The sequence below is a fragment of the Micromonospora sp. WMMA1947 genome (assembly GCF_027497355.1).
Classification (GTDB): domain Bacteria; phylum Actinomycetota; class Actinomycetes; order Mycobacteriales; family Micromonosporaceae; genus Micromonospora.
Map to the genome: position 1 here is coordinate 3,305,001 of NZ_CP114909.1, position 453,630 is coordinate 3,758,630.

Annotated in this window: 430 protein-coding genes, 3 tRNA genes, 2 rRNA genes, 1 other RNA gene, 3 pseudogenes and 2 riboswitches (2 of these 441 running past the window's edge); of the genes and pseudogenes, 256 read left to right on the forward strand and 183 right to left on the reverse strand. The window is 73.1% G+C overall.

Annotated elements, in window-relative coordinates:
• Together O7604_RS15875 and rrf are read left to right on the forward strand one after the other, a co-directional pair.
• A 23S ribosomal RNA gene (locus O7604_RS15875) occupies positions 1-2,178 on the forward strand (it extends 932 nt beyond the left edge of the window).
• Between the two features lie 75 nt (positions 2,179-2,253).
• Positions 2,254-2,370, forward strand: a 5S ribosomal RNA gene (rrf, locus tag O7604_RS15880).
• Positions 2,371-2,454: 84 nt separating this feature from the next.
• Here the strand turns inward: rrf and O7604_RS15885 are convergent.
• On the reverse strand, positions 2,455-3,132 hold the full coding sequence (locus O7604_RS15885; RefSeq protein WP_281576978.1) for a hypothetical protein: 678 nt from the start codon (positions 3,130-3,132) through the stop codon (positions 2,455-2,457).
• Positions 3,133-3,201: 69 nt separating this feature from the next.
• Between O7604_RS15885 and O7604_RS15890 the strand changes: the two genes are divergently transcribed.
• The 3 genes from O7604_RS15890 (at position 3,202) to O7604_RS15900 (ending at position 7,582) form a co-directional block, all read left to right on the forward strand.
• On the forward strand, positions 3,202-5,820 hold the full coding sequence (locus O7604_RS15890; RefSeq protein ID WP_281576979.1) for a valine--tRNA ligase: 2,619 nt from the start codon (positions 3,202-3,204) through the stop codon (positions 5,818-5,820).
• 68 nt (positions 5,821-5,888) lie between these two features.
• Positions 5,889-7,160, forward strand: a complete 1,272-nt coding sequence (locus tag O7604_RS15895) for a folylpolyglutamate synthase/dihydrofolate synthase family protein (RefSeq protein ID WP_269707024.1) — start codon at positions 5,889-5,891, stop codon at positions 7,158-7,160.
• A complete protein-coding gene (locus O7604_RS15900; protein ID WP_281576980.1) occupies positions 7,157-7,582 on the forward strand; it encodes a DUF4233 domain-containing protein in 426 nt (141 codons plus the stop codon). Before O7604_RS15895 ends, O7604_RS15900 begins: the two co-directional genes overlap by 4 nt.
• 75 nt (positions 7,583-7,657) lie before the next feature.
• Here the strand turns inward: O7604_RS15900 and O7604_RS15905 are convergent, their stop codons facing one another.
• Positions 7,658-9,022 carry a VOC family protein gene (locus tag O7604_RS15905; protein WP_281576981.1) on the reverse strand — a complete coding sequence of 455 codons (1,365 nt, stop codon included), beginning with the start codon at positions 9,020-9,022 and terminating at the stop codon, positions 7,658-7,660.
• A gap of 145 nt (positions 9,023-9,167) precedes the next feature.
• Between O7604_RS15905 and ndk the strand changes: the two genes are divergently transcribed.
• Positions 9,168-9,593: a nucleoside-diphosphate kinase gene (gene ndk, locus O7604_RS15910; protein WP_269704551.1), complete on the forward strand. Its 426-nt coding sequence runs from the start codon at positions 9,168-9,170 to the stop codon at positions 9,591-9,593.
• 61 nt (positions 9,594-9,654) lie between these two features.
• Here ndk and O7604_RS15915 read toward each other — a convergent pair whose 3' ends face one another.
• Complete coding sequence (locus O7604_RS15915) at positions 9,655-10,095, reverse strand: carboxymuconolactone decarboxylase family protein (protein WP_269704552.1); 441 nt, start codon at positions 10,093-10,095, stop codon at positions 9,655-9,657.
• A 403-nt stretch (positions 10,096-10,498) separates the two neighbouring features.
• On the opposite strand from O7604_RS15915, the gene ileS reads away from it, so the two are divergent.
• Positions 10,499-13,669 (forward strand): isoleucine--tRNA ligase, encoded by a 3,171-nt coding sequence (gene ileS, locus O7604_RS15920; RefSeq protein ID WP_281576982.1) that lies wholly within the window; start codon positions 10,499-10,501, stop codon positions 13,667-13,669.
• 141 nt (positions 13,670-13,810) lie between these two features.
• Complete coding sequence (locus O7604_RS15925) at positions 13,811-14,518, forward strand: lysophospholipid acyltransferase family protein (RefSeq protein ID WP_281576983.1); 708 nt, start codon at positions 13,811-13,813, stop codon at positions 14,516-14,518.
• A gap of 4 nt (positions 14,519-14,522) precedes the next feature.
• Here O7604_RS15925 and O7604_RS15930 read toward each other — a convergent pair whose 3' ends face one another.
• On the reverse strand, positions 14,523-16,487 hold the full coding sequence (locus O7604_RS15930) for a hypothetical protein (protein ID WP_281576984.1): 1,965 nt from the start codon (positions 16,485-16,487) through the stop codon (positions 14,523-14,525).
• 205 nt (positions 16,488-16,692) lie between these two features.
• Between O7604_RS15930 and O7604_RS15935 the strand changes: the two genes are divergently transcribed.
• The 10 genes from O7604_RS15935 (at position 16,693) to O7604_RS15980 (ending at position 29,956) form a co-directional block, all read left to right on the forward strand.
• Complete coding sequence (locus O7604_RS15935) at positions 16,693-18,678, forward strand: TIGR03960 family B12-binding radical SAM protein (RefSeq protein ID WP_269704556.1); 1,986 nt, start codon at positions 16,693-16,695, stop codon at positions 18,676-18,678.
• Positions 18,679-18,849: 171 nt separating this feature from the next.
• Positions 18,850-19,287: a hypothetical protein gene (locus O7604_RS15940; protein WP_269704557.1), complete on the forward strand. Its 438-nt coding sequence runs from the start codon at positions 18,850-18,852 to the stop codon at positions 19,285-19,287.
• 14 nt (positions 19,288-19,301) lie between these two features.
• A complete protein-coding gene (locus O7604_RS15945; RefSeq protein ID WP_281576985.1) occupies positions 19,302-20,792 on the forward strand; it encodes a hypothetical protein in 1,491 nt (496 codons plus the stop codon).
• 10 nt (positions 20,793-20,802) lie between these two features.
• On the forward strand, positions 20,803-22,278 hold the full coding sequence (gene mycP, locus O7604_RS15950) for a type VII secretion-associated serine protease mycosin (protein ID WP_281576986.1): 1,476 nt from the start codon (positions 20,803-20,805) through the stop codon (positions 22,276-22,278).
• Between the two features lie 503 nt (positions 22,279-22,781).
• The gene (locus O7604_RS15955; RefSeq protein WP_281579971.1) at positions 22,782-23,501 is read left to right on the forward strand and encodes a TIGR03936 family radical SAM-associated protein; all 720 of its coding nucleotides are present in this window, start codon (positions 22,782-22,784) and stop codon (positions 23,499-23,501) included.
• Positions 23,502-23,631: 130 nt separating this feature from the next.
• Positions 23,632-27,030: an Rne/Rng family ribonuclease gene (locus tag O7604_RS15960; RefSeq protein WP_281576987.1), complete on the forward strand. Its 3,399-nt coding sequence runs from the start codon at positions 23,632-23,634 to the stop codon at positions 27,028-27,030.
• Positions 27,031-27,325: 295 nt separating this feature from the next.
• Positions 27,326-27,640 (forward strand): 50S ribosomal protein L21, encoded by a 315-nt coding sequence (gene rplU, locus O7604_RS15965; protein WP_018787289.1) that lies wholly within the window; start codon positions 27,326-27,328, stop codon positions 27,638-27,640.
• An 11-nt stretch (positions 27,641-27,651) separates the two neighbouring features.
• Positions 27,652-27,906, forward strand: a complete 255-nt coding sequence (gene rpmA, locus O7604_RS15970; protein ID WP_013288010.1) for a 50S ribosomal protein L27 — start codon at positions 27,652-27,654, stop codon at positions 27,904-27,906.
• A gap of 89 nt (positions 27,907-27,995) precedes the next feature.
• A complete protein-coding gene (obgE, locus tag O7604_RS15975; RefSeq protein ID WP_281576988.1) occupies positions 27,996-29,447 on the forward strand; it encodes a GTPase ObgE in 1,452 nt (483 codons plus the stop codon).
• Positions 29,448-29,506: 59 nt separating this feature from the next.
• Complete coding sequence (locus O7604_RS15980; protein ID WP_281576989.1) at positions 29,507-29,956, forward strand: GNAT family N-acetyltransferase; 450 nt, start codon at positions 29,507-29,509, stop codon at positions 29,954-29,956.
• A 15-nt stretch (positions 29,957-29,971) separates the two neighbouring features.
• Here O7604_RS15980 and O7604_RS15985 read toward each other — a convergent pair whose 3' ends face one another.
• Together O7604_RS15985 and O7604_RS15990 are read right to left on the reverse strand one after the other, a co-directional pair.
• Complete coding sequence (locus tag O7604_RS15985; RefSeq protein WP_269704563.1) at positions 29,972-30,631, reverse strand: DUF6766 family protein; 660 nt, start codon at positions 30,629-30,631, stop codon at positions 29,972-29,974.
• A gap of 85 nt (positions 30,632-30,716) precedes the next feature.
• Positions 30,717-31,187, reverse strand: coding sequence for a DUF4383 domain-containing protein (locus O7604_RS15990; RefSeq protein ID WP_281576990.1), 471 nt, complete (start codon positions 31,185-31,187; stop codon positions 30,717-30,719).
• A gap of 197 nt (positions 31,188-31,384) precedes the next feature.
• Between O7604_RS15990 and O7604_RS15995 the strand changes: the two genes are divergently transcribed.
• The 3 genes from O7604_RS15995 to O7604_RS16005 are packed head-to-tail and all read left to right on the forward strand — an operon-like array spanning position 31,385 to position 33,289.
• Positions 31,385-32,170: a hypothetical protein gene (locus O7604_RS15995; protein WP_281576991.1), complete on the forward strand. Its 786-nt coding sequence runs from the start codon at positions 31,385-31,387 to the stop codon at positions 32,168-32,170.
• Between the two features lie 31 nt (positions 32,171-32,201).
• Complete coding sequence (locus tag O7604_RS16000; protein WP_120573620.1) at positions 32,202-32,654, forward strand: phage holin family protein; 453 nt, start codon at positions 32,202-32,204, stop codon at positions 32,652-32,654.
• Positions 32,651-33,289, forward strand: coding sequence for a DUF3618 domain-containing protein (locus O7604_RS16005; RefSeq protein WP_281576992.1), 639 nt, complete (start codon positions 32,651-32,653; stop codon positions 33,287-33,289). The genes O7604_RS16000 and O7604_RS16005 overlap by 4 nt, the downstream gene beginning before the upstream one ends.
• 65 nt (positions 33,290-33,354) lie before the next feature.
• Here the strand turns inward: O7604_RS16005 and O7604_RS16010 are convergent, their stop codons facing one another.
• Complete coding sequence (locus O7604_RS16010) at positions 33,355-34,443, reverse strand: glycosyltransferase family 2 protein (RefSeq protein ID WP_281576993.1); 1,089 nt, start codon at positions 34,441-34,443, stop codon at positions 33,355-33,357.
• Between the two features lie 122 nt (positions 34,444-34,565).
• Between O7604_RS16010 and O7604_RS16015 the strand changes: the two genes are divergently transcribed.
• Positions 34,566-35,204 (forward strand): cyclase, encoded by a 639-nt coding sequence (locus O7604_RS16015; RefSeq protein WP_281576994.1) that lies wholly within the window; start codon positions 34,566-34,568, stop codon positions 35,202-35,204.
• The gene (locus tag O7604_RS16020; protein ID WP_281576995.1) at positions 35,201-36,379 is read left to right on the forward strand and encodes a zinc-dependent alcohol dehydrogenase; all 1,179 of its coding nucleotides are present in this window, start codon (positions 35,201-35,203) and stop codon (positions 36,377-36,379) included. Before O7604_RS16015 ends, O7604_RS16020 begins: the two co-directional genes overlap by 4 nt.
• Before the next feature lie 21 nt (positions 36,380-36,400).
• Here the strand turns inward: O7604_RS16020 and O7604_RS16025 are convergent, their stop codons facing one another.
• Positions 36,401-37,681: a cytochrome P450 gene (locus O7604_RS16025; RefSeq protein WP_281576996.1), complete on the reverse strand. Its 1,281-nt coding sequence runs from the start codon at positions 37,679-37,681 to the stop codon at positions 36,401-36,403.
• Between the two features lie 238 nt (positions 37,682-37,919).
• Here O7604_RS16025 and O7604_RS16030 point away from each other — a divergent pair, with 238 nt between their 5' ends.
• Entirely contained in the window at positions 37,920-38,306 is a 387-nt protein-coding gene (locus tag O7604_RS16030; protein WP_281576997.1) for a hypothetical protein, read from the forward strand.
• Positions 38,307-38,313: 7 nt separating this feature from the next.
• On the opposite strand, the gene O7604_RS16035 is transcribed toward O7604_RS16030, so the two are convergent.
• The gene (locus O7604_RS16035) at positions 38,314-38,532 is read right to left on the reverse strand and encodes a DUF397 domain-containing protein (RefSeq protein WP_013287999.1); all 219 of its coding nucleotides are present in this window, start codon (positions 38,530-38,532) and stop codon (positions 38,314-38,316) included.
• A gap of 66 nt (positions 38,533-38,598) precedes the next feature.
• Here O7604_RS16035 and pepN point away from each other — a divergent pair, with 66 nt between their 5' ends.
• The 9 genes and pseudogenes from pepN (at position 38,599) to O7604_RS16080 (ending at position 48,230) form a co-directional block, all read left to right on the forward strand.
• Positions 38,599-41,115 (forward strand): aminopeptidase N, encoded by a 2,517-nt coding sequence (pepN, locus tag O7604_RS16040; protein WP_269704572.1) that lies wholly within the window; start codon positions 38,599-38,601, stop codon positions 41,113-41,115.
• An 82-nt stretch (positions 41,116-41,197) separates the two neighbouring features.
• Positions 41,198-41,794 (forward strand): nicotinate-nucleotide adenylyltransferase, encoded by a 597-nt coding sequence (gene nadD / locus O7604_RS16045; RefSeq protein WP_013475510.1) that lies wholly within the window; start codon positions 41,198-41,200, stop codon positions 41,792-41,794.
• A gap of 110 nt (positions 41,795-41,904) precedes the next feature.
• Entirely contained in the window at positions 41,905-42,309 is a 405-nt protein-coding gene (rsfS, locus tag O7604_RS16050) for a ribosome silencing factor (protein ID WP_210898053.1), read from the forward strand.
• Positions 42,306-42,935 (forward strand): histidine phosphatase family protein, encoded by a 630-nt coding sequence (locus O7604_RS16055; protein WP_281576998.1) that lies wholly within the window; start codon positions 42,306-42,308, stop codon positions 42,933-42,935. The genes rsfS and O7604_RS16055 overlap by 4 nt, the downstream gene beginning before the upstream one ends.
• A gap of 48 nt (positions 42,936-42,983) precedes the next feature.
• Entirely contained in the window at positions 42,984-43,838 is an 855-nt protein-coding gene (locus O7604_RS16060) for a DegV family protein (RefSeq protein WP_269704573.1), read from the forward strand.
• 9 nt (positions 43,839-43,847) lie between these two features.
• On the forward strand, positions 43,848-44,624 hold the full coding sequence (locus O7604_RS16065) for an SDR family oxidoreductase (protein WP_281576999.1): 777 nt from the start codon (positions 43,848-43,850) through the stop codon (positions 44,622-44,624).
• Positions 44,625-45,073: 449 nt separating this feature from the next.
• Positions 45,074-45,895 (forward strand): ComEA family DNA-binding protein, encoded by an 822-nt coding sequence (locus O7604_RS16070; RefSeq protein WP_281577000.1) that lies wholly within the window; start codon positions 45,074-45,076, stop codon positions 45,893-45,895.
• Between the two features lie 68 nt (positions 45,896-45,963).
• Positions 45,964-46,740 (forward strand): annotated as a pseudogene (locus O7604_RS16075) (ComEC/Rec2 family competence protein); the annotation flags it as partial.
• A gap of 29 nt (positions 46,741-46,769) precedes the next feature.
• Positions 46,770-48,230 (forward strand): recombinase family protein, encoded by a 1,461-nt coding sequence (locus tag O7604_RS16080; RefSeq protein WP_147457841.1) that lies wholly within the window; start codon positions 46,770-46,772, stop codon positions 48,228-48,230.
• An 11-nt stretch (positions 48,231-48,241) separates the two neighbouring features.
• Here O7604_RS16080 and O7604_RS16085 read toward each other — a convergent pair whose 3' ends face one another.
• A complete protein-coding gene (locus tag O7604_RS16085; protein ID WP_121683463.1) occupies positions 48,242-48,709 on the reverse strand; it encodes a hypothetical protein in 468 nt (155 codons plus the stop codon).
• A 378-nt stretch (positions 48,710-49,087) separates the two neighbouring features.
• On the opposite strand from O7604_RS16085, the gene O7604_RS16090 reads away from it, so the two are divergent.
• From O7604_RS16090 to O7604_RS16105, 4 genes are all read left to right on the forward strand, one after another.
• The gene (locus tag O7604_RS16090; protein ID WP_281577001.1) at positions 49,088-49,492 is read left to right on the forward strand and encodes a hypothetical protein; all 405 of its coding nucleotides are present in this window, start codon (positions 49,088-49,090) and stop codon (positions 49,490-49,492) included.
• A gap of 299 nt (positions 49,493-49,791) precedes the next feature.
• Positions 49,792-50,046, forward strand: a complete 255-nt coding sequence (locus tag O7604_RS16095; protein ID WP_281577002.1) for a hypothetical protein — start codon at positions 49,792-49,794, stop codon at positions 50,044-50,046.
• A gap of 65 nt (positions 50,047-50,111) precedes the next feature.
• Positions 50,112-51,221, forward strand: a complete 1,110-nt coding sequence (locus O7604_RS16100; RefSeq protein WP_281577003.1) for a hypothetical protein — start codon at positions 50,112-50,114, stop codon at positions 51,219-51,221.
• A gap of 440 nt (positions 51,222-51,661) precedes the next feature.
• Entirely contained in the window at positions 51,662-52,606 is a 945-nt protein-coding gene (locus O7604_RS16105; RefSeq protein ID WP_281577004.1) for a hypothetical protein, read from the forward strand.
• 155 nt (positions 52,607-52,761) lie between these two features.
• Here O7604_RS16105 and O7604_RS16110 read toward each other — a convergent pair whose 3' ends face one another.
• Both O7604_RS16110 and O7604_RS16115 read right to left on the reverse strand, forming a co-directional pair.
• Entirely contained in the window at positions 52,762-53,316 is a 555-nt protein-coding gene (locus tag O7604_RS16110; protein ID WP_281577005.1) for a hypothetical protein, read from the reverse strand.
• Positions 53,288-53,779: a hypothetical protein gene (locus O7604_RS16115; RefSeq protein ID WP_281577006.1), complete on the reverse strand. Its 492-nt coding sequence runs from the start codon at positions 53,777-53,779 to the stop codon at positions 53,288-53,290. The genes O7604_RS16110 and O7604_RS16115 overlap by 29 nt, the downstream gene beginning before the upstream one ends.
• Here O7604_RS16115 and O7604_RS16120 point away from each other — a divergent pair.
• Positions 53,754-54,200: a hypothetical protein gene (locus O7604_RS16120; protein WP_281577007.1), complete on the forward strand. Its 447-nt coding sequence runs from the start codon at positions 53,754-53,756 to the stop codon at positions 54,198-54,200. The two genes, O7604_RS16115 and O7604_RS16120, sit on opposite strands and share 26 nt — an antisense overlap.
• A 24-nt stretch (positions 54,201-54,224) precedes the next feature.
• Here the strand turns inward: O7604_RS16120 and O7604_RS16125 are convergent, their stop codons facing one another.
• The 5 genes from O7604_RS16125 to O7604_RS16145 form a co-directional block, all read right to left on the reverse strand.
• A complete protein-coding gene (locus O7604_RS16125) occupies positions 54,225-55,028 on the reverse strand; it encodes a hypothetical protein (RefSeq protein WP_281577008.1) in 804 nt (267 codons plus the stop codon).
• 1,029 nt (positions 55,029-56,057) lie between these two features.
• Positions 56,058-57,800, reverse strand: a complete 1,743-nt coding sequence (locus O7604_RS16130) for a type IV secretory system conjugative DNA transfer family protein (RefSeq protein ID WP_281577009.1) — start codon at positions 57,798-57,800, stop codon at positions 56,058-56,060.
• Positions 57,797-58,621 carry an ABC transporter permease gene (locus tag O7604_RS16135; RefSeq protein WP_281577010.1) on the reverse strand — a complete coding sequence of 275 codons (825 nt, stop codon included), beginning with the start codon at positions 58,619-58,621 and terminating at the stop codon, positions 57,797-57,799. The genes O7604_RS16130 and O7604_RS16135 overlap by 4 nt, the downstream gene beginning before the upstream one ends.
• The gene (locus tag O7604_RS16140) at positions 58,618-58,800 is read right to left on the reverse strand and encodes a hypothetical protein (RefSeq protein ID WP_281577011.1); all 183 of its coding nucleotides are present in this window, start codon (positions 58,798-58,800) and stop codon (positions 58,618-58,620) included. Before O7604_RS16140 ends, O7604_RS16135 begins: the two co-directional genes overlap by 4 nt.
• Positions 58,797-59,369 carry a helix-turn-helix domain-containing protein gene (locus O7604_RS16145; RefSeq protein ID WP_281577012.1) on the reverse strand — a complete coding sequence of 191 codons (573 nt, stop codon included), beginning with the start codon at positions 59,367-59,369 and terminating at the stop codon, positions 58,797-58,799. The genes O7604_RS16140 and O7604_RS16145 overlap by 4 nt, the downstream gene beginning before the upstream one ends.
• A gap of 83 nt (positions 59,370-59,452) precedes the next feature.
• Between O7604_RS16145 and O7604_RS16150 the strand changes: the two are divergent.
• The 3 genes and pseudogenes from O7604_RS16150 to O7604_RS16160 form a co-directional block, all read left to right on the forward strand.
• Positions 59,453-61,067, forward strand: a pseudogene (locus O7604_RS16150) (ComEC/Rec2 family competence protein); the annotation flags it as partial.
• Positions 61,068-61,190: 123 nt separating this feature from the next.
• The gene (holA, locus tag O7604_RS16155; protein ID WP_281577013.1) at positions 61,191-62,171 is read left to right on the forward strand and encodes a DNA polymerase III subunit delta; all 981 of its coding nucleotides are present in this window, start codon (positions 61,191-61,193) and stop codon (positions 62,169-62,171) included.
• Complete coding sequence (locus O7604_RS16160; RefSeq protein ID WP_269704576.1) at positions 62,168-62,665, forward strand: hypothetical protein; 498 nt, start codon at positions 62,168-62,170, stop codon at positions 62,663-62,665. The genes holA and O7604_RS16160 overlap by 4 nt, the downstream gene beginning before the upstream one ends.
• A gap of 331 nt (positions 62,666-62,996) precedes the next feature.
• On the opposite strand, the gene rpsT is transcribed toward O7604_RS16160, so the two are convergent.
• Complete coding sequence (rpsT, locus tag O7604_RS16165) at positions 62,997-63,263, reverse strand: 30S ribosomal protein S20 (protein WP_013287988.1); 267 nt, start codon at positions 63,261-63,263, stop codon at positions 62,997-62,999.
• A gap of 289 nt (positions 63,264-63,552) precedes the next feature.
• Positions 63,553-64,629, reverse strand: a complete 1,077-nt coding sequence (locus tag O7604_RS16170) for a phosphotransferase (RefSeq protein WP_281577014.1) — start codon at positions 64,627-64,629, stop codon at positions 63,553-63,555.
• Between O7604_RS16170 and O7604_RS16175 the strand changes: the two genes are divergently transcribed.
• From O7604_RS16175 to O7604_RS16205, 7 genes are all read left to right on the forward strand, one after another.
• On the forward strand, positions 64,628-65,164 hold the full coding sequence (locus O7604_RS16175) for a DUF4240 domain-containing protein (RefSeq protein ID WP_269704578.1): 537 nt from the start codon (positions 64,628-64,630) through the stop codon (positions 65,162-65,164). The two genes, O7604_RS16170 and O7604_RS16175, sit on opposite strands and share 2 nt — an antisense overlap.
• Before the next feature lie 126 nt (positions 65,165-65,290).
• Complete coding sequence (lepA, locus tag O7604_RS16180) at positions 65,291-67,168, forward strand: translation elongation factor 4 (protein ID WP_281577015.1); 1,878 nt, start codon at positions 65,291-65,293, stop codon at positions 67,166-67,168.
• A 221-nt stretch (positions 67,169-67,389) separates the two neighbouring features.
• On the forward strand, positions 67,390-67,677 hold the full coding sequence (locus O7604_RS16185; RefSeq protein ID WP_116507974.1) for a GlsB/YeaQ/YmgE family stress response membrane protein: 288 nt from the start codon (positions 67,390-67,392) through the stop codon (positions 67,675-67,677).
• 253 nt (positions 67,678-67,930) lie between these two features.
• Complete coding sequence (locus O7604_RS16190) at positions 67,931-68,215, forward strand: transglycosylase (RefSeq protein ID WP_013287983.1); 285 nt, start codon at positions 67,931-67,933, stop codon at positions 68,213-68,215.
• A 224-nt stretch (positions 68,216-68,439) separates the two neighbouring features.
• Complete coding sequence (locus tag O7604_RS16195) at positions 68,440-69,732, forward strand: sugar ABC transporter substrate-binding protein (RefSeq protein WP_281577016.1); 1,293 nt, start codon at positions 68,440-68,442, stop codon at positions 69,730-69,732.
• A complete protein-coding gene (locus O7604_RS16200; protein ID WP_281577017.1) occupies positions 69,729-70,715 on the forward strand; it encodes a sugar ABC transporter permease in 987 nt (328 codons plus the stop codon). The genes O7604_RS16195 and O7604_RS16200 overlap by 4 nt, the downstream gene beginning before the upstream one ends.
• Positions 70,712-71,545 (forward strand): carbohydrate ABC transporter permease, encoded by an 834-nt coding sequence (locus O7604_RS16205; protein WP_128136489.1) that lies wholly within the window; start codon positions 70,712-70,714, stop codon positions 71,543-71,545. The genes O7604_RS16200 and O7604_RS16205 overlap by 4 nt, the downstream gene beginning before the upstream one ends.
• Before the next feature lie 12 nt (positions 71,546-71,557).
• Here O7604_RS16205 and O7604_RS16210 read toward each other — a convergent pair whose 3' ends face one another.
• Together O7604_RS16210 and O7604_RS16215 are read right to left on the reverse strand one after the other, a co-directional pair.
• Positions 71,558-72,418: a hypothetical protein gene (locus tag O7604_RS16210; RefSeq protein ID WP_281577018.1), complete on the reverse strand. Its 861-nt coding sequence runs from the start codon at positions 72,416-72,418 to the stop codon at positions 71,558-71,560.
• Between the two features lie 113 nt (positions 72,419-72,531).
• On the reverse strand, positions 72,532-73,317 hold the full coding sequence (locus tag O7604_RS16215; protein WP_269704582.1) for an enoyl-CoA hydratase-related protein: 786 nt from the start codon (positions 73,315-73,317) through the stop codon (positions 72,532-72,534).
• A 19-nt stretch (positions 73,318-73,336) separates the two neighbouring features.
• Between O7604_RS16215 and hemW the strand changes: the two genes are divergently transcribed.
• A complete protein-coding gene (gene hemW, locus O7604_RS16220; RefSeq protein WP_269704583.1) occupies positions 73,337-74,560 on the forward strand; it encodes a radical SAM family heme chaperone HemW in 1,224 nt (407 codons plus the stop codon).
• 39 nt (positions 74,561-74,599) lie between these two features.
• On the opposite strand, the gene O7604_RS16225 is transcribed toward hemW, so the two are convergent.
• The gene (locus tag O7604_RS16225) at positions 74,600-75,247 is read right to left on the reverse strand and encodes a DUF4870 domain-containing protein (protein ID WP_269704584.1); all 648 of its coding nucleotides are present in this window, start codon (positions 75,245-75,247) and stop codon (positions 74,600-74,602) included.
• 232 nt (positions 75,248-75,479) lie between these two features.
• On the opposite strand from O7604_RS16225, the gene hrcA reads away from it, so the two are divergent.
• From hrcA to O7604_RS16240, 3 genes are all read left to right on the forward strand, one after another.
• Positions 75,480-76,502 carry a heat-inducible transcriptional repressor HrcA gene (gene hrcA, locus O7604_RS16230; RefSeq protein ID WP_135241584.1) on the forward strand — a complete coding sequence of 341 codons (1,023 nt, stop codon included), beginning with the start codon at positions 75,480-75,482 and terminating at the stop codon, positions 76,500-76,502.
• Between the two features lie 73 nt (positions 76,503-76,575).
• A complete protein-coding gene (gene dnaJ / locus O7604_RS16235; protein WP_269704585.1) occupies positions 76,576-77,721 on the forward strand; it encodes a molecular chaperone DnaJ in 1,146 nt (381 codons plus the stop codon).
• 1 nt (position 77,722) lies between these two features.
• Positions 77,723-78,457: a 16S rRNA (uracil(1498)-N(3))-methyltransferase gene (locus O7604_RS16240; RefSeq protein ID WP_269704586.1), complete on the forward strand. Its 735-nt coding sequence runs from the start codon at positions 77,723-77,725 to the stop codon at positions 78,455-78,457.
• A 149-nt stretch (positions 78,458-78,606) separates the two neighbouring features.
• Here the strand turns inward: O7604_RS16240 and O7604_RS16245 are convergent, their stop codons facing one another.
• The gene (locus tag O7604_RS16245) at positions 78,607-79,368 is read right to left on the reverse strand and encodes an SDR family oxidoreductase (RefSeq protein ID WP_281577019.1); all 762 of its coding nucleotides are present in this window, start codon (positions 79,366-79,368) and stop codon (positions 78,607-78,609) included.
• Between the two features lie 93 nt (positions 79,369-79,461).
• Between O7604_RS16245 and O7604_RS16250 the strand changes: the two genes are divergently transcribed.
• The 8 genes from O7604_RS16250 to O7604_RS16285 all read left to right on the forward strand — a co-directional run bounded on the left by O7604_RS16250 (position 79,462) and on the right by O7604_RS16285 (position 86,862).
• Positions 79,462-79,806: a histidine triad nucleotide-binding protein gene (locus O7604_RS16250; protein ID WP_013475524.1), complete on the forward strand. Its 345-nt coding sequence runs from the start codon at positions 79,462-79,464 to the stop codon at positions 79,804-79,806.
• On the forward strand, positions 79,803-81,179 hold the full coding sequence (locus tag O7604_RS16255; protein WP_281577020.1) for a serine hydrolase domain-containing protein: 1,377 nt from the start codon (positions 79,803-79,805) through the stop codon (positions 81,177-81,179). The genes O7604_RS16250 and O7604_RS16255 overlap by 4 nt, the downstream gene beginning before the upstream one ends.
• A 131-nt stretch (positions 81,180-81,310) precedes the next feature.
• Positions 81,311-82,369, forward strand: a complete 1,059-nt coding sequence (locus O7604_RS16260; protein ID WP_269704589.1) for a PhoH family protein — start codon at positions 81,311-81,313, stop codon at positions 82,367-82,369.
• Between the two features lie 39 nt (positions 82,370-82,408).
• Positions 82,409-82,882 (forward strand): rRNA maturation RNase YbeY, encoded by a 474-nt coding sequence (gene ybeY / locus O7604_RS16265; RefSeq protein WP_269704590.1) that lies wholly within the window; start codon positions 82,409-82,411, stop codon positions 82,880-82,882.
• A complete protein-coding gene (locus tag O7604_RS16270; protein WP_269707029.1) occupies positions 82,858-84,267 on the forward strand; it encodes a hemolysin family protein in 1,410 nt (469 codons plus the stop codon). The genes ybeY and O7604_RS16270 overlap by 25 nt, the downstream gene beginning before the upstream one ends.
• Positions 84,260-84,646, forward strand: coding sequence for a cytidine deaminase (locus O7604_RS16275; RefSeq protein WP_194802347.1), 387 nt, complete (start codon positions 84,260-84,262; stop codon positions 84,644-84,646). Before O7604_RS16270 ends, O7604_RS16275 begins: the two co-directional genes overlap by 8 nt.
• Positions 84,643-85,539, forward strand: a complete 897-nt coding sequence (era, locus tag O7604_RS16280; protein ID WP_216928739.1) for a GTPase Era — start codon at positions 84,643-84,645, stop codon at positions 85,537-85,539. Before O7604_RS16275 ends, era begins: the two co-directional genes overlap by 4 nt.
• Positions 85,540-85,689: 150 nt before the next feature.
• Complete coding sequence (locus tag O7604_RS16285; protein WP_281577021.1) at positions 85,690-86,862, forward strand: acyltransferase; 1,173 nt, start codon at positions 85,690-85,692, stop codon at positions 86,860-86,862.
• Between the two features lie 43 nt (positions 86,863-86,905).
• Here O7604_RS16285 and O7604_RS16290 read toward each other — a convergent pair whose 3' ends face one another.
• Positions 86,906-87,703, reverse strand: a complete 798-nt coding sequence (locus O7604_RS16290; RefSeq protein WP_269704592.1) for a DUF4097 family beta strand repeat-containing protein — start codon at positions 87,701-87,703, stop codon at positions 86,906-86,908.
• A 102-nt stretch (positions 87,704-87,805) separates the two neighbouring features.
• On the opposite strand from O7604_RS16290, the gene recO reads away from it, so the two are divergent.
• From recO to O7604_RS16310, 4 genes are all read left to right on the forward strand, one after another.
• Complete coding sequence (recO, locus tag O7604_RS16295; RefSeq protein WP_281577022.1) at positions 87,806-88,678, forward strand: DNA repair protein RecO; 873 nt, start codon at positions 87,806-87,808, stop codon at positions 88,676-88,678.
• A gap of 32 nt (positions 88,679-88,710) precedes the next feature.
• The gene (locus O7604_RS16300; protein ID WP_269707030.1) at positions 88,711-89,487 is read left to right on the forward strand and encodes an isoprenyl transferase; all 777 of its coding nucleotides are present in this window, start codon (positions 88,711-88,713) and stop codon (positions 89,485-89,487) included.
• Positions 89,488-89,555: 68 nt separating this feature from the next.
• Positions 89,556-89,741: a hypothetical protein gene (locus tag O7604_RS16305; RefSeq protein WP_194802342.1), complete on the forward strand. Its 186-nt coding sequence runs from the start codon at positions 89,556-89,558 to the stop codon at positions 89,739-89,741.
• A 148-nt stretch (positions 89,742-89,889) separates the two neighbouring features.
• Complete coding sequence (locus O7604_RS16310) at positions 89,890-90,114, forward strand: thioredoxin reductase (RefSeq protein WP_269704594.1); 225 nt, start codon at positions 89,890-89,892, stop codon at positions 90,112-90,114.
• 15 nt (positions 90,115-90,129) lie between these two features.
• Here O7604_RS16310 and gndA read toward each other — a convergent pair whose 3' ends face one another.
• On the reverse strand, positions 90,130-91,572 hold the full coding sequence (gene gndA / locus O7604_RS16315; protein WP_281577023.1) for an NADP-dependent phosphogluconate dehydrogenase: 1,443 nt from the start codon (positions 91,570-91,572) through the stop codon (positions 90,130-90,132).
• A 377-nt stretch (positions 91,573-91,949) separates the two neighbouring features.
• On the opposite strand from gndA, the gene O7604_RS16320 reads away from it, so the two are divergent.
• Positions 91,950-92,231 (forward strand): hypothetical protein, encoded by a 282-nt coding sequence (locus tag O7604_RS16320; protein ID WP_281577024.1) that lies wholly within the window; start codon positions 91,950-91,952, stop codon positions 92,229-92,231.
• Between the two features lie 178 nt (positions 92,232-92,409).
• Here O7604_RS16320 and O7604_RS16325 read toward each other — a convergent pair whose 3' ends face one another.
• The 3 genes from O7604_RS16325 to O7604_RS16335 form a co-directional block, all read right to left on the reverse strand.
• Positions 92,410-93,210 (reverse strand): energy-coupling factor transporter transmembrane component T, encoded by an 801-nt coding sequence (locus O7604_RS16325; RefSeq protein WP_269704597.1) that lies wholly within the window; start codon positions 93,208-93,210, stop codon positions 92,410-92,412.
• Positions 93,207-94,640 carry an ABC transporter ATP-binding protein gene (locus O7604_RS16330; RefSeq protein ID WP_281577025.1) on the reverse strand — a complete coding sequence of 478 codons (1,434 nt, stop codon included), beginning with the start codon at positions 94,638-94,640 and terminating at the stop codon, positions 93,207-93,209. The genes O7604_RS16325 and O7604_RS16330 overlap by 4 nt, the downstream gene beginning before the upstream one ends.
• A gap of 112 nt (positions 94,641-94,752) precedes the next feature.
• Positions 94,753-95,343 carry an ECF transporter S component gene (locus O7604_RS16335; RefSeq protein WP_269704599.1) on the reverse strand — a complete coding sequence of 197 codons (591 nt, stop codon included), beginning with the start codon at positions 95,341-95,343 and terminating at the stop codon, positions 94,753-94,755.
• A 75-nt stretch (positions 95,344-95,418) separates the two neighbouring features.
• Positions 95,419-95,525, reverse strand: a riboswitch (TPP riboswitch).
• Between the two features lie 76 nt (positions 95,526-95,601).
• Here O7604_RS16335 and O7604_RS16340 point away from each other — a divergent pair.
• The 4 genes from O7604_RS16340 to O7604_RS16355 all read left to right on the forward strand — a co-directional run bounded on the left by O7604_RS16340 (position 95,602) and on the right by O7604_RS16355 (position 99,858).
• Positions 95,602-96,438, forward strand: a complete 837-nt coding sequence (locus O7604_RS16340; RefSeq protein ID WP_281577026.1) for an alpha/beta hydrolase — start codon at positions 95,602-95,604, stop codon at positions 96,436-96,438.
• A complete protein-coding gene (locus O7604_RS16345) occupies positions 96,435-97,184 on the forward strand; it encodes an SIS domain-containing protein (RefSeq protein ID WP_269704601.1) in 750 nt (249 codons plus the stop codon). The genes O7604_RS16340 and O7604_RS16345 overlap by 4 nt, the downstream gene beginning before the upstream one ends.
• Before the next feature lie 91 nt (positions 97,185-97,275).
• On the forward strand, positions 97,276-97,776 hold the full coding sequence (locus O7604_RS16350; protein ID WP_281577027.1) for a DUF6328 family protein: 501 nt from the start codon (positions 97,276-97,278) through the stop codon (positions 97,774-97,776).
• Positions 97,777-97,884: 108 nt separating this feature from the next.
• Positions 97,885-99,858, forward strand: coding sequence for an acyl-CoA dehydrogenase family protein (locus O7604_RS16355; RefSeq protein ID WP_281577028.1), 1,974 nt, complete (start codon positions 97,885-97,887; stop codon positions 99,856-99,858).
• Between the two features lie 461 nt (positions 99,859-100,319).
• Here the strand turns inward: O7604_RS16355 and O7604_RS16360 are convergent, their stop codons facing one another.
• The 6 genes from O7604_RS16360 to O7604_RS16385 all read right to left on the reverse strand — a co-directional run bounded on the left by O7604_RS16360 (position 100,320) and on the right by O7604_RS16385 (position 104,261).
• Positions 100,320-100,925: a hypothetical protein gene (locus tag O7604_RS16360; protein WP_269704604.1), complete on the reverse strand. Its 606-nt coding sequence runs from the start codon at positions 100,923-100,925 to the stop codon at positions 100,320-100,322.
• Positions 100,926-100,977: 52 nt separating this feature from the next.
• A complete protein-coding gene (locus tag O7604_RS16365; RefSeq protein ID WP_013287947.1) occupies positions 100,978-101,280 on the reverse strand; it encodes a metalloregulator ArsR/SmtB family transcription factor in 303 nt (100 codons plus the stop codon).
• A gap of 43 nt (positions 101,281-101,323) precedes the next feature.
• Positions 101,324-102,199 carry a metal ABC transporter permease gene (locus O7604_RS16370; protein ID WP_281577029.1) on the reverse strand — a complete coding sequence of 292 codons (876 nt, stop codon included), beginning with the start codon at positions 102,197-102,199 and terminating at the stop codon, positions 101,324-101,326.
• Position 102,200: 1 nt separating this feature from the next.
• Positions 102,201-102,965, reverse strand: coding sequence for a metal ABC transporter ATP-binding protein (locus tag O7604_RS16375; protein WP_269704606.1), 765 nt, complete (start codon positions 102,963-102,965; stop codon positions 102,201-102,203).
• Positions 102,962-103,909, reverse strand: coding sequence for a metal ABC transporter substrate-binding protein (locus O7604_RS16380; protein ID WP_281577030.1), 948 nt, complete (start codon positions 103,907-103,909; stop codon positions 102,962-102,964). Before O7604_RS16380 ends, O7604_RS16375 begins: the two co-directional genes overlap by 4 nt.
• An 88-nt stretch (positions 103,910-103,997) precedes the next feature.
• On the reverse strand, positions 103,998-104,261 hold the full coding sequence (locus tag O7604_RS16385) for a DUF6703 family protein (RefSeq protein ID WP_269704608.1): 264 nt from the start codon (positions 104,259-104,261) through the stop codon (positions 103,998-104,000).
• Between the two features lie 27 nt (positions 104,262-104,288).
• Here O7604_RS16385 and O7604_RS16390 point away from each other — a divergent pair, with 27 nt between their 5' ends.
• The 3 genes from O7604_RS16390 (at position 104,289) to O7604_RS16400 (ending at position 106,691) form a co-directional block, all read left to right on the forward strand.
• On the forward strand, positions 104,289-104,630 hold the full coding sequence (locus O7604_RS16390; protein WP_269704609.1) for an antibiotic biosynthesis monooxygenase family protein: 342 nt from the start codon (positions 104,289-104,291) through the stop codon (positions 104,628-104,630).
• Positions 104,631-104,724: 94 nt separating this feature from the next.
• Complete coding sequence (locus O7604_RS16395) at positions 104,725-105,198, forward strand: hypothetical protein (protein ID WP_269707031.1); 474 nt, start codon at positions 104,725-104,727, stop codon at positions 105,196-105,198.
• Between the two features lie 113 nt (positions 105,199-105,311).
• Entirely contained in the window at positions 105,312-106,691 is a 1,380-nt protein-coding gene (locus O7604_RS16400) for a glycine--tRNA ligase (RefSeq protein ID WP_194802327.1), read from the forward strand.
• A gap of 51 nt (positions 106,692-106,742) precedes the next feature.
• Here the strand turns inward: O7604_RS16400 and O7604_RS16405 are convergent, their stop codons facing one another.
• Positions 106,743-107,714, reverse strand: a complete 972-nt coding sequence (locus O7604_RS16405) for a type IV toxin-antitoxin system AbiEi family antitoxin domain-containing protein (protein ID WP_281577031.1) — start codon at positions 107,712-107,714, stop codon at positions 106,743-106,745.
• A gap of 179 nt (positions 107,715-107,893) precedes the next feature.
• On the opposite strand from O7604_RS16405, the gene dusB reads away from it, so the two are divergent.
• Positions 107,894-109,057 (forward strand): tRNA dihydrouridine synthase DusB, encoded by a 1,164-nt coding sequence (dusB, locus tag O7604_RS16410; protein ID WP_281577032.1) that lies wholly within the window; start codon positions 107,894-107,896, stop codon positions 109,055-109,057.
• Positions 109,058-109,112: 55 nt separating this feature from the next.
• On the opposite strand, the gene O7604_RS16415 is transcribed toward dusB, so the two are convergent.
• A complete protein-coding gene (locus O7604_RS16415; RefSeq protein WP_281577033.1) occupies positions 109,113-109,769 on the reverse strand; it encodes a C39 family peptidase in 657 nt (218 codons plus the stop codon).
• Positions 109,770-110,796: 1,027 nt separating this feature from the next.
• Entirely contained in the window at positions 110,797-112,575 is a 1,779-nt protein-coding gene (locus tag O7604_RS16420) for a beta-N-acetylhexosaminidase (RefSeq protein ID WP_281579972.1), read from the reverse strand.
• 518 nt (positions 112,576-113,093) lie between these two features.
• Here O7604_RS16420 and ppdK point away from each other — a divergent pair.
• The 9 genes from ppdK (at position 113,094) to O7604_RS16465 (ending at position 123,043) form a co-directional block, all read left to right on the forward strand.
• On the forward strand, positions 113,094-115,802 hold the full coding sequence (ppdK, locus tag O7604_RS16425) for a pyruvate, phosphate dikinase (protein WP_281577034.1): 2,709 nt from the start codon (positions 113,094-113,096) through the stop codon (positions 115,800-115,802).
• 116 nt (positions 115,803-115,918) lie between these two features.
• Positions 115,919-116,284 carry a VOC family protein gene (locus O7604_RS16430; protein WP_135241555.1) on the forward strand — a complete coding sequence of 122 codons (366 nt, stop codon included), beginning with the start codon at positions 115,919-115,921 and terminating at the stop codon, positions 116,282-116,284.
• Complete coding sequence (locus tag O7604_RS16435; protein ID WP_281577035.1) at positions 116,271-117,506, forward strand: deoxyguanosinetriphosphate triphosphohydrolase; 1,236 nt, start codon at positions 116,271-116,273, stop codon at positions 117,504-117,506. The genes O7604_RS16430 and O7604_RS16435 overlap by 14 nt, the downstream gene beginning before the upstream one ends.
• 39 nt (positions 117,507-117,545) lie before the next feature.
• Positions 117,546-118,382 carry a siderophore-interacting protein gene (locus O7604_RS16440; RefSeq protein ID WP_281577036.1) on the forward strand — a complete coding sequence of 279 codons (837 nt, stop codon included), beginning with the start codon at positions 117,546-117,548 and terminating at the stop codon, positions 118,380-118,382.
• A 71-nt stretch (positions 118,383-118,453) separates the two neighbouring features.
• A complete protein-coding gene (locus O7604_RS16445; RefSeq protein WP_281577037.1) occupies positions 118,454-119,428 on the forward strand; it encodes an ABC transporter ATP-binding protein in 975 nt (324 codons plus the stop codon).
• Positions 119,425-120,276: an ABC transporter permease gene (locus O7604_RS16450; protein ID WP_269704620.1), complete on the forward strand. Its 852-nt coding sequence runs from the start codon at positions 119,425-119,427 to the stop codon at positions 120,274-120,276. Before O7604_RS16445 ends, O7604_RS16450 begins: the two co-directional genes overlap by 4 nt.
• 10 nt (positions 120,277-120,286) lie before the next feature.
• Complete coding sequence (locus tag O7604_RS16455) at positions 120,287-120,532, forward strand: helix-turn-helix transcriptional regulator (RefSeq protein ID WP_018787373.1); 246 nt, start codon at positions 120,287-120,289, stop codon at positions 120,530-120,532.
• A gap of 73 nt (positions 120,533-120,605) precedes the next feature.
• On the forward strand, positions 120,606-122,501 hold the full coding sequence (gene dnaG, locus O7604_RS16460) for a DNA primase (RefSeq protein WP_269704621.1): 1,896 nt from the start codon (positions 120,606-120,608) through the stop codon (positions 122,499-122,501).
• Positions 122,501-123,043 carry a hypothetical protein gene (locus O7604_RS16465; protein ID WP_269704622.1) on the forward strand — a complete coding sequence of 181 codons (543 nt, stop codon included), beginning with the start codon at positions 122,501-122,503 and terminating at the stop codon, positions 123,041-123,043. Before dnaG ends, O7604_RS16465 begins: the two co-directional genes overlap by 1 nt.
• A gap of 29 nt (positions 123,044-123,072) precedes the next feature.
• Here the strand turns inward: O7604_RS16465 and O7604_RS16470 are convergent, their stop codons facing one another.
• Genes O7604_RS16470 through O7604_RS16480 form a run of 3 tightly spaced genes read right to left on the reverse strand, consistent with a single transcriptional unit; the run spans position 123,073 to position 125,378 of the window.
• A complete protein-coding gene (locus tag O7604_RS16470; protein ID WP_269704623.1) occupies positions 123,073-123,630 on the reverse strand; it encodes a TetR/AcrR family transcriptional regulator in 558 nt (185 codons plus the stop codon).
• Positions 123,627-124,418, reverse strand: a complete 792-nt coding sequence (locus O7604_RS16475) for an ABC transporter permease (protein ID WP_269704624.1) — start codon at positions 124,416-124,418, stop codon at positions 123,627-123,629. Before O7604_RS16475 ends, O7604_RS16470 begins: the two co-directional genes overlap by 4 nt.
• A 36-nt stretch (positions 124,419-124,454) precedes the next feature.
• Entirely contained in the window at positions 124,455-125,378 is a 924-nt protein-coding gene (locus O7604_RS16480; RefSeq protein WP_281577038.1) for an ABC transporter ATP-binding protein, read from the reverse strand.
• 77 nt (positions 125,379-125,455) lie between these two features.
• Here O7604_RS16480 and O7604_RS16485 point away from each other — a divergent pair, with 77 nt between their 5' ends.
• Positions 125,456-125,995 (forward strand): GNAT family protein, encoded by a 540-nt coding sequence (locus tag O7604_RS16485; RefSeq protein WP_269704626.1) that lies wholly within the window; start codon positions 125,456-125,458, stop codon positions 125,993-125,995.
• A gap of 48 nt (positions 125,996-126,043) precedes the next feature.
• Here the strand turns inward: O7604_RS16485 and O7604_RS16490 are convergent, their stop codons facing one another.
• From O7604_RS16490 to O7604_RS16510, 5 genes are all read right to left on the reverse strand, one after another.
• Entirely contained in the window at positions 126,044-127,012 is a 969-nt protein-coding gene (locus O7604_RS16490) for a TAXI family TRAP transporter solute-binding subunit (protein WP_269704627.1), read from the reverse strand.
• The gene (locus O7604_RS16495) at positions 127,009-127,401 is read right to left on the reverse strand and encodes a roadblock/LC7 domain-containing protein (RefSeq protein WP_091421601.1); all 393 of its coding nucleotides are present in this window, start codon (positions 127,399-127,401) and stop codon (positions 127,009-127,011) included. Before O7604_RS16495 ends, O7604_RS16490 begins: the two co-directional genes overlap by 4 nt.
• Positions 127,398-129,749, reverse strand: a complete 2,352-nt coding sequence (locus O7604_RS16500) for a nitrate- and nitrite sensing domain-containing protein (protein WP_281577039.1) — start codon at positions 129,747-129,749, stop codon at positions 127,398-127,400. Before O7604_RS16500 ends, O7604_RS16495 begins: the two co-directional genes overlap by 4 nt.
• 64 nt (positions 129,750-129,813) lie before the next feature.
• A complete protein-coding gene (locus O7604_RS16505; protein WP_281577040.1) occupies positions 129,814-130,833 on the reverse strand; it encodes a TAXI family TRAP transporter solute-binding subunit in 1,020 nt (339 codons plus the stop codon).
• Complete coding sequence (locus O7604_RS16510) at positions 130,809-133,055, reverse strand: TRAP transporter fused permease subunit (protein ID WP_281577041.1); 2,247 nt, start codon at positions 133,053-133,055, stop codon at positions 130,809-130,811. The genes O7604_RS16505 and O7604_RS16510 overlap by 25 nt, the downstream gene beginning before the upstream one ends.
• A gap of 962 nt (positions 133,056-134,017) precedes the next feature.
• Between O7604_RS16510 and O7604_RS16515 the strand changes: the two genes are divergently transcribed.
• From O7604_RS16515 to O7604_RS16595, 17 genes are all read left to right on the forward strand, one after another.
• Positions 134,018-135,106, forward strand: coding sequence for a YihY/virulence factor BrkB family protein (locus O7604_RS16515; protein WP_269704631.1), 1,089 nt, complete (start codon positions 134,018-134,020; stop codon positions 135,104-135,106).
• 184 nt (positions 135,107-135,290) lie between these two features.
• Entirely contained in the window at positions 135,291-136,469 is a 1,179-nt protein-coding gene (locus O7604_RS16520; RefSeq protein WP_281577042.1) for an ROK family protein, read from the forward strand.
• Complete coding sequence (locus O7604_RS16525; RefSeq protein WP_269704633.1) at positions 136,466-138,034, forward strand: sugar ABC transporter ATP-binding protein; 1,569 nt, start codon at positions 136,466-136,468, stop codon at positions 138,032-138,034. The genes O7604_RS16520 and O7604_RS16525 overlap by 4 nt, the downstream gene beginning before the upstream one ends.
• Positions 138,031-139,119, forward strand: coding sequence for an ABC transporter permease (locus O7604_RS16530; RefSeq protein WP_269704634.1), 1,089 nt, complete (start codon positions 138,031-138,033; stop codon positions 139,117-139,119). The genes O7604_RS16525 and O7604_RS16530 overlap by 4 nt, the downstream gene beginning before the upstream one ends.
• A gap of 92 nt (positions 139,120-139,211) precedes the next feature.
• The gene (locus O7604_RS16535; RefSeq protein WP_281577043.1) at positions 139,212-140,264 is read left to right on the forward strand and encodes a substrate-binding domain-containing protein; all 1,053 of its coding nucleotides are present in this window, start codon (positions 139,212-139,214) and stop codon (positions 140,262-140,264) included.
• A 20-nt stretch (positions 140,265-140,284) separates the two neighbouring features.
• Positions 140,285-141,490 (forward strand): Gfo/Idh/MocA family oxidoreductase, encoded by a 1,206-nt coding sequence (locus tag O7604_RS16540; RefSeq protein ID WP_269704635.1) that lies wholly within the window; start codon positions 140,285-140,287, stop codon positions 141,488-141,490.
• A 207-nt stretch (positions 141,491-141,697) separates the two neighbouring features.
• On the forward strand, positions 141,698-142,846 hold the full coding sequence (locus O7604_RS16545) for an inositol-3-phosphate synthase (protein WP_281577044.1): 1,149 nt from the start codon (positions 141,698-141,700) through the stop codon (positions 142,844-142,846).
• Positions 142,843-143,742, forward strand: coding sequence for an SCO3242 family prenyltransferase (locus tag O7604_RS16550; RefSeq protein WP_281577045.1), 900 nt, complete (start codon positions 142,843-142,845; stop codon positions 143,740-143,742). Before O7604_RS16545 ends, O7604_RS16550 begins: the two co-directional genes overlap by 4 nt.
• The gene (locus O7604_RS16555) at positions 143,739-144,629 is read left to right on the forward strand and encodes a sugar phosphate isomerase/epimerase family protein (protein ID WP_281577046.1); all 891 of its coding nucleotides are present in this window, start codon (positions 143,739-143,741) and stop codon (positions 144,627-144,629) included. The genes O7604_RS16550 and O7604_RS16555 overlap by 4 nt, the downstream gene beginning before the upstream one ends.
• 34 nt (positions 144,630-144,663) lie before the next feature.
• On the forward strand, positions 144,664-145,269 hold the full coding sequence (locus tag O7604_RS16560) for an EboA domain-containing protein (RefSeq protein ID WP_281577047.1): 606 nt from the start codon (positions 144,664-144,666) through the stop codon (positions 145,267-145,269).
• Position 145,270: 1 nt separating this feature from the next.
• Positions 145,271-146,122: a TatD family hydrolase gene (locus tag O7604_RS16565; RefSeq protein ID WP_269704640.1), complete on the forward strand. Its 852-nt coding sequence runs from the start codon at positions 145,271-145,273 to the stop codon at positions 146,120-146,122.
• Positions 146,122-147,342 carry a metabolite traffic protein EboE gene (eboE, locus tag O7604_RS16570; RefSeq protein WP_281577048.1) on the forward strand — a complete coding sequence of 407 codons (1,221 nt, stop codon included), beginning with the start codon at positions 146,122-146,124 and terminating at the stop codon, positions 147,340-147,342. Before O7604_RS16565 ends, eboE begins: the two co-directional genes overlap by 1 nt.
• Positions 147,339-148,733 (forward strand): nucleotide pyrophosphatase/phosphodiesterase family protein, encoded by a 1,395-nt coding sequence (locus O7604_RS16575; RefSeq protein ID WP_281577049.1) that lies wholly within the window; start codon positions 147,339-147,341, stop codon positions 148,731-148,733. Before eboE ends, O7604_RS16575 begins: the two co-directional genes overlap by 4 nt.
• A complete protein-coding gene (locus O7604_RS16580; RefSeq protein ID WP_269704643.1) occupies positions 148,730-149,797 on the forward strand; it encodes a polyprenyl synthetase family protein in 1,068 nt (355 codons plus the stop codon). Before O7604_RS16575 ends, O7604_RS16580 begins: the two co-directional genes overlap by 4 nt.
• A gap of 220 nt (positions 149,798-150,017) precedes the next feature.
• Positions 150,018-152,852, forward strand: coding sequence for an RICIN domain-containing protein (locus O7604_RS16585; protein WP_281577050.1), 2,835 nt, complete (start codon positions 150,018-150,020; stop codon positions 152,850-152,852).
• A 17-nt stretch (positions 152,853-152,869) separates the two neighbouring features.
• Positions 152,870-154,978: a ThuA domain-containing protein gene (locus O7604_RS16590; RefSeq protein WP_281577051.1), complete on the forward strand. Its 2,109-nt coding sequence runs from the start codon at positions 152,870-152,872 to the stop codon at positions 154,976-154,978.
• A gap of 174 nt (positions 154,979-155,152) precedes the next feature.
• A complete protein-coding gene (locus O7604_RS16595; RefSeq protein WP_043329109.1) occupies positions 155,153-156,160 on the forward strand; it encodes a sugar phosphate isomerase/epimerase family protein in 1,008 nt (335 codons plus the stop codon).
• A 157-nt stretch (positions 156,161-156,317) separates the two neighbouring features.
• Here the strand turns inward: O7604_RS16595 and O7604_RS16600 are convergent, their stop codons facing one another.
• Entirely contained in the window at positions 156,318-157,502 is a 1,185-nt protein-coding gene (locus O7604_RS16600; RefSeq protein ID WP_281577052.1) for an ROK family transcriptional regulator, read from the reverse strand.
• A 96-nt stretch (positions 157,503-157,598) separates the two neighbouring features.
• The gene (locus O7604_RS16605) at positions 157,599-157,985 is read right to left on the reverse strand and encodes a hypothetical protein (protein WP_135241524.1); all 387 of its coding nucleotides are present in this window, start codon (positions 157,983-157,985) and stop codon (positions 157,599-157,601) included.
• A 269-nt stretch (positions 157,986-158,254) separates the two neighbouring features.
• Here O7604_RS16605 and O7604_RS16610 point away from each other — a divergent pair.
• From O7604_RS16610 to O7604_RS16625, 4 genes are all read left to right on the forward strand, one after another.
• Positions 158,255-158,327, forward strand: a tRNA-Asn gene (locus tag O7604_RS16610).
• Positions 158,328-158,505: 178 nt separating this feature from the next.
• Entirely contained in the window at positions 158,506-160,641 is a 2,136-nt protein-coding gene (locus O7604_RS16615) for an MMPL family transporter (protein WP_281577053.1), read from the forward strand.
• Positions 160,634-161,869 (forward strand): FAD-dependent oxidoreductase, encoded by a 1,236-nt coding sequence (locus O7604_RS16620; protein ID WP_281577054.1) that lies wholly within the window; start codon positions 160,634-160,636, stop codon positions 161,867-161,869. The genes O7604_RS16615 and O7604_RS16620 overlap by 8 nt, the downstream gene beginning before the upstream one ends.
• A gap of 124 nt (positions 161,870-161,993) precedes the next feature.
• A tRNA-Ile gene (locus O7604_RS16625) sits at positions 161,994-162,070 on the forward strand.
• A 125-nt stretch (positions 162,071-162,195) separates the two neighbouring features.
• Here the strand turns inward: O7604_RS16625 and O7604_RS16630 are convergent.
• Positions 162,196-162,735, reverse strand: coding sequence for an ATP-binding protein (locus O7604_RS16630; RefSeq protein ID WP_281577055.1), 540 nt, complete (start codon positions 162,733-162,735; stop codon positions 162,196-162,198).
• A gap of 316 nt (positions 162,736-163,051) precedes the next feature.
• Between O7604_RS16630 and O7604_RS16635 the strand changes: the two genes are divergently transcribed.
• Entirely contained in the window at positions 163,052-163,726 is a 675-nt protein-coding gene (locus O7604_RS16635; RefSeq protein ID WP_269704650.1) for a GNAT family protein, read from the forward strand.
• A gap of 23 nt (positions 163,727-163,749) precedes the next feature.
• Here the strand turns inward: O7604_RS16635 and O7604_RS16640 are convergent, their stop codons facing one another.
• Positions 163,750-164,457 carry a DUF899 family protein gene (locus O7604_RS16640; protein WP_281577056.1) on the reverse strand — a complete coding sequence of 236 codons (708 nt, stop codon included), beginning with the start codon at positions 164,455-164,457 and terminating at the stop codon, positions 163,750-163,752.
• Positions 164,458-164,593: 136 nt separating this feature from the next.
• Between O7604_RS16640 and O7604_RS16645 the strand changes: the two genes are divergently transcribed.
• Positions 164,594-165,514: an RNA polymerase subunit sigma-70 gene (locus O7604_RS16645; RefSeq protein ID WP_269704652.1), complete on the forward strand. Its 921-nt coding sequence runs from the start codon at positions 164,594-164,596 to the stop codon at positions 165,512-165,514.
• A gap of 925 nt (positions 165,515-166,439) precedes the next feature.
• Here O7604_RS16645 and O7604_RS16650 read toward each other — a convergent pair.
• Together O7604_RS16650 and O7604_RS16655 are read right to left on the reverse strand one after the other, a co-directional pair.
• On the reverse strand, positions 166,440-166,820 hold the full coding sequence (locus O7604_RS16650) for a hypothetical protein (RefSeq protein ID WP_269704653.1): 381 nt from the start codon (positions 166,818-166,820) through the stop codon (positions 166,440-166,442).
• Between the two features lie 513 nt (positions 166,821-167,333).
• On the reverse strand, positions 167,334-167,750 hold the full coding sequence (locus tag O7604_RS16655; protein ID WP_281577057.1) for a hypothetical protein: 417 nt from the start codon (positions 167,748-167,750) through the stop codon (positions 167,334-167,336).
• Positions 167,751-167,873: 123 nt separating this feature from the next.
• Between O7604_RS16655 and O7604_RS16660 the strand changes: the two genes are divergently transcribed.
• On the forward strand, positions 167,874-168,206 hold the full coding sequence (locus O7604_RS16660; protein WP_269704656.1) for a hypothetical protein: 333 nt from the start codon (positions 167,874-167,876) through the stop codon (positions 168,204-168,206).
• A gap of 9 nt (positions 168,207-168,215) precedes the next feature.
• Positions 168,216-168,890: an HAD family hydrolase gene (locus O7604_RS16665; protein WP_281577058.1), complete on the forward strand. Its 675-nt coding sequence runs from the start codon at positions 168,216-168,218 to the stop codon at positions 168,888-168,890.
• A gap of 132 nt (positions 168,891-169,022) precedes the next feature.
• Here O7604_RS16665 and O7604_RS16670 read toward each other — a convergent pair whose 3' ends face one another.
• Complete coding sequence (locus tag O7604_RS16670) at positions 169,023-169,475, reverse strand: hypothetical protein (RefSeq protein ID WP_281577059.1); 453 nt, start codon at positions 169,473-169,475, stop codon at positions 169,023-169,025.
• 73 nt (positions 169,476-169,548) lie between these two features.
• On the opposite strand from O7604_RS16670, the gene O7604_RS16675 reads away from it, so the two are divergent.
• Complete coding sequence (locus O7604_RS16675; RefSeq protein WP_281577060.1) at positions 169,549-169,986, forward strand: hypothetical protein; 438 nt, start codon at positions 169,549-169,551, stop codon at positions 169,984-169,986.
• Positions 169,987-170,115: 129 nt separating this feature from the next.
• On the opposite strand, the gene O7604_RS16680 is transcribed toward O7604_RS16675, so the two are convergent.
• Both O7604_RS16680 and O7604_RS16685 read right to left on the reverse strand, forming a co-directional pair.
• Positions 170,116-170,520, reverse strand: a complete 405-nt coding sequence (locus O7604_RS16680) for an AAC(3) family N-acetyltransferase (RefSeq protein ID WP_281577061.1) — start codon at positions 170,518-170,520, stop codon at positions 170,116-170,118.
• 66 nt (positions 170,521-170,586) lie between these two features.
• A complete protein-coding gene (locus O7604_RS16685; RefSeq protein WP_281577062.1) occupies positions 170,587-171,021 on the reverse strand; it encodes a hypothetical protein in 435 nt (144 codons plus the stop codon).
• Positions 171,022-171,121: 100 nt separating this feature from the next.
• Between O7604_RS16685 and O7604_RS16690 the strand changes: the two genes are divergently transcribed.
• The gene (locus O7604_RS16690; protein ID WP_269704662.1) at positions 171,122-171,706 is read left to right on the forward strand and encodes a GNAT family N-acetyltransferase; all 585 of its coding nucleotides are present in this window, start codon (positions 171,122-171,124) and stop codon (positions 171,704-171,706) included.
• 5 nt (positions 171,707-171,711) lie between these two features.
• Here the strand turns inward: O7604_RS16690 and O7604_RS16695 are convergent, their stop codons facing one another.
• Positions 171,712-172,899: an FUSC family protein gene (locus O7604_RS16695; protein ID WP_281577063.1), complete on the reverse strand. Its 1,188-nt coding sequence runs from the start codon at positions 172,897-172,899 to the stop codon at positions 171,712-171,714.
• A gap of 50 nt (positions 172,900-172,949) precedes the next feature.
• Positions 172,950-173,417: an SRPBCC family protein gene (locus O7604_RS16700; protein ID WP_281577064.1), complete on the reverse strand. Its 468-nt coding sequence runs from the start codon at positions 173,415-173,417 to the stop codon at positions 172,950-172,952.
• Between the two features lie 160 nt (positions 173,418-173,577).
• Between O7604_RS16700 and O7604_RS16705 the strand changes: the two genes are divergently transcribed.
• Positions 173,578-174,348 (forward strand): GNAT family N-acetyltransferase, encoded by a 771-nt coding sequence (locus O7604_RS16705; RefSeq protein ID WP_269704665.1) that lies wholly within the window; start codon positions 173,578-173,580, stop codon positions 174,346-174,348.
• A 32-nt stretch (positions 174,349-174,380) separates the two neighbouring features.
• Here the strand turns inward: O7604_RS16705 and O7604_RS16710 are convergent, their stop codons facing one another.
• Positions 174,381-175,064: a hypothetical protein gene (locus tag O7604_RS16710; protein WP_269707032.1), complete on the reverse strand. Its 684-nt coding sequence runs from the start codon at positions 175,062-175,064 to the stop codon at positions 174,381-174,383.
• Positions 175,065-175,224: 160 nt separating this feature from the next.
• Between O7604_RS16710 and O7604_RS16715 the strand changes: the two genes are divergently transcribed.
• Together O7604_RS16715 and O7604_RS16720 are read left to right on the forward strand one after the other, a co-directional pair.
• A complete protein-coding gene (locus O7604_RS16715) occupies positions 175,225-175,608 on the forward strand; it encodes a hypothetical protein (protein WP_269704666.1) in 384 nt (127 codons plus the stop codon).
• Between the two features lie 48 nt (positions 175,609-175,656).
• Positions 175,657-176,214: a Uma2 family endonuclease gene (locus O7604_RS16720; RefSeq protein WP_269704667.1), complete on the forward strand. Its 558-nt coding sequence runs from the start codon at positions 175,657-175,659 to the stop codon at positions 176,212-176,214.
• Positions 176,215-176,227: 13 nt separating this feature from the next.
• Here the strand turns inward: O7604_RS16720 and O7604_RS16725 are convergent, their stop codons facing one another.
• Entirely contained in the window at positions 176,228-176,749 is a 522-nt protein-coding gene (locus O7604_RS16725) for an SRPBCC family protein (protein WP_269704668.1), read from the reverse strand.
• 3 nt (positions 176,750-176,752) lie between these two features.
• Positions 176,753-177,061 carry a metalloregulator ArsR/SmtB family transcription factor gene (locus tag O7604_RS16730; RefSeq protein WP_269704669.1) on the reverse strand — a complete coding sequence of 103 codons (309 nt, stop codon included), beginning with the start codon at positions 177,059-177,061 and terminating at the stop codon, positions 176,753-176,755.
• Between the two features lie 87 nt (positions 177,062-177,148).
• On the opposite strand from O7604_RS16730, the gene O7604_RS16735 reads away from it, so the two are divergent.
• The gene (locus tag O7604_RS16735; protein WP_269704670.1) at positions 177,149-178,078 is read left to right on the forward strand and encodes an LLM class F420-dependent oxidoreductase; all 930 of its coding nucleotides are present in this window, start codon (positions 177,149-177,151) and stop codon (positions 178,076-178,078) included.
• Positions 178,079-178,379: 301 nt separating this feature from the next.
• Here O7604_RS16735 and O7604_RS16740 read toward each other — a convergent pair whose 3' ends face one another.
• Positions 178,380-178,793, reverse strand: a complete 414-nt coding sequence (locus O7604_RS16740) for a hypothetical protein (protein ID WP_281577065.1) — start codon at positions 178,791-178,793, stop codon at positions 178,380-178,382.
• Between the two features lie 67 nt (positions 178,794-178,860).
• Here O7604_RS16740 and O7604_RS16745 point away from each other — a divergent pair, with 67 nt between their 5' ends.
• Positions 178,861-180,108, forward strand: a complete 1,248-nt coding sequence (locus O7604_RS16745; RefSeq protein WP_281577066.1) for an FAD-binding protein — start codon at positions 178,861-178,863, stop codon at positions 180,106-180,108.
• Position 180,109: 1 nt separating this feature from the next.
• On the opposite strand, the gene O7604_RS16750 is transcribed toward O7604_RS16745, so the two are convergent.
• Positions 180,110-181,249 (reverse strand): site-2 protease family protein, encoded by a 1,140-nt coding sequence (locus O7604_RS16750; RefSeq protein WP_281577067.1) that lies wholly within the window; start codon positions 181,247-181,249, stop codon positions 180,110-180,112.
• Between the two features lie 150 nt (positions 181,250-181,399).
• On the opposite strand from O7604_RS16750, the gene O7604_RS16755 reads away from it, so the two are divergent.
• A complete protein-coding gene (locus O7604_RS16755) occupies positions 181,400-182,014 on the forward strand; it encodes a DUF6082 family protein (protein WP_073831254.1) in 615 nt (204 codons plus the stop codon).
• 30 nt (positions 182,015-182,044) lie between these two features.
• On the opposite strand, the gene O7604_RS16760 is transcribed toward O7604_RS16755, so the two are convergent.
• Together O7604_RS16760 and O7604_RS16765 are read right to left on the reverse strand one after the other, a co-directional pair.
• Positions 182,045-182,227 carry a DUF397 domain-containing protein gene (locus O7604_RS16760; protein ID WP_181726740.1) on the reverse strand — a complete coding sequence of 61 codons (183 nt, stop codon included), beginning with the start codon at positions 182,225-182,227 and terminating at the stop codon, positions 182,045-182,047.
• A 37-nt stretch (positions 182,228-182,264) separates the two neighbouring features.
• Entirely contained in the window at positions 182,265-183,101 is an 837-nt protein-coding gene (locus tag O7604_RS16765) for a helix-turn-helix transcriptional regulator (protein ID WP_281577068.1), read from the reverse strand.
• 270 nt (positions 183,102-183,371) lie between these two features.
• Between O7604_RS16765 and O7604_RS16770 the strand changes: the two genes are divergently transcribed.
• Both O7604_RS16770 and O7604_RS16775 read left to right on the forward strand, forming a co-directional pair.
• Positions 183,372-183,686: a DivIVA domain-containing protein gene (locus O7604_RS16770; RefSeq protein ID WP_269704675.1), complete on the forward strand. Its 315-nt coding sequence runs from the start codon at positions 183,372-183,374 to the stop codon at positions 183,684-183,686.
• Positions 183,683-183,937 (forward strand): hypothetical protein, encoded by a 255-nt coding sequence (locus tag O7604_RS16775; RefSeq protein ID WP_269704676.1) that lies wholly within the window; start codon positions 183,683-183,685, stop codon positions 183,935-183,937. The genes O7604_RS16770 and O7604_RS16775 overlap by 4 nt, the downstream gene beginning before the upstream one ends.
• A gap of 133 nt (positions 183,938-184,070) precedes the next feature.
• On the opposite strand, the gene O7604_RS16780 is transcribed toward O7604_RS16775, so the two are convergent.
• The 3 genes from O7604_RS16780 to O7604_RS16790 form a co-directional block, all read right to left on the reverse strand.
• Positions 184,071-184,490, reverse strand: a complete 420-nt coding sequence (locus tag O7604_RS16780; RefSeq protein ID WP_281577069.1) for a PIN domain nuclease — start codon at positions 184,488-184,490, stop codon at positions 184,071-184,073.
• Entirely contained in the window at positions 184,487-184,696 is a 210-nt protein-coding gene (locus O7604_RS16785; protein ID WP_073831258.1) for a type II toxin-antitoxin system VapB family antitoxin, read from the reverse strand. The genes O7604_RS16780 and O7604_RS16785 overlap by 4 nt, the downstream gene beginning before the upstream one ends.
• 72 nt (positions 184,697-184,768) lie before the next feature.
• Entirely contained in the window at positions 184,769-185,620 is an 852-nt protein-coding gene (locus tag O7604_RS16790; RefSeq protein WP_281577070.1) for an alpha/beta fold hydrolase, read from the reverse strand.
• A gap of 137 nt (positions 185,621-185,757) precedes the next feature.
• Here O7604_RS16790 and O7604_RS16795 point away from each other — a divergent pair, with 137 nt between their 5' ends.
• A complete protein-coding gene (locus O7604_RS16795; protein WP_281577071.1) occupies positions 185,758-186,501 on the forward strand; it encodes an SDR family oxidoreductase in 744 nt (247 codons plus the stop codon).
• 40 nt (positions 186,502-186,541) lie between these two features.
• Here O7604_RS16795 and O7604_RS16800 read toward each other — a convergent pair whose 3' ends face one another.
• Positions 186,542-187,432, reverse strand: coding sequence for a L,D-transpeptidase (locus O7604_RS16800; RefSeq protein WP_281577072.1), 891 nt, complete (start codon positions 187,430-187,432; stop codon positions 186,542-186,544).
• 98 nt (positions 187,433-187,530) lie between these two features.
• The gene (locus O7604_RS16805; protein ID WP_269704681.1) at positions 187,531-188,976 is read right to left on the reverse strand and encodes an alpha-amylase family glycosyl hydrolase; all 1,446 of its coding nucleotides are present in this window, start codon (positions 188,974-188,976) and stop codon (positions 187,531-187,533) included.
• A gap of 243 nt (positions 188,977-189,219) precedes the next feature.
• Between O7604_RS16805 and O7604_RS16810 the strand changes: the two genes are divergently transcribed.
• From O7604_RS16810 to O7604_RS16825, 4 genes are read left to right on the forward strand one after another with little or no spacing between them, the layout of a single operon-like run.
• Entirely contained in the window at positions 189,220-190,887 is a 1,668-nt protein-coding gene (locus tag O7604_RS16810; RefSeq protein WP_269704682.1) for a ferric reductase-like transmembrane domain-containing protein, read from the forward strand.
• Complete coding sequence (locus tag O7604_RS16815; protein WP_269704683.1) at positions 190,884-192,350, forward strand: NADH-quinone oxidoreductase subunit NuoF family protein; 1,467 nt, start codon at positions 190,884-190,886, stop codon at positions 192,348-192,350. Before O7604_RS16810 ends, O7604_RS16815 begins: the two co-directional genes overlap by 4 nt.
• A 15-nt stretch (positions 192,351-192,365) precedes the next feature.
• Entirely contained in the window at positions 192,366-192,947 is a 582-nt protein-coding gene (locus O7604_RS16820; protein WP_281577073.1) for a redoxin family protein, read from the forward strand.
• The gene (locus O7604_RS16825; protein ID WP_281577074.1) at positions 192,944-193,933 is read left to right on the forward strand and encodes a cytochrome c biogenesis CcdA family protein; all 990 of its coding nucleotides are present in this window, start codon (positions 192,944-192,946) and stop codon (positions 193,931-193,933) included. Before O7604_RS16820 ends, O7604_RS16825 begins: the two co-directional genes overlap by 4 nt.
• On the opposite strand, the gene serS is transcribed toward O7604_RS16825, so the two are convergent.
• The 5 genes from serS to O7604_RS16850 all read right to left on the reverse strand — a co-directional run bounded on the left by serS (position 193,920) and on the right by O7604_RS16850 (position 199,600).
• Positions 193,920-195,203, reverse strand: coding sequence for a serine--tRNA ligase (gene serS, locus O7604_RS16830; RefSeq protein WP_281577075.1), 1,284 nt, complete (start codon positions 195,201-195,203; stop codon positions 193,920-193,922). The genes O7604_RS16825 and serS overlap by 14 nt on opposite strands.
• A 427-nt stretch (positions 195,204-195,630) precedes the next feature.
• The gene (locus O7604_RS16835; protein ID WP_281577076.1) at positions 195,631-196,785 is read right to left on the reverse strand and encodes a MerR family transcriptional regulator; all 1,155 of its coding nucleotides are present in this window, start codon (positions 196,783-196,785) and stop codon (positions 195,631-195,633) included.
• A 31-nt stretch (positions 196,786-196,816) separates the two neighbouring features.
• On the reverse strand, positions 196,817-197,992 hold the full coding sequence (locus tag O7604_RS16840; RefSeq protein ID WP_281577077.1) for a saccharopine dehydrogenase NADP-binding domain-containing protein: 1,176 nt from the start codon (positions 197,990-197,992) through the stop codon (positions 196,817-196,819).
• Between the two features lie 31 nt (positions 197,993-198,023).
• A complete protein-coding gene (locus O7604_RS16845; RefSeq protein ID WP_269704689.1) occupies positions 198,024-199,160 on the reverse strand; it encodes an alcohol dehydrogenase catalytic domain-containing protein in 1,137 nt (378 codons plus the stop codon).
• Entirely contained in the window at positions 199,157-199,600 is a 444-nt protein-coding gene (locus tag O7604_RS16850) for a hypothetical protein (protein WP_281577078.1), read from the reverse strand. Before O7604_RS16850 ends, O7604_RS16845 begins: the two co-directional genes overlap by 4 nt.
• Before the next feature lie 152 nt (positions 199,601-199,752).
• Between O7604_RS16850 and O7604_RS16855 the strand changes: the two genes are divergently transcribed.
• Complete coding sequence (locus O7604_RS16855) at positions 199,753-202,542, forward strand: LuxR C-terminal-related transcriptional regulator (protein ID WP_281577079.1); 2,790 nt, start codon at positions 199,753-199,755, stop codon at positions 202,540-202,542.
• Between the two features lie 3 nt (positions 202,543-202,545).
• Here O7604_RS16855 and O7604_RS16860 read toward each other — a convergent pair whose 3' ends face one another.
• From O7604_RS16860 to O7604_RS16875, 4 genes are all read right to left on the reverse strand, one after another.
• A complete protein-coding gene (locus tag O7604_RS16860; protein ID WP_281577080.1) occupies positions 202,546-203,100 on the reverse strand; it encodes a DsbA family protein in 555 nt (184 codons plus the stop codon).
• Positions 203,097-203,594, reverse strand: a complete 498-nt coding sequence (locus tag O7604_RS16865) for a redoxin domain-containing protein (RefSeq protein ID WP_269704693.1) — start codon at positions 203,592-203,594, stop codon at positions 203,097-203,099. The genes O7604_RS16860 and O7604_RS16865 overlap by 4 nt, the downstream gene beginning before the upstream one ends.
• Before the next feature lie 59 nt (positions 203,595-203,653).
• Positions 203,654-204,328, reverse strand: a complete 675-nt coding sequence (locus O7604_RS16870) for a BON domain-containing protein (RefSeq protein WP_269704694.1) — start codon at positions 204,326-204,328, stop codon at positions 203,654-203,656.
• A 159-nt stretch (positions 204,329-204,487) separates the two neighbouring features.
• Positions 204,488-204,892, reverse strand: coding sequence for a hypothetical protein (locus O7604_RS16875; RefSeq protein ID WP_269704695.1), 405 nt, complete (start codon positions 204,890-204,892; stop codon positions 204,488-204,490).
• 419 nt (positions 204,893-205,311) lie between these two features.
• Between O7604_RS16875 and O7604_RS16880 the strand changes: the two genes are divergently transcribed.
• Positions 205,312-205,671 (forward strand): STAS domain-containing protein, encoded by a 360-nt coding sequence (locus O7604_RS16880; RefSeq protein ID WP_013287849.1) that lies wholly within the window; start codon positions 205,312-205,314, stop codon positions 205,669-205,671.
• A gap of 101 nt (positions 205,672-205,772) precedes the next feature.
• Entirely contained in the window at positions 205,773-206,225 is a 453-nt protein-coding gene (locus tag O7604_RS16885) for an SRPBCC family protein (protein ID WP_269704696.1), read from the forward strand.
• A 24-nt stretch (positions 206,226-206,249) separates the two neighbouring features.
• Here O7604_RS16885 and O7604_RS16890 read toward each other — a convergent pair whose 3' ends face one another.
• The 4 genes from O7604_RS16890 to O7604_RS16905 form a co-directional block, all read right to left on the reverse strand.
• On the reverse strand, positions 206,250-207,329 hold the full coding sequence (locus O7604_RS16890; RefSeq protein ID WP_269704697.1) for a hypothetical protein: 1,080 nt from the start codon (positions 207,327-207,329) through the stop codon (positions 206,250-206,252).
• A 4-nt stretch (positions 207,330-207,333) separates the two neighbouring features.
• Positions 207,334-207,464: riboswitch (cyclic di-AMP (ydaO/yuaA leader) on the reverse strand.
• A gap of 143 nt (positions 207,465-207,607) precedes the next feature.
• On the reverse strand, positions 207,608-208,522 hold the full coding sequence (locus O7604_RS16895) for a cation diffusion facilitator family transporter (RefSeq protein WP_269704698.1): 915 nt from the start codon (positions 208,520-208,522) through the stop codon (positions 207,608-207,610).
• 94 nt (positions 208,523-208,616) lie between these two features.
• Entirely contained in the window at positions 208,617-210,734 is a 2,118-nt protein-coding gene (locus tag O7604_RS16900; RefSeq protein WP_269704699.1) for an AAA family ATPase, read from the reverse strand.
• A gap of 124 nt (positions 210,735-210,858) precedes the next feature.
• A complete protein-coding gene (locus O7604_RS16905) occupies positions 210,859-211,773 on the reverse strand; it encodes an alpha/beta hydrolase (RefSeq protein WP_269704700.1) in 915 nt (304 codons plus the stop codon).
• A 148-nt stretch (positions 211,774-211,921) separates the two neighbouring features.
• Between O7604_RS16905 and O7604_RS16910 the strand changes: the two genes are divergently transcribed.
• On the forward strand, positions 211,922-212,545 hold the full coding sequence (locus tag O7604_RS16910) for a carbonic anhydrase (RefSeq protein WP_281577081.1): 624 nt from the start codon (positions 211,922-211,924) through the stop codon (positions 212,543-212,545).
• Between the two features lie 37 nt (positions 212,546-212,582).
• Here the strand turns inward: O7604_RS16910 and O7604_RS16915 are convergent, their stop codons facing one another.
• Positions 212,583-212,912 carry a hypothetical protein gene (locus O7604_RS16915; protein WP_013287842.1) on the reverse strand — a complete coding sequence of 110 codons (330 nt, stop codon included), beginning with the start codon at positions 212,910-212,912 and terminating at the stop codon, positions 212,583-212,585.
• Positions 212,913-213,241: 329 nt separating this feature from the next.
• On the opposite strand from O7604_RS16915, the gene O7604_RS16920 reads away from it, so the two are divergent.
• The 3 genes from O7604_RS16920 to O7604_RS16930 are packed head-to-tail and all read left to right on the forward strand — an operon-like array spanning position 213,242 to position 215,766.
• On the forward strand, positions 213,242-213,733 hold the full coding sequence (locus O7604_RS16920) for a DUF3145 domain-containing protein (RefSeq protein ID WP_030503630.1): 492 nt from the start codon (positions 213,242-213,244) through the stop codon (positions 213,731-213,733).
• 33 nt (positions 213,734-213,766) lie between these two features.
• Complete coding sequence (locus O7604_RS16925) at positions 213,767-215,491, forward strand: glycoside hydrolase family 3 protein (RefSeq protein WP_281577082.1); 1,725 nt, start codon at positions 213,767-213,769, stop codon at positions 215,489-215,491.
• Positions 215,492-215,544: 53 nt separating this feature from the next.
• On the forward strand, positions 215,545-215,766 hold the full coding sequence (locus O7604_RS16930) for a hypothetical protein (RefSeq protein ID WP_269704703.1): 222 nt from the start codon (positions 215,545-215,547) through the stop codon (positions 215,764-215,766).
• A gap of 88 nt (positions 215,767-215,854) precedes the next feature.
• Here the strand turns inward: O7604_RS16930 and fabF are convergent, their stop codons facing one another.
• From fabF to O7604_RS16955, 5 genes are all read right to left on the reverse strand, one after another.
• On the reverse strand, positions 215,855-217,081 hold the full coding sequence (gene fabF / locus O7604_RS16935) for a beta-ketoacyl-ACP synthase II (protein ID WP_269704704.1): 1,227 nt from the start codon (positions 217,079-217,081) through the stop codon (positions 215,855-215,857).
• A 2-nt stretch (positions 217,082-217,083) separates the two neighbouring features.
• Positions 217,084-217,323: an acyl carrier protein gene (locus O7604_RS16940; RefSeq protein ID WP_007072348.1), complete on the reverse strand. Its 240-nt coding sequence runs from the start codon at positions 217,321-217,323 to the stop codon at positions 217,084-217,086.
• Between the two features lie 83 nt (positions 217,324-217,406).
• The gene (locus tag O7604_RS16945; protein WP_120568620.1) at positions 217,407-218,351 is read right to left on the reverse strand and encodes a beta-ketoacyl-ACP synthase III; all 945 of its coding nucleotides are present in this window, start codon (positions 218,349-218,351) and stop codon (positions 217,407-217,409) included.
• A complete protein-coding gene (locus tag O7604_RS16950; RefSeq protein ID WP_281577083.1) occupies positions 218,352-219,521 on the reverse strand; it encodes an acyltransferase domain-containing protein in 1,170 nt (389 codons plus the stop codon).
• Positions 219,522-219,618: 97 nt separating this feature from the next.
• Entirely contained in the window at positions 219,619-220,893 is a 1,275-nt protein-coding gene (locus O7604_RS16955) for a helix-turn-helix domain-containing protein (protein ID WP_281577084.1), read from the reverse strand.
• Between the two features lie 104 nt (positions 220,894-220,997).
• Between O7604_RS16955 and O7604_RS16960 the strand changes: the two genes are divergently transcribed.
• Positions 220,998-221,327, forward strand: coding sequence for a hypothetical protein (locus O7604_RS16960; protein WP_281577085.1), 330 nt, complete (start codon positions 220,998-221,000; stop codon positions 221,325-221,327).
• Positions 221,328-221,406: 79 nt separating this feature from the next.
• Here the strand turns inward: O7604_RS16960 and O7604_RS16965 are convergent, their stop codons facing one another.
• The gene (locus O7604_RS16965; RefSeq protein ID WP_281577086.1) at positions 221,407-222,072 is read right to left on the reverse strand and encodes a hypothetical protein; all 666 of its coding nucleotides are present in this window, start codon (positions 222,070-222,072) and stop codon (positions 221,407-221,409) included.
• Positions 222,073-222,264: 192 nt separating this feature from the next.
• Here O7604_RS16965 and O7604_RS16970 point away from each other — a divergent pair, with 192 nt between their 5' ends.
• Positions 222,265-222,870, forward strand: coding sequence for a copper resistance CopC family protein (locus O7604_RS16970; RefSeq protein ID WP_281577087.1), 606 nt, complete (start codon positions 222,265-222,267; stop codon positions 222,868-222,870).
• An 80-nt stretch (positions 222,871-222,950) separates the two neighbouring features.
• On the opposite strand, the gene gltX is transcribed toward O7604_RS16970, so the two are convergent.
• From gltX to O7604_RS16985, 3 genes are read right to left on the reverse strand one after another with little or no spacing between them, the layout of a single operon-like run.
• Positions 222,951-224,360 (reverse strand): glutamate--tRNA ligase, encoded by a 1,410-nt coding sequence (gene gltX, locus O7604_RS16975; RefSeq protein WP_281577088.1) that lies wholly within the window; start codon positions 224,358-224,360, stop codon positions 222,951-222,953.
• Positions 224,361-224,409: 49 nt separating this feature from the next.
• A complete protein-coding gene (locus O7604_RS16980) occupies positions 224,410-225,687 on the reverse strand; it encodes an MFS transporter (protein WP_281577089.1) in 1,278 nt (425 codons plus the stop codon).
• Positions 225,684-226,997: a GH1 family beta-glucosidase gene (locus O7604_RS16985; RefSeq protein WP_269707033.1), complete on the reverse strand. Its 1,314-nt coding sequence runs from the start codon at positions 226,995-226,997 to the stop codon at positions 225,684-225,686. The genes O7604_RS16980 and O7604_RS16985 overlap by 4 nt, the downstream gene beginning before the upstream one ends.
• A 202-nt stretch (positions 226,998-227,199) precedes the next feature.
• On the opposite strand from O7604_RS16985, the gene O7604_RS16990 reads away from it, so the two are divergent.
• Positions 227,200-227,646 (forward strand): SRPBCC domain-containing protein, encoded by a 447-nt coding sequence (locus O7604_RS16990; protein WP_269704712.1) that lies wholly within the window; start codon positions 227,200-227,202, stop codon positions 227,644-227,646.
• Between the two features lie 132 nt (positions 227,647-227,778).
• On the opposite strand, the gene aceE is transcribed toward O7604_RS16990, so the two are convergent.
• On the reverse strand, positions 227,779-230,523 hold the full coding sequence (gene aceE / locus O7604_RS16995; protein ID WP_332367313.1) for a pyruvate dehydrogenase (acetyl-transferring), homodimeric type: 2,745 nt from the start codon (positions 230,521-230,523) through the stop codon (positions 227,779-227,781).
• A 189-nt stretch (positions 230,524-230,712) separates the two neighbouring features.
• Here aceE and O7604_RS17000 point away from each other — a divergent pair, with 189 nt between their 5' ends.
• The 7 genes from O7604_RS17000 (at position 230,713) to O7604_RS17030 (ending at position 236,348) form a co-directional block, all read left to right on the forward strand.
• Positions 230,713-231,117: a secondary thiamine-phosphate synthase enzyme YjbQ gene (locus O7604_RS17000; protein WP_281577090.1), complete on the forward strand. Its 405-nt coding sequence runs from the start codon at positions 230,713-230,715 to the stop codon at positions 231,115-231,117.
• Positions 231,118-231,234: 117 nt separating this feature from the next.
• Positions 231,235-231,705, forward strand: coding sequence for a MarR family transcriptional regulator (locus O7604_RS17005; RefSeq protein WP_269704713.1), 471 nt, complete (start codon positions 231,235-231,237; stop codon positions 231,703-231,705).
• Between the two features lie 51 nt (positions 231,706-231,756).
• Positions 231,757-234,798: a transketolase C-terminal domain-containing protein gene (locus O7604_RS17010; RefSeq protein ID WP_281577091.1), complete on the forward strand. Its 3,042-nt coding sequence runs from the start codon at positions 231,757-231,759 to the stop codon at positions 234,796-234,798.
• A 110-nt stretch (positions 234,799-234,908) separates the two neighbouring features.
• Positions 234,909-235,343 carry a DUF3052 domain-containing protein gene (locus tag O7604_RS17015; protein ID WP_269704715.1) on the forward strand — a complete coding sequence of 145 codons (435 nt, stop codon included), beginning with the start codon at positions 234,909-234,911 and terminating at the stop codon, positions 235,341-235,343.
• A gap of 82 nt (positions 235,344-235,425) precedes the next feature.
• Complete coding sequence (locus tag O7604_RS17020; protein WP_128138072.1) at positions 235,426-235,893, forward strand: peroxiredoxin; 468 nt, start codon at positions 235,426-235,428, stop codon at positions 235,891-235,893.
• A gap of 83 nt (positions 235,894-235,976) precedes the next feature.
• Positions 235,977-236,051 (forward strand) — tRNA-Val (locus O7604_RS17025).
• Positions 236,052-236,078: 27 nt separating this feature from the next.
• The gene (locus O7604_RS17030) at positions 236,079-236,348 is read left to right on the forward strand and encodes a hypothetical protein (RefSeq protein WP_269704716.1); all 270 of its coding nucleotides are present in this window, start codon (positions 236,079-236,081) and stop codon (positions 236,346-236,348) included.
• Positions 236,349-236,357: 9 nt separating this feature from the next.
• On the opposite strand, the gene O7604_RS17035 is transcribed toward O7604_RS17030, so the two are convergent.
• The 9 genes from O7604_RS17035 to O7604_RS17075 all read right to left on the reverse strand — a co-directional run bounded on the left by O7604_RS17035 (position 236,358) and on the right by O7604_RS17075 (position 243,957).
• Positions 236,358-236,669, reverse strand: a complete 312-nt coding sequence (locus O7604_RS17035) for a hypothetical protein (RefSeq protein WP_269704717.1) — start codon at positions 236,667-236,669, stop codon at positions 236,358-236,360.
• Positions 236,666-237,769, reverse strand: a complete 1,104-nt coding sequence (locus tag O7604_RS17040; protein ID WP_269704718.1) for a hypothetical protein — start codon at positions 237,767-237,769, stop codon at positions 236,666-236,668. The genes O7604_RS17035 and O7604_RS17040 overlap by 4 nt, the downstream gene beginning before the upstream one ends.
• Positions 237,766-238,143 carry a hypothetical protein gene (locus tag O7604_RS17045; protein WP_269704719.1) on the reverse strand — a complete coding sequence of 126 codons (378 nt, stop codon included), beginning with the start codon at positions 238,141-238,143 and terminating at the stop codon, positions 237,766-237,768. The genes O7604_RS17040 and O7604_RS17045 overlap by 4 nt, the downstream gene beginning before the upstream one ends.
• A gap of 103 nt (positions 238,144-238,246) precedes the next feature.
• Complete coding sequence (locus tag O7604_RS17050; protein WP_269704720.1) at positions 238,247-238,471, reverse strand: hypothetical protein; 225 nt, start codon at positions 238,469-238,471, stop codon at positions 238,247-238,249.
• Positions 238,472-238,552: 81 nt separating this feature from the next.
• Positions 238,553-238,780 (reverse strand): hypothetical protein, encoded by a 228-nt coding sequence (locus tag O7604_RS17055; RefSeq protein WP_269704721.1) that lies wholly within the window; start codon positions 238,778-238,780, stop codon positions 238,553-238,555.
• A 36-nt stretch (positions 238,781-238,816) separates the two neighbouring features.
• Positions 238,817-239,011 carry a hypothetical protein gene (locus tag O7604_RS17060; RefSeq protein WP_269704722.1) on the reverse strand — a complete coding sequence of 65 codons (195 nt, stop codon included), beginning with the start codon at positions 239,009-239,011 and terminating at the stop codon, positions 238,817-238,819.
• A gap of 163 nt (positions 239,012-239,174) precedes the next feature.
• A complete protein-coding gene (locus O7604_RS17065) occupies positions 239,175-240,878 on the reverse strand; it encodes an ABC-F family ATP-binding cassette domain-containing protein (RefSeq protein ID WP_269704723.1) in 1,704 nt (567 codons plus the stop codon).
• Between the two features lie 199 nt (positions 240,879-241,077).
• A complete protein-coding gene (locus tag O7604_RS17070) occupies positions 241,078-242,925 on the reverse strand; it encodes a glycoside hydrolase family 15 protein (RefSeq protein ID WP_269704724.1) in 1,848 nt (615 codons plus the stop codon).
• Between the two features lie 75 nt (positions 242,926-243,000).
• On the reverse strand, positions 243,001-243,957 hold the full coding sequence (locus O7604_RS17075) for an NAD(P)/FAD-dependent oxidoreductase (protein ID WP_269704725.1): 957 nt from the start codon (positions 243,955-243,957) through the stop codon (positions 243,001-243,003).
• A gap of 80 nt (positions 243,958-244,037) precedes the next feature.
• On the opposite strand from O7604_RS17075, the gene O7604_RS17080 reads away from it, so the two are divergent.
• Both O7604_RS17080 and O7604_RS17085 read left to right on the forward strand, forming a co-directional pair.
• The gene (locus O7604_RS17080) at positions 244,038-244,622 is read left to right on the forward strand and encodes an XRE family transcriptional regulator (protein ID WP_269704726.1); all 585 of its coding nucleotides are present in this window, start codon (positions 244,038-244,040) and stop codon (positions 244,620-244,622) included.
• Between the two features lie 52 nt (positions 244,623-244,674).
• A complete protein-coding gene (locus tag O7604_RS17085) occupies positions 244,675-245,472 on the forward strand; it encodes an alpha/beta fold hydrolase (RefSeq protein WP_269704727.1) in 798 nt (265 codons plus the stop codon).
• Position 245,473: 1 nt separating this feature from the next.
• Here the strand turns inward: O7604_RS17085 and O7604_RS17090 are convergent, their stop codons facing one another.
• Together O7604_RS17090 and O7604_RS17095 are read right to left on the reverse strand one after the other, a co-directional pair.
• A complete protein-coding gene (locus O7604_RS17090) occupies positions 245,474-246,901 on the reverse strand; it encodes an MFS transporter (protein WP_269704728.1) in 1,428 nt (475 codons plus the stop codon).
• Positions 246,902-246,975: 74 nt separating this feature from the next.
• Complete coding sequence (locus O7604_RS17095; protein ID WP_269704729.1) at positions 246,976-247,434, reverse strand: MarR family winged helix-turn-helix transcriptional regulator; 459 nt, start codon at positions 247,432-247,434, stop codon at positions 246,976-246,978.
• Positions 247,435-247,538: 104 nt separating this feature from the next.
• Between O7604_RS17095 and O7604_RS17100 the strand changes: the two genes are divergently transcribed.
• Together O7604_RS17100 and O7604_RS17105 are read left to right on the forward strand one after the other, a co-directional pair.
• Entirely contained in the window at positions 247,539-248,408 is an 870-nt protein-coding gene (locus tag O7604_RS17100; RefSeq protein ID WP_269704730.1) for a universal stress protein, read from the forward strand.
• A 160-nt stretch (positions 248,409-248,568) separates the two neighbouring features.
• The gene (locus O7604_RS17105) at positions 248,569-249,783 is read left to right on the forward strand and encodes an ROK family transcriptional regulator (RefSeq protein ID WP_269704731.1); all 1,215 of its coding nucleotides are present in this window, start codon (positions 248,569-248,571) and stop codon (positions 249,781-249,783) included.
• Between the two features lie 129 nt (positions 249,784-249,912).
• On the opposite strand, the gene O7604_RS17110 is transcribed toward O7604_RS17105, so the two are convergent.
• The 3 genes from O7604_RS17110 to O7604_RS17120 form a co-directional block, all read right to left on the reverse strand.
• Entirely contained in the window at positions 249,913-250,983 is a 1,071-nt protein-coding gene (locus O7604_RS17110; protein WP_281577092.1) for an IS110 family transposase, read from the reverse strand.
• A 335-nt stretch (positions 250,984-251,318) separates the two neighbouring features.
• Positions 251,319-252,251 (reverse strand): aminoglycoside phosphotransferase family protein, encoded by a 933-nt coding sequence (locus O7604_RS17115; protein ID WP_281577093.1) that lies wholly within the window; start codon positions 252,249-252,251, stop codon positions 251,319-251,321.
• 40 nt (positions 252,252-252,291) lie between these two features.
• Entirely contained in the window at positions 252,292-252,867 is a 576-nt protein-coding gene (locus O7604_RS17120) for a dihydrofolate reductase family protein (protein ID WP_281577094.1), read from the reverse strand.
• 92 nt (positions 252,868-252,959) lie between these two features.
• Here O7604_RS17120 and O7604_RS17125 point away from each other — a divergent pair, with 92 nt between their 5' ends.
• Both O7604_RS17125 and O7604_RS17130 read left to right on the forward strand, forming a co-directional pair.
• On the forward strand, positions 252,960-253,538 hold the full coding sequence (locus O7604_RS17125; protein ID WP_281577095.1) for a TetR/AcrR family transcriptional regulator: 579 nt from the start codon (positions 252,960-252,962) through the stop codon (positions 253,536-253,538).
• Positions 253,539-253,612: 74 nt separating this feature from the next.
• Complete coding sequence (locus O7604_RS17130; RefSeq protein WP_269704735.1) at positions 253,613-254,758, forward strand: polysaccharide pyruvyl transferase family protein; 1,146 nt, start codon at positions 253,613-253,615, stop codon at positions 254,756-254,758.
• A 9-nt stretch (positions 254,759-254,767) separates the two neighbouring features.
• Here O7604_RS17130 and O7604_RS17135 read toward each other — a convergent pair whose 3' ends face one another.
• A complete protein-coding gene (locus tag O7604_RS17135) occupies positions 254,768-254,974 on the reverse strand; it encodes a hypothetical protein (protein ID WP_269704736.1) in 207 nt (68 codons plus the stop codon).
• An 85-nt stretch (positions 254,975-255,059) separates the two neighbouring features.
• Here O7604_RS17135 and O7604_RS17140 point away from each other — a divergent pair, with 85 nt between their 5' ends.
• A complete protein-coding gene (locus tag O7604_RS17140) occupies positions 255,060-255,581 on the forward strand; it encodes a DinB family protein (RefSeq protein WP_269704737.1) in 522 nt (173 codons plus the stop codon).
• A 4-nt stretch (positions 255,582-255,585) separates the two neighbouring features.
• On the opposite strand, the gene O7604_RS17145 is transcribed toward O7604_RS17140, so the two are convergent.
• The gene (locus tag O7604_RS17145) at positions 255,586-256,446 is read right to left on the reverse strand and encodes a carbohydrate kinase family protein (RefSeq protein ID WP_281577096.1); all 861 of its coding nucleotides are present in this window, start codon (positions 256,444-256,446) and stop codon (positions 255,586-255,588) included.
• An 84-nt stretch (positions 256,447-256,530) separates the two neighbouring features.
• Here O7604_RS17145 and O7604_RS17150 point away from each other — a divergent pair, with 84 nt between their 5' ends.
• Both O7604_RS17150 and O7604_RS17155 read left to right on the forward strand, forming a co-directional pair.
• The gene (locus tag O7604_RS17150) at positions 256,531-259,824 is read left to right on the forward strand and encodes a DEAD/DEAH box helicase (protein ID WP_281577097.1); all 3,294 of its coding nucleotides are present in this window, start codon (positions 256,531-256,533) and stop codon (positions 259,822-259,824) included.
• Positions 259,821-260,945, forward strand: a complete 1,125-nt coding sequence (locus O7604_RS17155) for an SWIM zinc finger family protein (RefSeq protein ID WP_281577098.1) — start codon at positions 259,821-259,823, stop codon at positions 260,943-260,945. Before O7604_RS17150 ends, O7604_RS17155 begins: the two co-directional genes overlap by 4 nt.
• 51 nt (positions 260,946-260,996) lie before the next feature.
• Here the strand turns inward: O7604_RS17155 and O7604_RS17160 are convergent, their stop codons facing one another.
• Positions 260,997-261,254 (reverse strand): DUF3040 domain-containing protein, encoded by a 258-nt coding sequence (locus O7604_RS17160; RefSeq protein WP_269704741.1) that lies wholly within the window; start codon positions 261,252-261,254, stop codon positions 260,997-260,999.
• Between the two features lie 447 nt (positions 261,255-261,701).
• Between O7604_RS17160 and O7604_RS17165 the strand changes: the two genes are divergently transcribed.
• The 5 genes from O7604_RS17165 to O7604_RS17185 all read left to right on the forward strand — a co-directional run bounded on the left by O7604_RS17165 (position 261,702) and on the right by O7604_RS17185 (position 267,973).
• Positions 261,702-263,750: a DUF1800 domain-containing protein gene (locus tag O7604_RS17165; RefSeq protein WP_269704742.1), complete on the forward strand. Its 2,049-nt coding sequence runs from the start codon at positions 261,702-261,704 to the stop codon at positions 263,748-263,750.
• 14 nt (positions 263,751-263,764) lie between these two features.
• Positions 263,765-265,138: a DUF1501 domain-containing protein gene (locus tag O7604_RS17170; protein ID WP_269707035.1), complete on the forward strand. Its 1,374-nt coding sequence runs from the start codon at positions 263,765-263,767 to the stop codon at positions 265,136-265,138.
• Positions 265,135-266,550, forward strand: coding sequence for a ferric reductase-like transmembrane domain-containing protein (locus O7604_RS17175; protein ID WP_269704743.1), 1,416 nt, complete (start codon positions 265,135-265,137; stop codon positions 266,548-266,550). Before O7604_RS17170 ends, O7604_RS17175 begins: the two co-directional genes overlap by 4 nt.
• Before the next feature lie 14 nt (positions 266,551-266,564).
• The gene (locus tag O7604_RS17180) at positions 266,565-267,167 is read left to right on the forward strand and encodes an FMN-binding protein (RefSeq protein WP_269704744.1); all 603 of its coding nucleotides are present in this window, start codon (positions 266,565-266,567) and stop codon (positions 267,165-267,167) included.
• 77 nt (positions 267,168-267,244) lie between these two features.
• Entirely contained in the window at positions 267,245-267,973 is a 729-nt protein-coding gene (locus O7604_RS17185) for an FAD:protein FMN transferase (RefSeq protein ID WP_269707036.1), read from the forward strand.
• 492 nt (positions 267,974-268,465) lie between these two features.
• Here O7604_RS17185 and O7604_RS17190 read toward each other — a convergent pair whose 3' ends face one another.
• Entirely contained in the window at positions 268,466-269,137 is a 672-nt protein-coding gene (locus O7604_RS17190; protein ID WP_269704745.1) for a bifunctional DNA primase/polymerase, read from the reverse strand.
• A gap of 234 nt (positions 269,138-269,371) precedes the next feature.
• Between O7604_RS17190 and O7604_RS17195 the strand changes: the two genes are divergently transcribed.
• From O7604_RS17195 to O7604_RS17225, 7 genes are all read left to right on the forward strand, one after another.
• Entirely contained in the window at positions 269,372-270,601 is a 1,230-nt protein-coding gene (locus O7604_RS17195) for a helix-turn-helix domain-containing protein (RefSeq protein ID WP_269704746.1), read from the forward strand.
• The gene (locus O7604_RS17200; protein ID WP_281577099.1) at positions 270,598-271,179 is read left to right on the forward strand and encodes a flavoprotein; all 582 of its coding nucleotides are present in this window, start codon (positions 270,598-270,600) and stop codon (positions 271,177-271,179) included. Before O7604_RS17195 ends, O7604_RS17200 begins: the two co-directional genes overlap by 4 nt.
• A gap of 115 nt (positions 271,180-271,294) precedes the next feature.
• Positions 271,295-272,131 (forward strand): Nif3-like dinuclear metal center hexameric protein, encoded by an 837-nt coding sequence (locus O7604_RS17205; RefSeq protein ID WP_281579973.1) that lies wholly within the window; start codon positions 271,295-271,297, stop codon positions 272,129-272,131.
• Complete coding sequence (locus O7604_RS17210) at positions 272,121-272,858, forward strand: C4-type zinc ribbon domain-containing protein (protein ID WP_281577100.1); 738 nt, start codon at positions 272,121-272,123, stop codon at positions 272,856-272,858. Before O7604_RS17205 ends, O7604_RS17210 begins: the two co-directional genes overlap by 11 nt.
• Positions 272,859-272,863: 5 nt before the next feature.
• The gene (locus O7604_RS17215; RefSeq protein WP_281577101.1) at positions 272,864-274,018 is read left to right on the forward strand and encodes a bifunctional RNase H/acid phosphatase; all 1,155 of its coding nucleotides are present in this window, start codon (positions 272,864-272,866) and stop codon (positions 274,016-274,018) included.
• Between the two features lie 127 nt (positions 274,019-274,145).
• Positions 274,146-274,388 (forward strand): DUF3311 domain-containing protein, encoded by a 243-nt coding sequence (locus O7604_RS17220; RefSeq protein WP_281577102.1) that lies wholly within the window; start codon positions 274,146-274,148, stop codon positions 274,386-274,388.
• Positions 274,388-276,031 (forward strand): sodium:solute symporter, encoded by a 1,644-nt coding sequence (locus O7604_RS17225; RefSeq protein WP_281577103.1) that lies wholly within the window; start codon positions 274,388-274,390, stop codon positions 276,029-276,031. Before O7604_RS17220 ends, O7604_RS17225 begins: the two co-directional genes overlap by 1 nt.
• Positions 276,032-276,086: 55 nt before the next feature.
• Here the strand turns inward: O7604_RS17225 and O7604_RS17230 are convergent, their stop codons facing one another.
• Positions 276,087-276,554, reverse strand: coding sequence for a MarR family transcriptional regulator (locus tag O7604_RS17230; protein WP_269704751.1), 468 nt, complete (start codon positions 276,552-276,554; stop codon positions 276,087-276,089).
• Positions 276,555-276,610: 56 nt separating this feature from the next.
• Here O7604_RS17230 and O7604_RS17235 point away from each other — a divergent pair, with 56 nt between their 5' ends.
• On the forward strand, positions 276,611-277,834 hold the full coding sequence (locus O7604_RS17235; protein WP_281577104.1) for an MFS transporter: 1,224 nt from the start codon (positions 276,611-276,613) through the stop codon (positions 277,832-277,834).
• A 45-nt stretch (positions 277,835-277,879) separates the two neighbouring features.
• Here the strand turns inward: O7604_RS17235 and O7604_RS17240 are convergent, their stop codons facing one another.
• The gene (locus tag O7604_RS17240; protein WP_281577105.1) at positions 277,880-278,641 is read right to left on the reverse strand and encodes a sulfite exporter TauE/SafE family protein; all 762 of its coding nucleotides are present in this window, start codon (positions 278,639-278,641) and stop codon (positions 277,880-277,882) included.
• Positions 278,642-278,752: 111 nt separating this feature from the next.
• On the opposite strand from O7604_RS17240, the gene rnpB reads away from it, so the two are divergent.
• The 3 genes from rnpB to O7604_RS17255 all read left to right on the forward strand — a co-directional run bounded on the left by rnpB (position 278,753) and on the right by O7604_RS17255 (position 280,072).
• Positions 278,753-279,161: RNase P RNA component class A (gene rnpB, locus O7604_RS17245), an RNA gene on the forward strand.
• A gap of 124 nt (positions 279,162-279,285) precedes the next feature.
• Positions 279,286-279,534, forward strand: a complete 249-nt coding sequence (locus O7604_RS17250) for a contact-dependent growth inhibition system immunity protein (protein ID WP_281577106.1) — start codon at positions 279,286-279,288, stop codon at positions 279,532-279,534.
• 52 nt (positions 279,535-279,586) lie between these two features.
• Entirely contained in the window at positions 279,587-280,072 is a 486-nt protein-coding gene (locus O7604_RS17255; protein WP_281577107.1) for a DUF4265 domain-containing protein, read from the forward strand.
• Positions 280,073-280,085: 13 nt separating this feature from the next.
• Here O7604_RS17255 and O7604_RS17260 read toward each other — a convergent pair whose 3' ends face one another.
• Together O7604_RS17260 and O7604_RS17265 are read right to left on the reverse strand one after the other, a co-directional pair.
• Entirely contained in the window at positions 280,086-280,541 is a 456-nt protein-coding gene (locus tag O7604_RS17260; protein WP_281577108.1) for a DUF3592 domain-containing protein, read from the reverse strand.
• Positions 280,542-280,620: 79 nt separating this feature from the next.
• Positions 280,621-280,815 carry a hypothetical protein gene (locus tag O7604_RS17265; protein WP_281577109.1) on the reverse strand — a complete coding sequence of 65 codons (195 nt, stop codon included), beginning with the start codon at positions 280,813-280,815 and terminating at the stop codon, positions 280,621-280,623.
• A 389-nt stretch (positions 280,816-281,204) separates the two neighbouring features.
• On the opposite strand from O7604_RS17265, the gene O7604_RS17270 reads away from it, so the two are divergent.
• Both O7604_RS17270 and O7604_RS17275 read left to right on the forward strand, forming a co-directional pair.
• Entirely contained in the window at positions 281,205-283,394 is a 2,190-nt protein-coding gene (locus tag O7604_RS17270) for a tetratricopeptide repeat protein (RefSeq protein ID WP_281577110.1), read from the forward strand.
• Positions 283,395-283,426: 32 nt separating this feature from the next.
• Positions 283,427-283,840, forward strand: coding sequence for a hypothetical protein (locus O7604_RS17275; RefSeq protein ID WP_281577111.1), 414 nt, complete (start codon positions 283,427-283,429; stop codon positions 283,838-283,840).
• A gap of 183 nt (positions 283,841-284,023) precedes the next feature.
• Here the strand turns inward: O7604_RS17275 and O7604_RS17280 are convergent, their stop codons facing one another.
• Positions 284,024-284,356, reverse strand: coding sequence for a hypothetical protein (locus tag O7604_RS17280; protein WP_281577112.1), 333 nt, complete (start codon positions 284,354-284,356; stop codon positions 284,024-284,026).
• 63 nt (positions 284,357-284,419) lie between these two features.
• Between O7604_RS17280 and O7604_RS17285 the strand changes: the two are divergent.
• Positions 284,420-284,813, forward strand: a pseudogene (locus tag O7604_RS17285) (VOC family protein).
• Between the two features lie 209 nt (positions 284,814-285,022).
• Positions 285,023-285,979, forward strand: a complete 957-nt coding sequence (locus tag O7604_RS17290) for a threonine/serine dehydratase (RefSeq protein WP_281577113.1) — start codon at positions 285,023-285,025, stop codon at positions 285,977-285,979.
• Between the two features lie 89 nt (positions 285,980-286,068).
• On the opposite strand, the gene O7604_RS17295 is transcribed toward O7604_RS17290, so the two are convergent.
• Together O7604_RS17295 and O7604_RS17300 are read right to left on the reverse strand one after the other, a co-directional pair.
• Complete coding sequence (locus O7604_RS17295; RefSeq protein ID WP_269704764.1) at positions 286,069-286,554, reverse strand: roadblock/LC7 domain-containing protein; 486 nt, start codon at positions 286,552-286,554, stop codon at positions 286,069-286,071.
• On the reverse strand, positions 286,551-286,922 hold the full coding sequence (locus O7604_RS17300; protein WP_269704765.1) for a hypothetical protein: 372 nt from the start codon (positions 286,920-286,922) through the stop codon (positions 286,551-286,553). Before O7604_RS17300 ends, O7604_RS17295 begins: the two co-directional genes overlap by 4 nt.
• 235 nt (positions 286,923-287,157) lie before the next feature.
• Here O7604_RS17300 and O7604_RS17305 point away from each other — a divergent pair, with 235 nt between their 5' ends.
• The 6 genes from O7604_RS17305 to npdG all read left to right on the forward strand — a co-directional run bounded on the left by O7604_RS17305 (position 287,158) and on the right by npdG (position 291,953).
• Positions 287,158-287,484 (forward strand): PadR family transcriptional regulator, encoded by a 327-nt coding sequence (locus O7604_RS17305; RefSeq protein WP_281577114.1) that lies wholly within the window; start codon positions 287,158-287,160, stop codon positions 287,482-287,484.
• Positions 287,478-288,443 (forward strand): hypothetical protein, encoded by a 966-nt coding sequence (locus O7604_RS17310; protein ID WP_281577115.1) that lies wholly within the window; start codon positions 287,478-287,480, stop codon positions 288,441-288,443. Before O7604_RS17305 ends, O7604_RS17310 begins: the two co-directional genes overlap by 7 nt.
• A 236-nt stretch (positions 288,444-288,679) precedes the next feature.
• Positions 288,680-288,883, forward strand: a complete 204-nt coding sequence (locus O7604_RS17315; protein WP_018787041.1) for a hypothetical protein — start codon at positions 288,680-288,682, stop codon at positions 288,881-288,883.
• A 77-nt stretch (positions 288,884-288,960) separates the two neighbouring features.
• Complete coding sequence (locus O7604_RS17320; RefSeq protein ID WP_281577116.1) at positions 288,961-289,689, forward strand: histone; 729 nt, start codon at positions 288,961-288,963, stop codon at positions 289,687-289,689.
• A gap of 62 nt (positions 289,690-289,751) precedes the next feature.
• Positions 289,752-291,188, forward strand: coding sequence for an RNB domain-containing ribonuclease (locus O7604_RS17325; RefSeq protein WP_281577117.1), 1,437 nt, complete (start codon positions 289,752-289,754; stop codon positions 291,186-291,188).
• 66 nt (positions 291,189-291,254) lie between these two features.
• Positions 291,255-291,953: an NADPH-dependent F420 reductase gene (gene npdG / locus O7604_RS17330; RefSeq protein ID WP_281577118.1), complete on the forward strand. Its 699-nt coding sequence runs from the start codon at positions 291,255-291,257 to the stop codon at positions 291,951-291,953.
• Between the two features lie 103 nt (positions 291,954-292,056).
• Here npdG and panB read toward each other — a convergent pair whose 3' ends face one another.
• Positions 292,057-292,902 (reverse strand): 3-methyl-2-oxobutanoate hydroxymethyltransferase, encoded by an 846-nt coding sequence (gene panB, locus O7604_RS17335; protein WP_269704771.1) that lies wholly within the window; start codon positions 292,900-292,902, stop codon positions 292,057-292,059.
• A 119-nt stretch (positions 292,903-293,021) separates the two neighbouring features.
• Positions 293,022-294,779, reverse strand: a complete 1,758-nt coding sequence (locus tag O7604_RS17340) for an NAD+ synthase (protein ID WP_281577119.1) — start codon at positions 294,777-294,779, stop codon at positions 293,022-293,024.
• A 205-nt stretch (positions 294,780-294,984) separates the two neighbouring features.
• Between O7604_RS17340 and glnA (O7604_RS17345) the strand changes: the two genes are divergently transcribed.
• From glnA (O7604_RS17345) to O7604_RS17360, 4 genes are all read left to right on the forward strand, one after another.
• Positions 294,985-296,334, forward strand: a complete 1,350-nt coding sequence (gene glnA / locus O7604_RS17345; RefSeq protein WP_120568707.1) for a type I glutamate--ammonia ligase — start codon at positions 294,985-294,987, stop codon at positions 296,332-296,334.
• 79 nt (positions 296,335-296,413) lie between these two features.
• Positions 296,414-296,839 carry a DUF350 domain-containing protein gene (locus O7604_RS17350; RefSeq protein WP_269704773.1) on the forward strand — a complete coding sequence of 142 codons (426 nt, stop codon included), beginning with the start codon at positions 296,414-296,416 and terminating at the stop codon, positions 296,837-296,839.
• A gap of 32 nt (positions 296,840-296,871) precedes the next feature.
• Positions 296,872-297,564 carry a WYL domain-containing protein gene (locus O7604_RS17355; protein WP_281577120.1) on the forward strand — a complete coding sequence of 231 codons (693 nt, stop codon included), beginning with the start codon at positions 296,872-296,874 and terminating at the stop codon, positions 297,562-297,564.
• A 96-nt stretch (positions 297,565-297,660) separates the two neighbouring features.
• Positions 297,661-298,026 (forward strand): VOC family protein, encoded by a 366-nt coding sequence (locus O7604_RS17360; RefSeq protein WP_269704775.1) that lies wholly within the window; start codon positions 297,661-297,663, stop codon positions 298,024-298,026.
• A gap of 147 nt (positions 298,027-298,173) precedes the next feature.
• Here O7604_RS17360 and O7604_RS17365 read toward each other — a convergent pair whose 3' ends face one another.
• The gene (locus tag O7604_RS17365; RefSeq protein ID WP_281577121.1) at positions 298,174-298,701 is read right to left on the reverse strand and encodes a hypothetical protein; all 528 of its coding nucleotides are present in this window, start codon (positions 298,699-298,701) and stop codon (positions 298,174-298,176) included.
• Positions 298,702-298,881: 180 nt separating this feature from the next.
• Between O7604_RS17365 and O7604_RS17370 the strand changes: the two genes are divergently transcribed.
• Positions 298,882-299,781 (forward strand): virginiamycin B lyase, encoded by a 900-nt coding sequence (locus tag O7604_RS17370; protein WP_281577122.1) that lies wholly within the window; start codon positions 298,882-298,884, stop codon positions 299,779-299,781.
• Positions 299,782-299,826: 45 nt separating this feature from the next.
• Here O7604_RS17370 and O7604_RS17375 read toward each other — a convergent pair whose 3' ends face one another.
• Complete coding sequence (locus tag O7604_RS17375; RefSeq protein WP_281579974.1) at positions 299,827-300,765, reverse strand: LD-carboxypeptidase; 939 nt, start codon at positions 300,763-300,765, stop codon at positions 299,827-299,829.
• A gap of 58 nt (positions 300,766-300,823) precedes the next feature.
• Between O7604_RS17375 and O7604_RS17380 the strand changes: the two genes are divergently transcribed.
• Together O7604_RS17380 and O7604_RS17385 are read left to right on the forward strand one after the other, a co-directional pair.
• Positions 300,824-301,591, forward strand: a complete 768-nt coding sequence (locus O7604_RS17380; RefSeq protein ID WP_281577123.1) for a type 1 glutamine amidotransferase — start codon at positions 300,824-300,826, stop codon at positions 301,589-301,591.
• Between the two features lie 2 nt (positions 301,592-301,593).
• Positions 301,594-304,617 (forward strand): bifunctional [glutamine synthetase] adenylyltransferase/[glutamine synthetase]-adenylyl-L-tyrosine phosphorylase, encoded by a 3,024-nt coding sequence (locus O7604_RS17385; RefSeq protein ID WP_281577124.1) that lies wholly within the window; start codon positions 301,594-301,596, stop codon positions 304,615-304,617.
• A gap of 148 nt (positions 304,618-304,765) precedes the next feature.
• Here the strand turns inward: O7604_RS17385 and O7604_RS17390 are convergent, their stop codons facing one another.
• Positions 304,766-306,412: a hypothetical protein gene (locus O7604_RS17390; protein ID WP_281577125.1), complete on the reverse strand. Its 1,647-nt coding sequence runs from the start codon at positions 306,410-306,412 to the stop codon at positions 304,766-304,768.
• 45 nt (positions 306,413-306,457) lie between these two features.
• On the opposite strand from O7604_RS17390, the gene mptB (O7604_RS17395) reads away from it, so the two are divergent.
• Both mptB (O7604_RS17395) and mptB (O7604_RS17400) read left to right on the forward strand, forming a co-directional pair.
• A complete protein-coding gene (mptB, locus tag O7604_RS17395) occupies positions 306,458-307,861 on the forward strand; it encodes a polyprenol phosphomannose-dependent alpha 1,6 mannosyltransferase MptB (RefSeq protein ID WP_281579975.1) in 1,404 nt (467 codons plus the stop codon).
• Between the two features lie 11 nt (positions 307,862-307,872).
• Positions 307,873-309,360 carry a polyprenol phosphomannose-dependent alpha 1,6 mannosyltransferase MptB gene (gene mptB, locus O7604_RS17400; RefSeq protein WP_281577126.1) on the forward strand — a complete coding sequence of 496 codons (1,488 nt, stop codon included), beginning with the start codon at positions 307,873-307,875 and terminating at the stop codon, positions 309,358-309,360.
• Positions 309,361-309,439: 79 nt separating this feature from the next.
• Here the strand turns inward: mptB (O7604_RS17400) and glnA (O7604_RS17405) are convergent, their stop codons facing one another.
• Positions 309,440-310,864: a type I glutamate--ammonia ligase gene (gene glnA, locus O7604_RS17405; RefSeq protein ID WP_269704782.1), complete on the reverse strand. Its 1,425-nt coding sequence runs from the start codon at positions 310,862-310,864 to the stop codon at positions 309,440-309,442.
• A 129-nt stretch (positions 310,865-310,993) separates the two neighbouring features.
• On the opposite strand from glnA (O7604_RS17405), the gene O7604_RS17410 reads away from it, so the two are divergent.
• Positions 310,994-311,449, forward strand: coding sequence for an RDD family protein (locus O7604_RS17410; RefSeq protein WP_281577127.1), 456 nt, complete (start codon positions 310,994-310,996; stop codon positions 311,447-311,449).
• 61 nt (positions 311,450-311,510) lie between these two features.
• Here O7604_RS17410 and O7604_RS17415 read toward each other — a convergent pair whose 3' ends face one another.
• Positions 311,511-312,200, reverse strand: a complete 690-nt coding sequence (locus O7604_RS17415) for a DUF4191 domain-containing protein (RefSeq protein ID WP_128138945.1) — start codon at positions 312,198-312,200, stop codon at positions 311,511-311,513.
• 215 nt (positions 312,201-312,415) lie between these two features.
• Here O7604_RS17415 and O7604_RS17420 point away from each other — a divergent pair, with 215 nt between their 5' ends.
• Together O7604_RS17420 and O7604_RS17425 are read left to right on the forward strand one after the other, a co-directional pair.
• Complete coding sequence (locus tag O7604_RS17420) at positions 312,416-312,586, forward strand: hypothetical protein (RefSeq protein ID WP_281577128.1); 171 nt, start codon at positions 312,416-312,418, stop codon at positions 312,584-312,586.
• A 152-nt stretch (positions 312,587-312,738) separates the two neighbouring features.
• Positions 312,739-315,663, forward strand: a complete 2,925-nt coding sequence (locus O7604_RS17425; protein WP_281577129.1) for a helix-turn-helix transcriptional regulator — start codon at positions 312,739-312,741, stop codon at positions 315,661-315,663.
• 29 nt (positions 315,664-315,692) lie between these two features.
• On the opposite strand, the gene O7604_RS17430 is transcribed toward O7604_RS17425, so the two are convergent.
• Positions 315,693-317,285, reverse strand: a complete 1,593-nt coding sequence (locus O7604_RS17430) for a DUF423 domain-containing protein (protein WP_269704786.1) — start codon at positions 317,283-317,285, stop codon at positions 315,693-315,695.
• A 59-nt stretch (positions 317,286-317,344) separates the two neighbouring features.
• Positions 317,345-318,334, reverse strand: a complete 990-nt coding sequence (gene lipA / locus O7604_RS17435; protein WP_281577130.1) for a lipoyl synthase — start codon at positions 318,332-318,334, stop codon at positions 317,345-317,347.
• 412 nt (positions 318,335-318,746) lie between these two features.
• On the opposite strand from lipA, the gene aspS reads away from it, so the two are divergent.
• A complete protein-coding gene (gene aspS / locus O7604_RS17440; protein ID WP_281577131.1) occupies positions 318,747-320,033 on the forward strand; it encodes an aspartate--tRNA(Asn) ligase in 1,287 nt (428 codons plus the stop codon).
• 377 nt (positions 320,034-320,410) lie between these two features.
• On the opposite strand, the gene O7604_RS17445 is transcribed toward aspS, so the two are convergent.
• The 3 genes from O7604_RS17445 to O7604_RS17455 form a co-directional block, all read right to left on the reverse strand.
• The gene (locus tag O7604_RS17445; protein ID WP_269704789.1) at positions 320,411-320,803 is read right to left on the reverse strand and encodes a VOC family protein; all 393 of its coding nucleotides are present in this window, start codon (positions 320,801-320,803) and stop codon (positions 320,411-320,413) included.
• Between the two features lie 5 nt (positions 320,804-320,808).
• The gene (lipB, locus tag O7604_RS17450) at positions 320,809-321,450 is read right to left on the reverse strand and encodes a lipoyl(octanoyl) transferase LipB (RefSeq protein ID WP_043329324.1); all 642 of its coding nucleotides are present in this window, start codon (positions 321,448-321,450) and stop codon (positions 320,809-320,811) included.
• A 70-nt stretch (positions 321,451-321,520) separates the two neighbouring features.
• Positions 321,521-323,332, reverse strand: a complete 1,812-nt coding sequence (locus tag O7604_RS17455; RefSeq protein WP_269704790.1) for a DUF2079 domain-containing protein — start codon at positions 323,330-323,332, stop codon at positions 321,521-321,523.
• 174 nt (positions 323,333-323,506) lie between these two features.
• On the opposite strand from O7604_RS17455, the gene O7604_RS17460 reads away from it, so the two are divergent.
• Positions 323,507-324,748, forward strand: coding sequence for a PHB depolymerase family esterase (locus O7604_RS17460; RefSeq protein ID WP_281577132.1), 1,242 nt, complete (start codon positions 323,507-323,509; stop codon positions 324,746-324,748).
• Positions 324,749-324,776: 28 nt separating this feature from the next.
• On the opposite strand, the gene O7604_RS17465 is transcribed toward O7604_RS17460, so the two are convergent.
• The 8 genes from O7604_RS17465 to O7604_RS17500 form a co-directional block, all read right to left on the reverse strand.
• A complete protein-coding gene (locus tag O7604_RS17465; protein ID WP_269704792.1) occupies positions 324,777-325,676 on the reverse strand; it encodes a TIGR01777 family oxidoreductase in 900 nt (299 codons plus the stop codon).
• A gap of 93 nt (positions 325,677-325,769) precedes the next feature.
• Positions 325,770-326,192, reverse strand: coding sequence for a type II toxin-antitoxin system VapC family toxin (locus tag O7604_RS17470; protein ID WP_269704793.1), 423 nt, complete (start codon positions 326,190-326,192; stop codon positions 325,770-325,772).
• Entirely contained in the window at positions 326,182-326,451 is a 270-nt protein-coding gene (locus O7604_RS17475; RefSeq protein WP_269704794.1) for a type II toxin-antitoxin system prevent-host-death family antitoxin, read from the reverse strand. Before O7604_RS17475 ends, O7604_RS17470 begins: the two co-directional genes overlap by 11 nt.
• Before the next feature lie 67 nt (positions 326,452-326,518).
• A complete protein-coding gene (locus tag O7604_RS17480; RefSeq protein ID WP_281577133.1) occupies positions 326,519-327,529 on the reverse strand; it encodes an aldo/keto reductase in 1,011 nt (336 codons plus the stop codon).
• An 11-nt stretch (positions 327,530-327,540) separates the two neighbouring features.
• A complete protein-coding gene (locus O7604_RS17485; protein ID WP_281577134.1) occupies positions 327,541-328,488 on the reverse strand; it encodes an LLM class flavin-dependent oxidoreductase in 948 nt (315 codons plus the stop codon).
• Between the two features lie 69 nt (positions 328,489-328,557).
• Positions 328,558-329,436 (reverse strand): oxidoreductase, encoded by an 879-nt coding sequence (locus tag O7604_RS17490; protein WP_269704797.1) that lies wholly within the window; start codon positions 329,434-329,436, stop codon positions 328,558-328,560.
• 73 nt (positions 329,437-329,509) lie between these two features.
• Positions 329,510-330,844: a low temperature requirement protein A gene (locus tag O7604_RS17495; protein WP_269704798.1), complete on the reverse strand. Its 1,335-nt coding sequence runs from the start codon at positions 330,842-330,844 to the stop codon at positions 329,510-329,512.
• 44 nt (positions 330,845-330,888) lie between these two features.
• Positions 330,889-331,455, reverse strand: coding sequence for a TetR/AcrR family transcriptional regulator (locus O7604_RS17500; protein WP_281577135.1), 567 nt, complete (start codon positions 331,453-331,455; stop codon positions 330,889-330,891).
• 147 nt (positions 331,456-331,602) lie between these two features.
• On the opposite strand from O7604_RS17500, the gene O7604_RS17505 reads away from it, so the two are divergent.
• On the forward strand, positions 331,603-332,547 hold the full coding sequence (locus O7604_RS17505) for an SDR family NAD(P)-dependent oxidoreductase (RefSeq protein WP_281577136.1): 945 nt from the start codon (positions 331,603-331,605) through the stop codon (positions 332,545-332,547).
• Positions 332,548-332,608: 61 nt separating this feature from the next.
• Here O7604_RS17505 and sucB read toward each other — a convergent pair whose 3' ends face one another.
• Both sucB and lpdA read right to left on the reverse strand, forming a co-directional pair.
• Positions 332,609-334,447 carry a 2-oxoglutarate dehydrogenase, E2 component, dihydrolipoamide succinyltransferase gene (gene sucB, locus O7604_RS17510; RefSeq protein WP_269704801.1) on the reverse strand — a complete coding sequence of 613 codons (1,839 nt, stop codon included), beginning with the start codon at positions 334,445-334,447 and terminating at the stop codon, positions 332,609-332,611.
• A gap of 66 nt (positions 334,448-334,513) precedes the next feature.
• Positions 334,514-335,905, reverse strand: a complete 1,392-nt coding sequence (gene lpdA, locus O7604_RS17515) for a dihydrolipoyl dehydrogenase (RefSeq protein WP_269704802.1) — start codon at positions 335,903-335,905, stop codon at positions 334,514-334,516.
• Positions 335,906-336,084: 179 nt separating this feature from the next.
• Between lpdA and O7604_RS17520 the strand changes: the two genes are divergently transcribed.
• Positions 336,085-336,414 carry a hypothetical protein gene (locus O7604_RS17520; protein ID WP_064448299.1) on the forward strand — a complete coding sequence of 110 codons (330 nt, stop codon included), beginning with the start codon at positions 336,085-336,087 and terminating at the stop codon, positions 336,412-336,414.
• A 74-nt stretch (positions 336,415-336,488) separates the two neighbouring features.
• Here the strand turns inward: O7604_RS17520 and O7604_RS17525 are convergent, their stop codons facing one another.
• Positions 336,489-338,057 carry a leucyl aminopeptidase gene (locus tag O7604_RS17525; RefSeq protein WP_269704803.1) on the reverse strand — a complete coding sequence of 523 codons (1,569 nt, stop codon included), beginning with the start codon at positions 338,055-338,057 and terminating at the stop codon, positions 336,489-336,491.
• Positions 338,058-338,223: 166 nt separating this feature from the next.
• Between O7604_RS17525 and gcvT the strand changes: the two genes are divergently transcribed.
• A complete protein-coding gene (gene gcvT, locus O7604_RS17530) occupies positions 338,224-339,348 on the forward strand; it encodes a glycine cleavage system aminomethyltransferase GcvT (protein ID WP_281577137.1) in 1,125 nt (374 codons plus the stop codon).
• Positions 339,349-339,390: 42 nt separating this feature from the next.
• Here the strand turns inward: gcvT and O7604_RS17535 are convergent, their stop codons facing one another.
• The 4 genes from O7604_RS17535 to O7604_RS17550 all read right to left on the reverse strand — a co-directional run bounded on the left by O7604_RS17535 (position 339,391) and on the right by O7604_RS17550 (position 343,681).
• A complete protein-coding gene (locus O7604_RS17535; protein WP_281577138.1) occupies positions 339,391-340,680 on the reverse strand; it encodes a DUF2314 domain-containing protein in 1,290 nt (429 codons plus the stop codon).
• A 63-nt stretch (positions 340,681-340,743) separates the two neighbouring features.
• Positions 340,744-341,517, reverse strand: a complete 774-nt coding sequence (gene cobS / locus O7604_RS17540; protein WP_281577139.1) for an adenosylcobinamide-GDP ribazoletransferase — start codon at positions 341,515-341,517, stop codon at positions 340,744-340,746.
• Positions 341,507-343,423, reverse strand: a complete 1,917-nt coding sequence (locus O7604_RS17545) for a bifunctional adenosylcobinamide kinase/adenosylcobinamide-phosphate guanylyltransferase (RefSeq protein WP_281577140.1) — start codon at positions 343,421-343,423, stop codon at positions 341,507-341,509. Before O7604_RS17545 ends, cobS begins: the two co-directional genes overlap by 11 nt.
• A gap of 48 nt (positions 343,424-343,471) precedes the next feature.
• Positions 343,472-343,681 carry a hypothetical protein gene (locus tag O7604_RS17550; protein ID WP_030500114.1) on the reverse strand — a complete coding sequence of 70 codons (210 nt, stop codon included), beginning with the start codon at positions 343,679-343,681 and terminating at the stop codon, positions 343,472-343,474.
• 175 nt (positions 343,682-343,856) lie between these two features.
• On the opposite strand from O7604_RS17550, the gene O7604_RS17555 reads away from it, so the two are divergent.
• Entirely contained in the window at positions 343,857-344,057 is a 201-nt protein-coding gene (locus O7604_RS17555; protein ID WP_269704808.1) for a hypothetical protein, read from the forward strand.
• Entirely contained in the window at positions 344,054-344,848 is a 795-nt protein-coding gene (locus O7604_RS17560; RefSeq protein WP_071098270.1) for a site-2 protease family protein, read from the forward strand. The genes O7604_RS17555 and O7604_RS17560 overlap by 4 nt, the downstream gene beginning before the upstream one ends.
• A gap of 51 nt (positions 344,849-344,899) precedes the next feature.
• Here O7604_RS17560 and O7604_RS17565 read toward each other — a convergent pair whose 3' ends face one another.
• Positions 344,900-345,898, reverse strand: a complete 999-nt coding sequence (locus O7604_RS17565; protein WP_281577141.1) for an aldo/keto reductase family protein — start codon at positions 345,896-345,898, stop codon at positions 344,900-344,902.
• 70 nt (positions 345,899-345,968) lie between these two features.
• A complete protein-coding gene (locus O7604_RS17570; protein ID WP_281577142.1) occupies positions 345,969-347,894 on the reverse strand; it encodes a WG repeat-containing protein in 1,926 nt (641 codons plus the stop codon).
• Positions 347,895-347,913: 19 nt separating this feature from the next.
• Between O7604_RS17570 and O7604_RS17575 the strand changes: the two genes are divergently transcribed.
• The 4 genes from O7604_RS17575 to O7604_RS17590 all read left to right on the forward strand — a co-directional run bounded on the left by O7604_RS17575 (position 347,914) and on the right by O7604_RS17590 (position 354,446).
• Entirely contained in the window at positions 347,914-348,636 is a 723-nt protein-coding gene (locus tag O7604_RS17575) for a hypothetical protein (RefSeq protein WP_281577143.1), read from the forward strand.
• A gap of 3,146 nt (positions 348,637-351,782) precedes the next feature.
• Entirely contained in the window at positions 351,783-352,634 is an 852-nt protein-coding gene (locus O7604_RS17580; protein ID WP_281577144.1) for an ABC-2 family transporter protein, read from the forward strand.
• Positions 352,635-352,662: 28 nt separating this feature from the next.
• Entirely contained in the window at positions 352,663-353,463 is an 801-nt protein-coding gene (locus O7604_RS17585) for an ABC-2 family transporter protein (RefSeq protein ID WP_269707041.1), read from the forward strand.
• The gene (locus O7604_RS17590; protein ID WP_281577145.1) at positions 353,460-354,446 is read left to right on the forward strand and encodes an ATP-binding cassette domain-containing protein; all 987 of its coding nucleotides are present in this window, start codon (positions 353,460-353,462) and stop codon (positions 354,444-354,446) included. Before O7604_RS17585 ends, O7604_RS17590 begins: the two co-directional genes overlap by 4 nt.
• Here O7604_RS17590 and O7604_RS17595 read toward each other — a convergent pair.
• Positions 354,430-354,990 (reverse strand): XRE family transcriptional regulator, encoded by a 561-nt coding sequence (locus tag O7604_RS17595; protein ID WP_269704813.1) that lies wholly within the window; start codon positions 354,988-354,990, stop codon positions 354,430-354,432. The genes O7604_RS17590 and O7604_RS17595 overlap by 17 nt on opposite strands.
• A gap of 67 nt (positions 354,991-355,057) precedes the next feature.
• Between O7604_RS17595 and O7604_RS17600 the strand changes: the two genes are divergently transcribed.
• Together O7604_RS17600 and O7604_RS17605 are read left to right on the forward strand one after the other, a co-directional pair.
• Entirely contained in the window at positions 355,058-355,903 is an 846-nt protein-coding gene (locus O7604_RS17600) for an AzlC family ABC transporter permease (RefSeq protein ID WP_281577146.1), read from the forward strand.
• Entirely contained in the window at positions 355,897-356,205 is a 309-nt protein-coding gene (locus O7604_RS17605; RefSeq protein WP_269704815.1) for an AzlD domain-containing protein, read from the forward strand. The genes O7604_RS17600 and O7604_RS17605 overlap by 7 nt, the downstream gene beginning before the upstream one ends.
• 77 nt (positions 356,206-356,282) lie before the next feature.
• On the opposite strand, the gene O7604_RS17610 is transcribed toward O7604_RS17605, so the two are convergent.
• From O7604_RS17610 to nadA, 3 genes are all read right to left on the reverse strand, one after another.
• On the reverse strand, positions 356,283-356,891 hold the full coding sequence (locus tag O7604_RS17610) for a DUF3043 domain-containing protein (protein ID WP_269704816.1): 609 nt from the start codon (positions 356,889-356,891) through the stop codon (positions 356,283-356,285).
• Between the two features lie 79 nt (positions 356,892-356,970).
• Positions 356,971-358,326, reverse strand: a complete 1,356-nt coding sequence (gene murA, locus O7604_RS17615) for a UDP-N-acetylglucosamine 1-carboxyvinyltransferase (RefSeq protein WP_332367314.1) — start codon at positions 358,324-358,326, stop codon at positions 356,971-356,973.
• Between the two features lie 214 nt (positions 358,327-358,540).
• Positions 358,541-359,716: a quinolinate synthase NadA gene (gene nadA / locus O7604_RS17620; RefSeq protein WP_269704818.1), complete on the reverse strand. Its 1,176-nt coding sequence runs from the start codon at positions 359,714-359,716 to the stop codon at positions 358,541-358,543.
• Between the two features lie 43 nt (positions 359,717-359,759).
• On the opposite strand from nadA, the gene O7604_RS17625 reads away from it, so the two are divergent.
• The 4 genes from O7604_RS17625 (at position 359,760) to O7604_RS17640 (ending at position 363,120) form a co-directional block, all read left to right on the forward strand.
• Complete coding sequence (locus O7604_RS17625) at positions 359,760-360,920, forward strand: glycerate kinase (protein ID WP_269704819.1); 1,161 nt, start codon at positions 359,760-359,762, stop codon at positions 360,918-360,920.
• A gap of 140 nt (positions 360,921-361,060) precedes the next feature.
• Positions 361,061-361,429: an iron-sulfur cluster insertion protein ErpA gene (gene erpA / locus O7604_RS17630; protein WP_269704820.1), complete on the forward strand. Its 369-nt coding sequence runs from the start codon at positions 361,061-361,063 to the stop codon at positions 361,427-361,429.
• Positions 361,430-361,606: 177 nt separating this feature from the next.
• Positions 361,607-362,581 (forward strand): carbohydrate kinase family protein, encoded by a 975-nt coding sequence (locus O7604_RS17635; RefSeq protein WP_269704821.1) that lies wholly within the window; start codon positions 361,607-361,609, stop codon positions 362,579-362,581.
• A complete protein-coding gene (locus tag O7604_RS17640; RefSeq protein ID WP_269704822.1) occupies positions 362,578-363,120 on the forward strand; it encodes an ATP-binding protein in 543 nt (180 codons plus the stop codon). The genes O7604_RS17635 and O7604_RS17640 overlap by 4 nt, the downstream gene beginning before the upstream one ends.
• A 59-nt stretch (positions 363,121-363,179) precedes the next feature.
• Here O7604_RS17640 and O7604_RS17645 read toward each other — a convergent pair whose 3' ends face one another.
• Positions 363,180-363,407: a sulfurtransferase TusA family protein gene (locus O7604_RS17645; protein ID WP_269704823.1), complete on the reverse strand. Its 228-nt coding sequence runs from the start codon at positions 363,405-363,407 to the stop codon at positions 363,180-363,182.
• A complete protein-coding gene (locus O7604_RS17650) occupies positions 363,404-364,555 on the reverse strand; it encodes an aminotransferase class V-fold PLP-dependent enzyme (RefSeq protein ID WP_269704824.1) in 1,152 nt (383 codons plus the stop codon). The genes O7604_RS17645 and O7604_RS17650 overlap by 4 nt, the downstream gene beginning before the upstream one ends.
• 171 nt (positions 364,556-364,726) lie before the next feature.
• Here O7604_RS17650 and coxB point away from each other — a divergent pair, with 171 nt between their 5' ends.
• Together coxB and O7604_RS17660 are read left to right on the forward strand one after the other, a co-directional pair.
• Positions 364,727-365,698 carry a cytochrome c oxidase subunit II gene (gene coxB, locus O7604_RS17655; protein ID WP_269704825.1) on the forward strand — a complete coding sequence of 324 codons (972 nt, stop codon included), beginning with the start codon at positions 364,727-364,729 and terminating at the stop codon, positions 365,696-365,698.
• A 10-nt stretch (positions 365,699-365,708) separates the two neighbouring features.
• Positions 365,709-366,137: a cytochrome c oxidase subunit 4 gene (locus tag O7604_RS17660; protein WP_013287699.1), complete on the forward strand. Its 429-nt coding sequence runs from the start codon at positions 365,709-365,711 to the stop codon at positions 366,135-366,137.
• 663 nt (positions 366,138-366,800) lie between these two features.
• Here the strand turns inward: O7604_RS17660 and O7604_RS17665 are convergent.
• The 4 genes from O7604_RS17665 to O7604_RS17680 all read right to left on the reverse strand — a co-directional run bounded on the left by O7604_RS17665 (position 366,801) and on the right by O7604_RS17680 (position 369,730).
• Entirely contained in the window at positions 366,801-367,010 is a 210-nt protein-coding gene (locus tag O7604_RS17665; protein ID WP_281577147.1) for a hypothetical protein, read from the reverse strand.
• Positions 367,011-367,164: 154 nt separating this feature from the next.
• Positions 367,165-368,211 carry an anthranilate phosphoribosyltransferase gene (gene trpD, locus O7604_RS17670; protein ID WP_269704827.1) on the reverse strand — a complete coding sequence of 349 codons (1,047 nt, stop codon included), beginning with the start codon at positions 368,209-368,211 and terminating at the stop codon, positions 367,165-367,167.
• Positions 368,212-368,291: 80 nt separating this feature from the next.
• Positions 368,292-368,690, reverse strand: coding sequence for a hypothetical protein (locus O7604_RS17675; protein WP_091421042.1), 399 nt, complete (start codon positions 368,688-368,690; stop codon positions 368,292-368,294).
• A gap of 104 nt (positions 368,691-368,794) precedes the next feature.
• On the reverse strand, positions 368,795-369,730 hold the full coding sequence (locus O7604_RS17680; RefSeq protein WP_269707042.1) for a cytochrome c oxidase assembly protein: 936 nt from the start codon (positions 369,728-369,730) through the stop codon (positions 368,795-368,797).
• A gap of 126 nt (positions 369,731-369,856) precedes the next feature.
• On the opposite strand from O7604_RS17680, the gene O7604_RS17685 reads away from it, so the two are divergent.
• From O7604_RS17685 to O7604_RS17705, 5 genes are all read left to right on the forward strand, one after another.
• On the forward strand, positions 369,857-370,456 hold the full coding sequence (locus O7604_RS17685; RefSeq protein ID WP_269704828.1) for a heme-copper oxidase subunit III: 600 nt from the start codon (positions 369,857-369,859) through the stop codon (positions 370,454-370,456).
• Between the two features lie 72 nt (positions 370,457-370,528).
• Complete coding sequence (locus O7604_RS17690) at positions 370,529-371,362, forward strand: cytochrome c (RefSeq protein WP_269704829.1); 834 nt, start codon at positions 370,529-370,531, stop codon at positions 371,360-371,362.
• Between the two features lie 67 nt (positions 371,363-371,429).
• Positions 371,430-372,518, forward strand: a complete 1,089-nt coding sequence (locus O7604_RS17695) for a Rieske 2Fe-2S domain-containing protein (protein WP_269704830.1) — start codon at positions 371,430-371,432, stop codon at positions 372,516-372,518.
• Positions 372,515-374,146 (forward strand): cytochrome b N-terminal domain-containing protein, encoded by a 1,632-nt coding sequence (locus O7604_RS17700; RefSeq protein ID WP_281577148.1) that lies wholly within the window; start codon positions 372,515-372,517, stop codon positions 374,144-374,146. The genes O7604_RS17695 and O7604_RS17700 overlap by 4 nt, the downstream gene beginning before the upstream one ends.
• 210 nt (positions 374,147-374,356) lie before the next feature.
• Complete coding sequence (locus tag O7604_RS17705; RefSeq protein ID WP_013287690.1) at positions 374,357-375,025, forward strand: DUF4142 domain-containing protein; 669 nt, start codon at positions 374,357-374,359, stop codon at positions 375,023-375,025.
• 61 nt (positions 375,026-375,086) lie between these two features.
• On the opposite strand, the gene O7604_RS17710 is transcribed toward O7604_RS17705, so the two are convergent.
• From O7604_RS17710 to O7604_RS17730, 5 genes are all read right to left on the reverse strand, one after another.
• The gene (locus O7604_RS17710) at positions 375,087-375,374 is read right to left on the reverse strand and encodes an Lrp/AsnC ligand binding domain-containing protein (RefSeq protein WP_269704832.1); all 288 of its coding nucleotides are present in this window, start codon (positions 375,372-375,374) and stop codon (positions 375,087-375,089) included.
• A 52-nt stretch (positions 375,375-375,426) separates the two neighbouring features.
• Positions 375,427-376,302, reverse strand: a complete 876-nt coding sequence (locus O7604_RS17715; protein ID WP_281577149.1) for an NTP transferase domain-containing protein — start codon at positions 376,300-376,302, stop codon at positions 375,427-375,429.
• Complete coding sequence (locus O7604_RS17720; protein ID WP_269704834.1) at positions 376,299-376,826, reverse strand: NUDIX domain-containing protein; 528 nt, start codon at positions 376,824-376,826, stop codon at positions 376,299-376,301. Before O7604_RS17720 ends, O7604_RS17715 begins: the two co-directional genes overlap by 4 nt.
• Positions 376,827-376,865: 39 nt before the next feature.
• Positions 376,866-378,653 (reverse strand): RelA/SpoT family protein, encoded by a 1,788-nt coding sequence (locus tag O7604_RS17725; protein ID WP_281577150.1) that lies wholly within the window; start codon positions 378,651-378,653, stop codon positions 376,866-376,868.
• A gap of 128 nt (positions 378,654-378,781) precedes the next feature.
• Positions 378,782-380,536 carry a DEDD exonuclease domain-containing protein gene (locus O7604_RS17730; protein ID WP_281577151.1) on the reverse strand — a complete coding sequence of 585 codons (1,755 nt, stop codon included), beginning with the start codon at positions 380,534-380,536 and terminating at the stop codon, positions 378,782-378,784.
• A 127-nt stretch (positions 380,537-380,663) separates the two neighbouring features.
• Here O7604_RS17730 and O7604_RS17735 point away from each other — a divergent pair, with 127 nt between their 5' ends.
• From O7604_RS17735 to O7604_RS17750, 4 genes are all read left to right on the forward strand, one after another.
• Complete coding sequence (locus O7604_RS17735; protein WP_281577152.1) at positions 380,664-382,061, forward strand: NYN domain-containing protein; 1,398 nt, start codon at positions 380,664-380,666, stop codon at positions 382,059-382,061.
• 205 nt (positions 382,062-382,266) lie between these two features.
• Positions 382,267-382,497 (forward strand): hypothetical protein, encoded by a 231-nt coding sequence (locus tag O7604_RS17740; protein ID WP_269704837.1) that lies wholly within the window; start codon positions 382,267-382,269, stop codon positions 382,495-382,497.
• A gap of 263 nt (positions 382,498-382,760) precedes the next feature.
• Entirely contained in the window at positions 382,761-384,020 is a 1,260-nt protein-coding gene (locus tag O7604_RS17745; RefSeq protein ID WP_281577153.1) for a M48 family metallopeptidase, read from the forward strand.
• Complete coding sequence (locus tag O7604_RS17750) at positions 384,017-385,141, forward strand: glycosyltransferase family 4 protein (RefSeq protein WP_269704839.1); 1,125 nt, start codon at positions 384,017-384,019, stop codon at positions 385,139-385,141. Before O7604_RS17745 ends, O7604_RS17750 begins: the two co-directional genes overlap by 4 nt.
• A gap of 58 nt (positions 385,142-385,199) precedes the next feature.
• Here O7604_RS17750 and O7604_RS17755 read toward each other — a convergent pair whose 3' ends face one another.
• The 5 genes from O7604_RS17755 to O7604_RS17775 all read right to left on the reverse strand — a co-directional run bounded on the left by O7604_RS17755 (position 385,200) and on the right by O7604_RS17775 (position 392,150).
• Entirely contained in the window at positions 385,200-386,876 is a 1,677-nt protein-coding gene (locus O7604_RS17755) for a bifunctional diguanylate cyclase/phosphodiesterase (RefSeq protein WP_281579976.1), read from the reverse strand.
• A 76-nt stretch (positions 386,877-386,952) separates the two neighbouring features.
• Positions 386,953-387,765: an SAM-dependent methyltransferase gene (locus O7604_RS17760; RefSeq protein ID WP_269707045.1), complete on the reverse strand. Its 813-nt coding sequence runs from the start codon at positions 387,763-387,765 to the stop codon at positions 386,953-386,955.
• A gap of 197 nt (positions 387,766-387,962) precedes the next feature.
• The gene (locus tag O7604_RS17765; protein WP_013287678.1) at positions 387,963-388,631 is read right to left on the reverse strand and encodes a response regulator transcription factor; all 669 of its coding nucleotides are present in this window, start codon (positions 388,629-388,631) and stop codon (positions 387,963-387,965) included.
• Positions 388,632-388,638: 7 nt separating this feature from the next.
• Positions 388,639-390,333, reverse strand: coding sequence for a GAF domain-containing sensor histidine kinase (locus tag O7604_RS17770; protein ID WP_281577154.1), 1,695 nt, complete (start codon positions 390,331-390,333; stop codon positions 388,639-388,641).
• A gap of 14 nt (positions 390,334-390,347) precedes the next feature.
• Complete coding sequence (locus O7604_RS17775; protein WP_269704841.1) at positions 390,348-392,150, reverse strand: AMP-dependent synthetase/ligase; 1,803 nt, start codon at positions 392,148-392,150, stop codon at positions 390,348-390,350.
• A 166-nt stretch (positions 392,151-392,316) separates the two neighbouring features.
• On the opposite strand from O7604_RS17775, the gene O7604_RS17780 reads away from it, so the two are divergent.
• From O7604_RS17780 to O7604_RS17805, 6 genes are all read left to right on the forward strand, one after another.
• Positions 392,317-392,793, forward strand: coding sequence for an SRPBCC family protein (locus O7604_RS17780; protein WP_281577155.1), 477 nt, complete (start codon positions 392,317-392,319; stop codon positions 392,791-392,793).
• Positions 392,794-392,814: 21 nt separating this feature from the next.
• Positions 392,815-393,450, forward strand: coding sequence for a hypothetical protein (locus O7604_RS17785; protein WP_281577156.1), 636 nt, complete (start codon positions 392,815-392,817; stop codon positions 393,448-393,450).
• A gap of 73 nt (positions 393,451-393,523) precedes the next feature.
• A complete protein-coding gene (locus O7604_RS17790; protein ID WP_026267860.1) occupies positions 393,524-394,471 on the forward strand; it encodes an ROK family glucokinase in 948 nt (315 codons plus the stop codon).
• Position 394,472: 1 nt separating this feature from the next.
• Positions 394,473-395,171 carry an endonuclease/exonuclease/phosphatase family protein gene (locus tag O7604_RS17795; RefSeq protein ID WP_269704844.1) on the forward strand — a complete coding sequence of 233 codons (699 nt, stop codon included), beginning with the start codon at positions 394,473-394,475 and terminating at the stop codon, positions 395,169-395,171.
• 379 nt (positions 395,172-395,550) lie between these two features.
• Positions 395,551-396,957 (forward strand): NAD(P)-binding domain-containing protein, encoded by a 1,407-nt coding sequence (locus O7604_RS17800; RefSeq protein WP_269704845.1) that lies wholly within the window; start codon positions 395,551-395,553, stop codon positions 396,955-396,957.
• Positions 396,954-397,781 carry an alpha/beta fold hydrolase gene (locus O7604_RS17805; RefSeq protein WP_281577157.1) on the forward strand — a complete coding sequence of 276 codons (828 nt, stop codon included), beginning with the start codon at positions 396,954-396,956 and terminating at the stop codon, positions 397,779-397,781. The genes O7604_RS17800 and O7604_RS17805 overlap by 4 nt, the downstream gene beginning before the upstream one ends.
• A 15-nt stretch (positions 397,782-397,796) precedes the next feature.
• Here O7604_RS17805 and O7604_RS17810 read toward each other — a convergent pair whose 3' ends face one another.
• Together O7604_RS17810 and O7604_RS17815 are read right to left on the reverse strand one after the other, a co-directional pair.
• A complete protein-coding gene (locus O7604_RS17810; RefSeq protein ID WP_269704847.1) occupies positions 397,797-399,215 on the reverse strand; it encodes a trehalose-6-phosphate synthase in 1,419 nt (472 codons plus the stop codon).
• Positions 399,216-399,389: 174 nt separating this feature from the next.
• On the reverse strand, positions 399,390-400,229 hold the full coding sequence (locus O7604_RS17815; RefSeq protein ID WP_281577158.1) for a DUF308 domain-containing protein: 840 nt from the start codon (positions 400,227-400,229) through the stop codon (positions 399,390-399,392).
• A 185-nt stretch (positions 400,230-400,414) separates the two neighbouring features.
• Here O7604_RS17815 and O7604_RS17820 point away from each other — a divergent pair, with 185 nt between their 5' ends.
• Positions 400,415-401,110: a lysophospholipid acyltransferase family protein gene (locus O7604_RS17820; protein WP_269704849.1), complete on the forward strand. Its 696-nt coding sequence runs from the start codon at positions 400,415-400,417 to the stop codon at positions 401,108-401,110.
• Positions 401,111-401,113: 3 nt separating this feature from the next.
• Here the strand turns inward: O7604_RS17820 and O7604_RS17825 are convergent, their stop codons facing one another.
• Positions 401,114-404,581: an adenylate/guanylate cyclase domain-containing protein gene (locus O7604_RS17825; RefSeq protein WP_281579977.1), complete on the reverse strand. Its 3,468-nt coding sequence runs from the start codon at positions 404,579-404,581 to the stop codon at positions 401,114-401,116.
• A gap of 139 nt (positions 404,582-404,720) precedes the next feature.
• Here O7604_RS17825 and O7604_RS17830 point away from each other — a divergent pair, with 139 nt between their 5' ends.
• On the forward strand, positions 404,721-404,963 hold the full coding sequence (locus O7604_RS17830) for a hypothetical protein (protein WP_269704850.1): 243 nt from the start codon (positions 404,721-404,723) through the stop codon (positions 404,961-404,963).
• Between the two features lie 78 nt (positions 404,964-405,041).
• On the opposite strand, the gene O7604_RS17835 is transcribed toward O7604_RS17830, so the two are convergent.
• Positions 405,042-405,734 carry a Crp/Fnr family transcriptional regulator gene (locus tag O7604_RS17835; protein WP_013287664.1) on the reverse strand — a complete coding sequence of 231 codons (693 nt, stop codon included), beginning with the start codon at positions 405,732-405,734 and terminating at the stop codon, positions 405,042-405,044.
• Between the two features lie 246 nt (positions 405,735-405,980).
• On the opposite strand from O7604_RS17835, the gene O7604_RS17840 reads away from it, so the two are divergent.
• The 4 genes from O7604_RS17840 to proC all read left to right on the forward strand — a co-directional run bounded on the left by O7604_RS17840 (position 405,981) and on the right by proC (position 409,152).
• On the forward strand, positions 405,981-406,484 hold the full coding sequence (locus O7604_RS17840; protein WP_013287663.1) for a polyadenylate-specific 3'-exoribonuclease AS: 504 nt from the start codon (positions 405,981-405,983) through the stop codon (positions 406,482-406,484).
• A gap of 58 nt (positions 406,485-406,542) precedes the next feature.
• On the forward strand, positions 406,543-407,046 hold the full coding sequence (locus O7604_RS17845; protein ID WP_269704851.1) for a pyridoxamine 5'-phosphate oxidase family protein: 504 nt from the start codon (positions 406,543-406,545) through the stop codon (positions 407,044-407,046).
• Between the two features lie 178 nt (positions 407,047-407,224).
• On the forward strand, positions 407,225-408,253 hold the full coding sequence (locus O7604_RS17850; protein WP_269707047.1) for a 6-phosphofructokinase: 1,029 nt from the start codon (positions 407,225-407,227) through the stop codon (positions 408,251-408,253).
• 80 nt (positions 408,254-408,333) lie between these two features.
• A complete protein-coding gene (gene proC, locus O7604_RS17855; RefSeq protein ID WP_269704852.1) occupies positions 408,334-409,152 on the forward strand; it encodes a pyrroline-5-carboxylate reductase in 819 nt (272 codons plus the stop codon).
• Positions 409,153-409,155: 3 nt separating this feature from the next.
• Here proC and O7604_RS17860 read toward each other — a convergent pair whose 3' ends face one another.
• The gene (locus tag O7604_RS17860; protein WP_281577159.1) at positions 409,156-409,878 is read right to left on the reverse strand and encodes a YoaK family protein; all 723 of its coding nucleotides are present in this window, start codon (positions 409,876-409,878) and stop codon (positions 409,156-409,158) included.
• A gap of 326 nt (positions 409,879-410,204) precedes the next feature.
• Here O7604_RS17860 and O7604_RS17865 point away from each other — a divergent pair, with 326 nt between their 5' ends.
• The 13 genes from O7604_RS17865 to O7604_RS17925 all read left to right on the forward strand — a co-directional run bounded on the left by O7604_RS17865 (position 410,205) and on the right by O7604_RS17925 (position 420,993).
• Positions 410,205-410,507 carry an urease subunit gamma gene (locus tag O7604_RS17865; protein WP_013287657.1) on the forward strand — a complete coding sequence of 101 codons (303 nt, stop codon included), beginning with the start codon at positions 410,205-410,207 and terminating at the stop codon, positions 410,505-410,507.
• Positions 410,508-410,550: 43 nt separating this feature from the next.
• The gene (locus O7604_RS17870) at positions 410,551-411,030 is read left to right on the forward strand and encodes an urease subunit beta (RefSeq protein WP_281577160.1); all 480 of its coding nucleotides are present in this window, start codon (positions 410,551-410,553) and stop codon (positions 411,028-411,030) included.
• Positions 411,027-412,745, forward strand: a complete 1,719-nt coding sequence (locus tag O7604_RS17875) for an urease subunit alpha (protein WP_281577161.1) — start codon at positions 411,027-411,029, stop codon at positions 412,743-412,745. Before O7604_RS17870 ends, O7604_RS17875 begins: the two co-directional genes overlap by 4 nt.
• A gap of 59 nt (positions 412,746-412,804) precedes the next feature.
• Complete coding sequence (ureE, locus tag O7604_RS17880; protein ID WP_281577162.1) at positions 412,805-413,368, forward strand: urease accessory protein UreE; 564 nt, start codon at positions 412,805-412,807, stop codon at positions 413,366-413,368.
• Positions 413,369-413,386: 18 nt separating this feature from the next.
• Positions 413,387-414,064 carry an urease accessory protein UreF gene (locus tag O7604_RS17885; RefSeq protein ID WP_244933245.1) on the forward strand — a complete coding sequence of 226 codons (678 nt, stop codon included), beginning with the start codon at positions 413,387-413,389 and terminating at the stop codon, positions 414,062-414,064.
• A 29-nt stretch (positions 414,065-414,093) separates the two neighbouring features.
• Positions 414,094-414,723 carry an urease accessory protein UreG gene (ureG, locus tag O7604_RS17890; RefSeq protein WP_013287653.1) on the forward strand — a complete coding sequence of 210 codons (630 nt, stop codon included), beginning with the start codon at positions 414,094-414,096 and terminating at the stop codon, positions 414,721-414,723.
• Complete coding sequence (locus tag O7604_RS17895; protein WP_269704856.1) at positions 414,720-415,637, forward strand: urease accessory protein UreD; 918 nt, start codon at positions 414,720-414,722, stop codon at positions 415,635-415,637. The genes ureG and O7604_RS17895 overlap by 4 nt, the downstream gene beginning before the upstream one ends.
• Before the next feature lie 18 nt (positions 415,638-415,655).
• Positions 415,656-416,726, forward strand: coding sequence for an urea transporter (gene yut, locus O7604_RS17900; protein ID WP_281577163.1), 1,071 nt, complete (start codon positions 415,656-415,658; stop codon positions 416,724-416,726).
• Positions 416,704-418,344 carry an ammonium transporter gene (locus O7604_RS17905; protein ID WP_281577164.1) on the forward strand — a complete coding sequence of 547 codons (1,641 nt, stop codon included), beginning with the start codon at positions 416,704-416,706 and terminating at the stop codon, positions 418,342-418,344. The genes yut and O7604_RS17905 overlap by 23 nt, the downstream gene beginning before the upstream one ends.
• A 55-nt stretch (positions 418,345-418,399) precedes the next feature.
• Positions 418,400-419,185: a maleylpyruvate isomerase family mycothiol-dependent enzyme gene (locus O7604_RS17910; RefSeq protein ID WP_269704859.1), complete on the forward strand. Its 786-nt coding sequence runs from the start codon at positions 418,400-418,402 to the stop codon at positions 419,183-419,185.
• Between the two features lie 24 nt (positions 419,186-419,209).
• Positions 419,210-419,560, forward strand: coding sequence for a DUF2203 domain-containing protein (locus O7604_RS17915; RefSeq protein ID WP_260034125.1), 351 nt, complete (start codon positions 419,210-419,212; stop codon positions 419,558-419,560).
• Positions 419,561-419,567: 7 nt separating this feature from the next.
• Positions 419,568-420,083: a GNAT family N-acetyltransferase gene (locus tag O7604_RS17920; RefSeq protein ID WP_281577165.1), complete on the forward strand. Its 516-nt coding sequence runs from the start codon at positions 419,568-419,570 to the stop codon at positions 420,081-420,083.
• Between the two features lie 106 nt (positions 420,084-420,189).
• The gene (locus O7604_RS17925; RefSeq protein WP_281577166.1) at positions 420,190-420,993 is read left to right on the forward strand and encodes an SGNH/GDSL hydrolase family protein; all 804 of its coding nucleotides are present in this window, start codon (positions 420,190-420,192) and stop codon (positions 420,991-420,993) included.
• Between the two features lie 72 nt (positions 420,994-421,065).
• Here the strand turns inward: O7604_RS17925 and O7604_RS17930 are convergent, their stop codons facing one another.
• Positions 421,066-421,554 (reverse strand): glutathione peroxidase, encoded by a 489-nt coding sequence (locus O7604_RS17930; RefSeq protein ID WP_281577167.1) that lies wholly within the window; start codon positions 421,552-421,554, stop codon positions 421,066-421,068.
• 143 nt (positions 421,555-421,697) lie between these two features.
• Between O7604_RS17930 and O7604_RS17935 the strand changes: the two genes are divergently transcribed.
• The 4 genes from O7604_RS17935 to O7604_RS17950 all read left to right on the forward strand — a co-directional run bounded on the left by O7604_RS17935 (position 421,698) and on the right by O7604_RS17950 (position 426,698).
• Positions 421,698-423,332, forward strand: a complete 1,635-nt coding sequence (locus tag O7604_RS17935) for a glycosyl hydrolase family 18 protein (protein WP_269704863.1) — start codon at positions 421,698-421,700, stop codon at positions 423,330-423,332.
• Between the two features lie 173 nt (positions 423,333-423,505).
• Positions 423,506-424,039, forward strand: a complete 534-nt coding sequence (locus O7604_RS17940) for a hypothetical protein (protein ID WP_281577168.1) — start codon at positions 423,506-423,508, stop codon at positions 424,037-424,039.
• Between the two features lie 57 nt (positions 424,040-424,096).
• Complete coding sequence (locus O7604_RS17945) at positions 424,097-425,503, forward strand: 3-deoxy-7-phosphoheptulonate synthase class II (RefSeq protein ID WP_269704865.1); 1,407 nt, start codon at positions 424,097-424,099, stop codon at positions 425,501-425,503.
• Between the two features lie 220 nt (positions 425,504-425,723).
• Positions 425,724-426,698: a GntG family PLP-dependent aldolase gene (locus O7604_RS17950; protein ID WP_281579978.1), complete on the forward strand. Its 975-nt coding sequence runs from the start codon at positions 425,724-425,726 to the stop codon at positions 426,696-426,698.
• A 132-nt stretch (positions 426,699-426,830) separates the two neighbouring features.
• Here O7604_RS17950 and O7604_RS17955 read toward each other — a convergent pair whose 3' ends face one another.
• Together O7604_RS17955 and O7604_RS17960 are read right to left on the reverse strand one after the other, a co-directional pair.
• Complete coding sequence (locus O7604_RS17955) at positions 426,831-427,700, reverse strand: deoxyribonuclease IV (RefSeq protein ID WP_269704866.1); 870 nt, start codon at positions 427,698-427,700, stop codon at positions 426,831-426,833.
• Positions 427,697-429,682, reverse strand: a complete 1,986-nt coding sequence (locus O7604_RS17960) for a Stk1 family PASTA domain-containing Ser/Thr kinase (protein ID WP_281577169.1) — start codon at positions 429,680-429,682, stop codon at positions 427,697-427,699. The genes O7604_RS17955 and O7604_RS17960 overlap by 4 nt, the downstream gene beginning before the upstream one ends.
• Before the next feature lie 142 nt (positions 429,683-429,824).
• Between O7604_RS17960 and O7604_RS17965 the strand changes: the two genes are divergently transcribed.
• Positions 429,825-430,205 (forward strand): Rv2175c family DNA-binding protein, encoded by a 381-nt coding sequence (locus tag O7604_RS17965; protein WP_269704868.1) that lies wholly within the window; start codon positions 429,825-429,827, stop codon positions 430,203-430,205.
• 147 nt (positions 430,206-430,352) lie between these two features.
• Here the strand turns inward: O7604_RS17965 and O7604_RS17970 are convergent, their stop codons facing one another.
• Positions 430,353-431,435 carry a polyprenyl synthetase family protein gene (locus O7604_RS17970; RefSeq protein ID WP_281577170.1) on the reverse strand — a complete coding sequence of 361 codons (1,083 nt, stop codon included), beginning with the start codon at positions 431,433-431,435 and terminating at the stop codon, positions 430,353-430,355.
• Between the two features lie 62 nt (positions 431,436-431,497).
• Positions 431,498-432,919, reverse strand: coding sequence for a helix-turn-helix transcriptional regulator (locus O7604_RS17975; protein ID WP_281577171.1), 1,422 nt, complete (start codon positions 432,917-432,919; stop codon positions 431,498-431,500).
• A gap of 228 nt (positions 432,920-433,147) precedes the next feature.
• Between O7604_RS17975 and metF the strand changes: the two genes are divergently transcribed.
• On the forward strand, positions 433,148-434,065 hold the full coding sequence (gene metF, locus O7604_RS17980; RefSeq protein ID WP_269704871.1) for a methylenetetrahydrofolate reductase [NAD(P)H]: 918 nt from the start codon (positions 433,148-433,150) through the stop codon (positions 434,063-434,065).
• Between the two features lie 44 nt (positions 434,066-434,109).
• A complete protein-coding gene (locus tag O7604_RS17985; RefSeq protein WP_281577172.1) occupies positions 434,110-434,799 on the forward strand; it encodes a CDP-alcohol phosphatidyltransferase family protein in 690 nt (229 codons plus the stop codon).
• Positions 434,800-434,832: 33 nt separating this feature from the next.
• Here O7604_RS17985 and crtI read toward each other — a convergent pair whose 3' ends face one another.
• Genes crtI through O7604_RS18015 form a run of 6 tightly spaced genes read right to left on the reverse strand, consistent with a single transcriptional unit; the run spans position 434,833 to position 440,081 of the window.
• A complete protein-coding gene (gene crtI / locus O7604_RS17990; protein WP_281577173.1) occupies positions 434,833-436,320 on the reverse strand; it encodes a phytoene desaturase family protein in 1,488 nt (495 codons plus the stop codon).
• Positions 436,321-436,332: 12 nt separating this feature from the next.
• A complete protein-coding gene (locus tag O7604_RS17995; protein WP_281577174.1) occupies positions 436,333-437,460 on the reverse strand; it encodes a glycosyltransferase family A protein in 1,128 nt (375 codons plus the stop codon).
• Complete coding sequence (locus tag O7604_RS18000; protein WP_281577175.1) at positions 437,457-438,260, reverse strand: carotenoid biosynthesis protein; 804 nt, start codon at positions 438,258-438,260, stop codon at positions 437,457-437,459. Before O7604_RS18000 ends, O7604_RS17995 begins: the two co-directional genes overlap by 4 nt.
• Before the next feature lie 56 nt (positions 438,261-438,316).
• Positions 438,317-438,871: a GNAT family N-acetyltransferase gene (locus tag O7604_RS18005; RefSeq protein ID WP_120568805.1), complete on the reverse strand. Its 555-nt coding sequence runs from the start codon at positions 438,869-438,871 to the stop codon at positions 438,317-438,319.
• Complete coding sequence (locus tag O7604_RS18010) at positions 438,868-439,596, reverse strand: monooxygenase (protein WP_281577176.1); 729 nt, start codon at positions 439,594-439,596, stop codon at positions 438,868-438,870. The genes O7604_RS18005 and O7604_RS18010 overlap by 4 nt, the downstream gene beginning before the upstream one ends.
• Positions 439,593-440,081 carry a YbaK/EbsC family protein gene (locus O7604_RS18015; RefSeq protein WP_269704877.1) on the reverse strand — a complete coding sequence of 163 codons (489 nt, stop codon included), beginning with the start codon at positions 440,079-440,081 and terminating at the stop codon, positions 439,593-439,595. The genes O7604_RS18010 and O7604_RS18015 overlap by 4 nt, the downstream gene beginning before the upstream one ends.
• A gap of 545 nt (positions 440,082-440,626) precedes the next feature.
• On the opposite strand from O7604_RS18015, the gene O7604_RS18020 reads away from it, so the two are divergent.
• From O7604_RS18020 to O7604_RS18060, 9 genes are all read left to right on the forward strand, one after another.
• Positions 440,627-441,130 carry an SAV_6107 family HEPN domain-containing protein gene (locus O7604_RS18020; protein ID WP_269704878.1) on the forward strand — a complete coding sequence of 168 codons (504 nt, stop codon included), beginning with the start codon at positions 440,627-440,629 and terminating at the stop codon, positions 441,128-441,130.
• A 138-nt stretch (positions 441,131-441,268) separates the two neighbouring features.
• Entirely contained in the window at positions 441,269-442,030 is a 762-nt protein-coding gene (locus tag O7604_RS18025) for a hypothetical protein (protein WP_281577177.1), read from the forward strand.
• Positions 442,027-443,802, forward strand: a complete 1,776-nt coding sequence (locus O7604_RS18030) for a DNA polymerase Y family protein (protein ID WP_281577178.1) — start codon at positions 442,027-442,029, stop codon at positions 443,800-443,802. Before O7604_RS18025 ends, O7604_RS18030 begins: the two co-directional genes overlap by 4 nt.
• 93 nt (positions 443,803-443,895) lie before the next feature.
• Positions 443,896-447,246, forward strand: coding sequence for an error-prone DNA polymerase (locus tag O7604_RS18035; protein WP_269704881.1), 3,351 nt, complete (start codon positions 443,896-443,898; stop codon positions 447,244-447,246).
• 96 nt (positions 447,247-447,342) lie between these two features.
• Entirely contained in the window at positions 447,343-447,522 is a 180-nt protein-coding gene (locus O7604_RS18040) for a hypothetical protein (RefSeq protein WP_269704882.1), read from the forward strand.
• Positions 447,523-447,553: 31 nt separating this feature from the next.
• Positions 447,554-448,285, forward strand: coding sequence for a methyltransferase domain-containing protein (locus O7604_RS18045; protein ID WP_281577179.1), 732 nt, complete (start codon positions 447,554-447,556; stop codon positions 448,283-448,285).
• Entirely contained in the window at positions 448,282-449,457 is a 1,176-nt protein-coding gene (locus O7604_RS18050) for a nucleotide pyrophosphatase/phosphodiesterase family protein (RefSeq protein WP_281577180.1), read from the forward strand. The genes O7604_RS18045 and O7604_RS18050 overlap by 4 nt, the downstream gene beginning before the upstream one ends.
• 186 nt (positions 449,458-449,643) lie before the next feature.
• Positions 449,644-450,903 carry a DNA polymerase IV gene (locus tag O7604_RS18055; protein ID WP_281577181.1) on the forward strand — a complete coding sequence of 420 codons (1,260 nt, stop codon included), beginning with the start codon at positions 449,644-449,646 and terminating at the stop codon, positions 450,901-450,903.
• Between the two features lie 115 nt (positions 450,904-451,018).
• A complete protein-coding gene (locus O7604_RS18060) occupies positions 451,019-451,420 on the forward strand; it encodes a DUF3040 domain-containing protein (protein WP_128139017.1) in 402 nt (133 codons plus the stop codon).
• A gap of 685 nt (positions 451,421-452,105) precedes the next feature.
• Here O7604_RS18060 and O7604_RS18065 read toward each other — a convergent pair.
• A protein-coding gene (locus tag O7604_RS18065) for a DUF3488 and transglutaminase-like domain-containing protein (protein WP_281577182.1) crosses the window boundary here: on the reverse strand, positions 452,106-453,630 show its 3' portion. It continues 938 nt past the right edge of the window; the window shows 1,525 of its 2,463 coding nt (coding positions 939-2,463); the start codon falls outside the window, past its right edge; it ends in the stop codon at positions 452,106-452,108.

Below are 453,630 nucleotides of genomic sequence, written 5' to 3' on the forward strand. Positions count from 1 at the left end.
TTTCTTGCCGGAGGTAGAGCACTGGATGGTCTAGGGGGCCCACAAGCTTACCGAAATCAGCCAAACTCCGAATGCCGGTAAGTGAGAGCGCGGCAGTGAGACTGCGGGGGATAAGCTTCGTAGTCGAGAGGGAAACAGCCCAGATCACCAGCTAAGGCCCCTAAGCGTGTGCTAAGTGGAAAAGGATGTGGGGTCGCATAGACAACCAGGAGGTTGGCTTAGAAGCAGCCACCCTTTAAAGAGTGCGTAATAGCTCACTGGTCAAGTGGTTCCGCGCCGACAATGTAGCGGGGCTCAAGCACACCGCCGAAGCTGTGGCATTCACATTTCAACTTCGTGCCTCCTTGATGGGGTATGCAGGTGTGTGGATGGGTAGGGGAGCGTCGTGCCGGGGGTGAAGCAGCGGGGTGACCCAGTTGTGGACGCGGCACGAGTGAGAATGCAGGCATGAGTAGCGAAAGAAGGGTGAGAAACCCTTCCGCCGGATGACCAAGGGTTCCAGGGCCAGGCTAATCCGCCCTGGGTGAGTCGGGACCTAAGGCGAGGCCGAGAGGCGTAGTCGATGGACAACGGGTTGATATTCCCGTACCCGCGAAAGAGCGACCCTGACGAACCTCGTTGTGCTAACCACCCGAACTGCCGGCGGTCTTCGGACCAAAAGCGGGGAGCGTGGGAACCTGGCGGGTAGTAGTCAAGCGATGGGGTGACGCAGGAAGGTAGCTGAGCCCGGCCGGTGGTTGTGCCGGGGTAAGCGTGTAGGCCGGTGTGTAGGCAAATCCGCACACCATCAGGGCTGAGACGTGATGCCGAGCCGATTCAGGTGAAGTCAGTGATCCTATGCTGCCGAGAAAAGCCTCTAGCGAGTTCTTAGCGGCCCGTACCCCAAACCGACACAGGTGGTCAGGTAGAGAATACCGAGGCGATCGGGCGAACTGTGGTTAAGGAACTCGGCAAATTGCCCCCGTAACTTAGGGAGAAGGGGGGCCGGAGACGTGAAGCCCCGCGCGGGTGGAGCGTTGTATGGCCGCAGAGAGCAGGGGGAAGCGACTGTTTACTAAAAACACAGGTCCATGCGAAGAAGTAATTCGATGTATATGGACTGACGCCTGCCCGGTGCTGGAACGTTAAGGGGACCTGTTAGCTCTTCGGGGCGAAGCGGAGAACTTAAGCGCCAGTAAACGGCGGTGGTAACTATAACCATCCTAAGGTAGCGAAATTCCTTGTCGGGTAAGTTCCGACCTGCACGAATGGCGTAACGACTTCCCCACTGTCTCAACCACAGGCCCGGCGAAATTGCATTACGAGTAAAGATGCTCGTTACGCGCGGCAGGACGGAAAGACCCCGGGACCTTTACTATAGCTTGACATTGGTATCTGAATTAGCTTGTGTAGGATAGGTGGGAGCCGGTGAAGTCCATACGCCAGTATGGGTGGAGGCAATCTTGAAATACCACTCTGGTTGATTTGGGTATCTAACTTCGGACCGTTATCCGGTTCAGGGACAGTGTCTGGTGGGTAGTTTAACTGGGGCGGTTGCCTCCTAAAGGGTAACGGAGGCGCCCAAAGGTTCCCTCAGCCTGGTTGGCAATCAGGTGTTGAGTGCAAGTGCACAAGGGAGCTTGACTGTGAGACTGACAGGTCGAGCAGGGACGAAAGTCGGGACTAGTGATCCGGCACTGGCATGTGGAAGCGGTGTCGCTCAACGGATAAAAGGTACCCCGGGGATAACAGGCTGATCTTCCCCAAGAGTCCATATCGACGGGATGGTTTGGCACCTCGATGTCGGCTCGTCGCATCCTGGGGCTGTAGCAGGTCCCAAGGGTTGGGCTGTTCGCCCATTAAAGCGGTACGCGAGCTGGGTTTAGAACGTCGTGAGACAGTTCGGTCCCTATCCGCCGTGCGCGTAGGATACTTGAGAAGGGCTGTCCCTAGTACGAGAGGACCGGGACGGACGAACCTCTGGTGTGCCAGTTGTCCCGCCAGGGGCACGGCTGGTTAGCTACGTTCGGAAGGGATAACCGCTGAAAGCATCTAAGCGGGAAGCTCGCTTCAAGATGAGGTATCCCACCCACATTGTGGGGTAAGGCCCCCAGCTAGACGACTGGGTTGATAGGCCGGAAATGTAAGCCCGGTAACGGGTTCAGTTGACCGGTACTAATAGGCCGAGGACTTGACTACCAAGCTGCTACGCGTCCACTGTGCAACTCTGAACAAACCACCACCCACCAGGGTTGGTTGACATGTTCATAGAGTTACGGCGGTCATGGCGGAGGGGAAACGCCCGGTAACATTCCGAACCCGGAAGCTAAGCCCTCCAGCGCCGATGGTACTGCACTCGGGAGGGTGTGGGAGAGTAGGACACCGCCGGACAACCTTTCCAATTCAGGGCCACCCCCAAACGGGGGTGGCCCTGAATTGCGTTTACGGGAAGCCGGCCCGAAGGCCGGCCCTCAATCAGCGGCTCTGAACCGACTCGCGGATCTCGCGGAACAGCGCCGCGGCGTCGTCGACCCGGCGGCCCGGGAACATGCCCATCACCACGCTGCCGTGGTCGGCCCACCCGCAGACCGCGAAGTCGCCGCCGTCGCCGCTTGTCGTACCGCACTTCATGACGCCGCCCAGGCGGCCCGCGTCCACCTCGCGCAGCCCTGCCACCCGGCCGGTCTCGTCGGCCATCAGCCCGAACAGGGTGTCCAGGTCGCGTTCGGGCTGCCAGAGCAGCGTGGTGCCGCCGAACAGCAGCACCGAGCGCTTGGCGTCCCCGCGGTCGGAGTAGACCGCTCCGTAGCCGCGGTCCAGCTCGATGTCGGCGGCCAGCCCGTCGCGCAGGTAGTCGGCCGTGCTGCGGGCCCGCTCACTGTCGTCCCGGACCAGCCCGGCCACCTCGGCCGGCTGGCCGAGCGTGGTGTCCTTCTGCTGGATCACCCGCCAGCCGCTCAGCCCGAGCGCACCGGCCCCGGCCAGGCCGACCGCCAGCAGGGCGGACAGAATGATCTTTCGGCGCCGGGAGACAGGACGGCGTTCGGGTTCCTGCGCGGGATCGCGGCGGCTCAGCTCGATCGGCTCATCGGTCAGCTCGACCGGATCGGAACCCCCGTCGACCGGGCGCTCGGTGAGGTGCGCGTCGGACATGACCGCCACCGTACGCGAATCACAGGTGGTGCACGTCGGGTCCCCGAAAGCGCTCCGTAGACTTTCAGGGTGACCGAGAGACTGGATGCCCGACGCCCCGACGCCCCGACCCTCGCCGGCCAGTACCAGCCCGGCGAGGTAGAGCAGCGACGGTACGAGCAGTGGGTAGCCGGCGGGCACTTCCGGGCGTCGGCGGACAGCGAGAAGCCGCCGTTCACCATCGTCATCCCGCCGCCGAACGTCACCGGCTCGCTGCACATGGGCCACGCGTTCGAGCACACGCTCATGGACGCGCTCACCCGGCGCAAGAAGATGCAGGGGTACGAGGCGCTCTGGCTGCCGGGCATGGACCACGCCGGCATCGCCACCCAGAACCTGGTCGAGCGGCAGCTCGCCGGTGAGGGGCTGTCCCGACACGACCTCGGACGGGAGAAGTTCGTCGAGCGGGTCTGGCAGTGGAAGGCCGAGTCCGGCGGCGCGATCCTCGGCCAGATGCGGCGGCTCGGCGACGCCGTCGACTGGGACCGCGAGCGCTTCACCATGGACGAGGGCCTGTCCCGGGCCGTGCAGACCATGTTCAAGAAGCTCTTCGACGACGGGCTCATCTACCGGGCCAACCGGATCATCAACTGGTGCCCGCGCTGCCTCACCGCGCTGTCCGACATCGAGGTGGAGCACACCGACGACGAGGGCGAGCTCGTCTCGATCCGCTACGGCGACGAGGTCGTGGTGGCGACCACCCGGGCGGAGACCATGCTCGGTGACACCGCGGTGGCGGTGCACCCGGACGACGAGCGCTACCGGCACCTGATCGGCACCGAGGTGGAGCTGCCGCTCACCGACCGGCGGATTCCGATCGTCGCCGACGAGCACGTCGACCCGAGCTTCGGCACCGGCATGGTCAAGGTGACCCCGGCGCACGACCCGAACGACTTCGAGATCGGCCAGCGGCACGACCTGCCCTCACTGACGATCATGGACGAGCGCGGCGTCATCACCGCGCCCGGCCCGTTCGAGGGCCTGGACCGGTACGAGGCCCGCCCGGCCATCGTCGCGGCGCTGCGCGAGCAGGGCCGGATCGTCGCCGAGAAGCGGCCGTACCTGCACGCCGTGGGGCACTGCTCGCGGTGCAAGACGACCGTCGAGCCGCGGCTGTCGCTGCAGTGGTTCGTCAACACCGCCCCGCTCGCGAAGGCCGCCGGTGACGCGGTGCGCGACGGCCGGGTGAAGATCGAGCCGGCCGAGCTGGCCAAGCGCTACTTCGCCTGGGTCGACAACATGCACGACTGGTGCATCTCCCGCCAGCTGTGGTGGGGTCACCGCATCCCCGTCTGGTACGGCCCGGACGGCGAGATCGTCTGCGTCGGGCCGGACGAGGAGCCGCCGTCCGGCGAGGGCTGGCGGCAGGACGAGGACGTCCTGGACACCTGGTTCTCCAGCGGGCTGTGGCCGTTCTCCACGCTCGGCTGGCCCGAGCGCACCCCCGACCTGGCGAAGTTCTACCCGACCAGCGTGCTGGTCACCGGCTACGACATCCTGTTCTTCTGGGTCGCCCGGATGATGATGTTCGGCCTGTACGCGATGGACGGCGTGCAGCCGTTCGACGTGGTGGCGCTGCACGGCATGGTCCGCGACGAGCACGGCAAGAAGATGTCGAAGTCGTTCGGCAACGTGGTCGACCCGCTGGACTGGATCGACCGGTTCGGCGCCGACGCCACCCGGTTCACGCTGGCCCGGGGCGCCAACCCCGGGCAGGACGTGCCGGTCAGCGAGGAGTGGTGCCAGGGCTCCCGCAACTTCTGCAACAAGCTCTGGAACGCCACCCGGTTCGCGCTGCTCAACGGCGCGCACACCGACGGCCCGCTGCCGGACGCCGGCGACCTCTCCACCGTCGACAGGTGGATCCTGTCCCGGCTGGCGCACGTCACCGCCGAGGTCGACGAGCAGTTCGAGGCGTACGAGTTCGCGAAGGTCTGCGACCTGCTCTACCACTTCGCGTGGGACGACGTCTGCGACTGGTACGTGGAGCTGAGCAAGCCGGTGCTGGCCGAGGGCGGCCCCGCCGCCGACGCCACCCGCCGGGTGCTGGGCCACGTGCTGGACCAGCTCCTGCGGCTGCTGCACCCGGTCATCCCGTTCGTCACCGACGAGCTGTGGTCCGCGCTCAGCGGCGGCGAGACCGTACTGACGGCGTCCTGGCCGGTCGCCGACCGTACCCTGATCGACGACGCCGCGGAGGGCGAAGTCGGCACCCTGCAGCGGGTGGTGACCGAGGTCCGGCGGTTCCGGTCGGACCAGGGGCTGCGTCCCACCCAGCGGGTCGCCGCGCGCCTCGACGGCCTGGCCGGCGCGGGCATCGCGGCGCACGAGCCGCTGGTGCGCTCGCTCGCCCGGCTCGACGCACCCGGTGACGACTTCCAGGCCAGCGCCACGCTGGCCATGCCCGGTGAGGTGAGCGTCGCGCTCGACACCCGCGGCTCGATCGACGTGGCCGCCGAGCGGGCCCGGCTCACCAAGGACCGGGCGGCAGCCGAGAAGGAGGCCACCCAGGCGCGGGCGAAGCTGGACAACCCGGCGTTCGTCGGCAAGGCGCCCGAGCCGGTGGTGGCGAAGATCCGCGAACGGCTGGCGGTGGCCGAGGCGGACCTGGTCCGGATCGACGCCGCCCTGGAGGCGCTGCCCTCGTGAGCGACCGCACCGACCGCACCGCGTTCGCCGAGGTGGAGGCCGCGCTCAACGCGCGCGGCTTCACCCGGATGCACTTCGAGCTGGAGAAGATCGAAACCCTGCTCGACCTGCTGGGCAGCCCGCAGCGGGCGTACCCGTCGATCCACCTGACCGGCACCAACGGCAAGACCTCGACGGCCCGGATGATCGACTCGCTGCTGCGGGCGTTCGGGCTGCACACCGGCCGCTACACCAGCCCGCACCTGGAGACCGTCCGGGAGCGGATCAGCCTGGACGGCGAGCCGGTGGGCGAGGAGCGGTTCGTGTCCACGTACCGTGAGATCGCGCCGCTGGCCGAGCTGGTCGACCAGCGGTTCGCCGAGCCGCTGACGTACTTCGACATGACCACGGCGCTGGCGTTCGCCACGTTCGCCGACGCCCCCGTCGATGTGGCGGTGGTGGAGGTCGGGCTCGGCGGCGCGGAGGACGCGACGAACGTCATCCAGGCCGGCGTCGCCGTGATCACCCCGATCGGCCTGGACCACACCGAGTGGCTCGGCGACACGATCGAGGACATCGCGCTGCACAAGGCGGGCATCATCCACCCCGGCGCCACCGTCATCGCGGCGGCGCAGGAGGAGGAGGCGGCCCGTCCGATCCTGGAACGCTGCGCCGAGGTCAACGCCACTGTCGCGCGCGAGGGCGCCGAGTTCGGCGTACTGCGCCGGGCGGTCGCGGTCGGCGGCCAGGTGCTGACCATCCAAGGCCTGGGCGGAGTGTACGAGGAGATCTTCATCCCGCTGCACGGCGCGCACCAGGCGCAGAACGCGGCGGTGGCGCTGGCCGCCGTGGAGGCGTTCCTCGGCGCCGGCGCCCGGCGGCAGCTCGACATCGAGGCGGTCCGCGAGGGCTTCGCCGCGACCAGTTCGCCGGGCCGGCTGGAGCGGGTGCGTAGCGCGCCGACAGTGCTGCTCGACGGCGCGCACAACCCGCACGGGATGGCCGCCACCGTCGCCGCGGTGCAGGAGGAGTTCGCGTTCAGCAAGCTCGTCGGCGTGCTGGCGGTGCTCGGCGACAAGGACGCGGCGAGCCTGCTCGAACTGCTCGAACCGGTGCTCGACTCGATCGTGGTCGCGGAGAACAGCTCGGCCCGGGCGATGCCGGTGGACGAGCTGGCCGAGCTGGCGCGGGAGATCTTCGGGCCGGAGCGGGTGCAGGTGGCCCGGGAGATGCCCGACGCCATCGAGGCGGCGGTGGCGGAGGCCGAGTCGGACGTACCGGGTGAGCTGTCCGGGGTGGGCGTGCTGGTCACCGGATCGGTGGTGACAGTGGCCGACGCCCGCCGGCTGCTCAAGCGATGACCGGCCCGCAGCCCCGCCCGACCGGCCCGGAGCCGGCGGGCGGTTCGGAGCCGGCGGGCGATTCGGAGCCGGCGGGTGGCGTGCGGCGGTCCGGGCTGCGGAACCCGGACAAGGCGGTACGCGGACTCGGCGCCGGCACGATGGCGCTGGAGGCACTGGTGCTGCTGCTGGCGATCCAGCCGATCCGGGTGGTCGGCGGTGACCTGAGCGGCGCGGCGATCGGCGCGATCGTCGCGCTGGCGGTCGCCTGTGTGGTGCTCGCCGGCATGATGCGCCGCCCGTGGGCGTGGCACGCCGGCACCGCGATCCAGGGACTGCTCCTGCTCTCCGGGCTGCTGCACTGGTCGCTGTTCGCGCTCGGGGTGATGTTCGCGCTGGTGTGGGCGTTCGCGCTGCACGTGCGGCGGGTCATCCTCGGCTGAGCGTCGTCGCTGCGGGCTGCGCGGTGTTAAGAAGGGCCCCTTCCTCTACCTGAGGCGTTAAGAAGGGGCCCTTCCTTACACCTGGGCGAGGGTGCGCCACTGCGTCAGCGCGACGCCGTGGCCGTCGGGGTCGCGGAAAGCAGCCGCCCACACCTCCAGCTTGGTGCCCCGGTTGACCACGCGCGGGGCGTACGTGAACCGGACGCCGGAGTCGCGCAGCCGCTCGTACGCGCCCTGGATGTCGTCGACCTCCAGGTTGACGTGCACCAGCCGGCGGCTGATCGGGGCGGCACCGGTCACCCGGCGCAGCACGAGCCGGGTCGGGCCGGAGGAGAGCACGGCGTTGCCCTCGCCCCGGTCCAGCTCGTCGAAGCCGAGTTCCCGGTAGAAGTCGAGGGACCGGTCCAGGTCGGTGACGAGCAGCGTGATGCCGACGCCGCTGATCGGGCTGGCCAGCTCGTCCGGTTCGGCCGCGCCGGACGGGCCGAAGATCGCCTCGTCCAGTTCCTCGGCCGTCGGCGGTACGTCGGAGCGCCGAGGCGCGTCCGACGGGTCGTCCAGCGCCAGGTCGATCGGGTCGGTCCCGGTGTCGGCCGGTCCCGATCCGGCCCGTGCGGTGTCGGCGGGCCCGGTGTCCGCCGGCCCGGGGTCGACGAGCACGGTCTGGACCGGCACCGTGTCCACCGGCTCCTCGGCCGGCGAGCGGGGCACCGGGGCACGGCGGGGGAGCGGGCCGGGGCCGGCCGCCCGGTCGGTCCGTTCGACGAGCTGTCCCTCGAGCACCACCGGGCCGCCGGGGCTCTGGTGCAGCACCACCGGCTCGCGTTCCTCGGCGCGGGGCGGCACGTCGTCCAGGTACGGGTCCGGCGCGGGCGGGTAGTCGTCGCGGAAGTCGTCCTCCGGCGCGCGCCCGGCCCACGGCGGAGCCTCCTGCGCGATCAGCGGCTCGTCCAGCGGGTCCGGCTCGGCGGCGTACTCGGGCGGCAGGTCGGCGACCGCGGCGGCGCTCTCGGCGTGCGTGGGCACCTCGTCCCAGAGCACGCGTACGTGCCGCTGGTCGTCCAGCGCCACCCGGACCGGCAGCGCCTGGCCCAGCGAGGGCCACTTGGCGACCGGCACCCGAGGCTCGATGATCTTCTTGGAGCGGGGCGGCAGCCCCGGCGCGTCAATGACCAGTTGCAGCTCGCACCGGCCGAACGCGTACTGGGTGGGTGGTTCGGAGGCGCTGTGCACGTGCCCCAGGCCGATCACCCAGGTGCGGCCGCCGCCGCGTACCGTGGCCAGGGCGATCGCCAGCACCAGCAGCGCCACGCCGAGGGCCACGATGGCCCAGCTGGTCATACCGAGCCCGAACACGGTCACGAAGGTGGCGACGGTGCCGAGCACCGCCCCGATCAGTTTGCGTACCGGCGCGATCGTGCGGTTCCCGCCATTCGCCACAGTGGACCTCCCAGGGGTTCCAGGGCCAGGCTAGGCCGCCGCGGCGGGCCAGGGAAGACGCAGCCGCCGCACCGGCGCCGGGACCGGGTCGCTACGCTGACCGTACCCAGCCGAACCCCGTTTGAGTGCGCAGGAGGAACCCAGCGTGTCCAGCAGCAGCCCGGACGAGCGGACGCTCGTACTGATCAAGCCCGACGCGGTGCGCCGCGGTCTGGTGGGCGAGATCCTGTCCCGTTTCGAGCGCAAGGGCCTGCGGATCGACGCGATGGTGAGCCGGACCATGGACGGCGACTTCGCCGACCAGCACTACGCCGAGCACGTCGAGAAGCCGTTCTACCCGCCGCTGAAGACGTTCATGACCAGTGGCCCGCTGGTGGCGCTGGTGCTCTCCGGCGACCAGGTGATCGAGGTGGTGCGCGCGATGATCGGCAGCACCGACGGCCGCAAGGCCGCCGCCGGCACCATCCGCGGTGACCTGTCGCTGTCGAACCGGGAGAACCTGGTGCACGCCTCCGACTCGGCGGACAGCGCCAAGCGCGAGATCGCGCTCTGGTTCCCCGAGCTGGCCTGACCGATACGCCGACGGCCCCGGCCCGCGCCTTCGCGGGACCGGGGCCGTCGTGTGTCGGCTGTCAGACCGACGCCGGCGGCTGCGTCTGAGAGGTCACCGCGACCCGGTTCCACACGTTGATGGTGGCGATCGCCACCACCAGGTCGGCCAGTTCCTTCTCCGACCACACCTTCGCCGCGGCGTCCCAGACGTCGTCCGGCACGCCGTGCTCGCCGAGCCGGGTCACCGCGTCGGTGAGGGCCAGCGCGGCCCGCTCCCGCTCGTCGAAGAACGGCGCCTCCCGCCACGCCGCGACCGCGAACAGCCGGCGGCTGTCCTCCCCGGCCCCCAGCGCCTCCCGGCTGTGCATGTCCACGCAGAACGCGCAGCCGTTGAGCATCGACGCCCGCAGCTTCACCAGCTCCAGCACGGTGTGGTCCACGTTCGTCCGGACGTACTTCTCCAGGCCCAGCACGGCCTGGTACGCCTCGGGTGCCACCGCTGCCATGTCCATCCGGCTCATCGCCGCCTCCTTGAGGTTCGGGTACGCGGACAGGACGGGACACGGCGGGTGCGGTGTGACGGCACGGCGGTGTGACGGTGGTCATGACCGGGTCAACCTCATGATCGCCGGGGCGGGGCGGGCGATACTCGGCGGCGCGGCGGGCGGGGGGTCGAGTACGCTTGAGCGCACAGGCGACGACCCGGCCATCACCGGTGAGCCTCCGGAAGAACGGCCGGGTCACCGGCTCAGTAGAACCGGACGGGACGGCCCGTCACAGCCGGCCAACGAGCGGGCGGTCGCACCTCGACCGCCAAGCGGGGTGGTACCGCGGGCCACGCCCGGGCGCCGGTCACGGCGTACCGGATTCGGCTCGTCCTCGCAGACCACAGACGAGTGAGCTGCTGAGGGAGAGCGACAGGCGATGGCCTATCCGTTGCACGACCCGACCGGCGCCGGCGTCCCGGCGAGCCCGGACCTGCCCGCGGTCGAGCGCCGGGTGCTGGAGCACTGGACGGCCGACAAGACCTTCGAGGCGTCGGTGGAGGCCCGCGACGCGGGCCGGAACGGCGAGAACGAGTACGTCTTCTACGACGGCCCGCCGTTCGCCAACGGCCTGCCGCACTACGGCCACCTGTTCACCGGCTACGTCAAGGACGTGGTGCCGCGCTACCAGACCATGCGCGGCAAGCACGTCGAGCGCCGGTTCGGCTGGGACTGCCACGGCCTGCCCGCCGAGGTGGTGGCCGAGAAGCAGCTCGGCATCACCACCAAGGCGGAGATCCTCGACCTCGGCGTGGCCCGGTTCAACGACGCCTGCCGCACGTCGGTGCTGGAGTTCACCCACGACTGGGAGCGGTACGTCACCCGGCAGGCCCGCTGGGTCGACTTCGCCAACGACTACAAGACGCTCGACCTGGACTACATGGAAAGCGTCATGTGGGCCTTCAAGACCCTGCACGACAAGGGCCTGGTCTACGAGGGCTTCCGGGTGCTCGCGTACTGCTGGCGGTGCGAGACGCCGCTGTCGAACACCGAGACCCGGATGGACGACGTCTACCGGGACCGGCACGACCCGACGCTCACCGTCTGGTTCGAGCTGACCGCTGACGAGAACGCGCCGGAGCCGCTGCGCGGGCCGGTCAAGCTCGGCGTCTGGACGACCACGCCGTGGACGCTGCCGTCGAACCTGGCGCTCGCCGTCGGCCCCGACATCGAGTACGCCGTGCTGGAACACCGGGGTTCCCCCGACAGCGAGCGCAGTGGTGAGCGCTACGTCGTCGGCGCCGCGCGCCTCGGCGCGTACGCCAAGGAGCTGGAGGGGTACGAGCAGGTCGGCACCGTGTACGGCCGCGACCTGGTCGGACGCCGCTACACGCCGCTCTACGACTTCCTGGTCGAGCCGGCCGGCCCGAACGCCTACCAGGTGCTCGGCGCGGACTTCGTCACCACCGAGGACGGCACCGGGATCGTCCACCTGGCGCCCGCCTTCGGTGAGGACGACCAGAACACCTGCAACGCGGCCGGCATCCCCACCGTCGTGACCGTGGACGACCACACCCGGTTCACCGCGCTGGTGCCGCCGTACCAGGGCGAGCAGGTCTTCGACGTGAACAAGCCGGTGATCCGGGAGCTGAAGGAGCGGGGGGTGGTGCTGCGCCAGGACACCTACACCCACTCCTACCCGCACTGCTGGCGCTGCGACACCCCGCTGGTCTACAAGGCGGTGTCGTCGTGGTTCGTGGCGGTGACCAAGTTCAAGGACCGGATGGTCGAGCTGAACCAGCAGATCAACTGGACGCCCGGCCACATCAAGGACGGCTCGTTCGGTAAGTGGCTGGCGAACGCCCGGGACTGGTCGATCAGCCGCAACCGGTTCTGGGGCTCGCCGATCCCGGTGTGGAAGTCCGACGACCCGAACTACCCGCGCGTGGACGTCTACGGTTCGCTGGAGCAGATCGAGCGGGACTTCGGCGTACGCCTGACCGACTTGCACCGGCCGGCGGTGGACGACCTGGTCCGCCCCAACCCGGACGACCCGACGGGCAAGTCGATGATGCGCCGGGTGCCGGAGGTGCTGGACTGCTGGTTCGAGTCCGGCTCGATGCCGTTCGCCCAGGTGCACTACCCGTTCTCCAACCGGGAGTGGTTCGAGCACCACTACCCGGGTGACTTCATCGTCGAGTACATCGGGCAGACCCGCGGCTGGTTCTACACCATGCACGTGCTGGCCACGGCGCTGTTCGACAGGCCGGCGTTCCGCAACTGCCTGAGCCACGGCATCCTGCTCGGCTCGGACGGACGCAAGATGTCCAAGAGCCTGCGCAACTACCCGGACGTCTACCACGTGTTCGACTCCTACGGGTCGGACGCGATGCGGTGGATGCTGATGTCCTCGCCGGTGCTGCGCGGCGGCGACATGGCGGTCACCGAGTCGGGCATCCGGGACGCGGTGCGCCAGGTGCTGCTGCCGCTGTGGAACGTCTGGTACTTCTTCTCGCTGTACGCCAACGCCGACGGCTACACCGCGCGTCGGCGTACCGACTCGGCGAACGTGCTCGACCGGTACGTGCTGGCGAAGACCAACGAGCTGGTGGCGACCGTCGGCGCGCAGATGGACGCGTACGACATCTCCGGTGCGTGCGCCACCGTGCGGTCCTACCTGGACGCGCTGACCAACTGGTACGTGCGCCGGTCCCGGGACCGGTTCTGGGCCGGGGACGCGGACGCGTTCGACACGCTCTCGACGGTTCTGGAGACGCTGTGCCGGGTGGTGGCGCCGCTGGCGCCGCTGACCGCGGAGGAGATCTGGCGCGGGCTGACCGGCGAGCGGTCGGTGCACCTGACCGACTGGCCGGACGCGGCCGAGTTCCCGGCCGACCACGAGCTGGTCTCCGCGATGGACAATGTGCGGGCGGTCGCCTCGGCGGCGCTGTCGCTGCGCAAGGCCAAGGGTCTGCGGGTGCGACTGCCGCTGGCGAAGCTGACCGTGGCGTCGCCCGTCGCGGACCAGCTGCGGCCCTTCGCCGACCTGGTCGCCGACGAGGTGAACGTCAAGGAGGTCGTACTCACCGACGAGGTGTCCGCGTACTGCCAGCAGGTGCTCACCGTGGTGCCGCGGGCGCTCGGCCCGCGCGTCGGCAAGGCCGTGCAGCAGGTGATCAAGGCGGTCAAGGCGGGGGAGTGGGAGCTGCGCGACGGCGCCCCGGTCGCCGCCGGGGTCACGCTGGCCGAGGGCGAGTACGAGCTGCGCCTGGTCGCCGCCGACGCCGAGCACTCCGCGCCGCTGCCGGGCGGTGAGGGAGTGGTAGTGCTGGACACCGAGGTCACGCCGGAACTGGCGGCCGAAGGGCTGGCCCGGGACGTGGTCCGCGTCGTGCAGCAGGCCCGCCGCGAGGCCGACCTGGACGTCTCCGACCGGATCACGGTGGCCGTCTCCGCGTCCGAGGAGGTGCGCGCGGCGGTCGCCGCGTACACCGGGTTCGTGGCCCGGGAGGTGCTCGCCGACAGCATCGACTTCGCCGAGGGCCTCGACGGCTTCGCCGGCGAGGCCGGCGAGGGCGAGCGCGTGACGGTGACGGTCCGCAAGGTGTGAGCGGACCGGGCCCTCCTGCACCCCCTCGGGTGGAGGAGGGCCCGGCCCCAGCGAGTGGACTGCGGGCCACCCGCTCGGTGGCGGACGGCCGCGTCCGCTACCGTGACAGCGCCTGTTTCACGTACGACCGCCGGAGGACCCGTGCCCCTGCTCTACACCATCGGCAAGCTCACCGTGGCGCCCGCGCTCCGGTTGGCCTTCCGTCCGCACGTGGAGGGTTTGGAGCACATCCCGGCGACCGGTGGCGCGATCTTCGCCAGCAACCATCTCTCCGTCGCCGACGAGCTGCTCCTCGGCACCGTGGTGCCCCGTCACCTGGCGTTCTGGGCCAAGTCGGAGTACTTCAAGGGCACCGGGGTCAAGGGCGGCTTCTCGAAGTTCGTGCTCACCGGGCTGGGCGCCATCCCGGTCGAGCGGGCCGGCGGCCGGGCGGCGCTGACCGCGTTCGACGCGGCGATCCCGGTGCTCAAGGCCGGTGACCTGGTAGCCGTCTACCCGGAGGGCACCCGCTCCCCGGACGGGCGGCTCTACCGCGGGCGTACCGGCACCGTCCGGCTGGCGATCGCCGCGGGTGTGCCGATCATCCCGGTCGGCGTGACCGGCACCGACAAGGCCCAGCCGATCGGCACGCGGATCCCGCGACCGGGCCGCGCCAAGATCACCATAAAGTTCGGCAAGCCGCTGGACTTCACCGGCCGTCCCGACGACCGCACGTCGCTGCGCGCGATGACCGACGAGATGATGGCCGAGATCCAGAAGCTCAGCGGCCAGGAGTACGTCCCGCGCTACGCCCCGAAGCGCGCCGACCAGGCCACCGGCGACCAGGCCGGCGGCGAGCAGACCGCCTGAGCGGTCACGACTTCGGCACCACCACGCGCTTGCGCAGGTCGTTCAGCAGCCGCCCGCTGTCGTCCACCGACAGCCGGGTGAACACGCCCGTGGTGAGGCTGCCGTGGTCGGCCGATACGCAGACCACCACCGAGTCACCGTCCGCCCGGCCGACCGCGCAGCGCTCGTGGCGTCCCCGTACGCCGGTGTCCACCACCACCGACTCCTGCAGGGCGTAGTCCCCGGCGAGACGTTCGATCTCCGACTTGGCGTCCGACTCCGGGTTGAACCGCAGCCCGGTGCTGCCGAACAGCGTCACCCGCTTGCCGTCGCTCGTGCTGTAGATGCCGGCGAACGTGTCCTCGGCCAGCAGGTTCGACTCGCGTACCCGGGACTTCAGCTCCTCGGCGGCGGCCCGGCTGGTGTCGTCCTGGCGCAGCCGCATCGAGTCGATCTGGTCCGGGAGGCTGGCGCTGGCCGGGTACTGGCTGGAGATCGGCTGGAACCACCAGAGCGGGAGACCGCAGCAGCAGGCGACGGAGAGCAGCAGCACCCAGGGCCAGCGACGCCGGCGGCGGGTCCGCTTGGGCGGCTGCTGCCAGCCCGGCGGCGGCGCGACCGGCGGCCCGGCCTTGCCCCGGCGCTGCTTCGGCGGCCGTCCGGGCTTCGCCGGCGGCGCGACGGGCGCCGCCGGTGGCAGGGGACGCGCGGCCGGCGGGCCGGGATGGTGCGGCGGCGAGACCGGCCGGGCCGGTCCGGGGTACGGCGGGCTGGGCGGCGGTGAGACCGGCCGGGCGGGTCCGGGGTACGGCGGACTGTGCGGCGGCGGTGAGACCGGGCGGGCGGCGGGCGGCGCGGCATGGGCCGGTGGCGCCGACTGCGGCGCGGGTTGGGCCGGGTGGGCCGCCGGTGGCGCCGGGTGGGCCGGATGGGGGTTCCCCGGCGTGGCCCAGGGCGCGGTGTAGGGCAGCGTCGGCGTCAGCGGCGGCAGTTCGGGCGCGTGCAGCTCCCAGCCGGTGGTGTCGACCCCCGCCCACGGGTCGACAGGTGTGGCCTCTTCCGGCGACGCGTGCGGCGGCACCGGCGTGGGCTCGGCGGACTCGCCCCAGGCAGGCCGGCGCGGCGGCGGTGGCGGTACGGCGGCGGAACCGCTCCAGCGGGGCGCGGCCGCCTCGACCCGGGTCGGATCCGGGGTGTTCTCCACGCGGGTCGGGTCCGGCGTGTTCGCGGCCCGCGCGGAGGCCGGGGCGTTCTCGACCCTGGTGGGGTCCGGAGTCTTCGCGGGCCGGGGCGGCTGCGGCGCGACGTCGATCCGGGTCGGATCCGGCGGGCGCCCGGTCCGGGGCGTGGGGACGGGCGTGGTGCGGCCGGGAACCGCCGCGGATCCCCGGGCCCGGGTGACAGATACGGGCGGGGTGGCGTCGACGCCGTCCGGCGCTGCGGCGTCGACGGTCGGAGCCTCGTCGCCGGTGGGCGCGTCGGCCGGCATTCCGGCGTCGTCGGTGGGGGCGTCGGCGGCCGTCGCGCTCGCGTGGGCGTCGGCCGTGCCGGTGGGGACGGTGGCGTCGTCGGCCGGTGGGTGCGGGCTCGCGTCGTCGAGCGGGGCGGTGCCGGCCGGGTCCGCCGGTGCCGGTCCGGCTCGTCGGTCTCGCGGTGCCGGTTCAGCCTGGTCGTCCCGCAGAGCCTGCTCGGCCGGTTCGTCCAGCCGCGCGGGTTCGGCCTGTTCCGACTGCTCGGCCGGCGCGACGTCGGACGGCCGGCGGTGGGGCGTACCGTCGTGCGGCCCGCTCTCGGCGGCGCCGGACGGCTGGTCGGCCGGCACCCCGTCGGAGGTCCGGTCGTCGGTGGCGGCCTCCGGCGTGCCGGACGGGGACGCCGGAGCCGAGGCGCCGGTGGCGTCCTCGGTGTCGGCGGCGGTCGGCGGCTCGGTGACTGAGGGCCTCTCGGCCCCGTCGGCCGGCCGGTCCGCCCCCGGCTGCGGCTGCGGCATCGCGGCTATCTCCTCTCGCGCCCGTTGCGAGGTTAGTACCGCCCCGCCACCCAGGACGAATTCGCCCGCTCCCCGGCCCCACTCCGGTGATCAAGGAGTTCGTGTCCGTCGGGAGCGCCGGAGAGCGCACAAACTCCTTGATCAACCCGGCGGACACGGGCGCGGGCGCGGGGGAGGGCGGGGGCACCGCGTACGCTTGGGCATCATGAGTGCCCCGTCCACGACCCCGCGTCCCGCCGCCGCCAACTCGGTCTGGCCCCGGCTGGAGCCGTTGCTGCCGCAGGTGACCAAGCCCATCCAGTACGTGGGTGGAGAACTCGGCGCGGTGGTCAAGGACTGGGACGCCGCGACCGTCCGGTGGGCGCTGATGTATCCGGACGCGTACGAGGTGGGCCTGCCCAACCAGGGCGTGCAGATCCTGTACGAGGTGCTCAACGAGCTGCCCGACGTGCTGGCCGAGCGGACGTACGCGGTCTGGCCGGACCTGGAGAAGCTGATGCGCGCCCACGGCGTGCCGCAGTTCACCGTCGACGCCCACCGCCCGGTGCGTGACTTCGACGTGTTCGGCGTCTCGTTCTCCACCGAGCTGGGCTACACCAACCTGCTCACCGCGATCGACCTGGCCGGCATCCCGATGCTCGCCGCCGACCGCACCGACGCCGACCCGGTGATCGTGGCCGGCGGGCACGCCGCGTTCAACCCGGAGCCGATCGCCGACTTCGTCGACGCCGCGGTGCTCGGCGACGGCGAGGAGGCGGTGCTGGAGATCACCGCCATCGTGCGGGAGTGGAAGGCCGAGGGCTCCCCGGGCGGCCGGGACGAGCTGCTGCTGCGGCTGGCCCGCACCGAGAGCGTCTACGTGCCGCGCTTCTACGACGTCGACTACCTGCCCGACGGCCGGATCCAGCGGGTGGTGCCGAACCGCCCGGACGTGCCGTTCCGGGTGCACAAGCGCACGACCATGGACCTGGACGCCTGGCCGTACCCGAAGAAGCCCCTGGTCCCGCTCGCCGAGACGGTGCACGAGCGGTACGCGGTGGAGATCTTCCGGGGCTGCACCCGGGGCTGCCGGTTCTGCCAGGCCGGCATGATCACCCGCCCGGTGCGGGAGCGTTCGATCACCACCGTCGGCCAGATGGTCAAGGAAGGACTGGAGTTCTCCGGCTTCCACGAGGTGGGCCTGCTGTCGCTGTCGTCGGCCGACCACTCGGAGATCGGCGACATGTGCTCCGGCCTGGCCGAGCAGTACGCGGGCACGAACGTCTCGCTGTCGCTGCCCTCGACCCGGGTGGACGCGTTCAACATCGACCTGGCGCAGGAGCTGTCCCGCAACGGGCGCCGGACCGGTCTGACCTTCGCCCCCGAGGGCGGGTCGGAGCGGATCCGCAAGGTGATCAACAAGATGGTGTCGAAGGAAGACCTCATCCGCACCGTCGTCACCGCGTACTCCAACGGCTGGCGCCAGGTGAAGCTCTACTTCATGTGCGGCCTGCCCACCGAGACCGACGAGGACGTCCTGGAGATCGCCGACATGGCGCACGAGGTGATCCGGGCCGGCCGCGCGGCCACCGGGTCCAAGGACATCCGCTGCACGGTCTCCATCGGCGGGTTCGTGCCGAAGCCGCACACCCCGTTCCAGTGGGCCTCGATGGAGCGGCCGGAGGTCATCGACGGCCGGCTCAAGCTGCTCAAGCAGGCGATCAACAGCGACCGCTCGCTCGGCCGGGCGATCGGCTTCCGCTACCACGACGGTGAGCCGTCGCTGATCGAGGGCCTGCTGTCCCGGGGCGACCGCCGGGTCGGCGCGGTGATCCGCAAGGTCTGGGAGAACGGCGGCCGGTTCGACGGCTGGAGCGAGCACTTCTCGTACCAGCGCTGGGTCGACGCCGCCGCCGAGGTCCTGCCGGCGTACGGCGTGGACCTCGACTGGTACACCACCCGCGAGCGCGAGGAGCTGGAGGTCCTGCCCTGGGACCACCTCGACTCCGGCCTGGACAAGGACTGGCTCTGGCAGGACTGGCAGGACTCGCTGTCGGAGTACGAGCAGGACGACTGCCGCTGGACGCCCTGCTTCGACTGCGGCGTCTGCCCGTCCATGGACACCGAGATCCAGATCGGCCCGACCGGCCGCAAGCTGCTGCCGCTCACCCCGGTCAACGGACTGAAGCTGCCCGCAGCCGCCCAGGGCTGAGGCCGCCGGCACCACCACGGAGCGCGGGAACCCGACCGGGTTCCCGCGCTCCGTCGTCTTTTCCCGGTGACCGGCGCGGTACGCGGGGTGGGGGTGCCCCGACTGGTCCTTCCTCGATACGCTGCGTCCGTAATGGACCGGCCGGGGCCGGCAGCGGGGAGGACAGGCAGCATGGGCATCAATCCGCCGGACACCGGCGATCTGCACGTCAGCGTCGAGGACCTGGATGCGGCGGCCGAGTACATCGAGCGCCTCAAGCAGTACGTCGAGGACACCATCTCCTGGGAGATGGAGCGCATCAAGGAGAACATGAAGGGCGACAGCAACAGCCCGCAGATCGTCTCGAACGGCACCCCGTTCGGCGCGTTCGCCGACGCCCGGTTGCAGTGGCAGGCGCTGGAGCGCTCCACGGCCAACATGGAGGCACACCTCAAGGGCCTCTCCGCCAAGCTGGCCGGCCTGAAGAAGGGCACCGAGGACATCGCCAAGGCGTTCCGTGACGCCGAGGAGCGCAACGCCGCGAACGGCAAGGACATCGAGCGGCTGCTGGAGTCCGCTGCCCCGCCGCCCGGTGGCGCCGAGCCGCCCACCTACCCGTACACGGCCTAAGAGAGGAGACGGTCATGGCTGGAGCCACCTGGGAACGCTGTGTCCGCGAGGTGACGCTGTCGGCGGATCCGTACACCGTCGGCCTGGTCGGCTCGGGGTGGAGCAACCTCTCCACCGCTCTCGGCCACCTGCGCGACTCCCTCGTCGGCCGGTCGTTCGTCGGCCCGATCGCGGCCGGTCAGGAGCGTCCGCACACCGGCGGCCTGCCCGGGATGCTCGCCGGCTGGAAGGGCAGCGGCGGCGACGCGTACCGCGAGCACCTGTCCGAGATCGGCAAGGACATCGAGGAACTCATCACGCACGCCAGCAACGTCGGCGGCGCGCTGTCGCGGATCGAGGGCGACATCCGCAAGACGGTGGCGAGCATCCCGATCCCGCTGATGGACAACTTCGGCTGGAACGAGTGGAGCCTGCCCGGCGGCACCGAGCTGGACGACGCACGCGACGGTGAGAGCCAGTCCGGCTTCCTCGCCGCCCTGCGCAGCGACTACCAGGGCAACCAGGCGTTGTACGCCGACGGCGCGTTCCGCGACAAGGCCGACGACCTCGAAGCCACCATGAAGATCGACGGCAACGCCAGCGACCAGAAGCGTGGCGGCTGGTGGGACACCAAGTCGCACCTCGACAACTGGTACAACGACAACCAGAAGGCGGCCAACGCGGCGATGGCGCCGTTGCCGGCCGCGGTGGAGGCCGAGCGCCCCAAGCTGGCCGTACCCCAGCACAAGGGCGACTTCGGCGACGGCTACCGGGGCGACCCGCGCGTTCCCCCGACCGGCGTACCCGGTGGTGGCCTGCCCGGTGGCGGCGCGCCCGGTGGCGGCATGCCCGGTGGCGGCATGCCCGGCGGCGGTGGCGGCCCGATGCCGTCCATCGGCAGCACCGGCATCGGTGGCGGCACGCCCGGTGGCGGTTCGTACACGCCGCCGCCCGGCGCGCCCGGCGGCGGCATCCCCGGCGGCGGCTCCTACACCCCGCCGACCGCCGGCGGACCGCCCGGACTCGGTGGCGCCCCCGGCTCGGGCACCCCGGAGTACGGCAGTGGTCTGGCCGGCGCGGGCGGGCCCGGCACGATCACCGCAGGCGGGCCGAGCACCCTCGGTCTGGGCGGCGGTGGCGCGGGTGCACTGAGCGCCGGTGGTGGCGGCGTCGGCGGCGGTGGCGCGGGCCTGGGTTCGGCCGGTGGGATCGGCGGCGGCGGGATCGGCGCGGCCGGCGGCATGGCCATGGGCGGCCTGCCCGGCATGGTCGGCGGCGGTAACGGCAAGGTCCCGCCACTGACCAGCGCGGCCAGCGCGTTGAAGGCCGCGGCCGGGGCGGGACCGGGTGGCGCGGCCGGCACGCGTGGCGGGATGGCCGGCGCCGGGATGATGGGCGGCGGAATGATGGGCGGCCACGGCGGCGCCGGTCACGGCGGCGACGCGGCAGGGCACTCGTCATGGTTGACTGAGGACGACGATCCGTGGGGCGCCGGTGACGGTGCGTCCCCGGGCATCCTGCGATGAGGACGGACGGATGAAGGTGCACGTCGGTGCGCTCCGGCCGGTGGCGGCCGGCCTGCTCGCCGGGCTGATGCTGCTGGGTGCCGCCCAGCCGGCGGTCGCCGCTCCGCGCCGCGCCGAGCAGTGGTATCTGGACGAGCTGCGGATCGACCGGGCGCACCAGATCTCCACCGGCCGGGGCGTCGTCGTCGGCGTGGTGGACACCGGCGTCGACGCGGGGCACCCCGACATGCGGGGCCAGCTGCTGGCCGGGGGGAGCACCCGCGACTCCGGCGACGGGCGGCGCGACCCGGACGGTCACGGCACCCACATGGCCGGGATCATCGCGGCCAACGGGACCGGGGTGGTGGGCATCGCGCCCGACGCCCGGATCCTGCCCATCCGGAAGCCCGCCGGCGACGCGTTCACCTCGGACGACTCCGCGCGGGGCATCCGGATGGCTGTCGACGGCGGGGCGAAGGTGCTCAACCTGTCGTACGGCGGCGCCGGAGCCGTGGAGGAGGTCGAGGAGGCCGCGATCCGGTACGCGCTGGAGCGCGACGTGGTCGTGGTGGCCGCCGCCGGGAACGTCCGGCAGGCCGGCCCGGACGTCACCTCACCCGCCAAGATCCCCGGCGTGATCGCGGTGACCGGCACGGTGCGGGGCGGAGGCTTCTGGTCCGGATCGGCCCAGGGCCCGGAGGCGGTGATCGCCGCGCCCGGCGACGAGGTCTACAACATCGGCCCGGACCGGGGCTACGGCTGGGGTGACGGCACCTCCGACGCGGCCGCCGTCGTCTCCGGCGTCGTGGCGCTGATCCGGTCGAAGCACCCGAAGCTCTCCGCGCCCGATGTGATCAACCGGATCATCCGCACCGCCCGGGACGCCGGTCCGCCCGGCCGGGACCCCCGGTTCGGCTTCGGCCGGATCGACCCGGTGGCGGCGCTCACCGCCGACGTGCCGTCGGTGTCGGCGAACCCGCTGCTCGGGGCCGCCCCAGCGAGCGGGTCCGCGCCGCCGGCCGCCGCCGAGGACGACAACTTCGACGTGACGAAGTACGGCGACCGGGGCGGTCCCACCGACCAGCAGGTGATGGTCATCGGCATCGGCATCGCCGTGGCGGTCGTGGTGCTGCTGGCGCTCGTGGTGTTCCTGATCTGGAACCGCCGCCGTCACCGGCGCGAACTGGCCGAAGCCGGCTCGATCCCGGACGACGCGCTGGACCGGATGAACGGCGGTGGGCAGGGTCCGCCGGTGCCCGCCGGTCACGCGGCCGCCCCACCGCCCGGTTACGGCGGCTACCCGCCACCCGGCGCGCAACCTCAGCCGGGCGGATACCCGCAGCAGGGCGGATACGCCCAGCCGGGTGGATACGCCCAGCCGGGTGGACATCCGCAGCCGGGCGGGTATCCCCAACCCGGTGCGGGCGCCTATCCGCCCCAGGACCAGGCTCCCCACGCCCCGCCCGGTCAGAGCCCGTACGCCCCACCCGGCGACAACCGCTCCTGACCCGTCCCGCGCCGGAGGCCCGGCGGCGTGCACCAGCACCCGCCGGCCATCCGGCAGCCCGGCGCCGAGCGCCCGGCCCCGGCGCCCGGCGCCCGCAGCTCGGGTGCCCGCAGGCCGCCCTCGCAGCCCCCAACCCGCGCGTCCCGCCTTGCACCCCGCACCCCGCACCCGCTCCGCTCCGCTCCGCCCCGCCCCGCCCCGCTCCGTCGATCATGAAGTTGGCGGCATGATCAGAGATCAACTTCGCCGTCAACTTCATGATCGACGGGGTTGGACGGGGTTGGACGGGGTGGGGTGGGAGGCGGCGGGGTGGGAGGCGGTGGGGTGGAGGGAAGGGCGGCGGTGTTTGTGGGGGTTTGGGGTGGGTGGGGTGGCCCCGGGTGTGGGGCGCGGCGGGCGCTGCGCCAGGATGGGACCGATACGCAGGCACAGCCGAGGAGCTCACGATCGCCAGAAAGCCTCAACCCGAGGGCGGCCAGGCCCCCGTCGTCCAGCGGGTCCGTATCCGGTACGCCAAGCGTGGTCCGCTGCGGTTCACCTCGCACCGGGACTTCGCCCGGGCCTTCGAGCGCGCGTTGCGCCGGGCCGGTGTGCCGATCGCCTTCTCCCAGGGCTTCACCCCGCACCCGAAGATCTCGTACGCCTCGGCCGCCCCGACGGGTGTGGCGAGCGAGGCCGAGTACCTGGAGATCGGGCTCCGGGAGCCGGTCGACCCGGCGCGGCTGCGCGAGGCGCTCGACGCCGCGCTCTCGCCCGGACTCGACGTCCTCGACGCGGTGGAGGCCACCGGCGGCAGCCTGGCCGACCGGATCGAGGCGTCGTACTGGCGGATCGAGCTGCCCGAAGTCGATCCGAAGGTGCTCGCGGCCGCCGTGGCGGCGTTCACCGCCGCCGAGGAGATCCAGGTCGAGCGGATGACCAAGCAGGGACGGCGTACGTTCGACGCCCGCGCGGCAGTGGTGTCGATCGATGTCGTGGCTCCGGCTGAGACGCCTTCCGGGGCGGCGGCCGTGCCGTGTGCGATACTCGAACTGGTCGTGCGGCAGGTCACCCCGTCCGTTCGGCCCGATGACGTCCTGTCCGGCCTCCGCGCGGTGGCCGCCTTGGAGCCGCCGGTCACCCCGAAGGTGATCCGGCTGGCGCAGGGCACGCTGACCGCGCAGGGCGAGATCGTCGATCCGTTGGAAGCGGATCGCGACGGGGCAACCATCGGAGAGCGCTGACCGTCGGTCAACGCTCTGGCAGGCAGACTTCGGCGGTCGCGCGCCTGCGCGCCCGGCGGAAACACCTTTGCGGCAACCCTGCGTGGCAGCGCTCACCCGCGCCCGGGGCGGCCAGAACTGGAGAACGTCCATGCTCGAGAACGAGCCCGAGGGCAGCGAACGGACCGGCGCAGAGCCGGCCGGGACGACCGCCGACAGTGCCGGCACCGCCTCCGGCAGCGCCGCGAACACGACGCCGACCGGCGCCGAGGGTGCCACCGCGGAGGGCACCGCCACCGTGGAGGGCACAGCCACCGCGGAAGGCGCCGCCACCGTGGATGGCACAGCCACCGCGGAAGGCACCGCCACCGTGGAGGGCGTCGCCGAGACCAAGCCGCCGGCCCGGAAGCGGGCCAGCCGTCGCAAGGTCGCCCCGCTGAACCAGCCGGAGCAGACCGACGCGCCCGTCGAGGCGTCCACGGCCGCGACGGGCAGCGGCGAGTCGCCCCAGGCCGAGGTGTTCGCACCGGTGGCCGGCGAACTGGACACCGCGCCGAAGACCACCCGGCGGCGCCGTAAGGCCACCCCGGCGAAGGCGGTCGAGGAGCCGGTGGCCGCGGCCGGGGTGGAGGCGGCCTCGGAGGAGGTCGTGCCGCCGGTCAAGGTGACCCGGACGCGTCGCCGCAAGGCCACGCCGCCGGCTGCCGAGCCGGTCGCGCCGGACGAGACCGCCGGGCAGACGTCCGCGGACGTGATCGACGGGCCGGTCTCCGCGGCCGGTGGCGACCTGATCGCCGAGGGACGCGCCGACATCGACGGCGGCGAGGCAACCGCCCCGGACGGGACCGCCGTCGGGGAGACCGCCGGTACCGGCGGGCGGACCCGCACCGGACGGCGCGCCGCCGCCGGCAAGACCACCGCCGCCGGCGACAGGACCACCGGCGGGAACGAGGCCGCGGGCACCGGCAAGGCGAGCACGGGCGGCGTGGCCGCCATCGGTGAGCCCACCGGCGAGGACATCGAGGACGAGGACGCCGAGAGCGAGACCGTCGAGGACGCGAGCGGCGCGTCGGCGCGTACCGCAGAGGTCGACCTGGCCCGCAGCGGCGGCCCGGCGGACGCGACGGGCGTCGTGTCGACGGGCGCCGCCGTGCCGCGCGCCGCCGAGGAGCCGGCCGAGACGCCGCCGGCCACCGGCCGCCGTCGTCGTGCCGCGCTCTCCGCGCCGACCGTCCTGTTCATGGCGCCGCAGCCCGACGAGGCACCCGCCGTCCAGGTCACGTACCCGGCGGCGGAGGAGCCGATCGAGGAAGCGGTCGAGACCGGCCGGCGCCGCCGTCGTGGCCGTCGTGAGGTCGAGCCGGTCGAGGCCGAGGTCGAGCCCGAGGTCGCCGAGGAGGAGCCGGCCGCCGAGGCCGAGGAGACCGCCGAGGCGGACGAGGACGACGAGACGGCCGCGGGCCGCCGTCGTCGTCGCCGGGGTCGCCGGGGTCGTGGCCGGGGCAAGGGCGGCGCGGACGAGGCCGACGACGAGGACATCGAGGAGCCCGTCGCGGCGGAAACCGCCGAGGGCGAGGCCGAGGAGACCGCCGAGGACGAGGAGGCCGAGGGCGAGGGGATGACCCGCCGCCGTCGCCGCCGTCGTCGCCGGGGTGCGGGGGAGTCGGACACCGCGGCCGAGGACGGCGTGCCGACCGTCGTCAAGATCCGTGAGCCGCGCAAGCCGGTCGACGAGGTGCAGGGCGTCTCCGGCTCGACCCGGCTGGAGGCCAAGCGGCAGCGCCGCCGGGACGGCCGCGAGCAGCGGCGTACCCGGCCGCCGATCCTGAGCGAGTCGGAGTTCCTGGCCCGCCGCGAGGCGGTGGACCGGGTGATGGTGGTCCGCCAGCGCGGCGACCGCACCCAGATCGCCGTGCTCGAGGACGGGGTGCTCGTCGAGCACTACGTCACGCGGAACTCGTCCGGCACCATGGCCGGCAACGTCTACCTGGGCAAGGTCCAGAACGTCCTGCCGAGCATGGAGGCGGCGTTCGTCGACATCGGGCGCGGGCGCAACGCGGTCCTGTACGCCGGTGAGGTCAACTGGGACGCCACCGGCCTGGAGGGCCGGGCCCGCTCGATCGAGCAGGCGCTGCGCTCCGGCGACTCGGTGCTGGTGCAGGTGACGAAGGACCCGATCGGGCACAAGGGCGCGCGGCTGACCAGCCACATCGCGCTCTCCGGCCGGCACCTGGTGTACGTGCCGAACGGCAACGCGTCCGGGATCAGCCGCAAGCTGCCCGACACCGAGCGCAAGCGGCTGCGGGACGTGCTGAAGAAGCTGGTGCCGGACGGCGCCGGGGTGATCGTCCGGACCGCGGCCGAGGGCGCCAGCGAGGACGAGCTGGCGCGTGACGTCAAGCGGCTCCAGGCGCAGTGGGAGGACATCCAGGCCAAGGCGACCGAGGGTGGCGCCCCGGTGCTGCTCTACGAGGAGCCGGACCTGGTCATCCGCGTGGTCCGGGACCTCTTCAACGAGGACTTCCGCGAACTGGTCATCGAGGGTGAGTCCGCGTACGGCGAGGTCGAGTCGTACCTGTCGCACGTGTCTCCGGACCTGGTGGCGCGGCTGCGTCGGCACGCCGGGGTGGCGGACGTGTTCGCCGAGTACCGGATCGACGAGCAGATCCTCAAGGGGCTGGACCGGAAGGTCTTCCTCCCCTCGGGCGGTTCGCTGGTGATCGACCGCACCGAGGCGATGACTGTCATCGACGTCAACACCGGCAAGTACACCGGCTCCGGCGGCAACCTGGAGGAGACGGTCACCCGCAACAACCTGGAGGCGGCCGAGGAGATCGTGCGCCAGCTGCGGCTGCGTGACCTCGGCGGCATCGTGGTGATCGACTTCATCGACATGGTGCTGGAGTCGAACCGGGAGCTGGTGCTGCGACGACTCACCGAGTGCCTCGGCCGGGACCGCACGAAGCACCAGGTCACCGAGATCACCTCGCTCGGCCTGGTGCAGATGACCCGCAAGCGCATCGGCGCGGGCCTGCTGGAGGCGTTCAGCGAGACCTGCGAGTGCTGCAAGGGCCGGGGCGTGATCATCCACACCGAGCCGGTGCCGGAGAAGCCACGCGGCGGCGCGGGGGAGAAGGTCAAGGCGGTCGCCTCGGCGGTGGCCGCGCCGGCCGAGGAGAAGAGCGGCCGGCGCCGGGGCCGCAAGGCCGCCGCGGAGAAGCCCGCCGTGGAGGCCGCGCCGGAGCAGCCGGCCGCGCAGCCGCAGGCTGCCGCCGAGCCGCCCGCGGCCGTCGCGCCGCCGGAGCGGACCGTCGCCGAGGTGGTCGAGAACGACGACGACTACTACGACACCCAGGGCTACGACCTGTCCCGGTTCGAGTCGGAGACGCCGGCCGCCCCGGCGGTCGCGGACAGCCAGGAGGGCGACTCGGCCCGGCTGGCCGCCGCCGACGACCCGGACGCGATCGGTGACGGGGACAACGACGACGACAGCGGTGCCCCGCGCCGGCGGGCGCGGCGTGGCGGGGCCCGGCGGCGTACCCGGCCGTGAGGCTCTGACCTGCTCGAACAGGACCCCTGAATCCGCGCGCTATGGGTGGATTCGGGGGTTCTGTCGTGTCCGTCGCCCCGCCGGGACGGCGCGGACCGCGGGCCCGGTTTGGGGGGCGGGCCGGGTATGCCGTACGCTTGCCTGCGGCGCACTTTGGTGTGCCGAGTTCCCGCGTGCCCGCGCTGCCGGTGTCACGGCTCCCGGCGAGACGCCGTGGGAACGACCGCGAACGGTGTGACAGCCGACAGCGGTGGAATAGACGCCAGTAGCCTCAACGACAGGGAGTCCGCCTCCGATGTACGCGATCGTCAAGACCGGCGGCAAGCAGTACAAGGTCGCCGAGGGCGACGTGATCGAGGTCGAGAAGCTCGCCGGTGCCCCCGGCGACGCGGTGAAGCTCACCGCGGTGCTCCTCGTCGACGGTGACGACCTGGTGACCGACGCGGCCAAGCTCGCGAAGGTCGCGGTGTCCGGCGAGATCGCCGCGCACACCAAGGGCCCGAAGATCCGGATCCACAAGTTCAAGAACAAGACCGGCTACCACAAGCGCCAGGGTCACCGCCAGCCGCTGACCCAGGTCAAGGTGACCGGCATCTCCAGCGGGAAGTAGGTCGTCCTCCAATGGCTCACAAAAAGGGTGCGTCCAGCTCGCGTAACGGCCGTGACTCCGCGGCCCAGCGACTCGGCGTGAAGCGCTTCGGTGGTCAGGTCGTCAGCGCGGGTGAGATCCTCATCCGTCAGCGTGGCACCAAGTTCCACCCCGGTGACCTGGTCGGCCGTGGCGGCGACGACACGCTGTTCGCGCTGGCCGCCGGTTCGGTGCAGTTCGGCACCAAGCGCGGTCGCAAGACCGTCAGCATCGTGCCGCAGCAGTAGTTCTCCTGCGAAGCGGGCCGCGGACCTCGAGTCCCGGCCCGCTTCGCTTTTCCCCGTGCGGGGCGGACCCCGCTGGAAGGATTGGCGTCGTGACGACGTTCGTTGACCGGGTCGTCCTGCACATGCAGGCCGGCGACGGCGGGCACGGCTGTGTCTCGATCCACCGGGAGAAGTTCAAGCCGTTCGGCGGGCCGGACGGCGGCAACGGCGGCCACGGCGGCAGCGTGTCGCTGGTGGTCGACCCGCAGGTCACCACGCTGCTCGACTTCCACTTCCGGCCGCACCTGAAGGCCGAGAACGGCAAGGGCGGCGCCGGCTCGAACCGGGACGGCGCCAACGGCCGCGACCTGGTCATCAAGGTGCCGAACGGCACCGTCGTGCAGAGCCTCGACGGCGAGGTGCTGGCCGACCTGGTCGGCGTCGGCACCACGTTCGAGGCGGCCCGGGGCGGCCGGGGCGGGCGCGGCAACGCCTCGCTGGCGAACGCCCGCCGCAAGGCACCCGGCTTCGCCGAGCTGGGGGAGCCCGGCGACCGGCTGGACGTCGTGCTGGAGCTCAAGAGCGTCGCCGACGTGGGCCTGGTCGGCTTCCCGTCCGCCGGCAAGTCGTCGCTGATCTCGGTGATCTCCGCGGCCAAGCCGAAGATCGCCGACTACCCGTTCACCACCCTGGTGCCGAACCTGGGCGTGGTGCGGGTGGACAACCACACCTTCACCGTCGCCGACGTACCCGGCCTGATTCCGGGTGCGGCCAGCGGCAAGGGCCTCGGCCTGGAGTTCCTCCGCCACGTCGAGCGCTGCGCCGTGCTGGTGCACGTGATCGACACCGCCACGCTGGAGCCCGGCCGCGACCCGCTCGCCGACATCGACGCCATCGAGTCGGAGCTGTCCCAGTACGGCGGCCTGGCCGACCGGCCCCGGCTGGTCGCGCTGAACAAGGTCGACGTGCCGGACGGCAAGGACCTCGCCGACATCGTCCGCCCCGACCTGGAGGCGCGCGGCCTGCGCGTGTTCGACGTCTCCACCGCCACCCGCGAGGGTCTGCGCGAGCTGATGTACGCGATGGCGGAGCTGGTCGACCAGGGCCGCCGCGCCGCCCCGCCCGCCGAGCCGACCCGGATCGTGATCCGCCCGAAGGCGGTCGACGACGCCGGCTTCACCATCGAGGCCGAGCCGGACGGCTCGTACACGGTGCGCGGCAGCCGGCCGGAGCGCTGGGTCAAGCAGACCAACTTCGACAACGACGAGGCAGTGGGTTACCTGGCCGACCGGCTGGCCCGCCTCGGCGTCGAGGAGAAGCTCGCGAAGGCCGGCGCCCAGGCCGGCGACCTGGTGCGCATCGGTGACCGGGAGTTCGACTGGCAGCCGACGCTCTACGCCGGCGTCGACTTCGTACCCGGCAACCGGGGCACCGACGTGCGGCTGGAGGAGAAGACGAACCGGCCGTCGGCGTCGGACCGGCTCGCGGCCCGCAAGGCCCGCCGGGTCCGGCCGGAGGACGAGGTCGAGGCCGCGCCGGCGGCGGAAGCGGACGCCGAGTAGCCGTTTCCGGGTCGGCGGCGGGAAACCTGCGCGAAATCCGGCCGATCTAGCGTACGGGCATGTTGATCGAGTCCCGTCCCGCCGCCGATCCGGAGATCGCCGCGCTCGTCGTCGCCCAGCAGCGTGAGCTGCGCGACGCGGACGGCGGGCTGGACGGGCAGGTCACCGTCGTGCACACCGACATCCACTACCTGGCCGCCGTGGTGGGCGGCCGGGCGGTCGGCTGCGGCGGACTCCAGGCGCTCGACGCCGACACCGGCGAGCTGAAGCGGATGTACGTGCGGCCGGCGTTCCGGGGGCGGGGCATCGCCCGGCAGTTGCTCGTGGCGCTGGAGGAACTGGCGTTCCAGGCGGGGCACCGCACGGTGTGCCTGGAGACGGGCACCTACCTGCCGGCCGCGATCGGGCTCTACCGGTCCAGCGGCTACGAGCCGATCCCGGTGTACGGCGAGTACGTGGACAACCCGTACAGCGTCTGCTTCGCCAAGCGGCTGCCGGTGGCGGCCTGATCGGCGGCCTGACGCTCAGGCGCTCGTCTGCGCGTGCGGCGCGGTGACCGGCTTGGACTCCGGGCTGGCGTGCTGGCGCAGCACGATGCTGAGCAGGATCAGCACGCCGACGGCGAGGAACTCGCTCTGCCAGTTCTGCATCGACTGGAACCAGAAGTCGCTGGTGCCGAGGAACTGCCACGCGCTGATCGGGGCGGCGCCGCTCTCCAGCGCCTGCTCCTGGTTGTAGGCGGCCACGCCGCCGAACAGGTGCCCCAGGAACGCGCCCCCGAAGATCATCAGAAGCGCGATGGAGAGGCTGTTGCGGTAGACCACGAGCGGCAGCCCGCCGACGCGTACCGGCCACGGCGAATCGGGGCGGGCGTGGTCGCGGTTGTCCTCCGGCCGGTCCGTCTGGTCCTCCGGCTTCGACTCGGCCGAGCCCTTCTGCACCAGGTACGCGGTGAGCAGCACGTACCCGCCCATCTGGAGGAACTCCGACTCCCAGTTCTCGAACACCGCCTCGGCGAAGTGCCCGGTGCCGAGGTAGGCCCACCAGCTCAGCGGCTCGGCGCCGTACCGGCTCAGCTCCTCGTTGTGCACCTGCCAGCCGAACACGCTCTGCAACAGCAGGAAAACCAGGAACGCGCCGAGCATGGCGACCGAGAGCATGTTGTCGCGCAACCACCGTGGCATCGCCGGACCTCCTCGACCCGCTCGCGGTTGCCCTCCTGCCCGGCATCGGGCCGGGGCAAACGCCGCACCGGCGTGTCGCGCCTGGTCAGGGGCGGTCGAACGGGGCTTCCACCCGAGTGCCGGTGCCGAGGTTGTTGTTGAGCAGCAGGCCGGCGGCGAGCATGCCGAAACCGAGGACCAGGTGCAGCCAGTTGTCGGCGTCGTTCACCGGCACGAAGTTGGCAGCGGTGTCGCGGTCGATGGCGAAGCCGTACAGCCACAGCACCAGGTAGAGCGCGCCGCCACCGGCCAGGAAGACCCGCGCCCCGGCCAGCCACCGGGCCATCACCAGACCGACCAGCCCGAACAGCAGGTGCACCAGGTTGTGCAGCACCGACACCTGGAACACCCCGAGCAGCTTCGCCTCGGAGTGGTGCCCGGCGAACGTCAGCTCGCCGTAGTGCGTGGTGATGCCGGGAATGAAGCCGAGCACGCCGATGAGCGCGAAGACGGCGGCCGCCGCGAGGGCGACCTTCTGCACCGCAGGCCGGGCGTGTTCGCGCACGTCACGTGCCATCCCTGTCACCCCCGTGGAACTCGCCGCCGCCCGGGCGGGCAGGCACCCCATTGTCTGACCGGGGTGGGGCGCTTCCGCAGAGAATTCACGAATCAGGCATGGAGGCGCCGACCCGGGGTAGGGCGATTGTCACGCGGAAACAAATCCGCGTACCCCCCGAAGACAACCGCTGGGAAGACACGAGCGGAAGGGACATCATGACTCAGGATCTTTCCCCCAGTTCGGCCACGTACCAGTCGACGAACGGTGGTGGCGGTGTACGGGACCAGGCCCGCCAGGTCGGCTCCGACGCCGCGAACGCGGGCGGCGCCGTGGCGCAGACCGCCAAGGAGCAGGGCCGGGAGGTCGTGGGCGAGGCCAAGCGGCAGGCCCGCGACCTCTACAGCGAGACCCGCAGCCAGGTCACCGCGCAGGCCGGTCAGCAGCAGCAGCGCGCCGCCAGCGGACTGCGCTCCCTCGCCGACGAGATGCGCACCATGGCGCAGCAGGGCGGTGGCTCCGGGCCGGTCACCGAGCTGGCCCACCAGGCGGCCGAGCGGGTGCACGGCGTGGCCGGCTGGCTGGAGCAGCGCGAGCCGGGCGACCTGCTCCACGAGGTGAAGAACTACGCCCGCCGCAACCCCGGCACGTTCCTCGTCGGCGCGGCGCTGCTGGGCGTGGTCGCCGGACGGCTCACCCGCAACATCACCGCGCTCGGCGACGACAGCGCGGCGCGGCCGGCGTACGACCCGGACCGTACCGCCGTCATCCCGACCGCGCGTGAGATGCCGGACCAGGTGCCGCCGGGCGGCTACCTCGACCCGACGCCGGGCAGCTACGCCGAGCCGGACCCGGGCTACTCCGCGCCGGGCGCGACCTACCCGACCGGCGGCGCCCCGAACACCTGGGCCGACCCGGCGGGTGGCACCGGTCAGCCGCTGCCGCCGCCGGAGCGCACCGACCCGCTGCCGGGTGTCCCGTCGACCGGCGCTCCCCGCCCGTGACCGGCCGCACCGGCAGAAGGGAGGCGACGGCATGACCGTACCCACGCAGGACCCCGGCTATCAGGCGGCGGGCGCCCCGCCCCACGCCGACGAGGTGCGGAGCAGCTCGATCGGCGACCTGATGCGTCAGGTCACCACGGACCTGTCCACGCTGATGCGCCAGGAGGTCGAGCTGGCCAAGGCGGAGATCCGCCAGGAGGGCAAGAAGGCGGGCAAGGCCGCCGGACTGTTCGGCGGCGCCGGCTTCGGCGGCTACATGGTGGCGCTCTTCGTCTCGATCGCGATCTGGCAGTTCCTCGACAACGTCATGGACTCCGGGCTGGCCGCGCTGATCGTGGCCGTCATCTGGGCCGCTGTCGCGGCGGTCCTGTACTCGATGGGCAAGAAGAACGCCGAGCGGATCCGCGGCCTGAAGCAGACCAACGACAGCGTGCAGCGCATTCCCGACGCGCTCAAGCCGCACCCGGAGGGAGTGACCCGATGAGCACCGATCCCGAGCAGATCCGCCGCGAGATCGAAGCCACCCGCAACAACCTCAGCTCGGACGTGGACGCCCTGGCGTACAAGGTCAGCCCGAGCCGCATCGTCGACGACCGCAAGCAGCGCGTCCGCAGCGCGCTGACGAACGTGAAGGACAAGGTGATGGGAACCGCATCGGACCTCGGCCACAGCACCGGCAACGCCGCCCACTCGGTGGGCGACCACGCCTCCTCGATGGCGTCCACGGTGGGCGACAGGGCACAGTCCGCCGCCGCCACGGTGAGCGACGCCGCGCACCGGGCGCCGGAGGTGGTGCGGCGCAAGTCCGAGGGCAACCCGATCGCCGCCGGGGTGATCGCCTTCGGTGTCGGCATGCTGGTCTCCTCGCTGATCCCGGCCACCCGTCGCGAGCAGCAGGTCGCCGCGCAGGTCAAGGAGAAGGCCACCGAGCACGGCGGGGTGGTGAAGGAGAAGCTGGGCGAGGTCGCCGGTGAGCTGAAGGAGGAGCTGCGCGAGCCGGCGCAGCACGCCGCCGAGTCGGTGAAGGCCACCGCGCAGGACGCCGCGCACACGGTCAAGGATGACGGCCGCGCCGCCGCCCAGGACGTCCGGCACAGCGCCGAGCAGGTGCGGTCCTGAAGGTCCGCACCTCCGGTTAGGAAGGGCCCCTTTTTATCGCCCAGGCGATAAAAAGGGGCCCTTCCTTACACCTCGGCGCGCAGCGGTGGTGAGGGCACGGCTCCGGTCTCCACCCAGAGCACCAGGTCGTCGGGGCGGCGCCGGGTCATCCGCCGGCGGAGAACCCGTGTGGAGTTGGCCGCCGTCCGCACCCGGTCGCCCGCGTAGGGCACCCCGCCGCGCAGCCGCCGGCCCACCGCCAGCCAGGCGCACAGGCCGCGCTCCAGCACCCAGGCGGGCGCGGCCAGGCTCGTGTGCGCCGGGAAGACGCGGGCACCGCCCGCCCGTCGCCGGCCCAGCTCCGCCACCGCGACAGTCGCCAGCCCGGCCCGCAGCAGCAGCCCGGTCCGGCGGGTGGCGAGCGCGACGGCCGTCGCCGGCAGCACCGCCAGCGCGGCCAGCAGCCACACCGGCCGGGCCGTCTCGTCGTACGCCTGGCGGACGCGCTGCCCGAGGAAGTGCCCGGCGGTGGGCGGGAGTCGCCGCACGTACAGCCACGCCGGGGTGGCGGTGCTGCCGCCGTACGCGCGCACGGTCCGGACCAGTTCCAGGTTCTCGAAGAGCACGTCGGGGTCGTAGCCGCCCATCGCCAGGAACGTGCTCCGCCGCACCGCGACCGTGCCCGGCCAGTCGCCGCCGACCACGCGGGCCAGCAGCGTCCGGCCGGTGTCCCACCAGGCGTGCCAGGGCAGCGGGTCGAAGTGGTTCTGCGGCCGGACCAGGTCCACCCCGTCCAGCATCTGGTGCACCGCGCACAGGGCCGGCCGGTCGTACCGGACGTCGTCGTCGGCGATCACCACGTGCTCGTGCCGGGCCAGCGCGACGCCGGTGAGCACGCCGAGCACCTTGCCGTTGCGACCGCGCAGCGCCGGGTCCGGCGGTACGTGCCGCACCAGCCCGCGCCAGGCGTCGGCGTGCCGGGCGAACAGCTCCGGCGCCGATCCGTCCACCACCACCACGTCGACCCAGCGGCTCAGCTCGCGCAGGTACCCGGTCAGCTCGTCCAGGCCCTCGTCGTCGCGGGCGCGCAGCGGCAGGACGTACGCCATCGGGAGCCGGACCGGCGCGGACGCGGCGGCCTGGTCGCGCGGCTGCGCGGCGGTCGGTCGGGTCACGTCGCCTCCCTTCGGGTCGGGGTGACGCGACTTGCCCGGAATGCGGCTGCTGAAACCGTTTCGGGCGGGCTGTGTCGGGTAGCGCAGCCGGATACGGACGGTCCGAGTCGGAGGGAGACGTGATGCCCAGCAACGCGACGAGATGGACGCTGGCCGGCGCTGCCGCGGTGGCCGCGCTCGGAGTCACCCGGACGGTGGCCCGTCGGCGGCACCGGCACCAGCCCGACCGGGAGGACGGCTGGTACGTGGTGCGCCGCGGGATCACCGTGAACCGGCCGGTGGACGAGGTGATCGGGTTCTGGACCGACCGGGAACGGCTCGACCGAGGGCTGGCCGAGTGGGCCACGCTGGAGCAGCTCGACGCGAACCGGTGGCGCTGTGTGGCAGCCGACCCGGCCGGCGGCGGCACCGAGTGGCGGGCCGAGATCACCGTCGACGGGCCGGGCCGGTTGAGCTGGCGGGTCACCGACGGGCCGGTCGCCCAGCGCGGCCGGGTCGAGCTGGCCGCCGCCCCCCAGGACCGGGGCACCGAGATCCGGGCCGAGCTGTGGTGGCGTTCCGGGCCGATCCGGCGGGCGGTCGGCCTCGTCGGCGGCAGCGACCCGGACCTGGGACTGCGCACGGCGCTGCGCCGGATCAAGTCGCTGGTCGAGACCGGGCAGGTGCTCGACACCCGGCACGACCCGTCCGGGCGCAGCCCGCGCCAGGAACGGGCGACGGACAAGGTACGCGAGAAGCTGATGGTGGGAGGACGACCGTGAGGGCGTTGTGCTGGGGGGGCGTCGGCAAGCTGGCGGTGCGGGACGTGCCGGAGCCGACCATCAGGTCCGGCGGCGACATCATCGTCAAGGTGCGCGCGAGCAGCGTCTGCGGCTCCGACCTGCACCTGATCAACGGTTACCTGCCGGCGATGCGCGAGGGTGACATCCTCGGCCACGAGTTCATGGGCGAGGTGGTCGAGACCGGTCCGGACGTGCGGCGCATCTCCGTCGGCGACCGGGTGGTGGTCGGCTCGGTGGTGGCCTGCGGCTCGTGCTGGTACTGCCGCACCGAGCAGTTCTCGCTCTGCGACAACTCCAACCCGCAGCCGGTCTTCACCGAGAAGCTGTGGGGCCACTCGCCCGCCGGCATCCTCGGCTACTCGCACGCGGCGGGCGGCTACGCGGGCAGCCACGCCGAGTACATCCGGGTGCCCTTCGGCGACGTCGGCGCGTTCACCGTGCCGGACGGGGTGCCGGACGACTCGGTGGTGTTCGCCTCCGACGCCATGCCGACCGGCTGGATGGCCGCCGACTTCTGCGATCTCAAGGGCGGCGAGGTGGTAGCTGTCTGGGGCGCCGGTGGCGTCGGCCAGATGGCGGCCCGGTCCGCGCAGATCCTCGGCGCCGAGCGGGTCGTGGTCATCGACCGGCTGCCGGAACGGCTCGCCACCGCGGCGCAGCGCCTCGGCGTGGAGACGATCAACTACGCGGAGACCGACGTGCTGGAGGCGCTGCGGGAGATGACCGCCGGGCGCGGCCCGGACGCCTGCATCGAGGCCGTCGGCATGGAGTCGCACGACGTCGGCCCGGCGTACGCGTACGACAAGGCCAAGCAGACGGTACGCGCGCAGACCGACCGCCCCACCTCGGTCCGGCAGGCGATCATGGCGGCCCGCAAGGGCGGCACGGTGAGCATCGTCGGCGTGTACGGCGGCCTGGTGGACAAGTTCCCGCTCGGCGCGGCCATGAACAAGGCCCTGGTGCTGCGGATGGGGCAGATGCACGCCCAGCGCTACATCCCGATGCTGCTGGACCGGGTCGCGGCCGGCGAGATCGACCCCGGCTACCTGGTCACCCACCCGATGTCGCTGGAGCAGGGCGCCCGGGGCTACGAGATCTTCGAGAAGAAGGAGGACGGCTGCCTGCGTACCGTGCTGCACCCGCAGGCCGCCTGACCCGTCCGGGGGTGCGCCCGTTCAGCGCGGCGGGCGTACCCCGCCCGGGCGTGCCCCGTCGAGCGGGCGTACCCCGTCGAGCAGCAGCCCGCCGGGCGGCAACGCCGGCATGGCGCCGAGGTCGAGCGCCAGGTCCTGCGGCGGTACGCGGTAGCTCATCGCGCCGGTCAGGTTCGTCACGGCCCGCTTCATCAGCTCGATCGTGATCCACTCACCGGCGCAGCGGTGGCCGGTGAAGTGGTCGCCGCCGCCCTGCGGGACCAGGCCGAAGGGATCGTCGCGCCACCCGGCGAAGCGCTCGGGGCGGAACTGCTCCGGCTCGGGCCACACGTCGGGGTGGTGGTTCGTGCCGTACAGGTCGAGCAGCACCCGCCGGCCCTGCGGGAACGCGTACCCCCGCCACTGGAACGAGCGGCGCACCCGGGCCGCGGCGACCGGGAAGAACGGGTAGTAGCGCCGTACCTCCTGCACGAACTGCTCGGTCGCGGCGTCGTCGCCGGGCAGGCGGTCCCGCCAGTGCGGGTGGTCGTGCAGCGCCAGCGCGGCGAAGACCACGTACCGGTCCACCGCGACGGTGGGGCGCAGCACGTTCAGCAGTTCCACAGCGGCGATCCGGCGGGGCAGCGGCAGACCCCGCTCGTCCCGGTGCCCGGCCACCACCGCCAGCGCGCTGCCCTCCGGGGCGGGCACCGCGCCGGCGCGTACCCGCTCGATCAGCTCGCCGGCCCAGCGTTGCGCGCGCCGACGGCCGAGCCGTCCGCGCCAGTGCCGGGGGCCCAGCGCGGCCGGGGCCTCGATCATCGCGTGCATCTCGGCGGTGCGGCGCGGCACGTCGGCCTCGGCCAGCGGCACCCCGGCCCAGGCCCAGACCGTACGGGTCAGGATCTCGCCCACCTCGTCGTAGAGCACCACCGGGCCGCCCTCGGCCCAGTCGGGGATCCGGGCCCGCCACTGCTCGTCGAAGATCTCCCCGAGGCGGCGGATCGCGGCCGGGGTCATGATCGACATGAACATCGCCTTGCGGACCCGGTGCGCCTGCCCGTCGAGGCCCTGCACGCCGCCGACGCCGGTGAGCGTGCGCTGCCCGCGCATCGGCATGGCGCCGCGCCGGACGAACCGCTCCTCGTCGTAGAACAGCTCGGCGGCCTCCCGGCCGCGCAGGCAGATGGTCGGTTCCAGCAGCAGCCGGGTCTGGAAGACGTCGGTGCCGAGGCGGTCGCAGCGGGAGCCGACGAAGCGGTAGCCCTCCCGGAGAAACGCGATCGTGCTGTCCGGGCTCCGGTCGCTCGGCATGGTGCTCATCTCGACTGCTCCTGATGCGGTTCGGCGGCGTTGCCTACCTACCCGGCGCGGCGCGGCCGAACCCTCCATCTCAGCAGCTCGGGCCCTTCGGGGGAGGGGCCGGCCACGCGGGGCGGTGCTGGCCCCTCCCCGGGGGCGGAAAAGCTGGTTCCCTCGGGTTCGCGGACCGGCGGTGACCGGTCCGCGAACCGCCGGCGCGGCGTCCGGCGGCGGTCACCGACGACGGGGGAGGGCACTGATGCGTGACGACAGGGCGGTGCTACGGCACCGCGAGGCAGCGGCCCGGCTGCGCGGCGACGGCCGCGACGGGCCGCTGATCGGCGGGCCCCGGCGCCCCGAGGGCCGCCCTCCGCGCTACTTCACCGTGCACCTGGGCTTCGCCGCCGCCGACCCCGCCGTCGCGCGGGAGCACGCCGTGGCGTACGCCGAAGCACTCGGCCTGCTCCGCCCGGAGCTGGCACTCGGCGCGGCGGCGCTGTCCCCGGCGGACGCCTGGCACCGCGCCGAGCGGCTGTTCTGCGACGCCGCCGGGCCCGACGGCGAGCGCTGCGCCGACGTGGCCGGTCACCCCGGCTTCCACCACGCGCCCGGTCCGGGCGGACTCGGCTGGGGCGACGGTGACTGAAGCGCGTTCAGTCCAGGTCGAACTCGCCGTCCTGGGCGCCCGCGACGAACGCATCCCACTCGGCCTGGGTGAAGACCAGCACCGGCCCGTCCGGCTCGGCGGAGTTGCGCATACCGATCAGGTCATCGACGAAGGCCACTTCGACCGCTCCCTCGGAGGTGTCGCCCTCAGCCCGCTGCCAAACCGCCCGGGAGAGGTCGAAATCGCCCTTGGGGTGCTGACCCATCGCTGTTCCTCCATCGCCATGCGTAACGAGACGGCCCGAGCGGACCTCATCGGGCAGGATAAGCGGATGCCGAGCCTCACCCGTGCAGAGGCGACCGCGCGCCGCGCGTCGATCAGTGTCGAGTCCTACGATGTGGACCTCGACCTGACCGGCGACGCCGAGCGGTTCCGCTCCGCCGTCACCATCCGGTTCCGGGCCACCCCCGGCGCCGAGACCTTCGTCGACGTCAAGCCGCGCCGACTCCTCGCCGCCCGCCTCAACGGCCGCGACCTCGACCCGGCCCTGCTCGCCGGCGACCGGCTGCCGCTGACCGGCCTGGCCGAGGACAACACGCTCACCGTCGAGGCCGAGATGGTCTACTCCAACACCGGCGAAGGGCTGCACCGTTTCGTCGACCCGGCCGACGGCGAGACGTACCTGTACGCGATGTCCTTCCTGGACGACGGGCCGCGCATCTTCGCCGCGTTCGACCAGCCCGACCTGAAGGCGCCGGTGACGCTGACCGTCACGGCGCCGCCGGAGTGGACAGTCGCCGCCAACGGGGCGGACGCCGACCGCCCCGCGCCCGGCCGCTGGGAGTTCGCCACCACCGAGCCGCTCGCGACCTACTTCGTCTCGCTGATCGCCGGGCCCTGGCACGTGCTGCGCGCCGAGCACGACGGCATCCCGCTCGGCCTCTACTGTCGGCGCTCGCTCGCCGCCCACCTGGACGCCGACGCCGAGGAGATCTTCACCGTCACCCGGCAGTGCTTCGACCGCTTCCACGAGCTGTTCGCCGAGCGCTACCCGTTCGGCAAGTACGACCAGGCGTTCGTGCCGGAGTTCAACGCCGGCGCGATGGAGAACCCGGGCCTGGTCACGATCCGCGACGACTACGTCTTCCGCTCCGCTGTCACCGACACCCAGCGGGAGCTGCGCGCCACCACCATCGCCCACGAGATGGCGCACATGTGGTTCGGCGACCTGGTCACCATGAGCTGGTGGGACGACCTGTGGCTCAACGAGTCCTTCGCCGAATACCTGGGCACCCGGGTCACCGCCGAGGCGACCCGGTTCGACCGGGCGTGGACCACGTTCGCGAGCCGCCGCAAGGGCTGGGGCTACACCGCCGACCAGCGCCCCTCCACCCACCCGGTGGCGCCGGAGGAGGTGGCCGACGCCGCGCGGGCGCTGCTCAACTTCGACGGCATCTCGTACGCCAAGGGGGCCAGCGTGCTGCGTCAGCTCGTCGCCTGGCTCGGTGACGAGGCGTTCCTGGCCGGGCTGAACGCGCACTTCGCCGCGCACCGGTTCGGCAACGCGACGCTCGCCGACCTGCTGGCCGCCCTGGGTACGGCGAGCGGCCGCGACCTGGACGGCTGGGCGGAACGCTGGCTGCGCCGCGCGCAGGTGAACACGCTGCGGGTCGAGACCGCTGTGGACGCCGACGGGCGGTGGACCGAGGTGGCGATCGTGCAGACCGCCCCGGCGAGCCACCCGGTGCTGCGGCCGCACCGCATCGGCGTGGCCCACCACATCGCTGACGGCCCGGCGTACCGGTTCGAGGTCGACCTCGACCCGGACGCCGACGGTGGCCGCACTCCGCTGCCGGAGCTGGTCGGGCGGCCCGCCACCGGGCTCGTGCTGCCGAACGCCGGTGACCTGACGTTCGCGAAGATCCGGCTCGATCCGGCCTCGGCGGACGCGGTGCCGCTGTTGCTTCCCGGCCTCGACGACTCGCTGGCCCGGGCGCTGCTCTGGGCCGAGACGCTGGACGCGGTCACCGACGGGGAACGGCCGGCCGGCGCGCTCGCCGGGCTGATCGGGGCGGCGCTGCCGGCCGAGACCGAGGTGACGATCGTCGAGGACGTGCTGCTGCTCAGCCGCCGGCTGATCGACCGCTACCTCGACCCGCTCGCCCGGGACGCGGCGCTGCTGCGGGTGGCGAACGCCTGCGCGGCGCTGCTCGACTCGGCGCCCGCGGGCGGTTCCCTGCAACTGGCGGCGGCGCGGGGTCTGGTCGGCGCCACCACCGACACCGCGATGCTGACCGGCTGGCTCGCCGGCAAGGGGGTGCCGCCAGGGCTGGCGATCGACACCGACCTGCGCTGGGCGGTGCTGCGCCGGCTCGTGGTGCTCGGTGCGGCCGGCGCATCGGAGATCGACGCCGAGGCCGCCGCCGACCGCAGCTCCACCGGCGCCGAGCAGGCCGCCGCGTGTCGGGCCGCGCTGCCCGACGCCGACGCGAAGCGGGCCGCCTGGGAGATCGTCACCCGCAGCACCGAGCTGTCCAACCGGCTGGTCGAGGCCACCGCCGAGGGCTTCTGGCAGCCCGAGCAGGCCGAACTGACCGCCGGGTACGTGCAGCGCTACTTCACCGACATGCCGATGGCGGCGCGTCTGCGTACCGCGTGGGTGGCCGACGCGGTCACGGTGGCCGCGTACCCCCGCTACGCCGTGGCGCAGACCACCCGGGAGATGGCCGCGGCGCTGCTGACCCGCGACGACCTCACGCCCGGCCTGCGGCGGTGGGTGACCGACCTGGACGACGACATGCGCCGGGCGCTCGTGGCCCGGACGGCGGTGGCCGCCGCGGCGGCCTGACCGGGCACGCCGGGCGGGGCTCACCCGCCCGGCGTGACCGACCCCGCCCGGGGCCGTCCGGCGGGCAGCCTACGATCGCGGGGTGGAGGAAGACATCCGGCGGGTCGGGATCATGGGTGGCACGTTCGACCCGATCCACCACGGGCACCTGGTGGCGGCGAGCGAGGTGGCCGACCGGTTCGGCCTGGACGAGGTCGTGTTCGTGCCGACCGGGCAACCGTGGCAGAAGGCGGAGGAAGCGGTCACCCCCGCCGAGGACCGCTACCTCATGACGGTGATCGCCACCGCCTCCAACCCGCGTTTCCAGGTGAGCCGGGTCGACATCGACCGGGGTGGTCCCACCTACACCGTCGACACGCTGCGCGACCTGCACGCCGAGTACGGCCCGAAGGCGCAGTTGTTCTTCATCACCGGTGCGGACGCCCTGGAGCGCATCCTCTCCTGGAAGGACCTGGACGAGGCGCTCGAACTGGCCCACTTCATCGGCGTGACCCGGCCCGGCTTCGAACTCACCGACAAGCACCTCCCGGCCGACTCGGTCAGCCTGGTGCAGGTGCCGGCGATGGCGATCTCCTCGACCGACTGCCGCGCGCGGGTCGCCCGGGGGGAGCCGGTGTGGTACTTGGTGCCCGACGGTGTGGTGCAGTACATCGCGAAACGGCGTCTTTACCAGCGGTGATTCGCCCCTTTGTGTCCCGGTTCATGCCTGTAATCGACGAGAACTGACAAGTCGCCGCACCGCCGGGTGTGAGACGCTTGGAGGGTCGCACGGTTGATCGAAGGAGAACGGTGACAGTTTCCGAACGCGCGCACGAGCTGGCGATCGCCGCCGCCCAGGCCGCGGCCGACAAGAAGGCACAGGACATCGTCATCATCGACGTGGGCGACCAGCTCGCGATCACCGACGCGTTCCTGCTGGCCGCCGCTCCGAACGAGCGTCAGGTGCTCGCCATCGTCGACGCCATCGAGGAGCGCCTGCTCGAGCTGCCGGAGAAGGCCAAGCCGGTGCGCCGCGAGGGTGAGCGCGGCGGCCGCTGGGTGCTGCTCGACTACGTCGACATCGTGGTGCACGTCCAGCACACCGAGGAGCGCGAGTTCTACGCGCTCGACCGGCTCTGGAAGGACTGCCCGCAGATCCCGTTCACCGATCGCGACCTGGCCGACTCGGCCGCCGGCACCGCCACCGCCGAATGACCCGCCTGATCATCTGGCGGCACGGCAACACCGACTGGAACGCCGCGAGCCGGGTCCAGGGGCAGACCGACGTGCCGCTCAACGACCTCGGCCGGGAACAGGCCCGCGCCGCCGCGCCGGTGCTCGCCGCGCTGCGCCCGGACGCCATCGTCGCCAGCGACCTGCGCCGGGCCGCCGACACCGCAGCCGCGCTCGCGGCGCTGACCGGGCTGCCGGTCCGCTCCGACGCCCGGCTGCGCGAACGGCACTTCGGCCAGTGGCAGGGCCTCACCCTGACCGAGGTGGCCGAGCGGTTCCCCGACGAGTACGCCCGCTGGCGGGCCGGTGACCCCGACCCGGGCGCCGGCATCGAGCCCCTGGGCGACCTGGGCGCCCGGCTCGGCGCCGGCTTCCAGGACGCCGCCGACCTGGCCACCGGCGGCACCGTCGTGGTGACCACCCACGGCGGCGGGGCCCGGCAGGGCGTCGGGCACCTGCTCGGCTGGGACCACACCGTGCTGCGCAGCCTCGGCTCCCTGGCGAACTGCCACTGGACCGAACTGCGCCACGACGAGGTTCGGGGCTGGCACCTGCGGGCGCACAACGTCGGGCTGATCACCCAGCCGGCGCTCACCGACGCGGTCTGACACCTCCAGCCCCGGCACCTCACAGCGCCATCGGCTAGCGTGCCGGTCATGCCCGTCGCGGTCGTCACCGACTCCACCGCCTACCTGCCCCCCGACCTGGTCCGCGCACGCGGGCTCACCGTCGTCCCGCTGACCGTCGTGCTCAACGGCGCGGAAGGACTGGAGGGCATCGAGACCTCCCCGGCCGACGCCACCCGGGCGCTGAGCGGCCGTCGGGTCTCGGTGAGCACGTCCCGGCCCGCGCCGGAACAGTTCGCGCAGGTCTACCGCGCGCTGCTCGCCGACGGCGCCGACGGCGTGGTGTCGGTGCACCTGTCCGCCGAGCTGTCCGGCACCGTCGAGGCCGCCCGGCTCGCCGCCGCCGAGGTCGGCGACGACCGGGTCACCGTCGTCGACAGCCGATCCACCGGCATGGGTCTCGGCTTCCCGGCGCTCGCGGCCGCCGCGGCCGCCGCGCGGGGCGCCGACCTGACCGGGGTACGCGACGCGGCGCTGGACGCGGTCGCCCGGACCACCATCTACTTCTACGTCGACACGCTGGAGTTCCTGCGCCGGGGCGGCCGGATCAACGCGGCCGAGGCGCTGCTCGGCACCGCCCTCTCGGTCAAGCCGATCATGCACATGCCGGACGGCGCGATCGTGGTCAAGGACAAGGTCCGTACCGCCAGCCGGGGCGTGGCACGCCTGGTCGACCTCGCCGTCGAGGCAGCAGGTGACGCCGAGGTGGACCTCGCCGTGCACCACCTCGCCGCGCCGCAACGGGCCGAGCAGTTGCTGGCGGCGCTGACCGAGCGGCTGGGCGACCGCCTGCACGACACGTACGTCACCGAGGCCGGAGCCGTGGTCGCCGCGCACGCCGGGCCGGGGCTGGCGTGCGTGGTGGTCCACCGCCGCACGCCCTAGGGTGGCCGGATGAGCCCACTGTCGTACGTCGTCACCGGAGGCGGGCGCGGCGTCGGGCGGGCGATCGTGGAACGGCTGGCCACCGATGGCGGCACTGTGGTCGTGGTCGAGCGGGACACCGGCGCGCTGGACTGGCTGGCCCGGCACCCGCTGGCCGACCGGCTGCACGCGGTGACCGGGGACGCCGGCGACGAGGCGGTCACCGGCCGGGCCGCCGACCGCGCCGAGGCGTCCGCGCCGCTGGCCGGCTGGGTCAACAACGCCGCCGTCTTCCGCGACGCCGACCTGCACCGCGCGCCCGCGGCCGAGGTCGTCGACCTGATCACGCTCAACCTGCGCCCCGCCGTGGCCGGGGCCGGCACCGCCGTACGCCGCTTCCTGGCCGCCGGGTCCGGCGGCGCGATCGTCAACGTCTCGTCCCACCAGGCCCGCCGGGCGGTGCCGGGCGCCCTGCCGTACGCGACAGCCAAGGCCGCGCTGGAAGGGCTGACCCGGGCGCTCGCCGTCGACTACGGTCCCCGCGGGATCCGCGCCAACGCGGTGGCGCTCGGCTCCGTCCACACCGAACGGCACGCCGCCTACCTCGCCGGGCTCGACCCGGCTGCGGTGGCGCACGTCGACGCGGAGATGGCCCGGCTGCATCCGGTCGGCCGGATCGGGCGTACCGACGAGGTGGCCGAGGTGGTCGCGTTCCTGCTCTCCGAGCGCGCCTCGTTCGTCAACGGCGCGACCGTGCCGGTCGACGGGGGCCGGGCCGCGCTCGGCCTGGACCCGGAGGCGCGCTGAGCTTCGCCTCCAGGCCCTAGCACAGTCAGGGCTTGATCGGGTCGCCGTCCACAGTGCCCGCGTCGTCCACAGGTGAGGCTTCACCGGCCGACGGTTGACGAGCCGTCGCCGTAGCGTCCGGAGCCGTGCCAGACGACGAGGAGACGACGGTACGGCGGCGGCTCGCCCGGCTGTCCGGGTTCGAGGACGCCGCCGCCGTCCCGCCGTTCCCCGCCGACCGCTCGGGCGAGGCCGGCCATCGCGCCGGCGAGGCTAAGCTCGGCCCGGATCTCGGCGCGCAGGGCGGCCGGGCGGCGCGGTCCTCCCGGCGGTCCGGGCTTTCCCGGTCCGGACCGGACTCCGGCCCTTGGCCTGACAAAGCCGGGCCGATCTTCAACGGCGGTTCCGTTGCGGCCTTTGGGCACGCCGCGGGCGGGGCTGGGCCGGATGTCCGAGGCCGGCTCGGGCCCGTGCCGGACGAAAACGAGCCGGGTTTCGGCCTGCGTCCCGGCCTCCCGGAGCGCTACGGCGGGCGGGAGCATCCGTTCGGAGTTGATCCGGCCTCCGCCGAACCGGACGCCGACGGGCACGGGCTCGACGACCAGCCGGCAGCCGAGCGCAGCCTGGCGTCCCGGCTACCCGGTCCCGGGGCGTTCGATCCCGGCCGCCGGGGCGTACGCGCGCTCGCGGCGGTGGCGGCAGTGGTGGTCACAGTGGCCGCCGTCTGGGCGTGGCGCTCCCGTCCCAGCGCCGAGCCCGTCCAGCCGGCCGCGGCGTCCGCCGAGGCGCCGGTGAGCGCGGCGACCGAAGCGGTTCCCGGGGTGCCCGCGCCGGCCGGCACACCCGGTCAGGTGGTCGTCGCGCTGGCCGGCAAGGTCCGCCGCCCCGGCCTCGTCCGCCTGCCGGCCGGTGCGCGAGTGGCCGACGCGATCGAGGCGGCGGGCGGTGCGCTGCCCGGCGTCGACATCGCCCTGCTGAATCCCGCCCGCAAGGTCACCGACGGCGAGCTGATCCTGGTCGGCGTCACCGCCCCACCCGGCCAGGCCGCGCCCGGCCCGGCAGCCGGTGGCGCTGCGCCGGGTGGTTCGGCGGCACCGGCCGGCCCGGTCAACCTGAACACCGCCACGCTGGCCCAGCTCGACGCGCTGCCGGGCGTAGGGCCGGTGCTCGCCCAGCGGATCCTCGACCACCGGGACCGCAACGGCGGGTTCCGGTCGGTGTCCGACCTGCGCCAGGTCGACGGCATCGGCGACGCCCGGTACGAGCAGCTCAAGGAACTGGTGACGGTGTGACCGTCCGACGCGGGCCGCGCGGTCAGGGCCTTCGCGCGGCTCTCGACGGGGAGGCGGCCGGCCGCGACGTGCCCGACCTGCGGCTGGCCGGGCTGGCGGTGGCGGCCTGGCTCGCCGCGCTGGCCGGGCTGCACCTCAGCGTCGGTGCGAGCGTGTGGCTGGCCGTGGTCGCCGCCGCGCTCGCCCTGCTCGCGGGCCTGCACCTGTGCGGCGTGCTCGGCCGGCCGGGTGCGACGGTCCGCCGCTACGGCTGGATCGCTGTCGCCGTGCTGCTCGGCGTGCTCTGCGGGGCGGCGGCCACCGGCGCCCGGGTCGCGGTCCGCGACGCCGCCCCGGTCCGCGCGCTCGTCGCCGATCGCGCCCTGGTCATCGCCGAGCTGCTGTTGCGCGACGATCCCCGCCCGGTACGCGGTGCGCCCGGCCGGCAACCGATGCTGCTCGTCCGCGTGGACCTGATCCGGCTCACCGGCCCCGACGGCGCTCGCGTCACCGGCCCGGTACGCGCGCTGGTGCTCGCCACCGACCCGGCCTGGCGTCCGCTGCTGCCCGGGCAGCGGGTCACCAGCCGGGGGCGACTGTCCGCACCGCGTGGCGGCGACCTGACCGCCGCCGTGCTCTCCACCGCCGACCCGCCCACGCTGCGCGGCGCCGCGTCGTGGCCGCAACGGGCCGCGGGCGTGCTGCGCGCCGGGCTGCAACGGGCCTGCGAGCCGCTGCCGGACGCGCCGGGCGGGCTGTTGCCCGGCCTCGTGGTGGGCGACACCAGCCGGCTGCTGCCGGAGGTGGAGGAGGACTTTCGAGCCACCGGGATGACCCACCTCAACGCGGTGTCCGGTGCGAACGTTCGCTAGGGGTAGTGCTACGGTACCACGTCATGGGGGAGACGAGACCGGGTCTGCGGGCCGCAGTTATCGCCGTCATCTACGCGCGGGTGAGCGACGACGACAAGAAGCGGCGCAGGTCGGTCGGCGAGCAAGAGCAGGAGTGCCGGCAAGACGCAGACGACCAGTCATGGACGGTCGCTCGGGTCTTCGTTGACAACGACCGTTCGGCCAGCCGCTACGCCCGCAAGCAGCGGGAAGAGTACGTTAAGTTGCTCGACTACCTCGCCGCTGAGCACGTCGATGTGCTGATCCTGTGGGAGTCGTCGCGTGGTGGGCGGGAGCTTGAGGGTTGGGCTGGCTTGCTCAACCTGTGCCGTCGCCATCAAGTCCGCATCCATGTCGTTACCCATCGGCGGACGTACGACCTTGAGAATCCTCGGGACTGGCGCACCCTCGCAGAGGACGGCGTTGATTCGGCGTACGAGAGTGAGAAGACGCGAGAGCGAATCTTGCGATCCGTGCGCGCCAAGGCTGCCAGCGGGAAGCCGCACGGCAAGCTGCTCTACGGCTACCGGCGGACCTATGACGACCGGGGTAACTTCATCGCTCAGGTCATCCATGAGGAGCAGGCCGAGGTGATCCGGGAGGCTGCTCGGCGGGTCGCCAGCGGGGAGCCTTGCCGGTCGATCGCACTGGACTTCAACCGTCGAGGTATCCCTACACCGAGGACCGGCGAGAAGGGGTGGCAGCTCAGTCAGATCGGCCGGATGTTGCAGAACCCTGGGTACATCGGCAAGCGGGTCCACCTCGGCAAGATCGTGGGTGACGCCGACTGGCCACCCCTGCTCGATGCGGAGACGTATGCCGTGTGCCGGTCGATCCTGACCGATCCGCGGCGGAAGACGCAGCGGGATACCGCCGTGCGCCATCTGCTCTCAGGGCCCGCACTCTGCGACGTATGCGGTTCTCGGCTGCGGGTGCAGAAGAACCGGACGCACTACGGCTATGTGTGCGCCGCGCAGTTCTGCGTCTCGGTGAAGACCACCGTGCTTGAGCAGTTCGTGGTGGCTGTACTCATGGCCCGCTTGGCGCGGCCGGATGCGCTCGACCTGCTCAACCCTGAGCGTGAGGCAGGCAGCCGCCAGCGGGCAGAGGACGAGGCCAAGCGCAAGAGAGCGAGGCTTGAAGAGTGGTACGAGGCGGCTGCACGCGATGAGATCAGCCCTGCCGGTCTCGCCTCGATCGAACGGACGTTGCTCGCTGAGATCGAGGATGCCGAGCGTCGGGCGGAACACGTCGATGTGCCGCCCTTGCTGCGGGATCTGGTAGGCCCCGGCGTTGAGCAGAGATGGGAACGGCTGACGATTGGTCAGCAACGCGAGGTGGTGACGCTCCTGCTCGACCTTCGGGTGGGGAAGACGTACAAGGGCGCACGGACGCTCGACCCCCGCAGGTTGGACAACTCCCGATGGCGAGGCAGTAGCAAGACGTGGGGTGAAGGCGCGCTGTAGTCAGCGCCCCGTTAGCCCTGCTGCCTGCGGCGCGCGGTTGCGAGTTGGGTCCGAACCGTGTTCTTGGGCAACTTCAACCTCTCGGCGAGCCAGTTGATGGGTTCGCCGATCCCTGCGTCCTCCAACCTCTTGAAGGTGGCGAGCAGCCCTGCGTAGTAGGCGCCAGGGTCTTCCCGGGGGGAGGCCGGCATGCTCTTCAGCGTGCCTTCAAGGGCGCGTGCGCTGATGCCGGACAGGCGGGGCGGTTGCTGCTCGCCGCGTACTTCCTGCTGCATCTCAAGGATGTGCCGCTCGATCCGGCGCATGATGCCCGACGTCATCCCGCGCACTCGCGTCCTCATGTCGGCGTCCTCGGTCAGCCGTAGAAGCACCTCGCTCGGCCCCTGGGAGATCGGCTGGCCTTCGTCGAGGAGCCAGCGAGCCGTCACGCTCCAACCTGCCTCGGTGCGGCTGCGCTCGATCGCGTGCTTGTCAGTCATGGTCCCATCGTTTCAGTCGCCGTAGATATGGTCAAGTCCAGGTCTGACAGTCTGGACTTGACATGCCGGGACTGAGTTGCCTAATCTCTTCTCACGCCGCTGAACGCGGCGGCTGCTACCTGGCGGTAGGTCGGCGGCGAACGACGGCAGGAAGGACGCGATGAGGAGCCCGACCGGCGGGCTCGTGTCACCGAAGGGGGATGGTCACCATCTCCAGCGAAACCAAGAACGCTTGCCCGGAAGCGTGGCGGGAGTACATCGACAGGATCGTTGCCCAAGCGCCTCCGTTCTCGCCGGAGGTGCGTGCACGACTGCGCCGGCTGCTTGCAGCGGCATGAAGGCGTTACCTCTACCTGGCAACCCAGCCGGTGAAGGCTGATGTCCCGCAAGCTCTGGGGTGACGGCGAACAGTTCCTCATGCTCAGCATCGACATGTGCGAAGAACTGGCCGCGAACGTGGCGGTCAGGCCCCTCTATGTGCGCCTCGTCTTCGCGGCGTACGCGAGGGTGAACGACATCGGGCATGCCGAGTTCGAGCCGGGGGAGATGTTGCACGTCCTCGGCGACGTCGACCATGACCGCGTCCTCACCCCTGCCAGCCGGCAGACCTTGTACTCCGCGCTTCAGCAGGCTGAGGCGTTCGGCATGGTCCTGCCCGGCTCGGGTCTCCGGTGCGTGCTTCTACCGGTTGGTGTCCGCAGAGGCGGCACCGGTCGAGACTGCCACTGGCACAAGGTCGGCCTTGATCGTCGTCGTCGGCGGGTACGTCGCCCCGCTGTATGACGACGACAGGCAGAACTAGGCCAGTTAGTACGACGTAGCCCTACATCTCACCGTCACTTGTATGAGACCAGGGAACAACGCGGCTCGCTGACCTGCAACGGTGCCACCTCCTCTTGATCTATCTCACGAGGGGCGGCACTTCGGAGCGGCACCAGCAGCGGCGGCTGAGAGCCAACGAGGGCCCTCCTTCAACGATCTGGCGAATCCGGCCGAAGGCCGAGCCATCACCTCTCTCTTGACGAACCAGCGATAGCCGGCCGGAGGCCGGCACCCTTCTCATGCCCTGAGGAGCATCACCAGTGGAGACCCTTACCCGTGTCGGCGCTCGCGTGGCTCGGTGTACCGCCGAACAGCGCTACGCCTTGGCCTTCGACCTGAAGGCTTCTGCCGCTGCCGATGTCGCACGACTGCGGGCGGCGGATGCCGAACCTGACCTACTCGTCGAAGCGGTCAACGAGCTGATGCGAGCAACTGCTCTGGTCGCTGAGGCCCGAGCGGCGCTCGACGAGGTCACCACCGTTCATCGGATCGCCTGGCGAGACGCGCGCCCGTAGGGGGCGACCGCCTCCGCCCTTGACTCCTGATCGCCGCCAGGCCGTCTCAGGAACTCCAACCCATCATGTGCGGCCAACCGGCCGCCTGTTCACCCTGCACGGAAGAAGGTTCATCACCCGTGGCTACTGCCAAGAAGAACACCATCCCCACCCCCGTTGAGGCTCTGGCTCAGGCCCGCGCACTGGTCGCCGAGCGGGAGGCCGAGCACGAGCAGGCCGAGCACTCTGCCGCCGAGCTGTTCGCCAGGCTCGACAGTGGCGACGCCTCGGTGACTGGGCTCGACCTGGCCACCGCTGAGGCGGAGATCAAGCGCACCGCGCACCTGCTCGGCATGGCGCGTAAGCGCATCCCGGAGGCGGAGCGTGATGTCAAGCTGTTCGAGGGTCAGACCAACCCGGTGCTCGCCGAGTACCTGCGGTCGGTCATCGAGGCCAACCGCTTCAACTTCGGCATGTTCGGCGTGCCGGTCGAGGTGGTGTCGCAGCGGCCGGAGAAGCTGACCGCTCCGGCGGCGTACCTGTACCAGACCGAGGGAACGGACTACGACACCGCCACCGGCCGGATGACCGGCACGGTGCACCTGTTGGTGACTGTGCCCGCCGATGGTCTGGACACGATCAAGGAAGCCTGCGTGGCTGGCATCTACAAGCTGGTGCACCACGCTGGGCACGCTGAGGTGCGAGACAGTGTCACCACCGGTCCGGACCACTTCGTGCTGTCGGTCTTCCTCAAGAACCTTGAGCCGCTGATGCCGGTTATCGAGGAGCAGTCGAGTGCCACCGGGATCGGACTGGCGCAGCAGCTCGGCGGGCTTGCTGCGACGCGAAGCAAGGAGTACGTCGTCGACCCGCGTACCGACCGGTTGGCGAACATCCACACCATCATGTATCGCCGAGCCTCCGGCGAGGTGGTATCGCAGACCCGCGACGGCGACACGGTACGGCGCAAGGTCCGGGTGCAGTTCATCGTGCACGGCATCGACCGGCACGTCGACATCCCCGAGCTGTCCCAGTTCGTGGCAGCCGGCGTCGGGGACGCCGTTGGCATCTTCTCGCCCGGCCTCGGTCGGGTGGAGTCGGTCAAGGTGGTTGACCAGAAGGCGACCCTCTTCGGCGACCGCCAGGCGCTTGCCGTCACGGCGGACGCGGTCATGATCAGCAAGGCTGCGGCCTGACGGTGGCGTTGGGTAGGGCGCTCCGCGGAGTGCCCTGCCCGCTCGCCGAGAGCACCCACATATGAAGACTCGATCCCGGAACCATGGGCGCGTCTGCCGGCTGCTGCACTGCCCCCGGCCGCACTGGGCGCGTGGTCTGTGCGCCACGCACTACGCCCGGTGGAGGCGCAACGGCCACACCCGGTTGAGGGTCGGCCAGGAGCTACATCAGGCCGAGCCGTGCGCCGGCTGCGGCAACGCTGTCCCGGTCAACAGCGGTCGTGCCTCCCTCTACTGCCGGGAGGCGTGCCGCTCCAACCACAAGCGACTGAAGCGGCGCGAGAAGCCGTAGGCGCCACCCCCGTTCCCATCCATCCCTGATCAACGACAGGCGCTCTCCGTGGCTCTCAGCGGGCTACGGAGAGCGCCCTATCTCTGTATGGAGACCAACCTCAGTGAGCATGACCATCGAGCAACAGCGGGCACTCAACGGCGAGTGCATCCAGTGCGCCACGCCGCTACCCGAGGAACGCAGCGGCAAGCGCGCCTACTGCGACGAAGCCTGCCGACGCCGGCACGATCGCGCAGAACGCCGAGCCGCGACGGCCAACGCCGACCGGCGCACGTGCGAGCACTGCGGCGGCGCGATGACCGGTAAGCGGTCGGGAGCCCGCTACTGCGCCAAGCGGTGCGCCTCTGCGGCAGCGCGGCTGCGGCGGCTGGCGGCCGGGCCGGCGGGAGCGTGCCGGCACTGCGGCGGGGCGCTGCCACCCAAGCCACCGGGGAGGCGCGGGCCGGCATCCCCCTACTGCGGAGACAGGTGCAAGGCCAAGGCCAAGCACGCACGCACCTACACCCCGAGGCCACGGCAGAGCAGCCGGCCGAAACAGCAGAAGTACAAGCCGGGGCACCGGTTCGGAGACCTGGTGCTCACCGAGCGCCAGGAATCGGTCAACGGCACTCAGTACGTTCTCTGCCGATGCGACTGCGGCAACGACAAGCGGGCCGGGCTTCAGAACCTCGCTCGCGGCCTGGTCGTCAACTGCGCCGACCGCAGCCAGCACCCCGATCCCAGAGGCCGGCAAGAGCAGCCGAGCGACTACGACTCAGCACATAAGCTGGTCAACAAGGTCAAGGGCAGCGCCACCGCCCACCGCTGCCGGTGCGGGAAGCAGGCCGAGCAGTGGGCGTACTCCCACGCCGATCCTGACGTACTCCGCGATGGCGACGGCAGAGAGCAGGGCAAGCCCTTCAGCCCGAACCCCGCCCACTACTCGCCGATGTGCCGAAGCTGCCACGCCCGATTCGACCGGGCGCACACCCGGATCTTCGGTGACCGGCTCTCTCTGTTCCATCACGTGCTCTGGATGGCTACCACCCGGGACGACGAACCGACGATGAGCTGATCGAAGTGCGCCTATCGACCCTGAAACCGTGGCACCGCATATTCCGGGGATGCATCCCGGTAGCGCCAGGGATGGAGGGTCGATAGGCGTCCTGATCACTGCTACACCGTGGCAAGATGGCCGCTGCTATCACTTGGCGGTGGGGGAGATCGGGCTCAGGGGGTTATACCCCCACCCTCGTACTGGGCCCCGCGCCGGTACTCGTCGTCTTCATGCTGATCGACCATCGCCGCCCACACGTCCTCGTCTACAGGCGGTGGTTCCCGTCGACTCGGTTGGTACTCCCTCGCTGCCCTCGCGAGGGCAGCCCTCGTCTGCCGGCCATGCTCTGCAAGAGCAGCCTTGACGTGCTGATCGACGTTTCGCACGGTCTCGATGAAGGCCCTGGCTCTTGCGAGTTCTGCGTTGGCCCGTTGTAACTGATCGCTTAACTCCAACTCGCGAGCGCTGTACACCTCTGTCGTGCTCGCAAGCTCCGCTCGCAGCCCTTCGCCCTCCCTCTGCGTCTTCGCGAGGGCGTCGAGAGTCCGGCTCAGTTCGCCTTCCATCCTGATCATCAGGGTCGCCGCCATCTGCACCGACTTGTCGGCGATGTTGACTCGCCTCTCACGCCGAGCGAGGAGGTGTGTCACCCAGGCTTGCAGCACGGCACCGACACCCAGTGCGGCAAGGAGGGCGACGCTAGCGGTGATCTTCTCGGCGGTAGTCACTCTGCTTGCCCTGGTATCGATAGCTGTCCTTCAGTAGGCGCAGGTTATCAAAGTCGGAGTCCTCGCCTTCACTCGCCGGAATAATCAGCGAGTTGTAATTCTTCAGTTCAATCCTGATGCCAGCCACCTTAGTTGCTGCACTGGCTAGGTGGTCGGCGGTCCTATCGAGCCTGTCGACAGTGGCTGAGGCGAGAGCTTGGTCCCGCGTAGTCAGCGCCTCCGCGGCCTGCTTGCGTAGTTGTTCGTTCTCTTGCTTGGCGTCAGTGAGTTCCCGTTGGACCTGGGCCAGTTCAGCCTCGACCCGAGCAACGATCGCGTCCGCTAGCTTGAGCGACTTCTCTGCCAGATCCATCCGCCGCTCAGGTCGAGAGATCCGGCGGTCGAAGATCGACTTGATCAGGGCTCCGATGCCCAGTGCGCTCGCGATGCTCACACCTATGGTGATCTTCTCGGCGGTGGTCACGCTGTTCCTGCCTCAAGAAGGGATCGACGTTCATCCAGGGTGGTCAGGCTACCAACGGAAGCGGCTGGCCAGCGGACAGCGAGCACACCGCAACGGCAGTACGGTGCTCGGCATGCAGCCCGATCCGGAGACTGACGAGATCATCGCCGCGTACGCCGCAGGGCAGGATGTCGACGACATCGCACGGCGATACGGCCTGACTCGCGAGGAGGTCTGGCACCTGGCTTCGGGTGGCGACCAGGCGCAGCCGGCGCGGCAGTCATGGCGGGACAGCAAGGGCAACCGGGTGCTGCTCGGTGTCGCCGTTGGTTGGGTCGCGTGGTTCTTCGCTGGCCTGCTCGGCGCGGAGGGCTCGCCGCGCATCATCCTGTTGGCTGTGGTCGCGGCGATCACCTACGCCGTCGCAGCACCCCGCAGGTAGCGGCCAAGCCAGGATGCGGGTGCGTTAGCTACCAGCCATGTACTGAAGAACGCCTGCAACGGAGCCGGCCACAGCGACGATCAACCCGATGATCCCGCTGATCCGCGCCCATCGCTTCCAGCCGGGCGACTCGGGCTCTTGCTCTTGCCCCTGACCGACGCTGCTGCTGGCGTGGCCGCTCGCCTGGGCGCTGTTGACCACTACGCGATTGCGCTTCCCGCTGATGATGAACTGGACCGCCTGGTTGGCGGCTTCCGCTGACGGCTTGACGGCATCATCCGGCGTTCCGTCTCGCAGCTCCGCAACCAGGGCCGTGAGCGCCGTCCGGATGTTGTCCAGGATGGCCTGTATCGCCGTCGTGCTGACTGCCCAATAAAGCCGCTCGATGCGCTGATACGGGTTGGTGTTCTCGCTATTCATGTACGAAACCAGGTCCGCGGCCATGTTCGGCCCCAGCTTCACCACGTTCCCGTTGGCGTTTCGGATCATCGCTTCCATCGCGCCCACGCCTTGGACGAACGGCACCTCTTCGGTGAGGCCATCCCGGGCGAAGTCGGGGAGATCCCAGCGGCTGATGGTCTGGTTGGTGATGTGGTGGTTAGCGCTGATTAGGTCGATCTGTAGAGCTGCGTGGGTCTTCCGCCACTTCGGGAGTTCATCGTCCGGGCCGTACCCGTTCAGCTCCCGGCTCGCCCAGTCCCGCAGTTCGGTCGACCTGGCCTGCCCACCGAGGGCCACGCACTTACGTAGCGTGTCGGCGAGCGATGTGCTGCTGTCCAGCGCGCCGCGTTCGATCTCGTCAATCAGCTTGTTGTGACGCTTGCCCATGTGCCTACGGTCCTGCCCCCTGGTCCCTGGTGTTGCTCCGAGCATCCGCGAGAGTAGATGACACCGGCGAGCGGGCGGGCGCTGACGCGCCTAGGTCGTAGATGGCTTCGGCGTGATCTGATGATGCATCCGAGATGGTGGGCTTGCTCTGCCTCGCGCCTGACCTTGGCCCGGATGGCCTCGGTACCTTCTCTCCTCCAGCCTCTTCACTGACGACATCTTCATCGTGGGCTTCGTCGCGCCGCCCATCTGCCTTGAGCGGCCGGGGTGTTGCCTGGGCACCTCGACCCGAGCGGCATCGTCGACGTCGACGTCGACGTCATGTTCCTGTGCAAGTTCATCGCCGACGTGCCTGAGCTGCACAAGAAGGTCCTTGGCCTCCAGTGCGTGGCCCCGGCTCGACGCTGTCCGGCTGGCTCGTCTGACCTGATACTTCAGCGTCGGGTGGCCATGTATGCCGGCTGACCTGCGGAAACAGGCAGAAGTGAGAGTTGGTCACATACATCGCACGGGTGTACGAAGATGTAGTCCGACACGCAGGTCACTCGCACCGGTCGCTATGGTGTCTCCGGCGCACGACACGAACCGAACTGGTCTCCGAGATCAAGGCCGGCACGCCCGCCCTGGCGCGCGCGGGGGACGGACCCCGGCCTCTGAATCTCGGAAGGATGGAGAGTGACGAAGCGCCGCAAGGGGCCCTCAAGCCCAAGGAAATGCCGGCAGCCCAACACCAACCGGTGGCGGGACGTCGGGGAGTGGGTAGCACTGGCACTCAAGGTGCTTACCTACGCCGCCGGTCTGGCGATTGCCTTGACCGGAAACGGATGCGGGCCCAACTGACGACCGTCAGCTAGGCCCACATCGAGCGGGAAGTCCTCCGCCTCGCGGCCTGCGAACCAGGGGCGGGGGTCTTCCTCCATCCAACGTTACTGGCTAGTTGTTCAGTCGCGTTGAACGTCCAACGATCCGCAGAGTACCCGGGTCCCGATAGTCTCCGTCAGGGTGTCGGGGATTATCGGGTCAAGACCTTCAGCTTGAGCTGCCAGACCAGACTTCCAAGTCCCGCCTCGCGAATAGGTCGGCGTTTCCGTCCTTGCCACGCGCCTCGGGTACCTCGCCCACGCGCCGCTGTAGCCGCTTCTTGGCTGCTTCGTAGGACCAGGGCAGCACTCCGGCCTCTACCGCCTGGCGCAGCGTCAGGAAGTCCCCGGCAGGGCTTGATAGGTCGTTGACCTGGGATGTCTCCGGGGACCGGGGACATGCAAGCTGCCGGGCCTCGGCAGTGGTGAGGTAGGCGGCCTGTGTCTCGGTGGCTTGTCCGCCGATGACGATCTGCCACCGGCCGAGGGTGCGGGAGGCACGCGGCATGGCCGCCTCGGGGACGAGCATCTTCCAGTTGTTGGCGGTGTAGCGGGCGAGGCAGCGGATGCCGAAGTTCTCCCGCGCTTCGGGTCCGCCGATCGCGCGGGCGGTGAGCATCTGCGCGATGGCCAGCACGTTGACCTTGGCGCTTCGGCCCATGAACAGCAGGTCAGCCAGCGCCGACACGGCAGGCGACCGCTTCGGGTCACCCTTGCCGCGTGCCTCCGCCCAGAAGTTAACGAGCTGTCCGATGGTGGCGTTCAACTCCTCGCAGATGACCAGCACGCGGGGACCGGGATTCCAATCTTCGGCCTCGTGCATGGCCAGGGTGTTCCGCTCGTCGGCGAGCGCGGCCAGGCGCACGAGCACGTCATGCATCTGCGCCGGACGGGTGCAGTAGTCGACGCCGGCCAGGTTGAGGGCCCAGCGGTGCGAGCCCTTGCGGTCGAGGATGACCACTCGGCCGCCTCGGTTGAGTACCTGCACGGCGATCAGCTCGGCGAGCACGCTCTTGCCTGCGCCCGTTCCGGCTGACACGGCGATATGGGGGGAGTCGTCGCGCAGTGAGAGCGTGACGGGTCGGTCGCCGGCTCCCTGGCCGATGTAGAACTCCCACTCGGCGAGCCGGGGCAGGTGGGCGGCGACCTGGTCGACGCCGACGCGGGCCGGCGGGCGCTTACGCACGGTCCAGACGGCACGCACGCGCGGGCCCACCTGGTGCCAGGTCTCGACCAGGTCAGCGACGGGGATCTTGCTGCTGACGATGGACGAGACGAGCTGCCGTTGCTCCTTGGTCAGGTACGGGGTGTCCGCCTCCAGTTCGATACGCGGCCCCTGGTCACCGTCGATCGGCCGGCGGAACACGGCCAGCCGGGACGTGATCGGTTCTGCCTTGCGCTGCACTGCCCACGCTGCCCGCTGTGCGCGCTCGGGAAGCCACCGGATGATCGGCTCGACGTGCTCGCCGTACCAGGCGCGTACTGCCTTCTCCGCCGGGCTCAGCGGCTTGGCCAGCCGGGGCGTGAGGTTGCCCAACGACGGATCAACGTGCAGGCGCACGCCGGTCTGAAGTCCCATCGCCGGGGCGAGAGCGGCCAGGGTCGGGGCGATGTACTCCCGGTGGAACCGGCGACGCACCAGCCGTTGCCGGCCACGCCACGCCGCAGCCAGAGCAGCGCCGCTGGCCGCAGTGAGCGAGGCGTCCGGGAAGGCCAGGGCCAGGCCGGCGGCGGCCGGCACACCGAGGCGGTACGCCTGACGCTGCCAGCCGGCCAGCCGGCCCGGTCCCCGGTGGCGGTACGGGTAACCCTGCTTGCCGCTGAGCGGCCTACCGGAGACGTACCGGTAGGCCACCCGCGAAACTGTGTGCTTGCGCCGCAGCTTGCGGAGAGTCCGCTCCAGCTCGGTCACTGGTCGCTCCCCTCGTGCATCAGGTGTGCCAGCGCGGCGGCCATCCCGAGCACCGCCACCGGCAGGCAGGCAACGGCGGTAGTGATCTGCCACGGAGCGGAGGTGATGCCGGCGGCGACCAGGAGGTGATAGGCCACCTGGCCGAGCGCGCCGATGATCAGCGACCCGATGCCGGACCACTTGGCGAACCGGCGAGCCCGGGGCGGGACCTGGCCGGAGAGCCAGGCTCGCAGCGAGTACGCGGCGTAGACCTCCACCCCGATCGGCAGGGTGATAGCGGTGTTGATGCTGAACCCGTTCGCGATCCCGGGCAGCGGGTGCACCACGCCGAACCCGGTGAGTCCGCCGAGTCCGACCCACCCGGACCAGATAGCCACGAACGCGGGCAACGCGATCAGCACCACGGGCCACGCGGACAGCCGGCGGACCGGCGCAGCCTCAGCCTTGACCGGGGCAGGCTCGACCGGGGCCGGCGGGTGTCCGCCCGGCTCGACCAGCGGCGACGGCTCGGTGACCTTGGCAGTCGGCAGGATCAGCGGAACCGGGGTGGTCTCGACCGGTGCTGCCGGCAGGACCGGGGCGGGCTCGGCGTACTCCCACGGGTCCGAGGTGGGCTCAGCCTCGGTCTCGTCGGGCAGGGTGATGGGCTCGGCGATCAGAGCCAGGCGCGCGGCCTGAGCCTTGGGCGCACCCACCTTGAACTCACGCATGATCCGGTTGCGCGAGGGGATCTCACCGAGCCTGTCGGCCAGGTCCCGCACGGCGGGGAGCAGATCCGCGACGGCGCGCGGGTAGGCGCTGGGAGCGGTGGCGGTGGTCATCGGTTGATCAGCTCCCGGCGGGTAGCGGTGGCGTCGAGGCGGGGAAGGCGGGCGATGTCGTCAGCAACCCGGTGCGCGTGCCGCTCGACCAGCCGGCGAGCAACGGCGAGCGGGGCGAGCATCGAGACCGGGCCGCCGATGAGGACCAGGCCGAGCGCGTAGGCGGCGGTGCCGTTCATCGGTCACCCGCCAGTGCCTCAGAGCGGCAGGGGATGCACCCGCCGGCAGGCTGGCCAACGTGCCCCGGCTTGTGGCACCGGTCGCCCCCGGCAGTCATCGGCAGGGCAGCGCCCTTGCGCTCCGGGTACGGGTAGCCGTTGGTGGCGGGGTTGGTGTTCTTGTTCTTGGGAAGGAATCGACGCCAGTCACGCGCGCTTGCGCGCGTCTTCAACTTCCCTTGGTCTTCAACACTTCGGGCGTCACCCTGGCTGTCACCCCCGGCGGGCTGATTCGTCACCCCCTCCGGCTGATTCGTCACCCCCGGACCGTTGTTCGTCACCCCCCGGCCGGTGACCAGTCGGTAGACGCGGGTGGCGATGCCGGCAACCTTGGTGACGACCAGGCGACCGAGCTGCACCAGCTTGGCCAGCGCCCGCTGTACGGTCCGCTCAGAGCAGCCGGCGTAGTCGGCGAGGGTGGCCACAGACGGCCAAGCGTTGCCCTCGTTGTTGGCGTGAGCAGCGATGGCGATAGCCACGGCACGCTCGTTCTTGCCGAGATCCTTCGTCGCAAGCAGGGCCTGCTTCACAGCTACACTCATGGCCGGGCGGACCTCCGTTGTCCGTCAAGGCCCCGGGTAACAGGTGTTCCAGCACCTGCCGGGGCCGTTCTATATACACCTCCCTAACTCACGTTCACTGGCTCCAACGTGGCGATCGTCGTCGGGGCGGTGCTGCTGCTGGCCCGGTGGGCGCGTGCCGGTCCGCGTACCGCCGCCGTGCTCTGCGTCCTCGCGCTCGTCGGGTTCGTCATCCTGGTGCGGCCCTCGCCGAGCGTGGTGCGTGCCGCCGCGATGGGCGCGATCGGGCTCGCTGCGCTCGCCGCCGGGCGGTCCCGGTCGGCGCTGCCCGCGCTCGCCGCAGCGGTCACCGGGCTGGTCCTGTACGACCCGGACCTGGCGGGCGACCCGGGTTTCGCGCTGTCGGTGTGCGCCACCGGAGGACTGCTGCTGCTCGCGCCCGGCTGGCGGGACGCGCTGCGGCGCCGCGGCGTACCGGCCGGGCTGGCCGAGGCGCTCGCGGTGCCGGCATCCGCGCAGCTGGCCTGCGGCCCGGTGGTCGCCGGGCTGTCGGCGACGGTGAGCCTGGTGGCGGTACCGGCGAATCTGCTGGCGGTGCCGGCCGTCGCACCGGCCACCGTGCTCGGCGTACTGGCGGCGGTGCTGTCGCCGGTGTGGCCGGGTGGCGCGGAGTTCCTGGCCTGGCTGGCGAGTTGGCCGGCGCGCTGGCTGGTGGCGGTGGCCGGGCACGGGGCGGATCTGCCCGCCGGGAACCTGCCGTGGGCGGGCGGGGTGGCAGGGGCCCTGCTGCTGGCGGCGGTGAGCGTGGGGCTGCTGCTCGCCTTCCGGCGACGCCGGGCGCGACGACTGGTCGTGGTCGTCGTGGTGGCGGTGGTGCTCGGTGCGGTGCCGTTCCGGCTGTTCGCCTCCGGCTGGCCGCCGCGCGGCTGGGTGGTGGTGGCGTGCGCGGTGGGGCAGGGGGACGCGGTGGTGCTGCCGATCGCCGCCGGCCGGGCTGTCGTGGTCGACGCCGGCCCGGAGCCGTCCGGCGTGGACGCCTGCCTGCGCCGCCTCCGCGTACGGGAGGTCCCGCTGCTGGTGGTCAGCCACTTTCACGTCGACCACGTGGGCGGCGTGGCCGGGGTGTTCCGAGGGCGGCGGGTGGGTGCGGTGGTGGGTCCGGCCTGGTCCGAGCCGCCCTACGGCGCCGCCCAGGTCCGCGAGGCGGCCCGCCGGGCCGGTGCGCCGCTCGCCGCGGTGCAGGCGGGCTGGCGGTGGCGGGCGGGCGCGGTGGACCTGGTGGCGGTCGGGCCGCCGTACCCGCTGCGGGGCAGCCGGTCCGACCCGAACAACAACTCACTGGTGCTGGCCGCCACCGTGGGCGGGGTAAGAATCCTGCTCACCGGCGACGCCGAGACGGAGGAACAGCGGGCGATGCTGGAGACGACACCGGCCGCCGGGATCCGGGCCGACGTGTTGAAGGTCGCCCACCACGGCTCGGCGTACCAGGATCCGGAGTTCCTGAGCGCGGTACGTCCGGCCGTGGCGCTGGTGAGTGTGGGCGTCGACAACGACTACGGGCATCCGAACGCCGGGTTGCTGGACCGGCTGACCCGGGGCGGGGCGCGGGTGCTGCGTACCGACACCGACGGGGACGTCGCCGCGGTCCGGGCGGGCGCCGGTCTCGCCGTGGTGAAGCGCGGCGCCGACAACGGGCCGCAGCGATAGAGAGGGGGGATCTTGTCGCGGTAGATGGTAGATCAAGGCAAATGTCTGGATTTGCGCTGTGTGCGGGCTGCGCCGTCACAGTCCCCGATGAGCAGGCCCGGCCGGGTCGGAGGGCGTGCGAGTATGGGCGACGTGACCCCCGCCGACCTGCCTCCTATTGTGCTCGTCCTCGGCGACGAGGAGCTGCTCGCCACGCGAGCGGTCACCGAAGCCGTCGCCCGGGCCCGCGAGGTGGACCCCGACGTGGACGTGCGGGAATGCCAGGCCGGCACGCTCACCGTCGGCGAGATCGCCGAGATGCTCAGCCCGTCGCTGTTCGGCGGTCGCCGGGTGCTCGTGCTCCGCTCCGGTCAGGACGCCCGGAAGGACCTCGTCGCAGCGCTGCTGGCGTACGCGAAGAATCCCGACCCGGACGTGCAGCTGGTGGTGCTGCACCTGGGCGGGGCCAAGGGCAAGGCGTTCGCCGACGGCCTGCGGGCGGCGGGCGCCACTGTGGTGCCGGCCGTGAAGCTCAAGGGCGACCGGGAGCGGGCCGCCTTCGTGCGGGACGAGATCCGTCGCATCGGCGGCAAGTGCACGCCTGACGCGGCGGACGCCCTGGTCGCCGCCGTCGGGAACGACATGCGTGAGCTGGCCGCCGCCTGCTCGCAGCTGGTCGCCGACACCGACGGCCGGATCGGCGCGGACACGGTCGCCCGGTACTACCGGGGACGGGCCGAGGTCACCGGATTCACCGTCGCCGACGCGACGATGGTCGGTGACGTACCCGGGGCGCTGGAGGCGCTGCGGTGGGCGCTGCACGTCGGCGTCGACCCGGTGCCGATCGCGGACGCGCTGGCAGACGGCGTACGGACCGTCGCCCGGGTCGCCGCCGCCGGCCGGGGCAGCGCGTTCCAGCTGGCCAAGACGCTCGGCATGCCGGCCTGGAAGATCGAGAAGGCTCAGGTACGCGCCCGGGGCTGGACGCCGGAAGGCCTCGTCGAGGCGATGCGGGTGGCAGCCGAGTGCAACGCGGCGGTCAAGGGCGGCGCCGACGACCGGGCGTACGCGCTGGAGCGAGCCGTGTTCGCGGTGGCGGCGGCCCGGCAGGGCGGCGCCCGGTGACCCGAGCGTGGTCGACGGTGGCCACGGACGAGGAGCGGTACCGCCCGCTCTACGCCCGGGTGCTGGGACTGCGCTTCGTCAACCCGGGTGGGGTGCTCTGCTTCCTCTTCTTCGAGGGCGCGGTGGCGCTGGCCGTGCTGCTCGCCCTCGCCGAACTGGTGAGCTGGTGGGCGGTAGTGGTGCTGCCCGTCGCGGTGGCCGCCATGGTCAAGCTCAACGACGTGGTGGCCGAGATGGTCGTCCGTACTGCCGCGCAGGTGCCCGAGCAGGAGCGGGATCGCTTCCGCCGCCAGATGGAGCCGGTGATCGGCCGGGCGCGGGTGCCGGCCACTGCCCGCGCGCTACCGGGCGGCGCGGCGAGCCTCGGGTCGCTGCCGGGCGGTGCGGCGCCGCCGAGCGCCCGTGCGTTGCCGGGTGGCGCGACCACCGATTCCCGGGGCGTCCGCTACCACCATCCGCGACGCGCCACGTTCGACCGCCCCAACGAGCAGTAGCGACCCACCGCGCTAGGCCCTCCCGCCGCCTCGCGCTGCGCCAGCCGGACGCCCCGTGCTCTCCCGCCGCCCGGCACTGCGCCCTCCGGACACGCGCGCTCCCACAGCCAGAGCCTCCGCCGACCGGCCGTGACGCGATCACCCCGCAGATCTTGGTACGAAACGGCCCTCATAGGGGCCGAAATCGTCCAAGATCTCCGGGCTCCCGACGCGCGCAGCGCGTAGCGCGACGCACGCGCACGTGATGCGACCCGCTGCGGGGGAGTGCGGACAGGCGGAAGCCCCGTGGGCGCGGTGGCCCCGGGGCTTCCGGTGGGTTCTGTAGCGCTGGTCAGGCAGAGAACGAGGCGACGCGCTTGGCGATCGCCGACTTCCGGTTGGCCGCCTGGTTCGAGTGGATGACACCCTTGCTGGCAGCCTTGTCCAGCTTGCGGGTGGCCTCACGCATGAGCACGGTGGCCTTCTCGGTGTCGCCCGCCTCGGCAGCCTCGTGGAACTTCCGGATGGCGGTCTTCAGCGACGACTTGACCGACTTGTTACGCAGCCGGCGCTTCTCGTTCTGCCGGTTGCGCTTGATCTGGGACTTGATGTTCGCCACGCGACAGCCTCGTCTTGATAGCTCGGGTTGGTCTGCTTTCGCGCACGACGAGCATGCGTCATCGCCGCGCGAAAAGCCAGGCTACCAGGTCGGCCCCGGACGAGCCAAAACGCCTCCAGCCCGGGCAGGACAGACGCCCCTCCACCAGCCCGCCGCCACCCACCAGCCTGCCACCCACCAGCCCGCTGCCCGCCGCCAGCCGGGAGCCTTGCCGTCGACCGTCGCCGGCTGGAAGACAGTGGCCGGCCCGTGCCGGCCGTGCCGAGCCGGCCGTGCCGAGCGGATCCGATCACGAGGGGCGCGGGCGGCGTGCCCAGGACCAGCCCTGCCGCTCGGCCAGCCACCCGAGCGCCTGCTCCCCGCTCCACCGCTGGTGGGCGCGCAGATGGGGGGAGGCGTTCGACGGTCCGGCCGCGGCGCCGGTCAGGAAGTACCCGGCCAGCGCGGCGAGCGTCACGTCCAGCGCGTCGGCGGGCGCCCCGGCTGCCGCCGGGTGACCCGCGAATGCGGCGTCCGCGTCCAGGCCGCTGGCGTACGCGGTGAGCAGCAGCCCGGCCAGGTCGAACCAGGCCGGCCCGTGGCAGAGCCAGGGCCAGTCGCACAGCCAGGCGCGGCCGTCGGGGTCGATCAGGAGGTTGTCCACCCGCAGGTCGCCGTGGGCCAGCCCGGGGGCCGCGTCGGCGTACCCGGGCAGGCGCGACTCCAGCGCGACCAACTCGGCCAGCGGGGCACCGGCGGCCTGCTCGGGCGGCGGCTCGCGCCCGGCGGCCACCTCGCCCCACCAGAGGATGTCGTCGCGGGCCAGGTCCGCGAGGCGGGGGAGCCGGAGCGCGGCCAGCTCCGCGGGCGGGCCGGCGAGCGCGGCGGCCACCTCGGCGTACGTGGCGAGGGCGGCGTCCAGCTCGGCCGGCGCCCAGGGCAGCGCGGGGGTGTGCCCGTTGATCGCGTCGAGGGCGAGCGCGTACCAGCCGGACTCGGTGAGCGCCCAGCGTGGCCGGGGCACCGGCAGCCCGACCGGGAGCCGGGCCAGGATCGCCGCCTCGTGGGCGTACCAGTCGACCAGGTGCCGTTGTCCGTGCAGCGCCGCCGCCTTCACGAAGACGCGTTCCCCGGTGGGGCCGGTCAGCACGGCGGCGAAGCCGCTGGTGAATCCCCCGCCCGTCACCCGTACCGCCGCCGGTTCGCCGCCGATCCGGGCGGCCAGCGCGCCGCGCAGCCCGGCCGGCAGGTCGGCCCAGCCGGGCCGGACCGCTGTCGACCCGTACGGAACGGGCGGTAGGGAGATCGCGCGCACCGCACCATGCTGCCGCACCGGCGGCGCGCGACGGTCCGGCGCGTCGGTGGGCTCTGCCAGACTGCCCCCCATGAGGACCGACGAGTTCTGGCAGTTGATCGACGACGCCCGCGCCGGTGCCGGGGGAGAGCCCGACGCGGTGGCGGCCCGGGCGGTCGCGCTGCTGGCCGAGCGCGACCCGGAGGAGATCGTCGGCTACGCCCACCACCAGCGGCGGGTGCTCGCCGCCTCCTACAAGGTCGACCTCTGGGGCGCGGCGTACCTGATCAACGGGGGTGCCTCGGACGACGGCTTCGAGTACTTCCGGGGCTGGCTGATGACTCAGGGCCGGGCGGTGTTCGCCCGGGCGGTCGGCGATCCGGACGCGCTTGCCGAGCTGCCGCAGGTCCGGGCCGCGGCGCTCAGCGGCGAGGAGTTCGAGTGCGAGCAGATGCTCGCGGTGCCGTGGGACGCGTACCGGAAGGCCACCGCGTCCGACCTGCCGGCCGAGCGTGACCCGGTGCCGGTGCCCGACCTGAACGACTTCTGGGACTTCGACGACGAGGAGGAGGCCCGCCGCCGGTTGCCGAGGCTGGCCGCCCTCTTCGTCGAGCCACCCATGGAATAGCCGAGCCACCCGTGGAATAGCCGTGGAGTGAAGGGGGAGTCCGGGCGGGCGCCGGGCGACGTGGGACCATGGAGGGGGCCGGCGGCGCGTCGGCCCGCTCACGTCAGCCGACCAGAACGGACCGCTGTGCCACCGACGCTCGATCCCGGCGCGAACGCTCCTGGTGCCACCGACCCGGCGCGCATCCGGAACTTCTGCATCATCGCCCACATCGACCACGGGAAGTCGACCCTGGCCGACCGGATGTTGCAGCTCACCGGTGTGGTCGACCCGCGGCAGATGCGCGCGCAGTACCTGGACCGGATGGACATCGAGCGCGAGCGCGGCATCACCATCAAGAGCCAGGCCGTGCGGATGCCGTGGACGATCCGCGAGGGCGACCGGGCCGGTGAGAGCGCCGTGCTCAACATGATCGACACCCCGGGCCACGTGGACTTCACCTACGAGGTGTCCCGTTCGCTGGCCGCCTGTGAGGGTGCGATCCTGCTCGTCGACGCCGCGCAGGGCATCGAGGCGCAGACGCTCGCCAACCTCTACCTGGCGCTCGAGAACGACCTGCACATCATCCCGGTGCTCAACAAGATCGACCTGCCGGCCGCCCAGCCGGAGAAGTACGCCGAGGAACTGGCGCACCTGATCGGCGGCGACCCGGCGGACTGCATCAAGGTCTCGGGCAAGACCGGCGAGGGCGTGCCCTATCTCCTGGACGAGATCGTCCGGCAGTTCGTGCCGCCGGTGGGCGAGGCCGAGTCGCCGGCCCGCGCGATGATCTTCGACTCGGTGTACGACGTGTACCGGGGCGTGGTCACGTACGTCCGGGTGATCGACGGGCGGATCTCCGCCCGGGACCGGATCAAGATGATGTCCACCGGCGCCGTCCACGAGCTGCTGGAGATCGGCGTCATCTCGCCGGAGATGGTGAAGGCCGACGCGCTCGGTGTCGGCGAGGTGGGCTACCTGATCACCGGCGTGAAGGACGTGCGCCAGTCCCGGGTCGGTGACACGGTCACCATCAACAACAACCCGGCCAAGGAGGCGCTCGGCGGTTACAAGGACCCGAAGCCGATGGTCTACTCGGGGCTCTACCCGATCGACGGCTCGGACTACCCGAACCTGCGTGAGGCGCTGGACAAGCTCAAGCTCAACGACGCCGCGCTGGTGTACGAGCCGGAGACCTCCGGCGCGCTGGGCTTCGGCTTCCGCTGCGGCTTCCTCGGCCTGCTGCACCTGGAGATCATCCGGGAGCGGCTGGAGCGGGAGTTCAACCTCGACCTGATCTCCACCGCGCCGAACGTGGTCTACCGGGCCATCCAGGAGGACGGCGAGGAGATCGTGGTCACCAACCCGAGCGAGTACCCGACCGGCAAGATCGCCGAGGTGTACGAGCCGACGGTGCGGGCCACCGTGCTGACCCCGAACGACTACGTCGGCGCGGTGATGGAGCTGTGCCAGGGCCGCCGGGGCAGCCTGCTCGGCATGGACTACCTCTCCGCCGACCGGGTGGAGCTGCGCTACACGCTCCCGCTGGCCGAGATCATCTTCGACTTCTTCGACCAGCTCAAGAGCCGCACCAAGGGTTACGCCTCGCTCGACTACGAGCCCTCCGGTGAGCAGGCGTCCGACCTGGTGAAGGTCGACATCCTGCTGCATGGTGAGCCGGTCGACGCGTTCAGCGCGATCGTGCACAAGGACAAGGCTTACACGTACGGCACGACGATCGCGGCGAAGCTGCGCACGCTGATCCCGCGCCAGCAGTTCGAGGTGCCGATCCAGGCGGCCATCGGCAGCCGGGTGATCGCCCGGGAGACCATCCGCGCGATCCGCAAGGACGTGCTCGCCAAGTGCTACGGCGGTGACATCAGCCGGAAGCGCAAGCTGCTGGAGAAGCAGAAGGAGGGCAAGAAGCGGATGAAGATGGTGGGCCGGGTGGAGGTCCCCCAGGAGGCGTTCATCGCGGCGCTCTCGTCCGACTCCGGCGACGGCAAGCCCGCCGGCAAGAAGTAGCAGTCAGGCTTCGCGCAGCGGCCGGCATCCTCGTCCCGAGGGTGCCGGCCGTTCGCGTACCCAGGAAATTTTCAGCCGGCGGCAGCGCTCCCACCTGCGGGTTCGTCCCGGCAGGGGGAGCGGCGGCCGATGCGGCCGGTTTCGTTTTTCGATGCGTCGGGCACTGAGCGGACACGACAGCAAACGCACAGAACGTGCGAAATCGCTTAGGAGGACCGACCGTGGAGTTCACCGTCTGGGGCATCATCACCGCGCTCGTCGTGGGTCTGATCGTCGGCGCGCTGGGCCGGCTGGTCGTGCCGGGCCGGCAGAACATGCCGATGTGGCTGCACATGGTGATCGGTGTCGGCGCGGCGCTGCTGGGCACCGTTCTGGCCCGTGCGCTCGGCATCGCCACGCAGACCGCCGGCATCGACTGGGCCGAGCTGGCCGTGCAGGTCGTGCTCGCCGCCATCGGTGTGGCCCTGGTGGCCGGCGTCGGCCGCCGCCGCAGCGTCTCGCGTTACTGATCGACGCATCACGCGCCTCGACGGGCGCCCGGCCGTATCGGCCGGGCGCCCGTCGGCGTATTCGGCGCATTGAACCCCGTCGGTGCCCCTGGCTCGCCCCGGGTGCCGGGTTTCGGGGAGAAGTAGCAGGTCAGAGCACGTCTGAACAATTCGTCATCGGAGTCGGTTTGGATTTCCGGGCGGTCGGGAACTTAGCGATCACGACAGTAACCACACGAAAACGTGTGACCGGTTCTTAAGGAGGAGGGCGACCATGGAGCTCACCGTTTGGGGCATCATCACCGCGCTGGTCGTTGGTCTGATCGTCGGCGCGCTGGGCCGGCTGGTCGTGCCGGGCCGTCAGAACATGCCGATCTGGCTGCACATGCTGATCGGTGTCGGTGCCGCGCTTCTGGGCACGATCGTGGCCCGGGCCTCCGGCTTCGCCGAGACCGCCGGTATCGACTGGCGCGAGCTGATGCTGCAGGTGCTCTTCGCCGCGATCGGTGTGGCCCTGGTGGCCGGCGTCGGCCGTCGCCGCGGCGTCTCGCGCTACTGACCCCCGCACCACGCGCCTCGACGGGCGCCCGGCCTCAGCGGCCGGGCGCCCGTCGGCGTGTGCGGCCCCTGAGCTGGCCCGGACGGCATCGATGTCGGCCGGGCCGCGGCTGCGATACGGTCGCCTGTGCCCTCCGTCACGAACACCCCCTGTTGTAAAGGAAATTTTCCTACTAAGGTGCGGCGGAGAAGGTTAGTGCCAAACGGCCCTGAGGGAGATATGGCGTGAACAGGTGGAAGCGGCTGGCTCCGGTCACCGCCATCGTGGCGTCGGCCGCGTTGGTGCTGACCGCGTGCGGTGGCTCCGGCGACGACGACAAGGCCGCCGACAACAGCAAGCTCACTGTGTGGATGATGGGTGAGGGCGGCGACGCCCAGACCGCGTTCCTCGACAGCGTCGAGGCGGAGTTCAAGAAGAAGCACCCCGAGACCGACGTCGTGGTGCAGTACATCCCCTGGCTCGAGGCGCCGAAGAAGTTCCAGGCCGCGCTCGCCGGCGGGGAGGGCCCGGACGTCACCGAGCTGGGCAACACCGAGACCCAGGGCTGGGCCGCGCAGGAGGCCCTGGCCGACGTCTCGGACAAGTTCAACGGCTGGTCCGAGGGCAAGGACATCCTGCCCGATCTGGTCAAGAACGCCCAGCTCGACGGCAAGCAGTACGGCGTGCCCTGGTACGCCGGCGTCCGCGCCGTCTACTACCGCACCGACTGGTTCGCCGAGGCCGGAGTGAAGCCGCCGACGACCTGGGACGAGATGGTCGCCGCCGCGAAGGCCGTGCAGGCCAAGAAGCCCGGCACCTACGGCATCGCCCTGCCCGGCAACTCCGAGCTGCCGTTCTACTCCTTCCTCTGGGGTGCCGGCGGCGAGATCGCCACCAAGGAGGGGGACAGCTGGAAGTCCGGCTACAACACCCCCGAGGCGCAGAAGGCGGTCAAGTTCTGGACCGACCTGGTCACCGTGCACAAGGTCGCCCCGCCGGCCGCCGCCGGGTGGAACGAGGTCGACGCCCGTACCCAGTTCGCCACCGGGAAGGCCGCCATGGCGTTCGCCGGTAGCTGGCAGGGCGGCGCGATGAAGAAGGACAACCCCGACATCGAGAAGGTGTGGGGCACGTTCCCGATCCCCGGCCCGGACGGCAAGCCCGCCCCGGCGTTCGCCGGTGGCTCCGACATCGCCATCTGGAAGGACAGCGAGCGGCAGGCGCTCGCCTGGGACTACATGACCGTGCTGCTGAGCAAGCAGAAGGACAAGGAGTTCGCCAGCAGCCTCGGCTTCTTCCCGGTCTACCAGGACCTGGTCAGCAGCGGCGACTACGCCAACGACAAGGTGATGGCCGCCTTCGCGACCGCCATCCAGAACACCAAGCTGACCCCGCTCACCCCGAAGTGGGTCGAGGTCAGCCGGACCAAGACGGTGACCCAGGCGATGAACAGCTCGGTCATCAAGGGCCAGAAGACGGTCGAGAAGGCCACCGCCGACGCGGCCACCGAGATGGAAAGCATTCTCAACGCCAAGTGACCACGCTGACCGAGGCCACCGACGGCGCCGCCGCGCGGGACACCCCCGCGCGGCGGCGCCGTCGCCGGGTGGACCACCTTCCGTACCTGCTTCTCCTGCCCTGCCTGGCGATCATCGCCGTGCTGCTGCTCTGGCCGCTCGGCCAGGTCGTGTGGATGTCCTTCCACAAGCTGGACAGCGTCCGGCAGCTGCGCGGCGACCGCGAGTGGCCGTGGGTCGGCCTGGCCAACTACGCGCAGATCCTCGGCGACCCGTTCTTCCGTACGGTGCTGCGCAACACCGTGCTGTTCGCGATCGCCAACGTGGCGCTCACGATGATCCTCGGCACCCTGGTCGGGCTGCTGCTCAACCGCCTGGGCAAGAAGATGGCCACGTTCGTGGCGAGCTGCGTGATGCTCGCCTGGGCCACCCCGGCGCTGACCGGCACGATCGTCTGGAAGTGGATCTTCGACGATACCAGCGGCCTGGTCACGTGGTTGTTCAACAAGCTCCCGGACGGGCTCTCCACGGCCCTGTTCGGGCGCAGCGACTGGACCGGCTACGGCTGGTTCAACGACCCGCTGCTGTTCTTCGCCATCCTGACGCTCGTGGTGGTCTGGCACTCGTTCCCGTTCATCGCGGTGAGCGTGCTGGCCGGGCTCAAGAGCGTGCCGACCGAGCTGCAGGAGGCGGCCCGGGTCGACGGCGCCGGGCCGTGGAAGGTGTTCTGGTCGGTCACGTTCCCGGTCCTGCGGCCGGTCTTCGGCATCCTCGTGGTCCTCTCCACGATCTGGGACTTCAAGGTCTTCACCCAGCAGTTCGTGCTGGCCGGCGGCACCCAGGACCGGTCCACGTTCATGCTGTCCATCTACTCGTACGCGGAGGCGTTCTCGCCGCCGCCCAAGTACGGCCTCGGCTCCGCCATCGCGGTCATCCTCACCGTGATCCTGCTCGTGGTGACCGCCCTGTACGTCCGCATGGTGCTGCGGCAGGAGGACGAATGACGAAGAAGATCGCCCTCAACGGCGCGGGCCTGCTGGTCGCGCTCTTCGCCGCGTTCCCGGTCTACTGGATGGTGGCGACCTCGCTGAAGCCCAACCGGGAGATCTTCTCGTCCACGCCCCGGCCGGTGCCGGCGGAGCCGACGCTGGAGCACTACCGGGAGATCCTCACCGGCAACCTGATCCCGGGCGTGACGTTCGCCGACTTCTTCCTCAACAGCGCGCTGGTCGCGCTGGCGACGGTGCTGCTGAGCGGGCTGGTCGCGCTGCTCGCCGCGACCGCCGTGGCCCGGTTCCGGTTCAAGCTGCGCACCACGTTCCTGATCATGCTGCTGGTGGTGCAGATGATCCCGCTGGAGGCGCTGGTCATCCCGCTGTTCCTGATGATCCAGCGGCTCGGCCTCTACAACACGCTGCCCAGCCTGATCCTCACGTACCTCGGTTTCTCGCTGCCGTTCGCGGTCTGGATGCTGCGCGGCTTCGTCGCCGCGGTGCCCAAGGAACTGGAGGAGGCCGCCGCCATCGACGGCGCCAGCCGGGCCCAGACGTTCCGCAAGGTGCTGTTCCCGCTCGTCGCGCCCGGCCTGGTCGCCACCAGCATCTTCTCGTTCATCACCGCGTGGAACGAGCTGATCTTCGCGCTGACCTTCATCAACGACCAGCAGAAGTACACGCTGCCGGTGGCGATGACGTTCTTCTTCGGCCGGGACGACACCGCCTGGGGTTCGGTGATGGCGGCGTCCACGCTGTTCACCCTGCCGGTGATCGTCTTCTTCCTGCTGGTGCAGCGCCGGATGGTCTCCGGCCTGGTGGCGGGAGCGGTGAAGGGCTGACCCGGCGGGCCGTCAGGCCGCGGCGAACACCTCGGCCCGTACCTCGGTGGCCGGGTCGCCCTTCACCCGGGCCCAGGAGCCCTGCTCGGCGGTCCACTCCAGGTTGCCGAAGCGGACCTTCTTCACGCCGTGGTCGTCGGCGTGCGAGACCAGCCAGTGCGCGTACCGCCAGCCGTTGCGGTCGCCGCCGGCCGGCACGGTGAGCGCGGTCAGGTCGGTCGCGGTGGCCAGCCGGGGAAGCCCCCAGTCCAGGGACAGGCTCTCCAGCACGGCGCTGGCCGCGGCCGGGCCGCGCATCGTCGGCGGCGAGGAGACGGTGCAGGCCACCGCGCCGGTCGCGTGGCCGAGCAGCGCCCGGGTCAGGACCTCCGACTCGTCCGCCCACTTCTCGTACGCCTCGGGGAACGCCGACCGCTGCACCCGCTGGGCGGCGTCGGTGACCCGCATCCGCTCCCAGCCCTTGACCTTCTTCAGCGCGGCGTAGAACTTGTTCGCCGCGTACCGCGGGTCCTGGACCTGCTCCGGGGTGCCCCAGCCCTGGCTCGGGCGCTGCTGGAACAGGCCGAGCGAGTCGCGGTCGCCGTGGGCGATGTTGCGCAGGTGCGACTCCTGGTACGCGGTCGCCAGCGCCACCACCACCGCCCGCTCGGGCATCCGGCGCTGCATCCCGATGGCCGCGATGGTGGCCGCGTTCGCCATCTGGTCGGCACCGAGCACCACCTCGCCGTCGGCCTTCACCGTGCACGTCCGGCTGGACAGGGGGAGCCGCAGGTGCTCACCGAACTGCTTGGTCACGACGTAGACCGCGAGCAGTGCCAGCACGCACACCGCCACCCCAGATGCCACGATCGCCGCTCGCGTCCGCACCCGCACCCCCAGTCCCGACAGTCCGACAAGCGTACGTCCCACCCGCACCGGCGTGTCTCGGCCGACCGGCGGGCCCCACCACGGCCGCAATGGCTCCCGGGGGGGGCCCGCCGCGCACCTCAGTCCCCGGCGGGCACCCAGGCGGCGGGACGCTTCTCCCGGAACGCCATCACGCCCTCGCGCCCTTCGTCGGAGAGGAAGTACCCGGTCGACAGCGCGGCCAACTCGGCGATCTCGGCCCGCAGATCGGCCCCGGCCGGCCGGCGCAGCAGTTCCTTCGCCCCGGCCAGCGCCCCCGGCGCGCCCTTGACCAGCGAGTCGCAGTAGCGCCCGACGGCGGCGTCCAGCTCGTCGGCCGGCACCGCGGCGGTGACCAGGCCGATCTCGGCGGCGCGGCGGCCGTCGAACGTGTCGCCGGTCAGGTACAGCTCGGCGGCGGCCCGCTGGCCCAGCCGGGGCAGCACGGTCGCCGAGATCACCGCCGGGATCACCCCGATCCGCACCTCGGTGAACGCGAACGTCGCCTCCTGCGCGCAGACCGCCAGGTCGGCGGCGGCGATCAGGCCCAGCCCACCGGCCCGGGCCGGCCCGGCGACCTTCGCCACCACCGGCTTCGGGCACTCCCGCACCGCGACGAGCACGTCGCCGAGCATCCCGGCGGGCACGGTGCCGCTGGCGTACGCGGCGGCGGTTTCCTTCAGGTCGGCGCCGGAGCAGAAGACCGGGCCGGTGTGGTCGAGCACGATCGCGCGTACCGCGTCGTCGGCCACCGCGTCGGCCAGCCCGGCCAGCAGCTGGGTCATCAGGGGCGTGGAGAGCGCGTTGCGATTGTGCGGGCTGTCCAGGGTGAGGGTGGTCACCCCACGGGCCGTGGCGACTCGCACGAGAGCGTCCGGAGAGGTCATGCCGGGCACACTAGTGGCCATGCCCGGCGTCCTTCCAGAAGGCGAACCCGTCCCGCGCGACGGATCGCTGCCCGCCACCGCCCGCCGCGACGTCGGCGCGCGCGGTTTCGGCGTGTACGTCCACGTGCCGTTCTGTGCCAGCCGGTGCGGTTACTGCGACTTCAACACGTACACCGCCGCCGAGCTGGGCGGCGGGGCGAGCCGGGAGACGTACGCCGACTCGGTGCTGGCCGAGCTGGCGCTGGCCGCGCGGGTGCTGGGCGACTCGCCGCCGCCCCGGGTCGACACCGTCTTCGTCGGCGGCGGCACGCCCACCCTGCTGCCCGCCGACGACCTGGCCCGGATCCTCGACGGCATCGACCGCGTCTGGGGGCTGGCCGCCGACGCCGAGGTGACCACCGAGGCCAATCCCGAGTCGGTGAGCCCGGAGTCGCTCAAGACGCTGCGGGCCGCCGGGTACACCCGGATCTCGCTCGGCATGCAGTCCGCCGCGCCGGGGGTGCTGGCGGTGCTGGACCGGCGGCACAGCGCGGGCCGGGCCACCGCCGCCGCGCTGGAGGCGCGCGACGCGGGATTCGAGCACGTGAACCTGGACCTGATCTACGGCACGCCGGGCGAGACCGCCGACGACTTCGCCGCCTCGCTGGCCCAGGTGGTCGACGCCGGGGTCGACCACGTCAGCGCGTACGCCCTGATCGTGGAGGACGGCACCCGGCTGGCCGCGCGGATGCGGCGCGGCGAGCTGCCGTACCCCTCCGACGACGTGGCGGCGGACCGCTACCTGGCCGCGGAGGCCGCGCTCGGCGAGGCCGGATTCTCCTGGTACGAGGTGTCGAACTGGGCCCGCTCGTCGGCGGCGGCGTGCCGGCACAACCTGCTCTACTGGACCGGCGCCGACTGGTGGGGCCTGGGCCCGGGGGCGCACAGCCACGTCGGCGGCGTGCGCTGGTGGAACGTCAAGCACCCGAGCGCGTACGCGGCGCGGCTGGCCGAGGGCGCCTCGCCCGCGCTGGCCCGGGAGCGGCTCACTCCGGACGAGCAGCACATGGAGGACGTGATGCTGCGGGTGCGGCTCGCCTCCGGGCTGCCGCTGGACGTGCTGGACGAGCCCGGCCGGGCGGGCGCCGAGCGGGCCCGGGACGCCGGGCTGCTCGACGCCGGGGCGTACGCGCGAGGGCTCGTGGTGCTGACGCTGCGCGGCCGGCTGCTGGCCGACGCGGTAGTACGCGACCTGCTGCCGTGACCGGCACCGGCCGGCCGCCCCCTCGGCCGGCCGGCGGTGTCACTTGATGAAGTTGTAGGTCATCGGGTAGCGGTAGAGCACACCCTCGTTGGCCTTGATCCCGCCGATGATCCCGAAGATCAGCGGCACCAGCCAGACCAGCATCGGGACGAAGAACAGGATCCCGCAGGAGATCACCGTGATCACCCAGGCGAGCACGCTGGCGATGGTCCAGGTGATCTGGAAGTTCAACGCCGCGACCGCGTGGGCGCGGACCGTCGGCGACTGCTGACCGCGGGTCATCATCGCGATCAGCGGGGCGACCCAGCCGAGCAGGCCGCCGCCGACGATGACGCCCGCGGCGCCACCGAAGTGCGCCACCAGGGCCCACGTCTTCTCGTCGTTGTTGGCGTACGAGGCCGGGCCGTACCCGCCACCGGCGGGGTAGCCGGCGCCGTAGCCGGGCGCTCCGCCCGGCGGGGGGTAACCACCGGGGGGCGGGTAGCCGCCCGGCGGAGGCTGGCCACCCGGCGGCGGGTAGCCGCCCGGAGGCGGATAGTCACCGGGCGGGGGATAGCCGCCGGCGCCCGGGGCCCCGGACAGTGGAGCGGTGGGCGGTTCGCTGCCCGGCGACGAGCCGTAGGGCGCCGACGGGTCGGGCTGGGGGCCGGAGTCCCCTGCCCCGGGTGGGCGAGGAGGTTCAGTCATGGTCGCCACGGTAGGGGCACCGGGCAACTGGCACCAGAGCGACACAGACCGACGATGACCGGCTGTTCGGCCCTGGTGGGCCGGGTTGTGTGGCGGGCCGCACCCCAGGTCCGTCAGGCGATCATCGCGTCGGCGGGGGTGCCGACGTAGACTGGCACTCGCTACAGTCGAGTGCCAGCCGCCCGGCGGATGTCGCGTGCCGGCCCGGCCGAGGTGCGTCAGGAGGTGGGGAATGGGTCTCGACGACCGCAAACTCGCCGTGCTGCGCGCGATCGTCGAGGACTACGTCGCCACGCAGGAGCCGGTCGGCAGCAAGGCTCTGGTCGAGCGGCACCAGCTCGGCGTCTCGCCGGCCACCGTCCGCAACGACATGGCGGTGCTGGAGGAGGAGGGCTACATCCGGCAGCCGCACACCAGTGCCGGCCGGGTGCCCACCGACCGCGGCTACCGCCTCTTCGTCGACCGCCTGTCCCGGGTCAAGCCGCTCAGCCCGGCCGAACGCCGGGCGATCGAACGCTTCCTGGTCGGCGCCGTCGACCTGGACGACGTGGTGCACCGTACGGTCCGGCTGCTCGCCCAGCTCACCCGGCAGGTCGCCGTGGTGCAGTACCCGAGCCTGGCCCGCTCCAAGGTGCGCCACCTGGAGCTGGTGCCGATCTCCACCACCCGGCTGATGGTCGTCATGATCGCCGACACCGGCCGGGTCGAGCAGCGGCTGGTCGAGCTGCCCGCCCCGGTGCCCGCCGACGACGTGACCGACCTGCGCCGGCTGGTGAACGAGAAGCTCGTCGGCAGCCAGCTCGCCGAGACGCCACCGCTGGTGCAGGCGCTCGTCGACGAGTCGGCGCCGCACCTGCGCCCGGCCATGACCACGCTGTCCACCGTGCTGCTCGAGACGCTGGTGGAGCGGCACGAGGAGCGCCTCGCGCTGGCCGGCCAGGCCAACCTCACCCGGGGCGGCCTGCTCGACTTCCAGGGCTCGCTGCGTCCCATCCTGGAGGCGCTCGAAGAAGAGGTCGTGCTGCTCAAGCTGATCGGCGAGACCGAGCCGAGCACCACCCGGGTGCTCATCGGCGACGAGAACGAATTCGACAACCTGCGGGCCGCCTCGGTGGTCAGCACCGGCTACGGACCGGGCAGCACGATCGTCGGTGGACTCGGCGTGCTCGGGCCGACCCGGATGGACTACCCCGGCAATATCGCCATGGTGAGGGCCGTGGCACGCTACGTGGGCGAACTGCTGGCCCAGAACTGACCAGTCAGGGCCGACGGCCGGTTCCGGCCGACGACCGGAGCGACGCGAGACGAACATGAGGACACCTAACGCAGTGGCCAGGGACTACTACGGCATTCTCGGCGTGAGCCGGGACGCCTCCGACGACGAGATCAAGCGCGCCTACCGCAAGCTGGCGCGGCAGTTCCACCCGGACGTCAATCCGGACCCGGAGGCCCAGGAGAAGTTCAAGGACATCAACGCCGCGTACGAGGTCCTCTCGGACGACCGGAAGCGGCAGATCGTCGACCTGGGCGGCGACCCGCTCGCCCCGGGCGGCGGTGGCATGGGCGGCCCGGGTGGGCCCGGCGGCGCCGGTCCGTTCGTCGGCTTCCAGGACATCATGGACGCGTTCTTCGGCGGCGCCGCGGGCGGCAGCCGGGGCCCGCGGCCGCGTACCCGCCCCGGCGCGGACGCGATCCTGCGCTTGGAGCTGGACCTCAACGAGACCGCGTTCGGCGTCGAGGCGCCGATCACCGTCGACACCGCAGTGCTCTGCACCACCTGCTCCGGCGCCGGCACCGCCGCCGGCACCCACCTGGCCACCTGCGAGGCGTGCGGCGGCCGGGGCGAGGTGCAGTCGGTGCAGCGGACGTTCCTCGGTCAGGTCGTCTCCGCCCGGCCGTGCACCGTCTGCCAGGGCTACGGCACCACCATCCCGCACCCCTGCCCGACCTGCGCCGGTGACGGCCGGGTGCGCACCCGCCGCTCGCTGACCGTCAAGATCCCCGCCGGGGTCGAGGACGGCATGCGGATCCGCCTGGCCCAGCAGGGCGAGGTCGGCCCGGGTGGCGGCACCGCCGGTGACCTCTACGTGGAGATCCATGAGCGGCCGCACGACGTGTACTCCCGCAAGGGCGACGACCTGCACTGCCGGGTGACCGTGCCGATGACCGCCGCCGCGCTCGGCACCCGGCTGACCATCAAGACGCTGGACAGCGAGGAAGCTGTCGACGTCAAGCCCGGCACCCAGCCCGGCAGCACGCTGCGGCTGCGCGCCCGGGGCGTACCGCACCTGCGCGGCACCGGCCGGGGTGACCTCTATGTGCACCTGGACGTGCGTACCCCGACCAAGCTCGACGCCGACCAGGAGCGGATGCTGCGCGACTTCGCCAAGACCCGCGGCGAGGAGGTCGCCGAGCTGACCAAGCAGGGCGGCTTCTTCTCCCGGATGCGCGACGCGTTCAACGGGCACGCCTGAGGTGTCCGCGCCGCTGTTCCTGGTCGAGGCGCTGCCCACCGGTGACACGCTGACGCTCGACGGCCCGGAGGGCCACCACGCGGCCACCGTGCAGCGGTTGCGCGCCGGCGAGGAGCTGCTGCTCGCCGACGGCCGGGGCGGCACCGCCGCCGCGGTGGTCACCGCCGTCGGCCGTGGCACGCTCGACCTGCGGGTCACCAGCCGGGGGTACGCGGACGCGCCGGTACCCCGGCTGGTCGTGGTGCAGGGCATCGCCAAGGGCGACCGGGGTGAACTCGCCGTGCAGGCGATGACCGAGGTCGGGGTGGACGAGATCGTGCCCTGGGCGGCGTCCCGCTCGGTGGCGCAGTGGCGCGGCGAGCGGGGCGAACGGGCCCGGCAGAAGTGGGTCGCCACCGCCCGGGAGGCGGCCAAGCAGGCCCGCCGCCCGTGGCTGCCGGTGGTGGCCGGCGCCCCGGACGAGTCCACCGCGACGGTGGCCCGCCGGATCGCGGGCGCGGCCGGCGCGTACGTGCTGCACGAGGGCGCGCAGGACCGGCTGACCACAGTCGACCTGCCGGCCGCCGGGGAGATCGTGCTGGTGGTCGGCCCGGAGGGCGGCATCGCCGACCACGAGCTGGCCACCTTCGCCGAGGCGGGCGCCCGCACGGTCCGCCTGGGCCCGTCGGTCCTGCGCACGTCCACAGCAGGCGTGGCAGCCCTGACAGTCCTGGCCACCCGCCTGACCCACTGGTAACCCGCGCCCGCGTTCTCTCCCCGCGCGCCCTCCGCGCTCTCCCCGCGCTCTCCCCGCGTGCGTCGATCTTGCGGTTTCGGCCCGTGCTGAGCCCTTTTTGTGGCGCTTCGTCGGGGCCGAAAGTGCAAGATCGCGGGGGAGGGGCGGGGTCAGGAGCGGAGGTAGGAGGCGCCGTTCAGGTCGATGATTGTTCCCGCGGCCCACTCGGCCTCGGGGCTCGCCAGCCAGTGCACCGCCGCGGCGATCTCCTCCGGCCGGGCCACCCGGTGGAACGGGGACTGGGCGCGTACCGCCTCGCCCCGCTCGCTCTTGAGGTGCTCGTTCGTCATGTCGGTCTCGACGAAGCCGGGCGCCACGCAGGCCACCCCGATGCCGTACGGCGCCAGGGCCACCGCCAGCGACTGGGCCATCGCGTTCATCCCGGCCTTGCTCGCCCCGTACGCCGGGTTGGCCGGCTCGCCCCGGAACGCGCCCCGGGACGACACGTTCACGATCCGGCCCCCGCGTTCGCGCATGTGCTGCGCGGCGCACCAGGCCGCGTTCGCGGCGCCGACCAGGTTGGTGTCCAGCACCTCCCGCCACCGCGCCCGCCACTGCTCGTAGCTGCTCTCGAAGACCGGGTGCGGGGGATCGGCCGGCCCGAACACGCCCGCGTTGTTCACCAGCACGTCGAGGCCGCCGAGCCGCTGGGCCGCCTCGTCCACCATGGCGCGTACCGCGTCGGGGTCGGCCAGGTCGGCGCGTACCACCACGTGCCCGTCGCCGGGCAGTTCGGCGCGCAGCCGCTCGGCCAGGTCGGCCGAGTCCCGGTGATGGATCGCCACCCGGTCCCCACCCGCGGCGAACGCCCGCGCCACCGCCCGCCCGATGCCCCGCGAGGCCCCCGTCACCAGCACCGCCCGTCCCGACATGGCGGCCATCCTGCCGCACCGGGCCGAGGCGTTGAGAAGGGACCCTTCCCCTACCGGAGGCGTTAACAAGGGGCCCTTCCTTACACTGCTGCGATGGACTGCCTCTTCTGCCGGATCGTCGCCGGGGAGATTCCCGCCACCATCGTCCGCGAGACCGCCACCACCCTGGCCTTCCGGGACATCGACCCGAAGGCGCCCACCCACGTGCTGGTGATCCCGAAGGAGCACTACGCGGACGTGGCCACGCTGGCCCAGGGCGCGCCCGAACTGGCCGGCGAGGTGCTCCAGACCGCCGCCGTGGTCGCGGAGGAGGAGGGCCTGACCGTGGACGGGTTCCGGCTGATGTTCAACACCGGCCCGTACGGCGGCCAGGAGGTCTTCCACGTGCACGCGCACCTGCTCGGCGGCGCGCCGCTCGGCCCGATGCTCTGCCGATGACCGACGTCTCCGACCGGCTCGCCCGGATGGTGCGCCAGGCGCAGGCCACCGGGCGGATCCCGGCGGTGTCGGCCGCCCTGCACCGGGCCGACCGGCCGCTCTGGACCTGCACCGTGGGCGACACGGGCAACGACAGCCCGCTCGGGCCGGAGACGGTTTTCCGGATCGGCTCGGTCACCAAGACCTTCACCGCGGTGCTCGTCATGCAGTGCCGCGACGACGGCCTGCTCGACCTGGACGACCCGATCGGGCGGCACCTCGACCTGCCCGCGCACGGCGACGCGACGGTACGCCGGCTGCTGTCGCACACGGCCGGCATGCAGCGCGAGCCGCACGGCGACGTGTGGGACAGCCTGCGCGCCCCGGCCGTCGACGAGATGCTGGCGGACCTGGCCCGGGTCGAGCGGGTGCTGCCCACCGGCCGGCGCTTCCACTACTCCAACCTCGGTCTGGCGCTGCTCGGCGAGGCGGTCGCCCGGCTGCGCGGCGGCACCTGGGCCGAGGTTCTGGCCGACCGGGTGCTCGGCCCGCTCGGGCTGACCGCCACCGGCCCGCACCCGACCGAGCGTGCCGCGACCGGGTTCCTGGTCGACGCGTACTCCGACGAGGCCCACCCGGAACCGCCCGCCGACTTCGGCGCGGTGGCCCCCGCCGCGCAGCTCTGGAGCACCGCGACGGACATGGCCCGCTGGGCCGCGTTCCTGGCCGACCCGGCGGCGGTGGACCCGGACGGCGCGGTGCTCGCCGCGACGACGGTCGAGGAGATGCGCTGGCCGCTCACGCCCACCGACGAGTCGGTCTGGTCGGCGGGCTTCGGGCTGGGCCTGATCCTGATCCCGCAGCCGGAGCGGGTGACACACGTGGGCCACGACGGCGCGATGCCCGGCTTCCTCGCCGCCGTGTACGGGCGGCGCGGCGGTCAGGGCACGGCCGGGGCGACGGGCGCCGCCGTGCTCGGCTCGTCCGGCACCGGCGCGGAGGTGTTCGACCTGGTACACCGGCTGCTGGCCGCCGCCGCCGAGCACGACCCGGCGGAGATCGAGCCGTGGCGTCCCGGCCCGCCCGCCCCGGCGCACCTGCGCGGCATGCTGGGCCGCTGGTGGGGCGAGGGTTTCGAGTACGTCTTCTCCTGGCACGACGGGACGCTGCGGGCGCGTGGCGCGGACGACCCGGCCGGGAAGCCGCCCGCCGTTTTCGCGCCGCTGCCGGACCGGCCGGACGTGTTCCGCACGGTCTCCGGCCGCGAGGCGGGGGAGTTGCTGCGGCTGACCCGCGACGAGCGCGGCGTGGTGGTCCGGATGCACTGGGCGACCTACCGTTTCACCCGCACCCAGGAGACCTTCGACGGGTACGACTTCCGCGCCGGCGGCTGACCGCCGGCCACCCGAAATGGGCGCGGTGCGTACGGTGCCGACCCGATACGATGGAGGGGTACGCCGCGCCAGCAGGGCCCGGCGCCCGAGAAGCGGAGAGCAGGTGGCGCAGGGCCCGACGGGCCCGACCTATGACCGGCACCCCACCTCCCGGCACGCCGCGTGTGCAGACCAGGATCACGGTCGGAGACCAGAAGATCATGGTGAACCTGCTCGGCGCGGGCGACGAGATCCTGCGGCTCGTCGAGCGCTCGATCGACAGCGACGTCCACGTCCGCGGCAACGAGATCACCATCACCGGCGCCCCCGCCGACAACGCCCTCGCCGAGCGCCTCTTCAGTGAGCTGCTCGAACTGATCGAGAAAGGCGAGACCCTGACCACAGACGCGGTACGGCGTACCGTCGGCATGCTCGAGCAGGGCGGCAGCGAGCGGCCCGCCGAGGTGCTGACGCTCAACATCCTCTCCCGGCGCGGCCGCACCATCCGTCCCAAGACGCTGGGGCAGAAGAAGTACGTCGACGCGATCGACGCCCACACCATCGTCTTCGGCATCGGCCCGGCGGGTACCGGCAAGACGTACCTGGCGATGGCGAAGGCCGTCCAGGCGCTCCAGGCCAAGCAGGTCAACCGGATCATCCTGACCCGGCCGGCGGTCGAGGCGGGCGAGCGGCTGGGCTTCCTGCCCGGCACCCTGAACGAGAAGATCGACCCCTACCTGCGCCCGCTCTACGACGCGCTGCACGACATGCTCGACCCGGAGACCATCCCCAAGCTGATGGCCGCCGGGACGATCGAGGTCGCGCCGCTGGCATACATGCGCGGAAGAACCCTTAATGACGCGTTCATCATCCTGGACGAGGCGCAGAACACCACGCCCGAGCAGATGAAGATGTTCCTCACCCGGCTCGGCTTCGGCTCCAAGATCGTCGTCACCGGTGACGTCACCCAGGTGGACCTTCCCGGCGGGACGACGAGCGGCCTGCGAGTGGTCCGGGAGATCCTGAACAACGTCGAGGACGTGCACTTCGCCCAGCTCTCCAGCTCCGACGTGGTGCGTCACAAGCTGGTGGGCGAGATCGTCGACGCGTACGCCCGCTGGGACGCCGAGCGGGAGAACCAGCAGGCGCAGAGCGTGCACGCCGTACCGGGGCGGACCGCCCAGGGCGGCCGGGCCGGCCGGCGCCGCTGACCGGCCGGCGGAAGCCGTCACATCATCAGAGGAAGACAGTTGTCCATCGAGATCGCCAACGAGTCGGGTGTCGACGTCGACACCGACGCCGTGCTCGCCGTCGCGCGGCACGCTCTCGACGAGATGGGGGTCAACCCCCTCGCCGAGTTGTCAGTGCTGCTCGTCGACATCGAATACATGTCGGAGCTGAACCACCGCTGGATGGGTGGCGACGGCCCGACCGACGTGCTCGCCTTCCCCATGGACGAGGGCAGCGTCGACCACGGTCCGGGGGAGAGCGCCCCGGCCGGCGGTGAGCCGGCCCTGCTGGGCGACATCGTGCTCTGCCCGGAGGTGGCGTCCAAGCAGGCCGCCGCGGCCGGGCACTCGGCCGCCGACGAGCTGCACCTGCTCACCGTGCACGGCGTGCTGCACCTGCTGGGCTACGACCACGCGGAGCCCGAGGAAGAGCGGGAGATGTTCGGTCTCCAGGCCCGGCTGCTGGCCAGCTGGCGGTCGACGCGGTCGCGGTGATGGACATCGTGGCGGCGGTCCGCACCCCCGCCGGTCTGCCTGATCTTCAACTCCTGGTCTTCGCCGCCGGGCTGGTGGTGCTCGCCGGCCTGATCGCGATGACCGAAGCGGCGCTCGCAGCGGTCTCGCCGGCCCGCGCCGCGGAGCTGACCCGGGACGGGGCCCGCGGCGGGCGCGCCCTCCAGGTGGTCGCCGGTGACGTGGTCCGCCATCTGAACCTGCTGCTCCTGCTGCGTCTGCTGGCCGAGCTGACGGCCACCACGCTCGTCGCGCTGGTGGCTGTCGACACGTTCGGCGCGGGCTGGCGGGCGGCGCTGGTGACCGCGGGCGCGATGACCGTGGTGAGCTTCGTGGTGGTGGGCGTCGGCCCGCGCACGATCGGCCGCCAGCACGCGTACGCGGTCGGCCGTGCCGTCGCGCCGCTGGTGCGCTGGCTCGGCCGCGCGCTCAACCCGCTGGCGTCGCTGCTGATCCTGATCGGCAACGCGGTGACCCCCGGGAAGGGCTTCCGCGAGGGGCCGTTCGCGACCCAGGTGGAGCTGCGGGAACTGGTCGACCTGGCCGAGCAGCGCGGCGTGGTGGAGCACGGCGAGCGCCAGATGATCCACTCGGTCTTCGCGCTCGGCGACACCATCGCCCGCGAGGTGATGGTGCCGCGTACCGAGATGGTGTGGATCGAGGAGCGCAAGACACTCGCGCAGGCGCTGGCGCTGTTCCTGCGCTCCGGGTTCTCCCGCATCCCGGTGATCGGCGAGAACGTCGACGACGTGCTCGGTGTGCTCTACCTCAAGGACCTGATCCGGCGGGTGCAGGGCGACCAGGCCGCCCGGCAGATGCCGGTGGCCGAGCTGATGCGCCCGGCCACGTTCGTGCCGGAGTCCAAGCCGGTGGACGACCTGCTCTCCGAGATGCAGGCGGCCCGTAACCACCTGGTCATCGTGGTCGACGAGTACGGCGGCACCGGCGGGCTGGTCACCATCGAGGACATCCTGGAGGAGATCGTCGGGGAGATCACCGACGAGTACGATGTCGAGCGCCCGCCGGTCGAGCACCTGCCCGACGGGGCCGTGCGGGTGACCGCGCGGCTGCCGGTGGAGAATCTGGGCGAGCTGTTCGACACCGAGCTGCCCACCGACGAGGTGGAGACGGTCGGTGGCCTGCTCGCCCAGGCGCTCGGCCGGGTGCCCATCCCGGGCGCCGAGGCCGAGGTGGCCGGCCTGCGGCTGATGGCCGAGGGCACCACCGGCCGGCGCAACCGGATCGACACGGTTCTGGTGAGCCGGGTCGACCGGGGCGACGCGCCGGAGGGCACGAACCGACACGACCCGCCCGATTCCCGTGGCGACAACAACCGTTCCGAGGAGAGGCAATCCGCCGATGCCTGAGTCACCCGCCGTACCGGCCGCCCTGCCCACCCCCGCCGACCCGGCCGAGCTGAGCGCGGAGGACGCCAAGCTCGTGATCCTGGCCCGGGGCGCGCGGAGCCGGGTGGCGGCAGTGGAGGGCGCCGCGGTCCGCGACCAGGACGGCCGGACGTACGCGGCGGCCAGCGTGGCGCTGCCGTCGCTGACCCTGACCGCGCTTCAGCTCGCGGTGGCCTCGGCGGTGGCGGCGGGCGCGAGCCGGCTGGAGGCCGCGGTGGTGGTGACCGAGGCGTCGACGCTGGACGGCTCCGGGCACGCCGCCGTGCGTGACCTGTCCGCCGACGCGCCGGTGCACGTGGCCGCGCCGGACGGCACCGTCCTCGGCACGGTGGTCGAGTGACCACGCCCGAGGCGCGTCCCTACCGGGCCGGTTTCGCCTGTTTCGTCGGTCGGCCGAACGCCGGCAAGTCGACGCTGACGAACGCGATCGTCGGCACGAAGATCGCGATCACCTCGAACAAGCCGCAGACCACCCGGCACATCATCCGGGCGGTGCTGCACCGGCCGGACTCGCAACTCGTGCTGGTCGACACCCCGGGTCTGCACCGGCCCCGCACGCTGCTCGGCGAGCGCCTCAACGACCTGGTCCGGGAGACCTGGAGCGAGGTCGACGTGATCGGCCTGTGCGTACCGGCGAACGAGCCGATCGGCCGAGGTGACCGCTTCATCACCGGCGAGCTGGCCAGCCTCAAGGCAACGGTGCTGGCGGTGGTCACCAAGACCGACCTGGTCGACAAGAAGCGGCTGGCCGAGCAGTTGCTCGCGGTCAGCGAGCTGGGCGAGTTCGCCGACGTGGTGCCGGTCAGCGCGGTTTCCGGCCACCAGGTGGACACGCTCGTCGACGTGATGACCGGTTACCTGCCCGAGTCGCCGCAGCTCTACCCGGACGACATGCTCACCGACGACCCGGAGCAGGTGCTCGTGGCGGAGCTGGTCCGCGAGGCGGCGCTGGAGGGCGTACGCGACGAGCTGCCGCACTCGATCGCCGTGGTGGTCGAGGAGATGATCCCGGAGGGCAACCTCACCAAGATCTACGCCGACGTGTACGTGGAGCGGCCGAGCCAGAAGGCCATCGTCATCGGCCATCGGGGCAGCCGGCTCAAGCACGTGGGCACCACCGCGCGGCGGCAGATCGAGGAGCTGCTCGGTACCCGGGTCTACCTCGACCTGCACGTACGCGTGGCGAAGGACTGGCAGCGCGACCCGAAGCAGTTGCGCAAGCTCGGCTTCTGACCGGCGGCCGGGGCAGGCCCGGCGAGACGTGATCAGGATCAGCCAGACCTATGGGGCATCTCACTTTCCATAGGTGTTCTTGGCTGTTTCACAGCGCCCCGGAGCAGGGTAGGGACCATTGTCTCTGCCCCCGGACCCCGCCGTGAGCTGATGCGAAACCGCTATCTGGACCTGCTCCGCTTCCTGGCCATCCTGCGCGTCGTCACCTACCACGTCACCGGTTACGCCACCCTCACGCTGGTGTTCCCGGCGATGTCGGTGATGTTCGCCCTGGCCGGGTCGCTGATGGCGGCGTCGCTCGACCGCAGCGGCGTACGCGCGGTCGAGCGACGCCTGCGCCGCCTGCTGCCGTCGCTGTGGGTGCTCGCCGCGGTCTTCGTGCCGGCCATGCTGCTCACCGGGCTGGCGTTCGGCCCGAAGGTGCTGCTCTGGCTGTTCCCGATCAGTGACCCGCCGGCCAACTACTGGGGCGGGCTGGCGCTCAGCCCGATCTGGTACCTGCGGGACTACCTGTGGTTCGTGCTCGCGTCGCCGCTGGTGCTCTGGCTGTTCCGCCGGGCGCCGCTGCCCACGCTCGCCGCACCGTACCTGCTGCTCGTCGCGATCGAGGTGGGCGTCCTGGCGAACCCGCCGACGGTGCTGCGGGAGTTCGGCCTCTACTTCGGCGCCTGGCTGCTCGGCTTCGCCCACCACGACGGGATGCTGCGCCGGATGCGCAACCGGGTGCTGCTGCCGGTGGCCGCTGTGGTCGGCGCCGCCGGGCTGGCCTGGATCGTCACCCACCCGGGCCCGCGCGGGTACGACATCAACGACATCCCGCTCGGCAACGCGCTCTGGTCGGCCGCGTTCATCCTGGTGGCGATCGGCCGGGCACCGGTCGGGGTGACCTGGGTCGACCGTGTGCCGGCGCTCGGCCGGGCGGTCACCGTGGTGAACCGGCGCGCGCTGACCGTCTACCTCTGGCACATGCCGTTCGTGGTGCTGCTCACTCCGCTCGTCGGCCTGGTCGGCTGGTCGCCGCGTGACCCGGTGGGCCTGTGGCTGCGGGTGGGGCTGGTCTTCGCGCTCGTCGGCGTGGTGACGCTGCTCGTGGGCTGGGTCGAGGACGTGGCCGCCCGGCGTACCCCGGAACTGGTCCCCGGCAGGCCGCGGCGGACCGTGGCCGACCGGGCGGCGGCCGCGCCGGCCAGCCCGGCACCCGCCGGGGCGGAGGACGCGCTGGTGAGCGTCGGCGCCCGGGTGCCGGCGCCACGCCGCGGGACGGAGGACCCCAGCCGGGCCGGCGGCGTCCCGGCGGCCCGGCGGGGCGCGCCCGGCGACTGAGCCCCGGCGGAGCGCGGCGCGGCGCCGCCGGGGCGCGGCCCGCTCAGCGGGTGCTGACCGTGACGTTGCCGCTGGTGGCGGAGGCCTCCAGCGTCACCGAAGCCGTCGGGTCGTCGTCGACACGCACGTCGGTGTCGCCGGAGGTCGCGGTGGCGCGTACCCGGTAGCGGCCCGCCGGTACGGCGAGGTCGACGTCTCCGCTGGTGGCGTGCACCCGGGCCGGTGCCGGCTGGTCCAGCTCGACGACGATGTTGCCGGAGGTGGTCTCCACGTCGACGGCGGAGGCGAGCCGGCGGGCCTCGATGTCGCCGGAGCGGGCCCGCAGCCGCACCGGGCCGGCCGCCTCGACGACCCGGATGTTGCCCGACGTGGTGGAGGCACGGACCTCGCCGGTGGTGCCCCGGACGGTCAGGTCGCCGGAGCTGAGCGTGAACTCGACGGCGCCCACGTCGGTGAGGTCGACGTTGCCCGAGCCGGTGCCACCGCGGACCACCACGCCGGGCGGCGCGGTCACCTCCCAGGAGATGCTGCACCGGTGCCCGCAGTCGGTGGGCAGGACGAGTTCGTCGCCCTTGATCTCGTACCGGCTGGTCGGCTCGTCGCCCTGGTAGCGGACCACGCGCTTGACGCGTACCTGGTCGGCGGGGCCGTTGGCCCGCACCACGACGTCGCCGGCGCCGTCGTCGTCCACGGTGATCTTCGTGATCTTCGTCCGCTCGGTGTGGTCGTAGTCGAGGCGGCGGAACGAGAGGGTGTCACACCCGGAGAGAACGATGAGCGCGGCGGCAGCGGCGGCGGCCACCACACCACGCAGCCGGGGAGCGGTGCGGAGCGAAGCCATGGCCAGCACATTAGGACCGGCCCGGCGCCCGGCACATCGGGGATCGCCCGCCGGTCCACCCCGAGCCGACCCTGAGATCGCACCCGGAGGGAGAATGGCCCGATGGCCGGGTACCGCCGACAGCTCTACCGCGACGACGCGGTGGTGCTGCGTGTGCAGAAGCTGGGCGAGTCGGACCGCATCATCACGCTGTTCACCCGCCGGCACGGCCGGCTGCGCGCGGTCGCCCGGGGCGTGCGGCGCACCATGAGCCGCTTCGGCGCGCGGCTCGAACCGTTCGGGCACGTCGACCTCCAGCTCGCCGGCGACCCCAAGGGCAACCAGGGCAGCTCGTTGCACACCGTCAGCCAGGTCGAGGCGATCGAGCTGTACGGCAAGCGGTTCCTCGGCGACTACCCCCGCTACACGGCGGCCAGCGCGATCGCCGAGACCGCCGAGCGGCTCACCCCGGTCGAGCGCGAGCCGTCGCTGCGGCTGTTCCAGCTCACCCTCGGCGCGATGAAGTCGCTGGCCCGCGGCGAGCACGCCACCACGCTGGTGCTCGACGCGTACCTGCTGCGCGGGATGGCGTTCGCCGGCTGGGCGCCGGCGCTCGCGGCCTGCGCGGTCTGCGGCGAGCCGGGCCGGCACCGCGCGTTCTCCGTACCGGCCGGCGGCGCGGTCTGCCCGGACTGCCGGCCCCCCGGCGCCGCCCACCCCGCGCCCGCCACGCTGGAGCTGATGTCCGCGCTGACCTCCGGCGACTGGGGGTACGCCGACGCGGCCGACACCGGCGTACGCCGGGAGTGCAGCGGACTGGTCGCGGCGCACCTCCAATGGCATCTGGAGCGCGCGCTACGCTCGCTGCCGCTGGTCGACCGGGGCGCCCCGGCGTCCGGCGCGGTCCCGCCGCCCGGCGGCGCGGGGCCGGATGTGGTCCCGCCGCGCTCCGGCGCCGGGCCCGTCGCCGGAGTGAACAGGGAGATGACCGAGTGATCCGATCGACGAGGGCGACCCGCCGCGAGCCGGTGCCGCCGACCCCGCACCCCTCCGGCGCTCGCCCGCCGGCGCTGCCGCCCGCCGCGGTGCCCCGGCACGTCGCCATCGTGATGGACGGCAACGGCCGCTGGGCCAAGGAGCGCGGCCTGCCCCGCACCAAGGGGCACGAGCAGGGCGAGCACAGCCTGTTCGACACCGTCGAGGGCGCGATCGAGATGGGGATTCCCTACCTGTCGGCGTACGCGTTCTCCACCGAGAACTGGCGGCGCTCGCCGGACGAGGTCCGCTTCCTGATGGGCTTCAACCGCGACGTCATCCGCCGCCGCCGCGACCAGCTCGTCGACCTGGGCGTCCGGGTGGTCTGGTCGGGCCGCGCCGGCCGGCTCTGGAAGAGCGTCATCTCCGAGCTGCAGACCGCCGAGGAGATGTCCCGCGGCAACTCGACGCTCACGCTGCAGTTCTGCGTCAACTACGGTGGCCAGGCCGAGATCGCCGACGCCGCCGCCGGGATCGCCCGCGACGTCGCAGCGGGCAAGCTCGACCCGGCCAAGGTGAACGAGAAGACGATCGCGCGATACCTCTACCACCCCGAGGTGCCCGAGGTCGACCTGTTCCTGCGCCCCTCCGGGGAGCAGCGCATCTCCAACTTCCTGCTCTGGCAGACCGCGTACGCCGAGCTGGTCTACCTGGACACGCTCTGGCCCGACTTCGACCGCCGCCACCTCTGGTACGCCTGCGAGCTGTACGCCCAGCGCGACCGCCGCTTCGGCGGTGCCCTGCCCAACCCGGTCGCCCCGGGCGCCTGACGTCACGCTTACCAAGGCGCCGCGGTGGGTACCGATACCTCCAGACAGCAAACGCGGAGGTGAACCACATGATTCAGAAGCGGATCGCGCAGTGGGCGTTCATGGCGGTCGCCGTGCCGCTGGCGGCGGCCGGCGCGCGCCGGCTCAGCCACACCCTGGAGGCCCGTCGCGGCCCGTCCGGGGTGAGCCGTCTGCTGACCAAGGGCGCCGACCTGGTCCGGCCGCAGAAGGCCAAGCGTCGCCGGTTCTTCTGACCGCGACGTCCGGCCCTGATGGCCGCGGCCGGCACCCGACGTGAGCGTGACGCCCCGCATCCGGCTTTCCCGCCGGGCGCGGGGCGTTCCGCTCTACGATCGGCGCAGGGCGTGCCGCCGGGTGCGCGCCCGCCACGGGGGGTGGAGGATGCGCGATCTCCGGTACGAGATGACTGCTGCCCTGGCCGCCGCCGATCTGGTGGAGGCGACCCACCGGGACGCCGTAGCGGCACTCTGCGCCGACGTGGCGCAGCGGTGGTGCGCCGACCTCGGGCACACCCCGGCGGTCCGCTCCGGCGAGATCGGCGAACTGGCGGCAGGCGAGCCGGCCGCCGGCTGGGCGCCCGACCCGCATGCCCCGCGAGCCTGGTGACCTGTCCGGCCGGGCTCACGCCTCCACTTCGGAGCGGTCACCCGCCCATAGCGTGTGGAACGAGCCGTCCCGGTCCACCCGGTGGTAGGTGTGCGCGCCGAAGTTGTCCCGCAGGCCCTGGATCAGCGCGGCCGGCAGCCGCTGCGCCCGCAGCGCGTCGAAGTAGGCCAGCGACGAACCGAAGGCCGGGGCCGGCACGCCCGCCCGGGCCGCGTCGGCCACCACTCGTCGCCAGGCCGGAACGCCGGCGCTGACCCGCTCGGCGAACCACGGCGCGACGAGCAGCGTCGACAGGTCCGGCTCCGCGTCGTACGCCTCCCGGATCCGGTCCAGGAAACCGGCCCGGATGATGCAGCCGCCCCGCCAGATGGTGGCCGTGCCGCCCAGGTCGATGTCCCAGTCGTACTCCCGGCTGCCGGCCCGGATGTGGTCGAACCCCTGCGCGTACGCGACGATCTTGCTGGCCAGCAGCGCACGGCGCACGTCCTCGACGAACGCCTCCCGGTCGTCCACCTGCCACTTGTCGCCCGCGTCCGCGAACACCCGGCGGGCGGCCTCGCGCTGGTCGGCGTGGCCGGACAGCGACCGGGCGAACGTGGCCTCGGCGATACCGGTGATCGGGATGCCCAGGTCGAGCGCGCTCTGCACGGTCCAGCGGCCGGTGCCCTTCTGCTCGGCCTGGTCGAGCACCACGTCCACGAACGCCTGGCCGGTGGCCGCGTCGGTGTGGCCGAGCACGTCGGCGGTGATCTCGATGAGGAACGACCCCAGCTCGCCGCCGTTCCACTCCCGGAAGATCTCCGCGATCTCCGCCGGGCTCGCCGACAGACCGGCCCGCAACAGGTCGTACGCCTCGGCGATGAGCTGCATGTCGGCGTACTCGATGCCGTTGTGCACCATCTTCACGAAGTGGCCCGCGCCGTCCGGCCCGATGTGCCGGCAGCAGGGCTCACCGTCCACCTGCGCGGCGATCTTCTCGAAGATCGGCCCCAGCTTCTGGTAGGACTCCGCCGACCCGCCGGGCATGATGCTCGGGCCGAGCAGTGCGCCCTCCTCGCCGCCGGACACGCCGGTGCCGACGAAGTGCAGGCCGTGCTCGCGCAGCGCCTCCTCCCGGCGGCGGGTGTCGGCGAAGTGCGCGTTGCCGCAGTCGACGACGATGTCGCCCTCCTCCAGCAGCGGGACCAGTTCGTCGATCACCGCGTCGGTGGGCGCGCCGGCCTTCACCATCACGATCACCGCGCGGGGCCGCTCGAGCGAGCCGACGAAGTCCGCGAGGGACTCCGACGGCACGAACGTGCCCTCGTCGCCGTGCTCCGCGACGAGGCTGCGGGTACGTTCCGGCGACCGGTTGTGCACCGCCACGGCGAAGCCGTTGCGGGCCAGGTTCCGGGCCAGGTTGCGGCCCATCACCGCCAGACCGGTGACTCCGATCTGCGCCGTCGCCTGCTCTGCCATGCGTACCGCCACCTCTCGTTCGTGCTGCCGTGCTGCGACCGTATCGCGGTCGTCGGGGCAGTGGGCGGGGACGTCGACAGGGCGTGACCGGTGGGTGGCCGTGCGTCCGCGGCGCGTTCGCGCCTCGCCTCCCGGTGGTCCTTCTCCGTAATTCGGGTGCGGGAGGTCCGGGCGGCGGGATAGCGTTGCCGCATGCGTAAGTGACGCCTCACCTCCGAGCCCGGTCCACCGCCGAAGTGCCGTGGACCCGTCCTGCTCCGGGCGTCCGCATCCCTTCCCCGCTGCCGTCGGTCGCGGTGTCTGTCGTGATCGGTTCGCACCGGAGCCCCCGCTCGGCGCGTCCCGGTCGGCGCGCCCGCACGACAGGAGGCCCGCGAATGCCCGCGAAGCGCAATCCGAAGAAGTCCCGCAAGCAGTCCGCGCCGCAGGTGACCCCGCCGAAGCTCGACACGCTCACCGTGGCGCCGCCCGCCGTGGTGCTCCCCACCGAGCCGGCGACGCCCACCGTGTCGCCCTCGGAGTCTCCGGAGTCCCCGGTCCTGCCCGGCGCATCCGCGACGCCGCCGAGATCGGGCCCACCGGCAGGGCGGCAGGCCCGGTTCACCGGACGTAGCCAGCGCGCCGGCCAGACCCGGTTCTACGCCTTCCGCCGCAGCTGACCGACAGCCCCGCCCGAGCGTCCCCGAAGATCTTGGAAGATTCCGGCCCCCATAGGGGCCATTCCCTACCAAGATCTCACCCGGCCCTGGTTGATCATGAAGTTGGCGGCGACAAAACGGGCAACCCGTGCCGTCAACTTCATGATCAACGGAACGGGGCGGGGGTGGGGGGAGGGGGTCAGCCGATCAAGGGGCGGAAGGTGCCCAGGGCGATGCTTGTCGCCAAGGCGGCGCCTGCCAGCAGGGCGGCGCCTGCGACGAGCAGGGCATCGGCGCCGGTGAAGCGCTGGGGACGGGCCACTGTGCGCGGGGTGCCGGCGTCGAAGCCCCGGGCGTCCATCGCCACCGCCAGCCGGGTACCCCGCCGGATCGCGCCCACCAACAGCGTGAACGCGGTGGACGCGAAAAGCCGCAACCTGGCCACCGGGTTGCGGCCCGCGTCCACGCCGCGGGCCCGGCGGGCCATGCTGATCATCCGCCACTCCTGTTCCAGCAGCGGCACCATCCGGAACGCGGCGAGCGCCCCGATGGCGAACCGGGCGGGCGTCCTCGCGTTCTGGATCAACGCGTCGGCCAGGTCCGTCGGGTCGGTGGTGGCGAACACGACGATGCCGGGCAGCGCCACCGCGAACATGCGCAGCACCAGCCCGAGCGCGGTCATCAGCACGCCCTGGGTGACCAGGATCGGTCCGGCCTGGAGCAGCACCGGGCCGGAGCGGTCGGCCGCGAACAGCACGAGTGTGACCAGGATGCCGACGGCGCCGGCGAGCAGCGGCCAGGCCCGGCGGGCCAGCACCCGGTAGCGGACGCCGAACAGCGGCAGCACCGCGAGTTCGACGGCGATGGCGAGGGCCGGGGCCACCGGATCGAGCGTCGCCACCAGGATGAGCGTGAAGACCACCGCGGCGGCCAGCTTCGCCACCGGGTTGCGCCGGGCCAGCGGCGCGCCGGGCGCGGCGACCGGTTCGAGGTTGATCACGGGAGCACCGCGGCGGACGGGCGGTGCAGGGCGAGCGTCCGGTCGGCGAGCGCGGCGACGAAGTCCTCGTCGTGGGTCACCGTGACCACGCCGTGCCCGGCGTCGCGCAGCTCGGCGAGCAGGTCGACCAGCTCCAGCCACGTCCGCCGGTCCTGGCCGAACGTGGGCTCGTCGCAGATCAGCAGGCGGGGCGCGGTGGCCAGCGCCGTCGCCACGCTCAGCCGCCGCGCCTCGCCACCCGAGAGGGTGTACGGGTTGGCGCCCGCCAGCCGGTCCAGCCGCAACCGCTGCAACAGCTCGTCCACGGTGGCGGTGACCGCCGGCTCGGCCCGGCCGATGCGGCGCGGGCCGAGCGCCAGCTCGTCGCGGACCGTGGCGGTGACGAACTGGTGCTCCGGGTCCTGGAACACCGAACCGATCCGGCGGACCAGAGCGGGTGCCCGCCAGCGGTGCGGGGGAGTGCGCGCGTCCCGCCCGGCGAGTTCGGCGGACGCGGTGACGGCCCCCGCTCCGGGTTTCAGCAGGCCGCCCAGGAGCAGCGCCAGTGTGGACTTGCCGGCCCCGTTGGGGCCGAGGACGGCGAGCGCCTCGCCGGCGCGTACCCGAAGATCGGTGGGGTTCAGCCGGGGCGGGAGGCCGAGCCGCTCCGCGGTGAGCAGCACGTCGCCGGGCGGCGTGGTGGCGTGCCGGGGTGGCGCGACGTGGCCGGGTACCCAGACCCCGGCGGCGGCCAGCGCGTCGCCGTGCGCGGCGAAGACCGCCTCGGGCGGCCCGTCGGCGCGGACGCCGCCGCCGGGTTCCAGCACCACGACGCGGTCGACCAGCGGCAGCGCCTCGGTGACCCGGTGCTCGACCAGGATCATCGTGGTGTCCGGGTCGAGCGCGTTCGCGACGGCCCGGCGGATCAGGCCGGCGCCGGCCGGGTCGAGGTTGGCGGTGGGCTCGTCGAGCAGCAGCAGTCCGGGGCGCAGCGCGAGCGTGCCGGCCAGGGCCAGCCGCTGCTGCTCCCCGCCGCTGAGCGCGGCGGTCGGGCGGTCCCGGGGGTACGGGAAGCCGACCCGGTGCAGCGCCTCGTCGACGCGGGACCAGATCTCGCCGGCCGGTACGCCCCGGTTCTCCAGCCCGAACGCCACGTCGTCGCCGGAGCGGGCCATGACGAGCTGGGTCTGCGGGTCCTGGAACAGGATGCCAACGCGCTCACGCGCCTTGCGCGGGTCCAGCCCGTCGATCTCGACGGTGCCCTCCTGCTCGCCGGAGTCCTCCGGCAGCAGCCCGGCCAGCGCCGCCAGCAACGTGCTCTTACCGGCCCCGGAGGGCCCGAGCAGTAGCACCCGCTCGCCGCTCTCCACACGCAGATCCACTCCGCGCAGAGCCCAGCGCTTGCGTCCTCCGTGCCGCCACCCGAACCCCCGCAGCACCACAGCGCTCACCGCCCACCACCCCCTCTCCCGGCCCAGCCTGCGTGATCAAGGAGTTCGCGTCCGGAGAACCGTGCCCGGCGGACGCAAACTCCTTGATCACCGGGCGGAAGTGGGGAGAGGGCTAGACCAGGGCGCGGTCGCGACCGGCGGGGAAGCGGTCCAGCACGCCGGTGTTCGCCAGCGCGCGGGTGAGGACGTGCGCGCCCAGACCGGCGACGATAGTGGCGCTGACGATAGTGATCAGCGCGTACGGGAGGCGGTAGGAGGCGAAGTCGTACGCCTTGTTCCAGTAGACGAAGTCGAAGATCGCAGCACCGAGGCCGGTCAGCGCACCGGCCAGCACCGCCACCGGCAGGCGGAACGAGCGGTACCGGAACGCGGCGAAGGCCAGCTCGGCGCCGATGCCCTGCATCAGGCCCTGGAGGATCACGATGCTCGCCCACTGGCTGCCCAGCAGGGCGGAGATGATCGCGGCCACCGTCTCGCAGTACAGCGCGGCGCCCGGCTTGCGGATGATCAGGCCGGCGAGCACCGCCGGGATCAGCCACACGCCGTAGAGCACTGCCTGCGCCGGCGGGAAGAACGCGAACGCCGCGTCGGTGGCGCTCCAGAGCAGGCCCCAGGCCCAGAAGACGACGCCGAAGGCGACGGCGATGACCGAGGCGACGACGATGTCGACGGTACGCCAGCGGTTGCTGTCGGTACGGTTCACGATTGGCTCCCAGTTCGTCGAGGTGAACCAGGAGAAGACGCACGCCGCGCCCGGTGGTCACCGGACGGCGACGCGGCTGGAGGTCGACCGAACTCCCTGCGCTGGCATTACCCAGATCAGGTTCGAGGGTCTGCGGGCACCGGCCCGCACTCTCAGCGCTGCGCGCTCCCCTGTCGGATGTGAAGTTGTCTCGTCGCAGACGCTAGCACCGACCACGGCCCGGGGCCCAGCAGGGCGAGTGTCGGTATGGTGGCGATCATGCTGGTGGATGCGCGGGGACTGACGTTCGAGGTACGCGCCGGCGGTCCCGAGGGCGGCGACCCGGTCCTGCTGCTGCACGGCTTCCCGCAGCACTCGGGCGAGTGGGACGCGGTCACGCCCGCGCTGCACGCCGCCGGGCTGCGCACGTACGCGCTCGACCAGCGCGGCTACTCGCCCGGCGCGCGTCCGGCCGACATCGGGGCGTACCGGATTCCGGAGCTGGTGGCCGACGCGGCGGCCGTGCTCGACGCGCTCGGGGTGACCCGCGCCCACGTGGTCGGCCACGACTGGGGCGCCATCGTGGCGTGGGGCCTGGCGGCGGCGCACCCGGACCGGGTGCGGACGCTGACCGCGGTGTCGGTGCCGCATCCGGCGGCGATGGGCCACGCGCTCGCCACCGACCCCCGGCAGAAGGTCAAGTCCGCCTACATCGCGTTGTTCCGCAAGCCCGGTACGGCGGAGAAGGTGCTGCTGGCGTGGAACGGCGCCACGCTGCGCAAGCTGCTGAGCGGCGTGGGCGACGCCGGTACGGTGGCGCGCTACGCCGAGCCGATGCGCGAGCCGGGCGCCTTGACGGCGGCGCTGAACTGGTATCGCGCGATGACCGGTGCGGACATGAAGGCGGTCGCCCCGGTCGGGGTGCCCACCACGTTCGTGTGGAGCGACAAGGACGTGGCGATCGGCCGGACGGCCGCGCAGGCGTGCGCCGCGCGCGTCACCGGTGACTACCGGTTCGTGACGCTGTCCGGCGTCAGCCACTGGATTCCGGACGAGGCGCCCGGCCCGCTGGCCGAGGCGATCCTCGCCCGTTGCACAGGAACGGAGGAGGCATGACGGTGAGCGCCGACGCGTACCTGGCGGTGGTGACCGAGACGATCGGCCGGGTGGCCGCCGCGCAGCGGCAGAACGTGGCCGACGCGGCCGACCTGATCGCGGCCGCGCTGCGCGCCGACGGTGTGGTGCACGCGTTCGGCACCGGGCACTCCGAGGCGCTGGCCATGGAGATCGCCGGGCGGGCCGGCGGCCTGGTGCCCACCAACCGGATCGCGTTGCGGGACCTGGTGCTGATCGGCGGCGACCCGGCCGACGTGCTCGGCCCGAAGCTGGAACGCGATCCGGCCGTGGCGCACCGCCTCTACGAGCTGGCGCCGATCCGGCCGCAGGACGTGTTCGTGCTGGCCTCGAACTCGGGCGTGAACGGGGCGATGGTCGAGTTCGCGTCCATCGTGAAGGAACGCGGGCACGGCCTGGTGGCGATCACCTCGGCGCAGCACTCGGCCCGGATGACCTCGCGGCACCCGTCCGGCCGCAAGCTCGCCGACTTCGCCGACGTGGTGCTGGACAACGGAGCCCCGTACGGCGACGCGACGTTGCCGCTTCCGGGTGGCGGCGCGGTCGGCGCGGTCTCCTCGATCACCGCGGCGCTGCTCGCGCAGCAGATCGTCACCGAGGTGGTGGCCCGGCTGGTCGCGGCGGGGCAGCGCCCGCCGGTCTACCTGTCCGCGAACATCACCGGCGGCGACGAGCACAACGCCGAGCTGGAGGCACGGTACGCGGGCCGGATCCGCAGGGGTTCCTGAACCGGTTTCGTGATCGCCCGTACGGGGCACAGGCGGTGCTGCCGGTGGGCGTTCACCCGCCGGCCGTGCCGTCTCCCGGGGAGGTCCGCGAGTGTCCAAGGAATCCGAGAAGCAGCGCTGGCAGCGCAACTTCGCCGATCTGTTGCAGGAGCTGCGGGTCGCGCAGACAGGCGTGCAGATCCTCTTCGCCTTCCTGCTGACGCTGCCGTTCAGCAACGGGTTCGGCCGGACCACGGAGTTCCAGCGCGACGTCTACATCCTGGCGCTGCTGACCGCCGCCGCGTCCGCCGCGATGATCATCTCTCCGGTCGCGTTCCACCGGGCGTTGTTCCGGCAGGGCCGCAAGCCGGAGCTGGTCCGCTTCGCCCACCGGATGGCCACCGGCGGCCTGTTCTTCATGCTGATCGCGATGGTCAGCTCGGTCCTGCTGGTCACCGACTTCGTGCTGGACCGGCCGATCGCGTTCCTGCTCAGCACGCTCACCGGCCTGTGGTTCCTGACCTTCTGGGCGATCCTGCCGTTCAGCCGGCGCAACTGGGGTGAGGACGACATCGACGACGAGGACGACAGCCCGCAGTCGCTGACCGACTGACGGTCCGCCAAATCGGACGTGCACGCAACGCTACCCCTGGGTAACACCCGGGGGTAGCGTCGTTTTCGTCGCACGCGTCGACGCAGCCGGACCGACGAGGAGGCAGCCGTGACCACGACACAGAACAGCCGGCCCGAGTCACCCGACGGTGCGGGGCCGCTTCCCACCGAGGCGGGCCAGGTCTCCGAGAAGGAGGCCCGCCAGGTCGCCGAGGCGGCCCGCGAGTCGGCCTGGGACCGGCCCAGCTTCGGCAAGGAACTGTTCCTCGGCCGCTTCCGGCTCGACCTGATCGACCCGTGGCCCCGCCCCGACCCGGCCGAGGTGGCCCGCGCGGACGAGTTCCTCGGCGCGCTGCGCGCGTATCTGACGTCCGAGGTGGACGGTGAGGCGATCGAGCGGGACGCGCGCATCCCCGACGAGGTGTTCCACGGCCTGGCCGGGCTCGGCACGTTCGGCATGAAGATCGACCGGAAGTACGGCGGGCTCGGCCTGAGCAACCTGCACTACTGCCGGGCGCTGATGCTCGTCGGCTCGGTGAACCCGGCGGTCAGCGCGCTGCTCTCCGCGCACCAGTCGATCGGCGTGCCGCAGCCGCTGAAGATGTTCGGCACGCCCGAGCAGAAGGACCGGTTCCTGCCCCGGCTCGCGGCCGGTGAGGTCTCCGCGTTCCTGCTCACCGAGCCGGACGTCGGCTCCGACCCGGCCCGGCTCGCCACCACCGCCGAGCCCACCGCCGACGGCACCGGCTACCGGCTCAACGGGGTGAAGCTCTGGGCCACCAACGGCACGCTCGCCACGCTGCTGGTGGTGATGGCCCGGGTGCCGGCCGCAGAGGGGCGGCGCGGCGGCATCACCGCGTTCGTGGTGGAGGGCGACAGCGACGGCATCACCGTGGAACGGCGCAACTCCTTCGTCGGGCTGCGTGGCCTGGAGAACAGCCTCACCCGGTTCCACGACGTGTTCGTGCCGAAGGAGAACGTGATCGGCGGCGAGGGCAAGGGCCTGAAGATCGCGCTGACCACGTTGAACACCGGGCGGCTCTCGCTGCCGGCCATGTGCGTCGGCGCCGGCAAGTGGGCGCTCAACGTGGCCCGCGAGTGGGCGGCGGACCGGGTCCAGTGGGGTCGGCCGGTGGGTGAGCACGAGGCGGTGGCGAAGAAGCTGTCCTTCATCGCCGCCACCACGTACGGCATGGAGTCGATGCTCGACCTGTCCTGCATGCTCGCCGACGACGACCGCAACGACATCCGGATCGAGGCGGCGCTGGTCAAGCTCTACGCCAGCGAGATGGCCTGGCGGATCGCCGACGAGCTGATCCAGATCCGCGGTGGCCGCGGCTACGAGACGGCCGACTCGCTCGCCGCCCGGGGAGAGCGACCGGCCGCCGTCGAGCAGCTCCTGCGCGACCTGCGGATCAACCGGATCTTCGAGGGCTCCACCGAGATCATGCACCTGCTGATCGCCCGCGAGGCGGTCGACGCGCACCTGTCCGTGGCGGGCGACATCATCGACCCGGACGCCGGGCTGGGCCGCAAGGCCAAGGCGGGCGCGCGGGCCGGCGCCTTCTACGCGAAGTGGCTGCCCACGCTCGCCGTCGGCAAGGGGCAGACGCCCGGGGCGTACCAGGAGTTCGGGCCGCTGGCCGGGCACCTGCGCCACGTCGAGCGGACCTCCCGCAAGCTGGCCCGGTCGACCTTCTACGCGATGTCGCGCTGGCAGGGGAAGATGGAGCGCAAGCAGGCGTTCCTCGGCCGGGTGGTGGACATCGGGGCGGAGCTGTTCGCGATGAGCGCGGTCTGCGTCCGGGCCTACGCCGAGCGGGACGCGCACCCGGAGAACGTCGAGTTGGCCGACCTGTTCTGCCGTCAGGCCCGGCTGCGCGTCGACGAGCTGTTCACCGGCCTGTGGTCGAACACCGACTCGGTCGACGTGGCCGCCGCCAAGCGGATCGTCGCCGGCCGGTACGCCGCACTGGAGGACGGCGTGGTCACGCCGCCGGCCGACCTGCCGTGGGTGGCCCGCTGGGAACCGGGGCCGTCCACCGAGCAGGACGTCCGCCGTCGCATTCCGCCCGCCGGCTGACCAACCGCTGCACCCTCGCCGCGCCCGCACCGCGGTCGTCGTCCGCCGGTTGGTGCCGGGTTGCGGCGTGCTGCGCCTGCGGACGGCACCGTCCGTCGGTCCACGCGGAGTCCGGCGACTGCCGGGCCGACCGGGAACGTCGGCCGCACCCACCGGCCACCGTTCCCGAACCGGAGGAGCGGGCTGTTGTCCTGACGTCGTGTCGGACTCGCGGCGCGCCGCCGGGCCCGCGGCCTTTTGGGAAGAGCCAGCGACCCGATACGCGGTGTCACGTGGCGCCAGAGGAAGGACTCTTTTTCGTCGTTATGACTCTCGGTCATAATTATGACCGAGAGTCATAACGACGAGAAGTGCATCATCTGCCGGGAGCCGGGAGCCGGGAGCCGGGAGCCGGGAGCCGGGAGCCGGGAGCCGGGAGCCGGGAGCCGGGAGCCGGGAGCCGGGAGCCGGGAGCGGGGACGTCAGCGACCGCCGCGCAGCCCCAGTTCGCGCAGCTCCAGCGCGGCGAGCGCGTCGACTGTCGCGTCGTCGCCGCGCCGCCACGCCTCGGCGACGTCGGGCGCGATCCGGGTCAGCTTCGACAGCGGCTGACCGGCCAGCGCGCGCAGCGCCAGCAGGTCCCGGCCGGCCGGCGCACCGGCCAGTGCCTTCGCCGCGCCGGCCCGGCGCATCCAGCGCAGGCGCAGCGGCAGCCAGCCGAACAGCACCAGGCCGAGCGGGAACACCAGCACCGCGACGGTCAGCCCGAGCGCGAGCTGCCCGACCAGTTCCTGCTGGTCGCGGCCCGCGTCGGCGACCGCGCGGGCGGCGTCGGCGGCCCGGGTGAACGGCGCGGTCAGCTCGTCTCCGACGATCGGCACCCGGCCGACCTTGCCGCCGGCGTCGGCCAGGTTGTCGGCGAGACCACCGCCGGCACCCTCCAGCTTCTGCCCGGGTACGGCGAGCTTCTCGACCACGTCGTGCAGCCACAGCGCGAAGCGGATCGCCGCGTACACCCAGACGACCACGAGCAGGTCGGTGAGGAACTGGCGGACGGCGGTGGGAAAACGGTCGGCGTAGATCTTCACGCCGGACAGCGTCCCACGGCGCGGGCGCGTCGGCACCTGGCGGATTTCCCGCTCAGTGCGACCCTTCGCCGGCGTGACTGACCGCGTCCGCCACGATGTGCGCGACGTGGTCGTCGACCAGCGCGTACGCGATCTCCCGGCCGCGCCGCGACCCGCGTACCACCCCGGCGCCGCGCAGCACCCGCAGGTGCTGGGAGACGAGCGGCTGCGGCGCGCCGAGCTTCTCGACCAGCTCGTGCACGCAGCGCTCGCCCTCGGCCAGCTCGCTGACGATCGCGAGCCGGATCGGGGCCGAGAGCGCGCGCAGCAGGTCACCCGCACCCTCGAAGGCGTCGTACCCGTTCGTGCCGGTCACCCTGTAACGGTAACCAATCCCAGCTGCGCCGGCGGGTAGGGCCTCACCGCAGCAGCACCTCGTGCTCGGCCGGCTCGGGCGGCGGCGTCGCCCGGTCGGTCCGGGTCCGCCGCCGCAGCGCCCGCAGACCGGCCGCCGCGAGCGCGACCAGCAGGAACGAGCCGATCGCCACGAGCACCACCGACGCGCCGGGCGCGGTGTCCGCGGTGGCGGCCACCCACACCCCGGTGCCGGCGGCGAACAGGCCCAGCGCCATGGCCGCCGCCATGGTCGACCGGAATCCCCGGGTCACCTGCTGCGCGGCGGCCACCGGCACCACCATCAGCGCGCTGATCAGCAGCACCCCGACCGCCCGCATGGCGATGGTCACCGTGACCGCGGTGCCGACCGCGATGACCAGGTTCAGCGTCCGCACCGGCAGGCCGGACACCCGGGCGTACTCCTCGTCGTGGCACACCGCGAACAGCGCCGGGCGCAGCACCAGCATGGTCACCAGCAGCACCGCGCCGAGCACACCGATGGTGATCAGGTCGGTGCGGGAGGTGGTGGTCAGCGACCCGAACAGGTACGCGTTGAGCGACCCGCTGCTGGCGTCGGAGAGCCCGACCAGCATCACGCCACCGGCGATGCCGCCGTAGAACAGCAGCGCCAGCGCGAGGTCGCCGGACGTGCGCCCGTACGCGCGGACCAGCTCGATCACGATCGCGCCGAGCGTCGCGGCGATCACCGCCACCAGCACGGGGGAGCGGTTGAGCAGCAGTCCCGCGCCGACGCCGGTGAGCGCCACGTGCCCGAGCCCGTCGCCGATCAACGCCAGCCGGCGCTGCACCAGGTAGATGCCGAGCGCCGGGGCGGCCAGCCCGATGATCAGCGCGCCGACCAGGGCGCGGAGCATGAAGTCGTACTGGAAGAGGTCCATCTCAGATGCCTGTCCAGAGCCGGGCCGGCTCCTCGTCGCAGTGCGGGTGCACGTGCTCGTGGTCCGGGTCGGCGTGGTGGCCGGCCGGTTCGGGCACCGCGCCGTCGTGGGCGATCCCGCCCTGGTGCACCACCACGGCCCGGCTGATCAGCGGGCGCAGCGGGCCCAGCTCGTGCGCGACGAGCAGCACCGTGCCCCCGCCGTCGCGGAACGTGCGCAGCGCCCCGGCGAACGCCTCCTGGCTGGCCGCGTCCACCCCGGCGGTCGGCTCGTCGAGCACCAGCAGCTCCGGCCCGCCGGCGAGCGCGCGGGCGATCAGGGTGCGCTGCTGCTGGCCGCCGGAGAGCGTCGACACCGGGTCGCCGGCCCGGTCGGCGAGCCCGACCGCGTCCAGCGCCGCCGCCACCGCCTCCCGGTCCGCCCGCCCGGCGGGCCGCAGTACGCCCCGGCGGGCCAGCCGCCCGGACGCCACCACCTCGCCCACGGTGGCGGGCACTCCGCTGCCCGCGCCGAGCCGCTGCGGCACGTACCCGATGCGGTGCCACTGCCGGAAGCGGCGCTGCGGTGTGCCGAACAGGGCGACCGACCCGGCGCCGACCGGCACCAGGCCGAGCGCGGCGCGCACGAGCGTCGACTTGCCGGAGCCGTTGGCGCCGAGCACGGCGACCACCTCGGAAGCGGTCACTGTCAACGAGACGTCACGCAGCACCGGGCGGCCGTCGTAGCCGACGGTGGCGTGCGCGATCTCGATCACCGGTGGGGTCATGAACAGTCCAGAGCGGTTCGCAGGGTCTGCAGGTTGGTGCGCATCGCGGAGAGGTAGTCGCCGTCGGCGGGCGGGCCCTCCAGCGGGTCCAGGACGGCCGTCTTCGCGCCGACCTCACGCGCGATGGTCTCGGCGACCTTCGGGCTGACGAGCGTCTCGAAGAAGATCGTGCCGGCCTGGTGCTTCCGGGCCTCCTCGGCGACCTCGGCGAGCCGCTTCGGGGACGGCTCGGACTCCGGGGTGAGCCCGCTGATGCCGATCTGCTCCAGCTGGTAGCGCTCGGTCAGGTAGCCGAACGCGGTGTGGCTGGTGACGATCTCCCGGCGCTGGCAGGTGCGCAGGCCGTCGGCGTACTCGGTGTCGAGCTTCGTCAGCTCGGTACGCAGCGCGTCGGCGCGGGCGGTGTAGTCGGCGGCGTGGTCCGGGTCGGCCTTGCCGAGCCGCTCGGCGAGCTTGTCGCCGATGGTGGCCAGCCGGGTCGGGTCGAGCCAGACGTGCGGGTCCTTGCCTCCGCCCTCCTCGGTGTGCCCGGCCTCGCCCTCGTGGTCGTGGTCGTGGCCACCGGCGGCGGCGTCCCGCAGCGGCGTGACGCCCGCCACGTCGAACGCGCGGGCGCCGCCGTTCTGCTCCACCGCCTCGTCCACCGCCGGCTGGAAGCCGCTGAGGTAGACGACCAGGTCGGCGTCGACCACCTGGCCGACCTGCCGCGGGTTGAGTTCCAGGTCGTGCGGCTCGGCGCCCGGCTTGGTGAGGTTGCTGACCGCTACCGTGTCGCCGCCGATCCGCTCGGCCAGGAACTGGAGCGGGTAGAACGCGGCCACCACGCCGACCTTGCCCGGCTCGCTCGCGGCGCCTGTGCCGTCCCCGCAGGCGGTCAGGCCGGCGGCGGCGAGCAGGGCGGTGGTTGCGGCGGTCAGGATGCGGCGAGGTGCGCGAACGGTCATGGGCTCAACTGTCCGCGACAACGAAAACTATTGTCAAAAACGCATGATTGCATGTCAGCGCAGGTCAGCTCGGCTCTGCTTCCCCGAGTCAGCCGACCATGACCTTCGCCAGCGCCACCGCGATCAACAAGGTGAGCATCACCAGCCGGAGCATCCGGGTCGCCGGGGCCTGCACCGGCCAGGTGACCGACATCAGCCAGACCAACCCGCCGGCCAGCACGAGCAGCAGGACGCCGCCCGCCGGGCCGGGCGCGAAGAGGCCGACAAGCACCACGGCCAGCGTGGCCAGGAACACCGCCGTCGGGTTGAGCCGTGCCAACCGGGACAGCACAGGACTCTGCGTACGCTGCATGCCACAAACTCTACGAGGAGGAACCCCGTGCTGGTCACCAACCGCTTCGTGGTGGAAGCCGAAACGGTGGACGAGTTCACCCGGGCGGCGCACGCCGCACTGGCCGCGCTCGCCGCCCGCCCCGGCTACCTGCGCGGTGAACTGCTGCGGGCGCTCGACGACCCGGCCCACTGGGTCCTGATCACCGAGTGGGAGTCGGTCGGGGCGTACCGGCGGGCACTCGGCGGATTCGACGTCAAGGTCACCGCCGTGCCGTTGCTCGCCCGATCGGTGGACGAGCCGTCCGCGTACGAGACGCTCGCCAGCGCCGCCCCCGACGGGGAGATCGTCGTCGTCGCCAGCGATCGTGCCGCAGGCCCGTACCGCTGAGTGCCGGGGCACTACCCTGGCGCGTATGACCGCTCCCGGACCGGCCGCGCCACCCCCGCCATCCGTTCCGCCCGCGCTGCCGGCGGACCCCGGGGTGCCCGCACCGCCGCAGGGGCCCGGCGCCGCGCCGCCGTTCGCCGCCCCGCCCACCGAGGGCGGGCGGACCCGGCTCTGGCTCGGCCTCGGCGCGGGCGCGCTCGCAGTGCTGATCTGCTGCGGCGGGGGCGGCGCGGCGGTGGTCGGCCTGGCGGTGAGCAACGCCCAGGCCGTCGGCGAGCAGGGCCGGGCCGTCACGAACGACTACTACCAGGCGCTCGTCGCCCGGGAGTGGTCCAAGGCGTACGACACGCTCTGCGACGACATCCGGCGACGCGAACCCCGGCGGGAGTTCGAGCGGCGGGTGGCCACCGAGCCACAGATCTCCGGCTTCCGGGTCGGCGAGGTCGACCTCGCCACGCTCACCGTGCCGGTGGACGTCACGCTGGCCGGCGGCCGGCGGGAGGCGCAGACCGTGACGCTGGCGCCGGACCAGCAGACGGGCGGCGTGGAGGTCTGCGGGGTGAGCTGACCGGCCCCCGGTATTCTGCTGGGCTCGGGACGGACACGGTCGTACCGTTGTCCCGAACAGCCCGGTTCCATCCATCTCAACCGCGCCGACCGCCAGCCGGCGTAGGAGGAAACATGCCAGCCGACCGTATCGACGCCGTCACCAGCCTCGCCAAGCGCCGGGGCTTCGTCTTTCCCTCCAGCGAGATCTACGGGGGCACCCGGTCGGCGTGGGACTACGGTCCGCTCGGCGTCGAGCTGAAGGAGAACGTCCGCCGGCAGTGGTGGCGGACCATGGTGCAGCAGCGCGACGACGTCGTCGGCCTCGACTCGGCGGTCATCCTGGCCCGCAAGGTCTGGGAGGCCAGCGGCCACATCGCCGAGTTCGTCGACCCGCTCACCGAGTGCCAGTCCTGCCACAAGCGGTTCCGGGCCGACCACCTGGAAGAGGCGTACGAGGCCAAGCACGGCAAGCCGCTGACCTCGCTGACGGAGCTGAACTGCCCCAACTGCGGCAACAAGGGCACCTTCACCGAGCCGAAGATGTTCAACGGCCTGATGAAGACCTACCTGGGCCCGGTGGAGAGCGACGAGGGCATGCACTACCTGCGCCCGGAGACCGCCCAGGGCATCTTCGTCAACTACAAGAACGTGGAGACGGTCGCCCGCAAGAAGCCGCCGTTCGGCATCGCGCAGACCGGCAAGTCGTTCCGCAACGAGATCACCCCCGGCAACTTCATCTTCCGGACCCGCGAGTTCGAGCAGATGGAGATGGAGTTCTTCGTCGAGCCCGGCACCGACGAGCAGTGGCACGAGTACTGGCTTCAGGAGCGCTGGAACTGGTACCTCGACCTGGGCCTGTCCGAGGAGAACCTGCGCTTCTACGAGCACCCCAAGGAGAAGCTCTCCCACTACTCGAAGCGCACCGTCGACATCGAGTACCGGTTCCGGTTCGGCGGCAGCGAGTTCGCCGAGCTGGAGGGCATCGCCAACCGCACCGACTTCGACCTGTCCACGCACAGCAAGCACTCCGGCGTCGACCTGTCGTACTTCGACCAGGGCAAGGGCGAGCGCTGGATGCCGTACGTGATCGAGCCCGCCGCCGGTCTCACCCGCGCGGTGCTGGCGTTCCTGCTCGAGGCGTACGACGAGGACGAGGCGCCGAACACCAAGGGCGGCGTGGACAAGCGCACCGTCATGCGCTTCGACCCGCGGCTGGCCCCGGTCAAGGTCGCCGTGCTGCCGCTGTCGCGCAACGAGGCGCTGTCGCCGAAGGCCAAGCAGCTCGCCACCGACCTGCGCAAGCGCTGGGTGGTCGAGTTCGACGACTCGCAGGCGATCGGCCGCCGCTACCGCCGGCAGGACGAGATCGGCACGCCGTTCTGCGTCACAGTCGACTTCGACACGCTCGACGACAACGCGGTGACGGTCCGGAACCGGGACACCATGGCCCAGGAGCGCGTCTCGCTGGACCAGGTCGAGCGCTACCTGATCGAGCGCCTCCCCGGCTGCTGAGTGTAAGGAAGGGCCCCTTCTTAACGCCTCGCGTAGAGAAGGGGCCCCTTCTTAACACCCGTCGCCGGGGGAGATCGACTCCACCCGTACGCCGGTCGCGGCGCCCAGCCCGCGCCGGGCCGCGTACGCGTCCTCCACCGTGCGCCGCACGCGGCCCGGTTCCCGGCGGATCTGTGCCGGCGTGAAGTGCAGGATGAGCACCCCGTGCCGGCTCAGCTCGTTGTGCCGGTCCAGCGTCCGCGCCCAGTCGTCCGGGCTGAGGTGGTACTCCCGCGAGTCGACCTCCAACGCCACCGCGCAGTCGGCGAGGTAGCCGTCCGGCGTCGGCAGGCGGGTGCCGTCGGCCGCCGACAGCCGCGGGTTCCACAGGATCTCGCCGAGCACACCGCTGCCGCCCAGGCACTCCCGCAGCTCCGTCTCGGGCGCCGAGCGGACCCCGTCGGTGATCTCGGCGAACGCCTTCCGGATCAGGGCGGTGCGGCTTCGCCGGGCCCGGCGGATCTCCGCGTCCAGGCTGTCCAGGTCGGTGAAACCGCGCTGCACGGCCTCGGCCACCGTCGCCCGTACCGGCCGCAGCCGGCGCAGGTCGCGGGCGGCGTCCACGACCGCCCGGGCGGGCGAGCACACCGGGTACAGCGCGGTCCGCCGGGCCCGCGGATCAAGCTCCAGGGCCCGCGCGATCACCGCGTGACCGGCCGATCGGCGCCGCACGTGGTGCGGCAGGATCAGGTGTACGTCAGCGGTGCGCGGGCTGTACCGGAACCCGTACCAGGTCAGGGCGGCCAGGCCGGTGAGCTGCGCGTCGGCGCCCGCGTAGAGCGCCGCCGAGATGCGTCGCTGCTCGTCGGTGAGGGTGCCGGTGACGAGCGCGTACGTCGCCGGCAGGACCCGCTGCCACAGGCCGCGCCGGGTCTGCCGGTACAGGTACATGTCGTCGAATCCGACGCCGAGCAGCTGGGTCCGCGTGACGATCTGCTGCTGGCGTTCCGCCAGGTCGCTGAGCTCGCGTGGTTGTTCGGGCATGCCCGGCAGCGTGCGCGATCGACCGATCCACGTTCCGGCCCGTGCGCCCGGCCTGTGGACAGCCTCCCCGGTTGTGGAGAACGCCCGCCGGGCGGGCCGGCTGTGATATGTGCCCTGTTAAGAAGGGGCCCCTGCTCTACCGGAGACGTTAAGAAGGGGCCCTTCCTTACACTTGTGCGGTGACTGCCCCGACCCTGCCCGCGTTGACCATCGGCCCGCACCGGGTGTGGCCGCCGGTGGTGCTCGCGCCGATGGCCGGGATCACCAACGTCGGCTTCCGCCGGCTCTGCCGTGAGCAGGGCGGCGGCATCTACGTCTGCGAGATGATCACCACCCGTGCGCTCGTCGAGCGGAACCCGAAGACGCTGCGCATGATCGCCTTCGGCGCCGAGGAGCAGCCCCGCAGCCTCCAGCTCTACGGCACCGACCCGGAGATCACCGCCGCGGCCGTACGGATCGTGGTCGAGCGCGACCTTGCCGACCACATCGACCTCAACTTCGGCTGCCCCGTGCCCAAGGTGACCCGCAAGGGCGGCGGCTCGGCCCTGCCGTGGCGCCGCCGGCTGTTCGCCCGGCTGGTCAGGGCCGCGGTGGACGCCGCGTCACCCGCCGGGGTGCCGGTCACCGTCAAGATGCGCAAGGGCATCGACGACGACCACCTGACGTACGTCGAGGCGGGGCTGGCCGCCCAGGACGCGGGCGTCGCGGCGGTCGCCCTGCACGGGCGTACGGCCGCGCAGCGCTACTCCGGCAACGCCGACTGGGACGCGATCGCCACGCTCAAGGCGGCGCTCGACGTGCCGGTGCTCGGCAACGGCGACATCTGGGAGGCCGACGACGCGCTGCGGATGGTCGCGCACACCGGCGTCGACGGTGTGGTGATCGGGCGTGGCTGCCTGGGCCGTCCGTGGCTGTTCGCCGACCTGGAGGCCGCGTTCAACGGGAGCGCCGAGCGGCGGCTGCCGAGCCTCGGCGAGGTGGCGGTGACCATGCGCCGGCACGCCGAGCTGCTCGTGGAGCAGTTCGTGGCGGGCGCGCGCAACCCGGCCCGGGGCGAGCGGGACGGCTGCACCGACTTCCGCAAGCACGTCGCCTGGTACCTCAAGGGCTTCCCGATCGGCAGCGAGCTGCGCCGCTCGCTCGCCATGATCGAGAGCCTGGCGCAGCTCGACGACCTGCTCGGCAAGCTCGACCCGGCCGTACCGTTCCCGGTGGAGAACCTCGGCCAGCCGCGCGGCCGCACCAACTCCCCGGGCAAGGTGTTCCTGCCCGACGGCTGGCTGGCCAGCCGCGACGACGACACCCCGCCGGACGGCGCCGAGCTGGAGGACTCCGGCGGCTGACCCGGATACTTCGAAGGGCCCGGCCCCCGTGGGGGCCGGGCCCTTCGGTGTTCGGTCAGGAGCTGTAGCCGCGGCTGGCGATCCAGCGGGCGAGCTCGTCGACGTCCATGCGGTAGGAGGCCTGGTTCGGGTTCGCCGAGTCGGCGATCGTCACGACCTTCCCGCCGTCGCGGTAGCCGACCACGCTGATGTAGTGGCCACCCTCGAAGGAGTGGGTGGTGCCGTCGGTGTCGGTGGCGGTGCCGGCGATGTTGGCCACCACGGCACGGCCGTCGTCCACCGTCTTGACCACGTCGGCGCGCAGCTTGTCGACCTTGTCGCGGTCGCGGGCCTTGTCCATGGGGATCTCGGTGGACTTGTAGACGTCCTTACCGGTCTCCTTGTTCAGGACGGGGGTGATGTCGTTGATGGAGTTGGTGCCGGCTTCAGTGGTGCCCATTTCCTCGGCCATGGCGTGCACGTCGATGTTCTTGCCCTGCACGCTCAGGGCGTTGCGGGCGGCGGCGGGGCCGCAGAAGTAGAAGTTCGGCTGCGCCTCGTAGCGCACGTCGAGTTCCCGCTCGCCGTGGCCCTTGCGGTCGGTGGTGACCTGGGCGGCGGCGCGCTCGGCCGGAGTGGCCTGGGCGGCGATGGCGGGGCCGGCGATGCCACCGGCGGTGGCGACGACACCAGCAGCGGTCAGAACGGTCTTGCGCAGCAGAGTGGTAGCCATGATCAGTTGCCTCTCTGTCGGGGGTACGCGGCGATGGGGGATGCCGCGAAGAAAGATCAGGTGGCCCGGTATGTGCGTCGGGCCGGTGGCTCGCTCGGGCGGCCAGGGGGACGGCCTGCTCCGGCGGCTCGGGGATGTAACGACCGGGGGTCCGGGGTCATTCCCGGGGTGCTGCCCGGCGGTGGGGCCCGCTCGACAGGCGCTGTCGGCCTGCTCGGCGGCCCGGGGGATGTAACGACCGGCTTCCCGGCCTGATTCCCGGCCCGAGGGGGCGGGTGGTCGGCGGGTGCGGCGCGGTCTGCCATGTACAACGCCCCGCACCCACCCCCGATTCCGCCCCACCGGTGACCCCGACCACCCGAAACCCGGACACCGACCCCACCCGCACCCGCCGCTGACGGACGACCCAGTCTGCCCAAGCCGACACCGAACCCGTCTGCCCTCGCCGCAGCTACCCCGGCCCGGGCCGCACCGGGTCCGGCCCGCCCTAGGCGGTGTTTCGAGCCAACCCACTTGGCGCGCGGCGACTCCGCTTCGACCTCACCGCCCAGGGACACCGTCCCCGCCCCCAGGGCCGCCCCCACCACCCCGTTGATCAAGGAGTTTGTGTCCGTCTGGGGCCGTCCGCCCGACACAAACCCCTTGACCACCGATGCGGTGGGAGGGGTGGCGCCGAGCTTTGAGATCTTGGTAGATCGGCGCCCCTCCGGGGACGGTTTCGTACCAAGATCTCGGCGATCGGAAGGGATCGCGCCCAACGAGGGGTGGCTGGACGCGCACCGCCCCGGATGAGGCAGCCGGTGGGCGTCGCCGGTGACGGTGAGCGGCTCGTCGGGCAGGTCGAGTTGCCAGCGGTGGTCGGGGCTGGCGACGTGGCGGTCGATCATGAAGTCGGCGGCGGAATGTGTCCGGATTGTCGCCGTCAACTTCATGATCGACGCGGGTCGGCGGGTCGGCGGGTCGGCGGGTCTGCGGGTCGGCGCTCGGCGGGGTCGGCGGGCCACGCCGGGCGGCGCGGCCGTGCGGGTCAGGGGGTCGTGGGGATGGGGGTGGGCTGGGTGGGGATCTGGGCTGCGGTGGGGGGCCAGGGGATGTCGGGGGAGGGGTGGAAGGTGATGCCGGCGGTGGCCCAGCGCGGGCCGTGGCCGGCGAGCCGGCTGCGGAACCGGGACCAGTCGTGCGTCTCGCGCGGTGACCAGCCCAGCTCGGCGACGGCGGGCAGGCGCGGGAAGAGCATGAACTCGATCTCGGCCACCGTGGTGACCGACTCGGTCCACAGCGGCGCCTCCACGCCCAGCACGGCCTCGGCCGGTACGGCCCGCACGTGAGTGGCCGGGTCCCACTCGTACGCCCGGCGGACGTCGATCAGGCCCGCCCAGTCGTGTCCGATCGGGGTGTCCGGGGCGTACTTCATGTCCAGGTACGCGTGGTTGCCGGGGGAGAGGATGAGCCGGGCGCCCCGGCGTACCGCGTCGGCGGTCTCCGGGTCGTCGCCGTTCGTGCCCCACCACTGCAGGACGCGCCCGTCGACGTGTTCGGCCGGGGCGAGCTGGTGCCAGCCGACGACGGTCTTGCCGGTGGCGGCGACCAGGCGCTGGGCCCGCGCCACGAACGCGCGGTAGCTGTCGGCCGGCACCTTGAACGCCTCGTCGCCGCCCAGGTGCAGCCACGGTCCGGGCGTCAGCGCGGCCACCTCACCGACGACGTCCGCGACGAAGGCGTACGTCCGCTCGTCGGCGGGGTCGACGTAGCTGAACCCGACCTCGGTGCCGGTGTACGGCGGCGGCGCGACCTTGCCGGGCGCCAGTTCGGGGTACGCGACCAGCGCCGCGTTGGTGTGGCCCGGCAGGTCGATCTCGGGCACCACCGTGACGTGTCGGCGGGCGGCGTACGTGACGATGCGGCGGTAGTCGTCGCGGGTGTACCAGCCGCCGGGGCCGCCGCCGACAGCTGTCGCCCCGCCGACCTCGGCGAGCCGGGGCCAGGAGTCGACGGCGATCCGCCAGCCCTGGTCGTCGGTGAGGTGCAGGTGCAGGTGGTTGAGCTTGTAGCGGGCCAGGTGATCGATCACCCGCAGCACGTCCCCGACCGGGAAGAAGTGGCGGGCGACGTCGAGCATGGCGCCCCGGTAGGGGAAGCGGGGCCGGTCGACGATCGTGCCGCCGGGCACCGCCCAGCGCACCGCGACAGCGGTCGGGTTCTCGATCGGCGCGGGTAGCAGCTGCCGCAGCGTCTGCGCGCCGTGGAACAGGCCGGCCGGGGTGGCCGCGGTGATCCGGACGCCGTCGGCGGTCACGTCGAGGCGGTAGCCCTCGTCCCCGAGCCCGGCGTCGTCCGGCGCAGCGGTGCGGGCCGTCGGGCCGGACGGCTCACCGCCCGCGACGTCCGCCGCCGCCCGGCCCGTGGACGCCGGCCCGCTCGCGACCGCGCTCGTGTCCGCCGCGGACAGCGGGAACGTCAGCAGGTCGCCCTCGCTGTCCGCCGGGGACAGCGTGAGCGTCAGCGGGTCGCCCTCGGGGGTGTCGGCGACCGGGAGCGGGAAGCCGGTGGCCGGGCGCAGCCAGCCGGCGAGCTGTTCGGCCACGTCCCGCCCGGCGGGGCTGACCCGCAGTACCGCGTCGGCGTTCAGCGTGAAGTCGCCGGCCGGGTCGGGGCGTACCTGTTCGGGCGCCGGCACCACGTCGCCGAGCCGGACCGGCGCCGGTCCGGCGAGCGCCCCGGCGGCCCGGCCCGCGGCGACCCGGGCCAGCTCGGCGGGGGACGTCGCCACACCCGGCAGGCCGTCGGCGGGCGTCACACCCGGCAGGCCGTCGGCGGGCGTCGTCGCAGTGGGCAGACCGGCGGAGGAGGGCGCCGCCGCATCGGGCAGGCCGGCGGAGGGCGACGCCGCGGCGGCCGGGGTGAGCGCGCCGGGCGAGGCCGCCTCCGAGAGCGTCGGGTCACCGGACGGGCTGGTGGGACGGGTGTCGGTCGGCTCCGGCCCGGTCTGCGGGGCGGCGGGGTTGGTCGGCACGGCGACGGCTCCGAGGGGTGTATTCGCGCGGGATATGGCAAAGGTCAGGTTCCGCGAGATGCAGTGACGTCAAGAGTACGAGGAGAAATGGAATTGCGTGATCGTGCTCGTGGAAGCGTTCCCAAAAACCCGTACGAACGCGGATTGTGGTGACCGTTGTGCCGAAAGTCACCGAACGCTCCCAGGTTTCTCCAAACTCGCCTAGCCTTCGCCCCACCGACGCTGACGAGCCGGGATTGCCGGTGGTCACTACCGGGGTATGTCCGAACTGAACCTTCGTTAAGTGTCAATGGCGCGCGTGGGAGGCTCTGGTGGCAGCGCACGATTCGGTCGAGCAGAAGTACGTCTACGACTTCGCCGAGGGCAACAAGGATCTCAAGGATCTGCTCGGCGGCAAGGGGGCCAACCTGGCCGAGATGACGAATCTCGGCCTGCCGGTTCCGCCCGGCTTCACGATCACCACGGAGGCCTGCAAGGCGTACCTCACGACCGGGCGCGAGCCGGACGGCCTGGCCGCGCAGATCGAGGCGCACCTGGAGTCGCTGGAACGCGAGATGGGCCGGCGCCTCGGCGACCCGGACGACCCGCTGCTGGTCTCGGTACGCTCCGGCGCCAAGTTCTCCATGCCGGGCATGATGGAGACCGTCCTCAACGTGGGTCTCAACGACCGCAGCGTGATCGGCCTGAGCAACCAGGCAGGTGGGAACGACAGGTTCGCCTGGGACTCCTACCGCCGGCTGATCCAGATGTTCGGCAAGACCGTGTGCGAGGTGCCGGGCGAGGAGTTCGAGCACGCGCTCGACGAGATCAAGAGCGCCAAGGGTACGCACAACGACCTCGACCTGGACGCCGACGACCTGCGCGGGCTGGTCGACGCGTACAAGAAGATCTTCGCCAAGCACACCGGCCGCGAGTTCCCGCAGGAGCCGCGCGAGCAGCTCGACCTCGCCATCCGCGCGGTCTTCGACTCGTGGAACGCGGAGCGGGCGATCCTCTACCGCCGGCAGGAGCGCATCCCGGCCGACCTGGGCACCGCCGTCAACGTGGTGACGATGGTCTTCGGCAACCTCGGCCCCGACTCCGGCACCGGCGTCGCGTTCACCCGCGACCCGGGCAGCGGGGCGCAGGGCATCTACGGCGACTACCTGGCGAACGCCCAGGGCGAGGACGTGGTGGCCGGCATCCGCAACACGGTGCCGCTGCAGGAGCTGGAGCAGCTCGACAAGACCTCCTACGACGAGCTGCTCGGCATCATGGCCCGGCTGGAGGAGCACTACAAGGACCTCTGCGACATCGAGTTCACCATCGAGCGCGGCAAGCTCTGGATGCTCCAGACCCGGGTCGGCAAGCGCACCGCCGCCGCCGCGTTCGTCATCGCCGGGCAGCTCGTCGACGAGGGCCTGATCGACCTGGACGAGGCGCTGCACCGGGTCAACGGCGCGCAGCTCGCCCAGCTGATGTTCCCGCGCTTCCAGCTCGACCACGAGTTCGAGGCGGTGGCCAAGGGCATCGGCGCCTCCCCGGGTGCCGCGTCCGGCAAGGTCGTCTTCACCTCGGCCCGGGCGGTCGAGCTGGCCGCCGAGGGGGAGTCGGTGATCCTGGTCCGCCGGGAGACCAACCCGGACGACCTCAACGGCATGATCGCCGCCAAGGGCATCCTCACCTCCCGGGGCGGCAAGACCAGCCACGCCGCAGTGGTTGCCCGCGGCATGGGCAAGACCTGCGTCTCCGGCGCCGACGAGCTGGACGTCAACGTGCCGGCGAAGAAGTTCACAGTCGGTGGGCACGTGGTGAACGAGGGCGACATCGTCTCGATTGACGGCACCACCGGAAAGGTCTACCTCGGCGAGGTGCCGGTCATGCCGTCCGAGGTGGTGCAGTACTTCGAGGGCGAACTCGACCCGGAGACCACCGACGACGCGCTGGTCCGCTCCGTACACCGGATCATGACGCACGCCGACGCCGCGCGGCGGCTGCGGGTCCGCACCAACGCCGACACCGGCGCGGACGCGGCCCGGGCGCGGCGCTTCGGCGCCGAGGGCATCGGCCTGTGCCGCACCGAGCACATGTTCCTCGGCGACCGGCGCGAGCTGGTCGAGCGGCTCATCCTGGCCTCCGGGGAACGGGAGCGGGAGGACGCGCTCGCCGCGCTGCTGCCGCTGCAGCGGGCCGACTTCGTCGAGATCTTCCGCGAGATGGACGGCCTGCCGGTCACCGTGCGGCTGATCGACCCGCCGCTGCACGAGTTCCTGCCCCCGCTGGAGCAGCTCGCGGTGAACGTCGCGGTGGCGCAGGAGCGCGGCGAGGACGTCGCCAAGGAGGAGGCGCTGCTCGCCGCCGTGCGGCGGATGCACGAGGAGAACCCGATGCTGGGCCTGCGCGGCGTCCGGCTCGGCCTGGTCATCCCCGGCCTGTTCGCCATGCAGGTCCGCGCGATCGCGGAGGCCGCCGTGGCGGTCGTCCGCGACGGCGGCACGGCCTGCCCGGAGATCATGGTGCCGCTGGTCGGGGCCGTGCAGGAGCTGGAGACGGTACGCGCCGAGGCCGAGCGGATCATCGCCGAGGTGGTCGGAGACAGCGGCGTCGAGGTGCTGATCGGCACGATGATCGAGGTGCCCCGGGCGGCGCTGACCGCCGGGCAGATCGCCGAGGCGGCCGAGTTCTTCTCCTTCGGCACCAACGACCTGACCCAGATGGGCTGGGGCTTCTCCCGCGACGACGTGGAGGGCGCGTTCTTCTGGCGGTACCTGGAGCTGGGCATCTTCGGCATCTCGCCGTTCGAGTCGATCGACACCGACGGCGTCGGCCGGCTGATCCGCATCGCCGCCGAGGAGGGCCGGGCGGCCCGCCCCGGCCTGAAGCTCGGCGTCTGCGGCGAGCACGGCGGCGACCCGGACTCGGTGCACTTCTTCCACGAAGTCGGGCTGGACTACGTCTCCTGCTCGCCGTTCCGGGTGCCGGTGGCGCGGCTGGAGGCTGGACGGGCGGCGATCACCACCACCGGCTCCGACTCCCGCTGACGAGGACGCGGGGCCGCCGGTGTTCATCGACGGCCCCGCGTACGCCCGGCGCGCCTTTCCGGCTTCCTCGGCGTAACCTGAGCTTCCGCCGCGTGTCGATCAGGAGGGGTGTCCACATGACCGCCGTCTGGGAGAACCTGGTAGTCGACGCCCGGGACCCGTCCCGGCTCGCCAGCTGGTGGGCGGAGGCGCTGGGCTATCAGGTGATCACCGACAAGCCGGACGAGGTGGAGATCCGCCGGACCCCCGACACGCTGCCCGGTCTCGTCTTCGTCCCGGTCGCCGGGCCGAAGGAGGGAAAGAACCGGCTGCACATCGACCTGCGCCCGGCCGACATGGAGGCCGAGGTGGAGCGCCTTGTCGACATGGGCGCCCGGCACGTCGACATCGGCCAGGGAGACGTGGAGTGGACGGTGCTCGCCGACCCGGAGGGCAACGAGTTCTGCGTGTTGCGCCAACGCGGCAACGGTGACCGGGGCTGACGACGCGGCGCGGCTGGTCGACGAGGCGCCCAAGGACACCGGGTACGGCCGCTCGCCGTTCGAGCGGGACCGCGCCCGCGTACTGCACTCGGCGGCGTTCCGCCGGCTCGCCGCGAAGACCCAGGTGCACACCGCCGGCACGAACGACTTCCTGCGTACCCGGCTGACCCACTCGCTGGAGGTCGCGCAGATCGCCCGCGAGATGGGCGCCCGGCTGGGCTGCGACCCCGACGTGGTGGACACCGCCGGACTGGCCCACGACCTGGGCCACCCGCCGTTCGGGCACAACGGTGAGTACGCGCTGGACGAGCTGGCGGCCACCTGCGGCGGGTTCGAGGGCAACGCGCAGACACTGCGGGTGCTCACCCGGCTGGAGGCGAAGGTGCTCACCCCGGACGGGCGTTCGGCCGGGTTGAACCTGACTCGGGCCGCGCTGGACGCGGTGAGCAAGTACCCGTGGCCGCGCCGCCCCGGCGAGCGCAAGTTCGGCGTGTACGCCGACGACCGCCTGGTCTTCGACTGGCTGCGTGAGGGCGCCCCGCCCGGCGAGCGCCGTTGCCTGGAGGCCCAGGTGATGGACTGGGCCGACGACGTGGCGTACTCGGTGCACGACGTCGAGGACGGCATCCACGGCGGGTACGTGGACCTGCGCCCGCTGCTGGCCGACCCGGACGAGCGGCGGGCGCTCTGCGCCGACGTGGCCGCCACGTACTCCGGCGAGGCGCCGGAGGACCTGGGCGAGGTGCTGGCCGACCTGCTCGCCGATCCGGTGCTCGCCCCGCTGGCCGCGTACGACGGCAGCCACCGTGCCCTCGCCGCGTTGAAGACCACCACGAGTGTGCTCACCGGCCGGTTCGTCTCCCGCGTGGTGGACGCCACGCAGCAGCGCCACGGTCCCGGTCCGCACCGCCGCTACGCCGCCGACCTGGTGGTGCCGCGCCGGATCCGGGCGCAGTGTGCGCTGCTCAAGGGCATCGCGCTGCGGTACGTGATGCGCCGCCCCGGTGCCGAGGACCGCTACGCGCGGCAGCGCGACGTCCTGGCCGGGCTGGTCGCGGCGCTGCTGGACCGGGCGCCCGACGCGCTCGACCCGGTGTTCGCGCCGCTGTGGCGGGAGGCGGCGGACGACGCCGGGCGGCTGCGCGTGGTGGTCGACCAGGTCGCCTCGCTCACCGATCCGGCCGCGCTGGCCTGGCATGCCCGTCTGGTGTCGCCGAGCTGACCGGATCACCCCGCCGGAGCTTAGGCTAGCCTAAGCAGTATGACGGATCGCCCGAAGAAGCTCACCGCCGCCACGGTCGTCCGGACCACGCGGCCCACCCCGCACCTGATCCGCCTCGTGCTGGGGGGTCCGGAGCTGGCCGGGCTGCCGGTGGGCGCGTACACCGACCACTACGTCAAGTTCGTCTTCCCGCCGGCCGGGGTGACCTACCCGCACCCGGTGGACCTGGCGACGATCAAGCGGGAGTTCCCGGCGGAGCAGTGGCCGCGCCTGCGCGCGTACACGGTCAGGGCCTGGGACGCCGCGGCCGGTGAGATGACAGTGGACGTGGTGCACCACGGCGACGAGGGTCTGGCCGGGCCGTGGGCGGCGGCGCTGCGTCCCGGCGACCGGGTGTTGTTCACCGGGCCGGGCGGCGCGTACGCGCCGGACCCGGACGCCGACTGGCATCTGCTGGCGGGTGACGAGAGCGCGCTGCCGGCCATCGCCGCCGCCCTGGAACGGCTGCCGGCGGGCGCGCGGGCGAAGGTGTACGTCGAGGTCGGCAGCCCGGCCGACGAGCTGCCCCTGGCCGGCGCGGGCGAGATCGAGGTGCGCTGGCTGCACCGCGACGGACGCCCGTTCGGTGAGCCGCTGGTCGAGGCGGTCCGGGCGCTGGAGTTCCCGCCCGGCCGGGTGCACGCGTTCGTGCACGGCGAGGCCGGCGCGATGAAGGAGCTGCGGCGGCTGCTGCGCGTCGAGCGCGGCGTGCCCCGGGGTGACCTGTCCATCTCCGGCTACTGGCGGCAGGGCCTGGACGACGAGGGCTGGCGGTCCACCAAGCCGGCCTGGAACGCCGCCGTGGAGGCCGAGGAGGCCGCCGCCGTCCCGGCCTGATGGCTCCGATCGCACGTCCTGCGGTGAGCGGGTGTACCCCGGAATGTAGTAGGGGTGCTACATTCCGAGGTATGACTGCGGTCGAACTCCCCGGGGCCGTCGCGTCCCCCCGACCTCCCGACGAGGACCTCGTCCTCGACGTGCGGGATCTGCGCATGCGCTACGGCGCCGTCGACGTGCTCCACGGCGTCGACCTGACCGCCCGGCGGGGCGAGGTGGTGGCGTTGCTCGGGCCCAACGGCGCCGGCAAGACCACCACCATCGAGATCCTCGAAGGCTTCCGGCTGCCCTCGGCCGGCACAGTGCGGGTGCTCGGCACCGACCCGGCGCGCGGTGACGAGCGGTGGCGGGCGCGGCTGGGCGTGGTGCTCCAGTCCTGGCGCGACCACGGCAAGTGGCGGGTACGGGAACTGCTCGCCCACCTCGGCGACTTCTACGCGCCGTACGCCACCGACCGGATCCCGCGCCCGTGGCCGGTCGACGAGTTGCTGGAGACGGTGGGCCTGACCGCGCACGCCGGCAGCCGGGTGTCCCGGCTCTCCGGTGGACAGCGCCGCCGGCTCGACGTCGCGGTCGGCATCGTCGGCCGCCCGGAGCTGCTGTTCCTGGACGAGCCGACGGTCGGCTTCGACCCTGCCGCCCGGCGCGAGTTCCACGAGCTGGTGCACCGCCTGGCCGACCTGGACGAGACCACGATCGTGCTGACCACGCACGACCTGGCCGAGGCGGAGAAGCTGGCCGACCGCATCCTCATCCTGGCCGGCGGCCGGATCATCGCCGAGGGGTCGCCCGACCAGCTCGCCCGGCGCGTCGCGGGGGACGCCGAGGTGCGCTGGACCCGGGACGGCGAGCGGTACGTGCACGCCACCGCCGACGCCACCGCCTTCCTGCGCGACCTGCTCCGCGAGCACGGCGACGGGGTGCGGGAGCTGGAGGTGCGCCGGGCCAGCCTGGAGGACGCGTACCTGGCGCTGGTGCACGAGGAGGAGACCGGCATCCGTACCGGCCGGGCCGAGCGGGTGTGGCAGCAGGAGGCGAACCGATGAACCCGACCACCAACGCGCTCCGGGCCGGGCTGCGGCGCGGCGCGATCGAGCTGCGCGCCACGTTCACCAACGGCCAGGATCTCTGGACCTACTTCTTCCCCACAGTGGTGCTGCTGGTCGCCGTGTTCTGGATGCGCGGCTCGACCGTGCCCGGCACCGACTTCTCGCTCGGCGCCCGCACGCTGCCCAGCGCGCTCGGCATGGGCCTGCTCTTCGGCGGCCTGCTCGGGCTGGCCAACCAGCTCGTCATCGACCGGGAGGACGGTACGCTGCTGCGCGCCAAGGCCATCCCGGACGGCATGCTCGGCTACCTGGTCGGCAAGATCGTGCTGGTCTCGGCGGTCGCACTGATCGGCGTGGTCATCCAGCTCACGCCCGGGCTGTTCTTCCTGGACGGGCTGCGGCTCGGCGACCCCGGCGCCTGGCTCACGCTGGCCTGGGTGGTGCCGCTCGGGCTGGTGGCGACGCTGCCGCTGGGCGCGGTGATCGGCTCGCTGATCGAGAACCCGCGCAACATGGGCCTGGTGGTGATGCCGATCTTCGGCCTGATCGCGCTGTCCGGCATCTTCTATCCGATCAACGGCCTGCCCGGCTGGCTCCAGGGCGTCGCCCAGGTCTTCCCGCTCTACTGGCTAGGCTTGGGCATGCGCTCGGCGCTGCTCCCGGGCGACCTGGCAGCAGTCGAACTCGGCGGCTCCTGGCGGCACCTGGAGACGGTCGGCGTGCTCGGCGCCTGGGCGGTGCTCGGGCTCGTGCTGGCCCCGGTGGTGCTGCGCCGGATGGCCCGCCGGGAGTCCGGCTCGCGGGTCGCGGCCCGGCGGGAGCGGGCCATGCAGCGGGTCGGATGAGAGGGCGTCGATGAGCGAGACCGTGCACAACCGCATCGCGGTGCTGCGCGCCGAACGGGGCATCTCCCGCCGGCAACTGGCCGACGCGCTCGGTGTGCACTACCAGACCGTCGGTTACCTGGAGCGCGGCGAGTTCCGGCCCAGCCTGCACCTGGCGCTGCGCATCGCCGCGTACTTCGAGGTGCCGGTCGAGGTGGTCTTCTCGATCGAGCCGTTCCCGCGCATCGGCGACCCCGCGACGGCCCGCTCGGCCTGAGCCGGCGGGGGCGGGCGTGGCCGGCCACACGCCCGTCCCCCCGGCCGCCGCAACGGCGGTCCGGCAGGGCAGGATGTACGCCGAGGGGGTGGCGGTCATGGCGGGGCGGATCCGGGACGAGGACATCGCGCTGGTCCGCGAGCGCACCGCCATCGCGGACGTCATCTCCGAGGTGGTGACGCTCAAGTCGGCCGGCGGCGGCAACCTCAAGGGGCTGTGCCCGTTCCACGACGAGAAGAGCCCGTCGTTCAACGTCTCGCCCGCCCGCAACGTGTTCTACTGCTTCGGCTGCGGGGTCGGCGGCGACGCGATCAAGTTCCTGATGGACGCGGAGCACCTCAGCTTCGTCGAGTCGGTCGAGCGGCTGGCCGCCCGCGCCGGCATCCAGTTGCGCTACGTCGAGGACGACAGGTCCGCGCCGCGTGCCCGCCCGCAGCAGGGGCAGCGGCAGCGCCTGGTGGCCGCGCACGCCGCCGCCGTCGAGTTCTACCGCGCCCAGCTCAGCACCGCCGGCGCCCGCCCGGCCCGCGAGTTCCTCGCCGGGCGCGGCTTCGACCGGGCCGCCGCCGAGCGGTACGGCTGCGGCTTCGCCCCCGACGGGTGGGACCTGCTCACCAAGCACCTGCGCCAGCAGGGCTTCACCCACGACGAGCTGGTCACCGCCGGCCTGTCCCGCCCGGCCCGCTCCGGTTCGCTGATCGACCGGTTCCGCCGCCGCCTGATGTGGCCGATCCGGGACATCACCGGCGACGTGATCGGCTTCGGCGCCCGCAAGCTCTTCGACGACGACGACGGCCCCAAATACCTGAACACCCCCGAGACGCCGATCTACAAGAAGTCGCACGTGCTCTACGGCATCGACCAGGCCAAGCGGGAGATCGCCAAGCAGGGCAAGGTGGTGGTGGTCGAGGGCTACACCGACGTGATGGCCTGCCACCTGGCCGACGTGCCGACGGCGGTGGCGACCTGCGGCACGGCGTTCGGCGGCGACCACATCTCGGTGCTGCGCCGGGTGCTGTTCGACAGCGACGAACGGGCCGGCGAGATCATCTTCACCTTCGACGGCGACGCGGCCGGTCAGAAGGCCGCGCTGCGCGCGTTCGAGGACGACCAACGCTTCGTCGGGCGTACCTTCATCGCGGTCAGCCCCGACAACATGGACCCGTGCGAGCTGCGGCTGGCCAAGGGCGACCTGGCCGTACGCGACCTGGTGGCCCGCCGCGAGCCGCTGGTCGACTTCGCCCTCCGGCACGTGATCAGCCGGTTCGACCTGGACACCGTCGACGGCCGGGTCGAGGCCATGCGCCGCGCCGCGCCTCTCGTGGCGAAGATCAAGGACCGGGAGAAGCGCCCGGAGTACGTCCGCAAGCTCGCCGGTGACCTCGGCATGGAGATCGAGCCGGTGCAGCGCGCGGTGCTCGGCGCGGCGAACGGGCAACCCGCGCCCGGTGCTCCCGCCGCACCCGCGCGCCCCGGCCGGCCCGCGCCCAGCGTGGACAGCCCTCGGTCCATGGTGGAGCGGGAGGCGCTGAAGCTGGCGTTGCAGGAGCCGGTCCTGGCCGGCCCGATGTTCGACGCGGTCGAGGTGACCGACTACCAGCACCCGGTGCACGTCTCGGTACGCGCCGCGGTGGCCGCGGCCGGCGGCGCGTCCGCCGCCACCGGCGGCGCGGTCTGGATCGAGCGGGTCCGCGACGCGTGCGACGACCTGGCCGGGCAGGCGCTGATCGGTGAGCTGGCGGTGGAGCCGCTGCGCATCGACGGCGAGCCGGACCCGAGGTACGTCTCGATCACCATGGCGCGGCTGCAGTGGAGTTCGGTCACCGGCCGCATCCGTGACCTGAAGTCGAAGATCCAGCGGATCAACCCGGTGAGCAACAAGGACGAGTACTTCGCCCTGTTCGGGGAACTGCTCTCGCTGGAACAGCACGCACGGGCACTGCGCGAGCAGGCCGCCGGAGGTTTGTGATGGGTCTGTTCAACCGCCGGCCGAAACTCCCGTCGGCCGACCGGCCGCCGCTGGCCGCCGACGAGCGGGTGCTCGCCTGGGCCGCCGCCGGCACCGGCGAGGGCGGCAACGACGGCGTGCTGGTCGCCAGCAACCGCGGGCTCTGGCTGCCCGGCCGGGTGGACCGCCTCGGCTGGCACGACATCCTCAAGGCGGTCTGGTCCGGCCGGGAACTCACTGTCACGCCGGCCGAGCCGGTCGCCGAGCGCGACGGCTACCTGGTGGTCGCGGACGGCCTCCCCGGGACGTACCTGCTCGTCGACCCGGGTGACCTGCCGCACCAGGTCCGGGCCCGGGTCACCGGCTCGGTGGCGTACACCTCGCACCACGAGGTGCCCGGCGGCTCCGGCCGGATCGCGGCCCGGCGGGTGCCCGGGGTCGACGGTCTGACCTGGACGGTCCGCTACGACCCGGGGACGCCGGCCGACGACGAGGCGGTGACCGACGAGACCGCCCGGCTGGTCGCGGCGGCGCGGGCCGCCACCGCCCCCGCCGACGCCTGAGGCCGCGCCACGCCCGGAGTCACACGGGGTCAGGCACGTGGGCGGGCGCCGTCGAGGAAGAGCGCGACGACCCGGGCGGGTCCGGTCTCGTCGGTGAGGTCGGCCGCGCGGGCCAGGTGCAGGAACGCGTTCATCAGGAACTCCGGTTCGCCGGTGACGGCGCCCTCGGCCCGGGCGTCGGCGAAGAACCGGGTCACCGGCGCCAGCATCAGGGCGACGTAGAGGCCCGAGACGTGCTCGCTGGTCTCGGCGGAGACGAGCGGCAGGGTGTCGTAGATGCGCTGCTCGAACGTGACCGCGTCGCCGTGCTGACCGGCGGCGACGGTGGCGAGCGCGAGCAGCCGCTGCGGCACGTCGCCGGGGCCGGCCAGCGCCGCCGCGATCCGACCACCGACGTCCCGGATGTACCGTTCCGCCACCGCGATGTAGAGATCCTCCTTCCCGCCGGGGAAGTGGTGGTAGATGGACGGCTTCTGGATGCCGACGCTGCGGCCCACGCCGACCAGGGAGATGCCCTGGTAGCCGGTCGCGCGGAGCTGCTCGGCGAAGGCGTCCATGATCTGGGTGCGGGTGTCGGCTGGGCTCATCGGTTCTTCCTCGCGTGGTGGAGGGCGAGGGCGCAGGCCGCGGTCCCGGCGACGGCGAGGGTGACGATCGCCGCGACGCCGATCGGGGCCGCGGTGAGCGCCGCGTCGCCGCCGAGCTGGCGGGCGGTGTCGACGATATAGGTGAGCGGGTTGGCGACGGCGATCACCCGCATCCAGCCGGCGAGTTCGTCGACCGGCGCGAACACGCCGGTGAAGAACGACAGGCCGAACACGACGAGCGTGACCAGGTTGGTGGCCGACGCCGAGCCCGACCGGAGCGCGAGCGCCATGCTCAGCAGCGCGACGCCGAGGCCCAGGGCCAGCATCAGCAGCAGCATCCCGGCGACGCCGGACCAGCTCGCCGGCCGGTAGCCGATCGCGGTGGCCCCGGCCACTGTGACCGCCATCTGGAGGACGACGGCGATCAGCGCGGCGACGGCCGGGCCGACGAGGAACGGTGTCGTGGTGCCGTGGGCGAGCCGGAGGCGGTCGAGGTATCCGCTGGTGAGGTCGCCCAGCACCAGCGTGCCGGCGGCGCCCGCGCCGGTGGCGACGCCGGTGAGCAGGATCAGCGGCAGCAGGAACGCGATGAAGCTCGTCCCGTCCAGGTAGGTGCTGCCGACGGAGTCGAGCTGCCCGGCGTAGACGAGCAGGAAGAACAGGGACTGGGCGACCGGGGCGACCAGCAGCGCGGGCGTCCGGAGCACGGCGCGCGTGGAGCGTCTGATCGCCGCGAGGACGACGGGGGCCGGTGAGCGGCGGGGCGGGGTGACTGCGAGCGGGAGCACGGATCCGGGCCTTTCGGGGTGCGGTGGGGTCACGCCTCAGCGGGCGGCGAGGGCGACGAAGACGTCGTCGAGGGAGGGCTCGGCGAGGTGCAGCCGGGTGATGTCGGCGGCGGCGTCGCCGGCCTCGGTCAGGGCCTTCGCCAGGGCACGCGGGTCGTCGGGCACGCTGAGGCGTACCCGGTCCGGCCGGTCGGGATCGGCGCGGAATCCGGCCTCGGACGCGGCGGCGAACGCGGTGGCGGCGGCGGCGCCGGAGAGGTCGAGCGTGAGCGTACGGGCGCCGACGCGTTGCTTGAGCACCGCCGGTGGGCCCTGGGCGACCACCCGGCCGTCCCGGAGCACCGCGATCTCGGTGGCGAGCACGTCCGCCTCGTGCAGGTCCTGGGTCGAGAGGAGCAGCGACGTGCCGGCCTGGTTGAGGCGGGTCAGCTCGGTCCAGAAGTCGATGCGCGCGAGCGGGTCCAGGCCGGTGGTCGGCTCGTCCAGGATCACCACGGCGGGCTCGGCGACGAGCGCCACGGCCAGGTCGAGCTTGCGGCGGGTGCCGCCGGAGAGCTTGGCCACCCGGGTCGAGCGGTGCTCGCCCAGGCCGAACAGGCCGATGAGTTCCCGGGTGCGGCGCGCCCGCTCACGGCGGCCGAGCCCGAGCGCCACGCCGTGGAAGTCGAGCACCTCCGTCGGTGAGGCCAGCGGGTCCAGGGCGTTCGACTGCGGCGCGAGGCCGATCAGGCGCCGGGCGTCCCGGGCCTGCGTGACGGTGTCGAACCCGCCGACGCGTACCGAACCGGACGTCGGAGTGCGCAGCGTCGCGACGATCTCCAGCAGCGTGGACTTGCCGGCGCCGTTGTGGCCGAGCACGACGAAGCGGCTGCCGGGCGCGACGGTGAGGTCGAGCGCGCGCAGGGCGTCCCGGGTCCCGTAGGTCTTGGTCAGGGCGGTGGCGAGCACGAGCGGGGTCATGCCGCCACCCTACCGACCGGTCGGTAGGGGAGCCAAATCCGGTTGTCGACCCACCCGCCCGCCGCTAGCGTCACGGCATGTTCGCCACCGAGCGCGTCCGTCTGCGCCCGCCCACCCCCGACGACGCGCCGGACCTGTTCCGCCTGAACGCCGATCCGGAACTGCACCTGGTCACCGACGACGGGCCGTTCCTGCCGCACCACGTCGGCCACGTCCGGGCCCGGCTGGAGAAACGCGCCGCCGAGCAGCCGGCGCTCGACGCCGCGGTGTCGCTGCTGGCCGAGACCGTCGCCGACGGCACGTTCCTCGGCACCGGCGTGCTGTGGGGCATCAACACCTTCAACGGGTACGCCCACCTCGGCATCACCCTGCTCCCCGAGGCGCGCGGTCAGGGCTACGGCACCGAGGTGATCCGGCTGCTCTGCCGGTACGGCTTCCGCAACCGCAACCTGCGGCGCCTGGAGATCGAGACGCTCGCCGGCAACACGGCCATGCGGCGTACCGCCGAGAGATGCGGGTTCGTCCACGAGGGCACCCAGCGGGACCGCGAGTACGACGGCGACGGCTACACCGACCTGGTGCTCTACGGCCTGCTGCGGCGCGACTGGACGCCGTAGCCGCAGTGGTGCCGCCCCGGCGCTGGCCGAGGCGGCACGGTCCTGCGCTCAGCCGGTGCGGTAGAACCGTTGCGCACCCGGGTGCAACGGGATCGGGCGGGTCGCCGCGGCGCTGGACCGGTTGAAGTTCGCCGCCTCCGGGTGCACCTGGATCAGCTCCCCCTGCCAGGTGAACAGCACCCGGGTCAGGTCGTACGCGAGTTGCTCCGGCATGTCCGCCGCCACCAGGATCACGTTCGCCACCGTGATGGTCGGCGTCGGCGCGGGGGTGCCGTAGACCTCCTTCGGCAGCGTCGCGGTCGTGTAGACCGCGCCGAAGCGGGCGCTCAGCGGCTCGATCAGTTCGTCGATCGGCAGCAGCCGGAACGTGCCGGGCGCGGAGGACAGCAGGTCCTTGACGCCAGGTGTGGGCAGACCGCCGGAGAAGAACATGGCGTCCAGGCCCTTGGCCCGCATCTGCTTCACCGTTTCCGGCAGCGACAGGTTGAGCCGTTGGATGTCCCGGTTCGGGTCGATGCCGGCGGCGGTGAGCAGGCGCCCCGCGATGATGTCGGTGCCGGACTTCGGCGAACCGGTGGAGATGCGCTTGCCGCGCAGGTCGGCGAAGCTGCGGATCTTGCCGTCGGCGCGGACGATCACGTGCGTGTAGTTGCTGTAGACCCGCGCCAGCGCGCGCACCGCCTGCGGCTGCTTGTCGAACGCCCCACGCCCGTCCACCGCGTCCGCCGCCGTGTCGGCCAGGCTGAACGCGATCTCCATGTCCCCGCTCGCCACCCGGGTGATGTTCTCCACCGAGGCGCCGGTCGGCTCCGCCCGCGCCTCGTACCCGGGCAGGTGACGGGTGATCAGGTCGGCGTACCCGCCGCCGAGCTGGTAGTAGACGCCTGTGGTGTTGCCGGTGGCCAGGAAGATCCGCCCACCGTGCCACGCCTCCGGGGCCGGGTCCTCGGCCGCGCAGCCGGCCACCAGCACCGCCGTCATCAGCGCGGCGGTCAGCCGCACCGCGCGGCCGGTCACCGGCGGACCGCCGGTTCCAGCGCCTCCGCCACCCGCTGCACCAGCGTCGCCGTCTCGTAACCGATCTGGCCCAGGTCGCAGCCGGGCGCGGCGAGCACGCCGAGCAGCGCCCGTTCACCCACCGCCATCACCAGCATCACCCCGCCGTCCATGTCGACGATCTGCTGGCGCACCCGGCCGGCGGACATCAGCCGGGCCGCGCCAACGGTCAGGCTCGCCAGCCCGCTGATCACCGCCGAGAGCTGGTCGACCTGGTCCGGGGCGAGGTCCGGCGAAGACGCCAGCCGCAGCCCGTCCTCGGAGACCGCGAGCGCGTGCGAGACGTCCGGCACCTGCTCGGCGAAGTTCGCCAGCAGCCAGTCCAGGCCGGCGGAGGACGGTGAGGTCATGGTCTTCTCCCGGTGGGTGTGGTGTTCGGGGCACGGCGGGTCGCGCTGGCCACCCCCTCGGCGAGGGCGGACAGCCGGGCACGTACCACTTCGGGGTCGAGCAGGTCGACGGCCGGCGGCGGTGCGGTGGCGTCCGGCATCGGCTCGGGCAGGTGGCCGCCCACCTGCCGCCGGGGCAGCCCGGCGGCGGTGGTCGGGACGGGCGTCGGCGGCCCGCTCACCGGCCGGATCCGGGCCGTGCTCGGCGCCAGCAACGCGCCTCCCGGCGTGCGGACGGCGGCGACGCCGCGCACCGGGCCGACGGGTGTGGCGCTGGTGACGAGGCTGCGGCTGCCGGCCGCCGACCGCGCCGCGGGCCCGGACTTGAACCATGCCGCGGCGCGCGGTCGCCGCTCGACCATCGGCCGCGACGCCACCGACTCGACCCGGGTCAGCGCCGACTCCGGTACGTCGACCTGCGCCACCGTTCCGGTGCCGGGGTTGTGCAACTGCACCCGGATGCCGTGCCGGGCAGCCAGGTGGGCCACCACGTGCAGGCCCATGCTGCCCGCCGCGGCGCTGGAGAGCGTGGCCGGCGCGGCCAGCCGCTCGTTGATCTCGGCCAGCCGGCCCTCGCTGACACCGATGCCCTGGTCGTGGACGCGCAGCACCAGCCCGTCAACGGTGCGCCGGCCGTCGACGAGTACCCGGGCTGCGGGCGGCGAGTAGACGGTGGCGTTCTCCAGCAGCTCGGCCAGGAGGTGCACCAGGTTGCCGGCCGCCGCGCCGTGCACCGCGGCGGTCGGCACGTCGATCTCCACCCGCGGGTAGTCCTCGATCTCGGAGGCCGCCGCCCGTACTACGTCCTCCAGCAGCAACGCGCCCTCGTGCCCCCGGCCGGGCTCACCACCGGCGAGCACCAGCAGGTTCTCCCCGTTGCGACGCAACCGGGCGGCGAGGTGGTCCAGCGCGAACAGCCGGGCCAGCGCGTCCGGGTCGGTCTCCTCGCGCTCGAAGTCGTCGAGCAGCCGCAGCTGCCGGGTGATGAGCGTCCGGATGCGCCGGGCCAGCGCCTCCGCCATCCGGGTCACGTCCAGCCGCAACTCGGCCTGCTGGCCGGCCAGCCGCAACGCGGCCCGGTTCACCGTGTCGAACGCCTCGGCGACCTGCGCCACCTCGTCCCGGCCCCGCCTGATCCCGTCGGTCATCCGGGTTGCCGCACCCTCCGCCGGGGTGCCCTCGCCCGCCGCGATCGCGGTGATCCGTTCCGGCAGCTCCCGGTTCGCCATGGTGAGCGCGGCCACCCGCAGCCGGCGCAACCGGCGGCTGGTACGGACCGCCAGCAACACGGCGGTGACCAGCGATCCGAGCGCGACGGTGCTCGTCGCACCGGCGGTCAGCACCGCGCGCAGCCGGGCCGCCGCGGCCAGGTCCGCCGCGTCCCGGTCCAGCCCGTCGGACAGGTCCCGGCCGAGCAGGTTGTACCGGCGGATCGCGCCGCTCTGCGCCACGTACCAGGCGTCGCCGTCGATCTCCACCGTGCCCGGCGCGCCGTCGAGGTCGAGGACGGCGTCCCGCATCCGGCGGGCCGTGGTCACGTCGGCGCCATCGACCAAGCGGTACCAGGCGGTTCTCGACGAGTCGGAGGCGATCCGCAGGAACTCGGCCTGCCGCTGCTCCCGGGCACCCCGCAGCCGGCCCAGCCGGGCCAGTTCGCCACTTTGCAGTCCACCGCGGACGAACACCGCCCGTAGCAGGTCGCGCTCCAGCGAGGACAGATGCTCCTGGGCGGCCACCGCTGCCACCTCACGGGCCTGGTTGGCCAGGTCGGCGTCGCGGAGCTGGCTCGGCAGCGCGTCCGCGACCGCGAGCAGGGACTCCACGAGCGACACGTACGCCGGGTCGGCGTCCTCGCCAGCCACCGCCTGCTCCCGGGTGGGGGCGAGCTTGTCCAGGCGCCGGCTGGCGTCGTTGAGCACGGGTGCCAGGTCGGGGGCGGCCCGGCGCACGTCACCCTGCGCCGCGCGGTAGCGCTCCACAGCCGTGTCCACCCGGCGACGCTGCGCGTCCACGAGCGGGCGGCCCGACGTACCACCGCGCTGGCGCAACGCGGCCGTCTCGCCCAGTTCGCGTTCCAGCTCGTGCACCAGCCGTACGGTCGCGGTGGCGGTGCCGGCGAGCACGCGGGCCCGGTCGGCGTCGGTGGACGCGTCGAGCGCGGCGTCGGTCTGCGCCGCGCCCAGCACGACCAGGCCGGCGGTGGCCACCAGGATCGGGGCCAGCAGTTGGACGCGGACCGAGCGGAGGCGTCCGGTGCGGTCCGCGGAGCGGTGATGCCGGCGTACGCGAGCCGGGTGGGGCAGCGGCACGGGGGTCTCCGGGTCGGGTCGGTGGGCCGGGCCCGGACGCGTGTCCGGGCCCGGCCCGTTCGGGTCAGCTCGCGCCGAGGTCGCTCAGCGCCCGCTCCGCGCCGCGGTGCAGCGGCACCGGGTCGGTCTTGCGGGCGTTGCCCAGCTCGATGCCCTTCGCCGCCGGGTTCGCCTGGGCCAGAGTGTCCTTCTTCTCGAAGACCGTCCGGGTGATCGCGCAGGCCACGTCGGCGTCCAGGTTGTCCCGCACCAGCAGCACGTTCGGCACCACGATGGTGGGCACGTCGGCCGGGGTCCGGTAGATGTCCTTGCCGATGGTGCCCGCCTGGTAGGCCGGGTTCAGCTCCGCCATCTTCGGCAGCAGCGGGCTGATGTCGACGAACTTCACCTTGTCGCCGGACGTGGTGAACAGGTCGGTCACCCCGCCGGTCGGCACGCCGCCGGACCAGAAGAAGCCGTCGATGCTGCCGTCCTTCATGCCGTCGACGGTCTTGGTGAGGTCCAGCCGCTGCGCCTGGATGTCCTTGGCCGGGTCCAGCCCGGCGGCGGTGAGCAGCCGGTTGGCGATGACCTCGGTGCCGGACTTGGGCGAGCCGGTGGAGATCTTCTTGCCCTTCATGTCGGCCACCGACGTGATACCCGCGTCGGCGCGGACCACCACCTGCGTGTAGTTGTCGTAGATCCGGGCCAGTGCCTTGACCGGCTGCGGCGCGGTGAAGCTCCCCTTGCCCTGCACCGCGTTGACGGCGGTGTCGAACAGCGAGAACGCCACGTCGTACTGGCCGGCGACGAGCTGCTCGACGTTCTGCACCGAGGCGCCGGTCTCGGCGGCCGTCCCGGTGAGCTTGCCGTCGGTGGTCTTGCTCAGCTCACCGGCGAGCGCGTTGCCGACCACGTAGTAGACGCCGGTGGCGTTGCCGGTGGCGATGCCGACCCGGGTGTCCTTGGTGACCTTGCAGCTGACCTCGCGGGCCGCGTCGTCCTTCGCCGCGCCGTCCTGACGGCCCCCGCAGCCGGCGGCACCGGCGGCGACCAGGACAAGTGCCCCGACGCCCGCCACTATCCTCGCGTCGATCCGTCCCACTCTCTCTCCTCCCCAAGGTCCACGGATTCTTCGACCGCCGGGCGGCCGGGGTGTCCGGCGGCGCCACGTCGGACGTACACGCCCGCGACCGCGAGCGCGGCGAGTGCCGCGCCGATCGCCATGGGCAGCGGTTCCAGCCAGAGCAGCACCAGTCCGGCAATCGCGCCGACGATCCGCTCCGGCACGCCGGCCGGGCCCACACCCGGGAGCCAGCCGCCGGCCGCGACCGCCAGCACGGCCACGCCCAACGCCGACACCAGGCCGGCCGTCACGATCCGCCCGGCGCCGCCGATGCCGAGCAGGCCGAGGCCGGTCGGCGTGATCACGAAGGCCAGCGGGATCAGGTACGCCGGCAGCGCGTACCGCAGGGTCTGCCACATGGTCGGCACCAACCGGCCGCCGGTGACCGCGGCGGCGGCGACAGCCGCGAGCGCGGTCGGCGGCGAGACCTCGGACAGCACCGCGAAGTAGAAGACGAACATGGCCGCGGCGGGCGCCTCGACGCCCAGGTTCAGCAGCGCCGGACCGATGATCACCCAGCCGATGACGAAGGAGGCGGTGACCGGCACCGCGAGGCCGAGCAGGCTGAGCGCGACCGCGGCGAGCACGGCGGTCAGCGCCAGCACCACCGCCGGCTCCGAGCTGACCGCCTGCGCGCCGTCGATCAGCAGCGCGGCGGCCTGCGGCCCGAGGCCGGTCTTCGTGGTGGTGGCGGTGATGATGCCGGCCGCGGCGCAGACGGCGGTCACCGCGAGCACCCCGCGTACGCCGTCGCGCAGCGCCTCCACCAGCCGGGCCGGGGTGAGCCGGTGCCGCCGGTCCAGGAAGGACAGGACCGCGGCGAGCACGGTGGCGATGACCACCGCCCGCATCGCGGACGCGCCGAGCGCCAGCACCAGGATGATCACGAGAAGGGAGAGGAAGTGGTAGCCGAAGCGGGCCAGCAGGCGCCAGGCCGAGCCGGTGTCGATGACCACCGGCCGGACCCCGGAGCGCCGGGCGTCGATCTCGACGGAGAGCAGGATGCCCAGGTAGTAGAGGATCGTCGGCACCGTCGCCCAGCCGAGCACCTGGAGGTAGGACACGCCCAGGTACTCGGCGATGATGAACGCGGCGGCGCCGAGCGTCGGCGGGGACAGGATCGCTCCCACACCGGCGGCGGCGAGCATGCCGCCCGCGCGTTCGGCCGGGTAGCCGGCGCGCCGCAGGATCGGCCAGGTCACCGCGCCGATGCTGACGGTGGTGGCGGCGCCGGAGCCGGAGACCGTGCCGAGCAGGAAGCCCGAGGCGACGGCGGTGCGGCCGGCGGCCGTACGGGAACGGCGGAACGCGGCGGCGGACAGCTCCACGAAGAACCGGCCCGCCCCGGAGAGGTTGAGCACCGCGCCGTAGATGGTGAACAGCACGATGTAGGAGGCGGCCACGTCGAGCGGGGTGCCGTAGAAGCCGCTGTCGGAGTTGTAGAACGCGTCGACGAGCTGCCCGAAGTCGAGCCCCGCGTGCGCCACCGGCCAGGCCTGCGGCAGCAGGCCGCCGTAGTAGCCGTACCCGAGGAACAGCACGCACACCGCGGGCAGGATCCATCCGGTGGTGCGCCGGCACGCCTCGAGCAGCAGGAGCAGCAGCCCGGTGCCGAACGCCACGTCCAGCGGATCCAGCAGCCCCTGCCGGTCGAGGAAGGCGTCGTACCCGCCGCCACCGGCGCCGATCGTGACCGGCAGTACCGGGTAGAGGCAGACGACGAGCGCCGTGACGGCCAGCAGCCAGTCCACCGGCGTCGGTCCGTGCCGGTCGTCAGTGTCGGCTGCGGTCCGCCGCAGCCGCACCCCCGAGGGGTACGCGAGGAACACCATCGGCAGGACGCCGGCCAGGAAGAAGATGAGGTAGTACTTGCTGCCCTGGGCCAGCGGGAAGAACACCTGCCAGAGCGTCAGCAGACCGACCGCGACGGTGACGCCGGTGAAGAGGAGGCCGACCGGTCCGGCGAGCACCCGGCCCGGCTTCTCGTCCTCGAACCGGGCGGCGAGTTCGCGGGTGTCCGGGTGCGATCCGTCCGGGGCGTGCTCCGGGCTCTCGTCCGCGGTGTCGCGGTCCGCGTCGCCGCGGGTGTGGTGGTGTCCGGCGTGGCTGTGGTGGTGCGTCTCGCCCGGCCCGTCGTCGGCCCATTCGGGGCCGCCGACGTTGCCCTCGTCCGGCGGCAGTGACACCACCTCGGCGTCCACGTCGGACCCCGGTCGTCCGCCGGACGGCGGCCGGGGTTTCGGGGGAGTGGCGTCGGAGGGGCGAACGGGCGGCACGATCGGGCACGATACGCGAATAGCGCGCACGGTGGGAACATTGCCGATCATGATTGCAATGAGTGACGGAATGGAGCGTCGCTCACTCGTGGCACGTATTTCTTGAAACAGTTTCGCGATGCCGGGAGGGGGTCTCTCGCGGCCTACTTCCAGCATGGTTTACAACGATGAAGAATGGGCGTGTCCCGGGATGCTTGCCGTCACGCAACGTGTCCACTGAGGTGGGTGGGTCGTCCGCGTTGACGCGCGCGGACACCGTCCGTCGCAGCGGGGCGCGCCGGTTCGCGCGCGCTCGCGCCCGGCGTACCCGCCCGGACGGGAAATGCGCGGAGTGCGTCTTCTCCGCTCCGCGTTTCCGCGAGCGCCGTCCTTTCTGCCGAGGTGGCGGCATCGGAAGACAGATCACGCGCCCCGTCGGTGCCCCCCGACCGCGCCGCCCCGTACGCCGCGCCCCATTGGCGCGCCGGCCGGCGGACGGGCGGTGACCGACCCTTCGTGGGTGGAACGCCATGGGTGCTTCCGGCCCCGTTTCACACCCGTGACGTTCCACTCGTCGTGACCGTCGTCGAGATGGCGGCGACGGGTGGTCGCGGCGGAGCGACGGCTCGCCGAGATCTCGGGCGGGGTGCGGTGGGGCGCCGGTGAGAGGGTGCCTCCCGCCGCCTTTGCTCTGCATCCATCGGCGCACACGGTGACGGAGCGTGTCCGCCGCGCGGGTGGCTGCAGAGCAAAGGCGGCGAGGGAGTGAAAGCGCCGACGGGGAAGAGGGCGGCGGAGAGCGGGCAGGCGGCGGCCGGGTGGCCGGGTGGCCGGTTTGCGGGTGCGGTGGTTACCGCTGCCCTCGTCAGGGCATGTCGTGCGGGACGACATGACGACGAGGAGGTGCCATGGCCGCCCGCGACGACGCCCACGACGTCCACGACGACGCCCGCGACGCGCGCGACGTCCCCGCTGCGCGCGACGACGCCCGCGCCGGGCAGGACCGGTCCGGCGGGCGCGAGCACGTGGGGCCGGTGGGGCCGGACGACGGACCGGACAGCCCGGCCGACCTGTCGGCGACGGGCTGGATGGCGACCCTCAAGCGGACCGTCCGGGAGTTCCAGGACGACAGCCTCACCGACTGGGCCGCCGCGCTCACCTACTACGGCGTGCTCTCCATCTTCCCGGGCGTCCTGGTGCTGATCTCGCTGCTCGGCCTGCTCGGCGACCGGGCCACCGAGGGGGTACGGGACACCGTCGGGCAGGCGGTGCCGGAGGAGAACATTCGCCGCGTCATCGAGACCGCGATCGACCAGGCCGGCCAGTCCGGCGGCCTGGCGAGCATCGCGGCGATCGTCGGTCTGGCGGCGGCGTTCTGGTCGGCCTCCGGCTACATCGCCGCGTTCATGCGCGCCTCGAACAGCATCTACGACGTGCCGGAGGGACGGCCGATCTGGAAGACGCTGCCGGTACGCCTCGGCGTGACCGCGGTGATCGGCGTGATGCTGCTGATCAGCGCCGTGATCGTGGTGTTCACCGGCGGGCTGGCCGAGCAGGCCGGAAACGCGATCGGGCTCGGCGGGACCGCCGTGACGGTCTGGAACATCGCCAAGTGGCCGGTGCTGCTGGTGCTGGTGAGCCTGATGTTCGCGATCCTCTACTGGGCCTCGCCGAACGCCCGGCACGGCGGCTTCCGCTGGGTCAGCCCCGGTGGCGTGCTCGCGGTGGTGCTCTGGCTGGTGGTGTCCGGGCTGTTCGCGCTCTACGTCAGCAACTTCGGCTCGTACAACAAGACGTACGGCGCGGTGGCCGGCGTGATCATCTTCCTGGTGTGGCTCTGGCTGAGCAACGTGGCGATCCTGCTCGGTGCGGAGTTCGACGCCGAGTTGGAGCGCAGCCGCGCCATCGCGGCCGGGCACCCGGTCGACGAGGAGCCCTACGTCGAGCTGCGCGACGACCGCAAGCTGCGCAAGAAGGGCCGCGCGCCCTCCCGCTGACCCGACATCGCGCCGCCCCGCCCGGAAGTGACACGGGCGGGGCGGCGCGTTTTCATGATCCGGATCTTGCTTTTGTTCGTATGGACAAAAGTTTGCATCGGACGTGCCGAAGCTATGGACATGCGGCCCGGAAGGCTCCTACTGTGTCGGACACAACACCCATCCGATGCGGAGGTGACTGCCGGTGCGGACGGCCGACCCCCTGCACGTACGGCTCCTGCGGCTGCTCCGGGACGAGGGCGCGGTGTCCCGCGCCGAACTCGGCGACCGGCTCCAGATGCCCCGCCCGCGCCTGCTCGCCGAGCTGGAACGCCTCGTCTCCCTGGGATACGTGGCGGAGGCCGGGCTGGCCGCCTCCCGGGGCGGGCGGCGCTCCACCCTCGTCGAGCTGAGCCCGCACCTGCGGTTCGCCGCCGTCGACCTGGGCGCCAGCTCGATCGACGTGGAGGTGGTGAACGGCCGGCTGGAGACGGTGGCCGCCTACACCGAGGCCGCCGACATCCGCTCCGGGCCGAAGGTGACCCTCCAGCGGGTGAACGAGCTGCTGCACAAGGCCAAGGTGGACGGCGCGTACGAGCGGCTCGACGCGGTCGGCATCGGCGTACCGGGCCCGGTGAGCTTCCGCGACGGCGTGCCGGTCTCCCCGCCGATCATGCCCGGGTGGGACCGGTTCCCGGTCCGCGAGCTGCTCACCCGCGAACACGGCTGCCCGGCGGTGGTCGACAACGACGTCAACATCATGGCGATCGGGGAACGGCACGGCGGCGTGGCCCACTCGGTCGACGACTTCCTGTTCATCAAGATCGGTACCGGCATCGGCTGCGGCATCTACCTGCACGGCGAGGTCTACCGGGGCACCGACGGCTGCGCCGGGGACATCGGCCACATCCAGGTCGACCCGAATGGTCCGATGTGTTCCTGCGGCAACCTCGGCTGCCTGGAAGCGGTGTTCAGCGGCGCCGCGCTGGCCCGCGAGGCGACTGTGGCGGCCCGCACCGAGGTGTCCCCGGCGCTGGCCGAGCGGCTGGCCGCCCGGGGCGTGGTGACCGCGCTCGACGTGGCGCAGGGGGCGATCGAGGGGGACGTCACCTGCATCCAGCTCATCCGCGACGGCGGCCGGCGGGTCGGCAGTGTCCTGGCCGGGCTGGTCAGCTTCACCAACCCGTCGATGATCGTCATCGGCGGCGGGCTCGCCCAGCTCGGCCACATCCTGCTCGCCGAGATCCGCAGCGTGGTCTACCGCCGCTCGCTGCCGCTGGCCACCGGCAACCTGCCCGTCGTCCTGTCCGAGCTGGGCCCGCGCGCCGGCGTCGCCGGCGCGGCGGTGCTGGCCAGCGACCTCGCGTTCGGAGAAGCAGCATGAGCGACACCGGCACGCCACTGGTCGAGGCGCCCGCCGACGCCGTCGCGGGCGAGGTGGTCCTGCGCCTCACCGACGTGGTCAAGACGTTCCCGGGGGTACGCGCGCTCGACGGCGTCCAGCTGGAGGTACGGGCCGGTGAGGTGCACTGCCTGCTGGGACAGAACGGCGCCGGCAAGTCCACCCTGATCAAGGTGCTGGCCGGGGTGCACCGGCCGGACTCCGGCGAGGTCCTGTGGCGGGGCGAGCCGGCGTCGTTCGCCAACCCGCAGGCCGCCATGCGCGCCGGCATCGCCACCATCTACCAGGAACTCGACCTGGTCGACGACCTGTCGGTGGCGGAGAACGCGTTCCTCGGCCACGAGCCGCGCCGGTTCGGCTTCGTCCGGCGGGGGCACATGGCCCGGCGTACCCGGCAGATCCTGGCCCGGCTCGGCCACCCGGAGATCCCGCCCGGCCGCCTGGTGCGGCACCTGCCGGCCGCGGGCAAGCAGATCGTCAGCATGGCCCGGGCGCTGTCCCACGAGGCCCGGCTGATCATCATGGACGAACCGAGCGCGGTGCTGGCCCACGACGAGGTGGCGAACCTGTTCCGGATCATCCGGGAACTCACCGCGCAGGGCATCGCGGTCATCTACATCTCGCACCGGCTGGAGGAGATCCGCGAGATCGGCGACCGGGTCACCGTACTCAAGGACGGCCGGACCACGGCGGCGAGCCTGCCGGCCCGCGAGACGCCGACCCGCGATCTGGTCGCCCGGATGACTGGGCGGACCATCGAGTACGTCTTCCCGCAGCGTCCGGCCGACCACGGGGGCGGTGCGGAACTGCTGCGGGTGGACGGGCTGACCCGGCACGGCGAGTTCGCCGACGTCTCGCTCGGGGTCCGGGCCGGCGAGATCGTCGGCATCGCCGGGCTGGTCGGTTCCGGCCGTTCGGAGCTGCTGGAGACCATCTTCGGCGCGCGCCGGGCGCAGGCCGGGACGGTCCGGGTCGACGGCCGCGTGTTGCGTCCGGGCAGCGTGGGCGCCGCGGTACGGGCCGGGATGGGCATGGCGCCGGAGGAGCGCAAGAGTCAGGCGCTGCTGCTCGGCGAACCGATCTACCGCAACGTCACGCTCGCCACGTTCAGCAGGTACGCCCGCCTCGGGTTCACCGACGCCGGGCGGGAACGCGCCGAGGCCGACCGGATCGCGGCGTCGCTGGAGTTGCGGCCCCGGGACGTACGCCGGCCGGTGCGCACGCTCTCCGGCGGCAACCAGCAGAAGGTGGTGGTCGGGCGGTGGCTGCTCGGGGACACCCGGCTGCTGTTGCTCGACGAGCCGACCCGGGGCGTGGACGTGGGCGCTCGGGCCGAGCTGTACCAGGTGATCCGCGACCTGGCCGCCCGCGGCGTCGGGGTGCTGCTGGTCTCCAGCGAGGTGCCCGAGGTGCTGGGCCTGGCCGACCGGGTGCTGGTGATGCGGGAGGGCCGGGTGGTCCGCGAGGCCCCGGCCGGCGAACTGGACGAGAACACCGTGCTCGACCTCGTCATGGCGGGGTCCCTCATGGAAGGCGCACCGGCATGAGCGAAGCCACTGACACCTCGCTGCCCGCGCAGTCGCCGCCGGTGGAACGGGCGGAGACCGCCAAGGTCGACGCGCCGGCGCGGCTCTCCTGGTGGCGCGGCGACGGCGGGGAGGGCGTCAAGCGCAACCTCGGCCTGCTCGCCACGCTCGTCGTCCTGGTGGTCATCGGCATCCTGACCCGCCCCGACCTCTACGGTGATGCGAACTGGGTGTGGGGCAACACGCTCACCATCCTCAAGCTCGCCTCGGTGGTCGGCGTGGTCACCGTCGGGATGACCTTCGTGATCATCGGCGGCGGCATCGACTTGTCGGTCGGCGCAATCGTGGCGCTGGCGGGGGTCTGGTGCACCACAGTGGCCACGCAGAGCTACGGCGCGGGCGGCATGATCTTCACCGCGCTCACCGTCGGGCTCGCCGTCGGCGTGGTGAACGGGCTGCTCGTCTCGTACGGACGGCTGGTGCCGTTCATCGCCACGCTCGCCATGCTCGTCGCCGCCCGGGGGCTGGCGGCGGAGATCTCCGACAAGCAGACCCAGGTGTCCGGCAACACGTTCATCAACGGCATCGCCAGCACGAACGTGCTCGGCATCCCGCTGCTCGTGTACATCCTGGTGGCGGTGGTGGCGGCCGGCTGGGTGCTGTTGAACCGCACCACGTTCGGCCGCCGTACGGTGGCGGTCGGCGGCAACCCCGAGGCGGCCCGGCTCGCCGGCATCAACGTCCGCCGGCACACGGTGCTCCTCTACGCGCTCTCCGGCCTGTGCTGCGGCATCGCCGCGGTCATGCTGACCGCGCAGGCCACCTCCGCGCAGGCGGCGATGGCCAACCTCTACGAGCTGGACGCGATCGCCGCCGCGATCATCGGCGGCACGCTGCTCAGCGGCGGGCGGGGCACGATCATCGGTTCCCTGCTCGGGGTGATCATCTTCTCCACGATCACCAACCTGTTCGCCATCAACAACCTGTCCGCCGAGGCCCAGAACATGGTCAAGGGCGGCATCATCGTCGCCGCCGTCCTCGTCCAGCAGGTGCAGTTCGGCAGCCTGACCCAGTTCCTCGCCCGCAACCGGGCCACCACCACCTGATCCCATTCGCACACCCCCGGCCGCCGTCGCACCGACAGTGGTCCGGCCCGCCACACCCGAAACCACCCCACCACCTCATCCCAGGAGGCGTCATGAGAACACCGCGCCATGACCTGTCCCGCCGCCGGCTGCTCTTCGGCGGGGCCGCCGTCTCCGCCGGGGTGCTGCTCGCCGGCTGCACCAGCAACGAGCAGAGCCCGACCGAGGCGCAGACCAAGGCGGCCGGTTCCGGCGCCAACATTGAGCCGGGGAAGAAGGTGACCATCGGCTTCTCCGCCCCGGCTGCCGACCACGGCTGGATCGCCGCCATCACCAACAACGCCAAGGCGCAGGCCGGGGCGTACCAGGACGTGGAGCTGAAGTCGGTCGAGGCCGGCGCGGACGCGGCGGCCCAGCGGGCGGCGCTGTCCACGCTGATCTCGCAGAAGCCCGACGTGATCGTGCTGCTGCCGCACGACGGCAAGGAACTCAACGCGTTCGGCCTGGAGGCGATGAAGGCCGGCATCCCGGTGGTGAACCTGGACCGCGCCTTCCCGGACGCGCGCGCCTACCGGTGCCAGATCAAGGGCGACAACTACGGCATGGGGGTGGCCGCCGCCACGTACATCGCCGAGCAGCTCAAGGCCAAGGGCGTGAGCAGCCCGGTGATCGGCGAGATCCCCGGCATCGAGTCGCTGGAGCTGACCCAGGAACGCTCGAAGGGGTTCGCCGACACGCTCGCCTCGTACGGGTTCAAGGTCGCCAACCGGCGGCCGGCGGAGTTCACCGTCGACTCCGGCCAGCAGGCCGCGACCGGCCTGTTCCAGGCGCTGCCGAAGATCGACGCGGTCTGGAACCACGACGACGACCAGGGCATCGGCGTGCTCGCGGCGGTCAACCAGGCCAACCGCAAGGAATTCATCATGGTCGGCGGCGCCGGCTCCAAGAAGGCCATGGAGGACATCGCCGCCGACAACACGGTCCTCAAGGCCACAGTCACCTACAGCCCGTCGATGGCCTCCTCGGCCATCTCCCTGGCCCGCCTGATCGGCCAGGGCAAGGGCATGTCCGACCTGGTCGAACTCCAGGTACCGAAGGAGATCGTCCTCGCCTCCGAGACGATCACCAAGGAGAACGCGAGCGACTACCTGAAGCTCGGGTTCTGACACACGGGGGGAGACCCACCTTGTCCAGTCACGACAGCATCCTGCGGGTCGGCATGGTCGGCTACGCGTTCATGGGCGCCGCGCACTCCCAGGCGTGGCGCACCGTGAACCGGGTGTTCGACCTGCCGGCGCGGGTGCGGATGACGCTCGTCTGCGGCCGCGACGAACCGAAGGTGGCCGAGGCCGCCGACCGGCTCGGCTGGGACGGCTACACCACCGACTGGCGGCGGCTCGTCGAGTCCGACGAGATCGACGTGGTCGACATCTGCACGCCGGGGGACAGCCACCGCGAGATAGCCCTCGCCGCGCTCGCCGCGGGCAAGCACGTGCTGTGCGAGAAGCCGCTGGCGAACAGCGTCGCCGAGGCCCGGGAGATGACCGAGGCCGCGGCCCGGGCCCGGGCGTCCGGGGTACGCGCGATGTGCGGCTTCAACTACCGGCGGGTGCCCGCTGTCGCCCTGATGCGGCAGCTGGTGGCCGAGGGGCGGATCGGCGAGATCCGGCACGTGCGGGCGACCTACCTCCAGGACTGGATCGTCGACCCGCAGTTCCCGCTGGTGTGGCGGTTGCAGAAGGACAGGGCGGGCTCCGGCGCGCTCGGTGACATCGGCGCGCACATCATCGACCTGACCCAGTACGTCGCCGGCCAGCTCATCACCGGGGTCAGCGCGCTGACGGAGACGTTCGTGCGCCAGCGGCCACTGGTCGCCGGGTCGAGCGGCCTGGCCGCGCAGGCCGACGGCAACGGCAGCGCCATGGGGGAGGTGACGGTGGACGACGCGGCGGTGTTCGTGGCCCGGCTCGACGGGGGAGCGCTGGCCACGTACGAGGCGACCCGCTTCGCCACCGGCCGCAAGAACGCCCTGCGGGTCGAGATCAACGGCTCGCGCGGCAGTGTCGTGTTCGACCTGGAACGCCTCAACGAGCTGGAGTTCCTGGACGCCACCCGGCCCGCCGCCGAACAGGGCTTCAGCCGGATCCTGGTGACCGAGCCGGACCACCCGTACCTGGGTGCGTGGTGGCCGCCCGGCCACATCATCGGCTACGAGCACTCCTTCACCCACCAGGCGCGCGACTTCGTGGAGGCGGTCGCCACCGGCGCCGACCCGGCCCCGTCGTTCGCCGACGCGTTGCAGGTCCAGCTCGTGCTCGACGCGGTGACCCGCTCGGCCGAGCGGGCCGCCTGGACGGAGGTGGAGCCAGCGCTGGCCGAAGCTTCCGCCTGACCCGAGGCGGGCCAGGCCCGCCCGACACTCACCGGCGCCGGCCGGCGAGGGCCCGCCCGCGGTTGCGCCCCGCGGCGGGGACGAGGCCGGCTCCGGGGAGCGTGCCGCCGGTGTCCGCCGGCACGACCAGCACGGCCCTCCGGTGCGGCCGGACCGGGATTCCCCGGCCGCACCGGTGGACCGGCCTTACCTGGGGAGGTAGCGCGAATGCGTACGGGTGTCTGGCTGGTGGGTGCGCGCGGCTCGGTCGCCACCACCGCCGTGGTCGGCGGGCTGGCCCTGCGGGCCGGGCTCACCGCGCCGACCGGCTGCGTGACCGAGCTGCCCGACCTGCGCGGGCCCGCCCTGCCGGGCTTCGCCGATCTCGTCTTCGGCGGCCACGACGTGGTCGCCACCCCGCTGACCAAACGCGCCGAGGCGCTCGCCGCCGCCGGGGTGCTGCCCGCCCGGCTGGCCGACGCCGTGGCGCCCGACCTGGCCGCCGTCGAGGCGTCGCTGCGGCCCGCACCCACCGACGGCGACCAGGGCGAGCGGATCGCCGCCGTGGTACGCGACCTGACCGAGTTCCGCACCCGGCACGGGCTGGACCGGGTGGTGATGGTCAACGTCGCCGCCACCGAACCGGCGACCGCCCCGCATCCGGCCCACAGCGACCCGGCCGCGCTGCGGGACGCGCTGACCGGCCCGGCCGACGTGCTGCCGCCCAGCTCCGCGTACGCGTACGCGGCGTTCACCGCGGGCTGCCCGTACGTGGACTTCACCCCGTCGACTGGTGCCCGGCTGCCGGCCCTGGCCGCGCTGGCCGCCGAACGCGGACTGCCGTACGCCGGGCACGACGGCAAGACCGGCGAGACACTGCTCAAGTCGGTGCTCGCACCGATGTTCGCGATGCGCCACCTGGCCGTGCGCTCCTGGTCCGGCACGAACCTGCTCGGCGGTGGCGACGGCGCCACACTCGCCGACCCGGCCGCCAACGCCGCGAAGGTGGGCAGCAAGCAGCGGGTGCTCGCCGAGACGCTCGGCTACCTGCCGCAGGGCCACACCCGGATCGAGTACGTCGAGGAACTCGGCGACTTCAAGACCGCCTGGGACCTGGTCACGTTCGCCGGTTTCCTCGGCACCGGCATGCGGATGGAGTTCACCTGGCACGGCTGCGACTCCGCGCTGGCCGCGCCGCTCGTGCTGGACCTGGCCCGGCTCACCGCCGCCGCCCACGCGGCCGGGTGCGAGGGCCCGCTGACCGAGCTGGCGTTCTTCTTCAAGGATCCGCTCGGCACAACCGGCCACGCCCTCGGCGACCAGTGGACGGTGCTGCGGGACTTCGTCGCCGGCCTGCACGCCCGGGTGACGCCGTGACCCGCCTGGCCGACCTGGCCGAACTGGTCCGTGCGCCCGCCGCGCTCTCCGTACCGGGGGATGTGCTCTCCGGCGCGGCGGCCGCCGGTGCGCTCGGCCCGCGCACACCGGCCCTGGCCGGCGCGTCGGTGCTGCTCTACTGGGCCGGGATGGCCGCCAACGACTGGGCGGACCGGCGGCTGGACGCCGTCGAGCGGCCGGAGCGGCCGATCCCGTCCGGCCGGGTGCGCCCGTCCGTCGCGCTCGGCGTCGCGTCCGGCCTGACCGCCGCCGGCCTCGCCGTCGCCACCGCCGCCGGGGGCCGCCGGGCGGCCGCCGTCGCGCTCCCGCTCGCCGCCACGATCTGGGGGTACGACCTGCGCGCGAAGAACACCGCCGCCGGGCCCGCGGTGATGGCCGCCTGCCGAGGGCTGGACGTGCTGCTCGGCGCGTCCGGCGGCCGGGTGGTCCGGGCGCTGCCCGCCGCGCTCACCGTCGCGGCGCACACCTGGACCGTGACCGCGCTGTCCCGCCGCGAGGTGACCGGCGCGGATCGGCGGCTGCCCGGCCTCACGCTGGCCGGCACCGCGCTGATCGCGCTCGCCACCCCGGCCCGGCCCACCCCGTCCGCCACCGGCTCCGGCCGCAGCGGTGCCGGCCGCGCCGCCCGGCTCGGTGACCTCGTGCCGGCCGTCCTCGCGGCCGGGTACGCCGCCCGCTACGGCCGGGCCCAGGCGCGGGTGCTCGCCGACCCGTCACCGGGCCGGGTGCGCGCCGCCGTCGGGGCCGGGATCACCGGGCTGCCCGCGTTGCAGGGCGCGCTGACCGCCCGCGCCGGGGCCCGGCTGCTCGGCCTCGCCGTGGCCGGGGCCGCTCCGCTCGGCCGCCGCCTGGCCCGACTGATCTCGCCGACATGACCGCTCTCCCCGACGTGACTGCCGAACCGCTGTCCGGCCCGGGCGCGCTGCGCTTCGGGTACGGCACCAACGGCTTCGCCAACCACCGGCTCGGTGACGCGTTGGCGGTCCTCGCCGACCTCGGGTACGTGGGCGTCGCGCTCACCCTCGACCACGACCACCTGGACCCGTTCGCCCCCGGGCTGGTCCGCCGGGTCGCCGCCGTGCGCCGCCGGCTGGACGCGCTCGGGCTCGCCGTGGTGATCGAGACCGGCGCCCGCTACCTGCTGGACCCGTGGCACAAGCACGCGCCGACGCTGCTGCACGACGACCCCGCGCGCCGGGTGGAGTTCCTGCGCCGGGCCGTGCGGATCGGCGCCGACCTGGGCGCGGAGGCGGTCTCCTTCTGGGCCGGCGTACGCCCGCCCGGCGTACCACCAGACGTCGCCGCCGACCGCCTGGTCGCGGGCTGCGCGACCGTCTGCGACGAGGCGGCGGAGGTGGACGTGCCGCTGGGCTTCGAGCCGGAGCCGGGCATGCTCGTCGAGGACATCGCCGGGTGGCGGCGCCTGCGCGCGGCGCTCGGCGAACCGCCCGGCTTCGGCATCACGCTCGACATCGGACACTGCCGCTGCCTGGAGCCGCTGCCGGTGCCGCAGTGTGTGGCGGCAGTCGCCGAGCACCTGGTCAACGTGCAGATCGACGACATGCGCCGGGGCGTGCACGAGCACCTCGAGTTCGGCACCGGCGAGATCGACTTCCCGCCGGTGCTGCGCGCCCTGGCCGACGCCGGCTACCGCGGCCTGGTGGCGGTGGAGCTGCCCCGCCACTCGCACGCCGCGCCGGCCGTCGCCGCCCGCTCACTGGACTTCCTGCGCGCCGCCGCCTCGCGCGGCGAGGGGCGGTGACCCACCACCTTTCCACCCGTAGAGGGGAGACGGCATGACACCCGACCGACTGCGCGCCGCGCTGCGGGGCGTACCCGATCCGCAGTGGCTGGACGCGGCGCTGCGCCGCGTCGCCACCGAGCCCACGGCCGTCGGGCGGTTCTTCGCCGCCGCGGCTCGGCGGTGCGGTCGCGGGCCGCTGCCCGACCCACCGGGCTGGACGGCCGACGAGGCGGCCCGGGCGCTGCTGCTGACCGCGCTGCCGCACGGCCACGCCGCCGCCGCGGAGACGCTCTACCGGCAGGGCGACGCCGCCGAGAAGCGGGCGGTGCTGCGCGCGCTGCCGCTGCTGCCGATCGGCGCGGAGTGCGTGCCGCTGCTGCACGACGCGATCCGCACCAACGACACCCGGCTGGTAGCCGCCGCGCTCGGCCCGTACGCCCGCCACCTGGAACAGGCGACCTGGCGGCAGGCGGTGCTCAAGTGCGTGTTCACCGGCGTGCCGCTCGCCGTGGTCGACGGCCTGCCGGAGCGGGCCGACGGCGAGCTGGCCCGGATGCTCGCCGCGTACGCCGCCGAGCGCCAGGCCGCCGGCCGGACCATGCCCGCCGACGCGACCGACCTGCTGCGCCGGCTGACCATCCCCACCACGGAGGCGTGACATGCGCATCTTCGACCCGCACATCCACATGACGTCCCGCACCACCGACGACTACGAGCGGATGGCCGCCGCCGGGGTCCGCGCGGTGGTCGAGCCGGCGTTCTGGCTGGGCCAGCCGCGCACCAGCGTGGACAGCTTTGTGGACTACTTCGACTCGCTGATCGGGTGGGAGCCGTTCCGGGCTGGCCAGTTCGGGGTCCGGCACCACGCCACTGTGGCGCTGAACCCGAAGGAGGCGAACGACCCGCGCTGCCGGCCGGTGCTCGACCTGCTGCCCCGCTACCTGGACAAGGACGGCGTGGTGGCGGTCGGCGAGATCGGCTACGACGCGATGACGCCGGCCGAGGACGCCGCGCTGGCCGGTCAGCTCGCCCTGGCGGTCGCGCACGACCTGCCGGCGCTGGTGCACACACCGCACCGGGACAAGGCGCGCGGCGTGGAGCGCACCCTCGCCGTGGTCGCCGAGTCCGGCATCGCGCCCGGCCGGGTGCTGATCGACCACCTCAACGAGGTCACAGTCGAGCTGGTCCGGGACACCGGCTGCTGGCTGGGCTTCTCCATCTACCCGGAGACGAAGATGTCGCCGCCGCGCATGGTGGAGCTGCTGAAGCGGTACGGCACCGAGCGGATGCTGGTGAACTCGGCGGCCGACTGGGGCCGCTCGGATCCGCTGCTCACCCGGGCCACCGGGGAGGCGATGCTGCTCGCCGGGTTCGACGCCGACGACGTGGACCGGGTGCTGTGGCGCAACCCGGTCGAGTTCTACGGCCAGTCCGGCCGGCTCGACCTGACCGACCTGGAGGCCGCCGCGCCCACCTTCGCCGGCAACTCGATCGCGCGTGGGGGGCAGTGATGCGGCTGCGACACACCGACGGCACCACCGTCCACCTCGGCTACTGCACGAACGTGCACCCGGCCGAGGACCTCCCCGGCATCGTCGCGCAACTCGACACGTACGCGGTGGCGGTGCGCCGGGCACTCGACACCGACCGGCTCGGGCTCGGCCTCTGGCTGGCCGCGCCGGTGGCCGCCGCGCTCGCCGCCGACCCGTCGGCCCGCCGCTGGCTGCGGCACGAGCTGACCGTACGCGGGCTGGAGGTGGTCACGCTCAACGGCTTCCCGTACGCCGCGTTCCAGGCCCCGGTGGTCAAGGGCGCGGTGTACCACCCGGACTGGACCACGCCGCAGCGGTCGGCGTACACGCTGGACCTGGCCCGGGTGCTGGCCGACCTGCTGCCCGACGACGCCGCCCGCGGTTCGGTCTCGACGCTGCCGCTGGCCTGGCGCACCCCGTGGGACGCCGGGCGGACGGCCACCGCCCGGCGCCGGCTGGACGCGCTGGCCGACGGACTGGCCGCAGTGCAGCGGGAGACCGGCCGGGTGATCCGGGTCGGCTTCGAGCCGGAACCCGGCTGCCTGGTCGAGTCGACGGGACAAGCATGTGAGGTATTCTCAGACATGGATACCGACCGGCTCGGGATCTGCCTGGACCTCGCACACCTGGCGTGCGCCTGGGAGCAGCCGGCCGATGCCCTGGCCGGGCTGCGTGCCGCCGGTCTCCCCGTGGTCAAGGTCCAGGTGTCCGCCGCCGTCGAGGCGCCGGACCCGGCGGGCGCGAGCGCGGCGCTGCGCCGGTTCGTCGAACCGAGGTTCCTGCACCAGACCCGGGCGGCCGGGTGCGCCGGCGCCACCGACCCGGCCGACCCGGCGTACGCGGCCGACGACCTCGACGCCGCGCTCGACGCGCGGCTACCAGGGGCGTGGCGGGTGCACTACCACGTGCCGTTGCACGCCCCGCCCGAGCCGCCACTGCGCTCCACGGTGCCGGTGCTGCGTGAGGCGCTCGCCGCGTTGTTCGCCGGCCCGGTCGCCGGCTGCGACCACCTCGACGTCGAGACGTACACCTGGGGGGTGCTGCCGGAGGCGCGGCGGCCGCGCGGCGACGCGGAGCTGGCCGCCGGCATCGCCGCCGAGCTGGCGTTCGCCCGCGACGAGCTGACCGCGCTCGGGCTGGCCGACGGCGGCGCGCAGGGCGCTCCGGGCCTGCGAGCGGCGGAAGGCGTGCCCTCGTGAGCCGGCGGCTGGTGGTGCTCGACGTGGTCGGGCTGACGCCGCGGCTGCTGGCGCACATGCCCCGGCTGCGCGCGGTGGCCGACGCCGGGTTCGCGGCCGAACTGGGCACCGTGCTGCCGGCGGTGACCTGCTCGGCGCAGGCCACGTTCCTCACCGGCGAGCTGCCCTCCGGGCACGGCGTGGTGGGCAACGGCTGGTACTTCCGCGACCTGGGCGAGGTGCTGCTCTGGCGGCAGCACCACGCGCTCGTGGGCGGCGAGAAGGTGTGGCAGGCGGCCCGCCGCGTCGAGCCGGGCTACCGGGTCGCCAACGTCTGCTGGTGGTACGCGATGGGCGCGGACGTGGACTGGACGGTCACGCCACGGCCGGTCTACCACGCCGACGGCCGCAAGGAGCCGGACTGCTGGACCGACCCGCCCGAGCTGCGGGACACGCTCACCGACGCGCTCGGCACGTTCCCGCTGTTCAGCTACTGGGGGCCGGGCGCCGGGCTGCCGTCCTCGGCCTGGATCAGCCGGGCGGCGCAGCGCATCCTCGCCGACCACGCCCCCGACCTGACCCTGGTCTACCTGCCGCACCTCGACTACGACCTGCAACGCTTCGGCCCGTCCGACGCGCGGGCCGCCACCGCGGCGGCCGAACTGGACACCGTGCTCGCTCCGCTGCTGGACGCCGCGGCCGAGCAGCGAGCTACGGTGGTGGCGTTGTCCGAGTACGGCATCACCGACGTGTCCCGCCCGGTGGACGTGAACCGGATGCTGCGCGCCGAAGGGCTGTTGCGGGTCTACACCCAGGCCGGGATGGAATACCTCGACCCGTGGACGTCACGGGCGTTCGCGGTGGCCGACCACCAGGTGGCGCACGTCTACGTCAAGGATCCGGCGGACGTGCCGGCGGTGGCGAAGCTCTGCGCGTCGTTGCCGGGCGTGGCCGAGGTGCTCGACGCCGCCGGGCAGGCCGGGTACGGGCTGGATCACCCCCGCTCGGGCGAGCTGGTGCTGGTGGCCGAGCCGGACGCCTGGTTCACGTACTACTACTGGCTCGACGACGCGCGGGCGCCCGACTTCGCCCGGCTGGTGGAGATCCACCGCAAGCCCGGCTACGACCCGGCGGAGCTGTTCTTCGACCCGGCCGCGCCGGGTGCGGCGAAGCGCCGCGCGGCGGTGGCGCTGGCCCGCAAGAAGCTCGGGCTGCGCTACCTGATGTCCGTGGTCGGGCTGGACGCGGGCGCGCGGGCGGTACGTGGTTCACACGGGCGCCTGCCCGCCGACCCGGCGGACGGCCCGGTGCTGATCTGCTCCGACCGGGCCGCGATCCGGCCCCGGGTGGAGGCCACCGATGTGAAGGCGTTGCTGCTCGAACTCGCCGGGCTGGCCAGGGAGGCACCATGACCGTAACCGTCGCACCGACCGATCCGGCCCTGCTGCGGGGCCGCTTCGACGCCGCGCTAGCCGCGTTCCTGGACGCGAGAGAGCCGGATCGGCCGGACGACGGTACGGGGGCCGTCCACACCGCTGTGCGCTGGTTCGTCCTGGCCGGCGGTAAGCGGATGCGCCCGTTGTTCTGTTACTGGGGCTGGCGGGGGTTCGGTGGCCCGGACGGCTCGCCGATCGTGACCGCCGCCGCCTCGCTGGAGCTGTTCCACGCGTTCGCGCTGATCCACGACGACATCGTGGACCGCAGCGACCGTCGCCGGGGCGCGCCGACGCTGCACCGGTTCTTCGCCGACCTGCACACCTGCTCCGGCCGGCCGGGCGACGCCACGGCGTACGGGCGGCAGGCGGCGCTGCTCTGCGGTGACCTCTGTGCCACCTGGTCGGCGCAGATGTTCCACGGATGCGGGCTGCCGCCCGAGCGGCTGCACCGGGGGCACGTGCTGCTGGCCCGGATGCGCTCGGAGGTGATCGCGGGGGAGTACCTGGACGTGGTCGGGGCGGCCGGGGACGGCTCGGTGGCGGGCGCGCTCACCGTGGTACGGCTGAAGACGGCCCGCTACACGGTGACCCGTCCGGTGCAGATCGGCGCCGCGCTCGCCGGTGCGGCGCCGGAGGAGGTGGCGGCGCTGGCCGGGTTCGGCGATCCGCTCGGGGACGCGTTCCAGCTCCGTGACGACCTGCTCGGCGTCTTCGGCGACCCGGCGGTGACCGGCAAGTCCAACCTGGACGACCTGCGGGAGGGCAAGCCGACGGTGCTGCTGGCGCTGGCCCGGGCGTCCGCCTCCCCGGCCGGCGCGGCCCGGCTGGAGAAGCTGGTCGGCGATCGTGAACTCGATCAGGCGGGTGCCGCCGAGGTGCGGGGCATCGTCGAGGAGTCCGGCGCCCGGGATGCGGTGGAGCGGATGATCCGTACCCGGGCCGAGGCGTCGGTGCTCGCGCTGGAGGCGCTGCCGCTGGCGGAGCCGGCGCGGCGGGTGCTGGCCGGGCTCGTGGAGCGGGCGGTCGACCGCCACGAGTGACACCTACTTTTGTCGCTGAGCGCCGAAAGTGAAAGCCGATCGATCAGAAGCTATGGACACGCTGATCGAAAGGTCTTAATGTCGTGCACAGCACAACGCTGTTTCGTCGAGGTGACCGCCCCCGCACCGCCCGCCTCGGCGAGGCGCAGCATCCCCCGCTCGGCATCCGGCGCGACGCGCGCCCGGTCCTGGCTGCGCGCGTCAGGAAGGACAGCACAGCATGTCCAGCCACCACCACCCCCGTGCCCGACGACCGTTCGCCGCTGCCGCAGCGCTGCTGCTCGCGGCCACCGCCAGCGCCGTCACCGCGGCCGCGGCGCCCGTCCCGGCGTCCGCCCACCCGATCCCGGCGAGCGACTTCCAGCAGGTCGAACTCGCCCGCGGTGTCGCCGAGACCGGCGAACCGATGTCGCTCGCGGTGCTGCCGGACCGGTCGGTCCTGCACACCGCCCGCAACGGCACGCTGCGCCGCACCGACGCGGCCGGCGCCACCACTGTCATCGGCACGCTGCCGGTCTACACCCACGACGAGGAAGGGCTCCAGGGCGTCGGCGTCGACCCCGGCTTCGCCTCGAACCGGCACATCTACCTCTACTACGCGCCGCCGCTGTCCACCCCGGCCGGGGACGCGCCCGCCACCGGCACCGACTTCTCCGCCTGGCAGGGCGTCAACCGGCTCTCCCGGTTCACGCTCAACGCCGACTTCACGCTCAACCAGGCCAGCAAGGTCGACGTGCTCGACGTACCGGCCGACCGGGGGCTGTGCTGCCACGTCGGCGGCGACATCGACTTCGACGCCGCCGGCAACCTCTACCTGTCCACCGGTGACGACACGAACCCGTTCGACTCCGCCGGTTACGCGCCGATCGACGAGCGCACCAACCGCAACCCCGGGTACGACGCGCAGCGCAGCGCCGGCAACACCAACGACCTGCGGGGCAAGATCCTGCGGATCAAGGTGAACGCCAACGGCACGTACTCCATCCCGGCCGGCAACCTCTTCGCGCCCGGCACCGCGCGGACCCGCCCGGAGATCTACGCGATGGGCTTCCGCAACCCGTTCCGGATCAGCGTCGACAAGGCCACCGGCGTCGTCTACGTGGGCGACTACGGGCCGGACGCCGGCACCACCACGGCCCGCGGCCCGTCCGGGCAGGTCGAGTTCAACCGGGTCACCGGGCCCGGCAACTACGGCTGGCCGTACTGCACCGGCACCAACACGGCGGCCGAGACGTACGCCGAATGGGACTTCGCCACCGGCACCGCCGGACCGAAGTACAACTGCACCGGTGGTCCGACGAACAACTCCTTCCGCAACACCGGCCTGGCCACGCTGCCGGCGGCGAAGCCGTCCTGGATCCGCTACGCCGGTGACGCCGGCAGCCCGCCCGAGTTCGGCGGCGGCTCCGAGTCGCCGATGGGCGGCCCGGTCTACCGGTACGACGCGGCGAACCCGTCCACCACGAAGTTCCCGCAGTCCTTCGACGGGCAGTTCTTCGCCACCGAGTTCGGCCGGGGCTGGATCAAGCCGATCCACGTCAACGCCGACGGCTCACCCGGCACCATCGACACGTTCGGCTGGACCGGCAAGCAGGTGATGGACTCCGCGTTCGGCCCGGACGGCGCCTACTACGTGCTCGACTACGGCACCGGCTACTTCAACGGCGACGCCAACTCGGCGCTGTACCGCTTCGACTACCTCGGCGGCGCCAACCGCGCCCCGGTGGCCCGCGCCGCCGCCGACCGGACCTCCGGCGCCGCGCCGCTCGCTGTGGCGTTCTCCTCGGCCGGCTCGTCCGACCCCGAGGGCGGCGCGCTCACGTACGCCTGGACGTTCGGCGACGGCGGCACCTCCACCGCGGCGAACCCCTCGCACACCTACACCGCGAACGGCAGGTACACCGCCACGCTCACCGTCCGCGACCCGCAGGGCGCCACCGGCACCGCGAGCGTGACTGTCACCGTCGGCAACACCGCGCCCACAGTGGTCATCGAGACGCCCGGCAACGGCAAGCTGTTCTCCTTCGGCGACGCCGTGCCGTTCCGGATCACCGTCACCGACCCGGAGGACGCCACGATCGACTGCACGAAGGTCAAGATGACCTACGTGCTCGGCCACGACCAGCACGGCCACCAGATCACCTCGGCGACCGGCTGCACCGGCTCGATCGCCGTACCCGTCGACGGTGAGCACGACGACGCGGCGAACATCTTCGCCGTCTTCGACGCCGAGTACACCGACTCCGGCGGCCTCACCACGCACACCCAGCACACGCTCCAGCCCCGGCACCGGCAGGCCGAGCACTTCAGGACCTCGTCCGGGATCAACACGTTCGACAAGGCCACCGCCGAGGGCGGCAAGACCGTCGGCGACATCCAGAACGGCGACTGGATCGCGTTCCAGCCGTACCTGCTCGCCGACGCCACCGGGTTCACCGCGCGGGTCTCGTCCGCCGGGGCCGGCGGCACGCTGCAGGTGCGGGCCGGTTCGGCCACCGGCACCGTGCTCGGCTCGGCCACCGTCCCGGTCACCGGCGCCTGGGACACGTTCACCACAGTCACCGGCACGATCGCCAATCCGCCGGCCGGCACCACCACGCTCTACCTGACGTTCGCCGGGGGCAGCGGGGCGCTCTACGACCTGGACGCGTTCACGCTCACCACCTCGGCCGTCCGGACCGGCCCGGTCAAGGGCCTGGCCGGCAAGTGCCTGGACGTGCGCAACGCGGCGACCGCGGACGGCACCCAGATCCAGCTCTACACCTGCAACGGCACGACGGCGCAGTCGTGGACCGTGACCCCGAACGCCACGGTGAAGGCGCTCGGCAAGTGCCTGGACGTCTCCGGCGGGGCCACCGCCGACGGCACGAAGATCCAGCTGTACGCCTGCAACGGCACGGGTGCGCAGAACTGGTCGGCGCAGGCCGACGGGACGCTGCGCAACCCGCAGTCCGGCAAGTGCCTGGACGTGTCCGGCAACAACTCGGCCGACGGCACGGCGGTGCACCTGTGGACCTGCACGGGTGCCGCGAACCAGCGCTGGACCCTGCCCTGAGGATGAAGGAGAACCAGATGAAACTCCTGCGTACCGCACTGGGGGCGGTGACCGCCGTCCTCGCCACCATCGCCTGCACGGCGCCCGCGGGTCCGGCCACCGCCGCCGACGCCCCCTACGACGTGCTCGTCTTCTCCAAGACCGCCGGTTTCCGCCACGACTCCATCGCCACCGGCGTGCAGGCGGTACGGGAACTGGGCGCGGCGAACAGCTTCACCGTCACCGCGACCGAGGACGCCGCCCAGTTCACCACCGCCAACCTGGCCCGTTTCGAGGCGGTGATCTTCCTCAACACCACGGGCGACGTCCTCAACGCCAGCCAGCAGTCGGCGTTCGAGGCGTACATCGGCGCCGGCGGCGGGTACGTCGGCGTCCACTCCGCCGCCGACACCGAGTACGACTGGCCGTTCTACGGCAACCTGGTCGGCGCCTGGTTCGCCTCCCACCCGGCCATCCAGCCGGCCACGGTCAAGGTGGAGGACCGGGCGCACGCCGCGACCGCGCACCTGCCCCAGCAGTGGAACCGCACCGACGAGTGGTACGACTACCGCACCAACGCCCGCTCCACCGCGCACGTGCTCGCCAGCCTCGACGAGTCCTCGTACTCCGGGGGTTCGATGGGCGGCGACCACCCGCACGCCTGGTGCAAGACGTACAGCGGCGGCCGGTCCTTCTACACCGGCGGCGGCCACACCCAGGCGTCGTACGCCGACGCGGCGTTCCGCAACCACCTGCTCGGCGGCATCCGCTACGCGGCCGGGCGCACGAAGGCCGACTGCCGGCCGGAGACCGGCTACACCGCGCTCTACAACGGCGGCACCACCGGCTGGTCCCAGGCCGGGCCGGGCAGCTTCACCAACGCCGACGCCACGCTCACCTCGGTCGGCGGCATGGGCCTGTACTGGTACAGCGCGAAGCAGTTCACCAACTACTCGCTGAAGCTGGACTGGCGGCTGGCCGGTGACGACAACTCGGGCGTGTTCGTCGGATTCCCGCCGTCGAGCGACCCGAACTCGGCGGTCGACAACGGCTACGAGGTGCAGATCGACCCCACCGACGCAGCCGACCGGACCACCGGCGCGATCTACGGCTTCAAGTCCGCCGACCTGGCGGCCCGGGACGCGGCGCTCAACCCGGCGGGGGAGTGGAACACCTACGAGATCCTGGTCGAGTCCGAACGACTCCAGGTCTTCCTCAACGGCGTCCGCATCAACGACTTCACCAACACCGACCCGGTCCGGTCGCTCGCCGGGCACGTCGGCATCCAGAACCACGGCACCGGCGACGACGTCTCGTTCCGCAACATCCGGATCAAGGAACTCGGCGGCACGCCGCCGCCGACCGGCAACACCACCGTCCAGGCCGAGGCGTTCGGATCGGCCAGCGGCGTCAGCGCGTACCCCAAGGCCGGCGCCAACGGCGGCCAGACCCTGGGGTACGTGGACCCGGGCGACTGGGCCGCGTACCCGGGGCTGGACCTGACCGGTGTGACGTTGCTGCGCGCCCGGGTGGTCTCCGGCGGCCCGGGTGGCACGCTCCAGGTGCGGACCGGCTCGCCGACCGGGCCGGTGCTCGGCCAGGTGGCGGTGCCGAACACCGGCAGCTGGACCACGTTCGCCGACGTGAGCACCGCGCTCACCGGCGTGCCGTCCGGTACGCAGGCCGTGCACCTGACGTTCACCGGCAGCGGCTCCGGGCTGTTCGACGTCGACGACTTCACACTGGTCCGCGGCACCGCGAGCGGTGGCACCGGCCCGATCCGGGGCCTGGCCGGCAAGTGCCTGGACGTGCGCAACGGGTCGTCGGCCGACGGGACGCAGATCCAGCTCTACACCTGCAACGGCTCGACGGCGCAGGCGTGGACGGTGACGCCGAACGGGCCGGTGAAGGCGCTGGGCAAGTGCCTCGACGTGTCGGGCGGTGGCAACGCCAACGGCACGAAGATCCAGCTGTACGCGTGCAACGGCACGGGTGCGCAGAACTGGTCGGCGCAGGCCGACGGGACGGTACGCAACCCGCAGTCCGGCAAGTGCCTGGACGTGTCCGGCAACAACTCGGCCGACGGCACGGCGGTGCACCTGTGGACCTGCACGGGTGCGGCGAACCAGCGCTGGACCCTGCCCTGACGGAGGCCATAGAGTGGAGGCGGCGACCGCGAGGTGGCCGGTGACCCGGCGGGAGGCGCAACCCGTCCGGGAGCAGACGCTCCGGCGTCCACCGGTGCCCACGCGACCGCCGCCTCCGGTCGTCCTCGCCCCGGTCCGTGACGGAATCCCCCATCACCACAGGGGAGAAGGACAATGGCGCGACCCATCACGCTCTTCACCGGCCAGTGGGCCGATCTGCCGTTCGACGAGGTCTGCCGGCTCGCCGCCGAGTGGGGCTACGACGGGCTGGAGATCGCCTGCTGGGGCGACCACTTCGAGGTGGACAAGGCGCTCGCCGACGACTCGTACGTGGAGCGCAAGCGGGCCACTCTGGCCAAGCACAACCTCCAGGTGTTCGCCATCTCCAACCACCTGGTCGGCCAGGCGGTCTGCGACCACCCGATCGACGAGCGCCACCAGGACATCCTGCCGGCCCGGATCTGGGGCGACGGCGAGCCGGAGGGGGTGCGGCAGCGAGCCGCCGAGGAGATCAAGGACACCGCACGGGCGGCGGCGAAGCTCGGCGTCCGTACCGTCGTCGGCTTCACCGGTTCGTCGATCTGGCACACGGTGGCCATGTTCCCGCCGGTGCCGCCGGCCATGATCGAGCGCGGCTACCAGGACTTCGCCGACAGGTGGAACCCGATCCTGGACGTCTTCGACGAGGTGGGCGTGCGGTTCGCGCACGAGGTGCACCCCAGCGAGATCGCGTACGACTACTGGACCACCAAGCGCACGCTGGAGGCGATCGGGCACCGGGAGGCGTTCGGGCTCAACTGGGACCCGTCGCACTTCGTCTGGCAGGAGCTGGACCCGGTGAACTTCATCTTTGACTTCGCCGACCGGATCTACCACGTGGACTGCAAGGACGCGAAGGTTCGTACCGGGGACGGGCGGCGCGGCCGGCTCTCCTCCCACCTGCCGTGGGCCGACCTGCGGCGCGGCTGGGACTTCGTCTCCACCGGCCACGGCGACGTGCCGTGGGAGGACTGCTTCCGGGCGCTGAACGCGATCGGCTACGACGGCCCGATCTCGGTCGAGTGGGAGGACGCCGGCATGGACCGCCTGGTCGGCGCGCCGGAGGCACTCCAGTTCGTCCGCCGCCTGGCCTTCGACGCCCCGTCAGCCGCCTTCGACGCCGCCTTCAGCAGCCGCGACTGACCCCTCACCTCACCTCACCCCGCCCCGCCCTCGCCCTCCTCGCCCCCGCGATCTTGCAGTTGCGGCCCTGCCAAAACGGGTGTAACCGACATCCCGTGGGCCGCAAGTGCAAGATCGACGGCGTGGAGGGTGGGGTGGGGCGGCGAGGGGGTGGGGGCTAGCGGGCGGCGTAGGTCTGGGTGCTGACCAGGTGGGCCGCGCCTATCAGGCCGGCGGTGTCGCCGAGGTCGGACAGGACGATCGGCATGCTGCCGGTGGCCAGCGGCGTGGACCGCCGGTAGACCACGCCCCGGATCTCCGCGAGCAGCACCGGCCCGATCCCGACCGGCGCACCGCCGATGATCACGATGGCCGGGTTGACGAAGCTGACCAGCCCGACCAGCACCCGCCCGAGCCGGCGGGCGGCGTCGCGCACGAGCGTCTGCGCCGCCGGGTCGCCCTCGGTTGCCGCCGCCGCCACGTCGGCCACCGACAGCGTCCCGGCCGCCGCCAGCCGGTCCGCCAGCGCCGTCGAGCGCCCGGCCCGCGCGGCGCTCACCGCCTCCCGCACCAGTGCGACATCCCCGCAGTACGCCTCGACACACCCGTTGTTGCCGCAGCCGCAGAGCGGCCCGTCCTCGGTGAGCTGGAAGTGGCCGATGTCGCCCGCCCCGCTGGCCGCGCCCCGGTACAGCGCGCCGGCGAGCACCAGCCCGCAGCCGATCGCCTCACCCAGCTTGACGTAGAGGAAGTCGTCGAACGGGCGCCCGGTGCCCGCGTGCCGTTCGCCGAGGGCCATCGCGTTGGCGTCGTTGTCCACCTGCACCGGGCAGCCCAGTTCGGCGGCGAGCGTGTCGCGTACCGGGTAGCGGTGCCAGCCGGGCAGGGCCGGCGCGGAGACCGGCGTGCCGTCGCGGACCTCGACCGGCGCGGGCAGCGCGACGCCGACGCCGGTGAGCGACGCCAGTCCCGCCTCGACGCGCAGCTTGCCGAGCAGTTCGACGACGCGGCCGACCACCACGTCCGGGCCGAGCCGGACGTCCACCGGCTCGTCGTGGCGGGCGAGCGGGTTCAGCTCACCGTCGGTGAGCGCGACCCGCAGCACGCCGTCGCCGACGAGCACCGCACCGAACCGGACCTGCGCGCCGATGCGCAGCAGCGACGAGCGGCGTCCGCCCCGGGACGCGGCCGGACCGGCGGTCTCCACCAGGCCGAGCGCGGTCAGCCGGTCCACCTCGGCGGCGAACCGGGCCCGAGGCAGGCCGAGGAGGTCGGCCAGTTCGACCCGGGAGCGTGGGCCGTCGTCGCGCAGCAGGCGCAGCAGTCGCGCCTGATCCGCCGTCTCCGGTCCGACCATCGGCATGTGGTCACCTCCCCACGGAGAATGTGCCACACCGCCGCCCGCGCACACGGGAGCGGGCCGGTCACCCGGAGGTGACCGGCCCGCTGTCCGCTTACGTCAGAGCGTGTTGCCGGTGCTGGACGGCTTGGTGCTCGTGCCGGTGGTGGTCGAGCCGGACGCGCTGGTCGAGCCCGTCCCGTTGGCGCTGCGGCTGCCGACCGCGGCCGGCGTACCGGCGAACGGCTTGTCGGCGTCGGTCATGCCCGGCTTGCCGCCGTTGGTGGCGAGCTTCTCACCGAGCTTGGTCTGCCCCAGCTTGTCCTTGCCCTCCGAGTAGAGCCGGTTCGCCTGGGCCTGCGCGACCCCGGCCGCCTCCTGGACGGTCGGGTGGTCGAGCACCTTGCGCCCGCGGACCACCAGCTCCTCGTACTTCTCCCGGCCGGCACGGGCGCCCAGGACGAATCCCGCAGCCAGCCCGCCAAGAAACATGATCTTTCCGCGCATGGCGGCTCCTTCCGTACCTGACGCTCTCGCCGGTTTCCCGCCAGCTTGGCGGAACGACCGTCTCGCGCCTGCGTTCTCTGTCGACGGCTAACTACCCATCCTGCTCTCCGCTCATGCCTCCCTGTGCCGAGATGACGATTTGTCCGGAATTCTGGCGCGTCCGCCGGTCGGGTCCGGTCCCGGCAACCCCCTGGCGCACCACCCCCCGATGTCCTGTACTCTTGTCCCCGTCGCACGGAGCGGAGAGATCCGAACCGAGCGGTGCACGGTCCCCTGTAGCTCAATTGGCAGAGCAGCCGGCTGTTAACCGGCAGGTTATTGGTTCGAGTCCAATCGGGGGAGCTTCGCTCCACGTCACGCCCGTCGGTAGATCCGGCGGGCGTTCGTCGTTCCTGCCTCCCCTCGCGCGTGCCCGGCTGCCCGGTTTCCGCCCGCGAGTCCTCGTTCGCCGGGCAGGATGGTCGGCGTCGACCTAGACTCCCGCTGCGTCGATTGATGCGTCGATTCGAGGACGGTGGAGATGGCCGCAGGACGCAGCCGCTGGACCGCGACGCTGATCGCGGTGGCGGTGGTGCTCGGCTGGCTGATCGTCGGCGGCATCGCCGGCCCGTACTCCGGCAAGCTCTGCGAGGTCTCCACCAACGACAACGCCTCCTTCCTGCCGGCCGACGCCGAGGCCACCCGGGCGCAGGACCTCGCCGCCGGATTCGTCGACCGGGAGACCACCCCGGCACTCGTGGTCTACGAACGCCCCGGCGGCCTCACCCCGGCCGACCAGCAGCGCATCCAGGCCGACGCGGCCCGCTTCGCGGAGGTGCCGGGCGTGGTCGGCCCGCTGCCGCCGCCGATCGTCAGCCAGGACAAGCAGGCCGCCCAGGTGATCGTGCCGATCGACAGCGCCGAGGGCGAACAGATCCGGTCCGTTGTGGAACGCCTGCGCGACATCGCCGGCCCGGACCGCGACGGGCTCACCGTCGACGTGGCCGGACCCGCCGGGCTGCTCGGCGACCTGATCGAGGTGTTCAGCGCGATCGACGGGCCGCTGCTGCTGGTCACGCTCACAGTGGTGCTCGTCATCCTGCTCGTCGTCTACCGCAGCCCGGTGCTGTGGATCTTCCCGCTGCTGGCCGCCGGGATGTCGTACTCGCTCGCCGCCGTCTTCGTCTACCTGCTCGCCGACCACGACATCGTCAAGCTCAACGGGCAGGCGCAGGGCATCCTCACCGTGCTCGTCTTCGGTGCCGGCACCGACTACGCGCTGCTGCTCATCGCCCGCTACCGGGAGGAACTGCACCGGCACGAGCGGCCCTGGGACGCGATGCGGACCGCCTGGAAGGGCGCCGCCCCGGCCATCATCGCCTCCGGCGCCACAGTCATCGTCAGCCTGCTCTGCCTGCTGCTGTCCAGCCTCAACTCCAACCGCGCGCTCGGCCCGGTCAGCGCCGTCGGCATCGCCGCCACGCTGCTGGTGATGCTCACGTTCCTGCCCGCGCTGCTGGTCCTCGGCGGCCGCTGGGCGTTCTGGCCCCGGCGACCCCGGTACGACCAGGCCGACCCGCGCGCCGAACACGGCATCTGGGCGCGGATCGCCGGTTTCGTGGCGCGCCGCGCGCGTACCGTCTGGGTCGTCACCGCCGTCGCGCTGGCAGTGCTCGCGATCGGGGTGACCCAGCTCGGCGCCACCACCCTCGGCCAGTCGCAGCTGTTCACCCAGCGCACCGACTCGGTGGCCGGGCAGGAGGTCATCGACAGGCACTTCCCGGCCGGCACCGGCAGCCCCGCCACCATCTTCACCACCCAGGACACCGCGCGGCAGGTCGCCCAGGTGGCGCAGGGCGTACCGGGAGTCGCCTCGGTGCTGCCGCTCGGCGAGCGGGGCGAGAACGCGCCGCCCGACCCGGACGCGCCCCCGAAGGTGGTCGACGGGCGGGTGCAGCTCAACGTCACGCTCGCCGACCCGCCGGACAGCAACGGCGCCGAACGCACCATCCGCGACCTGCGCGAGGCGGTGCACCGGGTACCCGGCGCCGACGCCGTGGTCGGCGGCTTCACCGCGATCAACGTCGACACCGCCGACGCCTCGGTACGCGACCGCGACGTCATCATCCCGCTGGTGCTGCTCGTCATCGCGGTCATCCTGGCGCTGCTGCTGCGCGCCCTCGTCGCACCGGTGCTGCTGATCGCCACGGTGGTGCTGTCGTTCCTGGCCACGCTGGGCCTGTGCGCGCTGCTGTTCCGGTACGTCTTCGACTTCCCCGGCGTCGACCAGTCGTTCCCGCTGTTCGCGTTCGTCTTCCTGGTCGCGCTCGGCATCGACTACAACATCTTCCTGATGAGCCGGGTCCGCGAGGAGTCGGTACGCCGCGGCACCCGCGCCGGTGTGCTCGCCGGACTGGCCGTCACCGGCGGCGTGATCACCTCCGCCGGCATCGTGCTCGCCGCCACGTTCTCCGCGCTCGCCGTCCTGCCGCTCGTGGTGCTCGTCGAGCTGGGCGTGGCGGTAGCCGTCGGCGTCCTCCTCGACACCATCGTGGTCCGCTCGCTGCTGGTGCCCGCGCTCGCGTACGACATCGGGCCGAAGGTCTGGTGGCCGGGCCGCTTGTCGCGGTCGCACCGCGAGGGCGACCGGGCCGGGGCGGGGGTGGACCGTGCCTGACACGGACGTGGTGGTAGTCGGCGGCGGCCTGGCCGGTCTCGCCGCCGCCCGGCGGCTGCACCGCGCCGGCGTGCCCTGGCGGCTGGTGGAGGCGGGCGACCGGCTCGGCGGGCGGGTCGCCACCGACCGGGTCGACGGGTTCCTGCTGGACCGGGGCTTCCAGGTGCTCAACGCCGCGTACCCGCGACTCACCGGCCTGGTCGACGTCGGCGCGCTCGGGATGAGCTGGTTCACGCCCGGCGTGCTGGTACGCCGTGGCGACCGGCTGGAACGCCTGGTCAACCCGCTGCGCGAACCGACCGGCGCGCCCGGCACGCTCACCGCCGGCATCGGATCACTGACCGACCGGTTGCGGTTCGCCGCGCTCGCCGCCGGCTACGCGACGGTGCCGGTCGGCCGGCTGCTCGGCACACCCGAGACCAGCGCCGAGACGGCGCTGCGAAGGGCCGGGCTCTCCGACGCGATCATCGAGGAACTGCTGCGGCCGTTCCTGTCCGGCGTGCTGCTCGACCGCGAGCTGGCCACCTCCAGCCACGTCCTCGCGGTCATCATGCGCTCCTTCGCCCGGGGCCGGATCGGCCTGCCGGCGGACGGCATGGCGGCGCTGCCCCGGGCGCTCGCCGTGCCGCTTCCCGCCGAGCTGATCGAGCTGAACAGCCCGGTCACCGAGGTCGCGCCCGGCCGGGTCCGCACCCCGTCCGGCGAGATCACCGCCCGCGCCGTCGTGGTCGCCGCCGACCCGCCGGCGGCGGCCACGCTGCTGCCAGGGCTGCCGCGGGTACGCATGCACGCGTACACCACCTACTACCACCGCTCCGGCACGGCGCCACTGGACGAGCCGATCCTGCTGCTCGACGGCGACCGGCGCGAGCTCGTCGCCAACACGGTGGTGGTGAGCCGGGCCGCGCCCACGTACGCCCCCGACGGCCAGCATTTGGTCGCCACCTCGGTGGTCGGCCCGCAGGCACCGCCCGAACCGGTGATCCGGCGCGAACTGGACCGCCTCTACGGCCGCTCCACCGCCGACTGGACCCACCTCACCACCGTCGCCGTGCCGGAGGCGCTCCCGGCCGCACCGCCACCACAGGGCCGGCTGCGCAAACCGGTGGCGCTCGGCGACGGCCTGTACGTAGCAGGCGACCACCGGGACAGTCCGTCCATCCAGGGAGCGCTCGCCAGCGGGTGGCGGACGGCCGGCGCGGTCCTCGCGCAGTTGCGGCGAGCGTGAGCGATTGGTCGACGGGTTGCGCGTTGTTATCCTCGCGTAGCCCATCGTGCTGTCGCGGCCGTGTTTCCGCCCGGTAGGTGGTGGTCCGCGCAGCGATCGGCGGGTTACGATCCGGCGCGGTCACGGGGCGGTAGCTCAGCCGGTTAGAGCAGGGGACTCATAATCCCTCGGTCGCGGGTTCGAACCCCGCCCGCCCCACCACATGTTTTCCCTGGTTAGCCACTTCGTCCTCGAACAGGTGCGCTTACACGTCCAACGTCATGGCCGCCGAAGCGTGCCCGAGCATCGGTATCTGCCGACGGGTGGCGGGCTTGGGAATCCTTGTGTCAGGGGACCGATGGAGGCCAGCGATGCCTGCGCCAGTCCTCCCAAGTCGCGAATCCTGCCGGCGGGCAATCGACAGGTTCACTGCCGTCGAGTTCCCCTTCGGTCGGGATGCTGATGACGGCAGCCCACCCGGCGAGTTCCTCGTCGGACATGTGCCACGTCGTGTGCGGCTCTTCGGCTTGGCGCCGGTCAAGTCGTCTCCGCTGCTCGGCCGGTGGGAGTTCGAAGTAGCGCATCTCCACCGCCGCGCCGAGGTCGGCAGCTGCCTGCCGTAGCGCGGAGCGCTCATCTCGACCCCAGAGGCCGAAGTCGATGACGACGTTGATGCCGAGATTGAGGGCGCGCAGCCCAATCTCGATGAGCCGTCCTTCGATCACGTCCGAGGCCGACGGCGGGTTCGCGAGGCCGTACAGGGCCTTTACCCACTCGTCCTTCGTGAGGCGAAGAGCCTGCTCCTCGGCTTCTATGCGCCGCGCTTCTGTGGTCTTCCCGGTACCTGGCAGTCCTACCGTCAGGAACAGAGTCGGTCGTGTCGTCATCGTTTCCCCATCCGAACGGTCGCGCCATCATCGCTGACGCTCGCTCATGCCGCGACCAGCGCGTAGGTGTCGCCGATCAGTTGGCGGACGGGTGTCGCGCATCAGCCGACGGAAGACATGGCCCGTGCGGTCTGCGTTGCCGAATTCCGCTCTGTCAGATCAAGGCGGCCCGCGAGCGGGCCCGCGCCGACCGGCCACGCTGACGGACGACAAGAGCTTGAAGACCTCGCGGCTCCGCCCCGAACCCCGGCCCGCCTCAGAGATCCGCCACCATCGTCGGGCGACGGCAGACGGCAGGACGGGGCATGATGCTCGGATGACATTGGCCGAGATCTGGCCCGTGCACCGTCTGCGGGTGACGACGTCCGTGCTTGAGCTGGCTGTGCCGGGTGAGGACGAGCTTGCTGAACTGGCGATCCATGCGGCAGCCGGCATCTACGATCCGCAGAACCGCTTTCTGGCGCGTTCGCCAGTAGCGGGATGGGAGTCCGGACCGTCTCCCCAGGCAGAGTGGTCGTTCTTGCGGTACTACTGGGCGTCCCTGGCGGACTGGCGGCCGAGCAGATGGAACCTGGTCATGGCTGTGAAGGTCGATGGCGCGTGCGTCGGGGTGCAGGAGATCGGCGCGCAGGATTTCGGGATCACGAAGACCGTTTCGACGGGGTCATGGATCGCGCGGCGGTTCCAGCGGCGTGGTTATGGCAAGGAGATGCGGCGCGCCATCCTGCACCTTGCGTTCGCCGGGCTGGGAGCGGATCGCGCCGAGTCCGCCGCCTGGTCCACCAACGCGCCGTCGCTGGGAGTCTCGTGGTCGCTTGGCTATCAGTCGAACGGCACCACTATTCGGACCTTCGACGGTGCCCGTCAGGAGCAGATCAACCTGGTGCTCGACCGCGAGCGGTGGGAGAGCCACCGTGACGACATCGCGATCCATGGACTCAGCGACGAGGTGCTTGAGCTGATGGACGTCAAGCGGGACGCGTCCCGGTGATGGCCGCTGCCATGATCAGGACGTCATCGCGGTGCGACGCCGGGGCGTGACCATTGCGCGGTGGGGCGGCCGTCGAGACGCCACGGGTGCCCGTTGCCCCGCGGCCAGCCTTCAGGCGAGTTCTCCCAGTTCTCCTGCCGGCCGTACACCGTGAGGTCCAGGGCGTGGTAGGTGGTCATCAACGCCTCAACGCCCCGCCCGGTGGTCCAGTAGGTCTCGTAGACGTTGTCGCCGTCGCGCAGGTAGCACGCGATGAACCCGAAGTGACGACCGTCGGCCAGAGCCGGGTCGGAGTCTTTCGCCGAATACCAGGGGAACCGGTAGCCCATGAACTCGGCGAACGGGGCACTTTCGTCGTAGGGGCCCTCGCAGAACACGGCATAGGTGACGTCCCGAGCGTGCAGGTAGTCCAGCGTCTGCATGTGACAGGTCGAGAAGGTGCACCCCTCACACTGATGCTCGTACGGATTGCCGTCGTGCCACATGTGGAAGTAGGCGATGAGCATCCGGCGGCCCTCGAACACTTCCACCAGCGGGATGTCCCCGCCAGGGCCCCGCACTGTCACCGCCGGCATCAAGGTCATCGGCAGCTGACGACGAGCGGCTGCGATCGCGTCTCCTTCGCGGGTATGGGCCTTCTCCCGTACGAGCAGTTCGTCGCGCTTGCGCAGCCAGGTCTCCCGGTCGACGACCGGGGGCGCGGCGGCGTCGGACGTGGGGGTTGTCGTCATGGCTGTCTCCTTCGTGGAGGGGGATCGGTCACAGGTACAGACGACCGAGTCGGCGATTGTCATCGGTGACCGATGACGGATGGGGTCCGCGGTCGTCAGTACGGTTGTGAGCACCACTCAGTCCCGGGGAAATCACATGTCCGACTCGCCTGACGAGCAGGCAGTCTGGCTGCAGCGCGCCTTCGACGAGCACCGGCGTGAACTGCACGTCCACTGCTACCGCCTCGCCGGGAACGTCACCGACGCGGACGACCTGGTGCAGGAGACCTTCCTGCGTGCCTGGCGGGCTCGCGACCGCTTCGAGGGTCGGGCGTCAGCGCGCACCTGGTTCTACCGGATCGCCACGAACATCTTCCTGGACAGCCGCAAGGCGGCCGGTCACCGGACGGTTCCCTACGGTGATGCGCTGGAGTGGTCCACCGAGCTCGGTCCCTATCCCGACGCCCTGCTGGCCGACGATCCACAGACCGGCCTCGCCGCCCGGGAGACCGTCGAGCTGGCCGTGATCGCCGCGCTCATGTACCTGCCGCCGCGGCAGCGGGCGGCCTTCGTGCTGCGCGACGTCTACGGCTGGACGCCGCAGGAGATCGCGACCTCGCTCGGCACCCCCGTAGCGGCCGTCAACAGCCTCCTCCAGCGGGCCCGCCACACCCTCCGGCGGCGCGCTCCGTCGGACCCGAAGGACTGGCGCCGCCCGCAGCTCACCAGGGAGGACGAAGCGATCCTGCGCCGCTACGCCAGCGCGAAGGACCCGGAGACGATCCGGGCACTGCTCGCCGAGGACGTACGGATCACGATGCCGCCCGAGCCGCCGGTCGTCGGGATCGACGCGGCCGCGGAGTTCCTCGGCCGACCGCTCGACTGGCGTACGTTTCCCACCTCGGCCAACGGGCGCCCGGCGCTGATCAACTATCTCCGTCGGCCCGGCAGCCCGCACTACGAGGCGTTGGTCGTCGACGTACTCCGGATCGAGAACGGAAAGATCGTCGAGAGCAACGCCTTCATCGGTGCCCGTCACGTCACCGCTTTCAGCATGCCCGCCACGCTCGAGCCCTAGGTGAGTAAGCCTCAAGCCATGTTGCCGAGGGAGGGATATCGAGCGGCGTTTCCTCTGGCGAGCGTTCCTAGGAACTCGGCGGGTCGGTTCCGTCGCAAGGGACACCGATGCCCAGCTGCACCTGCGCCGTCTGCCCCCGCGACCGAATGGTGAGCGGTAGGCAGGTTGGCCGCGCAACCCAGGTGCCGCCGACGAAGGCCAGCCACCGAGGTTGGTCATCGACAGGTGCGCAGGCGCGCACATGGGCGCTCACGGCCGGCACCACTGACGAGCCCCATCCGAGGCGCGCCCTGTCCTCCCAGCCGGAAGCCACCCGAAGGTCAACCACCGCGCCGCCGCGTACGACCAGCCCCCATTTGGCGAACAGCCGGGCTGCCGGATCCGACTGCCCCGATTCCTCTGCTTGAAGCACCGGCCGGGCGGGCACCGCAACGTCCTCTCCCACGAGCCGATAAGCCGCCGGCGGTTCCTTGATCACATCGACAGACACGGTACACGGCTCCTGCCTGGCGCTCACGTCAAGCGACGGGGACGCGCTGAGGTCAGTGCCCGGAGACGCAGTTGGCGCGGGTGGGCCGGCCTCGCCCCGGGAGCAGTCGCTTGAGGACGTGCAGGCTGCCGACGTCACCATCAGGCAGACGCTGAGCGGCCACCACACCATACGGCTGGCCCTGTGCACGCGCGTCACCTCCTGAACGGCGAGGCCATCGACGGTAAGGGCGCGACTCGTGAAGTGTCACCGTATCGAAAGGCGGGACGCCTTCGATGCCGTCATCGGTGATCTGTCTGCACTCATGGTCGGCAGCGGTCCGCGTCCGGTCCGCAGGAGGTCGGCGGGCGGGCGGGGAGTGGTGGGAGACGTCGAGAGGCGTTTCCACTGCCAGGAGCCCGCCGCCCACCACGCGAAACGCGCTACTCAGCCGAGCTACCAGTACCTGCCGCAGGTCGGCTCGAGCTTGTCGACCGCGCTCTCCAGGTCGCCGGTGTCGCTCGCGACCTTCACGAGCCCTTCCGCATTCGAGAGCTTGGGCTTGATCGAGCGGACCTGGACGTCCTTCAGGCCGGCGGCCACGGCGAGCGCCCTGAAGTTGCTCCGCAGGGTGCGATCCGCCTGTTCGCCGGCCACCCGGTTCGCCACCGCACCGAGGTTGATCAGCCGGGTGGACGCCTCCGCCCGGGCATTGACGAGCTCGGCCTCTACCGTCGAACTCGCGGCGACCCCGCCCAGGGTGATCAGACCGGCGATGGCCTTCTCCAACGAGCCCTTGACGGCGGTGCAGGCCGCCTTGTTGCTGGTGGCGGCCACTTGCGTGGTCTTCCTGGTCGTGGGCGCCGCCGCGGGGGCTCCCGAGGACCGGGGAGTTCCGGAGGGCCGCGCGGTCCCCGAGGGCCGGGCGGTCGGGGAGGACTCGGGTGTGCGGCTCGGCGTGGCCGTCGGCGCCGTGGGCGTTGCGATGGGTGGCTCCGTAGCGGTACTCGCCGCCACGGCAGTGGGCGTGCTCGGCATCTCGTCGGCGCGGCCACACGCCGAGGCGGTGAGCAGCGTCGCAGCAACCGCCACGCAGAGCCCGAACCGTCGTACCGTCACGTCGTATCCCATCTCGCGGATCTTGCGGAAGCGTGACGATACATGTCAGACGCACTGTCGACCATCGTCGACCGCCTCGGACTGCCGCTGATGGTGAAGCGGGCGGTGCGGGGGATGCCGAGACCCTCGATCGATTCACCACCGATCGGCTGATCGGACCTCGAGCGTCTCGGGCGCGAAGGGTCCTGTGGGATGCCTGTCAGCTCGGCAGAAGGTGCGCGGTGGGTCGAATCAGTGATCGGGCAGGGCGTACCAGCGGCCGGCCTGCACCTCTCGCAGCTCGCCCAGCTCGACCAGGTTGACACATGCCGTACGCAACTCCTCGACCGAGGGGCGTGCTCCCGAACTCCGGTCCAGGAAGCGCGTGATCCGCCAGACGTCGAATGCCTCAACACCGCCGACCTGGTCGATGTCGACCTCCTGGTCGTGCTGATCGGTCATCCGGCAGCCGGCGCCATGAACCGAGTACTCGATACCAGTGCTCGCCATGCCCTCCCGAGGCATCCTTCGTGAATGCCTCACTGCCGCCATCAGATCCGAGACGCATCCGAGATCCGCGTAGGCGTCGAACAAACGCGACCGAATGTACGTCAGGGCGGCGGCGTAGCCTCGAACTGCTTCGATCGCTGACTCGGCGCGCTCGTCCACCTGATGAGTATCCCCGTCTGCGAGGTCGCAGCCGGCGAGCGGGCACGGGCGCGGGGGCTCTGGGCGCCACGCCCGGCGGGCGCGCATCTTCCTCACTCACGCTTGCTTCGGCATGCTTACCGGGTGGAAAATCCGCACGCCTCGACACCGCTTCCTCTGCACCTGTACTGCAGGCTCGACGTCCTGGTCACCGACATCGAGGCACTAACCGATCGCGCAGTCGCCGAGCTGCGAGATGCGGATGTGGACTGGCAGACGGAAGACGACGACCTCGAATCGGCGGTCGCAGAGCTGCACGGCAGCATCTCCGCGTCGCTCGGGGCTGTGGTGGACATCAGCCGCCTGATCGACGGCGTCCCCGGAGTCGAGTTCCGAGGCGGCTGGTGCCGGGCCGAACCTGGCTCGCCACGAGACATAGCCGCTCCAGAAAGCCCGGTAATCTTCGTGTTGATCTAGGGTGATGCGGTGACCGCCAAGCCCGTGACGACAGTGCTGTTCGACTTCGCCTGGACTCTGTTCGCCAGGAACTCGGAGCGCTGGGTGGGCAACGCGGCGGCATCGATCGACCGGGCATTGGCTGCCGGCGAGGCGCACCGTATTGCCGGCGACTTCGCGGAACTGTTGCGGGAGACGGCCACGGATCCGGCCCACATCGCCCGAGATCTGGATCCGCGAGTCTGGGATCGGGCGATCCTCGCCGTGCTGAAACAGATTCCCGGGGTGGACCAGGCGCTGGCATCGATGTTGCACGAAACACACGCCGAGGCGATCGAGCCGTACGCCGACACCGTCGCCACCCTGTCCGCATTGCGTGACAGCGGTGTTCGCATCGGTGTCGTCAGCAACGTCGGCTGGGACATCCGCACATGCTTCGCGCGGCACGGACTCGACGGCTGTGTCGATGCGTTCGTACTGTCCTACGAGGTCGGCTTCGTCAAACCGGACCCTCGGATCTGGGGTGCCGCCCTCGAAGCCCTCCATGCCGCACCGGGCCAGACCCTGATGGTCGGTGATCATCCTGCCGGTGACGGCGGATCGGTTTCTGCCGGTATACCAGCGCTGATCCTGCCGATGGTGGATTCGCCCGCGCGGAAACGCGGCTTCGAACACGTGCTCAGGCTTGCCCAGGTTCCGTCCTGACCGGTCGCCGGCAATCACGGGAAGCTCCTTCGATCACCGTCGTCGTCCATTGTCATCTCGGTAGGGGCTTTCGCTGCGCGTCGCTTCGCGCCAACCCGAGGGTGGGTGCAGTCGATGACGCTTTTTCGGCGCTCATTGCGTGGCCGCGACCTGGACGACGCTGCTGCCGCTGGACGTGGCGTTGCCCCCGTCGATCACTGAGGTGACCAGGTCGTAGAAGCCCGGCTCGGCATCGGGACCGATCACGATCGTGCTGACGGGACGCTCGCCGGAATCGGCCGCCGGCCGAACCGGTATCGCCGTGAAGGTGACCAGCCCGGGCACCGCCGAAGCGGCCTTCAGGTCGTCCACCGTGCCGTACGGGCCCGTCAGATGTGCGGTCAACTCGACCTGCGACGAGGTGGAGCCCGGCTCGACCGTCCACCGCACGGTCAAGGTCTGGCCCGGGTGGTAGGGCTTGTCGACGTCCAGGTCCGCGCAGCAGGTGTATGCCGGCGGCGGCACCGTCTCGGACGGTTCGGCGCCGCAGGCAGCCAGCAACGGCACGACGAGGCAGCTGAGAAGGCGCCGGCGCGGCGAGTTCATGCGCAGGATCGTAGGCAGGGTCCAGCGCTGTCAGGAGGCGGCGGACAGATGCGCCGCAGCCTATGGTTGCCGCGTGAACAAGCGCCTGTGGGTGGTGTCGGCGCTGGCCGTGACCGCGCTGCTCGCCGTACCGGTGACCGTTGCCGGCGTCCACGTGACCCACCCTCGGAACGAGGACGGCTACCTGGCGCACCTCAAGCAGTACGGCGACCGGCAGAACGACAGGCCGCTGGCGGTGTTGCCGCCGACTGCGGATCTGGTCGCCGAGGGCGATGCGGCGTGCGACTGGTTGCGCGAACAGCCGTACGCGCTGTGGCGGCACGATCCGGAGTACCGCGAGCTTGTCGTCTACGAGCGCTACGTCCGGCAGGTCGAGAACCGCCTACCGGCCTGGGGCGACGAGCTGCCCGACCGGCGATCGGTGACGGGAGCCGCGTGGACCCACCTGTGCCCGGCCGAGTGGGAACTACGCCAGCCCCGCCGCAACCCCTTCGCCCCCAAGCCGGACTGAACGCGCGTCCCGTCGTACCCGGTGCCCTCGCAGCATCGATCTTGGAGTTGTGGCACCTCGCAAAAGCCGCGTGCGGGACATCCGAGGTGCCAAAACTCCAAGATCGACGAAGAATCCGCGCGCGGGAGGTCAGCGCGCGCGATTCGCGGCCATCCAGGCGGTGGCGAAGTCGACCAGTGTGCGCTGGGACATCAGCCGGGCCGTTGCGGTGCCGACCCGGCCGGTTGTCGTGGCGCCTGTCGCCTCGAAGTCGGCGCCCACCTGGTCGAAGTCGTCCTCGTCGGTGACGACGTCGGTCCACGTGGTCCACCGGCTCGTGCCGTCCGGCAGCCGTACCGCCGAGCCCGTCACCGCCCGTGGCGCCGCCGCCTGCCGCCATTCCGCCGAGCGCGCGCAGGTCGTACGCGAGCGAGTTGACGGTGTGCGGTGCGGCCTGGTCCACGCGGCGCAGTGTAGGCAGGGCTGAGCCTGGACCGGGGACGGTGCCGGGCCGGGCCCGCCCCGACGGCGGCGGGACCGGCCCGCCCCGCGCATTCGTCGGCGGGCAGTTCACATGGGTACGCCCAACCGATCAGAGCCCGGCCCTACCGGAATCCGGCGTCACGTCCACGGCGGGGGATGCCGGCTCACGTAGTCGCGGGCGCGGGGGAGCGGATCGTCCCAGTACTCGTGCGGCATGCGGTGATGCTGGGCCCGGCAGAAGGTGGCGAGGTCGTCGACGATCGCGATCCGGTCCAGTGGACGCCGTTCGAACTCCCGGTTGGCCGCGAGCAGATCCGCCTCCGGGTTCCAGCCGGCGTGGTCGAACGCCCAGCCCGCCCAGGTCGCGTACACGTGGAAGACCTGGCGCCGGCCCGCGAGCCGCAACCCCGCGAGACCGATCGGCCGGTCGGGGTAGGTGTCCCGGCACGCCCAGGCCAGGATGTGGCAGGCCCCGGCGGCGAAGAACGGCTGGTCGGCGCGTTCCCAGGCGAGTCGCTGGTCGGCCCGTTCCCGCGGCGTACGCCGGAAGACGCCCGCTGCCGTCACTGCCACCGGCGCACCCTAGCCGAGCGGCCATGCGACGCGTGGACCCGCGCATGTGCCGATCCGAACCGGATTGACACGCGGGGTGGTCCGCGGGGGAGAGTCGGGCATGCGCTTCCCGGTGTCCACACCGCCCGCCGTTCCCGCCGGCACGCTCACCACCGGCCCGCAACCGACGTTGCCCGCCGAGGGCGGCCTGGTCCTGCGCCCCTGGGCGGACGGGGACGCGCCCGCCGTCCTGGCCGCGTACCAGGATCCGGAGATCCGCCGCTGGCACACCCGCCGGCCCGCGTCGCCGGAGCAGGTCCTGCAGTGGATCGCCCACCTCCGTCGTTCCTGGCAGGAGGAGACGGGCGCGAGCTGGGCGGTGACCCGGGGCGACGAGGTGGTGGGCCGCATGGCGCTGGGCGGCTTCAACCTCGACGACGGCGAGGCCGGCTGCGCGTACTGGGTGGTTCCGGCCGCCCGTGGCGCGGGCGTGGCCTCCCGCGCGTTGCGGGCGGTGAGCGCGTGGGCGCTCGGCGAAGGGCGGCTGCACCGGCTCTGGCTCGACCACTCGACCGGCAACGTCGCGTCGTGCCGGGTGGCGGTCAAGGCCGGGTTCCGGCTGGAGGGCACCAAGCGCAGCGCTGCGGTGCACGACGACGGGCGGCACGACATGCACCTGCACGCCCGCGTCCGCGGGGACGCCTGACCGGATCACGACTGCGCGGCGGCCACCTCCCGGATGCGCCGCAGCGCCTCCTCCCGGTCCATTCCGGTCGCCTGGAGGATGTCGCTGGCCGCGGTCCGGACCTGCCCCACGATCACCGTGCCGGACAGCCCGGTCCCGGCCAGCTCCGCGCGCGTCGCCGCCGCCACCGCACGCAACGCGTGGCGGCGGGCGTCCTCCGGGCCCTGGTCCGCGAGAACCTCCTCCTGTACGGCGTGCACCGCCGCGCCGAGTGCCTCCACCGCGTCCGGCAGGCTCTCCGGTATCGGCTCCCCGTCCTCGATCAGCACGACGGCCCGGCGGGCCAGTACGCGGGTGTTCCAGACCGCCTGGTCCACGTCCGGCGCGCTGAGCTGGTAGTGCCGGACCGAGCGCCGCCTCGGCCAGCGCGCCGGGGCCAGGTCGACTGTTTCCTTCGCGCCGCCGAAGACGTCCCAGAACCGGCCCAGGTCCGCGCCGATCGCCTGCGACCGGCTCAGCGACCGGTCGGCCAGGTCGTGGTCGCGTCGCCGTAGCGCGGCGGCGGTCGCGGCGAGCTGGTCGGCGAGTTGCCGCAGCGTCGGCGCGGCCACCCGCCGCACGACCCGCAGTGGGTTGATCGGCACCAGCAGAAGTGTCACCACCAGTCCCACGCCGCCGCCGATCAGCGCGTCGACGAAGCGGGGGAACTCCAGTGTGTGCCGGGAGGAGGAGAGCGCGCCGAGCAGCACCGCCGTACCGCTGGCGTTGCCCACGATCCCGCCCCGCGTACTCAGTGCCAGCGCGACCAGGACGGACGCCGCGACGATCACGCCGGTCTGCCACACCCCGGCGCCGACGGCGCCGATCAGCAGGTCCGACACGATGATGCCGAGCGTCACCCCGGCGAGCAGTTCGACGGTGTTGGAGAGGCGCCGTCCGAAGGACGACGTGATCACCGCGACCGCGGCCGCCGGGGCGAAGATCGGGCTCGGCATGCCGGTGAGCCAGCGCGCGACGGCCCAGGCCAGCGCCGCCGCCAGTCCGGCCTGCACGGCGAGTACGGACTTGATCCGCAGCTGTTGCATCCGGTCCCGCCCGGCGGCCCGGCCGCGCTCGTTCACGCGCTCCCACGCCTCGTCGAACCGTTCCGCGTCCAGGCCGGCGCGCCGCGACGACCCCCGCCGGCCGCCGCGCCCCTCCCGCTGCCCGGTCACTGCCGGCGGCTACCCGCAAAAACCGCCGCCAATCCCGGCGTCCGCCGAGGTCAGCCGCCCGGTTCGAGGTACGCGGCCAGGTGCGCCAGCGAGGACGCGATGCCCTCCTCGTGCACCGCCTGGTCGATGCCCGGAGGTACGCCGGTGGCGGTGACCGTCACCTCGGTGCCGTCGCCGGCCGCCGCGAGGTGCCAGGTCATGGTCATGGTGCCCGCGTACGCCGGGTCGTCGGCCTGGAACACGGCGGTCTGCACCACCCGGTGCGCCGGTACGAGTTCGGCGAACCCGACATCGACCACGTCGGTGGCGTCCGAGGTCTTGCCCGGGTTGCCGGTCGCGTCGAGGTAGGTGAGCACCATCCGGAACCCGCCGCCCGGACGCGGATCCCAGCGCTCGATTCGCCCGCGCATCCCGTCCGGCGGCAGCCACGCCTCCAGGGCCGCCCGGTCCACGAGCGCGTCGTAGACGGCCGCCGGCGCGGCGGCGATCGTCCTGCTGCCCCGATCGACCCTGCTCACCCCCCAACCCTAAGCGCCTCCCACCGCTCGCCGGTCCCGCCCGACGCCGATCTTGGAGTTGTGGCGGTTGACAAATGCCACTGAGTTGGGCGATTCAGGCACCACAACTCCAAGATCGGCGGGGGAGCGGGAGGGAGGCGCGGCCGGTACGCTGCCGCGAATGCCGGTACTGCCGCACCCCGACGCCCCTGCCGACTCGCTGCTGGTCGGTGACGACGACACTCCGCTGGCCCGGATGCGGCTGCGGGACGACGACGGCACGGCGGTCGCGGCCGACGTCCGGCCGCTGCCCGGGGCGCCGCTGACCCGGCTCGTCGGGCAGGTGCGGCGCGACCTGGCCGGGCACCGGCTGGAGACGCCGGACGAGGCGCTCGCGTCGGCACTGGTGGCCGACGGGCTGACGCTGGACCGGGCCGCCACGGACATGCGGCACGACCTGACCGACGTACCCGAAGCGGTGACCCTGCCGGACGGCTGGTCGCTCGGTGCCCCCGGCTGGGACGACGACCTCGCCGCGGGGCTGGACGCGGCGTACGGCCCGGACCACCCGGACGGCCGCTGGCAGCCCAGCGACACCGAGGAGGTGCGGGCGATGTTCGACACCGGCGAACCGGTGCCGCCGCTGGTGCCCGCCTCGGCCCGGCTGATCGACCCGGACGGCCGCAGCGCCGGGCACGTGCTGTGCGCCGGACCGGTGCCGTGGACCGACGACGACTGCGTCTGGATCCTCAACCTGGGCGTCGCGCCCCGCGCGCAGCGGCGCGGGTTCGGCCGGGCGCTGCTGGTGCACGCGTTGCGCGGCGCGCGCGAGGCAGGGCTACCGTCCGTCGGCCTGTCGGTGGTCGACGGCAACCCGGCCCGCCGGATGTACGACGCGGCCGGCTTCCGCGTCCGCACCCGGGTGCTCACCGTCCGGATCCCCGACGCTTAGAACCCTTGCCGGCGGCGGCGCGCGGCCGACCTTCAGGCGCCGGTGAGCAGGGGGCGGTGCTCGGACCAGAGCCAGCGCAGGTAGTCGCGCAGCCGTTCCGGGGTGGCGATCCACCCCTGGCCGGGATAGCGGAGCAGCCGGCTGACCTCGCCGGCCACCAGGTCGTACCCGGCCGCGCCGGTCTCCGGCACCGGGGCGTCCGGTGCGATCGCCACGGGCAGCGGAACCATCGGGATCCGCAGGCCGGCGTCGTCGCAGGCCCGCAGCACGGTGAGATAGACCCGGACCAGGTGGTACGGCGAGACGACGAGCGCGACGCTGCCGACGCCCAGCGCCCGTACCTCCTCCACGACCCAGGTGGCCTGCCGGCCGGTGCCGGTGACCGGCTCGGCCTGGAGCACGACCCCGTCGGTCCGGCGCAGACCGAGCCCGCGCAACCGGTCCAGCGTGAGCGGGCGATACGTCCGCTCGGCCGAGTCGGTGTTCGCCACCAGCAGGTGCCGCAGCGCCGGGCCCGTCTCCCAGGCGCGGATCGCGTCGGTGAGGCGCCAGTCCTCGCCCTGGCCGGTGGGCACCACGAGCGCGTCCACCCGCTCGGCGGCGCGGTGGGGGAGCGTGAGGACCATCGTGACCGCCTCCAGCACCGCCAGGAGCCGCTCGGCCGGGACGTCCGCGAACGCCTCCGCCGCCACGAGCCGTGGCAGGGGGCGGGACACACTCGTCACGCCCGCGATCTTGCCACGGCGCGGCGGACGGGGATGGAGAGTGGCGCGGTGCGGACGGGGATTCTCGGGCCGCACACCGCCGTGTGCGCGGCGGCGAAATCGAGTACGCGTGCTCATTCGGCCGCCCCGCCGGCCGGGCAGGATCGAAGGCGTGACAACGAGACGTACGCTGCTCGGCGGCCTGATCCTGGCGCTGGCCACGGCCGGCGCCTGGGTGGCCTGGCTGAGCTGGGAGTCCGGCTGGACCGTGGACCCGCGGACCGGCGACATGAGCGGGCCGTACGCGGTCTGGCAGGTCGCCGCCGCGGTGCTGACCCTGGGCGCGCTGGCCGCCGTCGCCGGCTGGTGGCTGAACATCTGGCTGGTGGCAACGGTGATGACAGTGGCGTTCACCGTCCCGTGGGCGGTGCACGCCGCCTCGACCGACGACACCGGCCTGTGGGCGGTCGGTGCGGCGCTGGTGGCGATCGGCACCACCATCGGAACGACGCTGGTCGGCGGCGCCGCCGGCTGGCTCCGCCGCCGGACCGGGTGACGGGGTTGGATGCCGCGGCTACGCGGCCTGCTGCCATAGGATGGCGTCATGAGCGCTGAGGCAGTCGGCATGCACATGCCCGCCGTCGTGACGCTCGACGACGTGGCGACGATGAATGCCGCCGACCCGAACGGCCACCGCTACGAGACCAGCCCCGAGGGGGTTCTGTCGGTCATGCCGCCGCCCGACTCCGAGCACGCCATCATCGCGAGCCGGATCTTCGCCTGGCTGATCATGGCGGGCTGGCCCGCTGAGCAGGTGCTTCAGGCCGTCGGTGTGCGGGTGCCGGGGCCCAGCGGCGACGGTGGCCGGATCCCCGACATCACGGTTTGGCGGAAGCCGCCCAGCCGTCGCGTCTGGTCCGCCGTGGCCGACCTGGTGCTGGTGGTCGAGATCGTCTCGCCCGGTTCGGAGACCATGGACTCGGTGACGAAGGCCCGGGAGTACGCCTCGGCCGGCATCCCGCGTTACTGGGTCGTGGAGCGGGACGGCGCGCAGACCGTCACGCTCCACGAGCTCGCCGGCGACGGCCGGTACGCCGAGCACGCCCGGATGCCGCTCGCCTGGCTGCTGCAGACCGCACCCGCTGACCACCTCGACGGGTAGGGCGGCCGTACCGTCAGTCGCGGTTCAGGCGTTCGGCGTACGCGTCGCGCAGCTCCGCCCAGCCGAAGTCCTTCGCCTCCGCGCCCCGGATCGGGCCGACCGGGTCGCCGTCGAGCAGATGCGCGGCGACGTCGAGGCAGATGTGCCAGCCGGCGGCAGTCATCGCGGCGAGGTCGGGACCGCCGACCCGGTGCCGCAGCGTGAGCGTGGTGCCGTCGCCGTTCGTGGTCAGCTCCCAGCGGAGCAGGTCGTCGCCCCAGGTGTACTCCAGCAGGTGCGGCCGGTCGGCGCGCAGCACCCGGGCCGGCGCCGGGTATCTCTGGTCGCCGTCGACGGTGCTGAGTACTGCGTCGCCAGGGCGGCCCAGGTCACGGTCGGCCAGGAACGGCGCCCACCCGGCGAGCTGATCCGGGTCGGTGAGCGCGGCCCACACCTTCTCCGGCGGGTGCCGCAGGTCGCGGACGAAGACCAGTTCGTTGTCGGGTGCCAGCTCGACCCGGGCGAGCGGGCCGGGACGGAACGTGTCGCGGTCCATCTGTCACTCCTGACTGTCGAGATGGCGTTCCAGGGCGTCGAGGTGCGCGGTCCACATCGACCGGTACGGCCCGAGCCAGTCGTCGACGGCTCGTAGCGGCGTGGTGTCGACCCGGTAGATGCGCCGCTGCGCGGCCGTACGGCAGGTGACCAGTCCGGCCTCGCGTAGCACCCGCAGGTGCTTGGAGACCGCCGGCTGGCTCATGCCCAGCGCGTCCACCAGTTCGCCGACGCTGCTCTCCGCCCGGCGCAGCCGGTCCAGGATGCGGCGCCGGGAAGGCTCGGCCAGGACGGTGAAGGCGTCGACGCTCACCGCTTCAATATGCCTCATCGGTTATATGCCTGGCAAGGAATGACAGGTCGCGCTGCCCCGGCCCGGGCGGCTCCATATGCTCGGGGGATGGAACTGCGGATCTTCACCGAGCCCCAGCAGGGCGCCACATACGACCAGCTCCTCGCCGTGGCCCGCCGCGCGGAGGAGACCGGCTTCGCCGCGTTCTTCCGCTCCGACCACTACCTGAAGATGGGTTCGGTGAGCGGCGATCCCGGCCCGACCGACGCCTGGACCACGCTCGCCGGGCTGGCCCGCGACACCACCCGGATCCGGCTCGGCACGCTGATGACCGCCGCCACGTTCCGGCTACCCGGCCCGCTGGCGATCACTGTGGCGCAGGTCGACCAGATGAGCGGCGGACGGGTCGAGCTGGGCATCGGCACCGGCTGGTACGCCGAGGAGCACTCCGCGTACGGCATCCCGTTCCCGCCGCTGGGGGAGCGGTTCGACCGGCTGGAGGAACAGCTCGCCGTCATCACCGGGCTCTGGTCCACCCCGGAGGGCGCCACGTTCGACTACCCCGGCACGTACTACCCGGTCAGCGACTCGCCCGCGCTGCCCAAGCCGGTGCAGCGCCCCCGCCCGCCGATCCTGCTCGGCGGCATGGGCCCGAAGCGCACGCCCCGCCTGGCCGCCCGGTACGCCGACGAGTTCAACCTGCCGTTCGTCTCGGTCGAGGACACCGTCACGCAGTTCGGGCGGGTCCGCGACGCCTGCGCCGCGATCGACCGCGATCCGTCCACGATGACCTGGTCCAACGCGCTCGTGCTCTGCTGCGGCCGCAACGAGGCCGAGGTGGCCCGGCGTGCCGAGGCGATCGGACGCGACCCGGACGAGCTGCGCGCCAACGGCGCCGCCGGCACGCCCGCCGAGGTGGTCGAGACGCTCGGCCGGTACGCCGAGGCGGGCAGCTCCCGGGCCTACCTCCAGGTGCTCGACCTGACCGACCTGGACCACCTGGAGCTGGTAGCCGCCGAGGTGATGCCCCAGCTCTGACCCGCCGCCCGTCCCGCCGCCCGGCCCCGTCGAGATCTTGGTAAGAAACGGCCCCCATAGGGGCACTTTCTTACCAAGATCTACACCGGTCCCACCTCGCGGAACAACAATCTCGCGGTGCGGGAGGCGCCCTCCCGCACCACCCCACAAACCCGCGATCTTGCAGTTGCGGCCCTTTCGGTGCCGGATTTACGGCTCTTGTCGGGGCAGTAACTGCATGATCAACGGTGCGGGCGCCCCCGCGGAAGCTGTACCCGTTCGCCGGGCCATCCTCGGCGGTACGCGTGAGGCGGCGGACGGGTCAGCGTGGGGTTGCGCGGCGGACCGTGTCCAGTCGGCCGTCGCGGTCGCTGTCCAGGAGCGTCACGTCGGGCACGCCGTCGCCGTCCAGGTCGACCTGCACCACGTCGGCCACACCGTCGCCGTCGAGGTCCGTCACCACCTCGACGGAACCGTCCAGGTGCCGGGTCACGATCGACCTGGCCGTCCCCTGGCGCGGCGGCGGCCCCGGGTGGGGCACCGGAGCCGGCTCGGGCTCGGGCGTGGGCCCCGGCACCGGCGCGGTCGCCACGGGCGTCACCCGCACAGCGGCGGGCGCCACCTCCACAGCGGCAGGCGGCATCTCCGCAGCGTCGGGGTCCACGCCGGTCGGGTCGATTTCCTCCTCCGACGGGTACACGTCGCCGCGGAGGCTCGGGTCGCGGTAGCTGCTCATTCCGCCAGGATTCCCGCCGAGTGGCCGGGGCAACCCTGTCGGCGCATGATGGCGGATGATGCAGCGCATGACGGAGACCAACTGGGCCGGAAACGTCAGCTGGTCGGCGCGTACCCGATCGCGGCCGACCTCGACCGACCAACTGCGGCGGCTGGTCGCGGAGGCCGACCTGGTCCGGGCCGTCGGCACCGGCCACTCGTTCAACCGGCTCGGCGACACGACAGGCGTCCAGGTCGCGCTCGACGGCCTGCCGCCCGCCGTCGCGCTCGACCCGGACCGCGGCGCCGTCACCGTCGCGGCCGGCGTCCGCTACGGCGACCTGGCCACCGCGCTGCAGGCTCAGGGGTACGCGCTGGCGAACCTCGCGTCGCTGCCGCACATCTCGGTGGCCGGCTCGGTCGCCACCGCCACCCACGGATCCGGCGCGCGGAACCGCAACCTCGCTGCCGCCGTCGCCGGGCTGGAACTGGTCACGGCCGACGGCGACCTGATCACCGTCGACCGAAGCGACCCGCGCTTCGCCGGGCTGGTGGTCAACCTGGGCGCGCTGGGCGTGGTCACCCGGCTGACGCTCGACGTGGTGCCCACGTACGCGGTGCGCCAGCACGTGCGCCTCGGCCTGCCCCGCGCCGCGCTGGACGAGGCGCTGGACGCCGCGTACAGCGTCAGCGTCTTCACCTCGTGGCGCTCCGAGCGCTTCGACCAGGTGTGGGTGAAGCAGGACGCCGACCAGGCCCCGCCGCCCGCCGACTGGCTGGACACGGTGGCCGCCGACTCGCCCCGGCACCCGGTGCCCGGCATGTCGCCGGAGCACTGCACCGCTCAGCTCGGTGAGCCGGGGCCGTGGCACGAGCGGCTGCCGCACTTCCGGCTCGGCTTCACCCCGAGCAGCGGCGACGAGTTGCAGTCCGAGTGGCACGTGGCCCGCAGCGACGCGACTGCGGCGCTCGCCGCGCTCGATCCGGTCGCCGACCGGATCGCCGCCGTGCTCCAGATCTGCGAGCTGCGGACGATCGCCGCCGACGAGCTGTGGTTGAGCCCGAACTTCCGGCGCGACTCGCTGGCGCTGCACTTCACCTGGATCGGTGACCCGGTGGCTGTCGCGCCGGTGCTGGCCGAGGTGGAGGAGCGGCTCGCCCCGTTCGCGCCGCGCCCGCACTGGGGCAAGCTGTTCGAACGCGATCCCGCCGCCGCGTACCCCCGGCACACCGACTTCGCCGCGCTGCTGCGCGAGTTCGACCCGAAGGGGAAATTCCGCACCGCCGAGATGGACCGCTACTTCCCCCCGGGACTGACTCAGCTCTGCTCGGGCTGAGTCACCGCCCGGCCGGCACCTGCTGGCGCAGGCTGCCGCGCTGCACCGCGCGGCTGATGTCGCTGGGCGAGACGATGCCGACCAGCTGGTCGCCGACCACCACGAGCGCCCGGCCGTCGGTGCACTCGTTGAGCCGTGGGAGCAGGTCGGTCAGCTGCTCCTCGGGGCGGGCGAGCACCAGCTCGTCGGCCCGGCAGGACACCTCGGCCAGCGTGGTCGCCGCGCGGCGGTCCGCCGCGATGCCGCGTACCCGATCGAGCGTGACCAGACCGACCGGCCTGCCGTCGACGGTCAGTGGGAGCGTGGAGTGCCGGTACGCGAAGAGGTAGTGGTCGACGAAGTCGGCCACTGTGAGGTCGCCGGACGCGGTCTGCGGCTGGGGCGTCATCACGTCGCCGACCCGGACGCCGCGCAGCGCGTCGCCCATCCGGGCGGCGCGTTCCTCCTGGCCGGCGGCGCCGAGCAGGAACCAGCCGATCAGCGCCAGCCAGAGCCCGCCGAACCCGGCGCCGGTGAAGAACCGCCACAGCCCCAGCCCGATCAGCACGACGCCGAGCACCCAGCCCGCGCGGGCCGCCACCACCGACGCCTTCGTTCGATCGCCGGTGAACTTCCAGACCGCCGCGCGAAGCAGCCGCCCGCCGTCCAGCGGGGCGGCGGGCAGCACGTTGAAGATCGCCAGCAGCACGTTGATGCCCGCCAGCCAGGCAAGCGCGCCGAGCAGCAGCCCGTGCCCACCCGCGGCGGCCACAGCCACCGCGATCGCCGCGAAGAACACGCCGATGATCAGGCTGACCAGCGGCCCGACCCCGGCGATCCGCAGCTCGGCGCCCGGGTCCTTCGCCTCGCCCTTCAGCTCGGCGACACCGCCGAACAGCCAGAGCGTGATGCCCTCGACCTCGATGCCGTTGCGCTTGGCGACGACCGCGTGCGCCACCTCGTGGGCGAGCAGACCGACGAAGAAGACCACGGCGGCGGCCAGACCGGCCGCGAAGTAGGCGACGGGGGAGTGACCGGGGTACGAGGCGGGGAACAGGCTCGCCGACAGCGCCCACGCGATCAGCACGAAGATGACCAGGACACTCCAGTTGACGCCGACCGGTACGCCGGCGATCCGACCCAGACGGAAACTCGCCCTCATGTTTCCGTCATACCCGGCACACCCACCCGCACACCAGAACCTGCCGCACGGCGTGCCGGACCTGCGGTGAGTGCAGAGCCAGGAGGGTCGGGGCGCCAGGGGCGGCGCGCTCGATTGATCAACTTTGATGGGAGAACTAGCCTTGCGTAGATGAGGAGTGTTCGCGGCGTAGCCGTCTGGGCGTTGTTGGTCTTCTTGGGAGGGCTTGCGCTGCTGCTCTCCCCGCCCCTGATCGACTACGCCTTCGATCCGAGTACCGACTGGGAGCGCTTGGCGAATATCGGCCAAGCCTACGGCTCGGTCTCCATGCTTCTGTCCGCGCTGGCTCTCGTGGGTGTGGTCGCCACCACCATCAGTCAAAACAGGCAGGCCCGCATCGCATTGGAATACGCGCAACGTGACCAGCACGCCTTGTTGCTCAAGATGGCCATAGACGATGCCGTGCTGATGGAGTGCTGGGGGTCGCTGACCCAGGACCCTGCCCCTGAACGGCGAAGGCAGCGGGCCTACATCAATCTGATCCTCAACTTCTGGGCCGCGACCTGGCAACTGGGCGGGATGCCTGAGAGCCAGTTGCGAGGTCTGCTGGCGGCTGACATCTTCGCCACCGAGATCGGCTTGAGGTTCTGGGAGCAGGCGCGGCTTACGCGAAAGGTCGTGCACGCGGGGGCGCAGCCAGCAGCGTTCGACCGGATCGTGGAAGACGAGTACCTGCGCGCCCTTGCGAAGCTACGAAGCGCGGAGGCTTCGGGCATCGGATCGTAGGGCAGGGTGCGCAGGCGATGCCTGCCGCGTTCAGTTCCGGAACGTCTCGTACTTGACGCTCGCGACGAAGGTCGACCAGGCTGCCGGGTCGAAGGCGAGGATGGGACCGCGCGGGTCCTTGCTGTCGCGTAGCCCGACCACGCCGGGCAGGTTGTCGGCGACCTCGACGCAGTCGCCGGAACCGTTGCTACGGGTGCTCTTGCGCCAGGTCATCGTCGCCTGGTTGGCCTCTTCCACCCGCGCCGTCCTCTCATAGCTCGTCGATCGCCCCCAGGATGAGGTCGCGCGACTCCCGGGCGCCGGCCGCCGTGGCGACCAGGTGCTCGAAGACGCGGCTGTACTCCCTCACCTGTTGGCCTTCGAGATAGAGGCTACCCGCGCGGGTCTCGACGTAGACGACCCCCGGATCGGCCGGCTCGGGGAAGGTCAGCACGCTGAAGGCGCTGCCCATCGACCCGTACTCGCCCGCGCCGAAGGTCAGGATCTGGATGGTGCGGCCGGGCCGGTCCGCCTCCTCGGCCAGTCGCCGCAACTGCGCTGCGAACAGCTCCGCGCCGCCGACCGGCCGCCGTAGCGCTGCCTCGTCCAGCACCACCCAGAGTTTCGGCGGAGTCTCGGTGTCCTGACGGCGCATGCGCAACTCGACCCGCCGGTCCACCTCGTCGGTCGGGGCGTCCGGGTGCTCGGCGCGGATGACCGCGCGGGCATAGTCGGCGGTCTGGAGTAGACCCGGAACCAGTTGCGGCTGGAAGGCGCGGATCTCGGCCGCCTCGGCCTCCAGCCCGACGTAGACCTCGAACCAGTCCGGCAGCACGTCGTCGTACGCCTGCCACCAGCCGCGCTTGCGGGCATCGCGGGCGACCTGGACGAGTGCGTCCACCTCGTCGCCCTCCACCCCGTACAGCTCGAGAAGTCCACGGGCGACCGGCGGCATGACGGACACCTGGGCGTTCTCGATGCGGCTGATCGCCGACTTCGAGATACCCACCTCCTTGGCGGCCTGGTCGGCGGTCATGCCGGTCTGCTCACGGAGGCGACGGAGGGCAGCGGCCAGGCGTCGACGTCGGACGGTCGGGCTTCCAGTCATGCCGGTCAGTGTGGCGGAAGCGGACGAGCTTCGCAATGACATCATCCCGAATCGGGAGTTGCGCAAAGGGGGCGGTCCACTGCACGATGAGTGAGTGGCCGGATCGGCTGGGTCATCGGGTGTCGACCTGGGCCACGCGTTGTGCCCTGCTGACGTACTGCTGGTCGAAGGCTGCGGTGGCAGGTGCCGGGGTGGGTCCGCCGGTGCGGGGCGGGCCGGTGGGCCTGCCCTTCCACGGTTCGATCTCGACGGTGAGGGGCAGGTCCTGTCATGCGCGTCTTCCTCCGGCGTGTCCGGCGTCGTCGGCGATCGGTCCTCGGATCGACCTGCTACCGCTCGTCCGCCTACCAACCCCTGCGCCCGTGGCAGGTCCGTGAGCGGAGCTTCCGGACGACCCAACTGGGCCGGCGCGGGCTCGACCCGCAGGAGGTGCGGGAGTTCCTCGACCGCGTCGCCGGTGACCTGGCCGTCGTCTACGACGCGCTGGCGCAGAGCCGCCGGGAGACAGACCGGATCAAGAACGCGCTGCGCCGCTGGCAGTCGGAGCAGGCCCGGGCCCGCAACGAACGGGGGTACGACAGGTGACCGAGCGATGGGTGATCCACCTGCCGGTCGTCGTCAACGACCTGCTCTCCGCTCAGCGGCTGGCCCGGGTGGTGGCGCACTGGTCGCACGTCCTGCCACAGACCGAGCCCGGCGGCACCACTGTCTCGGCGGAGGACGACCAGAACGTTCGCCACTGGGTGTTCTGCGATCGATCATTGTCTGGTGGACAGCGGTGTCTGCTCCGGCCCGGGCACGACGGTGAGTGCTCCCGGCGGTTCCGGCCGCGATGAGAACGCCCGCTTACCGCACCGGAAGCGGAGTGTGCACGAGCCGGGGCCGACGGGCGGTCGGCGAACGGGCTCGTCCTGGACGCCTCGGCGCTGCTCGCGGCGGCCCCACCCGACCCTCGAGGGCCGGAGCCGGTCAGTCGGCCTTTCCGGCCGGGACGACCCACGTCGTCGGCTGCCCGGTGATCGCGGTGATCAGGTCGAAGTCGCCGTCGTAGTGCAGGACGGTCACGCCATGCCGTTCGGCGGTGGCGGCGATCAGCAGATCGGCCATCGAGAGGGCCCGGTGGTTGCCCTTGTGCAGCGCCTGCACCTGGACGTCGATCGCACGATCCCAGATGTCGTCGGGCATGGCGAGCCAGTCGAAACCGCGTAGCAGCCATCGAGCGCGCTTCGCGTCCTTGGCCGAGCGGGCGCTGTGTACGACCTCGATCTCGATTGCGCCGCAGACCGCCAGCAGGCCGCGCTCGGACAACTCGTCCAGGACCGGCGCCACGGCGGGTTTCGGCCACCTGGCCAGCGCGGACTTGTCGAGAAGGTAGCGCTCCTGCGTCATGCCGCTTCGGGCTTCGACGCCTGCTGCGGGTCGGTGAGGTCCGGCAGGCCGCCGCTCTTGAGCCAGTCGGCGAACTCCCGGCGCTTCTCCCGGTTGACCACTTCCTGCAGCGCGGCGTTGACAGTGGCCTTCTTGGTGCCCGTGCCGAGGATCTCGGCGGCCTCGGCCAGGAGCTCGTCGTCGACGTCAAGGATGGTTCGGGACATGTGCGCCTCCTCGTCCGAGCACTCGAACGAGGTGATGATATCAATTTGTGCTGATCTTGATATACCCGTGGGTCAGCGCCGTCGAGGGGCCTCGGCGACCACTGTCGGGGAGAACTCGTTCGCCGCCTCCACCGCCCACTCCAGCGCGTAGTCCGCCTCCTCCTCCCAGCCCGGTTCGCCGCCGACGAAGTGCGACCGGCCGGGGAACTCCCGGTAGCCGGTGAGCGCCGTCGAACTCCGGTAGAGGTTGGCGATCGAGCTGGCAAGCGACGCGGGCACCACGTGGTCCTCGCCGCCCGCGGTGATGAGCAGCGGAGCGCGGTCGCTGCGCTTCTTGTCGATCTCGGTGGCCGAGTTCGGATCCAGGTTGGCGAACGCCGCCTCGAACAGCACGTGCCCGGCGCCCGGTACGGCGTACCGCTCCCAGGCGGCGTCGGACTGCTCCTGGCTGATGGTGTTGCCGAAGGCGTACCGGAAGTCCTCCGGGGTGAACGGCACGGCGCGGTGCCGGTTCGCCGGGTTGTGCAGGATCGAGTACCCGGAACGCAGGGTGGCGGACGGCAGCTTGAGCACGCCCCGTACCGGTGCGGGGTGCACGGCGACCACCGCGGCGCCGAGGCGGCGGTCCGCCAGCAACTGGGCGATCAGGCCGCCGAACGAGTGGCCCATGATGATCGGCGGGCGCGGCAGGTCCCTGATGATCGCCGCGTAGTGGTCGGCGATGTCGGCGATGCGCTGCGCGGCGATCGGGGCCGGGTCGGCCCGCAGGTCCTCCACCTCGCGGTCCATGCCGGGCCAGGCGGGAGTGAGCACCTGGAACCCTCGCGCGGCGTACCGCTGCGCCCAGTGCTCCCAGCTCCGCGAGGTCATCCAGAGCCCGTGGATGAGCACTATCGTGTCGACCCGTCCCGTCGGTGCGCTCATGTCCGCCTCCCCGTTTCGCCGCTGGACGGCCCGCGCGTACCCGGACTGGGCGCCGGCAATCCTGCCTGATCGAACGGACAGGAAACGGACGGTGACCCGGATGATCGCTGTCCTGAGTCGACTGTCAGGATGACGACATGACCGTCAGACGTGCCGACAGGGTCGCCCTGGTGACGGGCGGGAGCCGGGGAATCGGCGCCGCCGTCGTGCGCCGGCTGGCCGAGGACGGCATCCACGTCGCGTTCACCTACCGCACCGCGCAGGACAGCGCGAAGTCCGTCGTGGCCCAGATCGAGGCGTACGGGCGGACTGGCCTGGCGATCAACGCGGACAGCACCGACGCGACGGCAGTGGTGGGTGCCGTGGAGCGGACCGTCGCCGAGTTGGGGCGGTTGGACATCCTGGTCAACAACGCCGGGGTGTTCGCGGGTGGGCCGATCGAGTCGGTCAGCCTGGACGCCCTGGACCGGGCGATCGCGGTGAACGTGCGCGGGGTCTACCTCGCCACCCAGGCGGCGGTACGCCACATGGGCGCGGGTGGGCGGATCGTCAACATCGGCAGCAGCTTCGCCAGCCGTGTCCCGGCTCCCGGGGTGAGCGCGTACGCGATGACCAAGAGCGCCGTGAACGGGCTGACCCGGGCGCTCGCCCGCGAACTCGGTTCGCGTGGGATCACCGTCAACCTGATCCTGCCCGGCTCGACCGACACCGACATGAACCCGGCGGACAGCGCGGGCGCGGACGGGCAGCGGTCGCACATCGCCCTCGGCCGTTACGCGACCCCGGACGACGTGGCGGCGACTGTCAGTCACCTGGTGGGCCCCGGCGGACGGCACATAACCGGCGCGTCGATCGCGATCGACGGCGGCGCGACGGCCTGAGCGGATCGGGTCCGACGGCTGGCTGCTGGGCTGAGCCCGGTCAGGGCAGGCGGTCGACCACCACGAAGGCGGTGCCCGGCTCGACCTCGGTCAGCAGCAGGCGCTGGGCGCTGCGGGTCAGCCGGATGCAGCCGTTCGTGACGTTCTTGCCGAGCGTGTCGTCGTTGTACCAGCTGTGCAGTCCGATGTGGGCGCCGCGCAGCCCGGTCGGCACCGCGTCCGGGTCGTCGGGGATCGCGCCGAGGGCGAAGATGTCGACACCGCCGTAGACGGCCTGCGGGGGTGGGGTGCGGCCCAGCACGAACGTGCGGCCCAGCGGGGTGAGCTGCCCGGACATGCCGAGGCTGACCGGCCAGGTGCGCATCGCGCGCCCGTCCCGGCTCCAGGTGAGGCGGTGGGTGCGCCGCTCCACCACGATCTGGTCGCGCAGCACCACTGTGGTCCAGCCGCCGGACGGCAGCCAGGCGATGGTGCGGTTCGCAGACGGCAGCAGCACCGCCGTCCAGCCGGAGCGGCGGTCGATGATCGGCACTGTCAGCCGTACGCCGCTGATGGTCGGCGCGAGGAACGCCAGCGGGCGGCCGCCCGGCGCGTCGTACGCGGCCACGTTCCGGTTCGGGCGCAGCCCTTCGCTCAGCGGGCGGGTGTCGGCCGGGTCCGGGTCGGGCGGGAAGCCACGCGGTGCCGGGTCGTAGGTGACCACTGGCAGGTCGTCCGGTGCCGGCGCGGCGGGCGGCACCGACTCCTGCGGCGACGGACTCGGCGCGGCGGTCGTAGCAGGGGGAGCGGCGGCGGGTGGCGCCGCCTGGCGCACGGGCGTGACGGTGAGCGCGCGGCCGACCAGCAGCGCGGTGACGAGCAGCAGCGGTACGGCGAGCGCGGCGATCAGCCAGCCGGGAGGCCGGCGCATGGCGAACCGGTCGAACAGCACGAAACCGACTGTAACCGACCGGAAGCCCTCGTACCCGGTACTACGGGTACGAGGGCTTCGCGGCCCGGGTGGCTCAGCTCAGCTTCGCGCCGGTGGGATCAGCTCAGCTTCGCGCCGATGTGGATGGCGATCGCGTCGTGCGCGGGAACGTTCGCGGCGAACCAGCCGGACGAGTCCACCGTGATCACCGGACCGCTGCACGAGCCGTTGCTGAACGTGCCGTGGACGACGTCGCAGTAGCGGCCCGCCGGCAGCCCGGTGTAGTAGGACCGGCCGTTCACCGCGCTGCCCTCGTCGTTGATCGTCAGGTAGCCCTTGCCGGTACGGCTGAACGCGATGTGCTGGTAGCCGTTGTCGTACCAGTTGGAGACCCCGGCGCCCTCGGTGGCGTTGCGGAAGCCGACCATGTTGGCGATGACCGGCCAGCGGTGCTCGCACTCCCAGCCCGAGTAACAGGTCACGTTGGTGATCCGGTTGCTGCCGTCCGCGGGCGGACCCTGGTCCCGGCCGCTGTACGTGAAGCTCGACATCACCGCCGGCGTGCCGTACGGCCAGGCGAGCATGAACGCGTTGGCGAGCGCGTACGTGCCCCGGTCGCGGTAGGTGAGCACGCCGCCGTCGCGCTGCGTGTCGTGGTTGTCGGTGAAGACCACCGCCTTCGCGCTCGACAGGTAGCCCCAGGACTCGCCGAAGGTCTTCAGGTACGCCAGCCGCTCGTTGTTGAACATCCGGGCCAGGTCCTTGCCGTACCGGAACTCGTGCACGTCACCGTTGCCGGTGTACTCGGTCGGCTGGATCGGCTCACCGGCGCCGTAGATGACCTCCTGCACCAGGTACGCGCTGCGGTTCAGCTTGGCCTTGATCGCGGCGATGTCGGCGGCCGGCATGTGCTTGCTGCCGTCCAGGCGGAAGCCGTCGACGCCGAGTGAGAGCAGGTCGTTGAGGTACGCGGCCAGCCGGCCGCGCACGTACTCCGACTCGGTCTTGAGGTCGGCGAGGTTGACCAGCTCGCAGTTCTGCACCTCGTACCGGTCGTTGTAGTTGGCGATGTCGTTGTTGCCGTTGCGGCCGCAGTAGTGGAAGTCCGCCGAGGAGTAGGTGCCCGGGTAGTTGTAGTGGCCGTACGACGAGCCGGCCCAGCCGGTGCCGCCGTTCTCCTGGCCGGACATGTGGTTGACCACGGCGTCGACGATCACCTTGACGCCCGCGGCGTGACAGGTGTTCACCATGGACTGGAACTGCGCGCGGGTGCCCTTGCGGGACTCGATCCGGTAGCTGACCGGCTGGTACGACACCCACCACGGACTGCTGTTGACGTGTTCCTGCGGTGGGGACACCTGCACGTAGCCGTAGCCCTTCGGGCCCAGCGTGCTGGTGCATTCGGCGGCGACCGAGGTCCAGTTCCACTCGAAGAGCTGGACGATGACCTTCTTGGTGCCGGGGGTGGCGGCTGCGGCCGGGGGTGCCGCGGCGGCGACGGGGACGAGCAGGCTCGCGGCCAGACCCAGGGCGAGCGCGGCGGCACGGCATCGGCGTCGATGCATCAGGACTCCTGCGGGGTGCGGGGATGCGGGGATGCGGGGGAGTGGAGCCTGGATCAGGCCGGCTTCTTGCAACCAGCCTGAAATTTTGCGGCAAGGTTACGAGGATGTTGCAAAGTCTGTCAACGTATGGGCATCCGTCGTTGCGTCAGGCGCTACACGCGCGTCCGGGCCGGACGGTTCGAGAATCCGGCCGAGAAATTCGCCACCGGAGGTGATCCGTCCGCGCCGTCCCTCCGTACCTGAGTGGGGAGCAGGGTCGGCCGGTGGGGGCGCCGCCGCGAGACGATCGAGGAGCAGATGGCCCGGGCACAGCAGAACGAGAAGGCGACGACCGTCCGGACCACCACCACCAGCCGTGGTGCCCGGACGATGTCGAAGTCCGCGATGGTGGCGCTGACCGCCTCCGCGCTCGGCCTCGCGTGGGCCGGCGTGGAGCTGGCCGGCGCGGGCGGCGTCATGTACTCGTACGGATTCTTCTTCACCGAGTTCTTCGCCGGGGTGGTCGCCCTGGTCTCGCTCAGCATCACCGTGATGCTGGGCCTGCTGGCCACCGACCGCCTGGTGCTGCTCATCCGGCACCGCGTGCTGCTCCAGTCGGCGCACCGGGCCACCGGCGTGCTCGGCGTGGCCGGGCTGGTCTTCCACGTCATCACCAAGGTCGCGATCGGCCGGGCCGGGCCGACCGACGCGGTGGTGCCGTTCCTCAGCGGCAGCGGCCTCTACGTCGGACTGGGCACCGTCGCCGCGCTGCTGATGGTGGGCGTGCTCTGGACCGGCTTGGTCCGGGTCCGGTTCGCCGGCGTCGGTCCGAAGTGGTTCTGGCGCGGACTGCACTCGATGGCGTACGTCTCCTGGCCGTTCGCGCTGGTGCACGGCCTCAACGCCGGCCGTCCCGCCGCCGCCTGGGTGGTGCTGAGCTACCTCGCCTGCGTGCTGCTCGTGGTGATGGCGCTGCTGGTGCGCGTCTCGGTCCACCTCGGCAAGCGCAGCCGCGAGCAGCACCAGGCCGTCGCGCTCAACAAGGCGATGGCCGGCAAGGGCGAGGAACGTACCGGCGTGTTCGCCGCGCTCACCCGGAAGAAGGCCGCCGACAAGGAGGACAGCGGCGCCGGCCGGGGCCGCTGGGCCGAGGCGACGGCCACCTGGACCGCACCGGCAGGCACCGCCCGGCGGCGCGACCCGGAGCGGTTCGCCGTACCCGTGGTGCCGGAACCCGGGTCGCTGCGCGAGCCGGTCCGCGCCGCAGCCGCCCGGCGGCGCGAGGCCGAGCCGGAGGCACCCACCCGGCGCGCCCGCACCCAGGAGGCGCCCGCCCGCCGCCGTCGCCGCGACGACGACGAGCGCGTGACCCGCCGGTCCCGGACCGAGGAGCGGGTGGCCCGGCGCTCCCGGGACGACGAGGACCTGGTCGCCCGGTACTCCGCCCCGCCCGAGAGCGGCGGCCGGCACTCGGCGCCGCCGGACACCGGTGGCCGCCACTCCGCACCCCCGGACAGCCGCCGGTACGCCACCGCGGCCGAGGTGGCCCGCTACTCCGCGCCGCCGCGCGCGGCCGACGAGGCGGAGGAGCCGTGGGACAGCCCGCGCCGCTGGGAGACCCGCCCGGTCTCCGGTGAGCCGATCTCGGCCGGCCCGATCTCCGGCACCCCGCTCTCGGCCGAGCCGCTCAGCGGATCCGGCCGCCGCTACCGGGACGAGGAGGACGTGCCGGAGGAGCCGGACTACTGGCGTCCGCCGGCCCGCTACGCCGCCGACGAGGCGTTCGTGGACGACACCCCGACGCTCGTCGACCTCGCCTCCCGTCGCGCGATGCGCGCGGGCAAGGAGAGCCGGTCCGGCCGCCGCAAGCGGGCCGACGCGGACGCGGTCGACGGTGCGTACTGGGCCGGGCTGCGTGGTGAGGCCCGGTGACGCGCGCGACGATCCCACCGGTCGCCTGTGTCGGCGAGCCCCGGCTGACCGCCGGGTTCGCCGAGTTCGGCCGGCTCGACCTGCTGGCCCACGAGGAGGTGCACGGCCCGATCGGTCCGATGGAGCCGGCCGCGCTGCTACGGCTCGCCGAAGCCATCGACCTCAAGGGCAAGGGCGGCGCGGGTTTCCCGTTCGCCCGCAAGCTGCGCGCCGTGCTGGAGTCCTGCGAGCGGCAGGACCTCTCCGCCGTGGTCGTCGTCAACGCCACCGAGGGGGAGCCGGCGAGCTGGAAGGACAAGGTGCTGCTCACCCGCGCCCCGCACCTCATCCTGGACGGCGCCGCGCTCGCCGCGTTCGCGCTCGACGCCGAGGAGATCGTGATCGGGGTGGCCGACGACGACGTGGGCCGGCCCTCGCTGACCGAGGCGTTGCAGGAACGTCGGATGCCGGTGCCGACCACCATCGTCACGGTGCCGCACCGGTTCATCTCCGGCGAGGGCGGCGCGCTCGTCAACGGCATCAACGGACTGCCGCACATCCCGCCCGGCACGAAGAAGCGCTCCAGCGACTCCGGTGTCGGCGGGCTGCCCACGCTGCTGTCGAACGCCGAGACGTACGCCCAGCTCGCCGTCGCCGCCCGGATCGGCCCGTACGAGTACGCCGCCCTCGGCACCGACGACGAGCCGGGCACCGTGCTGCTCACCGTCACCGGGTCGGCGAAGCGCCCCGCCGTGGTGGAGTGCGCCGCCGGCACCCCGCTGCGCGAGATCCTCGACCTGTGCGAGGTGCCGCCCGGGCCGGGCATCCTGATGGGCGGCTACCACGGCAAGTGGATCACCGCGGCGGCCGCCGAGCGGGCCGAGGTGTCCCGCAAGGGGCTCACCGCCGTGGGCGGCACGCTCGGCGCCGGCATCATCGTGCCGCTCGGCGCCGACACCTGCCCGCTCGGCGAGGCCGCCCAGGTGGTGCGGTACCTCGCGGGCGAGTCCGCCGGGCAGTGCGGCCCGTGCAAGATGGGCCTGCCCGACCTGGCCCGCTCGGTCGACCTCGCGGTCTCCGGGAGCGCCCCGGTCGAACTGGTCCGGGCCGCGGCCGGCGACGTCAAGGGACGCGGCGCGTGCAGCCACCCGGACGGCACTGCCCGGTTCGCGCTGTCCGCCATGGAGGTGTTCGCCGACGACCTGCGGCTGCACGCCACCGGCGAGGGCTGCGGCAAGCGGGTCAAGGGCATGATGGGCCTGCCCGGCGCACCGGACGCCAACCCGCAGAAGCTCACCCTGGACTGGTCCCGCTGCGACGGGCACGGGCTCTGCGCGCACGTCGTGCCGGACTTCATCCGCCTCGACGGCAACGGCTACCCGGCGTTCCCGCCCACCCCGGTGCCGACGTGGCTGCGCGAGGGCGCGCTCAAGGCGGTAAAGGTCTGTCCCGAACTCGCGCTCCGCCTCGTTCGGGCCGAGTAGAACCAGGAGCCGCCGATGCGTACCGCCGTGACCGCCGCCGCCGTCCTGGGCGTCGTGCTCGCCGCCGCGACCGGCTGCGCCGCCGGGCCCGGGCCCGGTGCCCGGACCGAAGCGGTCGCCCCGGCGTCCCCGGCCGCCGCGTCCCCGTCCGGGTCGGCGGCCGGGCCGTCGTCCGCGCCACCGGCCCCGGTGCCGGCCGCGCTGTCGTTCACCGGCAAGACCCTCGACGGTACGGCGTTCGACGCCGCCACCCTGGCCGGGCGGCCGGTCGTGCTCTGGTTCTGGGCGCCCTGGTGCGCCACCTGCGCCAGCCAGGCGTGGACGGTGGCCGAGATCGCCCCCACCTACCGCGACACCGTCCCGATCGTCGGCGTCGCCGGGCTCGGTGAGCAGAAGGCCATGACGTCGTTCGTCACCGAGTTCGACCTGGGCGGCACGACGCAGATCGACGACCGGGCGGGCGCGCTGTGGCGCCGGTTCAAGGTGGTCGAGCAGAGCACGTTCGTCGTCCTGGACCGCACCGGCCGGGTCGTCCACCAGGGATTCCTGGACGGCGAGGCGTTGACCCGGCAGGTCGAGACGCTGGCCCGGGTATGACCGGCGCGCTGCTGCTCGCCCTGACCGCGGGCATGCTCGGCGCGGTCAACCCGTGCGGCTTCGCGATGCTGCCCGCGTACCTGTCGTTGCTGGTGGCCGGCCCCGACGGCGGGCGCGGCACGGTCGGCCGCGCGCTCACCGCGACGGCCGGGCTCACCCTCGGGTACGTGCTGGTGTTCGGCGCGTTCGGGCTGGCCCTGGCACCGGCGGCGGACTGGCTGCGGCCCCGGCTGCCGTGGCTCACCGTGACGCTCGGCGTGCTGCTGGCGCTGGCCGGATGCTGGCTGCTCGCCGGCCGGCGGCTGCCCGCGCCGCGCCCGTTGCGGGTCGCGCCCCGGCTCACCCGTACCTGGCCGTCCATGGTGCTGTTCGGCGCGGCGTACGCGCTCACGTCGCTGACCTGCGCGATCGCGCCGTTCCTGGCGATCGTGGTGACCAGCCTGCGAGCCGGCTCGCCGGTGCGCGGGCTGGCGCTGTTCGGGGCGTACGCGCTGGGGATGGCGCTCGTGGTCGGCGTGGCCGCGCTCGCCGTGGCGCTGCTGCGCGGCCGGGTCGTGGCGCGGCTGCGCGGCGCGGGCGCGTGGGTGCCCCGGCTGAGCGGCCTGGTGCTGCTGGTCGCTGGCGGGTACGTCGCCTGGTACGGCTGGTACGAGGTACGCCTCGCCCAGGGCCGCTACGACGCCTTCACCGACCCGGTCATCCGCACCGCCGCCCGAGCCCAGCAGACCCTGGTCGGCGCCGTCGACACCGCAGGCCCCGCCGTCCTCGCGGCGCTCCTGACGCTGCTGCTCCTGGCCCCCCTCACCCGCTCCCGCCCCCGCCCTCGCTCCCGCCCCCGCTCCCGCTCCCGCGATCTTGCAGTTGGTGCCCGGGCGGAAGGGGTGAAGCGGACTTCTCGCGGGCCGGAAGTGCAAGATCGCGGGGGAGAGGCGGGGACGGTGGGAGCGGCGGAAGCGGCGGCGGGGGAGCGGGTCAGCGCGGGGTGAGGCAGTCGGTGCCGAGCTTGTCGCGGAGGACCTCGGGGACCACCACCGAGCCGTCGGGCTGCTGGTGCTGCTCCAGGATGGCCGGGAACAGGCGGCTGGTGGCCAGCGCGGAACCGTTGAGCGTGTGCACGAAGCGGGTCTGCTTCGCGCCTGGCTCGCGGTAGCGGATGGCTGCCCGGCGGGCCTGGTAGTCGCCGGCCCAGGAGACCGACGACACCTCCTTGTACTTGCCGGTGCTCGGCATCCACACCTCGACGTCGAGCGTCTTCTTCATCGACGCGCTCGCGTCACCGGCGGCGAGCAGGCTGGTCTGGAAGTGCAGACCGAGCTTGCCGACCAGGCCCTCGACGTGCCCGACCATCGCCTCCAGCGCCTCGCCCGCCTGCTCCGGCAGCGTGAACTGGAAGATCTCCACCTTGTTGAACTGGTGGCCGCGTACGGTGCCGCGCTCGTCGGAGTGCGAACCGGCCGCCTCCCGCCGGTAGCACGGCGTGTACGCGAACGCCTTCAACGGCAGCTTCGGCGTCTCCAGGATCTCGTCCTGGTACGCGCCGAGGATCGCCGTCTCCGCCGTCGGCAGCAGGAACTGGCCGCGCGAGGACGACTGCTTGTCAATGTGGTAGACGTCGTCGTGGAACTTCGGGAACTGCCCGGCGGCGAAACCGGCGCTCTCCAGCAGCAGGTGCGGCGGGAGCAGGAACTCGTACCCGGCCTGGATGTTCTGCTCGATCAGCCAGTTCACCAGCGCCCACTCCAGCCGGGCGCCCAGACCGGTGTACATCCAGAAGCCCGAGCCGCCGAGCTTCACGCCCCGCTCGTGGTCGACCAGGCCGAGCGCGCGGCTCAGCTCCACGTGGTCGCGTACCTTCTCGATGGCCGGCGCCTCGCCGAACGTGCGCACCACCCGGTTGGCCTCCTTGCCCCCGGCGACCACGTCGTCGGCGGGCAGGTTCGGCAGCTCGCTCATCGCCGAGCGGAGCCGGGACTGCACCTCGTCGAGCTGGGACTCCAGCTCCGCGAGCTGCTTGCGCTCGGCCTCCGGGGCGACCGGCTGCGGCGTGCCGCCGGACCGTTTCGCCTCCGCGTACGCGCGCGCCTCGGCCTTGCGGCGCTGCCGCTCGGCATCGATCTCCGTGATCAGGGCGCGCCGTTCCTGGTCGAGCCGCTGGATGTCGTCCAGCGCCCGGGTGACCTCGGCGGGATCCAGACGCTTCGCCAGCGCGGTCGCCACCGCCTCGCGATCCTTCCGGATCAACTCCATGTCGAGCATGCTGCTCGTACGCCTCCGTCCAGGCAGTCAGGTGGGACCCACAGATGCTACCGTCGCGCCCCCGCCGCTCCGGCCCGGCCCGCGTAGCCCGCCGCCGGGATGCCCTTTCTGGTGACGGTGCGTGGTGGTGGTGCCGTCGGTCAGCCGCGCTCACGTTCCGTGTTGGTCGTCCGGTGCCCGCGCCGCCCCACTGTGGTTCGTCACCTCGCTGACCTGGTCAATCTCGCGAGACCGCTCCCCGGCCGACATGTCCCTCCGGCGACTTTGCTCTGCAGCCACCCACGCAGCGTTTGACGGAGCGTCAGCGGTGCGCGGATGGCTGCAGAGCAAAGTCCGCGAGGGGTGACGCACCGGGGAGGGCGGTGGTGTCACGTACGGTGACGAAAGTCCGTCGTGGCGGCGGGGCCGGGACCGGCCCGCGAAAAGGTCAGAGGCGTACCGGCATCAGGACCGAGAACGCGTGCGCGTCGTCGGGCCGCCGCACGGCCAGCGGGGCGATCGGGCCGTCCAGCTCCAGCACGAGCTGGCCGTCACCGGACCCCAGCGCGTCCAGCAGGTACTCCCGGTTCACCGCCACCCGAAGCGCACCCGCGCCGCCCGCCCCGTCCACGCCGCCCGTGCCGCCCGTGCCGTCGGCGTCGACCACGGCGTTCGGGTCGACCACGGCGTTCGGGTCGACCAGGCGCAGCTCGCCGCGGCCGTCCAGACCGAGCGCCACCACCTCGTGCTCGGCGCCCTCGTGCGCGCGACGGCAGACCGGGACGCCGTCGGCGGTGAGCGCCGCCCGCAGCGCCGCGCCGTCGAACGGGATCCGGTACGCGGGTACGTCGCCGAGCTGCGCCCGCAGCAGCCGCCGGTAGTCAGGGAAGTCGTACGGCAGCGGCACCGCGGTGAGCGGCCGGCCCGCCACCGTGACAGTCACCCGGCCGGCGGCGACGACGACCTCGGCGTCACCCGCACCGTCGGCGTCCAGCAGCATCCGCAGCTCGTCGACAGCGGCGACCGGCAGCAGCGCGCTCACCGGCGGGCCGTCGACGGTGCCGGCGACCCGGGCCACGGCGAGCCGGTGCCGGTCGGTGGCGACCAGCCGGACACCGTCCGGCTCGACCTCCACGAGCACACCGGACAGGACCGGCAGGCCGGGGTCGGCGCCGACGGCGAAGCGTACGGCGTCCACGGCGGCGGCGAGGTCGGTGCGGGACAGGACGAGGCGGGTGGTCACGATGGTCTCCTCCGGGTCGATCAGGCTACGGATCCGGGAGAGTTCGCGACGCGCGTCGGCCAGGCCGTCCTCGAGGCGGCGCAGATGCGCGTCCAGCAGCCGGTGCACCTCGGCCGGCCGGTGCCGGTGCCGAAGCGCCTCGGCGATGCCGGCCAGCGGCATCCCCACCCGGCGCAGCCCGGCCACCAGGCGTGCCGGGCCCACCTGCTCCTCGGTGTACCAGCGGTAGCCGGTCACCGGGTCCACCCGGGCCGGGGCCAGTACGCCGGAACGGTCGTAGAACCGCAGGGCGCTGACCGTCAGCCCGCTGGCCCGGGCCAGCTCGCCGATGCTGCGAAGCTCGCTCTCCACGGCCGTCATCCTGTGACCTCAAGCGGGTCGAGGGTCAACCTCACTCCGGCAGCGTGCGGAACGTGATGCCGGCGCGTACCAGCCGGTCCAGCAGCGCGTCACCCATCGCCGCGACCGGCGTGACCTGACCGGCGGTCTCCGGCAGCTCGTCGAAGGCCAGGCAGAGCGCCGACTCGGCGAGCATCTTGGCCGTCTCGTCGTAACCCGGGTCGCCGCCGGCCACCTCGGTCACCACCCGCCGGCCGCCGCCGGTGCCCACGAACCGCACCCGGAACCACGACTTGGCCCGCTGCTCGGCGGTCGGCCCCTGCCCGGAGGCGAGCCGCCCGAGCAGCCAGCGCCGCGTCGGCGCCACCTTCACCAGCCCCACCACGCCGGCCAGCCCGACGCCCGCGACCAGCACCGTGGACAGCCGCTTCATCGCCGCGAAGTGCCGGTAGCGGAAGTCCGGGCCGTACTCCGGGCGGGCCACCGCGGACCGGCGGACCACCTGCGGGTCGATGGTGGGCAGCGGCACCGCCCACTGGCCGAACTCGCGTACCCGGCCGACCTTGCCCGGCACCGCGCGGACCCGGCGTCCGTCGGGCTTCGGCTCCATCGCCCGGCGGGCCCGCGCCGCGCGGCTCATCTCACCGGTACGGGAGAACGCGGTGAGCGCCGAATGGTACGTCCCGGCGGAGAAGCGGCCACCGGCCCGGACGTAGCCGTCCACGGCGATCGGCCCGTCGGCCGGCAGTTGCTTGACCGTGTACCAGACGCCCAGGTCGTGCGGGATCGAGTCGAAGCCGCAGGCGTGCACCAGCCGTGCCCCTGTGCGCACCGCCTCGGCGTGGTGCCGCACGTACATCCGGTCCACGAACTCCGGCTCGCCGGTGATGTCGAGGTAGTCGGTGCCGGCGGCGGCGCAGGCGGCCACCAGCGGCTCGCCGTGGTGCACGTACGGGCCGACTGTCGTGGCCACCACCCGGGCGCTCTCCGCCACCGCGCGCAGCGACGCCGTGTCGGTCACGTCGGCGGTGAGCAGCGGAAGCTCGGCCAGGGCCGGGTCGATCGCGGCCAGCCGGTCCCGCACCGCTGCGAGCTTGTCCGGGTTGCGGCCGGCGAGTGCCCAGCGCAGCCGGTCCGGCGCGTGCCGGGCCAGGTATTCGGCGGTCAGCCCGCCGGTGAAGCCGGTGGCGCCGAACAGGACGAGGTCGTACGGACGGTCTGCGCGCATCCGCCGAGTGTGCCACCGACGGCGCTCACCTTCACGGCGTGAAGACCACCCGGACGCAGCCGTCGGCCCGATCCCGGAACAACGCGTACCCCTCGGCGCCGCGCTCCAGCGGCATCCGATGGGTGGCCAGATGCTCGGTGACCAGCTCGTCGCGGGCCATCCGCTCGAGCAGCGCCGGGATCGCGTCCCCGCCCCGGCGCCGCGCGGCGCGGACGGCGAGTCCCTTGTCCGCGAGCGCGCCGAGCGGGAACCGGTCCACGAAGCCGGGCCGGGCGTCGAGCACCACCACCACGCCGCCCTTGCGGCAGGCGTGCACCGCCTCGCGCAGCGCCGACCCGGCGTCCGGCTCGGCCACCGGCCACCGGCCCGGCGCGGCCGGCACCCCGGAGGCGTCGACGCACACGTCCGGCCCCCGGCCGCCGCTGCGCTCGCGCAACTCGGCGAGCACGTCCACGTACCTGTGGTTGAGCGCCTCCACACCGTCGTGCCCGGTGACCATCCGCAGCCGGTCGTCCCGGTCGTCGACCACCACCACCCGGTCCGCGCCCCGGGCCACCGCCGCGTCGGCGGTGAGCTGACCGACAGCGCCCGCACCCCACACCGCCACCACGTCGCCGGGGGCGACCTCGCCCAGCTCGGCGCCGTACCAGCCGGCCGGCGCGGCGTCGGCGGCGAACACCGCCCGGTCGTCGCTGACCGACTCCGGTACGGCGAACGCGCCCACGTCGGCGTACGGAACCCGCACGTACTCGGCGTGACCACCGGCGAACCCACCCAGCCGGGCCGGGCGGCCGTAACCGCCGGCGGACGGCTGCCCCCACTCCGGCTCGGCAGTCACGCCGCTCGTGCCGTTGTCGCAGCAGGCCGGCAGCCCCTGCCGGCAGAACCAGCACGCCCCGCAGGCCACCGCCGCGCCCACCACCACCCGGTCGGCGACCCGATGCCGGCGTACGTCCGGGCCGACCTCGACCACGTCGCCGAGGAACTCGCGTCCGAGCACCTCCCCGGCGGACGCCTCGGGTACCCGCCCGCCCAGGAGCGGCAGGTCCGCGCCGCAGGTCGTGCTACGCCGGACCCGGACGATCATGTCCTGGGCGTTGCGCAGCTCCGGGTCCGGGACGCGGCGCACCTCCACGAGACCGGCACCGGCCCAGCACAGCGCCCTCACGGCAAGGCCCCCGGCCGGTCCAGCGGCGACGGGTCGGCCGCCAGCACCTCGCCGGTCTCCAGGAGCTGCTTGGTCTGCCGCAGCACGTGGCGCAGGAACCGGCCCGGGTCGTCGCCGACCAGGTGCGCGGCGAACCCCGGCAGCGTGCACTCCCCGCCCAGCGGGCGGGCCGCCAGTTCGGTGCCGCGCCCGCCGGGCGCCGGACGGGCCCACACCTCGACCGCGCCGTCGAGGCGGCGCAGCGGCTCGGGCCACCGTCCGGCCGGGAGCACCTGCTCGGGCGCCGCGGCCACCGTCACCACCTGCCACCGGCCCGGCCGCGGATCGATGGCGGCGCGCCGTGCCCGGTGGCGCGCCAGCATCCGCGCGCCCGCCGGAGCGAGCACCCGCGCGCCGGCCAGCGCCAGCGCGCCGGCCGCGAGCCGTCTGCTCCGCACCACCTGACCTCCCGCCGTCCCCGGGCGCCGGCCCGTCCCGGCCTGCCCCGCGTGACTACAGGGTGCGCGGCGCCCGGGTGAGCGGGGTTCGCCCGGAAGGGGTGAACCGGCGCGGTGCGGGTAACCGCTGCCCGCACCGACGGGGGGAGGGACGCATGCCGGAGGAGGCAGACCAGGCCGTCACCGCACGCAGCGGCACCAGCGACATCACCGGTACGCCCGATCTGCTCGGCCTCGACTCACCCGATGTCGCCGGTGGTGCGCCGTCCGGTGGCCCGCCGCTGCTGGCGTCCCGGTTGACGCCGCCCGCGCCACCCGAGCCGGTCCTGCTGCGTCCCCGGCTGCTGGACCGGCTGGAACAGGGCGCGTCAGGGCCGGTGACGCTCGTCTGCGCGCCGGCTGGCTGGGGCAAGACGACGCTGCTGTCGACCTGGGCGCAGGGGGAGCGGGACGGGCCCGCACCGTCCTGGGTGACGGTGGCCGAGGGCGAGACGGTCCGGCGGCTCTGGGGCTATCTCGCGGCGGCCCTGCGTACCGCTGCCGCCGGCGACCCGGACGACGGGCCGCCGCCGGTGCCGGACGGGCCGCCCCGGCCCGAGCAGCTCGAGACGCTCGCCGCCGCGCTCGCCGCCCGGGAACGGCACGTCCTGCTGGTGCTGGACGATTTGCACCGGGTCACCGACCCGGCAGCTCTGACCGGGCTGGAGTTCCTGCTCCGGCACACCGACGGCCGGCTACGGCTGGTGGCGGGCGCGCGCAGCGAACCACCGCTGGCGCTGCACCGCTGGCGGCTGGCCGGCGAGCTGACCGTGATCGGCGCCGACGACCTGGCGTTCACCGCCGACGAGGTGGCCGACCTGCTCGTCGCACACGGCGTGTCGGTACCCGTCCCGGCCGTGGCCCGGCTGGCCGAGCGCACCACCGGCTGGCCGGCCGGACTGCGTTTCGCCGCGCTCGCGCTCGGCGACGGCACCGACCCGGCGCGCGCGGTGGAACGGTTCTCCGGTGACCAGCCGGACGTCGCCGCGTACCTGCGGGACGAGGTGCTCGCCCCGCTGGAACCGGCGACCCGCGACGTCCTGCGCCGGGTGGCGGTGGCCGTCGCGGTCCATGCCGATCTGGCCGCCGCGCTGACCGGGCGGCCCGACGCCGGGCACCTGCTCGCCGAGGCGGCCCGGCAGGGCGGTTTTCTCCACCGGGACGGCGGCAGCCCGCAGTGGTACCGGCCGCACCCGCTGCTGGCCGACGTGCTCCGGGACGAGCTGGACCGGCTGCCCGTCGACGAGGTGCGCGAGCTGCACCGGCGGGCGGCCGGGTGGTACGCCGCCCACGACCGTCCCGCCGACGCGCTGCGGCACGCGCTCCTCGCCGGTGAGTGGGCCGACGCGACCGAGCTGCTCGTGACCCGCTGGCCCGAGCTGGCGCCGGACGAACCGGCCGCCGTACCGGCCCCACCCGAGCCGCCCGCCGAGGCGGTCCGCCGGGATCCGGAGCTGGCGCTGGCCGCGGCCGCCGAGCGGGCGTACGCCGGGGATCGGGCCGCCGCCGACGTGCAGCTGCGGCGGGCGCTGGCCGACGCCGGCGACCTGCCCGCGCCGCGCCGCGACCGGTTCGGCCGGCTGGCCGCCGCCGTGGAGCTGAGCCTGGCCCGGCTCGACGGCGACCACGAGGAGGTACGCCGGGCCGCCGACCGCCTGCTGGCCACCATCGCGGCGGGCGAGCCCCCGAGCGGCCCGGACGCCGGCAGTGCCGTCGCCGGTGATGGCGGCGATCCGCGTGCCGGGACGGCCGAGCGGGACGACGTGCGCGCGGTGGCCGGTGCCGCGCACGGGCTGGCCGCGCTGGCCGAGGGGGAGCTGTCCACCGCCCGGGACCGGTTCGGCGCCGCGCGGGAGGCGGCGCGGCGGGCCGGGCGGCCGCGTACCGAACTGCTCTGCGTCAGCCGCTCGGCGCTGCTGGAGGCGGCCCGGGGCGCGTTGCGGGCCGCCGAGGAGCTGGCCCGGGAGGCGCTGGCGATGCCGCCGTGCCAGGGCTGGTCGTCCCGGTCCGACTGCGGCTACGCGTACCTGGCGCTGGCGCTCGTGGACTGGCAGCGGGACCGGCCGGCGGAGGCCACGGCCCACCTGGCGCTCGCCGGGCCGGCCGGCGCGGAACCGGGTGGCGCGGCGATCACCGCGCTCTGCCGGGCCGGGCTGCTGGCCGACGGCGGCGACCCGGGCGGCGCGCTGCGCACGCTCGCCGAGGCGCGGACCGTCGCGCCCGGGCCGGATTTGGGCGAGTGGCTCACCGCCGAGGAGGCGCACCTACGCGCCGTCGTCGGTGACGTCGACGGCGCGCGGGCGCTGCTCGACGCGGCCGGCGACGGGCCGGCACCGGCGCTGGCCGCCGCGCGACTGCGGCTGCGCGCCGGTGACGCCCACGCGGCCGGGCGGACGCTGCCCGACTGGACCGCGCCCGGCGCGGCGGACTGGCCGCTGCCGGTGCGGTTGGGCGCCGGGCTGCTCGACGCGGCACTCGCCGATGCCTCCGGTGACGCCCGGCGGGCCGGCCGGCTGCTGGAGGAGGTGCTGGCGCTCGCCGAACCGGACGGCTTCCGGCGCGTCTTCACCCGGGCCGACCCGGGGGTACGGGACCTGCTCGCCGCGCGCCTGGACTCCGGCACCGCGTACTGGGCCACGGTGAGCGAGCTGGTCCGGGGCGTGGACGCGCAACCGGTGGCCACGGCCGGCGACGGTCCGGCCCGGGTGCTCGACGAGCCGCTCACCGAGCGGGAGCTGACCATCCTGCGCTACCTGCAGAGCATCCTGTCCAACGTGGAGATCGCGGCCGAGCTGTCGCTGTCGGTCAACACGGTGAAGACGCACGTGCGCAACATCTACCGCAAGCTCGACGCGACCCGCCGGCGGGACGCCGTCCGGCGGGCGCGCGAGCTGCGATTGATCTGACCGTCAGCCCTCGTCGGCGGCGGCGTCGACCACGGCGAGCAGTTCGGCCAGGTCGTAGCCGCCGTCGTGGCGGACGTCGTTGACGAACAACGTCGGGGTGCCGTTGACGCCGCTGCGGATGCCGCCGACGAAGTCCTGCCGGACCCGGTCGGCGTGCTCCTGCCGGCCGACCTCACCGGCGATCTCCTCCGGCGACAGGCCGATCTGCTCGACGCCCAGCGACAGGTGCACCGGGTCGAGCTGGTCCTGGTGCTGGTAGAGCCAGTCGTACATCTCCCAGAACCGGCCCCGCGCCGCGGCGGCCTCGGCGGTCTCCGCGGCGCTCTCCGCGTACGGGTGGACGTTGGTGATCGGGAAGTGCCGGTACGCCAGCCGCACCACCTCGGCCCGCTGGCGCAGCACCTCGGCCAGGTTCGGGTACGCGGCGCCGCAGTACCGGCACTGGAAGTCGCCGTACTCGACGATCGTGACCGGCGCGTCCACCGGCCCGCGGACGTGGTCGCGTTCGGTCACCGGGATCCGCAGCCGCGCGGTGGTGACCTGAAGTGGCGTGGTCATCGGGCACTCACCCGCCGATCCGCGTCCAGCTGTTCGAGCGCGTCGAGGATGCCGTCCACACCCGGGTTCACCTCGGGCGGGGACAGGTGACTCCAGGCCACCCGGCCGTCCGGGTCGACGACCACCAGTGCCCGGTCCGACTGCCCGCGCGGCGCGTACGCCCCGTACCGGCGCGACACCTCGCCCTTGGGCTCGAAGTCGGCGAGCAGCGGGAACCGGATGCCCCGGCTCTCCGCGAACGCCCGGTGCGAGTCGACGCTGTCCACCGAGATGCCCAGCAGCACCGCGTCGTACCGCTCCAGCTCGGGCAGGGCGGCTTGGTACAGGGTCATCTGCTCGCCGCAGACCGGTGACCAGTCCGCCGGGTAGAACGCCAGCACCACGGGACGGCCCCGGAACTGCCCGGGGCCCGTCTCGCGCCCGTCCGGCGCCGCCGGCAGCGTGAACCGGGGCGCGTCCTGGCCCGGTGTGATCAGCCCGTTCGGATCACTCATGCCTCCCACCATGGCCCCGGCCCGGGTGAGGCGGGCTCACCCGGGCGGGGTGGTTCCGGTCAGCGCACGACGAGGTGGTTGTGCACCTCCCGGATGCCGGGGGCGTTCCACACCACCCGCTCGATCTCCTCGCGTTCGACGGCCGAGTGGACCTGCCCGTCCAGCAGCACCGTGTCGCCGTGCACCCGCACGTCGACCTCCTCGGCCTCGGTGGCGCGGTTGCGGGCCAGCGCGTCCACGATCCGCTCGGCCAGGTCACGGCCGTCGGGGTGCACCGCGGGGCGCACGGCGATGCCGTTGCTCACCCCGCACACGCCGGTGAGGCGCGCGACCGACCGTTCGGCGGCCCGCCGCTGGTACTCCCACTCGACCTCGCCGTGCAGCGTGACCCAGCCGTCGGCCACCGTCACCTGCAACGCCTCGATCGGCACGAACGCGTCCCACTCCAGCGCCCGTACGGCCGCGACGGCGATCTCCGGATCCTCCCGCCCGGCCGCGGTGTCGATCCGGACGGCGAGGTCGTTGGCGACGGCGCGGACCCGGAAGACGCGGTGCGCGGCCCGCTCGGCGGCCCACTTCTTGGCGTAGCTGTCCACCCGGCCGGTGAGCGTCACCACGCCCTCGGTGACCGTCACCCCGATCTCGTCCGGGCCGACCCGCGGCTCCCAGGTCAGCTCGTCGAGCACGGCGGACTGGATGTCCCGGTCGGTACGGGTGATCGTGTCGGTGGCCATCCGGCTCTCCCTCCCGTCGATCGCGGCGCGGGCACGTGTCCCGCACCCGCGATCCTGCGCGCGTCCCGGGTGAGCGGCCCTCACCCGGCCGGGGTGAGGCAGCACGACGGCCGCCCCCGGGAGTCCCGGGAGCGGCCGTCGTCGGGTCGTACGGGTGGGTCAGCCGTCCAGGCCGGCCGGGGAGTTCGGCCGGTCCACGTCCACGAACTCGATCTCGTCCGCGGCGCGGTCCCGGCTGCCGGCGGCGCGTGCCGCGGTGCCGGCGGCCCAGCCGATCGCCGCGCCCGCCAGCGCCGCCGCGATCAGCAGCGTCCACGGCAGCGCGGGCCGGCGGCCGGCGAGCGCGTCGAAGGCGAGGGAGGCCCGGCGGCGTGCCTCCTCGGCGGCGGAGCCGACCAGGTCGGTCGCGTCGTCGGCCAGGCCGGAGGAGCTGCGGCGGGCGGTCCGGGTGGCGTCGCGCACGCTGTCACCGGCGGAACCGACGGCGGAGAGCAGGTTCTGCCACGCCTGGTCGGCGACCCGCTCGGCCTTGCCCCGGCGGTCCAGCAGGTTGGATCCGAACATCGTTCTACCTCCTCGGGTGCCGAAGGCCGGCGGCCACTTCGGACTCCGGTGTCCATCCGGCGGGTTCACTGTCTCGGGCAGTGCCCCACGGGCGGGCGCGGCAAACCAGGCGGGCGTCACGGGCAGGCCGGACAGCGAACGGGACGAACACTCGAACGCGCCGGGACCGGTGCCGACGGGACGTGCGTGCGCCCGCTACCCTGGTCGGCGGATCGGCGGGCCCACCCGGTCGCACGGTTGGCCGCGACCCGCCAAACAGGGGAAACTGGAACCCGGAGGTCCGGATTGGGTACGCCCAGGTGTGCCCAGTTCGCGAATTGCTCATCCCGGGGGGTGGCGACCGGGCCGTTGGAGGAATACTCTCGGTCGCGGCCCGCGTACTGATGAGGCGCCCGTCATGGGCGAGTGGAGGTGCTCGCGTGAGCCTGTCGATCGTGAAGTCGGTGCGGCCGGGTGGTGTCGTCCAGATCGCGCCCCGTGGGGAGATCGACGTCGACACCGCGTACGAGGTGCGGGAAGCGATCGCCGAGGTGCTCGCGAAGGGCCGTCCCTCGCGAATCGAGCTGAACATGCGGCTCGTCACGTTCATCGACTCGGTCGGCATCAGCGCCATGGTCGCGGGCTTCCAGACCTGCGAGGTCAGCGGCGTCAAGCTCGTGGTCACCGAGCCGAGCCGGTTCGTGCACCGGCAGCTCTGGGTGACCGGCCTGCTCGGCCTGTTCGGCGCGCCCGAGCCGTGGTTCGCCGACGACACCCCCGAGGTGCTGCCCGGCGCCTGAGCGCCGTTCACACCCCCTGCTGCCAGGGGACCTTCTACCCGTTGCCAGTCCGGCGTCGGTACGGGACGATCGTCGCGACGCACGACGGCGAGGGGGCCCGCTTGCAGAGCAGCGACAGCTTCAGCTACACCGTGCAGGCCCGGTGCACCCGGGCCGAAGCGGTGGCGCTACTGGGTGACCTGAGTCGCCAGGGCGAGCTGCATCCGCTGATCGTCCGGGTCCGGAAGCTGCCGGCCCGGCCGGGCGCGCTGGCCAGCTACGCGATCACCGACCGGCTGCAACTCGGCCCGATGCACTTCCCGGTCACGTACCAGGCGGACGTGCTGATCGCCGGCGAGGACGAGGTCGTCACCGTGGCGCGTCAGCAACCCGCGACGACGGTCCGCAACCACACCCGCCTGCGCGACGAGCCGGACGGCACGGTACGCATCGACGTGGAGATCACGCTCACCGCACCGGCACCGCTGTTCGGGTACGCGTTCCGCCAGGCCCGGGCGGCTCACCTGGGCCTGGCGGCGCGTCTCGGGGCGACCCTGGAGGGGCGGCCGGCCTGATCCGGCCGCCCCTTCCGGGCGCGCTCAGTACACCGACAGGTGCACGTGGTTGGTGTGGTCGCTGGACGGGTCGCCGTTGCCGCCGCTGTACGACTTCCACCCGCTGCTGGGCAGCCAGATCTGCTTGAACCAGATCACGTAGAGCACGGCGAGCGGGTCGGCGTTGCGCACGAAGTACGCGGCGAGGTTGTTGCCGTACGTCCGGTCACCGCCGCTGGCCACGCCGCCGAAGCCGTTCTTCTGCGCGGCGAAGTCGCAGGCCCGCCCCTTCGGGTGCTCACCCGAGCCGCTGGGCCGGTGGCACGAGACGTACCGGGTGAAGCCCGCCGCCTTTGCCTGTTGCAGCGCGTGCAGTGTGCGCGGGGTGATGCAACCGTTCGCCGGGGTCGGGTCGTTGACGCTGCACGACTCCGACGGCCAGGAGCCGTCCGAGTTGCGCGGCGCCGGCTTCGCGTTCTTGTTGGAGGTGCCCTGGACGCTGCCGCCGCCGCTGGTGCTGCTGCGCGAGGCGCGGTCGTTGGCGACCTCCAGGGCGCGCTCGGCCTGCTCCTTGCGCTTGCCCATCACCGCGACCTGCTTGCGCTGCTCGCGGATCTCCCCGTCGAGCTGGGCACGGGTGCGGGTGGCCTCGTCCCGGGTGGTGATCAGGTCGCGCAGCGTACGGTCCTCGTGCGCGGCGACCTGCTCCAGCGCTGCGGCCCGGTCCATGAAGCCCTCCGGGCTGCTGCTGCCGAGCAGCGCCCCGGCGGTGCCCAGGCGGCCGTTGCGGTACGCCACCGCGGCGATCTCGCCGACCTTGGCGTCGCGGACGGCCAGCTCGGCGCCGACGGTCTTGAGCTGGTCGTTCAGTTGCTTCTGGCGGGTCACCGACCGGTTCAGCGCGGCTTTCGCCTCCAGCCAGCCCTTGCTGGCCGCGTCGAGCTGGGCGCGCAGTTCCGGCGTGCCGCCCTCGTCGTCGCCGCCGGGTGCGGCGGCGAGCAGGCCGGTCGCCGGCGCCGCGGAGGCGGGGGAGACCGGAACGGTCGCGACGCCGAGGGCCAGCGTCGCGACGAGCAGGGCCGCCAACCGGGCGGCCGTCCGTCGTACAGGTGCCACTGGGGGCATTCACACGTCCTTCCGTCAACGCCGACCGGGTTAGCTGACGGGTTCGGGACGGAAGATCCCTACCGCTGACGCGGATGCACCCCACGTACGTGGTTCCCCGGCTCGCCCCTGCGGACGATTAGGCGACGGCCGCCCCACCGGGGCCGGTGGCGCCCGCGGGTGCGGCCGCGACCGAGACTACCGGCGCTGCCCGGGCACGGCTCCGTCGAGCAATGCCACTAGGCGGGGCAAAACCGGCATAAGACTACAGCAGTCACAGTGATTTAAGTCTGTCCTAATCACCACTCGGTCTTTCCGCACACTCCGGCTGACGCTCCGGGCTCGACCTGCAACGTGGCGTGATCGATGGAGAAGTCCTCGTGCAGGGCGGCCCGGGCGGCGGCCAGCACCCCGGCCGGGTCCACGCCCGGGTCGGTGGTCAGGTGCGCCGAGGCCACCTCCATGCCCGAGGTGAGCGTCCAGACGTGCAGGTCGTGCACCTCGGCCACACCCGGCACGGCGGCCAGCCGGTCGTGCACGGCGGTGACCTGGAGGTGTTCCGGCGCGGCCTGCACCAGGATGCGGACCGCGGCCCGGCCGAGCCGCCAGGTGCGCGGCAGGATGAACACGCCGATGCCGACGGCGACGAGCGGGTCGGCCCACCACCAGTCGGTGACCGTGATGATCAACGCGGCGGCGATCACGCCGAGCGAGCCGAGCAGGTCGCCGAGCACCTCCAGGTACGCCCCGCGCAGGTTGATGCTCTCCTTCGACCCGGCGCGCAGCAGTGCGAACGCGACGATGTTGGCGAGCAGGCCGAGCACCGCCACCACGAGCATCGGGCCGGCCAGCACCTCCGGCGGCTCGCCGAACCGGCGTACCGCCTCGATGAGGACGTAGACCGCGACGGCGCCGAGCAGTACGGCGTTGGCGAGGGCGGCGAGCACCTCCAGCCGGTAGAGCCCGAACGTGCGCTGCGGGTCGGTGCCGGCGCGGCGGGTGGCGGAGATCGCGGCGAGCGCCATGCCGATGCCGAGGACGTCGGTGAACATGTGCCCGGCGTCGGAGAGCAGCGCGAGCGATCCGGTCGTGAAGGCGGCCACCGCCTCGACCACCATGAGGGCGGCGAGCAGCGCGAAGGCGGCCCAGAGGCGGCCCCGGTGGCGGTGTGCCGCGTTGGCCACCGCGCCGCTGTGGTCATGACCTGCGCCCACGCCAACACCTTCCCTGCCCCGTACCGGCCAGGCTCAATGTATGTTCACATCGCTATGTATGCAAGTGAACTGTGGGTGGCGCCGACGCGGCCACTCACCCCACCGGATCGAGCGTGGTGAGGCGCTGGGTGGCGCGGGACAGCGCGACGTAGAGCGTGCGTACGCCCGAGCCCGGGTCGGCCCGGATCTCGCTCGGCGCCACCAGCACCACGCCGTCGTACTCCATGCCCTTGGCCTGGAGGCTGGTCACCACCTGGAGGCGGCCCGTGCCGAGCGCGCCCAGCCAGCCGGCCACCTCGTCCCGGCGGGGCACCGGCGTGATCACACCGACGGTGCCCTCCACCTGCGCGAGCAGCGCCTCGGCCGCCTCGACCGTGGCCGCCGGCAGGTCGGCGGCGGGCACCGTACGCTCCACCGGCGGCACGCCCGTGGACCGCACCGCGTCGGGCAGCGGCAGATCCGGGTAAAGGCGGCGGATCTCCGCCGCCGCCACCGCGAAGATCTCCGCCGAGTTGCGGTAGTTGGTGGTCAACTCGTAGCGGTGCCGCTTGCGCCGCCCCAGCGCCTGGTCGCGGGCACGGTCCAGCTCCTGCGGATCGCCCGTCCAGGCCGTCTGCGCCGGGTCACCGACCACCGTCCAGGACGCCAGCCGGCCGCGCCGGCCGATCATCCGCCACTGCATCGGCGAGACGTCCTGCGACTCGTCGACCACCACGTGCGCGTAGTCGCGGTAGTCGGCCGGACGCTCCCGCGCCGCCGCGCGGGCGGCACGCTGCCGGTCGGCGTACGTGCTCAGCTCGCGCACGCCACCGGCGAGCTGGTACGGATCGCGCTTGGGCCGGGCCCGCTGCACCGGCTTGCCGAGCAGCGCGTCCAGCTCGTCCAGCAGCGCGATGTCGGCCACCGTCAGCCCCTCGGTGCCGAGGCTCCGGTACGCGTCGGCGAGCAGCCGGATCTCCGCCGAGGAGAGGACGCCCCCGGCGTAGCGGCGCAGCCGGTCCGGGCGTGCCAGCCAGTCCAGCACGTGCCGTGGGTGCAGCCGGGGCCACCACGCCTTGAGGAACTCCCGGAACTCCGGCCGCTCGATGATCTCGTCCTCGAACGCGGGCTGCTCCGGCAGCCGGCCCACCCGCAGCGTGCGGGCCTGGGCGTAGAGCGCGGCCAGGACGGCGTCGAACGCCGCCCGGCGTACCTCGTTGCGGCGCGCCCCACGGGCGAGCGTCCGGTCCCGGATCGCGTCCAGCGCGGGGCGTTCCAGGCGCAGCAGCTCACCCCGGTACAGCAGGCGCAACTCGGCCGGGGAGTCCGGCACCGCGTCGCGGACCGCGCGTTCCAGCACCCGGCGCATCCGCAGCGATCCCTTCACCGCCGCCACGTCCGGCGGGTCGGTGCGGGACGCGGACAGGCCGGGGAACAGCGAGCCGAGCGAGCGCAGCGTGGCGGTCTCCTCGCCGAGCGAGGGCAGCACCGAGGCGATGTACTCGACGAACACGCCGGACGGGCCGACCACCAGGATGCCGCCGCCGGCGTACCGGGCCCGGTCGGAGTAGAGCAGGTACGCGGCCCGGTGCAGCGCCACCGCCGTCTTGCCGGTGCCCGGGCCGCCGGAGACGATCGTGACGCCGTTGCCGGGGGAGCGGATCGCCTCGTCCTGCTCGCGCTGGATGGTGGCGACGATGTCCCGCATGCCACGGCCGGTGGCCCGGGACAGCGTGGCCAGCAGCGCCCCGTCACCGACCACCGCCATGTCCGGCGGCGCGGCCTCCGGGTCCAGCAGGTCGTCCTCGATCCGGGTGACCTTCTCCGAGGCGGACTGGATCGTGCGCCGGCGCACCACGCCGCGCGGCTCGGCGGGCGTCGCCTGGTAGAACGCGGCGGCGGCGGGCGCCCGCCAGTCCACCACCAGCGTCTCCGCGTCCACGCCCCGCACACCGAGGCGGCCGACGTGCAGCACCTGACCGGTCCGCAGGTCCAGCCGGCCGAACACCAGGCCCTCGTGCTCGGCGTCCAGCACGTGCCGGCGCTGGGCGGCGTGGAAGACCATCGCGTCCCGCTCGACCAGCGCGCCGAAGTTCCCGACCCGGGCCAGCCGGTAGCCCTCCCGCTCGGCGTCGGCCGCGGACCGGCGCAGTTCGGCCAGCCGGGCGTACACCCGGTCGAGGTGACGCTGCTCGGCGGCGATCTCCCGGTCCAGCGTGGTCTGGTCGGTCAACGCGGATGCTCCTGTGTTCGGAGGGCACGGCGGGCTGAATGAGGGTACGGGCCGCCGGCAACCGGCACATCGGGGCATGCCGCGCACGTGGCGTACGTCTGCCCCGCTCGCGGGCGGGAGACGCTCAGAGGCGGGTCGCCGGGCGGTCGGCCAGCACCCGGTCCAGCACGCCGGCGAGGGCCGCGTTCACCTCGTCGGGGCGCTCCATCATCAGCATGTGCCCGGCACCCGGGCAGACGGTCAGCTCCGTGGTGGGCAGCGCCGCCGCGATGGACTCGGCGCACGGCGGCGGGGTGAGCCGGTCCCGGTCCCCGACCAGCGCGGCGGCCGGCAGCACGCCGAGCGCGGCCAGCGTCTCCAGCCGGTGCTGGGCGCCGATCGAGGCGCGGAAACCACCGATCGAGCGCAGCGTGGCCCGGGCCACCGCCGAGGTGACCAGCCGGATGTCCGCCGGGTCGCAGCGGTCGCCGAACAGCATCCAGCGGATGCTCGGGCGCAGGGCGCGCAGCAGCGCGTGCGGGGGCCGCCAGCCGCCGCAGCGGGCCAGCACCCCGGCGCCGGTGGTCTCGGCCAGGCGGATCAGCCGGGTGATCCGAGGGGAGAGGCCGTACGCGGTGTGGGTGTGCCCCTCGGCGGTGGTGGAGACGAAGACCAGCCCGGCGGTCCGGGCGGCGAACCGGTCGGGGTGGCGGTGGGCGTACTCCATCACGGTCATGCCGCCCATCGAGTGCCCGACCAGGACGACCGGCCCGGACGGGACGATCTCGTCGACCACCGCCGCCAGGTCGTCACCGAGCTGGGCGAGGGTGGCGTCGCGCAGCGCCAGGCAGCTCGACCGGCCGTGGCCGCGCGCGTCGTAGGTGACCACCCGGACCCGGCCGCCGAAGCGTTCCCGCAGCTCGGCGACCTGGCGGTGCCAGCTGCGCCCGTCCAGCGTCCAGCCGTGCAGCAGGACCGCGGTGACCTCGGCGTCGACCGGCCCGGTGACGGTGACGTGCAGGCGTACGTCGTCGGGGAGCCGCAGTTCCAGGTCCGGCATCGTCCACCTCCCGGGCCCACCGGTGTGTGTCCACCGGATGACCCGGCGGTGACACCGGCGTTACCCGCCATGAGACCACGGCAACCGGCCCGGAGAGAAGATTCCCGTCCGGGCCCGCGGCGTCGGATCGGTGACCAGGCTGGGAGGCATGCCGTCCACCAGTCCGCGCGCCGCGCTGGCCGAGCTGCTCGCCGGGAACCGCCGCTTCGTCAGCGGCCAGCCGGTGCACGGGCACGACGTCACCGCCGCCGCGGCGGTGGCCTCCGGCGACCAGCAGCCGTACGCGGTCGTGCTGGGCTGTATCGACTCCCGCGTGCCGTTGGAGGCGATCTTCGACCAGACGTTCGGTTCGATCTGCGTCATCCGTACCGGCGGGCACGTGCTGGACCGGGCCGTGCGGGGCTCGATCGAGTACGTGGTGGAGCAGCTCGGCGTACGCCTGGTGATGGTGCTGGGCCACGAACGCTGCGGCGCGGTCGGCTCCACCGTCGAGGCGCTGCGCACCGGGCGGCGGCCCGGCGGGGACCTGGCGTACGTGGTGGACCGGATCGCCCCGGCGGTCACCGACGTCGGGGTGGACGACCCGGACGCGCACCCGCTGGCGATCCGCCGCCACGTCCGGCGCACGGTGGCCGCGTTGCGCGCCGACGACCGGCTGGCCGGGGCGGTGGCGGCCGGCGAACTGGCGGTGGAGGGCGCGCTCTACGACCTGGCCACGGGCGAGGTCACGCTGCTGCCGCGGGAGGAGACGCGAAACCGCCCGCCGGGGTGATCCCGGCGGGCGGTCGCGGTGGTGCGGGTGAGGGCGCTCAGCCCTCGAAGACGCCGGCCTCGACCAGGCGCTTCTCGGTGGCGTCCCAGCCGTGGTCCGGGTAGGACGCGGCCAGGCCGTTGATCTCGGCGCGGATCTTGGCGGCGTGGCCGGCGGCGGCCAGCACCCGGATCTCCTCGACGAAGGCGTCGGAGTCGGTGCGCAGGTGCGCGGTCTTGCCGTTGGTCAGGTTGCGCACGTAGGCGTGCTTGCCGCCGTTGAGCGGGATCAGGTACTTGAACTCGCCCAGCACGCTGAGGGCGCCACCCTGGCCAGCCTGGCCGGCCCGGACGGACGCGCGCGCGGTCTTAGAGGTGTTGCTCGCCACGGAGGTACTCCTTGCAGACGTACGGTGGGGACGGAAGGCCGTCCGGGGGCTGTGCGGATGACGCCCGGGTGGGCGCCGGCCCGCGAAGATGTACGGCGGCACAGAGAACCGCCCAGAGAACTGTACACGACCACGACACCTGGCTGGTCGTCGCGGCGTCAGAGGGCATAACCGGGTCCACCACCCGGGTATTTCCCGCCCCCGGGGCCCGGCGAATTTTCCGATTCGCTGGCGCACCACCAGTCACACGGGTCATCATGTGTGCCAGGTACCACTCGGTACGACGAGGTCGTAGGGGAAGACGCACCTCGGCTCACCGGGAGGTCACCGTGCCAACGCGTGGCGTCGTATACGTCCACTCGACCCCGCTCGCCGTGTGCTCGCACGTCGAGTGGGCGATCGCGCGCGTCCTCGCCGCGCCGGTCAACCTGCACTGGACGGCGCAGCCCGCCGATCCGGGCGCCCGTCGCGCCGAGTGCGGCTGGACCGGCAGCCCGGGGACCGGCGCGGAGCTGGCCGCTGCCCTCCGGCAGTGGCCCATGATCCGTTTCGAGGTCACCGAGGAACCCAGTCCCGGCGTCGACGGCGAGCGCTTCATGTACGTACCGGGCCGGGGCCTGTTCCGCGCCGCGGTCGGCGCGGCCGGCGACATCCAGCTCGGCGAGGACCGGCTCCGCAGCCTGATGGCCGCCGCGCGCGGCCCGGAGGCGCTCGCGCACGCCCTGGACAAGGCGCTCGGCACCGCCTGGGACGCCGAACTGGAGCCCTACCGGTACGCCGGCGACGGTGCGCCGGTGACGCTGCTCACCCGGGTCGGGTGACGGGGGCCGAGTTGCCCCGATACGGTGGGCCGCGTGTCGATTTCCCCGCGCCGCTCCGCCGTCGCGCTCGCCGTACTGACCGCGCTGCTCGTCTCCGGGTGCTCGGACGGGCCGGACCGGCCCCGGCCCGCCCCGACGAGCCCGGCGCCGTCGTCGGCCGCGCCCGCGCCGAGTGACCAGCCGGCCGCCGACCCGGCCGTCCGCGCGGCCGCGCTCGTCGGCACGTTGAGCGACGAGGACCTGGTCGGGCAGGTGCTGATGCCCTACGCGTACGGCAGTTCGGCGACCAAGGTGTCGGCCGGCTCGGCGGCCGGGAACCGGGCGCTCGCCGGGGTCGACACCCCCGCCGAGATGGTCGCGAAGTACCGGCTCGGCGGCCTGATCCTGGTCGGCTTCAGCGCCGACGACCCGACCTCGGGCAACCAGGCCACCACGAACGTCGACAACCCGAAGCAGGTCCGCGCGCTCACCGACGGGCTGCGCGCCGCCGCCGGCAAGCTGCCCGCCGGCGCCGCGCCGTTCCTGATCGGCACCGACCAGGAGTACGGCGTGGTCACCCGGATCACCGACGGGGTGACGCTGCTGCCCAGCCCGCTCGCCGCCGGCGCCGCCGGGAACCCGGCACTCACCGAGGCCGCCTGGCGGGCCGCCGGGGCCGAACTGGCCGCGATGGGCATCAACCTCGACTTCGCACCGGTCGCCGACGTGCTCGCCACCCGCAGCACGGTGATCGGCTCCCGGTCCTTCGGCGCCGACCCGGCGACCGCGTCCCCGCAGGTGGCCGGCGCGGTACGCGGCCTGCAGGCCGAGGGCGTCGGCGCCGCCGTCAAGCATTTCCCCGGGCACGGCCTGAGCGCCGAGGACTCGCACACCGAGCTGCCCGTGATCAAGCAGTCCCGCGCCGACCTGGACCGGATCGCGTTCCCGCCGTTCCGCGCCGGCATCGGCGCCGGGGCGATGGCGGTGATGTCGGCCCACCTGGACGTCAAGGCCGTCGACCCGGGCACCGCCGCCACCTTCTCCCGCAAGCTGCTCACCGACGTGCTCCGTGGCCAGCTCGGCTTCCAGGGCGTGGTGATCACCGACGGGATGAACATGGCCCCGGCGAAGAAGTGGTCACCGGGCGAGGCCGCCGTACGCGCGCTCAACGCCGGCAACGACCTCATCCTGATGACGCCGAACGTCACCCAGGCGTACGACGGGCTGCGCGCCGCGCTCAAGGACGGCTCACTGCCCCGCGCCCGCCTGGTCGAGGCGGTCACCCGCGTGCTGACCATGAAGTTCCGGCTGGCCGGGCGGGACACCCCGGCGCTGTCCACGCTCGACGGCGCCGCGCACCGCAAGGCCGCCGACGACCTGGCGACCGCCGCCGTGACGGTGCTGCGCGGCAAGTGCGGCGGCGCGGTGACCGGCCCGGTGAGCGTGACCTCCTCCGGCGGCCGGGAGCGCACCCGCAAACTGCTGACCGAGGCGCTCACCGCGGCCGGGGTCAAGGTCGTGCCCTCCGGCGGCACCGTGGTGCACCTGGTCGGGTACGGCGACGGCGCGAAGGACCTGCGCGCAGACGCCGCCGTGACGGTGGCGATGGACACGCCGTACGTACTGTCCGGAGCGAAGTCCCCGACGCTGATGGCGACCTACTCGTCCACCCGCGCCTCGATGGCCGGGCTCGCGGCGGTGCTCGCCGGCAAGGCCCGCCCGGCCGGTCGCTCCCCGGTGCCGGTCTCCGGCCTGCCGGCCACCACCTGCCGGACCTGACCGCCGCCGTAACTCGGGTGCGGCCCGGGTGGCCGGCTGGCAGGGTGGCGCCCATGGGAGAGGCGGCACAGGGATTCCGGTACGTCGAGCGCGGCGACGGCACGGTGGTGATCACGCATCACGGCCGGGTCGCCGGCACGCTGCGCGGCGGCCGGGCGGCGCAGTTCCTGGCCGAGGTCGGCGACGACCCGCAGCTGGCCATGGCCCGGTGGACCGGCAACTACCGGCGGGGCAACGAGCGGACCGCCCGGCTTCACCCCCGCAACCGCGGCTGAGGTGTAAGGAAGGGCCCCTTCTTAACGCCTGCGGTAGAGGAAGGGCCCCTTCTTAACAGCGGCTGTTAAGAAGGGGCCCTTCCTTACATCAGGGGCGGGTGAAGACCAGCGCCACGTTGTGCCCGCCGAAGCCGAACGCGTTGTTCAGCGCCGCCGGGATCTCCATGTGACGCGCCTTGTGCGCGGCGACGTCCAGGGTGAGGCCCTCGTCCGGGTCGTCCAGGTTGATCGTCGGCGGGATCACGCCGTCCCGGATGGCCAGGATGGTGGCGATCGACTCCAGCGCGCCGGCCGCGCCGAGCAGGTGCCCGGTCATCGACTTGGTGGCGGTGAGCACCGGGTGGTCGCCGACCGCCTGCCGCAGCGCGCCGATCTCCAGCATGTCCCCGACCGGGGTGGAGGTGGCGTGCGCGTTGACGTGGACGATGTCGGTACGGGCCACGTCCGCGTCGGCGACCGCCCGGGCGATGGCGCGGATGGCGCCCTCACCCTCGGCGTGCGGCTGCACGATGTCGTACGCGTCCGAGGTGATCCCCGCGCCGGCCAGGCGCGCGTACACCCGGGCGCCCCGGGCGGCGGCGTGGTCGGCGCGCTCCAGGATCACCACGCCCGCGCCCTCACCGAGCACGAAGCCGTCGCGACCGGAGTCCCACGGCCGGGAGGCCCGCTCCGGCTCGTCGTTGCGGGTCGACATGGCCCGCATCGAGCTGAAGCCGGCGATCGGCAGCGGGTGGATGACCGCCTCGGTGCCACCGGCCACCACCACGTCGGCCCGGCCGGCGCGGATGATGTCCAGCCCCAGCGCGATCGCCTCCGCGCCGGTCGCGCAGGCGCTGGCGACGGTGTGCACGCCGGCCTTGGCGCCCAGCTCCAGCCCGACCCAGGCGGCCGGGCCGTTCGGCATGAGCATCGGGATGGTGTGCGGGGAGACGCGCCGCGGTCCGGACGCCTCCAGGATGTCGTCCTGGGCGAGCAGGGTGGTGGCGCCGCCGATGCCCGAGCCGACGCTCACCGCCAGCCGCTCCGGGTCCGGTCCGGCGTCGGTCAGACCGGCGTCGGCCCAGGCCTGCCTGGCGGCGATGATGGCGATCGCCTCCGAGCGGTCCAGCCGCCGCAGCTTCACCCGGTCCAGCACCTCGGCCGGGTCCACCGCCAGCTGGGCGGCGATCCGGACGGGCAGTTCCGCGGCCCACTCCTGGGTGAGCGCACTCACCCCGGAGCGGCCGGCGAGCATGGCGTCCCAGGTCGACGCGACGTCCCCGCCGAGCGGGGTCGTCGCGCCGAGCCCGGTGACGACGACGTCGGGGCGACTCATGATCAGGACTGCGCCTCGATGTAGCTGACGGCGTCCCCGACGGTCTTGAGGTTCTGCACCTCGTTGTCCGGGATCTTGACGCCGAACTTCTCCTCGGCCGCCACCACGACCTCGACCATGGAGAGCGAGTCGACATCGAGGTCGTCGGTGAAGGACTTCCCCTCGGCCACGTCGTCCGGGTTCACCCCGGCAACCTCTTCGAGGATCTCGGCGAGGCCGGCGGTGATCTCGTCACGGGTCATTGCGGTTGGTTCCTCTCATCGGGGGTTACCGGTGACCGGCGTCGCCGGTCACGCACCTCGGCGCGTTCGCGCCCGAGGGGGTTTCAGGGGCAGCGCACGACCTGGCCGGCGTAGGTCAGGCCGCCGCCGAAGCCGAACAGCAGCACCGGGGCGCCCGAGGGCACCTCGCGCCGCTCGACAAGCTTCGACAGGGCCAGCGGGATGCTCGCCGCCGACGTGTTGCCGGACTCGACGATGTCCTTGGCGATGATCGCGTCCGGGATGTTCAGCCGCTTGGCGATGCCGTCGATGATCCGGGCGTTGGCCTGGTGCGGCACGAACGCGGCCAGCTCCGACGGATCCACCCCGGCGCGCTCGCAGGCCTGCAGCGCGAGCGGGGCGATCGCGGTGGTGGCCCAGCGGAACACCGACTGCCCCTCCTGGGTGATGTACGGCTGCCAGCCCTCGATCCGGACCGCGTCGCTCTTCTCCGGCGCGGAACCCCAGACCACCGGCCCGATTCCGGCCGGCTCGTCGTCGGCGGTCGCGGTGACCACCGCCGCCCCGGCGCCGTCGGCGAAGATGATGCAGGTCGAGCGGTCGGTCCAGTCGGTGAAGTCGGAGAGCTTCTCCGCGCCGACGACGATCGCGTTGCGCGCCGCGCCGGCCCGGATCGCGTGGTCCACCGTGCCCAGCGCGTACGCGAAACCGGAGCAGGCGGTGTTGAGGTCGAAGGCCCCGGGCGCGTTGATGCCCAGCTTGGCCGCGACCCGGCAGGCCACGTTGGGGCTGCGGTCCACCGACGAGCAGGTGGCCACCACGACCAGATCGATGTCGGCGGCGGTGAGGCCGGAGTTGGCGAGCGCCTTGCCGGCGGCGGCGGTGGCCATGTCGGCCACCGTCTCGTCGCCGGCGATCCGCCGGGTGACGATGCCGACCCGGTCCCGGATCCACTCGTCGTTGGTGTCGACCATCTGGGCGATCTCGTCGTTCGTGACGACGCGGGAGGGCTGGTAGTGCCCCATCGCGACGATCCGGCTGCCGGCCATTTAGTGCGTTCCTCCGATACGGACGAGGGGCTGGCCCGGTGCGACCGGGTCGTCGTGGTGTGCGAGCCACTCGGCGAGCGACCCGTTGTCGTGCGCGGTCACCTCGACCGGCCCCCGGCCGGTGGCGACGTGGCCGAGGACCTGGCCGGCGCGTACCTCGGTGCCCTCGGCCGGTGCGGCCGACCGGTCGAGGCGGCCGGCGGCGGGCGAGACGACCACCCGGTACGACGGCGCGGTGGGGCGGGCGGCGGGGCCGGCGTGCCGCGCGATCAGGCGGCGCGCGGCGGGCAGGTCGGCCGGGGTGTTCAGGGTGACGATCTCGGGTGCGCCCTCACCCTTGAGTTCCCGCTTGACCAGCCCGGCCAGGGTGCCGGCCGGCGGCAGCTCGATCACGCCGGTGACGCCCAGGTCGGCCAGCGTGCGCATGCACAGGTCCCAGCGGACCGGGGCGGTCACCTGCCGGACCAGCCGCCGGACCGTCTCCGGGCCGTGCCCGACCGGCGCGCCGTCGAGGTTGGACAGCAGGATCCGCGCCGGGGCGGCGGCGGGGACGCCGGCGGCCACCGCGGCCAGGGCGGTCTCGGCCGGAGCCATGTACGGCGTGTGGAACGCGCCCGCCACCTGGAGCCGGATCACCCGGGTCCGGGCCGGCGGCTCGGCGGCCAGCTTGTCCAGCCCGTCGATCGCCCCGGCGGCCACGATCTGACCGGCGCCGTTGCGGTTGGCCGGGTGCAGCCCGTGGGCGGTCAGCGCGGCGATCACCTCGTCCGGGTCACCGCCGAGCACGGCGGCCATCCCGGTCGGCTCGAGCGCGCAGGCGGCGGCCATCTCCCGCCCGCGTACGCCGGCGAGCGTCACGGCGGACTCGGCCGGCAGCACGCCGGCCAGCGCGGCGGCGCCCAGCTCGCCGACGCTGTGCCCGGCGACCAGCCCGACCTCGTGCATCGGCAGGTGCTCGGCGGCGAGCAGCGCGGCGGCGACCAGCAGCGGCTGGGTGCGGGCGGTGTCCTTGATCTCGTCCGCGTCCGCCCGGGTGCCCAGGTGGATCAGGTCCACCCCGGCGAGGGCAGACCACCAGCGCAGACGCGCCTCGGTGCCGGGGAGGTCGAGCCACGGCGCGAGGAAGCCGGGCTTCTGCGAACCCTGTCCGGGGGAGAGTACGGCGAGCACGTGTACGACTCTGACGGATCCCGGCGTGCCGCGCTGTAACGTACGGCACCAAACCGCACTAGAACCTTTAGAGGAAACCTACAAAGATCGCCGGCGATCATCGCCGGTCGGAGACCGCCGGCACCACCGGGTCGAGCCGTCCCACCGTCAGCGCGACCTGCAACGCGAACGCGTCGCGCGGAGCGAGGGGCGAGAAACCGGTCACCTCGGCGATCCGCTTCAGCCGGTAGCGCACGGTGTTCGGGTGCACGAACAGCGCCCGGGCCGCGCTCTCCAGCGTGCCGCCGGCGGCGAAGAACGCGTCGAGCGTCTCCAGCAGCTCGCCGCCGGAGCGGGCCAGCGCCGCGTACACGTCGTGGCGCAGCCGGCGGCGGGCCTCGGTGTCACCGGCCAGCGCGCGTTCCGGGAGCAGTTCGTCGGCGGCGACCGGGCACGGCGCGGTCGGCCAGGCCGGCGCGGCCCGGAACCCGGCGAGAGCCCCGCGCGCCGACTCGGTGGCCTCGTCCAGGCTGGGCACCGCCGGGCCGACCACCACCGGGCCCTCACCGAAGGCGGTACGGAGCTTCTCCGTGGCCGCCACCGGATCGGCCGCACCGCCCAGCACGATGACCAGCCGGTCGCCGTGCACGCCGCCGATCACCTCGACGCCGATCCGCCGGGCCTGCCGGTAGACGGTGTGCAGCACGGCCGCGACCTCGCCGCCGGGGGAGCGGCCCACCGCCACCGCGACCGGCGGCGCGTCCGTCCAGCCCAGCGCGGCGGCCCGGCTGGCCAGCACGTCCGGGGAGTCGCCGCGCAGCAGCGCGTCGACAAGCAGCGCCTGCAACCGGGCGTCCCAGGAGCCGCGGCTCTCGGCGGCCCGGGCGTACACCCGCGCGGCGGCGAACGCGATCTCCCGGGAGAAGCGCAGCACCGCCTCCCGCAGCGACTGCTCCTCGCCCGGCACGGCCAGGTCCGACACCTGCTCCTCGACCACGTCGATGGTCACCTTGATCAGCGCCACGGTCTGCTGGAGGCTGATCGAGCGGGCCAGCGCCTGCGGCGCGGCGGCGAAGACCTCGTCGGAGACCTCCTGGGTGCGGTCGGTGGCGCCCCCGCCCTGGCGCAGCCACTGCACCAGGGAGCGCACGCCGGCCTGGGCGACGAGCATGACCCAGGAACGCTGGTCGGCGGGCAGCTCACGGAACCACGGCAGGGTCTCGTCCATCCGGGCCACGCTGGCGGTCGCCAGGCCGCCCGCGGCCCGTTCGATGCGCCGCAGCGTCGCCGACGTCTCCGTTCCGCCCGGTTCGCTCACCGCACCAGCGTGACACGGCGTGACCAGCGGATCCACTTCGAGGCAACGGGCCCGCGGCGGCGTGACGATCTCCACCGGTACGCGCTGACGATCTCGTCCGGCCGGGCCAGTACGGTGTCAGGGCACGCCGGGCCAGACTCCGGCCGGGCGGGCGAGGGCGACGCGTGAGGGGGGCCGGGATGGCGCAGGGGGAGGCCGAGCACGGTTGCGCCCAGGGTGAGGCCTGCCGGCGGGGTCACGACCAGCCGGCGACTGCCACGCACCCGCGCCGGCCGTGCCTGCACCACCAGGGGGAGCCACCGGCCGGGCGGTCGCCGGAACGCGCCGAGGACGAGCCGGGCGTGCCCCGGCAGCGGTCGGCGGAGCCGGCGCACCTGGCCGACGAGCCGTCGCCGGACCAGGGCTGCCGCAGCGATCTGGCGGGCTGGGCGGGTGCCCATCGTCACGGCGCGGTACGCCCGCGCAACCGCACCACCCGCCGGGAGCGCCCGCCGCGCCGTTGGTGCTGACGCCGCGCCGCTGGTGCTGACGCGGCGCCGGTCGGGCTGATCCGGCGCCGGCCGGGATCGGGCGGAGTGCGGGCCGGGCTCAGCGGGTGCGGCGGCGGACCAGCAGCGCGATGCCGGCCAGCCCGGCGGTGATCACCAGTACGACGCCCACGTTGAGCAGCAGCAGCCGCTGAAGTTCGCCGAGCGCGGTGTCGATGTTCTGCACCGGGTCGAGCGCCTCCTCCGGAAGCACCCGCTCGCCGCCGCCGATGCCGCCGGCGAGCGTGTCGAACTGTGCCGGCATCGGCACGCCGACCGAGCGCAGCGTCTCGGGCATGTTGAGCCGCCCGAAGAACCAGCCGGCCCGGCTGCTGCTCAGGTCCGGCTGCTTGCCCGGCCGGTAGATCCGCGGACCGCCCTTGGCCAGGGGGAACAGGTCGTAGGTGCGCTGCGGGCCGGCGGCGGTGAGCACCACCACCGTGTACTTCGGACCGAGGTCCTTGGCGGCCGGGCCGCGCAGCTGGCCGGCCGCGCCGAGCCACTTGACCTGGTCGACCACCAGGTTGACCTCGTTCGGCCTGGTGTCGGACCGCAGCTTCAGCGGGCCGTCGAGCCGCTCGCCGCTGATGTCCACGCCGGTGGGGACGGCCGGCTTGGGCTTGGGCGCGGCCTGTGCCGCCGTCGTGCCGGCCAGGGCCAGCGCGCACGCCAGCGCCGCCACGCTCCCGGTCACGGTGACCAGCAGCCGTCTCACCCTACGGATCATCGCCGCCTCCTCGCCCCGTTCGATGGCTGGCTTCCGCTGCAGGTCACACTGGACCGGTGCCCACCACAAAGACTCCGCAAAACGGCGTCCGGTTGCAGCTGGTGGAAGAGTATTTGGAACTATCTGCGAGCTGAGACCGACCAACGAACGGTCGATGATCATCGGCCGGATCCTACCCGGACGGAGGAAACCATGGGGGGCAGGGTCGCCCGTGTGGCGCGTACCTGGGTGGTGGTGCTCGGGATGGTGGCGGCGTTCGCGCTGCTCCCGGCCGCGCCGGCCGCCGCGCACAATTCGCTGACCGGCAGTGACCCGCGCGACGGGGCCCGGCTGGCCGCCGCCCCGGAGCGGATCGAGCTGCGGTTCCTCGCCACGCCGAAGGAGGCCACCACCGAGGTCACCGTCACCGGCCCGGACAACGTGGCCGCGACCGGCGGCGCGCCGGCCTTCTCCGGCAAGCGCGTCACCGTGCCGTTCCGGCCGGGCGCGGCCGGGCTCTACATCGTCACCTACCGGCTGGCGTCCGACGACGGCCATCCGGTCAAGGGGGAGATCCGGTTCACACTGACCACCGGCACCCCGGCCGAATCGCCGTCGGCGAGCACGCCGCCCACCAGCGCCGCCCCGACCGCCGCGCCCACCAGCGCCGCGCCGAGCCCGACCCCGACCCTGACCCCGACCGCCGCCGAGGCGGACGACGACGGGGGTACGGGCTGGCTGTGGGCGGCCGGCGCGGTGGTGGTGCTGGCCGCGCTGGGCGGCGGGCTGCTGCTGCGCCGCCGGGCCGCCCGCCGCTGACTCCCCGCCCGCTGACGCCGGCCGGTCGGCCTGGGTCGGCTCGCGGGCGACACTCCCCGCGACGCGCCCGGGCGGGTGACTCAGACCAGGCGTACGCGGGCGGCGCGCAGCCGGGTCAGCGTACGGTCGCGTCCGAGCACGTCCAGCGACTCGAACAGCGGCAGGCCGACGGTGCGTCCTGTGACCGCGACGCGTACCGGCGCCTGCGCCTTGCCCAGCTTCAGCCCGCGCTCGGCGCCGACCGCCTCCAGCGTGGCCTTCAGCGACTCGGCGTCCCAGGACTCCAGCGCCTCGAACGCGACGATCGCCGCGTCCAGCAGCTCGGCGGCGCCCTCCTTCATCGCCTTGGCCCAGGCCGCCTCGTCGATCAGCGGGTCGGCCAGGAACAGGAAGTCGACGTTCGGCACGATCTCGCTGAGCACCGCGATCCGGGTCTGGGCGAGCGCTGCCACCGCGGCGAACGCGGCCGGGTCGAACTCGTCGGGCTGCCACGGCGGCGGGGCGATGGTGTCGGTGCCGGTGAGCCACGGCCGGCACGCCTCGACGAAGTCCGCCACCGGCAGCGCCCGGATGTAGTCGCCGTTGAACGCGCGCAGCTTCTTCTCGTCGAAGAACGCCGGGGACGGGTTGACCTCGTCCAGCCGGAACTCCTCCTCGATGACCGACCAGGCCACGATCTCCCGGTCGCCCGAGGGCGCCCAGCCCAGCAGCATCAGGTAGTTGCGCATCGCGTCGGCGAGGTAGCCCTCGTCCCGGTACGCCTCGAGCGCGACCTTGTCCCGCCGCTTGGACAGCTTCTGCCGCTTCTCGTTCACCACCACCGGCACGTGCGCCCAGATCGGCGGCTTGACGCCGAGCGCATCCCACAGCAGCTGCTGCTTCGGGGTGTTCGGCAGGTGCTCCTCGGCCCGGATCACGTGGGTAATCCCCATCGACATGTCGTCGACCACGTTCGCCAGCAGGAACACCGGCGAGCCGTCGCCCCGGGCGATGACGAAGTCCTCGATCAGCTTGTTCTCGAACGTCGGCTCGCCGCGGACCAGGTCGACCACCACGGTCTCGCCCTCGTCCGGCGTACGGAAGCGAAGCGCCCGGCCCTCGCCCGGTCCCAGGCCGCGGTCGCGGCAGAAGCCGTCGTAGCCGCGCTGCTGCGGGCCGGTACGCGCCTGCACGTCCTCGCGGGTGCAGTCGCAGTAGTAGGCCCGGCCGCCCTCGTACAGCCGCTGCGCGGCGGCCCGGTGCTCGCCCGCGTACGAGGACTGGAAGTACGGGCCCTCGTAGCTGCCCCGGGCGATGCCGATCCAGTCGAGCGCGGACAGGATGCCCTCGGTCCACTCGGGCCGGTTTCGTGCCGCGTCGGTGTCCTCGATGCGCAGCACGAACACCCCGCCCTGCTGCTTGGCGAAGATCCAGTTCTGCAGCGCCGAACGGGCGCCGCCGACGTGGAACATACCGGTCGGGGAAGGGGCGAAGCGTACACGTACCGTCACGCCCCCCAGCCTACGGCGGACCGCGAGAGGTTTCCGGCAGGGGGCCGGGTCAGGGTACCGACTTGATCTTCACCACCAGGGCGCTGCCGAGCACGGTGATCGCCGCGGTCACCGCGTACAGCGTCGGGTAGCCGCCGAGGTGCACGACGATCGGCGCGGACAGCGCCGGACCGAGCACCTGCGGCGCCGAGTTGGCAATGTTGATCACGCCGAGGTCCTTGGCCCGGTCGGTGGCGGCGGGCAGCACCTGCGTGATCAGCGCGGCGTCCACCGACAGGTAGACGCCGTACCCGGCGCCGAGCAGCAGCGCCGCGACGATCGCCATCGGCCAGATGGGCGCCACCGCCAGCAGCGTCGCCGCCACCGCCATGATCAGCCCGGAGGCGATCACGAAGACCTTGCGCCGGCCGGAGCGGTCGGACATGCGCCCGGCGGTCACGGCGGTCAGCATCATGCCGACCGTGTAGAGCAGGATCAGGATCAGCAGCGAGCTCTCGGGGTCGGTCACCCGTACCCCGTCGGTGAGGAAGTAGAGCAGGTAGAGCGTGCCGAGCGCGTTGCCGGTCTGCACCAGGAACCGGGTGAACCAGGCCCAGGCGAAGTCGGGGTGACGGCGCGGGCTGATCCACATGGAGGTGAACAGCGAGCGCAGCCGCAGCGGCGACCGGTGCTCCCGGGGCAGGTGGTCGTCCTGGGTCAGCAGCGCGAACGGCAGCGACAGCAGCAGCACGGCGAGCGCGATCGCCGCGTACCCGGCGGCGTTGCCGGTGACCACGGCGGTCACCAGCACCGCGCCGAGCACCAGGCCCAGTGCCTGCGGGATGCCCACCCAGCCGGACACGCCGCCGCGCTGCGCCACCGGCACCCGGTCCGGGATCGCGGCGGTGAGGCTGGCCAGCATCGCGTTGAAGCAGACCTGCGCGGCGACCCAGGCCACCGCCACCCCGGCGATCGTGTTCTGCCGGGCCAGCAGCACCAGGGCGAGCGCGCCGATCACCGCGCCGAGCGCGGTCCAGACGTGCCGGCGGCCGAAGTGGCGGTTGGCCAGCCGCAGCGAGGTGCGGTCGGACAGCGCCCCGGCGAGCGGGTTCGCCAGCACCGCGGCGAGCGCCCCGATGCCGGTGACCACCGCCAGCATGGCCTCCTTGTCGGCCGGGGCGATCCGTTCCACCTGCTGCGGCAGCAGCACCTGGATCGGGGTGAAGAACGCCATCCAGACGCCCAGGTTGGCCGCGAAGATCAGCGCGATCCAGCCGCGCCGCACCGGCACGGTCGGCTCCGCGAGCGCCGCCGGCAGCGACGCCGGCGTCGGGTTCATCGTGGTCATCGCCGGACCAGATCCCGAAACCAGGTGTACGACGACTTCGGCGTCCGCCGCTGCGTTGCGAAGTCGACGTGCACCAGGCCGAACCGCTTGGTGAAGCCCTCGGCCCACTCCCAGTTGTCCAGCAGCGACCAGACGAAGTACCCGGTCACCGGCACGCCCTCGGCCACCGCCTGGTGCACCGCGCGCACGTGTCCGTCCAGGTACGCGATCCGCTGCGGGTCGTGCACCCGGCCGTCGGCGTCCGGCGCGTCGTCGTACGCGCAGCCGCTCTCGGTGACCTGGATCGGCGGCAGCGCATCGCCGTACCGCTGGTGCAGCTGGAGCAGCAGTTCCCGCAGCCCGTCCGGGGCCACCGGCCAGTCGAACGCGGTACGCGGGTAGCCGTCCAGCGGCACGATCTCGAACGGCAGCGGCGAGTCCGCCTCCGGCGCCCGGATGCCGGTCGGGTTGTAGTAGTTGACGCCCAGCACGTCGATCGGGGCGGCGATGACGTCCAGGTCGCCGTCGCGTACCACGCCCGGGTCGGGGCCGAGCGCGTCCGGATAGCCGCGTCCGAGCAGCGGATCGGTGAACAGGAGGTTGTGCAGCGCGTCGTACGCCGCGGCGGCGGCCCGGTCCGCGTCGGTGTCGCCGGCCAGGCGCACCGGTGAGTAGTTGTTGGCGATCGCCACCGGGGACGTGCTGCGGGCGCGCAGCGCGGCGACCGCGAGACCGTGCCCGAGGAGCTGGTGGTGGGCCACCGGGAAGGCGTCGAACAGCAGCGTCCGGCCGGGCGCGTGCTCGCCCACGCCGTGGCCGAGGCTCATGTGGATGAACGGTTCGTTGAGCGTGATCCAGAGCTTCACCCGGTCGCCGAGGCGGGCCGCGGTCAGGTCGGCGTACTCGGCGAAGCGGGCGGCCGTGTCCCGGTTCAGCCAGCCGCCCGCGTCCTCCAGCGCCTGCGGCAGGTCCCAGTGGAACAGCGTGGCGACCGGGTCCACGCCGGCGGCGAGCAGGCCGTCCACCAGCCGGTCGTAGAAGTCCAGCCCGGCGGCGTTGGCCGGGCCGGTGCCGGCCGGCTGGATCCGGGGCCAGGCGATGGAGAACCGGTACGCGGACACCCCCAGCCCGGCCAGTAGCGCGGTGTCCTCGGCGTACCGGTGGTAGTGGTCGCACGCCTCGTCGCCGGTGCTGCCGTCGGCGATCCGGCCCGGGGTGTGGGCAAAGGTGTCCCAGATGGACGGACCGCGCCCGTCCACCGAGGTCGCTCCCTCGATCTGGTACGCGGAGGTGGAGACCCCCCAGCGGAAGCCGGCGGGGAACTCGGGCATCGGCGCGGTCGTCAAGTCACCCTCCAGGAACGTGAAGCGTGCTCGCGACTCTAGGGCCCTGCGGACCGCCGCGCCATAGGCCGAGATGACTGGATGGCGCAAGGGGGTTCGGCGTGTCTTGGCCGAACCCGTCCGCTTAAGTCCGATTTACACATAGAGTGCCGAATATCGCGGATGTGATTTAAGTGGGGGAAAGATACTCATGATCCTCGTGGAACGAAGCGCACACGTGGCGGCGCCGGTGGATGTGGTCTGGGACGTCGTGCAGCGCGCCGAGCAGCTGCCGGCCTGGCTGGCGGGAGTCCGCGCGGCCGAGGTCCTGTCCGGGGAGGGATTCGGGCGGCGGCAGCTGGTCCAGGCCGGACGCGGCGCCGCGCACGAGGCCGAGGTGATCGCCTTCCAGGAGCCGACCCTGATCGGCTGGCGCGAACGCGCGAAGGGTGCCGGCGCCCGTGCCGAGGCGCGCACCGAGATCTACGTCCAGCTGACCCCGGACGAGGAGGAGGGCGGCACCGTCGTACGCCTGATCGTCGTGCGGTGGCCCGCCGGACCCGTCAAGGCGGCCCTGCTCCGGCTCGGCCTGCGCCGGGTCGGCGCCGACCTGGAGGACTCGCTGGCCCGGCTGACCGACCTGGCCGCCGTCGGCTGACCGAGCCCGTCCCGGCGTCGCCCGCGATGGTGACGGCCCGGCGTTCCCGCCAGGGACGCCGGGCCGTCGTCGCATCGGGGGACGAGAAGGGCCCGGCGCGCCTGGCGTCGGGCCCTTCTCGCGTGACGGGTACTAGCTGTCGCCGCCGGTCTCGCCGACCGGGGCGGCGTTGACGTCGTCCAGCGCGTACTTGCGGGCGGCGTCGGCCGGCACGTGGGCCGGCACCACGCCGCGCAGCGCGAGCTGGCGCAGCGTGGCCACCGCCACCGACTCGGCGTCCACGTGGAAGTGACGGCGCAGCGCGTGCCGGGTGTCCGACATGCCGAAGCCGTCGGTGCCGAGCGAGGTGTAGTCGCCGGGTACCCAGCGGGCGATCAGGTCCGGTACCGCGCGCATCCAGTCGCTCACCGCGACCTTCGGCCCGTCGGCGTCGGCCAGCTTCCGCGCGATGTACGGCACCCGCGGCTCCTCGCCCGGGTTGAGCAGGTTGTGCTCCTCGCACTCCACCGCGTCGCGGCGCAGCTCGGTCCAGGACGTCACCGACCACACGTCGGCGGCCACGCCCCAGTCCTCGGCGAGCAGCTGCTGGGCCTTGAGCGCCCACTGCATGCCGGTGCCGGAGGCCAGGATGTTCGCCTTCGGCGCGTCGTCGCCGACCTGGGGCGCGGGGGAGTAGCGGTGGATGCCCTTGACGATGCCCTCGACGTCCACCCCCTCCGGCTCGGCCGGCTGGAAGATCGGCTCGTTGTAGACGGTGAGGTAGTAGAAGATGTTCTCCTGCGCCTCGCCGTACATCCGGTGCAGGCCGTTCTCCACGATGTGCGCCAGCTCGAAGGCGAACGCCGCGTCGTAGGAGACCACCGCCGGGTTGGTGGCGGCGAGCAGCAGCGAGTGGCCGTCCTCGTGCTGGAGGCCCTCACCGTTGAGCGTGGTCCGTCCGGCGGTCGCGCCGAGCACGAAGCCCCGCGCCATCTGGTCCGCCGCCGCCCAGAACCCGTCGCCGGTGCGCTGGAAGCCGAACATCGAGTAGAAGATGTACAGCGGGATCATCGGCTCGCCGTGGGTGGCGTACGCCGTACCGGCGGCGGTGAACGAGGCGACCGACCCGGCCTCGTTGATGCCCTCGTGCAGGATCTGGCCGGTGGTCGACTCCTTGTAGGACAGGAACAGGTCCCGGTCCACGGCGGTGTAGCGCTGACCGTGCGGCGAATAGATCTTCTGCGTCGGGAACAGCGAGTCCATCCCGAAGGTACGGGCCTCGTCCGGGATGATCGGCACCCAGCGCTTGCCGAACTCCTTGTCCTTCATGATGTCCTTGAGCAGGCGGACGAACGCCATCGTGGTGGCGACCTTCTGCTTGCCCGAGCCGCGCTTGACGTCGGAGAACCGCTCGGTGCCCGGGATGGCCAGCGTCTTGCGCGCGGTGCTGCGCGTGGGCAGGTAGCCGCCGAGCTGCTGACGCCGGTCCTTCAGGTACGTGATCTCGTCCGACTTCTCGCCCGGGGTGTAGTACGGCGGGAGGTACGGGTTCTCCTCCAGCTGCTTGTCCGGGATGTCCAGGTAGAGGCGGTCGCGGAAGAGCTTCAGGTCCTCCAGCGTCAGCTTCTTCATCTGGTGCGTGGCGTTACGGCCCTCGAAGTGCGAGCCGAGCGTCCAGCCCTTGATCGTCTTGGCGAGGATCACCGTCGGCTGGCCGGTGTGCTCCATCGCCGCCTTGTAGGCCGCGTAGAGCTTGCGGTAGTCGTGGCCACCCCGCTTGAGGTTCCAGATCTCGTCGTCGGACAGGTGCTCGACCATCTTGCGGGTCCGCGGGTCGCGGCCGAAGAAGTGCTCCCGCACGTACGCCCCGGACTCCGCCTTGTAGGTCTGGTAGTCACCGTCGGGCGTGGTGTTCATGAGGTTGACCAGCGCGCCGTCGGTGTCCGCGGCGAGCAGCGGGTCCCACTCCCGGCCCCAGACGACCTTGATGACGTTCCAGCCGGCACCCCGGAAGAACGCCTCCAGCTCCTGCATGACCTTGCCGTTGCCGCGGACCGGTCCGTCCAGGCGCTGGAGGTTGCAGTTGATCACGAAGGTGAGGTTGTCCAGCTCCTCGCGGGCGGCCACGCCGATCGCGCCGAGCGACTCGACCTCGTCCATCTCACCGTCGCCGAGGAACGCCCAGACGTGCTGCTGGGAGGTGTCCTTGATGCCGCGGTGCTGCAGGTAGCGGTTGAACCGCGCCTGGTAGATGGCGTTCAGCGGCCCGAGGCCCATGGAGACGGTGGGGAACTCCCAGAAGTCCGGCATCAGCCGCGGGTGCGGGTACGACGGCAGCCCGCCACCGGGGTGCGACAGCTCCTGCCGGAACCCGTCGAGCTGGTTCTCGCTGAGCCGGCCCTCCAGGAACGCCCGCGCGTACATGCCGGGGGAGGCGTGACCCTGGTAGAAGATCTGGTCCCCGCCGCCGGGGTGGTTCTTGCCCCGGAAGAAGTGGTTGAAGCCCACCTCGTAGAGGGACGCCGAGCTGGCGAACGTGGAGATGTGGCCACCGACGCCGATCTCCGGGCGCTGTGCCCGGTGCACCAGCATCGCGGCGTTCCACCTGATGTACGCCCGCAGCCGCCGCTCGACGTGCTCGTCACCCGGGAACCACGGTTCGCGCTCCGGCGGGATCGTGTTGATGTAGTCGGTGGTGGTCAGGGACGGCACCCCGACCTGCCGCTCGCGGGCCCGCTCCAGCAGGCGCAGCATGACGTACCGGGCTCGCTTTGTCCCGCGCTCGTCGATGACACCGTCGAGTGACTCGACCCATTCGCTGGTTTCTTCAGGGTCGATGTCCGGAAGCTGGCTCGGCAGACCAGCGGTGATCACCGGGCGCTTGCGTTCCGTAGCCACAGGCGTTCCCTCGGTTTCGTGTGGGATAGGTCTCTAGCGCCATCCTGCCCCCTGGTGGCGCGTGTCGTCACCTCTCCCGCCCCCAGACGCGACGCTGAACACAGGTACCCATCAGTAACTTTGCGCGATCACCGGATGCGCTATCGGCGGGCGCGGCAAGGAACCGGGCGCTGCGGCAGAATGCGCCGTATGCGCAGTGAGGTGATCACCGTCCGGACCGGCTCCCGCCCGACCGTCTGGGACATCACGAGCGAGGCCGAGCGGTTCGTCTCCGGGGCCGGCGACGGGCTGCTGCACGTCTTCGTCCCGCACGCCACCGCCGGGCTGGCGATCATCGAGACCGGCGCCGGGTCCGACGACGACCTGCTGCGGGCGCTCGACGACCTGCTCCCCACCGACGACAGGTGGCGGCACCGGCACGGCTCACCCGGGCACGGCCGCGACCACGTGCTGCCGGCGTTCGTGCCGCCGTACGCGACGCTGCCGGTGCTCGGCGGGCGGCTCCAGCTCGGCACCTGGCAGTCGATCTGCCTGGTAGACACCAACGGCGACAACCCCGACCGCCAGGTCCGCTTCTCGTTCCTGGCCGGCTGACGCGCGGACGACCGGGCGGGGCTTTCCGCCGAACAGCGCTCCATGATCGGCAATCGGTTGCAGGAGGTGCCTGACCGTTCGGCTGATCGAAGATCGACTTCGTCCTAACATGAACGGATGGCGCATTCCACCGCTCCCACCGCCGGCGACCGGGCCGGCCTCGCCGGGGAGACCGTGCGCCGGATCCTGCGCATCGCCGCCGCGATGCGGCACCACCAGGACGAGGGGATCGCCGCGCTGGGGCTCACCCCGGCGGCGGCCCGCGCGCTGCACGAGCTGGACCCGGACCGCCCCCTTCCCGCACGCGACCTCGCCGAGCAACTCGGCTGCGACAGGTCCAACGTCACCGGCCTGGCCGACCGGCTCGAGCAGGCCGGACTGGTGGAACGACGGACCGACCCGGCCGACCGGCGGCAGAAGACGCTGGTGGTCACCGGACGCGGCCGGGAGGTCCGCGACCGGGTCGGGCAGGTCATGTCGGACTCCCGACTCCTCGACGGCCTGAGCACCGCCGAGCTGGCCGCGCTGCGTGAGCTGGTGTTCAAGGTCTCCGACGGCGGCTGCCCGGAGGGCTGCGGCGACGTCTGAGCCACGCCGGGCGGAACGTGTCCGACTGGGCGCGGCGGGCCCGAGTCGGTAATGCTGTCCGACGTGACCACCCCGCACGATCTCGACGACCGGCTCCGAGCCGAACTGGCCGCGCTCGGTGCGCCCGACCAGCGGCGCGACCTGGGCGAACCGCTGCCCGACGGCGGGCCGTTGACCGGTGCGCAGGCGCTCGCCCTGTTCGACGCGCAACTCACCAGCCGGCTGCTCGACCTGGCCGGGCTCTGGCTGCATGGGTTCGGTGAGGGGTACCACACGATCGAGTCGGCGGGCCACGAGGGCAACGCCGCGGTGGCCGCCGCGCTGCGGCCGACCGACCCGGCGCTGCTGCACGCCCGCTCCGGTGCGTTCTACTGCCTGCGCGCCGCCCAGGCCGCCGGCGCCTTCCCGCCCGCCCCGTCGTCGCCCTCCGGCACCCTGTCCGACGCCGCGTCGCCCCCCGCCGCCACACCCGACACCGCCCGCACCGGCGCGTCCGGCGCGCCCTCCGACGCCCGGCCCGACGAGGCGAACCCCGCATCCACCGCGCCGCACCCCATCCCGGCCTCCGGCGTGCCGCTCACTGCCACGGCCTCCGACACCTCACCCGTCGAGCCGATCCGCGCATTCAGCGCACCGCACACCGCCCCAGATTTCGACGCCGCACCCGCCGACCCGGCCCACGCCTCCAGCGCGCCGCTCGCCGTCCCGGCTTCCGGCGCCCCATCCGCCGACCCGGCCCACGCCTCCAGCGCACCGCTCACCGCCCCGATCACCGGCGCCGCACCCGCCGAGCAGGCCCGCGCCTCCACCGCGCCGCACACTGCCCCGGCCTCCGGCGCCTCGTCCGCCGAGCCTGCGTCACGCCCCGCCCCGGCCGTCGACGCCTCATCCGCCGAGGCTGCCCCGCGCACCGCCCTGGCCCAGCCGGACACCGCTCCCGGCGCGCTGGCCCAGCCCGACGCGGATAGCAACCCGTCAGCCACTCCCACCCCCCGGGACCCGGGGAGATCTTGGAGCGAAAGTGCCCCTATGGGGGCCGTTTCGTACCAAGATCTCGGGCGGGCGGGCGTGCGGGACGACGTCGCGCGCAGCGATGGCGGGGGCGGCGGGGAGGCGGGCAGGCTTCCGTCGGGAGCGGCGATCGCCGTGGACGCGGACGGGGACGCGACTGTCGTCGTACCCGATCTGCCGCAGCCCGCGCCCGACGACGCGTTCGCGGCGGCGGCGCGCGACGTGCTGCGCGGCATCGTCGCGTCCGCGGAGGAACCGGCCGCCGGCGGCCGGGCGAAGGTCTTCGGCCGCGCCGACCTGGCGGTGGTGCCGACCGCGGCGACCGCCGGTGCGCACCTGCCGCGCGCGGTCGGCCTGGGGCTGGCCCTGGAGCGGCTGCGCCGGGGCGCGCGGTCCGCGGACGGCGACGCCGAGGCGGCCGCCTGGCCCGCCGACGCCGTGGTGCTCTGCTCCTTCGACGACGGCGCTGTCGACCACGCCGCGGTCACCGCCGCGCTCAACACGACCGGCTGGTACGACCACACCGGCCTGCGCCTCCCGGTGCTGTTCGTGTGCGAGGACAGCGGTCGCGCCGCCGAGGGGTGGGTGGCCGCCACGCTGCGGTCCCGGCCCGGCATCCGGTACTTCGCGGCCGACGGCACGGACGTGGTCGCCGGCTACCGCGTCGCGGCGGAGGCGGCGGCCTGGGTACGCCGGCACCGCCGGCCGGCCGTGCTGCACCTGGGCGCGGTCCGGCTGATGGGGCCGGGTGACGGCGACGCGGCCCGCGACCCCCTGCTGGCCACCGCGCGGCTGCTGGTGACCTCCGGGTACGCCAGTGGCGAGGAACTGCTGGCCCGGTACGACGAGCGGGGCTGGCAGCTGCGCCGCGTCGCCGAGGAGGTGCTGGACGAGCCGAAGCTCGGGTCCCCGGTCGAGATCGTGCGGGAACTGGCGCCGCGCCGCCCGGTCCGGGTGTCCCGCGCGGTGGCCGAGGCGGCGGCGCGGGCGGCCGGGCCGGGCGCCGGGGCGCGGGCGGAGGCGTTCGGCGGCAAGCCGCCGGAGCTGACCGGCCCGCTGACGCTGGCACAGAGCATCACCGCCGCGCTCGCCGACGGCATGCTCGACCACCCCGGGACGGTGGTATTCGGGCACGAGGTGGCCGCCCGGGGCGGGGCGCACGGGGTGACCGACGGGCTGCGGGACCGGTTCGGGGCGGCGCGCGTGTTCGACACGCTGCCGGACGAGACCTCGATCCTCGGACTCGGGCTGGGCGCCGGACTGGCCGGGCTGCTGCCGGTGCCCGAGATCCGCCACCTTACGTCGCTGCACGGCGCCGAGGACCAGCTCCGCGGCGAGGCGGCAACCATGCGCTTCCTCTCCCAGGGCGCGTTCCGCAATCCGATGGTGGTGCGGGTGGCCGGCCTGGCGATCCCGGACGGGCTCGGCGGGTACGACCGCAACGACAACTCGCTCGGGGCGCTGCGGGACGTACCGGGGCTCGTGGTGGCCGTGCCGGCCCGGCCGGACGACGCCGCGCCGATGCTGCGTACCTGTCTCGCGGCGGCCCGGGTGGACGGCAGTGTCTGCGTCCTCGTGGAGCCGGTTGCGCTCTACCACGTCCGCGACCTGTACACCGAGGGTGACGAGGAGTGGACCGCCGAGTACGCCGAGCCGGGTGCCTGGGCGGACCGTCACGTGCCGATCGGGCGGGCCCGGGTGTACGGGATCGGCTCCGCCGAGGACCTCACCATCATCACGTTCGGTAACGGCGTGCGTATGTCGCTGCGCGCGGCGGCCACGCTGGCCGAGGAGGGCGTGGGCAGCCGGGTGGTGGACCTGCGCTGGCTGGCCCCGCTGCCGGTGGCCGACATCATCAGGGAGGCGTCGGCGACCGGCCGGGTGCTGGTGGTGGACGAGACGCGGCGGTCCGGCGGGGTGGGCGAGGGCGTGCTGTCCGCGCTCGTCGACACCGGGTACGTGGGGGCCGCACGCCGCGTTGCCGGACTTGACTCGTTTGTACCATTAGGTCCGGCTGCCCGTCAGGTTCTGGTCTCCGCGGAAGCCATCACCCAGGGTGCCCGTACGCTGCTGGCACGGTAAATTCCGTTCCACCCGGTGCGCCACTTGCGCGGCGAGCCGCAACTGTGTGGACTGGGCCCGACGGTGTCACCCGACGCCACGAGCAGGGATAGATGAGGAGGCACGCGACAGTGAGCGCGACCGCTGGCCAGGCCGACGGGGTACGCAGCCTGGCGGACCGGTTCGGTATCGAGCCGGGCATGGTCGTCATGGAGATGGGCTACGACGACGACGTCGACACCGATCTCCGGGACGCCCTGACCGACCGCTGTGGGGAACTCGTCGACGAGGACACCGACGAGGTTGTCGACGCGGTTCTGGTCTGGCACCGCGACGGCGACGGTGACCTGTTCGAGCTCCTCGTCGACGCCCTCGGGCCGCTCGCGGACAACGGCGTGGTGTGGCTCCTGACCCCCAAGGCCGGCCGGGACGGCCACGTCGAGCCGAGCGAGGTCGCGGAGAGCGCACAGACCGCAGGGCTGCAGCAGACCTCGACCGTCAACGCCGGCCGCGACTGGAGCGGCGCCCGCCTCGTCATGCGGCGCGGGTCGAAGAGCAAGAAGTAGGGCGGCGCCGCACACCCGGCGACCGCGGTCGCCGGGTGTGGCAGGCTGATCATCTCCAGACCCGATCCCCGAGGGAGCACGCATGCCCATCGAGGTTGGCGCCGAGGCGCCCGACTTCCTGCTCAAGGACCAGAACAACCAGGAGGTCCGGCTCTCCGACTTCCGCGGTCGCAAGACCGTGCTGCTGGTCTTCTACCCGCTCGCCTTCACCGGCATCTGCCAGGGCGAGCTGTGCGAGGTGCGGGACAACCTCAACGAGTACGTCAACGACGACGTCCAGGTGCTGACCGTCAGCGTCGACTCCGTGTACGCCCACAAGATCTGGGCCGACCGGGAGGGCTACCAGTTCCCGCTGCTGGCCGACTTCTGGCCGCACGGCGCGGTGGCGCAGGCGTACGGCGTCTTCAACGACGTCGCGGGCATCGCCAACCGGGGCACCTTCGTCATCGACAAGGCCGGCGTGGTCCGGTTCGCCGAGATGAACATGCCCGGTGAGGCGCGCGACCAGCAGGGCTGGCGCAAGGCGCTGGCCGAGGCCGTCGCCGCCTGAGTCCCACACCCCAGGCACGTCGTTGCGCGGGGCCGGAGGCGGACAGGTAAGCTGGCCGCTCCGGCCCGCCGTACGGGCGTTCCGGGCGCGTAGCTCAGTGGGAGAGCACTCGCCTTACAAGCGAGGGGTCGCAGGTTCGAAACCTGCCGCGCCCACCACCTTTCAGAAATCCGTAGCATGCGCCTGTGTCGGATGATCCCGTCTTCACGGCAGTGCTCGACAGCCTGCTCGACTGCCTGGCGTTCTTCGAGCTGTGCGATGACGAAACGCTTCACCCCGACACCGCCGTACGGCAGTTGGAGGACGCGGCGTCCCGCCTCAGCGGCCTGGCGCCCGCCGATCGGGCTCGCCTGGCCGCGGCCATCACCGCCAGAGCGCAGAGCTTCGAGCCGCCGTACCGTCGGTTCGTCGAGGAGGCGCCGGGAGCGTTCGGGCTTCTGGACGAAGACGACTGAGCCGAGCCGTCACGCCTGGGCGTTGCCCGGCCGGCGTTCGGCGTGCTGGTCGGCGTCGGCGTACGCGGTGGCTTCGAGCTGCCGGCGTTCTTCCGGGTCGAGTTGGCTGTAGTAGGTCCAGAAGGTGCCGAACGCGTCGCTGATCGCAGGTCCGTACGTGCTGGTGGTGGCCGCGTTCCTGAGCGTCATGTGGCCGTCGAGGACGGCGCGGGCCATCTCGCGGAGTTCGGGTTGTGGGCTGTCGGCGAGCCGGTCGAGGCTGTCGCGCAGCGCCTTCACGCGTCGGGGGTCGCCGCCGGCGATGTCGGCGATCTCGCTCATCGGGTGGCTCCGGAGGTGACGAGCGGGTGGTCGTACCCGTTGCTGCCGGGTAGCGCGGGGAGCTTGACGGATTCCAGGTCGCCGAGCCGATGGGTCAACGCGGACCGGAACGCGAGGACGGCGGCGTTGGCGTGCTGGTAGAGCTGTGTGGCCTGGCCCCACAGCCGGAGCATGTTGGCGACCTCGACGGCGGCCACGCCGTAGCCGATGACGGCGCCGACACCGGTCGCCGCGGTGACGGTGCCGGCGGCGGCGGAGATGCCGGCGATGATGGCCGCGTCGACGAGGCCCTTGATGATGCCGCCGATCGATTCGCCGATGGACCAGACCGAGTCGGCCATGATCTTGTATTCGTTGCCGATGTCGTTGAGCGGCCCGCGCAGGGCGGCGGTGGCGCCGGAGAGCTGCGTGAAGTAGCTGTGGGCGGCGTCTCCCGCCTGCCCGTTCCACATCTGGTGCAGCGTCGCGGCGCCGGTCTGGACGTTGAGGGCCAGGTCGTGCAGCGCGTTGCCGGCGTTGCTCAGCACGGGCTGCATGACGGCAAGGGCCTCCCAGTTGCCGAACAGGCGTTCCTGCATCCAGGAGATCGGGTCGAAGCCGAAGACCGCGTCGAAGCCCTTCATGGCCCACGACGTGGGGCTCACGTAGTCCATCCAGCCGAGAGCGTTCGGTGGTGAGTCCGGCTCCGGCGGCGGGGTGAGGCTGCCGGACACGTCGCGCAGGTCGACGAAGGGCGGCGGGGGACAGACGAGGGTCTTGAGTTCTTCCTCCAGCGCTGTCGGAGGCTGGCAGGGGACGGCACCCGGGAGCGTGCGGTCCATGTCGGCTGCTGACCGCAGATCCGTCTTGCGGTAGTAGGCGGCGGCAGCGGTCAACTCCGGCCCGGACGCGTCGAGCAGCGTGGTCAGCCGCTTCATCGTGTCCGCGATGACTGTGGAGGCGTGTCGATGACCGTCGGCGGCGATGGCGATGAGCTCGCCGCCGCTGGCCTCCTTGGTGTGGTTGCCGATGTAGCCCGCGATCGCGCTCGCGTCGCCGCTGGCGCGGTCCACCTGCCGGGCGTAGTTGACCAGCGCCGCGGGTTCGACGTCGAAGCTCACGGTTCGAGCACCGTGGCGAAGAGGACCAGCCCGGCCAGGCCGACCACCACGAGCGCACTCGACACGATCAGCAGCCTGACCGCCAGCCGGTGCTGGTGACGAACCGGGTAGTAGGCGGCCCCGACCAGCCCGGCGAGCACGAGGACGAGCATCGGGATCAGCCGCCGTCCGTCCGCCGCGCCGACGACCGTGGCGAACACCCCGACGAAGCCGAAGAAGATCGCCACGTTGGCGATCGCGTTCCGCAGATTGGCGTACGCGGTGACCTGCAGGTCGGCGACCGCGCCGCGGACGTCCCGCTCGGCCTGCGCCCGCTCCTCCGGAGACATCGGTTTACGCGGCTTGCGCCGGCTCTTGTTACCCCCCGCAACCATGCGGGCGACGATAGCAATCATCGCCCTGCTCAGGCTGTCCCTCCCGTCCCACCCACCGTGCCCGGACGGTCGAGAGCGGACGGTCAGCGATCTGCCGGAGAGGTCAGGAACTCCAGCCGCCCACGCCGCCGCTTCCGGTGTTGCTGCCGTCCGTGCGATTCCGGTGGTCGTCGAGCCTGCGGCGGGCCTCGGCGGATGCCCGGAGGTCACGTACCTGGCGGCCGTCCACTCGTGTCTGCCGACGACGACGTAACAGGCCGGCGGCAAGCACGGCTGCCGCGACGACGAGTACGAGAATGATCCAGCGCATGTCGACCTCCCGGGTCATGCCTGCCCCCAGTGTGCGCCGCCGGTCAAGGGTTCCAGGGTCGGCATCCGGCCACGACAGCGGTGCTGCGGGCGGAGCCGCTCAGGCGGGATGCTCGCGCAGGAACGACCGTGCCGCCGCCTTCGCGGCCGCTGTCGCCTCCTCCGTCTGGTCGAAGGACGGGCCCCAACCGGTGTAGACCTCGAGGAAGCGGTCGGCGACTGCTCGCAGCTCCGGAGCCTGGGATTCGGCCGCCTGGCAGTAGATCTCGTACGCCAGGTCCTCGGCGTCGCCCTCTCCCGCGACGATGGCCGCCGCTGCCTGGCGCATCAGGTGCAGCCGAGCGCCGCCCTCGTCCGGGACCGGCTAGCCGAGCTCGTCCATCGCCTGCCGGAACAGGTCGACGGCCTCCCGGGACTGGCCCCTGGACAGGCCGGCGAGTTCACGCAGGCTGGGCGAGTCGATGCCACGGGCCAGCGCGTGAGCGGCCGCCATCGGCAGGTCGTCGCCGAACGGTTCGTCCATGGCCAGCCGGACGGCGACGTCGCGCAGTTGCTGCATCCCGCAGACATTAGGCGGTGCCGGGAAGCGGCACCGGCCGTCGCACCGCCGTGCGGCGACCGAGGAGGAACTCGATATGACTGAGAGGCATATTTATGCCTCTCAGTCATATCGGTTCGAGGCCTCAGTCCTCCGGCAGGCGTGACTCCGTGTGACCGGACGGTCAGGCGTCGCGGGAAGGGCGCTCGCCGTCGTCTTCCGGGTCGGCGGTGAGGGGCAGCGTGGGCCAGGACGCGAGGTCGTGGAGCATCTGCCGGTCGTGGGTGGCGACGACCACCGTGGCCCTGGTCGTCAGCAGGGCTGCAGTGAGGTCGTCGACCAGCGGCGCCGACAGGTGGTTCGTGGGTTCGTCGAGGATCAGCAGGTCGGGACGTTCGGCCAGCCGCAGCGCCAGGTTCAGCCGCCGTTGCTGTCCGTGCGACATCCGGTCGACCGGGGTACGCCGGGCCTCGGCGTCGAGCAGGCTCGTCGCGCTCAGCGGCAGCGCCGTGCCGCCCCGGAGGCGCCCGGTGGAGCGCAGCCGCCCCACGTGCTGCTCGTACAGGTCGTGCGCGAGCATCCCGGGCGGCCAGTCGGGCACCTCCTGACCGAGGTACGCGACGCGTGCCCCGGACAGGTGGCGGACCTCCCCGGTCGACGGCGTGAGGTCGCCGGCCAGCACGGAGAGCAGCGTCGACTTGCCCGCGCCGTTGGGCCCGGTCACCAGCAGGCGGTCCCCGCCGTCGAGCGTGAGCGTGACCGGGGTACGCAGACGCCCGGCCACCGTGACGTCGTGGCACCGCAGGATCGGCAGTCCGGCCCGGGTGTCCAGCGGCGGCCAGCGCAGCGGCTGCGGCGGCTCCGGCACGGTGACCCGGTGCGCGTCGAGTGCCTCCTGCCGGCGTCGTAGTGCCTGGACCAGGCCGGGCGCGCGGGACTGGCGCTGGTGCTTGCCGTGGCCCTTGGCCGGACGCCAGCCGGTGCTGAGCCGATCCTGCGCCTCCCGTACCCCGTCGGCCAGCCGCTGGTGCTCGGCCTGCTGTGCCTCGTGGTCGCGTACCCAGTTCGCGAAGTCGCGACTGCGTCCGTCCTGCCAGGCGGCGTAGTCCCCGGCGTAGCGGCGCGGGCGCCCGTCCGCGCTGGGGTCGAGGTCGAGGAACTCCGTGGCCACGTCCCGCAGCAGGGCGCGGTCGTGGGTCACCAGCACCACGCCTCCGGGGTGCTCGCGCAGCCGGGCGGTGAGGAAGGCGAGGCCGGTCGTGTCGAGGTGGTTCGTCGGCTCGTCCAGCATCAGCAGGTCGACCCGGGCCCCCAGCAGGCACGCCAGCCGTACCCGGTAGCGCTGGCCGACGGACAGCGTGGCCAGCGGGCGGTCCCGGTCCGGGCAGGCGTCGAGACCGGCCAGCGCCACGTCGACGCGACGCTGCGCGTCCCAGGCGTCCAGCCGGGTGGCGGCGTCGAGCGCGGCGGCGTACGCGTCGTCCGCGCCGGCCCGGCCCTCGGCCAGCGCGTCGGCGGCGTCGTCCAGTGCCCGCAGCGCGCGTGCGGACTCCCGGATCGACCCGTGGACGAGCGTGCCCACTGTCTCGCCGTGGCGCGCCTCCAGGTTCTGCCGGGCGACGCCGATCGTGCCCAGCCGTTCCACGGTGCCCTGGTCGGGCACGAGAATGCCGGCCAGCACGTGCAGCAGGGTGGTCTTGCCGCGGCCGTTCTCGCCGACGACCGCCAGGCGGGAGCCGGCGGAGACGGTCACGTCGACGTCGGACAGGACGACCCGGCCGCCGCGTACGACACGGACGCCGTCGGCCCGGACGTGCGCCCGGTGCCCGGCGGGCAGCAGGCCGTCCGCGGCGAACGGGGATGAAGGAATGTTGTCGAGGTTGTTCACAGTCCGCTCTCGGCTCGTCGTGGAGCCGGGCAGCGCGAGGACACCGCCCGGCGGGAACGCCAGGACGGCGGAGCAGAGCTGGTACGTCAGAAGAAGCCGGTCACCCTGCCGCCGTCAGCGGAGGGACCAGGGCTTCATGACGGCGGCGTGGAACCTCATGCGGCCAACACTACCGGAGCGGAACCGGGGATCATCGGGATTATCGGCGCAGGCGGGCGTGGGCCTCGGCGTCGAGCAGGTCGTTCACCGCGAGCGCCGAGTTGATCAGGGCGAGGTGGCTGAACGCCTGCGGGTAGTTGCCGATCTGCTCACCGGTGGAGGCGATCTCCTCGGCGTAGAGGCCGAGGTGGTTGCTGAAGGTGAGCATCTTCTCCAGGGTGAGCCGGGCGTCGTCCAGCCGGCCGGAGCGGGCCAGTGCCTCCACGTACCAGAACGTGCACATGTTGAACGTGCCCTCGTGGCCGGGCAGCCCGTCGGGGGAGTGCAGCGGGTCGTACCGGTGGACCAGGCTGTCCGAAACCAGATCGCGCTCGATCGACTCCAGCGTGGACAGCCAGAGCGGGTCGGTGGGCGTGACGAACCCGACCGCCGGCATGTAGAGCAGGGCGGCGTCGAGCACGTTCTCGTCGTACGCCTGCACGAAGCTGCCGCGTTCCCGATGGAAACCGCGGGCCATGACCTGGTTGTAGATCCGGTTGCGCTGTTCGGTCCAGCAGCTCATGTCCCCGGGACGGCCGGTCCGGGTGGCCAGGCGGATGGCCCGGTCCAGCGCCACCCAGGACATCACCCGGCCGAACGTGTAGTTGCGGGGGTGGTGGCGGCTCTCCCAGATCCCGGCGTCGCGCTGGTCCCAGTTGTGGCAGAGCCAGTCGATCAGGCGCACGGTGCTCTTCCACACCTGGTGCGACACCCGGATGCCCTGCTCGTCGGCGAGGTGCATGGCGTAGAGCGCCTCGCCGTGGATGTCGAGCTGGATCTGGTCGGCCGCGCCGTTGCCGATCCGCACCGGCCGGGAGCCCCGGTACCCCTCCAGGTGGTCGAGCACCTCCTCGTGCAGGTCCGAGGAGCCGTCCACGCGGTACATGATCTTCAGCGGGTCCTGGTGGTCGCCGGCTTCGCGGATGCGCTCGTCGAGCCAGTCCATGTACCGGCTGACCTCCTCGGTGAACCCGAGGCCGAGCAGCGCGTGCACCGAGAACGAGGTGTCGCGTACCCAGGTGTAGCGGTAGTCCCAGTTGCGGGAGCCGCCGACCAGCTCGGGCAGCGCGGCGGTCGGCGCGGCGATCATCGCGCCGGTCGGCGCGTACGTCATGAGTTTGAGCGTGATGGCGGAGCGCTCGACCATCTCCCGCCAGCGGCCGGTGTAGCGGGAGCGTTCGACCCAGCGCCGCCAGTAGTCCCGGGTCCACTCGAACATGCCCTGGACCTCTTCCGGCGGGATGATCCGGGGTTCCTCACTGCCGGTCTCCAGGATCACCCCGCCGGTGTCGCCCTCGTTGAGGGTGCCGTACGCGATGAGGTCGCCGTCCTCCATGCGGATCTCGCCGGTCTGGGCCCACAGTTGCCGCACCGGGTCGATCGGGTTGAAGGTGAGCGTCTCCGACGGGCCGCGGAACAGGTAGCCGTTGCGGTGCCGCTCCAGCTTGTGGCTCTGGCGTGCGTAGTCGAACCGGGGCCGGCACTCCACCCGGAACCGCATGCTGCCGCGCACCATGTTGACCATGCGCACGATGCGGTGCGAGTCGGTGACGCGTTCGCCGGTGACCGGCATGAAGTCGATCACCTCGGCGACGCCGTCCGCGCTGATGAACCGGGTGATCAGGATCGGCGTGCCGGGCAGGTAGAGCTGCTTGGTGACGTACCGGACCTCGTGCGGGGCGATCTGGAAGAAGCCGCCCTTGTCCTTGTCCAGCAGCGCGGCGAAGATGCTCGGCGAGTCGAAGCGCGGCGCGCAGAACCAGTCGATCGTCCCGTCACAGGTCACCAGCGCCGCGGTCTGGAGGTCGCCGATCAGCCCGTGATCCTCGATCGCCGGATAGCCCCTCACGTCGCCCCCCAGGTTCCGACTGCCCTCTCCGACTCAACCTAGGGGAAGAATTGTCAGGTTAGGGACGATTCGTGGTCACCCACCCTCCCGCGCGCCCCGCCGCGCCTCGACCGCTCGGCGGGTCTCCTCCTGCACCAGATCCGCGTTGATCATCGCTGCGGTCCGGGCGCCCGCCGCCGCGGCGGACCCGACCTGCGCCGACAGGTCGGTCACGTTGCCCGCGACCCACACCCCCGGCACATCGGTACGCCCCGACTCGTCGGCCGCCAGATACTCGCCCATCCCGCTCGGGTGCGGTTGCGGGCGCAGGCCCAGCCCGGCCAGGAACCCGGCGCGCGCCACCATCCGGGGCGCGACGGTCAGCACCTCGCGGTCGACAGTGCGGCCGTCGCGCAGGCGTACCCCGGTCAGCCGGTCCCCGTCCGTCTCGACGGCCGCGACCTCGCCCTCGACCACCGGCACGCCGCGCGCGGCGAGCTGCTCGGCCTGCTCGTCGGTGAGCGGCGGCGCGGTGTGCCGCAGGTAGACCACGTCGTCGCTCCACTGCCGGAACAGCAGCGTCTGGTGCACCGACATCGGGCCGGTGCCGATGACGCCGATCGGCCGCTCGCGCACCTCCCAGCCGTGGCAGTACGGGCAGTGCACCACGTCCCGCCCCCAGCGCTCGCGCAGGCCGGGCACCTCGGGCAGCTCGTCGACCAGACCGGTGGCGACCAGCACGTGCCCGGCGCGGATCCGGCGGCCGTCGGCGAGCGCCACCTCGAACCCGGCGTCGTCGCGGGCCACCGTCTCGACCTGGCCCTCGGTCAGGTGCCCGCCGTAGCGGCGGACCTCGTCCCGGCCGCGCGCCAGCAGCTCGGCCGGCGGCACGCCGTCGTGGCCCAGCAGCGCGTGCACGCCGTCGGCGGGCGCGTTGCGGGGTTCGCCCCCGTCCACCACCAGCACCGACCGGCGGGCCCGGGCCAGCATGAGCGCGCCGTTGAGCCCGGCCGCGCCGCCGCCGATCACCAGTACCTCGTAGTTCTCGGTCATCGTGACCACCTCCGCGACCAGACTGCGTCCGGGGCCGGCAGAACCGCAAACTCTATTGCTGATGTGGCAAACTGGCAGGCATGGACGACGACCTCGACCAGGCCCTCGACGCGGTCGGCCCTCGCCTGCGCGCGCTGCGCCGCGAACGGGAGACCACCCTCACCGACCTCTCCGCCGCCACCGGCATCTCGGTGAGCACGCTGTCCCGGCTGGAGTCCGGCGGTCGTAAGCCGACGCTGGAACTGCTGCTCCCGCTGGCCCGCGCGCACGGCGTCACGCTCGACGAACTGGTCGGCGCCCCGCCCACCGGCGACCCGCGCGTCCACCTGCGGCCGGTCGCCGCGCACGGGATGACCATGCTGCCGCTCACCCGCCGGGCCGGCGGCATCCAGGCGTACAAGCTGATCATCCCGGCCGGCGGGCGGTCCGAGCCCGAGCCGAAGACCCACGAGGGGTACGAGTGGGTCTACGTGCTCAACGGGCGGCTGCGGCTCGTGCTCGGCGAGCACGACCTGGTGCTCGAACCCGGTGAGGCGGCCGAGTTCGACACCCGCGTACCGCACTGGTTCGGCCGCGCCGACAGCGAGGGGGTGGAGTTCCTCAGCCTCTTCGGCAGCCAGGGCGAACGTGCCCACCTGCGCGCCCGCCCTCGCACGTCCCGCTGAGGGGCGTCCGCGAACGCGCCCGCGGCGGCGCCGGCGGCGCGACGATCGGCAGGTGACCTATGCGGACGTCGGCGGGCTGTGGATCTGGTACGAGGAGCACGGCGCCGGCCGGCCGCTGGTCCTGCTGCACGGCGGCTACGGGTCGACGGAGACGTTCGCGCCGGTCCGGCCGGCGCTGGCCGCCCGCCGCCGGCTGATCGCCGTCGACCTGCGCGGCCACGGCCGCACCGGCGGTCTGGACCGGCCACTGCGGTACGAGTCGATGGCCGACGACGTGGCCGGGCTGCTGCGCCACCTCGGTCTGCCGCACGCCGACGTGCTCGGCTACTCGCTCGGCGGCGCGGTGGCCCTGCGTACCGCGATCCAGCACCCCGCCCTGGTCCGCCGCCTGGTGCTCGTCTCCACGCCTGTGCGGCGGCGCGGCTGGTACCCGGAGACGCTGGCCGCGATGTCCGCACACGACGAGCGCGCCGCCGAGCGCATGCGCGGCACCCCGCCGTACGAGCGGTACGCGCGGGTCGCGCCCCGCCCGCAGGACTGGCCCCTGCTCTGGGCCCGCAGCGGGGAACTGCTGCGCCGGGAGTACGACTGGTCCGCCGAGGTTGCCGCGCTGCCGATGCCGGTGCTGCTGGTCTTCGCCGACGCGGACGAGATCCCGGTGAGCCACGCGGCGGAGTTCTTCGGCCTGCTCGGCGGCGGCCACCGGGACGCGGGCGGCGACGGCGCCGGCCGTCCCGCGTCCCGGCTCGCCGTGCTGCCCGGGCTCACCCACTACGACGTGGTGGCCTCGCCCGCGCTGCCGGCGGCGGTGCTGCCGTTCCTCACCCACCCGGCGCGCGCACCCGGCTGACTCACCCCACGAGCGCCGGGGCGTCGGCGCGCGCCGTCGCCTGCGGGCGCAGCAGCGCGTACGCGAGCACGACGGCGACCACCACGAGCCCCGCGCCGACCGCGAATGCCGCGTGGAAGCCACTGGTCAGCGCGGCGGCCCGGTCGTCGCCGAGCGCGACCCGGTCCGCCGTCCGGGCGGCGGCCAACGTGGACAGCACCGCGACGCCGAACGCCATGCCGAGCTGCTGGGTGGTGTTGAACAGCCCGGAGGCGAGACCGGCGTCCTCGACGCGGGCGGCGGACATGCCGAGCGCGGTGAGCGCCGGCAGCACCAGCCCGAACCCGCCGGCGAGCAGCATCACCGGGAGCACGTCGCGCAGGTAGCGGCCGTCCACCGGCACCCGGGCCAGCAGCGCGAACATGGCGGCGAGCAGCACGAGCCCGGCGATCAGCACGACCCGCTCGCCGAAGCGGGCGTTGAGCCGGGCCGAGACGCCGAGCGACACCGCGCCGATGACGGCTGCCGCCGGGAGCAGCGCCAGCCCGGTGCGCGTGGCGTCGTAGCCGAGCACCTGCTGGAGGTAGAGCGTGACGAGGACCTGGAACGCGAACGTCGCGGCCACGGTGAGGATCTGGACCACGTTCGCCACGGCGACGCCGCGCGAGCGCAGCAGCCGCAGCGGCATGAGCGGGCGGCGCGCGGTGGCCTGCCGGACCACGAACCCGGCGACCAGCGCGGCGGCGAGCGCGCCGAGACCGAGCGTGTGCGCCGACGTCGCGCCGTACCGCTCGATCGTGACCACCGTGTAGATGCCGAGCACGAGCCCGGCGGTGACCAGCAGCGCGCCCGCCACGTCGGCCCCGGCGGCCAGGCCCAGGCCCCGGTCGGCGGGCAGCGTGCGGACCGCGAGCGCGATCGTGGCCAGGCCGATCGGCAGGTTGATCAGGAAGATCCAGTGCCAGCCCAGCGCGTCGGTGAGCAGGCCGCCGGCGACCTGGCCGATGGCCGCCCCGGCGGCGCCGGTGAACGCGAACACGGCGAACGCCCGCGCCCGCTCGGCCGCGTCGGGAAAGAGCGTGACCAGGATGCCGAGGCTCACCGCGGTGGCCGCCGCGCTGCCGACGCCCTGGAGGAAGCGGGCCGCGACGAGCGTGGCGCTGTTCCCGGCGAGCCCGGCCAGCACCGACGCGGCGGTGAACAGCGCGGTGCCGCCGAGGAACATCGCCCGGCGCCCGATCAGGTCGCCGAGCCGTCCGGCGAGCAGGAGCAGGCTGCCGAACGCGATCAGGTACGCGTTGACCACCCAGCTCAGGCCGGTCGGGGAGAAGCGCAGGTCGCGCTGGATGGCCGGCATCGCCACGGTGACGATGCTGCCGTCGAGGATGGTCATCAGGGCGCCGGTGGCGAGCACGCCGAGGGCGAGCCGTCGCGAGCGGGGAGCGGACATGGAGTCCTCCTGTCGAGAGGTGCGACAGGAGAGACCGTAACGGATAGTTCCGTTACAGACAATCTATTCTGAGACTATTGGCGGGCTCGGCGTGCCGGCTTCGGACTCTGCACCGGCGTGGCCAGGTGTCCGCCGGCCAGGCGCCGCAGCGCGCGCAGGAAGACTTCCCGCTCGTCGTCCGGCAGGCTCGCGAGCGTCTCGGCGTGCACCCGGTCGACGATCTCCTGGCTGCGCGCGGCGACCCGGGCACCCTCCTCGGTCACCGCGATGATCCGCGCCCGCCGGTCCGTACGGGCCGGACGCCGCTCGGCCAGCCCGGCCCGCTCCAGCGCGTCCACCGTGACGACCATCGTCGTCTTGTCCATGTCGCCCATCTCGGCGAGCTGGATCTGCGTACGCTCCTCGGGCAGCGCGTGCGCGAGCACGCAGTGCATCCGTGCGGTCAGCCCGATCTCGGCGAGCGCCGCCGCCACCCGGGTACGCAACACGTGGCTGGTGTGGTCGAGGAGGTACGACAGGTCCGGGGTGCTCATTCGCCCAGCGTACCGATGATTCCGTGGCGGATGATCCGGCTCGGACCCGGACTGGACCCGGATACGATCTTGTGAGATGTCGTCGGTGAGAGAGGTTGGGTGCGGTGAGCGACGAGCACAGCAGGCAAGTGGTGGTGGGTTACGACGGATCTCCGGCCGCTAGCGCCGCCATCGAGGTGGGCGCGCTGCTGTTCCCCGGCGCGCACGCGTGGATCGGGCATCTGTGGACGCCTCCCTTCGCCAGCGAGGAACTCCGCAAGCGGCTCTGGACCGGCACCCGCAACATCAACGTGTTCGTCGAGGCGATCGAGCGCGAGGGCAGCCGGGAGGCCGACCGGATGACGGCCGTCGGCGTGATGCTGGGCCGCGCCGCCGGCTGGGACGCCGAGCCGCTCGTGTGCCGCAGCTACGGCGGCGAAGGACTCCGGCTCGCCGAGCTGGCCGACGAGAAGCAGGCCGACGTGCTGCTGCTCGGGTCGCGGGGCCTCGGCGGCGCCCGCGCCGTGCTCGGCTCCGTCTCCGACATGGCCGTGCACTACAGCCCGCGTCCCGTACTGGTCGTGCCGCACCCGCTGCTGACCGACGAGTACGACGCGCTCGCCGCCGGGCCGGTCGTGGTCGGCTGGGACGCCTCCGCCGGATCCGAGGCCGCGCTCGCCGCCGCCCGTCGCCTCTTCCCGGAGCGCGAGATCGTCCTGGCCGCCGTCGACGGCGACGAGGGGGACGCGCCGGAGACGGTCGACGGGGTGACGACAGTGCGCGTACGCGCCGGCGGCGGCGCGCCCGGCCGCGCGGTGGCCGACGCGCTCTCCGCCGTCGCCACCGAGCGCAAGGCGAGCCTGGTCGTGGTCGGCTCGCGCGGCCGCACGGCGGTGCGCAAGATCCTGCTCGGCAGCGTCGCCATGGCCACGCTGCACCGCGCCCACCGGCCGGTCATGGTGGTGCCGCAGAGCCCGGTCCGCGAAACCGAGTAGCGGTCACCGGACCAGCACGGGTGTCTCCCGGGCCGGGAGACACCCGTGGCGTTCCACTCGTGCGTCGGCAGTCCGGTGGGCGCCTCAGCGCTGGCTGCTGTCGATGTGTGCCAACTATCCTCGGTATCGGAGAGCCAGTCGCCATCCGACGGAGTGGTCGATGCTGAAAGGTCTGGCAGCGGACCGGCACGCGCAGGGGGACAGCCGCCGGCTCAACCTCGGCGCGGTGCTGCGGCGCGTCCACCTGACCGGTCCGGTCACGCGCGTCGAGCTGGCCGAGTGGATGGGCGTCAACCGCAGCACCGTCATGGCGCTCACCGCGGAACTGGCGGCGGCCGGCCTGGTCCGGGAGGTGGCGGCCGGTGGCAGCGGGCGGGCCGGGCGTCCGTCGCGTGTGGTGCGTCCCTCCTCCGACACCGTCTACGTCCTCGCGTTCGACATCGCCGTGGACCGGCTCGTGGCCGCCCGTGTCGGGCTCGGCGGGGTGATCTCGGCGCGGCTGGAGGCGGAACGGCCGCGGGCCGGTGCCGACCTCGACTCGGTGGTCTCGGTGCTCGCCGACTTCGGGCGGGCGCTGCACCACGCCGCGCCACCCGGGTCGGTGTGCGTGGGCGTCGGCGCCTCCTACTGCGGCATGATCCGGCCGGGGGACGGGATGGTCCGGTTCGGACCGGACATGGGGTGGGTGGACCAGGCGTTCGGCGCCGAGCTGGCCGGGCGGCTGGACCTGGGCCTCCCTGTCCTGGTCGGCAACGAGGCGCACCTGGGCGCGCTGGCCGAGCATCAGCGCGGGGCCGGTGTCGGCGTGCAGAACCTCGTCTACCTGCACGGTGACGTGGGTGTCGGCGGCGGGATCATCGTGGGCGGGGAACTGCTCGACGGCGACGGCGGGTACGCCTCCGAGGTCGGGCACATGCTCGTGAACCCGTACCAGGGGCGGGCCTGCGGCTGCGGCTCGCGCGGGTGTCTGGAGGCCGAGGTCGGTGAGCGGGCGCTGCTCGACGTCGCGGGCCGCCCGGCGCAGGAGAAGGGGCGCGAGGCGGTACGCGCGGTGGTCGCCGCCGCCGCTCAGGGGGAACCGGCAGCGCAGGAGGCGCTGCGGCACATCGGTGACTGGCTGGGCATCGGCGTGGCGAACGTGATCAACCTGTTCAACCCGGGCGTGGTGATCTTCGGGGGCACGCTCAGCGAGGTCTTCCCGGTCTGCGCCGGTCACGTCCGCAGCCGGATCGCCGCGAACGTGCTGCCCATCTCCCGCGACAAGGCCCAACTGCGGGTGTCCGCGCTCGGCTACGACGCGACCCTGATCGGCGCCGCCGAACTGGGCTTCTCACCCTTGTTCGCCGACCCCCTCGGAGTCCCCACTGCCGGGTGAGCCCGCGCGCCGCGCACCGCCGCGCGTTCAGCCTCCCTTGAGCGCGTTGATCTTGCGCTTCCGGCCCTGACAAAGCGCGCCAAAGGTGCATCCCAGGGGCCGAAACTGCAAGATCTGTGAAGGTGTTTGTCAAGCGTTGGTTTCGAGGGTGCGCCAGATTTGGCGGGCTATGTAGCGTTTGAGGCTGCGGGTGATTTCGGCTGGGGTGCGGCCTTCGGTGGTGCGGCGTTCGACGTAGTCCTTGGTGGGTTGGTGGCATCGTTGGCGGGTTTTCGCGATGGTGTGTAGGGCGGCGTTGAGGGTGCGGTCGCCGCCTCGGTTGAGGCGGTGGCGGATGGTGCGTCCGGAGTTGGCGGGGACGGGGCTGGCGCCGGCGAGTGAGGCGAAGGCGGCTTCGTTGCGGAACCGGCCGGGGTGTGACCAGGCGGTCAGTGCGATCGCGGCGGTGACGGGGCCGATCCCGGGTTGGTCGAGCAGGGTGGGGCAGAGCTTGTCGACCAGGGTGCGGATCTCGGCGAGGTTGGCTTTCAGGAGCTTCTCGAGGGTCAGGATCTGCTCGGCCAGGGCTGCCAGTTGAGTGCGGCGCAGTCGGTCAAGTCCGCTGCCGCTGCCGGTGCCGGTGGTGAGGGTGGTGGCGTGTTGGACCTGCCGCAGGGTGTTCAGTCCGCGCATCTGTGTGCGTAGATCGTCGTCGGCGGTGAGGATCAGCGATTTGAACAGGTTGATGGTGGCGGTGCGGGTGTCGCTGTAGTGGCGGCGGCAGACGTGCAGCAGGCGCAGGGCTTCCCGGTCGCCGTCGGCGCGGGGCGTGGCGACGTGGTCGGCGGCCAGCACCGCGCGAGCGGCGTGCACGGCGTCCAACGCGTCGGACTTGCCGCCTCGCCGACGGCGTCCGGCAGCGGGTTTGGGTGCTTCCAGGACGTCCTCACCCGCGGCGCGCAGGACACGCAGCAGGCCGACCCCGTGACACCGGGCGCCGTCCAGGGCCCAGGCCCGCCGGCCCGTTCCCAGCCCGGTCGTCTGCCGCCCGGCCCAGGCCAGCAGAACAGCGGCGCCGTCGGCGGTGGCCGGCACGGTGATCTCGGCCAGCACTGTCCCGACCGGGGTGGTCACCGCGGCGGTGTGCGTATCGGTATGGGTATCCACACCGATGACCGCGTCAACACGGCCGGCCAGACGATCTGCCAGGATGGAAGGCACGGACGGTTCTCCCTTGCACGGGACGACGTTCGGACGGCGTCGGCCCGGGAGACGATCACCCGGCGGCACATCTGTGATGAGTCACGCGACACCAATCGCGGACAGGCTTCTGATCAGGCCAGCAAGGTGGGCCGGGCCGACGCCGGCAACCCACGAGGACAGGTCGCGCTTCACGGCACACCCTTCTGCGGTGGCCAGATCTTGCATGAGTCACTCGTCGATCACCGACGTCGAACCCTACCGATACCAACCCCTCCCGGAACCGGCCCACCTATAGAAGCGTCGCCGGGCCGGGCCGGGCCGGGGCGGGGCCGGACCGGGCCAGGGCGGGGCGTTCAGGGCTTCAGGCGGTGGGTCAGCCACGGGAGCAGGGACTCGCCCTGTAGGCGCTGGAAGGCCCGCACCGTGGGGATGCCGGGTGGCGGGGGCTGGCGGGCGCCGTCGAGGAAGAACCCGGTGAGTCCGGCCAGCACCCCGGTCAGGTCGGCCGGGTCGACGTCGGCGGTCAGTCGCCGGGCGGCCAGCAGCGCGTCGGGGTCGTGTCCGCCGTACACCTGCACGTTGACGACGGTGAGCAGGGTGTCCAACCAGGCCGGTCCCCGGCAGGCCCAGGGCCAGTCGACAACGGTGACCGACCCGTCCGGGCCGAGCAGCAGGTTGTCGGCGCGCACGTCGACGTGACAGAGCGTGTCGCCGTCGAGCGCGGCCAGCCCTCGCTCGGCGGCGGCGCACAGCTCGGGCAGGTGGGACCGGGCCCACGGGTCGAGGTCGGTCGGCGGGTCGGCGGCGAGGCGCCGCCAGCCGCCGAAGTCGTGTGCGAGCCGTTCGGCGGCGGTGGGGGTGGGCGCGACGGCGGGCGCCGGGGTGAGCGCGGCGGCCATCGTCTCCAGCGTGGACAGCACGGCGGCCAGTTCGTCGGCCCGCCACGGGGTGACCGGGTGCCGGCCCTCCACGTCGGCGAAGACCAGCGCGATCCACTCGCCGTCGTCGTAGCTGCCGAGCAGCCGGGGTGCGGGCGCGTCCGGCGGCAGGGCGTCGGCGATCCGGGCCTCGGCGCGGTGCAGGGTGGGGCTGCGGTCGTTCTGCGCCGGGCTGACCGCCTTGACGAAGGCCCGGCCACCGCCTGCGGTACGGACGCGGTCGGCGGTGCCGGGGGAGAAGCCGCCCGGCTGGGACTGCGCGGCCGCCACCCGGTCGCCGAGGACTGCTTCGACGCCGTCGCGGACGTGCGGGGGCAGCTCGTGCCAGTGCAGCCGGGTCTTCGTCACCGCTCCACGGTGCGTGCCGCCCGCCGCCGGGGCAACCGGGTTAACCGTTGCGCGTGTAGTGCAGGACGACCACGCCGGCGTCGAACGGGCGCGCCGAGGTGAGCGTGAGGCGCCGCGGATCGAAGCCGCTGTCGACGAGTTTGATGCCGCTGCCGACGACCACCGGGTTGAGCTTGACCACCATCTCGTCGATCTCGTCGAGGAGCTGACCGGCGAGCCGGCCGCCGCCGCAGAGCCAGATGTCGCGCCCGGGGCGGGTCTTCAGCTCGCGGACGAGGGCCACCGGGTCGCCGTCGACGACGTGCACGTCCGGGTAGTCGGCAGGGGGCAGCGAGCGGCTGAACACGTACTGCTCGAGGTGGGCGTAGGGGCTGGTGACGCCGAGCTGCAGGCCCGGCTCGTAGCTGCCGCGGCCCATCAGCACGGTGTCGAAGCGACCGGCGGGCGGGGAGTCGATGCCGAGCTGGGCGTGGGCGAACGTGGGCAGCGTCTGGGGCCACTCGGCCGCCAGGTGGGGCGCCAGGTCGGGCGTGAGGGGGAGGAAGTCGAACGACCCGTCGGGCGCGGCGATGAAGCCGTCGAGGGTGCTGGCGACGAAGTAGACGAGCTTGCGCAAACCGGCTCCGATGTCCGAGGTGATCCACGACGGCTGTCGTGGTTCGATGGCGAATCTACAACACCTGTCGTGGTTGTTGCTAGTGTGTTCGCGTGGCCAGGAATCCGGAACGCCGTACCCTGCTCGCCGACGCCGGCCTGCGGATCCTCGCCGACGCGGGCGCGCGCGGGCTGACCCACCGGGCGGTCGACGCCGAGGCGGGTGTGCCCACCGGCACCACCTCGAACTACTTCCCGTCCCGCGCGGCCCTGCTCGCCGGCCTGGCCGAACGCATCTTCGACCGGATCGCCCCCGACCCGGCCGTCCTGGCCGACCTCGGCCGCCGCGAGCCGTCGCTCGCGCTGATGACCGACTACCTGCGCGACATCGTCGCGCGCACCACCCGCGAGCCGGGCCTCACCCGGGCGCTGTTCGAGCTTCGGCTGGAGGCCGCGCGCCGCCCGGAGCTGCGGGCCGCGCTCGGCGGCGTGCTGCGCCAGGGGTACGCCGACGACGTCGCCCACCACACCGCCGCCGGACTGCCAGGCGGGGCGTACGAGGTGGCGCTGCTGCACTACGCGGTCGACGGGCTCCTGCTCGACCTGCTCACCACCTCGATCGACGCCGGGTTCGACACCGATCAGGTGGTCTCGGACCTCGTCTCCCGTCTGGTCGGCGGCACCACCGGTTGAGCCTCCTCGCCGTGCGTTAACCCGGGGCAGCCAGCGGGAACGCTGGCGCGGACGCCCCTGGGAAGGAGCAACGGATGAGGGAACGCACCGGACTGACCATCGGCGTGCTCGGCTCCTACGGCGGTCGCAACCTCGGCGACGAGGCGATCCTCACGGGTCTCCTGGACGATCTGCGCCGCCACGAGCCAAACGCCCGGATCATCGTCTTCTCCCGCAACCCGGCGCACACCGCGCTGGCCCACCCCGAGGTCGAGGCGGTGCCGTGGGAGGGCGTCAGCCGCGTCGACTCGTCCCCGGTGCTCAACCAGCTCGACCTGCTCATCCTCGGCGGCGGCGGGATCCTCTACGACAAGGAGGCCCGGCGCTACCTGCGGGTGGTCCGGGTCGCCCAGGAGCGCGGGCTGCCGCTGATCACGTACGCGGTCGGGGTCGGCCCGCTCACCGACACGCTGGACAGCGGCATGGTGCGTGAAACCCTGGCGCAGGCCGTCGAGGTGACAGTCCGCGACCAGGAGTCCCGGATGGTGCTGGAGGAGGCGGGCCTGGTGAACCCGATCACCGTCACCGCCGACCCGGCGTTCCTGCTCGAACCGGAGGAGTTCCCCCAGCAGTGGCTGCGCGAGGAGGGCGTACCGGCCGGCTCCCGGCTGGTCGGGCTCAGCGTGCGCGAGCCGGGCCGGGCCGCCGAACGGCTCGACGTGGACGGCTACCACCGCCTGCTCGCCCAGATCGGTGATTTCCTGGTGCACCGGATCGACGCGCACGTGCTGTTCGTGCCGATGGAACGCGACGACATCCGGCACTCCCACGGCGTGCTGTCGCACATGACCGCCGCCGACCGGGGCCGCATCCTGCACGGCGACTACCGCCCGGCGCAGATCCTCGGGCTGATGCGCCACTTCGACCTCGCGGTCGGCATGCGCCTGCACTTCCTGATCTTCGCGGCCATGATGGGCACGCCGTTCCTGCCGCTGCCGTACGCCGGAAAGGTCTTCGACCTGGCCCAGCGGCTCGGTGTGCCGGCGCTGCGCGGCGTGGAACGGGAGGTGGAGGGCCCGTTGCTGGCCGAGGTGGACCGGCTGTGGGACGAGCGGGCGGCCCGGGCCGACGCGACCGCACGCCGGGTCGCGGAGGTCTGCGAGCAGGCGCGCGGCACCTCCCAGGTGACCCGCAGCGTGCTGGACAGCATTCGGGCCCGCACGCTGACGCCCGCGGTGTGAGCCGGGCCGTCAGACCGCCGGGCCGCGCCAGGAGTAGACCCACTCCCGGCCCGGCTGGTCGTCCGACTCCAGCTCGTAGATCTGCGCCTCCGCGAGTCCCTGCGACCCGAGGTGGTGGTGGGTCAGCGGCGGGCGGCCGTTGACGTCCAGCTCGACGGTGACGGTCTCGCCGTCGGCCGTACCGCCCACCAGAGGGATCTGCACCGTGGAAGCCATGCGCCCATCCTGCCCCGGCCGGCCCGCCCGCGCAGGGGATCACGCGGGGCAGCGGACCGGACACACCGCGTACTAGGGTCCGGAAATGGCGCACCCGACGATCGATCCGACACTCGGTCCGGTCCTCGCCCGCACGGGCGGCGAACGGGCAATCCTCGACGCGTTCCTCGACCTGCATCGCGCCAACGTGCTGCGCAAGGTGCGCGGCCTGACCGACGCCGACGCCGGCCGGCGGCTGGTGCCCTCACTGACCACCCTGGCCGGGCTGCTCAAGCACCTGGCCCTGGTCGAGGGCAACTGGTTCCGCCGCCTGTTCGCCCCCGAGCCGGGCGACGTCTACCTCACCTCCCAGGCCGACGCCGACGCCAGCTTCACGCTGCGCGCCGGCGAGACGGTCGAGACGCTCGCCGCCGCGTACGAGGCGGCCTGCGACGAGTCCCGCCGGGTCGCCGCCCGGTTCGACCTCGACCACGTGGTGCCGCATCCGCAACTCGGCGAGGTGTCGCTGCGCTGGGTGCTGGTGCACCTGATCGAGGAGACCGCCCGGCACGCCGGGCACGCCGACATCCTGCGTGAGCTGACCGACGGCGAGACCGGCGCGATCTGACGCCTCAGTCGCGGGGCAGCAGCCCGTCCGGGTACTCCATCCCGTCGTGCGTGCAGGCGGCGGCGGCCACCCGGGCGGCGTACCGGGCCGCGTCGAGGACGTCCGCGCCGCGCAGCCGGGCGGCGATCACCCCGGCGGCGAAGGCGTCCCCGGCGCCGTTGGTGTCCACGATCGGCCCCGGCGGGGTGGCGGCGGGCACGTGCGTCGGCGGCGCGCCGGGCGTGTGCAGCGTCGCGCCCGCCGCCCCGCCGGTGACAAGCACCGTGCGCGGCGCCAGCTCGGCCGCCTCCTTCGCGGCCCGCTCGCCGAGCCGCGTGTCGCTGACGAAGACCAGGTCGGCGATCCGGGCGAACGGGCGGTGGTAGTCGTTCTCGCCGTCCCAGTCGTGCAGGTCGGTGGAGACCGACGTGGCGGCGCGCAGCACCCCCAGCGAGTCCCGGGCCCAATCCATGATCGACAGGTGGACGTGGGTCGCCTCGGCCACGAGCGCGGCCAGCTCTGCGTCCCTGAACGGCGCCGGCCCCGACCAGGGACGCGGGTCGTGCAGCGACATCCGCCGCCCCGCCGGGTCGACCATGTTCACCGAGCGGCGGGTACCGGCCGGCGCGTCGGCGAGCGTCGTCCGGATCGAGGTACGCGCCAGCGCCGCCCGCACCACGTCACCGGCCGCGTCGGCACCGAGCACGTCGACGAGCGCCACCCGCAGGCCGAGCGCGTGCGCGGCCAGCGCCACCCCGGCCCCGGTGTTGCCGATCCGCATGTCGATCGGCGGCACCAGCAGCGAGTCGGCGACGGGCGGCGGCAGCGCGGGCACCTGGACCCGGACGTCCACGCCGAGCCCGCCGATCACGAGAAGGTCGACCATGGCGCCGACGATAGCGGCGCCCGGCGGCCTATCCTGGCTCCCCGGGTGCCGTCTTCCGGCCCCGGGCGTCGGCGAGGGGGAGCAGTGCTGGTCATCCACGGGTTGTGGCTGCCCGGCGCCGGGCTCGCCCTGTGGGCCGAGGACAGCACGCTCCCGGCCCGCGCGCCCCGCCGTCCCGGCCGCGTCCCGCGCGAGCGCCCGCACCCGTTCGCCGCCGACCACACCACGCTCGCCGCCGCGCTCGACGGCCTCCCCGGTGAGCCGATCTCCGTGCTGCTGAGCCTGCCGACCCGCGCCGGCTCGCCGCTGGACTCGCCGGAACTGGTCCGGGCCACCGTCGGGGAACCGGTCCGCGGCCCGGTCACCCGCGCCGGGTGGCGGGCGCCCGCCCTGGGGTACGCCCCGGACGACGCGTACGCGCTGCTGCGCGCGCCGATGCCGGGCCCGGTCGGGGCGAGCCTGCGGCACCTGTGCGAGCTGGCCGACTTCGCCGCCGACCTGGTCGTACGCGGCCGGTTGCTGCCCGGCGTGCTCGAGGCGTACCCCGGTGGTGTGCCCGGCGCAGGGTCGGCCGCGACCGGCGGGCGGACCTCGGCGCGGCGCTCACCGGTGGTTTCGGGGGCCGGGCGGCCGTTGCGGGCTGTGCGGGCGGACGACGTGGCGACCGGGTGGGCGCTCTGGCGGCCGCTGCTCACCGGCACCGACGCGGGCTGGGCGCGCGACCTGGCGACGGCGTTGCCCCCGGCGGCCCGCGCCGGCCGGGAATGGCGGCCCGAGGTTTCGGCCGCGGCCATCGGCGGCGCGGCGATCGTCTCGGGGCCGGCTGATGCCCGGACGGGCGGCGGCGCCGGGCGCTCGCCGGGAGGGAGTGCACCGCGAAGCGGGCCGAGCGGTCCGGCGGACGACGCGTGGGCCGGGCGGGCCGACGACATCGGGGCCGGTGAGCTGGTCGCGGAGGCGCTCGACGGGCTCGTCGACGCCGCCGCCCGGGTGGCGCTGGGCGACACCCGGCTGCACCGGGGGATGCGCCCCGTCGGCGCGGTGCCGCGCTGGCTGGCCGCGCTCACCGGACCGGAGCGCGCCTTCCCGGCCGAGCCGGACGCGCTGGCGACGCTGCGCGACGAACTGGACGCCTGGCAGCGCGACGCGGCGGGCGGCGCGGTACGGGCCACGTTCCGCCTGGTCGAGCCGGCCGTCGACCCGGTCGCCGAACTGGTCGAGGACGCCGTCTGGCGGGTCGAGTTCGGCCTGCACCCGGCCGACGAGCCGGGACTCGTGGTCGACGCCGCGCACATCTGGCAGCGGCCCGCACCGGCGCTCGCCGCCCGGGGCGTGGAGCCGCAGGAGACGCTCCTGGCCGAGCTGGGCCGGGCCAGCCGGCTGTGGCCCGAGGTGGACGCCGCGCTGCGCACCGCCGCGCCCGAGGGCATGGAGCTGGACGCCGAGGGCGCACACCGGTTCCTGCGCGAGGGCGCGCCCGTGCTGCACGCGGCCGGGTTCGGGGTGCTGCTGCCGTCCTGGTGGCGGCGCTCCTCGTCCCGGCTCGGCGCGCGGCTGCGGGCGCGCAGCCGTACCGCGCCCGGTGCGGTGGCCACCACCGCCGGGAAGCTGGGTCTGGACGCGCTCGTCGACTACCGCTGGGAGCTGGCGCTCGGCGACCAGCCGCTGACCGCCGAGGAACTGGCGTCGCTGGCCGACCTGAAGTCGCCCCTGGTCCGGCTGCGCGGCCGGTGGGTCGAGCTGGACCCGCAGCGGCTGGAGGCCGGGCTGAAGCTGCTGCGCTCCTCCGGCGAGCTGACCGTGGCCGACCTGCTCCGGATGGGACTGTCCGGTGACGACAGCGCCGGTGAACTGCCGGTGCTGGACGTGGTCGCCGACGGGGCACTGGGCGAACTGCTCGCCGGTGAGGCGGAGCGGCGGCTCACCCCGGCCGACCCGCCGCCGGGCTTCACCGGGACGCTGCGGCCGTACCAGCGGCGCGGGCTGGCCTGGCTGGCGTTCCTCCAGTCGCTCGGGCTCGGCGGGATCCTCGCCGACGACATGGGCCTGGGCAAGACCGTGCAACTGCTCGCGCTGCTCGCCGGCGACCCGCCGGAAGCCGGGCCCACGCTGCTGGTCTGCCCGATGTCGCTCGTCGGCAACTGGCAGCGCGAGGCGGCGAAGTTCGCGCCCGGGCTGCGGGTGCACGTGCACCACGGCGCCGAGCGCGCCCGGGGCGAGGGCTTCGCCACCGCGGTGGGGGAGGCGGACCTGGTGCTCACCACGTACTCGGTGGCGGCCCGGGACGCGTTCGAGCTGGCCGGCGTCGACTGGCACCGGGTGGTGGTGGACGAGGCGCAGGCGATCAAGAACGCCGCCACCCGGCAGGCCGAGGCGGTCCGGTCACTGCCAGCGCGGCACCGGGTTGCGGTCACCGGTACGCCGGTGGAGAACCGGCTCGCCGACCTCTGGTCGATCATGCAGTTCGCGAATCCGGGGCTGCTCGGACCGGCCGCGACGTTCCGCAAGCGCTTCGCCGAACCGATCGAGCGGCACGGCGACGCCGAGGTCGCCGAGCGGCTGCGCCGGATCACCGGCCCGTTCGTGCTGCGCCGCCTCAAGACCGACCCGACGATCATCACCGACCTGCCGGAGAAGCTGGAGATGGAGGTGGTCTGCAACCTCACCGCCGAGCAGGCCGCGCTCTACCAGGCCGTGGTGGACGACATGATGGCGAAGATCGAGTCCAGCGACGGGATCGAGCGGCGCGGACTGGTGCTGGCCACCATGACCCGGCTCAAGCAGGTCTGCAACCACCCCGCCCAGCTACTGCACGACGGATCCGCGCTGGACGGCCGGTCCGGCAAGCTGGAACGCCTCGACGAGATCGTCGACGAGGTGCTCGCGGCGGAGGAGAAGGCGCTGCTGTTCACCCAGTACGCCGAGTTCGGCGGCATGCTGCGCGGGCACCTGTCGGCGCGTACGGGCCGGGAGGTGCTGCTGTTGCACGGCGGCGTCGGCAAGGCCGAACGGGACGCCATGGTGACCCGGTTCCAGACGCCGCAGGGGCCGCCGCTGTTCGTCCTGTCGCTCAAGGCCGGCGGCACCGGGCTGACCCTGACCGCCGCCAACCACGTGGTGCACGTGGACCGGTGGTGGAACCCGGCCGTCGAGGACCAGGCCACCGACCGGGCGTTCCGCATCGGACAGCGCCGCCGCGTGCAGGTACGCAAGTTCGTCTGCGCCGGCACCGTCGAGGAGAAGGTGGCCGCGATGATCGCCGACAAGCGCAGCCTCGCCCGGTCGGTGGTGGGCAGCGGCGAGCAGTGGGTCACCGAACTGTCCACCGAGACGCTGCGCGACCTGTTCACCCTGGAGTCCGGGGCGGTGGTCGAGTGAGCCCCGGTTTTGACGAGTACGGTCCGCCGCTGCGGGTCGAGGGCGGGTTGCGGGCACGCAGCACCCGGGGTGCGATCGGGCAGTCCTGGTGGTCCCGGCGGTTCGTGGAGGTGCTGGAGTCGTTCGCGCTCGGCTCCCGGCTCACCCGTGGCCGGGCGTACGCGCGCCGGGGCCAGGTGCTCCGGCTGGACGTGTCGCCGGGTGAGGTCACCGCCGAGGTGCAGGGCTCCCGGCCACGGCCCTACCCGGTGCGGATCGGGCTGGCCGCGTACCCGGAGAAGACGTGGCGGCGGATCGAGGCCGAGCTGGCCGGGCAGGCCTTCTTCAGCGCCCGGCTGCTCGCCGGTGACCTGCCGGCCGAACTGGAGGAGCTGTTCACCGACGCGGGCGCGCCGCTGTTCCCGGCCGAGATCGACGAACTCGACCAGCGGTGCGGCTGCCCCGACTTCGCGGTGCCGTGCAAACACCTGGCGGCCACGTTCTACCTGCTCGCCGAGGCGTTCGACGCCGACCCGTTCCACCTGCTGCACTGGCGTGGCCGGTCCCGCGCCGAACTGCTGGACCGGCTGCGTACGCTCCGCGGCGCCGACGCCCGGAGCGCTGACGCTCGGGGCGCGGGCGGAGGCGGCGGTGCGGGCAGAACCGGCGGTGCGGGCGGCACGAGCGGCACCGGCGGCGCGTGCGCAACCGGTGGTGCGGGCGCAACCGGCGGCATGGGCCGAACCGGCGACGTGGGCCGAACCGGCGACGTGGGCCGAACCGGCGGTGTGGGCCGAACCGGCGGCGCGGGAGCGGGACCGGTTCCGGGTGCCCGGCCGGAGCCGGCCGCGTCGAGCGCGGTGCCGGTGGTCGGCGCGGCGCGTGCCCTGGCCGGGTTGCCGGCGGTGGAGCCGGACGACGAGCTGGACCGGTTCTGGCTGGCGCCGGTGGCGTTGCCGGACCGGCCGCCCACGCTCGCCACCGGCCCGGAGCTGCTGCTGCGCCAGCTCGGGCCACCCGGGGCCGCAGTCGGCGGGCCGGGCCTGGCCGAGCGGCTGCGCCGGGCGTACCGGGAGTTCGCTGGCGGCGAAGCCGCCTCCCCCAGGGAGTTCAGCGGCGGCGAAGCCGCGGGCGAGCGTTAAGAGGGGGCCCTTCCTCTACCGAATGCGTTAAGAAGGGGCCCTTCCTTACACCTAAAGGAGGCGGCGGCGAAAACGCCACATCACTGCGGCGTTGGCGACGAGCACCACCGCGCAGATCGCCCCGGCCAGCCGTCCGACGAGCACTGTCATCGCCGGCAGCGAGGCCCACAGCACGATCGTCAACAGCATCATGTACCGGCCCCGGCGGCCCTTGATCCGGCTGTCCAGCCGGGCGAAGAACCGTGGATCACTCTCCCGCAGTTGACGGGTGATGAGTTCGAACCTGCGCTGATCCTCTTGGCTGAGCATGGCGGTGCCTTCCCCTCACGGCTTCAGCGGTTCGGCGGCATACCCGGATCGGAGGGCGGTCACGCGCCGCTGCTGCTGCTGTTTCGGCGGACCGGACGGGCGGGACGACGTTCTCAGCGCAGGCTTATCCGTACCTTAAGTTTTGGTGAGGCGGTGAACGCCCCCGGCGGCGTCGCCGGGGGGCGAAACCTCGCATCCGGGCGGTGTGCGCCCGGGTCGGCCCTGCTCCGGAGGCCGCCGCGTCCCCGCCGCCGCGACGGGCCCTCCCCGGCGGGCTTGAGCACCGTCTTAAGTGCGCTCACGAGCGCGTCCGACGCGTCTTGAGCGGCCGGGGCGGCATGGCTACTTTCCCGTAGGCAACTTCTCCGGCAACCGTCGCCGCCCCTGCGCTCACCCGACCCCCCGGGTGGCAGGCGTGCCGGCGCTCGAAGAAAACGGGATAGGTACATGGCCGACCTGAACGTGCCACCGCGTCGTCCCCGGGACGACCGCGGCTGGGACGGATACCAGCACCCCCATCCGGACGGGTACCGCGACCCGCACGCCGCGCCGCACCCCGGCGCCCACCCCGCTCAGGGCCCGCAGTGGGTCGGGCCGAACGGCTTCGCCCCCGCCACGCCGGCCCCCGCCGGCTACCCCCAGCCCGGTGGCTACGCCCAGCCCGCCGGCGGGTACGGCCCGCCGCCCGGCGGCGGACTGCCCGACCTGGACGACGACGGCGAGGAGGCCCCGAAGCGGGGCCGGCGCCGGGCGCTCGCCACCCTCGGCGGCGCCGTGGTGGTCGCCGGTGGCGCCGCCCTGGCCATGTCCCCGCAGGTGCGCGGTCTGTTCAGTGACGCCCCGGCCGGTGACGCCACCGGCACGGTGACCACCGACGGCAACGCGGCCCGGCCCAGCGGCCAGCAGCCCAGCACGGTACGCACCTACACCGAGCAGAACGAGAGCTACATGGGCTCCCGGGCCGGCGAGGCGCTCAAGCGCAACGCGCCGTCCGGTGGCCGGCTCTACGGCAGCCCGGCGGAAGCCGCCGCGGCGACCAAGGTGACGGTCAAGACCGTGCTCGCCAAGGACCCGATCCGGCACCTGCTGACCCGGACCACCTTCGGTCCGACGCAGAAGATGATGGCGGAGGTCAAGCGCGTCGGCATCGACGACTGGCTGCGTGAGCAGCTCCAGCCGGAGAAGATCGCCCCGACCAAGGCCGAGCTGAAGCTGAGCGAGCTGCAGTCGCTCAAGCTCAGCCCGACGCAGCTTCGCGACCAGCGCGAGCAGCTCAACGAGAAGGGCGTCGACCCGGCCCGGGAGACGGTGGATGCCACCATCGCCCGGCAGATCTGGTCCGACCGCCAGCTGTTCGAGGTGATGGTCGACTTCTGGAACGACTTCCTGCACGTCGCCGCCGACTTCGACGGCGGGGAGAACTACCGCAACGCGTTCGACCGGGACGTCATCCGCAAGCACGCGCTCGGCAGCTACCCGGAGATGCTCGTCGCCGCGAACAAGCACCCGGCGCTGCTGCTCTACCTGAACCAGGTCGACTCGCGTAAGGACGCGGTCAACGAGAACCTGGCCCGGGAGAACCTGGAGCTGTACTCGGTCGGCGTCGACGGCGGCTACACCGAGAAGGACGTCCGCCAGGCCGCGCTGCTCCAGACCGGACGCGGTGTCGCCGACGGCAAGTACAAGTTCTTCGCCGAGCGGCACTACCTCGGCAAGGTGAAGATCCTCGGGTTCAGCCACGCCAACAACTCCGACGACCCGGTGGCTGCCGACAAGGTCATCGACTCGTACATCCGCTACATCGCGATGCACCCGTCGACCGCGCGGTACGTGGCACAGAACCTCGCCACCCGCTTCGTCTCCGACACCCCGCCGAAGTCCGTGGTGGACCGGCTCGCCAAGGCTTACACCACGAACAAGGGCCAGATCCGGCCGGTGCTGGCGACGCTGTTCAGCTCCTCGGAGTTCTGGGCCGCGGTCGGGCAGAAGGTTCGCCGCCCGATGGAGTACCTGGTCGCCACGTACCGGGCACTCGGCGTCTCGCCGGACGCGGCGCCGGACTACTCCGGCGACAACCGGCGTACCCCGTTCGCGCAGGGCCTGCGGCAGATCCAGGACAAGATGCGCGAACTCGGCCAGTACCCGATGGGCAAGCCCACCCCGGACGGCTACGCCGACGTCTTCCTGGCCTGGACCTCCGCCGGCACCATGATCGACGGCTGGAACGAGGCCGGCGACCTGCTCGCCGGCTACCGCAAGCAGTTCACCTTCGTCAAGCCGGAGAAGCTGGTGGCGAAGCCGCCGGCCACCGCCGGGGCGTACGTGGACGCGCTCGCCCAGCGGCTGGTGCAGCAGAAGCTCAGCGCCAAGGAGAAGAAGCTCGTGCTCGCCGTGGCCGGTGTGTCCGAGACCGCCAAGGTCGACGCCACCTTCAACGGGGCCATCGCCGCTGTCGCGCGGACGATCCTCGCGTCCCCCCAGCACCACCTCCGGTGAGGCATTCGATGGAGATGACCGTGAACCCGTACCCCCTGCACCCCGAGTGCCCCGACCTGCGGCGGCTGGCCGACAACCCGGCCGAGGCGCTGCTGCGCGCGGAGGCGGACATCGTCGCGGCCGAGAACGCGGCCGAGGCCGACCGGTACCGCCGGCTGGAGGAGATCGAGGAGGCGCAGCAGGACGGCCGGGGCGTCACCCGGCGTACCTTCGTCGCCGGCGCCGCCGCGACCGCGACCGCGCTCGCGACGGCGCAGTTCGTCACCACCTCGGCGTCGTTCGCCGCGACCAAGACCGGCACGCTGATCCACGTCTTCCTCTACGGCGGGCTGGACGGGCTGAGCCTGGTCGCCCCCGCCGACGACCCGGTGCTCGCCAAGGCGCGCCCGGACCTGCTGCTCGGTAACGACTCGCTGGCGCTGGCCCGCGGCTTCAAGCTCACCAGCGCGTTCGCGCCGCTGGACAAGTGGCTCAAGGCCGGGCAGCTCGGCTTCGTGCCGGCCGTGTCCGACCCGCGCCTGTCGCGCAGCCACTTCCAGGCCGCCGACGCGTGCAACCTGGGCGGCCTGCCGGGCGAGACCGGCGGCCGGGGCTGGCTGGACAGCCTGGTCGACTCGCTGGGCAAGGGCACCGCGTTCCGCAGCGTCGGCATCGGCAGCACGCTGCCCCGCTCGCTGGTCGGCGTGAACGGCGCGATCTCCCTCAACAGCGTCGGCGACCTGCGGCTCAACGGCGCCGACAAGTACCGCGCGGCCACCGAGAAGGCCATCCGTGGCCTGTTCACCGGCATCAACCACCCGGTCGAGGAGGCGGTGCAGGAGGGCATGGGCGCGCTCGCCACCGCGCAGAAGCTCGCCGCCAAGCCGTACGCCGCCGCCGAGGGCGTCCAGTACCAGGGCGTCGGGAACGCGTTCAAGCAGCTCGCACAGCTCATCAAGGGCGGCGCGAACGTGCGGGTGGCCACCGTCGGCATGGGTGGCTACGACACGCACGAGAACCAGGGCACCCGCGAGGGCGGCCAGCTCTGGCGGCGACTCAACGAACTGGCGAACGCGATGGCCGCGTTCTTCACCGACCTGGGCGACCAGGCGGCGGACGTGACCATCATGGTGTCCAGCGAGTTCGGCCGGCGGGTCGGCTCGAACGGTGGCGGCACCGACCACGGGCACGGCGGTGTGGTCACCGTGCTGTCCGGCCGCAAGCTCGCCGGCTCGCTGCTCGGCACCTGGAACGGGCTGGACAAGCTGGACAGCGGCGACGTGCCGGAATACAACAACATGTTCAACGTCTACGGATCCGTCGCGCAGGGCCGCTTCGGCCTGACCACCGCCCAGGTGGACAAGGTCTTCCCCCGGCAGAAGTTCACCCCGGTCAAGATCTACGCGTGACGTACCAGGACACCCGCGCCGCCGGCCGCCGTACCGGGCATCCCGCCCCGTACGGCGGCCGTCCGGCTGCCCCCGTACCCCCGGGTCGTCCGCGCCGCGGACCCGGCGGCCGGCGTGCGCTCGCGGTGGCCTTCTGGCTGGGCCTGGTCGCCGCGGTCCTGCCGTGGTGGCTGGACACCCCGGCCGGGTCGCTCGCCGACACCGCCGACCTGCTCACCGCCGGCGGCCGGATCACCGGCCTGATCGCCGGCTACCTGCTGCTGGTGCAGGTGCTGATGATGAGCCGGCTCGGCGTGCTGGAACGCGCGCTCGGCGGCGAGCGGATCTCCCGCCTGCACCGCGATCTCGGCGCGACGCTGCTGGTGGCGGTGCTCACGCACATGTCGCTGCTGGTGGTCGGCTACAGCCGGCAGGAACGCAAGACGGTGCTCGGCGAGGTCGGCGCGCTGCTGACCGACTACGAGGACATGGTCACCGCGTTCGTCGCGGCGGGCATCCTGGTCACCGTCGCGTTCACCGCGGTACGCGCCGTGCGGCGCCGACTGCCGTACGAGCTGTGGCACCTGCTGCACGCGGCCAGCTACCTCACGCTGCTGCTCGGGTACGCGCACCAGTTCAGCAACGGCGCGCAGCTCTACGAGCCCGGCCCGGTGCGTACCGGCTGGATCGCCGCGTACCTGCTGGTGGTGGCCGCGCTGGTGTGGGGCCGGATGCTCGCCCCGCTGGTGTTCAACCTGCGGCACCGGCTGCGCGTCGCCGACGTGGTCGCGGAGAGCCCGGACACCGTGTCGGTCTACCTGACCGGGCAGCGGCTCAACCAGATCGACCTGCTCGGCGGGCAGTTCTTCCGCTGGCGCTTCCTCAACCCCGGCTGCTGGTGGCAGTCGCACCCGTTCTCCGTCTCCGCCGCCGCGAACGACCGCTGGCTGCGGATCACCGTCAAGGTCGTCGGCGGGTACACCGCCGAGCTGCGCGACCTCACGCCCGGCACCCGGGTCTGGGCGCAGGGACCCTCCGGTACGTTCACCGCCGCGCACCGCACCCGGGAACGGGCGCTGCTCATCGCCGGGGGCAGCGGCATCGCGCCGTTGCGGGCGATGCTGGAGGAACTGCCGCCGGGCGCGGCCCTGATCTACCGGGCGCGTACCCCGGCCGACGTGCTGCTGCACCAGGAGCTGGACTGGCTCGCGCAGGCCCGGCACACCTCCGTCTGGTACGTCGTCGGCCGCCGCGACGACCCCGGCCCCCGCCAGGTGATGAACCCCGAGGGGCTGCGCCGCCTGGTGCCCGATCTGACCCGCCGCGACGTCTACCTGTGCGGCCCCGGCGGCCTGGTCGACGAGGCGGTCGCCGCGCTGCGGGCGGCGGGCGTGCCCCGCCGCCAGATCCACCTGACCGCGTTCGAGCTGTAGGAGAGGCACCGCCCATGCGTCGCGCGCTGTTCGCGATCACCGGCCTGGCCGCCGGCACCACCGCACTGGTGGTGCTCAAGGGTGCGCCGGGCACCGGGCAGGCCACGCCGGACGTACCGGCCGCGCTGGCACCGGTCGCACCCGGTGGGTCGGCCGCGCCCGAGCCGCCGTCGCCCACCGGCTCCGCGCCCGGCGACGTCACCCCGTCGCCGCGCGCCTCGTCGAAGCCTGCTCCGAAGCCGTCCGCCGACCGCAGCGCGGCCAGCCGGGGCGGCACCCGCACCAGCACCAGCACCGCACCCGCCGCGCCCCGGACCACCACCAGCGCGCCGAAGGCCACCACCCGCACGGTGACCGGGTCGTCGGTCACCTACGAGTACGGCTCGCTCCAGGTTCGGATCACGCTCAGCGGCAGCCGGATCGTCGACGCCACCGCGATCGGACTGCCGCTGGGCGGGCAGTCCGGGCAGCGCAGCGACGACGTGCAGGCCCGCTACAGCGGTACCTCCGGCGAGGTGGTGGCCCGGCAGAGCGCGAACCTGAGCACCGTGTCCGGGGCCACCTACACCAGCACCGCGTACAAGCAGTCGTTGCAGGCCGCGCTGGACAAGGCGTGACAGTGCCGGCTCGTGCCGGCGTCGCCGTCGGTCCCGGTCCGTCCGCCCGGCGCGGCCTGCGCCGGGTCGAACACGTCATGGGTACGGCGATCAGCCTCGACCTCGCCGACGACATGCCGGGGGAGGCCCTGCACGAGCTGGCGGAGGACACGTTCGGCTGGCTGCGCGAGGTGGACGCGCGGTTCAGCACGTACCGCGACGACAGCGAGGTGTGCCGGCTGGACCGGGGCGAGCTGCGGGCCGCCGACGCCTCCGCCGACCTGCGGGCCGTGCTGGCGGCCTGCGCCGACCTGTGGACCGCCACCGACGGCTTCTTCGACGCGTACGCGACCGGGCGGCTCGACCCGTCCGGCTACGTGAAGGGCTGGGCGGCACAGGTCGCCTCGGACCGGCTGGTGGCCGCGGGCGCGCCGAACCACTGCGTGAACGCGGGCGGCGACGTGCGGGTACGCGGCCACGACGCGACCGGTGAGCCGTGGCGGATCGGGGTTCGTCATCCGTGGGACGCGGCGGCGACCTGTCTGGTGCTGACCGGCACCGACATGGCGGTCGCCACCTCGGGCGTGTACGAGCGCGGCCACCACGTGGTCGACCCGCGCCGGGGCGTACCGGCGACCGGCTTGCGCTCGGTGACGGTGGTAGGCCCCGATCTGGGGGTGGCCGACGCGTACGCGACAGCCGCGGTGGCGATGGGCGCACCCGGCCTGGCCTGGCTGGACCGCCTACCGTCCCCGTGGCAGCACGCCGTGGTCACGGACGAGGCCCACCAACACCACTCCCGAACCCTCCCCACCCTCCCCGCCTGATCCCGCCCCTCCTGCCCTCTGCCCCCGCCCCGCTTTGCCCCGTCGATCATGAGGTTGGCGGCACCGCTGCCCGGCGTGTCGCACCGCCAACTTCATGATCGACCACGCGTCGGCCCGGCGCGGTGGGCTGTGGGGAGCGAGGCGGGGAGGGACGCAGGCGGGGTCAGCGGAGGGGGCGGTGGAGGATGGCGGGGCGGGAGCCCGTCGGGCGAGGACGGCCGGGGCGGACGCCCAGGGGGCGGGTGAAGGCCCACGGGTGCAGGCGGCGTCGGGGCCGCGCCGGCTCGGTACCGCCGGTGTGGCGGGCAGCGTCGTCCCTGGACATGGTCAAACCCCCGCTCTGGCGCGCACGCGCCCTCGCCAGGAACAACGAGCCCGGTGCCGGGGAGGTCGCTGCCGGCCACCCGTCCGGGTCACCGGACCCGTCGTGACCAGGGAGAACGCTCGGCGTCGGCGTACGCGTTGCGGCAGCACCGGCCGGGTGCCGGGAGGTCAGCGCCCGCGGCGGGGCAGCGGGAGATGACCGGGGAACAGGTCGGCGCCGAGCGTCACCCCGGCCGCGCGTAACGCGGCGATCAGCGCGTTCTGCACCAGGTACGAGTCGGGCAGCTGCCAGCGGGCCTGCTCCGGGGCGACCGCCCAGCGCACCGTCCCCTCGGGCAGCCGGGTCGGCGGGGCCGGGATCCACGAGCCGGGTCCGTGGCGGACCACGTGGAAGCAGTGCTCCAGCTCGGGCCGCAGCGGGTCGCCGGGGCGTACCAGGAACATCCAGCGCCCGGTCGGGGTGACGAGCGCCGGTCCGCGTACGCCGAACCCGGCGGGATGGGTGGCGACCGCGTCCAGGACCTGCCGGCCCAGGTGGGCGGCGACCTCCAGGACGTCGAACGCGCGCCCGGTGGGCAGCAGGATGCCGTGCGGGCGGCTGCGCCACCAGGTGGCCACCCGGGCCGGGTCGTCGCTGGCGGCGTGCTCCCAGTCCTCGAGGGCCGGGTGGCAGCCCACCGTGGGACAGCCGGCCCGGCCGCACACGAAGCGGCTGTTGGCGAGGCAGGCGCCGGGGGTGACCGGCCAGCCGTGCAGCGCGTACCGCACCGCGACCCGGCGCAGCCGGACCCGTTCCAGCGGTGACAGGTGAGCGACGCGCGGTCGGACGTTCCTCCACATGTCAGTCGTCCCCTCTGGTCCCACCGAACCGTCCACAAGCCCGAACCGTCCACAAGCCACACGTCGAAAGCCGTCACTGCCGTAACCCACGCTCGTTGAGGTGACTAACGGTCGGTGCAACTTGCACGAAAACTACGAGAACTGGCTGGTCGGTGGACGCACAACCTGTGCGATCGGCGCGAGTCTGAGGGACGTGGGGGGACCGGCCGGCGCCGTGAGGGGGAGGGAGCAGGGATGGACGAACTACCCATAGGCCGGCGGGTGGCGTACTGGCGGAGTCGCCGCAAGATGTCCCAGCAGGTCTTCGCCGACCGGCTCGGCAAGTCCAAGAGCTGGGTGGACAAGGTGGAGCGCGGCGTCCGCCGGCTGGACAAGTTCTCCGTTCTCTACGAGATCGCCGACATCCTCCAGATCGACGTGCAGCTGCTGCACGGCAAGGACCCGGAACGGCGCACCGACGCGCTCAACTGCATCGACCAGGTCGAGGTGGAGGAGATCCGCACCGCCCTGGAACGGTACGACTCCATGAGCGCCTACTTCGACGCGGCGCCCTACCCCCCGCCGCTGGCCGACATGCGCAAGGCCGTGAACCACGCCTGGCTCACCTACCAGTACGGCCGGTACGGCATGCTGACCCGCGCGCTGCCCAAGCTGCTGCGCGACGCCCAGGCGGCGGACGCCGGCTACGCCGCCGACGAACAGGTACGCGAGGCCGCCCACCTGCTCGGGCAGGTCTACCAGATCGCCTCCTCGGTGCTGCGCAAGCTCGGCGAGTGCGACCTCGCCTGGCTGGCCGCCGACCGGTCGATGGCGGTGGCCCAGCGCGCCGACGACCCGCTGCTGGCCGGCATCGCCACCACGCGCGTCTGCAACGCGCTCGTCGCGATGGGCCGCCCCCGCCCGGCGCTGGAACTCAACGTCCGCATCGCGGGCCGGCTCGCACCGGGCGGCGACAACGACGTCCGCCCGGAACGGCTCTCCGTGTACGGCATGCTGCTGCTCCAGGGCGCGATGGCCGCTGCCCGGATCGGCGACTCGGCGACGGTGGACGACCTGCTCGCCGGCGCCGGTGAGGCGGCCACCATGCTCGGCGGCGACCACAACCACTACTGGACCTCCTTTGGCCCGACCAACCTGGAGCTGCACCGCGCGGCGGCGGCGGTCGAGCTGGGCGACGGCGGCCGGGCGGTGGAGACCCACATGCGGCTGTCCGAGCCCGCGTTCAACGCGTTGCTGCCGGAGCGGCGCGCGCACCACCTGCTCGACCTGGCCCGGGGCTACTCCCAGATCGGTGACGTCGCCAACGCCGGGGACATGCTGCTGCGCGGTGACCGGCTCGCGCCGTCGGAGATCCGGTGCCGGCCGATAGCCCACGAATTGATGTCCGAGATTCTCCGTCGCACACGTGGTGCGCCGCCTCCGCCGATCGCGGAGTTGGCTGAGCACATGGGAGTCGGAGTATGAGCGGTCCGGAGACCGCAAACGGGCACCGGCGGGTGCTCTACGTCATCGCCTGCGGTTCGCCGCTGGCCCGTCACGTCGGCCGGCTGGTCGACCTCGCCCAGCGGGACGGCTGGACGGTCTGCGTGGTCACCACGCCGGACGGCGCGAAGTTCGTCGACCGGACGGAGCTGGCCCGGCAGACCGGCCATCCGGTCCGTACGCACTACAAGAACCCGGGCGACCCGGACGTGCTACCCCCGGCGGACGCCATGCTGGTGTGCCCGGCCACCGTCAACACGATCAACAAGTGGGCGGTGGGCATCACCGACACCCTGGCGCTCGGCCTGCTGGTCGAGGCGCAGGGCATGGGGGTGCCGATCGCGGCCGTCCCGTACACGAACGAGGCGATGGCCGCGCACCCGGCGTTCCGGGCCAGTATCGACCGGCTGGCGCAGTGGGGCGTCCGGGTGGTGTTCGGCGACCACGTCGTACGCCTGCATCCGCCCGGCACGGGGGACCGGCGCGCGGACGCCTTCCCCTGGGACGCCGGCCTGGCCGCCCTGCGCGGCGCGGACCGGCCGGTCGCCCCGGTCGGCTGAGAGTCGCGACGGGTACGGCCCTCGGCAGATGCCGGGGGCCGCGCCCGGCGGCGCTCGGCGTGTATCGGCGCGGACGCCGGTAAGCTGGCCGCCCGTGAGTACAACCGTCGCCGACGTGGTGGCCGCGCTGGACCGCCGTTATCCGCCCGCCTGGGCCGAGGAGTGGGACCGGGTCGGCCTGGTGCTGGGCGAGCCCGACCACCCGGTACGCCGTGTCGCCTGCGTGGTGGACGTGGTTCCGGAGACCGTGGACGAGGCGCTCGACGCCGGCGCGGACATGATCGTCGCGCACCACCCGCTGCTGCTGCGCGGCGTCTCCTCGGTGGCCGCCACCACGTACAAGGGCCGGATCGTGCACCGGCTGATCAAGGCGGACGTCGCGCTGCACGTGGCGCACACCAACGCCGACGTGGCCGATCCCGGCGTGTCCGACGCGCTCGCCGCCCGGTTCGGGCTGACCGGGTTGCGCCCGCTGCACCCGCCCCGCCCCGGCTCGCCCGCTGCCGGGCCCGGCCGGGGCATCGGCCGCATCGGCGAGCTGCCCACCCCGATGACGCTCGCCGAGCTGACCCGGCTGGCCGCCGCCGTGCTCCCGGTCACCGCCTGGGGAGTTCGCGCCGCCGGGGATCCCGGGCGTATGGTTCGTACCCTCGCCGTCAGCGGCGGCTCGGGGGACGGCTTCCTCGCCGAGGCGACCGCGGCCGGGGTGGACGCGTTCCTCACCGCGGACCTGCGCCACCACCCGGCCGGGGAACACCTCGCCGCCGGCGGCCCGGCGCTGCTGGACGCCGCCCACTGGGCGACGGAGCGACCCTGGCTGGACGACCTGGCCGCCTACCTGGCCGCCGAGCTGGACGTCGAGACCGTGGTGTCCGACCTGGACACCGACCCGTGGACCGTGCACGCCGCCGCGCCCCGGCCGGACGACAAGGAGCCCCGACGTGAAGGCTGACCCGAAGGTGCAGCGCCGCCTGCTCGACCTCCAGGCGATCGACACCGCGCTGGCCCAGCTCGCGCACCGCCGCCGCACCCTGCCGGAACGCGCCGAGCTGGAGGCGCTGGCGCGTGAGCTGTCCGCGCTGGAGGACGAGCGGGTCCGCGCCCAGGTGGCGGTCGACGACCTGGACCGGGACATCGCCCGGATCGAGAAGGACGTCGACCAGGTGCGGGCGCGCAAGAGCAAGGACGAGGCCCGGTTGACCTCGGGCAGCGGCCCGGCCCGCGAGCTGGAGGCGATCCAGCACGAGCTGGTCTCGCTGAACCGCCGGCAGAGCGACCTGGAGGACGCCGAGCTGGAGTTGATGGAGCAGCGGGAGACCGCGCAGGGTGTGCTCGACGGCGTCGAGAGCCGGATCGCCGAGGCCCGCGAGCGCCGCGCCGCGACCGAGCAGCGCCGCGACGAGACCCTCGCCGAGATCGCCAAGGAGGAGGAGTTCAAGCGGACCGCCCGCCAGCCGCTCGCCGGTGACCTCCCGGCGGACCTGATCAGCCTCTACGACAAGATCCGCGAGGACACCGGCATGGGCGCCGCGCTGCTCACCGGTGGCCGCTGCGGCGGCTGCCGACTGGAGATGTCCGGTGCCGACTTGGCCCGAATCCGCAAGGCCGACCCGGACGACGTGGTCCGCTGCGAGGAGTGCCGGCGGATCATGGTCCGGACCAACGAGTCGGGGCTGTAGCCGTCGTGGCGGTGCGCGCGGTGGTGATCGAGGCCGACGGCGGCTCCCGGGGCAACCCCGGGCCGGCCGGCTACGGCGCTGTGGTCCGGGACCCGGAGACCGGTGAGGTGCTGGCCGAGCGGTCCGAGTCGATCGGTACTGCCACGAACAACGTGGCCGAGTACCGGGGCCTGATCGCCGGGCTGGAGGCCGCCGCCGAGCTGGGCGCGGCCGAGGTCGAGGCGCGGATGGACTCCAAGCTGGTGGTCGAGCAGATGTGCGGCCGCTGGCAGATCAAGCACCCCGGGCTGCGTCCGCTCGCCGCCCAGGCGGCCGGGCTGGTCAGCCGCTTCACCGCCGTACGGTTCACCTGGGTGCCCCGGGAGCGCAACCGGCACGCCGACGCCCTCGCCAACGCGGCCATGGACGCCGCCGCCTCGGGCGCGGCACCGGCGGCCACCCCCGTGAAGGCCGAGGCGCGGGAGGCGGCGGTCGTGCGCGCCACCGGCACCGACCCGGCCACCACGCCCGCCTCCTGGGAGCCGCGCCCCACCGAGGAGGCCACCCGGCTGATCCTGGTGCGGCACGGCGAGACCGAGCGCACCGTGCAGAAGCGCTACTCCGGCCGGGGCGACGTGCCGCTCACCGAGCGCGGCCGGGCCCAGGCCCGGGCCACCGCCGCCCGGGTGGCCGCGCTGGCGCCATCCGTCGCCGCGGTGGTCAGTTCCCCGCTGTCGAGGTGTACGGCCACCGCCGAGGCGGTCGCCGCACAGGTCGGAAACCCACCGGTACGCACCGACGACGACCTGATCGAGTGCGACTTCGGGGTCTGGGAGGGGCACACGTTCGCCGAGGTACGCGAGGGCTGGGCGGCCGAACTGGACGCCTGGCTCGCCTCCACGAGGGTCGCGCCGCCGAAGGGCGAGTCGTTCGTGACAGTCGCCGAGCGGACCGGGCGGGCGGTCGACCGGCTGCGGTCGGCGTACCCGGGGGAGACGGTCGTGGTGGTCTCCCACGTCTCGCCGATCAAGCTGGTGCTGCGCGACGCGCTCGCCGCCGGCGACGCGTTCCTGCACCGGCTCTACCTGGACACGGCGGGTATCTCGGTGCTGGACCTGTACCCGGACGGCGGCGTCGCGGTCCGCTCGGTCAACGACACCTCCCACCTCACGGACGTCTGACGGCCGCTCGGCGCATGCCGGCGGCCGTTCGGCGCATCGACATCACCCGATCGGACGTGACCCCCGTCACAGGGTCGTAGCCTCCGGCCGTCACATGGCCCGCTACGAATGCCCGGAGGGGTGTCACATGTCCGAACCGGAACCGGAGGCGCTCGACACGGCGCGATCCAGGGCGAAGGACAAGAGTCCCTGGAACTGGTTGCTCTTCATCCCGATCGTGGTGCCGCTGATCCCGGCACTGTTCAACGCCGACTCGCCCCGGCTGTTCGGCTTCCCGCGCTTCTACTGGCTGCAACTGGTCTGGATCCTGCTGGGCGTCGGCACCACCACGCTGGTCTACCAGATGACCAAGAGGCGGGGTGACCACTGATGTGGCGGGACCACCTCACCGAGATCATCGTCTTCACGCTGCTGTTCCTGCTGGTCAGCGCCATGGGTTTCGTGGCGGCCCGATGGCGCAGACCGACCGACATGGCCCACCTGGACGAGTGGGGACTGGGCGGGCGCAGCTTCGGCGGCTGGATCACCTGGTTCCTGGTCGGCGGTGACCTCTACACCGCGTACACGTTCGTGGCGGTCCCGGCGCTGATCTTCGGGGCCGGTGCGGCGGGCTTCTTCGCCGTGCCGTACACGATCGTCATCTACCCGCTGGTGTTCCTGGTGCTGTGCCGGCTCTGGTCGGTCTCGCACCGGCACGGGTTCGTCACCCCGGCCGACTTCGTCCGCAACCGGTTCGGCTCGCCGATCCTGGCGCTGCTGGTCGCGATCACCGGCATCGTCGCCACCATGCCGTACATCGCCCTGCAACTGGTCGGCATCGAGGCGGTGCTCAAGACCATGGGCGTGACCGGGGACAGCGCGCTGGCCCGGCACCTGCCGATCATCATCGCGTTCGCGATCCTGGCCGCGTACACCTATCAGTCAGGGCTGCGCGCCCCGGCGCTGATCGCGTTCGTCAAGGACTCGCTGATCTACATCGTGATCCTGGTCGCGGTGATCTGGCTGCCGTACAAACTCGGCGGCTGGGGCGCCATCTTCGACGCGGCCGACGCGAAGTTCCAGGCGTCACCCGCGCCCGGCGACGGCATCCTGCTCAACCAGAACAACCAGATCCAGTACGTGACGCTGGCGTTCGGCTCGGCGCTGGCGCTGTTCCTCTACCCGCACAGCATCACCGGCGTGCTGGCCAGCCGGAACCGCGACGTGATCAAGCGGAACATGTCCGCGCTGCCCGCGTACAGCCTGCTGCTGGGGTTGATCGCGCTGCTCGGGTACATGGCCATCGCGGCGAACGTGAAGCCGCTGCCCGGCGCGAAGGAGGGCACGACCGACGGCAACACGGTGGTGCCGCTGCTGTTCGACCAGCAGTTCCCGGACTGGTTCGCCGGGGTGGCGTACGCCGCCATCGGCATCGGCGCGCTGGTGCCCGCGGCGATCATGTCGATCGCGGCGGCGAACCTGTTCACCCGCAACATCTACAAGGAGTACCTGAAGCGGGACGCCACCCCGGCGCAGGAGGCGAACGTCTCGAAGATCACCTCGCTGGTGGTAAAGGTCGGCGCGGTGGCCTGCATCGTCTTCCTCGACCCGCAGTTCTCCATCGACCTGCAGCTCATCGGCGGCGTGATCATCCTCCAGACGCTGCCGGCGGTGGCGCTGGGTCTCTACACCCGCTGGTTCCACAGGGGTGCGCTGATCGCCGGCTGGGCGGCCGGCATGGGCCTCGGCATGTGGATGCTGTACCAGATCGGCAACCCGGCGACCGGGAAGAAGCACTTCGCCGGTTCGGCGTTCCCGCTGGAGAAGTTCGGCTTCGACACGCCGAAGACCATCTACGTCGGCATCGTGGCGGTGCTGGTGAACCTGGTGGTGGCCGCGCTGCTCACGTTGGTGCTGCGTGCCGCGAAGGTGGCCGACGGACCCGACCACACCACGCCGGACGACTACTTCGCCGACGAGGGCGACCCGCGCGTCACGCCCTCCGCCGACGCCGCCCGCGAGCCCGTGGCATGAAAGGAAGGGCCCCTTATTAACGCCTCGTGCATTGAAAGGGGCCCTTCCTAACACCTCAGCGGCGGCGGTTGCGCGCGTCGAGCGCCTCGTTGAGGCGGTGCAACATCTCCGCGAGCGTCTCCCGGTCCGCCTCGGGCCAGGCGGCGAGGATGTCGCCGTACAGCCGGGTGCGGGCCGCCCGGACGGCGGCCATCCGCTGGAGCCCGGCCGCCGTCGCGGAGATCACCGTGCCGCGCCCGTCGGCCGGGTCGGGGGTACGTGAGATCAGCCCGTCGCGCTGGAGCGCGGAGACCTGCCGGGTGACTGTCGAGCCGTCCAGGCTCAGCCGTGCGGCGAGCGCCGAGACGTTCTGCGGGCCGGCGGCGTCCAGGTGGCGCAGGATCACGTACGCGGCGCGGTCGAGCAACCGGTGCTCCGTCGTGCCGGTGCCCCGGCGGGTGGCCTCACCCAGGCGCATCAGCAGCGCGACCTCGGTTTCGATCCGGCCCAGCGTGGCCTCGGCGGCGTGGACGTCCTCGCTCATGACTGTATGATACAGGGAAAATGCCTGTACGATACAGCTATCTGGGAGGTTGCGGAGTGGATCGCCGATCCGAGCCCAACCGCAGTGCCATCTACGCCACCACGCTCGTGGCGTTCCTCGCCATCGCCGGCATCGCCGTCGTCGACCCGATCCTGCCCGCCATCGGCGAGGCGATCGGCGTCACCGCCTGGCAGGTCGAGCTGCTTTTCACCGCGTACATCGCGGTCATGGCCGTCGGGATGATCCCGGCGACGCTCGCCAGCGGACGGTTCGGTTTCAAGCCGGTGCTCGTCACCGGCGTCTCCGTCGTCGGCCTGGCCGCGATCGGAGCCTCGTTCAGCAACGACATCGTGCAGCTCTCCGTGCTGCGCGGCGTCTGGGGTCTGGGCAACGCGATGTTCTTCGCCACCGCCATGGTGGTGCTGGTCAACCTGGCGAACGACAGAGAATGGGTGGTCGGCCTGTTCGAGACCGCCCTCGGGCTCGGCTTCGCCGTCGGCCCGCTGATCGGCGGCCTGCTCGGCGAGGTGAGCTGGCGGCTGCCGTTCTTCGTCTGCGGCATGTTCATGGTGCTGGCGCTCGGCGTCGCCGCCCGCAAGCTGCGCGAACCTGCGAACAAGCAACAGCCGGTACGCCTCGGCCAGATCTTCGCCACGTACCGCAAGCCCGCGTTCGTGACGCTGTGCGTGGTCACCGCCGCGTACAACTTCGTCTTCTTCGTCGTCCTCGGCTACACGCCGCTGTTCCTGCGCCTCGACGTCATCCCGCTGGGCCTGGCGTTCACCGGCTGGGGCCTCGGCCTGGCCGCCGGCATTCTGGTGCTCGGGCACCGGCTCGCCCACCGCATCGGCGCCGTGCAGACCGTCGGCGTCGCCCTGCTCGGCCTGCTGGCCTGCATGGTCGCGTTCGCCACCTCCACCGGCACCGCCGTCTCGCTCGTCGTGCTGGTCGTGGCCGGCCTGTTCATGGGCCTCGCCAACGCCAACCTGACCGACCTGGCGCTCGGGCTCGGCTCCGCCGACCGGCGCGTCGCCACCGGCGCGTTCAACCTGGTCCGCTGGGGCGCCGCCGCGCCCGCGCCGATCATCTCCGGCAAGCTGGCCGAGCACAGCCTGGCGCTGCCGTTCTGGGTCGGCTTCGGGGTGCTCGCCGCGGGCCTGCTCGCGTACCTCGCGTTCGGCCACCTGATGGCGGCCGGCTACGGCGAACGCGTCATCTGGAACCGGGCCGCCCGCCGCGCCGAACACGCACCGGAGGAGCCGGTGGGGGAGGCCTACTGACCGGTCCCGGTCCAGCCGGGCCTGGTCCGGCCCGCCCCGGTGGCGTCAGGTCAGCGCCCGCCACAGCAGGTAGAACCCGATGGCCGTGCCGAACACCACGATCACCGTCTTCAGCACCACCTGCGGAAGCCGGCGGGCCAGCCGCGCGCCCGCGTACCCGCCGAACAGGGTGGCCGGCGCGACCACCGCGACGGCCGCCCAGTTCAACGGGCCGAACAGGGCGAACACCACGAGCGTGGTCAGCCCCACCACGGCCGAGAGCAGGTTCTTCACCGCCGACACCCGGGCCAGCGTCGCGTCGAGCACCAGCGCCAACCCGGCCACCAGCATCACCCCGAGGGCCGCGCCGAAGTAGCCGCCGTACACGGTGCCGACCGCGACCATGGTCTGCACCGTGACGGTACGGCGGCGCGCGCCCAACCGTTCCGGATGGCCGACCAGCCGGCGCAGCGGACCCTGGAACGCGAGTACGGCGGTCGCGCCCAGCACGAGGAACGGCACCACCAGCTCGAACGCGCGCGCCGGGGTGGCCAGCAGCAGCGCGCACCCGGCGATCGTGCTGAGTACGGCGGTGGGCAGCAGCGACCACAACTCCCGCCCGCGCGGCAGGTCAACCCGGCTGCCCGCCACGCTCGCCACGTACCCGGGGAAGACCGACACGGAGTTGGAGACGTTCGCCGCCACCGGCGGCAGGCCAGTGGCGATCATCGCCGGGAACGTGATCAGCGAGCCACCACCGGCCACCGCGTTCACAGTGCCCGCGGCGAGACCGGCGGCGATCAGGAGCGCGGCGTCGGAGAGATCCATGGTCCCCCGAGGCTAGTACGCCCTCGTTGTGTCACGGCGTCGACCCGTGCTGGGCCCGCCGGGGCGGAAATGGGCGCGGCGGATGCGTCGTTAGGATGAGGGCGCGACGGACGAGTCGACCGGGCGGTCGCGTCGACGGGCTCCGGCCCGTCGCCGAGGAACGTCCGGACTCCACAGGGCAGGGTGGTTGCTAACGGCAACCCGGGGTGACCCGCGGGACAGTGCCACAGAAAACAGACCGCCGGCCCGTAACGGGACGGTAAGGGTGAAACGGTGGGGTAAGAGCCCACCAGCACCCCGGGTGACCGGGGTGGCTCGGTAAACCCCACCCGGAGCAAGGCCAAGAAAGGGCCGTCACCGCAAGATGACGACCCGCGCAGACGCTTGAGGGCTGCCCGCCCGATGTCTGCGGGTAGGCCGCTGGAGCCTGCCGGCAACGGCAGGCCGAGATGGATGGCCGCCGCCGGTGCGCCTACGGGCGTGCCGGGCACAGAATCCGGCGTACAGGTCGACTCGTCCGTCGCCCACCGGCTCAGAGCCGTGATCACGGCTCGGGGCTGGTCTTCCAGTGCCGTCGCTCGCGCGCGTCGCCTGCACGAGCCAGCCGGACCCGCCCAACGTGGATGCCGATTACCCTGGCCGCCGTGACGACGATCGAGCAGGTTGACCGAGACGTTTGGTCGGACGCCGGCCCGAACGCCACGTCCCTTGTGCGACGTTGCACGGAGTTGCGACGCAAGCCGCTGGCTGAGTTCACGGTCGAAGACCTGCGCATCATGCTCGGGCAAGAGATCGGCGTGCCTGCTCTGCTGCCTCTCGCGGTGCGGTTCCTGCTCCCCGATCCGTTGCCGAGGGCGACTACTACCCGAGTGGCCTGGTGTTGCGACGAGTGATCCGGCGTGCCCAGCGGGTGTCGGATGTTGATCGATCGCCGGAAGGAGAAAGATGATGCTCGACCTGCCGGACGGGTGGGTGCAGGTGTGGTTCTCCATACCGTCCGGCAGTAATGCGACGAGCATGGGGATGGGCGCGGAACTGGTGGCGCCGAATCAGGTGCGGTTGCCAAGGGCGCCATGGGGTGCGTTCGACGCCGCGATGCACGACGTCTTTCGCATTGAGCGGGACCGGGACGGCCAGTGGTTGGTCAAGGAGAAGATCGCGGCATCGGGCTACTGCGCGATCCGCGTCTCGAGAGCTGACAACACCGATGTCGCACACTTCAAGGATGTCGTCCTGGCCGACCTCGCCCCGCTGGAGGTGAGCGGGGCGGGCATGTTTGGATTTGTCTTCCTCGATGTTCCGCCGACAGCGGATCTGCCACGGGTGCGGTCGGTCCTACGCGACGGTGAAACAGCCGGCCGCTGGACCGTCGATGAGCTGTGTGTCACCGCGGAGTGGCGGGCAGCCGCTCCACCGGACCAGATGGCCTGATGAGGTGTCCGGCCTACTCGAGCCGGGGAGGGCTTCTGATCAGTGCGAGCGAGATCACGATCACGACGAGGCCCAGGGCTGCCAGCACGGTCGGCGCCTGCAGGAGAAGATCCTCCGTCGCGTACCCGTCAGGCGTGGCAGCCCTGGTCGGATCCGTCCGGTCGACGCGGACATCGAGTACGTCCCCGACGTGGAACTCGCTCTCGTCGAGTTCGCTGGAGAACCGCTCCCGGTGCCGCACGCCGTCGAACGTGTAGTCCACGGTCAACCTCGTGGCGGCGAACGATCGGCTGATCTTGAACCGTTCGACGTGCACCACCCGGCCGGTCGTCTCGGCGCCGGCGAGTACCCGCTCGTCGATCGCCGCGGTCAGCCGAGCGTGGAGCAGCATCCCGCCGCCGACCACAAGGGTGCCCAGGACAACCGCCAGGACCAGCTTGAGTTCTCGCCGGCCGAACGGGCTCGCCATTCCCGGCCCTCCCAGCGTCCTCGGGACGAGTTCGTTGTAGCACCTCCTCGCACGTCGCCCAGAGCCGTGGCCGCCGGCGCTACAACTCGCGCCACTCTCCTGCCCGGCCGGTATCACCTGTGCGAATGAAACCCTCGATGACCTGCCAGGCGCGTTCGAGGTCGAGAACGACGTCCGCGGTGAACTCCACCGGGTCGTCCAGCACCGGTACCTCGGCATCCGTGTCCGCAGGCTCATCGGCGGCCAGCAGGGACACGGCACCCTCGTCGGTCATCAGGTGGACGACCGCCGCCGACCCCGTGAACCCGAGCGTCAGTCCTCCGCCAACCGATCTGCGACCTGCGCGTGTAATGAGGCAGATCCGGAATCGGGTTGCCGTGCCATGGCGTCCGCACGTCATCCACGTCGATCGAGCGGCTAACCCCCGAGTGGACCGCGAAGCTTGGGCGTTGAGGGCCACCCTAAGGGCCACCGCTCGTGACTCAACGGATTACAAGTCCACGCCGCCAGCGTGGGCTGCTGTCCTCGCCTAAAGCCACGTCGGAGCCGAACAGTCACCGTGCGCACGATGAGAAGACTGTCGGCTTCGGGCGAGCGGATCGATTATGCGTGATGGCTTCGGTACGCTCGGCGTTCGATACCGGTGCACCCCGAGGAGCGGCCATGGCGGAGTCAACCGACCCCCCCAAGGTTGTCGCGCCGCTGGAAGGCCACTCCAGCCGAGACGGTGACAGTCAGGTTGTCTTCAACTCGGTCAGCGGCGATGTCGGGGGGAACGTCGTCCAAGCTGGCGCCGTTCACATCCACAACCCCGATAAGCCAGCCACACCGGTACCTCGGCAACTCCCTGCCGATCCGGCACACTTCACCGGCCGAGACTCCGAGTTGGCGGAACTAGACGCGTTGCTGGAAATCGCATCGATCGGCTCGAAACCCGCAGTCCTGGTCAGTGCAGTCGCCGGCAGTGCTGGGATTGGAAAGACCGCACTCGCACTGCGGTGGGCGCACCGAGTCCGCGCCCGTTTCCCAGACGGCCAGCTCTATCTCAATCTCCGCGGGTACCACTCGCGATCGCCGATGACACCTCCGGAAGCCCTGGGTCAGCTCCTTCGTGCCTTGGGTGTCGCACCTAAGCAGGTGCCTCTGGACATCGACGAGCAAGCATCGCTGTACCGGTCCATCACCGCAGAGAAGACGGTCCTGATCATTCTCGACAACGTGGCACGGACGGAGCAGGTGGCCGAATTGCTACCTGGGTCGCCCCAGTCCTTCGTATTGGTGACTAGCCGCAGCCTACTCTCCGGCATTCAGGCGCTCCAAGGAGTCCACCGCATCCGGTTGGGACTCCTCAGCACCGAGGAGTCCATCGAGCTTCTGCGTAAAACGATCGGCCCGCAGTGGGTCAGCGCTGAACCGACGGCCGCACAGGAGTTGACACAGTTGTGCGGCAAACTCCCCCTCGCTCTTCGGATCGCCGCCCAGCGATTCACGGCGTCTCCCTACGACTCGCTTATGGAAGCTGTTTCGGAAATCCGAGAGCACAGGCTGGAGGCGCTCAGTAGCACCGATGACGATCGGGCATGCGTCAGAAGCGTGCTGTCCTGGTCCTATTCCGCGCTCCCCGACTCGAGCAAGGCGGCATTTGTGGTCCTCGGTCAGCACCCCGGTCCGGGATTCGATTTGTTGGCTGCCGCCGCGCTTCTCAATGTCAGCCTGACGCATGCGAGAAGTCAAATTTCCGCGCTCGTCGACCTTCATCTCCTGGAGCAGCCTCACCTGCGCCGTTATCGTTTCCACGACCTCGTCAGACTGTACGCGAGCGAGCTGAGCAAGGAAACCCTCGGCCCGGAGCGGGAAGAAAGTATCAAGCGCCTCGTTGGGTATTACCTGTACGTCAGTGCTGATGGCGATCGAATACTCAACGAGCACCGGAGGCGTCCCGAGATCGACGACCTCGCACCGCCGTCCGAAGTGCCGGATTTCACCAACGCGCAGGACGTCCTGAACTGGTTCGAGCTTGAAAGGGTCAACTTGATGGCCATCACCAGGATGTCCGCCGAAAGTGGCCTGGACGATCTGGCTTGGCGCACTCCCCTCCTCGCCTTCACGTTCTTCCGTCTCCGGAGCCATTGGTCGGACTACGTCGAATGCCTCACCGCAGGACTGACAGCTGCCCGTCAATGCAGCAACGAGTTCGCCGAGGGATGGATCGAGAGCAACCTGGGAATCGCCGCGAAGGAACTCGGCGAGTATGACGTCGCACTCACCCACTTCACCAGGGCACTCGAGCTTAGACAACGCCTTGGCGACCCGTACGGAGAAGGCCAGACGCTTCATCATCTGGCTGCGGTATACGAGAAGGTGGGTCGGCTCGCAGAGTCCGAACAGGCGTTGATCGCGTCCCTCGATCTTCACCGGCGAACAGAGAACCGCTACTGCGAGGCAACGACGATGCATTGCCTCGGCGAGTTCTACCTCCGTCAGGGCCGACATCGCGAAGCGATCCTGAACGCCAGAAACTCCTTGTACCTGCACCAGGAAATCGACTACCCCTTCGGGCAAGGCCACGCATGGCACCTCATCGCAGCCGTGCACGAGACACTCGATGAGTTCAACATCGCCGCCGACTCCTACGAGCAGGCATTAGAATGCCGGCGAAAGATCGGTCACATCGTCGGACAGGCCGAAACGCTCGAACGTCTGGGACACGTGTACACCGCGGACGGCAAAACGGCGGCAGGGATTGTGGCGTGGGAGGAGTCCTTATCGCTGTATGAGCAGCTCGGGGACATCCGAAGCCCGGAGCTTCGTCAGCTGCTCGGCCGGCACCAGAGCCAGTCAGCCGCCGGCTGAGCCGCCGAATCGATCGAGTCAGGAGGTGACGAATGGATCCGATCAGCTTGGCCATCGCCGCAGGGATTGCCACTAAGGGAACCGAAATCGCTGTCGGCCGGGGGGCCGAAAAGTGGAGCCAACTGGTCGCGGCGGTACGGAAGAGGCTCATTGGCGATCTAGATGGATCCGCGCTTCTGGCGAAGGCCGAGAGTGAAGGCCTTTCCTCGCCCGAAATCGATCTGCTCGCCAAGCTCATCGATTCGGCGCAATCCGAAGACGCCACTTTTCAGAGCACGCTCCAGGAAAACTGGGGACAGCTGGTCCAGGTGCAGCACTCCGACGAGCGGGTCACCAATATCATGTCGGGCAAGGCAGGCGGCCACGTCGTCCAGGCCGGCGAGATTTCGGGCGGGCTCTCGATGGGTGAGGTGCACGGTGAACCGGCGACTAGAGATCAAGGATAAGCCGTGGACTCTTTTGCTTGCGATTCGCTGATGAATGTGGTTTTTTAACCCGCTAGATCACATCGACAAACTTTGCATCGACCGAATCGGAAAGAGTGAACGTTCTGTCTCAAGTGGTTCCAAGCCTGCGGGCACGAACGGCGGAGTTTCAGTTGGAAGGGCGCACTCAGCCGGTCGGCCGGCTCACTCGTTCCGTAGCGGCGGGGGAAGCGGCGCCTCTCCCTTCAGCGCCATCTCGGCCAGCTCGATGCGTTCCGGATGGAGGACGGCGTCGCGGAGCGGGTGGCTCGGCACGTTGATGCACCGCTGACCCGCCACCGCCTCGCAGACCGGGCACTGGAGGAACAGCCCGCACTGCGGCACCAACTCGCTGCCCTGGGCCAGCGCACCCCGGCCGATCTTGACGATCGCCCGGTAGAGGTCGTCGTCCTGATGCCGGGCGGCGGCGGCTGCCACCTCCCGCATGCCCTCCCAGAACAGCTCTGCGGCCATCGGCTCGTCAATGTCGATACGCACGGTCGGGAATACCCGCCCTGGGCGTGATGGAACATCTCCCTCCAGACTTGCGATGATCGAGTGGTGACCTCCTACGTGTCCCACACCACCGTGGACTGTGCCGACGCCTATGCCCTGTCCCGCTGGTGGGCAGGCGTTCTCGACTACCGCGAGGACCCGGACGACCCGAACGAGCCGGGCCACGAGGAGTGCATGATCTACTCGCGGGACGGGCGGCATCGGCTGCTGTTCATCGAGGTGCCGGACGCGAAGCAGGTCAAGAACCGTATCCACCTCGACGCGCCCCGCCGAGGGGACGCGCGACGAGGAGCTGGCCCGGCTGACCGGGCTGGGCGCGGCAGTGGTGGCCGACCGGCGGGAGACCGACGGCACCGGCTGGGTGGTGCTCGCCGACCCGGAGGGCAACGAGTTCTGCATCCTCCGCAGCGACGCCGAGGTGGCCGCCACCCGAGCCTGACCGCGACCGAACGGCCGCCCTCAGCTCCAGCCATCGATCTTGCAGTTGTGGCACCTCCCGAACTTCGCGAACAGGGGTGTTCTGGGCGCCACAACTCCAAGATCGACGAGCGCGGGCGACGAGCGTGGGCCGCGAGGGCACGGGCGACGAGCGTGGGCGGCGGCGGGGACGAGCGCGGGTGCCAGGGGCCGGTGTGGCACGCTGCGGTGGTGATCGAGCTTGCGGACATCGAGGCGGCCGCCGACCGGATCGCCGACGTCGTGGTGCACACCCCGACCCTGCCCAGCCCGGGACTGACCGAGCTGCTCGGCGTACCGGTCACCGCCAAGTTGGAGCTGCTGCAACGTACCGGATCGTTCAAGGCCCGGGGCGCGGCGGCGAAGCTGCTCGCGCTCGACGACGCGGAGCGGGCGGCCGGGGTCGTCGCGGTCAGCGGCGGCAACCACGGCATCGCGGTCGCGGTGATGGCCGGCGCGCTCGGGGTGGCGGCGACTGTGGTGATGCCGCGCACCGCGCCCGCCCGCGCGGTCGAGGTGGCCCGTGCGGCCGGGGCCGACGTGCGGCTGACCGAGGACATGGCGGGCGCGTTCGCGCTGATGAACCGGCTGCGGGACGAGGGCGTGACGCTGCTGCACCCGTTCGACGACCCGATCGTGCTCGCCGGGCAGGGCACCGTCGGGCTGGAACTGGCCGACGACGCCGGTGAGCTGACCGACGTGCTGGTCAGCATCGGCGGGGGCGCGCTGATCTCGGGTGTGGCGGCCGCGCTGCGGGCGCGCCGGCCGGGGGTACGCGTCTGGGGCGTGGAGACCGAGGGCGCGCAGGCGATGTCGCAGGCGATCGCGAAGGGCGGGCCGGTCGAGGTGCCGTTGTCGTCGATCGTCACCACGCTCAGCGCGCCGACCGTCTCGCAGCTCACCTACGACCATGTGACCGCGCTGGTCAGTGACGTCCTCGTGGTCTCCGACGCCGAGGCGGTGCGGGGCACGCTCGAGCTGGCCGAGCACGCCAAGGTGTGGGCCGAGCCGGCCGCCGGGTGTCTGCTGCCCGCCGCCCGCCGGGTGATCGAGCGGGTGGGCGGCGACGCCCGGATCGGCCTGGTGGTCTGCGGCGGCAACGCCACCGTGACCGACGTGACCGCGTGGGCCGGCCGCTTCGGCATCTGACGCGCCGCGCCGCACGAGCCGGACAACCCCGGGGTACGCCGGCCGCCTCCGGTCCGGACGGGTGGGACCGGGTGGACGACCGGCGTACGTCAGGACGTGGCCGGGCTGACGCCGTCGAGCAGTTCGGCGAGCTTGGCCGCGGTGGCCGGGGCGTGCAGGTGCAGCCGCGCCACGTTGATGCTGTCCGTGCCGATCACGGCGAGCAGCGCCTGCCCGTTGATCGCGTACACGCTGAGGTAGCCGCCCGCGTTGCGCACCGTGGACTGCTGGAAGTCGCCCTGTCCGAGCCGGATCCCGACCTGACGGCCGAGCCCGTACGTGGTGGCGGCGAGCGCGGCCAGGTCGTCCGGGTCGGCGCCGTTCTGCAGGTTGTGCGTGACGAGCAGGCCGTCGACGCCGCCGAGGACGCAGCCGTGCACGCCGGGGATCTGCAGCCGCAGCGCGGACAGTTCCTGTGCGATGGCCGGGTACGGCAGCGCCGGGTTGCCGGCGAGTGAGGGGGGAAGCGCGCGTGGTGGCGGCAGGGTGCCGGTCTGGGCGCGCGCACGGCGGGGGAGGTCGTCCACCCGGCTCACAGTTCCAGGCTCTCCTCGATCATGCGCAGTTGGTGCCGCGCCATCGCGAGGTTGGCCCGGCTCTTGCTCACCATCAGGTAGAGGAACAGGCCCTTGCCGGTGCGGTTGCTCAGCGGGCGGATCAGGTGGTACTGGCTGCCGAGCGTGATCAGGATGTCCTCGATCTCGTCGTCGAGCTTGAGCATCTCGATGGTGCGCAGCTTGGCGCGTACGACATCGGTGTTGCCGGCGGCGGCGACCGTCAGGTCGATCTCGCCGGTGCCCCCTGCGACGCCGAGTGTCATGCCACTTGTGTAGTCGACGAGCGCGGCTCCGATCGCACCGTCGATGTCCATCGCGTTCTTCAGCGCGATGTCAAGGTTGCCCACGATTTTCTCTCCCCAGCTCGGGCCGCTGTCCGCTGAAAGCGCGACAGCGGATTCGTCCGTCGAGGCTCGCATATGGAGGCGTGAGGTGCACACGGACCGCCGGTGATCCACCTGAGCGGGCCCTCCGGACGGGCCACCGGTCCCGCGGGAGGGACCACGCCGTCCACCGCCGATCGCCGTCCGTCCCGGAAAGACGGTGCATCCATGCTATGTAGAGATCCGATAGAGTGAGCCAGTGCGACTGACCATTCCGGTGGCGAAGGTGCTCTCGGCGCTGCTCGCCGAGCCCGGGGCGCCGCGCTACGGCCTCGACCTGATGCGGCTCACCGGCCTGCCCAGCGGGACGCTCTACCCGGTGCTGCACCGCCTCCAGGATGCCGGCTGGCTCGCCGCCGACTGGGAGGACGTCGACCCGGTCACCGCCGGCCGCCCGGCCCGCCGCTACTACCGCCTCACCGGCGAGGGCACCCGGTCGGCCCGGCTGGCGCTGGCCGAGCTGCGTGCCCTCGTACCCTCCGAACGGGCCGGCGGCGCGGACCCGGCCGGGGTGCCGGCGTGGTGATCCGGCGGGTAGCGGCGCTGCTGCTGCGGGTCGCGGTGCGCCGGTGGCCGGCGGAGCTGCGCGCCGACCTGGCCCGCGAGTGGGACGCCGAGCTGCACGAGCTGGCCCGCACCGGGCAGCGGTGGGGGATGGTCCGGTTCGCCGCGAGCCTGGCGGCGCGCCTGGCGGCCACGCCACTGACCGGGCGGGCCGGGGCGCGGCGGCTGGGGCGTACCGCAGGGGTGTTGCTGCTCGCGCCGCCGGCCTGCGTCGCGGTCCTCGTGGTGGCGGCCGTGGTGATGGGCCTGGCCCGCGGGTGGCTGGAGATGCGCGTGCCGTGGGCCGTCGCCGCGCAGCTGCCGGCCTGGTCGGCGCTCACCGCGCTGCTCGGCGTCGCGCTCGCGCTCGTCGTCGCCCGGGCCGCGCGCCGGACCGTACGCGTGGGGGCGCTGCCCACCGCGCTCGGCGTGGTGCTGCCGATCGCCGCGACGGTGACCGCGTCGCTCGCGCTGTTCGCCGCCCGGGGCGAGAGCCGCGTCTGGGAGAGCGTGCCCGGGCTGCTGCTCTGGCTGGCGCTGCTGACGGCGGCGCTCTGGACTGCCGGGGTCCTGGCGCGCCGGGGCCGGGTCCGGGCCGCGTGGTTGACGGGGCTGCTCGGCGCGCTGGTGGCGGCCGACGCGGCGGTGGTGCTCGCGGTGGTCACCTCGATCCCGGCCACCGCGCCGGTGGCGGACGGCCTGCCGCCGGACGCGGTGGACCGGATCTCCGCGCCGCTCTGGCTGTTCACCTGCTGGACCGACTCGTCGTTCGGGCTGCCCCGGCCGACCGAGTGGGAACGGTTCCTCATCACCGACCGGGTGCGCGTCGAGCCGATGTTCCACCTGGCCTGCACGCCCTACGCCCTGGCGTACGCGATCGGGGCGGCCCGCCCGGCGCCGGCCGCCGCGCCCGGTCCGGAGCCCGTCCCGGCGCCCGCCTGAGGGTCGGGCGTCCCCGCTCAGCACCCGGCCGGCCCGCTCGTGGTGCCGGGCCGGCCCGGCGTCGGCCCGCGCCTCGGATGGCTCCGGGGACGGGCCGTTCGGACGAGCGGAGGCATCTGTCGGGTGTTCCGCCGTTCCCCGCCGCAACCGCCGCGACCAGGTCTAATGTGGAGAAGGCCGTGACTATTTGTGCCGTTCCGGTGGCGGCCGGGCGGTTCCGGGTGCACAGTGATCGCATGAGCGACGACGGAAGTGGTGGGCACTACTACTGGTGCACGCGACACCACCGGGTCGAGACCGATGCCGACGTGTGTCCCGCGCGGCACGTTCTCGGACCGTACGCCTCAGCCGCCGACGCGGACAACGCCCTGCAGACCGTGCGGGAGCGGAACGACGCGTGGGACGCCGAGGACGCCCGTTGGGCCGGGGAGGGCCGCTAGACGGCGCGGGAGGGCCCGCGTCGAGGTGATCCGTGCTCCGCGAGGGCGAGAGCACGTCCCCAGGAAAGGGAACCGAGATGGCCGAAGCACAGCAGGCCACCCGCCCGGCCGCGAAACGGACGACCGCGAAGAGGACCGCCGCGGGCAGGACGACGACGGTCACCAAGGCGTCGCCGAACGCCTCGGGCGCCGGCGCCGGACGGGCACCGGCGAAGAAGGCGGCGGCCAAGAAGGCGGCCGCCAGAAAGGTCGTGTCGGCGGCGCGCAAGGCGCCGGCCAAGGCCACCACCACCAGGACGACCGCGAAGAAGACAGCGGCTCGTACGGCACCGGCCGGCCGGGCCACCGCCAAGAGCGCGCCGGCCAAGAAGACCACCGCGAAGAAGACGGCGGCGAAGAAGACCACGGCGGCGAAGAAGACAGCGGCGGCGACGAAGACCACGGCGGCCCGCAAGACCACGACGGCCCGGACCACCGCCACCGCGAAGAAGGCGCCGGCCCGCAAGACGACCACCGCGAAGAAGACGACGGCGGCCAAGAAGACCACCGGCGCGCGCAAGGTCACCGCGGCGGCGAAGAAGACCACCGCCGCGGCGAAGAAGGCGCCCGCGAAGAAGACCACCGCCTCGACGCGTCCCACGGCGCGCAAGACGGCGGCGAAGAAGGCGCCCGCGCGCAAGACCACCACCGCGCGCAAGACCACCACCACGGCGAAGAAGACCACCGCCGCGAAGAAGGCGCCGGCCCGTAAGAGCACCGCCGCCAAGAGCACCACCGCACGCAAGGCGCCGGCCCGCCGCGCCTGACGCCGTGGACACCGCTCTCTCCCGGGGAGCGGAACGTGCGGGTCGCTGTCAGGATTGAGCGCGTGGTGATCCGACGCGTACTGGCGCCCCGTATCGACTTCGGCGCGCTGCGCCGCGAGCTGGGACTGCCCGAGGGCTTCCCGGCCGCGGCGCAGCGCGAAGCCGACCTGGCCGCCGCCGCGCTGCCGCCGGCCGTCGCCGACCGGACCGACATCCCGTTCGTCACCGTCGACCCGGCGACCTCGCGCGACCTCGACCAGGCCATGCACCTCACCCGCCGTCCCGGCGGCGGCTACCGCGTCCGGTACGCGATCGCTGACGTCCTGACCCACGTACGCCTCGGTGGTGACCTGGAGGCCGAGACGTGGCGTCGGGGACAGACGGTCTACCTGCCCGACGGCAACGTGCCGTTGCACCCGCACACGCTCAGCGAGGGGGCGGCCAGCCTGCTGCCCGACGCCGACCGGGCCGCCGTGCTCTGGACCGTCGACCTGGACGCCGACGGCGGCACGGTGGCGGTCACGCTGGAGCGGGCGCTGGTGCGCAGCCGGGCCAAGCTCGACTACGGCGGCGTACAGCGCGACGCCGACGCGGGGCGGCTGCCCGAGCCGATCGCCCTGCTGCCCGAGATCGGGGCGCTGCTCACCGCCCGGGGCCTGACCCGGGGCGCGATCAACCTGCCGCTGCCGGAGCAGGACGTCGAGCCCGACGGGGACGGGTGGCGGCTGGTGCTGCGCGGCCCCGGCCCGATGGAGGAGCACAACGCGCAGATCTCGCTGCTGACCGGCATGGCCGCCGCCGACATCATGCTGGCCGGCCGGATCGGGCTGCTGCGCACCATGCCCCGTCCCCGCGCGGAGGCGGTCGAACGGCTGCGCCTCGCCGCCGGCCCGCTCGGCGTGCCCTGGCCGGACGGCACACCAGTGGGTCAGGTGCTCGACGGGCTGGACACCTCCCGGCCCCGGGTGGCCGCCTTCGTCGACCAGGCCGCCGAGCTGATGCGCGGCGCGGCGTACACCGCCTTCGACGGCGAGGTGCCCGAGCAGCCCGAGCACGGCGGCGTGGCCGCCGCGTACGCGCATGTCACGGCGCCGCTGCGCCGCCTGGCCGACCGCTACGCCACCGAGGTCTGCCTGGCCCTGCACGAGGGCCGGGAGGTGCCCGAGCAGGTCCGGGCCGCGCTGCCGAAGCTGCCCGAGGTGATGGCTGCGACCGACCGGACCGCCGGTGCGGCCACCCGGGGCGCCGTGGAACTGGCCGAGGCGGTGCTGCTCGCGCACCGGGTGGGGGAGACGTTCGAGGCGGCCGTGCTCGACGTGGACGAACCGCGCCCGGCGGGCAACGGCCGCCCGGGCCGCCCGCCCGGCGGCACGATCGCGCTCGACGAGCCGCCGGTACGCGCCCGCTGCACCGGCGAGCTGCCGCTGGGCGAACGCGTCCGGGTACGGCTCACCGTCGCCGACCCGGTCCAGCGCCGGGTCGCCTTCGAACGGGCCTGACCAGCGCGGCCATTGTCACAGCATCGGGATGCACCGCACGCCGCCGTGCTTTGCGAGGATGTGCCCATGGCTTATGACGCGACCACGCTGCCCGACGTCTCCGGGCTGACCGTCGGCATCATCGGTGGCACCGGCGACCAGGGACGGGGTCTCGCCTACCGGTTCGCCCGGGCCGGGCAGACCGTGCTGATCGGCTCCCGCACGGCGGAACGGGCCAACCAGGCCGCCGCCGAGATCGCCGCCCTGCCCGGGGTGGCCGACGGCGCTCTGGTCTCCGGCGGCGACAACGAGGACGTCGCGCGGCGCAGCGACGTGGTGATCGTGGCGGTGCCGTGGGACGGGCACGCGGCCACCGTCGCCGCGCTCGCCGAGCCGCTGGTCGGCAAGATCGTGGTGGACTGCGTCAACCCGCTCGGCTTCGACAAGCAGGGCCCGTACGCGCTCACCGTCGACGAGGGCAGCGCCGTGCAGCAGGCCGCCGCGCTGCTGCCCGAGTCCCGGGTGTGCGCCGCGTTCAACCACGTCAGCGCGCCGCTGCTGGCCGACCCGGAGATCGACCGGATCGAGCTGGACGTGCTGATCTGCACCGAGGAGCGGGAACTCGTGGGTGTGGTCGGCGCGCTGGCCGCGCGGATCCCCGGCATGCGGGGCATCTACGCCGGGCGGCTGCGCAACGCCCACCAGATCGAGGCGTTCACCGCGAACCTGATCGCGATCAACAAGCGTTACAAGGCGCACGCCGGCATCCGCGTCACCGACGTCTGACGTGCGCGCCGCCGTCGCCGCGTGCGCCGCGGCGGCGTCTGTTAAGAAGGGGCCCCTCCTCTACGCCAGGCGTTAAGAAGGGGCCCTTCCTTACATCCATCCCTCAGAAGGTGTGCTCGGGGGCGGGGAACTCGCCGCCGCGTACCTCGTCGGCGAACCGGCGGGTCGCGTCCGTCAGCGCGCCCGCCAGGTCGGCGTAGCGCTTGACGAAGCGCGGCGCCCGCCCGGTACGCAGCCCGGCCATGTCCTGCCAGACCAGCACCTGCCCGTCGGTGTCCGGGCCGGCCCCGATCCCGACGGTGGGGATGGACAGCTCGGCGGTGACCCGCTTGGCCACCTCGCCCGGCACCATCTCCAGCACCACGGCGAACGCGCCCGCCTCGGCCACCGCCCGCGCGTCGGCGAGCACCTCCTCGGCGGCCTCGCCCCGGCCCTGCACCCGGTAGCCGCCGAGCGTGTGCTCGCTCTGCGGGGTGAAACCGATGTGTGCCATCACCGGGATGCCGGCGCCGGTGATCGCCTCGATCTGGGCGGCGCAGCGCCGCCCGCCCTCCAGCTTCACCGCGTGGCAGCCGCCCTCCTTCATGAACCGCACCGCGGTGCGCAGCGCCTGCGCCGGGCCTTCCTCGTACGAGCCGAACGGCAGGTCGCCGACGATCAGCGAGTGCTTCGTGGCCCGCACCACGGCACGTACCAGCGGCAGCAGTTCCTCGGCGGTCACCGGCAGCGTGGTCTCGTAGCCGAAGACGTTGTTCGCCGCGGAGTCGCCGACCAGCAGCACCGGGATCCCCGCCTGGTCGAAGATCGAGGCCGTGTACTGGTCGTACGAGGTGAGCATCGCCCACCGCTCGCCGCGCTCCTTGGCGGCGATCAGGTCGCGGGTGCGTACCCGCCGGGTGGCCGGCCCGCCGTAGAGCGCGGTCACCTCGGCCGGGGTGGACTCCACCATGACAATCTCCTTCCTCGAGGCCGCGCACGCGGTCCCCGGGTTCCCCGCGATCGTCGCACCGGGCGGCGGGCCGCGGGCAGGTCGCAGTGGAGGATGTCACTCCCCGGCCGGGGGAACGGTCAGCCGTCCTCGCGCCAGCGGTTGGTGATCGGCAGCCGCCGGTCCCGCCCGAACGCCTTCATGGAGATCTTGGTGCCGGGCGCCGACTGCCGTCGCTTGTACTCGGCGGTATCCACCATCCGCAGCACCTTGTCCACCACGGCCGGGTCGTGGCCGGACTCGACCAGGCCGTCGCGGCCCAGGTCACCGTCGACGTAGCCGATCAGGATCGGGTCGAGCACGTCGTAGTCGGGCAGCGTGTCGCTGTCGAGCTGGCCGGGGCTCAGCTCGGCCGACGGCGGCTTGCCGATCGAGTTCTCCGGGATCGGCGGCGTCTGCCCGCGCCGTGCCGCGTCCGCGTTGCGCCACTTCGCCAGCCGCCACACCAGCGTCTTCCAGACGTCCTTGACCGGGTTGTAGCCGCCCACCGAGTCGCCGTAGAGCGTCGAGTAGCCCACCGCCAGCTCGCTCTTGTTGCCGGTGGTGAGCACCAGGTGGCCCTCCTGGTTCGACAGCGCCATCAGGATCACGCCGCGGACCCGGGCCTGGAGGTTCTCCACCGCCACCCCGGACAGCGACATATTCGCCAGGAACGAGTCCACCATCGGCTGGATCGGCTCGACCCGGTAGTCCAGGCCGGTGCGCTTCGCCAGGTCCTCGGCGTCGGTGCGGGAGTGCTCGGAGGAGTGCTGGCTGGGCATCGAGACGCCGACGACCCGGTCCGGGCCGACCGCGTCCACCGCGATGGCCGCGGCCACCGCCGAGTCGATGCCGCCGGACAGGCCGAGCACCACCGACGGGAAGCGGTTCTTGTCGACGTAGTCACGCAGGCCCAGCACCAGCGCGTGCCACACCTCGGCCTCGTCGGCGACCGGTTCGATGATGCCGCCGTCCGCCGCCGGTCCGGTCGGCGCGGCCGGGATCGCCGGGATCTCGTGGCGGACCACGCGCATCCCGTCGGTCAGCGCGCCGGTCCCGCCGGGCGTACCGGCCGCCGGCAGCTCCAGGTCGTGCACCACCAGGTGCTCGACGAACTGCGGCGCCCGGGTCAGCAGCGTGCCGTCCGCGGTGACGATCATCGAGTCGCCGTCGTAGACCAGCTCGTCCTGGCCGCCGACCATGTTCACGTACGCGATGGGGGCGCCGGCCTCGGCGGCGCGCCGACGCACCAGCGGCAGCCGCACGTCGTCCTTGTTCAGCTCGTACGGCGAGGCGTTGATGCTCAGCACCAGCCCGACGCCGGCCTCCCGGGCCACCGCGAACGGGCCGCCGGCCTGCCACAGGTCCTCGCAGATGGTCAGCGCCACGTCGACCCCGCCGACGCGCACCACGGTCAGTGTGTCGCCGGGGACGAAGTAGCGGTCCTCGTCGAAGACGCCGTAGTTGGGCAGGTGGTGCTTGAAGTAGGTGGCCACCACCTCGCCCCGGTGCAGCACCGCCGCCGCGTTGCGGGCGCCCCGGCCCGGCTGGGCGTCGGCGCTGACCTGCGGAGGGCCGTCCGCGTCCAGGTAGCCGACCATCACCGGCAGGTCACCGAGGCCGTCGGCGGCCAGGTCGGCGGCGAGCCGGTGCAGCGCGGCACGGGACGCGGCCACGAACGAGCGGCGGAACACCAGGTCCTCGACCGGGTAACCGGTGAGCATCAGCTCGGGGAACAGGACGAGTTGGGCGCCGGCGTCGGCGGCCTGACGACTCCACGAGCGGACCAGGCCGGCGTTGCCGGCGAGGTCGCCTACCGTCGGGTTGACCTGGCACAGGGCGAGACGCAGGGTGGGCATGCCTCCATCTTCCCCCAGCCGTCCGGGCCGAATCCGACAGGTCGCGGGATACCGGGGCGGCCGGCCGCGCGTCCCGGCGGGCCGGACACGGCGGGACGGCCGGCCGGGGGTAGGCGTAACGTCGGCGTAACGAGCCCGGTGGAGACTGGGCGGTCAGGCCGGGCCGGCCCGACCGGTGCGGACGTACGTGTCACGAGGGGTGGAAGTGGACCGTCAGCAGGAGTTCGTCCTCCGCACGCTGGAAGAGCGGGACATCCGTTTCGTCCGGCTGTGGTTCACCGATGTGCTCGGCACGCTCAAGAGCGTCTCGGTGGCCCCGGCGGAGCTGGAGGCGGCCTTCGACGAGGGAATCGGGTTCGACGGCTCCGCGATCGAGGGCTTCGCCCGGGTCTTCGAGTCGGACATGGTGGCCATGCCGGACCCGACCACGTTCCAGGTCTTCCCGTTCGAGGGCGGGGTGAGCGGCGAGAGCGCCCGGATGTTCTGCGACATCTCGCTGCCCGACGGCAGCCCGTCGTGGGCCGACCCGCGGCACGTGCTGCGCCGGATGCTCTCCCGGGCCGCCGACAAGGGCTTCACCTTCTACACCCACCCGGAGATCGAGTTCTTCCTGCTGGAGAACGGTCCGCAGGACGGCTCGGTGCCGATCCCGGTGGACACCGGCGGCTACTTCGAGCACACCACGCACGCCGTCGCGCGGGACTTCCGCCGCCAGGCCGTGCTGGCGCTGGAGCGGATCGGCATCTCGGTGGAGTACAGCCACCACGAGGTCGCCCCCGGCCAGCAGGAGATCGACCTGCGCTACGCCGACGCGCTCACCACCGCCGACAACATCATGACGTTCCGACACGTGGTGAAGGAGGTGGCGCTCTCCACCGGTGTGCAGGCCAGCTTCATGCCGAAGCCGTTCACCGACCAGCCGGGCAGCGGCATGCACACGCACCTGTCGCTGTTCGAGGGGGAGCGCAACGCGTTCCACGACGCCGGTGACCCGATGAAGCTGTCGAAGGTCGCCAAGTCGTTCATCGCCGGTCTGCTCACCCACGCCCGGGAGTACACCGCGGTCACGAACCAGTGGGTGAACTCGTACAAGCGGCTGTTCCCGCAGGCGCTGCCGGACCGGATCACCGAGAGCCCCGCGTACGTCTGCTGGGGTCACCTGAACCGGTCCGCGCTGGTGCGGGTGCCCGCGTACGGCAAGCCGAACTCGGCCCGGGTCGAGGTGCGTTCGCTGGACTCCGCGACCAACCCCTACCTGGCGTTCGCGGTGATGCTCGGCGCCGGCCTCAAGGGCATCGAGGAGGGCTACGAGCTGCCCCCCGGCGCCGAGGACGACGTCTGGTCGCTGAGCAGCGCCGAGCGCCGCGCCATGGGCTACGAGGCGCTGCCGGAGAACCTGGCCGAGGCGATCGACGTGATGGCCGGCTCGGAGCTGGTGGCCGAGGTGCTCGGCGAGCACGTTTTCGACTTCTTCCTCCGCAACAAGCGCTCCGAGTGGGAGCAGTACCGCCGCGAGGTCACCCCGTACGAGCGGCAGCGCTACCTCTCGCTCTAGATCGTTGTGGCGCGGTGCCGCTATCGTCTGCGGCACCGCCCGGCACCTCCGCCGGGCGGCGTGAGCCGGGGAGGCGTTGGTGCTGGGAGATCTGCTCGACGGGGCGTGGCAGAGCATCGTGTTCGGGCTGGTCGGGGTGGCGCTGATGGCCGCCGGGTTCCTGCTCGTCGACCTGCTCACCCCGGGCAAGCTGCGGGAGCTGATCTGGGTACGCCGCAACGGCAACGCCGCGCTGCTGCTCGCCGCCAACCAGCTCGGCATCGCCGGCATCGTCTTCACCGCTGTGCTGACCAGCTACAGCTCGTTCACGAAGGGCCTGGCGTCCACAGTGGTGTTCGGGCTGGTCGGCCTGCTGGTGATGGCGGTGGCCTTCCTGGTGCTGGACCTGCTCACCCCGGGCAAGCTGGGCGACGTCATCGCCGCCGACGAGCCGCACCCGGCCGCCAGGGTCAGCGCCGCCACCCACTTCGGCGCCGCGCTGATCGTCTGCGCCTGCATCGCCTGAGCGGTGTCGTACCCCCGGGTTAGCGTCCGGGGGTGAACCGCACCGATCGCCTCTACGCCCTGGTCGAGGAGCTGCGGGCGGTGTCGCCGCGCCCGCGCAGCGCGAGCTGGCTGGCCCGCCGATTCGAGGTGAGCACCCGCACCGTCGAGCGCGACATCTCCGCGTTGCAGGGCACCGGGGTGCCGATCTGGGCCGAGCCGGGCCGCACCGGCGGCTACGCGGTCGACCGGGCCCGCACGTTGCCGCCGGTCAACCTGACACCGGCCGAGGCGGTGGCGATGGCCGTCGCGCTGCACCGGCTCGGCGGTTCCCCGTTCGCCCCGGCGGCGGGCGCCGCGCTGCGCAAGCTGGTCGCGGTGATGCCGCCGGCCGATGTGGCCGAGGCGCACCGGCTCGCCGGCCGGGTGCACCTGGTCGGCGACGGACCGGGCACGCCCGTCCCGGCCGCCGTCGCCGACGCGGTCGCCGCCGGGCGGGTGCTGCGCCTGCGGTACGCCGACCGCGGCGGCGCCGATTCGGTACGCGACGTGGAGCCGCTCGCCTATCTGGGCAACTCGGTGCACTGGTACCTGGTCGCCTGGTGCCGGCTGCGCGACGGTGTGCGTTGCTTCCGCACCGACCGGATCCGCTCGGTGCACCCGCTGGCCGAGCCGGTGACCCGGGAGTGGCGTCCCGGCGACCTCGACGTGCCGGTCGACCGGGTGCGCCCGCTCACCCTGGTCTGATTCGGATGGAAACACCGACAGGACGCTGTCGTGTGCCGGCACCACGCTGAATCCTGACGACGCCGGCGACCGCCGGCGCGAACCTCAGGAGGCAGCATGTCCAGCACGCCCGTGACCTGGTTCGAGATCGGCTCCGACCGGCCGGACGAGGCGCAGCGGTTCTACGCCGACCTGTTCGGCTGGAGTTTCGAGGAACAGGGCGGCCCGGCCGGGTCGTACCGGCAGACGGCGGCCGGCGGTGAGCGGGGGATCGGCGGCGCGATCCGGGGCACCGACACCGGCAACTACGCGATCTTCTACGCCGAGGTGGCGGACGTCGCGGAGACCTGCCGCCGGGCCGAGGCGACCGGCGGTGTCGTGGTGACGGCGCCGGTGACCACGCCCGCCGGCCTGGTGCGCGCCCTGCTGCGCGACCCGTCGGGCAATCTGCTCGGCGTCTTCACCCCGCCCGCCGAGGGCTGACAGCACGTCGGGTGTGGTCGTCGTCGGGACTGCCGTACCGGAACGGCTTGGTGGCGGTGCCCGTTCGGGCACCGCCACCGGGGGTGGCCCCGCTCAGCTCCGGCCAGGAGGAGGGAACGGCCGGTGAGGGGCGGCGGGGCCACCGCGTCACTTGCCGCCCTGGCCCTCCTGCTCGGCCTCGGCGCCCTGGTCGGCCTTGTCGCCGCCCTTGCCGTGGTGGCCGGGCCGGCCGTCGTGGCCGCCCTTGCCCAGGCCCGGGAACACGCCCGCCTCGGCGGCCTTGAGCACCGCGTCGGCCTGCTCCTGGGTCAGCTTGCCGTCGGTGACGGCCTGGTCCAGCCGCTCCTTCAGCGCGGCCTGCCGGTCCTCGGTCGACGGCCGCTCCGGCCGCTCCGGGCGGTCGCCCTGGCGCTGCTCGTGCAGCTTCTCCAGCGCCGCGGTGACCTTGTCGGTCGAGACGCCCAGCTCCTTGGCGAGCGCCTCGGCGAACTCGGCCTGCCGGTCGGCGTGCTTCTGGCGGCGGTCGTCAGCCTGGTCGGTGCTGCCGGCGCTCGAAGACGGGTTCGGGCTCTTGTCGTCGGCGAGCGCCACCGTCGGGGCGGCGATCCCGACGCCGAGCACGCCGGCGGCGGCCAGGCCGGCCAGCAGCTGCTTCTTCGACATCGTGCGGATCATGCGATTCTCCTGTTCGGTGGTGGTGCGATGACGTCACCGACAGTGGCCGCCGGAACTGAGGGCCACCCGTGGCGAACCTGTCAGCGAGCTGGCAACCCGCCCGGAAGGCCCGAATTATTCGTGTTGCTGCCTCCCCGGAGTGCCCGCGAGGCTGGGGCGAACCCGACGAAAGGCCACTCGATGACACAGCCCGCCATCCGCGAGATCCCGCTCACCGGGCCGGGCTCCGGGCCGTACTCGATCACGGTCGGGCCCGACGGCGCGCTCTGGCTGGCGCTGGCCGGCTCCGGCGGCGTCGCCCGGCTCGGCCTCGACGGTGAGGTACGGACCTACCGCGACGACCCGCCCGGCAGCCGCCCGCTGATCATCGTCGCCGGCCCCGACGACGCGCTCTGGTACACCCGCTCGGGTGACGACCGGCTCGGCCGGATCACCGTCGACGGCGAGACCGGCTCGGTGCCGCTGCCGCCCGGCTGCGGCCCCTGCGGGCTGGCGGCCGGTGCGGACGGCGCGCTCTGGTACGCCGGGATGAGCGACGACACGATCGGCCGGGTGAGCGTCGACGGAGAGGTCACATCCTTCCCGCTGCCGGCGGCCAAGGGCTTCCCGTCGATGCTGGCCGCCGGCCCGGACGACGCGCTCTGGCTCACGCTCAACCAGGCGAACGCGATCGCCCGGGTCGACCTGGACGGCGAGGTGACAGTGCATCCGCTGCCCACCGAGGCGGCCGGGCCGGTCGGCATCACCCGCGGTGGCGACGGCGCCCTCTGGTTCGTCGAGATCCTCGCCGGGCAGCTCGGCCGGATCACGCCGGACGGGCGGATCGACGAGATCCCGTTGCCGGACCGGACGGCGCGCCCGCACGCGATCGTCGCCGACCCGGCCGGTGGCTGCTGGTTCACCGAGTGGGGCGCCAACCGCATCGGCCACGTCGACCCCGACGGTCACATCACCGCCCACACCCTGCCCACGCCGGCCTCGGAACCCCACGGCCTGACGGTCACCCCCGACGGCTCGGTCTGGGCTGCCCTGGAGATCGGCGCCGTCGCCCACCTCGCGCCCTCCCAGCGTCGATCATGAGGTTGGCGGCAGTCCAGAGATCCACAACTGCCGCCAACCTCATGATCAACCCGGTGGGCGGACGGCGGCGGTGACCGTCAGGGTGCCGGTGGTGGCGTCGAGCCGGGCACTGGTGTTCACCGGGACGGTGAGCTGGCCGGGGCCGTGACCGATCGGCAGGCCGCCGAGCACCGGCACGCCGAGGTCGCCCAGGCGGTCGGTGAGCACGTCCACGACAGTGGTGTCCCAGCCGTCCGCGCACTCGGTGAACTGGCCGACCGCCACCCCGGCGATCCCGTCCAGCGCGCCGCAGCGGCGCAGGTGGGTGAGCATCCGGTCGATCTTGTACGGCGGCTCCTGCACCTCCTCGACCAGCAGGATCGCCCCGGTCAGGTCGGGCATGTCCGGCGTACCGATGGACGCGGTGATCAGGCACAGGTTGCCGCCGATCAGCCGGCCCTCGGCCCGCCCGGGCACCCGCACCGGGTACGTCTCCTCCGCCTCGACCGCCGCGACCGTCACCGGCTCGGCGCTGGTCAGCGCCGCGTGCAGCGACTCCGCCGAGCGGACCGGCGTGCGTTCGTCCCGCCACGCCGCACCCGGACCGTGCACCCCGGCCAGGCGGGCGCCCCGCCACAGCGCGAACTGCAACGCGGTGATGTCGGAGAACCCGGCCACCACCTTCGGGTCCCGGCGCACCGCCGCCATGTCGATCAGGTCGACCACCCGCTGTGCGCCGTAGCCGCCCCGGGTGCAGATCACCCCGCGGATCTCCGGGTCGGCGAACGCGGCGTTGAGGTCCGCGGCCCGCAGCGCGTCGTCGCCGGCCAGGTAACCCCGCCGGGCGTACGCGTTCGGCGCGGGCACCGGCCGCAACCCCCAGCCGGTCAGCAGCTCGATGCCGCGGGCCACCCGCTCGGGACGGGTCGGCCCGGACGGGGACACCAGCATCACCGCGTCGCCGGGACGCAGGGCCGGCGGGCGCAGGCAGTCGTCAGGCACGATCGGAGCCTAGGGCCTGCCGGACCGTGCCCTGTCGGGCGCACCGGTTAGCCTCGACGTCGTGGCGACCGCGCTGGTGATCGAGAACGACCCGACCGACGACCTCCGCCGCCTGGGGGAGTGGCTCATCGAAGGGGGCCTTGAGCTGCGTGTGCTGCGTCCGCACGCCGGCGACGTGCTCCCCACCGACCTGGAGGGATACGCCGCGCTCGTGGTGCTCGGCGGCGACCAGCAGGCCTACCCGGGGGCCGACGACGCCCCCGGCGCGCCCTGGTTCCCGGCGCTGGAGGGGCTGCTGCGCAAGGCGGTCCGCGGGCGGGTGCCCACGCTCGCCGTCTGCCTCGGCGCGCAACTGCTCGCCACCGCGCACGCCGGCCGCGTCGAGCGCAGCCCGTCCGGCCCGGAGGTCGGGCCGGCGCTCGTGGGCCGGCGCGACGCCGCCGAGGACGACCCACTGTTCCGGTACGTGCCGTTGATGCCCGACGTGTTCCAGTGGCACGCCGACGAGATCACCGAGCTGCCGCACGGCGCGACGCTGCTCGCCGCGTCCACCCGCTACCCGCACCAGGCGTTCCGTCTCGGCGACCGGGCCTGGGGCCTGCAGTTCCACATCGAGTGCGACACCGCGATGATCGCCGAGTGGTCCCGCGACTCGGCAGTGCTGGCCGAGCTGGGCTACGACCCCGAACTGGTGGTGGCCGCCTGCGACCGGGTGATGGCCGACGTCGAGGAGGCGTGGCAGCCGTTCGCGATCCGGTTCGCCGCGCTCGCGCTCGGCGAACTCGGCGACGACAACCCGCGCCGCAGCCTGCCGCTGCTCGGGGCCTGACGGTGACCCGGCCGGCCCGCGGGCGCCTGGCCCGCTACGGATTCGCCGAGGGTGACGGCGCCACCCGCGCCGTGGACCTGCTCGGCCCGGACGGGCTCGCCCTCTGGCGGCCCGACACCCAGGAACCCGCCGACGACCGCGCCGCCGAGCTGCTCGGCGCGCTGTCCCGCGCCGCCGACCCCGATCTGGCACTGCGTCAGCTGCACCGGCTGGTCGAGTCCGAGCGGCGCTCCGGCGACGAGGTGGCCGTCCGCGACGCCCTGGCCGCCGACCCCGGGCTGCGCCGCCGGCTGGTCGCGGTGCTCGGCGCCTCCTCCGCGCTCGGCGACCACCTGGTCGCCAACCCCGGGCAGTGGGCGGTGCTGGCGACCGAGCCGGACGGGCTCGCCCCCACCGCGGACGGCCGGCTCGACCTCAGCGTCGCCGCCCGGCTCACCACCATGACCGGCGCGGTCCCGCTGCTGCGGCAGGCGTACCGTCTCGCGCTGCTGCGGATCGCGGCGGCCGACCTGACCGGCGGGCGCGGCCTGGAGCAGACCATGGCGGCGCTGTCCGGGCTGGCCGACGCCACGCTGGCCGCCGCCTACGACATCGCCGCCGACGAGCTGCCCGACGGCACGCCGCGCCCCCGCCTCGCGGTCGTGGCGATGGGCAAGTGCGGCGGCGACGAGCTGAACTACGTCTCCGACGTCGACGTCATCTTCGTCGCCGCGACCGACGACGACCTGCCCGCCGCGACCCAGGTCGCCACCCGGCTGATCCAGATCTGCGGGCTGGTGGCCTGGCCGGTCGACGCGGCGCTGCGGCCCGAGGGCAACCGGGGGCCGCTGGTCCGCACGCTCGCCAGCCACCTCGCCTACTACAAGCGCTGGGCCCGCACCTGGGAGTTCCAGGCGTTGCTCAAGGCCCGCCCGGCCGCGGGCGACCTGGAGCTGGCCCGGGAGTGGATCGAGGCGCTGGCCCCGCTCGTGTGGACCGCCGCCGAACGCCCCGAGGCGGTCCAGGACGTCCGCTCGATGCGTCGCAAGATCCTCGACAACGTGCCGCCGAAGGAGCTGGAACGCGAGATCAAGCGCGGTCCGGGTGGGCTGCGCGACATCGAGTTCGCCGTGCAGCTGCTCCAGCTCGTGCACGGCCGGGGCGACGAGTCGCTGCGCGTGCCGGGCACCGTACCGGCGCTGCGCGCGCTGGTCGCCGGCGGCTACGTGGGCCGCGCCGACGGGGAGGCGCTGCTGCGCGGATACCGCTTCCTGCGCGCCGTCGAGCACCGGCTCCAGCTCCAGGCCCTGCGCCGCACCCACACCGTGCCGACCGAACCGGCCGCGCTGCGCTGGCTCGCCGCCGCGCTCGGCTACGCGGCCACCCCGGGCCGCAGCGCCGTCGAGGAGTTCCGCGCCGAGTGGGTCACCCACGCCACCGAGGTACGCCGGCTGCACGCCAAACTGCTCTACCGGCCGCTGCTGGAATCCGTGGCCCGGGTACCGGCCGAAGGGCTGCGCCTCACGCCCGAGGCGGCCCGGCACCGGCTGGAAGTGCTCGGCTTCGCCGACCCGGCCGGCGCGCTGCGGCACCTCCAGGCGCTCACCGGCGGCGTCAGCCGTACCGCAGCCATCCAGCGCACGCTGCTGCCGGTGCTGCTCGACGAGTTCGCCGACGCCCCCGAGCCGGACCGCGGTCTGCTCAACTACCGGCAGGTCTCCGACAAGCTCGGCAGCACCCCCTGGTACCTGCGTCTTCTGCGCGACTCCGGCCCGGTGGCGCGCCGGCTGGCCCGGGTGCTGTCCTCGTCCCGGTACGCGGCCGACATGCTGGCCCGCGAACCGGAGGCGCTGCGGCTGCTCGCCGAGGACAGCGAACTGACCCCGCGTCCACGGGAGACGCTCGTCGAGGGCTTCGCCGCGGCTGCCGCCCGCCACGACGACCCGGTCGAGGCGATCCGGGCGGTCCGCGCGCTGCGCCGCCGGGAGCTGGTCCGGATCGCCGCCGCCGACGTGCTCAGCCACGCCGGTTCGCTGGCACCGCTCACCCCGCGCCCGGTCGGCGGCGGGGAACGCCGGCCCACTGTGGTGGACGTGACCGCCGTCGGCACCGCGTTGTCGCACGTCGCCGACGCCACGCTGGCCGCCGCGCTGCGCGCCGCCCGTACCGTCCACCCCGGGCCGCCCGGCCTGCGCTTCGCGGTGATCGGGATGGGCCGGCTCGGCGGGTACGAGTCGAACTACCTCTCCGACGCCGACGTGCTGTTCGTCTACGACCCGCCGCCCGGGGTGGAGGAGAGCGTGGCGAGCGCCGCCGCGCAGGCCATCGCCGAGGAGCTGCGCCGGCTGCTGTCCGCGCCCGCCCCCGACCCGCCGCTCGGCGTCGACGCCGACCTGCGCCCCGAGGGCCGGCAGGGCCCGCTGGTGCGCAGCCTGGCCGCGTACGCCCAGTACTACGCGCGCTGGTCCCGGGTGTGGGAGGCGCAGGCGCTGCTGCGGGCCCGGTACGTCTGCGGCGACGCCGACCTGGGCGCCGAGTTCGAGGCCATGATCGAGCCGGTGCGCTACCCGGCCGAAGGGCTGAGCCGCGAGCAGGTGATCGAGATCCGCCGGATCAAGGCACGGGTGGAGACCGAGCGGCTGCCCCGCGGCGCCGACCCGGCCACGCACACCAAGCTGGGCCGGGGCGGGCTGGCCGACGTCGAGTGGGCGGTGCAGTTGCTCCAGCTCCGCTACGCCGGTCAGGTGCCCGCGCTGCGCGGCACCCGTACGCTCGACGCCCTCGCCGCCGCCCGTGACGCCGGGCTGCTCGACGCCTCCGACGCCGCCGAGCTGGCCGCCGGATGGACGCTCGCGGCCGAGGTTCGCGACGCGCTGATGCTGGTACGCGGCCGGGCCGGCGACCAGCTGCCCCGGCACGGGGTGGAGCTGGCCGGTGTGGTGCGGCTGCTCGGGCGCGAGGACCAGGGCGAGTTCCTCGACGAGTACCTGCGCACCGGCCGCCACTCCCGCACAGTCGTCCAGCGAATCCTCGAGTCCCCCCTCTAGCCCAAGCCGCCCTCTACCGCCCCGCCTCCCCTCGGCGTTGATCTTGCACTTGTGGCCCCGGCGAAAGGGGTATATCCGACTCTCGAGGGGTCGCAACCGCAAGATCGACGGGGCAGGGGCAGGGGCAGGGGCAGGAGGGGCGGGTGGGTCAGCTTGTGAGGGTGTAGGTGCCCTCTCGGGGGACCGTCACGGTGGTCCAGGTGCCGTCTCGGGTGACTTCGGCGCCGCCTGAGGCGGTCAGCCAGCGGTCGTGGCGGACGCGGATCGGGATCGGGCCGGCTGTGGGGGCGCGGAACGTGATCGAGGCGCCGTCCTGGCTGATCAGCTCACCCGGTGCGCCGACCAGCGGGGTGGGGTCGGCGACCGCGTACAGCTTCCAGTGCCGGTCCGACCAGACCTCGGTCAGGTACGGCTGGCCCGCCTCCACCAGCTTCGCCTCCGACGAACCCACCCAGGAGAACTCGGCGTCGGGCACGGCCACGTACTGCACCGCGTTGTCGGCCAGCCAGTCCCGGTAGGTGATCGGGGTCAGTGGAACGCCGGTGCCGTCCGCGCCGGGCACCGTGGTGAAGAACAGCGGATTGCGGTCGATGTCGGCCTGCCGCAGCCAGCCCCGGGCCAGCGGCACGTCGCCCATGTGGGCCGCCTCCCAGTAGTTGCGGGTCGGCGGCACCTCCACCCGCCCGGTCAGGCCGCGCCGGGCCAGTTCCGCGCGCAGCGGGGCGAAGTACGCCGGGTCGGCGGTCGGGTCGTCGGCGCTGCGCAGGTCGGCGGTGACCACCGGCGGCTGCCACCAGCACACCATCGCCAGCAGCGCGGCCAGCGCGAACGCCCCGGCGAGCCGGGAGCGCCGACCGGCGGCGCGGAGCCGACCGGACAGCGGGGCGGGAAGCGTCGCGGTGGCGGCCAGCACCGGCAGCGCGAACATCACCACCAGGCGGGTGGCGTTCAGCCCCACCGGGGTGTGCAGCAGCGCCGACGCCAGCACCCCGGCCGCGGACAGCAGCGCGCCGACCCGCACCGGCCGGTACGCGACGAGAGCCGCCACGACCAGGCTCGTCACCACGGCGTGCACGGTGTCGGCCGTGCTGATGTTCATCCAGCCGCCCTCGCCGAACAGCAGCCCGGTCACCGCCAGCGGCGCGGCGGCCGGTACGGCGAGCAGCAGGCCGTCGGCGTACCTGCGGGTCAGCAGCAGCGCGACGCCGGCGAGCCCGACGAACAGCCCGGCCACCGGGCTGGCCGCGGAGGCGAGCAGTGCGGCGGCAGCGGCGGCGACGGCCGCCCAGACGCGCCGGCCGGGACCGGGACCGGGAGGGCCGGACCCGACCGGCTCGGCGGCGGCACCGGCGACGAGGCTGGTGCAGCGGGCCGGGACGGTGAGCGCGAGCAGCGCGGCCAGGCCGAACGCGACGCCGAGGGCGTACGTGACCCGGCCGGACACCAGGTTGCCGGCGATCGTGACCACGCCGACCAGGCTGCCCAGCAGCGGCCGGGGCACCCGGGTCCGCACCAGCAGGGCGGCGAACGCGGTGGCGGAGGCGAGCAGGGCGAGCGCGCCGGTGACGCGTACCCCGAGCAGCGCCATCAGCGGCGGCGAGACGAGGCTGTAGCCCCACGGGTGCACGCCGCCGTACCAGCGCAGGTCCACCAGGGCGGCCCCGTGCTCGGCGAAGAAGCCGGCGCGGGCGACCTGCGCGGACAGGTCCGAGCCGGTGGCCGGCAGCGTGAGGTGGAACGCGGCGAGGACGAGCGCCGACACGGCGGAGACCGCCACCACCCGACCGCCCCGCATGCCCACCTCCTGATCGCGAACCACCGTACTGGCAGCATGTCGGACGTGCCTCACCACCTCTCGCGCTGGATCGGCCTGGCGGGTTCGGTGCTGCTCGCCGTGGCCGCGTACCTCGGTGGCGCCCTGCCCGACGGCGAGTTGCGTCCCACCCCGGTCAGCATCTGGCAGGGCCCGAACGGGCCGCTGATCATCGGGTTGTGGCTGGTCGGCACCGGGCTGCTGGCGTGGGCCTGGTGGTCGCTGCGGGACAGCGTGCCGTCGGCCCGCTGGGTGCTGGTCACCGTGGCCCTGTGGCTGCTGCCGATGCTCGTCGCGCCGCCGCTGGGCAGCCGGGATGTGTACGCGTACGCGTGTCAGGGCGCCAGCTTCTCGGCCGGGATCAACCCCTACGAGCAGGGCGTGTCGGCGCTGCCATGCCCCTGGCTGGACACCATCTCCTACATCTGGCGGGACACCCCGGCGCCGTACGGGCCGCTGTTCGTGCTGCTCGCCGGCGCGGTGGTGGAGGCCACCGGCTCGCTGCTCGGCGCCGTGGTGCTGTTCCGGGCGCTCGCCGTGGCCGGGGTGGCGCTCACCGCGTGGGCGCTGCCGGTGCTGGCCCGCCGCTGCGGGGTGCCGCCGCAGCGGGCGCTCTGGCTGGCGCTGGCCAGCCCGCTGGTGCCCGTGCACCTGGTCTCCGGCGCGCACAACGACGCGCTGATGATCGGCCTGCTCGTGGCCGGGCTGGCGGTGGTCGCGGCCCGCCCGGGCCGGCCCGGACCGCTGCTCGCCGGTGGGGCGCTGCTCGGACTCGCCGCCGCCGTCAAGGTCACCGCGCTGGTGGTGATGCCGTTCGCCGCGCTGGCCGCGATCGTCGGGGCGTACCGGATCAGGACGCTCGTGCGCGACGGCGGGTGGGTGGTCGGCGGCTCGCTCGCGGCGCTCGCCGCGGTGACCGTCGCGTCCGGCCTCGGGCTGGGGTTCATCAGCGGGCTGGAGCAGGGCGGGCTGGTGGTGGCGTGGACGTCGCCGCCGACGGCGGTGGGGCAGACGGTGGGCTACCTGCTGGCGCCGTTCGGGGTGCACGTCGACGCGTTGCCGGTGACCCGGGCGATCGGCATGGTCGTGCTGATCGCCGTGCTGATCTGGCTCTGGTTCCGGTCGTTCCGTCGCGGTGAACCGTTCTGGCACGCCGGGCTGGCGCTCACCGCCACCGTCGCGCTGTCCCCGCTGTTCCACCCCTGGTACTGGCTGTGGCCGCTGGCAGTGCTCGCCGCCACCGCGCGCCGCACGCTCTGGTTCTCGATCGTCACAGTGGTGTCGTCGTTCCTGGTGCTCGCCGACGGCACCGGGCTGGCCCGGTACAGCAAGATGCCCGGTGCGCCGCTGATGACCCTGTTCGTGATCGGTGTGGTCGTCTGGTTGGTACGGTCGGCTCGCCAGGGCCGGCAGCCGGTTCCCGTGGACTGAGGGGAGGGCCGGTGAGCGAGCCCGACGGACCCGTCCGGCCGGTCGCCGCCGGTCTCGCCCGCTACGCCGGTCTCGCCGGGGCCGTCCTGCTCACCGTCGCCGGGTGGCTCGGCGGCGCCCTTCCCGGTACGCCCTCGCGGGCCACGCTCGCCGCGATCTGGTCGGCGCCGCACGGGCCGCTGACGCTCGGCTGCTGGCTGGCCGGGACGGTGCTGCTGGTGGGCGCATGGTGGTCGCTGCGGTGGGGCGCCCCGTCCGGCCGGTGGGCGTACCTGACGGCGGGGCTCTGGTCGCTGCCGCTGCTCGCCGCGCCGCCGATCGGCAGCCGCGACGTCTACTCGTACGCCTGCCAGGGCTGGACGTGGACGCAGGGGCTCAGCCCGTACCGGGTGGGGGTCGCGGCGGCCGGCTGCCCGTGGACCGACTCGGTGTCGCCGATCTGGCGGGACACCCCGGCGCCGTACGGGCCGTTCTTCGTCCTGCTGGCCGGGCTCGCGGTCCTCGCCGGTGGCGGCCTGATCGGGACGATCGTGGCGTTGCGGCTGGTCGCGGTGGCCGGGGTGCTGCTGGCGGCGCTGTGCATGCCCGGGCTGGCCCGCGCCGCCGGGGTGCCCACCCGCCGGGCCGCCTGGCTGGTGCTCGCGTGCCCGCTGGTCGGCGTACACCTGGTGGCGGGCGCGCACAACGACGCGCTCGCGCTCGGGCTGCTCCTGCTCGGCCTGCTGGTGCTGGTCCGCCTGCCGGGCAGGCCGCGCGCGCTGCTGGTCGCCGGGGTGCTGCTGGGCTTGGCGGTGGCGGTGAAGGCGGTCGCGGTCGTGGCGCTGCCGTTCGCGGCGCTCGCCGCCGTGCTCGGCCGCTACACCTGGCGGGCGCTGCTGCGCGACGGCGGGCAGCTGGCTGCGTCGGTGCTCGGCACCCTGCTGGTCGTGTCGCTCGCCACCGGCCTCGGACTGGGCTGGGTGGGAGGGCTCGGCCACAGCGGCGACTCGCAGCAGTGGACCTCCCCGCCCACCGCTGTCGGCTTCGTCGTCGACTACGCCGGCGAGCTGGCCGGGCTGCGGCCACGGGCGGTGCCGGTGGCCCGGACGGTCGCGCTGGTGTTGCTGGCCGGCACGCTCGTCGCGCTCTGGTGGTGGGCGTGGACGACGCTGCGACGGCTCAACGACGCCCGGCAGCGGGTCGCCCGGCTGACGCTGGCCCGGCCCCGGGTGGCGCTGCTCGGCGCGGGACTGGCGCTCGCCGCCACCGTGCTGCTCGCCCCGGTCTTCCACCCCTGGTACGCGATCTGGCCGCTGACGCTGCTCGCGGTCGCGGCGGTGCCGCTGGCCCGGCAGGTCTGGTTCGTGGCGCCCTGCGCGGTGGCCTCGGCGCTCACCCTGCCCGACGGATCCAACCTGGCCCGGTTCAGCAAGGCGCCGGGCGCGGTGCTGATGACGGTGCTGGTGGTGGTCGTCGCGGTCGCCGGTGTCCGGGCCACTTTGCGCCGCCGCACGACGTAAAAGGCCGGACCGCGCTGCGTAAACGGCCGGGCCGGCTCCGCCATCGCGGAGCCGGCCCGGCCGGTGCTGACGTACGTGCTCAGCAGTCGAAGTACATCGCGAACTCGTGCGGGGTCGGGCGCAGACGCACCGGGTCGACCTCGTTGGCCCGCTTCCACTCGACCCAGGTCGAGATCAGGTCCGGCGTGAACACGCCGCCGTCGAGCAGGTAGTCGTGGTCGGCCTCGAGCGCGTTGAGCACCTCCGGCAGCGAACCCGGGACCTGCTTGACGTCGCCCCACTCCTCCGGCGGCAGGTCGTACAGGTCCTTGTCGATCGGCGCCGGCGGCTCGATCTTGTTCTTGATGCCGTCCAGGCCGGCCATCATCATGGCCGAGAACGCCAGGTACGGGTTGCTGGACGGGTCCGGCACCCGGAACTCGACGCGCTTGGCCTTCGGGTTGCTGCCGGTCACCGGGATGCGGGTGCAGGCGGAGCGGTTGCGCTGCGAGTAGACCAGGTTGACCGGCGCCTCGAAGCCCGGCACCAGGCGACGGTAGGAGTTCACCGTCGGGTTGGTGAAGGCCAGCAGCGAGGGTGCGTGGTGCAGCAGGCCGCCGATGTACCAGCGGGCGGTGTCGGACAGGCCGGCGTAGCCGGTCTCGTCGTAGAACAGCGGTTCGCCGCCGCGCCAGAGGCTCTGGTGGGTGTGCATGCCGGAGCCGTTGTCACCGAACAGCGGCTTGGGCATGAACGTCGCGGTCTTGCCGGCGGCCCAGGTCTCGTTCTTGACGATGTACTTGAACAGCTGGAGCTGGTCGGCGGCGTGCAGCAGGGTGGAGAACTTGTAGTTGATCTCCGACTGGCCGGCGGTGCCCACCTCGTGGTGCGAGCGCTCGACGGTGAATCCGCCGTCGACGAGGCGCCGCACGATCCGGTCGCGCAGGTCGGCGTAGTGGTCCACCGGCGGCACCGGGAAGTAGCCGCCCTTGTACGCGGTCTTGTAACCGCGGTTGCCGCCCTCCTCGATCCGGCCGCTGTTCCAGGCGCCCTCGATCGAGTCGATGTAGTAGAACGACTGGTGCGCGGAGGTCTCGTGGCGGATGGAGTCGAAGATGTAGAACTCCGCCTCCGCCCCGAAGTACGCGGTGTCGGCGATCCCGCTGGCGGCGAGGTAGGCCTCGGCCTTCTTCGCGACGTTGCGCGGATCCCGGGAGTACGCCTCGCGGGTGAACGGGTCGTGGATGAAGAAGTTGAGCGCGAGCGTCTTCTGGGCCCGGAACGGGTCGATGAAGGCGGTCGCGACGTCCGGCAGCAGGAGCATGTCGGACTCGTGGATGGCCTGGAAGCCGCGGATCGAGGATCCGTCGAAGGCGAGGCCGTCGGTGAAGACGCTGTCGTCGAACGACTCGACCGGCAGGTTGAAGTGCTGCATCACGCCGGGCAGGTCACAGAAACGTACGTCGACGAACTTCACGTCCTCGTTGGCGAGGTATCGCAGGAGTTCCTCGGAATTGGCGAACACACGTCCTCCTGGCAGGTCCACTCCGGTAGCTGGCTACTGGCGACGCTATGGCCGTGGGGTTGCCCTGCCGTGTCTCGTCTGTTTCCGCCGTGTTACGTCGCTTGCGGAGCGTCATCTCGGCACGCTGTGATGCCGAATGTCGTATTTTTCGTCAGGGGTCGCGGCGGCGCTACCCTGGCCGCTGTGACCGATACCGCCGCCACACCGGTGCCGCCCGCCACCGACCCCGCCTTCACCCCGCCCAGCCTCGGCCGCCGCTTCGGCGCCCTGATCATCGACTGGGTGCTGTGCCTGATGGTCGCCCGGGCGTTCTCCGACCCGGTCCGCGACGGCTGGCCGCCGGTCCTGGTGCTGATCCTGGAGTACGGCTTCTTCATCGGTCTGTTCGCCCAGACTCCCGGCATGTTCCTCACCCGGCTGCGCTGCGTGTCCTGGGCCGACGGTGGCCGGATCGGGCTGCTCCGGGGCCTGCTGCGCGGCTTCCTGCTGGCCCTCGTGGTGCCGGCGCTGCTGATGGACGAGCACCGGCGCGGCCTGCACGACCGGCTCGCCGGGTCGGTCGTCACCGACGCCCCGCGCCGCTGACCCCCATGAGGAAAGGAGCCGGCCCCGCACGGGACCGGCTCCTTCTCGCGTACGCCGGAGGTCAGCGACCCCGGGTCTGCCGGAACGCGCCGCGCGGCGGCCGCATGTTCTTCGGGATCGCGCCCTTGGGCATCTGCGGTCGCGCGGTGAGCGCCTTGAGCCGCTTGTCGAGGGCGTTGACGTCCTTCGGGGACAGGGCGCGCGGCAGCCGCATCAGCGTCATCCGCAGCTTGCGGACCGGCAGCTCACCCTCGCCCTGCCCGATCACGTAGTCGTGCAGCGGGGCGGTGCCGATCACCTTCGCGAGGCGGCGCTTCTCCTGGCCGAGCAGGCCGCGGACGCGCTGCGGGTTGCCCTCGGCCAGCAGGATCACGCCCTGCCGGCCCACCACCAGGTGCACCATGTCCATCTGGGTGGTGGAGCTGACCGCCGGGGTGACCCGCCAGTCGCCGCGCATGCTCTCCATGATCTGCGCCGCCGCGCCCGGCTGCCCCTCGGCGGCGTTCATCATCGCCTTGTTGGAGCGCAGGTTGAGCACGATCAGCACGGCGAGCAGGGCGAGCAGGATGCCGATCGGCAGCCAGATCCAGCCCCAGGCGATCACCGCGACCACGGTGAGCGCGAGCGGGATCAGCACCGCCGCCGCGGTCAGCGGCGCGAACCACTTGTCCTGCTTGGCGGTGAACCGGAACACCATCCCGATCTGCTTCAGCCGCTGGCCGAACGAGACCTTCTCCTGGGGCTTTGCCATACCGCAGAGTCTAGTGGTCGGCGCACATCACGTTGATCCGTGGCCGCCTGTTCCGCCGAGGGCTGAGTACCTTACCGCCGCGCCGGCCCGAACCGGCCCGCCGGTAAGGAGGGGGAGGGGCCGAAGATCAGGCGGCGTACCCATGCCCCGGGGGCACCTTCGCGCGGAGAGTCGATCTCGACAGGGAACGACACCGCACGGCAAGGGAGACCGAGATGTTCGGCAACGACGCGGACTTCATCCTCAGCATCCACCGCAGCCACGCCTCCGAGTTGCAGGCCGACGCCGCCCAGGACCGGCTTGCCCGGTCGCTGCCCCGCCGGCACCCGCGCGGCTGGCTCGGCCGACGCCGGCACGGCGCCCGCACCACCGACGCCCGCCGGTGACCGCACCGGCGGCCGTCGCCGGTCCGGCCGGGTTCGTGGGCGCGGCCGGTGCCGTGGGGGAAATTGCCGGTCCGGCCGTCACGGGGGCGGCCGGGGCGGCGGGCCCCCTCGGCCCGGCCGCGCAGTCGGGGGGTCGTGGCATGCTCGACGGCGTGACCGTACGCGCTGCCAGCACCGTCCTCGTCGGCCGCCGGCCCGAGCTGACGGCGCTCGGTGACGCGCTGACCCGGTCCCGGTCCGGCGAACCGACGACGGTGCTCGTCGGCGGCGAGGCGGGTGTCGGCAAGACCCGGCTGCTGGAGGAGTTCGGCACCCAGGTGGAGGCGGCCGGCGCGCGCCTGCTCGTCGGCCAGTGCCTGGAACTGGGCGAGGCCGGTCTGCCGTTCGCCCCGTTCGCCGCCGCGCTGCGCGACGTGCTGCGCCACGACGGGCCGGCCGCCTTCGCCGGCTACGAGGCGGAGTTCGCCCGGCTGCTGCCGGAACTGGCCCGGATGCCCGCGGCCGTCGCCGTGCCCGCCGGGCCGGCCCTCGCCGACACCCCGCGCGGCTACCTGTTCGACCTGGTCGCCGACCTGTTCCGGCGGATCGCCGAGGAACGCCCGCTGGTGCTGGTGATCGAGGACCTGCACTGGGCCGACCGGTCCACCCGGGATCTGATCGGCTTCCTCGTGCGGGCCGCCCGCGCGACCCGCCTGCTGGTCGTCTGCACCTACCGCACCGACGAGCTGCACCGCGGGCACCCGCTGCGGCCGTTCCTCGCCGAGCTGGACCGGGTTCGCGGCGTGGACCGGATCGAGCTGGGCCGCCTCGACCGGGATGGCACCGCCGCCGTACTGGCCGACCTGCTCGGCGTCGAGCAGTACGCCCGGACCGTCGACGACGTGCACGAACGCACCCAGGGCAACCCGTTCTTCATCGAGGAGCTGGCCGCCGCCGGTGGCCCGGTCGGCTGCGCGGCCATCCCGGAGACGCTGCGCGACCTGCTGCTGGCCCGCGTCGACCGGCTGCCCGAGCCGGCCCAGCGGGTGCTGCGGATCGCCGCCGCCGGAGGCACCCGTTTCGCCCACCAGCTTCTCGCCGAGGTGGCCGGCCTGCCCGAGGCCGAACTGGAGGACGCGCTGCGCGCCGCCGTGGCCGGGCAGCTCGTGGTGGCCGACCCGGATGGCGACTACGAGTTCCGGCACGCGCTGGTCCGCGAGGCCGTGCACGACGACCTGCTGCCCGGCGAGCACGCGCGGCTGCACGCCCGCTACGCCGCCGCGATCGAGGCCCAACCGCACCTGGTCGCCGCCGGTCGCGCGCCGGCCGAGATCGCCCACCACTGGTACGCGGCGCACGACCACCCGCGCGCGCTCACGGCCGCCCGGGTCGCCGCCGAGGCGGCAGCCGAACGGTACGCGTACGCCGAGCAGAGCCGGCTGCTGGAGCGCGTCCTCGAACTGTGGGAGCAGGTGCCCGACGCCGCCGACCGGCTCGGCATGGACCACCTGCGGGTGCTGGAGGACACGCTCACCGCCGCGGTCACCGCCGGTGACCTCAGCCGCGCGCTCACGCTCACCCGGGCCGCGCTGGCCGAGGTCGACTCCGACGCCGAACCGCTGCGCGCCGCCCGCCTGCTCGACCATCGGGGCCGGCTGTTCGCGCTGCTCGGCAAGAGCGACGGCGCGGCCGAGCTGCGCGAGGCGTACCGGCTGGCGGCCGCCGCCCCCGACGGCCCGGAACGGTTCGCTGTGCTCGCCGACATCGCGTCGCACCTGATGAAGGTCGACCCGCGCGAGGCCGCCTCGGTCGCCGCCGAGGCCGCGGCCGGCGCGTCCGAGGTCGGCACCGACCTGGTGCTGCTGCCCACCCGGATCGCCCTGCTGCACCGCCTCGACGGCACCCCGGAGCGCGGGCTGGCCGAGCTGCGCCGGGTCGAGGCGCGGGCCCGCGCCGCCGGTGACTCGTGGGCCCTGGTCAGCGCGCTGGTCTTCCTCTCCGACGTGCTCTACGAGCTGGGCCGCTACGACGAGTCGGAGCAGGCGGCCGCGGCCGGGGTGACCGAGGCGCGCCGGGTCGGCATCAGCCGCTCGATCGGGGCGTACCTGCTGTCGAACCGGGCCGAGGCGCTGATCGCGCTGGGCCGCTGGGACGAGGCGGACGCCACCTGCGCCGAGGCGGCCCGGATCGACCCGCCCGGCGTCTCCGGGCTGCACTGGCTGCAACTGCGCGCCGGGCTCCACCTGGCCCGCGCCCATCCCGCCGCCGACGAGGTCGTCGGGCGGGCGCTCGCGTTCCTCCGGCGCCCCTACCTGTGGCCCAACCACCGGCTGCCGCTGCACGAGCTGCGCGTGGAGGCCGCGCTCGCCGCCGACGACAAGCTGGAAGCGGTACGCGCGGCGCGCGCCGCCCTGGCCGACCCGCACCTGACCGACCTGCCGCGCGAGGGGTGGCCGGTGCTCGGTGCGGTGGCGCGTACCGCCGCGCTGACCGGGGACGCCACGCTCGCCGCCGAGGTGTCCACGAGGGCCGCCGCGCTGCCCGCCCGGCACCCGGCCGAGCAGGCGTACGCGGCAGGCGTCACTGCCGTCCTGACCGGGGTCGGTCCCGCCGCTCCCGCCGACGCGCTCGTCGCGTGGCGGGCGGCGGTGGCGGCGTGGCGGACGGCCGGGCAGCCGTACCCGCTGGGCCGGGCGCTGCTCGGGCTGGCCGAGGCGGCCGCCGCGGCGGGCGAGCGGGACGACGTGGCCGCCGCGGTACGGGAGACAGTGGAGTTGGCCGCCCGGCTGGGCGCCACCCCGCTGGGCGAGCAGGCGGCGACACTGGCCCGCCGGGTCGGGCTGCGCGGCACCGGGCGACCCGGTCCGGACCTGCTGACCAGCCGGGAACAGGAGGTGCTGCGGCTGGTCGCCGAGGGGCACAGCAACAGCCGGATCGCCGAGCGCCTGTTCATCTCGCCGAAGACGGCGAGCGTGCACGTGTCCCGGATCATCGCCAAGCTCGACGTGACCAACCGGGTGGAGGCCGCCGCGCTGGCCCACCGTCTCGGCCTGCTCGACGCTTCGCCGCCCGCCCCGGCACAGCGCCGCGCCCGGTAGCACCCGCGTCGGCCGCTGCCGGGCCTGCGTCAGCGGCGTGGCAGGTAGATCCGCCAGCCGGCGACGGTGACGACGTCGAGCGCGCCCGATTCGGTGCCGACGCGTTCGTCCAGCCGGGCGGCCAGCGGCGAGCCGGCGAGCGCCACCCAGGCCGCGTCCGGGTCGGCCGCCACCTCCCGCCGGTACGCGGGCAGCCTGTCGAAACCGGGGCGCAGGTCGTCCTCGACCACGGCGCAGAGCACGTTCTCGCCGGTGGCGTAGGCGAGCCGGTTGCACGTCCAGTAGCCGCCGCGCACATTCCGCACGTCGAGCGCGCCGAGCGTGTCCACGAGCGACCGGTGCCGGTCGGCCTCGGCGTGCACGGCCGGCGCCGCCCGGACCACGTCCACCGTGGCCGCCACGCCGGTGCCGAGCACACCCGCTAGTACCGCCACCGCCGCGACTCGCGCCACCCGGACCGCCGGCCGGCGGGCGGCCCGCCACAGTGGCCAGAGCAGGGCCGGCACGGCGACCGCCAGGCACGACAGGTAACGGCTGCTCTCGATCGGCGTCTGCCCGGCCGCGTTGCTCACCGCGTACGCCGCGAGCACGCCCGCCGCCCCGCCGAGCAGCGCCAGCCGCACCCCGGCCGACACCCGCTCCGCCGAGCGCGGACCGTCGGGGGCACGGCGAAGCGTGTGCCACGCGGTGAGCGCGGCGAGCACCAGCAGCACCGGAAACACGACGGCCCACCAGAGCTGCCAGGTGGCGCACCGGCCGGGGGAGCAGAAGCCCATCGCCAGCGGCGGCCCGAGCACCAGCCCGCCGTGCAGCCGGTCCGCCCAGTCCGCGGGCGTACCCGTGCCACCGGCCGCCAGCACCGCGGCCACCGGGTTGCGGCCGTGCAGCAGGCTGTCGGCGAGCATCGGCGCCGCGCCCACCAGCAGCGCGCCCGCCAGCACCACCCCGGCCCGCCCGGCCAGTTCCCGCCACCGCCACGCCACCAGCAGCACGCCGAGCGTCAGCACGTACGGCAGGATCAGCGGGTCCACCCAGAGCAGCACCCCGGAGACCAGCCCCCAGGCCGCCCAGCGGGGCAGCCGCGCGCCCGCCCCGGTTACGCAGAGCCCGACGGTGAGCAGCGCCAGCGCGGCACCGGCCGGGTTCAGCTCCGGATAGCCGCCACCGGCGATGAGCTGGTTCTTCACCACCCGGTCCGAGCCGAGCGCCAGCACGGCCACGACGAGCAGGGCGTACCAGCGGTCACCGCCGAGCCGCCGGGTCAGCCGCCAGGACAGCAGCAGGAACAACGCGTACAGCGCCAGCGTGGGCAGCCGCAGCACGAGCACCGACGGCCCGGCCAGCGCGACCAGCGGCGCGGCCAGGTACGCCTCCAGCGTGCCCATGTAGGCCTGGCCGTAGAACCAGACCGGGAAGCCGTCGCCGCGGGCGATGTGCAGGGCGGCCAGCCCCATCGTCGCCTCGTCGCTGTTCGTGGGCGGCACGTCGGCGAACAGCAGCGCCAGCCGGTACCCCACAGCGGCGAGCCCGACGAGCAGGGCGAGCAGAGTCGGCAACGGCAGCCGCCGGGGCGTACGAGGGCGCACGGATTCGCGTGGCTCCTCGCGTACCCCGGCGGTCATGCCTGTGATCATGGCATCCGGCGGGCGGCGGCGGCGGGTGACGCGGTCGACGGCCGGCCTCAGCCGGCGACCGGAACCTCCCGGCGGGCGGCGAGCGCCTGCTGGTAGAGGCGGCCCGCGCGGTACGACGAACGGACCAGCGGGCCGCTCATCACGCCCGCGAAGCCGATCTCCTCGGCCTCCTCGCGCAGCTCGACGAACTCCTCCGGCTTGACCCAGCGGGTCACCGGGTGGTGCCGGGGGGAGGGGCGCAGGTACTGCGTGATGGTGATCAGCTCGCAGCCCGCCTCGTGCAGGTCGCGCAGCGCCTGGGACACCTCGGCGCGCTCCTCGCCCATGCCGAGGATCAGGTTGCTCTTGGTGACCAGGCCGTCGGCCCGCGCCTGGCGGATCACGTCCAGCGAACGCTCGTAGCGGAACGCCGGGCGGATCCGCTTGAAGATGCGCGGCACCGTCTCCACGTTGTGCGCCAGCACCTCGGGCCGCGAGCCGAAGACCTCGGCGAGCTGCTCCGGTACGGCGTTGAAGTCGGGGATCAGCAGCTCGACACCGCAGCCGGACTGCAGCGCGTGGATCTGCCGGACCGTCTCGGCGTAGAGCCAGGCACCGCCGTCGGGCAGGTCGTCGCGGGCGACACCGGTGATGGTCGCGTAGCGCAGGCCCATCGCGGCGACCGACTCGGCGACACGCCGCGGCTCGTCGGCGTCGAACTCGGCCGGCTTGCCGGTGTCGATCTGGCAGAAGTCGCAGCGCCGGGTGCACTGGTCACCACCGATGAGGAAGGTGGCCTCCCGGTCCTCCCAGCACTCGTAGATGTTGGGGCAGCCGGCCTCCTGGCACACGGTGTGCAGCCCTTCGCGCGAGACGAGCCCGCGCAACTGGGTGTACTCCGGGCCCATCTTGGCCTTCACCTTGATCCATGGCGGCTTGCGCTCGATCGGCGTCTCGGCGTTGCGCGCCTCGATCCGCAGCATCCGCCGCCCCTCCGGGGCGACGGTCGCGGTGTGCGCTGGCTGCTCAGTCGTCGGCGCGGATTGCTCGATCGTCACAAAACCGAGCGTACGCCGGTCGGCGCCGGTCGATGAACGTGGGCGACGGCCGTCACGCCGGAATCGCTGTGACACCGGACACCAGGGGTGAAAAAACCCGGTCACAGCGCGGCCCGCGCGGTGCTAGCGTGCCGGGCAGAGCTGTGACGGAGCCGAGTAACGGACCGATCCGCCAGTCGAGAGAGCCGCCGGTTGCTGCGAGGCGGTCTGGCGCCGGTCCGTGAAGACCCTCCCGAGCTGCGGGAAGAACGGCGCGTCGCGCCCAGTAGAGCCCGCCCGGCCGGCCCCGGTGAAAAGGCGACGAACGAGGTTCCCGCTTCGGCGGGGACGAAGGTGTGGTGGCACCGCGAGGTTCCCGCTCGCCCACACCTCCCTGGGGATCGCGTTGCGATTGGTCAAGGAGGTAGTCGTCGTGCAACGCATCCTGTCCACCCAACTCCCCGCCCATATGGGCGCCACCGTGCGGCTCGCCGGCTGGGTCCACCGCCGCCGGCTGCTCAAGTCGGTGGCCTTCCTGATCGTCCGCGACGCCGCCGGGCTCGCGCAGGTGGTGGTCGCCGCGCCCGCCGTGCGCGAGCAGATCGAGGCGCTCACCGAGGAGACGGTCGTCGAGGTCGTCGGCACCGTGGTCGCGAACGCCACCGCGCCCGCCGGGGTCGAGGTCGTCGAGCCGACGGTACGTCCGCTCGGGCCGACCGCCGTCCCGCCCCCGTTCGACCTGTACCGGCCGGTGCTCACCGCCGGCCTGCACACTCAGCTCGACCACGCGCCGGTCGCGCTGCGGCACCCGGTCCGCTCCGCCGCGCTGCGGGTATCGGCGGCCGCCGTGTCCGGCTTCCGGGCCACGCTCGACGGGCAGGGCTTCGTCGAGGTGCACACGCCGAAGGTGGTCGCCTCGTCCACCGAGAGCGGGGCGAACGTGTTCGCGCTGGACTGGTTCGGGCGGCCCGCCTACCTGGCCCAGTCGCCGCAGTTCTACAAGCAGCTCATGGTGGGCGTCTTCGAGCGGGTGTACGAGGTGGGGCCGGTGTTCCGTGCCGAGCCGCACGACACGGTGCGCCACCTGGCCCAGTACACGTCGCTCGACGTCGAGCTGGGGTTCGTGGCCGACCACCGGGACGTGATGACGGTGCTGCGGGAGACCCTGGCCGGGATGGTGGCGACCGTCGGCGAGCGGGCCGGTGGGGCGCTGACGACGCTCGGCGTGACGGTGCCGCAGGTGCCGGCCGAGATCCCGGCGGTGCACTTCACCGACGCGCTGAAGATCGCCGGGGCGCCGCCTTCCGAACCCGACCTGGCGCCGGCGCACGAGCGGGCGCTGGGGGAGTGGGCGCTCCGCGAGCACGGGAGCGACTTCCTCTTCGTCACCGGGTACCCGATGGCGAAGCGCCCCTTCTACACCCACCCGGACCCGGCCCGGCCCGCGTACTCGAACGGTTTCGACCTGCTGTTCCGGGGCGTGGAGCTGGTCACCGGCGGGCAGCGCCTGCACCGGCACGCCGACTACCTGGCCGCGCTCGCGGCGCGGGGCGAGCCGGTGGAGCCGTACGCCGGGTACGTGGACGCGTTCCGGCACGGCATGCCGCCGCACGGCGGGTTCGCGATCGGGCTGGAGCGATTCGTCGCGCGGCTCGTCGGTGCGGCGAACGTCCGGGAGGTGACCGCCTTCCCGCGCGACCTGCACCGCCTCACGCCCTGACCGGCGGCTCTCGGCCGCGCCGGGGCTGGGAAACCAGCCCCGGCGCGGACACTGAGAGTGAGGGGAGGTCGTCTCCGGCTGCGGTCACGGTCCGTAAGGGTGCGCTAGATGTCGCGCGGGTGCCCTTGTTGCCTCCGGAGCGGGCTGAGCAGGGGTTATGGCGGCGCCCGCCGAGGGGGAGGGACGGGTGCGTGCGCCCTTTGCTCTGCAGCCACCGACGCATCGATCGACCAGGAGTGACCGTCGCGTATCCGGCTGCAGAGCAAAGTCGGCGAGAGGGGACAACCCTCGGGCACGGCTTCTGTCACTCACGGTGACCGCAGGGCGCTGGCCTGCGGCGGCGATCGGACCGGTCGGCCACCGTGTGTCCGAGGCGGTCAGGCCGGGCCGAGCAGATCCCAGGGGTTGCCGGCGATGTCGCGGAAGACCGCGACCCGGCCGTACGGCTCGGTGCGGGGTGGCCGGACGAACTCGACGCCCGCGTCGACCATCCGGCGGTACACCGCCTCGAAGTCGTCGACCTGCAGGAAGAAGCCCACCCGGCCGTGGGTCTGGTCGCCCACCGCGCCGGCCTGGTGTTCGCCGTCGGCGCGGGCCAGCAGCAGGCCGGTCCCGCCGCCCGGCGGGCGTACCACCACCCAGCGCTTGGGCCGGCCGTCGTTCGTCAGGGACGGGCTGTCCTCGGCCAGCTCGAAGCCGAGCACCTCGGTGAAGAACGCGATGGCCGGGTCGTACTCGGCCACGACGAGCGTGACCAGGTCGAGCCGCACCGGGCTCAGACCTGCGTGAGCGTCGGCAGGTGCCGTTCGACCACCGGCAGCACGTCGGCCACGGTGATCGGCCGGCCCAACTCGGCGGTCAGCGAGGTGACCCCGGCGTCCCGGATGCCGCAGGGCACGATCCGGTCGAAGAAGCCCAGGTCGCAGTCGCAGTTGACGGAGAAGCCGTGCAGCGTGACGCCACGGGCGACCCGGATGCCGATGGCGGCCACCTTGCGGGCCGGCCCCCTGTCGTCCTCCGGCACCCACACGCCGCTGCGTCCCTCGACCCGGCCGGCGGCCAGCCCGAACTCGGCACACACGTCGATCAGCAGTTGCTCGGTGCGGCGGACGTACGCGACCACGTCGACCGGGTCGGGCAGCCGGACGATGGGGTAGCCGACCAGTTGCCCCGGACCGTGCCAGGTGATCTTCCCGCCGCGGTCCACGTCCACCACCGGGGTGCCGTCCATCGGCCGGTCCCACGGCTCGGTGCGCTTGCCGGCGGTGTAGACGCTGGGGTGCTCCAGCAGCAGCACGGTGTCGCCCTGCTCGCCGGCCACCACCGCCTCGTGCAGCCGGCGCTGCTCGTCCCAGGCGGCCTGGTAGTCGAGCAGGCCGGCGCGGACGGCGGTCAGCCCGGAAGTCGTCACGCTCACCCGTCCAGCCTAGTCCCGCCCTCCGGGAACCGGACCCGTGAGCCTCGTCGCCATCGGGCCGAGGCGGCGGTCAGGCCGGCACCCGCCACAGCCAGACGTCCTCGACCCGCTCGGGCGGGCCGAGCAGCGCGGTGGCGGTGCGCCGCAGCGCCTCCTCGTCGACGTCGAACTTGGCGCCGTGCACCCGGTCGGGCAGCACCACCGCCTGGACCCCCCAGTAGCGCAGGTCCGCCCGGGACGCCCGGATGCTGCCGTCGGTGATGATCGGCACCAGGCCGGTCCGCCCGGCCTGATCCATCAGCGAGTCGAAGGTGCGCGGCACCGGGCCGATCCGGCCCCGGCCCTCCGGCCCGCCCGGCCCGAGGAAGAACCCGGACGGGATCCGGAACTCACCCTGCCGGTTCGCCAGCGCGTACGCCTGCCAGCGCTGCCCGTCCGGGTAGACGTCCACGGTCAGCGGCAGCGGGGTCAGCACCCCGTCCGGCGGGACGTAGCGCTGCCAGGCGCCACTGGTGATGAACTGCGGAATCGGCTCGCGGACGCTGGTGAGCAGCGGCGTCGGCACCAGCGGCAGCAGCGCGGCGACGAAGCCGAGCGCCCAGGCCAGCCCGCTCACCCGGCGCCGTGGCGGCCGGGCGCGCAACGTGTCGATCGCGTACGCCAGCAGCAGGCCGATCACCGGCGCGACCACGAGCGCCAGCCGGGACGGCAACGCCGCGTTGATCACCGGCAGGTTGTCCAGCACCCCGAACGGCAGCGTCTGGTCGAAGCGGCGGCCGTTCCACTTCACCGTCGGCCCCCACGACAGCACCGCGAAGACCACGGCGGTCACGCCGAGCGCCGCGAGCGTGGCTCGGAACGCCCGGTCCGCGCGCCACCACAGCAGCGCGAAACAGGCGACGGCGAGCAGGAGCAGCGGTACGCCGAAGAACGAGTTCTCCTCCGTCGGGTTGGGCGCCAGCGAGGTGCCCCACCCGGCCCAGCCGGCCAGCGACCGGCGCGGATACGACCCGTACGCGGCGATGTCCTCGGAGTGGATCAGCGGGTCGAACCCGGTGCCGTGGAACCGTTGCGGTCCGAGGAAGTGCAGCCAGAGCGGGTACGCCAGCAGCGCCCCGGCGACGAGCGCCGTCACGCCCAGCCCGGCCGCCATCCGGGGCAGCGCGGCGCGTACCTCGGACCGGCGGGCCGGGTGCAACGCCCACACGGCGAGGAACACGCCGAGCGCCAGCGCGGTGAAGAACAGCCCCTCGGCGGCGATTGAGAACGCGACAGCCACCAGCAGCCCGAGCACGATCCCGCCGGTGACCGCCCGGCCCGGGCGACGCAGCCGGAACACGCCCCAGATCAGCAGCGGCACCAGCCAGCCCGCCGTCCAGTTCAGGTGTGCGTTGGCGTGCGACACCATCGCCGGGCAGAAGGCGATGAACAGCGCGGCCACACCGGCGGCCAGCTGGCTGCGCACCAGGTGCCGGCTGAGCAGCCAGTACCAGGCCACCGCCGTCGCGGCCAGGTTGAGCGTGAGGATCACCAGGAACGTCGCGGGCGGCCCGATCAGGTACGTCAGGGGCGCGAAGACCGCCGCGTACACGGTGATCGAGGTGTTCACCGCGAGGTTCACCCCGTCCGGCACGTTGATCAGCGTGGTGAACAGCGGGTTCTGCCCGTGGGTCAGCGCGTGCCCGCCGAACGCCAGCAGCCACTCGAACAGCGCCTGGTCGCTGGAGTTGACGGTGATGGCCCGGCTGTTCGGATCCCGCCACATGCCACTGGTCACCCAGAGGGCCAGGGTCAGCGCGGCGAGCGTCACCAGCAGGTCGGAGCGCCGGTCGCGGACAGCTGTCGGCGACCGGCCGGTGGCCGGGGACGGGGAGGAGGGCACGCAGCGGACGTTACCAACCGGACCTGGGCAGACCGCCCGGACACGAAACTCGGCCGCACACTTCGGTGGCCGTGAATGTGTGAGCGGCGGCCATTCCGGTGTGACGAAACGCGGCCGTAACGTCGCGGCAACCCGGAGGTGACTCAGTTCACATTCCACGATCGGGAGGTCCCCGTGCCCCGCTCCTCATCCCTCATCGCCCGCGTCGCCGGGGCGGCGGCCGGGGTCGTGCTGGCCGCGGCCACCGCGCTGGTCGCCGCCCTTCCCGCCCAGGCGGCCTCGCTGACCCAGGTCACCGGCTTCGGCTCCAACCCCGGCAACCTGGCCATGTACGCGTACCGCCCGGACGGCCTGCCCGCCGGCGCGCCCGCCGTGGTGCTGCTGCACGGCTGCGTGCAGAACGCCTCGACGTACGTCGCCAACTCCGGCTGGCAGAAGTACGCCGACCAGTGGAAGTTCGCACTCATCGCGCCGCAGCAGCCCAGCGGCAACAACGCCAACTCCTGCTTCAACTGGTTCGAGACCGGCGACACCGCGCGCGGCCAGGGTGAGGCGCTGTCGATCAAGCAGATGGTCGACTACGCCAGGACCACCTACGGCACCGACGGCGCCCGGGTCTACGTCAGCGGCCTCTCCGCCGGTGGTGCGATGAGCGCGGCCATGCTCGCCGCCTACCCGGACGTCTTCGCCGGCGGCTCGATCATCGCCGGCATCCCGTACCGCTGCGCCACCAGCACCGTCACCGCGTTCAGCTGCATGAACCCGGGCGTGGACAAGACCCCGGCGCAGTGGGGCGACCTGGTCCGCGGCGCGTACGCCGGCTACTCCGGCAAGCGGCCCCGGGTGGCGATCTGGCACGGCACCAGCGACACCACGGTGGCGACCGCGAACGCCGCCGAGTCGCGGGACCAGTGGACCAACGTGCTGGGCGTGTCGACCACCCCGACTAGCACGTCCACGCTGCCGTCCGGGACGAGCCTGGAGGTCTACGGCGCCGACCAGGTCCGCCTCTACCGGGTCTCCGGGATGGGCCACGGCACCCCCGTCGACCCGGGTACGGGCGCGGACCAGTGCGGCACCGCCGGGGCGTACTTCCTGGACACCATCTGTTCGACGTACCGCGACGCGGTCTTCTTCGGGCTCGGCGGTGGCGGCGCCTCGCCCAGCCCGACCCCGACGGCGACCGCGTCACCCACCCCGACCGCGTCACCGACCCCGACCGCCTCGCCCTCGCCGACCAGTGCGCCGGTCTGCATCACCGCCAGCAACTACGCGCACGTCGTGGCCGGGCGGGCCTACCAGTCCGGCGGGTACGCCTACGCGCTCGGCAGCGGGCAGCGGATGGGCCTCTACAACACCTTCTACACGAGCACGCTCAAGCAGACCGGACCCGCGTACTGGGTGATCGGCTGCTGAACCGCGACGCCGCGCCGCCCTCGCGGGCTCACTCCGTGAGGGCGGCGTGCAGCGCGCCCGGCAGCTCCGGATGCGTCCAGGGGAAGCCGGACTTGTCGAGCACGCCCGGCAGCACCCGGCTGCTGGTGAGCGCCTCCTGTGAGAAGCCGCCGAGCGCCACCTTCAGCGCCACCGCCGGGATCGGCATGATCGCGGGGCGGTGCAGCTGCCGGGCCAGCTCCCGGCTGAAATCGGCGTTGGTGACCGGCGCCGGGCCGACCACGTTGACCGGGCCCGCCACGTCGTCGCGGTCCAGCAGGAACTTCGCCGCGTTCAGCCAGTCCCGCATCGAGATCCACGGCACCCACTGCCGCCCGCTGCCCAGCTTGCCGCCGACGCCCAGCCGGAACGGCAGCAGCTGCGGCTTGAGCAGGCCGCCGTCGCGGTGCAGCGGCAGTCCGGTACGCAGGCGCACCACCCGTACCCCGGCGTCCTCGGCCGGGCGGGTCGCGGCCTCCCAGACCCGGCAGACGTCGGCCAGGAACCCCTCACCCGCAGGCGCCTCCTCGGTGACCGCCCGGTCGCCGGTGTTGCCGTACCAGCCGACGGCGGAGGAGTTCAGCAGCACCGCGGGCCGGTCGGCGGCGGGCAGGCCGGCGATCGTGATGGCGAGCGTGGTGGTGCTGTCCACCCGGCTGGTCCGGATCAGCTTGCGGTACTCGTCGTTCCAGCGCTTGTCGCCCACCCCGGCGCCGGCCAGGTTCACCACCGCGTCGGCGTCGGCGACGCACTGCGGGTCCAGCTGCGCGGCGGACGGGTTCCACTGCCGTTCGGCGGGTGTGCGTGGTGGGCGGCGGACCAGGCGGGTGACCTGGTGGCCGTCCGCGGTGAGGCAGTCGACCAGTCGGGTGCCGAGGAAGCCGGACACGCCGGCCATGAGGATCCGCATGCTCACATCTTCCGATACGAACCCCGATTCGGATGCGTTGAGCGAAATCACTCACTCGTCACGCCCGCCGGGTTGCGCGCCGCCCGTGGCCCCTCAGCCGGTCGGCCGGTTGACCGGATGCACGGTGATCAGACCGTCGAGTCCGAGGAAGTCGGCGGGGTTCGTGGTGTAGAGAGGAAGCGCGTTGGCGTGTGCGACGGAGGCGATCATCAGGTCCGCCACCCGGCGGCGTGTGCCTCGTCCGGCGGCGAGCACAGCCGCTGAGACCAGGCCGAATGCCCGCGCCGCCTCGGCGTCGAACGGAAGTGGTTCGAACGTGGCTTCGACGTGTTGCAGGACGCTCATCCGGCGGGCACGCTCGCGCGGATCGTCGGTGTGATGTGGACCGGCCGAGAGTTCGGCAAGCGTGACCGCACTGATGACCATCTCGTCGGGCAGTTCCGCGCCGTCGAGGCCAGCCAGATGGATGACGATGTTGGTGTCGATCAGACCGCGAACGGGGAGGTCACCATTCACGGCCGGGCAGATCCTGGTCGATTGCGGCGTCGAGGTCGGCCCGGAAGCGTGCCTCGTCCAGCCGTGGTGCGCTGGCGAAGGCGGCGAGCACCTCGGCTCGCGGCACGAACGTGCGCCGCCGGATCGGGATCAACCGCCCGATCGGCGTGCCGTTGCGGGTAATGGTGAAGGACTCTCCGCGCTCGACTCCGCGCATGATGGCGCCGGAGTCGTTGCGCAGCTCGCGTTGGGTGATCTCGCGATGAGCGTGCTCGGCCACACCGGCAGCCTACCGCCTGTGTGCTACGAAGTGCTACAGGTTGTCGGCGTCGGTGCGGCCGAGCCGGTCAGGCGGGGGCCGGGGTAGTGCGCAGGTCGGCGAGCAGGCGTTCCACCTCGGCGAAAGCCGCCTCCGGCAGCGGCCCGTACGCCAGCGCGCCGAGGTTCTCCTCGGCCTGCGCCACCGTCCGGCAGCCGGGGATCGGCAGCGTGTGCGGGCTGCGGGCGAGCAGCCAGCCCAGCGCCCCCTGGGCGAGTGTGCGGCCGTCTGCGGTCAGCGCCTCACGGACCCGGGCCACCCGCTCGGACCACTCGGCGCGCGGTACGCCGCCGGTGAACCAGTCCAGCCACTCCGGTGCCACGCCGCGTACGTCGTCGTCGCCCCGGGCGGTCGGCGCGTCCTGGTACTTCGCGGTGAGCAGGCCCATCGCCAGCGGCCCCCGGTTGAGGCTGGCCAGGTCGAACTCCGCGCAGACCGCGAGCATGGCGGCGTTGTCCCGCAGCACCGACTGGTCGTGCTGGATCGCCGCGCAGTGCGGTCCCGCCTCGGCGAAGGCGCGCGCCGAGGCGGGGTCGTCGGTGCTCCAGCCGTACGCCCGGATCTTTCCCTGCGCGACCAGGTCCTCCAGCGTGCCGACGAGGTCCAGTGCCCGTGGCACCGGCAGGCCGCCCAGGTGGAGCTGGTAGAGGTCGACGTGGTCGGTGCCGAGCCGGCGCAGCGAACCCTCCAGGCTGCGCCGCGCGTAGTCCGCGGTGGCGTCCTCGCCGAGCGCCTGGCGGGTCTCCTCGTCGGTGGGGTAGCCGAACTTGGTCGCGATGACCGCCCGGTCCCGGCGGCCGGCGAGCGCGCGCCCCAGCACCCGTTCGCTGTGCCCCGCGCCGTAGTTGCTGGAGGTGTCGAACAGCGTCGCGCCCAGCTCCAGGGCCCGGTGGACGGTACGCACCGACTCGTCGTCGTCCACCTCGCCCCAGCCCAGCGGCTGGGTGCCGTCCCAGAGCGGGCCGCCGATCGCCCAGCAGCCCATGCCGATCGCGCTGACCTCGATGCCGCTGCGGCCCAGCCGTCGTGTCGTCGTCATGCGGCCAGTGTTCACTTTCGAGTGTGCTCGAAGTCCAGCTCTTTTCCCGCCAGCCGGGGCAGGAGCGGGGCGAGCGCGTCGACTGCTCCGGCGCGTACCACGAAGCGGGTGACGCCCCAGCGGCGCTCGTGCCCGGCCACGGCCGCGACGATCTCGTCGGGCGTGCCGGCCAGCACGAACGGGGTGGCCAGCACCTCCGCCGGGGTGAGTCCGGTCTCGGCGGCCGTCGCGGCGGCGGCCGCCTCCGCGTCGTCGGTGACGGCGACGTGCTGGACCAGCGCCTCCAGGACCGGCGGGGTGTCCCGGTCGGCGGCGCCGGCCGCGACGCAGGCCAGCTGCGCCTCGATCTGGTCGGCCCGCCACCGGACGGCGTGCTGGTGGCCATCGGGCAGGGTACGGCCGAAGCCGGCCAGGCCGACCACGTCGGCGTGCCTCCCGGCCCAGCGCAGCAGCGCCGAGTTGGACGTGCCCACGGTCAGCGGGATCCGGTCCTGGACCGGCCGGGGCGCCGTGAGACGGGCGGCGTGCGCGGTCAGCTCCTCGGTGTCCACAGTGACCTCGTCGCCGGCCAGCAGCGCCCGTACCGCCTCGGTCACCGCGACGCAGCGGCGGACCCGGCCGGCGACGTCCGGGCGCTCGCGCCCGACGGCCCGCCACTCGGCCGGCGTGTGGCCCGCCCCGACGCCGAACCGGGCCCGCCCGCCGGAGACCACGTCCAGGGTGGCCACGTCGGCGGCGAGCAGGATCGGCTCGCGGACGCCGGCGTTGGAGACGTACGAGCCGAGGCCCAGCGTGCTGGTCACGGCCGCCGCGGCGGCCAGCGCGACGAACGGCGACGCGCAGTCGCCGGGGTGGTCGGCCGCGAACAGCGCGTCGAAGCCGGCCGCCTCGACGGTACGGGCCAGCTCGGTCCAGCTCGCCGCGTCGGTGGGTTGGGCCTGTACGGAGAAGGTCGCCATCGCCTCAGCATCGGCGCGCACGCAGCGGTGGGCCACCCCGTACGCGCCGATTCTGCCGACGGCCGAACGTCACACCGCGTCGAGGCGGGCCAGGTCGGCGGGGGAGAGACGCAGCGCGGCGGCGGCGACGTTCTGCTCCAGGTGCGCGGGGTCGCCGGTGCCGGGGATGGCCAGCACGTTCGGGCCCCGGGCCAGCGTCCAGGCCAGCCGGACCTGGGTCGCCGTCACGCCGTGCTCCCGGGCCACCGCGAGCACCTCCGGGTGCTCCTCGCCGGTCGCGCCGGCCTCCCGGCCGCTGGTGACGATGGAGAAGAACGGCACGAACGCGGTGCCGTGCGCCGCGCAGTCCCGGATCAGCTCGTCGTGGCTGCGGCGGTAGCCCAGGCCGTACGAGTTCTGCACGCACACCACCGGGGCGATGGCGCGCGCCTCGGCGACCTGGTGCGGGCGTACGGCGGAGACGCCGAGGTGCCGGATCAGCCCGGCGTCGCGCAGCTCGGCCAGCGCGCCGAAGTGCTCGGACAGCGGCTCCGGGCCGTGCACCCGCAGGTTGATCACGTCCAGGTGGTCGCGGCCGAGCTGGCGCAGGTTCTCCTCCACCTGCCCGCGCAGCTGGTCCGGGCGGGCCGCCGGCAGCCACTGCCCGGACGGGTCCTTGCCCGGCCCGACCTTGGTGACGATGACCAGACCCTCCGGGTACGGCCACAGCGCCCGGTTGATCAGCTCGTTGGCCGAGCGCAGCGGCGAGAAGTAGAACGCGGCCGTATCGATGTGGTTGACGCCCAGCTCGACGGCGCGGCGCAGTACGGCGACGGCCCGGTCCCGGTCGCTGGGGCTGCCGTCGGCGTTCGCGGTCAGCCGCATCGCGCCCAGGCCCATCCGGTTGACGGTCAGGTCGCCGAGCTGCCAGGTGCCGGCCGCGCCGGCGTGGACGGTGTCGATGGTCATGTGGCCCCCGTATCCCTCAGGTGTGGCCCCGCGGCGGGGCCGACAGGTTTCACGGAGGCGGCGGGCCGCTGGTTCACTCGCCTTCGTCGCGGTCGTCGGGCCGTTCGTGCCAGCGGGCCCGCCAGGCCGCCTCGTGCGCCTCGTGGCTGGCGCGTTCCTCGAAGATCAGCTTTCGCAGGGCCCGCCGGCCCTCGTCGAAGACGATCACTTCGACGGCCACCATACCCACGGTGATGGCGGTGAGCATGCCCAGCGCGGCCAGCCCCGGCACCCGTTCCGCGACCGGGATGGTCAGGCCGAGCAGCAACGCCGTCGCGACCCGCGTCCAGCTCAGCGTGCGCAGGGTACGCAGCTGGAACAGCATGTTGCCGCAGAGGTAGCAGATCACGCCGCCGAACAGCAGCGGTACGCCGGGACCGTGCGCCGGTTCGCTCGGTGGCACGTTCGGGTCGGCGATCCCGTGCACGATCGTCTCGGCGCCGAGCGCGAACAGGATGATGCCCGCGATCATCGGCAGGAACAGGTACGCGTACGCGTCCCGGGCCATCGCCACCCGGGGGCCGTCCTGCGCGACGTGCAACGCGATCCGGGCGGCCGGCCCGATCATGTCGTAGTGCGCCCACCAGAGCGCGGCGGTGAAGAAGATGCCGAGTACCGCCGCCGCGACGGCGGGCCAGGTGGGCGGCTGGCCGAGCAGGTTGCTGCCCACGCCGACCGAGATGACCGACTCGCCCAGCGCGATGATCAGGATCAGGTCGTACCGCTCGGTCCAGTGCTCGGCCGACGCGACGCCCCAGCCCCAGGTGCCGGCGATCATGCCGCTGCCGTACTGGAGCAGGATGACCACCGCCCACAGCACGTCCCGGAGCGCCGCCGCGGAGAACAGGTCGTCGATCCTCGGCGGCAGCAGCGCGGCGACCAGCAGCAGCGCGGTGCTGCCGATCAGTTCCGGGGCGAACCGGAGGAGTTGCCGGCGCTCGTTCGGGCTGTCCCGTACCGCGTGCCGGTACAGCAGCAGGTGGATCAACCGCAGGACGGTGTAGCTGAGCGCCGCGACCATCGGCCCGGCCGCGTTGCCGCGCGGGTCGCGGAACGCGTGCGGCAGCGAGAGCGCGAACGTGAACAGCGCGGCCATGCCGACGGTCATGAGCACCGGGACGAAACCCTCGCCGAGGCGTACCCGGGTGGCGACCACGCTGTGCACCACCCACGACCACCAGAGCACGGCGAGGACCAGCAGCGCGTGCAGCAGCGCGCCGCCGGTCACCTGGAGGGCGGTGGCCCGGGTGATGATGAAGAACGAGAAGACGAAGACCAGGTCGAAGAAGATCTCGAACCGGTCGACCCGGGCGCCGGGGGCCACCGGCACCGCCGGTCCCAGGCGTCCCCGCCACCCGTACGAGCCCACCGGCCGAGTCTGTCAGCGCAGGTCGGGCCGGGTGACCGATTCGGTCAGCCCGGCCGGTGCCGCAGGCCGTCCATCAGCAGGTCGAGCAGGCGTCCGGCCTGGGCGCGCTGGTCCGGCTCGCCGGCCACCAGGGAGACCCCGCTGAGGCTGGCGAGCACGTCGGCGGCGGCCACGTCGGCGCGCAGGGCACCGGCCGCCGCGCCGGCCGCGAGCAGCTCGCCGAGCGCGGCCAGCAGCCGGTCGCGGCTCTGCGCGTACGGGTTGGCGCCGGCGGCGATGACCAGCCGCAGCGCGTCGGCCATGCCCCGCTTGGTGGCGAGGTAGTCGACGAACCGGTCCATCCACGCGCGCAGCGCCGCGTCGGCGGGCTGGGCGGCGAGCAGCGCCGGGGCGGCGTCGCAGAGCTTCTCCAGCTCGTTGCGGTACGCCGCCTCGATCAGTGCCTCCCGGCTGGGGAAGTGGCGGTAGAGCGTGCCGATGCCGACGCCGGCCTCCTTGGCGACCCGGTCCAGCGTTACCTCCGGGCCGTCCTGGGAAAACGCCTGGACCGCGGCGTCCAGCAGCCGCTGCCGGTTGCGCAGCGCGTCCGCGCGCAGCGGTCGGTCGGGCACGGTTCCTCCTCGGCTCGACCGGGTCGCGGCCCGGGTCGGTGGTAACCGGAGTCTCCTCCGGTTATGCTGAGCAAGTAACGGAGGATCCTCCGCTTCTGATCGTAGCGGGCGGACATCGGTCCGCGTCGCCGTCGACAAGGATGGACCATGACAACCCCGACACCAGTCACCACCCCGTTCTCCGCCGAGACCACCGCCCTGGAGGTGGTCAGTGACCTGGACCTGACCGGCCGGCGGGCCGTCGTCACCGGCGGCGCCTCCGGGATCGGCGTCGAGACCGCCCGCGCGCTCGCCGCCGCCGGGGCCGACGTCACCCTCGCCGTACGCAACACCGAGGCCGGTCAGCGTGCCGCCGCCGAGATCACCGGTGCCACCGGCAACGACCGGATCCTGGTCGCCCCGCTCGACCTGGACGATCTCGCGTCGGTGGCCGCGTTCGTCCGGAACTGGGACGGGCCGCTGCACATGCTCGTCAACAACGCCGGGATCATGGCCTCCCCGGAGATGCGTACCGAGCAGGGCTGGGAGATGCAGTTCGCGACCAACCACCTCGGCCACTTCGCGCTCGCCACCGGGCTGCGCCCGGCGCTCGCCGCGGCCGGTGGCGCGCGGATCGTCTCCGTCAGCTCGGGCGCCCACCTGCGCTCACCTGTGGTGTTCTCCGACATCCACTTCCGGCAGCGGCCGTACGACCCGTGGCTGGCGTACGGGCAGTCCAAGACCGCGAACGTGCTGTTCGCGGTGGAGGCGACCCGTCGCTGGGCCGACGACGGCATCTACACCAACGCGCTGATGCCCGGCGCGATCCGGACCAACCTGCAGCGCTACATCACCGAGGAGGAACTGGTCCGGATGCGCGCGCAGAGCGGCGGCGGCGCGGCCTCGTTCAAGACCCCCGAGCAGGGCGCGGCGACCTCGGTGCTGGTCGCCGCCTCACCGCTGCTCGACGGCGTCGGCGGCCGGTACTTCGAGGACTGCCAGGAGGCCGGGCCGAACCAGCCGGGCACGCGGACCGGCTGGGCGCCGTACGCCCGGGACCCGGAGGCCGCCGAGCAGCTCTGGACCGTATCCGAAGAGCACCTGAAGGGCTGAGGCCGCACACGACGAAGGGGGCGCGCGGCATGTCGCCGCGCGCCCCCTCGCCGTACGGGATCTACAGACCCAGCTCGGCCTCGAAGTTGCCGCCCTCCAGCCGCTGCTTCACGGCGGTGAGGAAGCGGGCCGCGTCGGCGCCGTCGATCAGCCGGTGGTCGTACGACATGGCCAGGTAGACCATCGACCGGATCGCGACGACCTCACCCAGCTCCGGGTCGTTGACCACGACCGGGCGCTTCACCACGGCACCCGTGCCGAGCATCGCCGACTGCGGCGACGGCACGATCGGGGTGTCGAACAACGCGCCCCGGCTGCCGGTGTTGGTGATCGTGAAGGTCGCCCCGGCCATCTCGTCCGGGGTGATCTTGTTGGCCCGGGTGCGCTCGGCCAGGTCGGCGATCCGCTTGGCGATGCCGCCCATGTTGAGGTCACCGGCGTTGTGGATGACCGGCACGAGCAGGCCGCGCTCGGTGTCCACGGCGATGCCCAGGTGCTCGGCGGCCGGGTAGGTGATCGTGCCGCCGTCCAGGTCCATGCTGGCCTGGACGATCGGGTACGTCTGGAGCGCCTCGATCGCGGCCAGCGCGAAGAACGGCAGGAAGGACAGCTTCACGCCGTGCTTGGCCTGGAACGAGTCCTTGGCCCGCGCCCGCAGCTTGGCGACCTTGGTGACGTCGACCTCGACGACGGTGGTCAGCTGCGCCGTCTCGTGCAGCGACTGCTGCATCCGCTTGGCGATGGTGGCCCGGATGCGCGGCAGCTTCTCCGTGGTGCCCCGCTTGGCGCTCGGCTCCGGCTTGGCGGCCGGCTTTGCCGGGGCCTCGGCCTTGGCGGCCGGCGCGGCGGCGGCCGGCTCCGGCTTGGCGGCCTTCGCCTTCTCGGCCGCCTCCAGCACGTCCTGCTTGCGGATGCGGCCACCCACGCCGGTGCCCTTGAGCGAGCCCAGGTCCACGCCGTGCTCGGCGGCGAGCTTGCGCACCAGCGGCGTCACGTACCCGGCGGAGTCCTCGCCGAACTCGGCCGGAACGCTCGGACGCTGCGCGGCGGCCGGCGCGGACGGCTGGGCTGCCGCCTCGGCCTTGGCCGGCTGCGCTGCCTTCTCCGCCTCGGCGGCCGGCTCGTTGTAGGACGCGCCCGGCGTCGGCTCCTCGACCTTCGGCTCCGGCTTCGGCTCGGGCTTCGCCTCGACCTTCGGCTCCGGCTTGGGCTCGGGCTTCGGCTCCGCCTTCGCGGGGGCGGCACCGGCCACCCCGACGATCGCCAGCACGGCGCCGACGTCGGCGGTCTCGTCCTCGGCGACCTTGATCTCCTGCAGCGTGCCGGCGACCGGCGACGGGATCTCGGTGTCGACCTTGTCGGTGGAGACCTCCAGCAGCGGCTCGTCCACCTCGACGGTCTCGCCGACCTGCTTGAGCCAGCGGGTGACCGTACCCTCGGTGACGCTCTCGCCCAGGGCCGGCATGGTCACCGGCGTGCCCTCGCCCGACGACGCGGCGGGCTGGGCCGGCTCCTCGACGGCCGGCTGCTCGGCCTCGGCGCCCGGCTCGGCGGCGGCCTCCTCGGCCTGCTGCTCCGGCTCGGGGCCGGTGCCCTCGGCGGCGGCCGTCGGCTCGGTGGCCGGCTCGGCCTCCTCGGTGGGAGCCGCGCCCGCGTCCTCGCCCTCGCCGGCGATGACCGCCAGCTCGCTGCCGACCTCGGCGGTCTCGTCCTCGCCGACCACGATCCGGCTCAGCACGCCCGCCGCGGGGGACGGGATCTCGGTGTCGACCTTGTCGGTCGACACCTCGAGCAGGGGCTCGTCGACCTCGACGGTGTCACCCTCCTGCTTGAGCCAGCGCGTGACGGTGCCCTCGGTGACGCTCTCGCCGAGCCGGGGCATGGTGACCGATACCGGCATGTTCTCCAGACTCCTTCATTCCCCTGGTGGGATCATCGCCCGTCGCCGGACGCCGCGGTTGTCGTGTCAGGCGTGCGAGTGCAGCGGCTTGCCGGCCAGGGCCAGGTGCGCCTCGCCCAGAGCCTCGTTCTGCGTCGGGTGGGCGTGCACGAGCTGCGCCACCTCGGCCGGGTACGCCTCCCAGTTGTAGATGAGCTGCGCCTCGCCGATCAGCTCACCGACCCGGGCGCCGACCATGTGCACGCCGACCACCGGGCCGTCGTCCACCCGGACCAGCTTCACGTGGCCGGCGGTCTTGAGGATCTGGCTCTTGCCGTTGCCGCCCAGGTTGTAGTTGTAGGTCTTGATCTTGTCGGCGCCGTACTGCTCCTTGGCCTTCGCCTCGGTCAGGCCGACCGACGCCAGCTCCGGGTCGCAGTAGGTGACGCGCGGGATGCCGGCCTCGTCGATGACGGCCGGGCTCTTCCCGGCGATCTCCTCGGCGACGAAGATGCCCTGCTGGAAGCCGCGGTGCGCGAGCTGCAGGCCGGGCACGATGTCGCCGACCGCGTAGACGTTCGGCACGCTGGTGCGCAGCCGCTCGTCGGTCAGCACGTAGCCGCGGTCCATCTTGACGCCCTGCTCCTCGTAGCCGAGGCCGGCGGTGTTCGGGCCACGGCCCACGGCGACCAGCAGCAGCTCGGCCTCGACCGTGTCGCCGCCCTGAATGGTCAGCTTCACGCCCTTGTCGGTCTTCTCGACCTTCTCGAACGGCTTGCCGACCTTGAAGTTGATCTTCCGCTTGCGGAACGCCCGCTCCAGCGCCTTCGACGACTCCTCGTCCTCGGCCGCGACCAGGCGGGGCAGCGCCTCGACGATGGTCACGTCCACGCCGAAGGACTTCCAGACGCTGGCGAACTCGACGCCGATCACGCCGCCGCCGAGCACGATCGCCGACGACGGGACGCGGTCCAGGGTCAGGGCGTGGTCGCTGGTGATGATCCGCTCACCGTCGACGTCCAGGCCGGGCAGGCTCTTGGCGTACGAGCCGGAGGCCAGCACGACGTTGCGGCCGGTGTAGCGCTTGCCGTCCACCTCGACGACGTTCTTGCCGACCAGCTTGCCCGCGCCGGCCACGAAGGTGATCTTCTTGCTGCCGCCCACCAGGCCCTGCAGGCCCTTGTACAGACGGGAGATCACGCCGTCCTTGTACGAGTTGACCGCCTTCATGTCGATGCCGACCAGCTCGGCCTTCACGCCGAACTGCTCGGACTCGCGGGTCTGGTCGGCGATCTCGGCGGCGTGCAGCAGCGCCTTGGTCGGGATGCACCCGTTGTGCAGGCAGGTCCCGCCCAGCTTGCTCTTCTCGATGAGGGCGACGGAGAGGTCCAGCTGGGCGGCACGCAGCGCCGCCGCGTAGCCGCCGCTACCACCTCCGAGGATGACGATGTCGAAGGTCGTGTCGTTCGGCTCGCTCACATCCAACTCCCAGGTCGCGTCACTGCATCGGGGGTTACGGCGGAGTAACAGGCACACCCCACCTCGGTCATCTTGTCACCACCACGGACCGGGCGCGTACCGAGGTGCCCAACGACACGTCGGTGACACGTACCCTTGGCACCGTTCTCGATGACGGCGGTGGGGGAGGAGTGGATTCGGTGGGGCTGTTCCGACGACGCAAGCGGGCGGCCCCGGCGAGCCGCGACCGCGCCGCCGACCGTGCCGATCTGGACCATCTGGAGAACTTCGTCCGGACCCGGAAGGGCGTCGAGGCGTACATCGAGCCTCGTACGACAGTCACCGAGACCACGATCATGCTGATCGCCGACGACGGCGAGTGGACCCGGCGGCGCGTCGGCGGGCCGGACGAGGCTCGCCGCTGGGCGCACCGGATCGCCATTCCGATCTACGACGTGCGGCTGATGGGCTACCCGCAGCGCATGCGCGACTACAACGAGCGCCGCAAGCGCCGTCCCGAGCTGTACTGAGGCTCTCGGGCGCAGGTGTTGAAAAGGGCCCCTTCTGCAACGCCAGGCGTTGAGAAGGGGCCCTTCCCTACACGTCAGCCGTTGGTGGCGACGTCCTCGACCAGGTGCACGAGCGTACGCACCGGCACGCCGGTGCCGCCCTTGGTCCAGTAGCCGGTCGCCTCACCCGAGTGGTAGCCCGGGCCGGCGATGTCGATGTGCGCCCACGCCACGTCGTCGGTGACGAACTCGCGCAGGAACACCCCGCCCTGCAGCATGTGCCCGGCCCGGTCCATCCCGGCGTTGACCTGGGAGATGTCCGCGACCTCGGACTCCATGCCCTTGCGCACGTCGTCCGGCAGCGGCATCGGCCAGGCCGGCTCGCCGGTCGCGTCACCGGCGACCCGCACCCGCTCGCACAGCTCCGGGGTGCCCATCACACCGGCGATCCGCTTGCCCAGCGCGATCACCTGGCCGCCGGTCAGCGTGGAGGTCTCGAACAGGTAGTCGGCGCCGTCCGCGCAGGCCCGCGCCATCGCGTCGGCCAGCACCATCCGGCCCTCGGCGTCGGTGTTGAGCACCTCCACCTTCTTGCCGTTGAACATGCTGATCACGTCGCCCGGCCGGTAGCTGGTGCCCGACGGCATGTTCTCCGCCATCGGCAGGTAGCCGGTGACGGTGACCGACGGCTTGAGCGCCGCGACCGCCAGCATGGCCGCGCCGACCGCCGCCGCGCCGGCCATGTCCGACTTCATCTCCCACATGCCCTGCGCCGGCTTGATCGAGATACCGCCGGTGTCGAACGTGATGCCCTTGCCGACCAGCGCGACCCGCTTGCCGTTGCCGCCGCCGGAGGGCGTGTAGGTGATCTTCACCAGCCGCGGCGGGGCCTCGGAGCCCTGGCCGACAGCGAGGATGCCGCCGTAGCCACCGGCCTTGAGCGCCGCCTCGTCCAGCACCTCGACCTCCAGCCCCGCCTCGCGGGCCGCGGCGGAGACGACGTCGGCGAACGCCGGGGGACGCAGCTCGTTCGGCGCGGTGTTCACCCAGTCCCGGCTGGTCCGCACCGCGCCGGCCACCGCCTGCGCCCGCGCCACCTCGGCCTGGGCGGTCGCGTCGGCCGCGTCCGGCACCGCCACCAGCACCTCGGCCACCGGCTCGCGCCGGGCCGGCTGCGGCTTGGTCTTGTAGCCGGCGAACCGGTAGCCGCCCAGCAGCGCGCCCTCGGCGACCGCGCGCAGCGCGGCCGGGGCGTCCGCGTCGTCGGGCAGCGGCAGGGCCAGGGCGACGCGCGAGGCGCCGGCCAGCGCCCGTACGGCGGCGCCGGCGGCCCGGCGCAGCGACTCCGGGGCCGGAGCGGCGCCCGAGGGCTCCGGGCCGAGGCCGACGGCCACGACCAGCGGGGCGGTCACGGTGCCCAGCGTGGCCAGCTTGATCACCTCGCCCGGGCCACCGGTCGCGCCGAGCAGGGCCAGCGTCGCGGTCAGCTTTCCGTCGAACGCGGCGGCGATGCTCTCCCCGCCGGTGGCCAGCAGCAGGGCGTGGGCGGGTGCGCCGTTGCCCGGCTCGGTGGTCTGGCTGTGCACGCCGATCACGATCGCGTCGACGGCGAGTTCGGCGGGGTCGGTGTCGACCAGGCTGAGGGTGGTGCGGGGCGATGTCACGAAAGCTACTCCGGGCGGGCCGGGCCGGCCGCGTCGTCGCGTACCGGCGATGAAGGTGTCTCCGGCGGCAACCTACCCGCCGGGAGGCGTGGCTGTCCCGCCGATGCGTGCCGACGGGATCCCGCCGATGCTAACCACAGCGGTCCGGGCCGGTAAGTTGCCACCCATGACCGAGGTGACCTCCGACGCCGCCGAGACCCGGCTGCGCCGCTCCCCGCTGCACGAGCGGCACACCGCGCTCGGCGCGAAGTTCGCCCCCTTCGGGGGCTGGCAGATGCCGCTCGAGTACGCCGGTGGCGGCGTGCTCAAGGAGCACACGGCCGTCCGCGAGGGCGTCGGCGTGTTCGACGTCTCGCACCTGGGCAAGATCCGGGTCACCGGGCCGGGCGCGGCGGACTTCGTCAACGCCTGCCTCACCAACGACCTCGGCCGGATCACCCCCGGCCAGGCGCAGTACACGCTCTGCTGCGACGACGCCACCGGCGGCGTGGTGGACGACATCATCGCCTACCTGCACGCCGACGACCACGTCTTCCTGGTGCCCAACGCGGCCAACACCGCCGAGGTGGCCCGCCGGCTGCGCGCCGCCGCGCCCGCGGGCGTCACCGTCACCGACGAGCACGAGGCGTACGCGGTGCTCGCCGTCCAGGGACCGCGCTCGGCGGACCTGCTGGGCGCGCTCGGGCTGCCCACCGGGCACGACTACATGAGCTTCTCCACCGCCACGCTCGACGGGGTGGAGCTGACGGTGTGCCGCACCGGCTACACCGGCGAGCTGGGCTACGAGCTGGTCGTGGCGTCCGAGCACGCGGTCGCCGTCTGGGACGCGCTGTTCGCGGCGGCCGACGACGTCCGCGCCTGCGGCCTGGCCGCCCGGGACACGCTGCGCACCGAGATGGGCTACCCGCTGCACGGGCGGGACCTGTCCCCGGAGATCACCCCGGTGCAGGGCCGCTCCGGCTGGGCCGTGGGCTGGGACAAGGCGGCTTTCTGGGGCCGCGACGCGCTGCGCGCCGAGAAGGCCGCCGGCCCGGCCCGTACGCTGCGCGGCCTCACCGCCGTCGACCGGGCCATCCCGCGCCCCGGCATGGCCGTCTACGCGGGCGACCGGCAGGTCGGCACCGTCACCAGCGGCACGTTCAGCCCGACGCTCAAGCAGGGCATCGCGCTGGCGCTTGTCGACACCGACCCGAAGCTGCCCGACGGGGACGAGCTGGAGGTGGACATTCGTGGCCGCCGCGCCCGGATGCGCCTGACCCGGCCGCCGTTCGTCAAGCCCTCGGTGCGCTGAGGCCGGAGGCGGGCCCGCCCTCGGTGCGCTGAGCCGCGCGGGTCAGTCCTCGCCGCGCTCCCCGGCGTCGAGGACGGCCTGCGTCCAGCCGCCCTCCAGCACGCCGGTGCCGTCCAGCACGGCCCAGTCGACGACGTCGGTCGCCTCCACCACCACCGGGGAGCCGATCCGCACGCTCGGGTCGGTGTTGGCGTCGCTGGCGCTGGCACCGACGATCCGTTCCGGGGTGTCCCACGAGGTCACCCCGGCCCAGACGTACTCGGGGCCGTCGTCGCCGGGCAGGCCGTACTTGACCACGAGCTGGCTCTCCTCGGGCAGTCGCCCGGCCAGGAAGCGGGCCCGGATGTCGCCGAGCGCCTCCCGGGCGGTCTCCACCGCCCGGCTCATCGCGTCACCGGTGCGGGTGTAGCGCACGTCCGGCTGGATGCCGTTGAACAGCGTCGCGCAGGCGGCGGCGAAGTAGCGGCCGGGCGGACCCGGGTGCCCCGGCGGCGGGTTGAGGCTCAGGAACGAGTCGGCGTCCGGGTCGGTGGCCGGGTCCAGCTCCAGCCGCAGCAGCACCGGCGCGGTGGCGCCGTGCTGCTCCGGATTGCCGTACGCCACGGCGATGTCGTGCCCGGTCACCGTGGCCAGCACGGGAAGCTGCACGAACGCCGGCACCTCCTCGCCGGACAGCCCGTCGGTCCAGTCCCGCAGCAGCCGCCGGGCCGCGCCGGTCATCACCGCGCCCCACGCCCGGGTCAGGTGGTCCGGCACGCCCTGCGCCTGCAACTCCAGCAGCCCGAACCGGCGCAGCCCCTTCGTGGTGAACCACAGCCCGTCGGAGTCCGAGGAGTAGGGCACCAGCACCCAGTCGACGAGCCGGATCCGGCCCTGCTCGTCCGGCAGCGAGCGCAGCGCCGCCGCCGGGTCGAGGAACTGGAGCCCGAAGACGTCCACCACGTCCCCGTCCACCGTCTCGGCGACCGCCGCGGCCACCGCGCGGGCGGCCCACTCGTGCGCCGGCGGCCAGCCCGGCCGGTACTCGGCCTGCACCACCACCAGGTGGGTGGCGGCGGCCAGCCGGGCCAGCTGCTCCTCGGTCGCGCCGAACGCGGTGAGAAGGTCCGGCGGCAGCTCGGGGAACTCGTCGACGGTACGGGTGTCGACTGTCATCAGCGGGCTGTCGAGCATCTGCCGGGCCAGCCCGTACACCGGTTCGGCGAGCCGGCCGGCCAGCCCTTCCACGGCCGTCTTCGGGCTCACCTTGGGCAGCCCGGTGATCGGCACCAGATAGGTCGCGTCGAGCGACTCGGGCACCGGTACCGGCAGGAAGTCGTCCGTGATGAGCATGCCGTCCCCCTCGACCGCGCCGGTGCACTCGCCCCGAACGCTACCCGCCCGGACCGGTGACGCTCAGCCGGTCAGCACCAGTCCCAGGTAGGACAGCGTGGTGACGATCTCCACGAGCGCTCCGAGCACGTCGCCGGTGATGCCGCCGAAGCGGCGTACCAGGTGCCGCAGCAGCCCGGCCCCGACGGCGAGCGCGGCGAGGACGGCGAGCGGCCCCTGCCACGGGCGGTCCGGCACCGCGGGCACCGCCGCCAGCGCGACGGCGACCGCGCCGAGCGCCGGCGCGCCCCACCCGACCGTGCCGGCGACGAGCGCGCCCAGGCCCTCCGGCCGGGCCGCCGGCACGCCGCGCCGGCAGGCCAGGCCGACGGCGAGCCGCCCGGCCGCGGTGGCCGCGACCACCGCGGCGAACGCGGCGAGGGCGTCCCGGCCGGCCAGCTCCGCGAGCACCGCGCTCTGGAGCAGGAGTACGACCACCAGCGCGACCACCCCGAACGGGCCGACGTCCGGCTGCTTCATGATCTCCAGCGCGGCCGGACCGCGCCGGTACGAGCCCAGCGCGTCGACGGTGTCGGCCAGCCCGTCCAGGTGCAGGCCCCGGGTGAGCAGCGCGCCCAGGCCCACGGTGACCACGGCGGCGACGAACGGTGGCGCGAGCGCGCCGGTGAGCAGCAGCACCCCGCCGAGTACGGCGCCGAGCAGCGCGCCGACCAGCGGGGCGAGCGCCATCGCGGTGCCGGCGGCGGCCCGGTCGACGCGTCCGGCGCGTACCGGGGCGGTGGTGAACGTGGTGAGCGCCAGCCGGATGCCGTCGGCGAGCCGCGCCTCAGTCGGCACGTCGGCCGGGGGAGACCGGCTCGTCGGACCCGATCGTCGTCGGTCCCGGCCCGGCCGGCTCCGGCTCGGCGAAGTCCGGCTCGTCGTCGGTCCGGCCGGCGTCGCTGCCCTCGTCGCCGGTGTCGCGGTCGTCGTCGGGGCCGCCCAGCGACGGGTGCACCGGGAGCGTCGCGGCGAGCGTCAGCGCGGAGCGCAGCAGTGGCAGCGCGGCCAGCGCGGTCGCCCCCTCGCCCAGGTCGAGCCGCAGGTCCACCAGCGGGGCCAGGCCGAGCACGTCGGCGGCGAGCCGTACACCCGGACGGCCGCCGTGGTCGGGCAGCAGGCACCAGTGCCGGGCCTGCCCGGCCAGGTCGCGGCTGACCATGGCGGCGGCGGTGCCGACCGGCCCGTCCAGCAGCACCGGCAGCTTGCGGGCGGTCGCGCCCAGCAGCACGCCGGTGGCCAGCGCGATGTCGCCGCCGCCCAGCTCGGCCAGCACGTCCTTGGCCTCCCGGGCGGAGCGCCGGGTGCGGTGCAGCGCGTCCCGCACCGCCGCGCAGCGGACCATCCAGGCCGCGTCGTCGATCTCGCCCTGCTCGGTGACCACCCGGCCGAGCACCGTCGGCGGTTCCGCGCCGGCGGTGGCCGCGAGCACGGCTGCGGCGGCGGCCTCGGCGCCGGCCCCGCACGCGGCGAGCACCAGCAGCTGTACGCCCGCGTCGGCGGCCTGCTCGGCGAGCCGCCAGCCGTAGCGCAGCGCCGCCTCGACCTCGTCGGCGGGCAGGGCCGGACGCTCCTCCATCGGCGCCGAGACGGGCGCCTCGACGATCTGCAGGCCGGCGCGGTTCTCGGCGGCGAGCCGGGCCAGCGCGCCCCGGCCGGCGCGAGCCTGCCGGGCGCGTCGGGCCGACTCACCGGCCGGTGCGCCCGCCGAAGCGCCGCCCTCGTGGTCGCCCTGGATCAGCAGGACGCGCACCGAGTCCCACGGACGCGGCGTCGAGGTGCCCTGGGTGGCGGCGGCGAAGCCGACCACCTGTTCCAGCACGCCGAGACCGGCGCCGGGGATGTCGAGGGTGGCGAGCCGGTCGACCGCCTGCGGCCCGGTGTAGTCGTCGGGCATCGGCAGTTCCATGCCCGGCTGGATCACCAGCCCGGTGGCGATCATCGGCAGCGCCATGGTGGGTGCGGCCCAGTCGCCCGTACCGGGCTCGTCGGACGTGGCCGGGGCGGGCACCGGGGCGGCGGCCGGGGTGAGCACCTCGGGCAGCGTCACGTCGCCGGCGCCGAGGTCGGCCGGCACGGTCCGGGGTGCCGCGGCGCGGCCGGGCTCGGCCTCGGGCGACGTGGCGGCGGGCGGCACGGCGTGCGCGGGGGCCGGAGCGGCCGGCTTGAGCCACGCGGCCTGGCCGGCGACCACCAGCGCGACCGCGTCGCAGGCGTCGGCGACCGCGCGGTTGGCGGCGCCGAGCGCGTCGGTGAACGCCCGGCCGAGCGGCGTGGTGGGCACCAGCGACAGGCCTACCTCGGGGCTGACCAGCACCAGGCGGGCGGTGCTGGAGCGCACCGCCGCGGCCAGCTCGGCGATCGTGGCGGTGTCGTCGGCCGGCTGGTGGGCCGGGTCGAGCAGCACCGTCACCCAGCCGCCCAGGTCGTCCACGAGCAGCGTCTCGTTCGGCCCGGCGGCGGCGATCACCTCGACCAGCCGGCCCGGGTTCGCGGTCGTCTCCTCGGTGGTCCAGCTCCCCGGCCGGCGGGCGCGGTGCGTCGCGAGGCGGGTCGCCCACTCGGTGTCCTCGGGATCCCCGGCCGGGGCGGTCGCCACGTACCGGACCGTGGGCGCGTCGGCGACCAGTGACTCGGCGAACTCGGACTTGCCGGAGCGGATACCGCCGAGCACCAGAAGGGTGTGCCACCCGTCAACGGACATGCCCCGTACCTTAGATGCCGCCGCCCGGGCGGGGCAGTCAGAGGTGGCTCATCGCGGTCGGCGCTCGGGGGCCTCGAAGCGATAGTCGTTGGGATTCACGTCAACCGGCTTCGGATCCTCCTGCCAGGCTCCCTCGCCGGGGCGGGCGAGGAGCGCGTCGAGCAGCTCCTCCCGGTCCATCTCGTGGGCCGCCTCGATGCCGCCGCGTACCGCCATCGCCCGCACCTCCTCGGTGTCCATCTCCCGCAACGGCCGCATGGTGTCCTCCCTCGCTGACGACGTCCGGCGTGGATACCCCGTTGGTGACGGCCGAACCTTGCGGGCACCCGCGCGTCGGCCCGCGCCGGTCGAGGGGTGAAGCGTCGTGGGCGGGCGACTAGGCTTGCGGAGGTTTGGCGTCCTGCGGGACGACGGCGGCGAGGGGAGACGCAGCATGGCGTGGAGCTGGCGGTACGAGGGCACGAACGGCGACGTGGTGGACGGACCCGTCGAATCGTTCACGAGCCAGGCGGACGCCGAGTCGTGGATCGGCCAGACCTGGCGGGAGCTCGCGGCATCCGGCGTCACCACAGTCGTGCTGGTCGAGGACGACCGGGTGGACTACCGGATGAGCCTGCAACCCCCGGCCGAATGACCGGCTACGACCGCCCGGGCGAGCCGCTGATCCTCGGCGTGCCCCGGGCGGCGTTCCGGCCGAGCCCGATCTTCCTGGCCCTGGTCGCGCTGTTCGTCGCGTCCGGGGTGATGACCTGGAACCGGTACGGCAACGTCGGCTTCGACGTGTTCCTCTTCGTCGTGTCCGGCTGGCTGGTCTCGCTGTGCCTGCACGAGTACGCGCACGCCGTGGTCGCGTACCGCTCCGGTGACCGGGACATCGCGCACCGGGGCTACCTCACGCTCAACCCCCTGAAATACACCAGCCCGCTGCTGTCGATCGTGCTGCCGGTGGTCGTGGTGCTGCTCGGCGGCATCGGCCTGCCCGGCGGGGCGGTCTGGGTGGACCGGCACGCCATCCCCGGCCGGCTGCGGCACACGCTCGTCAGCCTGGCCGGGCCGGCCACCAACGTGCTGTTCACGCTGGTGCTGGTGGCGGCGGTGGCGTGGGGGCCGGAACTGGGCGGGCCGCTGGAGTTCTGGGCCGGCGTCGGGCTGCTCGCGTTCCTCCAGCTCACCGCCAGCGTGCTCAACCTGCTGCCGGTGCCCGGCCTGGACGGCGGCAACATGCTCCAGCCCTGGCTCAGCCCCGCCTACCGGCGGATGTACGACCTGTTCGCCCCGTACGGGTTCATCCTGCTCTTCGCGCTGCTGTGGAGCCCGCAGATCAACCGGGCGTTCTTCGGCGCGGTCTTCGCCGTCGGCGACGCGCTCGGCCTGCCGCGCGAGCTGTACCAGATCGGCTACGCCCTGATCCGCTTCTGGGAGTAGCCGGCCGGTCGTCCCCGGGCCGGTGCGACCCGGCCCGGGAACGACGCGACGTCACGGGCGCTGAGCCGGGCTCTCGGTCTTCGCCGGGTCCCGCTCGGTGACCGGCTCGACGATCTCGTCGATCGCCTTGAGCAGGTCGGCGTCGAGCTTCACGCCCGCCGCCTTCACGTTGTCGTGCACCTGCTCCGGCCGGGACGCGCCGATGATCGCCGAGGAGACGTTCGGGTTCTGCAGCACCCAGGCGACGGCGAGCTGCGGCATGGTCAGCCCGGCCTGCTCGGCCAGCGGCTTGAGCCGCTGCACCCGGGTCAGCACGTCGTCGGTCATGAACCGGGCGATGAACCCGGCGCCGGACTTCTCGTCCGTGGCGCGGGAGCCCGCGGGCGGCGGCTGGCCCGGCAGGTACTTGCCGGACAGCACGCCCTGGGCCATCGGCGACCAGACGATCTGGCCGATGCCCAGCTCCTCGCTGGTGGGGACCACCTCGGTCTCGATGACGCGCCACAGCATCGAGTACTGCGGCTGGTTCGAGATCAGCGGGATGCGCAGCTCGCGGGCCAGCGCGTGCGCCTCACGCAGCTGGGACGCCTTCCACTCGGAGACGCCGATGTAGTGCGCCTTGCCGGAGCGTACGACGTCGGCGAAGGCCTCCATCGTCTCCTCCAGCGGCGTGCTGTAGTCGTAGCGGTGAGCCTGGTAGAGGTCCACGTGGTCGGTCTGCAGGCGGCGCAGCGAGCCGTCGATCGACTCCATGATGTGCTTGCGGGACAGACCCCTGTCGTTGCGGCCGGGACCGGTCGGCCAGTAGACCTTGGTGAAGATCTCCAGCCCTTCGCGACGCTCGCCCTTGAGCGCGCGGCCGAGCACCGACTCGGCGCGGGTGCCCGCGTACACGTCGGCGGTGTCGAAGGTGGTGATGCCGCTGTCGAGGGCGGCGCGGACGCACGCGACCGCCGCGTCCTCCTCGACCTGCGAGCCGTGGGTGATCCAGTTGCCGTACGAGATCTCGCTGACCATCAGGCCGGAGCGGCCCAGGTGACGGAATTCCATGCTCCCGACCCTAGACCTGCCCGCTCCCGGACGCCGTCCGGCGCTCCCCGGCGCCGGCGTGAGCCGCAGGTCAGAGCACCGGGCTGGCGTCGGCGAGCAGCCTGTCGATCTCGGCGACCACGGCCGCGCGGCCCGGGTGCACCGGGTCGATCAGCGGCTCGCCGCGCCGGTCCAGCGCGCCCCAGCGGCCCGACTCGGTGGCGACCAGGAACGCCACCGGGTGCACCACCACCGTCGGGTACGCCGGCGCCACCACCACCCGGCCGCCCCGGTCCACGACACCCCGGCGGCCGGCCAGCTCGACCACGGCGAGCCCGTCGGCGGTGAACCCGTCGACCTCGCGCCCGTCCGCGAGCGGTGTGCCGAGACGGTGGTAGCGGGTCGGCACCACCACCTCGCCGGTGAGGTCCACCGCACCCCAGCCGCCGTTCTGCCGTACCGCCGCCAGGCCGTTGCGGAACGGCCGCGCCTCCTCGTACCCGGGCGGGATCTTCACGATGTTCATCCGGTCGACGGCCATCCACCGGCCCTTGCCGTCCATCGACACCCAGGACAGCCCGTCCGAGAAGGGCACCACCGAGCGGTAGCCGTTGTTCGCCTCGATCAGCGCCGCGCCGGACGTGTCGATCAGCGCCCACCGGGACGCCTCCGGCCGCCGTACCCAGGCCAGGCCCTCGCGGAACGGCTGCGCCTCGGCGTACCGGTGCGCGATCACCATGTCGCCGTCGGCGTCCGCGTACCCCCAGAGCTGTTGCTCCTCGTCGAACGTCGCCACCGGCGGACGAGGCGTGCCGAGCACCTCCTCCGGTCGGCGCGGCGGGGGACCGAAACCGTCGGCGGCGGCCCGCTGCGCGACCGCGTCCAGCGCGACCTCGACCCGGGCGTTCAGCTGCGCGTCCTCGCCGTGACGCAGGTCCAGCGCGCGCTCGAAGTGCAGGCACGCCTCGGTCAGCCGGCCCTGGTCGTAGCAGCACCGTCCGGCGTGCTCGTGCAGCAGCGCGCGCAGCCGGTCCGGCAGTTCCGGCGAGTTCGCCTCGGCGAACATCCGGTCGGCCTCCGCGTGGTCGCCCCGCCACCGCAGCGCCTCCGCGAGGCGCGCGCGGGCCAGCGCGGTCCGCCGGAACTCGCCGGTGGCCTCGGCGTACGTGACCGCCAGCCGCGCGTCCCCGAGCGCGTCGTCCAGGTCACCGAGGATCCGGGACGCCACCGCGCGCAGGCTCAGCAGCCGGGCCCGGCTGCGATTGTCGAGTGTGGTGTCCAGTTTGCCGGTCAGCCCGTCCCGGATCACCCGCAGCTGCGCCGGGTCGGGCGCCTGCTCGCGCAGCGTACGCGGATCCAGTTCCCAGCCGACCGCGGCGAGCGCCTGCTCGGGGTCGACCGGAGGCGGCGGCTCGGCGTCCGCCCCCGGATCCGCGTCGTCGTCGGTTGCGGCTTCGGGGGTACGCCGATCCTGCGCGTCGTCAGCCTGATCGGTGCCGGCCGGGGCGGGCTTGCCGTCGCCGGTGTGGGCCCGCGTCTCTTGGGCGGGCGTGGCGTCGGCCGCGGTGCCGGTCTGCTCCTCGGTGGATGGTGTGAGCCCGGCGTGGTCGGCGCCGTCGATCGTCGTCGGTTCCCCGGCCGTGTCCTCGGCGCCGGTTTCCGGTGCCGTCTCGTCTGCGGTGTCCGGTGTGGTGTGCGGTGCCGTCGCGTCGACGGTGGTTCCTGGTGTCGCGCCGGTGGTGGTTCCTGGTGTCGCGCCGCTGTGCTGCCGGGCTTCGGTGGTGGTTTCCGGCGTCGCGCCGCTGTCCTGGCGGGCTTCGAGGCAGGCTTCCGATGCCGCGCTGCTGTCCTGGCGGGCTTCGACGGCGACTTCCGGTGTCGTGTCGTCGTCCTGGCGGGCTGCGGCGGCGGTGACATCGTTCGGAGCGCGCTCCGGGCCGGGACCGGGCCGGTCGGGTGCCGTCGCCACCGCGACCTGCGGCTCGGGATCGGCGGCCGGACTGTCGGGTGCGGTCACGGGGGCGCCGGCCTCCGCCGTGGTCCGCTCGACCGTCGGGGTGATCTGCGCGTCCACGGATGCGGCCGACGAGCCGGTGGCCGCTGCGGCAACGGCGGATGCGTCCACGGTCGATGCGTCCACGGTGGACGGGGAGGCGATCGGCGCCGGCACGATCGGCGCCGGCACGATCGGTGCCGGCGCGGGCGGGGACGGCGCCGGTGCGGGCGATACGTCGACGGGGCTCGCGGGCCTGCCGAAGCTGCCGGGCGAGGCCGTGTTCGGGTCGGTGGCCGGGGCGGTACCGGCCTTCGGCGCGGTCGGCGTGCCGTTCGTGATGCCGTCGTCGTCGGCTTGCCGGACGGCGCCGGTTGACGGGGTGGAGTCGATTGACGGTGTGGAGTCGATTGGCGGTGTGGAGCCGGTTGGCGGGACCGTGCTGGTTGACGGGGTGGAGTCGACTGGCAGGGCGGCGTCGGTGGACGGAGCTGCGGGGAGCGACGAGCTGGCGTCACGCGGCGCGATGGCGGGAGGTGTCGTGCTCTCCGCGGACGGTGCGGTGGCGGAGGCGCTCCCGTCCGCCGGACGTGATGCGGCGGCGGGGAAGGGCGTGGCGGGGTCGGCAGTGGACGCCGGCGCCGGACCGGGCACGGCCAGCACGGAGGCGCCGTCCCCCGGCACCGTGGCATCGATTCCCGGCGCCGTCGTCACGGCGTCCGGCGTCTCCGTTGCCGCTTCCGGCTCGCCGTCGTGGCCCGGCTGAGATCTTGGTACGAAATGGCCCTCAGGGGGGCCGAAATCGTCCAAGATCTCCGGCGGTTCCGGGTCTCCTGCGGGCCGGGAGGGCTGGAACCATGCCTCGGCGCCGGGGGAGGGCGGAGGTGTCGTCCTCGACGGGCCGCCGTTCTCCGACGGCTCGTCGGCCGGGCCGGGGGATGTGTCGGCTCCGAGGCGGTCCGCGCCCGGTGTGGGCTGCGGGTTGCGGTCGACGCCGGGACGGGCGATGGCCGTGTCGGACGTGGTTCGGGAGCCCTCGGTATCGGGCCGGCTGCCGTCCGAGCGGGACTCGGGCCGGATGACCGCGTCGACTCCGAGGCTGCCGGTTCCCGCGGCGGGAACGTCGACACCGGCCTCGGGCCGACCGGTGTCCGCCTGCGGCGTGACCGGGGCACCCGTGCGGGACGTCGTCTCGATGCGCGCGTCGGCACCGTGGACGTCCGTGTCCGGCGCAGGCGGGGTGCTCGTCCGGGACGCCGCCTCAGCATCGGCCCGGGGACGGTCGGCGTCCGCGCCGGGGACGGGCCGGGCGTCCGTGCCCGCCGTGGGCCGGGCGTCCGCGTCGGCTGCTGGGCGGCCGGGCGTACCCGGCTGCGGCGCGACGACGGGCCGCTGCGCGGGCTGTGCTTCCGACGTGGCGGCGTGGCTCGACGGGCCGACCGGTGGTGGCGCGGCCGGCCGGACCGGGGCAGGACCGGGATAGGTGGGCGGTGCCGGACGAGCCGGCGCGGCCCGTGGCGGCTGGAACGGCGGCGGACCCTGGCGTTCCTCGACCCGGCCCTGCGCCGGAGCCGGGCGAACGGGCTCCTCGCTGCGCTGCACCGGTCCGCCGGCGACCGGAGCCTGCACACCGCCGCTGGATGTGCCGACCACCGGCGCGTCCGACGGCGTCCGGGGCTCGCTGGGCCGCGTCGCCCTGGACTCGTTCGGCGGCGTCGTCCTGGGTTCCGCCACCGGCACCACCCTGGGCTCGGCCGGTCGCGTCGCCCTGGGCTCGGCCGGCGGCGTCACCCTGGGTTCGGCCGGCCGCGCTGTCCGGTGCTCGTCCGGGTGGGCAACCGCCTGATCCGGGGCCGCCGGCCGGCGCTCGTCGGGCCGTACCGGCCAGTGCTGCGGCCGGGACTCGGAACGCGCGGCGGCACCGTCGGGCCGGCGACGGTCCTGCTCCGGTTGCTCCTGGCCGGCCTCCGGGCGGGACGGGGCGGTGGGCGGCCGGATGGCGTGGGCACGTGGGCCGGCGGCATCGGGCTGGGCGCCCGGACCGGCCGGCCTGACGTCGCGGGCGTCCGGGCGTGCGGAGCCGTCCTGCTCGGGGCGGCGTGCCTCGGGGCGCGGGCCGTCGGCGGGCGCGGCCGGGTGCCGGGGCGGCATCGGCCGGTCCGCCGGAGGGCGGTACCGCTCGTCGGGCCGGTGCGCGTCGGGTTCGGGCCGGGGGCGGGGCTCGATGATCGGCCATTCGCCCTGGTGCGGGCGGGGCCGGTCGGCAGGCGGACGCTGCCGGCGCGGGTCGGCACCGGGACGCGGCGGGACGACGGTGTGTGGGTCGGACGGGTGGGGTCCCTGCACGCCGTACCGGTCGGGTTCGCTCTGCTGCGCGGGTCGCGCGTTCTCGGGCGCCCGGCGCTGGGTCTCGGAGTACGCGGCGGCCTCGCGGCCCGGCGCACGGTCGTCCCACCGCCCACCGGCCGGCTCGCGCCGGTCCGCAGGGGGACGTGGGCCGGGCTCGCGGCGGCTGTCCCGCCCGGGCTCACGCCGGCCGTCGCGGCCCGGCTCGCCCCAGCCGGGTTCACGCCGGCCGTCGCGGCCCGGCCCGCCCCAGCCGGTTTCACGTCGGCCGTCGTGGCTCGGCTCGTCCCAGCGGGGTTCACGCCGATCCGGCTCGCCCCACCCCGCTGCGGTCCGCTCCGCCGGTGGCACGGCGTCGTCGCGCCGGCCGGTGCCGGGACCGCGCCGGTCCCGGCCGGGATCAATCGGTGACGGCTCCGGGAACGCACCGCGGCGGCCGTCGGGCAGGGGCTCGCGACGCCCGGCGGGGGAGTGCTGGTCCCGCCGGGCGTCGGGTGGCGTGCCCCATCGCTCGCCTGCGGCCGCCGGACGGCCGTCAACCGGGGCGCGCCTGCCGTCCTGGCGGTCGGTCCGGTGCGGGGCGGGGTGCGGGGACTCGTTCGGCTCCGGCATCCAGCCCGGCTGGGCGGTCCGGCGCGGTGCGCCGTCGGGGCGTACCCAGCGCTGGTCGAGCCGCTCCGGCGGCGGGCCGGGCCGGCGGCCGTCCGCGCCGGGGCCGTCGGAATGCCCACGCCGGTCGTCCGGCGCGGCGGGGCGCTGTCCGGGCCCGGCAGGACCCGTCGGGTACGCCCCGCGTGGGGTTGCCGGGCTGGTCGGGTACGTGCCGTGCGGCCCGGCCGGGCTGACCGGGTACGCGTCCGGGCGACCGGGCGGCCCGCCCCGGTGCGCCTCGTGCGGACCCGCCGGGCTGACCGGGTCCGCCCAGCGTGAACCGGCCGGGCTCGTCGGATGCGCGCTCCGTGGACCGGCCGGGCTGACCGGGTATGTGCCGTGCGGCCCGGCGGGGCTGACGGGCTCGCCGCCACGCGGCCCGGCGGGGCTGACCGGGTACGTGCCGTGGGGACCGGCCGGGCTGACCGGTTCACCGCCACGAGGGGCGGCGGGGCTGACCGGGTACGCGTCGCGTGGGGACGCCGGGCTGACCGGGTAGGCGTCACGCGGGCCCGCCGGACTCACCGGGGGCCGGGAACCCGCGGGGCTCACCGGGTACGCGTCCACGTCGGGCGCGGGGCTGACCGGGCGCACCTCGGCGCGGCCGACCACGGCGCGGGGGCGCGGCGTCAGGTTCTCGATGCCGATGTCACCCGGGTAGCGCTGCCCGGGGAACTGCGGCTGCCACTCGTGGGTGGGCTCGGCGGCCCAGGCCGGTTCGGCCGGCTCACGCCAGCTGCCCCAGCCGCTCATCGGCAACCCCTCCCGCCGCTCGCGCGGGACGGCCCCGGGGCCGGCTCGCGTCGCTCGCTCACGGCGGTGTCACCTCATTGGAAATTCTCGCGCTGGGGCGCCGGACGTGCCGGTAGAGTCGCCCGGTCCAGCACGTCGTGGCTGCGGAAGGAGGGTAACGGCGTGGGCTCGGTCACCGCCACTGTGGCAGCACCCACCGGCGCACACGTTACCCCATGGTTTCGGACATTCGGCGCGATCGCGGCGGCCGGGTTCCGGCGGCACGCGACCTACCGGCAGGCCGCCGTGGCGGGGTTGTGCACCAACACCGTGTTCGGCTTCCTGCGCTGCTACATCTTCCTCGCGGCGGCGGGCGCGACGGGCGTCGTGGCCGGCTACGACCGGGCACAGCTCGCCACCTTCGTCTGGGCCGGCCAGGGGCTGCTGGCGGTGATCGCCATCTGGGGCTGGACCGATCTGGCGGACCGGATCCGTACCGGCGAGGTGGCCGCCGACCTGCTGCGGCCGGTGCACCCGGTGACCAGCTACCTCGCCACCGACCTGGGCCGGGCCGGGTTCGCGTCGCTGGTCCGGCTGGTGCCGCCGCTGGTGATCGGCCCGTTCTTCTTCGCGGTGTACGTGCCCCGGCACTGGGCAACGGTGCCGCTGTTCCTGCTCTCCGCGCTGCTCGCGGTGGTGGTCTGCTTCGGCTGCCGCTACCTGGTCAACGCCACCGCGTACTGGCTGCAGGACGTCCGGGGCCCGATGATCCTGTGGACTCTCGGCTCCGGCGTGCTGGCCGGCCTCTACTTCCCGCTGGGCTTCCTGCCCGGCCCGCTGGAGGCGGTCCTGCGGTACGCCACCCCGTTCCCCAGCATCCTCCAGGTGCCGCTGGACGTGCTCGTCGAGCGGGAGCCGATGGCCACCGGCCTCACCCTGGTCGGGGTGCAGGCCGTCTGGGCGGTGCTGCTGCTGGCGCTGTGCCGGCTGGTGCAGCGCCGTGCCGAGCGCCGTCTGGTGGTCCAGGGTGGCTGAGCGCGGCAGCGCGCCCAGGGTGGCTGATCTGGCTGAACTGCGCGCGTACCGGGCGTTGCTCGGTGCGCAGGCGCGCTCGCAGGCCGCGTACCGCACCTCGTTCGTGGTGGACCTGGTCGGCAACGTGGGCGCCACCGTGTTCGACGTGGTCACCGTCCTGGTGATCTTCGGCGTGACGCGGGAGCTGGGCGGGTTCACGCTGCGCGAGACGCTCGTCGTGGTCGGCCTGTCGTCGTGCGGCTTCGCCACCGCCGACCTGCTGGTCGGCAACATCGAACGGCTTCCCCGGTACGTGCGCACCGGCCTCTTCGACGCCGTGCTGGTACGCCCGCTCGGGGCGCTGCCGCAGCTGCTGCTGATGGACCTGCCGCTGCGCAAGCTGTCCCGGGCCGTGTTCGGGCTGGCGGTGCTGCTGTTCGCGCTGGCCTCGGCCGGCATCGACTGGACACCGGCCCGGGTGGCGCTGGCAGTCGTCGCGCCGCCGGCGGCAGTGGTCTTCTTCGGCTCGGTCTTCGTGCTGACCGCCACCGTGTCGTTCTACTGGGTCGACTCGGGCGAGCTGGCGAACGCGGTCACCTACGGCGGGCGGGACTTCACCTCGTACCCGGTCACCGTGTACGGCGGGTGGTTCCGCGCGCTGTTCGCGTACGGGATGGGGTTCGCCTTTGTCAGCTACCACCCGGCGCTGGCGTTGCTGGGCCGCGCCGACCCGCTCGGCCTGCCGCAGTGGGCGGGCTGGGCCGCGCCGGGCGTCGCGGTGGTCGCCGCGGCGCTGGCCGCCCTGGCCTGGCGCGTCGGGGTCCGTCACTACCGGAGTACGGGGTCATGAGCGTCATCGAGATGGACGGTCTGCGCAAGGAGTTCACGGTCCGGGTGAAGGCCGGGCCGCTGCGGCGGGAGAAGCGGACGGTGACCGCCGTCGACGGGGTGGACCTGCGGGTGGAGCGCGGCGAGATGCTCGGCTACATCGGCCCGAACGGCGCCGGGAAGTCGACCACGCTGAAGATGCTGACCGGCGTGCTGACGCCGTCGGCGGGGCGGGCCCGGGTGTGCGGGCTGCGCCCGGTGGCCGACCGTACCCGGTTGGCGCTGCGCATCGGGGTGGTGTTCGGGCAGCGCTCGCAGCTCTGGTGGGACCTGCCGCTGCGGGACTCGTTCGACCTGCTGCGCCACGTCTACCGGGTGCCGGCCGGCGAGCATGCGGCCCGGCTGGCCCGCTGCCGGGACCTGCTCGACCTGGACGGGTTCCTGGACACCCCGGTCCGGCAGCTCTCGCTGGGTCAGCGGATGCGCGGCGAGCTGACCGCGGCCCTGCTGCACGGCCCGGAGGTGCTGTTCCTGGACGAGCCGACGATCGGCCTGGACGTGGTCAGCAAGCAGGCGGTACGCGGCTTCCTGGCCGAGCTGGGCCGGGCCGGGGAGACCACGCTCGTGCTCACCACGCACGACCTGGCCGACATCGAGCGGTTGTGCCGGCGGCTCGTGGTGATCGACCACGGGCGGGTGGTGCACGACGGGTCGATCGCGGAGCTGCACCGCCGGTACGGCTCGCGCCGGATGGTGGTCGCCGAGCTGGACGCGGCGCTGCCCGAGCCGCCGGTGCTGCCCGGCGCGCCGGTGCAGCGGGTGGAGGCGGACGGGCGGCGGCTGGTCTTCGCGCTGGAACGGGCGAGCGTCGCCGAGGTGGTGGCCGGGCTGGCCGGCCTGACCACGCTGCGGGACATCTCGATCGTGGAGCCGGACATCGAGGAGGTGGTGACGCGGCTCTACCGCGCCCCGGCCGGGCCGTCCGCCGTCACGGGTGCTCCATGACGAGTACGGCGAACGTGCCCGGGGCCAGCGCCTCGTAGCGGTGCGGGGTGTCGCCCGGGAAGGTGGCGTAGTCGCCCGGTTCCAGCTCGACCAGGTCGGTCTCGGGGCCGACGCGCATCCGGCCGGCGGCGACGACGACGTGCTCGACGCTGCGCGGGGTGTGCGCCTCGGCGGTCCGTACCGCGCCGGGTTCCAGCTCCATCACGTAGACGTCCCGCCGGGCGTGCGGCGCTCCGGCGGCGAGCAGGGTGGCCGAGAAGTCGGCGTGCTCGGACCGGATCCTCGGCCCCTGCCCGGCTCGTACCACCCGGACGGCGGCGGTGGGCGGTTCGACCAGGCGGCTGAACGGTACGTCGAGCGCCACGCCGAGCGCCCAGAGCGTCTCGACGCTGGGATTGCCGGACCCGGACTCCAGCTGGGACAGGGTGGACTTGGCGATCCCGGCGCGGCGGGCCAGCTCGGTCAGCGACAGGCCCGCCCGTTCGCGCTCGCGGCGCAGCGCGGCGGCGATGGTGGCGAGTGGGGGAGCGGGGTCGATCGCCATGTGTTCGCTCCATCGGTCGTTTTGTTCGGTTTGACGAACCAGCGGGCTCCCGTTCAGGATAATGGACATGCGTACGGCATACCGAACGGGCGACGCCCGGGTGCTCCGCGACGTCGCCGCCATCGGCGCGGCGATGCTCGCCGTGGGCGCGTCGTTCGGTGCCGTGGCGGTGGCCGCCGGCCTGCCCGTCTGGGCCACGCTCGCCATGTCCGCCGTCGTCTACGCCGGTGGCGCCCAGTTCATGGCCGTGGGCCTCGTCGCGGTCGGCAGCCCGCTCGCGGCGGTCTTCGCCGGCCTGCTCCTCAACGCCCGGCACCTGCCGTTCGGCTTGGCCCTCGGTGGCGCGCTCGGCGCCCGGCGCTGGCAGCGGCTGCTCGGCAGCCACCTGATGACCGACGAGGCGACCGCGTTCGCGCTGGCCCGCCCGGCCGGTCCGCAGCGGCGGCGGGCGTTCTGGCTGGCCGGGGTGCTGCTGTTCCTGGCCTGGAACGCCGGTACCGCGCTCGGCGTGCTGGCCGGCGGCGCGGCCGGTGACCCGGCGGCGTTAGGACTCGACGCCGCCTTCCCGGCCGGGCTGGCCGCCCTGCTGCTGCCCAGCCTGCGCGACCGGGAGGCGCGCCGGGTGGCGCTCCTCGGCGCCGGCCTCGCCGTGCTGGCGACACCGCTGCTGCCGGCCGGGCTGCCGGTGCTGCTCGCGCTCGCCGCGCTGGCCCTGCCGCTGCTGGCCCGCCGCCGCTCACCCATCCCGCCGGGCGACCCGGACGCCGCGCCGGATGGTGACCCCGGCCGCGTGCGCGACGGCGGCCCGGTCGCCGTGCCGGCCGGTTCCGGCGCTGCGCCGGACGGCATCGGCGGACCGATGGACGCCGGTGGGGCGAGGCGCCAGGTGAGCGCCGGGGAGGGCTCGTGCTGATCGCCGTGATCCTCGCCCTGGCCGCCGGCACCTACGGCTTCCGGGTCGCCGGGGTGCTGCTGCGGGACCGGCTGGACCTGCCCGAGTGGGCCCGGCACCTGTTGCCGGTCGGCGCCGCCACGCTGCTGGCCGCGCTCGCCGCCACCGCGGCGCTCACCGAGGCCGGTGGCTTCGCCGGTTACGCCCGGCCCGCCGGGGTGCTGGTCGGCCTGGTGCTCGCCTGGCGGCGGGCGCCGTTCGTGCTGGTCGTGGTCGCGGCGGCGGCCACCACCGCGGTGCTGCGCCTGCTCGGCGTGGCCTGACGGCGGCGTCGGCCGGCCTCACACGACAACGGCCCCTCACCGCCGGGCGGGGAGGGGCCGATTCGGAGCCGGTCCGGTCAGACCTTGTCGCCGATGTTCACGCGGGGCGCGGGCGCGCGCATCCGGCGGAACGTGATCGACCGCATGATCGCGTAGAAGTAGAGCGAGCCGAGCTTCTCGGTGCTCTTCGGGAAGCGCTCGCGGACCAGCCGCTTGATCTTCCGGGAGATCAGGATCGAGTCGATCAGCACGCCGAGGGCCAGCGCGCCCCAGAGCACGTTCGACAGCAGCCGCACGATCGGCGGCATGGCCTGGTTGGAGCCGAACAGCACGATCAGCGCGCCACCGAAGAACCAGGTGCCGATCGTCCGCCGGGAGTCGACCACGTTGCGGGCCAGCAGCCGCTCGGGGCCCCGGTCACGCGGGCCGCCCTCGCGGCGGAACTCGGCGGCGGCCTCGGCGCGCGCGGCGCGGCGCTGCGCGCGGGCCTCCTCCTTGGTCAGCGGCTTGGCCGGCGCGGTCGGCCGGCGACCCGCGACCGGGCGCTTCGGCGTGACCTGCCCGAGTTCCTTCTTGCTGGGCGTGTAGCCCCGCGGACGGGCGGCGGCGGACTCCTCGTCGGTCGTCACCGTGGTGACGGACTCCTCGACGAGGTCGGCGGACTTGCGGCGAAACAGCGACGGCACGCGGCAAGGGTAGCCAACCGGCCGCGCCCGGTGCACATCACGGGTGCACCGGGCGCGGACGGTCGGCTGAACGGGACGGTCAGGGACGCTCGACGTGCGCGCCGAGGTCGGCCAGCTTGGCCTCGAAGTCCTCGTAGCCGCGGTTGATCAGGTCCACGCCGTACACCCGGGAGGTGCCCTCGGCGGCGAGCGCCGCGATCAGGTGGCTGAACCCGGCCCGCAGGTCCGGGATGACCAGGTCGGCCGCGTGCAGCTTGCTCGGCCCGGCGATCACCGCGGAGTGCTTGAAGTTGCGCCGGCCGAAGCGGCACGGGGTGCCGCCGAGGCAGTCCCGGTAGACCTGGATGTTGGCGCCCATCGTGTTCAGCGCCTCGGTGTAGCCCAGCCGCTGCTCGTAGACCGTCTCGTGGACGATCGACAGGCCCCGCGCCTGGGTGAGCGCGACCACCAGCGGCTGCTGCCAGTCGGTCATGAAACCGGGGTGCACGTCGGTCTCCAGCGCGACCGCGTTCAGCTCGCCGCCCGGGTGCCAGAACCGGATGCCGCCCTCCTGGCCCGGGCTGCCGCCGCGCGGCGGGCGCAGGTCGGTGACCTCGTACTCGCCGCCGACCGACCGGAAGATGTTCAGGAAGGTCATCATGTCGGCCTGCTGGGCGCCAAGCACCTCGACGTGCCCGCGGGTGGCCAGCGCCGCCGCCGCCCAGCTGGCCGCCTCGATCCGGTCCGGGATCGGCCGGTGGGTGTAGCCGTGCAGCTTCTTGACGCCCTGGATCTCGATCACCCGGTCGGTGTGGACCTTGATGATCGCGCCCATCTTCTGCAGCACGCAGATGAGGTCGATGATCTCCGGCTCGACGGCCGCGTTGCGCAGCTCGGTGACGCCCTCGGCCATCACCGCGGTGAGCAGCACCTGCTCGGTGGCGCCCACGCTCGGGTACGGCAGCGCGAACTTCGTGCCGTGCAGCCCGTTCGGCGCGGACAGGTGCAGACCCTCCGGGGTCTTCTCGACGGTGGCGCCGAACTCGCGCAGCGCCTGGAGGTGGAAGTCGATCGGGCGCGGGCCGATGTGGCAGCCGCCCAGGTCGGGGATGAAGGCGTGGCCGAGCCGGTGCAGCAGCGGGCCGCAGAACAGGATCGGGATCCGGCTGGACCCGGCGTGCACGTTGATCTGGTCGGTGCTGGCGCTCTCGACGTTCGACGGGTCGAAGACGAGCTCGCCCTCCTCGTCGCCGTCGCTGACCTTGACGCCGTGCAGGCCGAGCAGACCGCGGACCACCTCGACGTCACGGATACGCGGCACGTCGAACAACCGGCTGGGTGTGTCGCCCAGCAGGGCGGCCACCATCGCCTTGGACACCAGGTTCTTCGCGCCGCGCACGCGGATCCGCCCTTCAAGCGGAGTGCCTCCGTGTACGACCAGGACGTCGTCGGTCAACGCAACCTCCAGCGCGTTGGGTGCTGCCGTGTCTAGTGATGGGTGCACGAAGTTCATCGCTACCCGGAACGCGGTCATGGGAAAACGGGCCGCGTGTGTCGTCGCCCCGGCAGCATAGCCCTCCGTGACGGGAATGGAATCGGTCACATCGCCAGCGAGGGCACGAACCGGGGTGTCAGGCGCGTTTCCGTGCCAGCGGCGTCACCGACGGTGATCAAGCTCCCGGAAGGGCGAGCATCTGGTCCAGCGCCGACCGGGCGTGTCGGGCGGTCTCCGGATCAACGGTGATCTGGTTGACCACGCGGCCCGCGACCAGCTCCTCCAGCGCCCAGACCAGGTGCGGCAGGTCGATCCGGTTCATCGTCGAGCAGTAGCAGACCGCCCGGTCGAGGAACATGATCTGCTTGTCCGGGTGGGCCAGGGCGAGCCGGCGTACCAGGTTCAGCTCGGTGCCCACCGCCCACGCCGAGCCGGCCGGTGCCGCCTCGATGGTCCTGATGATGAACTCGGTCGAGCCGACCAGGTCGGCGGCGTTCACCACCTCGTGGCGGCACTCCGGGTGCACCAGCACGTTCACGCCCGGCACCCGCTCGCGGACGTCGTTGACGCTCTCGAGCGTGAAGCGGCCGTGCACCGAGCAGTGGCCGCGCCACAGGATCATCTTCGCGTCCCGCAGCTGCTCCGCGGTCAGCCCGCCGTTCGGCTTGTGCGGGTCGTAGAGCACGCAGTCGTCGAGCGAGAAGCCCATCTCCAGCACCGCGGTGTTGCGGCCGAGGTGCTGGTCGGGCAGGAACAGCACCTTGCGGCCCTGCTCGAAGGCCCAGTCCAGGGCCCGCTTGGCGTTCGACGAGGTGCAGACCACGCCGCCGTTGCGGCCGACGAAGCCCTTGATGTCGGCCGAGGAGTTCATGTACGTCACCGGCACGGTCTCGGCCGCGATGCCCAGGTCGGTGAGCGTGTCCCACGCGGCCTCGACCTGCGACAGCACCGCCATGTCGGCCATCGAGCAGCCGGCGGCGAGGTCGGGCAGGATCACCTTCTGCGCGTCCGAGGTGAGGATGTCCGCGCTCTCGGCCATGAAGTGCACGCCGCAGAAGACGATGTACTCCGCGTCCGGGCGGGCCGCCGCCTCCCGGGCCAGCTTGAACGAGTCGCCCGTCACGTCGGCGAACTGGATCACCTCGTCGCGCTGGTAGTGGTGGCCCAGGACGAACACCTTCGTGCCGAGCGCGGCCTTCGCGGCGGCGGCGCGGGCCACCAGGTCGGGGTCGCTCGGCGCGGGGAGATCACCCGGACACTCCACGCCACGTTCGGTGGCGGGGTCGCTGCCGCGGCCGAGGAGCAGCAGCGCCGTGGCGGTGTTGGACGGCTCAACCCAGGTCGAAGTCACGACCCCATGGTCCCACAGCGCGACCACCGCGCAGCCGTCCCCGATGTGGCCTGCCACACTGCTGCGCATGCGCGTGCTGCTCTGCCCGGACAAGTTCGCCGGCACGCTGTCGGCCCCCGACGTGGCCGCCGCCGTGGCCGACGGCTGGCGTGACGTCGCCCCCGACGACGACCTGCTGGTCCGGCCACTCGCCGACGGCGGACCGGGGTTCGTCGAGGTGCTCGCCGGGGCACTCGGCGGGCGCCGGGTGCCGGTACCCACAGTCGACCCGCTGGGCCGCCCGGCCGCCGGTGAGATCCTGCTCACCGACGACGGCACGGCGTACCTGGAGAGCGCCCAGGCGTGCGGCCTGCACCTGCTCACCGCCGCCGAACGCGACCCGAAGGCCACCACCTCGTACGGGCTGGGGCTGCTCGTCGCCGCCGCGGTCGAGGCGGGCGCGCGCACGGTGGTGGTGGGGCTGGGCGGCTCGGCCACCAACGACGGCGGCGCCGGGATGCTCGTCCCGCTCGGCGTCACGCCGCTGGACGGCGCCGGCCGGGCCCTGCCGTACGGCGGCGCGGCGCTGGCCGAGGTGGCCGCGCTCGACGGCGAGCCCCGGCTGCGCGGCGCCACGCTCGTCGCCGCCACCGACGTGGACAACCCGCTGCTCGGCCTGCACGGCGCGAGCAGCGTCTTCGGCCCGCAGAAGGGCGCCGACCGGGCCGACGTGCTGCTGCTGGACGCCGCGCTGACCCGCTGGGCGGAGGTGCTGGCCGACCGGCTGCCGGGGTGCCCACCCGGCCTGGGCGCGCTTCCCGGCGGCGGCGCGGCCGGTGGCCTCGGCGCCGCGGTGCTGGCGCTCGGCGGCCGGTGCGAGTCCGGCATCGGCCTGGTCACCCGCGCGGTCCGGCTGGACGCCGCGCTCGACGACGCCGACCTGGTGATCACCGGTGAGGGCTCGTTCGACCACCAGTCCCTGCGCGGCAAGGTGGTCGCCGGCGTGGCCGGGGCCGCCCGGGACCGGGGCGTGCCCTGCGTGGTGCTGGCGGGACGGGTGAGCACCGGACGGCGGGAGGCCGCCGCGGCCGGCGTGACCGAGGCGCACAGCCTGGTCGAGCACTTCGGCGGCGAGGAGCACGGGGGAGTGGACGCGGCGATGACCCGCCCGGGCGAGGGGCTGCGCGCGCTCGGCGCCCGCCTGGCGCGGCAGTGGAGCCGCTGACCGGTTCCGCTAGTCACGCCGCCGGGTGGTGACGCCGGAGGCGGCGTACGATCGAAAGACGGACCACACCGGGAATCACTGGCGGACGTGCGGCGTTGGCCAGGACGTCCGGACCTCATACCGCGCAGGGAGACTTCCACGTGACCACGCCAGCGCAGACCGAGTCGACCGAGGCCAAGGCCCCCAGCACCGTCGTCCTCACCGACGTCGCGGCGCAGAAGGTCAAGGCCCTGATCGAGCAGGAGGGCCGCGACGACCTGCGGCTCCGGGTCGCCGTGCAGCCGGGTGGCTGCTCCGGCCTGCGGTACCAGCTGTTCTTCGACGAGCGCTCGCTCGACGGTGACGTCGTCACCGACTACGACGGTGTCGAGGTCGTCGTCGACCGGATGAGCGCCCCCTACCTGACCGGCGCCACCATCGACTTCGCCGACCGGATCGACGCCCAGGGCTTCACCATCGACAACCCGAACGCGGGCAACTCCTGCGCCTGCGGCGACTCCTTCAGCTGAGTCGACGGACGACCGAAAGCGGCGGGCCGCCCCGATTGGGGCGGCCCGCCGCTTGTCGTACCCCGTGGGTGTGACGCCCGGTTGTGCGCTGATCGACCGGTTGGCCACCGACCGTCGTCCGTACGGCCCGGCGGCCGGTAGGCTGACCGCGCCGTGCTCCCGACCCCGAGGGCTGACATGAAGATCGCCGTGACCGGCTCGATCGCGACCGACCATCTGATGAGCTTCCCCGGCCGGTTCGCCGACCAACTCATCGCCGACCAGCTCGACAAGGTCTCGTTGTCCTTCCTCGTCGACGAGCTGGTGCTCCGGCGCGGCGGCACCGCGGCGAACATCGCCTTCGGCATGGCCCAGCTCGGGCTGCGCCCGGTGCTGCTGGGCGCGGTCGGCGCCGACTTCGCCGACTACCGCTCCTGGCTGGAGCGTCACGGCGTCGACTGCGACTCGGTACACGTCAGCGAGGTCGCGCACACGGCCCGCTTCGTCTGCACCACCGACACCGACATGTGCCAGATCGCCTCCTTCTACGCCGGGGCGATGAGCGAGGCCCGCAACATCGAGCTGGCCCCGGTGGCGCAGCGCCTCGGCGGGCTGGACCTGGTCCTGGTCAGCGCCAACGACCCGGCCGCGATGATCAGGCACTCCGGCGAGTGCCGGGACCGCGGCTACTCCTTCGTCGCCGACCCGTCGCAGCAGCTCGCCCGGATGGACGGCGCGGACGTGCTCGGCCTGGTCGAGGGCGCCGACTACCTGATGACGAACGAGTACGAGAAGTCGCTGCTGCAGAGCAAGGCCGGCCTGACCGACGAGCAGCTGCTGGACCAGGTCAAGGTGCGGGTCACCACCCTGGGCAAGGACGGTGTGGAGATCGCGGGCCGGGACGTCGGCACGATCCGGGTGCCGATCGCGCGGGAGATCGAGGCGGTCGACCCGACAGGCGTCGGCGACGGCTTCCGGGCCGGTTTCTTCGCCGCGCTCGACTGGGGCGTCGGCCTGGAACGCGCGGCCCAGGTCGGCTGCCTGCTGGCCACGCTGGTGCTGGAGAACTTCGGCGGCCAGGAGTACGAGGTCCGCCGGGACCTGTTCGTGAAGCGACTCGCCGAGTCGTACGGTGACGCGGCCGCCGAGGACGTCCGGCCGCACCTGCTGTGACCGCCCCGGCCGGCGGGGTGGACCCGGAGGTCCGCCCCGGCTCCGGCGGGCCCGTGCTGGTCGCGTTCGCCGGGCTGCCGGGCGTGGGCAAGACCACGCTCGCCGCCCGGGTCGGCGCCGCGCTACGCGCCCCGGTGCTGCCGGTCGATCCGGTCGAGCGGGCCCTGCACCGCTACGGCCTGACCGGCGACGTGCCCGGGATGGCCGCGTACGGCGCGGTCGCCGGGCTGGCCGAGGTGCAGCTCGGGCTCGGGCTCAGCGTGGTGGTCGACGCGGTGAACCCGGTCGCCAGCGCCCGGGGCCTCTGGCACGACGTGGCCGAACGGGCCGGCGTGCCGCTGCGGGTGATCGAGGTGCACTGCGGTGACGAGGAAGAGCACCGCCGCCGGGTCGAGGCACGCCCGCCCGAGGAGCACGGCACCTGGGAGCAGACGCTGCGCCGCCGCGCCGAGTACGAGCCGCTGATCGGCCCGCGCCTGGTGGTCGACACCGCCGTGTCGGCCGACCCGCTGCCCGGCATCCTCGCGTACCTGCGCTGAGCGCTGGGTGTTAAGAAGGGCCCCTTCCTCTACCTCAGGCGTTAACAAGGGGCCCTTCCTTACACCCGGACGTCGTAGGCGGGGCCGTCGTGCGCGGCGAGGAACTCGTGGCCGCGCATCCGGCACCACGCCGGGATGTCGACAGCCGCCGCCGGGTCGTCGGCCAGCACCCGCACCACCGCACCGGCCGGCAGACCGGGCACCAGCCGGGCGAGATTGATCACTGGCAGCGGGCAGCGCTGCCCCCGGCAGTCCAGCACCTCGTCCGGCTCGCTCCTCGCGCTCACAGGTCCGTCACCCCCGCCTCCGCCCGCAGGTCCGCCACGATCCCGGGCAACTCGTCCAGGAACCGCTCCACGTCCGCCTCGGTGGTCTCCCGGTGCAGCGACACCCGCACGTTGCCGTGCGACAGCACCCCCATCGCCTCCAGCACGTGTGACGGGCGCAACGTCGACGACGTGCACGACGAGCCGGAGGACACCGCGAACCCGCGCCGGTCCAGCGCGTGCAGCAGCGCCTCGCCGTCGACGTACAGGCAGGAGAACGTCACCAGGTGCGGCAACCGGTCTACCGGGTCGCCGACCACCTCCACGTCCGGCACCTCGGCCGCGACCCGGGCCCGGATCCGGTCCACCAGCGGCCCCAGCCGGGCCGCCTCCGCCGCCGCGTCGGCCGCCGCCGCGCGCAGGCTCGCCGCCGCCGCGACCACCGCCGGCAGGTTCACCACCCCCGGGGTACGCCCCGACTCCCGCTCGTCGGCCGGGTACGGCGACTCCCACCGGGTGCCCTTGCGCACCACGAGCAGCCCGACGCCGGGCGGCCCGCCCCACTTGTGCGCGCTGGCGGTCAGCACCGACCAGCCCGACGGCAGCGGCACCCGGCCGGCCAGTTGCGCCGCGTCCACGTACAGCGGCACGCCCGCCTCGGCGCACAGCTGGGCCGCCGCGGGCACCGGCTGCACCGTGCCCACCTCGTGACTGGCCCCGATCAGTGCGGCGAGAGCCACGCCGGGCGCGGTCACCGCCGCCGCCCAGGCGTCCAGGTCCAGCCGGCCGAACCGGTCCACGGGTACGGACACCGCCGCGCCGCCTGAGGCCGTGTGCCGCTGCGCGGCGTGCAGCACCGCCGAGTGTTCGATCGCCGAGTGCACCAGCGTCGCCCCGGCCCGCCGCCGCCCGGCCAGGCCACCGAGCACGGCGGCGTGCGCTGCCGCCGTACCGCTGGGGGTGAAGGACAACTCGTCGGCGCGGACGCCGAGCGTCTGCGCGGCGGCCTCCCGCGCGGCGTCGAGGAGCTGACGGGCCCGGCGGGCCGGCGCGTACAGCCGGGCCGGGTCGGCCCAGCCGTCGTCCAGGGCGGCCAGCATCGCCTGCCGCGCGACCGGATGCAGCGGCGCCGCGCTGGCGGCGTCCAGGTAGACCGGGGAGACGCTCATGACGCTCCACGCTATCGCCCGGTTACGCCCAAGATCCCCCCGATGGGGGTGGACAGCGACCCCAAGACGGCCTGGCCGGTCATGGTCGAGTAATCTGCGACCGTCGGTGACGCCTTTGCCGTCGGTGTCAAAAGGAACAACCGCCGCGGCGCGCTAGGGAGGCAGGACCAGGTGGTCGCAAGGAGTTCGGAGGTACGGCGCTCGGCCGTACGGCACAGCGCTTCCCCGGGGGCCGGTGGACGCCGGCGGCGTGGTGCTGGTCGAATCGCCGGGCTCGGTCTCGGCGCGGCGGCGCTGCTTGTCTCGCTCACCGGCTGTGACGTCGGCAAGACGTTCGGCGGGTTCGGCTGGCCGCAGGGCGGCATCACGCCCGAGTCGCACCGCATGTATGACCTGTGGATCGCGTCCTGCATCGCGGCGCTCGCGGTCGGCGTGTTCGTGTGGGGGCTGATCTTCTGGTGCGTGGTCCGCTACCGCAAGCGCGGCAACGAGCTGCCGGTGCAGACCCGCTACAACCTGCCGATGGAGTTCCTCTACACCATCGCGCCGATCCTCGTGGTCTCCGTGCTCTTCTACTACACGGCGGTCGTGCAGACCGACGTGAACAAGGAGTCGAAGAACCCGGACGTCACCGTCGAGGTCGTCGCGTTCAAGTGGAACTGGCAGTTCAACTACCGCGACGGTCAGGGCCCGGAGGCCAACACCGTCGCCTCGGTGCTCGGCACCAGCGAGGTCATCCCGGTGCTGGTGCTGCCCAGCGGCCGCTCGATCCGCTTCGAGGAGACCAGCCGCGACGTCATCCACTCGTTCTGGGTGCCGGAGTTGCTGTTCAAGCGGGACGTCATGCCGGGCAACGTGCGGAACACGTTCGAGGTCTCCAGCATCGACCAGGAGGGCGCGTTCGTCGGCCGCTGCGCCGAGCTGTGCGGCAGCTACCACGCCTTCATGAACTTCGAGCTGCGGGTCGTGTCGCCGGAGAAGTACGACCAGTTCCTGGCGGCCAAGAAGGCCGGCAAGTCGACCCAGGAGGCGCTCGGCGCGATCGGTGAGGAAGAGTACGCCACCGAGACGAAGCCGTTCGACACCCGGCGCGACGTGAACAACTTCAACCCGTCCGACGCGTCGGCCGGCGCGGGAAGCTGAGGGGTTCGGCATGAAGACCGAGTGGAAGATCTTCCTGACCATCGCCACGTTCCTCCTCGGCGCGACGATCCTCTACGGCGCCTGGACGTACGCCGACAGCGGCGGTCACGTGGAGTGGATCGGCACTGTGGCGCTGCTGCTGTCCTTCCTGCTCTGCGCGATGTGCGGCGGCTTCTTCTGGTTCGTCTCCCGCCGTATCGACCTGCGCCCCGAGGACCGGCCGGACGGCGAGATCGCCGACGGCGCCGGTGAGGTCGGCTTCTTCAGCCCGGGCAGCTACTGGCCGTTCGGGCTGGCGCTGGCCGCCGCGATCGCCGGTCTCGGCCTGGTGTTCTGGCAGTTCTGGCTGCTGGGACTGGGCCTGGTGGCGGTCGTCCTCGCCACCTGCGGGCTGCTGTTCGAGTACTACTCGGGCACCCGCCGTACCGCCGAGCACTGACCCGAAGCACCGTCGCAGGCCCGCACCCCTCCCGGGGTAGCGGGCCTGCCGCTTTCCCCGCGCCTGCCTGCGGCACCCCGCGCGCCGTCCCCTGCGCCTGCCTGCGTCGATCATGAAGTTGACGGCACCGGCGGTCCCTTTTGTCCCCGCCAACCTCATGATCACCGCCCGTCAGGTCGGCTTCTCGCTCTCCCGCTCCCCGCCGGCGGCGCACCGCCCGGCTCACGCGCTCTCAGCTGTTCCATTCATCGAGAGCGCCGTTCCACCTGCCAGGACCACAAGAGATCTTGGTAGGAAAGTGCCCCTATGGGGGCCATTTCCTGCCAAGATCTCGCGCACCGCCTGGCTCGTCCCCGTAGCGCTCGCCCTCCACGCCCGACTCCTGAGGCCTCGCGCCCACCGCCCAGCGCGCCGGCCACTGCGCACTCCCGCGCCCGCCCGGCCCCGTTGATCAAGGAGTTCGAGGCACTTTCGCGCATCGCCGGTGACACAAACCCCTTGATCCCTGCTTCGGACGGGAAGCACGCACCACCTGACGACCCCAGGCGGTGATCAAGGAGTTTGTGTCCGCTTGGACGACCGTGGGGGACACAAACTCCTTGATCACGAGCGGCGACGGGTGGGCTGTCGGGCGGGGAGGGGAGGGGAGGGAGGGAGGGGAGGTCAGGCGGCCTGGGGGTGGGACGATCGGCGGGGTGCGCGGCGGCCGGACAGGCGCGTCGGGCGGAACGCGAACGTGGCGATCACCACTGCCGCGCCGCAACCGGTGCAGATCAGCTCCGGGCAGTCGGCGCCGTGCCCGTCACCGCACGGCGGCGCCTCGAACAGCACGACGCCCTCGCAGGTGTCACAGTGCAGCTCGCGGTCAGACACGGGTGGCTCCTCTCGCTCCGGGCACCGGTCGGGGCGGGGAGGCGCCGGCCGGTGGACCGAAAACGGATAGACCGAAAACGGATAGACCGAAGACGGAAAACAACTCCCGTGTAGTTTGGCACCCGGGTACGACAACACCCGCGCCAGGCTGCGGTCAGGCGGCCCGCGCCACCTCGAGCCAGCGCTCCAGCGCTGCCGCTGCGGCGCCCGAGTCGACCGCCTCGGCGGCCCGGTCCAGGTTGGTCCGCAGCACCGCGTACAGGTCGCCGTCGAGCGGGCCCTGGGTGGCCAGCGCGACCGCCGCGTTCACCAGCACCGCGTCGCGCACCGGGCCGGTCTCACCGGCGAGCAGGCGGCGTACCACGTCGGCGTTGTAGACCGCGTCCCCGCCGCGCAGGTCGGCCAGGGTGGCCCGGGGCACCCCGAGTTCCGTGGCGTCCAGCACGGACTCGGTCACGGTGCCCTGCTGCGCCACCCAGACCCGGGTGGGCGCGCCGGTGCTGAACTCGTCCAGGCCGTCCTCGCCGCGTACCACGATCGCCGAGTCGCCCCGGGCCGCGAAGACGGCGGCCATGACCGGGGCCATCCGCCTGTCGAAGCAGCCGACGGCGCCCGCGCGGGGTCGCGCCGGGTTGGTCAGCGGGCCGAGGAAGTTGAACGCGGTGGGTACGCCGATCTCGCGCCGGACCGGGCCGGTGTGGCGCATGCCGGGGTGGAAGCGGGCGGCGAAGCAGAAGCCGATGCCGGCCTCGGTGACGCAGCGGGCCACCTGCTCGGGCTCCAGATCCAGCGGTACGCCGAGTTGCTCCAGCACGTCGGCGGTGCCGCAGGAGGAGGAGGCGGCCCGGTTGCCGTGCTTGACCACGCGGACCCCGGCCCCGGCGACCACCAGCGCCGCCATGGTGGAGATGTTCACCGTGTGGGCGAGGTCGCCGCCGGTGCCGACCACGTCCAGCGCGCTCGCGCGGACGTCGTCGGGCAGGTGCACCGGCACCGCGCGGGTCAGCATGGTCTCGACCAGGCCGCCCAGCTCGGCGGGGGTCTCGCCCTTGGTGCGCAGCGCGACGGCGAAGCCGGCGATCTGGGCCGGGGTGGCCGAGCCGGCCATGATCTCGCCCATCGCCCACGCCGTGTCGGCGGTGGAGAGCTCCTCGCCGCGCAGCAGCGCGTTGAGCAGAAGCGGCCAGGTCCGTTCGCCCATGGCGGGCCTCCCGAGCGGCGTGAGGAAAGCGGTTGGGGCGCGCCACGGCCGCGTCGCCGTGGCGCGCGAAGGCCGGGGGATCAGGCCGCGGCGTGGGTGCGGCGCAGCAGCTCCGCCACGGTGCTGCCGGCGACCACCGGGTCCAGCGGGTGGGTCAGCGTGGCGTCCACCTCGGCGTACGCGGCCAGCCAGCGGTCGGCGGCGCGGGCCAGCACCACGCAGGTCGGCGGTGCGTCGTCCCGGTCGTCCTTGATCTGGCGGGCGATGCCGATGCCGCCGCCGGGGCTCGCCTCGCCGTCGAGCAGCATCAGGTCGATCTCGTAGTCGTCGACCAGCCGGATGCAGGCGTTGTACTCGTCGGCCTCGACGAACTCGATCTCGATCCCCGGTGCCGGCCGGGTGCCCACGGCGAGCCGCATCCGGTCGCGGACCTTCGGGTCGTCGCTGTAGAGCAGGACGGTGCAAAGACGATCGCTCATCGTGACGTGGCTCCCACCTCGTAGCTGCCCGCTGATCGTAGCGGTCGTCACATCCGGGCTGTCGCCCCGCCCGGTGGGGTCGGGGCGTACCCCGGAACGGGCCGTCAGGCGCTCGCCTCCGCGGCGCGCTGGCGGGCCTCCTGGCGGTCCAGTTCGCGGTCGAGCCGGCGGGCCTCGCGCTCGGACTGCTTCACCCACTGCACGACCAGGACGGCGAGCATGGTGACGCTGACGAACTCGCCGCCGGCCCACAGGATGCCGCCCGCGACCACCTGGTCGTTCCAGGGGTCGGACCAGGACAGGTTGAGCGACGGGTACCAGTCGCCGCCGAACAGCGTGGTGCTCTGCATGATGGTCAGGCCGAGGACCGTGTGGAACGGCACCGAGAGCAGCATGAGCAGCGCGCGGCCCGGGTACGGCCAGCGGCCGGGCAGCGGGTCCAGCCCGAGCAGCGGCCAGAAGAAGACGCAGCCGGTGGCGATGAAGTGCGCGTGGACCAGTTCGTGCGCCCACTCGTGGCGCAGGGTGAACTCGTAGAGGTCGGTGAAGTACAGCGCGAACGGGTTCACCACGAAGATGGCGAACGCCACAAGCGGGAAGCTGTAGATCCGGATCACCTTGCTGTGCACGATCGCGAGCAGCCGCTTGCGGGGCCGTGCCGGCAGCGTGCGCAGCGCCAGCGTCATCGGCGCGCCGAGCGCCAGGAAGATCGGCGCGATCATCGACAGCACCATGTGCTGCACCATGTGCACCGAGAGCAGAGCGGTGTCGTACGCGCCGAGGCCGGTGAGCGTGACCAGGGCGATGCCGCCGAGGCCGGGGCCGAGGAACGACACGGTACGGATGACCGGCCAGCGGTCGCCGCGCAGCCGCAGCCGGTGCACCCCGTAGAGGTAGAGGCCGGCGGCCAGGACGATGCCCAGCGTGAGCCAGCTGTCCAGCCGGGTCTCGGTGAACACCCGGGTCACGGTGAACGGCGGCGGGGCGCCCTCGCCTCCCGCCGCCAGCGTCGCCGGAACAGCCGAGGTGACGGCGAGGATCTGATCGACGTGCAGCACGCTTTTCAGGGTAGGTCAGGCGAAGCGGACCACCACGATCGGGCCACGGAAGGGCCAGGTTTGGCACCCCGCTGATCGTCGGTCCCGGTCAGGGGCAATAATGACCGCGTGACTGCGGCCCCAGCCATTGACAAGAGCCGGATCCACTCCCTGACCCGACCCAACATGGTCAGCGTCGGGACGATCGTGTGGCTCTCCAGCGAACTCATGTTCTTCGCGGCGCTGTTCGCGATGTACTTCTCCATCCGCGCGGCGGCGCCGGAGCAGTGGGAGAAGCACACCGAGGTGCTGAACATCCCGTACGCGACCACGTTCACGGTGATCCTGGTGCTCTCCTCGATCACCTGCCAGATCGGCGTGTTCGCGGCCGAGCGCGGTGACGTCCACGCTCTGCGCCGGTGGTTCACGATCACCTTCGTGATGGGTCTGATCTTCGTGCTCGGTCAGCTGAACGAGTACCGGACCCTGGTGCACGAGGGTGTGAAGATCAACGAAGACGGCTACGGGTCGATGTTCTACCTCACCACCGGCTTCCACGGTCTGCACGTGACCGGCGGTCTCATCGCCTTCGTGATCTTCATGGTCCGTACCACGATGGGCCGGTTCACCCCCGCCCAGGCGACCTCGGCGATCGTCGTGTCCTACTACTGGCACTTCGTGGACGTCGTGTGGATCGGGCTCTACGCCATGATCTACTGGCTCCAATGATCTTGGCGCGTCACGAACCGCGCCGCTGCTCCGTCCCCTGAGACAAGGTCCAACCGGTTAAGGACACAGGTCATGACTTCTGACAACGACCGCCGACGCGGTCTGCTCGCGCGGCTGCGCGGGCGGCCCGTAGCGCGCAGCAGGGGCCGCCGCCGGCTGGGTGCCGCGGTCCGGCTGTTCGCCGCGCTGATGCTGGCCGGCGGTGCCTACACCGTCTTCGCCCCCGGCGTGCAGGCGCAGGACAACCCTCCGTTGACCGCCGCAGGCAACGAGGGTAAGGCGCTGTTCGACGTGAGCTGTGTGACCTGTCACGGTCGCAACGCCCAGGGCGTCGAGGGCCGCGGTCCGAGCCTGATCGGCGTCGGGTCGGCCTCGGTGGAGTTCCAGGTCAGCAGCGGTCGCATGCCGATGGCCCGGCAGGAGGCCCAGGCCATGCGCAAGCCGCCGCAGTTCACCGACGAGCAGGTGCGCCAGCTCGGGCAGTACATCCAGGAGCTCGGCGGCGGCCCGGAGGTCCCCAACGGCGACCTGCGTGAGGGCGCCAACCTGTCCACCGGTGGTGAGCTGTTCCGGATCAACTGCTCGCAGTGCCACGCCTTCGGCGGTGGCGGCGGCGCGCTGTCCTCCGGCAAGTACGCGCCGAGCCTCGCGCCGGCCAGTGACCGGCAGATCTACGCCGCGATGCTGAGCGGCCCGCAGAACATGCCGGTGTTCGGCGACAACCAGATCACGCCCGAGGAGAAGGCGGACATCATCGCCTACATCCAGGAGACGCTGAAGCACGACGGTGACCCGGGCGGCTTCAACCTGGGCCGCTACGGCCCGTCGACCGAGGGTCTCGCGATCTTCCTGGTCGGCATCGTCGCGCTGGTCTTCGCGAGTTTGTGGATCGCGGGCAAGTCGTGACCGGACGGATCAATGCTTCCAGTGCTGTGGCGCCGGCCCCCGGCGTCACCCGTAGCGAGGTGACGGCATGAGCACCCACACCGAGCACCAGGCCCCGCAGGGCCCGGAGCCGCTCGACGTGAACGACCCCCGGCTCTCCCGGTTCGACATCGTCCAGGAGGGTGCGCGGCGGGACGACATCGAGATCGTCCACTACGAGCCGCAGGTGGTCCCGGGCAGCAAGGCCGAGCGCCGGCTGACCCGTACGGTCGCCCTGATGTTCCTGCTGACCGGCGTCTTCGCCACCGCCTTCCTGGTGGTCTACATCTGGTGGCCGTGGCAGTGGGAGCCGGGTCGCGGTGGCGACAAGCTCTACACGCCGCTGCTCGGCGTGACGCTCGGCCTGGCCCTGCTGGGCATCGGTTTCGGCATCCTGACCTGGGGCAAGAAGCTGCTGCCCAAGGAGGTCTCGATCCAGGACCGGCACGACCAGGCCGACGATCCGGAGGGTCGCAAGATCACCGGTGAGACCATGCTCTACCTGGCCGACGAGATGGGCGTCCGTCGCCGGCCGCTGCTCGGCATCTCCCTGCTCGCCGGCCTGGCGCCGGTGGGCGCGGTGGCCGCGGCTCCACTGATCGGTGGCCTGATCGAGCAGCCGCACAAGAACAACCAGATGTTCACCACCGGCTTCCAGCCGGGCGAGGGCGGCAAGAAGATCCGGCTGATCCGTGAGGACGGCCGCCCGATCCGCCCGGCCGACGTCAGCGTCGGCGGCCAGCTCACCGTGTTCCCGGGCATCGACGGCGGTGTGAGCAACCTGCACGCCGACTCGCCCACCCTGCTCATCCACCTGCGGGAGGACGACGCGCAGAAGTCGCGCGCCGCGAACGAGCGCAAGGGCCACGGCGACTACATGTGGGGCAACTACGTCGCGTACTCCAAGATCTGTACGCACGCCGGCTGCCCGGCCAGCCTCTACGAGCAGCAGACCAACCGCCTGCTCTGCCCCTGCCACCAGTCCCAGTTCCTCATCACCGACAACGCCAAGCCGATCTTCGGCCCGGCGAACCGGCCGCTGCCGCAGCTGCCGATCGAGGTGGACGAGGAGGGCTTCTTCGTGGCGAAGTCCGACTACACCGAGACCATCGGTCCCGACTTCTGGGAGCGGCCATGAAGCGCCGAAAGTTTGATGCAGCAGCGCTGCCGGCCAAGAGCGCGCGGGCGGTGGACGACCGCTTCCAGGTGGCCACGCCCCTGCGCAGGCTGCTGAACAAGGTCTTCCCCGACCACTGGTCGTTCCTGCTCGGCGAGATCGCGCTGTTCTCGTTCATCGTCCTGCTGCTCACCGGCGTCTTCCTGACGTTCTTCTTCGAGCCGGCGATGACCGAGGTCATCTACAACGGCAGCTACGCCCCGCTGCGGGGCACGCCGATGTCGGCCGCCTACGCCTCCAGCCTGGACATCTCCTTCGATGTCCGCGGTGGTCTGATCATGCGGCAGATGCACCACTGGTCGGCCCTGCTGTTCATGGCCGCGATCGTGGTCCACATGCTGCGCGTCTTCTTCACCGGCGCGTTCCGCAAGCCGCGTGAGACCAACTGGATCATCGGCTCGCTGCTGTTCTGGGTCGGCTTCCTGGCCGGCTTCACCGGCTACTCGCTGCCGGACGACGGCCTGTCCGGCACCGGTCTGCGGATCGCCTCCGCGATCATCCTGTCGATCCCGGTGATCGGTTCCTGGGTCAGCTCGTCGATCTTCGGCGGGGAGTTCCCCGGCACCATCATCATCAGCCGCTTCTTCATCGCCCACGTGCTGCTCGTCCCGGGCCTGCTGGTGGCGCTGATCAGCGTGCACCTCGGCCTGGTCTTCAAGCAGAAGCACACCCAGTGGCCTGGCCCCGGCCGGACCAACTCCAACGTGGTCGGCGAGCGGATGTTCCCGCGCTACGCGCTCAAGCAGGGCGGCTTCTTCATGGTCGTCTTCGGCGTGATCGCGCTGCTGGGCGGCCTGTTCCAGATCAACCCGATCTGGCTGTTCGGCCCGTACGAGGCGTGGGTGGTCTCGGCCGCCAGCCAGCCCGACTGGTACGTCATGTTCCTCGACGGCTCGACCCGGCTCATGCCGGGCTGGGAGATCAGCATCCCGATCGGCAACGGGTACGTCATTCCACCGTTGTTCTGGCCCACTGTGGTGCTACCCGGCATCCTGGTCGGTCTCTCGACGATGTACCCGTTCCTGGAGGCGCGCCGCCTCAAGGACTACAAGCACCACAACCTGCTCCAGCGGCCCCGGGACGTTCCGGCCCGGACCGCCGTGGGCGCCATGGCGCTCGCCTTCTACATCGTGCTGACCCTCTCCGGCGCCAACGACGTCATCGCGGACAAGTTCCACATCAGCCTGAACGCGATGACCTGGGCCGGCCGGATCGGCCTGCTGATCCTCCCGCCGATCGCGTACTACATCACGTACCGGATCTGCCTGGGGCTGCAGCAGCACGACCGCGAGGTGCTGGCCCACGGCGTGGAGACCGGCATCATCAAGCGGCTGCCCGACGGCCGGTTCGTCGAGGTCCACCAGCCGCTCACCTCGGCCGAGGGCCACGACGGTCACCCGCCGGCGCTGGACTACGTCGGCTGGGTGGTGCCGAAGAAGATGAACCGGCTCGGTGCCCTCGGCCCGGCGATCCGGGGCTTCTTCTACCCGATCGAGAAGCCGGCCGAGGCGCCGGTCTCGCCGGGACACCCGCCGGTCGAGGCCCGGCCGGAGCGGGAGGAGATCGGCAGCGGCGAGAGCCGTCGCTGACCCTCCCCGGTACGACTGACAGTGGCGCCCGCCGGATCATCCGGCGGGCGCCACTGCCGTTTCCGGCCCGGTCGTCCGGTTCCCTCCGGCGCACGCCGGAAGGCCGGTGCGCCGACCGCCGTCGCCCCCGACACGGACGGGTGGAATCGCAGGAATAACCCCGGTCAGCCGGGTATCCGTGCGGTCCGACGTCTCATGGGGGAGGAACGAATGTTGGGAATCAAACGCCTGGGTCTGCTGGCCGCGCTGGTGGTCGTGGGGCTGGCGCCCGCCGCCGCGGCGCAGGCGGCGGCGCAGCCGTCGACGCAGGACACGCAGTATCTGCAGGCGGTGCACCAGGTCAACCTGTTCGAGATCACCGCCGGTAACCTGGCCCAGCAGAAGGGTCAGAACCAGCAGGTCAAGGACCTGGGCAAGATGTTCGTGACGGACCACACCCAGCTGGACCAGACGGTGCAGTCGACCGCGCAGCAGCTCAACGTGCAGTTGCCGGCCGACCCGACCGCCGACCAGCAGAAGGTCCTGGACAAGCTGAACAACCTCAGCGGGGCCGAGTTCGACAAGGCGTGGGTGACCGCGCAGCTCGCCGGCCACGTCCAGGCGATCCAGGCCACCCAGACCGAGATCTCGCAGGGCTCGGAGCAGTCGGTGGTGCAGATCGCCCAGGACGCGCTGCCGGTCCTCCAGGCGCACTACGACGCGCTTGTGGCCCTGGCACAGACCCTGGGCGTCCCGGTGCCGCAGACCAGCGCCAGCGGCACGCCCAGCCCGGGCGGCACCACGTCCCCGGGTGGCACCGAGTCGCCGGCTCCGGGCGGCACCGAGACCGAGGAGCCCGCTCCGGGCACCACGGAGACCCCGGTGCCCAGCCAGAGCTGACGTACCGCACGGCCGACGGTGGCCGGTCCGCCCGCGAGGGTGGGCCGGCCACCGGCTCGTGTCAGTCGGCGCCGGCGAGCCCGATGGCGAACGCCGACTCCAGGTCGTGCTGCGAGTAGGCGCGGAACGCGATGTGCGACTCGGTGTTGAGCACACCCGGCACCTTCGAGATGCTGCCGGCGATGACCTGGGCGATCTGCTCGAACTCCCGGACCCGGACCACGGCGATCAGGTCGACGTGCCCGGCCACCGAGTAGACCTCGCTGACGCCGGGCAGGTTGGCCAGAGTCTCGGCCACCTCGGGAATGGAGTCGGTGGCGCAGTCGATCAGCACGATCGCGGTGATCACGGGACGTTTCTCCGTTCGTCGGCGACGAGGCCCATGCTAGAGCCCACGGCCCTCAGCGCGCCGCCGGGACGGTCAGGTCGTCACCGGCCCGGATCACCTCACGCAGGCGTTCCCCCGCCGCCACGCTCGCGCCCGGCCACACCACCGACCGGTCCACGTCGCCGTGTACCCGCGCGCCGGCGCCGACCACCGAGGCGGTGACCCGGCCGTCCACCGTCGCGGCCGGGTCCACCAGCCCGCCAGGACCCGCGGCGTGCAGGTTGGCGGCCAGGTAGTCGGCCGGGGTGCCGGTGTCGTAGAACGTGCCCCGGTAGGGCACCACCGTCAGCGCGCCGTCCGCCTCCGCCGGCCGCCACACCGCGCGGACCAGGTCGCCGAAAGTGGCGGGCAGGTCGCGGACCAGCCGCCAGGGCAGCAGCGAGAAACCCACGAACTCGTGGCCGTCGAAGGTCCCGGGGGCGTCCGGGTCGTCGGCGGGCCGGCCGAGCAGGCGTACGCCGTGCCCGTCCCACCCGTCCAGCAGCGCGGCGATGTCCGGCCCGGGCGGGGCCTGCGGATCGGACAGGTACGCGTCGGCGTTGCCGACCAGCACGCCCCGGCCGGCGATCCAGTCCCGCAGCCGGCCCACGCCCCCGGCGGTGCCCAGCGGGGCGTCCGGCTCGACCGACAGGTGTGCCCGGTCGCCGACCGCCGCGACCACCTGGTCACCCAGGTAGCAGGCGTTCACCGCGACCCGCTCCGGACCGGTCAGGCCGAGCCCGGCCAGCCGGGCCAGCGCCCGGTCCAGCAGCGGGACGTTGCCGACCGGGCAGAGCGCCTTCGGCACCCGCTCGGTCAGCGGGCGCAACCGGGTGCCCTCGCCCGCGGCCAGCACCACCGCGCACACCTCGACCCCGGGCGCCGGGGTGCCCACGTACGGGGCGCTCACGCGGCCGGTGGGTGCTCGCCGGCGCGCGGGCCGATGCCGTAGTACCCGAGCAGGTTGGCGGTGGCGCGGCTGAGCCGGGGCAGGTCGTCGAGCGGGTGGAAGGCGGCCTCGAAGACCTCGGCGCCGTCCACCTTCAGCTCGGTGGTCGACGCCGGCACCTCCGCCTCGAACACCACGTCGACCCAGCCCTTGGCGTGCACCACCGCGTTCGGCACGGCCGGACGCAGCGCGTCGGGGGAGAGGCGGACGCCGGATTCCTCGTACAGCTCGCGGGCGGCGCCGACCACCGGGGCCTCGCCGCGCTGCAGCAGCCCGGCCGGCAGCGTCCAGCTGTACCCGGGCGGCTGGCGCAGCAGCAGGATCCGGCCCGCGCCGCCGGCCTCCGTGTCCTTGACCAGCGTGACCGCGCCGACGACGTACTTCGGTACGGCCAGCCGGACCAGCCGCCGCCGCAGCGGGACCGGAAGCCGGTAGAAGATCTGGTAGCCGAGGGCCCGACCGGTGGCACGCGCGCGGGGGATCATGCGGTCCAGGCTAGTGGTCCCGGCGCGAACCGGCTCCGTCTACTGCCTGTGGTCGACCAGATCGATCAACTGTTCGACCACCGTGTCCGGCTCGACGGTGCGGTCGAAGACCGCCACCAGCAGCGTCTCCAGGTCGGGGTAGCCCAGTTCCTCGGACAGCCGCAGCAGCGGCAGGTCGCTGGCCAGGCCCCGGTTGTGCTTGCGCAACGCCAGGCCGATCGAGGCCCGGCCGAGCCGGACCTTGTCGGCGATCGAGATGCCCGGCTCGGTGTGCTCGGCGAACCAGCGGTTGATCTGCATCTGGGCGTGCGGGGACTTCACGAAGCCCAGCCACTCCCGGCGCGGGCCACGCGGGGCCACGTCCACCTCGAAGCCGCTCTCCGCGTCGTTCTCGGTGAAGATCTCCACCACGTCGCCCTCCTCCAGTTCGGAGGACAGCGGCGCGAGCCGGCCGTTGATCCGGGCGGCCAGGCAGTGGTCGCCGCGCTCGGTGCCCAGCTCGTACGCGAGGTCGACAGGGGTCGCCCCGGCCGGCAGCACCACCTGCCGCCCGTCGGCCACCACCTGGATCTGCGCCTCGGACAGGTCGCAGCGCAGCGACTCCATGAACTGGGTCGGGTCGACCGTCTCCTGCTCCCAGTCGAGCACCCGGCGCAGCCAGGCCAGCTCGTCCGCGCGGTCGGCGGCCCGGCCCGCGGCCCGGGGGAAGCGGTAGTGGGCGGCCACGCCGTACTCCGCGGAGCGGTGCATCTCGGTGGTGCGGATCAGCACCTCGACGGTGCGGTCCTGCGGGCCGCAGACACTCGTGTGCAGGGACCGGTAGAGGTTGTTCTTCGGGGAGGCGATGAAGTCCTTGAACCGGCCCGGCACCGGCCGCCACAGCCCGTGCACGGCGCCCAGGGCGGCGTAACAGTCGGTCGCCGGGCCGTCCACCACGATCGCGATGCGGGGCAGGTCGAACGGGGCGGCGTGGTCGCCGGCGACCGTGTCCTTCCAGATCGAGTAGAGGTGCCGCGGGCGGGGGGACACGTCGGCGTCGACCCGGTTGCGGCGCAGCGCCACCCGGGTGCGGGCCACCACGTCGGCGAGGTAGGCGTCCCAGCCGGGCCGGTCGTGCACGAACCGCGCGATCCGCGCGTGCTCCTCCGGCCGCAGGTGCAGCAGCACCACGTCGTCCAGCTCGCGTTTCAGGGTCTGGATGCCCAGCCGGTCGCAGAGCGGGACCAGCACCTCCTGGGTCTTGCGGGCGATCCGTTCCCGGGAGGCGGCCGAGCGGACGCCGAGCGTCCGCATGTTGTGCAGCCGGTCGGCCAGCTTGATCACCAGCACCCGGACGTCCTTGCCGGCCGCCACGATCATCTTGCGGACGGTCTCCGCCTCGGCGGCCTTGCCGTAGAACGCCTTGTCGAACTTGGTCACCCCGTCGACCAGGTGGGCGACCTCGCGGCCGAAGTCCTCCTGGAGCGCCTGCAGCGTGTAGCGGGTGTCCTCCACCGTGTCGTGCAGCAGCGCGGCGACCAGCGTGATGGTGTCCATGCCGAGGTCGGCGCAGATCTGCGCCACCGCCAGCGGGTGGGTGATGTACGGCTCGCCGCTCTTGCGGAACTGGCCGCGGTGCATGTTCTCGGCGATCGTGTAGGCCCGGCGCAGCACCGAGGCGTCGGCGCTCGGGTGGATGCCCCGATGGGCCCGGACCAGTGTGGTCACCGGATCCCCGTCGGCGGTGGGCCAGGTGAGCAGGGAACGCAGGCGGCGGGTGAGCGGCAGTTCGCCCTGGGTCGGGAGCGCGCCACCCAGGGCGGCGCCGTGTCCGGCGTCGACGTCCACCTGGGACACCTCCTCACCCCGGCCCTCGGCCACCGAAACCGGCGGCCGGGAGCAGAGCCCGCGAAACGGGCAGGTCTGCACTCCTTTAACAGACTAAGGGAGCCGAGGTAGTCCGATCGGTCAGTTGGTCATGAGCGTTCGGTCGAGAGTTTGTGGGATCCGCCGTTCTCCGCCTTCGTCAGCAGGTCGCGGAAACGCCCCGCGCCGGCCACCGGAGACGCCCATCCGGCGGTCGCCTCGACCAGCCGGGTCTCCGGTCGTTCCAACCAGGACAGGATCCGCTCGGTCTCCTCGGCGGTCGCGGCCGGCACCGGACCGTGCCCGGGCAGCACGGTCTCGGCGGTGGCCCGGATCGCGGCGATGGTGGGTCGCGGGTGGACACCCGGCGGGGACACCCCGGCCCCGGCGAGCCGGCCGTGCCGCACCAGAGCCAGCTCCCAGCCGCCCCGGGCGGCCGGACGGGCGGCGGCCAGCTCGGCGATGCCGGTCAACGCGGCCAGCCGCTGCATCCGGACCGCCGCGCGCAGCACCGCCACCAGCCGGGTGCGGGCCACCGCCGCCTCCTCGTACCGCTGGGCGGCCGACAGCGCCTCGATGCGGGCGAGCAACGCGTCCACCACCACGCCGGGGTCGTCACTGGTGGCGGTGCGGAACGGCGTCGCCGCCGCGTCGTCGTACTCCTCGGGGGTGATCCGGTGCTCGCAGGGCGCCGGGCAGCGACCCAGCTCGGCCAGCGCGCAGGCCGGCATGGTGGTGCGCCGGGAGAGCCGGTGCGTGCACTGCCGCAGCGGCACCGCGTCGTGGAAACCGGCGGCGGCCAGCTCCGCCGCCTGCCGGGACCGGAACGGCCCCAGGTAGGCCGTGTCGGTGGGCGTGATGCCGCGCACGATCGACAACCGGGGGTACGCCTCGTCGGTGAGCTTCAGCCACACCTGGCGCTCCGGATACTTCGACCGGCGGTTGTACGGCGGCGCGTGCGCCGCGATCAGCCGCAGCTCCCGGACCTCGGCCTCCAGCGAGTGGGCGCACTCGACCGCCTCCACCCGCTCGGCGGCGGCGAGCATCTCGGAGATCCGGGCCCGCTTCTCCGCGGCGGTGAAGTAGCTGCGGACCCGGGTGGCGATGTCGCCGGACGTGCCGACGTAGAGCGGCCGGTCGTCGGCGGCCCGGAAGATGTAGACGCCCGGCACCTTGGGCAGCCCGTCGGCGAGGTGCCGCTTGCGGCGCTGGGTGGGGGTGACCGCGCGGGCGAACTCGATCGCCTCGCCGACCGTGCCGACCCGGTGCCCGCCGAGGCGGCCGATCAGCCCGTGCAGCACGTCGACGGTGGCCTTGGCGTCGTCCAGCGCCCGGTGGGTGGGCTGGGTCGCGGTGCGGAAGTAGGCGGCGAGCGTGCCCAGCTTGCGGTTGGGCACCTCGTCGCGGGTCAGCACCCGCCGGGCCAGCGCGGCCGTGTCCAGCACCCGGGGGTTGGGCCAGCGGTAGCCGTGCTTCGCGCAGGCCGCCTTGAGGAAACCCACGTCGTACGGCGCGTTGTGGGCGACCAGCACGGCGTCGCTGATGAACTCGAGAAAGCTCGGGAGCACCTGCTCGATCGGCGGGGCGGGCAGCAGCATGGCCTGGGTGATGCCGGTGAGCACGGTGATGAACGGCGGGATCGGCACGCCCGGGTTGACCAGCGTGGCGAGCACGCCCAGTTCCTCGCCGCCGCGCACCTTCACCGCGCCGATCTCGGTGATCCCGCCGCCGTCGGGCGCGCCGCCGGTGGTCTCCAGGTCGACCACCACGAAGGTGGTCGCGTAGAGCGGCAGCGCCGGGTCGACACCGCTGCCCGCCGGGTCCAGGCCGGCCAGCGACTCCTGGACGTACTCCGCTCGTGTCACCCGCGGGACGCTAGCGGCACGGTCCGACACTCCTGTCACTGCGGCCCCAGGAGATACCACGGGGGTACGATGAGAGATCGGCTCACTCACCGGGCGGTGGGCCCGTTCGGGGTGGGAGACTTGCCTCATGCCCCTCATCGAGCCGCACGACGACCACTCCTCCGTGGAGGAGCCGGTGGTCGGCGTGCCCGCCGAGGAGGGCGCGCCGCCCGCCGTCGAGCCCGAGCCCGTGCTGCCCGAGCCGGTCCGGCAGCGGATCGTCACGTTGACCGCCGCCGTGCTGCCCGGCCTGCCCGCCGACGAGGTGCCGGTGCCGCTGCGGCGGGTCGCCAAGTTCGCCCCCAACCGCCGGGCCCGCCTCGGCGCGCCCGCCATCGCCGCCCAGCTCACCGCCGACCCGCTGTTCCGGCAGCGGATCACCGCCCGGGTGCTCGCCGACGCCGGTGACCTCGGCGCGGCGGTGGTCGAGGGCACCGCGCCCGCCGCCGCCGACCCGGTCGAGGTGGCCGCCCTGGCCTACCTGGCCCGGCCCCGGGGCTGGCGGGAACTGATCGACGCCAGCGGCGAGGCGGTACGCGCCGAGGCGGACAGCGCGGTCGTGGCCGAGCTGGTCCGCGAGGCCGAACAGCGGGCCGCCCGCGCCGAGCACGACCGCGCGGTGGCCCGGGTCGAGGCGGAGAAGCTGCGCGACGAGCTGGCCCGGGTCCGGGAGGAGCTGGGTCAGCTGCGCGAGGAGGCCCGCCAGTTGACCCGTACCCTGCGGGAGACCCAGGCCCGGGAGCGCAAGGCCACCGAGATGCTCGCCACCGAGCGGGGACGGGCGGCGCGTGCCGCCGCCGACGCGGACGCCGAGCTGCGCCGCGCCCGGGCCCGGCTGGCCGAGGCGGAGGCCGCCGCCGGGGTGGCCCGGGCCAGCGCCAAGGAGGCCCGCTCGGTCGACGACGCGCGGCTGTGGCTGCTGCTGGAGACGATCGGCCAGGCCGCCGTGGGGCTGCGCCGGGAGCTGGCGCTCGACCCGGTGGACAAGCTCCCCGCCGACTTCGTCGCCGACGCGTTCGCCGAGCAGCCGGGCGCCGCCTCGGCGGGCCCGTCGACGCGGGCCCGCGACACCGACGACCCGGCCCGCCTCGACCAGTTGCTCGCGCTCCCGCGGGCGCACCTGGTGGTGGACGGCTACAACGTGACCAAGCGCGGCTTCGGCGAGATGTCGCTGGAGCAGCAGCGCAAGCGGCTGATCACCGGGCTGGGCGGGATCGCCGCGCAGACCGGGGACGAGGTCACCGTCGTGTTCGACGGCGCCGAGCGGATCCACGGCCTGCCCCCGGCGCCGCGCGGCGTGCGGGTGCTGTTCTCCCGCAAGGGGGAGACCGCCGACGAGCTGATCCGCCGGCTGGTCCGCGCCGAGCCGGCCGGGCGGCCGGTGGTGGTGGTCTCCTCCGACCGCGAGGTCGCCGACGGGGTACGCCGGCACGGCGCGTACCCGCTGGGCGCCGACTCGCTGCTGCGGCGCCTGGCCCGTTCCTGACCGCCGCCCCCGCTTGATCGACTCCAGATCGGGGGAGTGGCGGGGTCGGTCGCGTGCTGATCGCGCCACTTCGGCGTACTGCTTCTGGTTCGCGGCGGGTGCTGCCTCGTTGTCCGGTTCTGTCGTACCCCGGCGTTAGCGTTCCGGTGACCGACGGTGGTGGTTCCTTCCCCGAGCGCCACCGGCGACCCGTCAGGAGGCGTTGATGCTCATCGACTGCGACACCTGCGGCAACCGCGGCGCCGGCTGCTCCGGCTGCCTGGTGACCGCGCTGCTCGACTCGGACCCGGCCGCGGCCGACCTCGGACCGGCAGAGCAGCGGGCGATCGAGGTGTTCGCGCGGGCCGGGTTCGAGGTCGAGGTGCTGCGGCCGGCGCCTGCCGAGGCGCCGGCGCCGATGCCCCGCCGCCCCGGCCGTCGCCGCCGGGTTGCCTGACGCCGCCCGCCACCCGCCACCCGCCACTCGTCCCCGACCCCGACAAGGGCCATCGATCTTGGAGTTGTGGCACCCAGAATGCCGCTTTGGTGAGCCTTGTGAGGCGCCACAACTCCAAGATCGGCGCGCGCGGGCGAGGGAGGGGCAGTGGGGACCGCGTGGCGGGCACGGCGGTCCCGCTCGGGTGCCGGGCAATAGGATGGGCGGTCACAGCGGGAGGGGAGCGGCATGACGCGGACGGGGCACGACGGCGGGGTGGGTCGGTGACCCCGCGCGCCTGGGCGCTGCTGACCCTGGGCGGCCTGGTGGTCGCACTGCTCGTGGCGGTCGCCGTGCTGGTGCCGTGGAGCCGGCCGCCGGCGCCCCGCGCCGACCAGCTCGCGGCCCTGCGTGACCTTCCGGCCGAGCAGGTGACCCGGGGCCGGGCGTTCCACGGCGCGCTGCGCCCGGCGGCCTGGTCGGCGCTGGCGGTCGGGCTGGTGGTGGCGGTGCTGCTCGGGCTGACCCCGCTGGGCGGGCGCCTGGTCGAACTGGTCGGCCGGCCCTTCGGCGGGCACTGGATCGCGCAGGCGGTGCTCGGCGGGCTCGCCGTCATGTTCCTCGCCGACCTGCTCACGCTGCCGTTCGCGGCCTGGCGGCGCACCGTGCTGGTCCGCTACGGGCTCAGCACCCAGAGCTGGGGCGGCTGGGCGGTCGACCTGCTCAAGTCGTACGCGGTCAGCGCGGTGATCGGCGCGCTGGTCCTGCTCGGCTTCTACACCGTGGTGCGGCTCGCCCCGCGCTGGTGGTGGGCGTTCGGCGCGGCCGGCGCGGCGGCCCTGGTGGTGGTGCTGTCGTTCGTGCTGCCGGTGCTGGTCGAGCCGGTGTTCAACAGGTTCACCCCGATGGAGCCGGGCCCACTGCGCAGCGAGCTGACCGCGATGGCCGCCCGGGACGGCGTACCGGTGCGTGACGTGCTCGTCGCCGACGCGTCCCGGCGTACCAGTGCGGTGAACGCGTACGTCTCCGGGCTCGGCCCGACGCGGCGGGTGGTCGTCTACGACACGTTGCTGCGCGAGGCGGAGCCGGCGGAGGTGACGAGCGTGGTCGCCCACGAGCTGGGCCACGCCAAGGACCGCGACGTGTGGACCGGCACGCTGCTCGGCGCGCTCGGCGCCGCCGCCGCTGTGGTGGCGCTCTACCTGGTCGGGTCCTGGACGCCGTTGCTGCGGCTCGCCGGTGTCGACTCGATCGCCCAGCCGCGGGCGTTCCCGCTGCTGATCGCGCTGGTCACGGTCGCCGGGCTGCTCGCCACCCCGGCGCAGGCGCTGGTCTCGCGCCGGATCGAGGCCCGCGCCGACGCCCACGCGCTGGCGCTCACCGGCGACCCGGCGACGTTCGAGGCGATGCAGCGCCGGCTCGCCGGGGTCAACCTGGCCGACCCCGACCCGCCGCGCTGGGAGCGCCTCTGGTCGGCGACCCACCCGTCCACAGTCGAGCGGATGGCAGCCGCCCGCGCCTACGCCAGGGAGCCGGGCCGATGAGCCGCACCTTGCTGATCACCAACGACTTCCCGCCGCGCCCCGGCGGCATCCAGTCGTTCGTGCACAACCTCGCGGTACGCCAGCCGCCCGGCTCGGTGGTGGTCTACGCGTCGAGCTGGCGCGGGGCGGAGAAGTTCGACGCCGACCAGCCGTTCGAGGTGGTCCGGGAACGGACCCGGGTGCTGCTGCCCACCCCGCTGATCGCCCGGCGGGCGGCGCGGCTGGCCCGCGCGTACGACTGCGACACCGTCTGGTTCGGCGCGGCGGCCCCGCTGGGGCTGCTCGCCGCAGGCCTGCGGCGGCGGGCCGGGATCCGCCGGGCGGTGGCGCTGACCCACGGGCACGAGGTCGGCTGGGCGGCGCTGCCCGGGGCCCGCTCGGCGCTGCGCCGGATCGGCCGGGGCGTCGACGTGACCACCTACCTCGGCGAGTACACCCGGGCGCGGCTGGCTCGCGTGCTGGACGGGCTGACCGAGTTGCGGCGCCTCGCCCCCGGTGTGGACGTGGACACCTACCACCCGGAGGTCGACGGCGGGCCGGTCCGGTCGCGGCTCGGGCTGGCCGACCGGCCGGTGGTGGTGTGCGTGTCGCGGCTGGTGCCCCGCAAGGGCCAGGACATGCTGATCCGCGCGCTGCCGGAGATCCGCCGCCGGGTGCCCGACGCCGCGCTGCTCGTGGTCGGCGGTGGCCCGTACCGCTCGACGCTGGAGAAGCTGGCCCGGCAGACCGGGCTGGAACGCGACGTGGTCTTCACCGGTTCGGTGCCCTCGGCCGAGCTGCCCGCCCACTACGCGGCCGGCGACGTGTACGCGATGCCGTGCCGCACCCGCAACCGGGGCCTGGACGTGGAGGGCCTCGGGATCGTCTACCTGGAGGCGAGCGCGACCGGGCTGCCGGTGGTGGCCGGTGACTCCGGCGGCGCCCCGGACGCGGTCCGCGAGGGGGAGACCGGGTACGTGGTCGGCGGCCGGGACGTGGCCCAGCTCGCCGACCGGGTGGCCACGCTGCTCGCCGACCGGGACCTGGCCCGGCAGTTCGGTGCCGCCGGCCGCGCCTGGGTGGAGCGGGAGTGGCGCTGGGAGACGCAGGCGCAGCGGATGGCCGCCCTGCTGGCCGGCTGACCGCGCGAGCCGGACGGGCCGAGAAACGCGGCCGGGTCGGGAGGCGCGCCGGCCCGGCTCAGGAGACCGCGTCGACGTGGGCGGGCACCCGGCCCAGGTGCGGCGCGGCCGGCCCGGGGCGGCCGAAGTGCCAGCCCTGCCCGGCGTCGCAGCCGATCGCGCGCAGCCGGTCGGCCTGGTCGGCCGTCTCCACGCCCTCGGCGGTGACGGTGAGGTCCAGCGCGTGCGCCAGCGAGACGAGCGAGGCGAGGATCCGCTCGTCGGTACGACTGCCCGGGGCGCGCAGGCCGGTCACGAACTCGCCCGCCACCTTCAGCTCGTCGACCGGCAGGTCCCGCAGGTACGCGAGGTTGCAGTAACCGGTGCCGAAGTCGTCGATGGCGACCCGGACCCCGAGGTCACCGAGCACCCGTAGCGCTCGTACCGGCTCGACCACGGTGCTCATCATGGTGCTCTCGGTGATCTCCAGTTGCAGCCGGTGCGGCGGCAGGCCGGTGCGCCCCAGCACACCGCGTACCTCGGTCACCAGGTCGGTGCGGTGCAGCTGCCGTACCGCGAGGTTGACGCTGACGAACGGCGCGTCGGCGTCCCCGCCCGGCCAGGTGCCCGCCTCGCGGCACGCCTCGGCCAGCACCCAGCTGCCGAGCCGGACGATCAACCCGGTCTCCTCGGCCAGCGGGATGAAGCTGTCCGGCCGCAGCACACCCAGCTCCGGGTGACGCCACCGCACCAGCGCCTCCATGCCGAGCACCCGCCCGTCGCGCAGCGACGTCAGCGGCTGGTAGTCGAGGTAGAACTCGCCCCGGTCCAGCGCGGCGGGGATCGCCGCGGACAGCGCGTACCGGGCCAGCTCGCGGCGGTTGCGGTCGGCGTCGAACAGCGACCAGCGGGCCCCGCCGGCGGCCTTGGCCCAGTGCAGGGTGCTGTCGGCAGCGCGCATCAGGTCCATCGGCGAGGTGCCCGCGACCGGGCGCTCCACGATGCCGATGCTCGCGGACACGGTCAGCTCGTGGCCGTCGACGAGCGCCGGCTCGCGTACCGCGGCGAGCGCCGTCTCGGCGACCTTCACCGCGTCGTCGGTGCCGGCGCTGCGCTCGACCAGGATCACGAACTCGTCGCCGCCGAGCCGGGCGACCAGGTGTTCACCGAGCGCCCCGTGCAGGCGCTGGGCCACCGTCACCAGCAGCGAGTCGCCGACCTGGTGGCCGAGGGAGTCGTTGACGACCTTGAACCGGTCCAGGTCGAGGAAGCACACGCCGATCCGGTCGGCGCCCCGCCCCGGCGCGGTGATCGCGGCGGTCAGCCGTTCGGTGAACAGGGTGCGGTTCGGCAGGCCGGTGAGCGGGTCGTGGGTGGCCTGGTGCCGGAACCGGGCCTCGCTGTCGCGCAGCGCCCGTTCCGCCTGCGCACGGGCCATCATGGCGGCCCGGCGGATGGACTCCTGCTCGTCCAGCGTGCGGTCGCGCAGGGCCCGGGCGTAGCCGGTGGCGACGGTGGCGAGCAGCCGGGCCATCCGGTCCTCGACGTCGTCGACGACCAGGTCGAGGTCGCGGACCAGGCGCAGCTGGATCACCTCGACGGTGCGACCCAGGCCCTCCGCGGAGGCGATGTGCGCCTGGACCAGCTCCGCGCCGACGTGCTGGCCGATCCGCAGGTCGAACGGTTCGGCGCGCATCGCCTGGGCCAGCCGGTCGGTGAGCCGTTGCAGGATCTCCTCCAGCTGCGACTGCGCCATCGGCAGGTAGCTGGTGCCGGACACCGCCTTGGCCCAGGCCCGGGCGAACACGCCGGGCCGGCAGCGGGTCGCGTCGTCACCCACCGAGCCGCCCGACCCCGCCCATGAAGACGGCCCGCTCGGCGTTCTCCGCCTGGTCGGGGGAGTCCGGCCGCCACTGCGGCACCCACACCACGCCCGGGTCGACCAGCTCGAAGCCGTCGAACAGCGCGGTCATCTCGGCCCGGCTGCGGATCCAGAGCTGGCTGTCGGTGCGCCGGTAGACCCGCTCCGCCTCGGCCCGCTCGCCGGTGCCGGCGCGGCCGTCCTCGCTGGCCTGGGAGAGCACCAGGTGGCTGCCGGGCGCCAGCGCCGCGCGCAGCGTCCGCAGGATCTCCTCCGGGCGGTCGGCGTCCGGGACGAAGTGCAGCACCGCCACGATCATCACGGCGACCGGCCGGCTGAAGTCGAGCAGCCGGGTGACCTCCGGGTGGGTCAGGATCGCCTCCGGGTTACGCAGGTCCTCCTGGAGAACCGTGGCGTGCTCGTTGCCGGCCAGGATCTCCTGGCTGTGCGCCACGGCCACCGGGTCGACGTCGACGTAGACCACCCGCGACTCCCTGTCGATCCGCTGGGCGATCTCGTGCACGTTGCCGACGGTCGGGATGCCGGAGCCGATGTCGAGGAACTGACGGATGCCGGCCTGAGCGAGGTACTGCACCGCCCGGCGCAGGAACGCGCGGTTGGCCTGTGCCATCAGCGGCGCCTCCGGCACCGCCTCCACCATCGCGCGGGCGGCCGCCCGGTCGGCGGCGAAGTTGTGCGAGCCGCCGAGATAGTAGTCGTACATGCGGGCGACGCTGGGGCGCTCGATGTCGATCGTCTCCGGTGCCCAGTCCGGCCGCTGCATGTCCTGCCCCTCGGGTGTCGGCGACACGCGGTCGTCACCGCCGCGCGGATCACCCGCGTATTCTGCCCCTCCGCCGTCGCGCTGCAAAGACCGCCGTCACTGTGCGTCCGGCCGTTCACAGTGCGCGACCATGCCGCGGCCGGGTACGCCGAGAGGCCCGCGTCCGTGGTGGACGGGGCCTCTTCCGGCGGTACGCCTCAGAACTTGGGTGCGTCCGGGGCCTCGAGCAGCCCCAGCCGCAGCGCGGTCATCAGGGCCTGCGCCCGGTTGGCGGCGCCCAGCTTCTCGTAGAGCTTGGAGATGTGGGTCTTGGCCGTCGACTCGCTGACGAACAGCTGCTTGGCGATGCCGGCCACGCTCATGCCGTCGGCGAGCAGCCGCAGCACCTGGCCCTCGCGGGGGGACAGCTGCGGGCCGGACGGCGCCAGCCGGCGCTTCATCGCCTCGGCCAGGTCGGCCGCGGTGAACGCGCTGGGGGAGGAGGCGGCGTGCCGGGCGGCGGCCACCACCTCGTCGGCCGGGGCGGTCTTCGGCACGAACGCGCTCGCCCCCGCCTCCAGGGCGCCGAAGAGCTGGTCGTCGCCGGCGTACATGGTGAGCACGACGATGCCCATCGACGCGCTGGACTTGCGCAGGGCGCGGGTGGCCTCCAGGCCGCTGCCGTCGGGCAGGCGGAGGTCCATGATCACCACGTCGGGCTGGAGCGCGCCGGCCTGGCGCACGCCCTCAGCCGCGGTGGCCGCCTCGCCCACGACCTCGAACTGGCGGTCGCGCTCGAACGCGTGACGCAGCCCCTTGCGGATGAGGTCGTGGTCGTCGACAAGGAGAACCTTGGTACGGGTGGCCGGTGTCGGACTGCTGGTCATCCTCGGGTTACTCCCCTTCTGCTGCTGCGGCGCTGCCGCGCACCTTATCGCGCCGGGGCGACGAACCGAGCACCACCGCCACAGTCGTCCCACTCGGCTGCCGCGGCCTGATCTCCAACCGGCCCCGGATACGTTCCGCCCTCTCGGCCATGATCGCAAGGCCATAGTGCCCGTCCGGGCGCTGGTCACCGATGCCGTGACCGTCATCCGACACTTCGATTCGGGTGTACGGGGGATCCACCTCGCACGTGACCCACAGGTTCGACGCGCCGGCGTGCTTGCGCGCGTTGGTCACCGCCTCCTGCGCGATGCGCAGCAACTCGGCCTCGGTGGCGGCGGGCAGCCGGGCGGTGGACTCGTCCAGCGACAGGTGCACCCGCAGGCCGCCGGACGCGCCGACGGTGCGGGCGTACTCGGCGATGGCGGCGGCCAGGCCACCGTGCCGGTCCACCTCGCTGCGCAGCTCGAACAGGCTCAGCCGCAGCTCGGTGATCACCCGGGTGACCTCCTGGCGCAGCGTCCGCAGCGAGTCGGCGGTCTCCTCGGCGTCCTCGTGCACGGTGGCCAGCGCGTTGTCGATGCCGTACCCGACCATGACCAGCTCCTGGGCGACCCCGTCGTGGATCTCCCGGGCCAGCCGCTGCCGCTCCTCGTTCGTCGCCAGCGAGCGCACCTCGTCGAAGAGCAGCGCCGCCTCCAGCCTCAGCGCCGCCGGGCCGGTCAGCGCCGTGACCCGGGACACCACCGGCGGCGGGTACGCGGCGGCGGTGTCCGCCTCGATCACCACCAGGCCGACCGTGCGTACGCCCGCCACCAGCGGGACGATCAGCGCGGAGACCTCACCGGAGTGCCGGGACCGGGCCTGCGAGCGGGCCGAGACGGTCGGCTGCTGGCTGGCCCAGGCGTCGGCGATGGCCGAGTCGGCGTCGAGCGTGGTCTCCCAGTCGACCCGGTCCGCGCCGATCTGCGCGAGCACCACCAGCCGGCCGCCGCCGCTGGCGGACAGCACCGCGCCCCGGTCGGTCTTGGCGACCACCCGCAGCTCCTCCAGCAGGTGCTCGGAGATGCCGCCCGGGTCCAGCGTGGCGCCGGGCAGCTGGCGGGCGACCGTCCGCAGCTGGGTGAGCAGGCGGGTCGCCTCGGCGTACGGCTGGGGTTTGCCCTCGCCGCGCACCCGCATGACGCGCTGGAGCGTGCCGGCGGTGTAGAGGCCGAGCCCGGCGAGGATCAGCCACTGGGCGCAGACCGCGAGGTAGCCGACCTGGCCGAGCTGCGGCCCGCCGTCGACCTGGGTGAACGCGGCGCTGGCCAGCAGCGTCGCCGCCGCCACCGCGAGCAGCGCGGCGCCCTCGCGGAAGCGGCGGCTCAGCGCGGTCACGGTGACCGGCACGGCGAGGTACGGCAGCACCGCCGAGGCGCCCAGCCCGCCGGTCACGCCGGACAGGTGGGTGTCGGCGGCGACCTGGCTGGCGGCCAGCCCGAGCACCACCACCTCGGCGAAGCGGCTGATCGGGGCGAGCAGCCGGTGTTGGGGGGCGAGCACGGCGGGCAGGCCGGCGACGCCCAGCAACGCGATCCACCAGAGCTGGGTGGCGTCGCGGGTGGCGAACAGGGTCAGGGCGGCGACCAGCGCGAGGAGGACCGCGCGAGCCGCCGCCGCGAGGGGCTGCGTCGACGGCTGGCGGGATGTGGAGGCGGGCACGTGACGGATGGTAGTCAGCCCCGGTAGATCTCGGCGATCTCCGAGGCGTACGTCTTGTGCACGACCTGACGCTTCACCTTCAGCGACGGGGTCAGCTCGCCGGTGGTCTCGGTGAAGTCCTGCGGCAGGATCCGGAACACCTTGATCGCCTCGGCCTTGGAGACCGCCTGGTTGGCCTGGTCGATCGCGGACTGCACCTCGGCGCGCAGCGCCGCGTCCTCGCGCAGCTCGGCGATGCTCGTGGTCTCCGGGCGCCCCTGCCCGGCCAGCCACTTCGGCAGCGCCTCCTCGTCGATGGTGACCAGGGCGGCGATGAACGGCTGCCGGTCGCCGACCACCACGCACTGGCTGATCAGCGGGTGCGCCCGTACCTGGTCCTCGAGCACCGCCGGGGCGACGTTCTTGCCGCCGGCGGTCACGATGATCTCCTTCTTGCGGCCGGTGATGCTCAGGTAGCCGTCGTCGTCGAGGTGCCCGAGGTCGCCGGTGCGGAACCAGCCGTCGGCGCTGATCGCCTCGGCGGTGGCCGCGTCGTTGTGCCAGTAGCCCTGGAAGACGATGTCGCCGGCGATCAGCACCTCGCCGTCGTCGTCGATCCGGATGGTGACGCCGGGCAGCGGGCGGCCGACGGTGCCGATCCGGGTGCCGGTGGGCAGGTTGGCGGCGGCGGCCGGCGAGGTCTCGGTGAGGCCGTACCCCTCGCAGATGGTCACCCCGACGCCGCGGAAGAAGTGCCCGAGCCGCGCGCCGAGCGGCGCGCCCCCGGAGATGGCGTCGCGGCACCGGCCGCCCATCGCCGCCCGCAGCTTGCGGTAGACCAGCTTGTCGAAGAGGGCGTGCTGCGCGCGCAGGCCCAGGCCGGGACCGCCCGGCAGCTCCTGCGCCTCGCTCCACGCGATGGCGACCTTCTCCGCGCGGTCGAAGATCTTGCCCTTGCCCTCGGCCTCGGCCTTCTGCCGCGCGCCGTTGTAGACCTTCTCGAAGACCCGGGGTACGGAGAGCACGAACGTCGGCTTGAAGTCCTGCAGCTCGGCGACCAGGTTCTTGGTGTCCGCGCAGTGCGCCATGGTGGCCCGGGCGTGCACCACGCCGACCTGGATGAGCCGGGCGAACGCGTGCGCGAGCGGCAGGAACAGCAGCGTCGAGGCGCCCTGGCGGAACAGGTTCGGCAGCACCGGCACGGCGTTGGCGATGTCGGTGTAGATGTTGCGGTGGGTCAGCACGCAGCCCTTGGGCCGGCCGGTGGTGCCGCTGGTGTAGATGATCGTGGCGACGTCGTCGGCCTTGAGCAGCGAGCGGCGGGTCGCCACCTCGGCCGGGTCCACCGACGCGCCGGCGGCGACCAGGTCGTCGACCGCGCCGAGGTCGATCTGCCAGACCTCGCGCAGCTCGGGCAGCCGGTCCCGGACGCCCGCGACCAGGGTGGCGTGCGCGGTGCTCTCCACCACCACGGCGACGGCGCCGGAGTCGCCGAGGATCCAGGCGGCCTGCTCGGCGCTGGAGGTCTCGTAGATCGGCACGGTGACCGCGCCGGCCGCCCAGATCGCGTAGTCGAACAGCGTCCACTCGTAGCGGGTGCGGCTCATCAGGCCGACCCGGTCGCCGGGGGAGACGCCGGCCGCGATCAGGCCCTGCGCCACCGCCACCACCTCGTCGCGGAACTGGCGGCAGGTCACCTCCTCGCGCGCACCCGTCCCGGCGGCGGGGCGGACGAACTGCACGGTGTCCGGGGCGACCTCGGCGTTTTCCCAGACCGGGTCGGTCAGGTTGGCCGCGTCGCCGACGGTGACGATCGGCGGGACGGAGAACTCGCGCACCTGCACTCCCTCGTGCTCTACCGGCGGGGGCCGGCCTGGTCGGCTCTGTCGAAACCTACCCGCACACCCCGGGGGGTCTGCCAGGGAGGTTGCCCGCCCGGCTGGTGGGACGCCGTCCGGCGGGTGGAGCGGCACCGGCCGGGAGGCGGCCGGGTAGCCTCCCCCCATGGCGGACTCCTCCACCCAGTCGATCATCATCGGCGCGTCACCGGACCAGGTGGCGGCCGTCATCTGCGACTTCCCGAGCTATCCCGAGTGGGCCGAGGCGGTACGCGCGGCCGAGGTGATCGAGGAGTACGAGGACGGCTACGCCAGCCAGGTCCGGTTCACCCTCGACGCGGGCGTGATGGCCGACGAGTACGTGCTGGCCTACGAGTACGCCGAGGACATCTCCCGGATCGAGTGGCACCTGGTCGCCCCGTCGAAGATGCAGCGCTCCCAGCGCGGCTCGTACGACCTGGCGGGCAACCCGGACGGGACGACCACGGTGACCTACACGCTCGAGGTGGAGCTGTCCGTGGCGATGCTCGGCATGTTCCGCCGCAAGGCCGAGAAAATGATCATGGATGCGGCGTTGAAGCAGCTCAAGCGCCGGGTAGAAGCACCCGGTGCGGCGCAGGAGACCCGACCGTCGTCCCGGTAGTCACGCTGAAGGAGCCGAACCATGGGCACCACTGATCCGGGTTCGGCCCGGGAAGAGGCCGAGCGCCTCGTCGCCACCCTGCTCGCCGGCGCGAAGATGGCCGCCGCCGCGCCCGGCTCCGGCGCCTGGGGTCCGCTCGGTGGGATCCTCTCCGGTGTCCTCGGTCACACCCCGCCCGGTGCCGCTTCCGCCCCGAAGGCCGCCGCGCCCGCCGGTTTCGCCACCGGCTCGCCGGAATGCTGTGTCTGCCCCGTCTGTCGCGGTATCGCCGCGTTGCGCGACCCGAGTCCGGAATTCGCCGAGCGGCTCGCCACCGGCGCCGGGGACCTGGCGGCCGGGGTGGCCAGCCTGCTGCGTGCCTTCACCCCGGCCGAGGCGGAGCGGACCGCCGACGACGGGACCGCCGCGCCGGCCGGATCCGGCGACCACGTGTGGCGCGAGGCGACCCGTACCGGGCATGATTCTCAGCCGGCACCCGAGCAGGACGTGTGGTCCGCCGCCACCCGGGGGGAGGGCGCGGCCGATTCGGGTGCCACCGCCGACGCCGCCGGGCCGCCGGAGCCGGGCACGAGCCGGCCACCGGCCGGCCGTCCCGTGGTGCCCGCCTCGCGGGCGTCCGGAGAGGTGGGCGCGGACGCACCAGGCGACGGGGCCTGACCACCGGACATCCCGGGACCGTACGGCCGGTTCGGCCGGTCCCCGGGCAGCACAGCAGAGGGGAGTGGCAGCGGTGACGCTGACCATCGGAGTCGACGTCGGTGGCACGAAGGTGGCCGGCGGTGTCGTGGACGACGCCGGCACGGTACTCGTGCAGACGCGACGGGACACCCCCGCCGACGACGTGGCCAAGACCCGCGACGTCATCATCGAGGTGGTCACCGAGCTGGCCGCCGGGCACGCCGTCGAGGCGGTCGGCATCGGCGCCGCCGGCTGGATCGACGCCTCCCGGTCCACCGTGCTGTTCGCCCCGAACCTGGCCTGGCGGGACGAGCCGCTGCGCACGTACGTCGGCGACGCCACCGGCCTGCCGGTGATCGTGGAGAACGACGGGAACGTGGCCGCGTGGGCGGAGTTCCGCTACGGCGCGGCCCGCGACGCCGACGACTCGATGGTCATGTTCACCATCGGCACCGGCGTCGGTGGCGGCATCGTGCTCGGCGGTGGCCTGGTCCGCGGCGCCAACGGCATCGCCGCCGAACTGGGGCACATGCTCACCGTGCCGGACGGCCACCAGTGCGGCTGCGGCCGGCTGGGCTGCATCGAGCAGTACGCCAGCGGCAGCGCCCTGGTCCGCTTCGCCCGCGCCGCCGCCCGGCAGGAGCCGCACCGCGCGACCGCGTTGCTGGAGCTGGCCGGCGGCGAGGCCGAGACGATCACCGGCCCGATGGTGACCGCCGCCGCGAAGGGCGGCGACCCGGTCTCCACCGAGGCATTCGCCCAGGTCGGCCGCTGGCTCGGCACCAGCCTCGCCGACATGGCGCAGATCCTCGACCCGCAGGTGCTGGTGGTGGGCGGCGGCGTGATCGACGCAGGTGACCTGTTGCTCGGCCCGACCCGGCGGTCGTTCGCCGACGCGCTGGCCCAGCGCAGCCGCCTGCCCGTCGCCGAGGTGCGCCCGGCCGAGCTGGGCAACACCGCCGGTGTGATCGGCGCCGCCGACCTGGCCCGGCGGATCTGACATGACGGATTCGGGTGTGCCGCTGCGCGTCGTGTCGTACAACATCCACAGCCAGCGCGACGACACCGCCGCGCTGGCCGAGGTGGTCCGCGCGGTGGCACCGGACGTGGTGATCGTCCAGGAGGGACCGCGCCGGTTCCGGTGGCGGCAGAAGTGCGCCGCGTTGGCCGAGTCGTTCGGCATGGTGGTGGCCGCCGGTGGCCTGCCGTCGCTCGGAAACGTGCTGCTGACCAGCCTGCGGGTGCGGGTCACCGACACCAGTTGCCAGCGGTATCCGCTGACGCCGGGCCGGCACATGCGCGGCGCCGCGTACGCGCGGTGCCGGGTCGGCGGCGTCGAGGTGCTGCTGGCCGGTTCGCACCTGTCCACCGACCCGGCCGAGCGGCCGGCGCAGGCGGCGGCGTTCAAGCGGGAACTGGCCGCGTCCACGCTGCCCGTGGTGGCCGGCGCGGACCTCAACGAGGGCCCGGACGGCCCGGCCTGGCAGACCCTCGCCGAGGGGCTGACCGACACGGCGCTCGCCGCCGACCGGGCCGACCGGCACACGTACTCCTGCGCCGACCCGCGCCGCCGGATCGACGCGCTGTTCGTCGACCCCCGGATCACTGTGGTCGACTATGACGTGGTGGACACCCCGGCGGCCCGGCGGGCCAGCGACCACTTCCCGGTCCTGGTCGACCTGATGCTGCCCACCGCCTGACCGGCGCGGACCGTCGGACCGTGACGCACGGTCAGGTGCCCGGCGGCCGGCCGACAACCGCGTCGCCGCCTTTGCTCTGCCGCCATATCCGCACCAGCTACCCGCCGTGACCGGCGGGCCGCGTCCCGGCCGGACGGCCGCGAGACATCAGCGCAGCTCGCGGCGGTGCTGCGTCTGTGGCGGCAGAGCAAAGGGCGAACGAGGGTACGCCTCCGGCGCGGCCGGTCCACTCACGCTCGGTGACCGGCAGGTCGGTGACGCTGTGTCAGGGCAGCCGGGCGGGTGGGCGGCGCCGGAGCCGGTGGCTGGACAACGGCGGGCATTCTCGGCAGGATTTCGCTCCGACCCGGCACGCGTGCCGCACAAAGGAGAATTCCCGGTGTCCTCCTCCACCGACCCCGGCCGCCCCGATCCGGACCGGACGGACGTCCCGATCCGCGACGACCGCCCGGTCTCCGACCGGGGCGACACGGTCTGCGTCATCGGCGCCGGCGCCAGCGGCCTCACCGCCGTGAAGAACCTGCGCGAAGCCGGCTTCGGCGTCGACTGCTACGAGCGGGAGACGGGCGTCGGCGGCGCCTGGAACTGGCGGCACGACCGCAGCCCCGTGTACGGCAGCACGCACCTGATCTCGTCCCGGCCGTTCACCCAGTTCCCCGACTTCCCGATGCCGGACGACTGGCCGGACTACCCGCACCACAGCCAGCTGCTGTCCTACTTCGAGCGGTACGCCGACCACTTCGACCTGCGCCAGCACATCTGGTTCGGCACCGAGGTGGTCCGCGTCGAGCCGGTCGAGGGGGACCGCTGGGACGTGACCACGCGCAGCACCGGCGGCTACGGCCCCGAACGCACCTCGAGGTACGCCGCCGTGGTGCTCGCCAACGGCCACAACTGGTCGCCCAAGCTGCCCCGCTACGAAGGGCTGGAGGAGTTCCGGGGCGAGGTCATGCACGCCTCGTCCTACAAGGACCCGGCTCAGCTGCGGGGCAAGCGGGTGCTCGTGGTCGGCGCCGGCAACACCGGTTGCGACATCGCGGTCGAGGCGGCGCAGCAGGCGTCGCACTGCTGGCACTCCACCCGCCGCGGCTACTGGTACGCCCCGAAGTACGTCCTCGGCCGTCCCGCCGACCAGGTCAACGACACGCTGCTGGCGCTGCGGGTGCCGCTGCGGGTGCGGCAGTGGCTCTACCACTGGACGCTGCGGCTGACCGTCGGCGACCTGACCCGGTTCGGCATGCCCAAGCCGGACCACCGGGTCTACGAGACGCACCCGATCGCCAACAGCCAGCTCGTCTACTACGTCGGCCACGGCGAGATCACCCCGGTGCCGGACGTGGCCCGGTTCGACGACCGCGCGGTGGAGCTGACCGACGGCCGCCGGGTCGACCCGGAGCTTGTCGTCTTCGCCACCGGCTACCTGCCGCGCTTCGAGTTCCTCAAGGGCCAGGTGCTCGGCGACGAGGACGGCTCCGGACGGCCCCGGCTGTGGCTCAACGCGTTCACCGCCGGTCACCCCACGCTCGCCGTGGTCGGCCTGGTGCAGCCGGACTCCGGCATCTTCCCGATCTCGCACTGGCAGAGCGTGCTGTTCGCCCGGCTGCTCACGCTGCGCGCCACCCGGCCGGAGCGGGCCGCCGCGTTCGACCGCAAGGTCCGGGCCGGCCTCGGGGAGCGGTACTCGGCGAAGGTCAAGGACAGCACCCGGCACTGGTTCGAGGTCGGCCACGCCGACTACCTGCGCGCGCTCCAGCGGGCGCTGCACGAGCTGGAGGAGGGTAAATGACGACGGCCGAGCGGGTGCGGGTGGTCCGGTCCTGGGAGTGGGCCCGGCCCGAGCGGCCCGCCCGCCGCGAGGTGCTCGCCGCCGTACCGGAGCGGGAGGAGGCGAAGCCGCCGCTGCTGTTCGTACCGGGGTTCGGGCACGGGGCGTGGGCGTTCGCCGAGCACTGGCTGGGGCACGCCGCCGGTCGCGGCTTCCCGGCGTACGCGCTGAGCCTGCGCGGGCACGGCGGCAGCGAGCCGGCGCCCGAGGCGACGCTGCGGTCGTACACCCATGACGTGACGCAGGTGGCGGCGAGCCTGCCGCGGCAGGCGGTGCTGGTGGGGCACGGCGCCGGCGCCCGGGTCGTGGCGCACGCGCTGGCCCGCTACCCGGCGCGGGCCGCGGTGCTGGTGGCGCCGGTGCTCGGCGGCTGGGCGACGTTCGGCACGGCGTTGCGGCGCAACCCGGTCGGTACGGTGCCGGCGGTCTTCGGCGCCGGGCTGCGGCTCAACCGGCGGCAGTTGTTCAGCGCGGAGCTGCCGGACGCCGACGCGCGGCGGCACCTGGCCCGGCTGGGCCGGGCCGGGCGGCGGGCGCAGTGGCAGCTGCTGACCGGCCGGTCCCCGGAGCCGGCGGTGGGCCGCCCGCCGGTGCTGGTGCTCGGCAGCCCGGACGACCGGGTGCTACCGGCGACGGCGCTGACCAGGGCCGCCCGGCGGTACGCCTCGGCGCCGCTGCTGTTCCCCGGCATGGGGCACGACCTGATGCTCGACGCGCGCTGGCGCGAGCCGATCGACGCGATCCTGGACTGGCTGGACAAGGACCCGGCGCCCGCCCTCGGGTGAGCGCCGGGGCCCGGCTCACCGGGCGGCGGGGCGGCGGCCGACGAGTGTTCCGCTCTCCTCCAGGGCGCTGAGATAGGACGCCGCCCAGGCGTGGATGTCGTTGTGGGCCAGGTGTTCGCGCATCGCACGCATCCGGGCCTCGACGTCCTCCGGGCCGGCGCGCAGCGCGGCCAGCAACCCCTGCTTGAGGCCGTCCAGGTCGTGCGGGTTGACCAGGTACGCCTGCTCCAGCTCGGAGGCGGCGCCGGCGAACTCGCTCAGCAGCAGCGCGCCGGTGCCGTCGACCCGGGCCGCCACGTACTCCTTCGCGACCAGGTTCATGCCGTCGCGCAGCGGCGTCACCGCCATCACGTCCGCGACGCGGTAGAGCGCCACCAGTTCGGCGCGGTCGAACGGCTGGGTGAGGTAGTGGATCGCGGGCTCGCCGACCCGGCCGAACTCGCCGTTGATCCGGCCGACCTGGTGCTCCACCCGGTCGCGCAGGATCTGGTACTGCGCCACCCGGTCGCGGCTGGGCACCGCCACCTGGACCAGCACCGTGTCGCGGACCTTGATGTCGCCGTTCGCGAGCAGCTCGCGGTACGCCTTGAGGCGCTGCTCGATGCCCTTCGTGTAGTCCATCCGGTCGACGCTGAGGATCACGTGCTCCGGCCGGCCGAGATCCTGCCGCAGCCGGCGGGCCCGTTCGGCGACCTCGGGGCGGGCGGCGAGCGCGGACACCTCGGCGGTGTCGATGGCGACCGGGAAGGCGCCGATGCGGACCACCCGGCCGTCCACGCCGATCCGCCGGTCGGTGGCGGGCAGGCCGAGCACCTTGGTGGCGAGCTGGGCGAAGTTGTGCGCGGCCTGGGCCCGCTGGAAACCCACCAGGTCGGCGCCGAGCATGCCGCGCAGCAGTTCGGCGCGGCGGGGCAACTGCATGAACAGTTCCGGCGGCGGGAACGGCACGTGCAGGAAGAACCCGATCCGCAGGTCGGGGCGCAACTCGCGGAGCAGGCCGGGGACCAGCTGCAGGTGGTAGTCCTGCACCCAGACCAGGCCGCCCGGCTCGGCCACCTGGGCCGCGGCCTCGGCGAACCGCTGGTTGACCCGCTGGTACGCCTCCCACCAGCGGCGGTGGTACTCCGGCTGCTCGACGGCGTCGTGGTAGAGCGGCCAGAGGGTGGCGTTGGCGAAGCCCTCGTAGTGGTCGCGGAAGTCCTCGGCGCTCAGCGGCACGGTGTGCATGCGCACGCCGTCCACGTCCGGCAGCTCGGGCGCGGGGCCGGTGCCGCCGGCCCAGCCCACCCAGGTCGCGGGTGTCTGCCGCAGCAGCGGGTGCAGGGCGCTCACCAGGCCGCCGGGGCTGCGGCGCCACTCGAAGGCGCCGTCGGGCGCCACGCTGTCGTCGATGGGGAGGCGGTTGGCCACCACCACGAGGGGGCTCTGTCGCATCTCGGGCAATCCGCTCAGCAGGGGACCGGCGACCCGGAAGGAGACGCAAGCCGGACAGCCGGTGCGGGACGTGACGTTCAGCCTATTCCTACTGACTGTAAGTTACACGCTTGTTACGCCCCGGCCCAGGGCGGGCGGTGTCCCGGCATCCGGGCAGGGTCCGGCGGCGCGAGGTCAGACGACCGCGCCGTCGTCCGGGTCGTGGTCGTCCCGGTCACCCGGACGCAGCCGCCAGATCAGCATCACGAAGCCGGCCAGGATGCCGGTGAAGCCGAGCAGGGTGACCACCGACGGGTCGACGAGCGACACCACGGTGGGGGAGAGGAACAGCAGGAAGCCGAGCACGATGCAGGCCACGCCGAGCACCGCGTACTTGGAGAAGCGGGGCAGCGGGGGCGGCGGAGGCGGGGTGTAGTGCTCCTCGTCCGAGGCCTCGTCGGGCAGGTTCGCGCCGAACGTGTCCAGGCCGTCGAGCAGCGACGGCTCGTCGTGCCGGTCCCGGCTGAGCGAGACACCGGAGACGTCGGCGGCGTACGGCAGCCGGCGCACGTCGGTGGCGGTCGGGCCGGCGGGCTCCTCGGCCCGGCTGCCGGCGGCGGTGCCCGGAGCGGGCGGGTCGTCCACGTCCTCGGCGGCGGGCCAGGGGTGGCTGTCGGCGCTCGGCGCGGTGTGGAAGCCGGCGACGATCTTCGCCCACTCCGCTTCGATGTCCGGCTCGTCGGCGCGCGGCGAGTCGCCCGCGCCCTCGTCGGCGAGCTGGGTGAGGTAGTCCCGCGCGGTGGTCAGGTGCGACCTGTCGACGTAGAGCCGGTCGACCGGGCGGGCCGGGACGGTGGTGGTGCGGGTCACCGGGTTCAGGTCGGCCGAGGGCTGCAGGTAGGCCGCGATGCCACCGGCGGCGAGCACGTCGAGCAGGTGCTCGCCGACGCGTGGATCGACGTCGCCCGCGACCGCGTACTCGGCCGCGTCGAGCCCGTTGTCCCGTCGTCCCCGACGGGGCCCGCCCCCTGACAACGGACACCCCCTTCGCCGTTCCCTGCCCGTGCCCTGAATCGTGACACGTCGGCACCCGGTTCCGGGAGTGCGTTGTGGCGTGCCGCTCGTCGTTCGTACCCTCATCCCGGACTCCGCGGCCGCCGCCGGCGCCCGCGGGGCCACGCGGCGACCCGTCCGCCGCCACCGACACGGGAAGGACGCCGGTGCTGTACTGGCTGCTGAAGTACGTCGTTCTCGGCCCGCTGCTGCGGTTGATCTTCCGCCCGCAGGTCGAAGGGCTGGAGCACGTTCCGTCCACCGGCCCGGTGATCCTGGCCAGCAACCACCTCTCCTTCTCGGATTCGATCTTCACGCCGCTGATCGTCAAGCGAAAAGTCACCTTCATCGCGAAAGCCGAATACTTCACCGGTAAGGGACTCAAGGGCCGCCTCACCAAGATGTTCTTCGTCGGCTCCGGCACCATCCCGGTCGACCGCTCCGGCGGCCGGGCCGCCCGCGCCGCCCTCGACACCCAGCTCTCGGTGCTGCGCGCCGGTGGCATCGCCGGCATCTACCCGGAGGGCACCCGCTCGCCGGACGGCCGCCTCTACCGGGGCAAGACCGGCGTGGCGCGGCTGGCCCTGGAGAGCGGCGCCCCGGTCGTCCCGATGGCGATGCTCAACTCCGACGCCATCCAGCCCACCGGCCAGATCATCCCGAACCTGGGCCGGGTGCGGATCCGCTTCGGGCCGCCGCTGGACTTCTCCCGCTACGCCGGGATGGCCGGCGACCGGTTCGTCGAACGGGCGGTCACCGACGAGATCATGTACGAGCTGATGGAGCTGTCCGGCCGCGAGTACGTCGACACGTACGCCCAGAAGGCCAAGAGCGCCGCGACGCGGCAGCCGGTCCCGGCCTGACCCTCAGCCCGCCCCGGCGATCCGCAGCAGCCCACCGGCGGTGTGCCGGCCGGCGAACTCGCGTACCCGGGCCAGCGTCGCCGCCGCGGCCGGCGGGTCCGCCTCGGTCAGCGGCCCGACCGCCAGCGCGGACGCGATCATCTGGTCGGTGACGTCGGTCATCTCCGCGTACCCCTCGGCGGCCTCGGTGAGCAACCGGCCCGCCCGCGCGGCGTCTCCGTCGCGCCGGGCCAGCGCCGCCTCGGCGGACCGGCCGGCCGCCCGCGCCCAGCGGGTCACCCGTGGCGACCGGGCCAGCAGGTCGCGCACCAGCACCGCGGCGTCGTCACCGAGCAGCGCGGCGACGTGACCCACCGCGGGCACCCACTCGGCGAACGGGATCATCCGGGTCTGGCGCCAGTCCTCGTCCAGCTCGGTCAGCAGCGCGATCGCCTCGTCCCGGCGCCCCTGCACCGCGCGGCAGAGCGCGGCGTGCGCCAGCGTCGAGCGCAGCACCCGCTGGAAGCCGCTGCGCCGGGCCGCGACGAGCGCCTGGTCCACCAGGTCCTCGCCGGTCCCCGGGCCGGCCGGATCGTCGCCGAGCGCCCGGATCCAGCCGGACACGGCCACGACGTGCATGTCCCACTCGTCGGTCGGGCGCCGGGTCGACCCCTCGGCCATCCGCAGCGCCGCCGTCCAGTCCCCGCTGTAGTACGACCGGGTCCACTGGTCGCTGAAGCTCACCGTCAGGGCGTGCTCGCCGGCCAGGTCCAGCGACCGCTGCTCGTCGACCAGCCGGGCCGAGCCGGCCAGGTCGCCCTCCTCCTGAAGCACCCAGGCCAGGTTGTGCACCGCCCGGCGGCGGCCGGTCAGCCGCTCCACCCGGCACTCCTCGGTCACCTCGGCCAGCTCGGCGTACGCCTCCTCGGCGCCTGCCTGGTAGCGGACCACCGCGAGCGTGATGCGCGCGTTCGCCCGGGCCTCGCGCAGCCCCAGCCGCTCGGCCAGCTCGGCGGCGGTGCGGGCGGCCGCGCACGCCGGCTCGGTCTCCGCATCGAGCATGTGCGCCCGGGCCAGCTCCAGCAGCACCCCCACCTTGTCCTCGCTGTCCGGCAGCGTGGCGTGCAGCCCGATCGCTCGGTCCAGGCAGCGCATCAGCTCCGAGCGGTCGGCCCGGGCGAAGGCCGCCGTGGCCAGCAGCCGCCACGCCTTCGCCGCGCCGGGCCGGTCACCGACGTCGGCCAGCCGGTCGGCGAGCGCGGTGAGCAGCGCCGTGCCGCCGCCGTCCAGGAAACCGTCGCGGTCCCGGTAGAACGCCAGCTCGGCCTGGAACAGCTCGAGTGCCGGGTCCGGCCCGCACTCCACGCTCAGCGCGCGCTCCACGAGCGTGGCCGCCGTGTCCAGCGCGTGCAGGTCGTACGCCCGGCGCGCGGCCCGGTGCAGCGCGGACCGGGTCGCCGCCGCCTGCGGGGCCTGGTCCAGCCCGACCGTACGGGCGATCTCGTGCGCCGCCCACCTGTGGTTGGCCAGCACCTCGGCCAGGTCGTGCAGCCGGCCGTCGGCGAGCTGCTCCAGCCAGTCGGCGGTGCGCTGGTGCCGGACGACCCGCTCGGCGCGGGGCAGCCGCTGATAGCAGACGTCCCGGACCAGGACGTGCCGGAACCGGTACTCCGCCTGGCCGGGCATGGCCGAGACGGGCAGCTCGTAGACCAGGTCGCGCCGCTGGAGGTGGTGCAGCGCGCGCTCGACCCACTCCGTCGGGCGGCCCAGCGCCAGCGCCACCGGCGCCGCCCAGAACTGCACGCCGACCACCGAGGCGGCCTGGAGCACCGCCCGGTCGGCCGGATCGAGCAGGTCCAGCCGGTTGGCGATGACCGCCTGCACGGTACGTGGCATCCCGGCGGTGCCGACCGGGTCGACGAGCGCGAGCGCGGCGGTCCGCTCGGCCAGCCCGCCGTCGAGCAGCATCCGCGCGTACTCCTGGGCGTAGAGCGGGTTGCCGTCGGCGAACTCGATGAGCGGCGCGCGCGCCTCCTGCGGCAGCGTGGCCTGGCCGAGCAGCAGCGAGTAGAGCGTGTCGATGTCCCCGTCGTGCATCGGCGGCACCGAGATGGACATCGCCCCGCTGATCGTGCCGGTCCAGGCGGGGTGCCGCTCCCGCAGCTCCGGCCGGGCGGTGGCGACGACGAGCAGCGGCACGTTGCGGGCCGCCGCGCCGAGCTGCTCGACGAAGGACAGCATCGCCTCGTCGGCCCAGTGCATGTCCTCGAAGACGAGCACCGTGGGGCCGGTCGCCGCCAGGGTGAGCAGGAAACGCCGCCACGCCGCCTCGGTCTCGGCCGAGGTGAGCCGTTCCCCGGAGACGCCGACCAGCGGGCCCAGCGCCTCGGCCAGCCGTACCGCGTGCGGGTCGGCGAGGTGGCCCAGTCGCTCGCGCAGCCGGTCCCGGACGGTGGCCGGGTCGTCGGCGCCGGTCAGCCCGGCCCAGCTCCGCACGATGTCCGCCAGCGCCGCGTAGGTGACGTTCTCGCCGAACGGCGGGCACTGGCCGGTCAGCCAGGTGACCCGGGCGCCGGGCAGGCTGGCGGCGTGCCGGGCCAGTTCGCGCAGCAGCCGGCTCTTGCCCACCCCGGCCGGGCCGAAGACGGTGAGCAGCTGCGAGGTGCGCTCGGTGAGCGTGCGGTGCAACGCGCTGACCAGCAGGCCCCGCTCGTGGTCCCGGTCGACCATCGGGGTCAGCTCGGCGGTCTGCCCGTCGCGCCGGGGCCGCGCCCGTACGGCCAGCCAGATCCGGCTCACCGTCGAGCGGCCGCGCAGGGTCACCGGCGGCTGGTCGTCGTACTCCATCTCGCGCCGGGTGGCCGCCCAGGTGCTCTCGTCGACCACCACGCCGCCCACCGGAGCGAGCCCCTGCAACCGGCTGGCGGTGTTCACCACGTCGCCGGTGACGAACGCCTGGCCGCCGTCGCGCGCCGCGGACAGGTCGACCAGGGCCTCGCCGGTGGCGATGCCGACCCGGAACCCGAGCGGCGGATGCGGGCCGGCCGGCTGCCGGGCCAGGCTGCGTTGCAGCTCCAGCCCGGCGCGTACGCAGCGCAGCGCGTCGTTGTCGGTGGCCACCGGCGCGCCGAACAACGCCATGACGGCGTCCCCGATGTACTTCTCCACCACGCCGCCGTACTGGTGCACCAGCCGGCGCACGGTGGCGAAGTACGCCTGTTGCAGGCCACGGGCCTGCTCCGGGTCGGCCCGCTCGGCGTATGTCGTGAAGTCGACGATGTCGATGAAGAGCACGCTCACCTGGCGGCGGTCCTCCTGCACGGCGACCGCGTGGTCGCGCAGCGGCTGACCGCAGTTCGTGCAGAAGTTGGCGCCGGTGTCGTTGGCGTGGCCGCAGCCAGGGCAGGCAGCCGCCAGCGGACGACCGCACCCACCGCAGAAACGGTCGTCCGGCCCGGCGGTCCGGGCGCAGTGTCCACAGGTGAGGTCGATGTCGGGCTCCGTACGCGTGAGGTCCCCAGTGTCCCGCGCGGCCGCGCAGTCGGGTACCCGACGGGTCGGCGGGACGTCACGGCTGTTCGGCCGGGTCTAGTCTCCCCTAGCAGGAAGTCCCGTCGACAGGGAGTTTGCCGTGCACGTCCGGCTGTCCGCCGCATGGACCGATCCACGGGGGACGGTGTGGGCCGTCGGCGACACGGTCGACGTGGACGCCGTAACCCTCGCCGAACTGGAGGAAAAAGGCATGGTGGAGCAGCCCGCGGGTAGTGGATCGACCGAGACCACGACCACCACGACGACCCCGCCGAAGAAGACCGACCCGTCGAAGATCGGCCCGGGCCCGAGCGCGCCCCCGGCCGACACCGACAACGACTGACCGGGCGTACGACGAACGGGCGTACGACGAACGCGGCGGGGGCCGGCGGGACGACCGCCGGCCCCCGCCGTCGTCGTGTCAGCGGTCGTTCATGCCGGCCCGGCGGCGCAGCGCGGCCACATCGGTGACCACGATGCGGCGGCCTTCGGTGCGCAGCCAGCCGCGGCTGGCGAACGAGCCGATGGCCTGGTTGACGCTCTGCCGGGAACCGCCCGCCATCTCGGCGAGCTGGCTCTGGTTCAACTCGATGGTGATCATCGGGGCCTGGCTCTCGCCGGCCAGCCGGACCAGCGTCTTGGCCACCCGGCCGGGCAGGTCGAGGAAGACGTGGTCGGCGTTCTGCTCGGTGAGCCGGCGGATCAGCTGGCCCAGGGAGCGCATCACCGCGTCCAGGATGCGCGGGTTGGAGTGCACCAGTTCCATGAACGCGGGCCGGGACAGCGCCAGCGCGGCGCAGTCCTCGATCGCCTCGGCCGACGCCGAGCGGGTGGAGGCGTCCAACAGGGACACCTCGCCGAGCACGTCCGGGGGTCGGATGACCGACAGCACCGCGCGTTCGCCGGTCGGTGCGGTGCGGAAAACCGCCACCGCGCCACGGCGCAGCACGATCAGCGACTCACCGGGGTCGTTCTCGACGAAGAGAAGCTGGCCCTTGCGGTAGGTGCGCGGTACGGCGGCGGCGATGACACGTTGCCGCACCTCCGGCTCCAGCCCGGCGAACATCTCCACACCCGTGAGCGCGTCACCCGGCTCCGGCAGGCGAGACTCCACGGCTCAACCCCTCCCCGGTCAGAAGTCACGACTCGCACACCGGGTGAAGCTGTCATTCCCGGTACGAGGCAGCTCAACCGGTTCGGCGCCCGACGGCGGTACACATCAGATCATGACGCTCTCGTCGCGTGCTGTACACCCCCGGAAACACTTCCGTGACCATGCCCGGCCGCCGCCGGCACGCCGCCGACCTCGGCGGACGCCCCGACGACCGGCCCGTGCCGGTGATGGGCGAGGATGGGGGTGATGGTCTACCGCTATTTCTACGACTGCGAATTCATCGAGGACGGCCGCATCGTCGACCTGGTGTCGATCGGCGTCGTCGACGAGTACGGCCGCGAGTTCTACGCGGTCTCCACCGAGTTCGACGACTCCCGGGCGGTGCCCTGGGTGCGGCGCAACGTGCTGGACAAGCTCCCGTCGCCTGCTGACCGGGCGTGGCGCTCCCGCGCGCGCATCCGCGACGACCTGCACGAGTTCCTGCTGGAGCCGGTACGGGACCGGCCGGGCGAGCAGTTGGAGCTGTGGGCCTGGTACGCCGCCTACGACCACGTCGTGCTGGCCCAGCTCTGGGGCGCGATGCCGGCGCTGCCCCGGGAGATCCCTCGCTTCACCAAGGAGCTGCGCCAGCTCTGGGACGACCGGGGGCGCCCCCGGCTGCCGGACGCCGAGGCCGACCGGCACGACGCGCTCGTCGACGCGCGGCACAACCTGGCGCGGTGGCGGGCGATGACCGCGCGGGAGGTTTGACCGGTTCCGCCCAGGGCACCGGAGCGGCATCTACGCCGATCCGAGACAGGAGTGCCCCATGAGCCATGAGCCGACAAACGCCGCGGATGCCCGCCGCCGGGTCACCGAGCTGATCCGGGACGCCCGGATCTGCCTGCTCACCACGACCGGCGTGGACGGCCGTCTGATCAGCCGCCCGATGGGGTTGCAGGAGGCCGATTTCGACGGCGACCTGTGGTTCTTCGCGTACGCCGACTCGGCGAAGGTCCGGCAGATCCGGGTGAACCCGCAGGTCAATGTCGGTTTCTCCGACCAGCGCCACCACGCCTGGGTGTCGGTCGCCGGCACCGCCACCGAGGAGTGGGATCCCGAGCGGGCGAAGGAGCTGTGGAACCCGCTGCTGAAGGCGTGGTTCCCGGACGGGCTGGACACGCCCGGGATCACGTTGATCAAGGTGCACGCCGGGTCGGCGGAGTACTGGGACTCGCCCGGCAGCACCGTGGTCAACCTGCTCGGCTTCGCCAAGGCGGCGGTGACCGGCAAGCCGCCGAAGGCGGGGGAGAACCACGAGGTCGACTACTGACGGGTAGCCCGTCCGCCGTCCGGAACGGCCCGGGGTGCGGTGTCGGCGTACACCTGCGCCGACTACAGTGCGCAGTGACGGCCCGCCCCGGGCCGGCAACGGCGCCGATGGTCTGATCTGACACATATCCTGGGGCTTATCCGGGCTTCACCTGATGCTCCAGGAGGATGAGCAGATCATGCGTATCGGAGTGCTCACCGGCGGCGGCGACTGCCCAGGTCTCAACGCGGTGATTCGGGCGGTGGTCCGCAAGGGCGTCGCCACCTACGGTCACGAGTTCGTGGGCTTCCGGGACGGCTGGAAGGGCCCGCTGGAGGGTCTGACCAAGCCCCTGGGCATCCCCGAGGTGCGCGGCATCCTGCCCCGCGGCGGCACCATCCTCGGCTCGTCCCGCACCAACCCGTTCAAGATCGAGAACGGCGTGGAGCGGATCAAGGACAACCTCGCCGCCCAGGGCGTGGACGCCCTGATCGCGATCGGCGGCGAGGACACGCTCGGCGTCGCGACCAAGCTGCACGAGCTGGGCGTCAACGTCATCGGTGTGCCGAAGACGATCGACAACGACCTCGGTGCGACGGACTACACGTTCGGCTTCGACACCGCCGTCAACATCGCCATGGAGGCGATCGACCGGCTGCACACCACCGCGGAGAGCCACCACCGCACGCTCGTGGTCGAGGTCATGGGCCGCCACGCCGGCTGGATCGCCCTGCACGCCGGCCTCGCCGGTGGCGCCAACGTGATCCTGCTGCCGGAGCGGCAGTTCGACGTCGAGCAGGTCGCCGGCTACGTCGAGAAGCGCTTCCAGCACCAGTACGCCCCGATCGTCGTGGTCGCCGAGGGCGCCCAGCCGCTGGACGGCCAGATGGTGCTGCACAACCAGGAGCTGGACGCGTTCGGTCACGTCCGTCTCGGCGGCATCGGCCAGTGGCTGGCCGAGCAGCTGGAGGCGAAGACCGGCAAGGAGGCCCGCACCGTGGTGCTCGGCCACATCCAGCGCGGCGGCACCCCGACTGCTTTCGACCGGGTGCTGGCCACGCGGCTCGGCCTCCACGCGATCGACGCCGCGAACGAGGGCGACTGGGGCAAGATGGTCGCGATGCAGAGCACGGACATCGTCCGTGTCCCGCTCGCCGACGCCACCCGCGAGCTGAAGACCGTGCCGCTGGAGCGGTACGCCGAGGCCGAAGTCTTCTTCGGCAGCTGATCGACGGCCTACGGGCGTGGCGGGCCGGCGACCCGGCCCGCCACGCCCGTGCCCACGTGACCCGGGAAGGGGTACGGCTGATGGCACGCCAGGTGCACACGGTCGCGGTGATCGGCGCCGGCAAGATCGGTGAGCTGATGCTTTCCGGGCTGCTGCGTTCCGGCTGGCCGGTGGAGCGGCTGCTCGCCACCGCGCGTCGGCCCGCCCGGGCGAAGGAACTGGCCGACCGCTACGGCGTACGGGTGGTGGACAACCTGACCGCCGTGACCGAGGCCGAGGTGCTGGCCGTGTCGGTCAAGCCGCAGGACGCCGCCGCGCTGCTGGACGAGATCGGCCCGAAGGTGCCGGCCGACAAGCTGGTCATCTCGCTCTGCGCCGGCCTGCCGACCGCGTTCTTCAACCGCCGGCTGCCAGAGGGCACCCCCGTGGTCCGGGTGATGACCAACACCCCGGCGCTCGTCGACCAGGCGATGAGCGCCATCTCGGCGGGCGCGCACGCCACCGGCGAGCACCTGGCTCTGGCCGAGGAGATGTTCTCCCCGCTCGGCTCGACGGTGCGGGTGCCCGAGTCGCAGCAGGACGCGGTCACCGCGCTCTCCGGCTCCGGCCCGGCCTACTTCTACCTGCTGGTCGAGGCGATGATCGACGCGGGCATCCTGCTCGGCCTGCCGCGCCAGGTGGCGCACGAGCTGATCGTGCAGACCGCGATCGGCTCGGCGGTGATGTTGCGTGACTCCGGCGAGCACCCGGTGAAGCTGCGTGAGGCGGTCACCTCGCCGGCCGGCACCACCATCTCCGCGATCCGCGAGCTGGAGAACCACGGCGTACGGGCGGCCATGCTGGCGGCGCTGGAGGCGGCCCGGGACCGGGCGCGGGAACTCGCCGCTCAGGCCGACTGACGTTCAGCCGGGCCGCGACGCCGGTCGCGGGTGCCGCCGCAGCAGCAGGATGAGCACGGCCAGGGCGAGCGTCCCCCACAGCGGCACCCAGCGGGGCCGTTGCTGGGCGAGCGTGCCGACCGCGCCGCCGACGCTGTAGCTGACCAGGGCGAGCAGCCCGAGCAGGGTGCCCCGCCGGGCCCGGCCCCGGCCGGCGGTGGGGCCGAACAGCCAGCGGGCGGCCCGCTCACCGGTCTTCGTCGTGGTGTCCGACTGGTAGGTGATCGGCGTCGCGATCCCCGCGGTACGGGTCGCCAGTGTGGTCAGGCTGCCCATGGCGACCGCGCCGGCCGCGGCGAGCAGCACCCGCGACGCCGTGCCGTCCCGGCCGTACGCGAGCACCAGGTTGAGCACCGTCCAGGCGACCATGGCGGCCTCGGTGACGGCGATGTCGACAAGTGGCGCCACGGTCGGCCGGGTGCGACCGCGGAGCAGGGCGACCAGTCCGGCGGCGGTGGCGAACGCGACGATCGAGGCGGCGGAGACCGGCCATGTGGCGTGCCCGCCGGCCGGTCCCATGCCGAGGAAGATGGCGTTGCCGGACTGGTTGGCGACGAACGCGCCGTAGCGCAGGAACGCGAAGGCGTCCAGCGCGCCGGCGGTGACGACGGCGAGCACGAGTGCCGCGAGCGGGTGGCGGAACTCGCGGTAGGAGTCCGCGGAGCCGTACGGCGCCGAGCGGTTCACCCTTCCCCCGTCCGTTCGCAGGAGCAGCCCCGGCGGCGTCCGGACGTTCCGCTGTCGCACCGCTGCGGCGAACCTACCATATGTCGCGTATGTAGGGCTTTCAACCCTTTCGATGGCGGCCTGCACGGCCGTGAGGCGATCCGGCGGGAACTGCGGTCCCCGCAGTGGCGCCGTCCGCTCGAGCAGATCCAGCAGATGTGGGTCGCCGACTACGACCGGCGCAGGCGGGCGCACGCGGATTCCTGAGATCTTGCTGAAAACCTCCTTTCCCCGCAAATCACCCCTAATGTGACGGAATAGCCGAAAGTACGTGAAGGGACCGCGACGTGCATCTCACGCCGAAGGAATTCGACAAGCTGACGATTCACTCGCTGGCGATGGTCGCCAACGCCCGCAAGGCGCGTGGGGTCAAGCTCAACCACCCCGAGGCGGTGGCGGTGATCTGCGCGGCGGCGCTCGAGGGCGCGCGCGAGGGCAAGACCGTCGAGGAGGTCATGAACGACGCGAGCCACGTGCTCACGGCCGACGACGTGATCCCCGGTGTGGCGGACATGATCCCGATGCTCCAGGTCGAAGCGGTTTTCACCGACGGGTCACGGCTGATCACCGTCCACTCACCCATCCAGTAGAGCAGCGACCGGAGGCCACGGTCTCCGGCAGAGCGGGGGCGACATGGCGAAGCAACACCCGGGACCGAACTCCAAGCACCTTCGGCCCATCGGCGGCTACAAGCTCAGCGACCAACCCCTGGAACTCAACGCCGGGCGGCCGGTGACCGAGGTGGTCGTGCACAACACCGGCGACCGGCCCATCCAGGTCGGCTCCCACTTCCACTTCTTCGAGGCCAACCGCTTCCTGGAGTTCGACCGTCCGGCGGCGTTCGGGAAGCGGCTGAACATCCCGGCCACGACCTCGATCCGGTTCGAGCCGGGCGACCGCAAGACCGTCCAGCTCGTACCGTACGGCGGCTCCCAGCGGGTGTACGGCTTCAACGGCCTGGTCCAGGGCTGGACCGGCGACGGACCGATCCCCGGGTACCGGCCGGACCGGGCCGAGGCGCTCCACCAGGCCCAGACGCGCGGCTTCAAGACCACCTCGCAGCAGCAGGACCAGGGCAAGGGCCAGGACCAAGGCAAGGGCCAGAACGCATGAGTCAGATCTCACGGCAGGAATACGCCGGAATGTACGGCCCGACCACGGGCGACCAGATCCGGCTGGGTGACACCGACCTCTACATCGAGATCGAGAAGGACCTGCGGGTCCTCGGTGACGAGGTCATGTACGGCGGCGGCAAGACCCTGCGCGACGGCATGGGCAGTGCCAGCCAGGCCACCAGTGCCGAGGGCGTGGTGGACCTGGTGATCACCAACGTGACAATCGTCGACGCGCTGCTCGGCGTGGTCAAGGCGGACGTCGGGATCAAGGACGGAAAGATCGCCGGGATCGGCAAGGCCGGCAACCCCAACATCATGGACGGGGTGACCCCGGGCCTGGTGACCGGGCCGGGCACCGACGCGATCTCCGGTGAGCATCTGATCCTGACCGCCGGCGGCATCGACGCGCACGTCCACCTGGTCACCCCGCAGCAGGTGTGGGCCGCGCTGAGCAACGGCGTCACCACCCTCTGGGGCGGTGGCACCGGGCCCACCGACAGCACCAACGGCGTCACCATCACGCCCGGCCCGTGGAACATCCAGAACATGATGCGGTCCTTCGAGGACCTTCCGATCAACATCGGCCTGCTGGGCAAGGGCAACAGCAGCGGCCGGGCGCCGCTCGTCGAGCAGATCATGGCCGGGGTGCCCAGCTTCAAGATCCACGAGGACTGGGGTGCGCCGCCCGCGGTGATCCGGTCCTGCCTGGCCGTTGCCGACGAGTACGACGTCCAGATCAGCATCCACACCGACACGCTCAACGAGAGCGGCTACATCGAGGACAGCATCGCCGCCTTCGAGGGCCGCACCATCCACACCTTCCACACCGAGGGCGCCGGTGGCGGGCACGCGCCGGACATCATCAAGGTCGCCGGCCAGATGAACGTCCTGCCCGCGTCGACCACGCCCACCGTGCCGTACGGCATCAACAGCCAGTCCGAGCTGTACGACATGATCATGGTCTGCCACAACTTCAACCCGAAGGTGCCCTCGGACGTCGCCTTCGTGGAGAGCCGGATCCGCACCGAGACGATCGCCGCCGAGGACGTGCTCCTCGACGAGGGCGTCATCTCGATGATGCAGAGCGACTCGCAGGCCATGGGCCGGGTGGGCGAGACCTGGCTGCGCACCGTCCAGCTCGCCGGGCAGATGAAGAACGTCCGCGGCAAGCTGGCCGAGGACTCCGACGCCAACGACAACTTCCGCGTCCTGCGCTACGTCGCCAAGATGACCATCAACCCGGCGATCACCCAGGGCGTCTCGCACGTCATCGGCTCGGTCAGCCCCGGCAAGCTCGCCGACCTGGTGCTCTGGGAGCCCGCGTTCTTCGGCACGAAGCCGAAGATGGTCCTCAAGGGCGGCATGATCGCCTGGTCGATCATGGGTGACCCGAACGCGTCGCTGCCCACCCCGCAGCCGGTCTACTACCGGCCCATGTTCGGCGCCACCGGTTCGCAGGTCGCCAAGAACTGCGTGACGTTCGTGTCCCGCGCCGCGCACGAGTCGGGCGTGGCCGAGCAGTTGGGCCTGCAACGGCAGGTCGTGCCGGTCTACGGCTGCCGCAACCTGACCAAGCGCGACATGGTGCGCAACGACCGTACGCCGAAGCTCGAGGTCGACCCGGAGACCTTCGCCGTGAAGATGGACGGCGTGCACGCGACAGTGCCGGCGGCCAAGAACCTCCCCCTCAGCCAGCTCTACTTCTTCAGCTGACCCGGCGCGGCGACCGCTCCCGGCCGGGCCGGCGGCGGGGTCGCGTGAAAGGAGAACACATGCTCGTCGAAACGGTACTCGGCAACGTGAACGAGCCGGCCTGGACCGAGCGGCTCCGCGAGGCAAAGGTCGACGACCTGGCCCTCGACCAGTGGGACGCCCAGAAGAGCCGGCTGCGCCGGACCACCAGTCTCGGCACCGAACTGGCGCTGTCCCTGGCCCGCGGCGTACGGCTGCGCGACGGTGACGTGCTCGCCTGGGACGACGCCACCGCGACCGCTGTGGTGGCCCGCATCGCGCTCGGCGAGGTCATGGTGGTGCACCTCGACACGCTGCACGGCGAGTCGCTGGACATGGTGATCCGCTCCGCCGTCGAACTGGGCCACGCGATCGGCAACCAGCACTGGCCGGCGGTGGTGAAGGGCACCAAGATGTACGTCCCGCTCACTGTGGACCGCAAGGTCATGGACTCGGTGATGCGCACCCACGCGTTCACCGGTCTCACCCACGAGTTCATTCCCGGCACCGAGATCATCGCGTACCTGGCCCCGCACGAGTCGCGGCGCCTGTTCGGCGGGGCCGACTCGACCCCGCACACGCACCTGCCCGCCGACCTGAACTGAGGGGCCGCGGTGTCCACGGTGACCGAGGCCCTGAAGCTGCTCCAGTTCGGCGACTCGGTCTTCCCGGTCGGCGCGTTCTCCTTCTCCAACGGGCTGGAGACGGCGGTCGAGCAGGGCGCGGTGCACGACCGGGCCACGTTGCAGGAGTTCGTGCGGACGGTCACCCGCGCCGCCGCCACCGGTGACGGGGTGGCGCTGCTCGTGGCGCACCGCGCCGCCCGTGCCGGTGACCTCGACCGGATCCGGGCGGCCGACGAGGCCGTACACCTGCGCAAGATCAACGAGGAGACGCGGACGATGACCGTCCGCATGGGGCGCAAGCTGGCCGAGGCCGCCGAACGGGTGGTGGGGGAGTCCCTGCTGCGCAAGCGCGTCGCGGAGAGCGGCGCCGGCGTCCCGGTCACCTACCCGGTCGCGCTCGGCGTGCTCTTCGCCGAACTCGGCGTGGGCGAGGCGGACGCGTTCGCCGCCCACCAGTACGGCGCGGCCTCCATGGTGCTCGGCGCGGCGGTCCGGCTGATGCGGGTGGACCACCTCGACACCCAGTCGATCCTCTTCGCGGTCAACGAGCGGGTCGGCGAGGACTACGAGGAGGTGCGCACCGCCGGGCTCGACGACATGCAGAGCTTCGCGCCGCACCTCGACGTGCTGGCCGGCGCGCACCAGCACGCACACGTACGGATGTTCATGAGCTGACCGCTCATCACCTGAAGGGCTTTTCAACAATGAAATCAGCGAGTCGGATCGGTGTGGGCGGCCCGGTGGGCAGCGGCAAGACGGCGATCATCGAGGCCGTCGTGCCCCGCCTGGTCGAGCAGGGCCTGCGCATCCTGGTCATCACCAACGACGTGGTCACCACCGAGGACGCCAAGCACGTCCGCCGCGCGCTGACCGGCGTGCTGGTGGAGGAACGCATCGTCGGCGTGGAGACCGGCGCCTGCCCGCACACCGCCGTTCGTGAGGACCCGAGCATGAACCTCGCCGCGGTGGAGGACATGGAGGCGCGGTTCCCGGACAGCGACGTCGTGCTCATCGAGAGCGGCGGGGACAACCTCACGCTCACGTTCAGCCCCGCGCTCGTCGACTACTTCATCTACGTGATCGACGTGGCGGCCGGCGACAAGATCCCGCGCAAGAACGGCCCGGGTATCTCCAAGTCCGACATCCTCGTGATCAACAAGACGGACCTGGCCCCGTACGTCGACGCCGACCTGGACGTGATGGCCCGCGACGCCGAGCTGATGCGCGGCGGCAAGCCGTTCGTGTTCACCAACTGCAAGACCGGCGAGGGCATCGACGACCTGGTGGACCTGGTCCGTCGCAACGCGCTGTTCGACGCCGAAGTGCTGGCATGACCACTCTGGACTCCGTCCGGGAACTCGCGCCGTACCAGGACCAGCCGGCGCAGCTGCCGGCCGCCGCGAACGGCAAGGTGGGCATCCTCCGGCTGGGGTTCGAGCGGCGCGCGGACCGGACCATCCTGCGCGACGTCTTCCGGCAGTCGCCGCTGCTGGTGCAGCGTGCGCTGTACTGGGACGAGGAAATGCCGGGCCTGCCCTGCGTCATGATCCTCACCACCTCCGGCGGCGTGCTCCAGGGCGACCGGCTACGGATGGACGTCGACCTGGGCCCGGGCGCACAGGCGCACCTGGTCACCCAGGCCGCCACCAAGATCCAGGAGATGGACGCCAACTACGGCACCCAGACCCAGAGCTTCACCCTGGCCGACGACGCCTACCTGGAGTTCCTGCCCGAGCCGGTGATCCCGTTCCGGCGCAGCCGGTTCGTCTCCGACACAGTGGTCCGGCTGCCGGAGACCGCGACGATGCTGTACGCCGAGGTGCTCCAGCCCGGCCGCAAGTACTACCGCGACGGCGAGATCTTCGCGTACGACCTGTTCTCCACCACGCTGCGGGCCCAGCGGCCCGACGGACGCCCGCTGTTTGTGGAGAAGTTCGTCATCACGCCCGGCCGCTTCCCGGTGACGCGCATCGGGATGATGGACCGCTTCCACGTCTTCGGCAACGTCGTGCTGCTCACCGACCCGGACCGGGCGGCCCGGGTGTTCGAGCGGACCGCGACACCGGTGTGGGACGAGCAGACACCGCTGGCCACCGCGGTGAGCCGGCTGCCCAACGACGCCGGACTGGTGTTCAAGGTGCTGGGCCAGGAGACCGAACCGGTCCGCGCAGCGGTACGCGAGTTCTGCGTCGCCGCCCGCGAAGAGGTGACCGGCTGCACCTTCCCGCCGGTCTTCAGCTGGCGTTGAGGCGAGGAGAACAGCGACATGGCCGACATCGGACGTGGCTGGCGCCACCTGGCCGACCGGAACCCGGCGGCCGGGTTCGTCGACGCGAGCCTGCGCGGCGCCGCGCAGGTGGTGCTCCAGAACAATCCGCTCAGCGGCCTGCTCATCCTGATCGCGCTGGCCTGGGGCGCGTTCGAGAACGGGACGCCCCGGGTGTTCGGCGGCGGCGTGCTCGCCCTGGTCGTGGGCACCGCCACCGCGCTGGCGCTGCGGGTCGACATGTCCAGCTGGCGCAAGGGCCTGTTCGGCTTCAGCCCGCTGCTGACCGGGCTCGCGGTGCCCACGTTCCTCGACCAGCGCCCGCTGATGTGGCTCTACCTCGTGCTCGGCGCGATCGGCACGGTGGTGGTCACGCTCGCCCTCAACGCCGTGTTCAAACGCTGGAACCTGACCGCCTACACGTTCCCGTTCGTGCTCACGACCTGGTTCCTGCTGATGGCGGCGTACCAGTTCGACAGGTTCACCGTGCTCACCAAGCTGACGCCGAAGTTCCCCGGTGAGGGATCGTCGGCCGGCGGCACGTTCGACTGGGGCCTCGTCCCGACGTTCTTCAAGGGCGTGTCCCAGGTCTACCTGATCGAGAGCTGGGTGACCGGCCTGCTCATCCTCGTCGCCCTCCTGATCAACTCCCGGTGGTCGGCGCTGTTCGCGGTGATCGGCGCCGTCGGCGCGACACTGCTGGCGCTCTGGTTCGGTGCCGACGGCGCGTCCCTGGACAAGGGGCTGTTCGCCTTCAACGCGGTCCTGACCGCGATCGTGGTGGGCGCTGTCGCGCACCGCCCCGGCGCGCTGGTGACCGTCTACACGCTGTTCGGCATCGCGCTGACGCTGGTCGTGCAGATGGCGTTGACCACGGTGCTCACGCCGCTGGGCATCCCGGTGCTGACCGGTCCGTTCAACATCGCCACCTGGCTGTTGCTGCTGCCGGACCGGCACTTCGCGCCGCTGCCCAACCACGAACGGGTCAGGGACAGCGTCCTGCACACCGTGCGCGACTCCGTCCACCTGCGAGAGAAGGAGGGAAACCGTGTCCGCTCCGAACGCGGGTGACACCGCCTGGGTGCTTGTCTGCGCCGGGCTGGTCCTGTTCATGACGCCGGGGCTCGCCGCGTTCTACGGCGGCATGGTCCGTACCCGCAACGTGCTGGCGATGCTGCAACAGAACATGATCGCGCTGGGCGTGGTCAGCCTGACCTGGGTGCTTGTCGGCTACACCATCGCCTTCGGCGACGACGCCGGCAGCGGGCTGTTCGGCAACCTGGAGCTGTTCGGGCTCACCGACCTGAAGGTGCCGCCCGCGCCGAACCTGCACGTGGTCGACGGCCGGATCACCATCCCGACGCTGGCGTTCGTATTGTTCCAGATGATGTTCGCGGTGATCACGCCCGCGCTCGTCACCGGCGCCACCGCGGGTCGGCTCAAGTTCGGTGGCTGGGTGCTGTTCCTCGCGGTCTGGTCGATAGTGGTCTACGCGCCGATCGCGCACTGGCTCTGGCACCCCGGCGGATGGCTCGCGAAGTTCGGCACCCAGGACTGGGCCGGCGGTCTCGTCGTGCACGCCAGCGCCGGCGCCGCCGTCCTCGCCGTCCTGCTCGTCGTCGGCCGCCGCCGGGACTGGCCGCACACCGCCGCGCCACCGAACTCGATTCCGCTGACCATCGTCGGCGCCGGCATCCTCTGGTTCGGCTGGTTCGGCTTCAACGGCGGCGACGGCCTCCAGGCCAACGGCCTGGCCGCGCAGGCCGTCCTCAACACGCACCTGGCCGCCGCCGCGGCGATGCTCGTCTGGCTGGCGCTGGAACGCGTCACGGACGGACACAGCACCGTCGTGGGCGCGGTCTCCGGCGCGGTCGCGGGCCTGGCCACCGTCACCCCGACCGCCGGGTACGTCAACGCGGCCTCGGCCGTCGCGATCGGCGCGCTGGCCGGCCTGGTCTGCCACTTCGCGCTGAAGCTGAAGTACCTGCTGCGCCTCGACGACGCGCTCGACGTGCTCGCCGTGCACTTCGTCGGCGGCATGCTCGGCACGCTCCTGCTCGGCCTGTTCGGCAACCGCGGGGTCAACCCGCTCGGCGCCGACGGGCTGTTCCTCGGCGGCGGAGGTGGCCTGCTGTGGCGCCAGCTCGTCGGCGTGGTGAGCGTGGTCGCGTTCTCCTTCGTCCTGACCTGGCTGATCGCCGCCGGGGTGCAGGCGCTCATCGGCCTGCGCGTACCGCCGGCCGACCAGGAACGCCTGGACCAGGCGCAGCAGGGCGCCGACGCGTACCACCTGGGCGGCGTCACCAGCCTGACCGCGCCCGGCGCACCCCGCCGTCGCACCGCGGCGACGCCGGCCGGCGAACCGGCAGTGCCGCCCGGCCGGCGGGTACGGGTGGTCACCGCGCTGCTGGAACCGGACCCGGCGGCGAACAGCGCCGACCTGCGCGACGCGCTGCTGCGCGCCGGCGCGATCTCGGTCATCGTGAGCGACGCCGCCGTGGCGACCACGACACCTCAGGCCAGCCTGCTGCCCCGCGGCTACTGGCAGGACCAGCCCCTCGCCGCCCGGCTGCGCGTCACCGTGCTGGTCGGCGCGGACGGGGTGGGGGCGGTGCTGGACGAGTTGGACCGGATGGGCGCGCGCCGGGCCGACACGTTCGTGCAGGAGGCGGAACGCGTCCAGTCCTGACAGTCGGCGGCGAAAACCGCTGTCCGGTTGCCGGGTGCACTGGTAGAAAGCCGACGTGCACAAGACGTTGACGTTCTCCGATCATCTGCGGCTCATCGACGAACGGTCGACCGCCTTCCGCACCACGGTCGCCGCGGCGCCCAGCCTCGACATGACGGTTCCCACCCATCCGGAGCGGACGCTGTTCGATCTCGTCCGACACGTGGGCACGGGCCGTCGCAAAGCAGCCGCGATCGTCGCCGCGGGGCCCGCGGACGGGCCCCCGGAGGCGTCGGCATGGGAGGACGGAGTGGGTGCGCCCCGGGAACGCGAGGCGCTGCTGGCCTGGTGGACCGAGTCCGTCGAGCGGTTGACGAGGGCGCTGGGTGAGGCCGGCCCGGATCGCGGTTGCTGGACGTGGTGGGACGACTCGCCGTCCCCGCAAACCGCTGGTGCCTGGGCGCGGCGACAGGTTCCCGAGATCGCGGTGCACACCTACGACGCCCAGCTCACGGTGGGCAGCCCTCAGCCGCTGCCGGAGGAGGTCGCCCTCGACGGTTTCGACGACTGCCAGTTCACCCTCTGCGCGACGACTGTCGCCTGGCCGCACCGGCCCGCCGTCGTCGACTACCACGCCGTCGAGGGCCGCTCCTGGCGCCTCCGGCTGTCCGCCGAGGGGGCGCAGGTCGCCCACCTCACGCCCGCTGCCGGTGGGGCCCCGGACGCGGCCGACGTCTCCGCCCGGGGCACCGCCAGTGACCTGGTCCTGTTCTTCTACGGCCGCATACCGCTGGATTCCCTGCAGTTCGACGGCGACCGTCGCATCTTCGACCAGCTCGCGGCCTGGGACCCGTCCGTGTAGCCGGTCGTGCCGCATACTGGCTCGGTGTTCACTCTCGCCCAGGCGCGACACCTGGTGGCAACGTTGCGGCCGCGCGTTGACGAGCTGATCCGGTTGCGGGCCGACCTGGCCGAGTTGCGTGTCGATCTGGCCGACCACGGCGTCAGCGCGCTCGGCGGGCTGGCCGAGGTGAAGGCGTTGGAGGCGCGCCTGCATCTCGTGGTGGACGAGTTCCACCAGCACGAGATCGCGGTCAAGGGAATCGCTCCGGTGCTGCTCGACTTTCCCGGTGAACGTGACGGCCGGGCGGTGCTCTGGTGCTGGCTGGAGGGGGACACCGACATCCGGTGGTACCACCGGGTCGAGTGCGGGTTCGCCGGCCGCCGTCCGGTCTGAGCCGTTCGTGGGTGACGCGCGGCGGGCGGTGCCGTCCGACGCCGACGAGCTGGTGCGGTTGCGTGGGCTGATGCTGGCCGGAATGAGTGGGGTGCCGACGCCGCCGGGTCGCTGGCAGGACGTCGCCCGGGACAATCTGCATGCCTGGCTGGCCGAGCCGGATCCCTGGCTCGCCGCCTTCGTGGTCGACACGCCGGACGGCGCGTCGCTGGCGGCCTGCGCGGTGGGCACTGTGGAGCGGCGGCTCGGCGGGCCGGACGACCCGAGCGGCCTGGTCGGGTACGTCTTCAACGTCAGCACCGACCCGGCGTACCGCCGGCGTGGCCACAGCCGAACCTGCCTGACCGCGCTGCTGGCCTGGTTCCGGGTCCGGGGCGTACGCCGGGTCGACCTGCGGGCCTCGGCGGCCGGCCGGCCGCTCTGCCGTGCCCTGGGCTTCCGGGAGACCGCCGACCCGGCGATGCGGCTGACCTTTCCGGCGGAATCCTTCATCCCACCCCGCGAAACCGGCAGCGATTTGTAGCGAGTAGTCGCTATGCGCGCCGGGCCGCAAATCGGTGATCTTCCATGTGCTGTGATCTTATTGATATCTATCTCTCACCACCACTTCACGCCCCCAGGAGTGCGACGTGCGGAGATCCCGTCTTGCCACCCTCGCCCTGACCCTGGCCGCCTCGGTCGGGGTCACCCTGTCTCTGGCCGCCCCCGCCCAGGCGGCCCCGACCGACCGCTACGTCGCGCTCGGCGACTCGTACGCCTCCGGCGTCGGCGCCGACAGCTACACGTCCGAGAGCGGTAACTGTCTACGCAGCACGAACGCCTACCCGGCGCTCTACAACGCCAACATCAAGCCCGCTTCGTACCGGTCGGTCGCCTGCTCCGGCGCCACCACGACGGACGTCATCAACAGCCAGCTCTCCGCGCTCTCCTCCACCACCACGCTGGTCAGCGTCACGGTGGGCGGCAACGACGTCGGCTTCGCCAACATCATGAGCACCTGCGTGCTGCAGGGGGAGACCCAGTGCGTGGCGGCTGTGCAATCCGCCATGAACGTGGCCCGCACCTCGATGCCGGGCCGCCTCGCCAACGTCTACAACGGCATCAAGAGCCGCTCGCCCTCGGCCCGCGTCGTGGTGGTCGGCTACCCGGTCTTCTACCAGCTCGGCACGACCTGTGTCGGGCTCAGCGCGACGTCCCGGGCGAAGATCAACGAGGGCATCAACCTGCTCGACGACATCACCCGTACGGCCGCCGTCTCGGCCGGCTTCAAATTCGCCGACGTGCGTTCCATCTTCGTCGGCCACCAGCTGTGCAGCTACGGGACCAAGTGGCTGCACGCGCTCAACGTGCTGAGCCTGAGCAAGTCGTACCACCCGACGGCGGCGGGGCAGTCCGGCGGCTACTACCCGGTGTTCCGGGCCGCCGCCGGCTGACCCGATCCACGGCAGCGGCACGCCTCCCGCGGGGGCGTGCCGCTTCGCCGTGCCCGGCGACGGGTGCGGCCGTCAGGCCGGCAGGACCTTCTCGATCGCCGCGCGTAGCTCGGGGTCCTCGGGCGTGACCTGCGGGCCGAACCGGGCGGCCACCGTGCCGTCCGGCGCGACGAGGAACTTCTCGAAGTTCCAGCGCACGTCGCCGGTGTGCCCCTCGGCGTCCGGCGTGGACACCAACTCCGCGTAGAGCGGGTGCCGGTCCGGCCCGTTGACGTCGACCTTCGCCGTCAGCGGGAACGTCACGCCGTAGTTGACCTGGCAGAACTCCTCGATCTCGGCGGCGCTGCCCGGCTCCTGGCCGGCGAACTGGTTGCACGGCACCCCGAGCACCGTCAGCCCGCGTCCGGCGTACGTGTCGGCGAGCTCCTGAAGGCCCGCGTACTGCGGGGTGAGGCCGCAGCGGGAGGCCACATTGACCACGAGCAGGGCGCGGCCGCGGTAGCGGCCGAGGTCGGCCGGGCCGCCGGTGAGGGCGTCGATCTGGACGTCGAAAACGGTCATGGGACGAGGCTACGACTCGTCGTGCCCACCGTCCCGCGTCACCCGTGAAATCGATGCATCGACATCTTGACGAAGTGGTGACGGCGTGAGTAGCGTCTCAGCAATCAATTTGGAAAGTTTCCTAACTATTGGAGGGACGCCGTATGAAGAGATCGCTCCGCCGGGCCCTGTGGGCCACCGGCGCCGTGGTCGCGCTCGCGGTCGCCGCGGTGCCCATGACCACCGCGTCGGCCGCCGGCAGCGTCACCGCCACGTTCGCCAAGGTGCAGGACTGGGGGACCGGCCACGAGGGGCGGGTGACCGTCACCAACGGCACCAGCTCCACCGTCAACGGCTGGCGCATCGAGTTCACGCTGCCCTCCGGCACCTCGATCAGCAGCTCCTGGGACGCCGACATCACCCGTAGCGGCGACCGCTACGTGGCGGTCAACAAGAGCTGGGCGTCGACGCTCGCCCCCGGCGCCAGCTTCAGCTGGGGCTACAACGGCACCGGCGCGTACAAGGCGCCGGTGAGCTGCACCATCAACGGTGGCACCTGCACCGGCGGCGGCACGCCGACGACCACCGCGCCGACCACCGCACCGCCGACCACGACGCCACCCACCACCACTCCGCCGACGACTACCCCGCCGACCACGCAGCCGCCCACCACGCCGCCGCCCGGCGGCAAGAAGATCGTCGGCTACTTCGCCGAGTGGGGCGTCTACGCCCGCAACTACCACGTCAAGAACATCCACACCAGCGGCTCGGCCGCGAAGCTGACCCACATCCTGTACGCCTTCGGCAACACCACCGGCGGCCGGTGCAGCATCGGGGACAGCTACGCCGACTACGAGAAGGCGTACACCGCGGCGGACAGCGTCGACGGCGTCGCCGACACCTGGGACCAGCCGCTGCGCGGCAGCTTCAACCAGCTGCGCAAGCTCAAGAAGATGTACCCGAACCTGAAGGTGCTCTGGTCCTTCGGCGGCTGGACCTGGTCCGGCGGCTTCACCCAGGCCGCGCAGAACCCGGCCGCGTTCGCCGACTCCTGCTACTCCCTGGTCAAGGACCCGCGCTGGGCGGACGTCTTCGACGGCATCGACGTGGACTGGGAGTACCCGAACGCCTGCGGCCTCCAGTGCGACAGCAGCGGCCCGAACGCGTTCAAGAACGTGGTCTCGGCGCTGCGGAGCAAGTTCGGCTCCAGCTTCCTGGTCACCGCGGCGATCACCGCCGACGGCAGCAACGGCGGCAAGATCGACGCCACCGACTACGCCGGCGCCGCGAACAGCCTCAACTGGCTGATGCCGATGACGTACGACTACTTCGGCGCCTTCAACGCCCAGGGGCCGACCGCGCCGCACTCGCCGCTCTACTCCTACGCGGGCATCCCGCAGCAGGGCTTCTGGTCCGACGCGGCGATCCAGAAGCTCAAGTCCAAGGGCGTACCGTCCAGCAAGCTGCTGCTCGGCGTCGGGTTCTACGGACGCGGCTGGACCGGCGTGACCCAGGCCGCGCCCGGCGGCAGCGCCACCGGCGCGGCACCTGGTACCTACGAGGCCGGCATCGAGGACTACAAGGTGCTCAAGAACAGCTGCCCGGCCACCGGCACCGTCGGCGGCACGGCGTACGCCAAGTGCGGCAGCAACTGGTGGAGCTACGACACGCCGTCGACCATCGGCGGCAAGATGAGCTACGCCAACAGCCAGGGCCTCGGTGGCGCGTTCTTCTGGGAGCTCTCCGGTGACACCAGCAACGGCGAGCTGATCGGCGCCATCAAGGGCGGTCTCGGCTGAGCCGAGGGCCGACGCACCACCCACCCGGCGGGGAGGGGCCGTACCGGCCCCTCCCCGCCCGCGTGCCGTCCTGGCCGAGCGCGCCGATCCGGGTCAGGATGGGGAGTCACCCGGCCACGCGGGCCGGATGTGACACACTCGCCGCTCGACGAGTCCACGCGACGGGAGGACAGATGGGCCGCAGCCACCGGGACCGGTTCGCCGGTCTCGTCGTCCTCGCGCTCCTGCCGGCGGCCCTGGCCGCCTGCGGCTCGGGCGGCCAGGACGGCAAAGACGCCCCGCCCAGCGGGAAGGCGCCGGCCGAGGAGGCGGCGGCCAAGAGCCGCGAACGTGTGCAGGCGTACCTGGACGCGCTCACCGCCCGCGACGCCGCCGCCGGCCGCAGCCAGCTCTGCGCGCCCATGCACGCCGCCTTCGACTCCGCCGCCACCGGCCCGAACGGCGACTTCGCCGACCACTTCACCGTGCCCGAGGCGACGATCACCGAGGTCCGCTCCGGTCCGAACGGCCAGGAGGTCAGCGCCTCGATCACCGTCGCCGTTGGCTCGCGCAAGGCCGCCCGGTCGCTCCTGTTCACGGTCACCCGTACCGGGGCGGACTGGTGCATCTCCGGCGAGGTGCCCGGCGAGCCCGCAGTCGAGGCGACCGCCGACCCGACGGAGCCGCCGCCGTCCGCGCGGGCGCCCTCGCCGGTGCCCTCCCAGTGACCGGAACCATCCCCCTCGGCGGCGAGTGATCGAGACGGTCGCCGTACGCTTTCCTTCATGCGCCATGAGTGGCATCAGCTGAGTCACCCCGCCGTGGGCAGCCCTGGTCTGCAGACCAGCCGCCCGACCGCCGACTCCGCCGAGGACGCGGCCCTCGGCCTCGACCGTTGGCGGGAGCTGCCGCGCGCCCAGACCCCGCCGTGGGACGACCCGGCCCAGGTCGCCGAGGTGTGCCGGGTGCTGGACACGGTGCCCTCGGTGGTCGCGCCCTACGAGGTCGACCAGTTGCGGCAGCGGCTGGCGCTGGTCTGCGAGGGCAAGGCGTTCCTGCTCCAGGGCGGTGACTGCGCGGAGACCTTCGCCGACAACACCGAGAGCCACCTGCTCGCCAACGCCCGCACGCTGCTCCAGATGGCCATCGTGCTCACCTACGGCGCGTCGCTGCCCGTGGTCAAGGTCGCCCGGGTCGCCGGCCAGTACACCAAGCCCCGGTCCCTGCCGACCGACGCCCGGGGCCTGCCCGCCTACCGCGGCGACATGATCAATTCCCTGGAGGCCACGCCGGAGGCGCGGGTCGCCGACCCGCAGCGCATGATCCGGGCGTACGCCAACTCGGCCGCCGCGATGAACATGCTCCGGGCGTACCTGGCCGGCGGGCTGGCCGACCTGCACGCCGTGCACGACTGGAACAAGGACTTCGTCCGGCAGTCCCCGGCCGGCGAGCGCTACGACGCGATCGCCCGCGAGATCGACCGGGCGCTGGCCTTCATCCGGGCCTGCGGGATGACCGACGACGAGGCGCTGCGCACCGTCACGCTGCACTGCTCGCACGAGGCGCTGGCGCTGGAGTACGACCGGGCGCTGACCCGGATCTCCAACGGCAAGGCGTACGGCCTGTCCGGGCACTTCCTCTGGATCGGTGAGCGGACCCGGCAGATCGACGGCGCGCACATCGACTTCATCTCCCGCATCGCCAACCCGATCGGGGTCAAGCTCGGCCCGACGACCACCCCGGACGAGGCGATCGAGCTCTGCGAGAAGCTCAACCCGGACAACGTCCCCGGCCGGCTCACGCTGATCAGCCGGATGGGCAACCACCGCGTACGCGACGCGCTGCCGCCGATCGTCGCGAAGGTCACCGCCGCCGGCGCGAAGGTCGTCTGGCAGTGCGACCCGATGCACGGCAACACGCACGAGTCCTCGAACGGCTACAAGACCCGGCACTTCGACCGGATCGTCGACGAGGTGCTCGGCTACTTCGAGGTGCACCGGGGCCTGGACACCCACCCGGGCGGCCTGCACGTCGAGCTGACCGGCGAGGACGTCACCGAGTGCCTGGGCGGCGCCCAGGGCATCGAGGACCTGGACCTGCCCGACCGGTACGAGACCGCCTGCGACCCCCGGCTGAACACCCAGCAGTCGCTGGAGTTGGCGTTCCTGGTGGCGGAGATGCTCCGTGGCTGACGCGAGGAGTGAGCTTGCGAGCCCCGCAGTCGGCGGCCGGAAGAATCACAGTGGCTGACGCGAAGAGTGAGCTTGCGAGCCCCGCAGTCGGCAGCCGGAGGAGGCACAGTGGCTGACGCGAGGAGTGAGCTTGCGAGCCCCGCAGTCGGCAGCCGGAGGAGGCACAGTGGGTGAGGTCATCGATCTGCGGACGGACACCGTGACCCGGCCGACGCCGGGGATGCGGGAGGCGATGGCCGCCGCCGAGGTGGGCGACGACGTCTACGGCGAGGACCCGACGGTCACCGCGCTGGAGACCGAGGTGGCCGCGCTGTTCGGCCACGAGGCGGCGCTGTTCGCCCCGAGCGGCTCGATGGCCAACCAGATCGCGCTCCAGCTGCACGTGCCGCCCGGTGACGAGTTGCTCTGCGACGCCGACGCGCACGTGGTCACGTACGAGCTCGGTGCCGCCGCCGCGTACGGCGGAATCTCCTCGCGGACCTGGCCGGCGGTGGGCGCGGAGCTGGACCCCGACGTGGTCGCCGGGATGATCCGGCCGGACGGCTACTTCGCGGTGCCCACGCGGGCGATCGCGGTGGAGCAGACCCACAACCGGGGCGGCGGCGGGGTGATCCCGCTGCCGACGCTGCGCCGGATGCGTGCGGTCGCCGACGAGCACGGGGTGGCCCTGCACTGTGACGGCGCGCGGATCTGGCACGCGCACGTCGCCGACGGGGTGCCGCTGGCCGAGTACGGCGTGCTGTTCGACACGCTGTCGGTGTGCCTCTCCAAGGGCCTCGGCGCGCCGGTCGGCTCGCTGGTGGTGGGCAGCGCCGAGAAGATCGCCCGGGCGCGGTTCCTGCGCAAGCGGATGGGCGGCGGCATGCGGCAGGTCGGCATCCTCGCCGCCGCCGGCCGGTACGCGCTGGCGCACCACGTCGAGCGGCTCGCCGACGACCACGCCAAGGCGGCCCGGCTGGCCGAGGCGGTCGCCCCGCACGGGGTGCTCGCGTCTGTGGTGCGCACCAACATCGTGCCGATCGACCTGACCAAGCACCCGCTGGACGCGCACGCGCTGGCGGCGGCCGCGCGGGCCGAGGGGTTGCTGATCTCGGTGCTCGGCCCGCGTACCGCCCGGCTGGTCACCCACCTGGACGTCACCGACGCGCAGGTCGACCGCGCCGCCACCATCCTGAACGCCGCGCTGCGCGCCTGACCTTCCGCCCCTGGGCGCTCCACCCCCGCCTCGTTGATCAAGGAGTTTGTGTCCGATTCCGCGCCGTAGCGGGACACGAACTCCTTGATCACCGCGGTCTCGCGGGGGGAGAGGGAGGGGGGAGGGGAACTGTCAGGGGTGGAGACGCTTCAGGGCGGCGATGTCGGCGGCGTGGCCGATGTGCTTCTCCGTGGGGGTCTCCACCAGCACGGGCACACCGGCGGTCGCCGGGTGGCGCATCAGCTCGGCGAACGCCGGCTCGCCGATGGTGCCCTTGCCGATGTTCTCGTGCCGGTCCCGGGTGGAGCCGCACAGGTCCTTCGAGTCGTTCGCGTGCACCAGCCGCAGCCGGTCCGCGCCCACGGTGGCGACGAGCGTGTCGAGGGTGGCGGTCATGCCACCCTCGGCGGCCAGGTCGTGACCGGCCGCCCAGGCGTGGCAGGTGTCGAAGCAGACCCCGAGCATCGGGTGCCGGTCGACCGCGTCCAGGTAGGGGCCGAGGTGCTCGACCCGGGACGCCAGTGACCGGCCGCCCCCGGCACTCGGCTCGACCAGCAGCATCGGCCCACCGGTGGCAGCGACCTCGTCGAGCAGCGGAAGCAGTGCCTCGCGGACCTGCCGCAGGGCCGCCTCGGCGTGACCGGCGTCGACCGAGCTGCCGGCGTGGAAGACCACGCCCTCGGCGCCGATCGCCCGGCCCCGCCGCAGTGCGTGCGCCAGCGTCTCGGCCGACCGGGTGACTGTTGCCGGGGTGGGGGAGCCGAGGTTGACCAGCAGCGACGCGTGGATGAAGACGGGCAGGCCGCGCTCACCGCACCCGTCGCGGAACAGCGTGTCCTGCGCCCGGTCGCCGGGCGGCAACGCCCAGCCGCGCGAGTTCGAGACGTAGACCTGCACCACCTCGGACTCGGCCGCGTCCGCGTACGGCAGGGCCGCCCGGGCCAGGCCGCCGGAGGTGGGGGTGTGCGACCCCACCCGCCGGCGCCCGTCACACCCGCTCACAGGCACGTCACCGTGATCGTCGTACCCGGCGGCACCGGCGTGTTCTCGGCCGGGTTCTGGATCCGGACGATGCCGTTCGGGTTGAGCTGGACGTTGACCGGGAAGCCCTGGCTCTCCAGCGTCTGCTTGGCCTGCTGGCAGGGCATGTCGATCACGCGGGGCACGGCCACCTGCGGCGGACCCTTGCTGATCTCCAGCTTGACCTGGGTGCCCTTCTCCACGCCGGCGCCGTCGGCCGGGCTCTGGCCGAGGATCTCGTCCTTCGGCTTGTCGGACTCCTTGACGGTCTCCACCGGCTTCAGCCCGAGCTGCGCGAGGATGGTGCGCGCTTCGGCGAGGCTCTTGCCGACCAGGTTGGGCACCGTCACCGGCGCGCGACCCTTGCTGAGGATCACCGTCACCTTCGCGCCGGGCTTGACCACAGTGCCCACCTTCGGGTCCGTGGCCAGCACCACACCCGCCGGCAGCGCGTCGTCGTACCGGGAGGAGCCCTTGGCCACGACCAGGTTGGCGCCCTCCAGCTCGGCCTGGGCCAGCGCGTAGTCCTTGCCGACCACGTCCGGCACCGGCAGCCGCTCCGGGCCGAGCGACAGGGTCAGCGTGATCGTGCCGCCCTTGACGATCCGCGCGGCCGAGCCGGGATCCTGCACGAGCACGGTGTCCTTGGGGGCCTGCTCGTCGTGGCGCGGGGCGGTGTACCGCAGCGTGAAGCCGCCGCGCTGGGCCTGCGCCTCCGCGTCGGCCTTGGTCAGGCTCACCATCTGCGGCGCGACCGTGTAGCGGCCCACGCCGAACCACCAGCCACCCACCGCGGCGACCAGGCCGAGCACCACGACCGCCGCGGCGACGGCCAGCCGCCCGCGCGGCGAGCCCATGATCCGGGTACGCAGGGCGGCGAACCCGGTCCCCGGGTCGTCCTCCTCGACGGCGCGGCGCCGGTGCGGGCGAGGCGCGGCGCCACCCTCGGGCAGCCGGGCCCACGACGGGCGCTCGACCGGCCGGACCGCGGCCACCATCTGGGTCGGCTGGCTCAGGATCGCCGTGTCGTCGCTGAGCTGCGGCAGCACCGTGGTGTGCGCGTGCGGGTCGCCCAGCTGCTCGCGGGCGGCCTGCACCTCGCTCAGCAGCGCCGCGGCGTCGGCGGGCCGACCGGCCGGATCCCGCCGGGTGGCCCGGGCGACGAGCGCGTCGAGGGCCGGCGGCAGCGTCGGCACCAGCGTCGACGGCGCCGGTACGTCCCGGTCGACGTGCTGCCACGCGACCTCCACCGGGCGGTCGCCGTCGTACGGCACCCGGCCGGTGAGCATCTCGAACAGCACGATGCCGGCGGAGTAGACGTCGGTGCGCGGATCCGCGTGGCCCTGGGTGACCAGCTCCGGCGCGACGTACGCCACGGTCGCCATGAGCTGGTTGCCGTTCTCGTCCTCGGCGCTCGCCTCGACGGCACGGGCCAGCCCGAAGTCGGCCACCTTGACCACGCTGTCGACCAGGTTGCGACTGCCGCCGGTGGGCACCTCGGCGACGAGCACGTTCTCCGGCTTGACGTCGCGGTGCACCAGGCCGGCCCGGTGCGCGGCGGCCAGCGCGGCGAGCATCTGCTCGGTGATCGCGAGCGCCTCGTCCGGGTTCAGCCGGCGGCGCTCGGCGAGCACGTCGCGCAGCGTGCGGCCACGGACGTACTCCATCACCAGGTACGGCAGGCCGGCGTGGATGCCCTGGTCGTACACCGCCACCACGTTCGGGTGGGTGAGCCGGGCGATCGTCTTCGCCTCGTCGGTGAAGCGCTCGACGAAGCCGGCCATCCGGGCCTGGGCCTGCGGCGCCTGGGTCGGGTGAATGATCTTGACCGCCACGGTGCGCTCCAGGCGCTCGTCGGTGGCGGTGTACACGGTCGCCATGCCGCCACGGGCGACGCGACCGCGAATGCGGTAGCGCCCCTCGATCAGCGAGCCCAGCAACGTGTCGGCGACCTGTGTGTCCATCGGCAGGCAGTCTATGTGTCGGAAGGATGAAGGTAGAACAGGATGCTACCGCCGGGTTGCGACACGGGGGGACCGCCGCGCTCCCGGCGGCGGTGCGGGGTGCCGTGCACCGGGTGCGGCGGGCACGTGGCAGGGTGGTCGGGTGACCGATTCCGTACCCGCCGAGACCGGCCCCGACCTGGCCGGACCGGCCGACCCGGCCGGCTGGCTGACGCTGCCCGACGTGGCCGAGCGCCTGGACCTGTCGATCAGCAAGGTGCATCAGATGATCCGCGACCGCGAACTGATCGCGGTGCGCCGCGACGGCGTGCGCCGGATCCCGGCCGACCTGGTGGCCAACCGCACCGTGCTCAAGCACCTGCCCGGCGTGCTCAACCTGCTCTCCGACGCCGGATACGACGACGAAGAGGCGCTGCGCTGGCTCTACCGGGAGGACCCGTCGCTTCCCGGCACCCCCGCCGTAGCCCTCGGCGGCGACCTGGCCCGAGAGGTAAAACGCCGAGCCCAGGCCGTAGCCTTCTGACCCCGCTCCCGCCCCGCCCCGCTCCCGCTCCCGCTCCCGCTCCCGTCGATCATGAAGTTGGCGGCGAAGTCGATCTCCGAAAGTGCCGCCAACTTCATGATCGACCGCTGAAGGGGCGGGCGTGCGGTGGGTTGGGCGGGAGGGTGGTCAGGCGGGGCGGCGGGTGGCGGCGATGGCCAGGTCGACCAGGGCCTGACGGGCCTCGGTGTCCAGGTCGACGGCGGTGAGCGCGGCCAGGGCGCTCTCGGTGAGCTCGCTGATGTGCCGCTCGGCCCGATCCAGCGCGCCGCTCGTGGTGATCAGCTCGCGCAGCCGGTCCACCCCGGCCGCGTCCAGGTCCGGTACGCCGAGCCCGGCCAGCAGCGCCTCCCGGCCGGCCGGGTCGAGCGTCTCCAGGGCCGCCGCCACCAGGTACGTCCGCTTGCCCTCGCGCAGGTCGTCACCGGCCGGCTTGCCGGTGCGCTCCGGGTCGCCGAACACCCCCAGCACGTCGTCGCGGAGCTGGAACGCCTCACCCAGCGGCAGCCCGTACGCCGAGTACGCGGCGTGCACCTCCGGGGGCGCCCCGGCCAGCGCGGCGCCCAGCAGCAGCGGGCGCTCGACCGTGTACTTCGCCGACTTGTACCGGGCCACCTTGGCGGCCCGGTCCAGCGAGGTGTCCCCGGTGGCCTGGGTCAGCACGTCCAGGTACTGCCCGACGGTCACCTCGGTGCGCATCTCGTCGAAGACCGGCCGGGCCCGGGCCACCGTGGCCGGCGGCAGGCCGGAGGAGTGCAGCAGCTCGTCGGACCAGACCAGGCACAGGTCGCCCAGCAGGATCGCCGCGGCGTCGCCGAAGGAGTCCGCGTCGCCGCCCCAGCCGGCCGCGCGGTGCCGGGCGGCGAACCGCCTGTGCATCGCCGGCTCGCCGCGCCGGGTGTCCGACCGGTCCATCAGGTCGTCGTGGATCAGTGCGCTGGCCTGCACGAACTCCAGCGCGGCCAGGGTGGCGACGACCTGGTCGGAGTCGACCCCGCCGGCACCCCGGTAACCCCAGTAGCCGAACGCCGGGCGCAGCCGCTTGCCGCCGCCCAGCACGAACGCCTCGATCGCCTCGGCGACGGGCAGCAGGCCGTCGTCGACGGCGGTCAGCCAGCCGCGCTGGCCGGCGAGGAACTCGGTGAGCGCCTTGTCGATCCGCTGGCGCAGGCCGGCACGGTCGACGGGGGATACGGGAGCAGCGTGGGTCACGCCACGACGCTAGCGGTTCACACCCGTTCCCGCCGTGCCCGGCGCCCGGCGTGCCTCGTGGCTCACCTGCCCGGACGGCCGCGCGGATGACGCGGCACGCCGGACGGCAGGTACGGGCGGGCCGAGGCGACCAGTCGCGCGTACCCCCGGGTGGCCGGACCGGGCGGCGCGTGCGCCAGGCCGCGGCGGAACGTGGTGAGCTGGCCGACGGCCCGGGGTGAACCGGACCGGACCGCGTCGAGCAGCGCCTCGCCGGCCACCGCGCACGCCTCGGGCACCGCGCCCAGGCGCAGGTGGCCGCGGGCCAGCCAGCCGCCGTACACGGCCGAGCGGCGCGGGTGGCCGCGCGCGCCCACCACCGGCGTGAGCAGCGGCACGGCGGCGGCCGGACGGCCCAGCGCGACGAGCGTGCGCCCGGTCATCGCCGCCAGCTCGGCCGCGTCGAGCCAGTAGAGCCAGGGCGGCTCCCGGCCGGGCTCCGGCGTGCCGGCCCGATCCGCGCCGGCCAGCGCCTGCCCGGCGACGCGGGGACGCCCGGCGAGCGCGGCGGCGAGCGCGACCCGGTGCAGCAGCAGCGCCCGCAGGCCGGGTGAGGCGGTGGCGCGGCCGGCGGCGTACCCGATCCGGGCCAGGACCAGCGCGCCGGCCGGGTCGCCGGCGTCGGCCAGCAGGTGACTGGCCGACGCGAGCACGTGCCCGGCCAGCGACGGCTGCCCGGCGGCCACCGCCGCCCGCAGCGCCAGCCGGTACGCGACCAGGCCCCCGCCGAGGTCGCCCGCGTCGGCGGCCAGCCAGCCGGCGAGCTGCGCCGACTCGGCGAGCGCGGGCAGCATCGCCCGCCGGCCGGCGGGCCCGGCGCGACGGTAGCCGCGCACCACCCGCCGCAGCCGGCGGGCGCCGCACCCGGCGAGGTCGCCGCCGCCGAGCAGGTCGTCCCAGCGTCGTAGCGTGGCGAGCGTCACCCCGTCCGCCGGGCGACCACTACCGGACCCGCCGCCGGCGGGCTCGGCGTCCGGTCCGGGCTCGTCCGCGACCGGCGTACGCCGGCCGGCCCGCCCGTGCTCGTCCCCCCATGTGGGACGGCCGGGCAGCGGCGGCGGTGCGGCGGCGAACGGGCCGGCCAGTGTGCGCCCGGCCGGGTCGGCCGCCCAGCGGTACGCGAGCGTGAGCAGGGCCAGCCGGGCGCGGGAGCCGGCCGGGTCGACCACCGCGGGCGCCACGCCGAGCCGGCGGCTGCGGGCGGTGGCCTCGGCGAGCAGTTCGCCCGGCACCCCCAGGACCGTCGCCAGCCAGGCGGACCAGAAGTCGCCGGGAAGACGCAGCTGGCGCTCCCAGCGGGACACCTCGTTGCGGGTCAACGTGGGCACACCGGAGGCGGCGCACAGCTCGGCGGCCATCCGCTGCTGACTCCAGCCACGGGCGGCCCGCAACTCGGCCAGCAGCGGCCCGAGCAGGCGCGGGCCGGGCGGCGGGGACGGGATCATCGGGAACCTCCGGGGGCGACGACGCTGATGGCGACGCGGACGCCCGGCCAGGTGGTGGCGCCGGTGCGTCGCCGTCGTGGCGACCCCCGCGCGGGCCCCCGGAACGGCCGTCGGCCGCCCACCGCGCTGCCGTCTTTCTACCCCCGGGGTACGACGTCGCGCCGGGACAGGTGTTCGCGGGCTGGGAAGATTCCCGATGCGCAGTGCCGTCCCGGTTACAGTCGGTCCGTGGCGCTCGGTCTTCCCTCGGTCCTTCCCAATCCCCAGCCGGCCATCGGGGAGCTGATCCGTGACGGCCGGCCCACCTTCTCCTTCGAGTTCTTCCCGCCGAAGACCCCGGCCGGGGAGAAGCTGCTCTGGCAGGCCATCCGCGAGCTGGAGTCGCTGCGTCCCTCGTTCGTCTCGATCACCTACGGCGCGGGCGGGTCGACCCGCGACACCACGGTGGCGGTGACCGAGCGGATCGCCACCGAGACGACGCTGCTGCCGATGGCGCACCTGACCGCGGTGAACCACTCGGTGGCCGAGCTGCGGCACGTGATCGGCCGGCTGGCCTCGGTCGGGGTGCGCAACGTGCTCGCCGTGCGGGGTGACCCGCCGGGCGACCCGGGCGGCGAGTGGATCGCCCACCCCGAGGGCGTCCGGTACGCCGAGGACCTGGTCCGGCTGGTCCGCGACAGCGGCGACTTCAGCGTCGGGGTGGCCGCCTTCCCGTACAAGCACCCGCGCTCGCCGGACGTGACCAGCGACACCGCGCACTTCGTCCGCAAGTGCCGGGCCGGCGCGGAGTTCGCGATCACCCAGATGTTCTTCGACGCCGACGACTACCTGCGCCTGCGCGACCGGGTGGCCGCGGCCGGCTGCGACACGCCGATCCTGGCCGGGGTGATGCCGGTGACCCAGATCGGCACCATCGAACGGTCGGTGCAGCTGTCCGGCGCGCCGTTCCCGCCGGCGCTCGCGCAGCGGTTCGAGCAGGTGGCCGACGACCCGGAGGCGGTCCGCCGCCTCGGCGTCGAGCAGGCGAGCGAGATGTGCGAGAAGCTGCTCGACGAGGGTGTGCCGGGGATCCACTTCATCACGCTCAACCGGTCCACGGCCACCCGGGAGGTGTGGCAGCGGCTGCGCGCCGCCGCACGGGTGTGACCACCCGCCACACGACACCCGCGCCGTGCTTCTACGGTTGATCCGTGGTGGGCACACAGCTGAACTGGGACCAGTACGCGACCGCGTGGGCACGGCTGCACGGCGGCTTCGATCCGCGTACCGCCGCGCCGGTGGTACGCGCCTGGCTGCGCTTCGCCTACCACGTGGGCTACGTGCTGGGCCGGCTGCGCGTCGGCCCCACCCCGGTGACCGTGTTCGGGGTGCTGCTCTGCTTCTGCGTACCCCTGTTCGTGGAGCGGCCCGGCAACGGGCCGTTCCTGGGCGCGTTGTTCGTGCTGCTGGCCGCGGTGGCCGACAGCGTCGACGGCGCGGTGGCGGTGGCCACCGGCCGCACCACCCGGCTGGGCTACGTGTACGACTCGGTCGCCGACCGGCTCGGCGAGGTGGCCTGGCTGATCGCGTTCTGGCTGCTCGGCGCGCCGGGCGCGCTGGTCGCGGCGGCCGGCGGCCTGTCCTGGCTGCACGAGTACGTGCGGGCGCGCGCGGTCTCGGCCGGGATGCGGGAGATCGGCGCGGTGACGGTGGGGGAGCGGCCGACCCGGGTCTGCGTGGCGCTGGTCGGGCTGCTGGTCGCCGGGCTCACCGGGCTGATCGACGCCGACCTGACCGCCGGCACCATCACCATGGCCACCACGGTCTGGGTGCTGCTCGCCGGGTTCGGCCTGGGGCAGTTGCTCTCCGCCGTCCGCCGCGCCCTGGTCGACGCCGGCTGACCGCCGCGCGCCCGTGCGGCGGTCGGCGACACCTCACCAAGCCGGGCCGACCGCCTCCGCGACGATCTCCGCGGACAACGTCACCATGGGCAGCCCGCCCCCCGGGTGGCTGGAGCCGCCGACCAGCCAGAGCCCGGCCACCGGCCCCCGGTTGGCCGGGCGCAGCAGCCCGCCCGCGGTGCCGTAGATCGCCCCGCCCGGCGCGCCGGTGGCCGCGTCCAGGTCGGCCGGGGTACGGATCTCCCGGAACACCAGCCGGTCCCGTACGTCGGCGCCGCGCTCGGCCAGCACGTCGAGGATCCGGTCCGCGTACGCCTCGGCCAGGCCGGGCCGCCGCCAGTCCACCGCGCTCGCGGCGGTGCCGTGGCGGGGCGCGTTGACGAGCACGAACCACGCCTCGTGGCCGTCGGGGCGGACCGCCGGGTCGTCGGCCGCGGTGACGAACACGGTCGGGTCGGGCGCCGGGCGGGCCCGCACCCCGCGACCCGGGTCGCCGAACACGGCGTCGAACTCGGCGTCGTAGTCGCGGGGGAAGAAGACGGTGTGGTGGGCCAGCCCGGAGTCGCCGCGTACGCCCAGCAGCAGCACGAACCCGGCCAGGCTGCGGTCGGTGAGCGCGGCCAGCCGGCGCGGGTCGGGCAGCAGGTTCCGGTAGACGGTGAGCGCGTCCACGTTCGCCACCACCACGTCGGCCGGAACCGGCGCGGCCATCCCCGCCACGCGTACCCCGTGCACCCGCCCGCCCGCGGCGTCGATCCGGGTGACAGTGGCGTCGGTGCGTACCACCACGCCGAGGTCCAGGCAGCGCGACAGCAGCGCGTCGGCGAGCGTGCCCAGCCCGCCGCGCAGGTACCAGCCGCCGTACGCCAGTTCGGCGTAGGGGACGGCGACGAGCGCGGCCGGGGCGCGGCGCGGGTCGGCGCCGGTGTACGTGGCGTACCGGTCCAGCAGCATCCGCATCCGCGGGTCGGACAGGTGACGGCGGCCCAGCCCGCGCAGGCTGCGGCCGGGGCCGATGGCGGCGAGGTCACCCAGCCGCCAGGCCAGCGCGGCCAGGTCGCGCGGCGAGTCGACGGTACGGCGCAGGATGTCCCGGTGCGAGGCCGCCCACACCCGGCCGGCGCGCCGCCACAGCCCGCGCCAGTCGGCGGCGGACCGGTCGCCGAATGCGGCGCCGATCCGGGTGGCGAACTCGTCCGGGTCGGCGCAGGAGTCGAGCGCCTGCCCGCCGCCGGGGAAGACGTGCCGCACGATCGGGTCCAGCGGGACCAGGTCGAGGTATTCGTCGAGCTTCGCGCCGGTCGCCTCGAACAGGTCGTGGAAGACCTGCGGCAGCGTGAACAGGCTCGGCCCGGTGTCGAAGTGCCACACCCCCTCCGGAGTGTGGTGGGCGTACCGGCCGAGCTTGCCCCCGACCGTGCCGGCCCGTTCGAGGACGGTGACCTCGTGCCCGGTGACCGCGAGCCGGGCGGCGGTGGCGAGCCCGCCCACCCCGGCGCCGATGACCACGATGCGCGCCATGGCGTGCCCCTCCTAGGTGACCGGGCGACCCCGCCAGGTGAGCCGGTGTCGCTTCCGCAGATGGTACGACCGGACGGTCAGCCAACCGAGGACCACGACCGATACGGGGTGTGCGAGCGCGTCGGGCCACGCCCGCCCGCCGGTGGCGCGGGCGCTGACCACCCGCCCGGCGACCCCGGCCAGGTAGGCCAGGAACGCCACGGCGGCCACCGCCGGCGCGCCGGCGAGCAGCGCCCCGAGGGTCAGCAGCGGCGGCGCGACGTAGAGCGCGGCCAGCAGTGCCAGCACGGCCGCCGCCGCGGCAGGGTGCCCGAACGTGGCCCACAGCGACTTGGTGTAGCCGTCGCGCAGCTGCGGCCAGGTGTCGTACATCCGGCAGGACGCCAGCCGGGAGCCGTCGGCGAGCGCGATCCGCCCGCCGGCCCGTTTCACCGCCCGGGCCAGCTCGATGTCCTCCAGCACCTTGTCGGCCACCGCCGCGTGCCCGCCGGCCCGCAGGTAGCCGGCCCGGTCCACGACCAGGAACTGCCCGCCCGCCGCGGCCAGCGACGGCCGTCGCGAGCGCTCCATCGCGCGCAGCGGCAGGAACGTCAGCCACAACCACTGCAACAGCGGCTGCACCAGCCGGTCGGCCGCCGTCCGCACCACGATCCGGGGGTACGGCGACAGCAGCGCCGCGTCCGCCGCGCGCAACTCGGTCACCGCCGCCGCCACCGCGTACGGGGTGAGCACCACGTCCGCGTCGACGAAGGCCAGCACCGCCGGTTCCGGGGCGGTACGGGTGGCGAGCTGCCAGCAGGCGTGCGGCTTGCCCAGCCAGCCCGGCGGCGGGGTGACGCCGGTGAGCAGCGTGAGGCGGGGATCGTCACCGGCCACCGCGCGGACCACGTCGGCGGTGCCGTCGGTCGAGCCGTCGTCGAGCACCACGATCCGCAGGTCCGGCACGCCGCGCTGGGCCAGCAGCGCGCGCAGGCACGGGGTGACCCGCTCGGCCTCGTCGCGCAGCGGCAGCAGCACCGCCACCGGTTCGGTCACCTCGGCCGGGCCGGTGCCGGGGCGGCGCAGCCAGGCGTACGCGTTGACCAGCGTGTGGCCGGTGAGCGCGGCGACCGCCACGGCCAGCGCGAAGACGGCGATCATGCTGGGGCGTCGACGCGCGGCGCCGGCTGCGGCGTTCCGGCCCGGTCCTGGCGGGCCCGCCACAGCGTCACCGCCAGCGGTACCGCCGCCACCGCCATTCCGGCCGCGCCCCACAGCGCCGACGCCGGCAGCCGCAGGAACACCGCGTGCGCCAGCACGCTGGAGGCGTACGTCCAGAGGTAGAGCGCGAACATCGGGGCGTCCCGGCCGTCGACCCGGTCCACGGACGACCCGGCGAGCGGGCGCAGCGCGACGGCGAGCAGCACCGCGAAGCCCAGCCAGCCCAGGTAGTTGCTGACCGGGATGCCCGCTAGCCCGGGCAGCGCCGGGGTGGCGTCGCGCCAGGTCCAGTAGCCCTCGGCCACCATCTGCGGGTCGAGGAACAGGTCCCAGGCGGCCAGCCCCACCGCCGAGAGCGCGATCCGCGCGATCCGGGAGCGGACCAGCCGGACCGCGGTGAGCCAGGCCGGCCAGGCCATCCAGGTCCAGGCGAGCGGGATGATCAGCGGCACCCCGGCCAGCTTCGGGCCCAGCTCGCCGGAGTAGTCGTAGGTGCCGAACGGGAACCCGGTGGCCACGCCGATCGCCTCCACCGCGAACCCGCCGCCGGTGACGACGGCGACCAGCGCGGCGGCGGTACGGGCGCCGCGAGTGAGCAGCGCATGGCCGACCGAGAGCAGCCAGCCGAGCACCACGGTGGCCACCGTGAGCCCGGCCCGGGTGGAGCCGCCGGTGAGCGGGTAGCAGATCTGGGCGAGGATCAGCACGGCCAGCAGCGCCCAGGGCAGCCGGCCGCTCACTGTGCCGCTTTTCGTTCGCGACTGCGGGGCTCGCAAACCCGGCTCACTCCTCGCGCTCACGGGGCGTCCGGCGGGGGCAGCGGCAGGTCCCGGCCGAGCACGCCGAACGGCCGTTCGTCGCCGGGGAAGTGGAAGTGACGCAGCACGTCGACGAAGCCGAACCGGCGGTACAGCCGCCAGGCTCGGGACTTCTCCTCGTCGGCCTCCGGCGTGGACAGCAGCGTGGTGTCGCCCTCGGCCACGGCGAGCAGCGCGCGCAACTGGCGGGCGCCCAGGCCGTGCCCCTGCGCGGGCGGGCGGACGTGCAGCTCGACCACCTCGAACGGGTGCGCCAGCCAGCGCTGCCGGTCCTGCGCGTTCAGCGCCCGGTGCACCTGGTCGTGCCACCACTGTCCGGTGGCGCCCCGGTAGCCGTACCCGAAACCGGCCAGGTGCCCCTCGCTGGTGAGGCTGGCGACGGCGCGGAAGCCGGGCCGGCGTACGTGGGTGGCGATGTAGCCGCGGCGGGCCTCCAGCAGGTCGGGCCGGTAGCCCATCGCCTCGCCGTAGACGGCCACCACGTCGTCCAGCCGCCGGACCAGGTCGTCCGGTGTCCACCGCACCAGCCTCATGCGTGCCCTCTCGCCGTCTCCGGGTCGCCCTCGGCGGCCCAGCCGAGCACCGTACGGTCGCCGGCCACGTCGCCCACCGCGAACCGCGCGAACAGTTCCTCCGCGTACCAGCCCTCGGTGGGGGTGCGGGTGATCGCGGCGCGGTGCTCCGGGGAACGGTACGCGAACGCGACCAGGTCCGCCGGGTCGCGCCACACGCTCACCGTGCCCTGCCAGCCCAGCGGCGCCTCCCCGACGCCGAACCGGGCGAGCAGCCCGGGCGCGGCGTGCAACTCGGCGGCGACCGGCGGGATCGCCCGCCAGAACGTGGCCGCGCGGCGGGCCCGCAACCGGGCCCGGGTCAGCGCCAGCACCGGCCCGGTGACCCGCCCGCCGGACGGCGCGCCGAACGGCTCCCGGCCGGACCACCGGCCGCGGCTGGTCAGCGGGCGCAGGTCCACCCGTACCGTGGCGTGCGCGATCCGGGCCCAGGACCGGGCGACGGGGGAGGCGTCGAAGCTGGCCGCGTCGGCGGGGGAGTCCCAGACCACGAGCGCGGCCCACCGGGTCAGGTCGGCGTCGCCGGGGCCGAAGCCGGTGCCGGTTCCGGTGCCGAGCAGCTTGGCGAAGCGGACGCCCGGCAGCCGGCGCAGCCGGGCCGGGTGGGTGGCCATCCGGGTCAGCACACCGGGTACGGCCCGCCGGGGCACACGCCACACGTGCAGCGTGACGAGTCCGGGGTTCACGCCACCTCGGCCGGGGCGCCGGCGGTGATCCGCAGCAGTTCCGCGTACGTGGTGGGGAACACCGCCCGGGGTACGCCACCGGCCGCCCACACCTCGTCGTACCCGGCCAGGGCGGTGTCGACGACGGTGCGCAGTGGCGCGGGGTGGCCGACCGGGGCGACGCCGCCGATCACCTGCCCGGTGTGCCGTTTGACGAACTCCGGGGTGGCCCGGCGCAGCCGGGTCACGCCCAGCGTGGCGGCCAGCCCGGCGGTGTCCACCCGGTGCGCGCCGGAGGTGAGCACCAGCAGCGGCGCGTCGTCCGCGTCGAAGATCAGCGAGTTGGCGATGGCACCGACGGCGACGCCGAGCGCCTCGGCCGCCGCGGCCGCGGTGTGCACCGCCTCGGGCAGCAGTCGGACGAGGCTGGCCTCGCCCGATCCGTTCCGCGCGCCCGCGTCGTCGAGCGCGCGCTGCACCGCCTGCACGTTCGGGTGTGGCTGCATCCCCCCATTCTTCCCCCACCCCGGCGCGGCCCCGCCGGGGGCCGTCACCCTCCCGCGCGTCCCCGGCGCGTCACACGTTGCGTTTTCGTCGGTGGGGAGGTGTACTGTCAGGGTAGTTAGAACGAGTGTTCGATTCCGGCTCGAGGTTCGATCGGCCCGAAGTTCGGCCCAGTCCGAACGGCAACGGCTCAGCTCCCCGGCTGGCCCGGCCTGATCCGAGCCGGTCGCGCACTCGTCGAACGCTCCGGAAGCGGTGTTTCGCGGCACCGGCTTCCGGGAGGTGCGGCACCGCGGGCCGCACCGGGTCTCGGACAGTCGCGAGTCCGGGCCCGTCAGGCAGGTCGTCGTCCGCCGCCCACGACCCCCGGGCGGCGGACGACGGACCCGCCGGCACGCCGGCCGGGTGTGGGTGTGGGGAAGCGTCCACATCCGGCCGGCCGCCACCCTGCAAGGTGCGTCTTCCTCCGCACCGACCGCTCCGGGCGACCGGGCGACGTTCCCCGTCGCGCGACCGCCCGCCCCGGCCACACGCGGAGGAGAGACCCATGCCGACCAGTCCGGCCCAGGCGCCCACGGTGCCCGCGCACGTGCTGCCGCACCGCACCCCCGCCCAGTTGCTCGCGGTGGCCCGCGACGGGCTGGCCGAGGCATCCCGCACCCGTCCCGACGGCCTCCGGTACGCCGCCGCCCACCTCGCGGCGCTGCGCGCCGCCGCCGCCGTGCTCGCCGCCCGGGCCCGCCCCGCGCCCACCAAGCGGCACCGGATCACCAGTGTCTGGGTGCTGCTCGCCACCATCGCCCCCGAGTTGGACGAGTGGGCCGCCTACTTCGCCGCCGGCGCGAGCAAGCGGGCCGCCGCCGAGGCCGGCATCCCCCGCGTGGTCACCGCCCGGGAGGCCGACGACCTGCTGCGCGCCGCCGAGGAGTTCGTGACGGTGGTGGAGACCGCACTCGGCCTGGCGCACCAGCCGGCGCTCGACGGCCTGCCCCGACCGCTGCGGCTCGGCGCCTCCGGCTCCCCGCCCCGCCCGGGAGCAGCCGCCGCCTGATTCGTGGCGCCCGGCCACCACCGGCGGGACCCCGGGTGGCCGGGCGCCGCACCACGGCACACGCGTGCCGCGCACGACACGATCCACAGCACCATCCACGGGCGGGCCCGTGGCGAAACACGACGGGGGGTTGGTCCGATGGCGGGCCGCATGGTGGTCGGTTCCGCCGCTCTGGCGGATCTGGTCCGGCCGGCGAGCGCGCCCGACCCGGCCGGTGGCCACCGGGTGCTGCCCGTGCGGGCCGAGCTGACCGGGCTGCTGCCCAACCGCGGCCTGCGGCGCGGCAGCACCGTCGCGGTCGGCGCCGGCCAGCCCCGGCGCAGCGGCGCCACCTCGCTGATCCTCGCGCTGCTCGCCGAGGCGTCCCGGGCCGGCTCGTGGTGCGCGGTGGTCGGCGTACCCACCTTCGGGGCCGGCGCGGCGGCCGAGGCGGGCATCGCCCTGGACCGGCTGGCCCTGGTGCCCGACCCCGGGCCGGAGTGGCCCACAGTGGTCGCCGCGCTCATCGACGGGGTCGACGTGGTGGTCACCGCCGTGCCGGCCACCGTCTCCGCCTCGGTCGCCACCCGGCTGGCCGCCCGGGCCCGGCAGCGTGGAAGCGTGCTCGTCCCGTACGGCAGGTGGGACGGCGCGGACGTCACGCTCCAGGTGGTCCGGGGCGTCTGGCAGGGGCTCGGCCCCGGCCGCGGGCGGCTGCGCCGCCGCGAGGTCACAGTGTCGGCCCGGGGGCGGGGCGCCGCCGCCCGCCCCAAGGAGATCAAGGTGTGGCTGCCCGGCGACGAGCTGACCCGGGTGATCCCCCGCTCGGCCGGGCTCGGCGCACCGTCCGCCGCGCCGTCGCGGCGGCTGCGTGTGGTGGCCCCACCCGCCCGTACGCTCACCGCGGCCGGGCCGGCGTGAGCGGCGTACCGCAGCGGACGCTGCTGCTCTGGTGCCCGGACTGGCCGGTCCTGGCCGCCGAGATCGTCGACGGGGTGCCCGCCACCGACCCGGTCGTGGTGCTGCACGCCAACCGGGTGATCGCCTGCTCCGAGCGGGCCCGCGCCGAGGGGATCCGGCGCGGGCTGCGCCGCCGCGAGGCGCAGGGGCGCTGCCCGCACCTGACGGTGGTCGACCACGACCCCGGCCGGGACGTGCGGGCGTTCGAGCCGGTGGTGGCCGCCGTGGAGGAGGTGGTCGCCGGCGTCGAGGTGATCCGGCCCGGCGCCTGCGCGACGGCGGCCCGGGGGCCGAGCCGCTACCTCGGCGGTGAGGAGGCGGCAGCCGAGCGGATCGTGGAGCACGTCGCGCAGAGTTGCGCGGTGGAGAGCCAGGTCGGCATCGCCGACGGGGTGTTCGCGGCCGGGCTGGCCGCCCGGGAGGGCCGGATCGTGACCCCCGGCGGCACCCGCGAGTTCCTGGCCGCCCGGCCGGTCGAGGCGCTCGGCCGGCCCGCGCTGGCCGACCTGCTGCGCCGGCTCGGCGTGCGTACCCTCGGCGAGTTCGCGGCGCTGCCCGCCGGGGACGTGCTGGCCCGGTTCGGTTTCGACGGGGCGCTGGCGCACCGGCTCGCCGGTGGCCGGGACGACCGCCCGCTGGCGGTCCGGCAGCCGCCCGCCGACCTCACCGTCACCGCCGACTACGACGAGCCGGTCGACCGGGTCGACGCCGCCGCGTTCGCCGCCCGCACGCTCGCCGAGCGGCTGCACGAACGGCTGGCCGGGTACGGGCTGGCCTGCACCCGCCTCGGCATCGAGGCGGTCACCGCACACGGCCAGGAACTGCACCGGGTCTGGCGGCACGACGGCCTGCTCACCGCAGCGGCCATCGCCGACCGGGTCCGTTGGCAGCTCGACGGCTGGCTCTCCGGCAGCAACGGCCGGGGCGGGACACGTCCGGCCCACCCCACCGCCGGAATCGTCCGGTTGCGACTGGTGCCGGACGGGGTGCTCGCCCAGTCGGGCCTGCAACCCGGGCTGTGGGGGGAGACCGGCGAGGAGCGGGAGCGGGCGCACCGCGCGCTGAGCCGGGTACAGGGCATCCTCGGCCCCGAGGCGGTGGTCACCGCCGTGCTCGGCGGCGGGCGTTCCCCGGCCGACCAGGTGCGCCTGGTGCCGTGGGGCGACGAACGGGTGCCCGCGCGTCCCGGCCCGCCACCCCTGCCACCCGCCGCAGCGTCCCCGGTTCCGGCGTCCCCGGCCGCGTCGCCGTCCCGGGCTCCGGTCCCGGCCGGGCCGTCGTCTCCGGCGGCGTCACTCGTCCCGGTCGTCGGGGCCGCTCCGGGTGCCGCGTCCGCCCCGGTCGCCGTACCCGATGCCGGGATGCGGACCGGGCGGCGGACCCGGCGGGGCCGGACGGTGGCCGAGCCGCCGTGGCCGGGGCGGATTCCGCCGCCGTCGCCGGCCGTGGTGCTGCCCACCCCGTTGCCGGCCGACGTGCGTGACGCCGCCGGGGAGCCGGTCGTGGTGAGTGCCCGGCTGGCGGTCAGCGCGGCGCCGGCCCGGCTCACCGTCGGCGACGGCCGCCCGGCCGAGATCACCGGGTGGGCCGGTCCGTGGCCGGTGGACGAGCGCTGGTGGGCGCCGGCCGAGGCGCGCCGCCGGGCCCGGTTCCAGGTGTGCCTGGCCGACGGCGCCGCCCTGTTGCTCGCGGTCGAGGGCGGGCAGTGGCTGGTGGAGGCGATCTATGACTGAGCGCCGGGGAAGATCTTGGAAGGAAAGCGCCCCTCCGGGGGCCGTTTCGTACCAAGATCTCGGGCGGCCGGGTGCGGGGCGAGGCGGGCGTCGGTGAGCTTCCACAACCCGAAGATGCCGTGGTCCAAGCTGGAGCAGGTGCTCTCCGGGCGGGCCAAGGGCGAGCGGCACCTGCACGTGGTCGACCCGCTCGCGGTCGACGCCGACGGCGGCGACTCCCCGGCCTGGAGCCGCAAGCGCCAGGAGTACCGGCCGCCGGAGCTGGCCCGCCCGGACGGCGTGGTGCCGTACGCGGAGCTGCACGCGCACTCCAACTTCAGCTTCCTCGACGGCGCCAGCCACCCGGAGGAACTGGCCGAGGAGGCGGCCCGGCTCGGCCTGACCGCGCTCGCCGTCACCGACCACGACGGCTTCTACGGTGTGGTGCGCTTCGCCGAGGCGGCCCGCGCGCTGCGGCTGCCGACGATCTTCGGCGCGGAACTGTCGCTCGGGCTGCCCGGCCCGCAGAACGGCGAACCCGACCCGCTCGGCCGGCATCTGCTGGTGCTGGCGCACGGCCACGAGGGGTACGCGCGCCTGGCCGCCACCATCTCCCGGGCCCAGCTGCGCGGCGGGGAGAAGGGCCGCCCGGTCTACGGCGAGCTGGAGGAGATCGCCGCCGAGCTGCGCGACCACGTGCTGGTGCTCACCGGCTGCCGCAAGGGGCACGTGCCCGCGGCGCTGCTCACCGAGGGCGTCGACGCGGCGGCCCGGGAGCTGGACCGGCTCACCGCGTTGTTCGGCGCGGAGACGGTGGCGGTGGAGCTGACCGACCACGGCCATCCGATCGACGCCGACCGCAACGACGCGCTCGCCGACCTGGCCGCCGCGGCCGGGCTGCCCACTGTGGCCACGAACAACGTGCACTACGCCACCCCGGGCCGGCGGCGGCTGGCCACCACAGTCGCGGCGGTCCGGGCCCGGCGCAGCCTCGACGAGATCGACGGCTGGCTGCCCGCCGCGGCCACCGCCCACCTGCGCAGCGGCGCGGAGATGGCGGCGCGGTTCGCCGCGTACCCGGGCGCGGTGGCGCGGGCCGCCGAGTACGGCGCGGAACTCGCCTTCGACCTGCAGCTCGTGGCGCCGAAGCTGCCCGCGTACCCGGTGCCGCCCGGGCACACCGAGATGAGCTGGCTGCGCCGGCTGACCATGGACGGCGCCCGGGAGCGCTACGGCCCGCCCGAGGCGCACCCGGAGGCGTACGCGCAACTGGAACACGAACTGCGGATGATCGAAGACCTCGGGTTCCCCGGCTACTTCCTGGTGGTCTACGACATCGTCGCGTTCTGCCGCGCGCAGGACATCTACTGCCAGGGCCGGGGCTCGGCGGCCAACTCGGCGGTCTGCTACGCGCTGCGCATCACCAACGTGGACGCGGTCCGGCACCGGCTGCTGTTCGAACGGTTCCTCGCCCCCGAACGCGACGGCCCGCCCGACATCGACGTGGACATCGAGTCCGACCGCCGGGAGGAGGTGATCCAGCACGTCTACGCCCGCTACGGCCGGGAGCACACCGCCCAGGTCGCCAACGTCATCTCGTACCGGCCCCGGTCGGCGGTGCGCGACGTCGCCAAGGCGTTCGGTTTCTCGCCCGGCCAGCAGGACGCCTGGAGCAAGCAGATCGACAGGTGGGGCTCGGTCGCCGCGGTCGACGTGGCGGACATCCCCGAGCAGGTGGTCGCGTACGCCAACGAGCTGCAGACGTTCCCCCGGCACCTGGGCATCCACTCCGGCGGCATGGTGATCTGCGACCGGCCGGTGATCGAGGTGTGCCCGGTGGAGTGGGGCCGGATGCCCGGCCGCAGCGTGCTCCAGTGGGACAAGGACGACTGCGCGGCCGTCGGCCTGGTCAAGTTCGACCTGCTCGGCCTCGGCATGCTCTCGGCGCTGCACTACGGCTACGACCTGATCGGCTCCCGCCTCGACCTGGGCGACATGACGCTGGACGACCCCGAGGTCTACGACATGCTCTGCCGGGCCGACTCGGTGGGCGTGTTCCAGGTGGAGAGCCGCGCCCAGATGGCCACGCTGCCGCGGCTCAAGCCCCGCGAGTTCTACGACCTGGTGGTGGAGGTGGCGCTGATCCGGCCCGGTCCGATCCAGGGCGGCTCGGTGCACCCGTACATCCGGCGCAAGAACGGCCAGGAGCCGGTGACGTACGCGCACCCGCTGATGCGCAACGCGCTGGAGAAGACGCTCGGCGTGCCGCTGTTCCAGGAGCAGCTCATGCAGCTCGCCATCGACCTGGCCGGGTTCGACGCGGCCGGCGCCGACCAGCTGCGCCGGGCCATGGGGGCGAAGCGGTCGGTGGAGCGGATGGCGCAGATCGCCGACCGGCTCTACGCCGGGATGGCCGAGCGGGGCATCACCGGCGAGCTGGCCGACGACGTCTACCGCAAGCTCACCGCGTTCGCCAGCTACGGCTTCCCGGAGAGCCACGCGATGAGCTTCGCCTACCTGGTGTACGCCAGCTCGTGGCTCAAGCGCTACCACCCGGGCCCGTTCCTGGCCGCGCTGCTCAACGCCCAGCCGATGGGCTTCTACTCGCCGCAGACGCTCACCGACGACGCCCGCCGGCACGGCGTGGAGGTGCGCCGGCCGGACATCAACGCCAGCGGCGCCAAGGCGGTGCTGGAGTCCACCCCGCAGACCCGGTGGGGCAGCGTGCCGGGCGAGCCGCCGCACGCCTGGGGGCTGGGCGGCCCGGCGGTACGGCTCGGGCTGGGCAGCGTCCGTACCCTCGGCGAGGACGTGGCCGAGCGGATCGAGGCGGAACGCGCCGCGCACGGGGCGTACCGGGACATGCCGGACCTGGCCCGCCGCGTCGGTCTCACCGCCGCGCAGCTGGAGGCACTGGCCACCGCCGACGCGTTCGCCTGTTTCGGGCTGACCCGGCGGCAGGCCCTCTGGGCCGCCGGCGCGGCGGCCCAGGACCGGCCCGGCCGGCTACCAGGCACGGTGACCGGCGCGGACCCGCCGACCCTGCCCGGCATGGCCGCGGTGGACCGCCTGGTCGCCGACGTCTGGGCCACCGGCCTGTCCCCGGAGAGCCATCCGGCCCGGTTCATCCGGGATCGCCTCGACGAGCTGGGCGCGGTGCCGATCGCCCGGCTCGGCCAGGTGCCGCCCGGGCAGCGGATCCGGGTCGGCGGGATCGTCACCCACCGGCAGCGCCCGGCGACCGCCGGTGGCGTCACGTTCATCAACCTGGAGGACGAGACCGGGATGCTCAATGTCACTTGCTCCCCGGGGTTGTGGCAGAGATACCGTCGAGTCGCCCGCACCAGTGGAGCACTTGTGGTGCGGGGCCGGCTGCAGCGGCACGAGGGCGTCACGAACCTCACCGCGGACCGGCTGGACGCGATCGAGCCCCCCGTCACACCGGCATCCAGGGATTTCCGTTGATGGAGTGATCCACATTACGGTTTCCGTGAGCCGGAGGCGGGAGACTCCCGACGCGGGTGGGCAGAGTGGCCCACCCGGGGTATGGGGGATGAACAGATGACCTTTCACCGCACGTACGCCGGTGGCGTAGCCAACGTCCGACGGACCCGCCTCGGCGCCGACTGGGCGCCCACCCACGAGGCCGAGCCGCGGGAATACCAGGTGACCGACGGCCCGGTGGCGAACGACCAGCGCTCCCGCGCCGAGGACGACCCCGCCGGCGGCGGCGAGTCCTGAACCCGGGCCGGGGGGTGACTAGGCTCGGCCCGTGGAGCAGATCCGAACCCTCACCCCCCGCACCGCCGTCATCTGGTCGGTGCTCCGGGCCGAGCTGGACCGGCGGGCCGGCGAACGACTCTCCGTGCTCGACGTCGGCGGCGGGACCGGCGGCTTCGCCGTCCCGCTCGCCGAGGCCGGTCACCGGGTCACCGTCGTCGACGCCAGCCCCGACGCGCTCGCCGCGCTGACCCGCCGGGCCGCCGAGGCCGGGGTCGCCGATCGGGTACGCGCGACGCAGGGCGACGCCGACGCGCTCACCGGGCTCGTCGAACCGGCCACCGTGGACCTGGTGCTCTGCCACTCCGTCCTCGAGGTGGTCGACGACCCGGAACCGGTGATGTCCGCGCTGGTCACCGCGTTGCGACCGGGCGGCGCCGCGAGCGTGCTCGTCGCCGGCCGGGCCGCCGCCGTGTTCGGCCGGGCGATGAACGGGCAACTGGACGCCGCCGCCGCGCTCGCCGCCGACCCGCGCGGCACCACAGGCGGCCGGGACACGCTGCGCCGCCGCTACGACGCCACCGACGCGACCGCGCTGCTCACCGCCGCCGGCCTCGTCGTGGAGGAGATCCACGGGGTACGGGTGCTCGCCGACCTGCTCCCGGCCGCGGTGGCCGACGGGCAGCAGGCGGCCCTGGTGGAGCTGGAGCGCGCGCTGGCAGCTCGGTCCCCGTACCGCGATCTCGCCGCCCAGCTGCACCTGTTCGCCCGCCGCCCGGCATGACCGGCCCGGTTCCCGATCCGGCGCCCGGCCCGCTGGACCGGGTGGCGCCCCGCTACGACGGCGGCGCCCTGACCGATGTGCTGCCCAGCGCGCTGGCGCTGCTCGGCGTACCGGGCGCGGCCGACCGGCTCGGCCTGACCCCGCGCCTGGCCGGGGTACGCCGGATCGCGGTGCTGCTCGTCGACGGCCTCGGCTGGTACCAGATCCCCACCGCCGCCCCGTACGCCCCGACGCTCGCCGGCCTGGCCGCCACCGCCGGCCGGCCGCTCACCACCGGCTTCCCGTCCACCACCCCGACCAGCCTGGTCAGCCTCGGCACCGGCACCCCGTCGGGCGCCCACGGCGTGCTCGGCTTCACGGTCCGGGTGCCCGGCACCGACCGGGTGCTCAACCACATCGACTGGACCGGTGACCCGGACCCGGCGAGCTGGCAGCCGGTGCCCACCTGGTACCAGCGGGCCCGCGCCGCCGGCGTCGCGGTGACTGTGGTCAGCCGCCCCGAGTTCACCGGCAGCGGCCTGACCCTCGCCGCCAACCGGGGCGGCGACTACCGGGGCGCGGCCGGCGTGGACGCGCTCGCCGCCCGGATGCTGGCGGCGCTCGCCGCCGGTGACGGCCCCGCACTCGTCTCCGGCTACCACCCCGACCTGGACCGGCACGGGCACCTCAGCGGCGTCGACTCCGCGCCCTGGCGGACCGCCGCCACCGATGTGGACGCGCTGCTGGCCCGGCTCGTCGACGGGCTGCCGCCGGACGCCGCACTGCTGGTCACCGCCGACCACGGCCAGCTCGACGTGCCCGCCGGGCACCGGATCGACCTGGACACCGACCCCCGGCTGCGAACCGGGGTACGGGTGGTCGCCGGCGAGCCCCGGGTCCGCTACCTGCACGTCGAGCCGGGCGCCGAGGCCGACGTGGTGGCCGTCTGGACCGAGGTGCTGGGCCCGGCCGCGCAGGTGCTGACCCGGGCCGAGGCGGTGGCGACCGGCTGGTTCGGGCCGGTGCCCGAGGCACACCTGAGGCGGATCGGCGACGTGGTGGTGGTGTGCCGGGACACGTACGCCGTGGTCGCGACCCGTTCCGAACCGCCGATGGCGTCGCGGCTGGTGGCGTACCACGGCGCGGACACCGCCGCCGAGATGACAGTCCCGCTGCTGGTGGTCCGGGGCTGACCCCGGTTCGCCCCTGCCTCCGCGCCGCGGCCCCGGTCGGCCCTGCCTCCGCGCCGCGCCCCTGGTCGGACCCGCCTCGTCCGGGGCCGGTGGGCGGTGACCGCCGGCCCGCGACTGGTCCGGGGCCGGTGGCGTCGCCGCGGGCTGGGCGGTGGGGTTGTCGGACCGGCGGGCTAGCCTGCTGGCATGGGCCGCAGCCAGTCGTTGCCCCGAGGCGGTGACCCGCGCTTCGGGCCGGACGCCGACGACACCGGCTGCACCATCCTGCACGTCGACATGGACGCGTTCTACGCCTCCGTGGAGGTGCGCCGCCGCCCCGAGCTGCGCGGCCGGCCGGTGGTGGTGGGCGGCGTCGGCCCGCGCGGCGTGGTCAGCTCCGCCAGCTACGAGGCCCGGCGGTACGGCGTCCGCAGCGCGATGCCCACCGCCCGCGCCCGGGCCCTGTGCCCCGGCGCCGTCTACCTCCCGCCCGACTTCGCCGCCTACACCGAGGCGTCGCGGGCGGTGATGCGGATCTTCCGGGACGTCACCCCGCTGGTCGAGCCGCTCTCGCTGGACGAGGCGTTCCTCGACGTGGCGGGCGCCCGACGGCTGTTCGGCCGGCCCGCCGACATCGCCGCGCTGATCCGCCGCCGGGTCGCCGAGGAGCAACAGCTGACCTGTTCGGTGGGCGTGGGGCCGAGCAAGTTCGTGGCCAAGCTCGGCTCCACCCGGGCCAAGCCCGACGGGCTGCTCGTGGTCCCGGCCGCCCGGGTGCTGGACTTTCTGCACCCGCTGCCGGTGTCCGCCCTGTGGGGCGTGGGGGAGCGCTCCGCGGACGCGTTGCGCCGCCTCGGCCTGCGCACCGTGCGCGACCTCGCCGAGGCGCCGGCCGGCCTGCTGCGCCGGGCCGTGGGCGATGCGTCCGCCGCCCACCTGCACGAGCTGGCCTGGGGGCGTGACCCGCGCGGGGTCACACCCGAGCAGGTGGAGAAGTCGATCGGCGCGGAGGTCACGTTCGACACCGACGTGACCGACCCGGCCGAGATCCGGCGGTCCCTGCTCGCGCTCGCCGACAAGGCCGGTTCCCGGCTGCGCGCGGCCGGGCAGGTGGGCCGTACGGTGTCGCTCAAGGTCCGCTTCGCCGACTTCCGGACGATCAGCCGCTCCCGCACGCTCGCCGTGCCCACCGACACCGCCCGGGAGATGTTCGACACGGCCTGGGCGCTCTGGGTCGCGCTCGCCCCCGGCGAGCCGGTTCGGCTGGTCGGTGTCCGGATGGAAGGTCTCGCCCCCGCCGGGGAGACCCCGCAGCAGCTCACCCTCGGTGCGCCCGAGCGCGGCTGGCGTGAGGCGGAGGCGGCGGCCGACGCGGCGGCCGCCCGATTCGGGCGGTCCGTCATAGGTCCGGCCAGTCTTCTCGGCCGTCGTGATACACGACAAGTCGAAAAACCGACCCGGCCGTAGGTCGTCCCGCTTTCCGACGCGCGGGGGCCCTCGTAGACTTGCGGGTAAGCAGCCGGTTGGCTGCCACGGTCTGTCGGCCCGCCCGGGCCGACCAACGTGACCGGGGAGGAGTGCCGTGCCGCTCTCGGAGCACGAGCAGCGGCTGTTCGAGCAGATCGAGCGGTCGCTTGCCGAGGACCCCAAGTTCGCCTCGGCCGTGCGCGCCAGCGACCCGCGTTTCCACGCGCGGCGTCGCGTGCTCGTCGCTGCCGGCGTGGTCGTCGCTGGTCTGGCCCTGTTGATCTACGGTGCCGTGATCAAGATTCCCGCGGTGGCCGTGGCGGGTTTCGTCGTCATGCTGGCCTCGTTGGGCTACGCGGTGCAGTCGCACCGCCGATCCCAGTCGCCCGACCTGCACGTGGTCGGCGGCACAACGAGCCGGCGTCGTCCCCGTGGCCGCAGTGGTGGTGGTCGCCGGGGCTCCTTCCTCGACCGGATGGAGGACCGCTGGCGGCAGCGCCCGGAGGGCCACCGCTGACCGCGCCCCGCCCCTGACCAGGGGCGGGAAACCGGCGGCGCCTCCGTAACAGGCCGGCGAGCGCCGCCGGCGCTACTTGCTGCCGGGGTGTTGTGGCGGCGAGGGCGAGGGCGAGGGCGCGCGCTCAGCCATGCCCACGATCGATCCCACCGCCCCGCCCCTAGGCGCGCCCCCCGCGGTCCGTCCCCCTCTACGCGCCTCATTCGCCACGCGGCGCCCCGGGTTGCCCGCACGCAAACATGTGCACCGCCGGGCCGGGTCGCGGTTCGCGCCCGAGCCTCGGCGCCCCGCGAGCGCCTCCTCGAGGCCCATCAGCCCCCGCCCTCCGCCCCGCCCGCCCGCTCTCCCGCTCTCCCGCGCGATCTTGCACTTTCGGCCCGAGCGGTGCCCCGAATGTCCCGTTCACCCGGGCACAAACCGCAAGATCGCCGAGGCAAGGGGGCCTGCTCGGCCGGCCCGCCTCATCAGCCCATGCGCCGCGTATCGCGGGAGCCGTCGTAGATCTTGGTACGAAAGCGCCCTCACGAGGGCCATTTCGCACCAAGATCTCGTGCGCTCCGGCCAGAAGCGGTGATCAAGGAGTTTGTGTCCTCAGCGGGGCTGGATGTGGACACAAACTCCTTGATCACCGCCGGGGGCCGGGCGGGAGGGGACGGGGCGGGGCGGGGAGGGTGGGGAAGGGGGGTCAGCGGGCGGGGCGGCCGGCCAGGAGGCGGCGCGGGCTCCAGCGCGTCATCCGCTGCCGGATCTGACCGCTCGTGGTCACCGCCCTCGCCGACCGTTCGGCCAGGGCGGTACGCCAGCGTTGCAGCACCGACGGGGGCAGCAGCGCGGCCAGCAGGCGGGTACGGCGGTCCGCGCCGGCCGCCAGCGCGCCCCGGACCGTGCGCAGCGCCGGCTGCAACTCCGCGTCGGTCAGCGGGTCACGCGCGTAGCGGGCGCGTTCCTCGGCGCGGCCGAGCAGGCGTACCCCGGTCGCGGCGTCGCCCTTCTCGGCGAGCGCCTCCCGGGCCAGCCGCTCGGCGGTCGCGCGCGGGGTCTCCGTGCGGTCCACCCGGACGTGGAAGTCGACGAGCGTGTCGAGCAGCTCGTCCCAGGCGGCGTGCGCGTCGGCGCGGGCCGCCTCGGCGTCCACGCCGACCACGACCTCCCGCGTCTCGCCGCGCTGGCCCGGCACCGGCAGCGCGGTGGCCGCGGGTGTGACGGTCCGGACGCGACGGCGGCGCAGGGCGGAGCGGCGCAGGGCCGGTACGGCGAGCAGCGCCAGCAGCGCCAGCGCACCAGCCAGCCACCACGGCCAGACGGGGCTCTCCTCGGCGGGCGCGCCCTGGTCCAGCGTCAGGCCCTGGTCGGTGTCCTTGTCGAGCCGGTCGGCCTCGTTCGGCCCGGCCGACGGGCCGGCCGCGTCGGGAGCGGTGGTGCTGCCGGCCGAGGGGGTGACCTCCTCGGGGGCGTCGACGTCCGGCGCCCAGGCCGAACGGACCGAGCCCGTCACGGCCGCCGCCGGGGTGGCGTCGAACGGCACCCAGCCGATCCCGTTGAAGTTGACTTCGGTCCAGGCGTGCAGGTTGCGGTTGGTCAGCACGTACGTGCCGCTGTCGGCCTTGCTGCCGTTGGTGAACCCGACCGCCACCCGGGCCGGGATCCCGGCGGCCCGGACCAGCCAGGCCATCGCCGCGGCGTACTGCTGGCAGTAGCCGACCTTGGTGGCGAGGAAGTCGGTGATGTCCTCCCCGCTGCTGCCGTTACGGGTGGACAGCGCGTAGGTGAAGCCGTTCTCCACGGAGAAGTAGTCGTAGATCGCCCGGACCTTGTCGTAGTCGTTCGACTTGCCCTTGACCAGTTCCGCGACCAGTTCCTCGACGGCCGGGACGGACGGCCGCTCGGTCTGCTGGCGCATCAGCGGGCTGTCCGAGGGCAGTGACCGGGCCGCGCGCAGCGCCGCCGGACTGTAGGTGGACCGGACGTAGTCGAACGAGTAGTTCTTGCCGCGGGCGGTGTCCCGCTTGGAGAAGATGACCTGCTGGCTCTCGTCGTACAGCCAGTTGCCGTTGAGGTCGTCGGCCTTGACCGGCTCGGTGTAGACCGGCAGCAACGGCATGTTCAGGTTCTTCGTCACCTCGACGGTGGCGCGGTAGCGCTGCCGGTCGACGCCGCGCGGGGCGTTGTCGACCGGGTCGGACAGCGAACGGGAGATCGACTTCCCGGTC

Coding starts and splice junctions, on each gene's coding strand:
- O7604_RS15885 (WP_281576978.1), bottom strand. CDS start 3,132: ATGTCCGACGCGCACCTCACCGAGCGCCCGGTCGACGGGGGTTCCGAT.
- O7604_RS15895 (WP_269707024.1), top strand. CDS start 5,889: ATGCACTTCGAGCTGGAGAAGATCGAAACCCTGCTCGACCTGCTGGGC.
- O7604_RS15900 (WP_281576980.1), top strand. CDS start 7,157: ATGACCGGCCCGCAGCCCCGCCCGACCGGCCCGGAGCCGGCGGGCGGT.
- O7604_RS15915 (WP_269704552.1), bottom strand. CDS start 10,095: ATGAGCCGGATGGACATGGCAGCGGTGGCACCCGAGGCGTACCAGGCC.
- ileS (WP_281576982.1), top strand. CDS start 10,499: ATGGCCTATCCGTTGCACGACCCGACCGGCGCCGGCGTCCCGGCGAGC.
- O7604_RS15930 (WP_281576984.1), bottom strand. CDS start 16,487: ATGCCGCAGCCGCAGCCGGGGGCGGACCGGCCGGCCGACGGGGCCGAG.
- O7604_RS15935 (WP_269704556.1), top strand. CDS start 16,693: ATGAGTGCCCCGTCCACGACCCCGCGTCCCGCCGCCGCCAACTCGGTC.
- O7604_RS15940 (WP_269704557.1), top strand. CDS start 18,850: ATGGGCATCAATCCGCCGGACACCGGCGATCTGCACGTCAGCGTCGAG.
- O7604_RS15945 (WP_281576985.1), top strand. CDS start 19,302: ATGGCTGGAGCCACCTGGGAACGCTGTGTCCGCGAGGTGACGCTGTCG.
- mycP (WP_281576986.1), top strand. CDS start 20,803: ATGAAGGTGCACGTCGGTGCGCTCCGGCCGGTGGCGGCCGGCCTGCTC.
- O7604_RS15960 (WP_281576987.1), top strand. CDS start 23,632: ATGCTCGAGAACGAGCCCGAGGGCAGCGAACGGACCGGCGCAGAGCCG.
- rplU (WP_018787289.1), top strand. CDS start 27,326: ATGTACGCGATCGTCAAGACCGGCGGCAAGCAGTACAAGGTCGCCGAG.
- rpmA (WP_013288010.1), top strand. CDS start 27,652: ATGGCTCACAAAAAGGGTGCGTCCAGCTCGCGTAACGGCCGTGACTCC.
- O7604_RS15980 (WP_281576989.1), top strand. CDS start 29,507: ATGTTGATCGAGTCCCGTCCCGCCGCCGATCCGGAGATCGCCGCGCTC.
- O7604_RS15985 (WP_269704563.1), bottom strand. CDS start 30,631: ATGCCACGGTGGTTGCGCGACAACATGCTCTCGGTCGCCATGCTCGGC.
- O7604_RS15990 (WP_281576990.1), bottom strand. CDS start 31,187: ATGGCACGTGACGTGCGCGAACACGCCCGGCCTGCGGTGCAGAAGGTC.
- O7604_RS15995 (WP_281576991.1), top strand. CDS start 31,385: ATGACTCAGGATCTTTCCCCCAGTTCGGCCACGTACCAGTCGACGAAC.
- O7604_RS16000 (WP_120573620.1), top strand. CDS start 32,202: ATGACCGTACCCACGCAGGACCCCGGCTATCAGGCGGCGGGCGCCCCG.
- O7604_RS16005 (WP_281576992.1), top strand. CDS start 32,651: ATGAGCACCGATCCCGAGCAGATCCGCCGCGAGATCGAAGCCACCCGC.
- O7604_RS16015 (WP_281576994.1), top strand. CDS start 34,566: ATGCCCAGCAACGCGACGAGATGGACGCTGGCCGGCGCTGCCGCGGTG.
- O7604_RS16025 (WP_281576996.1), bottom strand. CDS start 37,681: ATGAGCACCATGCCGAGCGACCGGAGCCCGGACAGCACGATCGCGTTT.
- O7604_RS16030 (WP_281576997.1), top strand. CDS start 37,920: ATGCGTGACGACAGGGCGGTGCTACGGCACCGCGAGGCAGCGGCCCGG.
- O7604_RS16035 (WP_013287999.1), bottom strand. CDS start 38,532: ATGGGTCAGCACCCCAAGGGCGATTTCGACCTCTCCCGGGCGGTTTGG.
- pepN (WP_269704572.1), top strand. CDS start 38,599: ATGCCGAGCCTCACCCGTGCAGAGGCGACCGCGCGCCGCGCGTCGATC.
- O7604_RS16055 (WP_281576998.1), top strand. CDS start 42,306: ATGACCCGCCTGATCATCTGGCGGCACGGCAACACCGACTGGAACGCC.
- O7604_RS16060 (WP_269704573.1), top strand. CDS start 42,984: ATGCCCGTCGCGGTCGTCACCGACTCCACCGCCTACCTGCCCCCCGAC.
- O7604_RS16065 (WP_281576999.1), top strand. CDS start 43,848: ATGAGCCCACTGTCGTACGTCGTCACCGGAGGCGGGCGCGGCGTCGGG.
- O7604_RS16080 (WP_147457841.1), top strand. CDS start 46,770: ATGGGGGAGACGAGACCGGGTCTGCGGGCCGCAGTTATCGCCGTCATC.
- O7604_RS16085 (WP_121683463.1), bottom strand. CDS start 48,709: ATGACTGACAAGCACGCGATCGAGCGCAGCCGCACCGAGGCAGGTTGG.
- O7604_RS16090 (WP_281577001.1), top strand. CDS start 49,088: ATGTCCCGCAAGCTCTGGGGTGACGGCGAACAGTTCCTCATGCTCAGC.
- O7604_RS16100 (WP_281577003.1), top strand. CDS start 50,112: ATGTGCGGCCAACCGGCCGCCTGTTCACCCTGCACGGAAGAAGGTTCA.
- O7604_RS16105 (WP_281577004.1), top strand. CDS start 51,662: ATGACCATCGAGCAACAGCGGGCACTCAACGGCGAGTGCATCCAGTGC.
- O7604_RS16120 (WP_281577007.1), top strand. CDS start 53,754: ATGGTGATCTTCTCGGCGGTGGTCACGCTGTTCCTGCCTCAAGAAGGG.
- O7604_RS16125 (WP_281577008.1), bottom strand. CDS start 55,028: ATGGGCAAGCGTCACAACAAGCTGATTGACGAGATCGAACGCGGCGCG.
- O7604_RS16135 (WP_281577010.1), bottom strand. CDS start 58,621: ATGACCACCGCCACCGCTCCCAGCGCCTACCCGCGCGCCGTCGCGGAT.
- O7604_RS16140 (WP_281577011.1), bottom strand. CDS start 58,800: ATGAACGGCACCGCCGCCTACGCGCTCGGCCTGGTCCTCATCGGCGGC.
- holA (WP_281577013.1), top strand. CDS start 61,191: ATGGGCGACGTGACCCCCGCCGACCTGCCTCCTATTGTGCTCGTCCTC.
- O7604_RS16175 (WP_269704578.1), top strand. CDS start 64,628: ATGAGGACCGACGAGTTCTGGCAGTTGATCGACGACGCCCGCGCCGGT.
- O7604_RS16170 (WP_281577014.1), bottom strand. CDS start 64,629: ATGGGGGGCAGTCTGGCAGAGCCCACCGACGCGCCGGACCGTCGCGCG.
- O7604_RS16190 (WP_013287983.1), top strand. CDS start 67,931: ATGGAGCTCACCGTTTGGGGCATCATCACCGCGCTGGTCGTTGGTCTG.
- O7604_RS16205 (WP_128136489.1), top strand. CDS start 70,712: ATGACGAAGAAGATCGCCCTCAACGGCGCGGGCCTGCTGGTCGCGCTC.
- O7604_RS16215 (WP_269704582.1), bottom strand. CDS start 73,317: ATGACCTCTCCGGACGCTCTCGTGCGAGTCGCCACGGCCCGTGGGGTG.
- hemW (WP_269704583.1), top strand. CDS start 73,337: ATGCCCGGCGTCCTTCCAGAAGGCGAACCCGTCCCGCGCGACGGATCG.
- O7604_RS16225 (WP_269704584.1), bottom strand. CDS start 75,247: ATGACTGAACCTCCTCGCCCACCCGGGGCAGGGGACTCCGGCCCCCAG.
- hrcA (WP_135241584.1), top strand. CDS start 75,480: ATGGGTCTCGACGACCGCAAACTCGCCGTGCTGCGCGCGATCGTCGAG.
- O7604_RS16245 (WP_281577019.1), bottom strand. CDS start 79,368: ATGTCGGGACGGGCGGTGCTGGTGACGGGGGCCTCGCGGGGCATCGGG.
- O7604_RS16250 (WP_013475524.1), top strand. CDS start 79,462: ATGGACTGCCTCTTCTGCCGGATCGTCGCCGGGGAGATTCCCGCCACC.
- O7604_RS16255 (WP_281577020.1), top strand. CDS start 79,803: ATGACCGACGTCTCCGACCGGCTCGCCCGGATGGTGCGCCAGGCGCAG.
- O7604_RS16260 (WP_269704589.1), top strand. CDS start 81,311: ATGACCGGCACCCCACCTCCCGGCACGCCGCGTGTGCAGACCAGGATC.
- O7604_RS16275 (WP_194802347.1), top strand. CDS start 84,260: ATGCCTGAGTCACCCGCCGTACCGGCCGCCCTGCCCACCCCCGCCGAC.
- O7604_RS16285 (WP_281577021.1), top strand. CDS start 85,690: ATGCGAAACCGCTATCTGGACCTGCTCCGCTTCCTGGCCATCCTGCGC.
- O7604_RS16290 (WP_269704592.1), bottom strand. CDS start 87,703: ATGGCTTCGCTCCGCACCGCTCCCCGGCTGCGTGGTGTGGTGGCCGCC.
- recO (WP_281577022.1), top strand. CDS start 87,806: ATGGCCGGGTACCGCCGACAGCTCTACCGCGACGACGCGGTGGTGCTG.
- O7604_RS16305 (WP_194802342.1), top strand. CDS start 89,556: ATGATTCAGAAGCGGATCGCGCAGTGGGCGTTCATGGCGGTCGCCGTG.
- O7604_RS16310 (WP_269704594.1), top strand. CDS start 89,890: ATGCGCGATCTCCGGTACGAGATGACTGCTGCCCTGGCCGCCGCCGAT.
- gndA (WP_281577023.1), bottom strand. CDS start 91,572: ATGGCAGAGCAGGCGACGGCGCAGATCGGAGTCACCGGTCTGGCGGTG.
- O7604_RS16320 (WP_281577024.1), top strand. CDS start 91,950: ATGCCCGCGAAGCGCAATCCGAAGAAGTCCCGCAAGCAGTCCGCGCCG.
- O7604_RS16340 (WP_281577026.1), top strand. CDS start 95,602: ATGCTGGTGGATGCGCGGGGACTGACGTTCGAGGTACGCGCCGGCGGT.
- O7604_RS16345 (WP_269704601.1), top strand. CDS start 96,435: ATGACGGTGAGCGCCGACGCGTACCTGGCGGTGGTGACCGAGACGATC.
- O7604_RS16370 (WP_281577029.1), bottom strand. CDS start 102,199: ATGGACCTCTTCCAGTACGACTTCATGCTCCGCGCCCTGGTCGGCGCG.
- O7604_RS16375 (WP_269704606.1), bottom strand. CDS start 102,965: ATGACCCCACCGGTGATCGAGATCGCGCACGCCACCGTCGGCTACGAC.
- O7604_RS16380 (WP_281577030.1), bottom strand. CDS start 103,909: ATGACCGTTCGCGCACCTCGCCGCATCCTGACCGCCGCAACCACCGCC.
- O7604_RS16385 (WP_269704608.1), bottom strand. CDS start 104,261: ATGCAGCGTACGCAGAGTCCTGTGCTGTCCCGGTTGGCACGGCTCAAC.
- O7604_RS16400 (WP_194802327.1), top strand. CDS start 105,312: ATGCCAGCCGACCGTATCGACGCCGTCACCAGCCTCGCCAAGCGCCGG.
- O7604_RS16405 (WP_281577031.1), bottom strand. CDS start 107,714: ATGCCCGAACAACCACGCGAGCTCAGCGACCTGGCGGAACGCCAGCAG.
- O7604_RS16415 (WP_281577033.1), bottom strand. CDS start 109,769: ATGGCTACCACTCTGCTGCGCAAGACCGTTCTGACCGCTGCTGGTGTC.
- O7604_RS16430 (WP_135241555.1), top strand. CDS start 115,919: ATGACCGCCGTCTGGGAGAACCTGGTAGTCGACGCCCGGGACCCGTCC.
- O7604_RS16440 (WP_281577036.1), top strand. CDS start 117,546: ATGACGGATCGCCCGAAGAAGCTCACCGCCGCCACGGTCGTCCGGACC.
- O7604_RS16445 (WP_281577037.1), top strand. CDS start 118,454: ATGACTGCGGTCGAACTCCCCGGGGCCGTCGCGTCCCCCCGACCTCCC.
- O7604_RS16450 (WP_269704620.1), top strand. CDS start 119,425: ATGAACCCGACCACCAACGCGCTCCGGGCCGGGCTGCGGCGCGGCGCG.
- O7604_RS16455 (WP_018787373.1), top strand. CDS start 120,287: ATGAGCGAGACCGTGCACAACCGCATCGCGGTGCTGCGCGCCGAACGG.
- dnaG (WP_269704621.1), top strand. CDS start 120,606: ATGTACGCCGAGGGGGTGGCGGTCATGGCGGGGCGGATCCGGGACGAG.
- O7604_RS16465 (WP_269704622.1), top strand. CDS start 122,501: ATGGGTCTGTTCAACCGCCGGCCGAAACTCCCGTCGGCCGACCGGCCG.
- O7604_RS16470 (WP_269704623.1), bottom strand. CDS start 123,630: ATGAGCCCAGCCGACACCCGCACCCAGATCATGGACGCCTTCGCCGAG.
- O7604_RS16480 (WP_281577038.1), bottom strand. CDS start 125,378: ATGACCCCGCTCGTGCTCGCCACCGCCCTGACCAAGACCTACGGGACC.
- O7604_RS16485 (WP_269704626.1), top strand. CDS start 125,456: ATGTTCGCCACCGAGCGCGTCCGTCTGCGCCCGCCCACCCCCGACGAC.
- O7604_RS16495 (WP_091421601.1), bottom strand. CDS start 127,401: ATGACCTCACCGTCCTCCGCCGGCCTGGACTGGCTGCTGGCGAACTTC.
- O7604_RS16515 (WP_269704631.1), top strand. CDS start 134,018: ATGGCCGCCCGCGACGACGCCCACGACGTCCACGACGACGCCCGCGAC.
- O7604_RS16525 (WP_269704633.1), top strand. CDS start 136,466: ATGAGCGACACCGGCACGCCACTGGTCGAGGCGCCCGCCGACGCCGTC.
- O7604_RS16530 (WP_269704634.1), top strand. CDS start 138,031: ATGAGCGAAGCCACTGACACCTCGCTGCCCGCGCAGTCGCCGCCGGTG.
- O7604_RS16535 (WP_281577043.1), top strand. CDS start 139,212: ATGAGAACACCGCGCCATGACCTGTCCCGCCGCCGGCTGCTCTTCGGC.
- O7604_RS16545 (WP_281577044.1), top strand. CDS start 141,698: ATGCGTACGGGTGTCTGGCTGGTGGGTGCGCGCGGCTCGGTCGCCACC.
- O7604_RS16555 (WP_281577046.1), top strand. CDS start 143,739: ATGACCGCTCTCCCCGACGTGACTGCCGAACCGCTGTCCGGCCCGGGC.
- O7604_RS16560 (WP_281577047.1), top strand. CDS start 144,664: ATGACACCCGACCGACTGCGCGCCGCGCTGCGGGGCGTACCCGATCCG.
- O7604_RS16565 (WP_269704640.1), top strand. CDS start 145,271: ATGCGCATCTTCGACCCGCACATCCACATGACGTCCCGCACCACCGAC.
- eboE (WP_281577048.1), top strand. CDS start 146,122: ATGCGGCTGCGACACACCGACGGCACCACCGTCCACCTCGGCTACTGC.
- O7604_RS16580 (WP_269704643.1), top strand. CDS start 148,730: ATGACCGTAACCGTCGCACCGACCGATCCGGCCCTGCTGCGGGGCCGC.
- O7604_RS16585 (WP_281577050.1), top strand. CDS start 150,018: ATGTCCAGCCACCACCACCCCCGTGCCCGACGACCGTTCGCCGCTGCC.
- O7604_RS16590 (WP_281577051.1), top strand. CDS start 152,870: ATGAAACTCCTGCGTACCGCACTGGGGGCGGTGACCGCCGTCCTCGCC.
- O7604_RS16595 (WP_043329109.1), top strand. CDS start 155,153: ATGGCGCGACCCATCACGCTCTTCACCGGCCAGTGGGCCGATCTGCCG.
- O7604_RS16600 (WP_281577052.1), bottom strand. CDS start 157,502: ATGCCGATGGTCGGACCGGAGACGGCGGATCAGGCGCGACTGCTGCGC.
- O7604_RS16605 (WP_135241524.1), bottom strand. CDS start 157,985: ATGCGCGGAAAGATCATGTTTCTTGGCGGGCTGGCTGCGGGATTCGTC.
- O7604_RS16615 (WP_281577053.1), top strand. CDS start 158,506: ATGGCCGCAGGACGCAGCCGCTGGACCGCGACGCTGATCGCGGTGGCG.
- O7604_RS16630 (WP_281577055.1), bottom strand. CDS start 162,735: ATGACGACACGACCGACTCTGTTCCTGACGGTAGGACTGCCAGGTACC.
- O7604_RS16635 (WP_269704650.1), top strand. CDS start 163,052: ATGACATTGGCCGAGATCTGGCCCGTGCACCGTCTGCGGGTGACGACG.
- O7604_RS16640 (WP_281577056.1), bottom strand. CDS start 164,457: ATGACGACAACCCCCACGTCCGACGCCGCCGCGCCCCCGGTCGTCGAC.
- O7604_RS16645 (WP_269704652.1), top strand. CDS start 164,594: ATGTCCGACTCGCCTGACGAGCAGGCAGTCTGGCTGCAGCGCGCCTTC.
- O7604_RS16670 (WP_281577059.1), bottom strand. CDS start 169,475: ATGAACTCGCCGCGCCGGCGCCTTCTCAGCTGCCTCGTCGTGCCGTTG.
- O7604_RS16680 (WP_281577061.1), bottom strand. CDS start 170,520: ATGCGCGGGGCGGGCCGGTCCCGCCGCCGTCGGGGCGGGCCCGGCCCG.
- O7604_RS16690 (WP_269704662.1), top strand. CDS start 171,122: ATGCGCTTCCCGGTGTCCACACCGCCCGCCGTTCCCGCCGGCACGCTC.
- O7604_RS16705 (WP_269704665.1), top strand. CDS start 173,578: ATGCCGGTACTGCCGCACCCCGACGCCCCTGCCGACTCGCTGCTGGTC.
- O7604_RS16720 (WP_269704667.1), top strand. CDS start 175,657: ATGAGCGCTGAGGCAGTCGGCATGCACATGCCCGCCGTCGTGACGCTC.
- O7604_RS16725 (WP_269704668.1), bottom strand. CDS start 176,749: ATGGACCGCGACACGTTCCGTCCCGGCCCGCTCGCCCGGGTCGAGCTG.
- O7604_RS16735 (WP_269704670.1), top strand. CDS start 177,149: ATGGAACTGCGGATCTTCACCGAGCCCCAGCAGGGCGCCACATACGAC.
- O7604_RS16740 (WP_281577065.1), bottom strand. CDS start 178,793: ATGAGCAGCTACCGCGACCCGAGCCTCCGCGGCGACGTGTACCCGTCG.
- O7604_RS16745 (WP_281577066.1), top strand. CDS start 178,861: ATGACGGAGACCAACTGGGCCGGAAACGTCAGCTGGTCGGCGCGTACC.
- O7604_RS16750 (WP_281577067.1), bottom strand. CDS start 181,249: ATGAGGGCGAGTTTCCGTCTGGGTCGGATCGCCGGCGTACCGGTCGGC.
- O7604_RS16755 (WP_073831254.1), top strand. CDS start 181,400: ATGAGGAGTGTTCGCGGCGTAGCCGTCTGGGCGTTGTTGGTCTTCTTG.
- O7604_RS16760 (WP_181726740.1), bottom strand. CDS start 182,227: ATGACCTGGCGCAAGAGCACCCGTAGCAACGGTTCCGGCGACTGCGTC.
- O7604_RS16765 (WP_281577068.1), bottom strand. CDS start 183,101: ATGACTGGAAGCCCGACCGTCCGACGTCGACGCCTGGCCGCTGCCCTC.
- O7604_RS16770 (WP_269704675.1), top strand. CDS start 183,372: ATGCGCGTCTTCCTCCGGCGTGTCCGGCGTCGTCGGCGATCGGTCCTC.
- O7604_RS16780 (WP_281577069.1), bottom strand. CDS start 184,490: ATGACGCAGGAGCGCTACCTTCTCGACAAGTCCGCGCTGGCCAGGTGG.
- O7604_RS16785 (WP_073831258.1), bottom strand. CDS start 184,696: ATGTCCCGAACCATCCTTGACGTCGACGACGAGCTCCTGGCCGAGGCC.
- O7604_RS16790 (WP_281577070.1), bottom strand. CDS start 185,620: ATGAGCGCACCGACGGGACGGGTCGACACGATAGTGCTCATCCACGGG.
- O7604_RS16795 (WP_281577071.1), top strand. CDS start 185,758: ATGACCGTCAGACGTGCCGACAGGGTCGCCCTGGTGACGGGCGGGAGC.
- O7604_RS16805 (WP_269704681.1), bottom strand. CDS start 188,976: ATGCATCGACGCCGATGCCGTGCCGCCGCGCTCGCCCTGGGTCTGGCC.
- O7604_RS16820 (WP_281577073.1), top strand. CDS start 192,366: ATGCGTACCGCCGTGACCGCCGCCGCCGTCCTGGGCGTCGTGCTCGCC.
- O7604_RS16825 (WP_281577074.1), top strand. CDS start 192,944: ATGACCGGCGCGCTGCTGCTCGCCCTGACCGCGGGCATGCTCGGCGCG.
- serS (WP_281577075.1), bottom strand. CDS start 195,203: ATGCTCGACATGGAGTTGATCCGGAAGGATCGCGAGGCGGTGGCGACC.
- O7604_RS16835 (WP_281577076.1), bottom strand. CDS start 196,785: ATGACGGCCGTGGAGAGCGAGCTTCGCAGCATCGGCGAGCTGGCCCGG.
- O7604_RS16840 (WP_281577077.1), bottom strand. CDS start 197,992: ATGCGCGCAGACCGTCCGTACGACCTCGTCCTGTTCGGCGCCACCGGC.
- O7604_RS16855 (WP_281577079.1), top strand. CDS start 199,753: ATGCCGGAGGAGGCAGACCAGGCCGTCACCGCACGCAGCGGCACCAGC.
- O7604_RS16860 (WP_281577080.1), bottom strand. CDS start 203,100: ATGACCACGCCACTTCAGGTCACCACCGCGCGGCTGCGGATCCCGGTG.
- O7604_RS16865 (WP_269704693.1), bottom strand. CDS start 203,594: ATGAGTGATCCGAACGGGCTGATCACACCGGGCCAGGACGCGCCCCGG.
- O7604_RS16870 (WP_269704694.1), bottom strand. CDS start 204,328: ATGGCCACCGACACGATCACCCGTACCGACCGGGACATCCAGTCCGCC.
- O7604_RS16875 (WP_269704695.1), bottom strand. CDS start 204,892: ATGTTCGGATCCAACCTGCTGGACCGCCGGGGCAAGGCCGAGCGGGTC.
- O7604_RS16890 (WP_269704697.1), bottom strand. CDS start 207,329: ATGCCCCCAGTGGCACCTGTACGACGGACGGCCGCCCGGTTGGCGGCC.
- O7604_RS16905 (WP_269704700.1), bottom strand. CDS start 211,773: ATGCCGGACCTGGAACTGCGGCTCCCCGACGACGTACGCCTGCACGTC.
- O7604_RS16910 (WP_281577081.1), top strand. CDS start 211,922: ATGCCGTCCACCAGTCCGCGCGCCGCGCTGGCCGAGCTGCTCGCCGGG.
- O7604_RS16930 (WP_269704703.1), top strand. CDS start 215,545: ATGGGAGAGGCGGCACAGGGATTCCGGTACGTCGAGCGCGGCGACGGC.
- fabF (WP_269704704.1), bottom strand. CDS start 217,081: ATGAGTCGCCCCGACGTCGTCGTCACCGGGCTCGGCGCGACGACCCCG.
- O7604_RS16940 (WP_007072348.1), bottom strand. CDS start 217,323: ATGACCCGTGACGAGATCACCGCCGGCCTCGCCGAGATCCTCGAAGAG.
- O7604_RS16945 (WP_120568620.1), bottom strand. CDS start 218,351: ATGGCCGGCAGCCGGATCGTCGCGATGGGGCACTACCAGCCCTCCCGC.
- O7604_RS16960 (WP_281577085.1), top strand. CDS start 220,998: ATGGCGCAGGGGGAGGCCGAGCACGGTTGCGCCCAGGGTGAGGCCTGC.
- O7604_RS16965 (WP_281577086.1), bottom strand. CDS start 222,072: ATGATCCGTAGGGTGAGACGGCTGCTGGTCACCGTGACCGGGAGCGTG.
- O7604_RS16970 (WP_281577087.1), top strand. CDS start 222,265: ATGGGGGGCAGGGTCGCCCGTGTGGCGCGTACCTGGGTGGTGGTGCTC.
- O7604_RS16980 (WP_281577089.1), bottom strand. CDS start 225,687: ATGACCACGATGAACCCGACGCCGGCGTCGCTGCCGGCGGCGCTCGCG.
- O7604_RS16985 (WP_269707033.1), bottom strand. CDS start 226,997: ATGCCCGAGTTCCCCGCCGGCTTCCGCTGGGGGGTCTCCACCTCCGCG.
- O7604_RS16990 (WP_269704712.1), top strand. CDS start 227,200: ATGATCCTCGTGGAACGAAGCGCACACGTGGCGGCGCCGGTGGATGTG.
- O7604_RS17000 (WP_281577090.1), top strand. CDS start 230,713: ATGCGCAGTGAGGTGATCACCGTCCGGACCGGCTCCCGCCCGACCGTC.
- O7604_RS17005 (WP_269704713.1), top strand. CDS start 231,235: ATGGCGCATTCCACCGCTCCCACCGCCGGCGACCGGGCCGGCCTCGCC.
- O7604_RS17010 (WP_281577091.1), top strand. CDS start 231,757: ATGCTGTCCGACGTGACCACCCCGCACGATCTCGACGACCGGCTCCGA.
- O7604_RS17020 (WP_128138072.1), top strand. CDS start 235,426: ATGCCCATCGAGGTTGGCGCCGAGGCGCCCGACTTCCTGCTCAAGGAC.
- O7604_RS17035 (WP_269704717.1), bottom strand. CDS start 236,669: ATGAGCGAGATCGCCGACATCGCCGGCGGCGACCCCCGACGCGTGAAG.
- O7604_RS17045 (WP_269704719.1), bottom strand. CDS start 238,143: ATGGTTGCGGGGGGTAACAAGAGCCGGCGCAAGCCGCGTAAACCGATG.
- O7604_RS17050 (WP_269704720.1), bottom strand. CDS start 238,471: ATGACCCGGGAGGTCGACATGCGCTGGATCATTCTCGTACTCGTCGTC.
- O7604_RS17055 (WP_269704721.1), bottom strand. CDS start 238,780: ATGCGCCAGGCAGCGGCGGCCATCGTCGCGGGAGAGGGCGACGCCGAG.
- O7604_RS17060 (WP_269704722.1), bottom strand. CDS start 239,011: ATGCAGCAACTGCGCGACGTCGCCGTCCGGCTGGCCATGGACGAACCG.
- O7604_RS17075 (WP_269704725.1), bottom strand. CDS start 243,957: ATGACCGAGAACTACGAGGTACTGGTGATCGGCGGCGGCGCGGCCGGG.
- O7604_RS17080 (WP_269704726.1), top strand. CDS start 244,038: ATGGACGACGACCTCGACCAGGCCCTCGACGCGGTCGGCCCTCGCCTG.
- O7604_RS17090 (WP_269704728.1), bottom strand. CDS start 246,901: ATGTCCGCTCCCCGCTCGCGACGGCTCGCCCTCGGCGTGCTCGCCACC.
- O7604_RS17095 (WP_269704729.1), bottom strand. CDS start 247,434: ATGAGCACCCCGGACCTGTCGTACCTCCTCGACCACACCAGCCACGTG.
- O7604_RS17105 (WP_269704731.1), top strand. CDS start 248,569: ATGCTGAAAGGTCTGGCAGCGGACCGGCACGCGCAGGGGGACAGCCGC.
- O7604_RS17130 (WP_269704735.1), top strand. CDS start 253,613: ATGAGGGAACGCACCGGACTGACCATCGGCGTGCTCGGCTCCTACGGC.
- O7604_RS17135 (WP_269704736.1), bottom strand. CDS start 254,974: ATGGCTTCCACGGTGCAGATCCCTCTGGTGGGCGGTACGGCCGACGGC.
- O7604_RS17140 (WP_269704737.1), top strand. CDS start 255,060: ATGGCGCACCCGACGATCGATCCGACACTCGGTCCGGTCCTCGCCCGC.
- O7604_RS17145 (WP_281577096.1), bottom strand. CDS start 256,446: ATGGTCGACCTTCTCGTGATCGGCGGGCTCGGCGTGGACGTCCGGGTC.
- O7604_RS17160 (WP_269704741.1), bottom strand. CDS start 261,254: ATGCTCAGCCAAGAGGATCAGCGCAGGTTCGAACTCATCACCCGTCAA.
- O7604_RS17165 (WP_269704742.1), top strand. CDS start 261,702: ATGGCCGACCTGAACGTGCCACCGCGTCGTCCCCGGGACGACCGCGGC.
- O7604_RS17170 (WP_269707035.1), top strand. CDS start 263,765: ATGACCGTGAACCCGTACCCCCTGCACCCCGAGTGCCCCGACCTGCGG.
- O7604_RS17180 (WP_269704744.1), top strand. CDS start 266,565: ATGCGTCGCGCGCTGTTCGCGATCACCGGCCTGGCCGCCGGCACCACC.
- O7604_RS17185 (WP_269707036.1), top strand. CDS start 267,245: ATGGGTACGGCGATCAGCCTCGACCTCGCCGACGACATGCCGGGGGAG.
- O7604_RS17190 (WP_269704745.1), bottom strand. CDS start 269,137: ATGTGGAGGAACGTCCGACCGCGCGTCGCTCACCTGTCACCGCTGGAA.
- O7604_RS17195 (WP_269704746.1), top strand. CDS start 269,372: ATGGACGAACTACCCATAGGCCGGCGGGTGGCGTACTGGCGGAGTCGC.
- O7604_RS17200 (WP_281577099.1), top strand. CDS start 270,598: ATGAGCGGTCCGGAGACCGCAAACGGGCACCGGCGGGTGCTCTACGTC.
- O7604_RS17220 (WP_281577102.1), top strand. CDS start 274,146: ATGTCCGAACCGGAACCGGAGGCGCTCGACACGGCGCGATCCAGGGCG.
- O7604_RS17225 (WP_281577103.1), top strand. CDS start 274,388: ATGTGGCGGGACCACCTCACCGAGATCATCGTCTTCACGCTGCTGTTC.
- O7604_RS17230 (WP_269704751.1), bottom strand. CDS start 276,554: ATGAGCGAGGACGTCCACGCCGCCGAGGCCACGCTGGGCCGGATCGAA.
- O7604_RS17240 (WP_281577105.1), bottom strand. CDS start 278,641: ATGGATCTCTCCGACGCCGCGCTCCTGATCGCCGCCGGTCTCGCCGCG.
- O7604_RS17255 (WP_281577107.1), top strand. CDS start 279,587: ATGATGCTCGACCTGCCGGACGGGTGGGTGCAGGTGTGGTTCTCCATA.
- O7604_RS17260 (WP_281577108.1), bottom strand. CDS start 280,541: ATGGCGAGCCCGTTCGGCCGGCGAGAACTCAAGCTGGTCCTGGCGGTT.
- O7604_RS17265 (WP_281577109.1), bottom strand. CDS start 280,815: ATGACCGACGAGGGTGCCGTGTCCCTGCTGGCCGCCGATGAGCCTGCG.
- O7604_RS17270 (WP_281577110.1), top strand. CDS start 281,205: ATGGCGGAGTCAACCGACCCCCCCAAGGTTGTCGCGCCGCTGGAAGGC.
- O7604_RS17275 (WP_281577111.1), top strand. CDS start 283,427: ATGGATCCGATCAGCTTGGCCATCGCCGCAGGGATTGCCACTAAGGGA.
- O7604_RS17315 (WP_018787041.1), top strand. CDS start 288,680: ATGAGCGACGACGGAAGTGGTGGGCACTACTACTGGTGCACGCGACAC.
- O7604_RS17320 (WP_281577116.1), top strand. CDS start 288,961: ATGGCCGAAGCACAGCAGGCCACCCGCCCGGCCGCGAAACGGACGACC.
- npdG (WP_281577118.1), top strand. CDS start 291,255: ATGGCTTATGACGCGACCACGCTGCCCGACGTCTCCGGGCTGACCGTC.
- panB (WP_269704771.1), bottom strand. CDS start 292,902: ATGGTGGAGTCCACCCCGGCCGAGGTGACCGCGCTCTACGGCGGGCCG.
- O7604_RS17340 (WP_281577119.1), bottom strand. CDS start 294,779: ATGCCCACCCTGCGTCTCGCCCTGTGCCAGGTCAACCCGACGGTAGGC.
- O7604_RS17360 (WP_269704775.1), top strand. CDS start 297,661: ATGTCCAGCACGCCCGTGACCTGGTTCGAGATCGGCTCCGACCGGCCG.
- O7604_RS17365 (WP_281577121.1), bottom strand. CDS start 298,701: ATGATCCGCACGATGTCGAAGAAGCAGCTGCTGGCCGGCCTGGCCGCC.
- O7604_RS17370 (WP_281577122.1), top strand. CDS start 298,882: ATGACACAGCCCGCCATCCGCGAGATCCCGCTCACCGGGCCGGGCTCC.
- O7604_RS17390 (WP_281577125.1), bottom strand. CDS start 306,412: ATGCGGGGCGGTCGGGTGGTGGCGGTCTCCGCCGTGTCGGCGCTCGTC.
- O7604_RS17410 (WP_281577127.1), top strand. CDS start 310,994: ATGCCGAATGTCGTATTTTTCGTCAGGGGTCGCGGCGGCGCTACCCTG.
- O7604_RS17415 (WP_128138945.1), bottom strand. CDS start 312,200: ATGGCAAAGCCCCAGGAGAAGGTCTCGTTCGGCCAGCGGCTGAAGCAG.
- O7604_RS17420 (WP_281577128.1), top strand. CDS start 312,416: ATGTTCGGCAACGACGCGGACTTCATCCTCAGCATCCACCGCAGCCAC.
- O7604_RS17430 (WP_269704786.1), bottom strand. CDS start 317,285: ATGACCGCCGGGGTACGCGAGGAGCCACGCGAATCCGTGCGCCCTCGT.
- O7604_RS17465 (WP_269704792.1), bottom strand. CDS start 325,676: ATGCGGATCCTCATGGCCGGCGTGTCCGGCTTCCTCGGCACCCGACTG.
- O7604_RS17480 (WP_281577133.1), bottom strand. CDS start 327,529: ATGACGACGACACGACGGCTGGGCCGCAGCGGCATCGAGGTCAGCGCG.
- O7604_RS17485 (WP_281577134.1), bottom strand. CDS start 328,488: ATGGCGACCTTCTCCGTACAGGCCCAACCCACCGACGCGGCGAGCTGG.
- O7604_RS17490 (WP_269704797.1), bottom strand. CDS start 329,436: ATGACCATCGACACCGTCCACGCCGGCGCGGCCGGCACCTGGCAGCTC.
- O7604_RS17505 (WP_281577136.1), top strand. CDS start 331,603: ATGACAACCCCGACACCAGTCACCACCCCGTTCTCCGCCGAGACCACC.
- sucB (WP_269704801.1), bottom strand. CDS start 334,447: ATGCCGGTATCGGTCACCATGCCCCGGCTCGGCGAGAGCGTCACCGAG.
- gcvT (WP_281577137.1), top strand. CDS start 338,224: ATGACCGAGGTGACCTCCGACGCCGCCGAGACCCGGCTGCGCCGCTCC.
- O7604_RS17535 (WP_281577138.1), bottom strand. CDS start 340,680: ATGCTCATCACGGACGACTTCCTGCCGGTACCGGTGCCCGAGTCGCTC.
- O7604_RS17545 (WP_281577140.1), bottom strand. CDS start 343,423: ATGTCCGTTGACGGGTGGCACACCCTTCTGGTGCTCGGCGGTATCCGC.
- O7604_RS17550 (WP_030500114.1), bottom strand. CDS start 343,681: ATGCGGCCGTTGCGGGAGATGGACACCGAGGAGGTGCGGGCGATGGCG.
- O7604_RS17555 (WP_269704808.1), top strand. CDS start 343,857: ATGGCGTGGAGCTGGCGGTACGAGGGCACGAACGGCGACGTGGTGGAC.
- O7604_RS17560 (WP_071098270.1), top strand. CDS start 344,054: ATGACCGGCTACGACCGCCCGGGCGAGCCGCTGATCCTCGGCGTGCCC.
- O7604_RS17565 (WP_281577141.1), bottom strand. CDS start 345,898: ATGGAATTCCGTCACCTGGGCCGCTCCGGCCTGATGGTCAGCGAGATC.
- O7604_RS17590 (WP_281577145.1), top strand. CDS start 353,460: ATGAGCGTCATCGAGATGGACGGTCTGCGCAAGGAGTTCACGGTCCGG.
- O7604_RS17595 (WP_269704813.1), bottom strand. CDS start 354,990: ATGGCGATCGACCCCGCTCCCCCACTCGCCACCATCGCCGCCGCGCTG.
- O7604_RS17600 (WP_281577146.1), top strand. CDS start 355,058: ATGCGTACGGCATACCGAACGGGCGACGCCCGGGTGCTCCGCGACGTC.
- O7604_RS17625 (WP_269704819.1), top strand. CDS start 359,760: ATGTGGCCTGCCACACTGCTGCGCATGCGCGTGCTGCTCTGCCCGGAC.
- O7604_RS17635 (WP_269704821.1), top strand. CDS start 361,607: ATGAAGATCGCCGTGACCGGCTCGATCGCGACCGACCATCTGATGAGC.
- O7604_RS17650 (WP_269704824.1), bottom strand. CDS start 364,555: ATGAGCGTCTCCCCGGTCTACCTGGACGCCGCCAGCGCGGCGCCGCTG.
- O7604_RS17660 (WP_013287699.1), top strand. CDS start 365,709: ATGAAGACCGAGTGGAAGATCTTCCTGACCATCGCCACGTTCCTCCTC.
- trpD (WP_269704827.1), bottom strand. CDS start 368,211: ATGGGCGAACGGACCTGGCCGCTTCTGCTCAACGCGCTGCTGCGCGGC.
- O7604_RS17675 (WP_091421042.1), bottom strand. CDS start 368,690: ATGAGCGATCGTCTTTGCACCGTCCTGCTCTACAGCGACGACCCGAAG.
- O7604_RS17690 (WP_269704829.1), top strand. CDS start 370,529: ATGACTTCTGACAACGACCGCCGACGCGGTCTGCTCGCGCGGCTGCGC.
- O7604_RS17695 (WP_269704830.1), top strand. CDS start 371,430: ATGAGCACCCACACCGAGCACCAGGCCCCGCAGGGCCCGGAGCCGCTC.
- O7604_RS17700 (WP_281577148.1), top strand. CDS start 372,515: ATGAAGCGCCGAAAGTTTGATGCAGCAGCGCTGCCGGCCAAGAGCGCG.
- O7604_RS17705 (WP_013287690.1), top strand. CDS start 374,357: ATGTTGGGAATCAAACGCCTGGGTCTGCTGGCCGCGCTGGTGGTCGTG.
- O7604_RS17720 (WP_269704834.1), bottom strand. CDS start 376,826: ATGATCCCCCGCGCGCGTGCCACCGGTCGGGCCCTCGGCTACCAGATC.
- O7604_RS17735 (WP_281577152.1), top strand. CDS start 380,664: ATGCCCCTCATCGAGCCGCACGACGACCACTCCTCCGTGGAGGAGCCG.
- O7604_RS17740 (WP_269704837.1), top strand. CDS start 382,267: ATGCTCATCGACTGCGACACCTGCGGCAACCGCGGCGCCGGCTGCTCC.
- O7604_RS17750 (WP_269704839.1), top strand. CDS start 384,017: ATGAGCCGCACCTTGCTGATCACCAACGACTTCCCGCCGCGCCCCGGC.
- O7604_RS17755 (WP_281579976.1), bottom strand. CDS start 386,876: ATGGCGCAGTCGCAGCTGGAGGAGATCCTGCAACGGCTCACCGACCGG.
- O7604_RS17760 (WP_269707045.1), bottom strand. CDS start 387,765: ATGCAGCGGCCGGACTGGGCACCGGAGACGATCGACATCGAGCGCCCC.
- O7604_RS17765 (WP_013287678.1), bottom strand. CDS start 388,631: ATGACCAGCAGTCCGACACCGGCCACCCGTACCAAGGTTCTCCTTGTC.
- O7604_RS17780 (WP_281577155.1), top strand. CDS start 392,317: ATGGCGGACTCCTCCACCCAGTCGATCATCATCGGCGCGTCACCGGAC.
- O7604_RS17785 (WP_281577156.1), top strand. CDS start 392,815: ATGGGCACCACTGATCCGGGTTCGGCCCGGGAAGAGGCCGAGCGCCTC.
- O7604_RS17795 (WP_269704844.1), top strand. CDS start 394,473: ATGACGGATTCGGGTGTGCCGCTGCGCGTCGTGTCGTACAACATCCAC.
- O7604_RS17805 (WP_281577157.1), top strand. CDS start 396,954: ATGACGACGGCCGAGCGGGTGCGGGTGGTCCGGTCCTGGGAGTGGGCC.
- O7604_RS17810 (WP_269704847.1), bottom strand. CDS start 399,215: ATGCGACAGAGCCCCCTCGTGGTGGTGGCCAACCGCCTCCCCATCGAC.
- O7604_RS17840 (WP_013287663.1), top strand. CDS start 405,981: ATGGTCTACCGCTATTTCTACGACTGCGAATTCATCGAGGACGGCCGC.
- O7604_RS17845 (WP_269704851.1), top strand. CDS start 406,543: ATGAGCCATGAGCCGACAAACGCCGCGGATGCCCGCCGCCGGGTCACC.
- O7604_RS17850 (WP_269707047.1), top strand. CDS start 407,225: ATGCGTATCGGAGTGCTCACCGGCGGCGGCGACTGCCCAGGTCTCAAC.
- proC (WP_269704852.1), top strand. CDS start 408,334: ATGGCACGCCAGGTGCACACGGTCGCGGTGATCGGCGCCGGCAAGATC.
- O7604_RS17870 (WP_281577160.1), top strand. CDS start 410,551: ATGGCGAAGCAACACCCGGGACCGAACTCCAAGCACCTTCGGCCCATC.
- O7604_RS17875 (WP_281577161.1), top strand. CDS start 411,027: ATGAGTCAGATCTCACGGCAGGAATACGCCGGAATGTACGGCCCGACC.
- ureE (WP_281577162.1), top strand. CDS start 412,805: ATGCTCGTCGAAACGGTACTCGGCAACGTGAACGAGCCGGCCTGGACC.
- ureG (WP_013287653.1), top strand. CDS start 414,094: ATGAAATCAGCGAGTCGGATCGGTGTGGGCGGCCCGGTGGGCAGCGGC.
- O7604_RS17895 (WP_269704856.1), top strand. CDS start 414,720: ATGACCACTCTGGACTCCGTCCGGGAACTCGCGCCGTACCAGGACCAG.
- yut (WP_281577163.1), top strand. CDS start 415,656: ATGGCCGACATCGGACGTGGCTGGCGCCACCTGGCCGACCGGAACCCG.
- O7604_RS17930 (WP_281577167.1), bottom strand. CDS start 421,554: ATGACCGTTTTCGACGTCCAGATCGACGCCCTCACCGGCGGCCCGGCC.
- O7604_RS17935 (WP_269704863.1), top strand. CDS start 421,698: ATGAAGAGATCGCTCCGCCGGGCCCTGTGGGCCACCGGCGCCGTGGTC.
- O7604_RS17940 (WP_281577168.1), top strand. CDS start 423,506: ATGGGCCGCAGCCACCGGGACCGGTTCGCCGGTCTCGTCGTCCTCGCG.
- O7604_RS17945 (WP_269704865.1), top strand. CDS start 424,097: ATGCGCCATGAGTGGCATCAGCTGAGTCACCCCGCCGTGGGCAGCCCT.
- O7604_RS17950 (WP_281579978.1), top strand. CDS start 425,724: ATGCGGGAGGCGATGGCCGCCGCCGAGGTGGGCGACGACGTCTACGGC.
- O7604_RS17960 (WP_281577169.1), bottom strand. CDS start 429,682: ATGGACACACAGGTCGCCGACACGTTGCTGGGCTCGCTGATCGAGGGG.
- O7604_RS17975 (WP_281577171.1), bottom strand. CDS start 432,919: ATGATCCCGTCCCCGCCGCCCGGCCCGCGCCTGCTCGGGCCGCTGCTG.
- crtI (WP_281577173.1), bottom strand. CDS start 436,320: ATGGCGCGCATCGTGGTCATCGGCGCCGGGGTGGGCGGGCTCGCCACC.
- O7604_RS17995 (WP_281577174.1), bottom strand. CDS start 437,460: ATGATCGCCGTCTTCGCGCTGGCCGTGGCGGTCGCCGCGCTCACCGGC.
- O7604_RS18005 (WP_120568805.1), bottom strand. CDS start 438,871: ATGAGGCTGGTGCGGTGGACACCGGACGACCTGGTCCGGCGGCTGGAC.
- O7604_RS18015 (WP_269704877.1), bottom strand. CDS start 440,081: ATGCAGCCACACCCGAACGTGCAGGCGGTGCAGCGCGCGCTCGACGAC.
- O7604_RS18020 (WP_269704878.1), top strand. CDS start 440,627: ATGCCGACCAGTCCGGCCCAGGCGCCCACGGTGCCCGCGCACGTGCTG.
- O7604_RS18025 (WP_281577177.1), top strand. CDS start 441,269: ATGGCGGGCCGCATGGTGGTCGGTTCCGCCGCTCTGGCGGATCTGGTC.
- O7604_RS18040 (WP_269704882.1), top strand. CDS start 447,343: ATGACCTTTCACCGCACGTACGCCGGTGGCGTAGCCAACGTCCGACGG.
- O7604_RS18050 (WP_281577180.1), top strand. CDS start 448,282: ATGACCGGCCCGGTTCCCGATCCGGCGCCCGGCCCGCTGGACCGGGTG.
- O7604_RS18055 (WP_281577181.1), top strand. CDS start 449,644: ATGGGCCGCAGCCAGTCGTTGCCCCGAGGCGGTGACCCGCGCTTCGGG.